Origin of the sequence: Bacillus cereus group sp. BfR-BA-01380, from assembly GCF_022663535.1 — a bacterium.
Lineage (GTDB): Bacteria > Bacillota > Bacilli > Bacillales > Bacillaceae_G > Bacillus_A > Bacillus_A cereus_BB.
In genome coordinates this window covers 1-340,938 of the sequence record NZ_JAKUFS010000001.1, presented here as the reverse complement: position 1 = coordinate 340,938, position 340,938 = coordinate 1, and the positions used below count along the sequence as shown (strand labels likewise).

Genomic DNA, 340,938 nt, shown 5'->3' with positions numbered 1-340,938 from the left:
AAGTTCAATCAAAGTCGATTTACTACAAAACGGTAAAGTGGTAGATACGAAAGAAGTAAGTGAAGCAACAAACTGGAAGTACACGTTCGAAAATCTCCAAGCGTACGATGCGAACGGAGTAGCATACAAGTATGAAGTAAAAGAACAACCAGTAGCTGGATATCAAACAGAAGTAAAAGGTTATGACATTACAAATACAAAAGTAGGCCAAACAAAAGTAGAAGGAACGAAGACGTGGAAAGACGATAATGCGAAAGATCGTCCAAGTTCAATCAAAGTCGATTTACTACAAAACGGTAAAGTGGTAGATACGAAAGAAGTAAGTGAAGCAACAAACTGGAAGTACACGTTCGAAAATCTCCAAGCGTACGATGCGAACGGAGTAGCATACAAGTATGAAGTAAAAGAACAACCAGTAGATGGATATCAAACAGAAGTAAAAGGTTATGATATTACGAATACAAAGATTAAGGAACCGACACCTGAAGTTCCTAACGAAAATACAAATAACGATCCCAAAGTTCCATCTAATAAAGAAAACGATAAGACGACAGTATTACTTCCTAAAACAGGAGGAACACCAGCGGAAATGATTTCAATTGTTGGAGGTATGGTATTGTTCGTTTTAGGTGGAATTCTATTCGCTCGTCAACGAATTAAACAATAAAAACCTTTAGATTATTATTGATATCCCCTTTAGGGAATCATTCAAAAAACCTCATGGAAAGATGGAGGGAAGAATGAATCCAGAAGGGGATTTTTTGTCTTTTCTTTAGGTGTCGCACATCATAATACAATTCGTTTCTCAATAAAAAAGCCACCAGTTCTAGATGGTGGCTTTGAGGATAATTAAGCAGCTTTTTGTTCTTTTTGTACAGCAGGTTTTTGAAGAACATTATAGACACCAGTACCAATGACTTCTAACGCCATTTTCATACGTTCCGGTGAAATGTTTTCTAACACATTATCTTGTGGTGTGTGGTATACCTTTTCAATGTGATAGATAAGTGGATCCCAGCTATCTACCCCCATCCAAATGAATAATGCTGAAGGGATGCCAGCGTAAGCAAATGGCACATGGTCACTGGAACCAAATTTCCCTTGAAGAGCAAGCTCATTATTTAACTGTTTACTAGCATTTAATGCTGCATCTGTTACAAGATTCGTAGAACCGTCAGGAGTCATTGCGTATAAATTTTTTGCTTTATCATAATTTGTAGCAACCATATCAGCATTGAAAACACCTAAAATACGATCACGTTCTTGTTTTGATAAGCTATCAACGTAGTGCTTAGAGCCAAGAAGCCCCATTTCTTCTGGACCGAAAGCAATAAAGCGGATTTCTTTGTCAGTTTCTACATTTTGGAATGTGCGAGCTAATTCTAATAATAATCCAGTTCCAGAAGCATTATCATTGGCCTCTGGTGCCCCAGCAACGCTGTCATAATGAGAACTTACGATGACAGCTTTTTCATTTCCAGCACTATTTTTCGGTTTCTTTTTTGCGATGACATTTAGAGATTGTAAGTTTGATTCATGTCGTGCCTTTAAAGAGAGAACGGTACTTCCCTTTTTTGCTAATTCTTCTTTGAGGGCATTTCCTTGTGCATAAGCAAGGCCAAATACAGGAATTGATTGTTTTTTTGTATTTTCAATCAATTAGTATTGAGAAATAAAGACAATAATGATTATATAGATAAAAAGGAATGCATCATTTCTGAGTGCATTCCTTTTATTTGATATTTATAGTTCTGTTAAAATAATTGGCTCACCGCGAGTTACAACGATTGTATGCTCACATTGAGCAACAAGGCTTTTATCTGGTGTGACAAATGTCCAACCATCATCACCGCGTTCGATAATATGATCTGCGCCCATCGATACGAAGGGTTCTACCGCTAAGACAAGTCCGTCTTTTAAGAGAGCGTTATCCATTGGATCGAAATAGTTTAAAATATGATTTGGTGCTTCGTGTAAACTAAGGCCAATGCCGTGCCCTGTTAAGTTTTGAATGACTTTATAACCATTTTTACGAGCATCATTAGTAACCGCACGACCAATTTGGTTTTGTTTTGCACCAGCTTTTATTTTTTTCATGGCTGCCCAAAATGCACTTTCAGCAGCAGCGCAAAGTTTTTCTTTTGCTTCGTCTTTCCCAAGAACAAATGAAATACCTGTATCTGCATAGTAACCATCAAGTGCCGCAGATACGTCGACGTTTACTAAGTCGCCCTCTTTTAGGACACGGTCTCCTGGGATGCCGTGTGCAACTTCTTCATTGACGCTAATGCAAGTTGTCCCTGGAAAATTATATTCTTTTTCAGGTGCAGAAATGGCACCGTGCTCATCTAATACTTTCTTACCGATTAAATCAAGCTCTTTCGTTGTCATACCTGGTTTCGCTTGTTTTTTCATTTCCTCGCGAGCAAGCGCAACGATGCGGCCGATTTTTCGTAAGCCTTCTAAATCTTGTTCATTGCGAATAATCATGAAAACCACTGTCCTTCCTCGAATGTACATCTCACATGATTGTATCATGTTTATTTTTGTCCTGCTACCGACGTGGAAAGTCACCCATTTCAAGATTTCCTGACATTTGTCATATTCATGTCATGACGTCTCATACTGTTTTCCACCTCTTCCAATTTATACAATATAAATATAAGAACGACGGAGGTGGAGAAATGGAACAGATAATTGAAGTAAATGGTGTTTCAAAAACATTTAAACATAAAAAGGCAGTAAATAACGTTTCATTTACAGTAGCGAAAGGAGAAATTGTTGCATTACTTGGACCGAACGGAGCGGGGAAAACGACAACAATTTCGATGATGCTTGGATTAAGGGATCCCTCAGAGGGAAAAGTTTCTATCTTCGGTAAAAGTCCAAAACACCGAGATGTTCGCAATCGCCTTGGGGCAATGCTGCAAGAAGTGAGCGTCATTGATAGTGTGTCAGTAGAAGAAGCAATTGATTTGTTTCGTAGTTATTATACGAATCCAGTTGCAAAAGAAACATTACTTAAGTTATCCAATTTAGAATCAGAAAGAAAGCAAAGGTGTGAAAAGCTATCTGGCGGGCAAAAAAGACGTTTAAATTTTGCACTCGCACTTGCAGGGAATCCCGATTTACTTTTTTTGGATGAACCAACAGTAGGGATGGACATCACGTCTAGAAAAAGCTTTTGGGATACAATTCGAACATTAGCAAGTGAAGGGAAAACAATTATTTTAACAACACATTACTTAGAAGAAGCAGATGCATTAGCAGATCGAATTTTATTATTTGGTAACGGTAAACTCATTGCCGATGGAACGCCAGATGAAATGAAAGCAACGATTTCTCAAAAAACAATTTCGTTTTATGTAAAAGAGGAAGTGCCGACGAGTATGCTTCACAGCCTACCTCATGTTACAAATGTTCGGTGCAATGAAAAGCATGTGGTACTGACAACAGATGATACAGATGCTACGCTTCAAGCAATTTTTCATAAAAACTTGCCTGTTATGGATATTGCTGTTGATCGCGGCAGCTTGGATGAGGCTTTTGAACAGTTTGTCGCTAATCAGAAGGAGGAAATCGCATGAGAGCGTTTTGGATGCAATGTAAAATAGAAATATTACGTACGTTTCGCAATAAACTATTTATCTTTTTCTCTTTATTAATGCCGGTTATATTTTATTATATTTTTACAAATGTGGTGTCAGTGCCGCAAAACGGAGATGCATGGAAAGCACATTATTTAATTTCAATGGCTACGTTTAGTATTGTAGGAACAGCACTCTTTAGTTTTGGTGTTCGTCTTTCACAAGAAAAAGGGCAAGGATGGACACAGCTTTTACAAATTACACCGCTGCCAGAAGGGGTATATTTAGCAGCTAAAATTATTGCTCAAACGGTTGTAAATGCTTTTTCAATCATTGTTATTTTCATCGCGGGTATAGTCATTAATGATGTACAGTTAACAATTGGACAGTGGATTGGCGCTGGATTATGGTTATTGGTTGGTGTTACACCATTTTTAGCACTTGGAACGATTATCGGTGCGATTAAGAAAGCGGATGCGGCTACCGGACTAGCGAATATATTAAATATGTGTTTAGCGATTCTAGGCGGCTTGTGGATGCCGATTGAAATATTTCCAAAGACGTTAAGAAGCATTGGGGAATGGACACCAACATATCACTTTGGAAGCGGAGCTTGGGACATTGTTGCTGGCAAGACAATTGGTTGGGAAAATGCGGCAATTTTAGGAGGTTATTTTATCGCTTTTGTTGTACTATCAATATATATAAGAAAAAGACAGGAAGCGGTATAACATGACTGAAAAGAAGCAGTTTGAACTCTTTCCGAAACATATGGGGTTTTTCCCTTATATATGGCTCGTATACTTGTTTTATCCTCTTTACAACTTGATGGGGCAATCAGGGTGGAAATTGATATTAGGAGGCGGTATGTTTGTAATCTTTGTTATTGCATACCGCCAGCTTTATTTTGTGCCAAAGAACTTTGTGATGTGGGTTTGTATTCAACTTGTAATTACTTTCTTATTCAGTACGTTTTATGACCCATATATGATTTTCTTTGGATTTTTTACAGCAAATGCAATGGGATTTACACCGACAAAAAAACAATTTCGGTTGTTGTTTTTCTTTTTTATCGTAATGATTGGTTCTTTTATGTTGGTGAACATCCGCGAGTTTACAAACACGTCTGCTATAACTGTGATTCCGATGTTTATTTTAATGATTGTTACTCCATTTGGTATGCGGAATTTTAATCAGAAAAAAGTATTAAGGACACAATTAAGTGAGGCAAATGAACAAATTCATGATTTAGTAAAACGCGAAGAACGGCAGCGCATTGCGAGAGATTTACATGATACGTTAGGACATACGTTATCGCTTATTACGTTAAAAAGCCAGCTTGTTGAGAAGCTTATTGTGAAAAATCCGGAACGTGCTTGTCTAGAGGCAAAGGAGATCACGCAAACATCAAGAAACGCGTTAAAACAATTACGGGAATTAATTTCTGATATGCGAATGATTACAGTGGAAGAAGAGTTAGAGCAAGTGAAGGTGATTCTTCAAGCTGCTAGTATATCATTAGAGGTGCAGCAGAAGACAAGTGCGAATGTATTATCGCCGCTAGAACAAAACATTGTTGGAATGTGTTTGCGTGAAGCGGTGACAAATGTTGTGAAGCATAGTAAGGCGACAGAGTGCATGATTACGTTACTTGAAGCACAAGGGAGATTAATTGTGCAAGTAAAGGATAATGGCATTGGATTACAAAAAAATCACGATGGGAATGGCATTCTTGGCATGAGGGAGCGATTAGCTCTTATTGATGGAGTACTTAAATTAGATGATATTCATAATGGAACGATGTTAACGATACATGTTCCAATTGTCATAAGAACAGGGAAAGAGGGTGCGCGTGCATGATCCGAATCATCATTGCAGAAGATCAGCGTATGCTTCGCGGAGCGTTAGGAGCTTTGCTTGACTTAGAGGATGATATTGAAGTTGTTGGGCAAGCGGAAAACGGAGAAGAGGCTTTGAAGCTAATTGAAACATTACAGCCGGATATTAGTATTATGGACATTGAAATGCCAATTCAAAGCGGACTGGATGTTGCTGAAACATTACGGAAACAACAATCACCGTGCAGAGTTATGATTTTAACAACATTTGCTCGTCCTGGTTATTTCGAGCGCGCAATGAAAGCAAATGTACATGGATATTTATTAAAAGATAGTCCGAGTGAAGATCTTGCAGCGGCAATTCGTAATGTTATGAATGGGAAACGAGAAATTTCTCCTGAGCTTATGTTTGGACTTTGGCAAGAACAAAATCCGTTAACAGATCGGGAAAAAGAAGTTCTTCTATTAGCGAAAGAAGGAAAGACGACAAATGAAATCGCCAAAACACTATATCTTTCATCTGGAACTGTTCGAAATTATATTTCGGATGTTTTAACGAAGTTGGATGCAAAAAATCGGATTGAGGCGATTACGATTGCGGAAGAAAAAGGCTGGATATGAGAAAAGATGTTTACCAATGTGAATCGGTAAACATCTTTTTTATTATTTTCTTTTTTGTACGTCAATCACTTCATTTTCTTGTGGTAATGCTTTGTAACCGTGTGCTAGGAATGCTTTGTCTACTTCTGTTGCCACAGCGTTACCATATAAGTCTTTTGCGGCTTGTACAATGTGAGAGTGAAGAGACTCGAAATCCTCCGCTGATGTTGCATAATTTTGCAATGCACGCATAACGATCTTACTTACTTTATCGTTACCTTGTTTTGCAACTGTTACACCATTATATGTTTTTCCTTCTGCCAATTGATAAAGAACGTGACTAATAATACCTGAATTTTGATGAGACTCTTGGTTGTTTCCATCATTATAGAAATCTTGTAAGTTTGTATATAGTTTTTTACCATGGTCACCAATTTCGTTTGGAATATCACGAATTGTTGGGCCGTCTAATGTATCACCCATAATCCAGTTTCCTTTGTCTTTCTTTACGTAAAACTCTATTTGTGTTCCCCAGAAGTCCGCAAGTCCTTCGTTTAATGCATTTGTTTCATCGTTTGGATATTTTACAACTTTATTTTTAGTTGTTCCGCTAAATACAGCGTGTCCAAATTCATGTGCAGTTACATCGATAGCAGATGTTAATTTTCCGTTTAAACCATCGCCAAACACCATTTGGTTCCAACCTGGATGCCAAAAGGCGTTTTCATAGTTTGTTTTTACACCATCACTTACTTCAGTAGAATCAAATCCATGTACGCTTGCAACAATTTTTGCATCTTTATTATCGTAGCTTTTTAGATTGTGCTTCGTTTTATAATAATCATAAATAGCACTCATGTTTTTCATAACACCAACAGCTTCTTTATCTGCAAATGTAGTTGTCGTACTAGAAACGAGTGTACCAGGATAACCAGCTTGATCATATCCACCTTGTGAATCTGCATAGTTTGCATCATAAATATAGATACCATTACCACGAGTTAGATCCGCTAAATAAAATTTCCCATCAGTTCCTTTTGCGATATTAAATAATGCCTTTTCTAGTAGTGCGTTTACACCAGCTCCGTGTTTTTTTACTGAAGATAACTGCGGAATCCCAGCTTGTGGGACAGGTTGCTTTTCTTTATTTTTCACCATTTTTTCTTGGAATAATTTTTCACCATGGATTAAGTCAATAATTGCGTGACCGCTAATGATTTGATCGTTATTTTCATATGTAAATGTAATGACATCTGCATATGTGTAGCTGTCGTCTTGTTTTTTATAAATGACAGTTTCACTAGTGAATTCTTTTTCTAACGAATCGTTTGGAATTTGCAGAGCACTTTGTAAGGAAGATTTTACTTCATTTTTCGACAAAAAATTTGTTATAGTAAGATTAGGTTGTTTTGATAAATTTTGGACAACCTTACCGCTGACAGTTGTAATTACTCCATTTTTATCTACTTTTACAATTAAGTCTTGGCCGTATACTTTGTAACTTTTATAAGTTTGGGTAAGACGTACTTCTGTTTGATTTTCTTTTGTCTCTTTATTTGTCAGTTGGAAATCAACACTTTTTTCAGTGGTAACTTGTTCTTGTTGTGCTTTTGCCCCTTGCACTTCACCTTTTAAGTATTTTTTCGCGATGTTTTCTTTCGTGTCATTTTGAGGTTCTGTTAATTTTCCGATTGTTAGACCGGGCTGAGCAACTTCAACTTTTACTTGGTTATTATTCATTTCTTGCGCATGAATTGCTTCAGTTGATAAAGGACAGAGTAGGCCGAAAGCAAGAAGGGCACTAGTCATTTTTTTGTAATTCATCTCTAACACTCCTAATCTTGTATTTGTATGAGATGAATTGTAAGAGGAAATTGCTAAATTTTATATAAATTATGCAATATTTCATATTGAAAATTGTCGAAAGGGCATTATTGTAGTGGTATAACCGCTTTTAAAAAATAAACTGTTATAAACGGGATGGTGAGCTAACATGCATGCACAAAAGCTGGGAGCCGAAATTAAACAAATTCGAGTAGTGAGAGGTTTGACACAAAAGCAGCTATCTGATAACATATGTCATCAATCAGAAGTAAGTAGAATTGAATCAGGAGTAGTATATCCAAGTATGGACATACTTCAGGGAATTGCGGCGAAGCTACAAGTACCTATCATTCATTTTTATGAAGTACTCGCTTATTCTGATATTGAACGAAAAAAACAATTTAAGGATCATATTCAATCGCTAAGCAAACAAAAGAAATATGAAGAAATTTATAAAAAGGTATGGGATGAATTAAAGAAAGAAGAAGATCATCCAGAGTTTCAACAGTTTCTTCTTTGGCACTATCATTTATCAGCATATGTGTTGAAAAAAGTGAATTGTGAATACTGCATTTTGGAATTAAAAAAATTAATAAATCAACAATTAATAGGTATAGATGTATTTCAAAATTTATATATCGAAAATTCAATTGCAAATATTTATGCGGAAAATGGATATATTCAAAAAAGCACCGAACTTTATCAAGGTATTTTAAAACAGTTGGAGTCATTACATAGTAGTGAGGAATTTGCTATAAAGGTTGGCTATAATTATGCAAAGGCATTATATTTAGATGAACAGTATGAGAAAGCGCTTAAGCAAGTTGAAAAAGCAATTGAAACATCATGCCGCATTAATAACATGACACTCATTGGACAGTTGTTTTATCAAAAAGGAGAATGTCTTGAAAAGCTAGGGCATTCAGAAGATAATATTAGAATTGCTTATGAAAAAGCTCTTTTCTTTTTTGAGCTATTAGATTTATGTTCTTACAAAAAGACGTTGTTAAAAAAAATGAATGCTTGAGCAGGAAAAAAATGGATATGCATAATTGCATGTTTTGAGGATAAAATTTCATGTTATATTAAAAAAAAGATATGGAGGAATGGAATATGAAGAAACTTCTTGTTGGTACTTTATTGACGTTAGCAATGTTAGCAGGTATTTCATTTGGAAATGCGGTAGTAGATCAAAATCAAGCAGTAACAAATCATAATGAGGTAGTACAATTAGCTTCAGATTTACCATTTGAACATTAAAATAGAAAGAAACAACCGTCTAATTAAGACGGTTGTTTCTTTTTAAGGTCTTTTTTTCTAAATTTGTATTTCCTTTTGTAATAATTCCGATACTGACGGGCTTACCATTCAATGGTGTTGCACAATGTAAGTGCATGTGAGACATAACCAAATCATATTTGTATATGTACCTTGCCTTTTCTGTATTTATAGAAAAAAAGAAAATAACGTTCCAATCCATTCTTTTCCTTTGTCAAAGAGGGATAGAGAAGAAACGTCTTCCATAGAAAGTAAAGTGGAAGATTCTAGATCTTGATCGATTTCTTTCTTCACTTGTTCTAAAAACGGTGAGTCATATAATATACAATTGATTTCATGGTTAATATATAGGCTTCGCTTGTCAAAATTTGCAGTTCCAATATCACAAATAGAGCCATCTACCATTATAATTTTCGCGTGAAAAAATCCATCTAGAAATTCATGAATATGACAACCTGCTTTAATAAGCTTCCGACAATACGGAAGTTTTGCTTCACGAACAAATGGATGATCTGCTTTTTTAGGAACGAGTATAATAATACGGACGCCCCTTTTTCGAGCGCGCAGCAATGCGTTCATTAGTTTTTTCCCAGGAATAAAATAGGGCGTACCAATATACAGCTCTTTTGTTGCCTTTTCAATAAGGTCGAGAAATGTTTGTTGTAAATATGCGCCGTCAGTTGGTACGAATCGATGAGAAGTTTCCCCTTTTTTTAGTATTGGAAAATAACGATTTTCATGCAATAAGTCTTCGTTTGTATCATCGCGCCAATCATGTAGAAACTGCGTTTGTAAATCTTGTACACCTTCTTCAGTAAGGCGTAGGTGATAGTCGCGCCAAGGTCCTAGTTCTTGGTTGTGCCCTAAATATTCCTCCCCGATATTGAAGCCTCCAATGTACCCAATTTTCCCATCAATAATTGTAATTTTTCTATGGTTTCTTTGGTTAACAGAGAAAAAGAGAAATGGAAGGCGAATTTTATGACAAAATGAAAAGTGCACACCGTGTTGCTTTAGTTTATGAATCATTTGTTTTGACAAATGATGGCTGCCGATTCGATCAAGAAGAAGGCGTACTTCAATACCTTGCTCTGCTTTTTCCATTAAAAGCTGTAAAAATGTATGACTAATCTCATCATTTTTTACGATAAAAAACAAAATATGTACATGGTGCTTAGCTTGTTGTATATCAGTAAATAGTTCCTTATATAATAATTGACCATATGTATAAAGTTTAAAATTACTATGGCGTACAGGAAAGGAACGCGGCTTAAGATTGTTTAAATGAATGTTTCTTCCATAGATGAAGTCAAAAGTGGCCCATAGTAAGAGAAAGATAAGGACGAGAAATAAAAAGTTCATGTAACCATTCCCCCCTCTATATTCATTTGTATCCCGCTATTCGCGGACAGTAATCCCCATCTCTGAATATTCAGATCCTGCTGGCATGTACCGGATTGGGCGGGCTAATCATCAATGGGGAATGAAAAAACCCTACTGATGGAAGTTTCGCTTTATAGTTTCACCGAAATAAAAAGCTTTATGAAAAAATATATTGTTGTATAACAAAAAACTGTTGACTGAATGCTCACTCATCATATAATGGGAGTAGGGGTAATGAATTCAGAAAATTATTTATTTTTGAAGATTCGAAAATAAAAAAACATACTACATGGAGAGGGGTTGGCAGAAATATGAATAGCCTATTAATTGTAAATTGGTTGGCGACAATCGCCATCATAGCGTATGCAGCATATTTATTTGTGTATCTCATACGAACACGGATTACCTACATACGATTAGGAAAGAAAGTAGAATTTGATCGCCGCTTCAAAGAAAGATGGGATCTTATTAAAGGGAATGTCTTTGGACAAAAGAAGCTGCTTAAAGATAAAAAAAGCGGCATCATGCACGTTATGTTTTTTTACGGATTTATTCTTGTCCAGTTTGGAGCCATTGACTTCATATGGAAAGGCTTAGCACCAGGATCACATCTTCCACTTGGACCACTATATTCTGCATTTACATTCTTCCAAGAAATCGTCACACTCGTTATTTTAATCGCAGTCTTTTGGGCTTTTTATAGAAGGTATATTGAGAAGCTCGTTCGCTTAAAGAGGAATTTTAAAGCAGGACTTGTTTTAATTTTTATCGGCGGCTTAATGTTATCTGTTCTCCTTGGGAATGGAATGGGTATTATTTGGCACGGTGAGGAATTATCATGGAGTGAACCGATCGCTTCTGCAATCGCTTACTTATTTTCCGGAGTTGGTGAAACAGCTGCAATTGTTGTGTTCTATTTTGCGTGGTGGCTGCATCTACTTATTTTGTTAACGTTTTTAGTTTACGTTCCACAATCGAAACATGCACATTTAATTGCAGGACCAGCAAATGTATACTTTAGCCGTTTAACAAATCCAGGGAAATTAGAAAAAATTGATTTTGAAGATGAAACACAAGAAACGTTTGGGGTTGGGAAAATTGAAGACTTCAAACAAACGCAGCTTATTGATTTATATGCATGCGTAGAGTGCGGCCGCTGCACGAATATGTGCCCGGCAACAGGAACTGGTAAGATGTTGTCGCCAATGGATTTAATTTTAAAATTGCGTGACCACTTAACGGATAAAGGTGCAGCAGTAACGTCGCGCGCACCGTGGGTACCAACCGTTGCGTTTAACAATACAAAAGGCAACCAATTAGCGATGATGGCAGCTGGAGATGGACAACATGAATCGGCAGCAACGCTCGCATACAATCCAAGTTTAATTGGCGATGTCATTACTGAAACAGAAATTTGGGCTTGTACAACGTGTCGTAACTGTGAAGATCAATGTCCAGTTATGAACGAACATGTTGATAAAATTATTGATTTGCGCCGCTACCTCGTTTTAACAGAAGGAAAAATGGATCCAGAAGCGCAGCGTGCCCTGACAAATATTGAGCGCCAAGGAAACCCTTGGGGACTGAATCGTAAAGAGCGTGAAACGTGGCGTACGATGGAAGAAGAAGTTTCCATTCCAACTGTGAAAGAAAAAGCAAAAGCAGGCGAAGGGTTTGAATACTTATTCTGGGTAGGTTCTATGGGATCTTATGATAACCGCAGTCAGAAAATTGCGTTATCGTTTGCGAAGTTAATGAATGAATCTGGTATTTCCTTTGCTATCCTCGGAAATAAAGAGAAAAACTCAGGAGATACACCGCGCCGCCTTGGAAATGAATTTGTTTTCCAAGATATGGCGAGTAAGAATATTGAAGAGTTTGAGAAAGCAGGCGTGAAGAAGATTGTTACAATCGATCCGCATGCGTATAACACGTTTAAAAATGAGTATCCAGACTTTGGCTTACAAGCAGAAGTCTATCATCATACAGAATTGTTAGCCCAGTGGGTGAAAGAAGGGCGCTTAAAGCCAGTTCACCGCGTAGAAGAAACGATTACGTATCACGATTCCTGTTATTTAGGACGTTACAACGAAGTGTATGAAGCACCGCGCAATATTTTAAAAGCGATTCCAGGTGTGAAGCTTATTGAAATGGAACGTAATCGCGAAACAGGAATGTGCTGCGGAGCGGGCGGCGGTCTTATGTGGATGGAAGAGACGGCTGGTTCGCGTATTAACGTCGCGCGTACCGAACAAGCACTTTCTACATCGCCGACGATTATCGGTACGGGCTGTCCGTATTGCTTAACGATGATCAGCGATGGTACGAAGGCGAAAGAAGTAGAAGAGCGCGTGCAAACGCTTGATATAACAGAGATTTTAGAGCGCTCTGTCATCGGACCAAAGAAAGAAGCAATGTAAGAATCCGTACAACTTTAGATAAAGAGAGGTGCAAACCTTGCACCTCTTTCTCACGACAGCTGCACTGAACGAGCGTTCAATCAACGCCGTAATAAGAAGGAATGGGGGAATATGTTTTGACAAGAACAGTAATTTTAAGTGCTGCAAGAACACCTGTTGGAAAGTTTGGGGGAGCTTTAAAGGATGTAAAGGCAACAGAGCTTGGAGGAATTGCAATTGGAGCGGCATTAGAACGCGCGAATGTTGCAGCAAGTGATATTGAAGAAGTTGTATTTGGGACGGTTATTCAAGGAGGACAAGGGCAAATTCCATCGCGCCAGGCAGCAAGAGAAGCAGGGATTCCGTGGGAGACTCGTACAGAAACAGTGAATAAAGTATGTGCGTCTGGACTTCGTGCCGTAACGTTAGCAGATCAAATTATTCGTGCCGGCGATCATTCGTTACTTGTAGCAGGCGGCATGGAATCGATGAGCAATAGTCCATATATTTTACGCGGCGCACGCTGGGGATATCGCATGGGGCATAACGAAGTTGTCGACCTAAATGTGGCAGATGGTTTAACGTGCTCATTTACTGGCGTGCATATGGGTGTGTACGGCGGTGATGTTGCGAAAGAAGACGGCATTTCCCGTGAAATGCAAGATGAATGGGCATACAGAAGTCATATGCGTGCCACTGCAGCGCAAAAGGAAGGCCGCTTTGAAGAAGAAATTGTGCCTGTATCTGTGCCGCAGCGAAAAGGGGATCCGGTAGTCGTGGCTAACGACGAGGCGCCGCGCGAAGATACAACGGTTGAAAAACTAGCAAAGTTAAGACCTGTATTTGATAAGGATGCAGCGGTCACGGCTGGTAATGCACCAGGCTTAAACGATGGGGCGGCAGCGCTCGTATTAATGAGTGAAGAGCGTGCGAAGGAAGAAGGAAGAAAGCCGCTTGCAACTATTTTAGGGCATACAGCGATTGCGGTAGAAGCAAAGGATTTTCCGAGAACACCAGGCTATGCCGTTAACGAGCTATTAAAGAAAACAGGTAAGAAAATAGAAGATATTGATTTGTTTGAGATTAATGAGGCATTTGCTGCTGTAGCAATTGCAAGTGCAACTATTGCAGGCATCGATCCAGAGAAGATTAACGTAAACGGCGGAGCAGTTGCGATGGGGCATCCAATTGGAGCAAGCGGGGCGCGCATTATCGTTACTCTTATTCATGCATTGAAGCAGCGCGGCGGCGGAATCGGGATTGCCTCTATTTGCAGCGGCGGTGGTCAAGGCGACGCAATCATGATTGAGGTTCAGTAAAAAAGGGGGCTATAAACATGACAGTACAAAACATTGTTGTAATTGGTTCAGGACAAATGGGATCTGGAATTGCACAGGTGTGTGCAATGGCAGGTTATGACGTATATATGCAAGATTTAAAACAAGAGCAGTTAGACCGCGGAATCGCGATTATTACTAAAAATTTATCTAGGCAAGTTGAGAAGGGCCGCATGAGCGAAGAAGATAAGCAGGCAACGTTAAATCGGCTGACAGCAACGCTTACACTTGATTGCGTAAAAGAAGCAGATCTTGTTATTGAAGCAGCTGTAGAGAGAATGGACATTAAAAAGCAAATTTTTGCGAACTTAGATGAGTTAGCGCCGGAGCATACAATTTTGGCAACCAATACATCTTCGCTGCCAATTACTGAACTTGCAGCTGTTACAAAGCGCCCTGAAAAAATTATTGGTATGCATTTTATGAACCCAGTTCCAGTTATGAAGCTTGTTGAAATTATTCGTGGCTTAGCAACAGAGGATGTTGTATATGAAACGATTGAAGATATTACAAAAAAAATTGGCAAAGTCCCAGTTGAAGTAAACGACTTCCCGGGATTTGTTTCTAACCGCATTTTGTTGCCGATGATTAACGAAGCAATTTATACACTATATGAAGGCGTAGCGACGAAAGAAGCAATTGATGAAGTGATGAAGCTCGGTATGAATCATCCGATGGGACCGTTAACACTTGCTGATTTTATCGGTTTAGATACGTGTTTATACATTATGGAAGTATTACATGAAGGATTAGGAGATAGCAAATATCGCCCATGTCCGCTCCTGCGTAAATACGTGAACGCAGGCTGGTTAGGACGCAAAACAGGACGCGGTTTTTACGTTTATGAATAATAAACACCTCTTTAGGTGTACTAGTGGTCTTACTAAATCGTTCAATCACGATAGAAAATAACTTGAGGTGGAACAGATGAACTTTCAATTTACAGAAGAGCAGCAAATGATGCGGAAAATGGTCCGGGACTTCGCCGGGAAGGAAATTGCTCCCTTTGTTCCTATTATGGAACAAGGGGTGTTTCCTAGAGAAGTTCTAAAGAAAATGGGTGAGCTTGGACTGATGGGAATACCGATTCCAGCGAAATATGGCGGAGCAGAAATGGATTTTATTTCATATATTTTAGCCATTCATGAACTTTCAAAAGTAAGCGCTACCGTAGGGGTAATTTTAGCGGTACATACCTCTGTTGGAACGAATCCTATTTTATATTTTGGAACAGAAGAGCAAAAGCAAAAATATATTCCGAAGTTAGCAACTGGTGAATATTTAGGAGCATTTGCATTAACAGAGCCAAGTGCGGGATCAGATGCTGGGAGCTTGAAATCAAGGGCAGTTAGGCAAGGTGATGAGTACGTTATTAACGGTTCGAAAGTATTTATCACAAACGGCGGCGAGGCAGATACATATATTGTCTTTGCTTCTACGAATCCAGATGCCGGTACGCGCGGTATATCGGCATTTATTGTAGAGAAAGATACATCGGGTTTAATTGTTGGAAAAGATGAGCACAAAATGGGGCTATTAGGCTCTCGTACAGTGCAATTAACGTTTGAAGATATGAAAGTTCCTGCTGAGAATTTACTTGGCGAAGAAGGCCAAGGGTTTAAAGTGGCAATGGCAAATTTAGATGTTGGCCGCATTGGTATTGGGGCGCAGTCACTTGGCATCGCTGAAGCAGCGCTGGAGTGTGCGACTGATTATGCGAAAGAGCGTCATCAATTTGGCAAACCAATTGCCGCGCAGCAAGGATTAGGATTTAAGCTAGCGGATATGGCAACAGCTGTCGAAGCAGCGCGCCTGCTCGTATACCGTGCAGCGTCGCTAAGAGCACAAGGTTTACCGTGCGGGAAGGAAGCATCAATTGCAAAATTATTTGCTTCCAAAACAGCAGTAGAAGTGGCAATTGAAGCTGTGCAGGTGTTAGGTGGTTACGGTTATACAAAAGAGTATTCTGCAGAGCGATTCTTCCGTGATGCAAAAATATGTGAGATTTATGAAGGAACAAGTGAGATTCAGCGCTTAGTTATTAGCAGAGCGCTTTAAGGGGGAGATAGAGATGCATTTTAAACTATCAGAAGAGCATGAAATGATTCGGAAAATGGTTCGCGATTTTGCGAGAAATGAAGTGGCGCCAACTGCTGCCGAGCGCGACGAGGAAGAACGTTTTGATCGCGCTTTATTTGATCAAATGGCGGATCTGGGCTTAACTGGTATCCCATGGCCTGAAGAGTACGGTGGAATTGGAAGCGATTACTTAGCTTATGTAATTGCAGTAGAAGAGTTGTCACGTGTTTGTGCATCTACAGGTGTAACATTATCGGCGCATACATCGCTTGCAGGATGGCCAATTTTTACATTCGGTACAGAAGAGCAAAAGCAGAAGTATTTACGTCCGATGGCAGAAGGAAAGAAAATCGGTGCTTACGCCTTAACGGAGCCGGGTTCTGGTTCAGATGCTGGCGGAATGAAAACAACGGCAAAGCGTGACGGCGATCACTATATTTTAAACGGTTCGAAAATTTTTATTACAAATGGCGGGATTGCGGATATCTATGTTGTGTTTGCGCTGACAGATTCAGAATCAACACAGCGCGGCACGAGTGCCTTTATTGTGGAAAGCGATGCACCTGGATTTTCTGTTGGAAAGAAAGAGAGTAAGCTTGGCATTCGTTCTTCACCAACGACAGAGATTATATTTGAAGACTGCCGCATTCCTGCGGAGAACTTACTTGGTGAGGAAGGTCAAGGTTTTAAAATTGCGATGCAAACGCTAGATGGTGGTCGTAATGGTATTGCAGCACAAGCGGTTGGTATCGCGCAAGGTGCACTTGATGCCGCCGCCCAGTATGCGAAGGAGCGCCATCAATTTGGGAAGCCAATTGCCGCGCAGCAAGGAATTGGTTTTAAATTGGCTGATATGGCGACTGGAGTAGAGGCGGCGCGCTTGTTAACATATCAAGCAGCTTGGCTTGAATCAGAAGGTTTGCCGTATGGAAAAGAATCAGCAATGTCGAAATTATTTGCAGGGGATACAGCAATGAAAGTGACAACAGAGGCTGTGCAAGTATTTGGAGGATACGGTTATACAAAAGATTATCCAGTGGAACGCTTTATGCGTGATGCAAAGATTACGCAAATTTACGAAGGAACGCAAGAAATTCAGCGCCTTGTTATTTCACGTATGTTAACGAAGTAGAAATTATCCCGCTATTCGTGGGCAGTAAGACCCCCACCTCAAGATTGAGAGAGAAGCGTTGTCCAGTTCCAGTGGCTAGAATGTGAGGGCGAGCCACTTCTACATTTCTTTGTTGTCCAGCTCTAGCGGCTAGAATCTCTGGTCGTTTCGCCCCCTCGGACGAGGCGAAAAGTGCCTCTTTGTCAGGGGCGTGGGCGTCCTGCGATTTTGAGCAAGCTGCTTCCGCTTTTCTAAAGAAGCTAGGTGGGGGATAACTGATGGAAGTTTCACTTTATGAGAAGCGTAGGGAATCTCCTACGCTTCTTCCTGCAAATTGAGAAAAAGGAGTGAAGGAGATGGTTAAGCACAATGTACAAGCATCTGTGAAAGATGAAAGACTAATTGCACTTCGGCGTGAGCAAATGATTAAAGGTGCTGTGCAGCTCTTTAAACAAAAAGGATTTCCGCGCACAACAACAAGAGAAATCGCAAAGGCAGCAGGCTTTAGCATTGGAACGCTCTATGAATATATTCGAACGAAAGATGATGTGCTTTATTTAGTGTGCGATAGTATTTATGAACATGTAAAAGAGCGCTTAGAGCAAGTGTTATGCAGGGAAAAAGGAAGCGTTGATAGTTTAAAAACAGCGATTACAAACTATTTTAAAGTGATGGATGAATTGCAAGAAGAGGTTCTTATTATGTATCAAGAAGTTCGTTTTCTACCAAAAGAATCGCTACCTTACGTATTAGAGAAAGAATTTCAAATGGTAGAGATGTTCGAAGATATTTTGCAGCAATGTGTTCAAAATAAAGTATTTACTTTAACAAAAAAAGAGATTCAACTGCTTGCTCATAATATTTTTATTCAAGGACAAATGTGGGGATTTCGTCGCTGGGCGTTGCAGAAACTTTATACATTAGAAGAATATACAGAGATGCAAATTCGCTATGTATTAAATGGTGCTCATATGATTCAAAATGAAAAAGGAAAATAACCTTCAATATGTAGAGGGAATCACTTGATGATTCTCTATTTTTTTTGTGGCATATTTGGTGAAGTTTTGTTTATAATGAATAGTATGGATTTTTTTTGAACAGGCCTTTATATAATATAGGATATATTTTAAGAAAGGAAGTGCCGAACAAGTGAATTTAAAGCAATTTTCACCAGAAGAGCTAAAAGAATTGTCCATGATCGAAGTTGTACATAGCTTGTTAGAGGAAAAAAGACAAGCAACACTATTTCACGATCTAGTTCAAGAAGTTGCTCAATTACTGGAACTGTCTGAAGAACAAGTTGCTGCGAAAATCGCGCAATTTTATACAGATTTAAATATCGATGGGCGCTTTATCAATCTTGGAGAAAATCGTTGGGGACTACGTGGATGGTACCCATACGAGCAAATTGATGAAGAAATTTTACCTCAACCGAAGCCTAAGAAGAAACGTAAAGTGGAAGAGGCGGAGTTAGATGCCTACATCGAAGAAGAGGAAGACTTCGAAGAAGAGGAAGACTTCGGAGAAGATGATGACGAAGATGTAGAAGATCTTGATGAGCTTCTTGATGAAGATGAAGATCTTGATGATTTAGATGAAGATGAAGATGAAGATGAAGATTTCGTTGATGAAGATGAATTAGAATACGACGAATCAGAAGAAGAAGAAGAGGAAGAGCTGTAGTTCTTGACTTTTCATTATCGTCCATGTAGAATCATTTTTGGGCTCTTTAAAAAAGACGATAATAACTTTTACGTGTAAATATAAAAGAAAATTGCTCCCTATTTATTACTTTTTGTGATAACGGGAGCAATTTTCTTTTTTGTTTTTTGTTTAGAAAAATGAAAGAGTCTAACAATAAGATAAGGTAAGTGTTATCTACATCCGTTGTGATTTGCAACGGTAATTATATAACAGCAAAGTGGAAGGGAGTACATTCATGACTAAGTATATTTTTGTAACAGGCGGTGTAGTATCGTCTCTAGGAAAGGGGATCACAGCAGCATCCCTTGGAAGACTATTAAAAAATCGTGGTTTAAATGTAACGATTCAAAAGTTTGACCCATATATTAACGTAGATCCAGGGACAATGAGCCCATACCAACACGGTGAGGTATTCGTAACAGATGATGGCGCAGAAACAGATTTAGACCTTGGTCACTATGAACGTTTCATTGACATCAACTTAAATAAATACAGCAACGTCACAACAGGTAAAATTTACTCTTCTGTTCTTCAAAAAGAGCGTCGCGGTGAATATTTAGGGGGAACAGTTCAAGTTATCCCTCACATTACAAATGAAATTAAAGAGCGTGTATATCGTTCAGGCCGTGAAACAAATGCGGACGTTGTAATTACAGAAATCGGCGGAACTGTTGGTGATATCGAGTCTTTACCGTTCCTAGAAGCAATTCGTCAAATTAAGAGCGATATTGGCCGTGACAATGTAATGTACATTCATTGTACGTTAATTCCGTACTTAAAAGCAGCGGGTGAAATGAAAACAAAACCAACGCAGCACAGCGTTAAAGAGCTTCGCAGCTTAGGTATTCAGCCAAACATTATCGTTGTTCGTACAGAACTTCCTGTTTCTCAAGATATGAAAGATAAGCTAGCATTATTCTGCGATATCGATACAAAAGCAGTAATTGAAGCACGCGATGCAGATACATTATATGCCGTTCCATTATCTCTTCAAGAGCAAAATATGGACCAAATCGTTTGCGATCATTTAAAATTAGACAATCCAGCTGCAGATATGACAGAGTGGAATGCATTAGTAGAAAAAGTACGTAACCTATCTAAGAAAACAAAAATCGCTCTTGTTGGTAAATATGTAGAGCTTCAAGACGCATATATTTCTGTTGTAGAAGCACTTCGTCATGCAGGTTACAAATTTGATACTGATGTAGAAGTGAAATGGGTAAATGCTGAGCATGTGACAGCAGAAAACGTAAAAGAATTAGTTGGCGATACAGATGGTATCCTTGTACCAGGTGGTTTCGGGGATCGCGGTGTTGAAGGTAAAATCGCTGCAATTCAATATGCGCGTGAAAATAAAGTTCCATTCTTAGGAATTTGCTTAGGAATGCAACTTGCATCAATCGAATTTGCACGTAACGTATTAGGATTAGAAGGTGCGAACTCTTCTGAAATTAATCCTGACACGCCTTACGCAATTATCGATTTATTACCAGAACAAAAAGATGTCGAGGATTTAGGCGGTACACTTCGTCTTGGTTTATACCCATGTAAGCTTACACCAGAAACAAATGCTTACAAAGCGTATAGCGAACCGGTTGTATACGAGCGTCATCGTCATCGTTATGAGTTCAACAACCAATTCCGTCAAGACATGGAAAATGCAGGATTCATTTTCTCTGGTACAAGCCCAGATGGCCGTTTAGTAGAAATTATTGAGTTGAAAGAACATCCTTGGTTTGTGGCAGCACAGTTCCACCCAGAACTTGTATCTCGTCCAAACCGTCCACAACCGTTGTTCCGTGATTTCGTACAAGCTTCTATTATTAATAAAGAAAGTAAGTAATAAGAAAAAGGCGTCCTACTATAGGGCGCCTTTTTCTTATTACTCATATTCATTCATAATGTCATCAATTGTAAATTTTAATCCATGATATGCAAATAAAGCTGTTATTAAACTTGGAAAGCCATAACGAGAGCCATCATCATCTGGAATTAATGGTTTTACAAGTTTTGTATCGATATGTGCATCGGTGAATTGTTCTAATGATAATTCACCTTCTTGTTTAGCTGAAATACCAACAATAAAATGACCGTTTTCCTGCAATTGTTTTGCTAGTGAAATGATTTCTTCATCTGTAGAAAAACGGCTAACCAGTAGTACACGATCGGCAGCGGTTACGTCTGCTTGTTTACCGTCTTCAAATAGACGTTTTGCATTTTGCATAGGCTCGGCTCCGTATAGGGCTTCGCAAATTACACCTTCCATCTCTTTCGTACCATGCAAATAAACGTGTCCATCTCCGACTAATGCTTGTGCAAGTAAACGAGCGCTATCTTCTATATTCATTTCTTCTTTTTGAGCAATTTTTGTGAAATAGCCACCTAGCTGTGTGGAAAAAATTTTAAACATGGTGATGCTCCTTTCTAGCATGCTTGCCGGCTTTCATTATAGCTTATTTATTCATAACGGTGCTAGCACTAGGAAATAGAAAGCGGTAAAATAAGAGAGAATAGGAAGGAATTTGATAAAAAGTAGCGAAAATAATCGAAAGAGATGCGAAAAATATAAATTATGCATTTATGTATAGAAAGGTTGGAGAGCATGGAAGGGAAAATTTTAATCGTTGATGATCAATACGGCATTCGTGTTTTATTACATGAGGTGTTTCAAAAGGAAGGTTACGAAACATTCCAAGCAGCAAACGGTTTTCAAGCCCTTGATATTGTGAAAAAAGATTGTCCGGATTTAGTTATTTTAGATATGAAAATCCCGGGTATGGACGGAATTGAAATCTTAAAACATGTGAAAGAAATTAATCAAGACATTAAAGTGATTTTAATGACGGCTTATGGTGAATTAGATATGATTCAAGAAGCGAAAGAACTCGGTGCGTTAATGCACTTTGCAAAGCCGTTTGATATTGATGAAATTCGGAGTGCTGTGCGAAAAGAAATCGCTGTACAAGCATAATCGTGAATTTTTTATTAAAAAAGATGGAAAAAAGCGTTTTCATAGACTAATGAGCAGGTGAATGCAGTTGAGTTTTTGAGTACAAGTTGGTATCCTATTGAGTGTAGAAAAAAGTCCGGTATGTTATTATACATATTTTTCCTTGTTGTGGTCATACTACCACCGATAAGAACTTATCGGATACAAAAAAACGTTTTTAGGAGGATTTACCATGCCTTTAGTTTCCATGAAAGAAATGCTAAACAAAGCGCTAGAAGGAAAATACGCAGTTGGTCAATTCAACATGAACAACTTAGAGTGGACACAAGCTATCTTAGCTGCTGCGGAAGAAGAAAAATCTCCTGTAATTTTAGGTGTATCTGAAGGTGCAGCTCGTCATATGACTGGTTTTAAAACAGTTGTAGCTATGGTTAAAGCTTTAATCGAAGAAATGAACATCACTGTTCCTGTTGCGATTCACCTTGACCATGGTTCAAGCTTCGAAAAATGTAAAGAAGCAATTGATGCAGGTTTCACATCTGTAATGATCGATGCTTCTCACCACCCATTTGAAGAAAATATCGAAACTACTAAAAAAGTAGTAGAATATGCACATGCTCGTAACGTATCTGTAGAAGCTGAGCTTGGTACAGTTGGCGGACAAGAAGATGACGTAGTAGCTGAAGGTGTTATCTACGCTAATCCAGAGGAATGTAAAGAACTAGTAGCTGCAACAGGTATCGACTGCCTAGCTCCAGCATTAGGTTCTGTACATGGCCCTTACAAAGGTGAGCCTAACTTAGGATTCAAAGAAATGGAAGAAGTTCGTGACGTAACTGGTGTACCTTTAGTACTTCACGGTGGTACTGGTATCCCAACAGCTGACATTAAAAAATCTATCTCTTTAGGTACTTCTAAAATCAACGTAAACACTGAAAACCAAATTGAGTTTACAAAAGCGGTTCGTGAAGTATTAAATAAAGACCAAGAAGTTTACGATCCTCGTAAATTTATCGGACCTGGTCGTGAAGCAATTAAAGCGACTGTAATCGGTAAAATTCGTGAGTTTGGTTCTAACGGTCAAGCATAATTCTAAAAATGACTTTAGAAACCGTCTAGCCTTTTAGACGGTTTCGTTTCGTTGTATAATGAAAGCGTGAACATTTTATGGAATAGACAAATTTCTACTTGTTAGGGCATTGAAGGAGAAATATTTTTATAATTGTGTAAAAATAAAGGAAACAAATAGCATGGACATACTCGCAAGTGTAAAAACGTATCGGAAGTAGTGAAACTACCCGTTAAAATAGGGGTTAGATTGGGGAATGAATTCACAAGAAGGGGGTTTGAGATGGATAAGTTGCTAATTGAAGGTGGTGTGCCCTTACGTGGTTCGATTCGTGTGAGCGGTGCAAAAAATAGTGCTGTCGCACTTATTCCTGCGACCATTTTAGCAGACACACCAGTTACAATCGGTGGTGTACCTAATATTTCTGATGTGAAAATACTCGGTGATTTATTAGAGGAAATTGGTGGATCTGTCACATATCATCAAGACGAAGAAATGACAATTGATCCTTCGAAAATGGTAGCAATGCCTCTTCCGAATGGAAAGGTAAAAAAATTACGTGCTTCTTATTATTTAATGGGAGCAATGCTTGGTCGTTTTAAACAAGCGGTAATTGGCCTTCCTGGTGGATGTCATTTAGGGCCAAGGCCAATTGATCAGCATATTAAGGGTTTTGAAGCGCTTGGAGCACATGTAACGAATGAGCAAGGTGCAATATATTTACGTGCAGATGAACTGCGGGGAGCACGTATTTATTTAGATGTCGTTAGTGTAGGCGCGACAATTAATATTATGCTTGCTGCAGTGCGTGCAAAAGGTAGAACAGTCATTGAAAATGCAGCGAAAGAGCCAGAAATTATTGATGTAGCAACACTTCTTACAAGCATGGGAGCTCGTATTAAAGGGGCAGGAACAGACGTGATTCGTATTGATGGTGTTGAATCGCTTCATGGTTGTTATCATTCTATTATTCCTGATCGCATTGAAGCTGGAACGTATATGATTTTGAGTGCGGCTTCTGGCGGTGAAGTTGTAATTGATAATGTGATTCCGCAGCACTTAGAATCTATAACGGCTAAGCTTCGAGAAATAGGTGTAAAAGTAGAAACACACGATGATCAAATTGTGGTAGGTGGAGATCGTCAGCTAAAAATGGTGGATGTAAAAACGCTCGTATATCCAGGATTTCCAACTGACTTACAGCAACCGTTTACGACGTTATTAACGAAGGCAAGTGGAACGGCAGTTGTAACGGATACCATTTACGGAGCGCGTTTTAAACATATAGATGAATTACGAAGAATGAATGCGCAAATTAAAGTGGAAGGTCGTTCTGCTATCGTGACAGGGCCTGTTTTACTGCAAGGGGCTAAAGTGAAAGCGAGTGACTTACGTGCCGGAGCTGCTCTTGTCATTGCAGGTTTAATGGCAGAAGGGATTACAGAAGTTACAGGATTAGAACATATTGATCGCGGCTATGAAAATTTAGAGGACAAGCTTCGAGGTCTTGGAGCAAAAATTTGGCGTGAAAAAATGACAAGACAAGAGATTGAACAGATGAAAAATGCCTAAAGAGCTTGGCATAAGATAAAGGTATTAAATGTTAATTGTGGGAGAAATATTAAGGTTTAAAGGAGAGGGATTATAGTGGAAAGAAGTTTATCCATGGAATTAGTACGTGTAACGGAGGCTGCAGCGTTATCATCAGCACGCTGGATGGGACTTGGTAAGAAGGATGAAGCGGATGGAGCAGCAACTTCAGCAATGCGCGATGTGTTTGACACAGTACCAATGAAAGGAACTGTAGTAATTGGTGAAGGGGAAATGGACGAAGCACCAATGCTGTATATCGGTGAAAAATTAGGGACTGGATATGGTCCGCGCGTTGACGTAGCAGTTGATCCATTAGAAGGAACAAATATCGTTGCAGCAGGAGGATGGAATGCGTTAGCAGTCATTGCCGTAGCAGACCATGGAAACTTACTACATGCACCTGACATGTATATGGAGAAAATTGCGGTTGGCCCAGAAGCGGTTGGTGCAGTTGATATTCATGCACCTGTTATTGATAACTTACGTGCTGTTGCGAGAGCAAAAAATAAAGATATTGAAGATGTTGTAGCAACTATTTTAAATAGACCGCGCCATCAAGCGATTATTGAGGAAATCCGTAAAGCGGGAGCGCGCATTAAATTGATTAACGATGGTGATGTAGCTGGTGCTATTAATACAGCGTTTGATCGCACAGGTGTTGATATTTTATTCGGATCTGGCGGTGCACCTGAGGGAGTTTTAGCTGCCGTGGCATTAAAATGTTTAGGCGGAGAAATTCAAGGGAAGCTTCTTCCACAAGACGAAGCAGAATTAGAGCGCTGCAAAAAGATGGGGATCGGTGATGTCAACCGCGTTCTTCGTATGGAAGATTTAGTAAGAGGTGACGATGCAATCTTTGCAGCAACAGGTGTAACGGACGGTGAATTACTGCGCGGTGTTCAATTTAAAGGAAGTACTGGTACAACACACTCCCTTGTTATGCGTGCGAAATCAGGAACAGTTCGCTTTGTTGACGGGCGTCACAGTTTAAATAAAAAACCAAATTTAGTTATGAAATAAAGTGAAACTTCCATTAGTGGGGATTTTTCTTCATCCCTGCTACCGGAAATGATAACTAATCGTGCTCTTATGGGCAGTTATCTCCATCTATCTTCTTTGACTTTGCAGAATTTTGAGCATCAGCAGAAGATGTTTATGTAATGGGAATTTGGCTGTCTGCATAGATAAAATAAGAAGTGTGAAAGTGATGGATAGAGCGAAGACAAATTTTTGTTGTCTTCGCTTCTTGTATTTGTCTCGTAACATATTGATTAAAATGAGGTAAAAGGGTTACAATAGTGAATATTACTCTACTTGTACTTATTGCCTTTCATTTATATGTATTCGCCTTCCGCAATTACCCTTACCCAGTGAAAAAGAGAATAATATTAAAGTGTGGTGTCCAAATGAATTTAACAATTTCAGCATTAGAGAACATGAAGTTAAAAGAGTTATATGAACTTGCAAAAGAATTTAAGATTTCTTATTACAGCAAATTAACGAAGAAAGAGTTAATTTTTGCAATTTTAAAAGCACGAGCAGAAAAAGAAGGTTTCTTTTTCATGGAAGGTGTACTTGAAATTATTCAATCAGAAGGATTTGGATTCTTACGTCCAATCAACTATTCTCCGAGTTCTGAAGATATTTATATTTCAGCTTCGCAAATTCGTCGTTTTGATTTGCGTAATGGAGATAAGGTTTCTGGTAAAGTGCGACCTCCGAAAGAAAATGAGCGTTATTTTGGATTGCTGCAAGTTGAAGCGGTTAATGGAGATGATCCAGAATCGGCAAAAGAACGTGTGCATTTCCCAGCGTTAACACCGTTATATCCAAATCGTCAAATGAAATTGGAAACGGAAACGAAGAAATTATCAACACGCATCATGGATTTAATTGCACCAGTTGGGTTTGGGCAACGTGGTCTAATTGTTGCACCTCCAAAGGCTGGTAAAACGATGCTGTTAAAAGAAATTGCGCACAGCGTTACAACAAATCATCCAGAAGCAGAACTAATTGTACTTTTAATTGACGAACGTCCAGAGGAAGTAACAGATATCGAACGTTCTGTAAAAGGTGATGTTGTAAGTTCTACTTTTGATGAAGTCCCAGAAAACCATATTAAAGTAGCGGAGCTTGTACTAGAGCGTGCGATGCGTCTTGTTGAACATAAAAAAGACGTTATCATTTTAATGGATAGTATTACCCGTTTAGCGCGTGCTTACAACCTTGTGATTCCGCCAAGCGGACGTACTTTATCTGGTGGTATTGATCCAGCGGCATTCCATAGACCGAAACGCTTTTTCGGAGCGGCTCGTAATATTGAAGAGGGCGGTAGCTTAACAATTTTAGCAACAGCTCTTGTTGATACAGGGTCTCGTATGGATGACGTCATTTATGAAGAGTTCAAGGGAACAGGAAATATGGAGCTTCACTTAGATCGTGCTTTAGCGGAACGTCGTATTTTCCCAGCTATTGATATTCGCCGTTCTGGTACACGTAAAGAAGATTTATTAATTCCAAAAGAACATTTAGACAAATTATGGGGTATTCGCAAGACAATGAGAGATACGCCAGACTTCATAGAAAGCTTCTTGCGTAAGTTGCGTCAAACAAAGACAAATGAAGAATTTCTACAAAATATCCCTGCAGATTCAAAGAGATATGTGACGATGAAGTAATGCTAAAAACAGGTAGTTGCAAAATATAGATAGCCTTGTTATAATTTCATCATGTGCGTTTCATCAATATAGTTGTGATTGCAGCTAACGATGAAAAAACTCTGTTTCGAAAATGATTCAGGGCGGAAGGAGATGAAAAGAATGAAAGCAGGAATCCATCCAGATTACAAGAAAGTTGTATTTATGGATACAAACACAGGCTTTAAATTCTTAAGCGGATCTACAAAAGGTTCTAACGAAACTATCGAGTGGGAAGATGGTAATACTTATCCATTACTAAAAATTGAGATCAGTTCTGATTCTCACCCATTCTACACAGGACGTCAGAAGTTTGCTACTGCAGACGGACGTGTTGACCGCTTCAACAAGAAATACGGCCTTAAGTAATAACAAACATAAAGCAGGCAAGTGTATATATCCGCTTGTCTGTTTTTTTTGCGAAAATATAAATCTTTACCTACTTAAAGTGAGAATAAGCATATAAATCCAAATGAAAAAACGACATAAAACCATCTTTTTTAGGTGGCGAGGACATCTGGCCAATTTATATGTCGGAAAATCAAAATGGATTCATATAGGTGAACGGAGGAGCTTTTATGTACGTAATAAATCAACACGGTTGGCTTGAAGTGATTTGTGGAAGCATGTTCTCCGGGAAATCAGAAGAACTTATCCGTCGTGTGCGCCGTACGCAATTTGCAAAGCAAAATGCGATAGTCTTTAAACCGTGTATTGATAATCGTTATAGTGAAGAAGACGTTGTGTCGCATAATGGATTGAAAGTAAGAGCAGTTCCTGTTGCGGCTTCAAAAGAGATATTTGAACACGTAACGGAAGATATTGATGTTATAGCGATTGATGAAGTACAATTTTTTGATGGGGACATTGTGGAAGTGGTGCAAGAATTGGCAAACCGCGGCTATCGTGTAATTGTTGCCGGTTTAGACCAAGATTTCCGTGGTCTACCATTTGGACAAGTTCCTCAGCTTATGGCAATTGCGGAGCATGTAACAAAACTGCAAGCAGTATGTGCTGAATGCGGATCTCCTGCAAGTCGTACGCAACGTTTAATCAATGGGGAACCAGCTTCTTTTGATGATCCAATTATTTTAGTTGGCGCATCAGAATCATATGAACCACGTTGTCGTCATTGTCATGCTGTACCAATTGAACAGAGATAAAAACTCGCTACATAAGGCGGGTTTTTTTAGAAAATGCGTAGGAGCTGAATGAGCCGTCGCCATTTTTAAATATAATTTGCGTTTTTTTTGTTATGTACCATATACTATTTGTATTAGATTAGAGACTAGGATGTTGAGGTGAATGTTGTGTTAGATCGTTTGCAAGCTGTAGAGGACCGTTATGAAAAGTTAAACGAGCTTTTAAGTGATCCAGAGATTATAAGTGATCCGAACAAACTTCGTGAGTATTCAAAAGAACAATCTGATATACAAGAGACGGTAGAGGTGTACCGTGAGTATAAAGATGCTCGTGAACAATTAAGAGATGCAAAAGCGATGTTAGAAGAGAAGTTAGATGCTGACATGCGTGAAATGGTAAAAGAAGAAGTGTCTGAGCTAGAGGGACAAGAGAAGGAATTATCAGAGCGTCTGAAAATTTTACTTGTTCCAAAGGACCCGAATGATGATAAGAACGTTATCGTAGAGGTTCGTGGTGCTGCTGGTGGTGATGAAGCGGCATTATTTGCTGGTGATTTATACCGTATGTATAGCCGTTATGCTGAGGTGCAAGGTTGGAAAACTGAAATTATCGAAGCGAGCTATACAGAACTAGGTGGATATAAAGAGATTATCTTTATGATCAACGGTAAAGGCGCTTTTGCAAAGTTGAAATTTGAAAATGGTGCGCACCGTGTGCAACGTGTTCCGGAAACAGAATCTGGAGGACGTATCCATACTTCTACAGCAACTGTAGCTGTATTACCGGAAGCAGAAGAAGTAGAAATCGATATTCATGAAAAAGATGTTCGTGTGGATACGTTTGCTTCTAGTGGTCCTGGTGGACAAAGTGTTAATACAACGATGTCAGCGGTACGTTTAACGCATTTACCGACTGGTGTAGTTGTTTCTTGTCAGGATGAAAAGTCACAAATTAAGAATAAAGAAAAAGCAATGAAAGTATTACGTGCGCGTGTTTATGATAAGTTTAGACAAGAAGCGCAAGCTGAGTACGATCAAAACCGTAAACAAGCTGTTGGTACGGGAGACCGTTCTGAGCGTATTCGTACGTACAACTTCCCGCAAAATCGTGTTACAGACCATCGAATCGGTTTAACGATTCAGAAGCTGGATCAAATCTTACAAGGTAAGTTAGATGATTTCATCAATGCCTTAGTGATGGAAGATCAGGCGCAAAAGATGGAGGCAGCTGAGTAATGCGTGTCTATGAAGCCCTGAAATGGGCTTCTTCTTTTTTACAAGAAAATGGGCGAGATGAAAATGCGGGAGAAATTGTCCTTTGTCATGTATTAAAGACGAATCGAACAGGTTTAATGATGAACATGCGTGAAGAAGTAACGGCAGAACAAGAGCGCATTTTTGCAGGCTTTATCCACAAGCATGTAGCGGGCATGCCTGTTCAGTACTTAATTGGATATGAAATGTTTTATGGGCGTTCATTTTTTGTCAATGAAGAAGTGCTTATTCCAAGACCGGAAACAGAGGAGCTTGTGCTAGGAATATTAACACGTATTCGTCGTAAATTTGGAGATAAGGGTGTACATGTGGCTGATATTGGCACTGGTAGCGGGGCAATTTCGATTACACTTTCTTTAGAAAATCCCCGTTTACATGTATATACAGTCGATATTGCTCCGGAATCGATTGAAGTGGCGCAGAAAAATGCAGCAGAATTACAGGCGAATGTAACGTTCTATCACGGTGATTTATTGTCGCCGTTTCAGGAAACGAAGCAAAAGCTAGATGTTGTTGTGTCTAATCCACCTTATATTCCAGAAGAGGATTGGAGAGGGCTTTCTTCTGTAGTGAAAGAGCATGAGCCAAAGCGTGCACTCGTTGGCGGTGAAGATGGACTTGATTTCTATAGACGCTTTATGGAGGAATTGCCAAAGGTGCTGCAAGAAGAGGCGATTGTTGCTTTTGAAGTGGGTGTAGGACAAGGTGAAGATGTGTGCGCTTTATTGAAAGAAACATTCCCACATGCACATGTGGAAGTGGTCTTTGATATTAATGGGAAAGATCGCATGGTCTTCGCAGAAATGTAATTTTAAAAGGGGGCTGACCTGATTGTCAGCCCCCTTTAGTACGTCTAGTATGTCGAAACGTCAATATATTGTGAAAATCGTCGATATATCGAAAAGAACGAGCGGACATGTAATCACCCATCTAAAAAACGAATAGATTCTAAATTTACTAGTTTAGAAACAAAAAAACTTGTCTACACTGTTTTACTGAAGGGACGGTGGAGATAAGATGAAAAAACAAGCGATTGCTTACTTACTTTTATTATTAATTGGTGCGCAAATGATTGCGCATTTTGGATATATGAAAGTTGATGCAAAGGAACCTGTCGTGATTCCGAAAGAAGCGATTCGATTACGTATTTTGGCTAATAGTGATTCGAAGGAAGATCAAGAGTTAAAACGTAAAGTGCGCGATGAAGTGAAAGTACAAATCGATGGTTGGGTGGCAGATTTAAAATCGTTTGAAGACGCGCGTCGTATCATCCAAAGCCGTATCCCAGAACTTGAAAAAACAGTTGCAAACACGTTAAAACGAGAAGGTAGTAAGGAAACTTTTACAGTTCAGTTTAATAAACATATAAAATTTCCGACGAAAGTATATGGGAATTTTATTTATCCGGCTGGAGAGTACGAAGCAGTACTTGTGACAATTGGGAAAGGTGAAGGAGCGAATTGGTGGTGTGTGCTATTTCCTCCGATGTGTTTCATGGATTTCTCTAGTGGTACAGCCGTGAAGCGAGAAGAACATGTAGTAAAGGCAGAAACAATTGACGAGGACGATATAGAAGAAAATTATGTGCAAAAGGAAATTGTAAAAGAAGAAGTAAAAAAATCTCTTAAAGCTAAGAAAGAGACGCACATCGCACCTAAACAAAAAGTGAAAGCAAAGGCTGTGCAAGAAAGCCGTGTCGAAAAAGAATTACAAGAACAAGAGGAGAGTAAGCAAGAAGAACCACGTGTTAGTAAACGAGAAGAGCAAGTGAAGGTAGTAGAAGAAACGGAAGAAAAGCCAGAGGTTAAATTGTTTATCGTTGAAGCATTTACATCTTTATTTTCGAAATAGGTTCTAAAAGATAATTCTTCCTCATATATAAAAGTATGGGGAGGGATTATGTTATGAAGCAAATACGTTTTGCTACAAAAACAGATGTAGAAAGGCTGCAAAACTTTTTTGGACAAGCTCACGTGAAGGAAGAACGTTTAGATCAATTATATAGGAATTTTATGATGTTAGAAGAAGAAGAACAAATTCAAGCGGCTGTTGGATATGAGCGAGCTGGAAGCGATGCGCTTCTTCGTTCATGTTTATTCACACCTTCTGTGGATAAAGCTACGTTCTTACATTTTTTCGAAACGTTTTTGCAGTATATGAAAGAGAAAAATGTTGAACAATTATATTTACTCACGAATAGTCCACAGTCCATTACAATATTCCGGTTTTTTCAATTTGAAACGGTGGAAAAGGATGTTGTATCAAAAGAAATACAGACATTAGAACATTTTTGTAAAAATGTAAATCAACCGAATGTAATTATACTAAATTGTCAGCTATTCACAAAGTTATCCACTGATTAAATGAGTTTATCCACATTTTGTGGATAAACCTTATTTGTCTTTTGGATAAATCTCATAGTAAACTATACATAACAAGTATTTCATGGCAGAAAAGGACGTGGAAAAAAATGAATACAAAAATGTGGACTGTGGATAATGTTGTGGAAATAAAAACAGATTATCCACAATTACAAGAAGCAGCGCATTTATTACGAGAAAATGAAGCAGTAGCATTTCCGACTGAAACAGTGTATGGACTTGGTGCGAATGCATTAAGTGATGAGGCTGTTGCAAAAATTTTTGAAGCAAAAGGAAGACCAAGCGATAATCCGCTTATTGTACATATTGGTACGGAAGAACAATTACATGGTATTGTAGCTCATATTCCACCAGTTGCGAATGTATTAATGAAGCATTTCTGGCCAGGGCCTTTAACACTTGTTTTCCCGAAAAAAGAAGGGATTTCTGAAAAAGTAACGGCTGGATTACAGACGGTGGCAGTTCGTATGCCAGATCACCCGGTAGCATTAGCGCTTATTGAAGCAGCGAGTGTACCGGTTGCAGCCCCAAGTGCGAATCGTTCTGGGCGCCCTAGCCCGACTCTCGCTTCTCATGTATATGAAGATTTAGACGGAAAAATTGCTGGTATTGTTGATGGCGGGGCAACCGGTGTCGGCGTTGAGTCTACTGTAGTAGATTGTACGAGTGAAATACCGACAATTTTGCGCCCAGGCGGTATTACAAAAGAACAATTAGAAGAAGTGATTGGCCCTGTTTTATTAGATCCGGCATTAAAAGATGAAACGGAAAAACCAAAATCGCCAGGAATGAAGTATACGCATTATGCGCCGAAAGCCCCGCTTAGTATTGTTGAGGGGTCGCGTACATTTATTCAACAACTTGTGGATAATAAAAAGCAAGAAGGTTATAAAGTAGGTGTATTAACAACAGAGGAATATGAGCATGTATATAAAGCAGACGTTGTTCTCTCTTGTGGAAAACGTAGTGATTTAGCAACCGTTGCAACAAAGCTTTATGATGTATTGCGTACATTTGACGCAAGCGGTGTAGATATTATTTTTAGCGAGTCATTCCCAAGTGAGGGGATTGGTAGTGCAATCATGAATCGTTTAACAAAAGCTGCAGGTCACCAAATCATCTTTGAAAAATAAATTCTAACTCTCCCCGGACGTGCATATTGTGAAGTAGCAAGTCCGAGGGGGGACATTATGACAATTGAACATATTATAAGCGAATTGTTGCCGCTCTTTATTATGGCATTTGCGCTAGGGCTTGATGCGTTTTCTGTTAGTCTCGGTATGGGGATGATTACGCTTAAGTTGCGTCAAATCTTTTATATCGGCATTACAATTGGTATATTTCATATAATTATGCCTTTTATCGGTATGATACTTGGCCGTTTTTTATCAGAGCAATTTGGCTCCATTGCTACTATTATAGGTAGTGTTTTATTAATGGGATTAGGATTTCACATTGTGTATACGTCAATATTCCACGACGATGAGCATAGAAATGTTCCGGCCGGGGCAAGTTTACTATTGTTTGCTTTTAGTGTAAGTGTGGATAGTTTTTCTGTTGGCTTAAGTCTCGGTATTTACGGAGCGCGTATGCTTGTCACAATTCTCATATTTGGTGTTGTGAGTATGATGCTTACTTGGTTCGGATTGTTAATTGGCCGCAGGGCACATAGTATTTTGGGAACATATGGAGAAGTACTTGGCGGTATTATACTTGTTGGATTTGGAATAAAATTATTGTTTTCGGTATGAACGCAGCCAACTTCTTAGAGGGGATCACGGTTATGGTTAAATTAGCGAAACCGACGAAAGAAGAAATAGAATCATTTCGTGAAAAGTTATGGCATAAAAGCCCAGCTACTATAAGTAGCTGGGCTTTTATAGTGTATACATAATATATCGGCGCTTCTACAATAGACGATAAGAATATACTTCTTGGTTGGAGGTCTCCAGTTAATATCTAGCTCCGGCGGCTAGAACAGTCGGTGGCTTCGCGTCTTCCGCCGAGGCAAAAAGCGCCTCTATGTCAGAAGCTCCATCCTCCTCTTGTTCTGGGCGAGCCGCCTGCGCTTTTAACTATGGCCTTACAAGTTCAAACTGTTCCCCAAGCTTTGCGTAGTTATGACCAGCTAATCGGCTTATTGGTTTTAGTTGTTCAGCATGAATGCGTCCATTTTCATATAAGTGCTCAGCGATATGGAATCGTACAATGCGACCGATTAATAGATCACATGCTGGGGAATCTTCTGTTCCTCCTAGTTGAATAGCGTGCTCTAATACACATTCCATACGAATACTTGCTTCTTTTACCCCTGGTACAGAAATTACATCGCTATCAATTGGTGTTAGTTTGGCAAGTTTAATTTCACTTTCATTCGGAGGAAGATTAGCTGCTGTTTCGTTAATGGCTTCTGCATAAGATTCATCAGAAATATGAACGACGAATTCTTCTTTTTCCATCGCATTTCGTGCTGTATCTTTTGGTTCTCCGTCTTTTCGTTGTACAGAAACTGAGATAAGAGGCGGATTCGCAGCAACAATATTAAAGTAGCTAAATGGGGCGCCGTTTAGTACCCCATCATTTGTAACCGTTGTGACGAAGGCAACTGGGCGCGGAATAATGCTTCCTGTTAGTAATTTGTAATTGTCTTTTTCAGTTTGTTCATTTGGATTAATAGACAGCATATATGTAATCTCCCTTCTTATATCTGTAACGCTTCTTTGTTTGTTTACAAGATAAAGGAGGAAAACTCCTGCTGAAAAAATATATTTTTGTAAAGGGTATGATAAAAACCCTCACAATTGTGAGGGTTTTTATCTCGAATTCAAGATATTTAATTAAATTAAAGTGTAAGCACCAGGTCCAATAAGTGCAACGCCAACTGCAACTGTGATTAAAACAAGGTTATATTCAAAGCCATTTTGTGTAACCCAGTAGCCATTTTTACCGTGAACTGTGATGATGGATACTAACATCGTACCGACAATAAATAGAGCACCTACCCAAGTAAAAATACCGGCAGCAAATAAGAAACCGCCTAGTAATTCAGTTGCCCCGGCCATAAATGCCATAAATACGCCTGGGCGTAAGCCGATTGATTCCATCCAGCCGCCAGTTCCTTTTAAACCGTGACCACCAAACCAACCAAATAATTTTTGAGCGCCATGCCCCATGAAAGTAAACCCGATAATAAGACGAATGATAAGAAGACCAATGTTCATCATTTTACAAAACCTCCAAAAAGTTATTTACTTATCTTATGTAAGTAATAATAAAATAGTTACTTACTTTAGTCAAGTTGATTCTGTAAAAAACGAAAATAAATTTTACAAATAGTAAATGGAAAAATAATGATGTTGTTAAGGGTTTTAGCCAATTTGTGAGAAAAAGTGAAAGAAATTCGCTTCTTTTTCAATCGAATTCAGACAATCTGAATTGACTGGAATTTTTTGAGACGATACAATAAGAGTCTGGTTGACAATTTCATTTTTATCCCGCATTAACGGGCAGTAAGCCCCCACCTCAAGATTCAGAGAAGCGAAGAAGGTAGGTGGAAGATAACTGCCCGTAAAAGTCCGATTGGGCGGGCTAATCATCAGTGAGAAAAGCATCACTGATGGAAGTTTCACTTTATGGAAACGTTTTTATATCGCTAAAGCGGTGAATTATAAGGAGGATTATCCTATGTTTAAAAAATTATTTGGTTTTGGTTCTAAAACAAATGCAGAAACAATTGTATCTCCATTAACTGGAGAAGTGAAAAATATTGAAGAAGTACCAGATCCAGTATTCGCTGGTCGTATGATGGGAGAAGGTGTTGCAATCGAACCAACTGAAGGTGTAGTAGTATCTCCGGTAGATGGCGAGATTGTACAATTATTTCATACAAAACATGCTGTAGGTATTAAAGCGAAAAATGGTGCAGAGATCTTAATCCATATTGGGTTAGAAACTGTAAAAATGGAAGGCGAAGGCTTCGAAACGCACGTATCTGAAGGACAAGCGGTTAAAGCTGGCGATAAATTAATCTCTTTTGATTTAGAATTAATTCGTGAAAAAGCTAAAAGTACAATCACACCAATCGTTATTACAAACACAGATGCAACAGAATCTATTGAAACAACTGTAGGTGTAACAGCTACAAAAGGCTCAACTGGAGTAATGAAAGTAACAATGAAATAATCGTTTGCTGAATCGGGAATCCATTTCATAATTGAAATGGGTTTCTTTTTTATGTCAGTTTTTTAACTTATATATACATTTCTTTTTTTCGCTACCATTGTGAGTTATGATGAAAATAGATATTCATCATAAGGAGTGGTGTTTGGTGAAGCGAGTATTATTCGTTTGTACAGGAAATACGTGTCGCAGCCCAATGGCAGAAGCGCTATTACGTCATCATGGTAAGGGGCAGTTTGATGTGCAATCTGCCGGTGTTTTTGCGACAGTTGGTAGTGATGCATCTTCTCATGCTAAAAATGCGCTAGAAGAAAAAGGAATCCGGGTTGCACATTCTTCAAAACAAGTGACGGAAGAGTTGCTAGAGTGGTCCGATGTTGTATTGACGATGACAATAGGACATCGTCAACTTTTATTAGCGCACCATCCAGAAGTAAGCGAAAAAGTGCATACATTATATGAATTTGTAGAAGGTACAAATAAGGATATTTCTGATCCTTTTGGCGGTTCGCTTGCTGTCTATCAAGCAACACTGGAAGAAATGGAACAACTTGTGCACACTTTGGTGAAAAAACACTCAGAAAGTTAATGTTTCGTGTATAATACGATATTGGAGATTATGCTGATTTAATGGAAAGAAGAGATTTCTACTGATAGAAGTTTCATTTTATATTTGGAGGGGCTTAGAATGAAAGTAGTAGTAGCATCAGATCATGGTGGATTGAATATTCGTAAGGAAATCGTAAGTCTATTAGAAGAATTGAACATTGAATATATTGATTTAGGTTGTGAGTGCGGGGCAGGTTCTGTAGATTATCCTGATTTTGCATTCCCAGCAGCAGAAATGGTTGCAAATGGAGAAGTAGATCGCGGTATTTTAATTTGTGGAACAGGCATTGGTATGTCAATTGCGGCAAATAAAGTACACGGCATTCGCTGCGCATTAGTGCATGATACATTTAGTGCAAAGGCAACGAGAGAACATAATGATACGAACATGTTAGCAATGGGTGAGCGTGTAATTGGAGCTGGATTAGCACGCGACATCGCAAAAATTTGGTTAACAACGGACTATGAAGGCGGCCGTCACGAAAATCGTGTAGGAAAAATTAAAGCGTACGAAGCGAAGTAATTGTAGTCTAACTTCTAGTAAGAAGTAATATAATTTGTTGAACCTACCTGCGAAAGGAAGAGCGTAATGAGTGAAATATCACAATTAAAAGAGCAGTTGCAAACAGCGCTTTTTGAATTTCAAGAGCAAGCCACGCTGCGGAATGGGAACCTTTTTGTTGTGGGATGTAGTACGAGTGAAGTGCTTGGTGAAAGAATTGGAACATCAGGAACGATGGAAGTTGCAGAAGCGATTTTTTCTGAGTTAACACATTTTCAAGAGCAGTATGGCATTACCCTAGCATTTCAGTGCTGTGAACATTTAAACCGCGCTTTAGTGGTAGAAAGGGAAGTCGCAGAAAAGCATCAGTTCGAGATTGTAACTGTTACGCCTGTCAGATCAGCGGGTGGGGCTCTTGCAACATATGCATATCATAATATGAAAGACCCCGTTATCGTAGAGTTTGTAAAAGCGGATGCAGGTATTGATATTGGAGATACATTTATCGGTATGCATTTAAAACATGTAGCTGTTCCGGTTCGTACGCGAGTGAAAGAGATTGGGCATGCTCATGTAACGATGGCAAAAGCGCGTCCGAAGTTAATTGGCGGAGCGCGTGCAGTATATGCAATAAAAGAGGAAACGTTTACTTGTAGTTAAGTAATAAAAAAAGGCCAAATTTGGTCTTTTTTTCTTTTATCATGTGTGGAGTCGTGTTAGAATGTAGTTGAAAATGTGAAGATTTAAAAGGATTACAACTAGAACTTTCGTTTTTTCTTAGAAAATGAAGGGAAAATATCGGAAATAGGTGTAGTTCGTTCAGAAAAGGGGGATTTTGGTGGAGCATTTAAAGCGTCAAGATGAAAAGGTGTTTGCTGCAATTGAATTAGAATTAGGAAGACAGCGTTCAAAAATCGAGCTTATTGCATCTGAAAACTTCGTAAGCGAAGCAGTAATGGAAGCACAAGGTTCTGTATTAACGAACAAGTATGCAGAAGGATATCCTGGGAAACGTTATTACGGTGGTTGTGAGCATGTAGATATCGTCGAAGATATCGCTCGTGATCGCGCACAAGAAATTTTTGGCGCAGAGCACGTAAACGTTCAACCGCACTCTGGTGCACAGGCAAATATGGCTGTATACTTCACAATTCTAGAGCAAGGTGACACAGTGCTTGGTATGAACTTATCCCACGGTGGTCACTTAACACACGGAAGCCCTGTTAACTTTAGTGGTGTACAATATAACTTCATTGAATACGGTGTAGATCCTGATACACATCGCATTAATTATGAAGATGTATTAGAAAAAGCGAAAGAGCATAAACCAAAATTAATCGTTGCCGGTGCTAGTGCATATCCTCGTGTGATCGATTTCAAGAAATTCCGTGAAATCGCTGATGAAGTTGGCGCATATTTAATGGTAGATATGGCACATATCGCAGGACTTGTAGCAGCAGGCTTACACCCAAACCCAGTACCATACGCTGATTTCGTAACAACAACAACTCATAAAACATTACGCGGACCACGCGGCGGTATGATTTTATGTAAAGAACAATTTGCAAAGCAAATTGATAAATCCATCTTCCCTGGTATTCAAGGCGGACCGCTTATGCATGTAATCGCTGCAAAGGCAGTTTCATTTGGAGAAGTATTACAAGACGACTTTAAAGCATATGCACAAAACATTATTAACAACGCAAATCGTTTAGCTGAAGGTCTGCAAAAAGAAGGGGTTACTCTTGTTTCTGGTGGAACGGACAACCACTTAATTTTAATCGATGTTCGCAATTTGGATATTACTGGAAAAGTTGCGGAACATGTATTAGATGAAGTTGGTATCACAGTAAACAAAAACACAATTCCATTTGATCCAGCTAGCCCATTTGTAACAAGCGGCGTTCGTATTGGAACTGCAGCTGTAACATCAAGAGGTTTCGGATTTGCTGAAATGGATGAAATCGCATCAATTATTGCTCACACATTAAAAAATCATGATAATGAAGCAGCATTAGAAGAAGCACGCGTGCGTGTAAATGCCTTAACTGATAAATTCCCAATGTATAAAGAGCTATAAGATAGAGAAACGAGATGGTGAACGTAGAGGACACCGAAAAACATACGTTTTTCATTTCACAAAAAGTATGTAAAGCTAAAAGGCGACTTTCCGTTCACCCTTGAACGGAAAGTCGCCTTTCTCTATGTTCTTTCTCAATTCGTTTTTAATTCATACAAATAATCTGTATATCAAAACAATATTTGTTCGATATACAGATTATTTGTACAATACTTATAAAATAATATAATGGCAATAAATACTACTTACATTACTGCTTTTAAAAGATCTGATACTAATGGAATGATTGCACCTAGGAATTTTAAAACTGCCATTGCGATTTGCATAAATAATCCCCTTTTTCTGAATATTCACTTATTTATTTATGCTTTTATTATACTTTAGGGTAATAAACTTTACAACTTATTTTGATATGCAATATTGCATGAAATGTAATTCGCCTAAAGGGTTATAATAATAGGTGTTGAAAGGTTCTAACAAAGCTATATACCGAAGGGTAAATAGTTAGAACAAAAGCCCAAGTAGATAAAAAGGGTTGTCTCATAAGTCTGTATAACTGATTTATGGGACAACCTCTTTTTATGAGTAACAATCCATCTACTTTCATTTTTATAACATGGGTCAGCTCATTCTACCGATGGACTATAGCGAAAAAGATTATGTAGTAAGAAATGATCCATGGCACGGTGGAATAATTATCCTAAAAAAACTATTCTTGTCTTGATATTGTTAAATTATTACGAGAGCATTTACCGATGTCCAAATGTTTCTATATTAAGCTCATGTATTTCCTTTGGAGAAGAGAAAAAGTATGTTTTTTGTCTAAATAAGAAAAATAAACAGAAATGACAGCGGTTTCACATCTATATTCCAAATTCACCCTTGAATATTAGAAGCGTTTTCTTTACAATCGTACATAGTGTAAAAAACGCGTGCCCTCACGCATCAATATCATCTGAAGGAGCGATTCACATGGGAAAACTGTATGTTTTTGATCACCCTTTAATTCAACATAAGATTACATATATTCGGGATAAGAATACAGGTACGAAAGAATTTCGTGAACTAGTAGATGAAGTAGCAAGCTTGATGGCGTTTGAAATTACACGCGATCTTCCGCTTGAAGAAATTGAAATTGAAACACCTGTAAGTAAAGCGAAAACAAAAGTGATTGCAGGTAAGAAGCTGGGTTTAATTCCTATTTTACGCGCAGGATTAGGAATGGTAGACGGGATTTTAAAATTAATTCCAGCAGCAAAAGTAGGTCATATCGGTTTATACCGTGATCCAGAAACATTACAACCTGTAGAATACTATGTGAAACTTCCAACTGATGTAGAAGAACGTGATTTTATCGTACTTGATCCAATGTTAGCGACAGGCGGCTCTGCATCAGAAGCGATTACTTCCTTAAAGAAGCGCGGTGCGAAACATATTAAATTAATGTGTATCGTCGGTGCTCCAGAAGGGGTAAAAGTTATCCAAGAAGACCATCCTGATGTGGATATTTATGTGGCTGCATTAGATGAAAAATTAAATGATCATGGATATGTTGTACCAGGTCTTGGAGATGCTGGCGACCGTTTATTTGGAACGAAGTAAGAAAACAGACGAGAAGATGTCCTTCTCGTCTATTTTTTATGCAACATAATATTTGGTGAAATTGCATATAATATAGAAACTTCTTATTTGAGAAAAATATATAAATAGAAGGGAAATGATATATTCGGAAAATGAAATAGTGGCAAACTTGTGAACTTTTTCTTCTATTATAAGGAGAAAAGGCCTAGAAGTTAGACATCTATAAAGAAAAAAGGTCTAGAAGTTAGACATCTTTTAACATTTTTTTGAAGGAGAACGTTTTCAAATATGGGAATAAGTACCTAATACTCAAATTTTTTGATTTTTTTCGATTTGACGTTGACACTGTTTAACACCCTATTGTATGCTAACAACGGGGATAGATGGTAGGGTTTTCATTGACAAATTTTCGTCTATTCTTTGACAGAAAAAATAATTTTCTCATTTAAATAAGATTTATGCAAAAAAATGAGTTATTATTAACACATTCTTTAACACATAGTGAATGAGGCTTTACATATGGAGGGATGAATCCTTGGAGGAGAACAAGCGTAGTCCATTTAAGGCGTATGCTTTAATGACTGGAATTCTTTCTCAGCTCGTTGGCGCTATTTTAGTTGGAATTTTTGGCGGGCAATGGATTGATAATAAGCTTGGAACGTTTCCATTATTTTTAGTAATTGGTTTATTACTAGGACTTGGAACAGGGGTTTATGCTATGATTCGGCTCATTCGACACTTTTATTCAGGAGAGCAATGATGATAGAAGTACATGAACTTGTCCAGAGGCAAAAGAAATATATGTACAACCTTCTCGCACTCTTTGTATTAGGATGGGGCTTTACCTCATACAAAGATGTCTTTCTAGGACTGATTATCGGAACGATTTTCGGTTTTCTTAGTTTGCGCATCGTTGCACATAAGACGGACAAGCTGTTAGATCGCGTTACACAAGGAGAGAGTGTAAAGTATAAAGCGACCGCAGTGAGTACATATTCGAGATTAGCCGCGATAGGGCTATTAATTTTATTTGCAGCAAAATATCAACATTTAATGGCGATGTGGAGCTTAGGAGTAGGATTGCTGACAGAATATCTTGTCATGATCATAGATTTTCTTTATCTACAGTATAAGAGCAGGGAAGAGAGGTGAATTACTAGTGGAACACGGTAAATTAGTTGAATTTCTAGGTTTAACATTCGACTTGTCGTCTGTTATGATGACGACTGTTGCGGCAGTAATCGTATTTATTATTGCTATTATGTGTACCCGTCGCTTAGCCTTGCGCCCAACAGGAATGCAAAATTTCTTTGAATGGGTTGTGGACTTTGTAAAAGGTATGATTGATAGTACGATGGATTGGAAAACAGGCGGACGCTTTTTAACGCTTGGAGTTACACTCATTATGTATATCTTTGTAGCGAACATGCTCGGTTTGCCGTTTATGATTGCTACAGCCGAAGGCGGAGAGCATATTGCATGGTGGAGATCTCCAACGTCTGACCCAGCAGTTACTCTAACATTAGCCGTGATGGTAGTTGCCCTCACCCATTATTATGGAGTTAAAATGAAGGGTACGAAAGAATATTTAAAAGGCTATATTCAACCAATGAAATTCTTATTCCCTTTAAAGGTAATTGAGGAATTTGCGAATACATTGACGTTAGGTCTGCGTTTATTTGGTAACATTTATGCTGGTGAGATTTTATTAACGTTACTTGCTCAGTTAGGAGCAAACGGTACGTTTGGCGGCGCATTAGGCGCTGTTCTACCGATGTTAGCATGGATGGGATTCAGTATTTTCGTAGGTGCTATCCAAGCATTTATCTTTACAATGTTAACGATGGTATACATGGCTCATAAAGTAAGCCACGACCATTAATATATTTAAAGTAAGTACAAAATTTATTTTTTATTGATAAAAAGGAGGACTTTTAAAATGAGTTTAGGTGTAATCGCAGCTGCAATTGCTATTGGTTTATCTGCATTAGGTGCTGGTATTGGTAACGGTCTTATCGTATCTCGCACAGTTGAGGGTGTTGCTCGTCAACCAGAATTACGTGGTGTACTTCAAACAATCATGTTCATCGGGGTAGCGTTAGTTGAGGCGCTTCCAATCATCGGTGTAGTAATCGCGTTTATCGTATTAGGCAAATAAGGGATAGCTCCCCTTACAATAAGTGGCGAAGATCGTTTTGGGACCTTCTTCGCCATTGCTTTATGAATGAAACATTACTTGTCTTTTCATTTGTTTAATTTAGATTTTTGAAGGGAGTGAATCCTTGTGCCAACTCTATTATTAGGAGCTGCTGCTGTCCCATACGGAACAGTACTTTATACAATTGTCGTTTTCCTAATTCTATTAGCATTACTTCGTAAATATGCATTTGGACCTTTAATGGGAATTATGAAGGAACGTGAAGATCATATTTCTAGCGAAATCGACGCTGCGGAAAAGAACAATGCAGAGACGAGAAAGTTAGTAGAAGAACAACGTGAAATGTTAAAACAATCACGTATTGAAGCGCAAGAATTAATCGAGAGAGCGAAAAAGCAAGCAGAGGATCAAAAAGAAAGTATCGTTGCTGCTGCAAAAGAAGAAGCAGTATCTATTAAAGAATCTGCTGTACAAGAAATTCAACGCGAAAAAGAGCAAGCAATTGCGGCTCTTCAAGAACAGGTTGCTTCTTTATCTGTCCAAATTGCTTCTAAAGTTATGCAAAAAGAACTGAAAGAAGAAGACCAAGTTCAATTAATTCGCGATTATATTAAAGAGGTAGGAGAAGCGCGATGAGCAATGAGATTGTAGCTAAACGTTATGCTGTCGCTCTTTTTCAAATCGCAAAAGAAAAACACGTACTAGAAATGTTTGAGGAAGAACTGCGCCTTGTGCAAAGTGTTTTTGTAAGTAGTAAAGAACTACATACTTTTTTAGGACAACCAAACATTTCGGCAGAAAAGAAAAAACAATTTCTTTCTAACGTGTTTTCTACTGTTTCTCAGCCGATTTTAAGCACGTTATATCTTTTAATCGATAATCATCGCGAAACATTAGTACCTGAAATTGTAGATGTGTATGTTGCGCTTGCAAATGAAGAGCGTAACGTAGCTGATGCAACGGTTTACTCTACTCGTTCTTTATCAGAAGATGAGAAGCTTAGCATTGCAGAAGCATTTGCAAAGAAAACAGGAAAAGATGCAATTCGCGTTCAAAATGTTGTAGATGAAGATTTACTAGGCGGTATTAAAGTACGCATTGGAAACCGCATTTACGACGGCAGTTTACAAGGAAAGTTAGCACGTATTCAGCGTGAACTTATGAAGAATAGATAGGGGTGAAGCGCATGAGCATCAGAGCTGAAGAAATTAGCGCACTGATTAAGCAACAAATTGAAAACTATCAGTCTGAGATCGAAGTTAGCGATGTTGGTACAGTTATTCAAGTTGGTGACGGTATTGCACGTGCTCATGGTCTTGATAACGTTATGGCTGGTGAGCTTGTTGAGTTCGCTAACGGCGTTATGGGACTAGCACAAAACTTAGAGGAAAATAACGTAGGTATCATTATTTTAGGACCTTATACTGAAATTCGTGAAGGTGACGAAGTACGTCGTACAGGTCGCATCATGCAAGTGCCAGTAGGGGAAGAATTAATCGGTCGTGTTGTAAACCCACTAGGACAACCAGTAGACGGTTTAGGTCCAATTAACACAACAAAAACTCGTCCAATCGAAAGCCCAGCACCAGGTGTAATGGATCGTAAATCTGTTCATGAGCCACTTCAAACTGGTATTAAAGCGATTGACGCTCTTGTACCAATTGGCCGCGGACAACGTGAGTTAATCATCGGTGACCGCCAAACTGGTAAAACAGCTGTTGCTCTTGATACAATCTTGAACCAAAAAGATCAAGATATGGTTTGTATCTATGTAGCGATCGGACAAAAAGAATCTACAGTTCGTAACGTAGTTGAAACATTACGTAAGCACGGTGCATTAGAGTACACAATCGTTGTAACTGCATCTGCTTCTCAACCTGCTCCATTATTATACTTAGCTGCATATGCTGGTGTAACTATGGGTGAGGAATTTATGTACAACGGCAAACACGTATTAGTTGTATATGATGACTTATCAAAACAAGCAGCTGCATACCGTGAATTGTCATTACTATTACGTCGTCCTCCAGGTCGTGAAGCGTATCCAGGGGATGTATTCTACTTACACTCCCGCTTACTAGAGCGTGCGGCGAAATTAAGTGATGCAAAAGGCGCTGGTTCTTTAACAGCACTACCTTTCATCGAAACACAAGCAGGGGACGTATCAGCTTATATCCCAACAAACGTAATCTCTATTACAGATGGACAGATCTTCTTACAATCTGATCTATTCTTCTCTGGTGTACGTCCAGCGATCGACGCAGGTACTTCTGTATCTCGTGTTGGTGGCGCGGCTCAGATCAAAGCGATGAGCAAAGTATCTGGTACACTTCGTCTTGACCTTGCATCTTATCGTGAATTAGAAGCGTTCGCTGCGTTCGGTTCTGACCTTGATAAAGCAACACAAGCGAAATTAAACCGTGGTGCACGTACAGTAGAAGTATTAAAACAAGGCTTACATAAGCCATTAAAAGTAGAGAAGCAAGTTATGATTCTTTACGCATTAACACGCGGATTCTTAGATGATATCCCAGTAGTAGATATCACTCGTTTCGAAGACGAGTTACATGCTTGGTTAGATACAAATGCTGCTGAATTATTAACTGAAATTCGTACAACAACAAAACTTGCTGAAGACGAAAAAATGGCAGCAGCTATTAACGGCTTCAAAAAAGTTTTCGTGGCTTCTGAGTAATAATAAAAAGCGGAAGCGGCTCGTTAGGCCGCTCCACTTCTATATAAACAGGGCTCTTACATAGAGTGCTAACGGATATGAAGAGGAAAAGAGTAGGTGCACCTATTCTTTTCCTTCAATCATGAACAAGTATAACGATTAGGAAGATCAACAAAATGGAGCTCTTTCTGATCATGCCAACTTCCGGAAAAAAGGTGGTGAAAACCTGTGGCATCTTTACGCGATATAAAAGCGAAAATTAACTCGACAAAGAAAACGAGTCAAATTACGAAAGCGATGGAGATGGTATCTGCATCGAAATTAAACCGTGCAGAACAAAATGCTAAATCTTTCGTTCCGTATATGGATAAGATTCAAGAAGTAGTATCGAGCATAGCGCAAGGTAGCGGGGTAAATCACCCAATGTTAACAGCGCGTCCTGTAAAGCGAACAGGATACATCGTTATTACATCGGATCGCGGACTAGCAGGTGGATATAACAGTAACGTTTTACGTGCAGTAAGTAACGTAGTGAAAGAGCGTCACAACATGGATGCAAATCAGTACGCAATTATTGTGCTTGGACGTCTAGGTCGTGATTACTTAAAACGTCGTGGTTTTAATATCATTGATGAAGTAATTGGATTATCGGATCAACCAGTATTCGCTGATATTAAAGACATTGCTTCAAGAGCAATTTCTATGTTTACAGATGGTGCTTATGATGAATTGTATATCTACTACAATCATTATGTAAGTAAGATCTCACAAGAAGTAACGGAGAAGAAAATTTTACCGCTTACGGATGTGGCATCTAACAAAGCAACAACTTCGTATGAATTTGAACCATCTGAAGAAGATATTTTAAAAGTATTATTGCCACAATACGCAGAAAGCTTAGTTTACGGTGCATTGCTAGATGGTAAAGCAAGTGAACACGCAGCGCGTATGACAGCAATGAAAAGTGCTACAGACAACGCAATGGAAGTTATTGATACACTTACACTTTCCTTCAACCGCGCTCGTCAAGCAGCGATTACGCAAGAAATTACGGAAATCGTCGGCGGTGCAGCAGCGTTAGAATAGTAATAAAAAGCGGAAGCGGCTCGCTCAGAATGGGAGGGGGATGGAGCTTCAGACGTAGAGGCGTTCTTTGCCTCGTAGGAAGAAGCGAAGCTACCGAGTATTCTAGCCGCTGGAGCTGGATTAAATAAAAAGCAGTAGCGATAATCTCAAAAGCGAAATGAAATATAAAAAACGAAAACCGACTGTTCGCAGAAAAGCCGGTTAATTTAAAGAAAGCTAGGAGGGAACCCGATGAATAAAGGGCGCGTTACGCAAATCATGGGTCCGGTTGTAGACGTTAAGTTTGACGGCGGAAAGCTACCTGAAATCTACAATGCCCTTAGAATCAAAGAAGACGCAATGGACTTAACTTTAGAAGTTGCGCTTCATCTTGGTGATAATACAGTTCGTACAGTAGCAATGTCTTCTACAGACGGACTTGTTCGTGGTACAGAAGTAGAAGACACTGGTAAACCAATTTCTGTTCCAGTTGGTGATGCAACACTTGGTCGTGTATTTAACGTATTAGGTGATGCAATTGACTTAGGTGAAGAAGTAGCAGCGGATGTACGCCGTGATCCAATTCACCGTCAAGCACCTGCATTCGAAGAGTTATCTACAAAAGTAGAAATTCTTGAAACTGGTATTAAAGTAGTAGACTTATTAGCTCCTTATATTAAAGGTGGTAAAATTGGTCTATTCGGTGGTGCCGGCGTAGGTAAAACGGTATTAATCCAAGAATTAATTAACAACATCGCACAAGAGCACGGTGGTATCTCTGTATTCGCTGGTGTAGGTGAGCGTACTCGTGAAGGTAACGACTTATACCACGAAATGAGTGATTCCGGCGTAATCAAGAAAACAGCGATGGTATTCGGACAAATGAACGAGCCACCTGGAGCACGTCAACGTGTTGCGTTAACAGGTTTAACAATGGCTGAACATTTCCGTGATGAGCAAGGACAAGACGTACTTCTGTTCATCGATAACATCTTCCGTTTCACGCAAGCTGGTTCTGAAGTATCTGCCCTACTTGGTCGTATGCCATCTGCGGTAGGTTACCAACCAACACTTGCAACAGAAATGGGTCAATTACAAGAGCGTATTACATCAACAAATAAAGGTTCTATCACGTCTATCCAAGCGGTATATGTACCAGCCGATGACTACACTGACCCAGCACCAGCAACAACTTTCGCTCACTTAGATGCAACAACAAACTTAGAGCGTCGTTTAACACAAATGGGTATTTACCCAGCGGTAGATCCATTAGCATCTACATCTCGTGCACTATCTCCAGAAATCGTAGGAGAAGAGCATTATGCAATTGCTCGTCAAATTCAGCAAACGTTACAACGCTACAAAGAGCTTCAAGATATCATCGCAATCTTAGGTATGGATGAGTTATCTGAAGAAGATAAATTAGTTGTACATCGCGCTCGTCGCGTTCAATTCTTCTTATCACAGAACTTCCACGTAGCAGAACAGTTTACAGGTCAAAAAGGATCTTACGTACCTGTAAAAGAAACAGTTCGTGGATTCAAAGAAATTCTAGAAGGAAAACATGATGACCTTCCAGAAGATGCATTCCGTCTTGTTGGTGGTATTGAAGAAGTTGTTGAAAACGCGAAGAAAATGATGGCATAAGGCCTTAGGAGGGACGAATTATGAAGACATTTCCAGTCAGTATTGTAACTCCTGATGGACCGGTTTACGAAAACGAAGTTGAAATGGTAAGCGTAAAAGCAGAGAGCGGGGAAATGGGGATCTTAGCAGGCCACATCCCAACTGTTGCACCGCTTAAAATTAGTGCAATTCGCTTAAAAAATGGTGGACATACAGATTACGTAGCAGTTAGCGGTGGCTTTATTGAAGTCCGCCCTGAGAAAGTAACAGTATTAGCACCATCTGCTGAAACAGCAAATCATATCGACATTCATCGCGCAAACGAAGCGAAGCGCCGCGCTGAGCAACGTATGCAAGATAAACAAGCACATGTTGACTTCAAACGTGCAGAAATGGCACTTAAACGTGCGATTAACCGTTTGGACGTTTCAAATATGAAGTAAATAAGAAGCCGTAAAGGGATGAACCTTTGCGGCTTTTTATAATGTTTATTTTTGACTTTTCTTAAGTAAATCTAAAAGCTGCTTTTTTTCCTCATGATTCAAATTAGAAAATTGTGATGCCTGAAAGTGTTCTTGATTCGGAACCACGTCATGAAATAACTGTGTTCCTTCCTCAGTCAATGAAAGGTATTTTGTTTTCCATTCCTGCTCTCGTTTAATCAATCCCAATTCTTCCATTTTGCTTAACAGTTGCGTAATATTTCCCTTTGTAACAAAAAGCTTATTTGCTAATTCTTGTTGAGATAATTTTTCGTGTGAACCGACTTGAACTAAGACGTCAAACTGGGCTACCGATAGATTCCATTTTTTTAGGTGTTGATTTGATTCGCGAATACTCTGGTTATATACGCGTGATAGACGGAACCATAACATTAAACCGAGACGTTCCTCTTGTTTAGCTAATGAAGAATTTTCTTTCATCATGTCACCTAATTCTTTCCTTTTTACATTGAATTTATGGCTAAACTGATGGAATGTCAATATTATGTTTGGTTTCCTTTTGTTTTAATTTTTGCATGTGGCAGGAAAACTCCCTGACTGTTTCTATGCGCGGCTAGATGCTCTCGTCCCCCTAAAAAGAAAGGGGGTTTTTAATTTGTATTTATATATTTGATACTATCCGTATTTTGTCCCGCATTAACGGGCAGTAATACTCCCACCTCAAAATTCGGCGAAAGCAAAGAAGTTAGGTGGGAGATAAACTGCTCGTAAAAGCCCGATTGGTTCAACTAATAATTAGTGGGGGATGAAGAAAACCCCCACTGATTAAAGTTTCACTTTATCAGAGGCAACTTATGTAAGTTTTTTGTCCTTTTTTCCAATATATCGACATAAGAATTTGAAATTTGCTATAATATCTATAATTGCATTATTTAGAAAAATTAAAAAATAATAAATGGTGCAAATGAATCATAACGTGTACTGAGTGAACTTGTTTTTGTGAGGAGGGAGAGGGTTTCACGATGGTAAATGTATATGAAAATAGTTATATGATTGTCGGCATTTTTTTGCTATTAGGTATATTATTACCGGTTGTAGCACTCACCTTGGGGAAATTGCTACGTCCACATAAACCAAGTGCAGCGAAGAAAACAACATATGAAAGTGGAATTGAGCCGTTTCATGATGCAAACGTCCGCTTCCATGCCCGCTATTATATTTTTGCATTACTTTTTGTCATTTTTGATGTGGAAACTGTGTTTTTATATCCGTGGGCGGTAGCGTATGACAAACTAGGGTTATTTGCATTAGTGGAAATGCTCATTTTTGTTATTATGCTACTTATTGGTCTTGCATATGCTTGGAAAAAGAAGGTGTTACAATGGCTATAAATTTTGAAGATATTCATCCGCAGGAACGTGCTGAGTTAGAAAGAAATATATTTTTTACGACGCTTGAGCAAGTAAAAGGTTGGGCCCGCAGTAATTCATTATGGCCGATGACATTTGGATTGGCATGCTGTGCAATTGAGATGATGGGAGTCGGTTCTTCGCATTATGACTTAGATCGATTTGGCTCGTTTTTCCGTACGTCCCCGCGTCAATCGGATGTCATGATTGTATCTGGGACGGTAACGAAGAAAATGGCCCCAATTGTTCGTCGTTTATATGATCAAATGCCAGAACCGAAGTGGGTCATTGCAATGGGTTCTTGTGCAACCGCGGGCGGACCGTATGTAAATTCGTATGCTGTTGTAAAAGGGGTAGATCAAATTGTACCGGTGGATGTGTATATTCCTGGTTGTCCACCAAATCCAGCAGCTTTAATTTACGGTATTAATAAATTAAAAGAAAAAATTCGTTACGAAGCAAAGACAGGAAAGCAGGTGACGAATAAATGAGCGATCAAGATAAAAGTATAGATGATCTGAAAAAAGAAGCGGCAAGACGTGCAAAGGAAGAAGCAAAAAAGCGGCTCGCGGCACGTCAGGAAAATGAGGTTCATCATGTAGAAGAGAAAGAGAAAGCGCTATCAAGTGAGAATGAAATAGATATAGCAGAAGCAAAGTGCCGCGCAGCGGAGGAAGCAAAAGCGGCAGCGCTAGCAAAGCAGAAAGAAAAGGAGCAAGCAGCTGAGTCAGAAGATGAAGAGAAAGAAAAAGCGATCGCAGCAGCGAAGGCAAAGGCAGCCGCAGCGGCAAAAGCAAAAGCGGCAGCGTTAGCGAAGCAGAAGGAAAAGGAGCAAGCAGCTGAGCCAGAAGATGAGGAGAAAGAAAAAGCGATCGCAGCAGCGAAGGCAAAGGCAGCCGCGGCAGCAAAAGCAAAAGCGGCAGCGCTAGCGAAGCAGAAAGAAAAGGAGCAAGCAGCTGAGCCAGAAGATGAGGAGAAAGAAAAAGCGATCGCAGCAGCGAAGGCGAAGGCTGCAGCGTTAGCGAAGCAGAAAGTATCTGAAGGTGGAAACGTAGATACGGAGAAAGAAAAAGCAATTGCGGTCGCAAAAGCGAAAGCAGCAGCTGCAGCAAAGGCTCGCGCTGCTGGAGGAAAGAAAGAGGCAGAAGCGAAAGTAGAAAAGCCTTCACAAAATCAGCCGTATTTGGATACGTACGTTCAGGCAATTACAGCGAAATTGGGCGAAGGTGTGCTTGAAGATTTCTATATTAATACGTTGTCTAAAGATGTTCCAACACTCGTTGTGAAGCTAGAGCATTATTATGAAGTGATGGAGCTGCTAAAGAAAGATCCTGAATGTGCATTCAATTATATGTCAGAATTGCATGCGACAGATTTTGGGGCGCATATGGAAGTGTATGTGCATTTATTTTCATACGGTAAGAAGCAATCTGTAGCGGTGAAAGTAAAACTTGACCGGGACGAGCCGAGAGTGTCTTCAATTGTACCGCTTTGGAGCGGGGCAGATTGGCCGGAGCGCGAGGCGTATGATTTGCTTGGCGTTGTGTTTGAAGGGCATCCAAATTTAAAGCGTATTTTGATGCCAGACGATTGGATTGGTCATCCGCTGCGAAAAGATTATGAGCCGTTTGATGCGGGGGTGTAAAACTTGATTCGTACAGAAGAAATGCTTTTAAATGTAGGGCCGCAGCATCCGAGTACGCACGGTGTATTTCGGCTCGTTATTAAAATTGATGGGGAAATCATTAAAGAAGCTACGCCTGTAATTGGCTATTTGCACCGCGGCACAGAGAAAATTGCGGAGAGTTTGCAGTATACGCAAATTATTCCGTACACAGATCGAATGGACTATTTAGCAGCGATGACAAATAACTATGTGATCTGTCACGCAGTTGAGACGATGATGGGGCTTGAAATACCGGAGCGTGCTGAATATTTGCGCATACTTGCAATGGAGCTTGGACGCGTGGCGAGTCACCTCGTTTGGTGGGGGACCAACTTGCTTGATATTGGAGCGGTCAGTCCATTTTTATATGCATTTCGCGAACGCGAGATGATTATTAACCTACTGAACGAATTATGCGGAGCGCGTTTAACATTCAATTATATGCGTGTTGGCGGGGTGAAGTGGGATGCGCCGGACGGCTGGATTGAAAAAGTGCGTGAGTTTGTTCCGTATATGAGAGAGCAGTTAAAGGGATATCACGACCTTGTGAGCGGCAATGAAATTTTCTTAAACCGTGTAAAGGGAGTCGGTATTTACTCAGCAGAGGATGCTCTGCAATATTCGTTAAGCGGAGCAAACTTGCGCTGCACAGGTGTGAAATGGGATCTTCGTAAAGATGAGCCGTACTCTATTTATGACCGATTTGAGTTTGATGTTCCTGTTGGCGAGGTGGGGGATGCTTGGGATCGTTACGTTTGCCGAATGGAGGAAATTGAAGAGTCGCTGAAAATTATTGAACAAGCGGTAGAGCAGTTTCCGAAAGAAGGAGCAATCTTAGCGAAGGTACCAAAGATTATTAAACCACCAAAAGGTGAAGCATTCGTGCGAATTGAGTCACCGCGCGGCGAGATTGGCTGTTATATTGCAAGTGATGGAAAGAAAGAGCCGTATCGCTTAAAGTTTCGCCGTCCCTCTTTCTATAATCTGCAAATTTTACCGAAGCTCTTAAAAGGCGAGAATATCGCAAACTTAATTACAATTTTAGGCGGAATTGATATTGTACTTGGGGAGGTTGATGGGTGATGATACAAAACCTCTTAGAGTCACCCGCAAGCTGGACGAATTTTCTTATCTTTTTCGGATTAGCAACATTATTGTTGTTTGTCGTTCTTGGCTTTGTTACATATGGGATTTTAGCAGAACGAAAAGTAATGGGATTTATGCAAGGACGTATAGGGCCGAACCAAGTGGGCGGTCGTTTTGGACTCCTACAAACAGTGGCGGACGTGTTAAAACTTCTATTAAAAGAAGATACGATTCCGAAAGCGGCTGATAAACCGCTCTTCATATTAGCACCTATCATTGCGTTTGCACCGGCCTTTATGGTATTAGCGGTCATTCCGTTTACAGATAAGTTGCAGTTTGCCGATATTGGTGTCGGTTTACTGTATTACATTGCAATCTCAGGCATTACAACAATTGGCGTTGTGACTGGGGGATGGGCGTCTAACAATAAATATTCGTTACTCGGCGGAATGCGCGCCGCAGCACAAATGATCTCCTATGAAATTCCACTTGTGATGAGTGTAATTGGGGCCATCCTTCTAACAGGCAGCTTAAATTTAAATGATATTGTCGAAGCTCAAAAAGGGATTTGGTACATTTTCGTGCAGCCGATTGGCTTCATCGTCTTTTTAATCGCATCTGTTGCTGAATTGAACCGGACGCCGTTTGATTTACCGGAAGCCGAATCGGAGCTCGTTTCTGGATATCATACGGAGTATTCAGGATTTCGCTGGGCGTTCTTTATGCTTTCTGAGTACGTGTATTTCTTCGGAATGGCATCGCTTATGACAGTACTATTTTTAGGAGGTTGGCAGCCAATTCCGTTTCTAGCGTTTATTCCAAGAGCTGTTTGGTTTGCGCTCAAATTTAGTGCCGTAGTCTTTCTATTAATTTGGTTCCGCGTGACGTTCCCGCGTATACGGGGCGATCAATTAATGGAGTTTGGCTGGAAAGTATTACTGCCGATAGCACTTGCAAATATTTTCTTAGCGGCATTGATAAAAGAATTGTTCTTCTAATCTAAAAAGGGGGGCAGGAGTACAATGAAGGGATTATTTAAAGGTTTAAAGTATACACTTAGCAATTTAAGTAAGAAGAAAGTAACGTACGACTATCCAAATCAACCACTACCACTCCCAGATCGCTTTCGCGGTATTCAAAAGTTTTATCCAGAAAAATGTATCGTTTGCAATCAATGTGCAAATATTTGTCCGACAGACTGCATTCAACTAACAGGGAAAAAGCATCCAGATCCAGAGAAGAAAGGGAAAATCATTGATACGTATGATATTAACTTTGAAATTTGTATTCTTTGCGATCTTTGTACGGAAGTGTGCCCGACAGAGGCGATTGTAATGACAAATAACTTTGAGCTAGCTGAATATTCGCGTGATGATTTATTTAAAAACTTACAGTGGCTTGATGAAAATGATCAACATGTGAGAAAGGAGAATAAAGCATGAGCGGCGAGTTAGTAGCATTTTTCGCATTAGCCTTGCTTGCGATCATGGGCGGTATACTTATGTTGAACTTAACGAAAGTGATGCATATGATGCTCGCTCTAGTGTTTACATTCCTTAGTATTGCCGGGCTTTATTTTATGTTATCAGCAGAATTTGTCGGGGTTGCCCAAATTTTGATTTATTCCGGTGCGATTACGATCATTATGATTTTTGGCATTATGTTAACGAAGCATAATGATGAAGAAGAAGCACGTTTTGGCCTTCGTAAATTGATTGTTTTTCTTGCTGTTGTAATCTTTGGTGCAGTGATGTATTTTGCGGTGAATAATGTGGACTTTGAGAGTGGGAATGTTCAAGACGGTACCCTACTTCATGAACAAAATACACGTCAGATCGGCGAATTGTTGTATTCGAAATATATAATACCATTTGAGTTAACGTCTGTTGTATTACTTGTTGCTCTTGTCGGCGCAATTGTACTTGCGAAGAAGGACGAGGAAAAGGAGGATTCGCATGAATAGTATTCCAGCTTCTGCGTACTTGACACTTGCGATTATACTGTTTTGCATCGGTTTATTTGGAGCGTTAACGAAGCGCAATACAGTAATTGTATTGATTTGTATTGAACTTATGTTAAATGCGGCGAACTTAAATTTAGTTGCCTTTAGTAAATTAGGGATGTTTCCAAATTTAAAGGGACAAATTTTTTCATTGTTCACAATGTCCATCGCTGCGGCAGAAGCAGCGGTTGGTTTGGCGATTTTAATTGCTCTGTATAGAAACAACGCTACGGTCAATACAGATGAAATGGATTCGTTAAAGCATTAAGGTGATGACCGAAAAGGGGAGGAGGAATTGATGATGGGTGGTTATGCATGGCTAATACCGCTTTTCCCGCTTGTGTCTTTCGTTTTACTCGTGATGTTTGGCAAGAAATTAAAAGAAGGAAGCAGCTGGATCGGCATTTTGCTCACCTTTCTTTCATTTGCGGGTGCGGTACTTGTATTAATAGAACGGCTATCATCAGAAACTGTAAAGCAGCAATGGGCTTGGCTCCAAATTGGGGATGTGAATATTTCCTTTGGCTTCGAAGTAAATGCATTAAACGCATTAATGCTCTTTATTGTCACACTTGTGAGTTTGCTCGTTCATATGTATTCGAAAGGGTATATGCATGGCGATGAAAGACTCCATATTTTTTATGCATACTTAGGATTATTTACATTTGCGATGCTTGGCCTTGTCATCTCTACTAACTTATTACAGCTTTATATATTCTGGGAGTTAGTAGGACTCGGTTCCTTTTTATTAATTGGGTTTTATTTCTTTAAAGAAGAGGCAAAGGCAGCTGCAAAAAAGGCGTTTATTATGACGCGTATTGGGGATGTCGGTTTGTTTATCGGGATGATTCTATTATTCTGGCAAGTTGGCAGCTTTGATTACGATGTAATCTTTCAGGCCGTACAAACTGGAGAGATTTCGGAGACGATGATTACATTAACGGCGATTTTAATCTTTGTCGGTGCAATGGGGAAGTCAGGTCAGTTTCCACTGCATACGTGGCTTCCAGATGCGATGGAAGGTCCGACGCCAGTATCGGCGCTGATCCACGCAGCGACGATGGTTGCTGCTGGGGTATATTTAGTTGCTACCATGTTCCCGCTTTTCGCAGCGAGCGAAGCAGCGATGCAGACTGTTGCAATTGTTGGCGGTATTACAGCCATCTTTGCAGCATCCATCGGTATTGTACAAACAGACATTAAGCGTGTATTAGCGTATTCCACGGTGAGTCAGCTTGGCTACATGATGCTAGCGCTCGGTTCTGCAGGGTACGTAGCAGGGGTTTTTCATTTAACGACGCACGCTTTCTTCAAGGCATTATTGTTCTTAGCGGCTGGAAGCGTTATTCATGCGGTACATACGCAAAACATCGAAGAAATGGGCGGTTTGTTTAAGAAGATGAAAGTGACCAGCTCATTGTTTTTAATTGGAACGTTTGCGATTAGCGGTGTTCCGTTATTTTCTGGATTTTTTAGTAAGGATGAAATTTTAGCGGCGACGTGGGAACGTGGCAATTACGGTTTATTCGTCCTTGCGGTAATCGCGGCTTTCTTCACTGCCTTTTATATGTTCCGCTTGTTCTTCCTTGTCTTTACGGGAGAGGCGCGCGGGGAGCAGAAACATGTGCATGAGTCTCCAAGTGTAATGACAGTACCGATGATGGTTCTTGGCGTTCTAGCAATTGTGGCTGGTTATGTGAATACACCTTGGTTCGGGACTTTTCTTGGGGATTGGCTTACAAAAGACGCGGCGTTTCAAGTGAGCCAGGCCCATGGCCCGGCCTGGATTATGATTGTGGCAACGCTCGTTTCATTGGCTGGGATTGGTTTAGCATATTTGATATATGGAAAACGTACCATTTCTCGTGATTGGCTTGGCGGGAAGAATACGGCCATGTATAGCTTGCTCAAGGAAAAATATTATATTGATGAACTGTATAGCAAAGCGGTGCTTCCGCTCGTTAACGGAATTGCATATGTTTTATATTTTTTTGAAATGTATATTGTGGAAGGGGCCATGCAGCTTATTAGCGGCATTGTAAAAGGTGTGAGTACGATTGGCTCGAAACTACAAAACGGACAAGTGCAAATGTACGGAACAGTCACAGCAGTTTGCTTAGCCGTACTCGTAGTGATTCTGCTATTGACAGGGGGGTATGGACAATGAATTCCTTTCTATTATCTTTCCTCATTTTCTCCCCACTGTTAGGTATCATACTATTGGCATTTGTACCGGAGAAAGAGGAGAGAGCGGCGAGGATTGTCGGTCTAATGGGAACATTACTTCCGCTTGGATCCACGCTCTTTATCGTGAGTACATATGCATCAGGAAAAAGTTTAGCGATGTTTGCAGAAAAGGTAAAATGGATTCAATTTGGAAACTTTCCAGGTGTAAAGAAAGAATTGTTTACAATTTATTACGAACTCGGCATTGATGGCTTCTCACTTGTTATGATGTTTCTTACGGCATTATTGGCGACATTGGCAGCTATTGCGGCCTTTTCTGTTACAAAGAACGTAAAAGGTTTCTATATGTTGCTGTTTATGCTTGAAGTCGGCATGCTTGGCGTCTTCGCTGCGGAAAACTTGCTACTGTTCTTCGCTTTCTTTGAAATTACACTGCCAGCTATGTTTTTACTTGTTGGGAAATGGGGAAAATTTAGCAGTGAAAAAGCGGCGTACAGCTATTTAATTTATAACGGCATCGGTTCAGCGATTTTACTGATTGCTTTTTCCATTTTATTTGCAAGAGCAGGTACAACAAATATTGCAGAGCTGCAAGCTGTTTTAGCAGGAAAAGAAATGACAACAGTTGGTGAACTGTCTGACTCCTTGCAACTTGGTTTATTTATCGCGATTATGATTGCATTGATGATTAAACTTCCGGTCTTTCCGCTGCACCGCTGGATGGTGAATGTCCACGTTGAGGCGCACCCAGCGGTAGTAATGCTGCATGCGGGTGTTCTCTTAAAGATTGGAGCGTACGGGATTGTTCGCTTTGGAATGGGACTTTTCCCAGAGCAGTTTGAAAGGTTCGCAGTTGTCTTAGGGGTTTTAGGAGTTATTAACTTGCTGTACGGAGCACTCTTAGCGCTTGTTCAAACGGATTTCCGAAAAGTGCTCGCCTATTCCAGTATTTCGCATATGGGAATTGTATTAATCGGTTTAGCCGCGCTGAACACGGCTGGAATGAAGGGGGCATTGTTTCAAGTCGTTTCTCATGGTTTAATTGCGGCGCTGTTATTTTTCTTGCTTGGCATGATCGAGCAGCGCTTTGGTACTTCTGATATTACAAAGCTTGGCGGCTTAGCGAAGCAAGTGCCGGTGCTTAGCGGATTCTTGTTAGCGGGAAGTATGGCTTCGCTCGGACTTCCTGGAATGTCTGGCTTTGTTAGTGAATTTCTCGCATTCCTCGGCTTGTTTCAGGAGCACCGGGTATTAGCGGCGATCTCAGCAATCGGTATTATTTTAACAGCAGTGTACGTACTTCGGGCAGCTATGCAAGTTATATTTGGAAAAAGCGAATGCGAAGTGAAGGACGATATACGCGGATTGGAGTATATCCCAGTGGTGATTTTGCTGGCGTGTATTCTTGTTATCGGTATCCTGCCAGATGTACTGGGTGAACCGCTTCGTGACACATTACAATCGTTAGGAGGTAGATAGAAGGTGGATATGAAAACATTACTAGGCTTATCATGGCATTTAATGACGCCAGAATTCATCCTGCTTGGCGGGGCTATTCTTCTATCGCTTCTGGATTTGTTTGCAAAACAAACGTTTCAGCGCCGGAATTTATCGTACGGAGCAATTGGTGTGGTCATACTCGCACTTGTGGCACTCGTTACATTGTACGGTGCACCAGCTGGAGCGATTTTAGATGGATCATTCCTATTAGATGGATTTTCAAAAGCCTTTAAAACGCTCTTATTGCTCGGCGGCATTCTTGTATTACTTCTTGCGGTGGAAGGCGATGATAAGCAGCCGATTGAAGACTTAGGAGAATATTATTACTTATTTTTAACGGCACTTCTTGGCGCGATGTTTATGGCATCTAGCAGTGATCTTATTACACTGTTCATCGGTCTTGAACTATTGTCATTGTCTTCGTACATTTTAGTCGGTATTCGTAAGAAGAATAAAGCTTCGAATGAAGCAGCAATGAAGTATGTAATAAACGGTGGTATTTCTACAGCAATTACGTTGTTTGGAATGAGCTATTTGTACGGATTGACAGGTTCAACAAATATTTTAGAGATGCAGCGTGTATTCATGCAAGGTGTGAGCGGCGGTATACAACTTTTGTTGTCACTTGCGTTTATCCTGCTTTTTGTCGGTTTGTCTTTTAAGATTGCGACTGTCCCATTTCATATGTGGGCACCTGATGTGTATGAAGGAGCAGCAACGCCTGTTACGGCATTGTTAGGGACCGTATCGAAAATTGCTGGATTTGTAATGATTGTTCGTATTTTCTTAGTCACTTTCGCAGCTATTCCTGTTCAGAACGGAGCAGCATCACTATTTAGCAATATGAGCATCTATATTGCTGTTCTTGCTGGTGTAACGATGATTGTTGGGAATAGCGTAGCCCTAAAGCAGCGCAGTATAAAGCGGATGCTTGCGTATTCAGGAGTGGCACATGCTGGCTATTTACTCGTACCGCTTGTTGCGATGTCGCCATTTCTTATGGATAGTATGTGGTTTTATATGTTTGCTTATGTACTGATGAATATCGGAGCATTTGCAATTATCCATGGAATCATTTTACGAACGGGGCAAGGAAATATATCTGCTTTTGCTGGTTTATATAAACGATCACCATTTGCTGCGATCATGATGACAATTTTTATTTTGTCACTTGCTGGTATTCCTGGGACCGCTGGATTTATCGGGAAAATTAACATCTTTTTAGGGGCCTTCATCGTTCAGCCAGCTCATTACGTGCTAGCGTCGATTATGATGGGAACAACTGTTATCTCATTCGTCTACTATTTTCGCATCTTGCAGCAAATGTTTTTTCGCCGGGCAGAAAGTGAGGAGCGTATCGTTCTTCCGGTTAATTTGAAAATCGTTGTAAGCCTTTGTGCGATTGCAACAGTTGTGCTCGGTATATTACCAGCGAGCGGTTACAATTTCTTTTATAATTATTTTCCGCTTATGAAAGATTTCTTCTTTCTTGGGAATATGGTACAATAGTACAAATTGAAAGTGTAGAGCATAAACTCTGCACTTTTTATTTTGGTAAATTTTCGTTTACTACAGTCTGGTTCATACGGGTAGTTGCCCGTTAGAGCAGGAGGGTCGGTCTGTTATGGCACAAATTTTAGGGCAACAAGCACTCATCGCAATTGTGTCGCATTTACTGTTTATTACCATTACGTGGTGGGCGCTGCAAGGTCTTCACCTAGAACGCTTAATGAAGTCGGGGAAAGTACTGCAAACGAGAGTACTTCTTATTCTTGTAACGATTGCCATCGGCACATCTGTAAGTAATTTTTTTCTTGATTATTTAGGCTATTCAAAGAGTTTAACGTACCTTGTAAAGTAAAAAAGTACAACGTATAGAACCATCCTTCTCCGTCAACAATGGGGACTAGGAGGGGATGAACGTGAAAAAAATGCAAGCCATGATGTTGATTGTCGTGAGTGTGGTTATATTTTTAGCTGGATATAGAGAAATGAAACCTGTGAGCGACCAGGAAAAAATGGAGAGTATGATAGCTGTTTTAGAGAAGAACGGTGCTGATGTTCAGCGTTGGTCTTGGCTAGCAAGGGAAACGAAGACCATTTCGAATATACATACGTTTGAAGAGTTACTAAAGCAACTGAAGGAACGTGCAAATGTAGAAGAATGGGAAATTGAGCAGTCTAAAGATGGCTACAAGGCAACTGCACAAAAAAATTTTTCTTCTTATGAAGAAAGACTAGTAGTTACGTGGACAATGGAAAATACTAAAGAAAACACTTTTATTATATATGAAGTGAGCGGAGCAAAATGGAATCCTAAATATATTGATAAAATGAATCAAATTTTTGATACAAAACCAAAAATTTATACTTGTATTCAAGGTGCGCTCAGTGATAAGATTGAAGGTGTTTTGCAAGATAAAGTAAATGAAGTTTTGAAGGGTTTTTCAGCAAAAGTAATTGAAAAAGTAGAAGAAAGAGCATTTGTGTCAGTCTCCGCATATAATAAAAAATGGAATGACGCTCTTTCAACAAATAAAGAGAAAATCAATGTGCAAATAGCAATACGTTCTACAAACAACAAGAATACAATTGTGGTAGGCACACCGATCATAACTTCTGAGTATTGAATAGATGTGAAAAAAGGACACGGAGGGGAATAAATTGGAAAAGATCATCGTCCGTGGCGGAAAGCGGTTGAACGGCACAGTGCGCGTAGAGGGCGCAAAAAATGCTGTATTACCTATAATCGCTGCAGCCCTATTAGCGAGTGATGGAAAGAATGTACTATCTGAAGTACCAGAATTATCAGATGTATACACAATTAATGAGGTATTACGTCATTTAAATGCTGAAGTCGTATTTGAGAATAACCAAGTAACAATTGATGCTTCAAAGAAATTAAACATTGAAGCACCATTTGAATATGTAAGAAAAATGCGTGCGTCCGTTCAAGTAATGGGGCCACTTTTAGCACGTAATGGTCGCGCTCGTATTGCACTTCCTGGCGGATGTGCAATCGGTTCACGTCCAATTGACCAACATATAAAAGGCTTCGAAGCAATGGGAGCAAAAGTAAAAGTTGGTAACGGATTTGTTGAAGCACATGTAGACGGTAAATTAACAGGTGCGAAAATTTACTTAGATTTCCCAAGCGTAGGGGCAACAGAAAACATTATGTCTGCTGCTGCATTAGCAGAAGGGACAACAGTTCTTGAAAACGCAGCAAAAGAACCAGAAATCGTAGACTTAGCGAACTTCTTAAATGCAATGGGAGCAAAAGTACGCGGTGCTGGAACTGGCACAATTCGTATTGAAGGTGTCGATAAATTATATGGTGCAAACCATTCTATTATTCCTGATCGTGTTGAAGCGGGAACGTTTATGGTTGCAGCAGCAATTACAGGCGGAAACGTCTTAATTGAAAATGCTGTACCAGAACATTTACGTTCTATTACAGCGAAAATGGAAGAAATGGGTGTTACAATTATTGAGGAAAACGAAGGTGTACGTGTTATCGGCCCTGAGAAGTTAAAAGCGGTTGATATTAAAACAATGCCACACCCAGGATTCCCAACAGATATGCAATCTCAAATGATGGCACTATTATTGAAAGCAAACGGCACGGGCATGATTACAGAAACAGTATTCGAAAACCGTTTCATGCATGTGGAAGAGTTCCGTCGTATGAATGCAGATATTAAAATCGAAGGTCGTTCTGTAATTATGAACGGACCAGGTAACCTGCAAGGTGCTGAAGTAGCAGCAACAGATTTACGTGCTGCAGCAGCGTTAATCTTAGCTGGTTTAGTATCTGAAGGTCATACGCGCGTAACAGAATTAAAACATCTTGACCGCGGATATGTAAACTTCCACGGCAAGTTAGCTGCATTAGGTGCAGATATTGAACGTGTAACTGAACAAGTGGAAGAAGTAGTAGAACAACAAGTATCTGATCTTCACGCTTAATAAGGATAGCTTCTATGCAAAGGCATGGAAGCTATTTTTCATGTACTCTTATTGTTATAGTCAAGAAACATAATATTTATGCCTGTTTCATTGAAAATTCTAAAAATTTAAACATGAAATAGATGAAAAAGAACGTGTTCTAAATGCTTGTCTTACTCCATAAGAATGAAATGAGTCTAATTTCATAGTGGAGGAAGATAATGAAAACGACAAAGCCCGTTATCGTCATCATAACGCTGTTAGTAGCGTTAGTGATTATCGTACCAAGCATGCTTGTTTTTCCGTTTGGAAAAGTTAAAGAAGGCAAGAATCATTTACCTTCTGCTCCTAAGTCCGCACAAGACGTACCAGCTCCTTCAAATGCAAAAACTGATGTGCAAGTATCTGTGTATCGCAGTCAGCAAAAAAAGACCGAAACGGTTTCAATTGAAGACTATGTTGCCGGCGTTGTCGCGGCAGAAATGCCAGCAAACTTTGAAATGGAAGCATTAAAAGCACAGGCATTAACCGCGCGTACATTCGTTGTGAAGCGTATGTTAAGCGGACAAAAACTCCAAAATAAAGCGGATGTAACAGATACGGTAGAAAATCAAGTGTACAAAAGTAAAGGGGAGTTAAAAGAACAATGGGGAAAAGAGTATGAAGGTAAAATGAAGCGGATTGAAGAAGCGGTATCAAAAACAGCCGGACAAGTTTTAACGTATGAAGGCAGCCCGATTACAGCGTCATTTTTCTCGACAAGTAATGGCTATACAGAAAATGCCGCAGATTATTGGGGCAGTGACTATCCGTACTTAAAAAGTGTAAATAGTCCTTGGGATCAGCAAGCACCGAAATTTACGAGTGAACAAACTTTTACTGTTGCTGACTTTCAAAAGCGTCTTGGCGTGAAAGTGTTAGCGAACGGGAATGTAGGTAACATTAAAGAACGCACGGAGGGAAAGCGCGTTAGGGAAGTTGAATTTCAAGGAAAGGCATTAACAGGAAGAGATGTAAGGGACAAATTAGGCTTACGTTCCTCTGATTTCACGTGGAAGCAGCAAGGTGATCAAGTTGTTATCACAACGAAAGGCTATGGTCACGGTGTTGGAATGAGCCAATACGGTGCGAACGGAATGGCGAAGGAAGGAAAGGCATATACAGATATTGTTGCGCATTATTATAAAGGCGTGGCAATTTCACCCCTGAATCAGTATGAGGGGAAATTGACGGCGAAGAAATGAAAGCATAGTGCGGTGGCGCTATGCTTTTTTATATATGGATGTTTCGTTTTATCGAACGATCTTTACAGTGTGTCGAACGGTAGCTCTGATACGAATACATTGCCTTAAATAAAGTGAAACTTTAATCAGTGGGGGGTTTTCTTCATCCACCACTGATTATCAGCCCTCACTAATCGGGCGCATGCCAGCAGTTTATCTCCCGCCTAACTTCTTAAGAAAAGCGGAAGCGGCTCGCTCAGAATCGCAGGACGCCCATGCACAGGGCGGAGAGGCGCTTTTTGCCTCGTCCGAGGGGGATGGAGCTTCTGATGTAGAGGTGTTTTTTACCTCGCAGGAAGAAGCGAAGCCACCGAACATTTTAGCCACTGGAACTGGACAATGCTTTCGCTGAATTTTGAGGCGGGAGTATTACTGCCCACGAATAGCGGGATAAATAGAATTGTTGTAATTCTGTGTCAGACTTTGTAGAAAAGATAAGAAAGATTGTTGGTTTTTGCACATGTTTGTCGTGTTATAATACAGTTGTATCTTTAAATATACAATGATAACAGGGGGCATGTAAGATGATGATGGATGTACCACTTCTCATTCCGGCAATGATGGAACGGGCAGAGAAGTACTTTTCCAAAAAGGAAGTTGTCTCGCGTACGGCATCACGAGTTCAAACATTAACATACGGAGAAATTGCAAAGAGGACAAGAAAGCTTGCAAGTGTATTAAGGAAAATGGGAATTGAGACAGGAGATAAAGTAGGAACAATTGCCTGGAATCATCACCGCCATTTAGAAGCATATTTTGCAATTCCAGGAATCGGAGCGGTATTACATACGATTAATTTACGCCTTTCCGCGGAACACATTTCTTACATTATTAACCACGCCGAAGATAAAATTATTTTGGTAGATGAAGATATGGTTCCTGTATTAGAAAGTATTCAACACGAAATTCCTCATGTGAAAGCATTTATCATTATGACAGATGACGATACATTACCCCATACAACGCTATCACCAGCATATCATTATGATCAACTCCTTAAAGAAGGCGATGAAACATTTCAATTTATAACAGATTTAGATGAGAAAGCACCTGCCGGTATGTGCTATACTTCCGCAACGACAGGAAAACCGAAAGGCGTCGTGTACACGCACCGTAGTATTGCACTTCATAGCTATACGCTTGGACTTGTAGACGGAGGGGGCATATCAGAAGCAGATACGTGTATGCCTGTTGTTCCGATGTTCCATGTAAATGCGTGGGGACTTCCATTTGCAAGCACATGGTTCGGCACAAAGCTTGTCTTACCAGGACCGCACTTTACCCCGGAAATTTTAGCTGGGTTAATTGAACGTGAGAAAGTAACGATTACTGCCGGTGTTCCAACCATTTGGATTGGCTTACTGCAAGAGCTTGAAAAGTATCCGTATGATATTAGCAGTGTCCGTACGATATGGTCAGGCGGATCAGCAGCACCAAAAGGTATGGTTCGCACATATGAAGAAAAATATGAAATTGCGTTCAGACAAATCTACGGAATGACGGAAACAAGTCCGGCCGTTGTCATTAATTGTCCGAAATCGTATCAACGTGATTTACCGAAAGAAGAGTATTATGAGTTACGCTCCCGCCAAGGTTATTTACTCCCAGGTCTTGAAATGAAAGTCATCGGTCAAGAAGGTGAAATAAAATGGGACGGTGAAGAAATGGGAGAGCTTTGCCTTCGCGGGCCATGGATTGCTGGCAGCTACTATAATGATGAACGCACTGAAGAATCGATGAAAGATGGCTGGCTGCACACAGGCGATATCGTAACAGTGGACCCGGAAGGTTTTATTAAAATTGCTGATCGCACAAAAGATTTGATTAAAAGCGGCGGCGAATGGATTTCCTCCGTTGATTTAGAAAATGCTTTAATGACACATGAAAAGGTATTAGAAGCATCTGTCGTTGCTGTTCCGCACGAAAAATGGCAAGAGCGCCCTGTCGCATGTGTCGTTTTAAAAGAAGGAGAAATGGTCAATCAAGAAGAGCTCTACGACTTATTAGAAAGCCAATTTCCAAAATGGTGGATGCCAGATGATATTTTATTTGTAGAAGAAATTCCGAAAACATCTGTCGGGAAGTTTTTGAAGCGAGCACTTCGCGATCAGTTGAAGAGTTATATGATGAAGTAAAAAGGTAAAAGCAGGCTACCTCGATGTGAGGTAGCCTATTTCCGTGAAAGGAATAGATGATGTGGTTTTGCAAATCTGTTCCCCTCGCATTACGTATGAATTCGAATCTTCTAATATTAGGAATTTTATCACGGATTTCCATAAAACGTCTGATATAATGGAACAAAAAAACAACATAGGGGTGAGAGGATGGCGTTATTAGAACTGAACCAATTGGCAAAGACGAATGTTTTGCCATCTATTCAGTTAGAAATCGAGAATGGACAGTGTGTTGTGCTGCAATGCAATAATCATATTGGTAAAACGTTGCACCGCATTATTATGGGAGAAGAAGAAGCATCAACGGGGACTGTGTTATTTGATGGACAGCCGCTTGGGAAACATTCTTTTTCTCGAATCGGCTTTTGTTTTTTAGATGATGAGGCGTACGAACGCTTAACGGTAAAAGATTACTTTATTTTTTTGCGAGGATTGTATGGTAATGGATTATCGGTAGATGAAGTTGTCCAGCTTGTGGGTCTTTTAGATAAAAAAGAGGTAAAGATAAAGGAGTTAACCTTTTCTGAAAAACGCCGCCTTCATATTGGAAGGAGTATGATACATAATCCGGATCTTGTTATTTTGGAAGAACCGGAACAAAACGTAGATATTGAGAGTACAATCATTATTCGAAATGTCATTACGAAGTTAAAAGAACAAGGAAAAGCGATTTTTATTACTTCTGCCTTTCTTTCGGATGCTTTATCTTTAACGGAGGACGTGTATGTATTACATCAAGATGGCGTGAAAAAAGTGGAAATTGAGAAAGAAGAACAGGGAGAAGCGGAAGACGAAAAGGTAATCGAAATGATTCCGCAGCTGAAATTAGAACGTATCCCAGCGAAAGTAAACGATAAAATTATTTTATTAGATCCAATGGAAATTCAATTTATTGAAACGCAAAATGGTACTACACATATTCATGTGCGTGACGGTGATTTTACTTGCGCACTTACGTTAAGTGAATTAGAGGAACGACTACAAGGCTTCGGATTTTTCAGGTGTCACCGCTCTTATCTCGTGAATTTACAACGTGTGCGAGAAGTAATTACGTGGACGCGAAATAGTTATAGTTTAATTCTTGATGATGAACGAAAAACATCGATTCCACTGTCAAAAGGAAGAATGGATGAACTGAAAGATGTAATTGGACTGTAAATGTATGCTGCGTTAACCCCAATAATTACTTCACTCGCCTCTTATGGTGTTTCAATGAGCTAAAACTACGCTCCATTCACCGGTAAAAATACTCCTTTTACCGGTATTTTACTGCAAGGCCCCTTTGTTTTTCATATGATTGACTCAAGAAAAACGAAACGAACAAACGAAATTCGCTGAAGTGAGTTTCATCTATAAATGAAAAGCAAAGGGGATGACGTAATGACGTTGGCAATTGAAATGAAAGACGTGATGAAAACATTCGACAGCAAAACAGCGCTTCGCAATGTAAATATTGAAGTGAAACAAGGAGAAATCTTCGGGTTCCTCGGTCCGAGTGGATCTGGAAAAACAACAACTGTAAAAATCTTAACGGCTCAGTTACTTCATAGTGTAGGAACGGTAAAAGTGCTAGGACATGATATTACAGGACCAGGAAGCATTGATTATAAACGAATTGGTATTTTAACAGATAACAGCGGCCTATATGAAAGACTTAGCATTTATGATAACTTACTATTATTTTGTGACTTATACGACTGTCCAAAAGAACGAATTGATGAAGTGTTAGCACAAGTGAACTTATTAGACGATAAAAAAACACAAGTGAAAAAGCTGTCAAAAGGAATGAAGCAGCGTGTAACGCTAGCAAGGGCGATTCTTCACAAGCCGGATATTCTCTTTTTAGATGAACCAACATCAGCGCTTGATCCAGTGAATGTACAAAACATTCATAATATCTTAAGAGATTTAAATAAAGAAGGAACGACAATCTTCTTAACAACGCACAATATGGATGAGGCAGAAACACTTTGTGACCGCATTGCGTTCTTATGCGGCGGGGGAATTGTTGCACTTGATACGCCAGAAAATCTCCGTTTACAATATGCAAAAGACAAAATTGAAGTTGTGTTAAAAGATAAGAAAAAAGAAACAGTGCAAAAAGATGAATTAGGGGCAAAACGTATTTCAGAATGGATGAAAAAAGGTGAATTACTATCGATTCATTCTTATGAGCCGACGCTCGGGGATATTTTTATTGAAGTAACTGGGAGGGGATTATGATGACATTTTCTATGAAGAGGTTTTCGGCGATTGTAAGGAAAGAAATATATGATGCGGGGAAGAATTCACAAGTTTTACTTATGGCGCTGCTGCCAATTATACTCGCTCTTTTCTATAGTAATATAGGTTCGGATAAAGAATTTTTAGCTGGTTTTACGATTGCAATGACGCTTACAATGGTAGGATGTTATGTGCAAGCTATTATTATTGCTGAAGAAAAAGAAAAGCATACATTACGTGTATTGATGTTATCACCGGCAAATCCATTGGAAGTTATTTTAGGGAAAAGTATATTAACGATATTATTCGTCATAGCTGCAAGCTTTGTTAGTTTATTAATTTTAGGAACCTTAAAAGGAAACATTGGAATGTTAGTTGTAATTCTTCTGTTAGGTACATTGTTATGTATTATATTAGGTACAATTGTTGGATTATTATCACAAAATATTGCGCAGACATCCATTATAGGTCTACCGGTCTTCTTATTGTTTATGATGGGACCGATGTTACAAGGGTTTGTGAAAAATGAAATTGTAATAAAAACGGTTAGGTTTCTTCCGACAAACCATATTACAGAGGCTCTCAATAAAGCGTTACACGGAAAGGGCTTCTCTGCCATTCAAGAGCATTTAATTAATAACGCCATTTGGATGGCGGCACTGATGATAATTTGTTTCTTCGTCTACAAAAAGAAACAACTAGACTAAAAACTGAGCCAAAACGCTCAGTTTTTTCTTTTTTTTTATCATTTCCTCGGAAATTTTGTAATTCTAATACATATTTTTACAAATTTTGTCGAAAAGTAATTCGTTATAGATTGTATAGGATGCGTGAATCTTGTTCAAAATGATTGCTGAGGTGATGATAGAATGAGAGAGAGGGAAAACAAGAAGTCTTCTCGAAAAGTAGTGCATTTGTTTCAAAAACGTTGGGTATTCCCGACACTATACATTGTGTGTGCAGCGGTCATTTTAACAGTTGCATTATGGTATCAGGCAACGAATACGAAAAAGATGCCTGAGAAAAATGAAGCAACGCAGCAAAGTCAAAGTGAAAATCCAACAATGCCAGTAATCAAATCTTCAGAAGTCGTGAAGATGCCAACTGCAAATGGCACAGAAGTTGTTGTAAAGAAGAAGTTTTACGAAGATAAGGCAGCAGCTGAGGAGCAAGAACAAGCACTCGTTTTTTATAACAACACATACTCTGCGAATACAGGAATTGATATTGCAGCGAAAAATGGTAAAGAGTTTGATGTAACAGCAGCATTAAGCGGAACAGTTACAAAAGCGGAAAAAGATCCACTTCTTGGCTATGTTGTAACAGTTGACAGTGGCAATGGTATTACAACGTTTTACCAAAGCTTAGGAAATGCGAAAGTGGAAAAAGGCGCAAAAATTAATCAAGGTGAAGTGTTAGGGAAAGCAGGGCTAAGCGAAGTGAATAAAGAAGCAGGCTATCATGTTCATTTCGAAGTTCGTAAAGATAATGTTGCTGTAAACCCAGAGCGTTACTTTGACAAATCTGTTGCGGATATTAAAGTTGAAAAGCAAGAAAAGAAAAAAGAAGAGAAATCAACAAGCGGCGCAGCTGATGATAAGAAAAAAGAAGAGAAATCAACAAGTGGTTCAGCTGATGATAAGAAAAAAGAAGAGAAATCAACAAGCGGTTCAGCTGATGATAAGAAAAAAGAAGAGAAATCAACAAGTGGTTCAGCTGATGACAAGAAAAAAGAAGAGAAATCAACAAGTGGTTCAGCTGATGACAAGAAAAAAGAAGAGAAATCAACAAGCGGTTCAGCTGACGATAAGAAAAAAGAAGAGAAATCAACAAATAGCTCAGCAGAGAACGAAGATACATCTTCTTCTGAGCAAACAGAGTAATATACAAAACCATCAACTCTTTATACGAGAATTGATGGTTTTATTTTTATATAAAAATAAAATGTATTTCTAAAAACCTTGCAATAGCAAGGAAATTGGACAGAATTCTCGAATATATATAACTAAAGGGAGGGGATTGTTTTGTCGTTATTGTTCGTTGTGTCGATTGCATTTATTTTATTATTTGTTTTATTTTCCTTATATTATTTAATTACAAGCAAGAAAGAAGTCCCCCGTCAAAGCCTTTTGGAAGAAGAATTTGATCGAGAAGAATGACGCTTTTTAGAAGGCGTCATTTTTTGTTGTCTGTGTACAAAAAGGAAAATATTCATTTTTCACCGATTTCTCAAAAAAAAATGTAATTTTTGTCACTGTAGTCCGCAAAAATGGAGAACTTGTAGCATATAAATACAATGCGGGCAATACAATGGTATAAACCAAAGCAAAGAGAGTGTTTGAGGTGAGAAATCGTGAATCATTTCATTATAAATCCTAAAAAGTGTAACGCTTACAAACAGCACTCGAACTTACAGCTTAGTCATATGCAGCGAGTCTCATTTCACCCTTCTCACATCCAATTTAGGGAGGCGAGTGGTGTGCACGATTACATCAAAGAGAGAACAATCAAGATTGGCAAGTATATCGTGGAGACAAGAAAAACAGTTCGTGTTATTGCGAAGGAGTTTGGTGTGTCAAAAAGTACTGTGCATAAAGACTTAACAGAACGCTTACCAGAAATTAATCCAGAGCTCGCAAATGAAGTGAAAGAAATTCTTGATTACCATAAGTCAATTCGTCACCTTCGGGGCGGCGAAGCAACGAAGCAAAAGTATCAAAAAGAGGATACAGAAAAAATCGTGCGTCAATAATCTGACACTTAGCAAACATTCTTAAAAAAGAAAACTTTTTTTACTATAATTCATTTCTTCAATATTACGTTTCAGAAAAGAATATGATAAAATTAGGAATTAGGTGAGAAAGAATTCGGGTTTAACCTGATTTAGATATTGAGGAGGAAAATACAGGAATGTTTGCGAGAGATATCGGAATTGACCTTGGCACGGCCAACGTATTAATTCATGTAAAAGGTAAAGGAATTGTATTAAATGAACCATCTGTTGTGGCAATTGACCGCAATACAGGAAAAGTATTAGCGGTAGGTGAAGAAGCAAGACGTATGGTAGGGCGTACACCTGGAAACATTGTAGCGATTCGTCCACTTAAAGATGGTGTAATTGCTGACTTCGAAATTACAGAAGCAATGTTAAAACATTTCATCAACAAGCTTGACGTAAAAGGCTTTTTATCAAAACCTCGCATTTTAATTTGCTGTCCAACAAACATCACATCTGTAGAACAAAAAGCAATTCGTGAAGCTGCTGAGAGATCTGGTGGTAAGAAAGTATACTTAGAAGAAGAACCAAAAGTAGCTGCTGTTGGTGCTGGTATGGAAATCTTCCAACCAAGTGGAAATATGGTTGTAGATATTGGTGGAGGTACAACGGATATCGCAGTACTTTCTATGGGCGATATCGTTACCTCCTCTTCCATTAAAATGGCGGGCGATAAGTTTGATATGGAGATCTTAAACTATATTAAACGTAAGTATAAGCTATTAATTGGGGAGCGTACAGCAGAAGATATTAAAATTAAAGTGGGTACAGTGTTCCCAGGTGCACGTAGTGAAGAGCTTGAAATTCGCGGTCGTGACATGGTAACAGGTTTGCCTCGCACAATTACAGTATGCTCTGAAGAAATTACAGAGGCATTGAAAGAAAATGCAGCTGTTATTGTACAAGCTGCAAAAGGTGTATTAGAACGTACACCACCTGAATTATCTGCTGATATTATTGACCGTGGCGTTATTTTAACAGGCGGCGGTGCATTATTACACGGTATTGACATGCTTCTTGCAGAAGAGCTAAAAGTACCTGTATTAATTGCGGAAAATCCAATGCACTGCGTAGCGGTTGGAACAGGAATTATGTTAGAGAATATTGATAAATTACCACGTCGCGCGTTGCGATAAGGGAAAAAGCATAAAATGCAAAAAGCCGAAAGAAAACATTTTTCTTTCGGCTTTTTGCGTAGTTATAGAAGATAAATAGATGGAAACGGTGAAGAAAATTGGTCTGTTGATGAGTAGGATACATGAATGCACCATTTGACAGTGCTAAAAAATAAAAAGGTATTTCTGATATATCGTTAAAAAAATATATATACATATCCCCATCTATTTTAAAAATATTAAAATTTTAAGAAAAAACAGAGAAAAGTAAAGAAAAAAAGAGAAAAGTCGTCTTGAATTGAAAAAAATGCAGAATTTTGTCGTTTTTATATCATAAATAATTATATTATAATGAACTCGAATACGACAAATGAGGGGAGACTTCCCCTAACTTGGGCATACGCTTTTTCTATCTCCGTGTGAACCGTAATTATGTTTGTTATACCCAAACTTGTAGAGAAGAAAGAGTGTATGCATTTTTTGAAATAACCCGAAGCAGAAAAGTCTGCTTCGTTTTTTTGTAATGACAAATAATAAACAAAGTGGGATAATATATATAACCTAGTACTAAGACTAATGTCTAAAAAAGGAGCGAGATGTGATGTTAAACATAGAGCAAATTAAAGAAATTATCCCGCATCGCTATCCATTTCTACTTGTTGATCAAGTTCTTGAAGTAGAAGAAGGAAAACGAGCGGTCGGTATTAAAAACGTATCTGCAAATGAAGAATACTTTAATGGTCATTTCCCTGACTACGCAGTAATGCCTGGTGTACTCATTGTAGAAGCATTAGCACAAGTTGGCGCAATTGCTGTTTTAAAGAAAGAAGAAAACCGCGGCCGTCTTGCTTTCTTTGCTGGCATTGACAACTGCCGTTTTAAAAGACAAGTACGCCCAGGTGATCAGCTTCGTTTAGAAGTAGAAATGACACGTGTACGCGGGCCGATTGGCAAAGGAAAAGCAGTTGCAACTGTAAATGGTGAAGTAGCATGTGAAGCGGAAATTACATTTGCGCTTGGAGATAAGAAAGAGTAAAACCGTCATGACGATGACGGTTTTTTTATTTATCCCGCTATTCGTGGGCAGTAAGACCCCCACCTCAAGATTGAGAGAGAATCGTTGTCCAGCTCCAGTGGCTAGAATGTTCGGTGGCTTCGCTTCTTCCTACGAGGTAAAAAACACCTCTACGTCAGAAGCTCCATCCCCCTCACATTCTGAACGGACCACTTCCGCTTTTCTAAAGAAGATAGGTGGGGGATAACTGCCCGTAAAAGCCCGATTGGGCGGGCTAACCATCAGTGGGGGATGAAAAAATCCCCCACTGATGGCAATTTCACTTTATTGTAATTTTCTCATGAAACGTTTAACTTTTTTGAATTTAAAGTATATTCAAAAATATCATTGTTAATATAAGTAAATTATTGTATGATTTGGTATGTGGTATTTTCTTGGGAAGAAATTGTTGAGTAGCTTGCGATTTCTTATGCTAGGAAAATGTATATCTCGCTATTGTCACCTTAAGGATAGAAAGAACTTCTAGTATGTACTGATGATTAGTGGGGAATGAATCCCTGTTGATGAAGGTTTCACTTTTTATCCCGCATTAACGGGCAGTAATACTCCCACCTCAAAATTCGGCGAAAGCAAAGAAGTTAGGTGGGAGATAAACTGCCCGTAAAAGCCCGATTGGTTCAACTAATAATCAGTGGGGGATGAAGAAAACCCCCACTGATTAAAGTTTCACTTTATGAGGAGGATGTCGTATATGTTTTTTCGTAAACGTCTGCAATCAAAGCGGAAACTTATTGCATATGAAAAGCCGCAATCTGTTCTTGCCGAACAATATCGTAATATCCGAACAAATATACAATTTGCTTCTATTGATCAAAAGATTCGTTCTCTTGTCGTTACATCGGCAAATCCCGGAGAAGGAAAAACAACGACGACTGCCAATCTTGCTGTCGCTTTTGCACAGCAAGGAGATAAAATATTGCTTATAGACGCGGACTTACGAAAACCAGTTCTTCATCAGCTATTTCATGTTGACGCTGTTTTTGGATTAACAGATGTATTATCAAAACAACGAACGTTACAGGGGTGCATTGCAAAAACAGATGTAGAAAACGTACATCTGTTACCATGCGGACCTATCCCGCCAAATCCAGCAGAATTATTAGGATCAACAATGATGGGTGAATTACTGCAAGAAGCAAAGGAATATTATGACCTCATTCTGTTCGATACACCACCTGTTCTTGCCGTTACAGATGCTCAAGTTATTGCCAATCAATGCGAAGGTACGGTACTTGTACTATGCAGCGGAAAAACTGAAAAAGAGCAAGCGTTAAAAGCGAAAAATGTATTACATCACACAAATACAACATTGCTCGGTGTTGTGCTTAATGCGAAACCGCGATCCGAACATACATATGGATATTATTAATGACAAAAATAAGAAACCTAGGTAAAATTTATTGACTCCTAGGTTTTTTGTATATATAAATATTTTAGGGGTATAAAAAATATATGATCTTATATATATAAATATATGATCTTTTATTATGCGTTTATTGACAAATTCATGAGAGCATGTTGTCAGATTTAGTCTGATTTTGTAATATTAAGGTAGGGTTTTTTAAAAATCGGAAAATGGATAAAAATATCATGAGTAGACAATAGCATAAAGGTTTTTATAAAAATCTTATGTTTTTATAAAAACCCTATGTTTTTTTTATGTTATACTCTTTGTTATGTAAAATTATGAGAGCCGGGGGAGCTTATGGAAGAAACGATTAGTTTAAAAGAGTTATTTCAAGTTTTACGAAAGCGCTTCGCAATGATTCTTTCTATTACATTTGGAGCAGCAATCATTAGTGCGATTGTGAGCTTTTTCTTTATGACACCAATCTATCAATCTTCAACGCAAATTCTTGTTAACCAAAAGAAACAAGAAGGAGCAGCGATTCAATTTAATGAAGTTCAGACGAATGTTCAATTGACCAATACATATAAGGTTATTATTAAAAGTCCTGTTATTTTAGATCAAGTGAAAGAAAAGCTAGGTTTAAATATAACAACGCAAGACTTAAATAAAAAGATTGAAGTTGCTAATGAGAAAGATTCGCAAGTGGTAACGGTAACAGCGCAAGATAAAAATCCAAAAGTAGCACGTGATATTGCAAACACAACAGCGGAAATATTTAAAGTTGAAGTTGCCAAAATTATGAGGGTAGATAACGTAACTATTTTATCGAAAGCAGAAGTGGCAGAAAATCAATCTCCGATTAAGCCGCGTCCGATGATCAATATTGCGATTGCGTTTGTTGTAGGGTTAATGGCATCTGTTGGACTATCATTCTTACTAGAATATTTAGACAACACTGTAAAGAAAGAAGAAGATGTAGAGAAATTACTAGGATTACCAGTTCTCGGTATCGTTGCACGTATGGATGGAGAAGAAGTAGGAAAGAAATCACGTGCAGCATCAACGAAGAAAGTGAGGGGGCAAACAATTGGTTCTTAAAAGCTTATTTAAGAAAAAGAAACATCATCGTCAACGCCGTCAATTAATTGCATACAATCAGCCGAAATCACCAATCTCTGAGCAATATCGCAACATTCGTACGAATATTGAATTTGCCTCAGTAGATATGAGAATTCGTTCCTTAATGGTGACGTCTGCGAATCCAAGTGAAGGGAAAACGACGACAACATCAAATATTGCTGTTGTATTTGCCCAGCAAGGAAAGCGTGTACTACTTGTCGATGCAGACTTACGAAAACCAGCAACGCACCAAATGTTTCACATTGAGAACATTTTCGGTTTAACAAATGTATTAACAGCTGGTGAACGATTAGAAAAATGTATTCAAAAAACAGCAGTAGATAAATTAGATTTTCTCCCATCTGGCCCAATTCCGCCAAATCCTGCCGAACTACTTGGATCAAATGCGATGAAAGAACTGCTTAGTCAAACTTACAGCTTATATGATCTAGTAATCTTCGACTTGCCGCCAATCTTGCCAGTTACGGACGCACAAATTATGGCGAGCCAATGTGATGCATCTGTACTTGTTGTACGTAGTGAACAAACAGAAAAAGAAGCAGCAGTAAAGGCAAAAACATTATTAGAATCTGCAAAAGGCAAGTTGCTAGGTGTTATTCTGAACGATCGTGAACGTGAACAGAGCTTATATTACTACTACGGTGCAAACTAAAGAGATGTGCGCGCGGCGCACTTCTCTTTTATCTTGAAAATTCATAAGAAGAAAGGGTGAGGACAATGATCGATTTGCATTGTCATATTTTACCTGGTATTGATGATGGGGCCGGGACGTTAACGGATAGTCTAGCAATGGCACAAAAAGCAGCGGCAGAAGGTATTCATACGATCGTTGCAACTCCGCATCATCAAAACGGCAAATATATGAATGAGCGTGCAGAGATTCTTCATCAAGTAAAACAATTAAATGAATCGCTCCAAGAACATGATATTCCTCTCACTGTGTTACCAGGTCAAGAAGTTCGTTTATACGGGGATTTATTAGCAGATTATGAAGCTGGCAAAATTCTCACATTGAATGAAACGAATAAATATATATTAATTGAATTTCCATCCAATCACGTACCACGTTATGCTGAACAAATGTTATACGAATTACGAGTAAAGGGCATGATTCCTATTATTGTTCACCCCGAACGTAATGCCGAATTAATCGAGCAGCCAGATAAGTTATATAACCTCGTAAATAAAGGAGCGTTAACACAAGTAACAGCAGGGAGTTTACTTGGAAACTTCGGTAAGAAAATTAAAAAATTCTCACTGCAGCTCGTTGAACATAACTTAACCCATATGATTGCATCGGATGCGCATAACACAACGACAAGAGCATTTCATTTACAAGCCGGCTATGATGTGATTGAAAATGAATTTGGCGCAAATACGCTCATGGATTTCAAGGAAAATCCATACTTGTTTATAAGTGGTAAGATGATCTATAAAGAAGATCCACAACAAATTCGTCGTAAAAAATTATTTGGTATTTTTTAACGTAAGCAATGGTGATGTCTCCTAACCATTATCAACGGAGGCACTCGGTTGTGCTGTGGGTAGAAATTTTATTTCAACCTACCTTAGACGCTTGTCGTCGGGAGCATGGCGTGAGGATGGGTTAGATGCCCAATATAATTTATAAAAACTCTAGCTATGGAGTTGTGCATAAGGACACTGTAGCTAGGGTTTTTATTTTTAATATTATTATAGATGGATATAGAGAAAAAAGTGTGATTAGGGGGAATTATTTTGAAACAAGTAAAAAAAGCAATTATTCCAGCGGCTGGACTGGGAACAAGATTCTTACCAGCAACGAAAGCAATGCCAAAAGAAATGTTACCAATTGTCGACAAACCGACAATTCAATACATCGTAGAAGAAGCAATTGAATCTGGCATTGAAGACATCATTATCGTAACAGGAAAAGGAAAACGTGCAATTGAAGATCATTTCGATCATTCCTTTGAACTGGAAGAAAATCTATTAGCAAAAGGTAAATATGAAATTTTAGAAAAAGTACAAAAATCTTCAAAAATTAATATTCATTACATACGTCAAAAAGAACCAAAAGGGCTAGGACACGCAGTATGGTGTGCGCGAAAGTTTATCGGGAACGAACCATTTGCAGTATTACTTGGCGACGACATTGTCCAAGCGGAAACACCATGCTTACGTCAGTTAATAAATGAATACGAAGCAACAAGCGCTTCTGTCATCGGTGTCCAAACAGTGCCAGACAATGAAACACATCGCTACGGTATTATCGATCCAACTATGCAAAATGGCCGTCGCTATCAAGTGTGTCAATTTGTAGAAAAACCAGCACAAGGAACAGCGCCATCTAACTTAGCGATTATGGGTCGTTACATTTTAACACCAGAAATCTTTATGTTCTTAGAAAACCAGCAAACAGGTGCGGGCGGAGAAATTCAATTAACAGATGCCATTCAACGTTTAAATGAAATGCAACGAGTGTTTGCTTATGACTTTGAAGGAACACGCTATGACGTTGGAGAGAAGTTTGGCTTTATTAAAACAACAATTGAAATGGCACTTCAGCATGATGAATTAAAAGAAGAATTGATGAAGTATATGAATGAATTGGTGCGGAAAGAGAATGTGCATGTATAAAAAGTGAGGTGGGAGAACTTTGAGCTTGATAAAAGTATCAAGTGGAGATGCAGAGAAGGGGAATAATGGAGAGCTTATTTTGAAAGATGTGAACGGTCGTAAAGGTTATTTAGCAGCAAAGCGATGCATGGACTTTATTGGTGCGCTATGTGGCCTCATTTTATTATCTCCTATCTTCCTCATTGTGGCGATACTTATTAAATACGAGGATTCAAAGGGACCTGTATTTTTCAAACAAATTCGTGTTGGCAAAGACGGAAAAGAATTTCATATGTATAAGTTTCGTTCGATGGTTACGGATGCGGAAGAGCAATTAGACGATTTACTAGAATATAACGAAGTATCAGGTGCAATGTTTAAGATGAAAGACGATCCTCGTGTAACGAAGATTGGGAAATTAATTCGGAGAACGAGTATTGATGAGTTGCCTCAGTTACTTAATGTATTGAAAGGTGAGATGAGCCTGGTTGGTCCGAGGCCGCCACTATCGAGAGAAGTGAAAGAATATACTTCTTACGATAAACAGAGATTACTTGTTACACCTGGGTGTACGGGGCTTTGGCAAGTGACGGAAAGAAATAATGTTGGTTTTAAAGAAATGGTAGAGCTAGATTTAGAGTATATAAGTAAACGTGGATTCATATATGACTTGAAAATTATTTTTAGAACGATTCAAATAATGGTTAGATCTAATGGGGCATCTTAATACGATTAAAATAAGGGAGTTCAAAAGGATGAAAATAGTAGTAGTCGGTACGGGATATGTAGGACTTGTAACTGGTGTATCACTTGCTGAGATTGGCCATAGTGTTACTTGTCTTGATATAAATGAAGAGAAAATTAATATGTTACGTCAGGGAGTTTCTCCTATTTATGAACCAGGAATTGAAGAGTTAATAGAAAAGAACTTAATTGGCGGGACATTGTCTTTTGAAATTGCGGATAGAAATGTATATAAAGAGGCTGATGCTATATATATTGCTGTTGGTACACCGGAGTTGGAAGACGGTTCAGCTAATTTAACATATATTTATAAAGTCTGTGAAGATGTTGCTCATTCTATTACAAGAGATGTTACAGTTGTTGTTAAAAGTACAGTGCCAGTGGGAACAAACCATAAAATTAAATCGTATATTGAAGAGCGTTTGGTTGAAAAGAAAGTTAATGTAGAAGTTGTATCTAACCCTGAGTTTTTACGTGAAGGCTCAGCTGTTTATGATGTGTTTCATGGGGATCGAATTGTAATTGGTGCGGATAATGAAGAAGCAGGAAACTTAATTGAAGAGATTAACAAGCCATTTGGAATAGCAATTTATCGTACGAATACTTGTAGTGCTGAGATGATTAAATACGCATCAAATGCATTTCTTGCTACAAAAATTTCATTTATAAACGAAATAGCTAATATTTGTGAAAAAGTAAACGCGGATATAGAAGAAGTAGCAATGGGAATGGGACTAGATAGTCGTGTTGGTAATCAGTTTTTAAAAGCAGGTATCGGTTATGGTGGTTCTTGTTTCCCTAAAGATACAAAGGCACTTAAGAAAATCGCAGAAAATGTAGAGTATGATTTTAGCTTGCTAAGCGCAGTTATTGAGCTTAATAATAAACAGCAACGTAAGCTAATTGATCAAGCAATAAGTGATTTTGGAACATTAGAAGGAAAAAAAGTAGGGGTACTAGGTTTAACCTTCAAACCAAATACGGATGATATCCGTGAAGCAGCTTCGTTAGTCATTGTTCCAGATCTTATTAAAATGGGTGCTCGCGTTAAAGCATACGATCCGATTGCATTGGATAACGCGAAGAAAGAATTACCTGATGAAGTAGAGTATGTAAGTGATGTTATTGAAGCGATTAAAGATACTGATATTGTATTTATCTTAACGGAATGGGAAGAAATTAAATCTATATCATTAGAGACATTTGAGAAGAATATGAAAGAAGCTAATGTATATGATGGTAGAAACTGTTTTTCATTAAGTGATGTTCAAAATAGGAATATAAATTACTATTCAGTGGGAAGAAAGTCGGTTATTAAAAATCTTGTACGTGTATAATTTGAACAATACAAAGGCTATTTTACTACCTTTTTAGGGTAGGTCATTGAAAGAGGGAGAACATTGAAAATATGCTTTGCTGCTTCATCTGGAGGACATTTAGAACAATTAATGATGCTTTATCCTATGATGGAAAAAAATGAAAGTTTTATCTTAACAGAGAAAACAAATTATCAATTCAATCCTAAAGGTATTAAACATTATGATGTAATTCAAATTAATAGAAGAGAAATTACCTTCTTTTTTAAATTTATAATTTTACTTGTACAAACTTTAATTATTTTATTAAAGGAAAAACCAGATGTCGTTATTTCAACTGGTGCACTAGCAACGGTGCCAATGTGCATATTAGCAAAGTTGTTTAAGAAAAAATTAATATTTATTGAGTCTTTTTCTAAGATAACTTCGCCAACCATTACTGGTAAGCTAATGTATAAGCATGCAGATTTGTTCTTAGTTCAATGGGAAGAAATGAAAAAGTTTTACCCAAACGCAACTTATGGGGGCGGAATATATTGATTTTTGTTACAGTGGGGTCACAGAAGTTTCAATTTAATAGGTTGTTAAAAGCAATTGACCATTTGGTTGAAGTGGAGAAAATAAAACCTGATGAAGTATTTGCTCAAATTGGTTATTCAACATATGAACCACGCTATTATCCATATAAGAAATTTTTAAATAAGGAAGAGTTTTTAGACTTAATGGAGAAGAGCGAAATAATTGTTACTCATGGAGGAACTGGGTCTATTATTAATGGTGTAAAAAAGGAAAAAAAAGTGATTGGTGTTCCTAGAACTGTAGAATATGGCGAACACGTAGATAATCATCAATTTGAAATAATAGAGCAGTTTACGAATTCTAATTTGATATATGGGATTTCAGATGTTGATGAATTAGGAAATGCATTAGAGGCTGTAAAATGTATGGAATTTAGAAAATATGAATCTAATACTAATAATATTATTGGAATATTAGAGACGTTTTTAGCGAAGAACATATAATGTTACATCTGAAAACTTAAATTTAATTTAGTATAAATAACTCTACATATGAAAAAGATTAGAAAAAGGTGAATCAATGAATGTTATCATGATCGGATCTCATTTACGTGTAACAGGTGGGATTACTAGAGTGGTAAAAAACTATATGCAAGCTGGTCTTGGGAAAAAGGTTAATTTGGAATATTTACCCACCTATTATGGGTTTAATCATTTTGTAAACATAATGTATTTTATAATCCAGTATATAAAGCTATTCATTAAAATTAATGTATTAAACCAAAAATATGATGTTGCACATATTCATATGTCTTACAGAGGTAGTTTCATTCGAAAAAGATATATCATACAACTTTTGAATAATAAGTGTATACCTATTGTGTTACATATGCACGGGTCGCAATTTAAAGATTTTTATAATGAAAGTGATGATAATCGTAAGAAACAAATTATAGATACATTAAATAAAGTAACTGTAATTTTAGCATTAGGGGAACAATGGAAAGAGTATTACGAGTCTATCTGTACAACTAAAGTTGTATCATTAGATAATGCGGTTTTTCCGAAAGAAATCAATGGTAGTTTGGATGATAAAATATATATCACGACAATGGGGGTGCTTTCTCAGAGAAAAGGTACTTATGACCTAATTGAAGTTGGAGCAAAATTAAAGGGGAAAATAGATAGTAAGTATAAATTTGTTTTAGCTGGTGATGGTGAGATTGAAAAAGTAAAAAAAAGGATTAATGATTTAGGTTTAAATGATTTATTTATTGTGCCTGGTTGGATTTCAGATGACAAGAAAATAGAGGAAATTTATCGGAAAAGTATTATTTATGTATTGCCTTCTTATAATGAAGGTATGCCAATGTCTATTTTAGAGGCAATGAGTTATGGTTTGCCGATTATATCCACTTCTGTTGGTTCTATTCCTTCAGTAGTTGAGAAGGAAAATGGATTTATTATTAAGCCTGGAGATATAAATGAGCTAAAAAATAAAATTATCGACCTATTGAGTGATAATTCAACTACTAATTCGATAAAAAAATACAATATTGAAAAAATAAATATGAAATATAATGTTTATAATTCGTTAGATCAAGTGTTTTCGTTATATGAAAAGATTATAAAAAGTTCACAATAAAAGTTATAACTAAAAATTTTAGTTAAAGTGAGTTGAGTGTGATGCCTGGCTTTTTTGGCTTTATTTCAAATAAAAAAGAGGTATTAGATAGGGATGTTAATGTTTATGAGATTATTGATAAAAATAGCTATTTAATTGAAGAGGAAGCGGTAGTTACTACTTCAATGTTATATGGAAAGTTTTTTAGAAATGCAGTTAAGAAATTTGAAAGAGATAAAACATTTTATGAAGATCAAAATAATTTTCATATTTTAGATGGCGTAATTTTAAACAAGAGTGATTTGTATAGAGAATATAATATTGATGAAGATAGAATAGCAATGTTGTTAAATGAGATGTCCAATGCAAATTCAAAAGCATTTTTCCAAAAGCTTAGAGGTAGTTTTGCGGGTGTTTTTTTTAACAAAGAAGAAAATATATTTACTCTGTATACAAATCATGTTGGGGACAAAGAGGTTTTTTATCACATTCATGAGAAAGAGAGCACACTTTACTTCGCTACTGAATTTGAAGTACTTATAAGGTTAATTCATAAAAAAACTGGTAAAAGATTTCGAATTAATCATAATGCGGCTTATAGCTTAATGACACATTCTCACGTCTTGTGTAATGAAACTTTATTTGAAGAGGTATATAGGTTAACACCAGGACACTATATCCGTTATTCTACAAGTCAAATTGAAAAAAAATGCTATTATGTTTTAAGTAATAAGTCTATTGATATTTCAGAGGCAGAAGCATTAGTAAAATTAGATAGTTATTTTAAAAATGCAATTAAAAGATCATTTGAGAAGGATCTAGAGTATGGATATAAACACCTGGTGGCGTTAAGTGGTGGATTAGACTCTAGGATGACTGCCTGGGTTGCTCATACTATGGGATATACTAATATGCTCAATTATACTTTCTCTCAAACAGATTATTTGGATGAAAAAGTACCTAAACAAATTTCTGATAAATTAAAAACAGAGTGGATGTTTAAAGCATTAGATAATGGAACCTATATTTATAAGTACTTTGATGAGTCAGTCCAAATATCGGGAGCTAGGAGTCAAGCTTGTACTATTGCACATACATTAAGTATGGTTAGTAATATTAACTTAGATAAATACGGTATAATTCATACAGGGCAAATTGGTGACGTAATAATTGGAACTTTTTACGATAATGGAGAACGACAAAGTTTTAAACCAGGCGCCGGGGCATATTCTACTAAACTTATTGATAAGGTAGAATACAATATAGATAAGGCCTTTCATTTGGAGGATCAAGAGATCTTTAAATTTTATAACAGGGGCTTTACAGGCGTCAACATTGGATTAAAACCTATGTTTCAATATACTGAGACTATTTCTCCATTTTTAGATATTGATTTTATGGATTTTTGCTTATCTTTACCGCTAGATTATAGAAAAGGGCACAGTATTTACATTAAATGGATAAATAGGTATTATCCCGAAGCTGCAGATTTTGTTTATGAAAAAGTAAAAGGTAAAATAAACAAAAAAGTAATAACTGTTAAAGGGGTTCCAGTTCCGTGGACGAGTATTCCAGCTGCAGGTATTAAATTAATTAAAAACAAATTAGGATTAAAATTGAATTCAAGAAACCATATGCATCCGATGGATTATTGGTATAGAACAAATGAATATTTGAGTGACTTTTATGAAGAACAGTTTTATAAAAATATTGATTTATTACAAGATACTTCTCTAAAAAATGATTGTGAAGTTTTATTTAGACAGGGGAGTACCCTTGAAAAAGATCAAGTAGTTACATTATTAGTATTTTTAAATCAAATGAATAATTATATTAGATAATTTATATGTTTTAAAATACGAGAGATTAAACTCAAAATATAATGGGAGAATTTATAATGAGAATAATGCATTTAAATTCTGAATTGTTTCTTGGTGGTGGGCTAGAAAGAATTATTGTAGATTTAATGATAAAAAATAATAAAACTCCTAGTTATCTATGTGTGATAAATGATAGATGGAGCAAAGAGTATATAGAAATGCTTAACAAAGATTCCCTTCTATTATGCAATAGAAGGGAAGGAACGAGAAATCCAATTATAAATTTGCGTACTATTTATAAAACCTGTAGGTTTATGACAAAAAATAATGTAGATATTATTCATTGTCATGACACATTCAGTTTAAAGTTTGCTTATTTACTTAAGAAAATGATGAAAGTTAAAGTTGTGTTTACTGTACATGATACAAAGATATATAATGAAAATTTAAATAAGTATCCTGTTGATAAATATATAGCTATTTCGAAGGCTGTCTATAAAACTGTAAGTAAATACGTTCCTGAAGAAAAAATCAAGTTAATTTACAATGGGGTAAATCTTGAAAAGTTTGGCAGTAGTATTGAGTTATCCAATAAAAATAAAGATGTTCTTAATATTGCATGTGTTGCACGTATCGTACCAGAAAAAAAAGGTCAGGATATTTTAATAAAGTCACTTAATATTTTGAGGAATCAGTATGGGTATACAGATTTTAATTGTTTTTTTGCCGGTGCTGCTACAGATCAAAAACAAATTGATCAGTTAAATGATTTAATTTTACAGTATCATTTAGAAAAGAACGTTAAATTCTTAGGGAATATTGAGAATATAGAGAGAGTATATGCAGATACAGATATTTTTGTTTTACCATCTAGATACGAAGGCTTTGGATTAGTAGTAGTAGAAGCCTTAGCAGCTGGATGTACTGTAATTGTTAGTAAACTTGAGGGTCCCCTTGAAATAGTGAAGGAAAATGAAGAGTATGGTTTATGTTTTAAAAAGGAAGATTATAAAGAACTAGCTGAAAAACTATACCGTTTAGTAAGCGACGAAGATTATCGTAAGCAATACGAGAAGAATAATAAAACTACTGAATATTTAGAACGTGAATATTCTCTAGAAAATATGATTAAGAGATATAATGAAGCTTATAGAGAGTTGTATATAAATATTTAAATAAAATGATTTATGCCGAATTATAATCTTTGTATATTAAATATGAAAAAATTAAGATAAAGGTATCCATGTATGAAAAGTTTAAAAGTTAACTTAAACAAGTATTTCAATCATAGCCTGTTAAAAAACCTTAGTATTGTATTCTTGGAAAGTGTTATAACAAAGGCATTGAGTTTTATAAGTATTCTAATTTTATCTAGGCAACTAGGTCCAGAAGATTATGGGAAGTATTCATTCATTTTTGTAACGGTGGCTTTCTGTAGTGCATTTTTTGATTTTGGAATGGAGAATACAGCAGTCCGATTTTCAGCAAGAGGTAAAGAAAAAATCCAAAGTATATTTGGATTATATTTTTTTACAAAGATAATTATTACTGCAGTGGTTATTGTGGCACTAATTTTATTTGGGGCTCAGATTTTTTCTATTCAGGGTAAAGATGAGATAACTCTATATATTCCGTATTTAATTGTAGGTTATTTAGGAGAATCTCTACTGTTTGTAAATGATACGTATTTGCAAGCAATTCAGAAGTTTAAACTTAGAGCATGGATTAATATATTTAGGTATCTTGCTTTGATTCTTGTGATTTTAAGCTTAGTAGTAAAAGACATGTTGCTTTTGAAGTATGTATTTATTTTATACTTCTTACCAATCATAATCTCTTTGCCATTTCTATTTAAGTATTTTAAGTTTGTTAAAATTTACTTTTCTTTACGTTTACCTAAGGAGTTACTAAAAGAGATTATTAACTACGAAAAGTGGATGTTAATGATTTCTATCCCTAATAACACCTTAGGTAGAATTGATTTCTTTATGATTTCTTTATGGATTACTTACGAACAAATTGGAATTTATAATGCGGCATTTCAATTATCTGCTATTGTTTCATTTATTCCATTTGCTTTTGGGAAAGTAATGTTACCTGCAATGTCGGAATTAGATGCACAAGAAGTAGTGAGGAGAACCAAAAAAATTATAAAGCCTACGTTAATTGTTTCTGCTGTTATGTTATGTATGATTCCTTTAGTACATGTGATAGTCCCAATCCTTTTAGGAGAAAAGTATTTAGGTTCAATTAATATTCTTCAAGTAATGTTGATATCGGCAATATTGGCATTTGTCATTGTTCCTATTGAACAGGCTATTTATTCATTAGGAAAACCGATGTTTATTACAATAGGAAAGTATATTCAAATTGGGGTAATTATACTTTTGATTTTTGTGACTGTACCCTATTTTGGGGTAATTTGGGCTGCAATTAGTGTGGCACAGGCTCGATTATTATATGCAGTGATATTAATGAGAATGTATTTAAATTATAAAAATAAATACGTTCTTAATGAAAACAGAGAAATTATCAAAGAAGATACTGTGTTATAGCGTTAAGATATCGAAATAGAGAAAAAAGCAAAGGATATTTATAAGTCTATAAGTATCCTTCATTTAGTATCATCGCTTTAGGTTTGAAGAGCGAAATATCTTCTTTTTAATTTTGTTATAGGGAGTTTTAATTTAAATTAAGGTAAAAGATGTATAGTTTATTATTTGAAAGAGATAAGGTTATAAAATTCTTTGATGTATAACATATGTAAGCGTGATATGTATAACTGCCTTATAGTTTCGACATATGAATTTTCAGTTGAATATGTTGTATCAACAGTAGTTGTGTAATGTAATTCATTTTACTCTCATGATATATACATCGGAAAATCTAATCAGTTAAATATATTAAGAGGATATTGAGGAATAATATGAAAATATCATTAAAGCTAGTTACTATTAATTTAGTTCTCCCCTTAATTTGTATTATTGCATTTTCTTTTTTGTTGGGGACAAATTACTATGTCTATTTTATATATGTATTACTTGGGTTTCTTTTTTATTTATTAACAAAGTTTTTAGGGTGGGAGGTATCATTTCTATTCATAATTCCAGTTCTTATCATTGCACTGGTCTTAACAGGAAATTTTTTCTTTCTTGATTTTTATAATAATAATGGATTAAATCCACTAAAGATTCATCCTTTTGTCTTGTCTTGGTTAACTGTTTTCTTTCTATACTTTATGGAAAATTTAATAAAGGGAAGAATCATTTTTGATAAGATTTCAATTTTGTGTGTATTAGTTCTTTCTATATTTTTTGGAGTAACCTTTTACATCAAGGGAACTAGTGGAATGTCGTTAGCAATTCATAATTATCTTGGTCCTATTTCGTTCTTTTTGTTCTTCTATTGCAATAGGAAAATTAACTTAAAAAAAGTTAATAAGGCAGTTGAGATTATGATTTGCTTTTCAGTATTAATTGGACTGCTAGGAATTTGTGAATATCTTACTGGAGTCAATATTTTTCAAAATCTTTATAACGAAAATCATCCAGCATGGTTATACTCAACAATCCGTGATGGATATAGAATTAAAACAATAATTGGGCATCCGTTAGATAATGCGATTTTCTTCCTTTTTTCAATGATTATTGTGCAAATGAAGATCGAGAATACAAAGTTAAAGTATGCATTTCTGCTATTATTTATAATTGATATTTTATTAACAGGCTCAAGAAGTATTTTTGTTATAGCATTCATGGTACTTTTATATAATAAACAGGTCTTTAAGGGGGGCTGGAAGAATGCCAAACAATATCTCATCACTATAAGCGTGATAGGGATTGCGGTTTTCTTGACATTTAACACATCTTTAGGATCTACTTTTATAAATCGAGTTGGTGGTGCAAGTGACTCTACACAAGTACGGTTTATGCTAATAGATTATTTTATAAAACATTTGTCTTCATTTCAAATAATGGGTTTAGGAGGAGCTTCAGAGAACATAAAAATAATTGGTCAATTTAATACTCCTATAATTCTTGAAAACCCTTGGATTATTTTATTTTTTGATGTAGGATACTTCATTTTACTGTACATTCTTTTACTAATTTTTATTTTGTGCAGAATAGAGTACAAAATATTGGTAATCATTTTCATTTTTGCGCTCTCCGGATATAATTCATTTGGAGTGAAAAATAATGCTAATTATTTTTTATTTTATTTGTTAACCTATGGATATATTTTAGCAAGGGAGAAAAAATCTTCATCTTTATTAAAAACAAATGAGCAGGATTTTTGAATGAATTAGCATACATATAAATAATAATGAAGATTCAATTGAAGATATGATTCGAACTGCTTGAAATTAGAATATTTTTCATTCAAGTGGTTACAAGACAGAGGTTGTAAGTTAAGGATAATCACTGGAAAAACAACCTTAGATTTTAAGGTTACTATTACAGTGATAAAGAATAAGGAAAGCAGGAATCCGGTGGAAGCCAGCTTTTTTGCGTGTGTTATTTAATCAAATGTTTGTTTAACCTCTATTTTGTATGTTTTTATTTATATGAATTGCATACTATGTGATTATTAATGAGATGGCTGAGTAGTAACAACAAGAATATGTAAAAAATCACTAGTGTATTTACAACATCTTGATACAGAATAAATAAAGAAGATATGTGAAGTGGGACGGAGGTAAATCACCTCAGTCCCACTTCATTGTTTTCTATTATCTAGTTCGTAAAGTACTGAGAAACAACTTGCTTCAATTGTTCCTTATTCATTATCAACTCATCGTTATTATTCTTTAAAACATCATCATACATAGTCTTCCACTCTCCACCAATTTGATGATATTGTAATTGTTTTTTAGGATCAAAGTCTTTTGCAGCCATTCCTAAGCTCAACATATCTGTTGTCGTCATATTGGATGCGATTAAGAAGTTTGGAATTTGTTTTACGAACCCTGGTAGTTTTGTTATATTCTCAGGCTGTAGTGCTTTCTTAGCAATCCCTACTAATGCTTCCTCTTGTAATTTTTGACGATCATACTCCCCATTTTTAAGAGAATAGCGTTCATGTACAATTTCTGTCACCATTTTTCCATCTACTGAATGTGTGCCAGCATTTATCACTTTATTTTTATTTTCTTGGTACCAAGGATGTGTAAGTTTTACATCGAACGGCACATTCATTTCAATGCCACCAATTGCATCTACCATGCCCTGCAAGCCTTGATAGTTTGTTTCTACATAATAGTTAATATTTACACCTGTTAATTCAGTAATGGCTTGTATTGCGGCATCTACACCTTTTTGCTGACCTTCTGTTGCTTGTTTAATGTATTGTACGCTTGTCAATTTTGTATAGCCGTAGCCATCAAGGTGTACGCGTGTATCACGAGGAATGCTCATCGCGTGATATTCTTTTTTATTCAAGTCTACATGAACAATCATCATGGAATCGGAGTGACCGACGTTTTGTCCTTTTCGTTCATCTGAACCGATTAATAAAATGTTAAAGGCACCGTTTTGTGCTTTTGTGTCCTGACTTGAATCTACCTTTTTATTCGAGTTGGCATTTACTACAGGAACATTTTTAAAATGGTTCTTGGGCTGCAATTGCGTGTAGGCATAAGCGCCTCCCCCTACAGCAATGATGAGTATAGCCAACAAGCTGAAACCGATAATTTTCCATATTTTCTTTCCTTTTTTCATAAGAGCCTCCACTGTATTCTAATTATCTAGATATATATAAATAAACTTATTGAATGTATATGAAATAATTTTACTATATAATGAATGCGTTTTTCTACCTCGTTTTCCTGTATTTTGAATTTGTAATACATATCGAAGATTCAGCAGGAAAGGAAACTCTCGTAGAGTAATAAAATTTCCTAGATGTAAAATCAAGGAATAGTATTGAAAAATTTGAGGGATTCTATTGTGTGTAATTCAAAAACTAAAATAAAATGTAAATATTTGTTAAATGATAAGAGTATTGGTTCATCACCGTAACATGGGGTTGATTTTTTGAAAATGAATCATTTTTCATACACGGAACGGAGAGTGGCGACTCCTGCGGGAATAGCGAGGGAAGTGAGACCCCGCAGGCTTGCCGAGGAGGCTCGCTCTCGCCCGCGGAAAGCGTCCACTCGGAGTGGAGTGTACATCTATCTATATGTCACCCTCGTCTTTTGACGATTAACCAGAATATTGTTAATGTTCTATTGATTTAAAGGAAAGAAGGAATAAAAGATGAAAAAGAAAATTTTATTCTGGATTCTGGGTATTATAGGTCTTCTCGTAGTTGCTGGAGGAGCTTATACATATCATATTTATTCTAATGTATCAAATACATTAGATGCGGTTCATAAACCATTAGAGCGTGATAAGTCAGATAAGCGAGAACAAAAAGTAGAAGTCGTAGATCAAAAGCCTATTTCGATTTTACTAATGGGGAGTGACCGACAAAAAGATGAAGTTGGCCGTGCTGATTCTTTAATGTTATTTACTTTAAATCCAAAGACAAAGTCGATGAAAATTGTAAGTATTCCACGTGATTCATATACGGAAATTATCGGTAAAGGTAAGAAAGATAAGATTAACCATGCGTATGCATTTGGCGGAATTGATATGACTGTGAAAACAGTGGAAAACTTCCTTGATGTTCCTGTTGACCATTATATTGAAGCGAATATGGCTGGATTTAAGGATATTGTAGATGCGGTTGGCGGTGTAGATGTTCATAATGATTTAGAGTTTACACATGAAGGCGTACATTTTGCAAAAGGTGATATTCACATTAATGGTGATAAGGCTCTTTTATATACTCGTATGCGCTCTGAAGATCCTCGCGGTGATTTCGGACGTCAAATGCGTCAACGTCAAGTGATTCAAGCTGTAATTAAAAAAGGAGCAAATGTTTCTTCACTTGCAAACTACGGTGATGTATTACAAGCGATTCAAAAGAATGTGAAGACAAGCTTAACGCAAGATCAAATGTTTAATATTCAACAGAATTATAAGGATTGTATGAAAAACAGTGAAGAGATTCAAATTCCTGGTGATGGTCACAAAGCTGAGGATGGCATTTGGTACTACTTTGTAACAGATCAAACTCGCAAAGATTTATCTAATAAATTAAGAGAGCATCTTGAGTTGCCTAAGAAATAATTTTCCATAAACCAACTACGTTTACAGTAGTTGGTTTATTTTTGTATGCTTTTATACTAATATATATGTAGTATGAAACAGATGAGGTGAACGAATGAATAAAAAAGCATTTCTTGTGCTTTTTGTTTTTGTGTTGTTTGTTGCTTCTATTGTGAGCGGTAAGTTGTATTGGAATAAGAAAGTTGCCAATGCAACGCAGCAAGAGGCAGTAAGTACACAAAAGCAAAGTGCACAGGCAGAAGAGAAAAAAGCGGATACAAAAGGGTCTTTTAATGAAGCATATGCAAAGAATTTACCTAATGCGGTAAAGGAAAAGTTGAAGAAAGCAGCAGCTGATAAGAAAGCGGTGAATCTTGTTATTGTTGGGGATCAAGCTTCGGCGGCTGATGCTTGGCCAGCTAAGGTGACTGTTAATTTAAAAGAGGCGTATGGTGAAGGTCTTTGGAATGTTACTGTGAAAGAGTTTAAGGATGAGGGTACAGAAGATTTAATTGCACATAAGCGTGATAAAGAAATTGCAGATGCAAAGCCAGATGTGATTTTATTTGAACCGCCGTTTGTTACAGATAATAGTAAGATGGGTAACGGTAATTCTGTAGCGAATACGCAAAAGTTTGTACAAGCACTTCACAGTAGTGCGAAGGATGCTACGATTATGATCCAACCGCCAAATCCAATGTATAGTGCAAAGAATTATCCGAAAGCTATTGCTGCTTTGAAGCAGTTTGCAGAGCAAAACGGTTATACATATATTAATCATTGGGAAGTATGGCCGGATTCAACGACGAAGAATATCTTGCCATATTTGCAAGATGAGTTTGGCTTCCCAAGTGCAAAAGGTCATGAGCTTTGGGCGCAGTATGTGACGAATTATTTTATTGCAAAATAATTATAGTTTAGTAGAGTTATTAGTGAATGTAATAGAGGGAATTGTCGTCAATATATAGTCGATAATTCCCTCTATTTTCATTTTTGATCTTTGTTATACTATATAAATCACAAATAAGTTGCTACTATAATACAACATGACCGCTACTAGCTTGCTCTCTTTGTTTAAAACATGGCATGTGGCAGGAAAAGGCCCTGACCACTGCTATGCAAGGCCAGATGCTCTCGCCCTCCTTAAAAAGAAAAGGAGGTTTTTATGTCGTTTTTTATATAGCTTCGAAAGGAGGAACTCCATGAAAATACTTGTAGTCGATGATGAGTCGAGCATTTGTAATTTAATTCGGATGCAGTTAGAGATGGAAGGATATGAAGTACTTACAGCTGCGAATGGAAATGAGGCGTTGCGAAGATGGGAAGAGAAGCCTGATGTATTGATTCTAGATGTGATGCTTCCTGATATAGATGGTTATGAACTTCTTCGACTGTTTCGGGAGAAGGATCGCGATATTCCTGTGTTAATGTTAACGGCGAAGAGCCAGATGAATGATAAGTTGCTTGGTTTGCAGCTCGGTGCTGATGATTATGTGACAAAGCCTTTTCATTATGCAGAGCTGCTTTTGCGTGTGAAGAATATGACGCGACGTGTACAGAAGAAGGAAACGATTCATCATGAAGTCATTCAGGCCGGTGAGTTTGTGATTTGTCCAAAGGAACGAAAGCTACATGTGAATGGACAAGAAATTCATTTAACGTACCGAGAGTTTAACTTGTGTCAGTTGTTTGCGATGAATCCTCAGCGTGTATTTATGAGAGATGAGCTGTTAGAGAAAGTATGGGGTTTTGAATATATTGGCAATACGAGAGCGGTTGATATTATGGTGCAGCGTCTGCGGAAGAAGCTTGGAAGTAGCGGAGAAAGTATTAAAACGATTTATGGCGTTGGCTATAAGTTAGATTGTTAAAGGTGATTTGATGTCATTAAAACGAAATATGGTATTTGGTATAGTGGGGTTATTAATTCCTATTCTGTTTCTTCTTTACATGGTAATTTATATTGTACTTGAAAAGAATATGTATTGGAATGCTGCAGGTTCGTTAGAGAAATTAAGTGTAGAAGCACAAATATATACAATGAATTATTTAGAGAAGGAATCGGACGTGGAGACACTAGGGCCAAATTCATTGTTAATTGCTTCTTATTTAGCGAAGCGGATGGACGTTCGTGTCCAGATGATTGGGAAGAATGGAGAAGTTGTGGCGGATACGCAAAAAGGGGCACTGCTTTATCGGAATGTCGATATTGAGCATTCACTGCAGGGAAAGAAGGCTTATGTTGTTGAAAATAGTGATCCAGCTCCGTTGTTATTGTTTTCAAGTCCAGTTTATCATGGGAACGAAGTGATTGGGGCAATCCGGTTTGTAGATGAACTGCGTGATGAGAAGGAAGTATTAACGAATGTGAGTTGGACATTTGTAGTGACATCTATTTGTTTAGTGGCAGGGGGAATTTTCTTTGCGATTCGTTTGGCGAAGTCACTTCATAAGCCGATCGATCAATTGAGGCAAATGGCAAAACGTCTTGCAAATGGTAATTATAAAAATAAAATTGAGCTAACAGAGTATGTGGAGATTGCTCAGTTATCAGCTTCTTTTAATGCGATGGCCGATGCAATTGAGCTACATATGTCGCAATTACGGGAAGAGAAGGAGAAGCAAAAGGATTTCCTGGACCGTATTACGCATGAGTTAAAAACACCGCTTACTGCCATTATTGGTTATGTCGATTTAATTCCGAAGTTACAGCAGGAACAAGAGATAAAGGAAAGTTTGCATTATGTTTCGGTAGAGAGTCAGCGTTTATTGTCTTTAGTGGAGGAGTTATTACAATCTTCTAAGTATGGAACGAGTACGTTTGAAGTATCGCCGACGATTGTGGATATAAAGGAGCTTGCGGAAGAGGATTTCGGTTCCTGTCACAAGTCAGCATGCCAATAACATTTCAAAAGCCGTAAAGGATCAGGATGGCTATTGGTATGGTTATGAAGTAGAGCAGCTGGCGATCGCTATTAATAAGGAGCGATGGAAACGGGAAATTGAACCGCTTGGACTTTCGTATCCCACGGAATGGAAAGATTTATTACATCCTGCTTACGCCGGGAAGATCGTTATACCTGATCCGAATGTATCAGGAACAGCGTATACGCTGTTTCAATCACTAATAGATACGTTTGGAGAAGAAGAGGCAGACAATTATGTGAAGGGGCTTGCCAAACAAGTTGCAAAAGTAACGGTTAATGGTTATATGCCTGCAGAATATGCTGCGAGCGGCGAATCGATCATCGGTATTAATTTCATCGGAGACCAACATATGCTGCAAAAGCAAGGCTTTCCGATTGTAAGTAAGGTACCGAAGCAAACAGGGTTATCTGTCAATGCGATTTCTAAAATACAACATGCACCGAGTGGCATTATAGCGGATTTATTTATTGATTATTGTTTATCAGAAGAAGCGGGGCATATTTTAGAAAAGGTTTCGTTTGGCATACCAACGATGCTTACAAAGCGGCAGAAAGAGATACAAAGTCAGCCGGTTGGAAGAACGAATCAATCAGTATCAGATAGTGGAATCATCGAGTTATGGAATAGACAACGTCTCTCTCAAAAGTGAAAAAAGGAGAAGAGATAATATGTTTAAATGGCTTAAGCCTGCACCAGCAATCGAGCGTTTGCCAGCGAATATGATTGACAAATTATACACACTACTACGTATTCGCGTGTTACTAGGAATTTCGGTTGGGTATGCAGCGTATTATTTAGTTCGTAGTAACTTTACGTTATCTAGTACGTACTTAATGAAAGAATATGGTTTTACTACAACGGATATTGGGTTACTAGGTTCTGTTGTGGCGATTGTGTATGGACTAAGTAAGTTTTTTATGGGGAATTTATCAGATAAAGCGTATGCGCAGCGCTTTATAGCGGTTGGTTTATTTATATCATCAATTATAAATATTTGTTTTGGCTTTGCATCTTCATTTGGCATGATTTTAACATTATTAGTGTTAAATAATATTTTCCAAGGAATGGGAGCCCCTCCTTGTAGTACTGTAATGGCAAAGTGGTTCTCGAAGAAAGAGCGCGGTACGAAAACAGGACTTTGGAATATTTCGCATAATATCGGTGCTATGCTTGTACCACCGATTGTTGGAATTGGTTTTGGTATTTTCGGTGAAAGTCATTGGCAGGCTAGCGTGTTTATCTTCCCGGCGATCATTGCAATGGTGATTTCAGTTCTTATGTGGATCAATGCGAAGGATACACCAGAATCTGTTGGTCTTCCACCAATTGATGAATATCGTAATGACTATGAAGATCTTGAGAAGGCAGACAATGCGGGCAAAATGTCACCAAAAGAAATTTTAATGAAATATGTAGTGAAAAATAAATTTGTTTGGTATTTATGTATTGCGAACGCATTTGTATATTTAATTCGTTTCGGTGTAATTAACTGGGTACCAATTTATTTAACAACAGTTAAAGGATTTACAAAAACAGAAGCACATGCAGCGTTCTCAATCTTTGAAGGTATGGCAATTCCAAGTTCATTAATCGTTGGTTTGTTAAGTGATAAGTTATTCAAAGGGAAACGTATGCCACTATGTGTGTTTAGTATGGTTGGTGTTGTTATTGGAACGATCGTATATTGGCAAGCAACTAGTGTACTTGTTGTGAGTGCTGCAGTTTCGATTATTGGTTGTTTAATTTATGTACCACAATTTTTAATTGGTTTAAGTGCGATGGAATTAGTACCAAAATTTGCAATCGGTACAACAGTTGGTATGTGCGGCTTGTTCGGTTATTTAGGTGGAAGCCTAGTTGCAAACGCAGCGATTGGTATTATCGTTGATCGCTCTGGTTGGGACGGCTGTTTCATTCTATTAATAGCAGGTGGTATTTTATCTACTGTATTCTTATTCATCGTTCAATTTGGTCATGAGAGAAAAGCGTCTAAGAAGCAAACTGCTTAATCATTTCGAAGAGGAGAATCTATCAATTGGTAGGTTCTCTTTTTTTAATGAAACGTTTGTTTAAATGTGAGTCATTCTTGTTCTGTAAAATATAAAAAAATTACAATTCATTCACAATACCTTAACTTTATATTGTTAAAATTAGGTAATTAACAATATGGAAGGTGAGATGTTGACATGCAAATGTTTACTACTGAAGTGGAAAGAGTTTATCGTTGTACAGCAACTGTTGTAGCTGGTGAGAACATGTATGAATTTAGACTGCGCAGTACAGAAATGGGGGTTGCAGTTCACTTGTTGGATGAAGAGAAAGAAGAATGGTCACCGTTCTGTATCGAAACATTTATAGATGTTTCAGGATCTGCTTTCCCTGATGAAGAATCGAAGGACCGATTTCGAGTAGAATGTAATAGTGAAACGGGTTGGATTTTACAAATGTACGGTGAGGATTTTGGACGTGAGTATCAACGACCAATGACGCTAGGCGAACTCAAAGCGTTCGAGTTTGTGAATGAAAATATACCAGATGAGATGGTGATTGCACCGAAACAAGCGATTATGTTGCAGTAACAACATAAAAGCCCTTTTTTTATATGTGTAGTTGAATGGTTTGTGTAACAATACCACTTCAACTACACAAACCAGCCCCCACTTAATAACATGTTTGAAGTGCGCCTCATAAAGTTAGACAAGTTATTTCGTTAGGCGGCGGTTAAGGTCTGAGCTCGGTATTATACTGGGCTCAGACCTTTTAATTTTCCCTTAATTCGTTTGTGATTGTAGTAACTACACTTTGTATATTAGAGGTTTAGTTCATTAAGCAACGTGCATCTACCCAACCCAATACTTTGTTTCCTACTTTGATTTTTTTCCAATTAACTGATCCTTTTGTAGCGCTTCGAACAACTTGTACATTCTGATAACTATATTTATTGGTAGGGTCAACCCAACTTGCTCCATTTTCACCATAAGGAACACTCCAGATTCCGTCCCCTTTCGAAGAAGAGCCCATTGTAACAGAATAATTTTCATCTTTTATATCCTTTAAACCAGCTGAAGCCCTCTCTCCATCGATCCAACCTAACAACTTACCATCTTTCTTCACTTGATACCAGTTTGTATTCCCTTGCGTTACAGTGTTAACTACCTGAAGTGTTTGATAAGCGTAATCCTTCGTACTGCCTAAATACTGAGCACCTGTAATTCCATAAGGTGAAGTCCATATACCATTGTCATAGGTTCCGCCGATTGTAATCGTAAAATTGACAGGTTTTGCTTCCCCGGCATTATCTAATGCTTTTTTATCGATCCAGCCAATCACCTTACCGTCTATGCTAAATTTGTACCACTGCACATCACCATATGTAGCACTTTCTACTAACTGAAGGTCACGATAAGCATATAAATCCGTTGATCCTAAATAATTCGCGCCTGGTACACCATATGGTATCGACCATATACTATTAGTTGTTGTTGCACCCATCACGGAAGTCTGATTAATCGATTGAATATTTTGTAAACCACTTAATGCTTGGCTATCTAGCCAACCAATAATTTTACCACCTATGCTAAATTTGTACCATGTAACTGTATTCAAAGTCATTTTTTCAACTAGATGAATTTCTTTACCGACAAAATCATTTGTAGATCCTACATAATTAGCATCCGGTAGCCCATAAGGAGATGTCCAAACAGAATTTCCCTCTGTCCATTTCACGATTTGATTCTCATTCACACTAGTTGTAGGGTTATGATCTGCTTCATAATAAGCTTTCGTCCCTTGTAGAAAATCGTCCCACAAACCACGATCCATTATGTTTCTTGGACAGAGTTTCCCGCTCCAGTACTGATGTTTTTTTACATTATCCAAGGATATATTAAGTTCCTTCATTAAATGAGCTGTTAATTTACGTGCATTTTCCACAGCTTTATCATAATTTCCATCTTGATTCACTGCAATTTCAATCGCAATAGATTGTCTATTACCTGTACCGTTTGTTCCATCACCTGCATGCCATGCATTTTCATCGAGAGGTAGATGCTGATAAATCTCCTTATCATCTACTGTGAAATGCCAGGATGCACCTCGATCTGTATTACCTGTCGCTTGGTTATACAAATATTGCGCGTGATTTTTTGCACCTGCACCAACACTCGTATTATCAGTCTCATGAATGGTAATATAATTTGGCTTCATCCAGTAGCCAGGACGAATATTTGAATTTCCTTTTGGAATAATCCATTCCGTAAACGGAACATCATTAACCATACCTTTCTTCAATGTTGAAGCAGACCTACTTTGAAGCAAAGAAGATTTTCCAACTGCAGATTTCCCTGGATCTTCAACAATTGCCGCTTCATTATCACCTCGTCCATCCTCATTTTTCATATGCTCCTCAATACTTTTCAAAGCTTGTTCATCTACTGACTGTAACTCTGTTTGTTCCTTTTGTTTCACCTGCTCCGCAAAAGAGGACGTCGGAACTGCAAATACTTCTAATGCAATTGACATTGCTAAAAATTTATAGATTGATTTTTTCATATTATCGGTCTAACACGTATCATATATGTATAATATTTCGTGCTAAATTTCCCTCCCTTTCTAGTAAAATAACATTTGCTCCTTCAGAAATTGCCTTCATCAATTATTCTGAAATCAAAAAATCAATTCTCACACAAGATGTATACCATTATATAGATTAACATACTAAGTAATGTTCATCACTGGACTTTCATATCTCAACATGAAAACTTAAGCATAAAAACATCCATGATTTAAGATTTCCTGGTTGAACCTTATTAGACATTCAACATATACCTAATTGTATTATCAAACGTTTGTTTAAGAAAAATATGCATATTAGAAAATATTGAATTTTAAAACAAGCCATTGTTTGATACAATTTATAATATGTAAACTATGTAATATAAATGTAATAAATGTCGAATGTTTGTTGAGATATTTTGGAAAAGTTTGTATAATCTAATTATATTAACAATTTAAGTAAAAGGAGAGAGACAATGTTACCAGATACGGTTCGTACTCCGAATAAAAAGAAAAAGTGGATTATCATTGGGGTTATTGTGCTTATTATTATCGTTGCTGCTGTAAACATTTTTATGATGCAGAGTAAGAAAAAGGGTGGCACAGCAGATGTGAAGTATACAGAAGTAACAGAACGTCAACTCAATAATACAAAACTTATTTCCGGTCAAGTGAAACCAGGAAATATTGAGAGTTTCTATGCAGATGCGACTAAAGGAAAAGTAAAAGATATTGCTGTAAAAGAAGGACAAGAAGTGAACAAAGGGGACAAGTTGTTCTCTTATGATAATGAAGAAATTAATTTGCAAATGAAGCAAGCAGAAATAGAACAAAAAGTGACTTCAATGCGCTATGATCAAGGGAAGAAAAAAATAGATTCATTGAAACAAGATATTAAAAAAGCGAAGGATAGCGGAGCGACGAAAGAGGCGATTGAGCCGTTAGAATCCCAGCTAAATGAAATGGAAATGCAACAAAAAACAGCTGACCTTGAAAAAGAAAAAGGGAATCTTCATATAGAAGAATTAAAGAAAAAACAAGGTGAACTTACGGTTTACAGTAATTTTGCCGGTGTTGTGCAAAAGCTTGATAAAGATGCTTCCCAAGGTTCTACGCCAGTAATGGGCGGACAAGGCAAAGCATTTTTACAAATTGCCTCTAAGGATGCATTCCAAATTCAAGGTACATTAACTGAACTACAAAAATCACAAATCCAAAAAGATCAACCGATTACAGTGACGGCGAAGGCAGCGTCGAAGAAGAAGTGGACTGGAAAAATTACAGAGGTAAGTGAATATCCGACAAGTGCGGAGGGAAATGTACAAGCTTCAGCAGGCGGAGAAGCAGGACAAAATATGTCTTATTATGCATATAAAGCATCACTAGATTCCCAAGATGGATTATCACCAGGGTATCATGTGTCTATTCAAGTAAACGTAGAGAATAAAAAAATGGTTGCTGTTCCTCATAAAAGTATTGTAGAGGAAAAAGGTGAATCATTTGTGTATGTAGAGGATAAAGGAAAGCTTCGCAAGCAAATTGTGAAGAAAGGTTCAAGCGATGGAGATTGGGTTGAAATGCTTGAAGGCGTAACAGTAGGACAAAAGGTGGTTGAAAATCCTTCCGATAAAGTGTTTGACGGAATGGAAGTGAAGAAAAAATGATTACCTTAAGCAATATTCATAAAACGTATTATCAAGGGAGTTTAGCTGTACCAATTTTACATGGTATTAGTTTAAAGATTGATAACGGTGAATTTGTTTCGATTATGGGACCGTCTGGATCGGGGAAATCAACGCTTATGAATATTATTGGTTGTCTCGATCGTCCAACAGAAGGTGAATATATGCTGAACGATGTGAATATTTTAACAGCAGATGAGTCAAAATTGGCGCTCATTCGAAATGAATACATCGGTTTTGTTTTCCAGCATTTTAATTTACTGCCTCGTCTTTCGGCGGTGGAGAATGTAGAGCTTCCGCTTGTTTACGGCGGTATAAAGAAAGCGGAGCGCCGCGAGCGGGCATTAGAGGCATTAGGGAAGGTTGGACTAGCAGATCGCGTACATCACTTGCCAAATGAATTATCGGGTGGACAAAAGCAGCGCGTCGCAATTGCACGTGCGATTGCGAATGATCCAACATTCATTATGGCCGATGAACCAACAGGTGCGCTTGATACGAAATCAGGTGAACAAGTTATGAATATTTTCACTCAGCTGAACAAAGAAGGTACAACGATTGTAATGGTTACGCATGAAGAGGAAGTAGCAGCGTATTCATCTCGCCGCATTGTGCTCAGAGATGGGAAAATTACAGAAGATAGAAGGTGTGCTGTATGAGTTTACTAGATAGTATTAAAATTGCGCTTTCTTCTATTCTAGCTCATAAGCTGCGCTCCGCACTGACGATGCTTGGGATTATTATCGGTGTTGGCTCGATTATTACTGTCGTTGCGATTGGGCAAGGCGGGGAAGCGATGTTGAAGTCTCAATTTGCAGGTGTAGGTAATAATGTGATTCCACTTCAGTTTCAAACGGATATCGATGATCCATATTCGATGGGGATCGGAGAACGCCCTGAATTAAGAGAAGAAGATATTCTCGCGCTAAAACAATTGCCAGAGATTAGTCATGTCATTACGACGAATTCGAATGTGGAACCACTCGATATTAATGATAAAAAGGGCATGACTAAGATTATTGGACTTGATAGTGAATATTTTGCAGGGAATAAAATCAAATTGGTTGAAGGCCGTTCTTTAAATGAATCAGATATTGAGCATGGTAATAACGTTGCGATGATTAGTACGAAAACAAAGGATACTTTTTATCCGAAAGAAAATCCTGTTGGGAAAATTATCGAGGTAAAAGGCCAGCCATTGCAAATTATCGGGGTGTATAAATCAGATAATAACTTTATGGGTATGGGGGTGTCGGAAATATTAATTCCGCTTTCGCTTTGGCCAACACTATATGGAAAAAGTGAAATTCAAAATATTGCAGTACAAGTGAAAAGTGTTGATCAAATGGAAGGGGCAGGGAAAAGAGCTGCTGACGTTTTAAATGACCGAAAATCAAATGATATTCCAGGGAAGTATGAAGTTGTCGATATTGAGAAAATGAAAGAAAGTATTTCACAAGTAACGAGTATTATGACGATGATTATCGGCGGTATTGCGGGTATTTCCCTTGTCGTTGGCGGCATCGGCGTTATGAATATTATGCTCGTATCTGTTACGGAGCGTACGCGTGAAATTGGTGTTCGTAAAGCACTCGGTGCAACGCGCGGGAAAATCTTGCTTCAATTCTTAATCGAGGCCGTGATGTTAACACTTCTTGGCGGTTTAATTGGAATTGGTATTGGATACGGAGGCGCTTATATCGCTTCTACGTTTGCAAAATGGCCACCGCTCGTTTCATGGGAAGTTGTGCTTGGCGGCGTCCTATTCTCAATGACGCTCGGCATTATTTTCGGACTGATTCCAGCAAACAAAGCAGCAAAATTAGATCCAATCGAAGCATTGCGCTATGAATAAAGTGAAACTTCCCTCAGTGTGGGCCTTTATCCCCCGCTGAGGGAAGCACGCACAATCGGGCTTTTACGGGCAGTTTTATTTCCTGCCCACGAATAGCGGGATAACACTCAGTTCTTGTGGGTGGTGAATCTCTGTTTGAAAAAGTGGAGATTCACCACCCACAAGAACGGGTATAAAAATAAAGGAGGTTTTACATATGGAAGCGAACGTAAACACGCAGAAGGTAAGCGGAGAGAAACCCTCATTATTTGGAATGATTACCTCGCCTAGTTTGCAATTTGAGAGAATGAAGAGTAGTAATGCAGTTTGGGGCGCTTTTTGGATAATGGCTTTACTGACTGGTATTGTCGGTGCAATTGGGGGGTATGTTAATTCTCAAACACCGGAAGCTATTAAAGCGAATCAACAATTAGGATTAGAAGTATCCCCAGGGGTAAGTGCAGGCTATGGATTTGCACTCGTTTTCTTTGGATCTATAATTGGATTTTTTATTATCGCGGCTGTGTATAAAGTATTGATGATGCTTATGGGCAATGATACAACTTATAAAAAATTATTAACAATTATTGTATATACAGGTATTATTTCAGTTATTGGTGGATTAATTAACGCACTTCTGGCTTTAGTTTTTGATGGAAATGGTAAGGAAATGTACACAAGTTTAGGACCGCTATTTGCTTCTTCTGGTGGCGTTGTACATGGGATTGCAAAGTCAATTGAAATTTTTGGGATTTGGGGATTGGTTGTAACAGGATTAGGGTTACAGATTACAGCTGGTTTAAGTAAGAAACAAGCAACAATCATTGTTGTAGTTTTCTTTATCATATCATTGGCATTTGGCGCAATTGGTGGCTTAGTTAGTGGCTTAGTCCCAAAAGTATAATATAAGATCATGTTTATCGAAACGGCTCGTGTAGAGCCGTTTTATTCGTAGAAGTTTCCTTTTGTTTTACTGATAGTATGGGAAAGCCATTTTATTCTTATGGGCGGTTCGTGTGCAAAAAGAACGGCTCATAAGAATGGAATGTACAATAAAAAGGGGAGATTTGTATATGGAGCCGAATGTAGACGTACAAAAAGTAGGGGGAGAAAAACCATCTTTATTTGGAATGATTACATCCCCGCGTTTGCAGTTTGAAAGAATGAAAACAAGTAGCTCGGTGTGGGGTGCGCTTATTATCTTAGCTGTGCTTGGCGGAATTGTATCGATTATTAACAATTATATAAATTTTAATTCGCCTCAATTACAAGCGGTGATGGAGAACGAGCAAGCTGCAATGTTTAAAAATATCACAATTGGGACTTCATTTTTTACTGGTATGCTTGGAGTGGCAATGGGATTCATGTTTGCAGCTGCAGTTTATAAAGTTATTATGATGTTTATAGGCAATGATACACCTTATCAGAAATTGTTATCTATCACAGTGTATACAGGTATAATTACATGTATTGGCTTGTTAATAAATGGTGTATTAGCAATCGTATTCGGCGGGGACGGTACTGTGAAATATACAAGCTTAGGACCTTTATTTGAAAAGGGTACAGTGGCCTTTGGAATCGGAAGTACAATTGACATTTTTGTAATTTGGGCCCTCGTTGTAACAGGATTAGGACTGCACATTACAGCGGGCTTAAGCAAGAAGCAAGCAACAATTTTTGTTGTAGTTTTCTTTATCATATCATTGGCATTTGGCGCAGTTGTTGGCTTAGTTAGTGGCTTATTCCCAAAAGCATAATATAAGATCATGTTTATCGAAACGGCTCATGTGGAGCCGTTTTTTTGTTGTACATTGGCGAGGAATCCTTATATGGCGCCGAAGGTAAAATTGCTATGGAATTTCACATAAGACTAGCAGAATTTTAAATGCTGCATAGGTAAATTTGAAATTTTGCTAGTCTATCATGAAATGCAGTGCGGTGAAAGGAGGGCTGTTTTCTTATAAGGTAAAGGTACCGCGGAATAACAAAGAGGTATACCTTTTAGAAATGGGTCAAACGTGAAGCCAGTTACCTTTACGGAAACAGTAGCGCTGTATGAAAAGATGATTAAAAATCAAATGAAGAAGCTTTGTATTTACCGAGATTATGAAGAGTATTTTCAATGCGGACTCATTGCACTTTGGCGGGCGTATGAGAAATATGATGAGGAGAAGGGAAGTTTTCCGGCATATGCGCTTGCGACGGTGCGCGGTTATTTGTTAGGGCAGTTAAAGAAGGAGAGGTGTTTTCAAGACCGTGAGACTTGTACGGAGCTGTATATTTTAGAGAATATAGGTGGTGAGGAGAAGCGGACGGAGGTGTTTGAGTATATGAGTATGCTAGAGGAGAATGAACAGTTTGTCTTATTTGAGCATTTCTACGGTGGAAAGAAAATGCACGAGATTGCAGCTGAGTTAGGTATGACCTATCATCAAGCGCGCTGGATCTATAGGCAAGCGCTGAAAAAAATGCGGGCAGATGCAGTGGACAAATGATAGAAAAGGGAGGCAGGTAGGTAGTCTCCCTTTTCTATATGTATGCAGAATTTACTTAAAGAGGAGGGAAGAAACAATCTACTGGTAGTTTCATTTTATCTAGAAGATTGAGTTTTGCTAAAATATGACCAGCTCTTATCCACTGCTTCTCCATTTGATTGGGACTAATAGGGAAAATTTGATTTTTGCCGTTACGAAAATGTATGTTTGTGTGGCGTGAATCATGACGCTCAAGTCTTTCTATGTGAGCATAAAATATCCAGGAGCATGGCCAAGATGAAGGTGACTTTGTAGGAATGGCGCAAATGTAGTGTTGGTGATCAATAGGGATTGGGATGTTTTGTTTAAAATGACAACATTCTTGAATGGCTAATCGTTTTCCTTCATACGTAGAGTAGTTTCGCATAATGCAACTTTCACGAATGAGTTGCAACGGTGTTTTCACTGAAAAGATGATTCTTTGCGTTTCCCAAATTTTTGTTTGATAAACAGGATGAGCGTACGCTTCAAGTGCCATCGTTTGCGCTGAAATTTCATACCAATCAACTAAGTCAGTCAATGAAAAAGCCTCCTCATATTATAATGGATGATTACATTTTCTATTATAAAAATAAAGTATAAAAGTAATTTAAAGAATTTGTAAATTAATGTTAAAAAAAGAATATATTTACTGTTTTCTCCCGATATTTGTGGAAGGGATGCCCTGCTAGAAATTTGTAGCTATTTAGGTTGTCTAATTTGCAATGCGATTCCATATATATGAAAATAGAAAGGATAGGCGGTGAGGGAATATGAAATGGAAATATGTGCTTCTCGCTTTGGCTCTAGTGTTTTTCGTATATTTAGCAAATAGTAACCCGAGTAAAGGGGAATATACAGACTGGGCAGCAAAGCAATTTATGACACGGAATGATATGAATAAGAAATTGACGGAAGTTGAGCAAGAAGATAAAGAAGGGCTTCTTGGTGAGCTAGCTACAATTGGAAAGAAATTAGCGAAGAACTATGTAGAGCCGCAAGTTGGTTTATTAATTGATCACTATACGAAGCGTAATGACTATATTTTTTTCTCAACATATACAACAGAGTTTAAGATAGGGAAAGAAAATTATAAATATGTTTCAGTGGGTATTTCACATATCTTTATACCAATTGAAATGCCAAAAAAGAAAGAGGGGTAGCCGCATTGGTTACTCCTCTTTCTTTTTTGCTTATATGTTAATTTTTACTTCAGAAATTCTCTTCTCGACAATGCGTGCACCTTTTTTGCGAGCATGCTGCCCAAGTGTTAGAAAAATACCGGCGGATATCATTGTGTCCATTACACTATTTACTGTTTGTTCATTTACAGGTGTAACAGGATTTTCGATTGAGAAAGTTGTTGTTTTACCGTCGTCTTTTAAGAAAACGAGTTCTAGTACTTCCATTTGTTATCCCCTCCTTTTGTTATAGATTAGATACGTCAGTTGTGCTAACAAGCTGAACTGAATCAAGCTTGTGCTGTTGCAGTGAAGCAATTGCAGCTGCGACTTCGTGTACTTTTCCTAAGTCTGCATTTGGTTTAACATTTTTAAATTGTTTGTTTTTCATGATAGCTTTGCCATTTTTGTCTGTACCCCCGTTTAGGACAAGACGTAAGCTCATATCGGACACAATTGTTTGAATCGCCATGTTTTTCACCCCCTCTTCGTCATATATATAGGTGATAAAGTCATATTTTTGGCGTGAAATTTTTTCCTTTTTTTGATACGCTTAAAGGAAATAAAGTAAGGAGCTTCAAACATGAATCGTAAGTGGTTATTTTGGATTCCCGTTTTAGTGTGGATGGGGATCATTTTTTATTCATCTTCTCAAACATATCAAGAGCAAGATATACGTCCAGATATCACAAAATATGTGAATGTGGAATTTGTGAAAGAGCATTTTTCATGGGTATCCATTGATTATGGCGGGGGTACTCCTGTTAGCATTGTGAACAAAGGGGTCGATGGTTTTCTCGAATTTTTTATTCGTAAAGGTGCTCATTTTATTGTGTTCGGTATTCTTGGCACATTGTCATATTTCGCGTTATTGAAGTGCGGCTTTAAGCGAAAGAAAGTTTTCTGGTTGGCGCTGCTTCTCGTCGCTATGTATGCGAGCATAGATGAGATTCATCAAGCCTTCACAGGTGACCGTACACCGATGTGGCAAGATTCTGTATTAGATACGTGCGGTGGTTTCACAGGCATTTTAATAAGCAATTTCATTTGGAAAAGAAAAAGGAGCTGAAATAGCTCCTTTTTTTATATCGACGCTTTGGGAATATATCGACCGCAATTTAAAATATATCGACGCTTCGACAATATAAGACAAAATTGCTTATACTCCTAAAAGTTCTTTCAGCTCGTTTGTTGATAGTTCTGTAATCCAGTTTTCGCTTGTAATAATCGCATTATTGAGCGATTGTTTTCGCTCGAGCATTTCATCAATTTTTTCCTCAAGTGTTCCCGTTGTAATGAGTTTATGCACATGGACAAAGCGCTTTTGACCGATGCGATAAGCGCGGTCTGTCGCTTGGCTTTCAACGGCAGGATTCCACCAGCGGTCATAATGAATAACATGGTTGGCCGCGGTTAAGTTAAGTCCTGTTCCACCCGCTTTTAAAGAGAGCAGGAAAATGCCATGTTGTCCGCTTTGGAACTGTTCAATCATTTTATCGCGTTCTTTCTTCGGTACACTGCCGTTTAAGAAGATGACGCGCTCTCCGAAATGTTCTTCTAGCAATGTTTGCAACATATTTCCCATTCGAATATACTGCGTGAAAATGAGGCAGCTTTCATGCTGATCACGTATGTTTGCAACGAGTTCTAATAATGTTTCTATTTTCATAGAACGCTTGGTTAAGTTTGCGGGTAGCTCTTCTTTTAAATAGAGAGCAGGGTGGTTGCAAATTTGTTTTAGTTTATTTAACATGAGCAAAATAAAGCCGCGGCGCTCAATACCTGTTAATCCTTCCACATTCTTTAACGTATCTTGAACGAGTTGTTCATAGAGCGATGCTTGTTCTGCCGTTAACGGGCAGTATGCTTTTTGCTCTTGTTTATCTGGTAAGTTCAAGGCAACCGACTTATCTTGTTTCGTGCGGCGCAGTAAGAATGGTGCGATTAAGCGCTGCACTTGCTGAATCTTTGTTTCATCGCGATCTTTTTCAATTGGTGTCACGAAGCGGCGCTGGAACTGGGGTAAACTGCCAAGGTAACCGTGATTCAGAAAATCAAAGATAGACCATAATTCTGATAAACGGTTTTCCATCGGTGTTCCTGTTAAAGTGATTTTATGATTTGCTTGTAATTTCCGAACAGCACGCGATTGTTTTGTGTGCGGATTCTTTATATTTTGTGCTTCGTCGAGAATAATTGCATCCCAGCGCTGTGAGCTAAGCTCTTCTTCATCAAGCTGCGTGAGTGCATAGGATGTCAAAATTACATCGGCGTCTTGCACAAAATGGGACAAATCTTCTCCTTTTGCCCGGCTGCTGCCGTAATGGAGTTTCACTCGTAAGCTCGGTGCAAAGCGCTCGAACTCTTTTTGCCAGTTACCGAGAACAGATGTAGGCGCCACAATAAGTGCTGGGCCTGTTTTTAGGTCGTGTTCTTTTATATATAGTAAGTAAGTGATTGTCTGGATACTTTATGACGATAGGTAAGTATTTGATACGATCTCCAACTTTTCCCCCGTCCCACACCGTGCATGCACCTTTCAATGCACACGGCGTTCCATCGATAGTGTTCTACTCACAGGTAGTTTTCTCTACCGACTAGTGCCCTTCGCTAAGATGTTTTTCTGCTCCGTGACACTTCCACAGCATTTCGTCTGCTTTATAGTCACATCAACGCCCATCTATTATCGCTACTATGGCATCGCTGACTTTCAACTCGCATCATCGTACCTTTATACTCCACGAATTGAATCTCAAACGTTCCGTATCGTTTATCCCTTCTTTTGTATTCCTTAGGTGCCCTCTATACACCGGAGTTACTTCGCTCAAGTTAGGTTGACCTTAACTTCTTGAGCCAACTTCGTCATTTAGGCAAAGTAACGAAGTAGCATCTGTATCTTAGGAAAATATACAAATATTTCACTCAGACCATCCTTTAACCTACGTAAGATGGCTATGGGTAACGGTGCGTGCATGACGAGGGTTCGTCTTCGCTCACCATAGAATACTTTTAAGGACTACCGCCTCAGATTGGGGAGTGTAGGCTCCCGTCAGTAGACGACTTCACCTGGCTCTCATACAGCAAGTTATAAAGGTAATTTGCCGCATGCAGGAGTATTATAGATAGAACAGAAAGGCCATTTGTTCTAATTAGGAGTTTCACCTAATGTTTCAACGATACAGTTAGAATAAGGTGAAACCTTATTCTCGTAATTTCGTGTTTAGGAAACACTTATATACGAACGTTTCGCACTTCCAAGTCCCATATCATCCGCTAGTAACGCGCCGAATCCTAGCTCTCGTAAATAGAGGAGCCACTCGACTCCTTGCTGTTGGTATGGCCTTAATGTTGCTTGTAAGGAAGTTGGCACTTGTATAGATGGAATCTCTCCAATGTGCAGCAATCTTTCAAACAGCTTGTCATAATAATCGTCGAGTTCGATTTCCATATCTGCAAATGGGCTTTCTTCTTCGACTACTTCTGTTTCTGCACCTCGAAGTAAGCGCTGCTGTACGACATCTTTCATTTCAAGTCCGTATTTGTCTGCTTTCTTCATCAGCTTTTTCACTTCTTCGATAAATGCAGGATCAAGTCTCATCCATTGTCCGTTTATATGGATAAGGCGTCTGTTTTGTTCAATGAGTGCGAGAAATTCGACCTCTGATAAATTGATGCCGTTTGTAGAAATACGCCAGTCAAAATCTACGAGCGTATTCATTCCAAAGAATGCCTGTCCTGCTTTTGCATTATGTTTCACTTGGACGCGCAGTTTTGGTTTATTTGCTTTCAAGTTTTGCCACCATGATGGCAGTAAAATATCAATACCAGCTGCTAGCAATTCATTGCTGGCTTCTGTTAAAAAGCGCCATGCTTCCGCTTCGTATAATTCATTTCGAAATATATCATCTTCTATTAACCAAGGTACGAGTTTGCCGAAACCTTCTTGCGTTTCAGTAATACGAGCTTCGTGGTTCAACCATCTTTTTGGCAGAGATTTGGCATCTGTATATACGTATATTCGATGAGTGCCGCGCTTTGGTGTTAATATTGTTTCGAGTTGCCACGTTTCAAAATCATTCTCTGGTTCTTGGAGGCGGAGTCCAACTGCAAATGGTAGATCATCTTCGATATAGCCGATTTTACGCAGCCAATCGTTTTCATGAATGGCTGTTTCGAGCTGTCTTTTCGTAAAGTCATAATGCTCATATAAGCGCTTTGCATCTTCCCATGCCTCGCCAGAACGAGTATGATGGCGAAGTGTTTCATTAATTGCTTCTGAAAACAGTGTTTGCACCGTTTCATCTATTATTTCTTCATGAGCGATTTTCCAGGAAGGATGTTGATGCCATTGTTTTATATCTGGAAGGAAGTCTCCTGCCCTGTAAGCCTCCCACATTTTTTCTGCTATTGGCGCGAGTTCGCTAATAGCTGCACTTATTTGTAGGTTTGTAAATGAATTTACCGGTTTTTTGGCGATATATTCAAATGCTTGAGTCGCGTTTAAAATGATACCGCTCCGTTGTTCATATGTTCCTTCTTGCAGAAGTGTTCCATAGAAAGAAGAGGAGTGCCATGTGAACGCATGTTGTTTCCAACTGCTAAAAGGCAAACTGTTCCCTGTTTCATCCTCTGCCCAAAGAAACCAGTTTTGTTTCATTCGTTCGAGCCGAATGGTAATGTCAATTTGTGTTGTCATGGATCAACTTCCCTTTCCGCAGTTCTTCTTGTAATGCTCGCAGTCGTGAGTGAGAGGAGGCAATGATCATAATGAAGGACTCCCATTCATCTATCCGTTTGAGCTTTTTATAAAGTGTTCTTAGTTTTTTTAAGTAGCGAACAGCTCTGCGGTACGATTTGCGATTCTTTTCTTCAATAGCTTGCATTGCAGCATAATGATAGAGCGGAAGAGCAGCTTCCGGTGCTTCTTTTTCAACTTCTTTTAATGGTTCTTTTAACAATTCAATGGCTTCAAATCCATACAGTAAATGGAGCTCTGTCCATGTATGATATTGCTTTTTGGCGAGTACATATTGCTCATAGTTGGTGAAGCTATATGGTAATAATTCTTGAAGAATCATCTCATAGCCAGCTTGTTCATTCATATGCGTTGCATATGTTTCATACATCACCATAAATAAGCGGACAACATCTTTCACAAAGTATGAATCGTGCTCGGTCGTTATCGTTTCTTTCACTCGCTTGTAAGTGAAGGAAAGCCACTCTTTTGCTCGCTCCCACTGCATGGAACTTAATAAATCTTCAAGCCAATCAAAGTAAAGGCCAACAACTTGTGGTGACTGCGCTCTTAGTACATCCATTGCCTCTTCATCTTTTTGCTGTAGAAAGAGAAGGTGAGCGGATGCAAGTGCTTTTGACAAGGGATGCATTTTTGTTTCAATCCGCTGCTGCTCTTCCTGTATCCAAGCCGGTTCTACGAACAGCTCTCTCCATAGGTGGCGATAAATAAAAAATCGCTCCTGTGTATAAGAAGGGGCAGAGAAGAAGATTGTATGCAGCATTTCAGCGATGTTCTGTAGAAATGGCTGCAGTATATCTTGAAATGGTTCAGCTTTCAAATCTTGTACAATGTTTTCTATTTTATTCACAAAGAGTCTTACAATATTGATTGGTTGATGATAAGAATAGAGTTTATCTGCTTCAAATGTTCGAATCTCCTCAAGCAACTTCTGAAAAGAAAAGAGTGCTGCACTCAGTTTAAATAATTCGTGAACCGTAACAATGCGCGGTGCTTTTCGTTCTATTTTCATATAGAATTCTGTGAAAATATTCATCAGAAAATACATTTGTTTGTATGAAAGACGTGCGTGTTCTTTAGCAAATGCATCGTACTCAGATTCAAAGTACGGAAGCCAGCTTTCATAATCTGTATCGTTAAAATCGGTCATTTGCAGCATTTGCCGTGCTGTGCGGATGGGTGGGAGCGCCGGTTTCGTTTTCTTCTTAAATAAAGTTAGAATGTCTCCTACTTGCCCAAAACTTGAGGCTGCATATAGTAATACGGCGAGCATATGCTCACATTGCGTCGGTGAAAAACAATCACAATAACTTTCGGACACGTTTCGAATTGGAATATTTACACTATAAATATCCCCGCCATGTTCGATTGTCCCTGACAATGTATATCCATCGAAATCCACGTTATACACGAGGCCACTACGGTAGAGTTGAAGCGCATTTGATACTTGTTCTTTGTCAGTTGCTTGCTGTGGATCAAGTCCTTTCAAAAATTCATTGGCAATTTCCATAATTTCATCTTTCGTAATTGAATGTTGCAGCATAATGTTCCTCCGCGCAAAAGATTTCCTTCTTTTCTATTATAAAGTGAAACTTCCCTCAGTGGGGGTTTTGTTCTCTCCCACTGAGGGTTAGTTGAACCAATCGGGCTTTTATGGGCAGTTGTCCCCCGCCTATCTTCTTCGTCTTTCCCTGAATCTTGAGGTGGGAGTTACTGCGCGTTAATGCGGGATAAAGTGAAACTTCCCTCAGTGGAGGAGTAGTTGAATGAATCAGGCTCTTATGGGCAGTTATCTCCTGATTCTTTCCTTTTCATTCCTTTAACATCTAATTAAACAGAGAAGTAATGTAAAAAGACTATCTCTTTCACGAAGAGGTAGTCTTTTGTTGTAATATGCTTTGCACATAAGAATCTTGTAAAATCATTTCGATTAAAGGAATCGTTTTATTTTTGAAATGGAGTCCAGTATCGATTGGAAATGGTTTTTGGCTCCCAGGTTTGACGCCGTATTGTATGATTTTGTATTCTACGTCCCCGCCGTGTTGTAAGATGATGAGTCTATAACGGTTATCATCATGCTCTAATGAAAAATCAATTGCAGTTGCATCGTATGTAACGGCATCTTTATATATATACGGAGTTGGTGTACCAATCCAGTCAACGTTTGCATTTATATCCATATGAATGCCTCCTTTCTTCTATTATAAGAAAAATAAGAGCCAGCTCTCAACTGATGAGAACTGGCTCGCTTTTTTTAGCAACAATAGTAATTAGTCTATAATTTTCACTTTTACAGTTTTACGTCCCCATTTGTTTGCAGCGCTGTCAGAGCCTACTAGGACGTCGATACGATTTCCTTTAATTGCACCGCCAGTATCACCAGCAACTGCTTCACCGTATCCTTCTACCCAGATTTTTGATCCAAGTGGAATTACTTTCGGGTCAACAGCAACCATTTTCATACTTGGATTTGCTGTTAGGTCATGACCCATTGCAGTTAATACATGACCGCCGTGTGTGCCGCCATTTTCGCTTGGATTAGCTGTGTAAGCAGTTGCTACAACTGTTAATTCACGGCCATCAGCTTTCGCAGCTTTTGTTTCTGTAGCAGTCTGCGTTTCTTGAGCTTGAGCTTGCCCGGCTTTTGCTGGAGCAGGTGCTTGTTCTTGTGCTGTTACAACAGGTGCATCACCTGTTAAGAAAGGAACATTTACATAAGCTGTTTTTCCGTTATATTCAAATTGTAACCAGTCGTTTTGCACTTGATGTGTTGTTTCGATTACATCATTTTTCTTTAATGTCCCCAGAATTTCTGAGTTTGTGTTTGCATCAGCACGTATATTTAATACGTTTGCTGTTACATAATAGATGTTTTTCGTAAATTCTGCGCTTACGAATCCTTCTTTACCATTTAGGTTCACTTTTAGCCAACCGTTTTCTGTATTTTTAACATCTAATTTATTACCATCTAATACTTTGCCTACAACTTTTGATTCAATATTTGGGTTTTCTCGTACGTTTAGTACATCTGTTTTAACAACTGTTTCTGCTTGTGCAGAAGAAGTGAAAATCCCAAGACCAAAAACTGCTACTGTTGCTATACCAATTAATTTTTTCATGAATAGCCTCCAATGCTTTTGTTTTCGTGTCCTCATTATAGCAACAGATTTTTTGAGAAAATGGGAAATCACACAATTACAAACCATTCGTAACAGTTCATTAATAATTTGTAATATAAAAAGGAGCATAAAGAAAACGCTTTTTTCTTATGTTTTAAGGGATTGTATTACATATTTAAGGATTGGAAAAGGGAAATGAGATATTGCGAAGTAGTTAATCGTATTTCACTCATATTACAAAGTTATTATGGAAGTGTTGCATAAATAGATGGTTTTATTAATTTACAAGTAATATAGTTATAAAAATATAATTAATTTGTGTTGATTTTCACAATTTATAGCCTAATTTCAAGAAAAATCCTCATATAATTGTTACAAAAAAAGAAGGTGTCATAGAACAAATTTGGCTTGTTTCATTTCTGTAATAGTATATGAGAAGGGCTTGGTTAGTAATATTTCTCTATATATGTGAGTTGAATGTCTTTGCAAAATACCATTTATAATTGTAAGCGGGAAGGCAGAAAGAACGATTGGGAAGCATCATTAGGCATGAGATATTTAATTTTGTATGATATTTACAAAAAAGTGTCGAAAATGTGTTGTCACTTCTTTCTATATGTGTTATATTATTTCCTGTAAGCGATTTCAATTAAAGTTTCATGGCAATCCAGGGGAGGACATCAAGAATAATGAAGCGTTACGAACGAAAGTGGAAACATATTTGTTTAAAGCGTGCTACGCAACGAGCGGTACATGAAAACGCAGAGCAGAAAATAGAGAAAACTACAGAGGAGCGAGAAAAGCAACTTGTCTCGCAAAGGTAGTATCCACTTTTTTTCGTATATATTATAAGAAAGTATTACGTTCATTGGGGGATGGGCGTGAAGTAACTTTCAACTAAGGGGTATTAGTTCGATATATAAGTTTTACGGCTAAAAAATAAGCGCAGAGCATACGGCAGCTCTGCGCTTATTTTTTAGTTTATTAGATCTCTCTATATATAAGTTAAAATTAGGGAGGACGAGAGCACCCGGCCGTGCATGACAGTGACTTGAATGTCGAAAAATTAAAATGAATTTATATAGATAAGAACCAAGTGTAAATAAAAATCCATCTTCAGTGAAAGATAAACTGAAGATGGATTTGTTTATTTATTAAAACATCATGCCTGCTACAGCAGCGTTTAAGAAGTTTGCTAATGTACCTGCAATTACTGCTTTAATTCCCAGTTGTGCAATTTGTTGACGGCGTGAAGGTGCAAGTGTACCTGTCACACCTAGTTGAATAGCAATAGATGAGAAGTTTGCGAAGCCGCAAATTGCAAATGCTAAAATAATGTTTGTTTTGTCAGAAAACTCCGCCATATGCTTAGCTAAGTTTCCGTATGCAACGAATTCATTTACTGCAAGCTTTTGTCCGATATAACTAGCTGCATGAATCGCTTCATGAGGCGGAACCCCGATTAGTATAGCAAATGGAGAAAGGATGTAACCAAAAATTAAATCAAGGCTTAGTTTGAGATGGAACAAAGAACCGACCCATCCTAGTAGACCGTTTAATACAGCGATTAATGCGATAAATGCCATAAGCATTGCTGCAACGTTAATAACAAGCTGCATCCCTTCAGATGCACCGCGTGCTGCTGCATCAATAACGTTTGCATCTGTACGCTCTGTAGAAAGTTGTACATCGTTATTTACTTTTTCTGTTTCAGGCATCATTAATTTTGCAATTAATAAGCTTGAAGGTGCAGCCATAATAGCAGCTGCAAGTAAGTGTTCGAGTGGAATTCCCATTGCTGCATAGCCAACAAGAACAGAGCCGGCAACAGATGTCATACCGCTAACCATAATAGCGAAGAATTCACTATTTGTTACGCGATCTAAGTAAGGTTTAATTAAAATCGGTGCTTCCGATTGTCCTAAGAAAACAGTTGTAACAGCATTTAAGCTTTCTGTTTTTGAAGTTCCAAGAAGTTTGCTTAACCCGCCGCCAATAATCGTAATAAACCATTGCATAATACCAAAATAATATAATACAGCTACGAGTGCGCTAATAAATACAATTGGAAGTAATGCTTGAATAACAAAGACGAAGCCCCAAGGCCCTTTCGTGCTTACTAAATCGCCAACAACAAATCTAATTCCTTCATACGAGAAATTAATAAGAGTTTGTACGCCGTCAGCTGCATGCTTTAAAGCACTTTTTCCTGCGCCCCATCTTAAGACGATGAAGGAGAAAGTAATTTGAAGTGCAAGCGCAATTGAAATTGTGCGCCAATTAATAGCTTTGCGATTGGAAGACAGTAAAACTGCAATTACCAAAATTCCAAGCACGCCGCCAATTCCCCATAAAACATTCATGCTTGTAAATCTCCTCTCTGAATTATCTAAACATTGCAAATAGTAGAATTGCTCCGTTTCTCTGAAAACATTATCTTATGTAACTTATCACACCAGACATCAGAGGTCAAACGTCTGTCGAAAAGTCAGAATAGGAAAACAATAGTTGGAGTAAACGCATATAAGATGAACGATCGAGAAATTATATAAGGCCATTTTGACTTTTCGACATATAAGTCACTGCTATGGAGAGAAAAAGAACCCTGGACTCTCTTTCTCCCTTTGTTTTAACCCATGCCTGTGGCAGAAAAAGCTACTATACATGTCCGGATGCTGTTGTCCATCTAAAAAGAAAGAGGTTTTATGTTAGTTTTTCCATTTGTGCTTATATATATATACTGATTTTGATTTTTTAACATATAAGTCGCTGGTATGGAGAAAAAAGAGCCCTGGATTCTCTTTCTCCCTTTGTTTTAACTCGTGCCCGTGGCAGAAAAAGGCCCTGATCGCCGCGCTACTATACATAGCCAGATGCTTTCACCCATCTAAAAAGAAAAGGGTTTTTATGTCGTTTTTCCATTTGTATTTATATAACAAAAGAGCCTTCTAGTAATCTAGAAGGCTCTGAAACTATTAATTAATAAGGCTTAGAATATCCTAAGAAATGGCTGCTCCAATATGAGTTATTTAATGATGCTTCTTTAACTCCATTGTCTCCAGCTTGAATAAATCTGCCGCCGCCAAGGTAAATACCCATATGAGATGGACCGGATTTATATGTATTTTTGAAGTAAATCAAGTCGCCTGGTTGTGGGTTAGATGTATGCTGGAAGCTGCTCCAATATCCAGCTACGCTTTGACGACTGATTGAATAGCCAAATTTGTTATATACGTGATAGATATAACCACTGCAGTCCACACCGTTTGCAGAAGTGCCGCCCCATACATATGGAACACCTCCCATTGATTGTGCGTATGCAAGTAGTGATGAAGTATCACGAGAGTTATTGCTTGTATTGCTATTATTGTTGCTGTTGTTGTCAGCTGGTGTTTTAGATAAGAAGCGAGTTCCTACATAGCCAGTGCGGCCGTTATAGTTAATTTTACTCCAGCCATATGATTCTGAAACTACTTGTACTTTTTGTCTTTGCGGTAACGCACCAATTACACTGTAGTCCATCCCAGCGCCGCTACGTACATTTAGTGCGCTTGCATTGACGTAATATTCTCCGCTTCCTTGAGATGAAGTTTCGTTGTTGTTGTTGTTGTTTGCTGGCGGATTAGATGTAGAAGTACCGCCTTTTACGAATTTCACAAATTCGCTGCTAACATAACCTGTAGTGCCGTTATGCTTTACTTTGAACCAACCATTTTCAGCGCCAATAACGTTTAATGTTTGTCCGTTTAATACGCCACCAATGATACTGTGGTATGTAGCTGGGCCTGTACGAACACGTAAAGATGTAGCATTTACAACATAAGTACCGCCTGTTTGAACTGTAACATTGTTGTTATTTTGTGCAACGTTTGTATCAGAACCGCCTTTTGTTACATAGTCCTTGCTAACATAAGCGTTTTGTCCACCGTAGTTAATTTTGAACCAATCTTGTACTTCACCAATGACTTGTACAACTTGTCCTTTCTGTACAGAGCCTAATTGTGTGTGTGACGTGCTAGGGCCTGTACGAACGCGAAGGGAAGATACATTTACTGTATAGTTTCCACTTGCTTCTTTAACAGTTGAGTTGCCTTGTGCTTGAGAGCCCGTATTTACAAATTCACCACTAACGTAGCCAACTTTTCCATTATGGCTAATTTTGAACCAGCCGTTTTCCTGGCCAATTACGTTTAGTGTTTGTCCCTCATATACATGGGACGTAATATCATAAGAGGTGCTAGGACCTGTACGAACGCGTAATACGTCTGCATTTACTGTGTATTTTGAGTTGCTTTTTGTAGCTGCTTTAGCTGTTTGCGTTGTAGGTTGTTGTACATTTTGGTCAAGAGGTGCTGCTTGAACTGTTCCCATTGCCGGGGCTGCTGCACCTGCTACAGACACTGCTGCAAGACCAGCAAGATATTTTTTCATAGTTTGTCGATTCCTTTCTGTCTGTATTTTAGGTGATGAAAAAATTACCAACTATGAAAAATTCTAAAATGGTTGTCGACTGATGTCAATGTTTATAACTAAATCCATATATGGTAAAGAAGAATAAAAAAAAAGAAAGGTGCCAATTTGCACCTTATTTTAGGAATTAAATCTATATATTTACAAGAAACAGATATATCATCATTCGTTTTTAAGGTAAAAAGGCGTTGGGAGTCGAAAAGCTTTGCATAAATGTCTTTTGCAGTGATTTTGTGACAGGGCCTACTTGTCCGTTTTGAATAGGAGTTCCATCTAGATGGGTAAGCGGCATTACTTCAAAGGTTGTGCCTGTAAAGAAGCATTCATCTGCTTTATATACATCATGAATGCTAAATAATTCTTCTCGCAAGGAAATATGTAATGTATGGGCAAGTGATATAACATATTGTCTAACAATGCCATTTAAAATGAGATGGTTTGCAGGGTGGGTGTATAGTATGCCATTTTTCACAAGAAAGAAGTTAGAATGACTACCTTCTGTGACAATGCCATTCCGAACGAGAAGAGCCTCTTTGCAGCCTTTTCGCTCTGCTTTCGTATTAGCTAGTATATTTGGTAACAAATTTAATGATTTAATATCGCAGCGAAGCCAGCGAATATCAGGTTCTGTTATCGCACGAATTCCATATTCAATCCATAAAGCAGGTCGCTCTTTTTTTCGAATGTAAGCATAAATAGTTGGAGTTGTATCAAAAGAGAAGGCATGACCACGAGGCTTGACACCGCGTGAAATTTGTGAATAAATGATGCCGTCTTCTTGAAATTGATTCTTTTCAAGTAGCTCGTATAAGGATGAGATAAGCTCAGCTTTTGAAAGAGTAAGGGACAGCTCAATTTCTTCCATAGAGCGGTATAACCTTGTTATATGTGGATCTAATAAGTGCAAAGTACCTTTATAGATACGAATAACTTCATATATGCCATCACCGAACTGTAGACCGCGTTCCTCTAAATCAATATGAGGTTGTTCTTTTTCTGTATCAATCATTTTTCCATTCCATAATACAAAGCGTTCATACTTCATGTTTTCCCCTTCCTTCTCCGAGTAGTGTTTGCACATACAAATTCGAAGGTTGAAAGGAAGAATCCTGCTTCATGATACAAAAAAAACAACGTTCTATAGTAGAACGTTGTATCAGGAGGGTAGCCTGTTTATTAGGGACAAAGCTTATATGTTTTATTATAGATATGTTTCGTGAATTTTATGTAAAATCTTGGTGAAGATTATGTAATGATTACGCAGCATTTTTCTTGAATTGATGTTGCCGTATAAAAAAAGACGCTGATTACTCAGCGCCTTTATCTTTAATTATTGTTTTGATTGTACCTGTTTTTATTTTGTTGCCTTCATAGAAGCGAAGTAAATCGCCTTCTATAATTTTATCAGACATGTGCAATTCATTTTGGGCACGGTCAATCATTGCTTGTGCTTCAGCTTTTGGTACTTGTGCAACCTCACCTGTTTGGCGGTTATAGAATGTGCTATTTGTGTAAAGGTACTGATCTGTAACGAAGCTTCCATCACGTAATACGACAAATGGTTTGCGTTCTGGTGCGAACAAGTCATGTCCGAAGTGAATATCATTTGTTGTATCAACACCTAGTAAATGAAGAATTGTTGGTTTTACATCAATTTCTCCAGCAGGTGCTGAAATTGTTTTACCTTCTTTTTGACCAGGAACATGAATGAAGAATGGTGTACGTTGTAAGTTCATTTGGTCAAATGTTGTAATTTCGTTTTTCCCTAAGAACTGTGCCATTGCACGGTTATGGTTTTCAGAAATACCATAGTGATCACCGTAGAATACAATAACAGAGTTATCGTAAAGACCTTCTGCTTTTAAGCGTTCAATAAAGTGTTTTAATGCTTCATCTAAATAACGAGCTGTTACCATGTAACGGTCAAATACACCGTCACCAGAGTTATAAGGTTCGATTAATTTTGTTCCCTCATCGTAATCAAATGGATAATGGTTTGTTAATGTAAGGAAACGTGTATAGAACGGTTTCTTAATATTTTTTAACATATCCACTGATTGATCAAAATACTCAATATCTTTTAAACCCCAACCTAGTTTTGTGTCAGGCGTAATTTTATAATCTAATTCGTTAAAGTAACGATCGTAACCAAGTGCTGGGTATACGATGTTACGGTTCCAGAACGTTGCGTTGTTTGCATGGAACACAGATGTGTAATAACCTTGCTCGTGCAAGATTTCTGGTGTTGCAACAAACTCATTGTTACCGTGTGTAAAGAATACAGCGCCGCGATCTAATGGATATAATGAGTTGTCTACAAGAAACTCTGCATCAGATGTTTTCCCTTGGCCTGTTTGATGATAGAAGTTTTCAAAGTAATAGCTTTCTTTTGCAAACTGATTTAAAAATGGTGTTACTTCTTGGCCATTTACTTTTGCACCAATTAAGAATTGTTGCATGGACTCAAGAGACACAACAATTACGTTTTTCCCTTTTGCTACGCCGAACATATTTGGGTCTGGCTTTTCTTGTACTGTCTTCACATAGTTTTCTGCTTCTTGCAACTTACTTCCATCTGCAAATGCTTTTTGTGAACTTGATTTTGCTTGTAAACCAAGATCATATACTTGGTGTGTGTATAAACCTAAGTTTTTCACAAGCATGACGCGGTCAAATGAACGCGTTAATAATTCAGGACGCTCTGTTTCTGCCAGTCCTAAGTTTGCGAAGAAAATAGCAATTGTTGATACAAAATATAATGAGCGCATTGGACGTGAAACACGCTCTGTTTTTACATAATCTTTCTTTTTCTTTAAAAGAATAAAGAAGAAGATAAGATCAATAAAAGCAACAACAATTTTGTAGTTAAATAGCTCTTTCGCACTAGAGCCAAGACTACCAAAGTTTGACGTTTGTCCAAGTACAGGTAATGTTACGAAGTCATTATAGAAACCATAGAACATTACGTTACCGACAAGAACAATGGTAAGAACAAAGTCGATTCCAAGTGCAATATAATTTCGTTTCTTTCCTTTTGCAAATAATGCAAGACCCACTAGAAATAATGATGTTGCTAATGGGCTAATAAATAAAATAAATTCTTGCGTAAAAGATTCTAATTTTAAGTCGAAGCTAGTACGTGTGATAATGTACGTTTTTAACCACACTGTAAGGGCAACAAATAACGTAAATCGCACGTTTTGAAATTGTAATTTCAAAGATTCCTTCATCCAATTTCACCCTTTCTCTATCAGGCTCGGTCAATTTTTGAGAGGAAAATGCTCAAATAAAAAATACATAGTTTTCTTTGCCATGGATAGAGTTTTTTTTCTTTCATACATCCATATATGACTTGAACTATGCATACCGTTTTGTTTTCCTGCCTCTATGTTGCTTTGTAAGCACAATGTCATTTTTGTATTATACAACAAAATTTGGTTATTAGGAACACACTGAAATCTTACATTTTTTTGTATTTTTTCTGTTGTAGCTGACAGTGAAAACTTTAACATTGGTTTATATGCCCGTCAACTAACAAATATAACAAAATTGGGGAAGAATATATAGTAGGAGTGAGTATTTTATATTGAAAAAAGTTTAAAAATATATGACGAACACTTGTTCCTTTCGTGTTTGTTTGCTATAATGAAAGCATATGATAAGTAACGTTGCCAAGCTAGAACCTACACTATATTGTATGTGTGTAAAGTTTGCTTATGTTGTAAATAAACTCGGTATATATAGAAATAATGTGAAATTTCCATTAGCAGGAGAGATCTTCTGCCAATGAAGCGCTCTTACCAAATTTCTTTATTTTGTCACAAATTGACCGCGAATAGCGGAATAAAAGAATAACGAGGGGAGATTTCATAGTGAAGGAGAATTTTTCAGTTGAGGCGTTTTGGAATAAAGTAAAATATGCGGCAATTAAGGCGGGGCATTCAGTTATTTATACTAGTTTGCTACTGTTTTATGTATTGCAAAAACGAGATGTTCCAAAACGAGTAAAGCTTGTAATTATTGGTTCTCTTGCGTACTTTATTGCACCGCTTGATGCGATTCCTGATTTTGTAGCTGGGCTTGGTTATACAGATGACTTAGGCGCATTAACAGCTGCACTCGTACAAGCTGCTATGTATGTTGACGAAGAAGTGAAAGAACAAGCACGTACAAAACTGGGAGAATGGTTTGGTTCTGATGTGGATACGTCACTTATCGATCAAAAGTTAGATTAATGCAGTGAAACGTCTAACGGAAGGAATGGGATATGCCGTCAGGAAAAACACACACGAAGATAAACTTAGTTTCTCTTCCTATCGTATTATTTATGCTCATTTCTTACGGGGTAACAAATTTTGATTTTTTACTTATGTTTGCGATTGGGTTTATTGTTGGGACTTACTTTTTAACGCCGGATTTGGATATCCATAGTGCTGCTTATCGAAAATGGGGGTTACTTCGTATCTTTTGGTATCCATATCAAACTGTAATGCCGCATCGATCACCGCTTAGCCATACCATTATTATCGGTGACTTAATTCGTCTTCTCTACATGCTGCTTGTTTTCTCGCCGTTTTTATACGTGTTAAATAAAACGGTGTTAGAGGGAAATCTAGCCGAGATTGCAAAGGCACATGAGGTGGAAATTGTCACGTTTGTACTGGGCGTTATAGCTGCTAGCGCATTACATATTATAGCGGACGGTGTGAATACAAGACGGAAAAAGATGATGCACCGCAAACGGAGAAAAAGAAGATAGTAAAAGCACTTGCACACTGCAAGTGCTTTTATTGTTATATATAGCGGATTATATTGAAAGGAAAATAGGGAGCTGACTAAAAAAGTTCATTTTCGGTATGATCCAGTTTAGCGGCTCGACTACTCATATGTCGAATATCGCCGAAAAGTCGATATATTGTGTCGAAGCGTCGATATATTCTAAATAATGGCCGATATATCGGTGGACACAGAAAAAAGAACTGACTCCAAAAGACACTTATGTGCCTTTTGGGTCAGCTCCTTGTTCCTTATACGCAAATATACTATCTAGCTGTGACATCTTTCACTGCTTCAGAAATACGATCAACTGCTGCTTTTCCAGCATCTTCAACAGTATCAATTGCATTTTGCATTACATCGCTTGCTGCTTCAATGCCGCGTTTTGTTTTATTACGTCCTTCGTCAATAGCGGCTTGATTTCGATTTTGTTCATCCATTCGCTATCCCTCCTAAAATCAGTTTTCAACTTTAGTATAAGAAAATGTTATTTTACTATTCATGAATTAACTGTAAATAACAATGCTATCTGAATGAGTGCATTCGTTACAGCTTTGATTTCTTTGTAGGAAGTACAAATTAGGTGTGTGGGTGCAGATCGTTTTTTTACAAAACATATAATTATACCATGATTGTGAAATGTTGAACAAAGAAATTGTGAATAAAATTCGAAAATATGATTGTAAATAAAGGAAAATATGATAAAGTATAAATATCACATTAATGAAAACGTTTTCCTAAAACGTTTTATTTTTAGGTATAAAGGTATGATGACCTGGTGGTCTACTTATATGGTCGTTAGAAAACAGGGGATACGAGAAAGGAAGAGGGACTATGAGCACATGGACACAAACTTATGATCCGCTAGGTAACATTTGGCTTTCGGCAGCAGTTGCAATGATTCCAATTATATTTTTCTTTTTAGCGTTAGCAGTTTTTCGCATGAAAGGCTATGTTGCAGGATTTATTACAGTTGTATTAACAGTTATAATTGCACTTTTCGTTTATAACATGCCATTTACGATGGCAATGGCAGCAACCGGTTATGGCTTTGCTTATGGATTATGGCCGATTGCATGGATTATCGTTATGTCAGTGTTTTTATACAAAATTTCGGTAAAAACAGGACAGTTTGATATTATTCGTGCATCTGTTCTTTCTATTACAAGTGATCATCGTCTACTTGTTATTTTAATTGGTTTTTCATTCGGTGCATTTTTAGAGGGGGCAGCCGGATTTGGGGCACCGGTAGCAATTACGGCAGCACTTCTTGCGGGACTTGGTTTAAACCCATTATATGCAGCGGTGCATTGTTTAATCGCAAATACAGCACCGGTAGCGTTCGGAGCTATGGGTATTCCGATTTTAGTAGCTGGTCAAGTAACAGGTATTGATCCTCATAAAGTAGGACAAATGGCTGGGCATCAATTGCCGCTTCTATCATTATTTGTTCCATTTTTCATCGTATTCTTAATGGATGGATTAAAAGGTGTGAAACAAACGTGGCCTGCATTATTTGTAGCAGGTGGATCGTTCGGGATTACGCAGTTTATTACAGCAACATATCTTGGACCTGAGCTTCCAGATATTACATCAGCGTTAGTAAGCTTAGTGAGTTTAGCATTATTCTTAAAAGTATGGCAGCCAAAAGAGATTTATCGTTCTGGAAAAGGACAAGCTGAGGCTGCGGCAACGGTAGATGCTGATTTCACAATGAATTTAACGACGGGAAAAGTTTTAAAAGCATGGTCACCGTTTATTATCTTAACGGTAATGGTTGTCATTTGGAGCCAAAAATTCTTTAAAGATCTATTTGTTCCAGGCGGCGCACTTGAAAGCTTAGTGTTTAAATTTAAAGTTCCGGGTCTGCATAATTTAGTAATGAAGGCAGAGCCGATCGTTAATAAACCAACGCCATATGATGCTGTATTGAAGATTGATATTTTATCGGCAACAGGAACAGCAATTTTGATTGCATGTATCATTACAATGCTTGTTTTAAAAATGAGTCCAAAACAAGCAGTAGCTACATTTAAAGAAACGTTGCAAGAATTAAAAATGCCAATTCTATCAATTGGATTAGTACTTGGTTTTGCATTTATCGCAAATTACTCTGGACTTTCGTCAACGTTAGCATTAGCGTTAGCAGGAACTGGAAGTTTATTCCCGTTCTTCTCACCATTCCTTGGATGGATTGGGGTATTCTTAACAGGATCAGATACATCTGCAAACGCATTGTTCTCAAACCTGCAAGCTATTACAGCGCAGCAAGTAGGGGTAAAGGAAGTATTACTTGTTGCTGCAAATACAACAGGTGGTGTAACGGGTAAAATGATTTCACCGCAATCTATTGCAATTGCATGTGCGGCAGTTGGACTTACTGGGAAAGAATCGGATTTATTCCGCTTCACAGTGAAACATAGTTTATTCTTTGTGACAATCATCGGTATTATCACATATATTCAAGCTTATTATTTAACGTGGATGATTCCATAAACAAAAACAAAGGGGGCTTCTCTTATCATGAGGTCCCCTTTTTGATTATTTCAGATTTTGATATGGAAAATGAACGGTTTTAATATGGTGTAAATTGAAATGAACATGCTGGTTACGTGCTGTAATGAGCTCAATTTGACTGTCAGTCACTGCCGTTAATTTTCCAACTTTGTAATTTAGTATGCCTAAATCAAGTAATACAATATGTTGTTTTAGTTTTTTCATTTGTTCAGAAAATGTCCGGGCAAGTGTGAGTTTTGATGCTGCGGGTGATAGTTTCTCTTTTTCTAAGCCGTAAGGTGTTTCTGTGTCTTTATACGGAATAAGGTATTTCACGTGATGAAATGGGACGTATAACGTTTGATAGACAGGTGAGAGGAAGACAAAATAATCATTCATAATATGAGTGACATACCCATGTAAAAAATGTTCGTATGATAGTGCAAGTTCAATAAATTGTCCTTTTGCGACTTGTAGTGTTTTTCGAAGTGAAATCGTGGATTCGGTTGATATTATATCTTGTGGTAGTAAACATTCTGGAATTGTGAGATTTTCAAAGTGTAAGGATTCTATGGATGGAGTTAAATATTGAATGTGTAAACTAGAGATATACATGTATTTTTCTCCATCGTACAATACAATAATATCTGATCCTTTATCAATCATAATCCCTTCAAATGGAAGGTCTCCAGACAGCATTACTTGCACGGGTTGATTGATATATTTTTGTAAATGAAGCATAGTAATCTCCTTTCTTGTAATTACATACGTTTCTTCTTCTAACTTTTAAGCTGCAAAGATAAATGTAACCCAATAATATAAGCAAAGTAGCGTGAAAATGACAGTTGGCGGAATGACGACGAATGTAGCTTTCATATACGTGCCCCAGCTGATATTTACTTTTCCTTTCCTTGTAATAAACATCCACATTAAAGTTGCTAATGTACCGATTGGGAGTAGTAGTGAACCCATGTCACTACCGATAATGTTCGCAAGATAAATCGTTTTCAATGTGATCGGATCTAGTCCCATTTCGGTAAGAGCGATCGTACCAATCATTAAGGTAGGATGGTTATTAAAAATGTTAGAGAGGACAGAGATTAAGCCTCCCATAATAAAGCTGGCATGAAATAAACTACTGGTGACGAGTGGATGAAGTTTCGTAACGAGCAGTTCAGTTAAACCGATGTTATGAAGTCCATATACAATTACGTACATAGAAAATGCGAACACCAGCACATGCCAAGGTGTTTTTTTAATCATATCAATCGGAGGGATGCGCAGTTTATACCATCTCCAACCAAGTAAAATAACAGAGCCAATGACTGCTGTGACGGCGATAGAAAATTGAAAGTACGATGCGATAAACAAACTGATACGAACGCATAAAACAAATAATAGAATTCTAAACATAAATCGTGTTCGCGTGCGATTTTTAGCTATTTCGGGTCGTGGTTGCAGCGGATGAAAGGACTTTTTTACGAAATTTTCATCTAAATGTATCGGTAAGACCGAGAGTGTTTTCGGTAATTGTTTCTGATAGATGAGGAATAATAAGGACGCCATAAAGAGGAGACCTAAAGTGGCAGGCACAAACATCATTGCTGTATGCATATATAAATCCATATGGACAATTTTTAAGGCGATTAAATTTACAATATTGCTTACGCCAATCGGTGCACTTGAGGCAGTGGCAATGAGTGCACCGCTTATTAAGTAAGGTATTTTTTGATCATGTGTAAGTCGTAAATGGTGTAACAAAAGCAGTAAAATGGGAGTTGTAATTAAGATGCTACCATCGTTATTGAAGAATAATGTCATGAGAAAACATAGAAGATTTGTATACCAAAACAGGCGAATACCAGAGTTTTTTGCTTTTTTCGCAAGTTGAACGGCACACCAGTGAAAAAAACCAAAACTCTCTAGTACAATAGCCATAACAATGGTAGCCATAATTGTTATGGCAGCGCCAATAATTTTTGAGCTAATATCACCTAAGTCGGTAAAAGAAACGGCGCCGCTTAAAATGACAATTATTGCCCCAACTGTTGCTGGAATTGCTTCGTTCATTCCTTTTGGTCGCCAAAAGATGATGAGTGTAGTTCCGAGAAAGGCGAGTATGGTTATGGTGGATTGTAGGCTAATCAACTCTTTCACCCCTGTTCTTAAAGCGAAATTTCTGTACAAGACGTATGTCATACACCGGCTTATATTATATATGTATGAAGTGCAGATTCGGCTTGGACTAAGTGAAATAACTATTTTTTTAGTGAAAAAAATGTAAATACTTTGCAATTGTTAGACAATGATGTATGATAGGAGCGTAGTAAAAATTTAATCAGTGATAAACTGGGGGTGCCTGGTAGTGCCGGGCTGAGAGAGAAGCGTGTTGAAGCTTCTTAACCCTTTGGACCTGATCTGGTTTGTACCAGCGGAGGGAAGTTGTCGGCTCTACATAACAATGTCTTATGTTGCCAGGTCCTATTCTTTATGATGGACCTGGCTTTTTTATTTGGCATTGCTAGCCGCTAGTTCTCGTCCTTGTCGTAAGAAAGGTGGAGCCGACTGTTTAGACCCGTCGGCTAAGGTTCTTTCGCACAGAAAGCGCTTTTTGTTTTCTCGTGCGGAAGGTTCTTAGACGGAAGGGTCTAGGAGGCGAAACTGGATCTAAAGAAAAGTGAAGACACAGGGGAGGAAAAAATGATGAAACAATCTGTTTCAGCTGAGCAAATTGAACTAAAGTCAAGTTTACCAGGAAGCAAGAAGGTATATGTAGAAGGTACGCGCAAAGATATAAAAGTACCAATGCGTGAGATTGCACAAAGTGATACAAATGGTGTACCAAACCCGGCTATTCGTGTGTATGATACGAGTGGTCCTTATACGGACCCTAATTATAAAGTGGAGTTAGAAAAGGGAGTTCCAACGCCGCGCCGCTGTTGGATCATGGAACGGGGAGATGTAGAAGAGTATGAAGGCCGTGAAGTGAAACCGGAAGATGATGGGGTGAAAGCAGCGTCTGAACATACGCCTGTATTTCCGCAAATGGGACGGAAGCCGCTTCGTGCAAAAGACGGGTTAAACGTCACGCAAATGCATTATGCGCGTAAAGGCATCATCACGCCAGAGATGGAATATGTAGCAATTCGCGAAGGTGTGGAGCCAGAATTTGTGCGAAAGGAAATCGCTGAAGGTCGTGCTATTTTACCCGCAAATATTAATCACCCGGAAGCAGAACCGATGATTATTGGCCGCAACTTTCATGTGAAAGTAAATGCGAATATTGGGAATTCAGCTGTTTCATCCTCTATTGCTGAAGAAGTTGAGAAGATGACGTGGGCAACGCGCTGGGGTGCTGATACAATTATGGACCTTTCTACTGGGAAAAACATTCATACGACGCGTGAGTGGATTATTCGTAATGCGCCTGTACCAGTTGGAACAGTGCCGATTTATCAAGCGCTTGAAAAGGTAAACGGAATTGCGGAAGATTTAACGTGGGAAGTATACCGTGATACGCTAATTGAACAAGCGGAGCAAGGGGTAGATTACTTTACCATTCATGCTGGCGTGCTGCTTCGTTACATTCCGCTTACAGCAAAGCGTGTAACAGGAATTGTCTCACGCGGTGGTTCAATTATGGCACAGTGGTGTTTATACCATCATCAAGAAAACTTCTTATATACACACTTTGAGGAAATTTGTGAAATTATGAAGAAGTACGACGTTTCCTTCTCTCTTGGAGATGGATTACGCCCTGGTTCGATTGCGGATGCAAACGACGAAGCACAATTTTCTGAGCTTGAAACATTAGGAGAGCTTACGAAAATTGCTTGGAAGCATGATATCCAAGTGATGATTGAGGGGCCAGGACATGTACCGATGCATTTAATTAAAGAAAATATGGATAAAGAACTTGAGATTTGTCACGGTGCACCGTTTTATACGCTTGGACCGTTAACGACAGATATTGCACCTGGTTATGATCATATTACTTCGGCAATTGGGGCAGCGATGATCGGCTGGTTCGGTACAGCAATGCTTTGCTATGTAACACCGAAAGAACATCTTGGCTTACCAAACAAAGATGACGTTCGTGAAGGTGTTATTACATATAAAATTGCCGCGCATGCTGCTGACCTTGCAAAAGGTCATAAAACAGCACATCAGCGCGATGACGCTCTTTCCAAAGCGCGCTTTGAATTCCGCTGGCGTGATCAATTTCATTTATCATTAGACCCTGAACGCGCAATGGAATATCACGATGAAACGTTGCCAGCAGAAGGAGCAAAGACGGCGCATTTCTGCTCTATGTGTGGTCCGAAATTTTGCAGTATGAGAATTTCTCATGATATTCGCGAGTATGTGAAGGAGAATGATTTAGAAACAACAGAAGCAATTGAGCGAGGTATGAAAGAAAAAGCAGAAGAGTTTAAGGAAACGGGTAGTCAGTTGTATAGATAAGTAGAAAAACTGAAATAAAAAACCTTTCTTTTTGGGGTTGGCGAGAGCGTCTGGCCATGGATAGACGCGGTCAGTGCCTTTTCCTGCCACGTGCGAAGTTTAAAACAAAGAGAGAGAAAGAGTGGATGTCCGGTTTTGATTTGTGCGCCGGTGGCTTATAAATAGATTTATATAGAAAGCACCTTTCTGAACACCTTTTCATCTATGATCATGTGTGCCTAACCTAATATAGATAATTATCCCCCTGCTGAGCGAGAGCAGGGGGATTTGTTGTTCTATTGAGAATGCTTTATATAGAAAGACGATTTGGAGGGGGAAAATCACATTATATAGTCCTAATATTGTGAAAAATGTAAAATTAGTTAAAATGCTATATAATGAATATGCGGAATAACCAATATTTGGTTTGTTTGTTATATGTTATGAAAAGGGGATGGGGTATTGGAATTAGATAGATTAAGAGAGAATATAGAGGTAAGAGGTAAGAGGTAAGAGGTAAGAGGTAAGAGGTAAACGAGGATTACATTTTATTCTGGCTTCAATCATTATCTGGAGTGCTATCTTAGTAGTATGGCTACTTCCGATAAAAGAGGTATCGACAAAAAACTTATTAACATTTTGTATTACTGCAACGCTTTTACCAATTGCTTTTATGATGTCTAAATTAATTAAAGCAGAATTTTCAACGAAAGATAATTCGTTAAACAATTTAGGGATATTATTTTCTTGTAATCAATTCTTATATATTTTAATTGCAATGTGGATTTATCAAGCGGCTCCTGAAAAAATGGTTATGATATTAGCAGTAATATTTGGAGCGCATTTATTACCTTTTGGATGGTTATATAAATCTAAGGCGTACTTTGTAATGGCTATCGTTGTTTCTTTCGCAGCTTTTATAGTAGGAATTATTTTTAGCCCAGTAATAGTGGCAATAGTTATGATATCTTTAGAAATTATATTTTCTACATGGTTAAGTTTTGAGATTAAGACTTTATGAAGCAGCGGTTTCTATGTTGAAATCTCAAAATAGAAAGTACCTTTCTATGCAGCTTTTACTACCTAACCCAATACAGATAATTATCCCCCTGCTGAGCGAGAGCAGGGGGATTTTGTTTCGTTTGATAAGTTAACGAGCGAAGACGAGTTGTACCCAGTAGAATAAGAGGAAGAGGGTTACGATTGTGGTGAGTGGAATGACAATTAAGGAGACGCTCAAGTAATCTTTCCATTTTACTTTAATTTTATTTTGCTTTAAGATATACATCCAAATAAGAGAAGCGAGTGTACCGATTGGTAATAACAATGATCCCATGTCGCTACCAATGATGTTTGCAAGGTAGATGGTTTTGAGGGTAATCGGATCTAATCCCATTTCTGTTAAGGTAATCGTTCCGATCATTAAGGCAGGATGGTTGTTAAAGATGTTTGATAGAAGTGAAACGAGTCCCCCCATGGTAAAGCTGGCATATAATAAACTCTGATTGACAACTGGTTCGCATACTTGTACAAGCCAAGCTGTTAATCCAGCGTTATGAAGCCCGTAAATAATAACGTACATGGAAAAAGCGAAAATGAGAATATGCCATGGTGTCTTTTTTAATATATCGACTGGGTTTGTTCGTAAATAGTACCATCTCCAGATGAGGAGAACGAGAGAGCCAATTACAGCGACAATCTCAATCGGAATGGAAAGGAATGAGGCAACGAAAAGGAGACAACGCATAAGGAAGACAAACAGTAACACTTTTAACATAAATTTTGTGCGTTTACTTTTTGTATCAATAGAACCTTTCCCTTTTAATGGATGAAAGTGTTTTGTGAAAAAGACTTCTTCAATGTCGTAAGCGGAGTTTGGTAGTTGTTTCGGTAATTTCTTTCTCACAACCATATACATGAGCCATGACATAAAAATAAGTCCTAACGTTGCAGGTACAAACATCATTGCTGTATGCATATAGAGCGTCATATGAACGATATTTAGTGCGATTAAATTTACAATATTACTAACGCCAATTGGAGCACTAGAAGCTGTTGCAATCAATGCGCCGCTTAATAAATATGGAATTTGTTGATGTGGTTTTAATTGGAGGTTTTTTAGAAGTAAAATTAAAATTGGTGTTGTAATTAAAATACTACCATCGTTATTAAACAATAACGTCATAAGAAAACAGAGTAATTGAATGTACCAATATAAGCGATGCCCGGAGCCTTTTGCTAAGTTGGCGAGTCTGGCTGCTGCCCAGTGGAAGAAACCAAAACTTTCTAATATAACAGCCATAACAATTGTGGCGATAATGGTAATAGAGGCGCCGCCGATTTTACTAATAATATCAGCAATGTCACTGCGTGAAACGAGTCCAGTAATAATGATAATTCCCGCCCCGATTGCAGCTGGCCATGCTTCATTTAATCCGCCTGGTCGCCAAAAGACGATGGTCATGGTAAGAAGAAAAACAATAACCGTAATCCAAATTTCAATACCCATAGCTAGCCTACCCTTCTTGAGTGCTTAGTTTGAACAAGAGCATTTCAACTTGTCCGATACTTTATACTTAATCATATTCAAAGTGTTAAAAGAAGGTTTGGGGTATTACACTAACTATTATAAATATGTACGTTTAATACTTTAGGGAAAAGACATAGCATATCGGGAATTTTGAATGAAAATAGGCACATATTCAGTATGTGCCTATTAGGTATTTATAAGAGAAAAGTTGCTGCGTGCATTTACCTAATTTTCTTTTAGTAGGTAAATGTGGAGAGAAATATGCTGCTTATTTCGTGGTAGATGATGTTTGACTAAGAATTTTTATAATATAACCGACAGAAAACTCTTTTTAGGTGGACGGGAGCGAGTAAAGGTCCTATTTTGTTTTGCGTGCCAGTGGCTTGCTTATTTGTTGCCTAAAGGGCGTCCGCAGCCTCTGCAGTGAACCATTCGTTTCACTTTAAAAATGACCGATCTTTCAAGAATAAGTTCCAGAAGAAGATGAAGCCTGGTAATAAAATTGCGATACCGATTGCATAGAGGACGAGCAGTGCATAAAATGTTTCTGTCGTTGTAAAGCTTGTGAAAACCGTCACGTCTGGATAAATAATATATGGAAGATGCGAGGCGCCGTAAGCGTAGCTTGCAAATCCATATTGGGCGACGACAGAAAGAACAGCGATGCGCGGCCAGCCTAGTATTCCTTGTTTTTTGTTCGTCCACCAAAGTGAGGAATAGCCGATGATAAAAAAGAAAATTGAGATTGTAAACCATAGGAACTGTTTAATTAAACCTTCCATGAGCCAATGTGTTTCCGGTTCCATGACGACAAGTGCGATGATAGCGGTGACAAGCGTTGCAGGGCCGAGTAAGATGGCATTTCTTCGATAGAGACGATATGTATCTTTAGAGCCTTGTTCACTAGCAAAGTCGGCGAGAAAGAGTGCTGATAAAAAGAGTTCGGATGTTAAGCCAAAGAGCATGTACCAATATACGACCGGGCTTGATAATAACTTTCCATATAGTAACGTTTCTTTCCCATTAGCAGTCGTAATGAAAGCTCCTTCTGTTACAGGGAGAACTGTAATTAAGAGAGCTGGAATTAAAAGACCTGTAATGCCTGAAATTGTGCGCAATATACGTTCGTATTTTGGCACAGAGTAAGCGAAGACCATAAAGGTACTGCGAATGGCAACGAGAATGAGAATTAAGGTAACAGGTACAAACATTGCTGTTGCAAGTGTAAATGCAGCCTTTGGAAAGAAGCCGAGAAACGCTACAACGACAAAGACTAGAAATGTATTCGTAACTTCCCACGTTGGAGACAAATAGCGATTCGCAAGTTTTCCAGCAAGTGTTGGATGCTTTGCATACACCATCCCCCAAAAGCCGGCTCCGAAATCAATGGAGCCTAAAATGCTGTATACAAAAATGACGGCCCAGAGAATGATAATAGCGATACTTGCTTCATGCATGTGAATCCCCCCTGTTCGGTTGTAAGTCGTTCTTTAATGGATGGCGCTTAAAGAATGTTCGTAATACGAAGATAGTTAATGCACCAAGTGCGATGTAAAGGACGACAAATACGATAAATAATGGTCCGACAAAATCAGCGCGCGTGGCAGCATCTGTCGTCCGCTGAAATCCATAAATTGTCCAAGGCTGCCGGCCGCTGCAGCTGAAAATCCAACCAAATTCAATGCCAAGAAGCATAATCGGACCGCACGCCGCAGTGGCCCACAGCATCCATTTCGGCAATTGTCCTCCTTTTTTTCGGTAAATGAAGTACCAATATCCAAGAGCAATTGCAGCGACGGCAAATGTATATGTAGCTGTTCCGACCATTAAGTCAAAGAATAAATGAGTGTAAAAAGGTGGCCATGTTTCTTGTGGAAATTCATTTAATCCTTTTACAACTGTACTTGGAGAAAAACCAACTAACATGCTCAGCAGATTTGGAAATTCAATGGCGTATTTTAATTTGTTTGTTTCTGGATCAAGTACGCCGCCAACAGCTAGCGGTGCATGTGATTGTGTCTGATATAATGCTTCTGCTGCTGCTAATTTCTCTGGTGAATGCTCATGCAGGGCAATCGCAGATTCATGTCCAGAAAGCCACATAATTGCACCTGCAATAAATGTGACGGTTAAACCTAAATATAGTCCTTTTTTATGATAGGTAATCTCCTGTGCACTTTTATTTCGTTTTAATAATTTAAAACCGGCGATCGAAGCGATGACAGCAGCTCCTGTTGCATAAGCTGTAATGACGACATGAATAGAGCTTGTGAAGAAGCTTGGATTAAAAAAGGCTTTCCAAGGATCGACATTATAGACCGAGCCGTCTGCGGCCATTGAAAATCCGGCTGGTGTATTCATCCATGTGTTTGCCGATGTAATAAGTACCGCAGATGCAGTTGCTCCGAACATCACAAAAAAGAGCGATACTAATCGCATGAATGGTGGCAATTTATCTGCAGCATACACATAAATAGACATGAACAATGCTTCTAGGAAGAAGGCGAAAATTTCAATTTGAAACGGGACGGAAATGACTTGTCCGACAATCTTCGCAAAGCCAGGCCAAAGTAAGGAAATTTGGACGCCCACAATTGTTCCTGTTGGAATGGCAACACCAAGAAGAATCGCAAATGCTTTCGTCCATCTTTTTGCCATCACAGAGTAATCGGGGTCCTTTTTCCAGTGATATAATACTTCACTTATAAAAATCATTAAGGAAAGCCCGATTCCTAGCGTTGCAAAAATAATATGGAAGGCTAACGATGATCCAAAGAAAGCGCGCGATAATGTAACAGTATCCATATGTCTACTCCTCTTCTTTTTTGCCATTATTTTCTTACCGTTATGGGAAATTTATTCAAAAAAGTGACAAAAAATATGTATGTACTTTAGAGAAGATTATGATATTATAATGTTGGAATCTTTAGAGAATAAATAAAGAGAAGAATATATATTTTAGAATTGTACTTTGAAGAAAAATATTTTATAATTCTTATGCGAACATAAGTTCTTTTTGATTGGTTTTTACAAACTATACAAGTCAGAAACGCTAATGTTTACTGGGTTTAGTCTTATTCATGAAACGGAGGGGAAAGTTTTCATGTATCCAGAAATCATTAAAAAAATGGCATTTTCGAAAGAGCATAAAGATTTATTGTTAAAGCTATATAATAAAGAAATTACAAGGCGTGAATATGATCGTCTCGTACAAGCATTATATCGGCCGGCAAAAGAAAGTGTGTAAAATCCATTCATAGTGATTGGATAACTTCATTCTATCTATAACAATAAAGAAAAAGAGGTAATCTGAAAAAGGTTACCTCTTTTATATGGTTATGGACACTTTTTCATACGATTTACGGAATAGTAAGCCGAATTGTATTTACACCGTAAGAACTCATAATTAATGAAGAGAAATAAAGCGAATTTAGCATAGAGAATTTTTGTTTATATGCTCGTCATATGAGAATTCCCCTAGACATATATATAGGTTAGCTTAACCTTATGGGTAGCTGGAAATAGCTAATGAGAAAGGGGGCATCATATGAACATTTTGCTTTGCTGCGCTGCTGGTATGTCAACGAGTTTGCTTGTAACAAAGATGGAGAGAGCAGCAGAGGCGCAAGGGATAGAAGCTAGAATTTGGGCTGTGTCCGGGTCGGAAGTGCGTAATCATATTGATGAAGCGGATGTATTATTACTCGGCCCGCAAGTGCGCTATTTATTACCGAAAATGCAAGAGCTCTGTAAAGAAAAAGGAGTACCTGTTAATGTCATTCAACCTATGCACTACGGACTTTGTAATGGGGAAGCGGTGTTACAAGCAGCATTGTCAATGAAGGCATAAGGAGAGTGGAGAGAATGACGGGGTTTTTAGAAAGATACGTTATGCCTGTAGCGGGAAGAGTTGCAGAGCAGCGTCACTTACAAGCTGTTCGAGACGGAATTATTTTAACGATGCCTTTCTTAATTATCGGATCATTTTTCTTAATCATTAGTGCGTTGCCGATACCTGGGTATAATGAGTTTATGGCCAATTTATTTGGACCTGGCTGGCAAAAATCATTAGGGTATCCGGTAAGTGCTACGTTTAATATTATGTCTTTAATAGCCTCTTTTGGAATCGCTTACAGACTGGCGGAACAATATAAAGTAGATGCATTAGCGTCAGGGGCGTTGTCGCTTGTGTCCTTCTTATTAGCAACACCATTTCAAGTTACTCATATTGTAGAAGCGACGAAGGAAAGTATTTTGGTAGAAGGTGTGATTCCGGCTGTACTTACTGGCAGCCAAGGTTTATTTGTGGCGATGATTTTAGCACTTATATCTACAGAAATATACCGTGTTATTATACAGAGAAATATTGTAATTAAAATGCCAGAAACAGTACCGCCAGCCGTGTCGCGTTCATTTATTGCACTGATTCCTGGTTTTGTTGTAATTACTGTTGTATGGATTATACGGCTAATTCTAGAACATACTTCATTTGGAAGTATTCATAATATTGTGGGACAATTGCTACAAGCGCCGCTTAGTGCACTTGGTGCTAGCTTATTTGGAGCTGTGGTTGCGATTATTCTTATTCAAGTATTGTGGGCATGCGGGATTCACGGAGCGGCAATTGTCGGCGGAGTGATGGGGCCAATTTGGCTCTCATTAATGGATCAAAACCGCGTCGCCTTTCAAGCTGGGCAAGATGTACCAAATACAATTACGCAGCAATTTTTTGATTTATGGATTTATATGGGCGGTTCTGGAGCAACGCTCGCACTTGTCGTAGCGATGTTACTATTCGCACGAAGTCAGCAATTAAAAAGTTTAGGCCGGTTATCTATTGGACCAGGTATTTTTAATATTAATGAGATGGTGACATTTGGAATGCCAATTGTATTAAATCCCCTTCTTCTTATTCCATTTATTCTTGTTCCTCTTGTTTTAACGATTGTGACATATTTTGCGATGGAATGGGGCCTTGTGGCGCGGCCAAGCGGCGCAGCTGTACCGTGGACAACACCGATTCTATTTAGCGGCTATTTAGCAACGGGTGGTAAGGTTTCAGGTGTTGTGATGCAGCTAGTAAACTTCTTCTTAGCTTTTTTCATCTATTTCCCATTCTTAAAAATGTGGGATAAGCAAAAGCAGGAAGAAGAAAGGGGGGAGCAATAGAGGGAAATGGATACGATAGAGACAACGGCTTTTCATCTAATTTTACACGGGGGAAATGCGAGAAGCTCAGCGATGGAGGCAATTCAATTTGCGAAACAAGGAAAGCTTTCCGAAGCGGACGGAAAATTGCAAGAAGCAGACAGCGAGTTAAAGGAAGCGCATCGCTTACAAACAACATTGATTCAACAAGAGGCAGGCGGCGAAAAGGTCGAACTTACATTACTGTTCGTTCACGCACAGGATCACCTTATGAATGCTATAACAATGAAGGAATTGGCGAGTGAGTTTGTTGATTTATATAGGAAGATGTTAGAGGGGAAATAGGCCTTGCGTATGCAAGGTCTTTTTTATTCCGCTATTCGCGGGCAGTAAAGGCTGGAGAAGAGCCGGGAAGAAAACTGCCCGTAAAAGCCCGATTGGTGAGAGCTTTCCATCGGTGGGGGGAGCTCCCCGCTGATGGAAGTTTCACTTTATGCGCCGAAAACGCCAAGTTAAACAAATAACGGGACCACTTATGTACATATCCATTTATTTTTTCCACATTTATGTAAAAATGAAGTAGTAAGGGGGGCTGATATGAAGATTCATATTGATTTAGACCCAGCACATGAAGAACTAGAAATCGTGATAAGGACGAAGGAAATGACAGAAGATATTCAGCACATTTTAAAAATATTAGAAGGGGGGACAATCAAGCAAATTGTTGGGATAGAAGATCAACAGTTTTATTTATTGGAGTGTAAGGAAATATATTGGTTCTATTCGGAAGGCAGAAAGGTATTTGCCCAAACGACAAAAGGAAACCTTGAAGTAAAACACAGATTGTATGAATTAGAGAGTACCTTACAGCGAGAAGGATTTGTTAGGTTCTCAAAATCGACAATTGCAAATATAAAGCATGTGAAAAGTTTTGAAATGTCGTTTAGTGGCAGCATGTGTGCTCATTTTTCAAATGGGATGAAAGAGTACGTCTCGCGAAAATATGTTCCGCTTATTAAAGAAGTTTTGAATATAGGAGGTTAGTATGATGATGGATAGAATAGGTGCAAAGTTGGCAGCTGGTATGGGGATGGCGATGTTTTATAGCTTATTATTTTTGGGGATCGGTTATGCAAATGGGATGGAGACAATAGAGATAAGGACATTGTTAATTCAACTTGTTGCAGCAAATATAATTGGGATAATCTTCTCTGTTGCTTCTTTTGTTTTTGAGAGGGAAGAATGGAGCTTGTTAAAGCAAACAACCATTCATTTCATTATATTACTAGGAACATTTCTTCCGGCGGCAATATGGATGGGGTGGGTTCCTAATCACGCAAGTGCCATTCTCATTTGTGTAGGAAGCTTCATTATCATTTACTTCATGATATGGTTTGCAATGACAATGTATTGGAAGAAAAAGATTGATGGGTTAAATAATCACCTTAAATAGGAAAGAGTAGAAAAGTACGCCGAGTGTGAAATGAACTTGGCGTATTTTTTTATTACTTTAACTAAATAAGTCTGGGGAACGATGAATGAAGCGCATCATTTCCAACATGAGCTCATACAATCAGAAGCAAGAGGAGAAAAAGCAGAAATGGTAGTAAGACACTGAATAAGAAATTAATGCGAAAGGAGAACATGTCGCATGCGTGGGATAAAAATTGCAACAATTGGCGGTGGCTCTAGCTATACGCCGGAGTTGATTGAAGGTTTTATTAAGCGCTATCATGAACTTCCTGTTCGGGAAATTTGGTTAATTGATGTGGAAGAAGGAAAAGAAAAGTTAGAGATTGTTGGTAACTTAGCAAGGCGTATGGTGAAAAAGGCAGGAGTACCAATTGATATTCATCTGACGCTAGATCGCCGCGAAGCGTTAAAAGATGCGGACTTTGTGACAACGCAGTTTCGTGTTGGTTTATTAGCAGCGCGCGGAAAAGACGAAGCCATTCCGTTAAAGTATGATGTAATCGGTCAGGAGACAAATGGTCCTGGCGGTTTATTTAAAGCTTTACGAACGATTCCGGTTATTTTAGCTATTTGTAAAGACATAGAGGAGCTTTGTCCAAACGCATGGTTAATCAATTTCACAAATCCAGCGGGCATGGTAACAGAAGCGATTCTTCGCTATACAAACATTCAAAAAGTCGTTGGGCTATGCAACGTTCCGATTGGGATTCGTATGGAATTAGCAAAGATTCTCGATGTAGATCCAAGCCGTGTACACGTTGATTTTGCAGGCTTAAATCATATGGTGTACGGACTAGATGTGTATGTAGATGGTGTGAGCGTCATGGACCGTGTGCTCGAATTCGTGACCGATCCAGAGAAACAAATTACGATGCGAAATATTGCAGCGCTTGATTGGGAACCTGATTTCATTCGCGCGCTTCGGGCAATTCCATGCCCATACCACCGTTATTACTACAAAACACGCGAAATGTTAGAAGAAGAAAAGCAAGCGTCACTAAAAAATGGTACACGTGCAGAAGTGGTGAAAAAGTTAGAGAATGATTTGTTTGAACTGTATAAAGATCCGAATTTAGATAGTAAACCACCGCAATTAGAAAAACGTGGCGGCGCATATTATAGCGATGCTGCCTGTAGTTTAATTACGTCTATTTATAACAATAAAGGTGATATTCAGCCTGTAAATACAAGAAATAACGGTGCAATCGCAAGTTTGCCAGCTGACTCTGCAGTTGAAGTAAACTGTGTAATTACAAAGGATGGCCCAAAACCAATTGCGGTTGGTGACTTACCAGTACCAGTTCGCGGTTTAGTACAGCAAATTAAATCGTTTGAACGTGTAACAATTGAGGCTGCAGTAACAGGTGATTATCATAAAGCGCTGCTTGCGATGACAATTAATCCGCTTGTACCATCTGATAAAGTGGCCAAACAAATTTTAGATGAAATGCTGGAAGCCCATAAAAAATATTTGCCGCAGTTTTTTAAAAAGGTATAAAAGCCCCTTTCTTTTTAGGGGGGCGAGAGGAACTGGCCATGTATAGGAGCGGTCAGGGCCTGTTTTAGCCCCGTGCGATGTGAAAACAAAGAGTAGATAGCGAGTGCAGGGCAATTTTTACTTTGTGTACCAGGCAAGCGTCTGTTGAAGAAGATGTACCTAGGAGGGGACGTAATGATTCAATTAATTGTAAACGCAGATGATTTCGGGTTAACAAGAGGTGTGAATTACGGCATTATTGATGCGCACGTGAATGGGCTTGTTAATTCTACAACGATGATGATGAATATGCCGGGTTTAGAACATGCCGTGCAATTAGCGAAGCAATATGAGACGCTCGGAGTTGGAGTACATCTTGTATTAACAGCAGGAAAACCGCTTCTTTCTGACGTACCTTCTCTTGTAAAAGAAGATGGTTCGTTTCATTCGCAAAGTACGGTGTGGGAAGGAAGGATAGATCCATATGACGCCGAGCGAGAGTGGATTGCACAAATTGAAAAGTTTCTATCATATGGTTTAACGCCGACGCATTTGGATAGCCATCATCATGTACATGCACTGCCGATTTTGCATGATGTATTAGAGCGATTAGCAGAGAAATATCATCTTCCAGTGCGCCGCTGTGAACAAGAACGTGCGGTACGTCCATTTTCTGATGTGCTTTTTTACGATTTTTACGGAGATGGTGTAAAGGACGACTACTTTATGACTTTGCAAGAGCGTGTGGCGGACGGAGCGACAGTTGAAATCATGGTACATCCAGCTTATGTAGATGCAGAGTTGATGAAATGTTCGTCTTATGTGATGAAGCGTGTTGAAGAGTTGCGTATTTTAACAGAGAGCAAGCTTCCGAGCGGGATGGAGCTTGTGAAATTCTAGTGAATGGGCGATTCGCGCGTCGAACATTGTCGGAGGGTCTTTAAATCGTGTCGAAGCGCCGATAAATGTATCATTTCCGCCGATATATTGCAAATACCGCCGATATATCTGGTGAACACGTGAAAAGGAGCGTACTCGAAAGGTGCTTATGTGCCTGCTGAGTGCGCTCCTATTATTATTTTGCCCAAAGTTTGACTGATTCTAAATCACTAGCTGAGTATTCTTTTTCTCCGTAACGGACTTTTTCATAGACTGGTATAATATTTGCTGGCTTATTCAGTCTTAATAGCCACTGCTGCAAGGTTTCATATGGTTTTCTTCTGTTATGTTTAGGTAGTTGCTTTTCCCATTTCATTAGTTCTAGCCGGATTTCATTCTGAATTGAATTGATGTCATTGTTATGTTCATCTGCTATCGTAGTAGTTTCTGTGTGAGTTTGTTGGGTAGGACGTAAAGTAGAGGCGGATTCGGCTGATTTTTTCTTTTTGAAATATAGAAAAGCAAGAATGATAGTTGCGGTGATAATTATTAGGATAGTTATCCATGATTTTTTGTTATTTTGAATGGATTCATTGATAGTACCTAAAATCTTAACTTTCCATGACATTTGAATCGGTTGACCTTCTAGTTTCTCATTGTCGTCTTTAATTTCATATCCTTCATCACTTGGAATACCTGGTGGCTTCCCATTCCAATCCGCTTCATAGTTATAGTAATGCCCCCAACCTATAAATTTTCTAAATTCCTGTTGTGTAAATAAAGAAAATGTAGATAGTCCCCATGAAATGACTACAAACATTACAACAATCATCATTCGAGAGAACCAGAGCCGACTTTTAGGCATGCGCAATGCACCTCCTATTTCTAAATTTGTTTATTCTATAAATCGTAACATAATTTGCAATAGTAATAAATTGAATGTTGTGAAAATTGACGATGAAGTCCTCCAAAGTGTAAGGAGGATGTAAAACCAACTTTTATAGTACCGACAAAACCATCCCGCTGATCGCACCAATTATCACAATGACCCACGGCGGCATTTTCCAGAAGGTAAGCATCGTAAATAAGAGTAATGCGACAACGAAATCAGCGGGCTGCATAACCGAGCTTGTCCAAATTGGATGATAGAAAGCGGCAAGTAAAATACCGACAACAGCTGCATTTATACCAAACATAGCCCCTTGTACGTATGGTTTGCGGCGCAGTGCATCCCAAAAAGGCAATACGCCGACAACGAGTAAGAAGGCGGGGAGGAAAATGGCAATTGTCGCAATTGTTGCCCCGACGGCTCCGTTCATGATTGCTCCGATATAAGCGGCAAATGTGAATAATGGTCCGGGAACGGCTTGCGTCATTCCATAGCCAGCGAGAAATTGTTCTTTCGTTATATAACCGTTTGACACAAATTCATTTTCTAGGAGCGGAAGAACGACATGACCGCCGCCAAAGACGAGAGAGCCTGAGCGATAGAAACTATCAAACATAGCAATCCAGTGCGAGAAAGGGCGGAATATCGGCAATATTATTAATAAGAGAAAAAATAAAGATAGGCATAGCGCTGCGACTTTGCGAGAGATTGGAATAGATATTTCTGTTTCAGCTGTGATTGTGTGCTCTCTGTATAAGAGCCATCCAACGATGCCCGCGAATAGAATAACGATGATTTGTATCCAAGCTGATTGGAATAATAGAACAGTAGCCGCAGCGATGACTGCAATCGTTGCGCGGTTTCGGTCTGGTGTTAGTTTTTGCGCCATTCCCCATAATGCATGAGCGACAATTGCTACGGCTACTAGCTTTAAGCCGTGAATCCATCCCGCGTGTGCGATATCGATCTGCTGCAATAGCGAAGCGAACAGGACAAGCGCAAGAACGGAAGGGAGTGTAAATCCAAGCCAGGAAACAATGGCCCCAAGTATACCGCCCCGTGATAACCCAATTCCGATTCCGACTTGACTACTAGCAGGTCCAGGAAGGAATTGGCAAAGCGCTACGAGGTCGGCATAACTTCTTTCATCCATCCATTTTCGCTTCTGAACGTATTCGTTATGAAAATAGCCAAGATGTGCAACAGGTCCTCCGAAGGAAGTGAGCCCGAGTTTTGTGGAAACGAGAAAGATTTCTATTAATATTTGCAAGTGTTTTGATATACTTTGTTTAGATTTCATAGTAATAGGAGTCACCTTTTTCTTTCATACAGTTTTTTCAACATATAAGCCGCTGGAATGCAATGCAAAACAGGATCTCCACTTGCTCTCTATCTTTGTTTTAAACTTGGCATGTGGCAGGAAAAGGCCCTGACCGTTTCTATGCACGTCCAGACGCTCTCGCTCATTAAAAAAAGGGGCAGTTTTTCAATTTGTATTTATCCCGCTATTCGTGGGCAGTAAGACCCCGACCTCAAGATTGAGAGAGAAACGTTGTCCAGCTCTAGCGGCTAGAATCTTCGGTCGTTTCACCCCCTCGGACGAGGTAAAAGGCACCTCTCTGTCGGGTGCTCCAACGTCCTGTGATTCTGAGCAAGCCGCTTCCGCTTTTCTAAGGAAGATAGGTGGGGGATGAAGAAAACCCCCACTGATGGAAGTTTCACTTTATATATCATACCGAATCTATGTAAATAAGAACACGTCGAGAATGTAATGAATATGTAAAATTGCATATTGGGGAAGTAACTTTTTATGCTACAGTAGACATGTAAGAAGATAGCCTCCTAACTATCTTTGATTCAACGGATAATAGTTCTACAAAATGACTTGTCATTGAGAAGGAATGAAAGGAACCTCGTCATTGAGGTTCCTTTTTTTCTTTCTAAACGAATTGATTTTTAATAAAGAAATTCATTATAAAAACCACTTCAACCAATTTCAAGTGCTTTTCAATTGGTTGAAGTGGTTTTTATTTTTACATGTTTTAAGGTGTTTTTTTGGTTATATCAAAATATATAAATCTATTTTAATGTTTCGACATATAAGTTGCTGCTATGCAGAATACATCATGACCTGCACTTGCAAAACATTGCATGTGGCAGGAAAAGGCCCTGACCGCTCCTATGCACGGCCAGATGCTCTTGTCCTCCTATAAAAAGAAAGGGATTTTATGTCGGTTTTTTAATTTATCCCGCTATTCGTGGGCAGTAATACTCCCACCTCAAAATTCGGCGAAAGCATCGTCCAGTTCCAGTGGCTAGAATGTTCGGTGGCTTCGCTTCTTCCTACGAGGTAAAAAACACCTCTACGTCAGAAGCTCCATCCCCCTCAAATTCTGGGCGAGCCACTTCCACATTTCTTTGTTGTCCAGCTCTAGCGGCTAGAATCTCCGGTCGTTTCGCCCCCTCGGATGAGGCAAAAAGCGCCTCTCCGCCCTGTGCGTGGGCGTCCTGCGATTCTGAGCGAGCCGCTTCCGCCTTTCTTAAGAAGTTAGGTGGGAGATAAACTGCTGGCATGCGCCCGATTGGTGAGGGCTGATAATCAGTGGGGGATGAAGAAAACCCCCACTGATTAAAGTTTCACTTTATATACATATAAAAGTTGAACAGCTTTAGTAGAGACTAAAGCTGTTACAATCTTGCGTCCTTCCAAAAGTTCACTTCTAAATGAGAGGAAGGATTGTAAGGAAGGAGTGTATATCCTTGTGAATGAAGATAGTCAATGACTTTTGGTAAGATTTGTACAGTGACATTTGAATCATGCATTAGAATGACTTCTACTGGATCATCACTTTGATTTATTACTCGTTCTAATACGGCAGACGGATTATGAGCGCTTTTCCAATCGTATGTATCGATTGTCCAATCCCACATTTTATAGTGAGATGCAACGAGAGCGTCGCGATAATTTTTCTTTAAATAGGGCATGCTGCCATAAGGAACGCGAACGAGGTGTGTGTCAATTCCAGTGATGGACCGAACAATTTCCCGAGCTTGTTCCATTTCAGAAACTAAAATAGAGGGGTCACCATTATAGAGGTACTTCGCATTATGAGACATGCTATGTAATCCTAGATAATGACCTTCTTCAATGACTCGTTTTGTTGTTCGAGGGTAACGAGAGACGCGTCCACCGATAACAAAGAAAGTTGCTTTTCCATTTTTTTGCTTTAAGATGTTTAAAATTTGTGCTGTATATTTGTTTGGTCCATCATCGAATGTCAAATAAGCTACTTTTGTTTGTGGAGTAGCTGTATATTGATGAGGCAGTTGTGTTTCAAAATGAGAGATAGGGCGATTCTCATATGAAGATACAACAGCAGCCTGCATAGGTGATAGAAAACATAAGATGATAGTAGAAAACAAACAAATAAGGAAAAATGTTTGCTTAATCATGATGCTCACCCTAATTTGAAGATTGTACTGTTATCTTGCTCCAAGGGGGACATTCTCAAACAAACTATATTTTGGAAAACAAAAAAACAGGAAAATTTCTTTAAAGAGATTTTCCTGTTTGTATATTTTTATGTTGTATTGGTTATACTATTTTTATTCTTCACGTCTTTTTACTTTTTTATAGACTGAGATAATTGGTTTATAGCGATCATGTACAAGACCGATAATCTCTGCCACAATTTCAGTAATTAAAGTAAGAAGGAATAGAAGAACAATGGAGAGCCATAATGTTGCTTTTGAAAAAATAATGGCATTCACACTAAAGAAAATACCAAATGCATAAATAATTAGCACCGTTGTTCGATGAGAGAACCCTATTGCAAGTAAGCGGTGATGCAAATGTGATTTATCTGGTGCTGAAATTGGTTTCTTATTTACAAGGCGTCGAATAATCGCAAATGTTGTATCAAAGATTGGTACTCCTAAAATAATAATTGGAACGATAAAAGTAAACAATGTTACACTTTTGTATAGTCCAAGTAGTGATAGTACCGCAATACAGTATCCTAAAAATAGTGCTCCTGTATCTCCCATAAAGATTTTCGCTGGATGGAAGTTATAGAATAAAAATCCAATTGTACTTGCTAATACGATGAGTGCAAGCGGTAAAATGATTGCACTACCGGCACCAGTAACACTGGTAGCGGCCATGTAAGCTAACGTTGCAAGAACAATGGAAGAAATTCCAGCTGATAATCCGTCAAGTCCGTCAATTAAATTAATCGCATTTGTAATACCGACAATCCAAAATACTGTAATTGGATAAGATAGCCATCCAAGTTCAGTTTCTCCTAAAATTGGAATGTAAAGCACTGGTATTTGTAAATTTTTCACGATTAGCAATGCGACTGCAAGTTGTCCGCCGAATTTTACTTTTGCAGATAGTTCATACATATCATCTAATATACCAATGATAATGATGATGACAGCACCTATACTAATTGATACGATACGCTGTTCATACAAACCACTGACAAAGCACCCTATAACAACTCCGATAAAGATAGCCAGTCCGCCAAGACGAGGCATAATGTTTTGGTGTACTTTACGAGCATTTGGCTTGTCTGTTGCCCCAATCTTATAGGCTAACTTAATTACGAAAGGGGTAGCAATCAGTACGGTAATGAAAGATGCCAAAACTGCATAAATAATTCGTGAGTCCATTAATACCCCACCTTTTATATTTTAACGTATTGAAGTCTCTCTTTTACTTAAAAAGTTCAATATAAGTTTTTGGCTCATAACATATGGTATCATAAAAAGAGTGGAATTCAATCTTTTTTTCGTATGACTTTAATTTGTAATGACTGAAATATATGACATTTTTAAAGCGAATTATAGATGAAAATTAGTCTTAATATGGATGTTTTACAGAAAAATATGTATGTGTCCTATTTAAGGACGATGGTAAATGTTATATGAAGGTCATGGTAGAATCGTATCATATATGTTGAGAAAAATGTATAATAAAGGAAACTTCCATTCGTGAATGCTTTTCTTGTTGATGGAAAGTTCGCACAATCTAGCCATTAGAGGAAGTTTGATTGTACAGGGATGGGAATGCCTTGTGATATGGAGCTATAGCGATAATACATTTTTCGTAGGGGGAGAAACCATGATTTTAGTTGTTGGCGGAGCAGGATATATTGGAAGTCATACAGTGAAACAATTGTTAGATCAAAAATTTGAAGTAGTCGTATTAGATAATTTATCAACGGGTCATCGTGAAAGTGTTGATGAAAGAGCGATCTTAGAAGTAGGAGATTTAAGTAATGCGGCAGATTTAGATCGTGTATTTAGTAACTATTCTATTGATGCTGTTATGCATTTTGCGGCAAATAGTCTTGTTCCGGAATCTGTTTCCAATCCATTGAAATATTATAAAAACAACGTGACGGCAACGATTACGTTGCTTGAGAAAATGATGGAGCATGGCGTAACATCATTTATCTTCTCTTCAACAGCGGCAACGTACGGAATTCCGGATACAGATATGATTACAGAAAAGACTGCAACGAACCCAATCAATACATACGGGCGTTCTAAATTAATGGTTGAGCATATTTTACAAGACTTTCATGCAGCTTATGGTATGAAATATGTTGTACTTCGCTACTTTAATGCAGCGGGAGCTCATGTATCAGGAACAATTGGAGAAGATCATACGCCAGAGACACATTTAATTCCGCTTGTGCTTCAGCACTTATTAGGAAAACGTGAATCGATTGCTGTCTTTGGTACAGATTATGATACATATGATGGTACGTGTATTCGCGATTATATTCATGTGACAGACTTAGCGGAAGCGCACATTTTAGCGCTGCAAAGTTTACAAAACGAACAAAAAACAAATGAAGTATATAATTTAGGAAATGGAAAAGGATTTTCTGTAAAAGAAGTGATTGAAGCGTGTGAACGTGTAACTGAGAAGAAGGCAAATGTGATTCACGCAGAGCGCCGCGCTGGGGATCCAGCAAGGCTTATCGCTTCGTCAGCGAAGATTTATAAAGAATTAGGTTGGAAGGCGAAATATTCGCTTGAAGAAATGATTCAAACAGCTTGGGAATGGCATACATCCCATCCAGACGGATATAGTAAGTGAAAACAAGTCAGCTACTGGTAAAGTAGCTGACTTGTTTCATATGTTTATTTAGAAAATATTCCCTTTTGTCATTTTGGATTCTCATATATAATAACAATTGTTATCGTACATGATGAATTGAGAAACTGAAAGAAGAGAGGAATTGAATATGACAGAACGCATGAAAGTAATGACGATTTTTGGAACGCGTCCGGAAGCTATCAAGATGGCCCCTCTCGTGTTAGAGTTGCAAAAACATTCACAGCAAATTGAGTCTATTGTCACAGTAACAGCACAACATCGTCAAATGCTTGATCAAGTGTTGGACATTTTTAATATTAAGCCGAATTATGATTTAAATATTATGAAAGACCGTCAAACGTTAATTGATATTACAACTCGTGGTTTAGAAGGTTTAGATAAGATTATGAAAGAAGCGAAGCCAGACATCGTTCTTGTACATGGTGATACAACGACGACATTTATTGCAAGTCTTGCTGCTTTTTATAATCAAATTCCAATCGGTCATGTGGAAGCTGGCCTTCGTACATGGGATAAATATTCTCCATATCCAGAAGAAATGAACCGTCAATTAACAGGTGTAATGGCAGATTTTCATTTTGCACCAACAGCGAAGGCTGCAACAAACTTACAACAAGAGAACAAAAAAGAGGCAAACATTTTTATTACAGGAAATACAGCGATTGATGCGTTAAAAACGACAGTGAAAGAATCGTATACACATCCGGTATTAGAGAAGGTTGGAGATAATCGCCTTGTTCTCATGACAGCGCATCGCCGTGAAAATTTAGGGGAACCGATGCGTAATATGTTCCGTGCCATTAAACGTCTTGTTGAAACACATGAAGACGTGCAAGTTGTATACCCTGTACATATGAATCCTGTTGTTCGTGAAATTGCAGGAGAAATTTTAGGGGAGCATAATCGTATTCATTTAATTGAACCGCTTGATGTAATTGATTTCCATAACTTTGCAGCACGTTCATACTTAATATTAACAGATTCTGGCGGTGTGCAAGAAGAAGCACCATCACTTGGCGTGCCAGTTCTTGTTCTGCGTGATACTACAGAGCGACCAGAAGGTATTGAAGCAGGTACATTAAAGCTTGCTGGTACAGATGAAGAAATAATTTTTAGCTTAGCAAACGAGCTATTATCAGATAAAGAAGCACACGATGCAATGGCAAAAGCATCGAATCCATACGGTGATGGTCATGCGTCAGAGCGTATTGTGAAAGCAATTGTAGAACATTTTACTAAATAATAAATTTTATTTTTGGAAAGTGAAAAAACAGCTGCTCCTGGAAAGGAGACAGCTGTTTTTAGTGTTTAGACATTTGCCATTCTTCATCTGATTGACGGTTGGATGAAGGTGTCTTTTGTGTATTTGAATGATGATTTGGTTTCGTTGTTTCTTGCTTCCCAGCCTGTGTATTTGAATGATGATTCGGTTTAGCTGGTTCTTGTTTTTCTTGCTCTGTATTTTGACCGTTAGTTGGTTTAGCTGGTTCTTGTTTTTCTTGCTCTGTATTTTGATCGTTAGTTGGTTTAGCCGGTTCTTGTTTTTCCTGCTCTGTATTCGAGCCGTTAGTTGGTTTAGCCGGTTCTTTTGTTTCAGATTGTTCTTGCGTATCTGATGCAGTGTCTGGTATTTCTAAGTTTTGTATAAAGGTCTGGCGCACTTCTTGAACACTTACTTCGTTTGGAACGAAATAATAAATGCCATCTACTTTCGTATCTTCGCCTTCCAACTTTATAGTTTGAATGCTAGATGCATCAAAGCCAGAGAATTTCTTATAGAGTACAAGACCATCAGATACAGGTATATCCGTTTTAATATACTTTCCAATTGCTTTGGCAAGATCATTTATTTTAAATACAGTAGAAGGTGAGTTTAACTCCTGTACGACCGCCCCAAGTACTTGACGCTGGCGCGCTGCACGTCCAAAGTCTCCGTTTGGATCTTGTTTTCTCATCCGAACATAGGCTAATGCTTCTTCACCGTTTAAATGCTGCTTTCCTTTTTTAAACTCGATTTTTTTGTAATAGTTCACATCAGATCGTTCCCAAAAATCAAACGGAACATCGATTGTAACGCCGCCAACGGCATCGACGATACCTTTAAATCCTTTAAAATCCAATTTTACATAATGATCAACAGGTACTTTTAAGAAGTTCTGCACAGTTTCGATCGCCATTTTTTCTCCGCCGTAGGCATGAGCAGCGTTTATTTTATCTTTTTTGTCACGTCCAACGATTGTCACGCGGGAATCACGTGGGATGCTCATTAAAGACACTTTTTTGGAATTTGGATTAATTGTTGCAAACATTAAGGAATCAGTTCTTCCGTTTTGACCGCCTGTTGCATAATCTTCAATTCCCATAATTAAAAGACTAAATGGTTTTTTCGTAATTTCTACATCTTCTGTACGGAGTTTCGATTTATCGTGCTGCATGCCGCTATAAATTCCCATTAAAGAAGAATAGGAATTATAAGCATAAACTCCTGCGCCTCCGATAAGGAGAGCGAAAATGAGGAATATGAACCCTTTGCGTCTTCTTTTCTTTTTTGTTCTTCTATTCTGGAGATGATGATAACGATCTTCCATAAATAATCTCCTTTAAGTATAAATTAGTGTTGCACTATATCTTGTTCTAAATATAGCATCTCATCTTCGTTAATTGTACATTTCCCATTTGTGATTTCAATCATCCATTCTGTAAATGATTGTTTTTGATCTTCCTCCACATATGTATCGAACATGACATGCTCTAAGTAGTGTATGTCTTTAATAGCATATATAGAGTTGCGTAGTGCATTTTCAACTTTTCCGAGCAAAGTATAATCAATTTTCGTTTTCATGACGCGCATCAATTTTCGTTCAACGATGCCGACATGATTGAGACCTTCACTTGTACATTTCCCATATGCGCGAATTAAACCGCCTGCTCCTAATTTAATGCCGCCGAAATAACGTGTGACAACGACCACAGTATCTTTTAAGTGACGCTTCTTTAATACTTCTAGAATGGGTACACCAGCCGTGCCGCTAGGTTCCCCATCGTCGTTTGCTTTTTGGATTTGGTCATGTTCACCAATTAAGTAAGCGGAGCAGTTATGGGTTGCATTCCAATGTTGTTTTTTAATTTTTTGGATAAATTCTTGTGCTTCTTCTTCTGTTGTTGCGCGGCTTACATAGCAAATAAAGCGAGATTTTTGAATAGCTATTTCATGTTCGCCATATCCTTTTACTGTAAAGTATTGTAATAGCAATGATATACGCTCCTATCTTTGTAAATTGCAACTTTGACTTAAGCTAATCGTTAACCCTATGAAATCGGACTTTCATTCTATCTTAATCTTTTTTCGCTTCTCAGAAGGTGAAGGAATTACAAGATAAATAATCAGCACTTTTTATTCTAAAAGGGCTAGTTTTGAGTTTCAAATCTTTTTTTGTAGAAGTTTAACTCTTTCTATTATAATTTGAATTTTTTTGTTGTAAATTGGTGAGATAGTATTTATAATCTTAACCTTTCGCTTTTTCGTCAGTTAATGCACCTTTTTCCATTTTCATGTACAATAAATAACAAAACTGTGTATAAGGTAGGTACGAAAATGAAAATAGCTATTGTAACTGATAGTACGGCATATATACCAAAACATGTACGTGAAGAATTAAATATATATATGATTCCTTTAAATGTTATTTTAGGAAATGAATCTTATCAAGAAGAAGTGGAAATTACAGCGGAAGCTTTTTATGAGAAAGTCAGGGACCAAGAAGAACTGCCAAAGACATCACAACCAGCTATTGGGAAGTTTGTTGAGTTATTTGAAGAGCTAGGGAAAGAGTATGATGCGGTGATTAGCATACATCTTTCTAGTGGCATTAGTGGTACATATCAGACGGCAACGACAGCTGGTCAAATGGTAGAAGGAGTAGACGTATATACATACGACTCAGAAATTAGCTGTGAAGTACAAGGGTTTTATGTACGTGAAGGCGCAAAAATGGCAAGTGAAGGAAAAGGTCCTGAAGAGATTATTGCTCGTTTTGATGAAATGAAGAAAACAATAGACGCGTACTTCGTTGTTGACGATTTACATCATTTGCAGCGGGGTGGACGTTTAAATGGTGCACAAGCATTTCTTGGAAGTTTATTACAAGTGAAGCCGGTATTATATTTCCGTGATAAAATCATTATTCCATTTGAAAAAATCCGTACACGTAAAAAAGCATTAAAACGTATTGTAGAAATCTTTGATGAACAAGCAAGTAAAGGTATCCCAATGGAAGCTGTTATTATTCATGCGAATCGAGAAGAAGAAGTAAAAGAATGGGAGCGGGAATTGAAAGAAATATACCCGCATGTTGAATTTCGAATCAGTCATTTCGGACCAGTAATTGGAACACATTTAGGCGAAGGTTCACTTGGATTAGGTTGGTATACAAAATAAAGTGAAACTTTAATCAGTGGGGGGGTTTCTTCATCCCCCACTGATTATCAGCCCTCACCAATCGGGCTTTTACGGGCAGTTTATCTCCCACCTAACTTCTTAAGAAAAGCGGAAGCGGCTCGTTCAGAATCGCAGGACGTTGGAGCACCCGACAGAGAGGCGCTTTTTGCCTCGTCTGAGGGGGCGAAACGACCGGAGATTCTAGCCGCTAGAGCTGGACAATGCTTTCGCTGAATTTTGAGGTGGGAGTATTACTGCCCACAAATAGCGGGATAAAAATGAAGCTCTCTTTCAAGCAGAGAGCTTTTTTGGGTAAAAATATAAAAAATAAGTTTTCTTACTTACTTTTTATAAGAAACTATTTTATAATAGAGGTGAGGTGAAACATATGGAACATAATCCGTGTTTATGTCCGAAGTTCGAGTCTGCATTTACACTTCTTAGTAAAAAGTGGACAGGTTTAATTATTAAATCATTATTAGAAGAACCGAAACGATTTCGCGAAATTGCTGATATTATTCCAAATATGAGCGATCGTATGTTATCAGAGCGTTTAAAGGAATTAGAGAGTGAAGGAATTGTTGTGCGTGCCGTTTATCCGGAAGTGCCAGTACGTATTGAATATGGTTTAACAGATAAAGGGAAAGCGTTAGAGAGTGTCATGCAGGAAGTACAAAAATGGGCAGAGAAATGGGTTCATTAATAAAGTGAAACTGTAATGAGTGGGAGCTTCATACTATTCGTTGAACCACTCGAGATTTTATTGCTAAAAAGTGCAAGGAGGTGCTCTTGCACTTTTTATTTTTTTATATAAATACAAATTGAAAAAATTTTTTTAGAATAACGAAATTATCTGGAAATCATAGAATAAAATGGGATGTTGGAAAATAAAAATGTTATATAAAAATAAAAGAAAAACGGTGGACTGGTAAATTATTCTATGTAATAATAAAAGAGTTTGAGGATGTTACATAATTGTAAAAGAACTGAAATTATAAGACAAAAGAAAAAGAAGTATCGTTTCATTTCTTTATTTCTCTACAAGAAAATACAATATTAGAATGGAAGTGTCAAAAAACTACAAGCATAATATTACATTTCTTTTACAAAACCGTAACATTACAAAAAAACATTGGTAATTATGGTATAAATTTATTAGATAAATTCGGGAAAATAAGAAAAAAGAAAGCGGTGTAAAACACAATGAAAAAAATAAAAATCGCATCTTGTGCATTAGCTGCAGGATTTATGATGTTTTCAGTAGTAACACCAAACGCATTTGCTGAAGATGTAAATACACAAATTCAACAACAAAAAGACACTTTACATAAACAACAACAAGAACGTGATGGCATCCAAAAACAAATGGATGAATTAAAGAAGACAATTCAAGGATTAGATAAGTCTGTTCAAGAGAACGAAGCGAAACTTGCTGAGACGCTAAAGCAAGTAGAAGATGCACAAAAATTAATTGAACAAAAAGATAAAGAAATTGCAGAGTTACAAACGAAAATTGCACAGCGTGAAGAACTGTTAAGAAAGCGCTTAGTTGCTCTTCAAGAGAAACCAAACACGAACGTTGTAACAGAAGTAGTTGTAAACTCTAAAAGTCTTGCTGATTTAGTTGATCGTTTAACTTCTGTTTCACAAATTCTTACGTCTGACCAAGACATTATGAAAACGCAGCAAGACGATCAAGCTAAAGTGAAAAAAGATGTAGCACTTATAAAAGAAAAACAAAAAGAATTAAAAGATGCACAGGCGAAAATTGAAACTGCGAAAAAAGAACTTGATGCTGAGAAAGCGAAAAAACAAACAGCAATCGATGAGTTAAGCGCAAAAATGCAAACGGTTGTAAACGGAATGTCTAGCACAGAGGGTCAATTAAAAGACCTAGAAAAACAAGCTCTATATTTACAAAGCTTAGCTGAGAAAGCAGCGCAACAACAGGCAGCACAACCAGCAGCACAACCGGCACAACAACCGGCACAACAACCAGCAAATAATGGCGGCGGACAAGCTAAGCCGCAACCAACACCACCACCAGCTCCAGGGCCAGTTCCAGATGTAGGTATACTTGGAAAAGCGAAACAATACCTTGGTATGCCATATGTTTGGGGTAGTGCAAGCCCATCTAACGGTGGATTTGACTGCAGTGGTTTCATTTCTTACGTTTATGGTGTAGGTCGTCAAGATGTAGCGGGATACTGGAATTCTACGACGCATATTAGCGATCCACAACCTGGTGATTTAGTATTCTTCCAAGGTACGTATAAAGCGGGTCCATCTCATATCGGTATTTATGCTGGTAATGGACAAATGATTCACGCTGGCGATAGCGGTATTGGATATTCTAGCTTGAGCAGTTCTTACAATCAACAACATTTCTTAGGATACGGTAGATTCTAAGATTTCTAATGAAATAAATTACGTGTATAAAGTCGATAGCTTACTATTTTAAGAGTAGGTTATCGGCTTTTTTGCTTTTTTACAAACTCTTTCCATGTTTTTATAGTAAAACAGAAAGGGGGAGTAGGATGCTAGAAGGTCGTCAATTATTGTTAGAGGAAGTATCTGTATCAAAAGAAGAACTGTATCAGTTGGAGCGAGAAGGTTATATTCGTTATGAGAAAGGTGTTGTAAAGAAAAACTCTCGTTATATGTGTCAGCGCTGCGGAAATAAGGAGCGGCGACTATTTTTTTCATTTTTATGCTACCGCTGCGATAAGGTTTGTGTGTATTGCCGCAAATGTATCATGATGGGAAGGGTGAGTGAGTGTGCAGAGCTCGTTCGCTGGACTAGTCCTATACAAAACGAAGTGATCGCGAATTGTTTGAAGTGGAACGGTCAGCTATCAGAAGGACAGCAAAAGGCTGCGGACGGAATTGTCTGGGCTGTAAAGCGAAAAGAATCGTTTTTCGTCTGGGCTGTATGCGGAGCGGGGAAAACAGAGATGTTATTTCATGGTATACAAGAAGCGCTGCATAAAGGAGAACGCATTTGTATTGCGACGCCGCGGACAGATGTTGTACTCGAACTTTATCCACGTTTACAAGAGGTGTTCCCATCGGTTTCAATTTGCGCATTATACGGGGGAAGTGACGATTTATCTAAAAATGCACAGCTTGTTATTTCGACAACGCATCAACTGCTTCGTTATTACAGGGCGTTTGATGTAATGATTGTCGATGAAATTGATGCCTTCCCTTATTCAATGGATGAAACACTGCAATACGCAGTTCACTTTGCTAGTAAAGAAAATGCTTCGTTTATTTATTTGACAGCGACGCCGCCAAGGGAGTGGCAGAAAAAGCTTCGTAATGGAAAACAAAACGGCGTAATTATTCCGGCTCGCTACCATCGTTATCCCCTCCCTGTACCTATCTTTCGCTGGTGTGGGAATTGGCGGAAATCCATCGGGAAGAAAACTTTACCTTCCAACGTTTTGCGGTGGCTTCGTGTATATTTAGAAAAACAATATCCTATATTCTTGTTTGTTCCTCATGTTCGTTATGTAGAAGAAATCGTTTCTATTTTAAAATGTATCGATCATCGTATAGAGGGGGTACATGCGGAAGATGCAAAGCGGAAAGAGAAAGTGGCTTCGTTTCGAAAAGGAGAGATTCTGTTATTAGTGACGACAACGATTTTAGAGCGGGGCGTTACTGTTTCGAATTTACAAGTGGCAGTGTTAGGAGCAGAAGAGCAAGTGTTTTCAGAAAGTGCGCTCGTTCAAATTGCAGGACGAGCAGGGCGCAGTCGTCATGCTCCTTCTGGAGATGTCATCTATTTTCATTACGGCAAGACAGAGGCGATGGTTGCAGCGAAAAAACAAATTCAAATGATGAATAAACGAGCGAAGCAAGAAGGGTTAGTTGACTAATGCATTGTCTTCTTTGCGACGATGTTGTCTCTGCTTTGCCAAGCTGGTTTTCTTTTTTTATTGAACAAGACAAGAGGGCGGTATGCACGTACTGCGAACAAAAATTTTCTTATATTATCGGAGATATTTGTGCAGATTGCGGAAGATCGTTTCAATGTCTAGCAGATGAATATAAGAAAGGAGAGTATTGTCAGGATTGTTTGCGCTGGAGGCAAGATCCGTATTTTCAGCATGTATATGTAAAAAATCGATCTGTCTATGTATATAATGATTGGATGAAAGAAGTGTTAGCTCGGTTTAAGTTTCGCGGTGATGCAGCTCTTGTGCAAATATTTGCTTCTGCTTTTGCGAATACTTTTCGGCAGTATTTTCCGCATTGTAATTGTATTGTTCCGATTCCGCTTAGCTTACCACGTCAATATGAACGAGGATTTAATCAAGCAGAATTATTAGCGGCATGTTTATCGATTCCGGTAATGAAAACATCTCTTATGAGAAGCGATGCAGAGAAGCAAAGTAAGAAAACAAGAGCGGAGCGATTGCGACGTTCTCGATCTTTTTATTTTGCGGCGGAAGAGTCTTTTCATGGGAAGAATATCGTTTTAATAGATGACGTGTATACAACTGGTATTACGGTGCGTCAAGCAGCGCAATGCTTCTATGAAAGAGGTGCAAAGAACGTTTCGTCTTTGACGTTATGCCGCTAGTGTGCTTTCAAAGTGTCTCTATTTTAACTAGAAAAGCAAAAAGAACTTGTAGTAATCACTACAAGTTCTTTTTGAGATAATAATAAGGGTAACACAAACTATTTTAATAAGCAAAACAGGGGAAACTACCTAGGTGATTATTTGACAAGTTTATTATATAACAAATATTAACATTTAGAGAATATAATTTTGAAAATTATGTGAATTAGGAAAACCAAACGATTTACTATGTTTTTATTCATTCAAAAAACTTTTTTTCATCTTATATAAAAGTCTTTTAATCCACATCGTAATATCACTTATTACATGCTTCGTTTTTCAATATGTATACGAAAACATTTTTTGCTATATTTAGACTCACACAAATGATCTGCACATCAATTCACCTTTGATAGACAGATCGTTTGTACGATGATTTATTATATCTGGCGAGAAGACCCCTACCTCAAGCGTGCAACGGTAGGTGGGGGTAGTTCAATATAAGTGCGAGAAGCTTACATGAATGCTTTTAAAAGAGTTGTGATTAACGGAATTAATCCACCTAAAAATGATAACACTGCAATTGCGATCGCCATAATAATTCCTCCTCTATTATTTTCTGAATATTAAGAATTATATGAGTTTAGTATATTATAGATTTAAGAATATGACAATATGTTTTTTGAAATTTTATATCATCATAGTATTTATCTACTCGAATTACGTACTGACACGATTGGATTTTTGCTTGGTGAAATGAAATGTTAATAAGACTGAAAATTCTATCTTTTTTATTATTTGTCTATTATTTAATTAACTACAAATGATTGGATAAACCTCAGCATAACATAATTGTATGGAGGGTGTAATTTAAAATTCAATAAGGGGGTCTGTTATGTTACATAAGTTCAAACGTTTTTTTGCATTATTAACTGTTTTTATTTTTGTTTCTTGCTCTTTTCCTATTTCATCTACTTTCGCTAGTTCTGTGCAAATATCTGGGGGGATTTTTCCGCCATCAGAATCGTTTACTCCAGGAGATTGGTTTTTAGGGGCAGCTCCTGAGAATAGTTCAAATAAACCACCTATCGTATTCGTTCAAGGTAAGAATGGAAATGCTAAGAACTGGTATGGCGAAACAGTCTATCACGGTATGAACGATATGTATAGCTATGCTTACAATGCAGGGTATCAAACTGTTTTTGTTCAGTTGTATGATGCGGCTGGAAAAGGTTCAGCAAGTGAGTGGGATAATGGGCGTTTGCTCGCTTCTATGCTAGAGCAAATCTATAATCATTTTGGGAAGAAGGTTAATATTGTCGCGCACAGTAAAGGTGGGCCAGACACACAAGCAGCACTTGTTCATTACGGTGCCAGCCGTTTTGTTGATAATGTAGTGACGCTTGCTTCCCCGCATTATGGATCTAACTTAGCAGACTTAGCCTATAGCTGGTGGGCAGGTTGGCTTGCTTCTTTGTTAGGGCAACAGGATGCTGGTACGTACTCTTTGCAGACTGGGGAAATGGCGCAGTTCCGTAATATAACGGATAGTAATCCAAACGCTAAATTGAATCGTTATTATACAGTGGCGGGCACAAGCTGGGGACCAGCCTTCTCTGCATTGTCTGTGGGTGGATTTTACCTCTCCTGGTATGGTGCTAATGATGGATTAGTTAACGAATGGAGTACGAAGCTTCCTTATGGAAAACATCTATTCACAGATTCTAGTCTCGATCATGATAGCATTCGAAAGGGATCAGCTGTATTTTCGCGGATTGAGCCTTATTTACGTAGCACTTCACCATCTCCCTCTATGGTACCCGAAAATATATTGGAAGAATCACAGGGGAATCTGGCCGTTAATGCTAATCAAACGGTATTTGGAGGGGAGCTCCCATCAAATAGCTGGGTGGAACGAACCTTTGCGGTGGATACTGTAACAGATGGAAGTATTTCTGTATTGACTGCAAATCCAAATGTGCAAATACAACTTATTGCTCCATCTGGTAAGATGTACACAAATCAAAATAGCAAAGCAACAAGTGGAGAAGAATATGCTTATTTTCACGGAGCGACCATCCGAACATTCCAAATAGATCAAATGGAAGAAGGGGAGTGGCACTTGAAAATGATGTCAAAGGAAAAAAGTGATGCGTACTTGATGCTCGCTAATTATAAACAAACTGCACCTTTTACGTTAGAAATGCCAGGTAAAGTCAAACAAAACAAAGCAGAATTTAAGTTAACGAAATCTCAAAAGCGTTCCGTAAAGCAAGAAAACGTATCCTTTGATGTACACGTTGTAGATCGGAATGGGAAGTTAGTTTCGAAGTCTAATACACTGCAAAAAGAAGATGCAGCCACATTCACTGGGAAGTTGCCAAATGTTGAAAAATCAGGTGTGTATAACGTAACGATCGATATTAAAGGGAAGAATAAAGAAGGAAAAGCATATACTCGGACGATTGTGCGTTCGGTGTATATTGAGAAATAAAGTGAAACTTTAATCAGTGGGGGTTTTCTTCATCCCCCACTGATTATTAGCCCTCACCAATCGGGTTTTTACGGGCAGTTTATCTCCCGCCTAACTTCTTAAGAAAAGCGGAAGTGGCTCGTTCAGAATGTGAGGGGGGATGGAGCTTCTGACGTAGAGGTGTTTTTTACCTCTTAGGAAGAAGCGAAGCCACCGAATATTCTAGCCACTGAAGCTGGACAATGCTTCCGCTGAATTTTGAGGCGGGAGTATTACTGCCCGTTAATACGGGATAAAATATGTCGAAAGGTACAATAAAAAGACGATAAGTCTTCTTTGACTTTCCGCTTTCTTATTCGTTATAGTCAAAGTACAGGGTAGATGCCCTTATTTTAAGATTGAAGGGAATGGAACGATCATGCAAGGAAAAGTAAAATGGTTTAATGCAGAAAAAGGTTTTGGGTTTATCGAGCGCGATGGAGGAGATGATGTTTTTGTTCATTTTTCTGCGATTCAGCACGATGGATATAAATCGCTAGAAGAAGGACAAAAAGTAGAATTTGAAATTGTAGAAGGCGCGCGTGGTCCACAAGCGGCAAATGTTGTAAAGTTATAATCATTTTATCTGAGAAACATGGTACGCTCTAAAGACCAGCGTTTCACATAAGAGAACCTCCGTTGCATAGCTAGCGGAGGTTTTATCATAAAGAAAACGTTGTCAAAAAGTTGTAGCATTTTTGTAACCGATTCTTCACACATACATACAGTAAATATAATGTGAATAGGATAAAATAAGGGTAGGAAAGATAATACATTTTCTTTTCTACAAAAATCGATAAAAAATATCGATTTTATCAAAAATTTTTAAAATGTAGGAAGGATTTTTGATACCTTTGTCGAAAATCTTATACATAGGCTTGAAAGGAGGAGTTCATCTATGAAATTCAACATTCGCGGTGAAAATATTGAAGTAACTCCAGCATTAAAGGAATATGTAGAGAAAAAGTTAAGTAAATTAGAACGCTATTTTGATACTTTTCCAGAAATTAAGGTAAACTTAAAAGTATACTCTGACAAGCAAAGGGTGGAAGTAACAATCCCGTTTCCAGATTTATTACTTCGCGCTGAAGAAACAAATGGCGATATGTACGCTGCTATTGATTTAGTAGTAGATAAACTGGAAAGACAAATTCGTAAACATAAAACAAAAGTAAACCGTAAGTTACGTGAAAAAGGCTCTGTAAAAGCAATGTTGATTCTTCCAGATCAATCAGCTGTGCAAGAAGAGGTTGCTGAAGATGAATTAGAGCTTGTCCGTACAAAACGATTTGACTTAAAACCAATGGATGTAGAAGAAGCGATTTTACAAATGGATATGTTAGGTCATAACTTCTTCGTCTTTACAAATTCAGAAACAAATGAAACAAATGTTGTATATGGCCGTAAAGATGGAAAATATGGTTTGATCGAAACTAAATAATAATATAAAGGAAAACGCAGCTGTCATGGCTGCGTTTTTTTAGGTTGTATATGAATGTGAGCAGAACGCTGTTTTATTTTCCTATAGATGCATATATGCATTTGGCCGATTGTTGTCATACACATAAAACAAGTGTTACAATTGTCAGTAGGTTTACACTTTTTTAGTAGGCGAAAGAATTCTGTTTTTCATACAAAAATGAAATTGAGTGTTATTAGCGACCAATCAGTGAAAAGGAAACAGACACTGATGGGAGTTTTATTTTAATAAAAGAGGAGCGTATTCTCATGATCGGTATTTTAAAAAAGGTGTTTGATACAAATGAACGTCAAGTAAAACGTATGCAAAAAACCGTGGATAAAATAGAAGCATTGGCAGATCAAATGTCACCACTGACAGATGAACAGTTAAAAGGAAAAACAGTAGAGTTTAAAGAGCGAATAACAAAAGGTGAAACAGTAGATGATTTGTTGCCAGAAGCTTTTGCTGTTGTGCGTGAAGCGGCAACACGTGTACTTGGTCTGCGTCCATATCCTGTTCAGTTAATGGGTGGTATTGCCCTGCATGAAGGAAATATCTCTGAGATGAAGACAGGGGAAGGTAAAACGTTAACTTCTACTTTACCAGTATATTTAAATGCTCTTACAGGAAAAGGTGTTCACGTTGTTACAGTCAATGAATATTTAGCGCAGCGTGACGCAGGTGAAATGGGACAATTACATGAGTTCCTTGGTTTAACAGTTGGTATCAATTTAAATCATATGTCACGAGAGGAGAAACAAGTTGCGTATGCTGCTGATATTACGTACAGCACGAATAATGAACTTGGATTCGACTACTTACGTGATAACATGGTGCTTTATAAAGAACAGCGTGTACAGCGTCCACTGCACTTTGCCATCATCGATGAGGTAGACTCCATTTTAGTTGATGAAGCACGTACACCGCTTATCATTTCTGGACAAGCGCAAAAATCAGCAGAACTATATATATTTGCGAATGCATTTGTGCGTACGTTAACAAATGAAAAAGAATATGCATTTGATGTGAAAACGAAAAACGTTATGTTGACAGAAGAAGGAATCAACAAAGCAGAAAAAGCGTTCCACATTGAAAACTTATTTGATTTAAAACATGTCGCGCTTCTTCACCATATTAATCAAGCGCTTCGTGCTCATGTCGTAATGCATCGTGATACAGATTATGTTGTACAAGAAGGCGAAATCGTAATTGTTGACCAATTTACAGGTCGTCTTATGAAAGGTCGCCGCTACAGTGAAGGATTGCATCAAGCAATTGAGGCAAAAGAAGGCGTAGAAATTCAAAATGAAAGTATGACGCTTGCAACGATTACATTCCAAAACTACTTCCGTATGTATGAGAAGCTTTCTGGAATGACAGGTACAGCGAAAACAGAAGAGGAAGAATTCCGTAACATCTATAATATGCAGGTTCTTGTTATTCCGACGAATAAGCCGGTTATTCGTGATGACCGTGCCGATTTAATTTTTAAAACGATGGAAGGGAAATTTAATGCCGTTGTAAACGATATTGTTGAACGTCATAAAAAAGGACAACCTGTTCTTGTTGGTACAGTAGCAATTGAAACATCTGAGTTGATTTCGAAGATGTTAACGAGAAAAGGCGTACGCCATAATGTCTTAAACGCGAAAAACCATGCGCGCGAGGCAGAAATTGTTGCTGAAGCAGGTTATCAAGGTTCGGTGACAATCGCGACAAACATGGCGGGACGTGGTACGGATATTAAACTTGCAGAAGGCGTACGTGAAATCGGCGGTTTAGCCGTTATCGGTACAGAGCGTCATGAAAGCCGACGCATCGATAATCAGTTGCGCGGTCGTTCTGGACGTCAAGGGGATCCAGGTGTGACGCAGTTCTATCTATCAATGGAGGATGAACTGATGCGTCGTTTTGGTGCTGATAATATGAAAGCGATGATGGATCGTTTAGGTATGGATGATTCACAGCCAATCGAAAGTAAAATGGTATCTCGCGCTGTTGAATCTGCACAAAAACGAGTAGAAGGTAATAACTACGATGCACGTAAGCAGCTTCTTCAATACGACGATGTACTTCGTCAGCAGCGTGAAGTTATTTACAAGCAGCGTCAAGATGTAATGGAATCAGAGAATCTACGCGGTATTATTGAAGGAATGATGCATTCTACAGTAGAGCGCGCGGTAGCTCTTCATACGCAAGAGGAATTAGAAGAAGAGTGGAACATTGCTGGTCTTGTTGAGTACTTAAATACAGCTCTTTTACAAGACAGTGATGTGAAAGAAGAAGAACTACGCCGCTTAGCGCCAGAAGAAATGATCGATAGCATCTTTGCGAAAGTGAAAGAACGCTACGACGAGAAGGAAGCGCAAATGCCAGAAGCACAAATACGTGAATTTGAAAAAGTAGTTGTATTCCGCGTTGTAGATACGAAATGGATGGATCACATCGATGCAATGGATCACTTACGTGAGGGTATTCATTTACGTGCGTATGGTCAAATTGATCCACTTCGCGAATATCAAATGGAAGGCTTTGCGATGTTTGAAGCGATGATTGCTTCTATTGAAGAAGAAATTTCTCGTTACATCATGAAGGCGGAAATTGAACAAAACTTAGAACGTCAAGAAGTAGCGCAAGGAGAAGCAGTTCATCCACAAGATGACGATGACTCTGCAAAAAAGAAACCAGTCGTAAAAGGTGACCAAACAGGCCGCAACGACTTATGCACATGCGGCAGCGGGAAAAAATACAAAAACTGCTGTGGAATCGGGAAATAATATAGAAAAGCGGAGGCGGCTCGTTTAGAATGGGAGGGGGATGGAGCTCCTGACAGAGAGGCGTATTATGCCTCGGAGGAAGGCGCGAAGCCACCGACCATTCTAGCCGCAGGAGCTGGACAATAAAGAAAAGCGGAAGCGGCTCGTTCAGAATTTTTTTCTCATGAATGGAAAATTTTAATAAACATTCATATAATAACAAGAGATGAACTCTCTCTCGCAAAAGCAGAGAGAGTTTGCCTTGTTGCTAGGATAAAGTAGTGAAGAGCTTACCGCTCTTTCATATGGGATAAATGAAGTAATTACATAGAGGTGACAAAAATGGAATTGGTAGAAATTAGACAAGAACTAGAGAAAATGGCTAAGAGATTAGCGGCGTTTAGGGGGTCTCTTTGACCTCGCTGGAAAAGAAAAGCGAATCGCAGAACTAGAAGAAATTATGATGGGGGTAAGCTTTTGGGATGACCAAAAGAGTGCGCAAACAGTCATTAATGAAGCGAATGCTTTAAAAGATATGGTTGGTAAGTTTAACACACTTAACGAAACGTTTGAAAATCTAGAAGTAACACATGAACTTGTAAAAGAAGAATACGATGAAGAATTGCATGCAGAGCTTGAAGCTGAAGTGAAAACTTTATCTGCAGATATGAACGAATACGAACTTCAATTATTACTAAATGAAGAACATGACAAGAATAATGCTATTTTAGAGTTGCATCCAGGTGCAGGTGGAACAGAATCACAGGATTGGGGTTCTATGCTGCTTCGTATGTATACACGCTGGGCGGAAAAACGCGGTTTTAAAGTAGAAACGTTAGATTATCTTCCTGGTGATGAAGCTGGGATTAAAAGTGTTACGTTATTAATTAAAGGGCATAATGCTTACGGTTATTTAAAAGCAGAAAAAGGCGTACACCGTCTTGTGCGTATTTCACCATTCGATTCATCTGGCCGTCGTCATACATCTTTCGTATCTTGTGAAGTGGTACCAGAGTTTAACGATGATATTGAAATTGAAATACGTACAGAGGATTTAAAAATAGATACGTACCGTGCAAGTGGTGCGGGTGGACAGCATATTAATACGACTGACTCAGCTGTTCGTATTACACATATTCCAACAAATGTTGTGGTAACATGTCAATCTGAGCGTTCCCAAATTAAAAACCGTGAGCATGCAATGAAAATGTTGAAAGCGAAACTGTACCAACAAAAATTAGAAGAACAACAAGCAGAGCTTGATGAAATTCGCGGTGAGCAAAAAGAAATTGGCTGGGGAAGTCAAATTCGTTCATATGTATTCCATCCATACTCTCTTGTAAAAGATCATCGTACAAATACAGAGGTTGGTAATGTTCAAGCAGTTATGGACGGAGAAATTGATGCATTTATTGATGCATATTTACGTTCCCGTATTTCGTAACAGGATTATTTTCCATTAATAAAAAATGCCAACAGGGCGTTGGCGCATACGTGAGAAAATACGAAGTATACCTTCTATATAGAGGGGCAGAAAGAGGAGAGAAGTTGTATGGCGACTTCTCTTTTTGGTGGGTGTAGTTGTAGCATACAAGCTGTATATTACTTTGTAAAAAGTAGAAAATAATAAAATGCTGAATGTGATAGAACAAAAAATAGAGTGCATTTTGGATTCTTTATACTATATAAATACAAATTGAAAAAACGACATAAAAACCTTTCTTTTCTAAATGGGCGAGAGCATCTGGCCATGCATAGCAGCGGTCAGGGCCTTTTCCTGCCACGTGCAAGGGTTTAAAACAAAGAGAGGAAACGAGTGCAGATCATGTTTTGTTCTGCATAGCAATGATTTACATGTTGGAAAATCAAAATGGATTTATAGCGGGAACATTTATTTTTTTTTTGCACCCTATCACTTGTTCACGAAATTGAAACAATTACTGAAAAGCCTTAAGCTTGCAAGAGACCATCATAATTTAGGATAATATTGGGTATGAAGGTAAGTTTTGAAATTGCAGGGAAATCATTATAATGCTATTGAGGGATCAATTAACAGTGGGGAGTGATATAGATGAAAAAGAAATTATTGATGATTGTATTAGGCACATCGTTAGCCCTTACAGTAGGAGCATGTGGAAAAAAAGAAGAAAGTAAACCTTCTAGCCCTGGCCAAGCAGCAAGTGCTGATGGTGCTGAGAAAATATTCCAAAAAAGCTGTGCAGGTTGCCACGGTAATGACTTACAAGGATTAACTGGACCAGCGTTACAAAAAGTGGGCGGAAAGTATGAGAAAGAAGATATTGAAAAAATCATCACTAAAGGCCGCGGCGCTATGCCAGCTGGTTTAATCCAAGGCGAAGATGCAAAAAAAGTAGCAGAATGGTTAGCTGAGAAGAAGTAAGAAAGAAAAGCGGAAGCGGCTTGCTCAGAATCGCAGGACGTTGGAGCCCCCCGAAAGAGAGGTGCTTTTCACCTCGTCCGAGGGTGCGAAACGACCGGAGATTCTAGCCGCAGGGGCTGGACAAGAAAAGCGGAACCGACTCGTTCAGAATCGTTTTATGGAATACAAATAAATAAGACCTTTTTGTGTGTCGGCAGAAGGTCTTATTTGTTTGTTACATGTATATTTTGCGCTGTGTAACATAAATGTAACAAACTTGTATCCGAATTTAAAACGGAATGATGGTACAATGTAGGTCGTAGTGCCTTCTTGTAGAATTTTGGAGAAAAATTTTTACATATTTAGATAATGTAATAGTGAAAAAAAGTAGAAACGACCGAAGATTTTAGCAGCTAGAGCTAAACACCAAGAGTAGAAAGTGTCGAAAAAATCATTAGTATTGGGTGATAAATAATGATAACAATGACGAATGTTTATAAGGAGTATCCAAATGGCATGAAAGCCGTTAATGGACTCACAGTAAAAATTAAGCAAGGTGAATTCGTATATGTAGTAGGACCGAGTGGAGCCGGGAAATCTACATTTATTAAAATGATGTATCGTGAAGAAAAACCGACTACAGGATCTATTAATGTAAATGGTTTAGTAATTGAAACTTTAGCAGAGCGTGACGTACCATATTTTCGTCGTCAGCTAGGCGTAATTTTCCAAGATTTTAAGTTACTTCCGAAGTCAACTGTATATGAGAATGTTGCGTTTGCTTTAGAAGTAATCGAAGAAGAACGCGAAGTGATTCGTGAGCGTGTTATGGAAGTATTAAATCTTGTAGGTCTTGAAGAACGTGCTGATTCAGTGCCAAGTGAGCTTTCTGGTGGGGAACAACAACGTATTGCAATTGCAAGAGCGATTGTGAATCGTCCGAAAGTTGTAATTGCCGATGAACCAACAGGTAACCTTGATATAGATACAGCGATGGATATTATGAGTATCTTTAAGCGCATTAATGAGCGCGGTACAACAATTATTATGGCAACGCATAATGCAGATATTGTAAATACAATTCGTCATCGTGTAATTGCGATTGAAGATGGAAAAATTGTTCGAGACGAGATTGAGGGAGGATACGGATATGAAGACTAAAACCCTTAGTCGCCATTTACGAGAAGGTATCAAAAATTTATCCCGTAACGGATGGATGACATTTGCTTCTGTAAGTGCAGTAACAGTTACATTATTGCTTGTAGGTGTCTTTTTAACAGCGATTATGAACATGAACCATTTTGCAACGAAGGTAGAACAAGACGTAGAAATTCGTGTACATATTGATCCAGCAGCTAAGAAAGAGGATCAAAAGAAATTAAAAGAAGATATTTCAAAGATTTCGAAAGTCGAGTCTGTCAAATATTCTTCTAAAGACACAGAACTAAAAAAATTGATTAAAAGTTTAGGTGATAGCGGAAAATCATTTGAGCTATTTGAACAAGATAATCCGTTAAAAGATGTATATGTTGTAAAAGCGAAAGAACCAACTGATACAGCTGGTATTGCAAAGAAAATTGGAAAAATGCAATTTGTAAATAAAGTACAATACGGACAAGGCGAAGTAGAAAAATTATTTGATACAGTAAAAGCTGGCCGTAATATAGGGATTATATTAATTGCTGGTCTGTTATTCACAGCGATGTTCTTAATCTCTAATACAATTAAAATTACAATCTATGCACGAAGCACTGAAATTGAAATTATGAAACTTGTTGGAGCAACAAACTGGTTTATTCGTTGGCCATTCTTATTAGAAGGGTTATTCCTAGGTGCACTAGGTTCAATCATTCCAATTATTATGATTTTGACTTCGTATAATTCGCTTCAATCTATGTTTAATGAGCAATTTGCAGGAACAATTTTCGAATTGCTTCCATACAGCCCGTTCGTTTTCGAGCTATCTGCATTGTTAATGCTAATCGGTGCATTAATCGGTATGTGGGGAAGCGTTATGTCAATCCGTCGTTTCTTAAAAGTATAAAGTGTAAAAAGTTGCAAACATATTTCGTACAAGCTTATCATATAGTAGAAATAGTTAAAGGCATCGCACAGTGTGTGATGCCTTTTCATACACCATTGTGTGTTCGGAAAGGGGAATTCCGCATTGAAACGTAGAGTTGCGATTATAGGAATGGTTGTAGCGTTCTTCATTGGCGCTGGCGGAATGTTTGCGGGGATGTATTGGTTTGGAAATAGCTCTTACACCGCGCAATCTATTACAGGAAGAGATGCTAATGTAAAACAAGCGGATTTGGATAAAATTCGCGAAGCGTATGCATTAATTGATTCACGTTATGTTGAGGAAGTGAAGGATGACAAGCTAGTTGAAGGAGCTATTCAAGGGATGCTTGCAACACTGAAAGATCCATACTCTACATACATGGATAAGAAAACAGCGACGCAATTTGAGCAATCGCTTGACCCGGAGCTAGAAGGAATCGGTGCTGAAGTCAATAAAACGGATGAGAAATTAATTATTGTGTCACCAATTAAAGATTCGCCGGCAGAAAAGGCAGGTCTGAAACCGAACGATCAAATTTTAACAGTTGATGGAAATGGTGTGAAAGACTTATCCCGCGAGGAAGCAGTTATGAAAATTCGCGGAAAAAAAGGGACAACAGTTACGCTTGAAGTGAAGCGTTCAGGAGTTACGGATCCGTTAACATTTAAAATTAAGCGTGATAAAATTCCGATTTTCACTGTATTTAGTTCTGTGAAGAAAGAGAATGGAAAGGATATTGGATATATACAAATTACATCATTCTCTGAAAAAACAGCGAAAGAATTTAAAGATCAGTTGAAAGAGCTTGAAAAGAAAAATATACAAGGGCTTGTCATTGATGTGCGCGGAAATCCAGGCGGTTATTTAACAAGTGTTGAAGATATTTTAAAAGTGCTTATGACAGACAAAAAGCCAATGCTTCAAGTAGAGCAGCGTAATGGTGAGAAGCAAAAGTTCTACACATCGTTAAAAGAGAGAAAACCGTATCCAATCTCTGTATTAGTTGATAAAGGCAGCGCCTCTGCTTCTGAAATTTTAGCAGGAGCGTTAAAAGAAGGAGAAGGCTATTCTCTTGTTGGTGAGAAAACATTTGGGAAAGGTACTGTTCAGCAAGCTGTACCGTTTACAGATGGCAGCAATATTAAATTGACAATGTTTAAATGGTTAACACCAGAAGGCAACTGGATTCATAAAAAAGGAATTGAGCCGACGGTTGAAGTGAAGCAGCCTGATTACTATCATGCAACGCCAATGCAAATTGAAAAAGCGTTGTCTTACAATGATAATGATGAGCAAGTGAAGCATGCACAAGAGATGTTAAAGAGTCTTGGATATGAACCAGGTCGTGAAGATGGCTACTTTAGTAAAGAAACAGAAGCAGCTGTGAAAGCATTCCAAAATGCAAACAGTATGGATGCAACGGGTAAGCTTGATAAAAAGACAGCAGAGACAATCCAGAATAAAATTGTTGAAAAAATTCGTTCTGGTGAAAACGATCTGCAGCTTCAAGCAGCACTGAAATTAATGGCGAAATAAGAAAAACTGCCGGGAAGAACCCGGCAGTTTTTCTATATCTTGATGTGATAAGTATAATGTTCTGTATATTTTTTAGGTATTAAACAAACGTTTGATTAATTATGATAAGATAAAATGAAATATCTTATAAATGGTGGTGAATCGTTTCGTGGAAAGTTGGTTATTAGAAATTATGAAGGCAATCTTGCGTCTTTTGGTGCATCCTGCTTTGTATGTTTTCTTTATAAGTAGTTTTTTTGTTGGATATTTACGAGTATTACGGGAACGGAAAGATTTTTCCTTTAAGGTGTATGATGTTTGGTATGAAATGCGTACATCTATATTTGCAGGAATTGGTTTTGGACTCATTTTATCATTGATTGTAGTCGGAGCAGGACTTGTTGTATCACAAGCAAGTTTGTTTATAATGGCGATTTGGACGGTACCGTTTGCTATCATTGCTCAGTATAGATTCTTATCACCTGCATATACGTTAGGGATTGCTATTGTAGCAGCGGTATTATCTTCAAAACTTCCATTCCCTTTCTTACAGCTTCAAGAAGGGGAAGAGAGTAGCATTGTATCATTAGCGATTTTACTTGGGCTTATGTTAGTTGTCGAAGGTTTACTTATTTCGAAGAATGCTGTGAATTATTCGACGCCGAAATTGCGAAAAGGAAAACGCGGTTTAAATATTGGATTGCATGAATCGAACAGATTATGGTTGGTACCGTTATTTGTTCTTATACCAGGTGATGCTTTAACGCAGTTTGTATCTTGGTGGCCAGTTGTCTCTGTTGGATCACAAAAGTTTTCTTTATTCTTAATCCCGTTCTTAGTTGGATTTACAAGAACGGTGAAAAGCTTTGAGCCAAAAGAAGCGTTGTTATTCACAGGACGCCGCGTATTTGGACTAGCTGCAGTTGTTCTTTTATTAGGGATAGCGAGTTATTGGTGGCACACATTAGCAATTGTAGCTATGGGAGTAGCAATGCTTGGACGATTGACAATTGCTGTGCAAGAGCGTTTGGAAGATGAACGGCGCCCTGCATACTTTTCTTCCCGCGATAATGGTCTAGTTGTACTAGGCACAATTCCAGATACAGCCGGAGAGGAACTGGATTTGAAACCAGGGGAAATCATTGTGAAAGTGAACGGAATCGTTCCAACAACTGCAGACGAGTTCTACAATGCACTGCAATCAAGAACAACAGGTGCTTTTTGTAAAATGGAAGTTGTTGATACGAACGGTGAGCTTCGCCTTGTACAATATGCTATTTATGAAGGGGAGCATCACGAACTTGGAATTGTTTTTGTAGAACAAGAACATCAGTGGGATACGGAAGTTAGCTGATGTTGTTAAACGAATGGCATATAAAAACGCATCTAAAGCTAGATGCGTTTTTGTGTGCTATTTTTTATTATTTTCTAGTAATATGCAAAATTGTGTATTCGCACCTTTTTTTATTACGATATAATATTTAAATATGAATTTATGAAAAAGGAAATATGGGGGGAACAGTATGAATGAAGCAGTATTAAATATGAGTAATAAAGAAAGGAGCAAACTTAATTTAACATATAAAGACTTATTGATAATAATTGTAAGTATTTTTGGCACTTCATTTATGGTGGGAATGCTTCTTGCTTTAGCTACTGGGGTTTACGGAGAAAAAGCAGTGCATAATATTTTTCAGGGTTATTATTTGCTATTAGTAGATGCAGTTGTTGTTATGCTTGTTTTATTTTTATATAAACCAGCACGCTATTTTATTGCAGATATCTGGAATGTATCAGCTTTAAAAACAGGAAAAACATACATATATATAGTACTTGGGTTTATAGTTATGGGGTTAACACAATATGTAATGTTGGGATTATTAGGTGTAGAAAGTGCGGAGCAGCAACGGAGTCAATTAGGAGTAGAAGCACTTAAAAATGTAGTACAAAGTGTTATATATATTTTAAGTGTGGCTGTTATTACACCAGTTAAAGAAGAAATTATGTACAGGGGTATTTTATATAGATTTCTAGAGAAAAAATATCATTTTCTAGTCGGCCTGATTGTTTCATCAGTTGTATTTGGCCTTTTACATGGCGGTTTTCCAATTACAGCAATGATTATGGGAATGGTACTTGCTATTTTATATAAAAAGACGCAATCTATTTTACCAAGTATGATTTTGCATATTGTATGGAATTTAACTGTAAGTATCCTTACGATATTATCGCTATAAGAATCAAAAGTTTAGAAAGTAAAGTGAAACTTTCAGCAGTGAGGAAATAGCGAGAGAGATTATATGGTTTATCTTTAGTAAGCATGAAATAAAACTTTTTCATGCTTATTTTTTGTAGGTCTTATTATGTCATATATAATTGACATTTTCTGCATTTCACTATAAAATGTCACATATAAATGACAAAAATATAAAGGAGGTATGTATTTGAATAATGTTCGAAAATATCGAAAGCAGGAAGGGCTTTCTCAGTTGGAACTAGCTAAAAAAGTCAACGTTGCTAGACAAACAATAAATTTAATTGAGAACAATAAATATAATCCCTCTTTAGCCTTATGTATTGAATTAGCGAAAGCATTAAACACGGATTTAAATACTTTATTTTGGGAGGAGAGTTAAGTGATGAAAAACAAGTGGAAAGAAAAATTATATTTAAATTTCATAGGAGCGATGAGCGAGAGAGACGAATACCAAAAACAAGAAATAAATAAAGAATTAGCTGTGGCAGGAGTACTGCTATGGTATTTGAATATGTTAGTGATGGTTATCATGTTGGTAGTTGATACGATTCACAACACCCTATCTATAGGAACTATAATTGTTTTCGTAGTGAATATGATTTACGCAACTTATTTAATGCGGAATATAAAAAAGAAAAATTTAAATGATACGGAATGTGCAACAAAAGAGGAATATTTAGAAAAAAAGAAAAAACTAAAAATAGACAGTTTAAAAGCAGGTATGTTTTGGGGAGGGACGATGTTTATCCTCATGTCTTATATTTTTCCTTATTTAAGGTCAGGAGAGATATCTGTTTCTTCATTTAATATTATTATATGGAGTTGTGGAGGAGCATTTTTCGGATTCTCTATGTATGGAATAGCATTGCTTAATTTAAAGAAGTTGTATTAACGAATGAAAATTTCGTAAAAATATAACATATTCTGCTTCTTGAAAATGTCATTGAAATGTCTTTATACATTCTGGTGCAGCAAAATAAATTATGCTATGATGTGGACAAACATAGAATAAAGCCATCTAACGGAGGGATTCACATGCCGCATGTTGTGTTTCGTGGAATTACTACTGAACAATTAAAGGATATAAGTAAACCATTAGTAGAAGAGCTCGCAGAGATTTGTGAGTGTGGTACGGATAATTTTACGTTGGAGCTACCAAGTTCTACATTTGTATACAATGGAGAAGAAATAGAGGCATTTCCTCTTATTGAAGTGAAATGGTTCGAGCGTGGACAGGAAATTCGTGATCGATTTGCCAAGGCTATTACTACATATCTAATGGACTTTGGACTTCCTGAAGTAGAGGTTGTGTTTACGGTTTTCACAGAGTCAGCGTATTATATTAACGGAAAGCATTGTGCAAGTTAAAGTTCGATAAGAGAATGATTTTGTGAACCCTTTCTCAACTAGGAGAAGGGGTTCTTTTCATATGGACTTTAAGTTGTCTTTTTAGCGAAATCGTTTAGACTAATAGAGAGGTGAGAACGAATGAAAGAGAAGGTTTCAAGTACGAAATGGTTCGGACTTGCTGTGCAATCTTTATTGGTACTAGCGGATTATGATGGTATTTGTCCTAGTGCAATTATGGCTGAAAAGTTAGGAACAAAGCCACTTTTTTTAAGAAAAATCCTTACTCATTTAGTTAAAGCAGAACTAATTGTAGCGAAAGAAGGACGAGATGGCGGTTATTATTTAGCTAGAGCAGCAAATGAAATTACATTAGTAGAAGTTTATGATGCGATAAGAGCAGATCCGTATTCAAAAGGATTTCTTGATGTAGATGGAAAAGAGTGTTTTTCTCCTTCGACATGTTCAGCGTTATATGAATTACGAGATGAAATGGAAAGATGGCTTGTAGAGGGGCTGGCAAAGAAAAAGCTAGCTGATTTACTTCCTAAAGAATAAATAAAGTGAAACTTTCATCAGTGAGGACAGCGTCACTGATGGAAGTTTCACTTTATATTTAACTGTTCTTGACAAAGGAACAGTTAGAGGAATATACTGTTCTTAAATTCAGAACAGTTAAAGGGGAGAAAAACCATGTCAGCAAAAAAATCTGCAGCAGAAGAGTATTTAAATAAAATACATGAACTTAATATTCATACGGAAGAGCCGAAAGAGATTACAGATACAGATTTTTTCACAATTGCTAAGGAGCGCCAATCTATACGTCATTACGATCCTCACTTTAAAATGGATGAAAAAGACATTCGTGAAATTTTAGAGCTCGCAACTTTAGCTCCGTCATCGTCAAACTTACAATCATGGAGATTTCTTGTTGTGCAAGATGAAGCAGCGAAAGAAGAATTATTACCAATTGCAAACAATCAAAAACAAATTGTCGATGCTTCTATTGTCATTGCTGTTTTAGGAGATAAACAGGCCTATAAAAATGCTGAGAAAATTTACGGAGAAGTAGTGAAAAAAGGAAGAATGACAGAAGAAACGAAGAATTTCTATGTCAATTCAATTGTTGAAAACTATGGGAAATTCTCTAATGAACAAGCTACTCGTGTGGCAATGATTGATGGTGGTTTAGTAGCGATGCAACTTATGTTAGCGGCAAAAGCAAAAGGTTTTGATACTGTACCAATTGGCGGTTTTCATCCGCAGAAATTTGTAGAAGCTTTTCATGTTCCAGAAAATCTTGAACCTGTCATGTTAATTTGTGTAGGGAAAGCAGTGCAAGCTGGGTTTGACAAAGTTCGCCTTCCACTTGATGATGTGTTAACGTGGAATAAATTTTAATCGAAAAAAACGGGGCTGATCTGGGTCAGCCCTCTTTAGTGTGTTCAGCAAGTCTAATGTTGTCGAAGGATCTTTCTTAGTGTCGAAGCGCCGATATATTGCAAAGAACAGTCGATATATCAGAGGGCAGATCTTTTGCATTCTTGAATTTGACGCAGCAATTGCTCGTATTCATTTTCAAGGAGAACAACATCATCGTGACGCCCTGGCATCGAAATGCGTCCAATTACTTCTGTTAGTTTTGTTTGGAGACGCAATAGTTCCTGCTCTGTTGGATTGATAGAAGATTGTTCAGTTCGTTTCGTATACTGCTCGTAATTGCCTTGAAAGATTCGCGGTTCGTTTTCATCTAGGTGTAAAATGTGGTCAGCAATTTTATGAACAAATGTACGGTCGTGACTAATGAACAACACAGTACCAGGATAATCTTTCAGCATGTGCTCTAGTTCTTCTTGCGTAGCAAGGTCTAAATAGTTTGTCGGTTCATCAAGAAGAAGCAAATTGTAGTCTCCTAAGAAGATTTTTGCTAGTGCGACCTTTACACGTTCGCCGCCGCTTAATACGTTTACTCGTTTATAAACATCGTCTCTTCGAAATAGAAGGCGCGCGAGAATTGTTCGGACGAAAGCTTCGTTATAACGCGTTTCTTCCATTACGTTTTGTAGAATGGTTTTGTCGTTTTGCAATATGGCTAATGTTTGTTCGAAGTAACCAATTTTACAGCTTTTTGAAAGCTGAATTCCACGTTCCTTTGTTTGAATCATATGAAATAGCGTTGTTTTTCCGCTTCCATTTTTTCCGAGAATCGCAAGCTTTGCACCTGGAGTTATACTTCCGTTTATATTGTGAAAGAGCGTGCGGCTACTAATTTTTTTCGTAACTTTATTCAATTGCAGGGCCGTTTTACTATGAATGGGTGCATGATATTGTACATCAAACTTTGTATGCACAATTTCTTTTGGTTTTTCTTTCTTTTCTAATTGCTCTAATCTTGTTTCGAGTGCTTTTGCGGCTTTTTCAACATTGCCTTGGCTATAAGCTGCTCCCATTTTATATAGTCTAGATTCAGAAGAACTAAAGCTTGATCGGATTTTTGTCATACCAGAAGCCCGCTGTTGTCTGCTGGCGATTGCCGTTTCTAAGCGCTGTTTTTCTTTCGTATATTTTTCATATTCCGCTTGCTGGTGCTGCCTTTGTTGCTTCTTTTGCTCCCGGTAGTTTGTGTAATTTCCTTTATATTCTCGAACGGTACCATCTTCAATTTCGATCATCTTTGTACAAATGGCGTCCAATAAGGCGCGGTCATGAGAAATTAAAATAATCGCTCCTTTATAAGATTGTAATGACTGTTCTAGTTGTTCTGTGCCATGCATATCAAGATGACTGGTTGGTTCATCAGCAAATAAGATAGTTGCTTCTTGTTCAAGAGCATGAGCAATTTTTAAACGCCCGCGTTCGCCGCCGCTCATATTTGTTGTAATGTGAGAAATGCCCCATTGTCCTTTTGCAAGAGAAGAGGCTGTTTCCAATGTCTCCTCATGGAACTGCGGAATGGTGGCGATTGAACCGTAATGAGTAATCGTTCCTTCGTCAGGTTCTATTTCCTTACTTAATATTTGTAATAGCGTTGATTTCCCGGCGCCGTTTACACCGACGATTCCAATGCGGTCGTGTACATGGATATCAAGTGCTTGTAACGTAAATAAAGTGCGGTCACCAAAGCTTTTTTCAATGTTTCGTGCTGTTAAAATAGTCATAAAAAAACCTCCCTAGTTTCACTAGAGAGGACAGATTTCACCCGTAGTATGTAAAAAGAGATGCACAAAAAAATGTACACGTATTTTTACATGTTCCTGTCAAAAGAAAGTTATCGACAAAAGGGCATACTAATCCTCTTCTAGTTTTCATCGTTTTGTTTCACTATTTGTGATGGATGAATAAGACGAGAATTAGAACTTCATTGGCCGATGTACCTTCCTTTCATAATTTCACCTTTATTGTATGCATTTGGATGTTTGTTTGTCAAATCATTCTGTTAATTTTTCTTAAAAATTTGATTATATAGTTTTGCCTTTTCGGTTGCTTCTTTGTCATTCACAATCTCTCCTGGTGCATTGGCAGATCCAATTATATAACCTTCAAAAGAAGCATCGACAAAGTCAAAAATGTACTGAAACTGTGCAATGAGCGGAAGTGCTTTTAACTTTGGATTGTCGCCGCCGACAATGACAACATATATTTTCTTATCTTTCATACGTTCTTTGAAATGAAGGGATGCATCTCGTAAGCTTTGCGACCAGCGATCTACAAAGTTTTTCATATATCCGCTCATACCGTACCAATAAAGCGGCGTTGCAAAGACAATGGTATCATGCTCAAGCATTCTTTTAATGATGCTTTCGTAATCATCATCAATTGGTTGAAAGCCCTCCGCATCGTGGCGCTGATCTGTAATGGGTTTGATGGTATGATTGCGTAAATATACTTCTTCAGTTTGGACGCCTTCTAACAGCATATGTGTTAATTGTTCTGTATTCCCATTTGGACGTGAACTGCCGTGTAAAACGAACATCGTATATCAATTCCTTTCCTTTAACAATGTAATGTGTTTTTGTAAATTCGTTTCGATATGAGAAAGTAACGAAATCTGCTTTTTTACTTCCGCAAGCTTATCTTCGTAAAGTGTGATGATACTGCTGCACGGGTTATCGTATAAGTGCGGCTCTATTTCTAAACAGCGCAGCATTCTAGCGGTTTCTTCTAAATTTAGTCCAAGCTGTAAATACATTTGAATAAGCTTTACTTGTTCAATCGCCGTTTCATCAAAATCACGATAGCTATTTGCAAGTCGTTTTGAAGTCAGTAAGCCTTTTTCCTCGTAATGCCGTAGTGACCGTTCGCTTACGCCTGTGCGTTTCGATAATTCTCCAATGCGCAAATCTATCACTCCTTCATTCCTCATTTTAAACCTTCACATTAGTGTAAAGGTCAACGTTGTTGATTCGCAAAGCTTTGCACATGATCTAAAAATACTTGAATCGCGTTAGAAGGAATAAAATATTTTCCCCGTACAATGGAGAACGGGCGCATGAGCTTTTCGTTTGGCACAGGTATGTGACATACTTCACCAGCTTGAAGTTCCTTACGCACTGTCCAGTCTGATAAAATGGCAATGCCGAGTCCGGCAGCAACGGCTTCTTTTACACTTTGAATGCTGCTAAATGTGAAGTAACGCTTCATTTTTAAATGATGGTCGTGAATAAAGCGGTCGCTGTAAGCTCTCGTTCCTGAACCGGTTTCGCGGAGCACCCATACTTGATCTTGCAGCATGTTTGTTTGAATGGGACTTGTTATTGTCAGAGGATGATTTGGCGGAACGACAAGCTTCATTTCATCCTCCATAAATGGTTCTACGTCTACATCTGTGTAGATGACTTGCCCTTCTACTAAGCCAATATCTAGTTGATTCGAGCGAACCCCCTGTAATACCTCTTCTGTATTCGAGATAAAGGTATGAACTTCAACGCGTGGATGTTCCTTTGCATAGTTTGCTAATATTTTAGGAAGAAGATATTCTCCAATTGTAAAACTAGCGCCAATGCGCAGTGTCCCCGTAACGATATTATGAAGTTCATTAATTTCTTGTTTTGCTTCTTCATACAGTGTAAGCATTTGTTTTGCATGTATGTATAAAATGTTTCCCGCTTCTGTGACTTGGACATGTTTTGGTGAGCGCTGAATGAGCGTTGTGCCAAATTCGTTTTCTAAATTGCGAATGTGCATGCTTACACCTGGCTGGGAAAGGTTCAACATTTCAGCAGCTCTAGAAAAATGTTTTTGCTCTACGACTGTTACAAAAATTTTTAAAATGTCGGTGTTTATGAGACTCATTCCTTTCGTTCTTTAAAATTCTATCGTAACTACTCAGCCATACATTTTATTTAGCAATTTGGTAAGGGGTATGATTCCAGTGAAAATACGCCCCTTATTCCCTATAGAAAGTTATGTTCATCTTTCAGCATATAGATTGTTGCTATGAAGATAAAGTGAAACTTCCATCAGTGACGCTTTTCTCACTGATGGCTAGTTGAACCAATCGGGCTTTTACGGGCAGTTGTCCCCCACCTATCTTCTTAGCTTCTCTGAGGTGGGGGTCTTACTGCTCGTTAATGCGGGGTAAAAATGGACCTATACCTTGCTGCCTTTCTTTGTTCTAAAACTTTGCGCGTGGCAGGAAAAGGTTCTGACCGCTCCTATACATAGCCAATCCCTCTCGACCATTCAAAATAATGCTTTTCTGCCTTTTTTTCATAGAGTGACTGAGTAGTTACATTTTATCATAAGTATTTTTGATGATTGAGATAGTATATTGGTATTAAACTTATGATTGAAATGCTCTTATAATGAAAGTAGAACGAACATGCATGTTACAAGATAGTTATTGGAGTGGTACAAAGTGAATCAAATGATAGCGTTACAAAAGGAGAAGCGTTTCGGATTCGCGCAGGGTATTGGGATTACGTTACTTATTGCTATTGTTGCAAAATACTTGGCGCAGCTTCCGTTTTTAAGTATTATGGGCCAATTGGTAATCGCCATTCTCATCGGAATGATATGGAGAGCGGCAATTGGTGTACCGAATCAAGCAATTGCAGGAACGAATTTTGCAAGTAAAAAACTACTGCGTCTAGGAATTATATTACTCGGTATGCGATTAAATTTAGTTGATATTGCGAAGGCTGGCCCAAAGGTATTGGTCATGGCTGCGATTGTCATTACATTTGCGCTTACTGTTGTGTATGCATTAACACGTTTTTGTAAAGTAGAGAAGAAGCTTGGCATTTTAACAGCATGCGGAACAGCGATTTGCGGGGCGGCAGCTGTTATTGCGATTGGACCGCAAGTAAAAGCAAAGGACGAAGAAGTTGCAGTTAGCGCAGCAATCGTTGCGATTTTAGGAACTATTTTTACATTAGCATATACACTGCTGTATCCTGTGCTTCATTTGTCACCGTATGGATATGGGGTTTTTTCAGGGGCGACATTGCATGAAATTGCTCATGTAATTGCAGCGGCAGCACCTGGTGGAAGTCAGTCGGTTGATATTGCGGTAATTATGAAGTTAACGCGCGTTGCCTTTCTTGTACCTGTGGCACTTTTAATTGGCATATGGTTTCAGCGCGGAGAAGAAGCGGGGCAAAAAAAATCTTGGCGTGACATTCCGATTCCATGGTTTATTTTTGGTTTCTTAGCAGTGAGTGCGTTTCATTCGTTAGGAATTGTGCCTGAAAAAATTGCGAGCGATATTGTGGTTGTTGCCTACATGCTTATGGCTATGGCGATGGCTGGGCTTGGCTTAAATGTAGAATTTAAGACTTTTCGTAAACTAGGAACGAAGGCATTTGTTGCAGGACTAATTGGATCGGTATTGCTTTCTGTTCTTGGGTATACGCTTGTGTATGTGTTGCATTTTGTGTAGAGGGCTTGCTGAGCAAGTCCTTTTTTATTGGAAATTTTGTAAAGATATCTTTACTTGTGTTGGAAAATATTTATAATAAAAGTAAAGATATCTTTACTTTTTGAAGGTGGATTCTATGGGTGTACAAAACAGAATTAAAGAATTAAGAAAACAAAATCATATTACGCAAGTTGAGATGGCAAAAGCAATGCAAGTGACGCGTCAAACAATTGTTGCGATTGAAAATCATCATTACAATCCGAGTTTGGAGTTGTCGCTCAAGATTGCCAAATATTTTAAGATGAGTGTGGAGGAGATTTTTACGTTGGAATAGGGGGGGAATGGTGATGGGAAGTTATAAATCGTTATACATAGGGGCTTTTTTAGGATTAATTATAGGAGATATTCTAATATTTATGATGGATTCTTCTATACCGAAGATACCGGTATTATTGAGTAATGTTTTAGCAATGGTATTTCTGATTTTATACACTTATTCCAAAAAGAAAAAGTTTGAACGTGAAGAAATTCCTGAGATCGATGAACGGGTACAGGATAATATAAAGAGATACTTAAATATTTCTTTTATGATGTCATTTATTATTCTCATTTTCTACATTTGTATAAGTAACGCGGTCGGCAGAGAAACGTTACCAATACAAGAAATGTTTCTGATCTGCTGCGCCTTGATGGTTGGGAGTTTTATTGTTGCAACGGCATTTGGAAAACGAGCGTAAAGTAGAGATCGAGTGTAGCGACTTATATGTTGAAAAAGTAATGTATGCAATTAATTTAATAGCTTCTAAGAGGATGAATAATGACTTTGAGGGAGAAATGAATCATGAAAAGACGGGTCGATGAATACGAATGGCACATAACAGGGAAAGCCTCTAGATACACCTTTATGTTTTACGCTACATGCCTTTTAATTTGGACATTTTACGACATGATAACAAAAGGGAAAACAGGCTGGGAGTTCCCAATTATGGTGACTGGTAGTGCGATCTTTTTCTCGATTTGTGCATGGGAGAAACGAAAGCTTAAAAACCTGGAAGACGATGAATAAGAATGATTTCGATAAGAGCTGTTTACATGAACTTAGATGTAAACGGCTCTTTATTTTTATAAAACCTCTTGAAACTAACGTTACGTCATCTTTTATAATGAAAGTGAGAGGGTGATGGAAATGATTTCTATTCAGAAATTAACGAAGGAAACAAGTGTTACAGTAAGGACACTTCGGTATTATGATCAGATCGGTTTGTTAGAGCCGAGCGGAAAGACGGAAGGCGGACACCGGTTATATAGTGAACGTGATGTACTGAAATTACAGCAGATTTTGTTTTTAAAAGAAATGGGATTCGCCTTAAAAGAAATTACGAATATGTTAGAAACAGAGCGTGTAAATTTCAAAGATGTTTTGCAAAAGCAATTGTTGTTCGTAAGAGAAGAGCAGAAGGCATTTTCGCGTATGGAGAAAATGCTGAAAGCTGTTTTGTATTCTACCGAGCTGGAAGGCGAGCTTAATTGGGATATTATGTTTGAGCTTATGCAGCTTTCGCAGCAGTCGCCGCGTATGCGTCAGCTATTTCAGCAACAAGTATTTTCAAAGGAAGAAGAACACCTGCTTAAAAATTTACCAAACATGAGTGAGCAAAATGAAGAAGTACAAGAGTGGATTATTTTGCTGAAGCGAATGCGTCAGCTCATGCAAAAGAAAAAAGCACCAAGTGATGCTGAAGTACAAGGAATTACTGGAATCATTTTAGAGAAATGCAGGGAGATGGCAAACGGTGATGAATCATTTTTAGATAAATTGTGGGAAGTACGTAAGTCGAAAGAGCAGTCGAACAGGATGAATATGTATCCGATTGAAGAAGAACTTCTACAATATATGGATGCGGCTTTTGAACTGTATATAGAGGGAGAGGAGAAAGAATGAATATATTAACCGAGTATCGCTGGGCATTTTTAATTGGCGCTGAAATTGTGTTTTGGAGTGCAGCGATTAGTTTCTTTCTGTTAAGGTATGCTTTTCAATTGCGTAAAGCAAGTTTCATTGCAGGGATTGTATTATTGCTGAATGAATTATTTATTTTAACGTTAGGTGTCATTGATTATTATGAAACAGGGAAGTTTTCTCAATTTCAAATTATTATCGTCATCATCTTATTGTATGCTGTTTTTTACGGAAAGAAAGATTTAAGGAAGCTAGATTTACGTATGCAACGAATGATTGCAAAGTGGCGGGGAGAAGCACTGCCAATGATAGAGGAAGCGGTAGAATTAACGGGCTGGGCACATACGAAGCAAGAGTTGTTGCATTGGGGGATTCACTTTATTATATTTGCGGGTGTACACATTGTATTTTTCTTTTTGTATGGATTGGTACCTATTGAACACATATCTAGTTGGGATGCAGAATTGTTTTTAAATGAAACTGCGAATCGTGTGAGTAAAGTGTGGAGAATTGTTTTCGGTGTAGATACGCTTATTACTCTCTCTTACGTTATTTTTCCGAAAAAGAAAAAGAACGAGATGTTGTCGCGCTAGGGTAACATCTCGCTTTTTTCTTCATTCCTCACGGCAGATACAGAACGTTTTTTGGATAAATACATTCAATCCACCTTGAACAGAGTTAGAATTTGAGACACTCAAGCTTTTAAAGTTTTCTAGATGAAATATTCTTGTACTTTCTGTAATTATAGCAGTAATAGGGTTATGGGGACTTTTTGTTATAATGGTTACTGCTAAAGGTAAAGGCTCTTCACCTTGTAATGAGGCAGAAGTTAACTGAAGTAATGTTTTATTGTGATTACTAGTAAAATCTTGCGAAACAGGTTGATGACTAGTGTCTCCTGGTACGAGAACTAGTACTGGTGAATCTGTTGATCCAATTGTATGATTTTCAACAAAATAGTTATCAGTATTTGAGTTATCTTTAAGGCATTTCTCATCAGATTCTTCATGGTGATCAGGCATAGTGGGGTTAAACCTCTTTTCTTTATTTTTGATACATTGTATTCCATAAGTAGAAAACACGTGTGGACAATACGTGATGAGCTAGCTGTTCGTTCAAGTTGAAAGTTTCTCGTTTGAGCCATATGGATTTTGTGTATGTCAATATACAAAAAAAGCTGCTGCCATTAATGGACAACAGCTTTTTTATTCCCCCGCTCTAACAAGCAGTAAGCAAAAATGGGAGTACAAGAAGAGGAACTGCTTGTAAGAGCCCGATTGGTTCAACTAACCTTATGCAACGTCTTCTTTTTCTTCGTTTTGCAGCGTACTGTTTTTATAACCGTAGCTGAAATATACAATTAATCCGATCACTAACCAAACGAAAAAGCCAATCCATGTTGTTGCGGGAAGTTGTAATGTTAAGTATCCGCAGAATAGAACCGCTAATATCGGAACCAATGGTACGAATGGTACTTTAAAGGCACGCGGTAGGTCTGGTTGTTTTTTGCGTAAGATGATAACGCCGATTGATACAACGATGAATGCGAATAATGTACCGATGTTTGTTAATTCTGCTAGCTTGTCTAAAGGAACGAAGCCAGAAAAGAAAGCAACCATAGCTGCTGTAATCCAGCTGTTCATAACTGGTGTTTGCGTTTTTTTGTTTACACGAGAAAGTGCTTTTGGCAGTAAGCCGTCACGGCTCATTGCATAAAATAAGCGAGTTTGTCCATATAGCATAACGAGTAATACTGTTGTAATCCCAGCAATTGCTCCTAAAGAGATAAGTCCGGCAACCCAATCTTGATGAATATATTGCAAAGCATATGCAACAGGGTTCTTTACATCTAATTGGTTGTAGGGAACGATTCCTGTTAATACTAATGAAACAACGATATATAAGATTGTACAGATTGCTAAGGAAGCAATAATACCAATTGGCATATTACGCTGTGGATTTTTTACTTCTTCAGCAGCTGTTGATACAGCATCAAATCCAATATAAGCAAAGAATACAGTTGCTGCCCCAGTTGTTACGCCAGAGAAGCCAAACGGCATAAATGGTGTCCAGTTCTCAGGTTTTACATAGAAAGCACCAACGCCGATGAATAGAAGAACAACAAATATTTTGATAGCTACCATAATAGCATTGAAGCGAGCTGATTTTTTTGCGCCCCTTGTTAATAAAAATGTCATGATGAAAATAATACAAATTGCTGGTACGTCTACGTATGTGCCTGCTGCAGGATTATAAGCGCTTGTTAAGGCGTGAGGCAATTTAATGCCAAATCCAGATAATAATCCTTGGAAATATCCTGACCAACCAGATGCAACGGCTGAGGATGACAAGCCGTATTCTAGGATTAAGTCCCAACCTAAAATCCAAGCAATGATTTCTCCAAATGTTGCATAGCTGTAAGTGTACGCGCTACCTGATACCGGTACGGTTGAAGCGAATTCGGAATAACATAATGCCGCAAATACGCAGGCTAAACCGGATAAAATAAACGATAAAATAAGTGCTGGTCCTGCATGTTTTGCTGCGGCAACACCGGTAAGAACGAAAATACCTGTTCCAATAATGGCGCCGACTCCTAACATTGTTAAATCAAATGCGCCTAGCTCCTTTTTTAAAGAGGCGCCTTTCTGCTGCGATTGCGCTAGCAGTGCGGAAATGGATTTTTTTCGAAATAGATTCATATAAGCTCCCTCACCCTCTAGTTGTTAAAATATTCTGAACTTTAAGTTCGATTTGTCGTATAATGTCGAATCTTTAAACGTATTGTAATATGAAAAATGAGGGTTGTAAATACAAATTTTTTAGAAAATTCTACCTATACAAAAAATGATAAATTTTTTGTCGATATTTGTATAGGTATTTTTGTTGCTACACTAAGTTATTTCATTTTGAATGGTAGTATAAAGCGAAACTTCCATTAGTGGGAGTCTTACTGTCCGCGAATAGCGGGATAAAGTGAAACTTTAATCAGTGGGGGTTTTCTTCATCCCCCACTGATTATTAGCCCTCACCAATCGGGCTTTTACGGGCAGTTTATCTCCCACCTAACTTCTTAAGAAAAGCGGAAGTGGCTCGTTCAGAATCGCAGGACGCTTTCGCCGAATTTTGAGGTGGGAGTCTTACTGCCCGTTAATGCGGGATAAAGTCAAAATGGGCTGGAGAGGATCAAGATGAGAAAAGGAATTGTCTTATTATGTTTTCTATTCTACATAGGCGGTTTGGCGGGTTGTTTATCCTCTATAAAAACGGGAAATCAGAAAAATGATGAAGCAAAAGTTGATAAAAAGAATGATATCATCGTAAAAATAGGTGGAGAATCTAATTTAGATAAGTTTCAGCAGTTTCTAAATCATGTGAAAAATGGTAAAGCTGATAAAGTTCGTATTGTGAATTATACAGATGAAGGAGATCCAATTTTTCAAACATTAGATTATGATGGAATCAATATAAACTATCTTTTCGATGATTCCAACGACAAATTTGGAGGAAGTCAAAAAGGGAAAAAAAGTGATGTGTGTAAAGGAATTATGAAAGAAAAAAGCGATGAAGCTGTAATTTATCAATTAAGTGAATGTAAAAAGAATCATAAAAATATGAGTTATTTTTTGCTGGAGGTACCTCATGAATGACTATGGGAAGATGCTGAGTAAATAAGCATCTTTTTTGTTGTCATATATTGAATTTACAGAAAGGGTGTCGAATTATTTATCGAATACTTGTTCGTTTTTTTGGTTTTTTTATGGGCGTTCGTGGTAAAATAAAAATACAGATTTTTTACAAGGAGGTCGGATGCGTTTGGAACACCAATTTGAAATTGTCTCAGAATATTCCCCGCAAGGTGATCAGCCAAGAGCGATAGAACAGCTGATAGCAGGGATTAAAAATGGTAAGAAACATCAAGTGTTGCTTGGAGCGACAGGAACGGGTAAGACATTTACGATTTCAAATGTCATTAAAGAAGTGAAGAAGCCAACACTTGTAATGGCTCATAATAAAACGTTAGCAGGACAGCTATACAGTGAGTTGAAAGATTTCTTTCCGAACAATGCGGTTGAATATTTTGTTAGTTACTACGACTATTATCAGCCGGAAGCGTATGTACCACAAACCGATACATTTATTGAAAAAGATGCAAAAATTAATGATGAGATTGATAAATTGCGTCACTCAGCGACATCGGCTTTATTTGAAAGAGATGATGTCATTATTGTAGCGAGTGTGTCTTGTATTTACGGTTTAGGTTCTCCAGAAGAATATAGTGAGCTTGTTGTCTCTTTACGCGTTGGTATGGAAAAGGAACGCAATCAATTGCTTCGTGAACTTGTTGATGTGCAGTACGGCCGTAATGATATTGACTTCCAGCGTGGAACGTTTCGCGTGCGCGGGGATGTCGTTGAAATTTTTCCAGCATCCCTTGATGAACATTGTATTCGGATTGAGTTTTTTGGCGATGAGATTGATCGTATCAGGGAAGTGAATGCATTAACAGGTGAAGTATTAGCAGAACGTGAACATGTGGCAATCTTTCCGGCATCTCACTTCGTTACACGCGAAGAAAAAATGAAAGTTGCTATTGAAAATATTGAAAAAGAATTAGAAGAACGTCTAAAAGAATTAAATGATAACGGTAAATTGTTAGAAGCGCAGCGGATAGAGCAGCGGACACGGTACGATTTAGAAATGATGCGTGAGATGGGCTTTTGTTCAGGGATTGAGAACTACTCCCGTCATTTGACGCTCCGTCCAGCTGGTTCAACACCATATACATTATTAGATTATTTTCCTGAAGATTTTCTCATCGTGATGGATGAGTCGCATGTATCAGTGCCACAAGTAAGAGCGATGTATAACGGAGATCAGGCGCGTAAGCAAGTGCTTGTTGATCATGGATTTCGTCTGCCATCAGCGCTAGATAACAGACCGCTTATGTTTGAAGAGTTTGAAGAGAAAACAAATCAAGTTGTGTATGTATCAGCAACGCCGGGTCCATATGAACTTGAACATTCACCGGAAGTGGTGGAACAAATTATTCGTCCAACAGGGCTATTAGATCCGAAAATTGATGTAAGGCCAATTGAAGGACAAATTGATGATTTACTAGGAGAGATACAAGACCGGATCGCGAAAAATGAGCGTGTATTAATTACGACATTAACGAAGAAAATGTCAGAGGATTTAACAGATTATTTAAAAGATGTTGGGATTAAAGTAAACTATCTTCATTCTGAAATTAAAACGTTAGAACGGATTGAAATTATTCGCGATCTTCGTCTTGGCAAGTTCGATGTGCTTGTCGGTATTAACTTGTTGCGAGAAGGGCTTGATATTCCAGAAGTATCACTCGTAGCTATTTTAGATGCAGATAAAGAAGGATTTCTTCGTTCAGAGCGCTCGCTTATTCAGACGATTGGTCGTGCAGCTCGTAATGCAAACGGTCATGTTGTGATGTATGCAGACCGAATTACAAGATCGATGGAAATCGCCATTGAAGAAACGAATCGTCGTCGCCGAATGCAAGAAGCGTACAATGAAAAGCATGGTATTACACCGAAAACAATTCAAAAAGAGGTGCGCGATGTCATCCGTGCAACGATGGCTGCGGAAGATACCGAAACGTATGAGACAGCACCAGTAACTTCTAAGAAAATGACGAAAAAAGAACGAGAAAATGTAATTGCAAAAATGGAAGCGGAAATGAAAGAAGCTGCAAAAGCGCTCGATTTTGAGCGGGCAGCTGAGCTTCGTGATCTATTATTAGAATTAAAAGCAGAAGGGTGAAGGCAATGGGTAAAGATTTTATCGTTGTAAAAGGTGCGAGAGCCCACAACTTAAAAAATATAGATGTCACCATTCCGAGAAATCAGCTTGTTGTTGTAACGGGGCTATCCGGTTCAGGGAAATCGTCGTTAGCGTTTGATACGATTTATGCAGAAGGACAGCGCCGGTACGTAGAATCGCTATCGGCGTATGCGCGGCAATTTTTAGGGCAAATGGATAAACCGGATGTCGATGCAATCGAAGGGCTATCACCGGCAATTTCAATTGACCAAAAAACGACGAGCCGTAACCCGCGTTCAACCGTTGGAACGGTGACGGAGATTTCCGATTATTTACGTTTATTATTTGCGCGTGTCGGAACACCGATTTGTCCAAATCACGGCATTGAAATTACATCGCAAACAATTGAGCAAATGGTAGATCGTATTTTAGAATATCCGGAGCGTACGAAGCTGCAAGTGCTCGCACCGATTGTATCAGGACGTAAAGGTGCGCATGTGAAGCTATTAGAAGATATTAAAAAGCAAGGGTATGTCCGCGTTCGCGTTGACGGAGAAATGCTTGATGTCTCAGAAGAAATTACGTTAGATAAAAATAAAAAACATTCGATTGAAGTTGTAATTGACCGTATTGTGGTGAAAGAAGGAATTGCAGGTCGTCTTGCTGATTCATTAGAAACGGCTTTGAAGCTTGGTGAAGGCCGCGTTTTAATTGATGTGATTGGAGAAGAGGAGCTGCTGTTTAGCGAGCATCATGCTTGTCCGTATTGCGGATTTTCTATTGGTGAACTTGAGCCGCGTATGTTTTCTTTTAACAGTCCGTTCGGTGCGTGTCCGTCTTGCGATGGCCTTGGTTCAAAGTTAGAAGTAGATCTTGATTTGGTTATTCCAAGCTGGGATTTATCATTAAACGATCATGCAATCGCACCTTGGGAGCCAACAAGCTCACAATATTATCCGCAATTGTTGCAGTCTGTTTGTAACCATTATGGCATTGATATGGATGTGCCGGTAAAAGATATTCCGAAGCATTTGTTTGAAAAAGTGTTGCATGGAAGCGGAGAAGAAAAAGTGTATTTCCGCTATGTGAACGACTTTGGTCAAGTAAAGGAAAGCGAGATTATTTTTGAAGGTGTAATTCCGAACATTGAGCGCCGTTATCGAGAAACGGGCTCCGATTATATTCGTGAGCAAATGGAAAAATATATGGCGGAGCAAGCTTGTCCAAAATGTAAAGGCGCTCGTTTGAAGCCGGAAACCTTGGCTGTTTTTGTAGGTGGAAAAACGATTGCGGAAGTGGCGCAGTTTTCTGTGCAGGATGCGCACGAGTTCTTTACAAATATCGAATTGACAGAAAAGCAACAAAGTATTGCGAAGCTGATTTTGCGCGAAATTAAAGAGCGTCTTAGCTTCTTAATTAACGTGGGACTTGATTATTTAACGCTTAGCCGTGCAGCTGGAACGTTATCGGGCGGAGAAGCACAGCGCATTCGCTTAGCGACACAAATCGGTTCGAGCTTAACGGGGGTATTATATATTCTTGACGAACCTTCAATCGGTTTACATCAGCGTGATAACGATCGCTTAATTCAAACACTGAAAAATATGCGTGATTTAGGAAATACGCTTATCGTTGTGGAGCATGATGAAGATACGATGATGGCCGCGGATTATTTATTAGATATTGGTCCTGGTGCGGGGATTCACGGCGGGCAGGTTGTTTCAGCGGGGACGCCGCAAGAAGTGATGCAAGATGATAAGTCTTTAACAGGACAATACTTATCAGGTAAAAAGTTTATTCCAGTCCCGTTAGAGCGCCGTAAAGGTGATGGCCGTAAAATTGAGGTCATTGGAGCGAAAGAAAATAACTTAAAAAATGCAAAGATGTCATTCCCGCTCGGCACATTTGTTGCGGTAACGGGTGTATCTGGTTCGGGGAAAAGTACATTAATTAATGAAGTGCTATATAAAGCAGTGGCTCAAAAATTATATAAGTCGAAAAGTAAGCCTGGTATGCATAAGGAAATTAAGGGCCTTGATCATTTAGATAAGGTAATTGATATTGATCAATCACCAATTGGACGTACACCGCGCTCTAACCCAGCGACATATACAGGTGTATTTGATGATATTCGTGATGTATTTGCGCAAACGAATGAAGCAAAGGTGCGCGGTTATCAAAAAGGTCGCTTTAGTTTTAACGTGAAAGGCGGCCGCTGCGAAGCGTGCCGCGGTGATGGGATTATTAAAATTGAAATGCACTTCTTACCAGATGTGTACGTTCCATGTGAAGTTTGTCATGGGAAACGTTATAATCGTGAAACATTGGAAGTAAAATATAAAGATAAAAATATTTCTGAAGTGTTAAAGATGACAATTGAAGATGGAGTAGAGTTCTTTGCTAATATCCCGAAAATTAAACGTAAGCTCCAAACGCTTGTGGATGTAGGGCTTGGCTATATGAAGCTCGGTCAACCGGCAACGACGTTATCGGGCGGAGAAGCGCAGCGCGTGAAGTTAGCATCTGAGCTGCACCGCCGTTCAACAGGCCGCACGTTGTACATCTTAGATGAACCGACAACGGGACTTCATGCACATGATATTGCTCGTCTGTTAAAAGTGCTTCAGCGTCTTGTTGATAATGGTGAAACGGTACTTGTTATTGAACATAACTTAGATGTTATTAAAACGGCAGATTATCTGATTGACCTTGGTCCTGAAGGTGGAGATAAGGGCGGACAAATTGTTGCAACAGGTACGCCGGAGCAAGTTGTGAAAGAAGAACGTTCTTACACAGGTAAGTATTTGAAAGGTGTTTTAGAACGTGATACAGCACGTATGAAAGAAAAAATGAAAGAAGTAGAATTAACACAGTGAAGGAACATGTAACAGAGGAGCGGTGCTTCTCTGTTACATGTTTTCTGTTATCCCGTATGAACGGGCAGTAATCCCCCACCTCTGAATTCAAGGGGAGACGAGGAAGATAGGTGAGGGGTAACTGCCCCACTGATGGAAGTTTCACTTTATATACAACATCCAAAGGGGATGAGGATGTGGATTCTACCGAAAAAGTTTTAGCCTCTTGTTGTTATTTTAGTATTTTTGTGGCTCCGTTATTATTTCCAATCATTGTGTATTTTGTTGTTCCTCATGAAGAAGTGAAATCTCATGCAAAGAAAGCTTTCATTTCGCATTTACTACCGTTCTTTTGTTTATTTCTCGTTTTTCTACTTGGATTTGTTATGAACACACCAGAACAAATCGGTGTAATTGTGCTTATTGCGATGTTGTTATTTGGATTGGTGAACCTTGTTATTTTCATCTGGAATATTGTGAAAGGTGTACAGTTGCTTGTGAATGAGTAAATGATTTTGGTAAAGAATTGCTCGTGAGAGGAATCTTATATGCGGTTTCATTTCATTTGTTCTTGGTATTTTTGGCGGATTTCAAGTATTATTGTTGGTATATGTAGTTTGGGTATTCATTGTCCCTAGTGAAAAGGAAGTGTAAAGAACATGAGATGGATTATATCACTTATTGTAAACAGTATTGTGCTAATTGTTGTATCAGGTCTTCTCAAAATATTTGCACCAGGTGCGTTTGAAATAGCCAATATACAAACCGCAGTGATTGCAAGCATTATTTTGTCTCTTTTAAATGTATTTGTTAAACCGTTATTAATTTTAATTACGCTGCCAATTACTGTGTTAACATTTGGCTTCTTCTTAATCGTTATTAATGGGATTACGCTAGAAATTACAGATTGGGTACTTGGTGATGCATTTAATTTATCTGGATTTGGCGCAGCAATTGTTGCGGCAATTTTTATTTCAATCTTAAATATGTTAATTGAAAAAGCGATTATTGAACCGTTATACGAGAAAGAATAATCGGACGGCAGAGAGTATCCGACAAAACATAAAACATTTTGCGCAAAGCGTGAAATGTTTTTTTCTTTTTTAAAAGAAAGCGTGTTTCGTGTTTTCAGAAAAAAATGGTACAATAGCGGGTAGAGTGGTAGTACGCTGCCTAGATACATTCCGCAACGTGGAGGTTTATATATGCCAAAAGTTCGAACGAAAGATTTAATTGAACATTTTCAGTTAGAGTTAGTAAGTGGCGAGGAAGGAATTCACCGTCCAATTGATACAAGTGATTTATCACGCCCTGGAATTGAAATGGCAGGATTCTTTACATATTATCCAGCTGATCGTGTTCAGCTTCTTGGGAAAACAGAGCTAACTTTTTTTGATACGTTAACAGAAGAACAAAAGAAAAAACGCATGCAAGCGCTTTGTACAGAAGAAACACCGTGTATTATCGTAACGCGCGGCCAAGATGTACCCGAGGAGTTAATGCAAGCATCTCGTCAGACTGGCGTGCCGTTATTATGTTCGCCGCTAAAAACAACACGTTTATCGAGTCGTTTGACGAACTATTTAGAAAGTAAATTAGCGCCAACAACAGCTATTCATGGGGTATTAGTTGATATTTACGGTGTTGGTGTAATGATTACAGGACAAAGTGGTGTCGGGAAAAGCGAAACAGCACTTGAGCTTGTGAAACGCGGACATCGCCTTGTGGCTGATGATAGTGTAGAAATTCGTCAAGAAGATGACGATACACTAGTTGGTAGTTCACCAGAGTTAATTGAGCATTTACTTGAAATTCGTGGCCTTGGCATTATTAACGTTATGACGTTATTTGGTGCAGGTGCTGTGCGTAATCATAAACGTATTTCACTTGTAATTAATCTTGAGATTTGGGATCAAAAGAAAAATTATGACCGCCTTGGTTTAGATGAAGAAAAAATGAAAATCATTGATACAGAGATTACAAAGATCACACTTCCAGTACGACCAGGTCGAAATTTAGCTGTTATTATTGAGGTAGCAGCGATGAATTTCCGTTTAAAACGTATGGGCGTAAATGCAGCGCAGCAATTTTCAGAGCGTCTTATGAGTGCGATTGAACTAGGGGATCAAAATTAAATATAAGTGAAACTTCCGTTAGTGGAATAGAAAGGGAGTAGAGAATATGCTGTTAGGGTCTGTACCGCAGCTTAATCGCGTGGCAATTCAGCTAGGACCGTTTCCGATTTATTGGTATGGTGTCATTATTGGTACTGCTGTTTTGCTTGGATTATGGATCGCAACCCGAGAAAGCGAGCGTCTTGGTGTTCCGAAAGATACATTTATTGATTTAGTCCTAATTGCGGTGCCGCTTGCAATCATTTGTGCACGTGCATACTATGTTATTTTCGAATGGAGTTACTATTCGCAAAATCCGATTCAAATTTTTAACATTCGACAAGGTGGTTTAGCTATTCATGGCGGATTAATCGGAGCAGTTCTTACAGGGATTGTATTTGCGAAAAAACGCGGTCTATCTTTTTGGAAGTTAGCAGATATTGCAGCGCCAAGTATTTTACTTGGACAAGCGATGGGACGCTGGGGCAACTTTATGAACCAAGAAGCTCATGGCGGTGAGGTAACGCGTCAATTTCTTGAAAGTTTGCATTTACCACAGTTTATTATAAATCAAATGTATATTGATGGCGTGTATTACCATCCAACATTTTTATATGAATCACTGTGGAATTTTGCTGGGTTTATTTTACTTATGTTTCTTCGGAGAGCGAATTTACGCCGCGGGGAGCTGTTCTTTACGTATTTAACTTGGTACTCTATCGGTCGTTTCTTTGTAGAAGGATTACGTACAGATAGCTTAATGCTTGGTCCGCTTCGCATTGCGCAAGTTGTATCAATTACCTTAATTCTCGTCTCTATCATTTTTGTGTTTGTGAGACGAAAAATGGGGTATGCGGATAAACGATATTCAGAACAATAAGGATAGAACTTCAGAGATGAATGAGAAAAAGTAGCGTCAGACATGCGGCGCTGCTTCTTTTCATATCCCGCTCTAACAAGCAGTAAGCGAAGAAGAGAATGCGAGAAGAGGAACTGCTTGTAAGAGCCCGATTGGACGGGCTAACCATTCGGAGGAAAAAGCATCTCCGAATGGAAGTTTCACTTTATCATACAACAACTAAGGGTGGCGAAAAGATGAGCATAAATACAGTGTTATTTGATTTGGACGGAACGTTGATTAATACGAATGAACTTATTATTTCTTCATTTTTATATACTTTAGAAAAGTACTATCCAAATCAGTATAAGCGTGAAGACGTACTGCCGTTTATTGGTCCATCATTGCACGATACATTTAGTAAAATTGACGAAAATCGAGTAGAAGAACTAATTCAATGTTACCGCGACTTTAATCATGAACATCACGATGAGTTAGTAGAAGAGTATGAAACGGTGTATGAAACTGTACAGGAACTTCGAAAGAAAGGTTATAAAATTGGGATTGTAACAACGAAGGTGCGCCAAACTGTCGAAATGGGATTAAAGCTATCGAAATTAAAACAGTTTTTTGATGTTGTGGTGACAATTGATGATGTAGAGCATGTGAAGCCGCATCCAGAACCAATTCAAAGAGCGCTGCAATTATTAGAGGCAAAGCCGGAAGAAGCTTTAATGGTAGGGGATAATCATCACGATATTGTTGGCGGACAAAATGCTGGCGTGAAGACAGCAGCTGTTGCATGGACAATTAAAGGACGCGAATACTTAGCGTCTTATAAACCGGATTATGTGTTAGAAAAAATGAGTGACTTGTTAACAATTTTGCCTCATGAACTAGGCTGACAAGGGGAGAGAATGGTGCGACGGACAACACGCTATCCTGTGTCAGAAGCAAATTCATTATGGAACGTATATAAGACAGTTCCATTTTGGAAAGTGATGAAAAACTTCATTGTCATTCAAATTGCGCGTTATACTCCGTTTTTACGGATGAAAAATTGGTTATATCGCACATTTTTGCGAATGCAAATTGGAGAGCGAACTTCTTTTGCACTTATGGTTATGCCAGATATTATGTTTCCGGAGAAAATTACAGTTGGGCATAATTCGATCATTGGTTATAATACAACATTATTAGCTCATGAATATTTAATTACAGAATATCGCCTTGGTGAAATTATAATTGGAAACGAAGTAATGATTGGAGCGAATTCGACTATTCTACCAGGTGTTGTCATTGGAGATGGAGCGATTGTTTCAGCCGGTACACTTGTTCATCGTGATGTACCGAGCGGTGCTTTCGTTGGTGGAAATCCGATGCGTATTATTTATACGAAAGAGGAAATGGCAGCGAGAAAAGGGAAATGTTAGAAATGTAACATTTTCCTTTTCTTTTCGGGAATAAAAAGGAAATATTTGCGTATAATATACTGTTTTGTTTTTAGGAGAATCGTTTATACTTATAGATAGAAGAATGAAATAATGGAGGATCTATGGGGAAAAATCAAGAAATTCATAAAGATAACGGACAAGTTATTTCTTTTAATCAATTAGCCGATTTCTTTTATGATAAGGGGATGAAGGCTTATCGCAATCATCATTTAGAAGATGCAATTAAATATTTTAAAAGAGCGGCACAAAGTCAGAAAGAGCCGTTTATTTTATGTCAATTAGCAACGGCATTATCAGAAGTGGGAGAGTATCACGAATCTAATCAAATTTTATTACAAATTGTTCGTACGGGTGAACAAATAGAAGAATGCTATTATTTTATGGCAAATAATTATGCGTATCTTGGTTTATTCCAACAAGCAAAAAAGTATGCAGAGCGGTATTTAGAAATTGCGACGGATAAAGAATTTATTGCGGAGACGATGGAACTTTTAGAGATTATTGAAGAAGAAGAAATGGATGGACCGGAGTTTGAAGATGAAGATGGATTAATTGTAATGCAAGAGCAAGCAAATCATTATATTCGGAACGGTCAATTAGAAGAGGCGATTGCGACGCTTGAAGGGGTTATAACGGAATATCCGGAATTTTGGTCGGCACATAATAATTTAGCAATTGCTCATTTTCAGCTTGGGAATGTTGATCAAGCATTGAAAATGACAGAGTTAATTTTAGGGAAGAATCCAGGGAATATTCATGCCTTATGTAATACGCTTATTTTTCTATATTCCATTGGGGAACATAAGCAAGTAGAAAAGTTAGCAGAGCAATTGGAGACAGTGTATCCGATGTCGTTTGAACATCGTGTGAAACTAGGGACAACATTTGCGACAATTGGTCGTTTTGAAAGTGCATATAAATGGTTAAAAGTTTTAAAGCGTCAAGGTTACGAAGGTGATGTTAGTTTTTATTATTGGTTTGCATATTCTGCTTATATGGTAAATGATGAACAAACAGCAGAGAAAATGTGGACGCATGTCGTGGAGTTACATCCTGATAAAAAAGGAAAAGAGCCTTGGAATGCTATTCATTTAGCAGATGAAGGCCAAAATATTTTATTTCAAGAGCTGCAACGATCTTTTCAGCAAAGTGAAACGTTGGAAGAACAAATGCTGGCTTTATATTTAATGAATGAGCTGACAACACCAGAGAAAATCGGCTTTTTCTTTGATGTAATGCAATCTCCTAAGCGTGTTCCGATCGTATCACAGCTCGCACACTATTTCTTTTTAATTAATAGTCATAAAAGTATTCCGCAAGGGCTTCAGCCGTTTGAACAATGTGTTCGCATTGCAGATGCTTTATACAATTATACAAAAAAAGATGATGGACTGATTGAAGAATGTTTACATCTTTGGTTTTGTACGTTTATACGCCTATACACGAGCGGAACGGCATTTACAAATGTATATGGCTGGTCAGCGGCAGTTGAATATATTGTAAGAGGCGAATGTCAAGATAAATTGACGCAAGCAGAACTTGGGAATATATATAATGTATCGGTAGCAACTGTACGAAAGTATGTGCAAGCAGTAAGATGCGTGCATTCATAAGAGCGAGCAAATCATTGGGAAAAAAACATTGCCGACAGTATAATGAGGGTATCAAAAGAACGATAAGAACAGGAGATGACGAATATGGCAGAAGAAAAAATTTATGATGTAATTATTATCGGAGCCGGTCCGGCAGGGATGACAGCAGCTGTGTATACATCTCGAGCAAATTTAAGCACGTTGATGTTAGAGCGTGGTATCCCGGGCGGACAAATGGCAAATACAGAAGAAGTAGAAAATTATCCAGGTTATGACCATATTTTAGGGCCGGACTTATCAAATAAAATGTTTGAACATGCGAAGAAATTCGGTGCAGAATATGCATATGGTGATGTGAAACAAGTTATTGATGGAAAAGAATATAAAACAGTAATTGCGGGAAAGAAAGAATATAAAGCGCGTGCAATTATTGTAGCAAGCGGTGCAGAATATAAGAAAATTGGCGTACCAGGCGAGAAAGAACTTGGCGGACGCGGCGTATCATACTGTGCAGTATGTGACGGTGCATTCTTTAAAGGAAAAGAGCTTGTTGTTATTGGCGGCGGCGACTCAGCTGTTGAAGAAGGTGTGTATTTAACACGTTTTGCAACGAAAGTAACGATTGTTCACCGCCGTGATCAATTGCGTGCACAAAAGATTTTACAGGATCGTGCTTTCCAAAATGAAAAAGTTGATTTCATTTGGAATCACACTGTAAAAGAAATTAATGAAGCAAACGGAAAAGTAGGAAGCGTAACACTTGTAGATGTAAATAGTGGTGAAGAACAAGAGTTTAAAACAGAAGGCGTATTTATTTATGTCGGGATGTTACCACTTTCTAAACCATTTGCAGAGTTAGGTATTGCAAATGAAAATGGTTATATTGAAACAAATGAACGTATGGAAACAAAAGTTCCTGGTATTTTCGCAGCTGGTGACATTCGTGAAAAAATGCTTCGCCAAATTGTCACAGCAACAGGTGATGGAAGTATTGCAGCACAAAGTGCACAGCATTATGTGGAAGAGCTGTTAGAAGAATTAAAAGTAGAAAAATAATGAACAAAGAAGAGAAGCTGTCTTTATTGAGATGGCTTCTTTTTTCTATATAAATACAAAGGGAAAAACCTTTTTGGCGGTGCATAGAAGCAGAAGTTCGGCGAACAAAAAAGCTAATCTTGCTGAAATGTTACACTCTTTTATGAAAGAATGGAATATAAAATCTGTTATTTATTCAAATGATGAGCGATTTGATAAATATAATCTTAGTAATTTTTTTACAAATGAAGGGGCGATACGTTTTCATAAATGGGATTTAGCCCATAAGGAAGAAAGTATTGAATTTACAAAAACAGCTGATATCGGAATTACGTTTTGTGATATCACTCTCGCAGAATCAGGAACCATCGTTTTGTATAATGATGGTATGAAAGGAAGGCACGTTAGCCCTCTTCCTGAATCGTATATTGCTATTGTTCCAAAAAGTACGATTGTCCCTAGGTCAACACAAGCTACAAAAATGATTCATCATCAAAATGTTGAGGGTGAAGCGCCTCCATCTTGTTTGAACTTCATCTCTGGTCCGTCAAACAGTGCTGATATTGAAATGAATTTTGTCGTAGGTGTACATGGACCAATAAGAACAGCGTATATTATTGTGGATGATCAATAATTATGATTACTATAAGATGATGGGAATAGTCTCCCATCATCTTTTTTCATTTGCTTTAGATATGGGGTTCCTTCGTTGTGACAAACTGTATTTGATAGTATAATGAAGGAAGTATATAATGGGGATTTCTCCATTAATAGCTGAGGTGAAGAAGCTTGCAAAGAGTGACAAACTGTGTGTTAATCAAGGATAATGAAGTTCTTCTATTACAAAAGCCTCGTCGAAATTGGTGGGTTGCTCCAGGCGGTAAGATGGAGCGCGGGGAAACAGTAAGAGAATCGGTTGTTCGCGAATATCGCGAAGAAACGGGTATTTATTTGAAAAATCCAGCATTAAAAGGTGTCTTCACTTTCGTAATCCAAGAAGGAGACAAGGTCATTTCCGAATGGATGATGTTTTCTTTCTTAGCGACAGATTTTGCAGGAGAAAATAAACTGCAAAGCGAAGAAGGGATAATAGGTTGGCATACATTTGATAAGATTGATGAGTTGCCAATGGCACCAGGAGATTATCATATTATTGAGTATTTAATTAAGGGAAATGGTATTATTTACGGTACATTTGTATATACACCAGACTTTGAATTACTTTCGTATCGGTTAGATCCGAGTTAAAAGATGAGGGGGGATATTATGGACGCGCATAATGATATTAAAATGGTTATTATTACAGGAATGTCTGGAGCCGGAAAAACAGTTGCCCTGCAAAGTTTTGAAGACTTAGGATATTTTTGTGTGGATAATTTACCGCCCATGTTGTTGCCGAAGTTTGTTGAATTAATGGCAGACTCGAAAGGCAAAATGAATAAAGTAGCGCTCGGTATTGACTTACGCGGGCGAGAGTTCTTTGATCACTTATGGGGAGCGCTTGATGATTTATCAGAACGCACATGGATTATTCCACATATTTTATTTTTAGATGCAAAAGATAGTACACTTGTAACGCGTTATAAAGAAACAAGGCGTTCACATCCACTTGCTCCAACAGGTCTTCCATTAAAGGGAATAGAAGCAGAGCGTACGCTATTAACAGATATGAAGGCGCGTGCGAATATTGTACTTGATACGTCAGAATTAAAGCCGAAAGAACTAAGAGAAAAGATTATTCAATTATTCTCAACAGGGGATGAACAAGCATTTCGCGTAAACGTAATGTCATTTGGATTCAAATATGGTATTCCAATTGATGCTGATTTAGTATTTGATGTTCGTTTTTTACCAAATCCATACTATATTCCACACATGAAGCCATTAACAGGTCTTGACGAGGAAGTATCATCATATGTGCTCAAATTTAATGAAACGCACAAATTTTTAGAGAAGTTAACAGACCTTATTTCCTTTATGCTTCCACATTATAAGCGCGAAGGAAAAAGTCAGCTTGTTATTGCTATTGGATGTACAGGAGGACAACATCGATCCGTTACACTTGCAGAATATTTGACGAAACATTTGAAGCAAGAATATACAACCCATGTGTCTCATCGTGATGTGGAGAAGAGAAAGGGACATTAAGAAATGGGAAAAGAGAGAAAACCGAGAATCGTTATTATGGGAGGCGGAACGGGTCTATCCGTTTTGTTACGCGGTTTAAAAAAGTATCCTGTCGACATTACCGCGATTGTAACGGTTGCTGATGATGGGGGAAGTTCTGGGAGACTTCGTGATGAGTTAGAAATTCCGCCTCCTGGAGATATTCGTAACGTACTTGTTGCGTTGTCTGATGTAGAGCCACTTGTGGAAGCGTTATTTCAACATCGTTTTACATCAGGAGAAGGATTAACAGGACATGCGCTTGGGAATTTATTGTTAGCTGGAATGACGGCTATTACAGGTGATTTTTTTCATGCTATTACGGAAACAAGTAAAGTATTAAATGTAAGAGGGCGTGTACTTCCGGCTGCGAATCAAAGTGTTGTTTTGCACGCGGAATTGGAAAATGGCCAAATTGTAAGCGGGGAATCGAAAATTCCATATTACGGTAGAAAAATTAACCGTGTCTTTTTAACACCGGGAGAAGTAGAACCGCTTCATGAAACATTAACGGAAATTCAAAAAGCTGATTTACTTGTATTTGGACCGGGGAGTTTGTATACGAGCATTTTGCCGAATTTAATGGTGAAAAAAATCGGGGATGCAGTTCTTCGGGCAAAAGCGAAGAAGGTATACGTTTGTAATGTCATGACCCAAGCTGGTGAAACAATGGGATATACGGCGTTTGACCATGTGGAAGCATTGCATGATCATCTTGGAGAAGCATTTATAAATACAGCAATAGTGAACAATGAACCAATTCCATTTGAGCTATTAGGACGTTATGCAGAAGAAATGTCGGAGCCAGTTGCGATTGATGAAGATCGCTTTGTCGCGCATAATATTAAGTTGATTAAAGATTGTTTAGCAAAGTATGATGATCAAGTTGTGCGTCATGATACGATAAAGCTAGCTTCGATTTTATATTCATTAATATAACTTGTCAGCTTGAAAAAGCTTACATGGTAGAAGGCGTTACTTCTTTGAGGTAACGCTACAAGTTCATTTAGGGCATAAAAGTAAGTTGACTGTTAGGAGGTGAAACGGTTGTCCTTTGCATCAGAAACAAAGAAGGAGCTGACAAAGCTCGAAATGAAGGAATGCTGTGAGAAGGCAGAGTTGTCAGCATTACTTCGTATGAATGGTTCACTCTCCTTTTCAAACCGCCGTGTAATCATTGACATTCAAACGGAAAATGCAGCGATTGCTCGGAGAATTTATACGTTATTGAAAAAAGGATATAACGTGACAGTTGAACTACTTGTGCGTAAGAAAATGCGTTTAAAGAAAAATAATGTGTACATCGTTCGTTTAGTTGAAAAAGCACGTGAAATTTTATCAGATTTGCACATTGTACGAGAGGACTTTTCGTTTATTCGTCATATTTCACAAGAATTAATTGAGAAAAAATGTTGTAAACGTTCGTACTTACGCGGGGCGTTTTTAGCTGGTGGTTCCGTTAATAATCCGGAAACATCATCGTATCATTTAGAAGTTTTCTCATTATACCAAGAACATAATGACGCGATATGTGAGCTTATGAATGAATTTGCATTAAATAGTAAAACGTTAGAAAGGCGAAAAGGGTATATTACGTATTTAAAGGAAGCGGAAAAGATTACCGAGTTCTTAAATATTATTGGTGCTCATACCGCTCTTTTGAAGTTTGAAGATATTCGTATTGTGCGCGATATGCGTAATTCTGTAAATCGTCTTGTAAATTGTGAAACAGCAAACTTAAATAAAACGATTGGTGCAGCTTTAAGACAAATTGAAAACATTCGTTATATTGAAGAGACTGTTGGACTTGATTTTTTACCAGATAAATTACGTGAAATCGCAGAGCTGCGTATCAATTATCAAGATGTTACATTGAAAGAATTAGGAGAAATGGTTTCTGGGGGAAATATTAGTAAATCGGGTATTAATCATCGTTTGCGTAAAATTGATGATATTGCTGAGAAATTACGCGCCGGTGAAGCGGTTATAAAAAAATAATAGGTAAAGGGGAATGGAACAGTGGTTCAAAAACGGGTAGAGGTGCTGTTGAAGACTGGATTACAAGCACGTCCGGCAGCGTTGTTTGTACAGGAGGCAAATCGTTTTCAAGCTGATATTTTTATGGAGAAAGACGGTAAAACGGTTAATGCTAAGAGCATTATGGGGATTATGAGCTTAGCTGTTGGATCTGGATGTGAAGTTACAATTACGACAGAAGGATCAGATGAGACAGAAGCATTAGAAGCACTTGTTGCTTATGTGCAAAAAGATCAATAAAAAAAGCTATCGCAAATTTGCGATAGCTTTTTTTGTAGATAAGGTGTTTGGTGTGTCGAACGTGGTCGAAGGGTCTTTATCACGTGTCGAATCGCCGATATATCGAAAAAAGCGCTGATAAATGAAAAAGAGCTATCGTAAATGATAGCTCTTTTCTTCTGATCTAGCTCCAGTGGCTAGAATGGTCGGTGGCTTCGCTTCTTCCGCCGAGGTAAAAAGCACCTCTATGTCAGAAACTCCATCCCCCTCCCATTCTGAGCGAGCCGCTTCCGCTTTTCTTTGTCCAGCTCCGCCTCCTAGCCCCTTGCGTCTAAGAACCTTCCGCACGAGAAGATAAAAAGCATCTTCTGTGCGAAAGAACCTTAGTCACCGGGGCTGAACAGTCGGCTCCGCTTTTCTTAGCGATTTGTAAAGATCTTATCGATTAAGCCGTATTCTAACGCTTTTTCTGCTGTCATGAAGTTGTCGCGTTCTGTGTCGCGCTCGATTACTTCTAATTCTTGACCTGTACGTTCAGAAAGAATTTTGTTTAGTTTATCGCGTAAGAATAGGATACGTTTTGCAGCGATTTCGATTTCTGTCGCTTGTCCTTGTGCACCTCCAAGTGGTTGGTGAATCATAACTTCACTGTTTGGAAGAGCGAAACGTTTTCCTTTTTCACCAGCTGCAAGTAAGAAAGCACCCATAGATGCAGCCATACCGATGCAAATTGTAGATACGTTTGGTTTAATGAATTGCATTGTATCGTAAATTGCCATACCTGCTGTAATAGAGCCACCAGGACTGTTGATATATATATGAATATCTTTTTCTGGGTCTTGTGATTCTAAAAATAAAAGCTGTGAAACGATTGAGTTTGCTACGTTGTCATCAATTGCGCTGCCAAGCATGATGATGCGGTCTTTTAATAAACGAGAGTAAATATCATAAGCACGTTCCCCGCGATTTGTTTGTTCAATAACTGTAGGAATTAAATTCATGTGTAACTTCCTCCTTTAACACATAGGTTAATTTTATAATACAATTATGGTCAATAAAGGTCAAACGAAACCACTTCAGTTTTAAAAAATATGTAGGTGTATCATGTTAATTCGCTATGAATAAGGAATTCCCTTCTTCTGTACTTTCCTCATCATAACCGAATTGGGTGAATTTAAACATAATTATAGAAGACGCTCAGCAAAGCAAGGAATAAAAAAAGAACGCCGTTACATATATAAGCGTTCTTTTTCGTACTATTCTTTAAGTAAATAAGTTACTTTATTTAAAATTTCCTCTAGCCTCTTGGCATTGTGTGCATACATGTTCGCGGCGGCACTTGATTTCGTTTCTAAAGAAAAGAGTTCAAGGTCAGCATGACACTTCTTTAAGGAAGCGAGTAATAATGGTTTGTCTTGAGGAGAAGGCATTTGAATTTTATCGTTGTATATGTCGACAGTGAGTTGACCGTAGGAGTCGACTTGTCCAATGAATACGTTGTCGATTGCAACCCCTATTTTTTCGAGTTCAGTGCGAACCCAAGCTCGGTTATGACCGCTTGCTGCAAGAGGTTCATCTAGTATATTTCCATCCATAATGATTGTGTGTGTTTCTTTTTCATTTGGTAGTTTTAATCCGATATCTTTTGCGGTTAATGGTTGTTTGTCTTTCTTTAATAATACGTTTAATTCACCGCTCGGTTCTAATATAGCGAATTCAACATCGGTTATGTTGAATACATCTTTTTTCCGAAGAAGCTCTAGTAGTTCGTCGCTCGTATATTTTTCCTTTTTTAAATTATCTTCGAGTACTTTGCCATCTTTTATAAAAATAGTGGACTTACCCTCTACAAAATCTCGTATCGTTTTATTTTTTAAGGCAAGTAGTCCTGCGAAAAAAGGTATGATAGCAAAAACCAGCATACTAGAAATACCATGGAAGAAGTTTTGTTCCAATCCTGTCGATACTTCTGCAGCGATATCACCAATCGTCATACCTGCTATGTATTCAAAAAAGGAGAGTTGAGAGATTTGTCTTTTGCCAAGCCATTTCGTAATGGCGAATAAAACAATTAAGACACATAAAGAACGTATAATGACGAGCGGCCATTCTGGTATGTGAATGTTAGGCATATATATTCCCTCCAGTCTTCCTAAAATCCTTTATATTGTGGCTCTTCTCGTTCTAATGCTGAAACTCGCCCTTGTACATCAGCAATTACACTATCGATCTCTAGCATACATTCATGAAAAACGCGCTTTGCTTCTTGATCAGCAGAGTTTTGTGAAAGGGCGCTTAAACTTGCTTGTGCACCTTTCAAACTAGCAAGGCATGTTTTTACGCTTGCAACAACGGTCATGAGAACACCCCTTATCCTTTTGGTTTAAATAATAAAGCTCCGATAAATCCGAAGATAATTGCGGCGGATACACCAGCACTTGTTACTTTAAACATTCCTGTTATAACGCCAATGATGCCATGTTCAGCCGCTTCTGCCATTGCACCGTGAACGAGAGCGTTCCCGAAGCTTGTAATAGGAACCGTTGCACCTGCTCCGGCAAAATCAATTAACGGTTCATACAAATTAAATCCATCTAATATGGCGCCAATGACAACGAGTGTTGCCATTGTATGAGCAGGGGTGAGTTTGAAGACGTCGAACATAATTTGCCCAATAACACAAATGAGGCCGCCAATTACAAAAGCCCAAAAAAAGATCATGTATTATACACCTCCAACTTCAATGGATACTGCATGGGCGATACAAGGAATCGTTTCTTGTTGCTGGAAAGTTAATGGAGAAAGTAAAGCTCCGGTAGCAACTACAAGTATTTTGCTAAACTCTCCTTTTTTCATTCGGTTTAATAAATGCCCATATACAACAGTTGCTGAGCAGCCTGGACCACTTGCTCCTGCTAAAACAGGTTGGTCTTCTCTGTAAATGAGCAATCCGCAATCTTGAAATTGTTCGCTTCGTATAGATGTTCCTTGCTTACGTAGTAAGTCAAAGGCAATTTCGCGTCCTACATGACCGAGATCGCCCGTTACAATTAAGTCATAGTAGGATACGTCGATTTGTCGTTCTCTTAAATGTGCTTCTATCGTGTCGACAGCAGCAGGAGCCATAGCTCCTCCCATATTAAACGGATCCGTTAACCCCATATCAATCACTCTTCCAATTGTTGCTGATGTTACGCAAGGTCCATTTCCTTGATCACTTAATAAGGCAACGCCGGCTCCTGTTACTGTCCACTGCGCAGTAGGAGGTTTTTGTCCTCCGTATTCAGTTGGATACCTGAATTGTTTTTCTACAGCAGTATTATGGCTTGAAGCTCCTGTTAATAAGTATTTCGCTCCTTTTCCATTTACAATGCTTGCACCTAAAGCAAGTCCTTCCATCGAGGTAGAACAAGCCCCGAATAATCCGAGATAGGGAGTACCGAGTGTCCGGCAAGCAAAACTTGAAGGAGTAATTTGGTTAATTAAATCTCCCGCTAGGATAAATTGAACATCTTCTTTTCGTAGTTTTGCTTTTTCAGTTGCTCTGCTGCAAGCTTCTTCAAATAAAACTCGATGTGCCTTTTCATAGGAGTCTTGTCCTAACCATAAATTATCGTGCAATGTATCAAAATCCTCAGGGATGTTGCCGTTCGCTTCAAATGGTCCGCCAATGACACCAGTTGATATAATCACGGGTTTGTTTTCAAATACCCATGTTCGGTGGCCTTGTAACATTTAAAACCCTCCCCATTGGACTAGAATTGTTCGAATCAGTGCGATTACAAAAGCGGAAAATACGCCAAATAGAATAACAGATCCGGCTAATTTAAACATATTCCCGCCCACTCCAAGAACAAAACCTTCCGTACGGTGCTCAATACAAGCTGATATGACGGAATTTCCAAATCCGGTAACAGGAACGGCTGTACCTGCCCCGCCAAACTGAGCTAATCGATCGTATACACCAAAACCCGTTAGGAGCATAGAAATAAAGATCAGTGTAGCTACAGTTGGGTTACCTGCAGACCGTTCAGTAAAATCGAAATAAGTAATATAAAATGTGGAGATAAATTGACCGATCAAACAAATGAATCCACCAACAAAAAAAGCTTTTATACAATTTTTTAGAACAGGACGTTTTGGTTCACGCTGCTGTTCAAACTTTTTATATTCTTGTTGCATTGGTGTTAAGTCTTTATTTTGGCTTGACATATGAATCCATCCTTTTCTATGTTGAAAAGTATTATCCCGCTATTCGTGGGCGGTAAAAGCTGGAGAAGAGCAGCGAAGAAAACTGCCCGTAAAAGCCCGATTGGGCGGGCTTTCCATCAGTGGGGGATGAAGAACCCTCTACTGATGGAAGTTTCACTTTATTACGTATCGGAATGCATTTCTTCTTTGACTACTTTTAGTTGTTTCTTTATTTCTTTTTTATCTGCTTCTTTGTTTTTAATCTTCGTTTCCAATTTATCTAGTAACATGAAAATTTTTTTATCTGTACTGACATAAATTTTTAAATTAGGATACATCTTTTCTAATGTCTGTTTCATTTCCTTTTTTAATTTCTTTAGTTGAAAGCGTTCGTGGTGCTCTGGTTTCGCGGCTACATACAGTTCGTTATCTAAATTAACCGCTTTTACGTCAATCATTTCTTCCATATTAAAAATCTTATCTTTCGCTTTATTTGCTATGGATTGATCAACAGACTCCATACTGACCTGTTTTAATTTTGTCTCTTTTTTATTTGTTTTGTGCTCTTCTTTCTCATTTGCTTCTTTTTTTACTTTTTTATCTAGTGGACTGTTACAGCCGCTTAGGAAACTGAAGAAGAGAAGGAATAACAAAGTAATGATCCTAAATTTTCGCATGGTATCATTCCATTTCTATAGCTCTATGTAATTTGAGTTGAAAAAAGGATGATATTGTATCACCCTTTTTTCGATTCGGCATAAAGTGGGTATTATTCTGTTTGTTTTAAACGCCCTTTACTGCTGTGTATATTGAGGTTCTTCTTGTTGAACCTCTTGAACGCGCGGACTTAAAGAATCAATAATTGATTGCGTTTGCTGCGCTGCACCTTGGAATAATTGCTTCGCTTGTTGGTTATCAGTATCAAGAGCGAATCCCTCTAAGCTTGCTTGTGCACTTTTTAATCCTGAAACAGTTTGTTTAAGTTTTGTAATTACAGTCATAACGTAATTCCTCCTCTAATTGAATTGAACTTCAATCATTAGAATTTGTGAATGTGTGTTGAAATATAATTACCAATTTTAGGGTCTTTTCAAAATCTATAAATGCTCATCCGTATGTAATATGAAAATATGAGGAATTAGCAGGTTTTCTATATATACAAGTTAAAAAACGACATCAAACCCCTTTCTTTTGAGGTGGACGAGAGCATCTGGCCACGCATAGAAATGGTCAGGGTCTTTTTCTACCATATTCAGGGTTTAGAACAAAAGGAGAAAGAAAGTAGCGGGCATGTTGTATTCTGCATAGCAGCGACTTATATGTCGGAAATTTAAAATGAATATATACATCTTCATGATGATAAATTATAGTATCATTAGTTGTGTTTATTTAAGAATAACGATTAGATATGAATTTGTAGGCTTTTAATTGAGGGTATTTTTAAGAAGTACATATTTTATATTTCGTTGTTCAAAATATCATGTATCAATTAAAATAAAGAGAATAAAAAATAGTAAATAGCCATTAAAAGGAGAAAAAGTCATGGATCATCATACTTTAGTTAGATGGTTGGAAGCGGTACTAATTATATTGGCACTAATTGCAATTTGGTTTTCTGCAAGTAATTTCAGTAGTGTGAAGCGCTTTTTAATAGGTCGTCCGATGCGAACGTCAGAGCTTCATGCACAACATAACAAATTATTTTGGTTAATTGCGCTGCCGATTCTTTCAGCGGATTTGTATTCATCTGTTGCATATGGACCTGAATCAGGAATGACAGAGCTTGCGGGACTTGGCCCTGATGCGAAATGGTTTATTTTGCCGATTACCATTTCTACTATCGTTCTTTTGGCAATTTTGATTGTATCGTATATTATGGGGATTTTGGCATATCCAAATGGCGGGGGAGCGTATGCCATTGCGAAAGATAACTTCAAGCCGCGATGGGTTTCTCTTGTTGCCTCTAGTTCTTTGCTCGTTGATTATGTGTTGACCGTAGCTGTATCTGTATCTGCAGCTATAGAAGCGGTTTCTTCTGCGTATCCAGTAGTCACTCCATATGAAACGATTTTGGCAATCTTATGCGTCGTTATCCTAGTGCTTGTGAACTTACGCGGAGTAGCAGAATCGGCTCGCGTTTTTGCTTGGCCGACATTCGGATTTATGATTTGTATGTTAATTTTAATTTTTACTGGCTTTTTTGACGAACTTCGTCACGGGTTTATTCAACCAAGTACACCGAGCTTTGGAACAGTTCCAGAGGGCTTAACAACTTTGTTAATTTTGAAAGCTTTCAGCTCAGCTTGTTCAGCGCTTACAGGAATTGAGACGATTTCAAACGCAGTTCCTATTTTTAGAGAACCACAGCAAAAAAACGCAATTAGAACGTATATTGCTTTAGGTTCAATCACAGCTGTGACACTGTTAGGGTTTTCGTATCATTTGTATGTGAAAGGTATTACGCCAGACCCACACAACACGATGTTGTCACAGTTAGCTGGCATGTATTTTGGACATGGAATTTTATATCAAGTCATTATATGGTTTACGTTCATTGTGTTAATTTTAGCGGCAAACTCTACATTTACAGGATTTTCTCAGCTTGCTGCGATTGTAGCGGCAGACGGATTTTTGCCTCGAAGTTTAACAAATCGTGGAGACCGTTTAGGATATTCGAATGGAATTATTGCGCTAGCATCACTAGCATGTATTTTGATTATATCGTTTCATGCGCATACGAATGCGTTAATTCCGCTTTATGCGATCGGTGTTTTCCTTTCGTTTACAGTAGCGCAAATTGGTTTGATGCGCCGCTGGAAACGAGTAAAAGGATCAAACTGGAAAATCAAGTTTACAATTAATACAGTTGGTGCTGTTATTACATCAATCGTTGCCGTTATTTTTGCTGTTACAAAGTTTACGGGCGGCGCTTGGGTTGTATTAGTTGTATTGCCTATTTTGATTTTTATCTCATTGACAATTCACAGACATTATGAAGACGTTGCAAAAGAATTGCGCATCGATATGCAAACTACACGTCCGGAAGCAAGCGATGTAGTCACGCTCGTTTTAGTGTCAGGCGTTCATCGTGTTGTGCACAACACGCTATCTTTTGCAAAAAGTTTAGATGTTGATCCGATTGCTGTATACGTTGGTTTCGATAAACAATCTATAGATAAAATGGAGAAGAAGTGGAAAGAATGGGGAACTCCTTGTAGACTGGTAGTTCTTCGCAGTAAATATCGTTCTCTTCTTGAACCGCTGAATCGTCTTATTAAAGCAATAGAGGCGAAACAAAAAACTGGAGGGCATATCCATATTATTATTCCACAGTTTATTGCGCACAAATGGTGGCATAATGCGTTGCATAACCAAAGTGCACTTCTTTTACGAATGTGGTTTATGCGCAATAAAGATATCGTAATTACAACGGTTCCGTATCATTTGCATAAATAATATCGTTTAATTATTGGCGGCCTACATCATTACATGATGTGGGCCGCATATTGCATGGAAAGTTATTCAGGAATTACGACATAAGAAGTAATTGCTTCCGAAACGAAGATATCGTATAATAAACAGTGCGCGATAGGATCAAAAGGTGTCCTTTTGCTATAGAATGTATGATCATGCGCCCATAGCTCAGTCGGATAGAGCGGTGGTTTCCGGTACCACGTCTGCCGGGGGTTCGAATCCCTCTGGGCGCGTCGAACAAACCTAACTTATATTGAAGTTAGGTTTTTTTATTAATATAAAAGAGAAAAAGAGTAGTTTAAGTATAATGAGGTTTCACTATATTTAAACTACTCTTTTTAATTGTTATTTTTTAAGATAGGAGTTACTATTAGTATGTGGTATAAAAAATATGGATATTTTTAAATTTTGGCATTCATTCCGCCTGATATTATTCATTTTTTAGTTGTAATATATAAACTTGAATAATACATATAGAGTAATAATGTGTGGATATGGGTGTTTTGTAAGGATTCTCCTTTTTATAAACTTATTGTACAATAGAAGTGAGGGGGAGATTAGGGTGAAGGCAAGTCTTTTACAAGAACAAAGTTTACGTTTGGCAATGACGCAAGAGTTAAGGCAAGCGATTACAATGCTCCAGTACAATGTGCAGGAATTAACGGAGTTTTTGTATGAGCAATCGCTGGAAAATCCCCTTATTGAGCTAGGTGGCTTTGATAGGGAAAAGAAAAAGAGTAAAACAACAAGTAAACAAACTGAGAATCAAATGGAAATTTATAGTGTGGATTCAACAACGATTCAACAGCATTTAGTAAACCAATTACAGTATTATAAAATAGATGGAGAGCAAAGAAGAATTGCCTCTTTCATTATTTTAAATGTGGATGAGAACGGGTATTTACAAGAAACGAATGAGGAATTAGCGTCGTTATTATCGGTATGTATAGAAGAAGTAAATAGCTGCATGGAGCTTGTTCAATCTTTAGAGCCAGCAGGGGTAGGAGCGAGAAATATTCAAGAATGTCTATCCATTCAATTAAAGCGCTTACAAAAAAGGAGCGCTTTAGCGGAAATGATTGTAGATGAACATTTTGCATATTTTGTAAAGAAAGATTGGCGCAAGTTAGCAAATGTATTGAAATGTAGTACGGAAGAATTACAAGAAGCTGTTCATGTGATTACATCATTGCAGCCAAAACCGGGTTTGGCGTTTTCTTCGGAGAAACCGATGTACATTGTCCCAGATATGGCAGTGAAAAAAGAAGGTAATCGCTTGCTGATTCAGATGAATGAGCGTAATATGCCGAGAATTGAAATTCATTCGGAATATAGTGAGCTTCTTCATAATAGTGAAAGTGACGTCGCTTCTTACGTTTCGGAAAAATATCAGCATGTACAATGGATTATGCGTAGTTTAAAGCAAAGAAAACAAACGCTTTTAAATGTAATGGAAGTAATTATTGAAAAGCAGCGCGACTTTTTTATGAATGGTCCGCAATATTTAAAGCCACTTGCGTTAAAAGAGGTGGCTGAAATATTAGGTGTCCATGAGTCAACCATTAGTCGGGCAACGCGCAATAAATATGTGCAAACGCCATACGGTTTATTTGAAATGAAGTCGTTCTTTAGCAATGCGGTAGCAACAACAGAAGACGCGGCAATTTCAACGAAGAGAGTAAAGCAGCTCATCGGGGAGTTTGTAGGGAAAGAAAATAAGAAAAAACCACTTTCAGATCAAAAGATTTCAAAAATGTTAGAAGAAGAACATGAAATTGTTGTTTCACGCAGAACAGTAGCGAAATATCGAGAACAGTTAAATATTCCAGCTTCTTCTCTGCGAAAAACGATTGTATAGGTGATGAATATGGAGGTTATTCTATATACAAAAGAAGAATGTGGTCTTTGTCAGAAGGCGAAAAAACTTCTGCAAGAGTTGCAAGATGAATACGTATTTGATTTGAAGGAAATAAATATTTATGAGGATGAACAGCTGTTAGAGAAGTATCATCTTATGATTCCCGTCGTTGAAATCGAAGGGGAAGAGGTAGAATATGGGAGTATTCACAAAGATGTCATAATAAACAGCCTAATTCGTGCGATAAGAGTTGAATAACTTTGCATCTCCTGTTACAATAATAAACGTAGCAGGGATTATTTTTTTACTCTATGCGGGACACAATATGTCACTGCGGGACATATAATGACCATATGGAGAATGAACCAATGTAGTGAGGAGATACAATATGATGCGCTCATGGATTCAGCATACAAAAAAATTATTACCTGATCTGCTACCTGTTATGCAAAAGAGAATGCAAATTCTTCAGTACATCCGGTTAACACAACCTATTGGCAGAAGGAATTTATCTGCAAGTCTTGGTATGACAGAACGAGTATTACGAAGTGAAGTCCAGGTTTTGAAAGATGAGAACTTGGTTCACGTCGCTTCTTCTGGAATGACATTAACAGAAGAAGGAACAGCTGTTGTTCTTGCTTTGGAAGACTTTATGAAAGAAATTTCTGGTTTGAAGGTTTTGGAAAAGCAGCTTAAGGAAATATTAGACTTGGATGAAGTTTTCGTTGTCCCTGGTGATAGTGATGAATCACCTTGGGTCAAGCTGGAGATGGGCCGCGCTTGTGCTACTTGTATAAAAGATCGTCTGACAGCGAATAATATCGTTGCTGTGACTGGAGGAACCACGATAGCTGCCGTAGCTGATATGATGCAAATTGATTGCAGGGATTTACATATGCTATTTGTCCCAGCACGCGGTGGAATAGGAGAGAGTGTTGAGTTAGAAGCAAACACGATTTGTGCGAAAATGGCACAAAATACGATGAGTAATTATCGCTTATTGTATGTTCCTGACCACGTAAGCAGCGAGGCGTACGCATCCATTGTGACAGAGCCTTCTGTGAGAGAAATTCTTGAGTTGATTCGATCTTCCAACATTGTCATTCACGGAATCGGTGAAGCCTTAACGATGGCGCGTAGAAGAAGTACTTTAGAAGCAGATTGGATGAAAATTAAAGAGAGCAAAGCAGTCGGTGAAGCCTTTGGATACTACTTTGACGAACAAGGTGAAGTCGTTCATAAAGTACAAACAGTTGGCATGCAACTTGAAGATCTACAATATGTATCTCATGTCGTGTCAGTTGCTGGAGGTTCATCAAAAGCAAAAGCAATTCAAGCAGTAATTAAACAAGGGCACACTTCATTACTTATTACAGATGAAGGTGCAGCAAAAGAGTTAGTAAAGGGTAAATAACCCTTAATATACATCCCCCAAGGAGGAATTTCAAATGACTAAAATTGGTATTAATGGATTTGGCCGTATCGGACGTGTGGTATTCCGCGCAGCTCTTAACAACCCTAACGTGGAAGTAGTAGCAATTAACGACTTAACAGATGCAAAAACATTAGCACATCTTTTAAAATATGACTCTGTTCACGGAACAGTAAATGCAGAAGTATCTGCAAACGGCGACAGCATTATCGTTAACGGTAAAGAAATCAAAGTTATCGCTGAGCGCGACCCAGCTCAATTACCATGGAGCGACTACGGCGTAGAAGTAGTAGTAGAATCTACTGGCCGTTTCACTAAAAAAGCAGACGCTGAGAAACACTTAGGTGGATCAGTTAAAAAAGTTATCATCTCTGCACCAGCTTCTGACGAAGATATCACAATCGTTATGGGCGTTAACCATGAGCAATATGATGCAGCTAACCATAACGTAATCTCTAACGCTTCTTGTACTACAAACTGTTTAGCACCATTCGCTAAAGTTCTTAACGAGAAGTTCGGTATCAAACGTGGAATGATGACAACAATTCACTCTTACACTAACGACCAACAAATCTTAGACTTACCACATAAAGACTTACGTCGTGCACGTGCAGCAGCAATGAGCATGATCCCAACTACAACTGGTGCAGCGAAAGCGGTAGCATTAGTATTACCAGAACTTAAAGGTAAATTAAACGGTGGTGCAGTTCGTGTTCCAACTGCTAACGTATCTCTTGTTGACTTAGTTGTTGAGCTTGAGAAAGAAGTAACAGTTGAAGAAGTAAATGCAGCATTCAAAGCAGCAGCTGAAGGCGAATTAAAAGGTATCCTTGGATACAGCGAAGAGCCATTAGTATCTATCGACTATAACGGATGCACAAGCTCTTCTACAATCGATGCATTATCTACAATGGCTATGGAAGGCAACATGCTTAAAGTTCTTTCTTGGTACGACAACGAAACTGGTTACTCTAACCGCGTAGTTGACTTAGTAGACTACATCGCTTCTAAAGGTCTTTAATTCTTAAGTTTATCAGTTATCAATGACAAAACGAGGGAGAGGGTTTGTTCCCTCTCTCTTCTTTCGTTTTATAAGCAAATGTGATAAGCTTTTGAATGGGTTTTGTCAATCCTAACTAGTCGGAGGGAAATCCAATGAATAAAAAATCAATTCGTGACGTAGATTTAAAGGGTAAACGAGTATTTTGCCGCGTTGACTTCAACGTACCAATGAAAGAAGGCAAAATTACAGACGAGACTCGTATTCGTGCAGCTCTTCCTACAATTCAATATTTAGTAGAGCAAGGCGCGAAAGTGATTTTAGCAAGCCATTTAGGTCGTCCAAAAGGACAAGTGGTAGAAGAAATGCGTCTAACTCCAGTAGCAGCACGTTTAGGTGAGCTTCTTGGTAAAGACGTGAAAAAAGCGGACGAAGCATTCGGCGATGCTGTACAAGAAATGGTTGCAGCAATGAACGAAGGTGATGTATTAGTTCTTGAAAACGTGCGTTTCTATGCGGGCGAAGAAAAGAACGATGCAGAACTTGCGAAAGAATTTGCAGCTCTTGCTGATATTTTCGTAAACGATGCATTCGGTGCAGCTCACCGTGCTCATGCTTCTACTGCAGGTATTGCAGATTACTTACCAGCAGTATCAGGTTTCTTAATGGAAAAAGAATTAGAAGTACTAGGTAAAGCACTTTCTAATCCGGAACGTCCATTTACAGCAATCATCGGTGGTGCGAAAGTAAAAGATAAAATCGGTGTAATACGTCATCTACTTGATAAAGTTGATAACTTAATCATTGGCGGCGGACTTGCTTATACATTTGTAAAAGCACAAGGTCATGAAATCGGACAATCTCTATGTGAAGACGACAAAATTGAACTAGCAAAAGAGTTTATGCAACTTGCAAAAGAAAAAGGTGTAAACTTCTACATGCCAGTTGATTGCGTAATTGCAGATGACTTCTCTGAAACTGCAAACCGACAAGTTGTAGATATCGATTCTATTCCTGCTGATTGGCAAAGTTTAGATATCGGACCAAAAACAAGTGCAATTTATGCAGATGTAATTAAAAACTCTAAGCTTGTTGTATGGAATGGACCAATGGGCGTATTCGAAATGGCTCCATATGCAGAAGGTACAAAAGCAGTAGGACAAGCATTAGCAGATGCAGAAGGTACATACTCTGTTATCGGCGGTGGTGACTCTGCAGCAGCTGTTGAAAAATTCGGTATGGCTGATAAAATGAGCCACATTTCTACTGGCGGCGGTGCGTCATTAGAATTTATGGAAGGCAAAGAACTTCCTGGTGTAGTTTGTCTTAACGACAAATAATTAGCAGCCAAGAAAAAGGACGGTGCAAAGCATGCGTAAACCAATTATCGCAGGTAACTGGAAAATGAATAAAACTCTATCTGAAGCAGTTAGCTTCGTAGAGGAAGTAAAAGGTCAAATCCCAGCAGCGGCGGCTGTTGATGCAGTTGTTTGCTCACCAGCTCTTTTCTTAGAGCGTCTTGTAGTAGCAACGGAGGGAACTGACTTACAAGTAGGTGCACAAAACATGCACTTCGAAAAAAATGGTGCATTCACTGGCGAAATTAGCCCAGTGGCACTTAGCGACTTAAAAGTGAGCTACGTAGTACTTGGCCACTCTGAGCGCCGTGAAATGTTTGCTGAAACAGACGAAACAGTAAATAAAAAGACGTTAGCAGCATTTGAACATGGTTTAACACCAATCGTTTGCTGTGGTGAAACGTTAGAAGAGCGCGAAAGCGGAAAAACATTTGATCTTGTAGCAGGTCAAGTGACTAAAGCACTTGCAGGCTTAACAGAAGAGCAAGTAAAAGTAACTGTTATCGCATATGAGCCAATTTGGGCAATCGGTACAGGTAAATCTTCTTCTGCACAAGATGCAAACGAAGTATGTGCGCACATTCGTAAAGTTGTTGCTGAAGCTGTTTCTCCGGCAGCTGCAGAAGCAGTTCGTATTCAATACGGCGGCAGCGTAAAACCTGAAAACATTAAAGAATACATGGCGCAATCTGATATCGATGGTGCTTTAGTTGGCGGCGCAAGCTTAGAGCCTGCTTCCTTCTTAGGTCTTTTGGAGGCGGTAAAATGAGAAAGCCAACAGCTTTAATCATTCTTGACGGTTTCGGTTTACGTGAAGAAACATACGGGAATGCTGTAGCACAAGCTAAGAAACCTAATTTCGACGGTTACTGGAGCAAATTCCCTCACACAACACTAACAGCGTGCGGTGAGGCAGTAGGTCTTCCAGAAGGTCAAATGGGTAACTCTGAGGTAGGTCACTTAAATATTGGTGCCGGCCGCGTTGTATATCAAAGCTTAACACGTGTTAACGTTGCAATTCGTGAAGGTGAGTTCGATCAGAACGAAACGTTCCAAAGTGCAATGAAACACGTAAAGGAAAAGGGTACAGCTCTTCATTTATTCGGTTTACTTTCTGATGGCGGTGTGCATAGTCACATTGACCATATGTTTGCTCTTCTTCGCTTAGCTGCAAAAGAAGGCGTGGAGAAAGTATATCTCCATGCGTTCTTAGATGGCCGCGATGTTGGTCCGCAAACAGCAAAAGGTTATATCGATGCAACAAATGAAGTAATCAAAGAAACAGGAGTAGGACAGTTCGCGACAATCTCCGGTCGTTACTACTCCATGGACCGTGACAAGCGTTGGGATCGCGTTGAAAAATGTTACCGTGCCATGGTGAACGGCGAAGGCCCTACTTACAAAACAGCATATGAGTGTGTGGATGACTCTTATGCAAATGGTATCTATGATGAATTCGTATTGCCGTCTGTAATGGTAAATGAAGATGAAACGCCAATTGCAACTATCAATGATGATGATGCAATCATCTTCTACAATTTCCGTCCAGACCGTGCAATTCAAATTGCTCGTGTATTTACAAACGAAGACTTCCGTGAGTTCGATCGTGGTGAAAAAGTACCTCACATTCCAGAATTCGTTTGTATGACACACTTTAGTGAAACTGTAAAAGGTTATGTAGCATTCAAGCCAATGAACTTGGATAATACGTTAGGTGAAGTTGTTTCACAAGCGGGATTAAAACAACTTCGCATTGCGGAAACTGAAAAGTATCCGCACGTTACATTCTTCTTTAGCGGTGGTCGTGAGGCTGAATTCCCAGGAGAAGAGCGTATCTTAATTAACTCACCAAAAGTCGCAACATACGACTTAAAACCAGAAATGAGCATTTATGAAGTAACAGATGCTCTTGTAAATGAAATTGAGAATGACAAACATGATGTAATCATTCTTAACTTTGCGAACTGTGATATGGTTGGCCATTCTGGGATGATGGAACCAACAATTAAAGCAGTAGAAGCAACTGACGAATGTTTAGGAAAAGTTATAGAAGCAATTCTTGCAAAAGATGGTGTAGCACTTATTACTGCTGACCATGGTAATGCTGATCAGGAGTTAACTCCTGAAGGTCAGCCAATGACTGCTCATACAACGAACCCGGTTCCTTTCATCGTTACAAAAGAAGGTATTGAGCTTCGCGGCGACGGTATTTTGGGAGATATCGCTCCAACAATGCTTACACTTCTTGGCGTTGAACAGCCAAAAGAAATGACAGGTAAAACAATTATTAAATAATTACTTATATAAAAGGAGAGAAATAATATGCCAGCAATTTTAGATGTTTATGCTCGTGAAGTTTTAGACTCTCGCGGTAACCCAACTGTAGAAGTAGAAGTATACACAGAAAGCGGCTCATTCGGACGCGCATTAGTACCAAGTGGTGCATCTACTGGTGAATACGAAGCAGTAGAATTACGTGACGGTGACAAATCTCGTTACCTTGGTAAAGGTGTTCTTAATGCAGTAAATAACGTAAACGAAATTATCGCTCCAGAAATCGTTGGTTTCGACGTAACTGACCAAGCTGGAATCGACCGTGCTATGATCGAATTAGACGGCACTCCAAACAAAGGTAAATTAGGCGCTAACGCTATCCTTGGTGTATCTATGGCAGTAGCTCATGCAGCAGCTGACTATGTAGGTCTTCCATTATACCGTTACCTTGGTGGATTCAATGCAAAACAATTACCAACTCCAATGATGAACATCATCAACGGTGGTTCTCACGCTGACAACAACGTAGACTTCCAAGAGTTCATGATCTTACCAGTTGGTGCTCCAACATTCAAAGAAGCAATCCGTATGGGTGCTGAAGTATTCCATGCATTAAAAGCTGTATTACATGACAAAGGTCTTAACACAGCAGTAGGTGACGAAGGTGGATTCGCTCCAAACCTTGGTTCTAACCGTGAAGCATTAGAAGTAATCATCGAAGCAATCGAAAAAGCTGGTTACAAAGCTGGCGAAAACGTATTCTTAGGAATGGACGTTGCTTCTTCTGAGTTCTACAACAAAGAAACTGGTAAATATGATCTTACAGGTGAAGGACGCAGCATGACTTCTGCAGAAATGGTTGATTTCTACGAAGATCTTTGCAATAACTTCCCAATCATCTCTATTGAAGATGGTTTAGACGAAAACGACTGGGATGGCCACAAGTTATTAACTGACCGTCTTGGTAAAAAAGTTCAATTAGTTGGTGACGATTTATTCGTAACGAACACGCAAAAACTTGCTGAAGGTATCGAAAAAGGTATCTCTAACTCAATCTTAATTAAAGTTAACCAAATCGGTACTTTAACTGAAACTTTCGAAGCAATCGAAATGGCTAAACGTGCTGGTTACACAGCAGTTGTATCTCACCGTTCTGGTGAAACTGAAGATGCTACAATCGCTGACATCGCAGTTGCAACTAACGCTGGCCAAATCAAAACTGGTTCTATGAGCCGTACTGACCGTATTGCAAAATACAACCAATTATTACGCATCGAAGACGAACTAGGCGAAATCGCTGTTTACGATGGCTTAAAATCTTTCTACAACCTTAAGAAGTAATTTCTGTAAGGTAGTACAATCGTATTGCTTTTAACCTCCTATAACTGTGGGACATCCACAGTTATAGGAGGTTTTTTAGTTTTTTACTATAAAGTGAAACTTCCATCAGTGGGGGTTTTCTTCATCCCCCACTGATGGTTAGTTGAACCAATCGGGCTTTTACGGGCAGTTTATCTCCCACCTAACTTCTTTGCTTTCGCCGAATTTTGAGGTGGGAGTATTACTGCCCGTTAATGCGGGATAAATGTTAAGCAAATGAGGGACCGCTAAACATTTATAGTAAAAAAACAATTGCTAATTCTGTTTACAAATACAGAAAAATTAGAATGTAAGCGTATACCACATTGTGCTAAAATTGTCAACAAAAATAATTGAAGGTCTGCACAATTTGTACTATGATGAATGTAGGAAATGTCAACAATCACATAATAAAGGATGATAGATAGATGAAATTCACAAAAATTATTATCCAAGTAGTAGCACTTTATGTGTTTTATATGATTGGAACGTGGATAGAAAGAGCGCTTCATCTTCCGATTCCGGGAAGTTTAATAGGGATGTTTTTGTTATTTATATTGCTTGGTTTGAAAGTTCTTCCTGTGAAATGGTTTGATTTTGGAGCAGAAACATTGGTTGATCTTATGCCCTTTTTATTAATTCCTTCAATTATTGGTTTAATGAATTATGGTTCTTTTTTTGTGCATAAAGGTATGTCGCTGTTACTTACTGTTGTCGTGAGTACGTTTTTAATTATCGTTGTAGCAGGACATACAGGACAATACTTTGCGAATAGAAAGGAAAAAGAGATACAATGAGCATAGTAATTGGAATTAGTTGGATTATATTAACAGTGTTATTATATCAATTTTCAAAGAAGATTTATGAGTGGTTTCCAACGCCGTTTACCATTCCCATGCTTGTAGCAACAGCTTTGATGATTATATTGTTAGTTGTATGTGATATACCATATCAACAATATATGCAAAGTGGTGGGGGCTGGATTTCGAAATTGCTTGGACCCGGTGTAGTAGCGTTTGCGATCCCTCTTTATAAACAACGCGGTATTTTGAAGAAGTATATTGTACCAATTGCTGGCGGTGTATTGGTTGGAACAATAGTTGCCATTACAAGTGATATGATGATTGCAACCGTTATTGGAACGGATAAAACCTTAATTTTATCTTCACTGCCGAAGTCAGTAACGATGCCAGTAGCTATGAGTGTGTCAGAAGAAGTTGGTGGTGTACCATCGTTAACAGCGGCTTTCGTAATAGTTGCCGGGATATCTGGAACAATTTTTGGTCCTCTTTTATTAAAATGGAGCAGAGTGACAAATTCTGTTGGAAGAGGAATTGGGTTTGGCTGTGCATCGCATATTATGGGCGTTATGCGGGCGATGAAAAATAATGAAAACGAAGGTGTAATCGGATCGGTAACGATGACATTAACAGCAATCTTAACATGTTTACTAGGTCCATTAATTGTAACGTTTTTTATTTAATCTGGTGAAGTATTAGGTGTATGAGACGCTCTCGCTTTTCCAATTCTTTTATGTTACATTTAAAGTAATTGAAACTTTAGGAGGCATGTAAAGTGCATACGTTTTTATCAGTTTTACTTATTATTGTATCGCTGTTATTAATTGTACTTGTATTAATGCAATCTAGTAAGAGTGCTGGTTTATCCGGTGCAATTTCTGGTGGCGCGGAGCAATTATTCGGCAAGCAAAAAGCACGTGGAGTAGAGGCTGTATTAAACCGCATTACAATTGTTCTTGCTGTATTATTCTTCGTGTTAACATTTGCTGTTACGTATTTACAAGTATAACAAAAAAGATTCACCTTCCCGGGTTGAATCTTTTTTTATTTTATCGAGCGAAAGTTTCTGATTAGATTATGGAAAAGAAACTATGTTACACTATAAATAGATCATATATGAAGATTACATTATAGGAAGAGAAGGAGAACGTGAAATGAAGCTAGCATCCCCAAAACCATTTACATTTGAAGCGGGAGAACGTGCAGTTTTACTATTACATGGATTTACAGGGAACTCTGCAGACGTTCGTATGCTCGGACGTTATTTAGAGACAAAAGGTTATACATGTCATGCGCCGATTTATAAAGGTCATGGTGTACCACCGGAGCAGCTTGTACACACAGGTCCGGAAGACTGGTGGAAAGATGTTATGGAGGCGTACCAACATTTAAAAGATAAAGGGTATGAAAAGATTGCAGCGGTTGGTTTATCGCTTGGCGGCGTTTTTTCATTAAAGCTCGCTTATACAATGCCGATTATTGGGGTTGTACCAATGTGTGCTCCGATGTATATTAAAAGCGAAGAAACGATGTACCAAGGTATATTAGCGTACGCACGCGAATATAAAAAGCGTGAGCGTAAATCACCAGAGAAGATTGAAGAAGAGATGTTTGCGTTTAAGCAAACACCAATGAACACATTAAGAGCACTGCAAGAGCTAATTCGCGATGTGCGCAATAATATTGATATGATTTATGCACCAACATTTGTTGTGCAAGCGCGCCATGATGAAATGATTAATACAGATAGCGCAAATATTATTTATAATGGAGTAGAATCAAATGTAAAAGAAATGAAGTGGTACGAAGATTCTACACATGTAATTACGCTTGATAAGCAGCGTGATGAGCTGCATGAAGATGTATATAACTTCTTGGAGCAACTAGATTGGTAAGATCTAGTTGCCTCTTTTTTACATATATAAAAATTAAAAAGCATTTTTCTTTTTAGGGTGAGCTAGAGGAACTGGCCATGCATAGAAGCGGTTAGTGCCTGTTTGTGCCACGTGCGAGGTTTAAAACAAAGGGAGAAGGCAAGAGTAGGTCCTGTTTTGTTTTTCATAGAAGCGATCTATGTGTTGAAGCAGCAAAATGGATTTATATATGGTTATCTTTTCGGATACAATATAAAATACGAGGATTTAGAAGGAGGTTTTTGTACTTGGAGGAAATTATTCAAGCAAATATCGATAGATTGTTATCGTTTATGAAAGAAGAAGCATATAAGCCGCTTACTGTGCAAGAGTTAGAAGAAGCGTTCGGTATTGAAGATGCAGCGGATTTTAAAGAGTTTGTGAAAGCACTTGTCATTATGGAGGAAAAAGGACTTGTTGTGCGGACAAGAAGTAATCGCTACGGTCTTCCAGAGAAAATGAACTTAGTGCGCGGCAAATTGATTGGACATGCTCGCGGCTTTGCGTTTGTCGTACCGGAAGAAAAAGGAACAGATGATATTTTCATACCGCCAACAGAATTAAAAGGCGCACTGCACGGTGACACAGTATTAGCGCGTATTAGTTCAGAGTCAAGCGGTTCACGCAAGGAAGGGACAATTGTTCGTATCATAGAGCGCGGAACAAAAGAATTAGTTGGTACATATACAGAATCGAAAAACTTTGGATTTGTGATTCCTGATAATAAACGCTGGACGAGCGATATTTTTGTTCCAAAAAATGCTTCTATGGGTGCGGTAGAAGGGCATAAAGTTGTTGTTAAAATTACAAGCTATCCGCAAGATCGTTTAAGTGCAGAAGGAGAAGTTATTCAAATTCTAGGTCATAAAAACGACCCAGGCGTTGATATTTTATCCGTTATTCATAAGCATAACTTACCGCTTGCGTTTCCGGCAGATGTAATGGAGCATGCGAATAGTGTACCAGAAACAATTGATGAGAACGATTTACAAGGGCGCCGTGATTTACGAGATCAAACAATTGTTACAATTGATGGTGCGGATGCGAAAGACTTAGATGATGCAGTTACAGTAACGAAGCTTGAGAATGGCAATTACAAGCTTGGTGTACATATTGCGGATGTAAGTCATTACGTGACAGAAGGCTCAGCAATTGATCGCGAAGCAGTTGAGCGCGGAACGAGTATTTATCTTGTAGACCGTGTTATTCCGATGATTCCGCATCGTTTATCTAACGGAATTTGTTCATTAAATCCAAAGGTAGACCGCTTAACTTTATCTTGTGAAATGGAAATTAATGAGCAAGGGGAAGTAGTGAAGCATGAAATTTTCCAAAGTGTGATTAAAACAGCGGAGCGTATGACGTATTCTGATGTGAAGCGCATTTTGGACGATGAAGATGAAGAATTAATGGTGCGTTATGAGCCGTTAGTCCCAATGTTCCAAGAGATGGGGAAACTAGCTGCAATTTTACGTGAAAAGCGTATGCGCCGCGGGGCAATTGACTTTGATTTCAAAGAAGCGAAAGTATTAGTGGACGGAGAGGGCAAGCCGACAGAAGTTGTGTTACGTGAGCGTTCTGTTGCTGAAAAGCTCATTGAAGAATTTATGCTAGTCGCAAACGAAACGGTTGCAGAGCATTTCCACTGGATGAACGTACCATTTATGTACCGCGTTCACGAAGATCCGAAAGAAGATAAACTAGAGCGTTTCTTTGAGTTTATTACAAGCTTTGGGTATGCGGTAAAAGGACGCGGAAATGAAGTACATCCGCGTGCGCTGCAACAAATTCTTGAAATGGTACATGGTCAACCAGAAGAGGTTGTGATTTCAACAGTTATGCTTCGTTCTATGAAGCAAGCACGTTACGATGCGGATAGTTTAGGCCACTTCGGTTTATCGACAGAGTTCTATACACATTTCACATCACCAATCCGCCGTTATCCTGATTTAATTGTGCACAGATTAATTCGTACATATTTAATTAACGGAAAAGTGGACAATGAAACACAAGCAAAATGGCGTGAAAATTTACCGGATATTGCTGAGCATTCTTCTAATATGGAGCGTCGCGCTGTTGAAGCAGAGCGTGAAACAGATGAACTGAAAAAAGCTGAGTACATGCTTGATAAAATTGGTGAAGAATACGACGGAATCATTAGTTCTGTAACAAACTTCGGCTTATTCGTAGAACTTCCAAACACAATTGAAGGTCTTGTTCATGTTAGCTATTTAACGGATGACTACTATCGTTATGACGAACATCATTTTGCGATGATTGGCGAACGTACAGGAAACGTCTTCCGTATTGGTGATGAAATTACAATTCGCGTTATTAACGTAAACAAAGATGAGCGTGCGATTGATTTTGAAATTGTCGGCATGAAAGGCAGTGTGAAGCGACAACGAAAAGATCGTCCTGTTGTAATTGAACAGCCAAAAGGAAGTAGAAGAAAACGCAGCGATCGTGATAACAATCGCGGCGGACAAGGAAAAGAATCAGACCGAAATGGAAATGGAAAACGAAATGGCAACAAAAAGAAAAAGCCATTCTTTGAAAATGCACCGAGCTTTAAGAAGAAAAAGAAAAAACGTAAGTAAGAAAGAAGCCATATATGGCTTCTTTCTTCATATTTTGTTACAATGATACAAATGAAGGGAGGCAGAAAAGAGATGCCAAAAGGTCAAGGAAAAGTCATCGCACAAAATAAAAAAGCATTCCATGATTATTTTATTGAAGAAACATATGAAGCCGGTCTTGTCCTTCAAGGAACAGAAATTAAGGCAATTCGTGCAGGTCGTGTAAACTTAAAAGATGCCTTTGCACGTGTGCAAAATGGTGAAGTATGGGTACATAATATGCACATTAGTCCGTATGAACAAGGGAATCGTTTTAATCATGAGCCGCTTCGCGCAAGAAAATTACTTCTTCATAAAAAAGAAATTTTAAAGCTAATCGGATATACGAAAGAAACAGGCTATACGCTTGTGCCGCTTAAAATTTACTTGAAAAATGGATTTGCGAAAATGGCACTTGGTTTAGGTAAAGGTAAAAAGCAATACGATAAGCGCCATGATTTAAAAGAAAAAGAAGCAAAACGTGAAATTGCACGTGTATTCCGCGATCGTCAAAAAATGTAATACAGAAATTTACAATTGCAAAATGACGATCGTGTGCTATAATAACAAATGTAAGGTCAGTTGAACATTGAAAAACAGCTCAATAGCAGCTATCACGAATATACTTCGTATGCTCCATTTCTTATATGGGGACGTTACGGATTCGACAGGGGTAGTTCGAGCTTAGGTTGCGAGTCGAGGGGATCGGCCTCGTTAAAACGTCACAGCCAATAACTGGCAAACAACAAAACAACTTCGCTTTAGCTGCTTAATAACAGCTTTTAGCGGTTCGCCCCTCCATCGCCCATGTGGTAGGGTAGCGGACTCACTCTAAGTGGGCTACGCCGGAGTTCGCCGTCTGAGGACAAAGGAAGAGAACAACCAGACTAGCAATTCGGAAGCCTGTCGATAGGCCGAAGAGTTTGCGAAATGCCAATATATCGACTACACTCGTAGAAGCTTAAGTGCCGATACTTTTGGACGTGGGTTCGACTCCCACCGTCTCCACCAATACATATTTGGTGGTTTTTTTATTTTGTGTGTAACAAGAAGCATAAGATGGCCGTTCCGGTCAATTTATGCTTCTTTTAGTTTACGGCAAACTTATGCTTCCAGGATTTGAAGAATATTTTTAATGTCGCCCTTAAATAAAGTCGCGACTTTTAGGGATAGCATTACATTGCCATCAATTTAAGAAATTCATTGTTCCTCAAAATGAAAAACGAGCTGAATTCCCATAAATAAATGTAGAAAGAACAAACTTCGTTGTGGATACATTTCAAAGTCTCAAGTAGATAGGCATATGGCGGCTCATTTTTAGAATTGTTTTTATGTGTCAATGATAGAAATATATTTTTTATTATGGCTACTTTTCAACTAGTACGATATCATCAAGATAGGCATCACCGATTACACTTCCATTAATTTGTAAGAAGAATGTATATGGATCATTAGTATTTAGAGTAGTAAATTCAACCGATTTTTGTTCATACTGTGAGGAAGTAAAAACCATATGAGGTGTGTCTTTCCCCCCCAGGAGACAGTGCTCCTACGAATAAGCTTTTATCATCAGGAGTCGTTACTTTTCCAGATGCGGACAGTATGTATGTAGTATTAGGCTTCAAAGTTACGTCCCCTATAAATGCACCGTATCCTCCACTTATATGAAGTCCTTTAGAATTATTTACTCCTGCATGCTCTTCAATATTGTAATTTATATCGCCATATGGTTTAAAAATCTCTAAACTTGAATTGCGGTCAAAATCAATATTTAAAATATAAGATTTCTCCTTTTCCTTTAATTGTACATTATCAAACTTAGCCCTCCCATTTGCTGTAGAAGCAAGTTTGACAGCAAAGTTTGACACATCCTCCTCTGTTTTAAACTTTATCTCATGATGTTCCGGCTTAAATCCTGTATACTGCTTCTTTGTTAATGGAACGATTTCTTGATTGGCATTCAGATTACCTACTGTTACTTCTGATGGGGAAACTATACTTCCCGCTATATCAAATGTTAATGTATATTCTGTATTCGGCTTTACAGTAACAAGCTGATAGGCTGTGTCTGCATGTATTAATTTCAGATAATGATTGCCTGGTTCAGAAGTGCCGATATTCTCGGTAGAAGAATTAGGATTAGATAAAATCCAGTTATTTAGCCCATCCTCAAAATCTCCATTCCTAACTTGTTCATTTGCAGATGGACTATCTGCTGATACAATACCTGAAAAACCTATACTGGCACTTAATACAATTGCTGTAGAAAATACTCCTATACCGACTTTTTTAAACAATTTCTTCATCTCCTTTGGTCAGATTAAAATTTATTTTTTCATACTTTCTATATATATTTGAATAAACCTGCCAAAGAACGACTTTATTAATAAATGATTTATAGGTTATTTTCAATTGAAAGATCTTCAACATATACAAGGACACCTCGCTCAAAGTGAACGGGTAAAGAAAGCATATCAAGAGAGCAAAGTGACCTATTAACGAACTGAAGCGTCAGTTCCACTTGCTCATTTATTAAGGTTATTCGTATCAATTTGACCAAACATTATTCCAAAGCTACATTAATAAAACACACGGCAAGCTTATGGGTTAATAATTAACTCACGGCCAATTTATGCTTCCAACTGCGGCCAACTTATAGGTAAAGTGACATGTGGGGATTTTGGTGTCAAGTTTTGTCGATAAGTCGATATTCTTTGTCGAAACGTCGATATATTTTAATTTGCGTCGATATATTTAGAGTTATGTTCAATATATTTGAAAAAACGTCGATATATTTCTAGAGGAGTGATAAAGATGATTGTAAAAGAACGAAAAGTACCGATTTATTTACGTCAACTAGAAGCGCTGCTCAGAAGATTGCCTGCTCATCATTCAAAGTGGAATGTAGTTTCTGAAAATGTAGCGAAGCATAGGGCAGGTTATAAAGGTGAACAAGCTATTGATTACCCACTAAGCTTCCTTCCAGAGAAAGAGTATAGCATTTTACATGATATACGATTGTTTGATCAAGATCACTATTTTCAAATTGATACCATTATCATTTCTTCACGGTTTCTTCTTTTTCTAGAAATAAAAAATATAGTAGGTACATTACTTTTTGATTCAAAGTTTAATCAGCTTATTCGAATATCTGAAGAAAAATCAGAAGGCTTCCCCGATCCGATTTTACAAATTAAAAGGCAAGAGATACAGCTTAGAAAGTGGTTAAACTTACATGGATTTTCTAATCTCCCAATCGAATCCCTCGTTGTTATTAGTACCCCTCGTACAATTATTAAAACTTTAGATGATACCCTTCTTCATACAATTATTCACAGTGCCAATTTACCGCATAAAATAAAGCGGCTTGAAATTAAATATAAGAAAAAAGCTATAGCTAATGTCCACGAGCTTATTCATCAAATGATAACAGATAACGCCCCCTTACAACAAAATATCCTTGAGCAATATAAAATAACAAAAGAGGAATTAGTAAGAGGCGTGCAATGTGAGGCGTGTTCAATGGCACCGATGGTTAAAATAAGACAAGGTTGGCATTGTCCAAATTGTAAAGATATTTCTAAATGGGCGCATAAGTTTGCCTTGCGAGATTACGCACTTCTTATCAGTACGACATGTACGAATCATGAATTGAAGGACTTTCTTTGTATACAATCCGGTGCAACTGTAAAAAGATTACTTCATGCGATAGAAATTCCGTATACTGGTAAAAATAAAGGGAGGACGTATGATTTAACACCCTTTAGATTATAATTTTGCATGCCCAGCTTAGCTGGGCATGCAAAATAGTAAGCGTCGTGGTAAATGATGAAATCCACGCAACTCCACAATAATTATTAGGATATTATTTGGTTTTACGAGACCATAAAATTACAGGTACTAAGATCAGTGAGAACAGACCACCAACTAATGATAATGTCGTATAGCTTGAATTTGCAACGACCATCCCAGACATAGCTCCTCCAGATGCACCTGCCAAGGCAATAAAAACATCCACTGTACCTTGAATTTTTGCTCGATTAGAAGAGAGTGTGTGGTCAATAATTAGAGTTGTGCCACTTATTAAGCCAAGGTTCCATCCTAAACCAAGTAAAGCAAGTGCAATAACTAAAGAAACCATACTCTCGCCTGATCCAAATGCTCCAACTAAACCTGCAAGTAGCAAAGTCACTGTAGATGCAATTGCCATTGATATTCTTCCAACTTTATCAATCAAATAACCTGTAAATAGTGATGGAAGATACATAGCTCCTACATGGATACCAATCACAAGTCCTATTGCGCCCATATTATGTCCATGATGTCCCATATGAACAGGGGTCATCGTCATAATGGCAACCATGATTAATTGTGTAAGAATCATAATTGTTGCGCCCAGGATAATTCCTTTATTATTACTTGAATGACTCACAATAAAAGTCTTGTCTTCTTTTTTATTTTCTTTGTTATAAGATTCGATAGCTTGTGCAATAACAAATGGATCTGGTTTAAGCAAAATGAAGAGGACGAACCCTGCTAATATAAAAGCCACACCAGCTAAAATAAATGGTCCTGCTAGAGCAGGTACACCAATTGAAAGAGCAAAGTCCCCCATCACTTCGACTAAATTAGGGCCAGCTACAGCACCAAATGTTGTAGATACCATTGCTATACTTACAGCTGCCCCGCGCTGTTTATTAGTCGCTAAGTCTGTTCCAGCATATCGAGCTTGTAAGTTTGTTGCTGTCCCCGCACCATAAATAAACAGCGAAATAAATAAAAGAAAAACGCTATTCATTATTGCGGCGATAACTACGCCAAGAGCTCCTATTCCTCCTACTAAGAAGCCTGTAAATAAACCAACACGCCGACCAAATCTCTGTGAGAGTCTCCCAACTAATAAGGCAGCTCCTGCTGAACCTAAGGTGAAAAGAGCAGCTGGTAATCCAGCAAAAGCTTCCGTCTCAAGCATTTGTTGAGCAAGGAGAGCACCTACCGTTATCCCAGCAGCTAAACCTGCTCCTCCAAAAATTTGAGACATACTAACAATGAGTAAGGTTCTTTTGTATAATTTCCTTTGTTCTTCAGGGGAATGAATATAGCTTTTCATCTGTAAGTCGGCATGGCTAGACATTTTAACACCTTCTTATTCTAGATTGTAAATCTTGAAAATTAACATAGTCATTCATTATAGAAATTGAGCATGAAGTTGCAACATCCTACTAATGAAATTTCAGGAAAACTAAATAAAGATTGGATTTTTATCAATGATGAAACAAGGTTGTTTCATAAAGTGAAACTTTAATCAGTGGGGGTTTTCTTCATCCCCCACTGATTATTAGTTGAACCAATCGGGCTTTTACGGGCAGTTTATCTCCCACCTAACTTCTTTGCTTTCGTCGAATTTTGAGGTGGGAGTATTACTGCCCGTTAATGCGGGATAAAAAAGTATGAAAAGAATAGGGGGATGAAATAGTGCTTCTCAGTTAACTGTATAAAAATAGTGTACTCATGGCAAGGCTTTGCTTCAAAGTGAGGCAGATGTATGGTTCAAATCACATTTTATTGTTGTGTAGGGAGATGTATTCAAAATAAACTTGCTGGCAGCGATATAGATTCATATAACGGATGGAGATTTTCACTCTCTTAAGAAAAACTTAAGAAAGCTCCCCCATATTTATTAAGAAATGCTATCTATACTGAAAGCTATCTTACAAATATCGAATGAATGGGGAGATACTTTATGCAACTTATTACATTCTTGACGGAATTTATTAAGCATCCGAAACATACTGGGGCAATTGCACCTAGTTCAAATATATTATCAAAAAAAATGGTAGATGCGATCGATTTTGAAAAAGCACAATATATTGTGGAATTAGGTCCTGGAACAGGAGCTTTTACCCGAGAGATTATGAGGAGAAAAAAGGCAGAAACAATATGTATCCTTATTGAAATTAATGAGGTTTTTTTCAAAAAGTTGCAGAAACAATTTGAGAGTAATCCAAGTGTTATTGTCATACATGGATCAGCTGAAAATATTCAAAAGTATATGGAAGAGTTAAAGATAGAAAAAGTTGACTATGTATTATCTGGATTACCATTTACCTCATTACCACAAGAAATATCAGTACGAATTTTAAAGAATGTGATGGAATCATTACAAGAGAGCGGAGAGTTTATTACATTCCAATATTCACTTGTAAAAAAAGAGTTTATACAAGCTTTTTTTTCAGAGATTTCGTTAAAAAAAGTTTGGTTCAATTTTCCGCCAGCCTATGTCTTTAGTTGCAGAAAAGAGACGAGGAGGTCTTATGCATAATGGAGTTACATGAGTTATTATCGTATATTGAGCAGTATGGCTATGCCGCTTTATTCTTTTGTTTATGGTTAGGGATTATAGGCATGCCAATTCCAGATGAAATGATCGTAATGAGCGGCGGGTTTGTATCGTCAATGGGTGTATTAAGTGTAATTCCAGCCTTTTTATTAATGTATTTAGGTGTTGTGTCAGGTCTCTCTTTAGGATATATACTTGGAAAGATATTCGGCGCTAAAGTACTTGATAAATTAATGAAAAAGAAGAAAACAAAGTATTTGTTAAAATCACAAGAAATGATAAATCGATACGGACATTATGCGTTAGTAACAAGCTACTTTATACCTGTCGTTAGACATATCGTTCCTTATTTAGTTGGTATGAACCGTATGTCTTTTAAAACGTACGCTTTGTATTCGTACACAACAGGGTTTGCCTGGACTTTTCTTTATTTTATACTCGGTTCTATGTTCGGGAAACATATCGAGCAGATTGTCGAAGTGGCGACGAAGTATGGCATCTATTTCGGTAGTATAATTGTTGTTATAGCAAGTATTTCTTATTTATATATGCAGAAGAGAAATCAGGTAGATACCTTGTAGTATGTATGGTTACTAGGGAAATGGAGGATTTATTTCATTGCCTATTGCGTCTTCTATTACTTGCTGTGAAGTGTAATGATACAAGCTAAATATGTCGCTTACACGACGAGATAAAAAGAACTCTTATTAAAAGGGTTTTTTAATTCCGCATTAACGGGTAGTAAGACTCCCATCTCAAGATTGAAAGGGAAGCGATGAAGATAGGATGAATGTTTACTTTCCTATTGACCTTCAAGTTACTTGAAGGATTAGAATATGAGTAAAGAGTCATAAAGGAGATTGAAAAAATGAGTCAAGAACTTAAACTGCGCCCTTTAGAACGAGAAGATCTGAAATTTGTTCATGAATTGAATAACAATGCACATATTATGTCTTATTGGTTTGAAGAACCTTATGAAGCTTTTGTGGAGTTGCAGGATTTATATGATAAGCACATTCATGATCAAAGTGAACGCCGTTTTATCGTGGAAAAAGATAATAATATGATTGGATTAGTTGAATTAGTGGAGATTGATTATATTCATCGAAGAACAGAATTTCAAATTATCATTGATCCAAAGTATCAAGGTTATGGTTATGCAGAGTATGCAACTCGTTTAGCGATGGATTACGCTTTTTCAGTATTAAATATGCACAAACTTTATTTAGTAGTAGATAAAGAAAACGAAAAGGCTACACATATTTACAAAAAAGTGGGCTTTACAGTTGAAGGTGAGTTGCAAGATGAATTTTTCGTTGATGGTAACTATCATAATGCAATCAGAATGTGTATTTTCCAGCATCAATATTTAGAAATGAAATAATAAATTTTTTGAGGTGATTTGTATTTTGGAAGCATGAAATAGAGATTCTATTAGCTAAAGTAATACAAGAACCTACGCTTCAAATTATGATGAATCATTCCCTTCCTTTTACACCGAAATATTCTTAAGCAATATCAAACTACGAAACATGAATTATTAAAAGGAGTACACTCTGGATTTATCAAGACCTAATTTTTAAAAACACTTTAAAACCAAGACCTCAGCATATTAGACATATATAATATGTTGAGGTCTTTCTTGTCTCATTAAAAAAGGTGTTTTCTGTATATGGAAACACCTTTTGTTAACATAAAATCAATGTATCCCCAAATCTTTAAAAAAGTCCCTTCAGAAGAAGATCTAAAGAGACTTTTAATTCCTGTTATATTCCATAAATTAAAAATACCCTAAGAAATATTTTTCTTTACCTTTTTCGCAATAGAACGTGAAGATAGTCTACCATGCAGTAAATAGTAAACCCCAATTCCGATTATTATAAGGAATGAACAATAAAAATATAATGAGCTATGATCAATTTTAGCTGCTGCAATACCAAAGATAAATGATCCAATGCCAAACCCAAAATCGAATATAGAAAGGAATGTAGCCGTAGCTAATGCCCTCTTTTTAGGAGGTGCTACTTGAATGGCAATGGTTTGAAGACTGGGAAATGTGGTTCCCCAACCCAATCCAATAAGGGCTGCTGATGAAAGAAATAACAAGGATGTATTCGATATACTCAATAAGAACGTACCGATTGCAAAGCATAAAATAGCGGGATAAATTATAATATTTGCCCCGAATAAATCAAACCATTTTCCAGTAAAAGGTCGAGAAATTAAAAGGACCACTGCGTACACAACAAAGAAATAACCAGCAGCTTCCACTAAACTATGCTCTTTAGCATATATGGATACGAAGGAAACAATTCCCGAATAAATAAGTGCAAAGAAAGCTGAAACCATTGATACAGGAATGGTAGGTATTTCCAAATAATCTCCAATTTTCATACCGGTTTTTCGTTCCATTGTCCGTTCTGACATAACAGTTTTCCTAGGTAATTTAACGAATAGTCCTGCAACGAGTGCAAAGAGAGCGCATAATGCATTGATGATAAACATGAAAGTTGTCCCTGCTTGTTGCATAACAGTCAAACCCAAAAAGGGACCAATGGCCATACCAAGATTTAGCGTTAGTCCATAGTACCCCATTCCTTCTCCTTTGCGGGAGTCCGGGATGAGATCTGCAACAATTGCTCCAGTGGCTGTTGTGGCCATTCCAAAGCCAATTCCATGAAAAAAGCGAAGAATTAGTAAGCCAATAACAGATTGTGGAATGAAATAGAAAATTGAAGCTGCGAAAAGAACAAGGAGTGAACTTATAAAAACGATATACTTTCCTGACTTTTCGATCCATTTACCTGCAAGTGGGCGTGTTAGGATGGAGGCAATCAAAAAAACTGTAGTAATAAGTCCTGCTTCAGATTCGGCACCGTGCAATTCTTGTAAAGCATATATCGGCAGTGTAACCAACAAATAATAAAATGTTGTAAACACAAGAAAATTAGTAATGGCAATACTGATAAAATCCTTTGTCCATAATTGGGGTTTATCCAATACTTCCACCTCCCATATAATATTAAGTTCCTACGTGTTTGTCTTTCTCATCGGACAAACATTAAAACCCATGCTTGCGTTATTTTAACGCTACTTTATTTGCTCACTTATATTATCATCCGTATAATTATATGAAAAATATCTATAATGTTATTTATATATATCAAAATCATATATATTGGAGGTAAACGATGGACATAAGACAATTACGCTATTTTCTTATTATTGCTGAAGAAGGGCAAATTTCTCGTGCTGCTAAAAAACTTCACATGGCACAACCTCCATTAAGCCAGCAACTTCGACTTATGGAAGAAGAGATTGGTGCCGTATTATTAGAACGAAAAAGAAATGGGAAGACCATGGAACTCACTGAGGCGGGCAAAATTCTATATAAAAAAGCCCAGAATATTTTAAACTTATTTGAGGAGTCGATATTAGAAGTAAAAGAAGCTGGTGAAGGAATTAGAGGTTCTCTATCCATTGGTACAGTTGTATCATGTGTCTCTTATCTGCCTAAAAGAATGCAATATTTCCATGAAAACTATCCAATGGTTTCATTTAAACTGTGGGGAGGAGATCCAGGTGAATTGAGGAAGCAGTTGGAAAATCGTAATATCGAACTTGCTATTGTTCGTCTTCCTTTAGAAGTTGAAGGTCTTTCTATGATACCTTTGGAAGCGGAATCATTTGTTTTTGTGGTACCGAAAGATTGGGAAACTTTCCATTCAAAAGAAGCTATTCAAATGAAAGAGATTGAAGATGTACCTTTATTGCTGGTCCACAGAACGAAGGGAGAAGGGCTGTATGAAAGAATTATAGAAGAATGTGAACGATTCGAATTCCAGCCAAATATTTTGTGCGAATGCCCAGATGTTAATATACTTCTTTCTTTAGTTGAAGCTGGCATTGGAGCAAGTATACTTCCTAAATCTTCAGTATCTACATTTCATAATATCGAAATTAGGGTATTGGACATCATAGATTCCTCTCTTCAATCAGAGACAGCATTGGTTTGGCTTAAACAACGATATCTTTCCAAAGCAGCACGTAGATTTATCGAACTATTTTAGCTAACCACTCAAGCAAGTTATAAATTTTCACTAAATGACAATGTATTCATAATCATTTATTTCTCTGTCAAATCGCTGATATTTTAGAATGCCCCTATTATTAGTATCCCGCATACATCGATAATGATAGAATAGAAGAAAAATTACAGGAATTTTAGGGGGAGCAAGGTTTGCGAAATAAGAAATTGTATTCCAAGTTATATAGTAATTTTGTGCTGACAGGAGGAGCTTTACTGCTTTTTGCACTTCCTGTTCAAGCGGCGGATAATCCTCCTGCGACTAGCGTACAAGAGAATCAAATTGTGGCATGGACGACAGGGAATTCTATTTGGACGCTTCCTTATGGATTAGCGGGTGCTAGTTATGTAGAATCTACGAATGATTATGCAGGTAAAGATATTCAGCTAGTTCAGAAGATGACATTGAATAATGTGGTGTGGTATCAATTTCGTATAGATGGTCAAGTAATCGGTTGGCTTGATAGTAGAGCGTTGAGTGATTTGAAAAATATCCAAACGATCAATCAGACCGCTGTGATGGGGGCAACGACAGTCAATAGTGTATGGTCGATGCCATACGGTGTAGCGGGCGCGAATTATTTAGGCTCAACGGATCTTTACGCTTACCGAGATATTCAGTTAGTAGAAAGTGCTACATATGGTGGTGTGCAGTGGTACAAATTTAGCATAGATGGCAAAGTAATCGGCTGGATAGATCAAAAGGCGTTAGATCATGCTGGGGAAGCGCAGGCTGCCAATTTTACGGTTACAATCGGAAGAAGTTATAACAATGGTATATGGACAACACCTTATGGGATTACAGGTGCTCAGTATGTTGGAAGTACGAATGATTATGCTTATCAAACGGTTCAAGTGGTGAAGACTGTAAAAAGAGGGAATGTAACTTGGTACCAAGTGATGAAAGATGGTAAGCTGTTAGGCTGGGTCGATGGAGAGAAGGTAGTGTCAGGCTTAACCAATGTAAAAGATGAAAATTACACTGCTGTAATTGGTTTTTCCATGAAAGGAGACGGAATATGGAGTGATCCTTACGGCGAATATGGCGCAAGTTGGGTTAATTCTACTAATAGCTATAGTTATCAAAACGTCCAGGTTGTACAAAGCGCCACGAAAGGAACCGTTACGTGGAATAAAATTATGGCAGGCAACAAAGTATTGGGCTGGGTGGATGCGCGTGTCTTTACGAAAACGGTATCGAATATAAAAGACGAAAATCGAATCGCACTTGTTGGAGATACAGATGGTCATGGGGTATGGAGTACGCCTTATGGTGAAAATGGCGCATCTTATGTTGGGTCTGCAAGTAATTATGATAGTCGTCCGCTTCAGATTATCCGCAGTCTAGATAAAGATGGGGTACATTGGTATTATTTTAAAGTAGATGGTCATGAAGAAGGCTGGCTGGATGCAAATGCAATTTCTAGTGCAACGAATATTCAATCTTTAAACAAGGCCGGGCATGTGACCAATGCAGCGGGTAATGCAGTTTGGACGAAGCCTTACGGAATGCAGCATGCTAATTATGTTGGTTCTGCAGCGGATTTTGCTAATCAAAACTTGAATTTGTTACAATCAGCAACTTATAACGGAGTGATGTGGTATCAATTTGAGCAAAACGGACGCACTGGTTGGATCGATAGCCGAGCGGTTAGTTTAGGAGAGATCACACTTGCAGATAGGTTCCATACAATTGGTGATAACAATCAATTAATTGTTGTTACAACAACTGGTTACGGGACAAACTTAGCACGTATTCGTACGTTTGAACGTGTAAATGGTGCTTGGAAGCAGCTGTTAGATATGAATGGGCATATTGGCCGTGATGGATTTGCACCCCAAATGAGTGAGAATGTCGTGCAGTCGCCGCGAGGGAAATATTCGATTGGTACCGCATTTGGTCGTTATGGCAACCCAGGTACAAAATTACCATTCCGTCAGATTACGTCGGATGATGTTTGGGTTGATGACTCGAACAGCGCTCTTTATAACACATGGCAGTCTCGCAATGCGACGAGGGGACAATGGAGAAGTGCTGAAAACATGGATATATCTGCTTATAATTATGGATTTGTTATCAACTATAATACAGATAGAACTCCGGGTGCCGGAAGTGCAATCTTCTTCCATGTTTCTGATATGTATACAAATGGCTGTACTGGTACGGATCAGCAAGACGTTATTTCTATTTTGAAGTGGCTAGATCCAGCTAAAAATCCGGTGATTATTCAAAGCCCGGAATCAGAGCTTGGGAATTATTAAAGAGAAAGAAAAGGATAGATACAAGCAGTTACATACTGCCTGTTCTATCCTTTTTTTTATAGTAAAAAAATATCCCGTTTTAGGGAATGCTAATACAAGCTGCACTAGCAATTATCTGGTTTTATAAATTAGCAAAATAAAGCATCTAGGAGGAAAACAATATGCATGAAATTTTTATGTCAACTTTAGCGGGATTAATCGTAGGAGTAATATTTACGTTATTAAAGCTCCCAATTCCAGCACCTCCAGTTTTTTCAGCGATTATGGGAATCGTTGGGGTATGGGCGGGAATGAAGATAGTTCAATTCTTTTGGAGTTAATAAAAAGGAAGCGGGTTTAAGCTTCCTTTTTTTGTTATGCCCGGGGAGGGTTGTCAATAAAAGAAGACTATGGCAGTATATAGAAGTATAAATAGCGAGTGGAGGAAATACAATTATGTCTAATTTACCAAATTGCCCAAAGTGTAATTCAGAATACACTTACGAAGATGGAGTTTTATTTGTATGCCCAGAATGTGCGCATGAGTGGACGTTAGAAGCGGCAAATAGTGAAGATGAGAAAGTAATTAAAGATGCGAACGGAAATGTGTTACAAGACGGGGATTCTGTAACAGTAATTAAAGACTTAAAAGTAAAAGGAACTTCATTAGTCGTAAAAATTGGTACGAAAGTAAAAAATATTCGTTTAGTTGATGGCGATCATGATATTGATTGTAAAATCGATGGTTTCGGCCCGATGAAATTAAAATCTGAATTTGTGAAAAAGGCATAAAGGATTTATAGAAATGAAAAAGGATTACCTTGTATATGTATAAGAGGTAATCCTTTTTAATCTGTTTTCTTTTTCCTAAGCATCGCAGTCTAACTCCTTTAAGCGATTTCTATCATTACATGAAAAATTGATGAACGACTTTAATCAAACCAGCAACACTAGATAGTACTACAAAGCCGCCTAAGCAAGAACCAGTAACAATTTGAGTGAATAATAAATCTTGACCTTCGTTCATGAAAATCCGCTCCTTTGTCATATTTTCTAACTTTAGTTTACATGGAATGAAGAAGCGGAAACATTGAATTGCCTAACAAAATTCTTACATTATTGTAAGAATTCTTTTGTTTAAGAAATGCAACGTTACTGATTCATCATATAGTGTAATGGCAGGTGGTCAAGACTATGAAATCAAAGACCGTTTTATGAATTAGATTCGTTGTTTTTATCTTTATAGTTAACTTGTTAGTTAGGTATATCCATACAGGAGTAATCACAAATAATCATATTTTAGAATCATTAGGGTATACGATCGTTTTTAGCCTTGCTTATTTCATCATTTCCAAATTAAAGAAAAGGTAAACACTATAATTCCTTCAAAAACAAAATGAACTTCTCCAAACTTTGTGACCTTTGTTTTCCTCGTTTCATAATAAAATCAATCTTTATTTTGTCTCGTAGTTTTTTATGGTGTATGGCTTGTATTTCTTTTATAACATCTGCTGGTAAGATGCTTACCCCAAGTCCGGCATGAACCGCTTGTAGAATGGATTCAAGGGAATCGAATTCGATTATGGCTGGTGGATTCCAATTCTGTTTCTCTGCGAAATTTAATAGTTTATTTCTATATATACAACCTGGATCGCTATTTACAAGTAGCGTCGGTTGCTGCTGTTCACTTGGAGAAATTAGTACGATGTCTTCAAAATAACGGTAAACACTTTCGAACTGCGAATCGTTATATGTACCGCTTATAAAAATTCCATCAACCTCTCCGTAAGCAAGCATTTCTTGTAATTTTCGTTTATTATTCGTTTTTACTTTTACATCAATATTGTTATTGGACTGTAAAAAGGAAGAGAGTAGACGGGGAACTTTTACAGCGGAAATGGTTTGCGGTGCCCCGATAATTAAAGATTCTCGCCACTTTTTAGGGTTTAGTTTTGATTTTGCTTCGTCCATTAACATCATAATTTGATTTGTATAATTCAACAAAACTTTCCCGTCTTCAGTCAATGTTACGCCTCTGTTATTACGTTTTAATAATTTGACGCCTAGTTCTTCTTCTAAGCTTTTTATACGCTGGCTTATATTTGGCTGCACATATCCGAGTCTTTCGGCGGCTCTAGAGATAGATTGTAATTCGGCAACATGTTTAAAAATCCATAAGTCATGACTTTCCAAAATAGATCCCTCCACTGATATCATTTGAAATGATACCAAACTCATTATTCAGTATTATACCTTTCGCAAGAGCAAGGATACAATGAGTGATAAAGTGAAACTTCCATCAGTGGGGGGCTTACTGCCCGTTAATGCGGGATAACAAATATGATCAGAAGAGGAGCAGAGACAGTGGAGATAAAAGATAAAGTAGTCATTATAACGGGCGGCGGTACTGGTATCGGAAAGGCGACAGCTTTGAAACTAGCAGATGCAGGGGCGAAGGTTGTAATCAATTACAGCCGTTCGGAACAAGAAGCAGTAGAAACAAGGGACGACATTGTAAAGCGCGGAGGTACAGCGCTTATTTTGAAAGCTAATGTAGCCATAGAAAAAGAAGTGGAAGACATGGTGCTGCAAACTGTGCAATTTTTTGGAGCGGTAGATGCTTTAATAAACAATGCGAGTATAACAGCACAAATACCAATGGATGATTTGCAGTCTGTAACAGATGAAGTGTGGGATTCTCTTTTTAACGTAAATGTAAAAGGGATGTTTCATTGTATAAAGGCTGTTGTTCCTTATATGAAGAAGAAAGGGTCAGGGGCGATTGTGAATATAGGCAGTGTTGCTGGAATAACAGGGCTAGGTTCGTCTGTTCCATATGCAGTCACAAAAGGGGCCATTCATACGATGACAAAATCGTTAGCCATTTCACTCGCACCTCAGATTAGGGTAAACAGTATCGCTCCTGGTGCAGTTCATACAAGATGGTGGGCGGATCATGAAGAGAAGATGCATCAACTTGCTGGGAACATACCGCTGAAAAGAATTTCAACGCCTGATGAAATTGCGGAGGCGATTCTGTTTCAATTGACGCAGGAATCCATTACGGGACAGATATTTACAATTGATAACGGACAGACGCTTTGAAGTTAAGAGAGTGCGGGCGCTAAGAGATAGTTTTCCTATAGATATTTGTCGTATAATAATTGCTAACAATCCACGTAATTGAGTTATTGTCTAGTTCTCATTTCCATCATCAGATATAATATGGTTTAGAAAGGATGATCTCTATGGAACAGCGCTCACTCGTCCTGCTCGGTTTGCTTATGAGCCAAAGTCAGCATGGATATCAAATTAATGAATTTATTGAAAGAAATTTAAGTACAGTTACAGATATGAAAAAACCTACTGCTTATGCAACGTTAGATAAACTCAATAAAAAGGGATACATTGATGTTCAATTGGAGCAAGAAGGAAACAGACCATCCCGAAAAGTGTACTCTATTAATGAAAAGGGTAAACAATATTTTTACAAATTATTATTGAACAATTTATCTTCAGCTGAGAGAGTTAATTATCAAGGTGATATAGGACTCATGTTTATTGATTTTCTTCCGTTAGAAAAATCTTTGCCAGCTCTAGAGGAACGATTACATAAAAATAAGAAATTAATTCATATTTTTAAACAAACCCCAGTTCATGAGATGAGGATTGGAGTCAATCTGGCAATAGAGCATAAAATAACAATGTTAGAAGCAGAAATTGCGTTTCTTGAAAAAGCGGTTAAAACGCTTCTTTCTAAAATTTGAATCGCCTCTATATCTAAATTTATTTTGCAACATATAAGTCGCTGCTATGCTGGACCAGATGTTCTTGGTCTCCTAAAAAGGAAGGGATTTTTATGTTGTTTTTTATTTGAATTTATATAGTCACGTTTTTATTAGTCAGAGTTGACTAATAAAAACGTGGTGTATATAATGAACTTAATTAGTCACGCGTGACTAATTAAGTTGAAACCTAAAGATACCATTATAGTAAAGCATGATGAACGAAAAACAGCATAGATGTCATGCAGATAGTTCATTCGAGGAAGTTTTCACAAACATTAAGGAGGTTTTTGAGGATGATCGTTGTTACAAACAGAATTAAAACAAAAGTAGGGTTTGCACAAAAAATGGCCCCAGCATTCACTCGTTCAGGTGCATTGCAACAAATGGAAGGTTTTATAAAAGTTGAAGTTTTAATTACACAAAACTTAACTGAGTATGATGAATTAAATGTAAATATGTATTGGGAAAATGAAGAGAGCTTTATGAAATGGAGAAATAGTGATGCGTTTAAAGAAGCGCATAAACGACCAGAGCCAGGCTCTAAAGAAGCACAACAAGAATCACCAATTTTAGGTAGCCAAATTATTGTCGCAGAAGTGGCATCTGTCATGGAGGCACTTCCTGAAAAATAATATATAATTGTTTAAAAATAGGGGCGGGTATATCCGCTCCTATTTTATTCTGTGCCCCCAAAAGATACTATCTTTTGGGGGCATTTTTCATTTGGAAAGAATAAGTCGGTAGCGTAAATCAGTAGATAAGGGAAATTCTTATAGGTATGACATGTGGTATATAACGTAGAGGTTTTTCGTTTTCTTCAGAAAAACTTAAGAAATCTCTCTGCTATTTTTTAAGAAATGCTATTTATACTGAGACCTATACAATACTGATTAAACGAGGGGATGTTTCGTGCAACTCATTACGCTTTTAATTGAGTTTATCAAGCATCCTAAACACATTGGAGCGATTGCACCGAGTTCGAAAATATTAGCGGAAAAAATGGTGGATGCAATTGATTTTGAAGATGCACGATACATTGTAGAAATCACAACGAAGTACGGTTTCGTTTTTGGGAGTTTTCTTGTAGTAATATTCGGTGTGCACTATATAGATAGAGAGAGTAAGGAGTAATGTAACAAAACCTCAAATTTGTTTGTTAAAATATTCCTATAATAGATTGATAATGTTGGGGGAGAGATTGTGAGTCAAGAAACAATACTTGTTGTAGATGATGAAAAAGAAATTCGCGATTTGATTGCGATTTATTTGAAGAATGAAGGATATGAAGTGTTGCAGGCTGGGGACGGTGCAGAGGGATTAGAAATATTACAAAAGCACCAAGTACATTTAGTTGTATTAGATGTTATGATGCCAAAATTAGATGGGATTCATATGTGTATGAAGGTAAGAGAAATAGCCGAGATGCCCATTATTATGTTATCGGCAAAAACGCAAGATATGGACAAAATTTTAGGCTTAACAACTGGAGCAGATGATTATGTCACAAAGCCTTTTAATCCACTAGAATTGATTGCCCGTATTAAATCACAGCTTCGCCGATATATGAAAATGAGTGGAGGCTTTATTCAAAATGAAGATGAAATTGAAGTTGGTGATATGAAAGTAAATGTTGCAACGCATGAAGTAATTGTGGGACACGACGAAGTGAAACTCACACCGAGGGAATTCTCTATTTTAGAGTTACTGGCGAGAAATCGCGGGATGGTATTTAGTGCGGATCAAATTTATGAACGGGTATGGAATGAACCGTCCTTTCAATCTGATAATACGGTAATGGTACATATTCGAAAAATCCGCGAGAAGACGGAAGAGAATCCAAGGAAGCCTCGTTATATAAAAACGGTTTGGGGAGTGGGATATAAGATTGAGAAAGATAATTAAAAACATATTTAGACCGATTGGTTGGATGATTCGAACTTTTAAAAAAATAATATATAAAATCGTAAGAGGGGTACAACAGAGTATACGTGTGCAACTGATAACGACATTTGCTTTTTGTATTTTGCTTGGTGTGATAGGAGGGTGGGCTTCGTCTCCACTTTTTCAAGGAGCCAATAAGCACGCTGTCATTGATTATTCGTCGGGTATGCGAGGAATCGATACAACTGCTGAAAGACTTGTTGGGGTAATTACAAGAGAGAGTACTTTTCATGTACAAGAAATTCTTGAATGGCCAGAGTACCAGAGAACATTGAAAGTTTTAATTGTAGATGAGGGTGGAAAAGTTGTCTATAAGACAAAAGGTGCTCAGGAAGAACAGATTAATCTTCATAGTACCATTCGTAATATCATGAGTTTTAAAATAAATCGCTCTAGTTACGAAGATCAAGATGTAATACATGAAAGCAAGCGTAAAGAATTTACAACGTTTTATCCTGTTACTATTCAAGAAAAAAACATGTATTTAATCGCAAGTGGTATACCACAAGGGGATATTATTGAAGTTCAGAATGATAGCCCGCTCCCATTTTTAATTGGTTTTGTCGTCTTTTTGGTTTCCTTCTTCTATATAACAAAGCGAAAGATGAAGCAAATTGAAGCGATGGCAGAAGGTGTGAAAGAGATTGCAAAAGGAAACTTAGCATATCGGATTGAAGAAAAGGGCAAAGATGAAATGGCCTTATTAACAGAGAATATTAATCATATGGCAGAAGAGCTTATGGTGAATATTGAAAAAGAACGAAAAATTGAAAAGCAAAAAAATGAATTGATTACAAATGTATCGCATGATTTACGAACACCGCTTACTTCGATTATGGGGTACTTGCGCTTATTACGTGATGGTAAATATGAAAATAAAGAACAATCCGATGAGTATGTAAAAATCGCCTTTTCAAAGTCAGAGCAGTTAAAGAATTTAATAGAAGATTTATTTGAATACACAAAGCTAACAAATGAGAAGATTATATTAGAAAAACAAGAAGTATGCATAAACGAACTTCTTGATCAATTAATTGAAGAACTTGTACCACAAGCAGAGGAACATGGTCTTTCCTTTGTGAAAGAATTTCCCGAAGATCGTCTATACGCTTCCTTGGATTCAGAAAAAATGGTTCGTGTGTTTGATAATTTATTAATGAATGCCATTAAGTATAGTAAAGATGAGGGAGAAATTATCGTTTCGCTTCAAAGAGAGCGCCGTAACATTCGCATTTCTATTGCAAATGAGAGTGAGGAGTTTACAAAAGAAGAGTTAGAGAATTTATTTGAACGCTTTTATAAAAAGGATCAATCAAGAAGTAGAGTTTCAGAAGGCTCAGGGCTTGGGCTTGCGATTGCCAAAAGCATTGTGGAATTAGAAGGCGGAGAAATTCGAGCAGAATATGCAGATGGGGTAGTTCGGTTTATTATTGTATTGCCGGTTGTGACGGGGGAATGCTAATGAAAAAAGACAGAAAAGATGATGTGTCTTGGCGGATCTTGAAGTTATGGATATCAATCCCGAGAAGTATCCGTTTCGCATTTTTGTGGTCCATCATTTTAGGGTGTTCTTACTTAGGTTGGGTAAAAATCATACGTAGATTATTTGAATTTGAGTGAAATGTGGCAATTGGGTGATTCAGCCAATCCTGTTTAGAAAAAAGCTTAGAAGCTCTGATCTTTAATTTTTGATAAGTATATATATTAGTAATAGCGCGAGGATTGTTCCAGGAAGAAAGATATGATTCGGAAGAAATTTTAATACCCAAAGAGAAGTTGTAATTGTAGATACTAGAAGAAAGGGCATCCATTCTTCATGGTCAAATTTCCTTTTGTTAAATACAACAATTATATATCCAATTAGAGGGATAACGATACAGATTGTATACAAAAACTTATCTCGTAAATACCAAGGCCTTTGTTTCATATTTTTTCTCCTGTGCAAATTGGATTATATTGTAATTATTATACAAAAGGAAACTTTATCTAGCAATATATGGATTTTACAAGTGGTTTGTAAGATTATGTAATGGTATTATATAGGTAATACTATTTAAAGTAAGGGGAAATGGTAATGGGGATGTTCACAGCGATTTTAGTAACTAGTTCGATTTTGTTTTTAGCTTGGGCTGTAGGGAACCGAGAAAAGGGGCATCAACAATAATATTAGGTCATCATAATTGTAAAAAAAGATAGGAGAATTAGAGATGAGCCAGACTGAAAACATCTTTACAAAAAGTTTAGTTTCAGCTATTTTTAGTTCCTTATGTTTTATAATAGCGGTATTTCTTGTATATTCTGTTGTCAAACATCCACTGCCGAATTTATTGCTATTAAGTGTTGTATCTTTTCCGTGTTTTTATTTGGCGAGGGTAACTCGTTATAAAATTCAACAAAACCGTAGTAAGTAGTCCTTCGTGAAATTGGGGCTACTTTACAACATTCCACTAAAAAGAAAAAGCACCTCAATCTCCAATGAGGTGCTTCTTTTCTATCTATTTACACACGTACAGCTGTACCGCTTACCGCAACCATTAACATTCCATCGCGAACGACTTCGTAGTCTACATCGATACCAACGATTGCATTTGCGCCTTTTTGCGCAGCAAGTTGTTTCATTTCTTCCATCGCAATGTCACGCGCTTCTTTTAATTTACTTTCATATGCACCAGCACGGCCGCCAACAACGTCACGAACAGAAGCGAAGATATCGCGTACGATATTTGCACCCATAATTGCCTCACCGTTTACGATGTCTACGTACTCAATAATTTCTTTTCCCTGAATAGTATTAGTTGTTGTTACGATCATGATCAACACGCTCCTATAATTTCTAAAAATTTATTGTTATTTCGTATGTTCTTATTATTACATGGAAATAGTAAAGCAACTATCTCATAACCTTACATAAAGATGACAGTTTCGTAAGGTTCGATAAGTTATTTAATGATAAAGGATAAAATCCCTATAATTATACAGACAATCCCGCTTAAAAATTGTCCTAGGCCAGAAGTTTGTCCTAAAATTAAGAGGTTAAAAATGCTTTTTCTTGTTTGCGTTTTTCCGACAAATGCTGGATCTTTTTTCATTCTATATATACCCCAGAATACTAAGCCGATTCCGAAAAGGATAAATAATAGTTTTAAAATCATTGTAAAGTTGCCTCATTTCTTTTTTTGTATATTTGCTTTTTCTTATATTTTTATTATTACATTTAAATATGAAATGAACTATCTAAAAACCTTACGTAAAGATGACAGTTTTGTAATATTTCCTAAGTACTGAAATATAGCATAGTTTAAAAAATCTTTTTTAGGCCGCTTGACTTCCGTTCTTGTTGTAACTATAATAATTACAACAAGGTGGTGATAAATATGAAAATTAGTAGTTGTTTTACAATTGCTGTGCATATTTTATCTCCCCTGAAACATAATCCACCTTCTATTTGTACTTCAGAGTATATGGGGGAAAGTATAAATACAAACCCAGTGATTATTCGGAAAGTCTTATCTTATTTAAAAAAAAGCAGGTTTTGTTGAAGTGCGCCGCGGCGTAGGAGGGGCTTATCTTGCGAAAGAGTTGTGTGAGATTACCTTGTTAGATGTGTACCGAGCCGTAGATGTGGTGGAAGAGGAAAAGTTATTTCATTTTCATGAAAATCCAAATCCTGATTGTCCGGTGGGAGCAAATATACAAGCCGTTTTAGAAGTGATTTTAGTTCAAGCACAAGAAGCGCTTGAGCTCGTATTGGAAAGCATAACAGTGGAGAAACTAGTTACATCATTAGTAAATCAAATACACTCTGTAAAGTAATTTTTTTTAATTTAGTTGTAACTAAATTAGTTACAACTAAAAAGAGAAGTGAGGGAACATAAACATGACTGTAAAAATTAAAGCGTATTCTGATTTTATATGTCCATTTTGTTTTTTAGGAAAAGGTCCTTTGGATGAGATTGTAAAGGAAAAAGATGTAGAAGTAGAGTGGATGCCATTTGAATTACGTCCGAGTCCATATCCGAAAATCGATCCGTGGAAAGAGCCTGACAAGTTAGGTTCATGGGATTCATTTATTGTTCCTACCGCCAAAAAATTAGGGGTGGAAATGCGATTACCTCGTGTTTCTCCGCATCCATATACAAACCTTGCCTTTGAGGGTTATCACTTTGCGAAGGAACACGGAAAAGGAAATGCGTTTCACGATAGAGTGTTTGCTGCCTTTTTCCAAGAAGAACAAAACATCGAAGATATCGAAGTATTAACAAAATTGGCAGGGGAAGTTGGACTCCCTAAAGAAGCATTTAAAGAAGCATTAGTATCAAGAAAGTATAAAGACGCACAAGAAGAAGCGTTGCGACATGCTTACGAAGAGGCGCAAATTATGGCTGTTCCAACATTCATCATTGGTGATGAAGTGATTCAAGGGTTAGCGAGCAAAGAAAGATTAGCAAAAGCAATCGATCAAGAGCTAGCAAAAAGTAAGGAAAATGAGTTAGATGGAATGCAATGTAATGTAGATGGATATTGTTAAATTGTGTGCATGATCGACAAATAAAATATTGGAGGAATGAAACATGTCAGTTACTACAACAAATTTAAAAGATGTAATTATGAACCGCCGTTCTATTCGTAAAGTGAAAAAGAATGAAAACATTACGAAAGAAAGAATTAGTGAGATTTTAAAAACTGCTTTATATGCACCATCAGCTTTTAATATGCAAAGTGGCCGCCTCGTTGTATTAATGGATGCAGAACATGAAAAGTTTTGGGATATCGTAAAAGAAACACTTCGCGCCCTTGTTCCAGCAGAAAATTTTGAGGCAACTGTAGCAAGACTGCAAGGATTTCGTGATGGAGTGGGAACAGTATTATTCTTTGAAAATCAAGAAACAGTGAAGACGATGCAAGAAAACGCACCATTATACAAAGACCAATTCCCGTTCTGGTCTCATCAAGGAAGCGCCATGCTGCAATATGCAACATGGATGGCTTTATCTGCAGAAGGAATTGGGGTGTCTCTACAACACTACAATCCAATTGTTGATGAAGAAGTAAAACAAACTTGGAACATTCCAGCAGAGTGGAGCCTAGTAGCACAAATGCCATTTGGTGAACCAGATGAGCAGCCAGGTGAAAGAACGTTTTTACCTTATGAAGATGTGGTGAAATTTTATTAAGAAAAGCGAATGATTTCCCTAATGAGGAACACACAGTTATTATGGGGAATGGATTCAACTTAAGAACTGGAGTATGACTATACTTAACGAAAAAACGTCTCAAAAATTAGAGGCGTTTTTTTATATTTATATAAGGTTTAAAAAAGTTAATCACATTATTGTTTGTTCAATATTATATGGGAGTTTGGATAGTTAATGTGATAAAATAATCTTGTTTCCTTATGGATTAAGGTATATTTATTTATCACAAAATAATACAGAATATTGTTAATTATTTTTCATTTATTGTAGGGAGGGTAATTTACAGTATATTTTTTGATAAACATTTATTTTAATATAAAAAGGAGTTATTTATTTGAAGAAAATATTTAAAGTATTTTTATTACTAGTAGCATTAGTGATTGGTAGTGTAGCGATATTTTTAGCTTATATTATGATTACGGATGAGAAACCTGTTAGTGTTCTGAAATTAAATGTAGAAAATAAGAATGACAAGGTTTTAAAACAAGGAGACACATTTACAGCGACGACTTTTAACATAGGCTATGCTGGTTTGGATAAAGACCAAGACTTTTTTATGGATGGGGGACAAAGTTCTCGTTCTAGTAGTAAAGAACAAACAGAAAAGAATCTTACCAACATGCTATCCTTTTTACAAAAAGAAGATTCTGATTTCATCTTATTGCAAGAGGTGGATACAAAATCATCAAGATCATTTGATGTGAATGAATATGACGTATTTAAGAATGGTTTGAAAAACTATGAATCTACTTTCGGATATAATTATCACGCACAGTGGGTACCCGTTCCGATTACAAATCCGATGGGATATGCGAATTCAGGAATGAGTTCGTTTTCTAAGTATAAGGTTGATACAGCAACAAGATTTCAACTGCCGGGGAAAGAGCCTTGGCCAAAACAATTATTTGATTTAGACCGAGCAATCGTTGAGCATAAAGTTCCTGTGAGTAATGGGAAATATTTAAGACTCGTCAATCTTCATTTATCTGCTTATGATAAAGGCGGAAAAATAAGAAGACAACAAGTTGATTATTTGAAAAAGTATATGAACGAACACTATAAAAACGGTGACTATGTGATACTCGGCGGTGATTGGAATCAACTAGTCTCCGATGTACAGCTAAAAGATCCGAAGTTTCAAAAGGTATGGCCTGAATGGTTAGTACAATTGCCAAAAGATTTCACGGACGGTGGGTTCCAGTGGGCAGTAGATCCTACTGTTTGGACCGTTCGTGATGATGTGAAGAAATATGTAGAAGGTGAGAATTTCGTTACGATTATTGATGGGTTTTTAGTTTCACCAAATGTAGAAGTCGTAAATGTACATGGAAATGATTTGAAGTTTGAAAATAGCGATCATAATCCGGTAAGTGGAGTGTTTAAATTAAAATAATCTTCATTTTATGAATAGGTTTTTGTAGCGACACAAGTGAAACAGTTAGAAGTAATTTTAGAGAAATAGACGAACTGATTTGTCTTAAAAAACGTCTCAAGCTTTGTTGGGACGTTTTTTTTATGCAAGAAATATAAATTTTTGAAACCAAAACATTCCATATCCTATCTAATAAGTGGAAGGAGGGATAAGATGGATGAAATAAAATTAGTGAAAAAAGCGAAAAAGGGTGATGATGCCGCATTTGAACAGCTCATTAGCCTTCATCAGGACCAATTATATCGCACAGCTTATATGTATGTGCAAAATAAAGAAGATGCCTTAGATATCGTACAAGAAACGGTTTATAAAGCGTACTTATCTTTAGAGCAATTACAGAAACCAAACTTTTTTCTAACGTGGTTGACGCGTATTTTAATACATAATGCTTATCAGTTGTTAAATGAGAAGAAGAAGTTTCAAAAGTTAGAAGATAGCAGGGAATATAGGGACGTACGAAACACGGCAAACCGAATTGAGCAAAATATAGACTTACAAGTAGCAATTGGGAAACTGGATGAAAACTATCAAACTGTTATTATTTTACATTATTATTATGATCTTCCGATAAATCAAATTGCGTGGCATATGCATGTGCCTGAAGGGACAGTCAAAACGTATTTGCATCGAGCGAGAAAGTCGTTAAAGAAATTATTAGGAGGGAGTGATGAGAATTGGATAAACAGTGGTTTAATGATGAAATAAACAAAATCGAAGTTCCTCAGGAAGACTTACAGATCGCGATAAAAAAAGGTGTGAATAGAGCAAAGCAAGAAAAACCAGTAAAAAGAAAATATAAACGAAGAAAGATTGCATGGTTAGCTGCTGCGTCAGTATGTATAGGTGTGCTAGGTTCAGGTTTTGTTTTCCCGCAAATGAATCGTGTGCTAGCAGAAGTTCCGTTTATAGGAAAAGTGTATGATTATTTTCATGATACGATAGGTCAAGATCTTACAGAGAGTAGACTTGTAACAGAGTTAAATCAACAAGCAGTAAGTAATGGGATTAGTCTAACGATGAAAAGTGTCTATTACGATGGGGGCAGGATTGGGATAACATTTACGGTTGATAATCCGGATAAAGTAGGAGAAAGTGCTGTATCTCATAATCATTTTTATTATACATATAAGCTTGTTGATGGAAGTCCAAAGTGGATGAAGGCCGCTTCAGGTGGAGGAAGAGTAACAAAGGATGGTTGGTTTGGTAATATCGAAATTGACTATCCAGAAAAAGAATTACCTCCGAATACAACACTGCCAATTACCATTACATCTATCGGTGAAACGAAAGGATTCTGGAAGTTTGATGTTCCAGTAAAGCAACTAGAGAATAAAAAAATTAACCCGCAGCAGTCAGTTAGCAGCGAGGATCAGCAGCATACATTTAAATTTGAAAATATTACAATCGGTAAAGGAGCAACAACGATTGACTACAAAGCAATTTATCCGCTTGTAGGAGAGAATGACTTAGCAAGAATCCATAAAATAACAGATGATAAAGGAAAAGAAATTGATATGTTCACTTCAGGAATTGAATTTGGTAGAGAAAAAGTGGGTAATCATGTAGAATCTGAAGAACGTTCTATTTTTGGGAAAATTCCTGATAGTGCGGAGTATATTACAATATATCCTGTTGTACGATTGTCTGAAAAACAAGCGATTGTAAAGCTAGATGAAAAAACACCATTTGAAATAAAGAGTACGCGTAGTGACTTCAAAATAATTATGAATAAAATTCAGCATAAGAATCAACGGCTAATTGTGAATTACACACTTCAAAATGTGGATACGAAACATATATCTATGGATGAATTAATCAATTTTGGTGAGATCATGAATATAACTGATTCTTCGTACGTGGGTCAAGATATTGTACCGCGTGGACATAATGTAAAAGGAAGTACTGTGAAAGTATTAGATAAGGAAAAACTGCAATTTGAAGGAACATTCCAACTGGACGGGAAATATGGTGTAGAGAATTTTAGTTTAAAGGATTACGTATTAGAGGTACTGATGTCACCGTATCACCCAAATAAAACATTACCGCCTGTTCAGATTAAGCTAAAATAAAGCGATACTTCATGATTTGATGTGCAATTGGTTATAGTAACAAAAGAACGATAACCAAGGAGGCTATAAGCATGGATAACAGTAGTAATTTTGTAGAGAAACTGCACGATACACAGGAGAAGGCAGAACGAAATAAAAAGCGTCAAGGTAATGGTAATCCTGGCAAAAAGAAACCGAATAAAACACATAAATAAAAAGCAACCCACCTTTTGTTTAGAAGGTGGGTTTTCAAAATTTCAGTGCGTTGCATTTGTCTTTTTTCTGCGAATGTATAGAAAGGCAAAAACGGCAAGAACGACTGACAAAATTAATAAAATTAAACCATAGCGGTGAATGGAGTGGCTAATTAGATGCCAATCTTTTCCGAATACTAATCCTAATTGAATAAAAGTAAAGCTCCATATCAATGCTCCTAAATAAGCGTAAAGGCAAAATGTTCGAATGCGCAGGCGAGAAATACCGGTTAAATAGGCAGTAACGTGCCGCACTCCTGGTATGAAGTAGCCAAAAATCAGTAAAGTGGGACCGATTTTTTGAAATAGAGTTTGTGTCCGAGCGATTTTACTCTCTGTAATATGCATTTTAGGGCCAAATTTTTTTAAGAAGGGAAGCCCAAGTCTTTTTCCTAATATGTAACTAAGCGAAATACCAACCGCAGAGCCAAACCATGCGCTTAATAAGGCTATATAGAAGTTCATTTTCCCTTGAAATATATAATATCCTACAAAAGTTAATAACGTTTCATCTGGTATCGGTAATCCGATAATTCCCCCAACTAACGCCATGATTAGTCCGAAATATCCATAATGCGAAATGACATAATTTAAGTGCTGTTCTATTTGTGATCACCATCCGTTTCATCTACGATAAGAACTGTTATATATGTCTTTTAGTTTCACCTAATTACGCGTAATCATTACTATATTGCTGCTTCATTTTTTGTGAAATGGTATGTATAAATCTACCCTATATATATTTATTTATTATAACAAATCTTGTTTCAGAGCCAAAAATAAACAACGTTTTGCGTTAGTATAAAACGTTGTTATTTTCATTTCTAAAACTTTTTTTAAAAATTTTTTAAACGACGGACATAAAATGATAGATCGCTTCGAATAATATGATGAATAATTATATTCATCATATATATAAGGAGGAATAAAATATGTTTAAAACAGTAGAAAAATATGAAGCTATTGCAGAGATATTAAAAGTATTGGCACATCCTGTGCGTTTAAATTTAGTTGAAACATTAATTGCAAAAGGCCCTACGAATGTAACAACAATGTATGAAAAGTTGGGGATGCCTCAAAGTACAGTTAGTCAGCACTTAGCAAAATTAAAAGCTGCTAAAATCGTTTCGGGCACTCGAAAAGGGTTAGAAATTTATTATGAAGTAGTGGATAGTCGTACGAAGATGATTGTAGCCAATATCATTTAAATGAAAATGACGGAGTTCGTATATTTTTTAACAGTCTAATATTTTATTGTAGACTCTAAAATATAATATTAGACTGTTAAACGATTTATCGAGAGAAGAGATTTAAAATCATATCAAAAAGCACAATTCGGTTAGAGGGAATTGTGCTTTTTTATGTATTATATTTTCATGTTAGAAAATGTAACATGTGTTTATTTTATGTAAGCGTTTGTATTGGTGAGTATTTTAAAGAAAAACAAAGAATTCGAGAGATAATGTAATGTGGAGTTGTTGTTTTGTCGAAAATTGTTGATTTTTGAATGGATTTAAATTACAATTGAATTTGTGTAAGAAAAAAGGGGGGGACAACATGATTAGCATTCTAGAACAATTCGTTGGAGCAACGAATAATATTCTATGGACTTACGTACTTATTGCGATGTTAATTGGCTTAGGTCTTTATTTTTCTTTTAAAATTAAGTTTGTTCAAATGCGTCATCTAGGGGAAATGATACGTTTAATGACAAATGGATTGATAGGAAAAACGCGTAAACAAGGAAGCGTTTCTTCTTTCAAAGCTTTCTTTATGAGTTCGGCAGCCTGTATCGGGATTGGGAACTTAGCAGGGGCAGCACTAGCGATTTCCATGGGAGGTCCAGGTGCGGTATTTTAGATGTGGTTAATTGCAATTATTGGAGCATCTTCAAGTTTTGTGGAGAGCACATTAGCGCAAATTTATAAAATGTTACACTTGCTTTTAAGAATTAAGAATGCATTTGGTCTTGAACGTTATATATAAGTCCAACCGGCATGCGGAACAAGCATGATGGTGCAGCTGTTAGCTGTACGGTTACATGTTATGGATATTCGTATAAACGAGGAAATACCATTTTCATAGAAAGTTTTAACCTGTGTTGCATGTGTATATGAGATGAGTTTATTTATGTCGGAAAAATCAGATTATTTTATATGGATTAGGCTACTAAATTTTGATATGAGGTGATGATATGGAACAATTTTTGACGAATCTATTGGGATTAACAAATGACTTTCTGTGGTCTAAATTGTTAATTGTTATGCTTGTTGTTTGCGGAATTTATTTCACATTTAAATCGAATTTTGTACAGTTTCGGATGTTAAAGGAAATGGTCCGTGTGTTAATGGAAGGGAAATCTGGGTCTAAAGACGAAGTTTCCCCATTTCAAGCGTTCTGTATTGGTATGGCCGCTCGCGTCGGAACGGGAAATATCACAGGAATTGCGATTGCGATTGCATTAGGCGGTCCTGGAGCGGTATTCTGGATGTGGATTATTTCTATTATTAGCTCAGCATCCAGCTTTGTTGAAAGTACATTAGCACAAATATATAAAGTAAAAGATAAAGCAGGTTTCCGCGGTGGTCCATCCTATTATATGGAAAAAGGATTAAATAAACGTTGGATGGGAGTATTATTCTCCATTTTAATTACGATTACTTTCGGTCTTGTATTCAATTCTGTCCAATCAAATACCGTTACAATTGCTTTTGAGAACGCATTCGGTACAGATCGTTTAACTTTAGGAATTATTATGGCTCTTGCTTTCGCTGGGATTATCTTTGGCGGTGTGCAGCGTATTGCAAAAATAGCTGAATACAAGGTAATGTTTCTAGCGGTGTTATACATTGGTATTGCATTATTTGTTATCATTACAAACATAACAAAAATGCCGGAAGTTCTTTCTCTTATTGTTCAAAACGCATTTGGTTTTAAACAAGTAGCAGGCGGTTCAATCGGTGCAGCGCTCATGCATGGGGTTAAACGTGGTTTATTCTCAAATGAAGCTGGTATGGGAAGTGCGCCAAACGTTGCCGCAACGGCAACAACAAGCCATCCGGTGAAACAAGGACTTATTCAAGCACTTGGCGTATTAACAGATACATTGATTGTTTGTACAAGCACAGCATTTATTATTTTACTTTCTGATGCATACAAACAACCAGGGCTAAATGGTATTGCACTTACACAAGCAGCATTAAGTGAACATGTCGGCTCTTGGGCATCAGGGTGTCTTGCTATCTTTATTTTCCTATTTGGATTCGGTGCGTTAATTGGTAACTATTATTACGGAGAAACAAATATTCGATTCTTAAACAACAGTAAAGTATGGTTGATGGTATACCGAATAAGTGTGTTATCCATGATTGTATTCGGTTCGGTTGCAAAGATCCAATTTGTGTGGGATTTAGCGGATTTATTTATGGGCTTTATGGTTATCATAAATTTAATCGCGATTGCGTTTCTTGGTAAATTTGCATTTGCTGCACTTACAGACTATATGAAGCAGAAGAAACAAGGGAAAGATCCTGTATTCCATGCAAGTTCTATCCCAGGACTAAAAAATGCAGAATGCTGGGAAGATCCAGTGATTGAAAAAGAAAAGCAATTAGGATAGTAACGCAAAGGAACATAGAGGCGGGACTCTATGTTCTTTTTTGTTTATTTTTCCCTCTTAAAAATATATTGCTTTTTGTAAAGATAACGCTTACAATCAGTTTATGGATGAAACAAAATGATATCATTCTCATATTCCACAATAACTATTCAGTATAGAATTTCATTTAATGCAAACGCTTACTGATGTAGGCATTGATTTGCAGAGGTATTTATTTTTTTAATCTGAATTGTCAGACGTCTATCGTTAGACGACTGGTGCATCTTGGTAGATAAAACTACAAAATGGAGGATTCAAGTATGAAATTTGTCATGTTTCTTGTCGGATTAATTGCTGTATTTATATTAGCGTTTCTTGTAAGTAGCGATCGGAAAAAGATTAAATATAAGCCAATTGCTATTATGCTTGTTATTCAATTAGGATTATCATATTTCTTACTAAATACACAGGTTGGATATTATTTAATTAAAGGAATTTCTGACGGATTTAGTACAATTTTAAAATTTGCGGATGCTGGAATTAACTTTGTATTTGGTGGAATGGTAAATAAAGGAGAATTCACATTTTTCCTTTCTGTATTACTTCCAATTATTTTCTTAGCGGTGTTAATTGGAATTCTGCAACATCTTAGAATTTTACCAGTCATTATTAAAGCAATTGGATTCTTATTAAGTAAAGTAAATGGTTTAGGAAGATTAGAATCTTATAATGCAGTAGCAGCGGCAATTGTTGGTCAAGGTGAAGTTTTCATTACAGTAAAAGATCAACTAAGTAAGTTACCAAAAAATCGTTTATATACACTCTGTGCATCTTCTATGTCAACAGTTTCCATGTCAATCGTTGGTTCTTACATGAAAATGCTTGACCCTAAGTATGTTGTAACAGCACTTGTTTTAAACTTATTTAGTGGATTTATTATCATTCACATTTTAAATCCTTACGATGTGAATGAAGAGGACGATATTTTAGAGTTGAAAGAGGACAAGCATCAAACGTTCTTCGAAATGCTAGGCGAGTACATTATGTTAGGATTTTCAATTGCGGTTACAGTAGCAGCGATGTTAATCGGATTCATTGCATTGATGGCAGCAATTAACGGTCTATTTGATTCTATTTTCGGTATTACATTCCAAACGATCTTAGGATATGTGTTCTCACCATTAGCGTTCATCATGGGTATTCCAACATCTGAGATGGTAACAGCTGGACAAATTATGGCAACAAAATTAGTAACAAACGAGTTCGTTGCGATGCTTGATTTAGGAAAAGCAGCAGCTCATTTAGCACCTCGTACAATTGGTATTTTATCTGTATTCCTTGTATCATTTGCGAACTTCTCATCTATCGGAATTATCGCAGGTGCAACGAAGAGTATCGATGAAAAACAAGCAAATGTTGTATCTTCTTTCGGATTAAAACTTGTATACGGTGCAACATTAGTAAGTGTCTTATCAGCAATTATCGTTGGGGTTATGCTATAAAATAAGAAAAGCAATGAGCATCGGGCTCATTGCTTTTTTTGTTTACTCCGCAGGCGGAGTGAATGTACGTTTTTCTAATTCAGCATCTAACATAAACAATGCGTTTGAATCGCTTGTAATACGTTTTAATTTTTGAATGATGCTATCGAAAGATGCCTCTTCTTCTACTTGTTCGTCAACGAACCATTTTAAGAAGGTGATGGTAGCATGTTCGCGCTCATCCCAAGCAATATCAGATAAGTTGTAAATACGTTTTGTAACCTCACGTTCATGCTCAAGAGCGATTTCAAAAGCAGATAAAATCGATTCATATTCGTTATTTGGATGATCAAATCCAGTGATGATTGCACGTTCACCGCGATCGTTAATATAATTGTACAACTTCATAGCATGGAAACGCTCTTCTTCTGCTTGTACAAGAAAGAAGTTCGCAAATCCATCATAGCTCTCTGATGTACAGTATGCTGCCATTGCCATATACACATGGGCCGAGTAAAATTCAAAATTCATTTGATCATTTAGTGCTTCGCGTAATTTTGGAGATAACATAAAAAAGACCCCTTTCAGATTATTACAATATAATCATATCATAGATGAAAATAATTCTCATTTATTATTCAAATCGTTTGGAAAGTTTTTTTACATGTGTTTCCATAATATCTTGTAAATCTAGGTTGTATTTTTGCGCCAAAATAATAAGATTTCCTAGTACATCTCCAAGTTCTTCTTTTAATTCTATTGTTAATTCTGCTTCGCTCTTCGTCGTTTCATCTGGGCGATCGCGGCCGATTTCGATAGCGCGCACAACGCGAGAAACTTCGCCAACTTCTTCTGCTAAAAAATTAACGCGAATAAAAGAATTATATTGGGACCAGCCCCGATTATGATAAAATTGTTCCACCCAACTTTGAAATTCATTCGTATTCATCCTTTTCTCATCCTCCCAATATGTAGTATGATTACATTGTAGCATAACAATATATAGTTTTGGGGTGGCAGAATGAAACGGATTTGTGTGTTTGCGGGATCGAATGTTGGGGAGCGTCCAGATTTTCAAACAGAGGCTCGTCAGCTTGGGAAAATACTAGTTCAAAATAATATAGAGCTTGTATACGGCGGCTCTTGCGTTGGATTAATGGGAGAAGTAGCAAATCAAGTATTAGAGCTAGGAGGCCGTGTAACAGGCGTTATGCCGCGTGGATTATTTAGAGGAGAAATTGTTCACCACGGTTTAACAGAACTAATTGAAGTAGAAACAATGCATGAAAGAAAAGCAAAAATGAGTGAACTTGCTGATGCATTTATTGCATTACCAGGCGGATATGGAACATTTGAAGAGCTGTTCGAAGTTGTATGTTGGTCGCAAATCGGGATTCATGAAAAGCCTGTTGGATTACTCAACATTGCAGAATTCTACACACCATTATTACAAATGGTGGACCGTGCAGCAGAAGAAGGATTTATGAATCCATCAAATAAAGAATTGCTTGTTTCCGCACAAACAGCTAATGAATTGTTTGTGCAAATGAAGAATTACAAAAGACCAGTTATGGGGAATAAGTGGAAACAGTTAACATGAAAAAACCGAGTGGGGGGTGTCCCGCTCGGTTTTTTGTATGTGTTTCTTGTCGGATATCGTCGAAGAGTCGATAAATGGTGCATTTGCGTCGATATATTAGAAAAAGAGTCGATATATTGGCGCCGCTTTTCTTCTGAGCGAGCCGCTTCCGCTTTTCTTATTGATTCAAGAATGCGCGTAACATCCATGCGTGTTTTTCAAGTTCTGTGTAGATGCCAAGTAGTAGGTCAGATGTCATTTCATCATCTGCATCTTGTGCAATTTCCATGCCTTTTTTCAGTTCGCCTAGCATCATTCCGTAGTCCTTCATAATTGCTTCGACCATTCCTTCTGCCGTTTCTCCGTAATGTGCCTCTTGAACAGAAGATAATGTTAAATATTCTTTCATTGTTGCTACTGGTTTGCCTCCAATTGCTAAAATACGTTCTGCGATTTCATCGATGTGCGTAGCCGCTTCTGTATAAAGTTGTTCGAATTTCTCATGAAGTGTAAAGAATTGAGGTCCTGTAACATACCAGTGGAAATTGTGTAATTTTGTGAATAAAACGTTCCAGTTTGCTACTTGTTTGTTTAATACTTCAATTACTTGTGTGTTCATATGATCAATCCCCTTTAAATTATTATTTTATACTTTTTACTAATTTATAATTATTATAATTTAATAACGGGTATAAAATCAACCCTTTTTGCATATATAATTTTTAAATATTTTGTGACGCACATGTATGTTTAAAAGAAGAGCTAATGTGACATACAAGTAACAGAGAATAAAGAGAAAGGAGAATGAAAATGCAGCTCCCATTTCAAAAGATATATCAACAAGCTGGGAACTGGTATGTACTTGATGACGATTTTCCATGGGATATAAATCAAGTAAAGAGGGATGTTTTCTCATTAATTGGACGGCGTGAGATACCGGTTATTTTCTGTGATACGTGTGAAACGAATGATGTGTTAATACGATTAGGAGAAGAGGAAGAAGAATTTTTGTTTCCGTTGAGCGGATTTTATCATAAAGAAAAGCGGCTCATTTTTGTTTGTATGTGGGAGAAGTATGAGAGCGTACTAGAAACATTGTTGCATGAGTTTCGGCATGATATGCAGCATGAACATAAGCTATTGTATGTGGGAGATGAAATGTATGAAAAGCGGTGGATTGAAAAAGATGCAAGGGTGTTTGCGAGGAGAAAGCTGAGAGAATATAGGAGAAGGTATGTGAACTAAAACATAGTATATACTATGTTTTAGTTCTTAGCTTACCAAAATAAAGTAATTGACATTTATTTAGTTTAATTCTAAACTGTAATTACAAAGCTTAGCAAGACGAATCAACATTTAAAAAATGAGATTTGTCTGCTGCACAATGTAATGAATGAGTACGAATTAGACAGGGGAGCATACAGAAGTAGTTCCCCCGCAAGAAAGTTTTCAAGCAGCCCAATTTTGTAAGCTCACTCACGAGGAGCAGAAGCAACTGCTGGAATGATTAAGAAAGTTACCGTTATAAAAAATTTTAAATAAATATCTCGAATTCGAGATAATATGGGGTGAAAAATATGTTTAAAAAAGTTGATCATAAACAAATGAGAAGAGCGAATCACGGTTGGTTAAATACACATTTTCATTTTTCATTTGCAGATTACTACAATCCAAATAATATGAGATTCGGTGCACTTCGCGTTATTAATGATGATTTAGTAGCAGCACAAACAGGATTTGAGATGCATCCGCACCGTGACATGGAGATTATTTCTTATGTAGTGGACGGAGCATTAACACATCAAGATAGTATGGGAAACCGCGGAACAATTGAGCGTGGACATGTACAATATATGAGCGCTGGAACAGGTGTCTTCCATAGTGAGCACAACTTAGGCGCTGAAACATTGCGTCTTCTGCAAATTTGGATTTTACCAGACCGTGCTGGTCATACACCAAATTACGGTGAATTTAAATTTGATTGGAATAAACGTGAGAACACGTGGTTTCACATGGTTTCGCCAATTGATGGCGGTGCATCGATTGAAATTCATCAAGATGCAAACTTGTACTCCCTTGCTTTAGAAAAAGGAAAAGAGGTTACATTCTCAGTTAGTGAGGGTCGCCAAGCTTATTTGGTTCAAATTGAAGGAAGCGGCGTTGTGAATGGGGAAACGTTAGTGATGAGAGATGCAGCAGAAGTAATTGAAGAAGATATCCATATTCAAGCAACGGAAACAGCTCATTATTTAGTAATTGAGATGAAGAAACAATAATTGTAGTAAGCGAGTAGCGTCTAAAAAAGGGCGCTACTATTTTTTTTTAGAATATTCTGTCTGAATTTTCTAAAAAAATAAATGAAGGGTATTACTAATTTCTCTAGAATTGTATAAAAGTGTTAAATAATTCAGGGATGGGGAGTGTTGTTTTTGAAAAAGAAGGTTCTATCTTCAACGCTAGTTTTGTCTATGGCTTTAGGGGCATTTGCGACATTAGGTACGTCACGTACATATGCAGCAGAGGAAAATATTCAATACAACCAAGAGTTTCAGACACCATCTTATATTGGGGAAGAGTGGAAAGCACCGGAAGGATTAGATAAAAAAGAAACGGTGTTTGAGTACTTAAAAAGTAAAAAAGACATGTTTAAATTAGCAGGAAATATTGAGAAACATTTTGAAGTCGTTGGTGAAGAAAAAGATGCACAGGCAGAAACGACACATGTGAAGCTTATTGAAAAACATAACGGTGTTCCTGTATATGGATCTGATCAAACAGTATCACTGGATAAAGATAATAATGTAAAAGCATTTTTTGGACAAGTTATTCCGAATTTAGAAGATAAAAATATTCCATCGAATGCGAGCGTTTCAGGAGATGAGGCTGTAAATGTTGCGAAGGCTGATATTGAAAAAGAAATTGGCAAAGTAGATAACTATGATGGTATTAAAAAAGACTTATATGTATATGAAAAAGATGGAAACTACTATCTTTCATATCTTGTAAAAGCATCTATTTCTAAGCCGGCACCAGGATACTGGCATTACTTTATTGATGCAACAAACGGAAATGTAATCGAGAAGTATAATGCCATTGATCATATTACTGGATTTGGTTACGGTGTAGCGGGAAATCGAACAAGTTTTGAAATGGCACAGGATCCAAAAACTGGGGCTTTTCATTTATTCGATGGAACACGTGGAAACGGTGTTCATACATTTGATGCACAAAATATGGATGAAAATTGGTTCGACTTATTCTCACAATGGCTTGGATATACCGGTGAGGAAATAGAAAGTAAAAATAAATTCTTCGAGGATAAAGCGGCTGTCGATGCGCACGCTAATGCTGAGAAAGTATACGATTATTATAAGAAAACATTCAATCGTAATTCCTTTGATAACAAAGGAGCGAAGTTAATTTCTACTGTTCACGTAGGGGATAAATGGGATAATGCAGCGTGGAACGGTATTCAAATGATGTATGGAGACGGTGATGGAAAAGAGTTCGTTCCATTCTCAGCAGGACTTGATGTTATTGCGCATGAGCTTACTCACGCAGTAACAGAGTACACTGCAAATCTAGTGTACAAAAATGAATCTGGTGCATTAAATGAATCGTTATCTGATATTATGGGTGCAATGGTTGACCGTGATGATTGGGAGCTAGGGGAAGATATTTATACACCAGAGATGCGCGGAACTGTACTGCGTTCTTTAAAAGACCCAGCTTCTATTCCAAATCCATTAAAACCAAGTGAAGGCTACCCAGATCATTATAGTAAGCGTTACACAGGAAAGATTGATAATGGCGGTGTTCATATTAACAGCAGCATTAACAACAAAGCGGCATACTTAGTTTCTGAAGGTGGTAAGCATTACGGTGTTACTGTAAATGGTGTAGGACGCGAGGCAACAGAAAAAATTTATTACCGCGCTCTTTCAAAATATTTAACTGCAAACTCAAACTTTAGTATGATGCGAAAAGCTGCAATCCAAGCGGCTACAGATTTATACGGACAAAATTCTAAAGAAGTACAAGCTGTAACGAAAGCATATGATGCAGTAGGAGTAAAATAAAGTGAAACTTCCATCAGTGGGGGATTCTTCATCCCCCACTGATGGAAAGCCCTCACCAATCGGGCTTTTACGGGCAGTTTTCTTCCCGGTTTTTTCCATCCTTTACTGCCCGTTAATGCGGGATAAGAAACGAAAAGACCTGACTTATATCAGGTCTTCTTTTTCGTTTAATCACGAATGCCTAATGCAATTTTAGCAAATCGGGACATGCGATCTTTTGTCCATGGCGGATTCCAAACAACATTTACTTCAATTTCATTTAATTCAGGAACATTTGTTGCTAATACCATTTTGACATCAGATACAATTTGCCCAGCCATTGGACAACCGATAGAAGTCATTGTCATTGTAATGACGGCATTATGTTGTTCGTCAGTTGTAACGTCATATACTAACCCAAGATTTATAATATCGACGCCAAGCTCAGGATCAATAACAGCTTCTAAATTGGCATATACTTTATCTTCTAAAGTTTGAGACATATGAACACCTCTATTAATGATTGATATTTATTCTCATTATAACGGATTTGCAATAAAGGTGCAGTGATCTAGCTCACAGTATTTTTTATATAGAAAAAAGTATTCCGTATAACAGGGAATGCCTTTGCTACATCATCAAAAAATAGATTGTTCTACATATTTTTGGCGATAAGTGTATAAAGTCCAGGGAGACGATCTTCAATTCCGTTCGGAGCATGAGGGGGAAAGACCCACTTTTGCTTTGGACCACATTCTTCTGTGAGCTCTTCGATGCGGAGTCCTGCTTGTGCAATGTTTGTTACAATTTCGCCTAATGTCCATCTGCGAATCATGTTTTTGGGTAAAGAGTTACGCTCTTCTTCTGATAAGAGCATACTGTAGGCTACATCTACTTCGATTACATCTTCATAAAAATAATTGCCGCTTGCAACTGCTTCGTTATTTTCTATTTGCACTAGTTTTGTGTACAGCGGGTGATAGTCGCGTAAAATAAATGTTCCACCTTGTTTTAGCAATTGAGAAATGATTGTAAATAAAGGCTTTAAATCTATGAAATAATGGAGCACGCCAAGCTCGAGTAATACTACGTCAAATGAGCCGATTGTTTCTTGTATATGGAGCACATCAGATACAATGTATTCAATATGTGTTTCAGCGGCAGCGGCAAGTTCTCTCGCATATGTTGCGTTGCTCTCTGAAATATCGACGACCGTTACCTCTGCTCCTAGCAATGATAGAGCAACCGCCTTACTTCCTTTTGATCCCATTAGATTTATAATTCGTTTCCCTCGTACATTAGCTATGTAAGGCAAATAATAGGCGACCTCGGCAGCGGGATTTTCTCGTATTTGTTTTCCGTAAGACTGCGGCGTTCCGTGGCGATTCGTCCAAGCTTCATAAGCCGCTTTGCTCCATCCTACTTTATTCGTTGCACTTAATTGTTGTTGATTCAATCGTATCGCTCCTTTCCGTGAAGGTGTATAGTTTCCTTATGAAGGTGACAAATCCTGCTTATTATTTACAAAAAGTTTGATTTTTCTGTATAATAGCTATACAATGTATATGACATATGAAAAGCGTTGAAGAGGAAAAGTAGAATGACCCCATTCTTTCCAGAGAGCTTCGGGAGCTGAAAAGAAGCAAGAATGATCATTTGAACAATGGCCTCTGAGCTTCGTCCTGAACTTATCAGTTGATAATAGTAGGCGGCGGCGAGTGTTGGCTCTCGTTATCAAAGTCACAGTATACGAGCAATGATTGCTCCGTACTTGCAGAGGTCAATTGTGTGAGCAATTGACGAAATAAGGTGGTACCACGACTGTATATACAGCCTCGCCCTTATCTTTTTAGAAGATAAGGGCGGGGCTTTTTCATTTTTAAAGGAGGAATGTAGGATGAATATTTTTATTGGAGGCGCTTGGCCATATGCAAATGGATCGTTGCATCTTGGTCATATTGCTAGTTTACTGCCAGGAGATATTTTAGCTCGTTATTATCGGCTAAAAGGGGACAATGTGTTATATGTATCGGGAAGTGATTGTAACGGTACACCGATTACAATTCGTGCTAAGCAGGAGAAGGTAAGTGTAAAAACAATTGCGGATCATTATCATGAAGAATTTGAACGATGTTTTCAGGCGCTTGGTTTTTCATATGATTATTATGCTCGTACGGACTCTGCTTCTCATCATCAAGTCGTTCAGAATATTTTCTTGAAGCTTTTAGAAAAGGGGTTTATTTATAAAAAGACGGTAGAGCAAACATACTGCGAAAATTGTGTGCAATTTTTGCCGGATCGTTATGTGGAAGGAATTTGTCCACATTGCGGTGCAGGTGCGCGTGGTGATCAGTGCGATGCGTGTTCTGCTATTTTAGATCCGATAGATCTGCTCGAGAAAACATGTAAACTGTGCGGCACTGCACCAACAATTAAGGAGACAGAGCATTTTTATTTTGCATTAACGTCATTTCAGCAGAAGCTAGAAGAATATGTAGAAGCAGTAAAGAAAAGCGGTACGTGGCGTGAGAACGCTGTGCAATTAACGCTGCGCTATTTACAAGAAGGTTTACAAGACCGTGCTGTTTCAAGAGATTTACCAATTGGCGTGAGCGTTCCCATTTCCGGATACGAGGATAAGAAGGTCTATGTGTGGATTGAGGCTGTGTCTGGTTATTATTCAGCAAGTCAGCAATGGGCGCAAGAAACAAATCGTGATGATGCGCTATTTTGGCAAGAGGATACACGAACGTATTATGTGCACGGCAAAGATAATATTCCGTTTCATACAATGATTTGGCCGGCTATTTTGCAGGGGATACAAGAGGAAGCATTACCTGAATATATTGTTTCGAATGAATATTTAACTGTTGAAAAAAGAAAGTTATCGACGAGTAAAAACTGGGCTGTTTGGGTTCCGGAAATTTTGAAGGAATATCATCCGGATTCGATCCGTTATTTTTTAACTGTAAACGCACCTGAAAATCGAGATACGGATTTTTCATGGCGAGAATTCATTTATAGTCATAATGGTGAATTGTTAGGAGCGTACGGAAATTTTGTAAATAGAACGCTGAAGTTTCTTGAAAAATATTATGAGAACACTGTGCCGACTGGTCAAATAAATAAAGAAATGGAAGAAAAGCTAAAGGAATTGTACGTTGAAGTAGGGAAACTCATTGAAACAGCACATTTTAAACAAGCGCTGGAGACGATTTTTGAGCATATTCGCTACGCGAATAAATATTTCGATGAAAGACAGCCGTGGAAACAAATAAAAGAGGATAAGACAGCGTGCGATGACACGATGAGAAACTGTATTCACCTCATCGTGAATTTTGCACAAGTGTTGGCACCGTTTCTTCCGTTTTCATCTACACAAGTAGAGCAAATGTTAGGAGTTTCAAAGAAGGAATGGAACTATACGACGGAAAGTCCAGTTCGTATTTTGAATGTGTCACCGTTATTTGAACGTATTGATGTGAAGAAAATTGAGGAAGAAGTGAAAAAGCTAAACGAATCTTTCAACGGTATATGAGAAACGTGGATTATGCCGGTTCAATCATTGTGGCAATAAACAAATGGAAGTGAGTATTGGTTGGTGATATATGTAAGTCTATTTCAATTTTTCGACATATAAGTTGCTGCTCTGCAGAATACAACATGACCGCTACTTGCTTGATCCTTTTGTTTAAACATTACATGTGGCAGGAAAAGGCCCTGACCGCCTCTATGCACGGCCAGATGCTCTCGCCTGCCTAAAAAGAAAGAGGGTTTTTATGTCGACTTTTTAATTTGTATTTATATAGAAAGTGATCTCCTTACAAAAATGTAAGCTTGTTGTAAGTAATTAAGATAGTACTTCTCGTGTAATTTTTATACAATTAAAATACGAAATAAGTACGTTATAGAAGATTGAGTATCAGCAAGAAAAGGAGATGTCGACATGGAATGGGTTCATGAATTATTTCAACAGTACGGATACTACGTTGTACTTGTTGGGTTACTGTTAGAATATATTGCACTTCCGTTTCCGGGGGAGCCAACATTAGCTTATGCAGGATATTTAGCGCATACAGGTGAGTTACACTTACCGCTATTAATCTTTTTCTCTTTTTTAGGAACAAGTGTTGGGATGACAATTCAATATTTTGTAGGGAACAAGCTCGGGATGCCGTTTATTCAAAGGTACGGAAAATATGTTTTTTTAACGCAGCGTAAAATTGATTTAACGCGGAAGTGGTTCGACAAGTATGGATATTTCCTAATATTTATTGCATTTTTTATTCCTGGTGTACGTCATTTTACAGGGTACTTTGCGGGGATTATTAATTTACCGTTTCGCCGCTTTGCGATAACAATTTATTGCGGGGCATTATTTTGGGCAACGTTCTTCTTAGTAGGTGGTTATTGGTTAGGTGGTAACATAGATGCTATTTTTGGATTGCTTGAAGATCATATCGGAAAGATTATTATCGGTGTTGTTGTGATTGTGGCGGTAAGTGTAGCTGTACGATTCCGCAAAGAAATTAAACGTGTGTTTGTACACACAGTAAATTAAAATGATCCATTTCATGTTGAGAAAGGCAGTGCTTAGGGAAGCACTGCCTTTTTATATGGGTAAGCTAGTTTTTGGTTCATTATTTATTTTTGAAAATCTCCAAAAAACTAAAATTAGAATAAGAAGAACAACATCGATAAGGACGTAAATGTATGTAGTATTTTATAACCTAAACTCAGAGATGAGAGAACCAAAACCCAGAGATGACAGAGAACCAAAGAGCAGTATTACATATTTGTATAAAGCTCAATATGAGTGCTACCTTTTTCTTTTTTAATATACTTATAACAAAAAGTAAGACGTAAAAGATGATAAGAGCAGTCCAAAATGGATTGTCAGAAATTGTAATAGGTAGTAATTCTTCAGGTATTTGAAGAATGAAGAACAGAATAGGCATGAAAATCATGAGAAAGGGAATACAGGCTAGTAGGGTAAATAATACACTTCTATAACGAATACCTTGAATTACTAGTAGAAGTGCAAACAATATAATCGACAAAAGTAATGACATCGCAATACATGCTCCTTTACAACAATAGTGTAATTTTACACTTTTCATTGTAAGGCGTAGTCTGGAATTTGTAAATATTTTTAACAACTTATAATAAAAAATAATACAAGAGCATTTTTTATCCCGCATTAACGGGCAGTAATACTCCCACCTCAAAATTCGGCGAAAGCGTTGTCCAGCTCTAGCGGCTAGAATCTCCGGTCGTTTCGCCCCCTCGGACGAGGCAAAAAGCGCCTCTCTGTCGGGTGTTCCAACGTCCTGCGATTCTGAGCGAGCCGCTTCCGCTTTTCTTAAGAAGTTAGGTGGGAGATAAACTGCCCGTAAAAGCCCGATTGGTTCAACTAATAATCAGTGGGGGATGAAGAAAACCCCCACTGATTAAAGTTTCACTTTATCATGAGCTGTTCGTCATCTAAAAAGAAAGGGATTTTCAAATCGTTTTTTCAATTTGTATGTATATAATGCTTACTTTTATGTTATATACATAATTTAAAAAAACTGTACTCATAGCGATTAAGTTAAGAAAATAATAGAAAAAGACCATCCTTCTTCAAAGTTAACTGAACAAGGATGGTCTTTCATTTGTTTTTACCTCTATTATTTCTATAATTAGTGGTTACTTATTATGAATTGCTTTCCACCTGAACATGACTGTCATCTTGTAGCAAATGAAAGATATCTGCCATGAAAAATGCGATAAACCAAGTCCAAAGACCATGGAAGAAAGCTGTGCTAAGTTGCAGTGGTAAGTCATAATTCGTTGTTGAAAATGAGATACAAGCACCGACGATGCCGATCATTGTTAAAAGCGTCGTTTTTCTAGTGTTTTCTGCCCGATTGAAAAAGAAGAAAATAAACGAGCCTAAAACGGAAGCGCTTACAATGGAATCAATACCATTAATATATAGATCTTTACCAATATGAGTATTTGTCCAAAAGCACAAGAGACCGCCTGCTATGGCAAATAATGTTGCGATAATAAGTCTAAATTTCTTGTTCATATGCTCTGCTCCTTTATCATCATAACTTGAATAGGAGAACCAATATATAAATCCATTTTGATTTTTCGACGTCTTTGTCGAGCTCCAGCGGCTAGAACAGTCGGTGGCTTCGCGTCTTGTTCTGAGCGAGCCGCCTCCGCTTTTCTGGATAAGTCGCTGCTATGCAGAATACAACGTGACCGCTACTAGCTTAAACCTTGTATGGAGTAAGAAAAGGTCCTGACCGGATGCTCTCGTACACCTAAAAAAGGTTTTTTTATGTCGTGTATATATGTATTGCTTACTTTTATATGATATACATAGTATAACATGTTTTAGATTCGAATAAAAATAATTATCAGATAGTTTGATTTTTTGTGTGCGTTATTCAGCAAAGCGCTTTACACTATCATGAAGTGAAAATAAAAACGCAAGGACATCATCCTTGCGTTTGGTTATATTATATACGTTTAAATCGTCCGACTACTTCTACTGTTTCTGTAATATTAATAAAAGCATGGCTATCAACGTACCTTATCAGACGTTTAATTTCTCCTAGTTCATAGCGCGTAACAACTGTGTAAATCATTTTTTTCTTATGATTTGTATATCCACCGACAGCATCAACCATTGTTACACCACGAATCCCGTTTTGGAGTAATGCACCTTTAACCATATCTCCTTTTTCTGTAACGGTCATCACTGTTAACTTAATGTGCTTCGTATGAATGGAATCGATTACTTTACTTGCTACAAATCGGCTGATGAGTGTGTAAAGTGTAATATCCCAACCGAAAATAAAACCAGCGATTACAAGTAAAATGAGGTTAAAGACAAATATAATAGATCCAATCGAAATATCTCTATGTTTTGCAACAATTAACCCAATAATATCGAATCCGCCTGTCGAAGAAGCAAATCGGAAAATGATTCCTGTTGCAGCCCCGCACAGCACACCGCCAAAGACAGAAGATAATAAAATATCATCTGAGATTTGATGAACGGGAACGATGTTCATAGCAAGCGTCGATATAGTAACAAAGTATGCTGTTAAAAAAGTCGTTTTCTTTCCTAAGTAAAAATAGCTAAGAAAGAGAAGTGGAATGTTTAATAAAAAGATGAGTGCACCAATGTTGTAGTGCATTAAATAACCGATAATCATCCCAACGCCAGTAAAGCCGCCACTAATCATGTGATGTGGAATAAAAAACATATTCATTGAAACCGCATAGAAAATTGAAGCAACTAAAATAACAATAAGTTGAATTACAAATTCTAAATGCCATGTTTTTGCAGCTGGGAATGATAAAAAGGCGGTATCGGGAACGTAATCGGCGTCTCCTAGTTGGCCCATGTCTATTTTCATCTCCAAATTCGTTTTTGATTACAAGAAGAGAATAATGCTTTTTTCAACAACTGACAATAGTTTTATTATTATGCAAAAAGTTTATAAAATTTTAACAACTTAAATCTATGTATAAAAAACATAAATATGTAAAATATAAGGAATTTACATATTGAAGCAGTATGATATAATCCTGTCATAAGGATGTGAAGAGATGGAATTTCTATTGCAAGATGCAATGTTATATATATCTGTTGTAACAACGGCACTTTGTTTATTAGAAGTTTTGTTTCTCACTAATGTTTCGCGTTTTGTGCGCCAGCAAACATATAGAGGGAGACAGAAAGCTTTCGCATTTGTTGAAACGTGCGAGAAGCATATAGGGAATATCTCGTTTTTCTCTATCTTTTATAAACATGGAATGGCACGCTCAGTCCGCAGGCAAGAAGCAAGTGGAGAGAGTGATGATGTAGGTCCGTATATACCAATGTTTCGCTAACGAATTATGAAACATTGGAGGAATATATATGTTTAAATCATACCGAGCTTGGCTCGTAAGTTTATCATTATTACTTGTTGTTGTTTTATCAGGGTGTGGTAATGCAAATGCGAATGCAAATGCAGCACCAATTGATGCGAGTAGTCCTGGATTTTGGAATCACTATATTGTATATCCAATTTCTGTTATGCTGCAGTTTGTGGCACACCATTTGCCGAATCATAGCTTTGGTATTGCCATTATTATTATTACGATTGTAGTTCGTACGATATTATTGCCACTGACGATTACGCAATATCGCAGTCAATTAAAAACAAAGAAAATGCAGCCAGAGCTTCAGAAGTTGAAGGAAAAGTATGGCGATACGACGAAAAATCCGGAGAAACAAAAGCAATATCAGCAAGAAATGATGATTTTAATGAGAACGAACGGTGTGAACCCGGTGATGGGTTGTTTACCATTGTTACTTCAAATGCCAGTCTTCTCAGCATTGTACTATGCTATTAGTCATACGGAAGAGATTCGTTCAGCTTCTTTCTTATGGGTGAATTTAGGACATGCAGATCCATATCACATTTTACCTGCCCTTGCTGCTATGGCAACATTTCTACAGATGAAAATATTGCAGTCCAACATGACAGGAGATCAAAATCAAGCATTGAAAGTTCAGCAGTTTATGATGCCGGCAATGATTTTATTTATGGGATTTGCGGCACCGTCAGGACTTGTCTTGTACTGGATTACAAGTAACCTATTTACTGTTCTTCAAACTGTGCTATTAAAGAAAGTAATGGATCGTGAAGATGGACAACTGCAAGAGGCATAAGAGAAGCTTGTTATAATATAAAGAAGGAGTTAACTCAAAATACTGCTCTAGCGGGAATTTTGATTAACTCTTTTTCTTTATAAATACAAAGTGAAAAACGATAAAGTGAAACTTCCATCAGTGGGGGGGGTTCTTCATCCCCCACTGATGGTTAGCCCGCCCAATCGGGCTTTTACGGGCAGTTTATCTCCCACCTAACTTCTTAAGAAAAGCGGAAGCGGCTCGCTCAGAATCGCAGGACGCTGGAGCCCAGGGCAGAGAGGCGCTTTTTGCCTCGTCCAAGGGGCGAAACGAACGGAAATTCTAGCCGCTAGAGCTGGGCAACAAAGAAATGTGGAAGTGGCTCGTCCAGAATGTGAGGGGGATGGAGTTTCTGACGTAGAGGTGTTTTTTACCTCGCAGGAAGAAGCGAAGCCACCGAACATTCTAGCCACTGGAACTGGACAACGCTTTCGCCGAATTTTGAGGTGGTAGTATTACTGCCTGTTAATGCAGGATAAAAACCCCCTTTTTTTAGATGGGCGAGAGCACCTGGCCGTGCATAGAAGCGGTCAGGGCCTTTTAAAACAAAGGGAGGGAGCGAGCAAGTGCGAGAAGAAGAAAGGCCCGCTGATGTTACTTTTATTTCATACAACTGTTATACTATACTGGAATAACTTTGTTCTGTACTATAAAACACACTTGCTTTTTTTAAAAAATTCAATATAATGAATATTAATAACAAAATTCGACATTATAAAAGTATTGATAAGGACATGATCTATTTTTTACGATTTTCAGAGAGGGGAGCCTTAGGCTGTGAGTTTCCTAATACGAATGAATAGTTTACCACCTTTGAACTGCAGCAGTGAACGAATATCTAGTAATTGTTTGCCGGCAATCTCCGTTATCTGAAACTTGAGCAATTGGTGATTTGTGTCTTCATGCCAATTGGAACAAGGGTGGAACCACGAATATAACACTCGTCCCTTTTATTAGGGATGAGTGTTTTTTATTTAAATCAAACTAGGGTTAGAGGGAGGACACACAGTTATGCATCACGATGACAAAAACAAAATTGGCCTAACGGTCGCGTTATCAATCGTTGTTGGAACAATTATCGGGTCTGGCGTATTTATGAAGCCAGGTAAGGTATTGGATTACGCCGGAAGTTCTAACATGGCAATCTTTGCTTGGGTAGTAGGGGGTATTTTAACATTAGCAAGTGGCTTAACGGTTGCAGAAATCGGAGCGCAAATTCCGAAAAATGGTGGTTTGTACACATATCTAGAGGAGATTTATGGTAAGTTTTGGGGTTATTTATCTGGCTGGATGCAAACACTTGTATATGGACCAGCAATTATTGGGACATTGGGATTGTATTTTAGCTCATTAATGTTAAACTTTTTTCATATTGATAAAGTGTGGAACTTACCAATTGCAATTGGAACAGTTGTATTCCTTGGTGTTATAAATAGTGTAGGAACAAAATATGGGGGCATTGTTCAAACGATAACAACAATCGGGAAAATGATTCCAATTGTGCTTATTATTGTGGTGGGATTTTGGAAAGGGAATAGCGATGTATTTAACGTTGTTGTACCAGAGTCTGCAAATCAAAGTATAGGGATGGCCATTTTAGCAACATTATTTGCATATGATGGCTGGATTCTACTCGCATCTATCGGCGGTGAAATGAAAAATCCAACAAAGCTATTACCAAAAGCATTAACAGTTGGGATTCTTGTTGTAACAGCGGCATATGTGTTAATTAATATGGCATTATTGAAAGTTTTACCAGCACCGCAAATTGTTACACTCAGTGAGAATGCGACAGCGACAGCAGCTGATATGTTATTAGGTCAATATGGCGGGAAATTGATTAGTATAGGTGTTATTGTTTCAATATTTGGATGCTTAAATGGAAAAATTTTAACATTCCCGCGTATCCCAGTATCAATGGCAGAGCGTGGTCAGCTTCCGTTTTCAAAATTTATTTCAAAAATTAACGATAAGTTTCAAACGCCAGCAAACGCAATCTTTGTTGAAATTCTACTAGGTATTATTTTAATGCTGATTAGTGATCCGAATGAACTGTCTGAGCTTTCCGTATTTATTATTTATATTTTCTATGTTATGACATTTATCGGGGTGTTCATTTTAAGAAAGCGTAATGCCGGGAAAAAACGTGAATATAGTGTTCCTTTATATCCAATCGTACCAGTATTAGCAATTTTAGGATCACTATTTGTAATTGGAAGTGCAATTATTAATGAGCCAATTAGATGTTTCTTATCAATTGGTATCGTGTTAACAGGATTACCAGTGTACTGGTATTTAAATAAGAAGCAAGTGAATAAATAGAGGTTTGGAAAATAGGCATCTTTTGAAGGTGTCTATTTTTTGTGCAAGGATATGGGAAGAGATTGAGGAATGTGTATATATAAGTAAAAAAACGATATAAAACCCCCTTTTTTTAGGTGGGAGACGAGAGCATCTGGCCGTGTATGGAAGCGGTCAGTGCCCTATTTCTGCCACGGTCGATGTTTGAAACAAAGGGAGTAAGCAAGTAGCGGGCATGTGGTATTCTTCATAGCAGTGACAAAATAAATCTATATAAAAAGAGGAGGTGGTAGTTAGGATGGTAGGATCTATGATTGGTGCTCTATTTACTATGCTTCCTATATTTGTGCTTGTCTTTGTACTTCGCTGGATTCGATTTATATATTTAAACTCAGAGGAACAAATCAAACAAAATGAGCAAATCATCTCGTTATTATCGGATATTAAGAAGCAAAACGAAGAACGGACATGAGTAGGCATACATGTCCGTTTTTTAATAGCGTAGTTTCATTAAGAGGCTTCGAATTTCCTCATCATTCATAAATAAATCATGATGTTTCTCGGTAATTTTCGCAAGGGCAACATCATGATAGAAAAATTCTGTGAAAAATTTAACGAATGGCTGGGACATTGTTTTCATCGCTTGCCATGAGTTTTGCTCAACACCCGCAAATAAAATTTCACGATCATCAATAATGATGAGTAAAAAGCGCTCAAGCGCATGGTGTTCTTCTGTTGGGATGAGGAGATGGATTTTTTCTAATGTTGTATCAAGGCTTCCGACAACAAGAGCTTCTATCGCTACGCCTTGTTTTTTCTTCTCTTCTAGAATCGGCATATACTCATGGAATGTATCATTCCATGCAGACATCCGAATGGATTTCTTCGCGTCTTGCACAAGTTGTTTACTTTGCGCATGGATAGAAGATTGTACTTTTAAGCTCCATACACGGTCATCTGTAAATATTTTTTTCGATACGTTGTTTTGTAACTCTTCAATATTTGCTTGAAATTCTGTAGTTAATTTTTCGATAGCAAGTTGCAGCGGTAGAGCTGTATATAGTTTTTTCTTTTCTGAAACAGAACCCATCACCATGCCTTTATCAACAAGGCGTACTAATATTTCGTATATTTTTGCTTTTGGAACACCAGAATGCTTTACGATGCTCGTTGCATCAAGCGGCTCTTCGCTTGAAACGAGAACTTCATAGGCTTGACTTTCATATTGTGAAAAACCGAATCTCTGTAACATAATTCCTGGTTTAAAAAACTTATAAAAATCTATCAAAACGTTGGCGAACCAAGACAAAAGCCAACTACCGAAAAGGAATCTCACCTTTTTCCTGTCCGCAAGGCTATCACCTTCTCATTCACCTACTGTGAAAGAATAACGGCAGGTTCCTGTTAGGAACGGTCTTGTTTTGCGCATAATCATTCATCCGAGTCAACTATACGCAAAGCGATATAAGTTTTAAACCAGGTTCCCTCCCTTCTTGATTTGAAATAAAATTTGTTGATTACTCATATACACTGTTTTATGAAGGATACTCCATAATTTCCAGTTGTGATGGTCTTTCCATGTTGCGATGGTTTGTAACCATTTCTTATATAGCTTTTTGGTATTCTTATTGCTTTCGTCCAATGAAGCAATAAGAATCCGAAGTTTCGTTGCGATTTGGTTTTGTAACAAAGAAATCATTTCTTTTGGTAGCTTTTCTTGTAGTCCGAGTCCACGACGTGCAATCGTAAACGCAGCCGTTTCATGAACGCTAATCCCATACTTTTTACTATATTTTAGTTTTCCAATCACGCTTGTATAAGCAGGGTTCACCGTTTTGACGGAAAATCCATGGCGAAGCCCCATTCTAATTAAACTACTTACCATCTTCTTGTAGGTAAACTGATGAAATTTGCGATTGCTGTATGTGTCTGTATCATGAGATTGTTGAAAATGTAAATCTTCTAGGACAATGCCGCCAACATGTTGAGAAAATAACCAATCTTTGATTTGTTGTGTCATTTGCCCGATTACTGTAGCACGTTTATCCGTAGAAAACGTATCTAGATTGTGTAAATAAAAGATTTTTGATTCTTTGAAATTCCCTTGCTTCGTGCATAAACTAACGGCTATACGATCAGGATTGACATCGATCCCTGCAATCACATCAGATATTGGGATTTCTTTGAAGTCTAACCTACGACCTACTTCCGTTTCCTCAAATGTAATGTTTACATAGAATTCATCATTTTTACGAAGTAATTCTACACTATATGTTTGATGGTCAATCATTGGTTTTCCTTTTGAATTCACACCTGTTTGTGTACCCATGACAACATCTGTGATTTCCTTGTAATAACGATACGGAATTGTAATCGGGACTATAATACGAGGACTTGTTCTTTTTCCTAAAGTCAAGCCTAACGGATTGGCGATTTCTAACCACCCTTGGCCGTTATCATCAATTGTGATCCGCATATTTAAATTTCCTTTTTTACTTTTATCACCTCTTGAATACAATTGCCGTGTCCGTAAATCTTTCCATTCTTGATTGGAAATGTTTTGTTTCATGCGTTCATAAAAGGCTTTTCGACCACCGAAAATAACAGGCGGTAATGTACCGTTTGCCATATGCGTTTCATACATCGCAATTTTTTGTTCTACTTTTTGTTTTCGCTTTCGTAAACCGTTTAAACAAACGTCTAATGGTACTTTTTTTGGTCTTTTTCTACCACTTTCATATTCCTCTATTTTTTGTAGGGTTTGTTCTAACTTTTTTTGATTGTTTTCTAGATAAACAGGAAGGAGTTCTTTTTGGGAGGAAATGATGGTTTGTGCTTGTAAAACAGCATCTTCACAATAACGTTTATTTAAGGAATACACGTGTTGTAATTTCTTGATCAATTCTTTATCGTGATGTCCTTCTGTTAAACGATTAAAACTATAACGTTTGGCACTTTCAAATGTACGAATCAAATCAAGAAGGCGTTCCCTTTGTTCTATTGTGATGGTTGTGATTTTACAAGAACGTGTTGTTTTCATCTAGTACTCTCCTTTCGTTAATCAATTTTCAATCTCTTTACTTGCTTTTTTGCCTCTGCGTTTTCCGCCGCTTCTTTCATTATTATCATTCTTCCCATAAAAAACAACTCCATTTTTGTTATTTGTCGAAGGATCTTTATCCCGCATTAACGGGCAGTAAAGACTGGGGAAGCACGTAGAAGAAAACTGCCCGTAAAAGCCCGATTGGTTCAACTAACCATCAGTGAGAAAAGCATCACTGATGGAAATTTCACTTTATATTGTGTCGAAGCGCCGATATATCGTAAAAAGCGCTGATATATTTTTAAAGAGGAAAAAAATCTTGTACAATGGTAAGGAATCTATCGAAGAGGTGAACAAACATGGCAATTGTTGATGTTACCATTATTCCAGTTGGAACAGGTAATACAAGTGTAAGTGAATATGTAGCAGAAATACAAAAAGTACTTGAGAAAAATGCAGATCGCGTGAAGTATCAATTAACACCAATGAATACAATTATTGAAGGAGAACTTCTAGTATTATTTGAAGTGATTCAGCAAATGCATGAAGTTCCGTTTTCTAAAGGTGCAGGCCGCGTAGCAACAAATATTCGCGTTGATGATCGCCGTGATAAAGTTAGCTCAATGGAGAAAAAGTTACAATCTGTACAATCGAAGTTATAAAGTGAAACTTTAATCAGTGGGGGGCTTTATCCCCCCACTGATTATCAGCCCTCACCTAACTCCTTAAGAAAAACGGAAGCGGCTCGCTCAGAATCGCAGGGCGCCCACGCACAGGGCGGAGAGGCGCTTTTGGCCTTGTCCGAGGGGGCGAAACGACCGGAGATTCTAGCCGCTAGAGCTGGACAACAAAGAAATGTGGAAGTGGCTCGTCCAGAATGTGAGGGGGATGGAGCTTCTGACGTAGAGGTGTTTTTTACCTCGCAGGAAGAAGCGAAGCCACCGAACATTCTAGCCACTGGAACTGGACAATGTTTTCTCAGAGTTTTGAGGTGGAAGATTACTGCCCGCGAATAGCGGGATAAAGTGCAAGGGAAGCAGCTAAATTAGGCTGCTTCTTTTTTGACGAATGATAAAACATTTGTTTATTATCAACTTTATAGAAATACGAAGGAGGAATGAGAGGAATGAGCGACAAATTTCAAGAACAGTTTGATGGATTGTTAGAGAAGTATACAGAGCTCTTATTAGGAGAGAGCGATGAAGAATATAAGCAAAAGGTTGAGAAGTGGGCGTTATATTCGTATATCGCTAAAACGATGCCAGCTCTTGTAAAGCATTGGAATGAAACGTATCCAGATGCGAAAGAAGAGATGATACAGTTAATTACAGAAATTAAAAGGTTGAATGACGAACATAGACAAAAGAAGTAAAAAAGAAAACTATGTATACATGTTGAAACAGCGACCAAAAACCTTTCTTTTTAGATGGACGGGAGCATCTGGCCGTGCGTAGAAGCGGTCAGGGCCTTTTCCTGTCACATGCAGGGAGAGAAAGCGAAATTGCCCATGAATTATTTTTGTATAATGTTTATCTATATATCAATTTTATATGAAAGCGAAGGGATACTTGCGTTTTAAATTATAGAGAGGATAGGATACTCAAAACATTTGTCGAATTTGCTGCCGAGAGATGTACCTGGCTATTCATCCCTTAACATTTCTGTATGTCGAAAAATTTTTTTGTGATTTTTCTTTTTAAAATTCAGATATGCAAACATTATCGTGTTATTGTGTCAATTATCTAAATAATTATTTGTATCAAATAATTTCAAACAATGATATAATTTAGAAGAGGGGAAAAAACAGACAAAGTACAGTCATAGGGGTGAAAGACATGGAACAATTAATGCGTAATTCTTTCCTGTTTTTATCAAAAAATAAAGCGCTAACAAAACTGGCGAAAAAGTACGGCTTACGCTTTGGAGCAGGGCGCTTTGTTGCGGGAGAAACAATTGACTTAGCGGTAGCTGCTATTAAAGATTTAAACAGACAAAACCTTTGCGTTACGATCGACTATTTGGGGGAATTTGTTGATAACGAAGCAGAGGCAAATGAGATGGCGGATGAATCAATTGAAGCAATTCGTGCAATCGGTCGTGAAAAGCTAGATTCTCAGCTTTCATTAAAAATGACTTCTATGGGTCTAGACATTTCAGAAAATTTAGTTATGAACAATATGCGCCGTATTTTAGATGCAGCGAAAGAAAACGGTGTGTTTGTAACAATTGATATGGAAGACTATTCACGTTGCGGAAAAACAATTGACATCTTCAAGAAGTTAAAAGAAGAATATGACAATGTTGGTACAGTAATTCAAGCATATTTATATCGAACAGAGAAAGATATAGATGATTTAAATGCGTATACACCAAATTTACGTCTTGTAAAAGGGGCGTATAAAGAGCCCGAGGAAGTTGCATTCCCAGAAAAGAAAGATGTAGACGAAAATTATAAAAAGATTATTAAAACGCACTTATTAAATGGTAATTATACAGCAGTCGCTTCACATGATGATGCAATTATTGAATATACAAAAAAACTTGCTGAAGAATACAACATTTCGCGTGATCGGTTTGAATTCCAAATGTTGTACGGCATTCGTACAGAGCGTCAACTTGAGCTTGTGAAAGAAGGATATAAAATGCGCGTGTACGTACCATATGGAAACGACTGGTATGGCTATTTCATGCGTCGCTTAGCAGAACGTCCAGCTAACGTAGCATTTGTATTAAAAGGAATGGTTAAAAAATAACCAAGGAAGTTTAAACTTCCTTGGTTATTTTAATTGTTTAAAAGCATATTCTGCCATCTTTTTGGCATCGGGATATAGTGTTTCTCGGCCAGAAGAAAGGACAACTGTAATAACCCTTTTACCGTCTTTTTCATCTATTGTGACGACTGTATATTCTGCTAGCGCAGAAAGGCCGCTCTTACTTCCAATGGCATATGGATCAGCGTACAATTCTTCACGTCCATAGTTTGCGATTTTTTTCGTTTGCATGGATGTTTTCAATGTTGTATGAATGGTATTCATATCTTGTAAGACTATTGGAAACTTTAATACTTCTTTTGTAATAAGTGCTAAATCATAAGGTGAAATTTTATTTCCAAGCGCATCAGCTCCGCTTGCGTTTTTAAATGTTGTATGTTTTGCTCCGAGTTGTTTTGCTCGTTCATTCATCATTTTTACAAACTTTTCTTTGGAACCGGCGATATTCTCTGCAATGGATTCGGCAATTGGGTCGGCACTAATGACAAGCATGAGCTTTAATGCCTCATTACGCTTTAACTTTTCTCCAGCATGTAGTGTAATTTTTTTACTTTGGCTTTCTGTTTTTATCGCATGCTCTGTCACGGTAATCTCTTCATCTTCTTTTACGTTCTCCAGTAAAAGGAGAGCCGTCATCATTTTTGCTACACTTGCTGGATGGGATCGTTCATGTTCATTTTTTCCGGATAAAATATCTCCTGTTTTTGCATCAATCGTCACGCCATATTTCCCGGATATATCAGGCTGATTAGCCTTAACTTTTTGCCTATGTGCATATAAAGAAAAAATCATTGCAATAAATAATGTAGCTGTAATAACAAGTAGTGTAATGGTTCGTTTCATTCTGTACCCTCTTTTATGTATGGAATAGGCAGCGATATAGCCCATTTTTTATTATGCCATGTTCGCTGCCTATATTTGTACTCTTATTTTTCACCCATGTTTTGTTTTTTATATTGTTGATTATTTCCTTGGCGGCCTTTTTCGATGCCGCGGTCAACTGGACTAGCACTTCCTGTTACGCTTGTCGAACTAATACCTGCTTTTGATGGATTTTTCTTAATTTTAGCCATAAGTTATGCCTCCGCTTAACCAATTATTTTAAGAAGGGAAGTTCACTACATATCATGCCCGAAATATAAAAAAAGAAATAAGTTCAGAAAATTTTATTTTTAAATATATTGCGAAAATTTAAATGATATCATATATTTATTAGTAGAGGCTCATTCATAGATTGCGACGCTTGTCGAAAAATTGAATGAGCATTCATTCAAGAATAAGGGGGAGAATTGGATGTTCCAAATTAAAAAGGCTGCAGTTCTTGGTTCTGGGGTAATGGGTTCTGGAATTGCTGCACATTTAGCTAACATCGGTATACCGACATTATTGCTTGATATTGTACCACCAACGCTGACGAAGGAAGAAGAGGCGAAGGGACTTACATTAGAACATAAAAGTGTACGAAATCGTTTCAGTAGCGGAGCGCTGCAAAAATTATTAAAGCAAAAACCAGCTCCTCTTACAGTAAAAGGAAACTTAGCGTTAATTGAAGCGGGCAATATGGAAGATGATATGGAGCGCCTTGCTGATGTTGATTGGATTATTGAAGTGGTTGTTGAAAATTTAGATATTAAAAAGAAAGTATTTGAAAAGGTAGAAGCTGTTCGTAAACCAGGTTCTATTGTGAGCTCAAATACATCGGGTATTTCCGTTGAAAAGATGATCGAAGGGCGTTCAGATGACTTCAAAAAACATTTCCTAGGAACGCACTTTTTTAATCCACCACGATATTTAAAACTTCTTGAGATTATACCAACAAAAGATACAGATCCACATGTGTTAGACTTCATGAAATTATTTGGCGAAGATGTACTTGGCAAAGGTGTTGTTGTTGCAAAAGACACACCAAACTTTATTGGAAACCGCATCGGTACGTATGGACTGCTTGTAACGCTGCAAGAAATGGTAAAACGTGGTTATAGCATTGGAGAAGTAGATTCTGTAACAGGTCCGTTAATTGGCCGTCCAAAAAGCGCAACGTTCCGCACATTAGATGTTGTCGGATTAGATACATTCGTTCACGTTGCAAATAACGTATATGAAAATGTACAAGAAGAAGAGCGTGAAGTCTTCAAGGTACCAGCTTTCATGCATGACATGTTAGAAAGAAAATGGCTTGGAAGTAAAACAGGTCAAGGTTTCTTCTTAAAACAAGGAAAAGAGATTTTAGAGTTAAATCCTGAAACGATGGAATACGAAGCACGTAAAAAATTAAAAGCAGCTTCTATCGAGCTAAGTAAACAAGAAAAAGGATTAGCGAATAAATTGAAAGCGCTTGTATATGCAAAGGACCGTGCTGGTGAATTGTTATGGAACATTATGACACCAACTCTTCTATATGCAGCGAAGCTTACGAAAGAAATTGCTGATGATATTGTCGCAATTGATAATGCGATGAAGTGGGGCTTCGGTTGGGAGCAAGGTCCATTTGAAATTTGGGATGCAATTGGTGTTGAAAAATCCATTCAGAAGATGGAAGAGAACGGTCAAGTTGTTCCAGATTGGGTAAAAGAAATGATTGAGAAAGGTGTTACATCGTTCTATAAACATGATAATGGCGAGAGCTATTACTATGATAACGGTGAATACAAACAAATTGTTCGTAATAAAAAGGCAATTTCTCTAAAACAATTGAAAGAGAAAAATGGCGTATTAAAGAAAAATAGCGGTGCGAGCCTAATTGATTTAGGAGATGGCATTCTTTGCTTAGAGTTCCATTCTAAGAGCAACGCAATTGGCATGGATATTACGCAAATGATTAATTACGCTGTTGATGAAGTAGAGAAGAATTATAAAGGACTTGTTATTGGGAACCAATCGAAAAACTTCTGCGTAGGTGCAAACCTTGCAATGATTTTAATGGAAGCGCAAGATGACAACTACTTTGAAATTGAGTGGGTTGTGAAAAACTTCCAAGATGCAATGATGAAAATGAAGTACTGCTCAAAACCAGTTGTGGCAGCGCCTTACGGTATGACACTTGGCGGCGGTACAGAAGTTTGCTTACCGGCAGCTAGTATTCAAGCTTCTAGTGAAACGTATATGGGATTAGTAGAAGTTGGTGTTGGTTTAATCCCTGGCGGAGGCGGTAATAAAGAGCTATACATCAAACATTTGAACAAAATGGCAAATGGTGTTGAGTTTGATCTGCAAAAAGTCGCAAACAAAGTGTTTGAAACAGTAGCGATGGCGAAAGTTTCCACATCTGCGCAAGAAGCAGTTTCTCATAACTTCTTAGGCGATAAAGATGGCATTAGCGTCAATGGTGATCACTTACTATACGATGCAAAACAAAAAGCACTTGCTTTATATGAAGCTGGCTATAAAGCACCGATTCGTAAAAAGATTCCAGTTGTTGGGGAAACAGGATATGCAACGCTTGCGCTTGGAGTAGAAGCAATGCATTTATCCGGCTACATTTCCGAGTATGATCTGCACATTGCGAAAAAACTCGCATATGTCATTGCTGGAGGAAAAGTCCCATACGGAACAGAAGTGGATGAGCAATATTTATTAGATGTTGAACGCGAGGCGTTTATTAGTTTAGTGAGCGAAATGAAATCACAAGCAAGAATGCAGCACATGCTTGTAAAAGGAAAACCATTACGTAACTAAGGAGGAAGATTGTTCATGAGAGAAGCTGTTATTGTTGCAGGGGCAAGAACGCCTGTCGGGAAAGCGAAGAGAGGATCATTAAATACAGTGCGTCCTGATGACTTAGGAGCATTAGTTGTAAAAGAAACGTTAAAACGCGCAAATAACTATGACGGTCCAATTGACGATTTAATTTTTGGCTGTGCGATGCCAGAAGCAGAGCAAGGCTTAAATATGGCACGTAATATCGGCGGGCTAGCAGGACTTTCTTATGACGTTCCGGCTATTACCATTAACCGTTACTGTTCTTCAGGCCTGCAAAGTATCGCTTACGGTGCAGAGCGTATTATGCTTGGTCATTCAGAGGCTGTACTATCCGGCGGCGCTGAATCAATGAGTTTAGTGCCAATGATGGGGCATGTTGTTCGTCCGAATAGCCGCCTTGTTGAAGCGGCTCCGGAATATTATATGGGCATGGGACATACAGCAGAACAAGTCGCTGTAAAATATGGCATTTCCCGTGAAGAGCAAGACGCATTTGCGGTAAGAAGTCATCAGCGTGCAGCAAAAGCATTAGCAGAAGGAAAGTTTGCAGATGAAACTGTGTCTGTTGATGTAATGCTTCGCACTGTTGGAGCAAATAACAAGCTGCAAGAAGAGACAATGGTGTTCTCACAAGATGAAGGAGTAAGAGCAGATACAACGTTAGATGTACTTGGGAAACTGCGCCCAGCATTTAATGTGCGCGGCACTGTAACTGCTGGTAACTCATCACAAATGAGTGACGGCGCAGCGGCAGTATTACTGATGGATCGTGAAAAAGCAGTAAGCGACGGGCTAAAGCCGCTGGCGAAATTCCGCTCCTTCGCAGTAGCTGGTGTACCGCCAGAAGTAATGGGAATTGGTCCGATTGCAGCGATTCCGAAAGCATTAAAATTAGCAGGCTTAGAGTTATCTGATATCGGCTTATTTGAACTAAATGAAGCATTTGCATCGCAATCCATCCAAGTTATTCGCGAACTTGGACTAGATGAAGAAAAAGTAAACGTAAACGGCGGAGCGATTGCCCTTGGACATCCGCTTGGCTGTACAGGATCAAAATTAACATTATCTCTTATTCATGAGATGAAACGCCGCGATCAACAATTCGGCATTGTAACAATGTGCATCGGCGGCGGAATGGGTGCTGCTGGAGTATTTGAGCTGTTATAAAAAGTGGAAGTAAAACAAAGGGAGGGCTAGCTTCTCTGAAAACAAGAGAAGCAGCCTATGAAAATATGAAGGAGGAATTTTTCATGGAAAAAACAGTAGGAAGCGCAGTAAAAGGCGGTAGCTTTTTAATTGATGATATTACAATCGAGCAAGTGTTTACGCCGGAAGATTATAGCGATGAGCATAAATTAATTGCAAAAACGACAGAAGATTTTATCGTAAATGAAGTATTACCAGAACTAGAATATTTAGAACAACATGAGTTTGATCGCTCTGTTCGTTTATTAAAAGAAGCTGGCGAGCTTGGCTTATTAGGTGCCGATGTACCAGAAGAGTACGGCGGTATTGGTCTTGATAAAATTAGTTCTGCATTAATCTCAGAGAAATTTTCTCTTGCAGGCGGCTTTGCAATTACGCATGGTGCGCACGTTGGGATTGGATCGTTACCAATCGTATTATTTGGTAACGAAGAGCAAAAGAAAAAATATTTACCAGCTCTAGCAACAGGCGAAAAGTTAGCTGCATACGCATTAACAGAGCCAGGTTCTGGATCTGATGCATTAGGTGCAAAAACAACGGCTCGCTTAAATGCGGAGGGTACACACTACGTATTAAACGGTGAAAAACAATGGATTACAAACTCTGCTTTCGCTGATGTATTCGTTGTATATGCGAAAGTAGATGGCGAACATTTCACAGCGTTCATCGTAGAGAGAGAATACCCAGGCGTATCTACAGGCCCAGAAGAAAAGAAAATGGGTATTAAATGTTCGTCTACTCGTACATTAATTTTAGAAGATGCATTAGTACCAAAAGAAAATGTACTTGGTGAAATTGGTAAAGGTCATGTCATTGCCTTTAACATTTTAAATATCGGCCGCTATAAATTAGGTGTTGGTACAGTTGGTTCTTCAAAACGTGCGTTAGAAATTTCAGCGCAATATGCAAATCAACGTCAACAATTTAAACAACCAATTGCTCGCTTCCCATTAATTCAAGAGAAACTTGCAAATATGGCAGCGAAAATTTATGCAGCGGAAAGTTCTGTATATCGTACAGTTGGTTTATTTGAAAGCCGTATGAGCACATTATCCGAAGAAGAAGTAAAAGACGGAAAAGCTGTTGCAGCTTCTATTGCTGAATATGCAATTGAGTGTTCTTTAAACAAAGTATTCGGTTCTGAAGTGCTAGACTACGTAGTAGATGAAGGTGTCCAAATCCATGGTGGTTACGGGTTTATGGCAGAGTACGAGATTGAAAGAATGTACCGCGACTCTCGTATTAACCGTATTTTCGAAGGTACGAACGAAATTAACCGCTTGATCGTACCAGGCACGTTCCTACGTAAAGCAATGAAAGGTGAATTACCACTTTTACAACAAGCACAAAAATTACAAGAAGAGTTAATGATGATGATGCCAGAAGAAGTAGGCGATGAGCCATTAGCACTTCAAAAACATTTAGTGAAAAATGCGAAGAAAATCGGCTTAATGGTTGCTGGTTTAGCTGCTCAAAAATACGGTAAAGGCTTAGATAAAGAACAAGAAGTTCTTGTGAACATTGCGGATATCGTAAATAACTTATACGCAATGGAATCAGCTGTTCTTCGTACAGAAAAAGCAATCAAAGTAACTGGCCTTGAGAAGAACAAACAAAAAGTTCTTTACACAGAAGTATTCTGCCAAGAAGCGTTCAACCAAATCGAAGCAGATGCAAAAGAAACAATTATCGCTGTTGAAAATGGCGATATGCTGCGCATGATGATATCTGCACTTCGTAAACTAACACGTCACACACCAATTAACGTCATTCCAAAGAAACGTGAAATTGCAGCGAAAGTGTTAGAGGATGAGCGTTATACAGTTTAATAAAGTAAAACTTCCATCAGTGACGCTTTTTCACTGATGGAAAAAAAGGAGCTGCCTTGGAGGGCAGCTCCTTTTTTCGCGTTTGACAATATATCGGCGCAAATAGCGGATTTATCGGCGTTATTTGTGATATATCGACGCAAATTTACCATTTATCGACGTTTCGACACAGTATATCGACTCTTCGATAATGTTCGACATGGGAGATCGTCGAGTTGTTGATATAAAGCGACTCTGCTTTCTTTTTTTGCACAAAAATGGAATTTTCAGTGACAAAAACTAATGCCATTAGTATAATAAAACTAACGACATTAGTTTTTAAGAAGGGGAGCTGGAAATATGAGAATGATGCACGAAAAAACAGTATATCAATTGTCATTTTTACCAAGAGTGTTTCCTGTGAATTGTTACTTTGTGGAGGAAGAAGATGGTTTAACTTTAATTGATGCGGCACTGCCATATAGCGCAAAAGGTATCTTACAAGCGGCTCAGAAAATAGGAAAACCGATTACTAATATTGTATTAACACATGCACATGATGATCACATCGGTGCGCTAGACGCATTAAAGGAAGTACTTCCTGATGTTCCTGTTTATATTTCTAAGCGGGATGCACGGTTGTTAGAAGGAGATACGACATTACAAAGAGATGAACCAAATACGCCAATAAAAGGCGGTGTACCTAAAAAAGTGAAGACGAGACCAGATGTTTTATTAGAGGATGGAGATCGAATCGGATCACTGCTTGCGATAGCGGCGCCGGGGCATACACCAGGCTCCATGTCGTTTCTTGATACGCGAAATAACGCTCTTATTGCCGGGGATGCATTTCAAACTAGAGGGGGCATGGCTGTTTCGGGACAAATGAAATTTTGGTTTCCGTTTCCTGCAATGGCAACGTGGAGTAAAGAAATAGCATTACAGAGTGCAGAAAGGCTAAGAGAATATGAGCCTTCCTTACTTGCGGCAGGGCATGGGAAAATGATAAAGGATCCAGGCGCTGCAATAGACCGTGCCATTGAGGAAGCAAAGCGAAATGTAGAAAGTATGAAAGAGGGTTAATTTATGTCACCGAGAATCGGACTTACATTACAGAAAATTGTAGATACAGCGGCAGAAATTGCAGATGCAAATGGGATACAAGAAGTAACATTAGCGTCATTATCGCAAAGGCTGGGAATACGTTCTCCCTCTCTATATAATCATGTGAAAGGGTTACAAGATGTACGGAAAAATCTTGGTATTTACGGAATAGAACAGTTGCATGGGGCGCTGAAAGAGGCGGTAGAGGATAAATGTATGGATGAAGCAATTCATGCATTAGGAGGAGCGTACGTGTCGTTTGTCCGAAAGCATCCTGGATTGTATGAAGCAACTTTTTTACGAGATGAAGAAGTGCAACAAGCAGGTGATGGAATTGTAGAGCTTTGTCTTCGTGTTTTACAACAATACGGTTTAGAAGGTGAGCGGGCGCTTCATGCTACACGCGGACTAAGAAGTATTTGTCACGGATTTGCATCGATTGAACAGCAAGGTGGATTTGGGTTGCCGCTGAATTTAGATACAAGTTTACATTTATTACTAGAAACGTTTATTAAAGGGCTGCATGTTATAAAAGAGTGAATTAGGAGAGAGAAACCATGAATTTTTTGCTGTTTATGCTTCTTTTTACAGTAGGTTGCGGTTTGTTAGAGGCGAAAGTGCTAAAGGATGTGAAGTGAAATGTTTGCAGGACATTTTGGCTTAGCTGCAGCAGTGAAAGCGAAGGCACCGAAAATACCGCTTTGGGCTCTCATGTTAAGCACACAACTATTGGACGTCATCTTTGTGCCGCTTTATGTTTTAGGAGTAGAAACAATAGAGCCTATTGGTGGTAATGGCTATGGTGAAGCGGTGATTCATGCGGATTATTCACACTCTTTAATAGGAGCACTGTGTATTGCCTTTTTTGCAGGAATAGTGGGTAGGAAGTTTTTGGGAAAAAGAAGTGACTTTGTTATTGGAGCGATAGTTTTTAGTCATTGGATTCTTGATCTACTTGTGCATCGCGCTGATTTGCCGTTACTTCCAAGCAATTTTGGAGACTTTCCTTTGCTGGGTTTTGAGTTATGGAGATTTCCGTATATTGGTATTGTGTTGGAATGTATTCTTATTGCGTTAGGTGGTATATTATATTTCCGATTTGTTGTTTCGAGTGTAGAGCAACAAAAGAAATTTATAGCAAGAGTAGCCGGCGGTGTAGTAGTTGTGTTATTAATTCTTTCGTTAATTACAGATGTATTTGGCTTTGCGGCTTGAGTATAAATAAGAGTAAACCTTAGAAGCGATTCTAAGGTTTTTTCGTGCATACAATCCAAAAATAAATAAATACTAAATGTTGAATGAACAAAGAAAGGAAGGCTGTTACGATGCAAAATTTAAATGAGCTTGAAGTGGAAAATTTACGTCATCTTATTGGCGGGCATGCAACAGTTATTAACAAATTACAAGATTATGCACAGGCATGTACGGATCCGCAGCTGAAGCAGATGCTACAAAAAGATGTGCAAGATGCACAAAATACGAAGCAACAATTAATGTCTTTTCTAGGATAGGGGTGTAAAGAACATGAATGAAAAAGATATGGTGAATGATTATTTAGCTGAATTAAATGCAAGTTTAACAGGCTATGCGAATTATATTGCTCAAACGAATAACGAGCAATTATATCAAACGTTAATTCAAATTCGTAATCAAGACGAAGCACGTCAACGTAATCTGTATGAATACGCGAAGCAAAAGAATTATTACCAACCAGCAGCTCCAGCAAATCCAACGATTGTTCAGCAATTGAAGAGTCAATTAAGTATGCAATAAAGTGAAACTTCCATCAGTGGCGCTTTTCTCACTGATGGAAAGCCCGCCCAATTGGGCAGTTATCCCCCACCTATCTTCTTTAGAAAAGCGGAAGCGGCTTGCTCAGAATCGCAGGACGCCCACGCCCCTGACAAAGAGGCGCTTTTTGCCTCGTCCGAGGGGGCGAAACGACCAGAGATTCTAGCCGCTAGAGCTGGACAACGAAGAAAAGTGGAAGTGGCTCGTCCAGAATGTGAGGGGGATGGAGCTTCTGACGTAGAGGTGTTTTTTACCTCGTAGGAAGAAGCGAAGCCGCCGAACATTCTAGCCACTGGAACTGGACAATACTCTCTCTCAAGCTTGAGGTGGGGGTCTTACTGCCCGCGAATAGCGGGATAAGAACAGAGTTAGAAACGGGTGACGTGATTGAGACGTTACTCGTTTTTTTGAAAGTAAAACATTCGGAACTTTGTCGAAATTATGTGCAAAGGGACATAAAATGTCTATATTATTTGTGATACTTTTCACAAGTTGTACATGGTTTCTATAGTGAAAGCTTCTATAATAAAACGTGTGAGGTATATAAAACAAAGAAGACTACATTAAGAAGCAGGGGAGATCATCATGAATAGAAGTACTAGAAAAGTTGCAATTATAGGTACTGGGTTAGTTGGATCTAGCTGTGCGTATTCTATTGTGAATCAAGGAATCTGTGAAGAGTTAGTGTTAATTGATATTAATCATGAACGAGCAGTTGGCGAAGCGATGGATTTGTCACACTGCATGAATTTTACAAATACAAGAACAAAAGTATATGCAGGAACTTATGAAGACTGTAAGGATATGGATATTGTTATTATTACAGCAGGACCTACTCCAAAACCAGGACAAAGTCGTCTTGATGTTTTAAGAGCAGGTGCAAAAATTATGGAAAGTGTCGTATCAGGAGTTATGGAAAGCGGATTTCAAGGTATTTTCTTAATTGCCTCTAATCCAGTTGATGTTATGACTTATCAAGTTTGGAAGTTATCCGGTTTTCCGAGAAACCGCGTGATTGGTACTGGAACATCTTTAGATTCTTCTCGCTTAAGAACAATTTTGTCTGAAATATTTGAGGTAGATCCGCGTAGCATTCAGGGTTACTCATTAGGACAACATGGCGATTCACAAATGGTTGCTTGGTCTCATGTAACAGTTGGCGGAAAACCAATTCTCCAAATTTTAGAAGAGCAAAAAGAACGATTTGCAGATATTGATTTAGATTTGATTGTTGAACAAACTGCAAAAGCGGGTTTAGAAATTTCTAAACGAAAAGGAACAACTTATTACGGCACCGGGAACTCCTTAGCTTATATTGCACGTTCTATTTTTAATGATGATTATCGTGTTATGGCTGTAGCAACAATTCTAGATGGTGAATATGGTGAATATGAAATTTGTACAGGTGTCCCAGCTATCATAACAAGAGATGGTGTAAAAGAGATTGTTGAGCTGAACTTAACAGAAGCTGAAGAAAGCCAATTTGCACAATCAAATGACATTTTACGGGACTATATGAAAATAATTGGTTGCTAGATTAGAAGAAGGTAAACAGATGAAGGAATATATCATGCCTCGTATATTTAAAGGGTCTGCAGGAATTGCACAAGGTATTTTCGTATCTCTTGGAATTGGTCTACTGATTGAGAATATCGGAAGAATTGTCGATATTCCAATGTTAATTACAATCGGAATTGTTGCGAAATCACTTATGGCGCCGGCAATTGGAGCAGGGATTGCTTTTATGCTCGGAGCAAATGGACTTGTCATTTTCTCAGCGATGGTTGCAGGATCGATTGGAGCAGGATCGATTTCGATTACTGCAGCCGGTTTGATGATTAAAACTGGTGAACCAATCGGCGCGTTATTAACAGCGACGTTAGCAGTTTATATCGGTAAACGGTTAAGCGGAAAAACAGCTTTAGATATGATGCTCGTTCCGTTTGCGGCAATATTAGGTTCAGGTTTAGTCGGTATTTGGCTATCTCATAATATTAGCCCGGTCTTACATGCAGTTGGTGCATTTATTAAAGATAGCTCAGCTGGTAACCCATTTATCGCATCTGTTGTACTTGCAGTTGTTTGGGGATTGTTATTAATGTCTCCAGCGTCATCGGCAGCTCTAGCAATTGCACTTAGCCTAGATGGTGTGGCGGGTGGTGCTGCACTTGCAGGATGTGTCGCTCAATTTATCGGATTCGCTGTTATTTCTGCGAAAGAAAATAATTTAGGCGGTATTTTAGCACAAGCTCTTTGTACACCGAAAATACAACTTCCGAACATTACGAAAAACCCAATGATCCTTGTGCCAACTGTTGTTGCGAGTGCGATTGTAGGCCCTGTATCAGCACTTGTATTCCAAATAACAGCAGGGAAAGAGATTGCAGGTCTTGGACTTAGTTCTTTAATCGCACCAATTAATTTGATTTCAAGCAAAGGATTGAGCGTTGTTCCAGCGATGGTGATTACTTATATCGTAATTCCAGTAGCTGTTTCTTATATAATGTATATGATTTTGAAAAAAGCAGGTCGCATTAAACCTGGCGACATGACTGTACCACAATCTTAAAGACTAGTAAGAGTGTTTAAAAATATGCCAATTTGAAAATCTCCTCTTACATAGAGAAAAGCAGACTGAAGAAGCCACAGTCTGCTTTTGTTGTTATAGGTTATACTCCAGCTTGCACAGTAACCTTTTGCTCACGTGATTCAAATACATAGTGCATGGCTGCATAAAGGAAGCTTCCTAGTACGACGCCTGCTACCGCATCTACGAAGGCGTGCTGTTTTGTAAATAAAGTAGATAAAATAATGAGTACGCCAACAAATGTTAGCAGGTTATATACCCATTTGTTTTGTTCCTTTCGCTTATAGGCTGTAATCATAATGACAAATGTTGTGAGTACGTGAATACTAGGAAAACAATTCACAGGTTGATCGATACTATAAATGTAGCGCACTAAATTAGCAAATATATCATTGCCGATCACTTCAGGGCGTATTACTGTTGTTTGCCACATATAATAGATGCTAAAAGAAGTGAGTTTACCTAATAGTACACTACTTAATGTAACGTAATAGAGCTTTCGATCAGCAAAGAAGTAATAAATAAGAGCGCCGTATAAATAAGGAAACCAAAGTAAATATGGAACGATAAATTCTTTAGTAAATGGAATCCATTCGTCTGCTCTTGTTGTTACATTTACAGCACCTACTGTTAAGTGATTTAGTACGTCATAAAGAGGGCTTACAAGTACGAGTAGGAGTATATAAGATAATGGAATTAAGGCTGAAAACTTATTATTTTTCATAGTAGTTCTCCTATTTGTAATATAATAACTTGAAAAATTATAATAAAAAAAGTGTAAATGAGCTATTGATTTTTCTTACATTTTTTACGAATAACCTTACAGTTTTGTCATTATATGAATACAACTTGAAAAAACGATATAAAAACCTTTTCTTTTTAGGTGGGCGAGAGCAGGTCATGTTTGTTCTGCGTAGCAGCGACTTATATATATTGTATTGTAAGTTACTGATATGGTTGCATGTAGGGGAAGATACAATTAATCAAACGTTTGTTTAAGACGTATGTTCGAATTTGTGGTCTTAATCAAACGTTTGTTTAAGGCATATGTTCGACTTCATAGTACGAATCAAAGTGTACAAACAGTTCAAATGCAAGCATCATCAAGTACAGAAATATTAAATCAACCATGCAAATAAAAAAAGAGACGACTAATTAATATAAAGTCGTCTCTCATTTCAAAAAATCTTAGCGTCTTTTTCTTAATTACTTAAACACACAAATGATCTGTATATCAGAAGCGTGTTCGTTTGATATACAGACCATTTGTGTGATGACTATTAAAAATAAGTGCAAAATATGTTTACATAAATGCTTTTAATAACTGTTGTATAAATGGAATGATTCCACCTAAGAATGATAAGATTGCCATTGCGATTGACATATCCAATTCCTCCCTTTTCAGAAAATTTTGTTATTACACTTTTATTGTATTTTAAAATAATGAAATTAGCAATTCCTTTTAATATGCAATATTGCATATTAAAAATGAGAGGAATGGTCCATTCCTCTCATTTGAAAACTAGCAACACCCTTTTTAAAAAATGAATTGTTGTGATAAGTCTAAATATATTGTATTTAAGATAATCATAATTTTAGTATTTTAATATAAAGGTTTAACTAATATTTAAAAATAAGACTGAAAATTAAGAATTGTTTTTGTGGGTGTTATAATAAGTTAATTATTTTACGATTAGTAAAATGCTTTAATAATGTACGAAAAAGCAAAGATTTTGCAGGAAAAAATAAATTTTTAGCGAAATAAGTTAAAGTTTGAAATAAAAAGATATTTTTTATATGATAAGAGTAGTGAAAAGTAGGTGAATGTATGTCAGTAACATTTTATTCATATCCAAAATGTGGAACATGTCAAAAGGCAAAAAAATGGTTAGACGCAAATGATGTAGTATATGAAATGGTTCATATTGTCGAAAATCCACCTTCTAAGGAAGAACTTCGTAGTATATATGAACATAGTGAATTACCATTAAAAAAATTCTTTAACACAAGTGGGATGCGTTACCGTGAGCTTGGGTTAAAGGACAAGCTAAAAGATGCAAGTGAAGAGGAAATGTTAGACATGCTCGCTTCTGATGGCATGTTGATCAAACGACCAATTGTAACAGGCGGTAATGATGTAACGGTTGGCTTTAATGAAGAGCAATTTGAAAGCGTGTGGAAAAAGTACCAATAAGGTGCTTTTACATAATTAATACATTCATTGGAGGTACAGACATGAGCATTCCAAAACAATTACGTTACTCTGAGGAGCACGAATGGGTACAAGTTGAAGGCAACCAAGTTATTATTGGTATTACAGATTTCGCACAACACGAATTAGGAGATATTGTATTCGTGGAACTTCCTGAAGTTGGTGCAACAATTGCAGCTGACGAGCCATTCGGAAGCGTTGAATCTGTTAAAACAGTTTCTGAATTATACGCGCCTGTAGCAGGTAAAGTTGTAGCAGTAAACGAAGAGTTAAATGACAAGCCAGAGCTTGTTAACGAATCTCCATATGAAGGTGCATGGATGATTAAAGTTGAACTTGAAGATGCAGGTCAAGTAGATAACTTATTAACTGCAGAGCAATACGAAGAAATGATTAATCAAGACTAATTTGGAAAGGACAGCTATGAGCTGTCCTTTTTAGTTGTATAAGAAACTGTCTTCCTTGCTTCTTTCTAGGAAAAGATTCCTCTGATTCTGACCAAGCCGCTTCCGCTTTTCTTCACAAAAATAAACAGGAAACAACATTAAAATATCGAATATACTATATACTAAAGGTGATGTTGTATCATAGTATATGGTGATCGGGTGATGCCAAGTGATCTATGTGGAAAAAGTAATTATTGTTGAAGGTAAGTCAGATAAGAGAAAGATCGAAGCGATTATTAGAGAACCGGTGGAAATTGTTTGTACAAATGGTACAATTGGTTTGTCGAAAATGGATGAACTCATTGACGAGCTGTACGATAAAGAAGTGTATGTTCTTGTGGATGCAGATGATGCAGGAGAGAAATTACGCAAACAGTTTCGTCGAGAATTTCCACGTGCTGAACATATTTACATTGATCGTTCGTATCGAGAGGTTGCGACTGCACCATCATCTCATTTAGCGAACGTTTTATGGGGAGCTGACATTGACGTCTATACAGAATTTTTACGGTAAGGAAGGGTACAATGATTGAGTGGACAGGGCATGAAGCAGTAGTTGCAGTTAGAGATCAAGATAAAACGGTGTTATACGTATATACGCTAATGTGCGGTACGTGTCAGCTTGCTAAAAAAATGTTAACGGTTGTTGAAGCAACGTTGCCTGATTTAGAAATTGGGATGCTGAATGTAAATTATGTACCGCATTTTGCGCTGGAGTATAAAATTGAAAGTGTTCCGTGTTTGCTTATATTTGAGAAGAACCAACTTGTAAAGAAAATATACGCATTTCAATCTGTGAAATATTTATATATGGAATTACAATAGGCGGCAAAAATTTTGCCGCCTCGACATATTTCTTGGGAAATAGTAAGAAATAAATCGTTTTTCGTACAGCTTTTGTCGAGAGAATAATACAGGAGAGCGTGTTATAGAAATGGAATGGTAATATGTAAAACGTGATATGAGGAGTGTGATGAAGTTGAAATTGTATTCACTGCTTCAATCATTTGTAACATATGCCAATACGCAATGTCACTTAGAACCACTATTACCACAATTCGAAAGGGTTGTTTGTTTTACTTTCCAAGATGAGTGTTATTCATTAAATATTTCAAGAGAGAAAATTGAACTTATAAACGGTGCGGTGGGGACAGAAGAGCTTGTTTGTTTTCAAGAAACAGATCTGCAGTTGTTGATTACAGGGCAAGTTCGTTTGCAGTTGCTATTGCGCAGAAATGCAATTACATATAGAGGGACATATCGAACGATGTTATTATTAGAATCTGTATTTCATATTTGTAAACCGCTACGAGTTGGCGCTTAAGTTTCAGAAAGTTTATTCTTTGCGAAAATTTCTGTTGACATCTATTTCACGCGTTGATACAATTCAAAACATAAAATAACGAAAACTTCATAACGATAAAATCAGACGAATTTTATATCTGATTTTCTCTTATCAAGAGAGGTGGAGGGACTGTGCCCTGTGAAACCCGGCAACCGTCAACTTATGTTGAAATGGTGCCAATTCCTGCAAAGCGAATGCTTTGAGAGATGAGAGGAAAGGATAATAGTAATTTATGTATATAAACCTTTCTGCTCATTTTAAAGCAGAAAGGTTTTTTTGTTGTTTCAGTGCAGGAAGACGCTTGAAGAACAAAACGTTTTTATGGCTATAGCGGAGAGCCGCTTGCGCTTTTTATAATCTAGCTTCAGCGGCTAGAACAATTGGTCGTTTCACTCTTTCCTATGAGGCAAAAAGCACCTCTGCGTCAGGAGTTCCAACGCTCTTTTGTTCTAAACGAGCCGCTTACGCTTTTTAATTAAAAAGGGGTGACATCGATGATCATATTAGAAAATGTAAAGAAAATATATCGCTCCAAACACGGTGATGTTACTGCTGTGGATGATGCGAATTTGCAAATAGAAAAAGGCGAGATTTTCGGGGTTATCGGATATAGCGGTGCCGGAAAGAGTTCGTTAATACGCTTGTTTAATCAATTGGAGAAACCAACGTCTGGAAAGATTACGATTGGAGAGCGGGTGATTTCGGCAATTACAGGTAAGGAACTTCGAGAAGCACGTCAAGAAATTGGGATGATTTTTCAGCACTTCAACTTACTTTGGTCACGAACTGTTCGTGAAAATATTGCTTTCCCGCTTGAAATTGCTGGGGTGACAAAAGAGAAACGAAATCAGCGTGTAGATGAATTGATTCGTCTTGTTGGTTTGGAAGGACGAGGCGATGCGTATCCATCTCAGCTAAGTGGTGGACAAAAGCAGCGCGTTGGTATTGCGAGAGCATTAGCAAATAATCCGAAAGTGTTATTATGCGATGAAGCAACGTCAGCACTAGACCCAGAAACGACAGATCAAATTTTAGATTTGCTTCTCGATATTAATAAGCGCCTTGGGTTAACGATTGTACTCATTACACATGAAATGCATGTCATTCAAAAAATTTGTAACCGCGTTGCTGTTATGGAGAAAGGAAAGATTGTTGAAAGTGGCAGCGTATTAGATGTATTTCGTAATCCGCAGCAAGACATTACAAAGCGCTTCGTTAAGCAAATAACAGATTCTGAAGATGCAGATGAAGCAATTGAGCATTTAGTAGAGAAGTACCCGGAAGGAAAGGTCGTGAAACTGCAATTTATTGGTGAAGCAGTAGAAAGACCAGTTTTACAGGATTTAATGAAGCGAGATGGAGTGGAAGTGAGCATTCTGCAAGGGAATATTGCACAAACGACAAACGGGGCGTATGGCAGCTTAATTGTCCACTTAAATGGCGACGAAGATGTGATTGCAAAAGCAATTGAAACGATTCAACAAGAGCAAGTCGAGCTGGAGGTGATTGCACATGGATAATCTGTTTCAAAATGTTGATTGGGATACAATGTTAGAAGCTACCGGAGAAACGTTATATATGACGGGAGTTGCCACACTGGCAACGCTTGTATTGGGGCTTATTCTTGGATTATTACTGTTTCTTACGGGAAAAGATAATTTATGGGAGAACAAACCGGTTCATGTTGTAATTGGCGCGTTTGTAAATATTTTTCGTTCTATCCCGTTCATTATTTTAATTATTTTACTCATTCCCTTTACGAAGTTTCTTCTAAATACAATTCTCGGAGCAAGTGCTGCATTGCCAGCATTAATTGTGGGAGCAGCGCCGTTTTATGCGAGAATGGTTGAAATTGCCCTTCGTGAAATTGATAAAGGTGTCATTGAAGCGTCGAAAGCGATGGGAGCAAAGACGAGTACAATTATTTTAAAAGTATTAATACCAGAATCTTTGCCAGCGCTTGTTTCAGGTATTACTGTAACAGCAATTGCACTTGTTGGTTATACGGCGATGGCTGGAGTGGTTGGTGCAGGCGGCCTTGGAACACTTGCTTATTTAGAGGGATTCCAGCGGGGTAATAGCGATGTAACTCTTATGGCAACAATTCTTGTGCTTGTGATCGTATTTATTATTCAAGTGCTTGGTGATTTCTTTACGAAGCGGCTTGATAAAAGATAAAGGGTGGTTTTCGTCTCAGACGAAGACTTTCTATAAAATGACTATTTAGAATATTGGGAAAAAGAAAGGGTGTCAGAATATGAAAAAGGTATTATTTTCAGCACTTATTGCTGTATTTGTATTTGCATTGGCTGCTTGTGGTAGCGGCGCAAAAGATAAGAAAACAATTGTAGTTGGTGCTTCTAACGTACCGCATGCGGTTATTTTAGAAAAAGCGAAACCACTATTAGAGAAAAAGGGTATTACATTAAAAATTAAAAAATTCCAAGACTATGTACTACCAAACGAAACGTTAGCTAGTAAAGATCTTGATGCAAACTATTTCCAACACATTCCGTATTTAGAGAAAGAAATGAAAGATAAAAAATATGATTTTGAAGTAGCAGGGAAAATTCATTTAGAGCCAATCGGTGTATATTCTCAAAAGTATAAAAGCTTAAAAGACCTTCCAGATGGAGCAACAATCATTATGAGTAACTCCGTTGCTGACCATGGACGTGGGTTAGCAATTTTACAAAAAGAGGGTATTTTAAAAATTAAAGACGGTGTAGAACCTGTTAAAGCGACTATAAAAGATATTGCGGAAAATCCGAAACACTTGAAGTTCAAAACAGACATTGAGCCTGGTTTATTACCGCAAGTGTATAGCAATAAAGAAGGCGATGCAGTTTTAATTAACTCAAACTATGCGATTGATGCGAAATTAAATCCAGAGAAAGATGCAATTGCAATTGAAGGTAAGGATTCTCCATATGCAAACGTAGTTGTTGTTCGTAAAGGGGATAAAGATAAGAAAGAAATTAAAGCACTTGTAGAAGTATTACATTCAAAAGAAATTCAAGATTTTATTAAGAAAGAATACAAAGGAGCAGTGCTTCCTGTAAGTGAATAATGGAAAAAAAGGGCTGGAATTTCTTAGCCCTTTTTTCTTTATATAATTAGGAAGAAAGGTGTATCATAATATAATGTGCAGAAAATTCCTGTTCGGATTTGTAGAAAAATTGTTACATTTTTTCTACGTTTGCGATATCATTTTATTTGATATAAAATTAGAATGAGAATAAAATGAGAATGTGAACGTTTTAGGAATTTTTAAAATGTATATATAGAATTATTGGAGGTATTGAGATGGCTGGTTCTACATTAACGATTAAAGATTTACATGTATCAATTGATGGAAAAGAGATTTTAAAAGGGGTAAACCTTGAAGTAAAAGGTGGAGAAATCCATGCAATTATGGGACCTAACGGAACAGGTAAATCAACTTTATCTTCTGCAATCATGGGTCACCCAAAATATGAAGTAACACAAGGCAGCATCATCATCGATGGTGAAGATGTATTAGAAATGGAAGTAGATGAGCGTGCACAAGCTGGTCTATTCTTAGCAATGCAATATCCGAGTGAAATTAGCGGAGTAACAAATGCTGACTTCTTACGTTCTGCAATTAATGCGCGCCGCGAAGAAGGCGATGAAATTTCTCTTATGAAATTTATTCGTACATTAGATAAAAACATGGAATTCCTAGAAATGGATCCATCAATGGCACAACGTTATTTAAATGAAGGTTTCTCTGGCGGTGAGAAAAAACGTAACGAAATTCTTCAATTAATGATGATTCAGCCAAAAATCGCAATCTTAGACGAAATTGACTCTGGTCTTGATATCGATGCATTAAAAGTTGTATCTAAAGGTATTAACGAAATGCGCGGCGAAGATTTTGGTTGCTTAATGATCACGCACTACCAACGTTTATTAAATTACATCACTCCAGATCATGTACACGTTATGATGAATGGTCGTGTTGTGAAATCTGGCGGTCCTGAGCTTGCACAACGTTTAGAGGCTGAAGGTTACGACTGGATTAAAAAAGAACTAGGTATTGAAGACGAAACAGAAGAGCAAGAAGCGTAAGAGAGGAGCATAAACATGACAATTGGTACATTACCTTTCGATCAAGATTCTATCCGTCAATTTGCAAGTGAAGCGAATGAAGCTGCTTGGTTGACTGAGTTCCGCTTACAAGCTCTTGCAAAGGCAACTGAACTTCCAATGCCAACACCAGATAAAACGAAAATTGATAAATGGGATTTTATCGGCAAAGGTAAAACTGCAAAACAAGAGCCTGTACGTTCTTTAGAAGAACTTCCAGAATCAGTGAGAAATTTAATCGATGAAAATAATAACGTACTTGTACAGCGCAGCGGTACAACTGCATTCGTTTCTTTATCAGAAGAAGCAAAAACAAAAGGCGTTATTTTTACAGATATCGTAACAGCTGCAACTGAGCATGCTGAGCTAGTGCAAAAATATGTAATGAAGGACGGCGTGAAAGTTGACGAGCATCGTTTAACAGCACTTCATGCTGCACTAATCAACGGTGGTGCGTTCGTATACGTTCCGAAAAACGTTGTTCTTGAAACACCGATTCAATCTGTATTCTTAGTGGACGGCGAAGAAGCAAATGTGTATAACCACGTACTATTCGTTGCAGATGCAAACAGTTCTGCAACATATGTAGAAAACTACGTGGCAAATGAAACTGTTACAGGTATTGCAAATATCGTGGCAGAAGTAATTGTAGAACAAGGTGCACAAGTGAAATTTGGTGCGGTTGATTTATTAGCAAAAGACGTAACATCTTACGTAAACCGCCGTGGCGTAGTTGGACGAGACGGACGTCTTGAGTGGGCATTAGGTCTTATGAACGATGGAAATACAATTTCTGAGAACGTAACGAACTTAATGGGCGATGGTTCATTTGCTGATACAAAAACAGTAACAATCGGCCGTGGCAATCAAACACAAAACTTTACAACAAAAGTTGTTCACTTCGGTAAACACTCTGAAGGTTTCATCTTAAAACACGGTGTACAAAAAGATAGCGCAACATCTATCTTTAACGGAATTGGTAAAATTGAGCATGGTGCATCTAAATCAAATGCACAACAATCTTCTCGCGTTCTTATGTTAAATGAAAAAGCACGCGGCGATGCAAACCCAATTCTTTTAATTGATGAAGACGATGTAATGGCAGGTCACGCAGCTTCCGTAGGACGCGTAGATCCTACACAACTATACTACTTAATGAGCCGTGGTATTCCGAAGAAAGAAGCAGAACGTTTAGTCATCCATGGATTCTTAGCACCTGTAGTAAATGAGCTTCCGATCGAAGGAGTAAAAGCACAGCTTGTTGAGGTAATCGAAAGGAAAGTTCGCTAATGGATATTCATGAAATACGCAAACAGTTTCCAATTCTTGATCAAAAGGTGAACGGCAAACAACTTGTTTATTTCGATAGTGCGGCAACTTCTCAAAAACCGATTCAAGTCATTGAAACGTTAGAACATTACTATAAAGAGTACAATTCAAATGTGCATCGCGGTGTTCATACGCTCGGTACGAAAGCAACCGATGCGTATGAAGGCGCACGTGAGAAAGTTCGTAAGTTTATTAATGCAAAATCTATGGAAGAAATTATTTTTACGCGCGGTACAACAACGGCGTTAAATACAATTGCGGCAAGTTATGGTATGGAACATGTAAAAGAAGGCGATGAAATTGTTATCTCTTACATGGAGCACCATAGTAATATCATTCCTTGGCAACAAGTTGCTAAGAAAACAGGCGCAACGCTAAAATATCTTCCGCTTCAAGCAGACGGAACAATCTCATTAGAGGATGTTCGTCAAACGATTACGCCAAATACGAAAATCGTTTCTATTATGTACGTATCAAACGTACTTGGAACGATTAACCCTGTAAAAGAAATTGCAGAAATCGCACATCAAAACGGCGCAATTATGGTCGTTGATGGTGCACAAAGTACGCCGCATATGAAAGTGGATGTACAAGATTTAAACTGTGATTTTTACACTTTATCCGCTCATAAAATGTGCGGACCTACAGGTATCGGCGTATTATATGGTAAGAAGGAATTGCTTAACAATATGGAGCCAATTGAATTTGGCGGTGAAATGATCGATTTTGTAGATTTACAAGAATCTACGTGGAAAGAGCTTCCGTGGAAATTTGAAGCAGGTACACCAATTATTGCGAATGCAATCGGACTTGGAGCTGCGATTGATTTCCTAGAAGAAATCGGTCTTGACAATATTGAAAAGCATGAGCATGAATTAGCGCAGTATGCTTTAGAAAGACTATCAGAAGTAGACGGTGTTACAATTTATGGTCCGAAAAAACGTGCAGGTCTTATTACATTTAATATTAATGAAGTACATCCGCACGATGTGGCAACAGTATTAGATGTAGAAGGGATTGCGGTTCGTGCAGGGCATCACTGTGCACAGCCGTTAATGAAGTGGCTAAAAGCTTCTTCTACAGCACGTGCGAGCTTCTATTTATATAACACAAAAGAAGAAATTGATACATTTGTCGAAGCGCTGATGAAAACAAAGGAGTATTTCACAAATGTCATTTAATAATTTAGATACGTTATATCGTCAAGTTATTATGGATCATTACAAAAATCCACGTAACCATGGCGTGTTAGAAGATAGTGTTACGGTGAATTTGAACAATCCAACTTGCGGCGACCGCATTCAACTTACGATGAAAGTAGAAGACGGGATTGTTCAAGAAGCGAAGTTTGAAGGAGAGGGCTGTTCTATCTCTATGTCTTCCGCTTCCATGATGACGCAAGCAGTAAAAGGAAAGAAAATTGAAGAAGCACTTCAGCTTTCGAAAATTTTCTCTGATATGATGCTAGGAAAAGAGTATGATGACAGCATTGATTTAGGAGATATTGAAGCATTACAAGGTGTATGTAAATTTCCAGCGCGTATTAAGTGTGCAACATTAGCTTGGAAAGCGTTAGAAAAAGGCTTGAACGAAGAGAAGTAATGCAGATCGCTTCCTAAAAACGAGGTTATCCAAGGAGGGACATACGAACATGGCGAAACAGCTGCCAGATATCGGCGATTATAAATATGGTTTCAAAGATAAGGACGTTTCAATTTTCCGTGCTGAGCGCGGTTTAACAAAAGAAATCGTAGAAGAGATTTCACGTATGAAAGAAGAACCACAGTGGATGTTAGACTTCCGTTTAAAATCCCTGAATCACTTCTATGAAATGCCAATGCCACAATGGGGCGGAGACTTAAATGATTTAAACTTTGATGAAATTACGTACTACGTAAAACCATCTGAGAAATCTGAGAAGTCTTGGGATGAAGTACCTGATGAAATTAAAGCAACATTTGATAAATTAGGTATTCCAGAAGCAGAACAAAAATATTTAGCGGGTGTATCTGCACAGTATGAATCTGAAGTTGTATACCACAACATGAAAGAAGACCTAGAAGCACTAGGAATCGTATTTAAAGATACAGATAGCGCATTAAAAGAGAATGAAGATATTTTCCGTGAGCATTTCGGAAAAGTAATTCCGCCAACAGATAACAAATTCTCTGCATTAAATTCTGCAGTTTGGTCTGGTGGATCATTCATCTACGTTCCAAAAGGTGTGAAAGTTGATACACCACTTCAAGCGTATTTCCGTATTAACTCTGAAAATATGGGACAATTTGAACGTACGCTTATTATCGTAGACGAAGGCGCACATGTACACTACGTAGAAGGTTGTACAGCACCTGTTTACACAACAAACTCACTTCACAGTGCGGTAGTAGAAATCATCATTAAGAAAGATGCATATTGCCGTTATACAACAATCCAAAACTGGGCAAACAACGTATACAACCTAGTTACAAAACGTGCAGTTTGTGAAGCAAATGCAACGATGGAATGGATTGACGGTAACATCGGATCAAAATTAACGATGAAATACCCAGCTGTTATCTTAAAAGGCGAAGGCGCACGCGGTTTAACATTATCAATCGCAATTGCTGGTAAAGGCCAACACCAAGATGCTGGTGCGAAAATGATTCACTTAGCACCAAATACATCTTCAACAATCGTTTCCAAATCGATTGCAAAACATGGTGGTAAAGTAACATACCGTGGTATCGTACACTTCGGACCAAAAGCGACAAACTCTCGCTCTAACATCGAGTGTGACACATTAATCATGGATAACCAATCTACATCTGATACAATTCCTTACAACGAGATCAAAAACGATCATGTTTCACTTGAGCACGAAGCGAAAGTATCAAAAGTATCAGAAGAACAATTATTCTACTTAATGAGCCGCGGTATTTCTGAACAAGAAGCAACAGAAATGATCGTAATGGGCTTCATCGAGCCGTTCACTCGCGAACTTCCAATGGAATACGCAGTAGAAATGAACCGCCTAATCAAATTTGAGATGGAAGGTTCTATCGGTTAAATAGAAGGCGAAGCTGGACAGTATTAAAAATGGAGGCGGCTCGTTCAGAATGTGAGCGAAGCCACCGAGTATTCTAGCCGCTGGAACTGGATAATAAAAGAAAAGTAAAAGCGCCCTGTTTACAGGGCGCTTTTTTAATTGGATGCAAATATATCAATTGTTTCTCCCGGTATATCGGTGTTATTTTTGAAATAACGGCGCTTCGACACGATATAAAGTGAAACTTCCATCAGGGATGTTCTTTTCACTGATGGAAAGCCCGCTCAATCGGGCTTTTACGGGCAGTTTTCTTCCCTGCTTTTCTCCAGCTTTTATTGCCCACGAATAGCGTGATAAAGGCCTTGCGACGATGTTGGACATGTGAAAATCTGCAACTATCTAGTTTGAGTAAGTAAAAAAATTTTATCAATATAAAAAATTTAGAATTATATGATATAATTTTTTTGAAAAGGAGGTGAGTATTTTGAAAGCTCTCAACCGTGTTGAAGGAATAAAATTTCTAGTATGTTTATTAGTTAGTTTATGTACGATTAATTATTCGTTTATTTCCTTCGCTGAAACATAAACAAGTAATCGAGCTGATGTAACAAACCTATTCTAAAAAAGGAGTTGAGTTTTTTGAAAATTACAAAAAACGTTAAAGGAATCAAATTACTAGCATGTTTATCAATTGGCTTATGCACTTTTAATTATTCCTCTATTTCCTTCGCTGAAACACCTAAAAGTAATTCAGCTGATCAGGCAAAAAAAGCTATGGACATTGATACTGGTATAGGAAATCTAAAGTATAATAATCAAGAGGTTTTAGCAGTAAATGGTGATAAAGTAGAGAGTTTTGTTCCGAAAGAGGGTAAAAATTCAAATGGTAAATTTGTAGTGGTTGAACGTGAGCGTAAATCACTTACAACTTCACCAGTGGATATTTCAATTATTGATTCTGTGGCTAATCGTACTTATCCAGGGGCAGTACAACTTGCAAATAAAGCTTTTGCAGATAATCAACCTGATTTATTAGTGGCTAAGAGAAAACCTTTGAATATTAGTATAGACTTACCTGGTATGAAAAAAGAAAATACAGTAACTGTCCAAAATCCAACATATGGTAATGTGTCTGGAGCAGTAGATGAGTTAGTATCTACTTGGAATGAAAAGTATTCAAAAACACATACGTTACCTGCAAGAATGCAGTATACAGAATCTATGGTGTATAGTAAATCTCAAATAGCAAGTGCTCTTAATGTTAATGCTAAACATCTTGACAATTCACTGAATATTGACTTTAAAGCGATTGCAGATGGAGAGAAAAAAGTGATGGTTGCGGCATATAAGCAAATCTTTTATACCGTAAGTGCAGAACTACCAAACAATCCATCAGACCTTTTTGATAATAGTGTTACGTTTGACGAGTTAAATCGTAAAGGGGTAAGTAATACGGCTCCGCCTGTTATGGTGTCAAATGTAGCTTATGGTAGAACAGTTTATGTGAAATTAGAAACATCATCTAAGAGCAAAGATGTACAAGCTGCTTTTAAAGCCTTAATCAAGGGTCAAGGCGTTGAAGCGAGTGGACAGTACAAAGATATTTTTGAAGACAGTACCTTTACTGCTGTAGTATTAGGCGGAGATGCAAAAGAGCATAACAAGGTTGTTACAAAAGATTTCAATGAAATCCGAAATGTAATTAAAGATAATGCAGAATTAAGTCCTAAAAATCCAGCATACCCAATTTCATATACTAGCTCTTTCTTAAAAGATAATTCAACTGCTGCTGTTCATAACAATACAGATTATATTGAGACTACAACTACAGAATATTCTAGTGCGAAAGTGACGCTTGATCATACTGGTGCATATGTTGCTCAATTTGATGTATCTTGGGATGAATTCTCGTATGATGAAAATGGTAAAGAAGTACTATCCCATAAAACTTGGGAAGGAAACGGCAGAGACAGAACTGCTCATTTCAATACAGTAATCCCACTACCACCGAATGCAAAAAATGTAAAAGTTCTAGCAAAAGAATGTACAGGTCTTGCATGGGAATGGTGGAGAACAATTATTAATGAACAAACTGTTCCATTAACAAATGAAATTAAAGTTTCAATTGGAGGAACAACATTATATCCAACTGCTAATACTAGTCATTAATTAAAGCCTAGTATATGTCCGAAGCGCCCTGTTTACAGGGCGCTTTTTCATGGCCAGAAATTTATCCCGCTATTTGTGGGCAGTAATACTCCCCCTCAAAATTCGGCGAAAGCATTGTCCAGTTCCAGTGGCTAGAATGTTCGGTGGCTTCGCTTCTTCCTGCGAGGTAAAAAACACCTCTACGTCAGAAAATCCATCCCCCTCACATTCTGGACGAGCCACTTCCACATTTCTTTGTTGCCCAGCTCTAGCGGCTAGAATCTCCGGTCGTTTCGCCCCCTCGGATGAGGCAGAAAGCGCCTCTCCGCCCTGTGCGTGGGCGTCCTGCAATTCTGAGCGAGCCGCTTCCGCCTTTCTTAAGAAGTTAGGTGGGAGATAAACTGCCCGTAAAAGCCCGATTGGTTAGGGCTGATAATTAGTGGGGGATGAAGAAAACCCCCACTGATTAAAGTTTCACTTTATCGGCGCCTTTTCCGATATATCAGCGCAAATGCATCATTTATCAGCGACTTTTACAATATATCGGCGATTCGACACGGAATAAAGACTCTTCGACCATGTTCGACACATGGAAAGCCACCTCATCATCAAAATGAGGTGGCTTTATTAGTACGTTTATAACGAATCCATAATTTTTTCATGCCGATGTAAATGCTGTAGCCGATTAATGCGCCGCTAGTATTCAGAATAATATCGTCCACATCAAAAATACCAGTAAAAGTTAGTGATTGCAGTAATTCGATAAAGAATACGATTTTAATAAAAAGCTTACAAGCTAATTTCCAGTTGTTTACTTTCGGGCATACAGAAAAATCCGATGAAATCTCACCGGATTTTTCTCCTTTAACAAGGATAGTGTGTTAAATTTTTGTTTTATAATACGGAAAATTTCGAATTAAAATGCTTTACGTTGATAAATGATTAATGATACTCCCCATGAAATCATATAAGCACATACGATAATAATTGTAGCTGCAGTATACAAAGTAGGTATAGATAAGCTGAAAATAGCATCGGTAACTGTATTAAACTCTGTTGCAAGAAATTGTACAGCAGGTGGACCGAGATAAACTGAAGCTAAAAATGAAACCATTACAATGGAAGACATATGATTTTGTTTAAATTGATAAAATAGTGGGAATGTAATGGATGCAAATAGCAAAAATAATGCATTGCCCATTACAATGTGCTCTACAGTAAATGACTTTTGGAAGATGATAAGCATTGTGCTTGTTACAGCAATCGCCAACAACATGTAAATAATTGCCCCAATATAACGTGAAGCGATAATTTCCTTACGTGTATATGGTAAAGAATTTAATAAAATATTTGTTTCGGTTTTCTCATCATAGCTATGCGTATTAAAAGGAATAAAAATACTTGTAATTGTAAATATTAAAATAGGGTGCATGTTCATCACAATAAAAAAGACGATACAGCCCAAATAAACTAGCAATTGCTTTTTCTGTAAAATCAAATCGCGCTTGATTAAATTAAGCATGGTATTGCGCTCCTTTCGAGTAATACATAATATCTTCTAATGAGGCGCGCTCAATTATAACCTCATTACCAAAAATTTGTTCAACCTCAGCTACATTATTTGTTAATGCCTCAAAGCCAGTCGGTGCACGATGAACATGCATAAAGGCTTTTTCTGTATCACGGTCTAATAAATCTGTACGACCTTTTACTAAGGCATAGTTTTCTTCCACCTCATGAATCGACTGATTAAACATTAATTTTCCCTTCTTTAAAAAGGCAATAAAATCAGCGATGCGATCTAAATCTGTCGTAATATGTGTAGAGAAGAAAATTGTACGATTGCCATCAAGCATTAATTCATGTAGTAAATTGAGTAACTCACGTCTAAATATTGGATCTAAGCCTGCTGTTGGCTCATCCATAATAATCAATTCGGCATGATGTGATAGCGCAAGTGATAATGAAGCCTTCATCTGCATACCTTTTGAGAAAGTTTTAATCGCTTTATTCATCGGCAGTTCAAACTGCTCTACATACTGCTTAAATATTATTTCATCCCAGTTTTTGTAAGCAGGTGCGACCATTCGCTTAATATCCTTTAGATTTAAGCCCTCATAAAATACGTTACTATCAAAAACAAAACCGATGCGCTCTTTAATTTCCTTTTCGTGCGATGCGTAGTCTAAGCCGAAAATTTTAATCTCACCTGTATCTGGCTTTAATAAGTTCATCATCATTTTAATGATTGTCGATTTACCTGCACCATTTGCGCCAATGAAGCCTGTTACAAATCCTTTTTTGATTTGTAAATTTAATTGCTCTATCGAAAAACCTTGAAATGTTTTACTAACATTGTGTAGCTCTACTATATTCTCCATACATTTTACTCCTCATATAAAATAGTTAATAATTCTCGCAGTTCCGTTAAGGGTAGCCCGATTTCCTTACTATTAGTAATGACAGACAATAACTGTTCTTCAATAACTTTTAATTTTTTCTCACGTACTACATCTAAATTTTGTTCAGCAACAAAAGAGCCCCTACCTACAATTGAATAAATAAAGCCTGCTTTTTCTAACTCCTCATACGCGCGCTTTGTTGTGATAATACTGACTTGTAAATCCTTGGCGAGCTGGCGCATTGATGGGAGTGGCGATCCCTCTTTTAAATCACTACTCAAAATTAGTGATTTTATTTGGTTGGTAATTTGTTCGTAAATTGGCTCCTTAGAACTGTTTGAAATAATTATTTGCATGCAAATCCCTCTTAGTCTTTATATTGTATATATACTTTATATACAATATATATATTTTGTATTAAAAATGCAATGTTTTTTCAGAAAATTTTTAAGGAGAATCTTTTGCTTTTCCCCTCAATGAGAGTACAATGTAAAATAGCAAGAAAAGACGAAAAGTATTTACAGGATTCAAGCTTATATATAGCGTAAACAAGAAGTATGGAATTGAGAGGAGGTTTTTTCTCTGCAAGAAGTAACAATTCATCTTTATCATACGAATGATATACATAGTCATTTTGAAAATTGGCCGCAGATTTCTCGTTTTGTGTTAGAAGAGAAAAAGCGTCGTCTTGCTGTTGGTGAAGCGGTCTTTACATTAGATATTGGCGATCATGTTGATCGCTTTCATATGATTTCTGAGGCAACAAGTGGAAAAGGAAATGTGCAGCTTTTAAACAAGGCATTGTACGATTATGTAACCATTGGGAACAATGAAGGGATTACACTTGCTAAAGAGCAGTTGGATCATCTCTATGACGAAGCGAATTTTGAAGTGCTCGTTGCCAATTTATTTGAAAAAGATCAAATGCGTCCGAAGTGGGCAAAACCATATGTACTGCAAACGCTTGATAACGGAATTACCATTGCATTCATTGGTTTAACAGTCGCATATCCTGATTTTTATGGAAAGCTAGATTGGCATATTGAAGATCCATTTCTACATTTAGAAACGATTTTAGAAGAGGTGCGTTCGCAGGCAGATGTCATTGTTGTCTTATCTCATTTAGGGAAAAATGCAGATGAATACATGGCAGAGCATTATGATCTAGATGTTATTTTAGGTGCGCATACTCATCATTTATTTGAGCGCGGCGTATTGGTGAATGGAACACTTCTTTGCTGCGGAGAGAAGTGGGGGCATTATGTCGGACATGTGCAAATAACGGTGGATTTAGAAACAAAGAAAGTGACGAAAAAAGATGGACGAGCAATTCGTACGAAGCGATTAGGCGCATACGGGGACTCTCTTACTTTATTAGAAGAGCTTGAACAAGACAGTAAGCTCATCATGGCAGAGCCTGTTGTAACATTAAAAGAATCGTTAGAAATGGATTGGTTTCAGGAAACGAAATTTGCTCATATGCTTGCTGAGTCCCTCAAAGAATGGTGCAATGCTGAAATCGGTATGGTAAATGCAGGCGTATTACTTGAAGGATTACAAGAAGGTGTCGTTACACGAGGAGATATTCATCGTATTTGTCCACATCCAATTAACCCGTGCCGCTTGCAGATAAAAGGAAAAACATTACGAGATGTGATTTTGAAAGCGCGTCGTCCAAACATGGAACAGCTTGAAGTGAAAGGTTTGGGATTTCGTGGAAAAGTCATGGGGAAAATGATATATGCGGGCGTTGAAGTGATCCCAGATACGATTCCGGGTAATAAAATCTTACTCGAAGATGTCGTGATCAACGGAGAATCATTGGACTTAGAACGAATTTACACAGTAGGAACGATTGATATGTTTACATTTGGCTATTTGTATCCAGAGCTTGCAGTTGTATCAGAAAAAGAATACTATATGCCAGAACTACTCCGTGATGTTTTAACAAATACATTACTGACATATGCATCATCTGTAAAATTATAGCCTGCTGCACTCTAGTAGGCTTTTTGTATTCACATTCGTTTTTCTCTTTTCATACAGATAAAGAGAGAGGAGTGTGAACTATGGTTAATGTAGAACCAATTATAATAAATGAACATACGTTTATAGCGGTGAGTGTACAGCTTCCGAAAACAAATCTGTTAGCTGTTATGAGCGATAAAGGATATATTATGTGCGGGGCGCTGGACGTTGCTTTGTTAAATGAAAAGTTAAGCGATCGCGGCATTCTTGCGGGGCGCGCCGTTGGGGTTAGGACAATTGAACAGTTGTTAGAAGCACCGCTTGAATCGGTTACGATTGAAGCAGAAAGATTAGGAATTACAGCTGGTACAATTGGAAAAGAAGCATTGTTAAAAATGATCTAATATATCGTCCCTCTTTTTTGCATATACATGTGTAAGAAGGAGGGATTTTGTTATGCGTACGTTTCGTCCCCGAACTTCTCGGTTTCGGAAAGGACCATTGCCATTTCGTTACGTATTGCTTATTTCATTTGCTATTTTTCTTTTTCTTACTTTACAAGGCTTGTGGCTTGTGAATAAAAGCATTCGGCCGACGTTAATGAAGTATGCAGAAATGCAAACGAAGCGGACTGCGACAGTTGTGATGACGAAGGCAGTGAAAGATAGGGTTGCACAAGGCATCAACGTTGATTCATTAATAAAAGTGCAAACTGATAAGAACGGAAAAGTTTCTACAATGGATTTAAATACAGAAGCAGTTAATGAAATTTTAACATCGACAACAACGTACATAGAGGAATATTTACATCGAGTCGAAAAAGGAGATACGAAGGCGTTAGGATTATCAGCAGATGACGGAACGGCACTATCTGTTCCTCTCGGAAGAATTACAGATAATGCATTGCTCGGTAATATAGGACCAGATATTCCGATTACATTTACAACAATTGGTCATGTATCCACAAATATTAAACAAGATTTCCAGCAGCAAGGGATTAACAATACGGCGATTAAAATTGTGATGGAAATTGAAGTGGCGCTTCAGGTGATCATTCCGTTTCATACAAAAGAAGTAACTGTGAAGCAAGATATTCCAATAGCCACGCGCATTGTTCAAGGTGAAGTGCCTGGTTATTACGGAAGCGGAGGAGTTGTTGTACCAGAAAAGAACGAGAAAAAAGCGGCTAACTGAACTGAGCCGCTTTTTTCAAACCATTATTTCTTGGAATTCATTCTTTCTTTTCGTTCCCATAAACTTAAATGCATGTACGGATCAAATGCCCACTCTGTGTAGCCGTTATCTTTATACAACCCAAAATGCAAGTGAGGCGGGAATTTACCAGCTGTCCCAGGAGGGCCGTAGCCAGTGCTGCCGACAAACCCAAGGACAGTTCCAGGTTCAACGATTTGTCCGAGTTGTATTTCCTTTGAAAATCCGCCTAAATGCGCGTAGTAATGGTAGTTGTTGTATAAATCACGAATACCGATGCGCCAACCGCCAAGGCGATTCCACCCTTTCGTTTCAATAATGCCATAACAAGTAGAACGAACAGGTACACCGTGCCCGGCGAAAATGTCTGTCCCCTCATGCATACGCCGTCCGCCAAAGCTTCGTTTCGCACCAAATGTACTACGGTAGCTATGGCTGCTGTGAATGGGCAGAGGAAAGGCATTTCCGTCTAAATCAATTCGATTGTAATGTTTATACATACGGGCATATCCTAATATTAACTCTACTGTTTTAGCCCGCTGATAATATTCCCACAGCATAATTTTTAGCTGTTCGCGATTTGCCCCGCGTTTCCCTAATATGGTAGTCATTGTATAGAGAACATCTTTTTCATTATTTTGGTCTGCCAATCCATCGTTATTTCCGTCTAACCCTATACCTCCAAATAAGGAAATTGTGTACGGTCTTGTATCATGGAGGTCTGAATTTGCTGGTCCGGACCATACTTCTGGTTTGAAATAAATCGAGATAGTGGCATCTGGCTTTTTCGGAATATCCCGGCGTACGGAACGAATATTTCGCTCGTATTGATCAATGGCAGCGAAGTAGTACCATGGAATAAGAGAGACAGTTTCCATTTCTTTATATAATGTCATTCGCTTCTTATATATATCTTGCTTGTTTTCTTCCCCGTACACAATATTGGCTTGAAGAAGAAAATAAATAAAAAGCAAAAGGAAAAATTTTCGATGCACGGCAGTAAGCTCCTTTCCGAATCACTACCTTTAGTGTGAGATATACACGATATTTCATTATAAGTAATAATTGGAAAGAATTCTTGCAATCTTCATTTGAGCAAATCGCTTTCATGCGATAGAATAGATATGTTACATTGAAAGAAGCGAACACGGTAAACTATTTCATATTGTGCGGAGTTGATGAACATGACAAAACAAACAGAATACAAGCGCAAGCCCGAATGGTTAAAAATTAAATTAAATACAAATGAAAACTATACAGGCTTAAAGAAAATGATGCGTTCTAAGAACCTTCATACCGTTTGTGAAGAGGCGAAATGTCCGAATATTCACGAATGCTGGGCTGTTCGTAAAACAGCAACATTTATGATTCTAGGTGCAGTTTGTACACGTGCATGTCGCTTTTGTGCTGTTAAAACAGGCTTACCAACAGAGCTTGATTTACAAGAGCCAGAACGCGTAGCGGATTCCGTGTATCAAATGAACTTAAAACATGTTGTTATAACAGCGGTTGCACGTGATGATTTGAAAGACGGCGGAGCTGCAGTTTTTGCGGAAACAGTGCGTGCTGTTCGTCGCAAAAGTCCATTTACGTCTATTGAAGTTTTACCATCTGATATGGGTGGAGTAGAAGAGAATTTAAAAATGTTAATGGATGCACGTCCTGATATTTTAAACCATAACATTGAAACAGTGCGTCGATTATCTGATCGAGTTCGCGCAAGAGCAAAATATGATCGTTCATTAGAATTTTTACGTCGTGCAAAAGAAATGCAGCCTGACATTCCAACAAAATCAAGTATCATGCTTGGACTTGGCGAAACAACAGAAGATATTATCGAAGCAATGGATGACCTGCGTGCAAACAACGTGAACATTTTGACGCTTGGTCAATATTTACAACCGTCTAAAAAACATTTACCGGTTATTAAATATTACACACCAGCAGAATTTACAGAGCTAAAAGAAATTGCGCTTAGCAAAGGCTTTAGTCACTGTGAGGCTGGTCCACTTGTGCGTTCTTCTTACCATGCTGATGAGCAAGTACAATCTGCAAAAGAGAATACAGTACAAGCAAAATAATGAGGAAATCCTTCTTAGTGAACTAAGGGGGATTTTTTTTCGAGATAGATTTACTAGAATAGAAAGGAAGAATTTCATGAAAGGATTTATTTTATTAGGGTTTGCAATTGTGAGTGAAGTCTTTGGAACAACGATGTTGAAGTTGTCAGATGGCTTTACGAAAGTATGGCCAAGTATCGGGGTTGTTTTTGGCTTTGCATCTGCCTTTTATTTTTTATCACAAACATTACAGCATCTTCAAATTAGCACTGCTTATGCGATTTGGTCCGGAGTTGGTACAGCGTTAACGGCAGTAATTGGTGTTCTCATTTGGAAGGATGCTTTCACATGGCAAACACTCGTTGGTTTGGTGCTTATTATTGGCGGAGTGGTTGTATTGAATATGTCGGGTTCGGGTGCACATGGATGAAACAAGAGCTGAAATTTTCAGCTCTTGTTTCATTCATATTCTAATACGAGATTTCCACATGTGGATAAAATTTTTCGTAATTCTTCTGTGGATAAAGAAATCGTAAATTCAGGGACACCAGGTGAAATTAATATTTTTTCGTGTTGATAAATAGAAAAATCCACAATAATTGTTACATCCTGTGTATAACCAAACGGAGCAACGCATCCTGGAATGCATCCAGTCTTCTCTCTTAGTTCATCAGGTGAACAAAGTGATACGCGTGTACCGATGATGTCTTTCATTTGCTTCATATCGAGGCGAGTCCCTTCTAACGTAAAAAAGACATAGTAAGCCCCAGATTTTGTTTTCATAAAGAGGCTTTTACTCGGTTCGCCTTCTAAGCCAAGGCGTTCTCGAATGAACCGATCTGTTTCGTAATCTAAAATAGGTTCATGTTCAAACTTTTCATATAAAACATTCGTTTCATGCAGTAACGAGATGACTTCTTCGTACATCGGAATACAAGCTCCTTTCGGCTCACTTTTGGAATGTTTTCCACAACTTTTCGAATTACATCTAACTTTTTGAAGACAAGTCCTTCCTCAATTCGGTTTTGTAGCCATGCTTTCTTTTGCTGGACTCCGCGTGCCATTCTCTTGTCAGATATAGCACAGCAAATGTGTTCTGATTCTAAATTATCAGCAGTTACGTTAATTCGTTTCACAATGAATCCCCCACAATCTGTGGATAATTGCTGCATCATGTTCGATCGTAATTTCGTATACGTCTGGATTGCTTAAGCTTTTCCATGTGGAAAAACCGATGCTTTCGTCAAAAATCCTTAAAATGAGTGTGAATAAGTTACCGTGTGTAACGAGCAGTGTAACTTTTTGTGTATCATCTTGTAATATGCTGTGGATAAGTGATTGAACTCTCTCTGTCGCTTGGCGCGTAGATTCTCCGCCAGGAAAAGCGATATCTATGTCTGTAAAGGTTTGCTCTAGCATTTGTAGCCAATTACTCATTGGGGCACCGCTCAGTATACGCTCAGTTAACCGCGCATCCTCTTGAATAGGGAGCTGCATATGTGAGGCGTAAGGAGTAATAGATTGAACAGCACGAGTAAAAGGGCTAGAGATAATATTTTCGATCAAAAGCCGTTCTGTGATGAGAAAATTGGCAAGAGCGTTTGATTGTTGCTCACCTATTGCTGTAAGCGGAGCATCATGTTCTTGTCCAGTTGCCATGCAATGGCGCACAATAATTAATTTCTTCATCATTCATCCCTCTCTTTTCTAACAGGCAGTAATAGTTAGCGAAAGCGAAGAAGTGTTAACTGCTGGCATGTGCTCCGTTCGTTTCACTTTATCCCGCTATTTGTGGGCAGTAATACTCCCACCTCAAAATTCGGCGAAAGCGTTGTCCAGCTCTAGCGGCTAGAATCTCCGGTCGTTTCGCCCCCTCGGACGAGGCAAAAAGCGCCTCTCTGTCGGGTGTTCCAACGTCCTGCGATTCTGAGCGAGCCGCTTCCGCTTTTCTTAAGAAGTTAGGTGGGAGATAAACTGCCCGTAAAAGCCCGATTGGTTCAACTAATAATCAGTGGGGGATGAAGAAAACCCCCACTGATTAAAGTTTCACTTTATATAGACGAATTTGTACGTACTTCGACAAATAGAGTGAGAAATCCTCTTTTTTCTAATTATTGGGAAGTGGGATGGATTTTCTTACAAAATAAAAAGCTAAGCCGGTCCGGCTTAGCTTGCATGTTCTAATGCAAATTTTGTTTTTATGTTACGAATAATCATGTAAGCACCGATACCAAACAGAATCATAAGTCCTTCGATTACGAACAAGTGAATTTGTCCGCGTTGGTAGAGTGCTGCGAAAAAGTCAACAAATGCATGAAGGAATACCGCTAATCCTACAAACATGTACTTTTTATATTTTACACCGTATAAGACAAGCATTGTAAGAGCGATTTGTATGATAAAAGCAATGAGTCGTTCTACGCCGCCAAATAAATAGAGGTAAGGCGGATTATGTAATAATGCGTCTTGGACAGCGCTGAGCTGTGGTAACTTTTCAATCATTTGGGAGAAGGTGCCGTTATTAATGGCGAAAGCAAATACAAGAGTTTGGGCCCCAGCAGTTGCTCCGATTAATAATGATTCAATCCCCCCGTGACCAATTCCGTAAGCGAGGCCGTCTTTATATTCCTGATACTTTTTGAGTAGGAAGTAAAAGGCAACAAAACGTCCAAGTTCTTCAAAAATACCAGCTGTTAACCCACCATATAGGGCATAGATAAACGAATTCTTTAACAGTGAAGCTGTCGCTGGATTTCCCAATATAAACATATGTAACGTTTTCTCTAAAATTTGTGAGAATCCAATAAAAAATACAATTCCGACACCGACAATTTTGAAAGAGATGTTATACTTTTTCCGAAAATAAATGAGAGCAATAATCGGAATAAGAACAGAAATAACGATTTGGACGATTATACTTCCAATTGCTGCATTTGAAACCATAAATTTCACCACTTTCTAATATATATACTCTATATTATGCATGAAAAACGGTGAAATGTTTAGGAAATAACCTGAGATTATCTTCCCAGGTTATTTAACTCCCCCCGCTCTAACGGGCCGTACTTTACTTCATCGTATTAGGCATTGTATCCGTTTGTGTATTACTTAAATGTGGTTTTTTGCTCATCTCATGTTTGAGCATATCAAGTGTTTGGGCATATTCTTTATCGTTTAATGTGCCCGATTTTAGTCCTTGAATTTGTGATATTAATTTTTGTTCTGTTGATACATATGCTTTGTAATAGCGGGGAACGATAGACAGTGCTGTTTTTTGTACTTGATCAGCAACTAAAGCTGGATCTGTTGTGTTTGCTCGGTAGACAATAAACACTTCGTCATCTGTTACAAGTGTTGCGGCGTTCATTACATCTGGTAGTTTCACGGTTAAATCTGTAATCATTTCTGCTAATCGTTCCTTGTTAATGGTACCAACTTGGCGATTGGACACTTCATCTTTTTGTTTGTGAGAATAGCCAACCCGTGTTAGCATTCGGTTTGGTACGTCCTTCCCATATAAGTCTTTATGTTCTGACACGAGTACACGGCTTCCTTCTTCACGTTTCATTTCTGCTTTCTTTGTTTGACATCCCGCAAAGATGGAAAGAGTGAGAAGGGATAAGAGCAGTTGTTTTTTCATGATTGTTTTCTCCTTATTTGATGAAAGTTTCACTCTACCCCGCTCTAACGGGCAGTAACAGTTAGAGAAGGCAAAGAAACGTTAACTGCCCATAAGAGCCCGATTGGTGAGGGCTAACCTTTTGGAGAAGAGCGTTCCAAAAGGAAGTTTCACCTTATAGCATTTCCCACTGAGAAGGTTTTTTGTATTTGAAATTGTTGGTTTTAAGGCTTTATGATACGATAAATAGAAGAAAGAATAGGAAAGGGATTGGAAAATGGAGCAGAAACAGGAGATTCGCACTACAGTTCATGTGAATAATATCCACTATGAAGTAATAGAAGAGAACCGAAACGGATTTAATGAAGAAGCATTTAAAGCTCGTTATGCAGAAATTTTAAATAAATATGATTACATCGTGGGCGATTGGGGATATGATCAACTTCGTTTGCGCGGCTTTTTTGATGATAGTAACCAGCGTGCAACGTATGATACAAAAATTAGTACATTATCCGAGTATTTATATGAGTATTGTAATTTTGGGTGTTCATATTTTGTGCTGAGAAAAGTGAAGAAATAAAAAGAAGGAGCTGGCTTTCAAAAGTCAGCTCCTTCTACTTTTCGATATGATTCAAATTACATATATATAGAAATACAGTCACCAGCTGCAAGTTTGGCATTTGGTTTAATCTGTTGCCCGTTTAATTGAATAGCTCCGTCTTTAATTTTTTCTGAAATGACTGTACGACTCCATTCTGAAATATAGGTTGCGAGTGCTTTGTCGATGCGAAACACTCCGTGCACGGCGTGTAATAGAATGGTTAGTTCAGTTGTTCCTGTATTTTCATAGACCTTAATTGAAATATTGTTTATCGATTCTTGTTGTTCTTCTTGAAACGTGTCGACTGTTTCAACGTGCTCGGAATAGGTTTTGTAAATGTGCAATTTTTTGTTCCATGTATGTCCTTTTGCGCATTTGTAAATCGCAAAACGATAAATGTTTTTACCGTTCGCGTTATGCCTGCGAATGTGTGTATCCGTAAAAAGAACTGTGTGACCACAATTTTTACAATGTTTTTCGACAGTTGTTTCTAATTTAGTTTTATATAAGTTCCAAGAAAGTTGTACGTTCTGCATTTTCCTTCACCTCGTATTTAGATAAAGGAACGTGAGACATCTATTTGGATGTCTTGCAGTATGAAATATAGAAAAAAGAGAAAAATAAAAAGAAGGTTCCCCTATGAGGAACCTTCGTAACAATCACACTGCAGATGTGCTACGTTCCTTTGTAATGGGATTTGGGCAGACTACTCCCTTGAAAAAAGCGTTGTGCTTTTTTGAGAGTAATGCTATCCAATTGCTGATCCATTACAAAATAAATGTTGGCATACGTAGTGTAACATCCTTTCTATCCAAATAGATTTGTCGTTAGTATATCACGTTAAACTGAAAATTCAAAATAAATGGCGTAAAAAAATCACCAGCTTTATTACAAGCCGGTGATTTGGATTACATCAGTTCAAATAAAAATGAACGCAATTCTTCTGCGTTTTCTTCAGAAATAGAAAATGCATGTTCTAAGTAGCCAGGTTCTTCTAAATCGTCACGACCGATAATTGCAAATTTATTGCGCTGCATATCAAGGACGATTGTTTTGCCATAATGACGATCGGAGTACAAAAGCGCTAAATCGTGGCGCTCGTTTTCTCCCATAAAGCTTACGAAACGCGTTTTTGTTTCTACTGTGTCATCGTAAAGAAAAAAACGTTCTTCCATGAACATGACTCCTTTTTAAATATCTAAATTTAAGTGTGGTTTATGATCTAAATGGTGGTGCGTTTTAATAAAGCGCACTGTTCTTGTTTTATAGCGCATAACGATCGAATATGTTTCTGCTAAATCGCCGCCAAGGAATTTCACACCGTCTAATAACTCGCCAGCAGATACACCTGTTGCTGAGAAGATTGCATCATCACCGGATACTAAATCATCTAGCATAAGTAGTTGACGCGGGTTTTTTAAGCCCATTGTAAGGCAGCGTGCTTCTTCTTCTTCATTCATTGGAACGAGACGCGCTTGCATCTCTCCGCCAAGACATTTCAGTGCAGCAGCAGAGATAACGCCTTCTGGGGCACCGCCAGTACCGATAAATAAGTCGATTCCTGTGTCTGGAAGAGCTGTTGCGATAGATGCACCAACATCACCATCACCGAATAATTTTACGCGTGCACCTTTTGCGCGAACACGGTCAATAATTTCTTGATGACGTTCACGCTCTTGGATGATAACTGTTAAGTCACGAATTTTTTTATTGTTTGCTTTTGCTACAATTTCAATTGTTTTTTCGATTGGATCATCTAAGCTAATTTTACCAGCTGCATTTGGGCCAACCGCGATTTTTTCCATATACATATCAGGAGCATGTAGAAGGTTTCCTTTATCAGCGACAGCGATAACAGCCATTGCATTTGCAAGACCTTTCGCCACGATATTTGTTCCTTCTAACGGGTCAACGGCAATGTCTACTTCTGGACCGTTTCCTGTTCCGAGCTTTTCCCCAATATAAAGCATCGGTGCTTCATCAAGTTCCCCTTCGCCAATCACAACAGTACCTGCCATGTTAACAGAATCAAACATTGTGCGCATTGCAGTTGTTGCAGCGTCATCTGCCTCATTTTTCTTCCCGCGGCCCATCCATTGTGCTGATGCAAGGGCTGCTGCTTCTGTTACACGGACAATTTCTAATGCGAGTTCACGTTCCATTGTGACATTCCTCCAATTCCGAAAATCATACAAATATAACTATAACAAAGAATGTGAAAAAGGTGAATTCGAAAAATTGTCGATTTTTTTTGAATAAAGGGTTACAATTGGGAATGAAAATGCTTTAATTTCCAGGTAGGTGACATATATGTACTTTGTAGACCGTAAAAAAATTGAACAAATGTTACAGTGTTTAGAGAAAGTTGTTGCAGCATTTCAAGCAAAGCAAGAATACAAGGGGGCGCTTGAGGAATATGCATTAGAGCGTATGGCGCATCTTATGATTGATTGTATTTTAGACGTAGGCAATGCCATGATTGATGGATTTATTATGCGCGATCCGGGTAGCTTTGAAGATATTATTGATATTTTAATGGATGAAAAAGTTGTTACAAATGAAGAAGGGGAACATTTAAAAGAAGTCGTTCGTCTTCGGAAAATGATTGTGCAGGATTATGTAAATATGAACCATACAGAAGTGTATCAAACAGTGCAAAAACATATTGATATGATAAAACAATACCCTATCAATATTCGCCGTTATTTGGAACAAGAGCTTGGTCCTGTATCTGCGTTTGTGGGAGAGTAGATTATGTTTTAGCTCTAATGGACCATGATGTCTGCTGTCCGTTAGAGCTTTTTGGAAGGGAGTAAGAAATGGGGGAAGTGGCACGTTCCACAAGAGAGGAAATTATTCAGCTTTTGAAAGTAAGAGGAGAACAAACGGTTTCGTTATTAGCAGAAGCGTTGCAAATTACAGAGATGGCCGTGCGTCGTCATTTAAGTAAGCTTGAAAAGGATAAGCTCATTGAAATGAAAATGGTGCGGCAACATGTCGGAAGACCGATGTATGTCTACTGCTTAAGTACAAAAGGAGAAGACTTGTTTCCGAAACAATATAAGCAGTTTGCCGTCGAAATGCTAGAAGATTTACAGCGTATTGGTGATGAGGAACTTGTTAAGAAGCTTTTGCGGGCGCGAACAGACCGTATGGAAGAACAATTAGCAAAACGTGTAAATCGAAAGGAAACAACATTAGAGCGTTTAAAAGAAATTGCAATTATGCAGGAAAAAAATGGGTATATGGTGCGCGTAGAACAAGAAAGTGAGCATTCTTTCATACTACAAAAGCAAAATTGTCCGTTAATGGAGGTAGCTGAAAAGTTTCCGCAAATTTGTCACGATGAGAAAAGGATGTATAATAAGCTATTACCAACCGCTGATGTAAAAGTATTATCGAGTATGTGCGGGGGAGACTGTTTCTGTTCGTATCAAATCATCGAAAAAAAATGAACATTATGGGACGCTTTTTGAAAAAGCGTTTTTTTCTTTTGGAAAAGAGGATACGATAAGAAGAGAGTATGTATCAAGAAGGAGTGACATCTGTGTATAAAGGCTATTTAATTGATTTAGACGGAACAATGTATCGAGGCGAAGAACGCATTGAAGAGGCGAGCGATTTTATAAAGGCGCTGCAAGAGCGTAACTTACCTTATTTATTTGTGACGAACAACTCAACGCGTAAACCAGAGCAAGTTGCAGACAAGCTTATGCAGTTTGATATTCCTGCTGCACCAGAGCAAGTATTTACAACAAGTATGGCAACAGCGAATTTTATATATGAAAGAAAACAAAATGCTTCTGTATATATGATTGGAGAAGAAGGTTTACGTGATGCACTTGTGGAAAAAGGATTCACACTTGTGGATAGTGATCCGGATTTTGTCGTTGTTGGGTTAGATCGAGAAGTTACATATGAAAAACTAGCAAAAGCATGCTTAGCCGTTCGAAACGGAGCAACATTCATTTCAACAAACGGTGATATTGCGATTCCGACAGAACGCGGCTTATTACCAGGGAATGGTTCCTTAACATCCGTTGTAGCAGTATCCACAACAGTAAATCCAATTTTCATTGGTAAACCGGAATCCATTATTATGGAGCAAGCATTAAAAGTACTCGGAACAACGAAAGAAGAAACATTAATGGTTGGGGATAACTACGACACGGACATTTTAGCAGGCATGAATGCGGGCATGGATACATTACTTGTCCACACAGGAGTCACATCTGTGGAAAAATTAACTGAATATGACGTGCAGCCAACGCATGTTGTCCACAGTTTGACGGAGTGGATTGAGAAGATGTAAGAAGAAATAGGCAATCGTAAACGGTTGCCTATTTTTTATAACAAAAAAGTTCGTTCTGGTGATATATGTGGTCGAATTGTGGGAGGTTTTCTTTCTTTCTTTCTTGCCAAGCAGATGAATGGTATAATATGGAACAAGTGTGATAAGGAGGCGTATTTATGAAGTGCACAAAAATGATGAGGGTACAAATTCAAGGGGAAAACGCATCATTTACCCTATAAACTGCGTGGTTCCCCTTTAATATGGGGGTATCATCCGAGTGGAAAAAGATTTACAAGAATTAAAAAATAGCAATATATCAACTACAGTAACCGATTTACCGAATTATGTGTTTACTGATATGAAGAAGGCTTTTTTATGGCTTGGCTTTCTTGCTTTCTTCAGTGTATTGAACGAAATGGTTTTTAATGTAGTTTTACCTGATATTGCGAAAGATCTTGGTATATCACCGTCTTTGGCTAACTGGGTAAATACAAGTTTTATGCTTTCATTTGCTATTGGATCAATCACGTACGGAACAATAAGTGATAAATATGGTGTGAAGAAATTACTAGTCTTTGGTTTGCTAGCTTATAGTGGTGGATCACTTTTAGGTGTGTTGGCACATTCTTATTTTTTTGCTGTAATTGCTGCGCGTTTTATTCAAGGTGTTGGTGCATCAGCAGTGCCAGCGCTTATTATGGTAATCGTTGCACGCTACGTGAAATCAGAAAATCGTGGTAAAGCATTTGGTATAATCGGCTCGTTGGTAGCTATGGGGGAAGGGATAGGCCCAGCTCTTGGCGGGACGGTTGCCCATTATGTACAGTGGCCCTTTCTTTTTCTGATTCCGATGCTGACACTTTTCACTATCCCCTTTTTTCTAAAAGAACTTCCTAATGAATCTACAAAGGGGGAGAGGGTAGATACTTTTGGGATAGTATTACTGTCCTGTGGAATTGTCACATTTACTATATATACAACACAATATAATTGGTTGTATTTGGCGATTAGTTTTGCGTTGGTTGCAGGCTTCGCTTTGCATATACACAAGGTTGAACAACCCTTTATAGAACCAAGATTATTTATAAACCGAAAGTTTATATTGGGAGTTTTAACTGGTTGTGTTCTTCTAGGCACTGTGGCAGGTTGTATATCAATGATTCCTTATATGATGAGAGGTGTACACCAACTGTCTGCAAGTATGATTGGGCGGGTTATATTCCCAGGAACGATGAGTGTAATGTTATTTGGTATAGTTGGTGGTAGCCTAGTTGATAAACGAGGAACGACATTTGTTTTATGGCTTGGCTCATCTTTCATGATTGCGAGCTTTTTTATCATTTCATTATTTGCAGATCAAACACCGTGGTTAGTTTCAGGTATGTTAATTCTAATGTTTGGTGGACTCTCCTTCGTTAAAACAGTAATTTCTACGAGTGTTGCGGATGCCCTGGAGCCAAAGGAAGTCGGTGCAGGTATGGGATTTCTCAGCTTCGCTTGCTTCTTAGCAGAGGGACTAGGTATGGCTATTGTTGGTGGGTTGTTAACAAAACATATTCTAGAATATCCGTTACTTTCCACTATACAAAATGCGAAAGCGTACTTGTATAGTAATTTACTACTTGTGTTTATTGTTGCGATATTCATTGGAGTAACCATTTATACGGTGGCTTATAGCCGAGGGAGAAAAGAGTTGTAGTGTATGTTTAGAAGCCGAACAAGATGTTTGGCTTCTTTTTATTAATTAAACTTGTCACCGACTTTCTAAACCGATTCCAAACACAGGTTGGTATTATTAAAATGATCCATTCAAGCGAAGAAGACGAAACATCAAATTCTAATGCGAAAATAGAAAAATAACAAGGATTTTCCGACAAATTCATCGTATATATTACATAAAATATACGGGGGCATATATGAAAAAAATACTTACAAATAAATTTGTCGAAATACCGATTCATCTCGTCTTATCGACAATCGTCATTTTCTTTTTAGGTACATTGCCGCAATTATTTATTGGTATGGAGCTTAACGTTCATAATTACATCAATTCTATTACATCGACATTTTCAAAACTGTTTGGCGATAAGCCGTTAACTTATTCTGGCCCTTATATGGACCCATCAAAAGGGAGACCATTATTCCCGCAAATTTTCATACAGTATAAAGAAACTGCATTTGTTTTCTTGGTGTCCTTACTAATTTCTGTACTCGTTTCTTTCATCATCGTATACATCATTCTACAACTATCAAAACGTAAACAAGAAAAAATAAAGGTCTTTCTCGACATTCTTGAGTCCATTCCAGATATTTTATTCATCCTCGGACTACAGTTACTTGTTGTTTCTATTTACAAAAAAACAGATGTACTTATTATGAATATCGCAAGCGTAGGTGATAAAAAGGTCGTTTTGCTTCCGATACTATGTCTTAGCTTACCTTCCATTATACTATTTGTAAAATTGCTTTTATTTCGCTTTGAAACAGAATTGCAAAAAGATTATATATTGTTAGCCCGTGCAAAAGGGCTCAGTAAACTATATATTTTAAATCATCACGTGTTACGCAATGTGTTACTGAGCACGCTTTATTTTTCGAAAACAAACATATGGTTTATGTTATCGAACTTATACATCATTGAATATTTTTTCAATATCCCAGGCACTTTTTTATTTATAAAAGATTACGGCATTCCTGAAGTGTTTATCATTTCAATGCTACTCATTTATATACCAATTTTTATCATCTTTAAGTTGTTTCATATTTTCATTCCAGACGAATTGAAAGGAGAGGCATAACATGTGGGGTACATTAAAAAAGGATAAATCCTTCATTATTAGTGTTTCCTTTCTCATTCTTTTCGTCCTTGCAAGCATCGGAAACTCTATCTTCATGGACGGAGAAGTTCGCCAAGTGTCAATACGATTTGATGAAAATGGAGAAGTAGAAGCAGCACCGTTTCCACCTTCCCTAGAATTCCCATTAGGTACAGATATGAAAGGTTATGATCTATTGCACCGCGTCATCGAAGGAGCAAAATGGAGTATTGGTGCTGCCTTTCTCATCGCAGCCATCTGCGCCATTTTAGGGGTTGGAATTGGGATTTTTATTGCTTTTTATATAAAGCGAACTTTTCGAACTCTTGAAGCGACATTTGATAGCTTTACCGTTATTCCAATGACACTTATCGCTCTTTTTATGCTAAAGGCTGTACTGCAGTTTGAGAACGGCGAAATACCTCCACCAACGCGTTTTCTTTCAAATGATGGTTCTTATCGTTCTAGCACTACCGACGCTGTCTTTTTATTTTGCAAATGAAACGAAGAAGCTACTGTCTGAAGAATTTATGCACGCTGCTCGTACACTTGGCGGTAACAAGTGGCACCTTATAAAAATACATGTATTCCCAAGTTTACTACCGCTCTTCATGATTGTCTTAATGCAGCAATTTGTACAAGCTTTAATCCTCTTCGCACATCTAGGCGTATTAGAGATTTTCTTTGGTGGAACCATTGTATTCTCTGGCGGTCCACCTGAATCCGTCAGCAGCGAATGGTCTGGGCTTATCGGCTTATATTTCCGCTCTTTATCAGGACATACTTGGATTCCACTAGTACCGATCAGTTGTTTTACCCTTACTATTATTGCGGGGAATACGATTGTACGCCGCATGAAAGTAGCGATGGAGAGGCAATATCAGCCAAAAGAACAAGTAGATGAACACGACAAGGATCTAAGGGTAACTGTAACAGCGAATTCATTTACATTTTACAAAGAAGGTTAAAAGCTGTATCTGGGGTCCTGCCGCACCGCTATCAACCTAATAAAACAAAATACCCCTTAAAATGGAAAAATACGCCATTCTTTCTGTAGAATCATAGGGAAGGATGGCTTTTTTTTATGGACCTCTCGCTTTCTGAAGAATTACATCTATTCTCACAAGAATTACAACGCTTTCTATCTCCAGTAATCCTGCAAGACATCGCCAGCCAAGTTGCCTAGCAGAAAAATCACATTTTCATAGGTTTATTTGGCATGTTTATTTTTCCGAAACTCATTAGTCACAGTACAAAAAACAAGGTGTAGCTAGGGTTTCACACCGTTAGCTTGATGGTCATGTGGCAGGACCTCTAGAGGGATAGAAAAGAAGATGATTTGTACAACAGGAATTCTTTTCGTCTGAGTGAATAAATATAAGGAAAGCGAGGAGAACATACAGATGAACGTTCATAATCTTACATTAGAAGAAGCGAGAGAAATCAATACGTGGCAATATGAGGCTCCGTATGAACTGTATAGTTTTACTGGAGAAGATGATACATTAACAGAATTACTTGATGGTACATATTATGGTATTTGTGATGAGCAGGATAAATTCATTGGTTATTTTTGTTTTGGGGATAATGCACAAGTCCCGGGCGGAAGGGATGCGAAGTTATACACAGGTGAGCGCGTTATAGATATCGGACTTGGAATGAAACCAGCGTTAACCGGAAAAGGGCTGGGGATAACTTTTTTACAGGCGGGATTGCAGTTTGCGAAGGAAGAGTTTAGGCCTGAGAAAATGCGCTTAAGTGTGGCTGCTTTTAATGAGCGGGCTATTCGTTTGTATAAAAAAGCAGGCTTTCAAAAGAAAGTTTCTTTTATGAGCAGAGGCAGGGAATTTCAGCTTATGGAGTATGAGGAGAAATAAATAAGAAAACCAGCTCTTTTTATAGAGAAGCTGGTTTTCTTATTTTTGTATTATTCAGCATGTTCCGCCCTATGTGCCAAACGACTTGATGCAGCAGCAGCAATCGCTCCAACGATATCATCGAGGAATGTATGAACTTTACCTGTAGATTTATCGTTTAAATATTTTAAAATACCTGGTTTCAATTTATCGATATAGCCAAAGTTTGTGAAACCGATTGAGCCGTATACGTTGACGATGGATAAGGCAACAACTTCGTCTACACCGTATAGTCCTTCATCGCGGTGGATGATGTCTTGAAGAGGTGCACTTAGCAAACCTTTTTCGGCAAGAACATCTAATTCAATTCCTGTAATGAGGGCATTTTGTACTTCACGTTTGGATAAGACGCGTTCTACATTATAACGGCATTCTTCCATTGCTAAATTTGGATGATAATTTTTTTGAAGAAAATGAACGAGTTCGGCAATATCGTCAATTGTTACACCTCGTTCTTGTAGTAATTGTAATGCTCTTTCTTGTAGTTCATTTCGTTGTGTCATGTTTATCACCTTTTTTTCTTTTTAATATTGTATACGTATAGGTGTATGATGTGCATAGGCATGAAAGTTAATTACCGGCTCATATATATATAGAAAAAATGTAGGTGGCGAGTACGATGATTCAACATATTTATGAGAACTATCATATACACGTCAAAGAATTTACACCTCTGGGTCCTTATAACAGCTTTTGGGTTCGTAATAAAATTTATGTGCTTCTTCCTACGGGTCATTTGCAAGAAGAAGAGCTTGTTGAAATGAAGAAATTAAGTGATTATATGAATCAGCAAGGTGATATTACCGTTGCGACGTTTGTGCCAAACGTACAAGGTTATTACGTTAGTGAGATAGAAGAAACAAATTATTGTTTGTTAAAAGGAATACGTACGTTAGAACGTAATGTCATTTCATTAGGAAGTGAGCTATCGTTATTTCATAAGCGCGGTGCATTCTTTTCAGAAGAAATTGAACATCTCAGCCGAATTGGTGAATGGAAGTTGCTTTGGGAAAAACGATTAGATCAGCTCGAACATTTTTGGCAATCTAAAATAGTAAGTCACCCTACTGATATGTTTGAACAATTATTTATTGAATCTTTTCCGTACTACTTAGGTCTTGCCGAAAACGCGATTCAATATGTAGTAGATACAGAAATTGATGATAATCCTCAACCTACTGATGCCGCAACAATTTGTCAGGAACGATTTACACCATTACTTTGGCAGCAAACGAAACGATTAAAGCTGCCAGTTGATTGGGTATATGACCATCCAAGTCGTGACTTGGCCGAATGGGTGCGTTATACTTCTTTTGAAAAAAGAGAGAAATGGGAAGAAACGATTGTCCAGTTTTTAAGCGACTACGAACGGAACTATCCGTTATCTTCATTTGGCTGGCGCTTATTATTTGCCCGTCTTCTCTTTCCGCTTCATTATTTTGAAACGATTGAAGGTTATTACTTAACTGGAAATGAAACGCAAAAATATGTATACCAAGATAAGTTAGAAACCATTTTGCGGCGCGTAAATCATTCAGAACAATTTCTTCAGCAGTTTTATGGTCTCATCCGTTTACCCATTGATAAGTTAGGAATTCGTAAGCTTGATTGGCTTACGTAATATGTAATTTAGAAAAAAGAGACCGTGGTGGGTCTCTTCTTCTAGATTATCTAGCTCCAGCGGCTAGAACAGTCGGTGGCTTCGCTTCTTCCGCCGAGGCAAAAAGCGCCTCTATGTCAGAAGCTCCATCCCCCTCTTGTTCTGAGCAAGCCGCCTCCGCTTTTAAATTAAAATACTTGTTCTACTTCAATTACACCAGGTACTTCTTCTAAAAGAGCACGTTCGATACCAGCTTTTAATGTAATTGTAGAACTTGGGCAGCTGCCGCAAGCACCTAGAAGGCGTAATTTAACGATACCGTCTTCGATATCTACTAATTCTACGTCACCGCCATCGCGAAGTAAGAATGGACGTAATTTATCTAATACTTCTACTACTTGTTCGTGTAAGTTTTCGTTTTCCATTTTTATCGACTCCTTTCATCAGTTTTATTATAATCAAGATACAGGGGAAAATCTATTTTTTATATCTTTCTTATGTTGTCAAAATAGTTTATGGAAGTTTCCTTCCTATATGTGACAATAAGGTGCAGGAAAAAATATATGTGCAAATGGGGGAGAGAATATGATAAAAGTTAGCGTTTATGGGACGAAAGTTATATGTGCGAGCTGCGTTGGAATGCCGTCTTCAACGGAAACGTATGAATGGTTGCAAGCGGCGATTGGACGAAAATATGAAGGACAAGAAGAGATATTTCATTTTGAATATGTGGATATTTATGAGGAGCAAGAAGAGGAAGAAAAACGAGCTTTTGCCCAGCGTGTTATTGAAGAGGACTTATTTTATCCTGTTGTTCTCGTGAATAATGAGATTGTTGGGGAAGGCAATCCCCGCTTAAAGGATGTATACGAAGAAATTGAGAAATATTTATAATATAACTTATCACTCACAGAGCTCTTGCAACGTAGATTACGAATCGCAAGGGCTTTTTCTCTGTGCTTAGGAGGATGAACGAGATGAAGAAGGGGTTTGTAATAGGGATTATAGGGCTTTTGGTAGTCAGCGGTATTGCTTATATGGAAGGGGATGCAGCAGCGATTTACCCGTTAGCAGGTTGGCTAGGCATCTTTTTCTTAGCTAGTGCAGCATTTCTTTGTATAGATGGATTCATTTTAGGAGCAAGGGGGACATTTGTTTCGGCAAAGCCAACACGAAAAGAATCCCGCTTTCAATCTGCTAAAACGAGCACATTTGCCGCCATTCCGAATGTGGTAGCGGCGTTAGGAGTATATTTATGGGTATTGTAATGGAACATTCTATACCAAAAGAAGTGGCATTCTTCTTAGATCAATATGTGAATGAACTTCAGGGGATGATTTCGAATGAAAAGCTAGTTGGTGTGTATGTATATGGTTCATTGGCATTAGCTGCGTTTCATCCGGAAACGAGTGATATTGACTTTGTAACGGTTATGAAAGAACAAGTGAGTGAAGCAGAGAAAGTGAAAATACGTGAATTACATAAGAGGCTCCGTGCATATGACCTCGGTAAACGAATGGACGGGATGTATATTCCGCTTGCTCATGTAGGAAAGCAAAATCATGAAATGTCTCCGTATCTATATTGTTCAGAAGGAAAAATAAATGAAGGGCATTGGGACATTAATTCTGTGACGTGGTGGACGATAAAAAATTGCGGTATTACGGTTTTTGGTCAACAGGCAAACGAACTTCCATATGTAGTAACGTGGGATGATGTTGTAAGCACAATGAAATACAATGTGGAACAATATTGGAGTGAGAAAGTAAAGCGCCCATATTTATTTTTCTCTACAGAATGGGTAGAGTCTGCAGTTGTGACAATGGGACGTATTATGTGCACGCTAGAAATGGAACGGATTGTTTCTAAAGATGAAGGGCTGCAATATATGATGAAATGTTGTAAAGAATGGGAGCCGCTTCTTCAAGATGTATACCGGGTGCGTCAAAATGAAGGGATGAAACCGTCTTTATCGAGGTGGAGACGAGCTCAGATGACGAAGCAGTATTTATTGTTTTGGATAGGGGAATGTAAGAAGAAGTGGGAAAGATAAAATGAAACTTCCATTAGTGGGGACTATATTTCCTACTGATGGCTAGTTTTACTTTCATATCAACATTGGTACATCACTAACTAGTAGAAATATGTGCAGAAGAATAACACCTGGTTTTTTTATCTTAAACTAGTCATATTGGTTTAACATGTTAGTTAATTTTTCTTTTGTATATTTAATTAATTCAACAGTTTTTTTAATAATTGCATTTTCTCCATATGTGATAAAGTAATTTTAAAAAAAGATAATATCATGTTTTGAGATCGTGCCTCTCACAAATCCCGAACCATCTTCTCTTTTATTCAACTGAGTATTTGGCCATGTAACGGATTGATATTTTTCTACACCTTTCAAGAAGTTATGTATGTAAATACTGAATCAAGTAATAGTAAAGATTCATAAATGATTTTTATAATGGAGGGAGAAGTTATGTATGTAACAATTTCAGATTTTATTAAAGAATGGAATAGGGAAGCAATGCTAACTCAAAAAGTTTTGGATGGTTTGACAGATGATTCATTAAAACAACAAGTTTATTCAGAAGGTCGTACTTTAGGGAGAATTGCGTGGCATTTTACAACAAGTATTCCAGAATATTTAGCTCATTTCGGGTTGAAGATAGATGGAGTAGAAAATGCAGAAAGTGTACCAGCCTCGGCGGAGGAAATTGCTGAAACCTTTAAGAATATAAGTTTCAATGCATCCAAAGTTATCGAAGAGCAATGGACGGATGAATCCCTAAAGCAAGTACAAGAAGCGTTTGGAAGGCAAGAATCAAATGCTACAATCCTAATGGGACTAATTAAGCACATTGTTCATCATCGTGGACAAGTTACAGTTCTTATGCGTCAAGCAGGAATAAAACCATTTGGTGTATATGGTCCGCCAAAAGAAGATTGGGCTCATTTAGGGATGGAAAATCCACCACTTTAAAGCAACAGAAAAAACAAGAGCCGCCATGCAGCTCTTGTTTTTTGTTTAACCATTATGATGTTTATACATCCAAAGAATACCTGATTTTAAAAGGCGAGGTACGCGGCCCATTAACGGTTGATTTGCGAGTAAACCGAATCCATGTTTCTTCCCGAGAGAACCGAGAACACCTTTTAGTTTAATAACAGGTAGCTCTTCTGGTAATGCTTCATTGTTCCAACGTTTCAATAATATTTGGACAATTTGTTCACCTTGACCTTCTGCAAGCTGTGCAGATGGTGCATGTGGCAGTGCAGCGCAGTCACCTAGCACATATACATTCTCGTAATCTGGAATATTATGATACTTTGTTAATACAACCCGACCGCTATTATCATGCTCGACAGGTAGATTACGAACGATTTCACTTGCTTGAATGCCAGCTGTCCATACAATTGCGTCACATTCAAGTGGTTCATCGTGGTTATACACAATATTTGGTTCTACTTTTGTAATGTTCGAGTTGCGAATAATTGTAACATTATGCTTCAAAAACCATTCTTCTACATATCTACTTAATTTCTCTGGGAACGGGAAAAGAATGCGATCTTTTCGGTCAAATAAATAAATGTTTAAGTCTGGACGGCTTTCGCGAAGCTCACTTGCTACTTCAACGCCGCTTAGTCCAGCTCCTACAACAGCAACTGTTGCATGTGGCTCTAAACCATTTAGTTGTTGATATGTTTGACGAACTTGCTCGATGGATTGAAGGCTATATGTATTTTCCTTCGCTCCGGGAACGTTGTGATAGTTATCTTCACAACCCAGTCCGATAATTAAGTCATCATAATTGACAACTTCACCGTCCTCAAGATGAACGGCTTTGTTTGCTAGATCAACGTTGGTTATAGTACCATATTGAATATTAAGTCGTGGATGCTCTGGAAATGGAATGCGAATATGCGTTTCAGAAATCGTTCCTGCTACTAATGCGTAGTATTCTGTTTTAAAACAGTGATACGGTACCTTGTCGATTAATGTCACTTGAACATCATCTGGAAGTTGGTTGCTCGGAAGAAGACGTTGTAAAACTCTCATTCCACCGTAGCCGCCACCAAGTATTACGAGGTGCTTCATGATGGATTACCCCTTTTCTATTGAAATATCCCCTAATCATAAAAAATTTTATATTACAAAAATATTTTGACTTTACTCATTCAAATTATATCGAATTTAGAAGCAAATAACAATGCGTGAATGCATACTCTGTTGTACAATAATAAGAAAGTGGAAGCGATATTACCGAATATTCTATATAAATAGAAAAACAACAAAGACCATTTTTTGGGGTGGACGAGAGCAACGGGCCGTGCATAGAAGCGGTCAGGGCCATATTCTACCATATGCTATGTTTAAAACAGAGGGAGCGAGCGAGTGGAGGTCATGGTGTATTTTGCATAGCAGCGACTTATGTGTCGAAAAATGAAAACGGATATATATAGCTGCTGGGAAACGCTTTTTATTAAAGGTTAACGAATGAAACGATTGAATATTTTAATCGTTTTCGCTGGATTTGGACAAACATCTGAGGTTTACTGTTATAAAACAGGCCTTGAAATAGATATAGGGGGGATTAAGGTTGATTAAACCGTTAATTGAATTTTGTGTTAGCAACCTTGCGAACGGTGCGCAAAAGGCACGTGAACAATTAGAGAAAGATCCGAATTTAGATGTGATTGAATATGGCTGTCTTGGGTATTGCGGCGTTTGTTTTGAAGGACCGTATGCGCTCGTAAACGGTGAAGTTGTAAAAGGTGAAACACCAGATGAGCTTGTGAAAAATGTATATGATTATTTAGATGAAAATCCGATGTTTTAAGGCGCTGCAACGAGGCAGCGCCTTTTCATTTGAAGGCATAAAATCACTTCGAAAGAACAGGCTATAACAAGTGCAGTAGTTGCTTAGTTTATCCCGTATTACTGCCCGTAAAAGCCCGATTGGTGAGGGCTAATAATCAGTGGTGGATGAAGAAAACCCTACTGATTAAAGTTTCACTTTATAGACAAAAAAAGAAAGCCCTTCAAAAAAGGGCTTTTTGCTTACACAATATGTGTAAGCACGACATTGTTACACCGAAATTGTCGTTGAATATGAGAAACGGGGGACATTCTTATTGTTTTCCAAAAGCGCTCATTTTATACTTATAACAATCAAAAATTTTGGAGTGAAATAATATGGCACAACTTTCTTTCACAAAAATGCACGGACTTGGGAATAACTATATTTATGTAAATATGTTTGAAGAACAAATTGCAGAAGAGCATCTAGCAAAAGTTGCTGAAAAAGTATCGGATGTGAATACTGGAATTGGTTCCGACGGAATGATTTTAATTTGCCCATCTGACGTTGCGCCTGTGAAAATGCGTATTTTTAATAAAGACGGTTCAGAAGGAAAAAGCTGCGGGAATGGACTGCGCTGCGTTGCAAAATACGCATATGAGCATAAATTAGTAGAAGAGACTGTTTTTACAATTGAAACGTTAGCAGGAATCGTTACAGCAGAAGTAAAGGTTGAAGATGGAATTGTAAACTCGGCTACAATAGATATGAGGGCACCTAGATTAAAACGTGTTGATTTACCGATGTTAGGTGAAGGAGAAACACCATTTATTCGTGAAGATTTCCTTTATAATAACCACCGTTATACGTTTACAGCTGCTTCAATGGGAAATCCGCATGCTGTTATTTTTGTAGAGGATATTGAAGAAGCACCGCTGACAACATTAGGACCTGTATTAGAAACACATGAGATGTTTCCAGAAAGCGTAAATGTTGAATTTATTGAGGTACTGAATGATCGTGAAATGTATTTTCGTGTATGGGAACGCGGTTCTGGCATTACACAAGCATGCGGAACCGGGGCATGTGCTGCTGTTGTAGCTGCAATCTTAAATGGAAAGATGAAGCGAGGCCAAGAAATTACGGTTCATTTAGCAGGCGGAGATTTACTAATTACGTGGACAGAAGAAGGAACAGTTCTCATGAATGGTCCAGCAGAAGTAACTTGCAGCGGTGTATATTATTATAAGATTGAAGAGTAAAGATGTATAATAGAACGAGAGAAGAAAGGAAGGTGGATTCTATGATTACTGTAACAGAACAAGCGGCATATCAAATTAAAGATATGTTAAAAGACGCTGAAGAAGGAGAAAAATACGTTCGCCTTGCAGTGCACGGCGGTGGATGTAGCGGTCTTTCTTACGGCTTAGGATTTGAGAGAGAACCAAATGAAGACGACACAGTTCTTGAATTTTTCGGTGTTGAATTTGTTATTGATAAAGAAAGTGCTCCAATTGTAAAAGGAGTAAAAATCGATTATAAGCAATCGATGCTTGGCGGTGGATTTACAATCGACAATCCAAATGCGATTGCATCATGCGGCTGCGGATCATCATTCCGTACTGCGACGAATGCTGGTAAGCCTGAGGAATGTTAGCGCCAGATAACATTTGCATAGTGTGCATTTATAATGATTAATCATACAAACCTTCTTGACGGTGAATGACAATATTCATTCGTTAAGAGGGTTTTTATTTTGCTTAGAACGAAAAGGGGAAAAATGGCGAAAAAAGTAGAAATTCGATCTTTTTTGTTGTTATTTGCTTATTTTCATGTTATGATGAATAATCATATAGAAGAGAAGATGGTTTTTCTTTTTTTGAATTAACAGAATTTTCTGTAATTATTTTTGTGTGGCTTTTTCCCGTTTCCTCTTCCTTGTATGTCTCTACAACGAATGAATATAAACAATAAAAAGCACTTATACCTATCTATTATTTTTAACATCAGAAAACATAACGAACTAGAAAATTTGAATAACATAATATAGAATTAAAGGAGTTTTCAGGGAAGAGTACATGATCCCCCTTACAAAAAATTAGGAAGGTACAGAGTATGGGAATTTCTACACTATTATTAAATGCATTTATTATTATTATTTGTATCCTTAGTTATCAAGTATTTTGGTTAGATAAGGCAGAAAGAAAACCACGTAATCATATATTAATTTCTTTTTTTTCATCGATTGCAATTGTTCTTTGTATGACATTCCCTATTCATTTACATGATGGGTATATTTATGATTTGCGTTTTATTCCGTTTCTTTTAGTGATTCTATACGGAAATAAAAGGAGCATTGTTTTTACAGGTATTGTATATATTGCTTATCGATTTTACTTAGGTGGAAACGGTTTTTTTTCATCAGTTATTATATATACTATCATTACAACGATTACGATAATATTACGTTATTTTCTTCCCGTTTACTTTAGACGAAAAAAAATATTGTTCAACACACTATTGCTTTTAAGTTGTACTAGTTCTTTTTCTGCTTTTGCTATAATGAACGAAATTAAAATATATGGTAAAATCGAACCTGTTTTTATTTGGTTTTTGATTAATTATGTAGTGGTTAACGCCTTCACAGGATTATTATCTATTTATTTAGTAGAGGGAATGATTGAGAAATTTAAAATGAAAGAAAAAATTCAAAGAGCAGAAAAATTTTATACAGTTAGTGAATTAGCTGCATCGATTGCACATGAAATTCATAACCCACTAACTACCGTATATGGATTTACTCAGTTGTTTCATGAAAATGAAATTTCGAAAACATCTCAAGATCAATACTTACAAATTATGTTGATGGAGTTAGAAAAAGTACAAGTGATTATTAATAATTATGTATCCTTAACAAAATCACAAAGTACGATAAAAAAACCACTGAATATAAGTAGTATTGTTCATGAAGTAACAGAAATGATTGCACCGCTAGCACTTTCACACAATGTTGAAATTAAGAGAAATATTACAGGCGATCTATATATAAATGCTAATCCTGAAAAACTAAAACAATGCCTAATAAATATTGTACAAAATGGAATTGAAGCCATGGAAAATGGAGGAATATTACAAGTTCATGCACAAAAAATAAAAAGTAATATTGTAATTCATATTATCGATTCAGGAATTGGAATGTCCTCCCAAGAAATTAAGCGAATTGCCATGCCGTTTTATTCAACAAAAGAAAAAGGGACCGGATTAGGTACTATGATCGCTTATAGCATTATTAAAGAATTAAACGGAGATATAGAAATAAAGAGTACAAAAGGAAAGGGAACACGCTTTTCCATCATTATACCTTGCTAATCAAAAACGAAATCAAGCGGTTTTTTATTGGAGATTTTTAATAAAATCATGACAAAAATTCAATAATAAAAAAGAGGTGATTTTGATGGGAAAATGGAATGAACAGGCAGCACCGAATAATAATTTGCCATCTAGCACAATTCGGTCATCTGAACTCCTGTTAGGAAAGAAAGCGGACCATGAATTTTCAGAGGAACTTTCCGATGGTGGAGAAAGAGATAAAAACATTCAAATACTCAAAAACAGTTCTAAATAGAAAAAATGGTGGCGATGAAAAAATCGCCACTATTTTTTTACTTTGTACCAAAAAAATTTCTATTCTAAGCAAAAATCAAAAGCTGAAAATTAAAAATATCACCATACCTATAAAATTATTAATTGCATAAAAAGGATCTTTTTACTAATTTAGGATGTGTTGAAAAATATTCACCCCCACATTCTTTCAACATACGCTTCAAAAATATATGCCAAGATCAAAAAGATTATTGTATAGTTTAAATATTATGACAACTAAGAGGCTATGCAGCAGTTAGTGATGTTACGTAATCACTTTCGAGAAAAGATATTAAATTACTAAAGGGGGAGTAGACATGGCACAACAAAGCTTGAAACGCGAATTGCAACCGCGCCATATTAGGCTTATGGCAATAGGTGGGATGATTGGGACAGGGATTTTCAAAGGAAGTGCAGATACAATTTCAGCTGCAGGACCCGGCATCGTTTTTTCTTATTTATTTGCAGGATTTCTTCTTCTCATTGTTATGAGTGCAATAGCGGAAATGGCTATTGCTTATCCTGGTCTAAACATTCAAGGGATGATTCAAAAAGCTTTCGGTTCGCGTTTTGCCTTTGTCATTGGTTGGCTCTACTGGGTCGACTGGATTTTAGTTATTATTGTTGAGGTTTTAGCAGGGGGGAGCTTTTTACAATACTGGATTCCATCCGCTCCTTTATGGTTGCTTAGTTTAGCATGTACTGCGCTTCTTCTTTTAATCAATTTGTTTAGCGTCAAACTTTACGGTGAAATAGAGTTTTGGCTTGCGAGTTTCAAAATTATTACTCTTGTTTTATTTATTTTGCTTGGTTTTGCTTTATTATTTGGCTTCATTCCAAATCATGAAGCAGCATATTTTACAAACTATACAAGTCACGGCGGATTCTTTCCAAAAGGATGGGGAAGTATTTTCACAGCACTCCTAATAGTCGTCTTTTCTTTCGGAGGCTCAGAATTAGTCGGGTTAACTGTAACAGAAACGAAAAACGTGGAACAGACGCTTCCTAAAGTAATAAAAGGGGTAATGTTCCGTGTGGTTTTATTTTACACATTACCTATTCTCATCATCACTGGACTTATCCCTTGGGACGAAGTAGGAAAGCAAGGCAGTCCTTTTGTACAGGTCTTCTCTGTAACTGGATTACAAGGTGTAGCACATATTATGAACTTCATTTTATTGACCGCTGTGTTGTCGGCTGCCAATTCAGGAATGTATGCTACTTCTCGCATTTTGTACTCTCTGGCACAAAATAACGAAGCTCCTGCTCTATTCTCTCGTCTTACTAAGCGCGGTGTTCCTATCTGGGGAGTTCTTGTCAGTTGCACTGGTTTATTAATTGGAGCTTTTGTCGCGTTCCTTACACCAGAGCACGTCTTTGCCTATCTGATGTCTATCCCAGGGTTTACTGTTTTGCTTATTTGGACTAGCATCTGCCTTGCGCAATTCAAGTTGCGTAAACAGTATTCTAAAATACCGTATTTTCGCGTGTGGTTATTCCCGTACAGTACCTTATTTGCGGCAACAGCCTTGGCAATTATTTTTATTTTCTTCTTGTTCAACGCAGGCAATATCATTAACTCTATTGTATGCGTAAGTATTCTTATCCTTTTATCTGGCCTATCTATTTTTGTTAGAAGAAAGGAATCGAAATAATGATTCCCAGCTTAAAAGGAGTATTCATTTTATCCCGCTATTTGTGGGCAGTAATACTCCCACCTCAAAATTCAGCGAAAGCATTGTCCAGCTCCAGTGGCTAGAATGTTCGGTGGCTTCGCTTCTTCCTAAGAGGTAAAAAAACACCTCTACGTCAGAAGCTCCATCCCCCTCACATTCTGAACGAGCCACTTCCGCTTTTCTTAAGAAGTTAGGTGAGAGATAAACTGCCCGTAAAAGCCCGATTGGGTGGGCTAACCATCAGTGGGGGATGAAGAAAACCCCCACTGATGGAAGTTTCACTTTATAGGAGTAAAAAGGCCGTGTGAAGCGGCTTTTTTTTGTCTTAGCACTCCCGTTTTATCATATTTGGCGAGAAGATCCCCACTCAAAGAATGAAATGGTAGGTGGGGATAGTTCAATGAGGGAGGATTCTGCAAGACTTTAACAGAGTGCATATTCCATACATGGTTAGTTCATATAACATGTTTGCGAAAAATTTCAGATGATTAATAGTAATAATGGAAAAATAATTATTCACATAACGTTCAAATAGAAACATTTGAAAAATCAAAAATTATAGTATTATTTAATTAAGGTAAATTTTCCGACAAATAAAGACAAATTTTTTACAAAGAGCGAAAAATTTTGTGGTTGTATTTTTCATTCTACATCTTTAATTCCAAAGAAAATAAGGAGGAATGATTATGACAAGAAAGTCCCATAAATTACTCAGTAGATCATTTAAAGAATTAGTGCAAGAAAATAAACAAAAGATACTTAATGATAAACAAGAATTGGAAAGAATTGAACAACGAATTGAACAACGTTATATAATTAAAAAACCAGCCTCATAATGGCCATAGCCATCAAGTTTAAAAAAATGAGTCCGATGCCAAAAGGCATCGGACTCATTTTTTTACGATAGGGAGTAGAAGAACATCATTTTGGGCATACTCAAATAAGACTCCC

General features: G+C 37.9%; 338 protein-coding genes, 1 tRNA gene, 1 other RNA gene, 14 pseudogenes, 2 riboswitches and 2 other annotated features. Of the genes and pseudogenes, 268 read left to right on the top strand and 86 right to left on the bottom strand.

Annotation, left to right across the window (positions count from 1 at the left end):
• Positions 1 to 667 (top strand): Cna B-type domain-containing protein (locus MR076_RS01755; RefSeq protein ID WP_242216995.1); only part of this gene is annotated, 667 nt, incomplete at its 5' end.
• 182 nt (positions 668 to 849) lie between these two features.
• Here the strand turns inward: MR076_RS01755 and MR076_RS01750 are convergent.
• Together MR076_RS01750 and map are read right to left on the bottom strand one after the other, a co-directional pair.
• Positions 850 to 1,647 (bottom strand): annotated as a pseudogene (locus MR076_RS01750) (M28 family peptidase); the annotation flags it as partial.
• Between the two features lie 96 nt (positions 1,648 to 1,743).
• Positions 1,744 to 2,538, bottom strand: coding sequence for a type I methionyl aminopeptidase (gene map / locus MR076_RS01745; RefSeq protein WP_242216994.1), 795 nt, complete (start codon positions 2,536 to 2,538; stop codon positions 1,744 to 1,746).
• A gap of 146 nt (positions 2,539 to 2,684) precedes the next feature.
• On the opposite strand from map, the gene MR076_RS01740 reads away from it, so the two are divergent.
• From MR076_RS01740 to MR076_RS01725, 4 genes are read left to right on the top strand one after another with little or no spacing between them, the layout of a single operon-like run.
• Positions 2,685 to 3,587, top strand: a complete 903-nt coding sequence (locus MR076_RS01740) for an ABC transporter ATP-binding protein (protein WP_242216993.1) — start codon at positions 2,685 to 2,687, stop codon at positions 3,585 to 3,587.
• Positions 3,584 to 4,318 (top strand): ABC transporter permease, encoded by a 735-nt coding sequence (locus MR076_RS01735; protein ID WP_242216992.1) that lies wholly within the window; start codon positions 3,584 to 3,586, stop codon positions 4,316 to 4,318. The genes MR076_RS01740 and MR076_RS01735 overlap by 4 nt, the downstream gene beginning before the upstream one ends.
• A 1-nt stretch (position 4,319) precedes the next feature.
• Positions 4,320 to 5,447, top strand: coding sequence for a sensor histidine kinase (locus MR076_RS01730; protein WP_242216991.1), 1,128 nt, complete (start codon positions 4,320 to 4,322; stop codon positions 5,445 to 5,447).
• Complete coding sequence (locus MR076_RS01725) at positions 5,444 to 6,046, top strand: response regulator transcription factor (RefSeq protein WP_242216989.1); 603 nt, start codon at positions 5,444 to 5,446, stop codon at positions 6,044 to 6,046. Before MR076_RS01730 ends, MR076_RS01725 begins: the two co-directional genes overlap by 4 nt.
• Positions 6,047 to 6,088: 42 nt before the next feature.
• Here MR076_RS01725 and MR076_RS01720 read toward each other — a convergent pair whose 3' ends face one another.
• The gene (locus MR076_RS01720) at positions 6,089 to 7,849 is read right to left on the bottom strand and encodes a M4 family metallopeptidase (RefSeq protein WP_242216988.1); all 1,761 of its coding nucleotides are present in this window, start codon (positions 7,847 to 7,849) and stop codon (positions 6,089 to 6,091) included.
• Between the two features lie 169 nt (positions 7,850 to 8,018).
• On the opposite strand from MR076_RS01720, the gene MR076_RS01715 reads away from it, so the two are divergent.
• Positions 8,019 to 8,876 (top strand): helix-turn-helix domain-containing protein, encoded by an 858-nt coding sequence (locus MR076_RS01715; protein ID WP_242216987.1) that lies wholly within the window; start codon positions 8,019 to 8,021, stop codon positions 8,874 to 8,876.
• Positions 8,877 to 8,962: 86 nt separating this feature from the next.
• Positions 8,963 to 9,109: a quorum-sensing peptide PapR gene (locus MR076_RS01710; RefSeq protein ID WP_242216986.1), complete on the top strand. Its 147-nt coding sequence runs from the start codon at positions 8,963 to 8,965 to the stop codon at positions 9,107 to 9,109.
• Between the two features lie 186 nt (positions 9,110 to 9,295).
• Here the strand turns inward: MR076_RS01710 and cls are convergent, their stop codons facing one another.
• Positions 9,296 to 10,489 carry a cardiolipin synthase gene (cls, locus tag MR076_RS01705; RefSeq protein ID WP_242216985.1) on the bottom strand — a complete coding sequence of 398 codons (1,194 nt, stop codon included), beginning with the start codon at positions 10,487 to 10,489 and terminating at the stop codon, positions 9,296 to 9,298.
• Between the two features lie 332 nt (positions 10,490 to 10,821).
• Between cls and MR076_RS01700 the strand changes: the two genes are divergently transcribed.
• From MR076_RS01700 to pyrG, 8 genes are all read left to right on the top strand, one after another.
• Positions 10,822 to 12,930: a (Fe-S)-binding protein gene (locus MR076_RS01700; protein WP_242216984.1), complete on the top strand. Its 2,109-nt coding sequence runs from the start codon at positions 10,822 to 10,824 to the stop codon at positions 12,928 to 12,930.
• Between the two features lie 101 nt (positions 12,931 to 13,031).
• Positions 13,032 to 14,228 carry an acetyl-CoA C-acetyltransferase gene (locus tag MR076_RS01695; RefSeq protein ID WP_396021632.1) on the top strand — a complete coding sequence of 399 codons (1,197 nt, stop codon included), beginning with the start codon at positions 13,032 to 13,034 and terminating at the stop codon, positions 14,226 to 14,228.
• Positions 14,229 to 14,245: 17 nt separating this feature from the next.
• Positions 14,246 to 15,097: a 3-hydroxybutyryl-CoA dehydrogenase gene (locus MR076_RS01690; protein WP_242216982.1), complete on the top strand. Its 852-nt coding sequence runs from the start codon at positions 14,246 to 14,248 to the stop codon at positions 15,095 to 15,097.
• A gap of 76 nt (positions 15,098 to 15,173) precedes the next feature.
• A complete protein-coding gene (locus MR076_RS01685) occupies positions 15,174 to 16,304 on the top strand; it encodes an acyl-CoA dehydrogenase (RefSeq protein ID WP_242216981.1) in 1,131 nt (376 codons plus the stop codon).
• A 13-nt stretch (positions 16,305 to 16,317) separates the two neighbouring features.
• Entirely contained in the window at positions 16,318 to 17,457 is a 1,140-nt protein-coding gene (locus MR076_RS01680) for an acyl-CoA dehydrogenase (protein ID WP_242216980.1), read from the top strand.
• 335 nt (positions 17,458 to 17,792) lie between these two features.
• Positions 17,793 to 18,434, top strand: coding sequence for a TetR/AcrR family transcriptional regulator (locus tag MR076_RS01675; RefSeq protein WP_242216978.1), 642 nt, complete (start codon positions 17,793 to 17,795; stop codon positions 18,432 to 18,434).
• Positions 18,435 to 18,585: 151 nt separating this feature from the next.
• Positions 18,586 to 19,119 carry a DNA-directed RNA polymerase subunit delta gene (gene rpoE, locus MR076_RS01670; protein ID WP_242216976.1) on the top strand — a complete coding sequence of 178 codons (534 nt, stop codon included), beginning with the start codon at positions 18,586 to 18,588 and terminating at the stop codon, positions 19,117 to 19,119.
• A gap of 256 nt (positions 19,120 to 19,375) precedes the next feature.
• Positions 19,376 to 20,983: a CTP synthase gene (gene pyrG, locus MR076_RS01665; RefSeq protein WP_242216974.1), complete on the top strand. Its 1,608-nt coding sequence runs from the start codon at positions 19,376 to 19,378 to the stop codon at positions 20,981 to 20,983.
• Between the two features lie 39 nt (positions 20,984 to 21,022).
• Here pyrG and MR076_RS01660 read toward each other — a convergent pair whose 3' ends face one another.
• On the bottom strand, positions 21,023 to 21,550 hold the full coding sequence (locus MR076_RS01660) for a DUF2529 domain-containing protein (protein ID WP_242216972.1): 528 nt from the start codon (positions 21,548 to 21,550) through the stop codon (positions 21,023 to 21,025).
• A gap of 192 nt (positions 21,551 to 21,742) precedes the next feature.
• On the opposite strand from MR076_RS01660, the gene MR076_RS01655 reads away from it, so the two are divergent.
• The 13 genes from MR076_RS01655 (at position 21,743) to MR076_RS01595 (ending at position 33,997) form a co-directional block, all read left to right on the top strand.
• Entirely contained in the window at positions 21,743 to 22,111 is a 369-nt protein-coding gene (locus MR076_RS01655) for a response regulator (RefSeq protein ID WP_242216970.1), read from the top strand.
• 211 nt (positions 22,112 to 22,322) lie between these two features.
• Positions 22,323 to 23,180, top strand: coding sequence for a class II fructose-bisphosphate aldolase (locus MR076_RS01650; protein ID WP_242216968.1), 858 nt, complete (start codon positions 22,323 to 22,325; stop codon positions 23,178 to 23,180).
• Positions 23,181 to 23,441: 261 nt separating this feature from the next.
• Positions 23,442 to 24,731, top strand: coding sequence for a UDP-N-acetylglucosamine 1-carboxyvinyltransferase (locus MR076_RS01645; RefSeq protein WP_242216966.1), 1,290 nt, complete (start codon positions 23,442 to 23,444; stop codon positions 24,729 to 24,731).
• 75 nt (positions 24,732 to 24,806) lie between these two features.
• Positions 24,807 to 25,772 carry a class II fructose-bisphosphatase gene (gene glpX, locus MR076_RS01640; protein ID WP_242216964.1) on the top strand — a complete coding sequence of 322 codons (966 nt, stop codon included), beginning with the start codon at positions 24,807 to 24,809 and terminating at the stop codon, positions 25,770 to 25,772.
• Positions 25,773 to 26,158: 386 nt separating this feature from the next.
• Entirely contained in the window at positions 26,159 to 27,430 is a 1,272-nt protein-coding gene (rho, locus tag MR076_RS01635) for a transcription termination factor Rho (RefSeq protein WP_242216962.1), read from the top strand.
• Between the two features lie 141 nt (positions 27,431 to 27,571).
• On the top strand, positions 27,572 to 27,817 hold the full coding sequence (locus MR076_RS01630) for a type B 50S ribosomal protein L31 (protein ID WP_242216960.1): 246 nt from the start codon (positions 27,572 to 27,574) through the stop codon (positions 27,815 to 27,817).
• Positions 27,818 to 28,026: 209 nt separating this feature from the next.
• A complete protein-coding gene (locus tag MR076_RS01625; RefSeq protein WP_242216958.1) occupies positions 28,027 to 28,611 on the top strand; it encodes a thymidine kinase in 585 nt (194 codons plus the stop codon).
• Positions 28,612 to 28,758: 147 nt separating this feature from the next.
• A complete protein-coding gene (gene prfA, locus MR076_RS01620; protein ID WP_154713440.1) occupies positions 28,759 to 29,826 on the top strand; it encodes a peptide chain release factor 1 in 1,068 nt (355 codons plus the stop codon).
• Positions 29,826 to 30,674 (top strand): peptide chain release factor N(5)-glutamine methyltransferase, encoded by an 849-nt coding sequence (gene prmC, locus MR076_RS01615; RefSeq protein WP_242216956.1) that lies wholly within the window; start codon positions 29,826 to 29,828, stop codon positions 30,672 to 30,674. Before prfA ends, prmC begins: the two co-directional genes overlap by 1 nt.
• Positions 30,675 to 30,882: 208 nt before the next feature.
• Positions 30,883 to 31,716 (top strand): stage II sporulation protein R, encoded by an 834-nt coding sequence (gene spoIIR / locus MR076_RS01610; RefSeq protein WP_242216955.1) that lies wholly within the window; start codon positions 30,883 to 30,885, stop codon positions 31,714 to 31,716.
• Positions 31,717 to 31,769: 53 nt separating this feature from the next.
• On the top strand, positions 31,770 to 32,228 hold the full coding sequence (locus MR076_RS01605; protein ID WP_242216953.1) for a GNAT family N-acetyltransferase: 459 nt from the start codon (positions 31,770 to 31,772) through the stop codon (positions 32,226 to 32,228).
• Positions 32,229 to 32,335: 107 nt separating this feature from the next.
• Positions 32,336 to 33,379, top strand: coding sequence for an L-threonylcarbamoyladenylate synthase (locus tag MR076_RS01600; protein WP_242216951.1), 1,044 nt, complete (start codon positions 32,336 to 32,338; stop codon positions 33,377 to 33,379).
• Positions 33,380 to 33,436: 57 nt separating this feature from the next.
• Positions 33,437 to 33,997 carry a manganese efflux pump MntP gene (locus MR076_RS01595; protein WP_242216949.1) on the top strand — a complete coding sequence of 187 codons (561 nt, stop codon included), beginning with the start codon at positions 33,437 to 33,439 and terminating at the stop codon, positions 33,995 to 33,997.
• Between the two features lie 324 nt (positions 33,998 to 34,321).
• Here MR076_RS01595 and MR076_RS01590 read toward each other — a convergent pair whose 3' ends face one another.
• Positions 34,322 to 34,930: a flavin reductase family protein gene (locus tag MR076_RS01590; RefSeq protein ID WP_242216947.1), complete on the bottom strand. Its 609-nt coding sequence runs from the start codon at positions 34,928 to 34,930 to the stop codon at positions 34,322 to 34,324.
• Between the two features lie 153 nt (positions 34,931 to 35,083).
• Positions 35,084 to 35,470 carry a DoxX family protein gene (locus tag MR076_RS01585; protein ID WP_242216944.1) on the bottom strand — a complete coding sequence of 129 codons (387 nt, stop codon included), beginning with the start codon at positions 35,468 to 35,470 and terminating at the stop codon, positions 35,084 to 35,086.
• A gap of 460 nt (positions 35,471 to 35,930) precedes the next feature.
• Here MR076_RS01585 and MR076_RS01580 point away from each other — a divergent pair, with 460 nt between their 5' ends.
• From MR076_RS01580 to MR076_RS01505, 17 genes are all read left to right on the top strand, one after another.
• Positions 35,931 to 36,428, top strand: coding sequence for a PTS sugar transporter subunit IIA (locus tag MR076_RS01580; protein ID WP_242216942.1), 498 nt, complete (start codon positions 35,931 to 35,933; stop codon positions 36,426 to 36,428).
• A gap of 145 nt (positions 36,429 to 36,573) precedes the next feature.
• Positions 36,574 to 37,014, top strand: coding sequence for a low molecular weight protein arginine phosphatase (locus MR076_RS01575; protein ID WP_242216940.1), 441 nt, complete (start codon positions 36,574 to 36,576; stop codon positions 37,012 to 37,014).
• Positions 37,015 to 37,113: 99 nt separating this feature from the next.
• Positions 37,114 to 37,557, top strand: coding sequence for a ribose 5-phosphate isomerase B (gene rpiB, locus MR076_RS01570; RefSeq protein ID WP_242216938.1), 444 nt, complete (start codon positions 37,114 to 37,116; stop codon positions 37,555 to 37,557).
• A gap of 66 nt (positions 37,558 to 37,623) precedes the next feature.
• Positions 37,624 to 38,196 carry a TIGR01440 family protein gene (locus tag MR076_RS01565; protein WP_242216936.1) on the top strand — a complete coding sequence of 191 codons (573 nt, stop codon included), beginning with the start codon at positions 37,624 to 37,626 and terminating at the stop codon, positions 38,194 to 38,196.
• A 178-nt stretch (positions 38,197 to 38,374) separates the two neighbouring features.
• Positions 38,375 to 39,616 (top strand): serine hydroxymethyltransferase, encoded by a 1,242-nt coding sequence (gene glyA, locus MR076_RS01560; protein ID WP_242216933.1) that lies wholly within the window; start codon positions 38,375 to 38,377, stop codon positions 39,614 to 39,616.
• Between the two features lie 972 nt (positions 39,617 to 40,588).
• Entirely contained in the window at positions 40,589 to 41,218 is a 630-nt protein-coding gene (upp, locus tag MR076_RS01555; protein WP_020061432.1) for a uracil phosphoribosyltransferase, read from the top strand.
• A gap of 428 nt (positions 41,219 to 41,646) precedes the next feature.
• Positions 41,647 to 41,706, top strand: coding sequence for a hypothetical protein (locus MR076_RS26705; RefSeq protein WP_396021635.1), 60 nt, complete (start codon positions 41,647 to 41,649; stop codon positions 41,704 to 41,706).
• Between the two features lie 26 nt (positions 41,707 to 41,732).
• Complete coding sequence (locus tag MR076_RS01550; RefSeq protein WP_242216932.1) at positions 41,733 to 41,957, top strand: AtpZ/AtpI family protein; 225 nt, start codon at positions 41,733 to 41,735, stop codon at positions 41,955 to 41,957.
• Positions 41,957 to 42,349, top strand: coding sequence for an ATP synthase subunit I (locus MR076_RS01545; protein WP_242216930.1), 393 nt, complete (start codon positions 41,957 to 41,959; stop codon positions 42,347 to 42,349). The genes MR076_RS01550 and MR076_RS01545 overlap by 1 nt, the downstream gene beginning before the upstream one ends.
• Before the next feature lie 7 nt (positions 42,350 to 42,356).
• Entirely contained in the window at positions 42,357 to 43,079 is a 723-nt protein-coding gene (gene atpB / locus MR076_RS01540; protein ID WP_242216928.1) for a F0F1 ATP synthase subunit A, read from the top strand.
• A gap of 57 nt (positions 43,080 to 43,136) precedes the next feature.
• A complete protein-coding gene (atpE, locus tag MR076_RS01535; RefSeq protein WP_242216926.1) occupies positions 43,137 to 43,355 on the top strand; it encodes a F0F1 ATP synthase subunit C in 219 nt (72 codons plus the stop codon).
• Between the two features lie 126 nt (positions 43,356 to 43,481).
• The gene (atpF, locus tag MR076_RS01530; RefSeq protein ID WP_242216924.1) at positions 43,482 to 43,991 is read left to right on the top strand and encodes a F0F1 ATP synthase subunit B; all 510 of its coding nucleotides are present in this window, start codon (positions 43,482 to 43,484) and stop codon (positions 43,989 to 43,991) included.
• Positions 43,988 to 44,530, top strand: coding sequence for a F0F1 ATP synthase subunit delta (locus MR076_RS01525; protein WP_242216922.1), 543 nt, complete (start codon positions 43,988 to 43,990; stop codon positions 44,528 to 44,530). Before atpF ends, MR076_RS01525 begins: the two co-directional genes overlap by 4 nt.
• An 11-nt stretch (positions 44,531 to 44,541) precedes the next feature.
• Positions 44,542 to 46,050 carry a F0F1 ATP synthase subunit alpha gene (atpA, locus tag MR076_RS01520; protein ID WP_242216920.1) on the top strand — a complete coding sequence of 503 codons (1,509 nt, stop codon included), beginning with the start codon at positions 44,542 to 44,544 and terminating at the stop codon, positions 46,048 to 46,050.
• Positions 46,051 to 46,257: 207 nt separating this feature from the next.
• Complete coding sequence (gene atpG / locus MR076_RS01515; protein ID WP_242216918.1) at positions 46,258 to 47,115, top strand: ATP synthase F1 subunit gamma; 858 nt, start codon at positions 46,258 to 46,260, stop codon at positions 47,113 to 47,115.
• 231 nt (positions 47,116 to 47,346) lie between these two features.
• On the top strand, positions 47,347 to 48,741 hold the full coding sequence (gene atpD, locus MR076_RS01510) for a F0F1 ATP synthase subunit beta (protein WP_242216916.1): 1,395 nt from the start codon (positions 47,347 to 47,349) through the stop codon (positions 48,739 to 48,741).
• 20 nt (positions 48,742 to 48,761) lie between these two features.
• On the top strand, positions 48,762 to 49,163 hold the full coding sequence (locus tag MR076_RS01505; RefSeq protein WP_098917334.1) for a F0F1 ATP synthase subunit epsilon: 402 nt from the start codon (positions 48,762 to 48,764) through the stop codon (positions 49,161 to 49,163).
• Positions 49,164 to 49,208: 45 nt separating this feature from the next.
• On the opposite strand, the gene MR076_RS01500 is transcribed toward MR076_RS01505, so the two are convergent.
• Positions 49,209 to 49,643 carry a MarR family winged helix-turn-helix transcriptional regulator gene (locus tag MR076_RS01500; protein WP_242216914.1) on the bottom strand — a complete coding sequence of 145 codons (435 nt, stop codon included), beginning with the start codon at positions 49,641 to 49,643 and terminating at the stop codon, positions 49,209 to 49,211.
• 542 nt (positions 49,644 to 50,185) lie between these two features.
• Between MR076_RS01500 and MR076_RS01495 the strand changes: the two genes are divergently transcribed.
• The 38 genes from MR076_RS01495 (at position 50,186) to MR076_RS01310 (ending at position 89,015) form a co-directional block, all read left to right on the top strand.
• On the top strand, positions 50,186 to 50,554 hold the full coding sequence (locus MR076_RS01495; protein ID WP_020061446.1) for an NADH-quinone oxidoreductase subunit A: 369 nt from the start codon (positions 50,186 to 50,188) through the stop codon (positions 50,552 to 50,554).
• Positions 50,545 to 51,063 (top strand): NADH-quinone oxidoreductase subunit NuoB, encoded by a 519-nt coding sequence (nuoB, locus tag MR076_RS01490; RefSeq protein ID WP_020061447.1) that lies wholly within the window; start codon positions 50,545 to 50,547, stop codon positions 51,061 to 51,063. The genes MR076_RS01495 and nuoB overlap by 10 nt, the downstream gene beginning before the upstream one ends.
• Complete coding sequence (locus tag MR076_RS26305; RefSeq protein ID WP_277928293.1) at positions 51,060 to 52,217, top strand: NADH-quinone oxidoreductase subunit C; 1,158 nt, start codon at positions 51,060 to 51,062, stop codon at positions 52,215 to 52,217. Before nuoB ends, MR076_RS26305 begins: the two co-directional genes overlap by 4 nt.
• A 3-nt stretch (positions 52,218 to 52,220) precedes the next feature.
• Positions 52,221 to 53,321, top strand: a complete 1,101-nt coding sequence (gene nuoD, locus MR076_RS01480) for an NADH-quinone oxidoreductase subunit NuoD (RefSeq protein ID WP_242216912.1) — start codon at positions 52,221 to 52,223, stop codon at positions 53,319 to 53,321.
• Positions 53,321 to 54,322, top strand: a complete 1,002-nt coding sequence (gene nuoH, locus MR076_RS01475) for an NADH-quinone oxidoreductase subunit NuoH (RefSeq protein WP_242216910.1) — start codon at positions 53,321 to 53,323, stop codon at positions 54,320 to 54,322. The genes nuoD and nuoH overlap by 1 nt, the downstream gene beginning before the upstream one ends.
• A 24-nt stretch (positions 54,323 to 54,346) precedes the next feature.
• Positions 54,347 to 54,766: an NADH-quinone oxidoreductase subunit NuoI gene (gene nuoI / locus MR076_RS01470; protein WP_242216907.1), complete on the top strand. Its 420-nt coding sequence runs from the start codon at positions 54,347 to 54,349 to the stop codon at positions 54,764 to 54,766.
• Positions 54,763 to 55,287 (top strand): NADH-quinone oxidoreductase subunit J, encoded by a 525-nt coding sequence (locus MR076_RS01465; protein WP_242216905.1) that lies wholly within the window; start codon positions 54,763 to 54,765, stop codon positions 55,285 to 55,287. The genes nuoI and MR076_RS01465 overlap by 4 nt, the downstream gene beginning before the upstream one ends.
• Positions 55,280 to 55,594, top strand: coding sequence for an NADH-quinone oxidoreductase subunit NuoK (gene nuoK / locus MR076_RS01460; protein WP_242216902.1), 315 nt, complete (start codon positions 55,280 to 55,282; stop codon positions 55,592 to 55,594). Before MR076_RS01465 ends, nuoK begins: the two co-directional genes overlap by 8 nt.
• A gap of 33 nt (positions 55,595 to 55,627) precedes the next feature.
• Positions 55,628 to 57,493 (top strand): NADH-quinone oxidoreductase subunit L, encoded by a 1,866-nt coding sequence (gene nuoL / locus MR076_RS01455; RefSeq protein WP_242217017.1) that lies wholly within the window; start codon positions 55,628 to 55,630, stop codon positions 57,491 to 57,493.
• The gene (locus MR076_RS01450) at positions 57,490 to 58,992 is read left to right on the top strand and encodes an NADH-quinone oxidoreductase subunit M (RefSeq protein ID WP_242216900.1); all 1,503 of its coding nucleotides are present in this window, start codon (positions 57,490 to 57,492) and stop codon (positions 58,990 to 58,992) included. Before nuoL ends, MR076_RS01450 begins: the two co-directional genes overlap by 4 nt.
• Positions 58,993 to 59,001: 9 nt before the next feature.
• A complete protein-coding gene (gene nuoN / locus MR076_RS01445; RefSeq protein ID WP_242217015.1) occupies positions 59,002 to 60,522 on the top strand; it encodes an NADH-quinone oxidoreductase subunit NuoN in 1,521 nt (506 codons plus the stop codon).
• Between the two features lie 115 nt (positions 60,523 to 60,637).
• Complete coding sequence (locus MR076_RS01440; protein ID WP_242216899.1) at positions 60,638 to 60,874, top strand: DUF1146 family protein; 237 nt, start codon at positions 60,638 to 60,640, stop codon at positions 60,872 to 60,874.
• 70 nt (positions 60,875 to 60,944) lie between these two features.
• Positions 60,945 to 61,643 (top strand): YwmB family TATA-box binding protein, encoded by a 699-nt coding sequence (locus MR076_RS01435; RefSeq protein WP_242217014.1) that lies wholly within the window; start codon positions 60,945 to 60,947, stop codon positions 61,641 to 61,643.
• A gap of 34 nt (positions 61,644 to 61,677) precedes the next feature.
• Positions 61,678 to 62,982, top strand: coding sequence for a UDP-N-acetylglucosamine 1-carboxyvinyltransferase (murA, locus tag MR076_RS01430; RefSeq protein WP_242216898.1), 1,305 nt, complete (start codon positions 61,678 to 61,680; stop codon positions 62,980 to 62,982).
• A gap of 200 nt (positions 62,983 to 63,182) precedes the next feature.
• On the top strand, positions 63,183 to 64,205 hold the full coding sequence (gene spoIID, locus MR076_RS01425) for a stage II sporulation protein D (RefSeq protein ID WP_242216897.1): 1,023 nt from the start codon (positions 63,183 to 63,185) through the stop codon (positions 64,203 to 64,205).
• 563 nt (positions 64,206 to 64,768) lie between these two features.
• Positions 64,769 to 66,379, top strand: a complete 1,611-nt coding sequence (locus tag MR076_RS01420; RefSeq protein ID WP_242216896.1) for a long-chain fatty acid--CoA ligase — start codon at positions 64,769 to 64,771, stop codon at positions 66,377 to 66,379.
• A gap of 189 nt (positions 66,380 to 66,568) precedes the next feature.
• Positions 66,569 to 67,576, top strand: coding sequence for a LytTR family transcriptional regulator DNA-binding domain-containing protein (locus MR076_RS01415; protein WP_242216895.1), 1,008 nt, complete (start codon positions 66,569 to 66,571; stop codon positions 67,574 to 67,576).
• A gap of 222 nt (positions 67,577 to 67,798) precedes the next feature.
• On the top strand, positions 67,799 to 68,641 hold the full coding sequence (locus tag MR076_RS01410) for an ABC transporter ATP-binding protein (protein WP_242216894.1): 843 nt from the start codon (positions 67,799 to 67,801) through the stop codon (positions 68,639 to 68,641).
• Positions 68,641 to 69,348 carry an ABC transporter permease gene (locus MR076_RS01405; protein WP_242216893.1) on the top strand — a complete coding sequence of 236 codons (708 nt, stop codon included), beginning with the start codon at positions 68,641 to 68,643 and terminating at the stop codon, positions 69,346 to 69,348. Before MR076_RS01410 ends, MR076_RS01405 begins: the two co-directional genes overlap by 1 nt.
• Before the next feature lie 162 nt (positions 69,349 to 69,510).
• Positions 69,511 to 70,524 carry a stage II sporulation protein SpoIIQ gene (locus MR076_RS01400; protein ID WP_242216891.1) on the top strand — a complete coding sequence of 338 codons (1,014 nt, stop codon included), beginning with the start codon at positions 69,511 to 69,513 and terminating at the stop codon, positions 70,522 to 70,524.
• A 141-nt stretch (positions 70,525 to 70,665) separates the two neighbouring features.
• Entirely contained in the window at positions 70,666 to 70,800 is a 135-nt protein-coding gene (locus tag MR076_RS01395; RefSeq protein ID WP_242216889.1) for an ABC transporter ATP-binding protein, read from the top strand.
• Between the two features lie 320 nt (positions 70,801 to 71,120).
• Complete coding sequence (spoIIID, locus tag MR076_RS01390; RefSeq protein WP_020061467.1) at positions 71,121 to 71,393, top strand: sporulation transcriptional regulator SpoIIID; 273 nt, start codon at positions 71,121 to 71,123, stop codon at positions 71,391 to 71,393.
• 158 nt (positions 71,394 to 71,551) lie between these two features.
• Positions 71,552 to 72,553 (top strand): rod shape-determining protein, encoded by a 1,002-nt coding sequence (gene mreB, locus MR076_RS01385; RefSeq protein ID WP_242216887.1) that lies wholly within the window; start codon positions 71,552 to 71,554, stop codon positions 72,551 to 72,553.
• A 580-nt stretch (positions 72,554 to 73,133) separates the two neighbouring features.
• Positions 73,134 to 73,568, top strand: a complete 435-nt coding sequence (gene fabZ, locus MR076_RS01380; RefSeq protein ID WP_035430592.1) for a 3-hydroxyacyl-ACP dehydratase FabZ — start codon at positions 73,134 to 73,136, stop codon at positions 73,566 to 73,568.
• A 730-nt stretch (positions 73,569 to 74,298) separates the two neighbouring features.
• A complete protein-coding gene (locus tag MR076_RS01375) occupies positions 74,299 to 74,976 on the top strand; it encodes a CpsD/CapB family tyrosine-protein kinase (RefSeq protein ID WP_242216885.1) in 678 nt (225 codons plus the stop codon).
• Positions 74,977 to 75,312: 336 nt separating this feature from the next.
• On the top strand, positions 75,313 to 76,056 hold the full coding sequence (locus MR076_RS01370) for a YveK family protein (protein ID WP_242216884.1): 744 nt from the start codon (positions 75,313 to 75,315) through the stop codon (positions 76,054 to 76,056).
• On the top strand, positions 76,046 to 76,750 hold the full coding sequence (locus tag MR076_RS01365) for a CpsD/CapB family tyrosine-protein kinase (RefSeq protein ID WP_242216882.1): 705 nt from the start codon (positions 76,046 to 76,048) through the stop codon (positions 76,748 to 76,750). The genes MR076_RS01370 and MR076_RS01365 overlap by 11 nt, the downstream gene beginning before the upstream one ends.
• Positions 76,751 to 76,815: 65 nt before the next feature.
• Positions 76,816 to 77,583: a tyrosine-protein phosphatase gene (locus MR076_RS01360; RefSeq protein WP_242216880.1), complete on the top strand. Its 768-nt coding sequence runs from the start codon at positions 76,816 to 76,818 to the stop codon at positions 77,581 to 77,583.
• 252 nt (positions 77,584 to 77,835) lie between these two features.
• Entirely contained in the window at positions 77,836 to 78,717 is an 882-nt protein-coding gene (gene galU / locus MR076_RS01355; RefSeq protein WP_242216878.1) for a UTP--glucose-1-phosphate uridylyltransferase GalU, read from the top strand.
• Between the two features lie 19 nt (positions 78,718 to 78,736).
• Positions 78,737 to 79,423, top strand: coding sequence for a sugar transferase (locus tag MR076_RS01350; protein WP_277928288.1), 687 nt, complete (start codon positions 78,737 to 78,739; stop codon positions 79,421 to 79,423).
• Between the two features lie 28 nt (positions 79,424 to 79,451).
• Positions 79,452 to 80,777: a UDP-glucose dehydrogenase family protein gene (locus tag MR076_RS01345; RefSeq protein ID WP_242216874.1), complete on the top strand. Its 1,326-nt coding sequence runs from the start codon at positions 79,452 to 79,454 to the stop codon at positions 80,775 to 80,777.
• Between the two features lie 63 nt (positions 80,778 to 80,840).
• A complete protein-coding gene (gene pssD / locus MR076_RS01340) occupies positions 80,841 to 81,296 on the top strand; it encodes a PssD/Cps14F family polysaccharide biosynthesis glycosyltransferase (RefSeq protein WP_242216872.1) in 456 nt (151 codons plus the stop codon).
• The gene (pssE, locus tag MR076_RS01335; RefSeq protein WP_242216870.1) at positions 81,293 to 81,778 is read left to right on the top strand and encodes a PssE/Cps14G family polysaccharide biosynthesis glycosyltransferase; all 486 of its coding nucleotides are present in this window, start codon (positions 81,293 to 81,295) and stop codon (positions 81,776 to 81,778) included. The genes pssD and pssE overlap by 4 nt, the downstream gene beginning before the upstream one ends.
• Before the next feature lie 76 nt (positions 81,779 to 81,854).
• Entirely contained in the window at positions 81,855 to 82,919 is a 1,065-nt protein-coding gene (locus tag MR076_RS01330) for a glycosyltransferase family 4 protein (protein ID WP_242216868.1), read from the top strand.
• 41 nt (positions 82,920 to 82,960) lie between these two features.
• The gene (locus tag MR076_RS01325; protein ID WP_242217012.1) at positions 82,961 to 84,739 is read left to right on the top strand and encodes an asparagine synthetase B family protein; all 1,779 of its coding nucleotides are present in this window, start codon (positions 82,961 to 82,963) and stop codon (positions 84,737 to 84,739) included.
• A gap of 56 nt (positions 84,740 to 84,795) precedes the next feature.
• On the top strand, positions 84,796 to 85,893 hold the full coding sequence (locus MR076_RS01320; RefSeq protein WP_242216866.1) for a glycosyltransferase family 4 protein: 1,098 nt from the start codon (positions 84,796 to 84,798) through the stop codon (positions 85,891 to 85,893).
• Positions 85,894 to 85,965: 72 nt separating this feature from the next.
• Entirely contained in the window at positions 85,966 to 87,273 is a 1,308-nt protein-coding gene (locus tag MR076_RS01315) for a flippase (protein WP_242216863.1), read from the top strand.
• 371 nt (positions 87,274 to 87,644) lie between these two features.
• On the top strand, positions 87,645 to 89,015 hold the full coding sequence (locus MR076_RS01310) for a hypothetical protein (RefSeq protein WP_242216861.1): 1,371 nt from the start codon (positions 87,645 to 87,647) through the stop codon (positions 89,013 to 89,015).
• Positions 89,016 to 89,451: 436 nt separating this feature from the next.
• On the opposite strand, the gene MR076_RS01305 is transcribed toward MR076_RS01310, so the two are convergent.
• Positions 89,452 to 90,435, bottom strand: a complete 984-nt coding sequence (locus MR076_RS01305; RefSeq protein WP_242216859.1) for an LCP family protein — start codon at positions 90,433 to 90,435, stop codon at positions 89,452 to 89,454.
• A gap of 540 nt (positions 90,436 to 90,975) precedes the next feature.
• On the opposite strand from MR076_RS01305, the gene tagU reads away from it, so the two are divergent.
• The 7 genes and pseudogenes from tagU to MR076_RS01270 all read left to right on the top strand — a co-directional run bounded on the left by tagU (position 90,976) and on the right by MR076_RS01270 (position 97,379).
• The gene (gene tagU, locus MR076_RS01300; RefSeq protein WP_242216857.1) at positions 90,976 to 91,893 is read left to right on the top strand and encodes a polyisoprenyl-teichoic acid--peptidoglycan teichoic acid transferase TagU; all 918 of its coding nucleotides are present in this window, start codon (positions 90,976 to 90,978) and stop codon (positions 91,891 to 91,893) included.
• Positions 91,894 to 91,987: 94 nt separating this feature from the next.
• Positions 91,988 to 92,782 (top strand): SGNH/GDSL hydrolase family protein, encoded by a 795-nt coding sequence (locus MR076_RS01295; RefSeq protein ID WP_242216855.1) that lies wholly within the window; start codon positions 91,988 to 91,990, stop codon positions 92,780 to 92,782.
• Between the two features lie 292 nt (positions 92,783 to 93,074).
• Positions 93,075 to 93,743: a response regulator transcription factor gene (locus MR076_RS01290; RefSeq protein ID WP_242216852.1), complete on the top strand. Its 669-nt coding sequence runs from the start codon at positions 93,075 to 93,077 to the stop codon at positions 93,741 to 93,743.
• A gap of 10 nt (positions 93,744 to 93,753) precedes the next feature.
• Positions 93,754 to 94,740, top strand: a pseudogene (locus MR076_RS01285) (histidine kinase dimerization/phospho-acceptor domain-containing protein); the annotation flags it as partial.
• Positions 94,733 to 95,449, top strand: a pseudogene (locus MR076_RS01280) (extracellular solute-binding protein); the annotation flags it as partial. The pseudogenes MR076_RS01285 and MR076_RS01280, both read left to right, overlap by 8 nt.
• A 19-nt stretch (positions 95,450 to 95,468) precedes the next feature.
• A complete protein-coding gene (gene pgtP, locus MR076_RS01275; protein ID WP_242216847.1) occupies positions 95,469 to 96,809 on the top strand; it encodes an MFS transporter in 1,341 nt (446 codons plus the stop codon).
• Positions 96,810 to 96,986: 177 nt separating this feature from the next.
• On the top strand, positions 96,987 to 97,379 hold the full coding sequence (locus MR076_RS01270) for a hypothetical protein (RefSeq protein WP_242216845.1): 393 nt from the start codon (positions 96,987 to 96,989) through the stop codon (positions 97,377 to 97,379).
• Between the two features lie 238 nt (positions 97,380 to 97,617).
• Here MR076_RS01270 and MR076_RS01265 read toward each other — a convergent pair whose 3' ends face one another.
• Positions 97,618 to 99,351, bottom strand: coding sequence for a GW domain-containing glycosaminoglycan-binding protein (locus MR076_RS01265; RefSeq protein WP_242216844.1), 1,734 nt, complete (start codon positions 99,349 to 99,351; stop codon positions 97,618 to 97,620).
• Between the two features lie 479 nt (positions 99,352 to 99,830).
• Here MR076_RS01265 and MR076_RS01260 point away from each other — a divergent pair, with 479 nt between their 5' ends.
• From MR076_RS01260 to MR076_RS01235, 6 genes are all read left to right on the top strand, one after another.
• Positions 99,831 to 101,018: an efflux RND transporter periplasmic adaptor subunit gene (locus MR076_RS01260; protein WP_242216841.1), complete on the top strand. Its 1,188-nt coding sequence runs from the start codon at positions 99,831 to 99,833 to the stop codon at positions 101,016 to 101,018.
• Positions 101,015 to 101,695: an ABC transporter ATP-binding protein gene (locus tag MR076_RS01255; protein ID WP_242216839.1), complete on the top strand. Its 681-nt coding sequence runs from the start codon at positions 101,015 to 101,017 to the stop codon at positions 101,693 to 101,695. Before MR076_RS01260 ends, MR076_RS01255 begins: the two co-directional genes overlap by 4 nt.
• Positions 101,692 to 102,891 (top strand): ABC transporter permease, encoded by a 1,200-nt coding sequence (locus MR076_RS01250; RefSeq protein WP_242216837.1) that lies wholly within the window; start codon positions 101,692 to 101,694, stop codon positions 102,889 to 102,891. The genes MR076_RS01255 and MR076_RS01250 overlap by 4 nt, the downstream gene beginning before the upstream one ends.
• Positions 102,892 to 103,087: 196 nt before the next feature.
• A complete protein-coding gene (yknW, locus tag MR076_RS01245) occupies positions 103,088 to 103,774 on the top strand; it encodes a YknW family membrane protein (protein WP_242216834.1) in 687 nt (228 codons plus the stop codon).
• Positions 103,775 to 103,943: 169 nt separating this feature from the next.
• Complete coding sequence (yknW, locus tag MR076_RS01240; RefSeq protein WP_242216832.1) at positions 103,944 to 104,627, top strand: YknW family membrane protein; 684 nt, start codon at positions 103,944 to 103,946, stop codon at positions 104,625 to 104,627.
• A gap of 261 nt (positions 104,628 to 104,888) precedes the next feature.
• Positions 104,889 to 105,365, top strand: a complete 477-nt coding sequence (locus MR076_RS01235; protein WP_242216830.1) for a sigma-70 family RNA polymerase sigma factor — start codon at positions 104,889 to 104,891, stop codon at positions 105,363 to 105,365.
• 55 nt (positions 105,366 to 105,420) lie between these two features.
• Here the strand turns inward: MR076_RS01235 and MR076_RS01230 are convergent, their stop codons facing one another.
• A complete protein-coding gene (locus MR076_RS01230) occupies positions 105,421 to 105,924 on the bottom strand; it encodes a competence protein ComK (protein WP_242216828.1) in 504 nt (167 codons plus the stop codon).
• Between the two features lie 232 nt (positions 105,925 to 106,156).
• Between MR076_RS01230 and MR076_RS01225 the strand changes: the two genes are divergently transcribed.
• Positions 106,157 to 106,546, top strand: a complete 390-nt coding sequence (locus MR076_RS01225) for a DUF4359 domain-containing protein (RefSeq protein ID WP_242216827.1) — start codon at positions 106,157 to 106,159, stop codon at positions 106,544 to 106,546.
• A 30-nt stretch (positions 106,547 to 106,576) separates the two neighbouring features.
• On the opposite strand, the gene MR076_RS01220 is transcribed toward MR076_RS01225, so the two are convergent.
• Complete coding sequence (locus tag MR076_RS01220) at positions 106,577 to 106,792, bottom strand: DUF2922 domain-containing protein (RefSeq protein ID WP_242216826.1); 216 nt, start codon at positions 106,790 to 106,792, stop codon at positions 106,577 to 106,579.
• A gap of 19 nt (positions 106,793 to 106,811) precedes the next feature.
• Positions 106,812 to 107,036, bottom strand: a complete 225-nt coding sequence (locus MR076_RS01215; RefSeq protein WP_242216825.1) for a DUF1659 domain-containing protein — start codon at positions 107,034 to 107,036, stop codon at positions 106,812 to 106,814.
• A gap of 111 nt (positions 107,037 to 107,147) precedes the next feature.
• Between MR076_RS01215 and MR076_RS01210 the strand changes: the two genes are divergently transcribed.
• Positions 107,148 to 107,633, top strand: a complete 486-nt coding sequence (locus MR076_RS01210) for a VanZ family protein (RefSeq protein WP_242216824.1) — start codon at positions 107,148 to 107,150, stop codon at positions 107,631 to 107,633.
• A gap of 90 nt (positions 107,634 to 107,723) precedes the next feature.
• Here MR076_RS01210 and MR076_RS01205 read toward each other — a convergent pair.
• From MR076_RS01205 to MR076_RS01185, 5 genes and pseudogenes are all read right to left on the bottom strand, one after another.
• Positions 107,724 to 109,034 (bottom strand): annotated as a pseudogene (locus MR076_RS01205) (DEAD/DEAH box helicase); the annotation flags it as partial.
• Between the two features lie 777 nt (positions 109,035 to 109,811).
• Positions 109,812 to 111,260 (bottom strand): annotated as a pseudogene (locus MR076_RS01200) (SNF2 helicase-associated domain-containing protein); the annotation flags it as partial.
• Complete coding sequence (locus MR076_RS01195; protein WP_242216823.1) at positions 111,244 to 112,863, bottom strand: SWIM zinc finger family protein; 1,620 nt, start codon at positions 112,861 to 112,863, stop codon at positions 111,244 to 111,246. The gene MR076_RS01195 and the pseudogene MR076_RS01200, both read right to left, overlap by 17 nt.
• Positions 112,864 to 113,185: 322 nt before the next feature.
• Positions 113,186 to 113,500 carry a DUF3910 family protein gene (locus MR076_RS01190; protein WP_242216821.1) on the bottom strand — a complete coding sequence of 105 codons (315 nt, stop codon included), beginning with the start codon at positions 113,498 to 113,500 and terminating at the stop codon, positions 113,186 to 113,188.
• 90 nt (positions 113,501 to 113,590) lie between these two features.
• On the bottom strand, positions 113,591 to 114,439 hold the full coding sequence (locus tag MR076_RS01185; protein WP_242216818.1) for a 3D domain-containing protein: 849 nt from the start codon (positions 114,437 to 114,439) through the stop codon (positions 113,591 to 113,593).
• 689 nt (positions 114,440 to 115,128) lie between these two features.
• Here MR076_RS01185 and MR076_RS26300 point away from each other — a divergent pair.
• Positions 115,129 to 115,263 (top strand): hypothetical protein, encoded by a 135-nt coding sequence (locus tag MR076_RS26300; RefSeq protein WP_277928284.1) that lies wholly within the window; start codon positions 115,129 to 115,131, stop codon positions 115,261 to 115,263.
• Positions 115,264 to 115,593: 330 nt separating this feature from the next.
• On the opposite strand, the gene MR076_RS01180 is transcribed toward MR076_RS26300, so the two are convergent.
• The 4 genes from MR076_RS01180 to MR076_RS01165 all read right to left on the bottom strand — a co-directional run bounded on the left by MR076_RS01180 (position 115,594) and on the right by MR076_RS01165 (position 122,139).
• The gene (locus MR076_RS01180; RefSeq protein WP_242216817.1) at positions 115,594 to 116,802 is read right to left on the bottom strand and encodes a NupC/NupG family nucleoside CNT transporter; all 1,209 of its coding nucleotides are present in this window, start codon (positions 116,800 to 116,802) and stop codon (positions 115,594 to 115,596) included.
• A gap of 616 nt (positions 116,803 to 117,418) precedes the next feature.
• Positions 117,419 to 118,870 carry a C40 family peptidase gene (locus MR076_RS01175; RefSeq protein WP_242216814.1) on the bottom strand — a complete coding sequence of 484 codons (1,452 nt, stop codon included), beginning with the start codon at positions 118,868 to 118,870 and terminating at the stop codon, positions 117,419 to 117,421.
• A 211-nt stretch (positions 118,871 to 119,081) separates the two neighbouring features.
• Entirely contained in the window at positions 119,082 to 119,954 is an 873-nt protein-coding gene (locus tag MR076_RS01170; RefSeq protein WP_242216812.1) for a D-amino-acid transaminase, read from the bottom strand.
• A gap of 262 nt (positions 119,955 to 120,216) precedes the next feature.
• Positions 120,217 to 122,139: an LTA synthase family protein gene (locus tag MR076_RS01165; RefSeq protein ID WP_242216810.1), complete on the bottom strand. Its 1,923-nt coding sequence runs from the start codon at positions 122,137 to 122,139 to the stop codon at positions 120,217 to 120,219.
• A gap of 642 nt (positions 122,140 to 122,781) precedes the next feature.
• On the opposite strand from MR076_RS01165, the gene MR076_RS01160 reads away from it, so the two are divergent.
• Both MR076_RS01160 and MR076_RS01155 read left to right on the top strand, forming a co-directional pair.
• On the top strand, positions 122,782 to 123,144 hold the full coding sequence (locus MR076_RS01160; RefSeq protein ID WP_242216808.1) for a YkvA family protein: 363 nt from the start codon (positions 122,782 to 122,784) through the stop codon (positions 123,142 to 123,144).
• Positions 123,145 to 123,176: 32 nt separating this feature from the next.
• Positions 123,177 to 123,668, top strand: coding sequence for a metal-binding protein (locus tag MR076_RS01155; protein ID WP_242216806.1), 492 nt, complete (start codon positions 123,177 to 123,179; stop codon positions 123,666 to 123,668).
• Positions 123,669 to 123,951: 283 nt separating this feature from the next.
• Here the strand turns inward: MR076_RS01155 and MR076_RS01150 are convergent, their stop codons facing one another.
• Positions 123,952 to 124,125, bottom strand: a complete 174-nt coding sequence (locus MR076_RS01150) for a hypothetical protein (RefSeq protein ID WP_242216804.1) — start codon at positions 124,123 to 124,125, stop codon at positions 123,952 to 123,954.
• Positions 124,126 to 124,519: 394 nt separating this feature from the next.
• Between MR076_RS01150 and MR076_RS01145 the strand changes: the two genes are divergently transcribed.
• Positions 124,520 to 126,181 carry a lactate permease LctP family transporter gene (locus MR076_RS01145; RefSeq protein ID WP_242216802.1) on the top strand — a complete coding sequence of 554 codons (1,662 nt, stop codon included), beginning with the start codon at positions 124,520 to 124,522 and terminating at the stop codon, positions 126,179 to 126,181.
• 45 nt (positions 126,182 to 126,226) lie between these two features.
• On the opposite strand, the gene MR076_RS01140 is transcribed toward MR076_RS01145, so the two are convergent.
• Entirely contained in the window at positions 126,227 to 126,922 is a 696-nt protein-coding gene (locus tag MR076_RS01140) for a DUF2642 domain-containing protein (protein ID WP_242216800.1), read from the bottom strand.
• Between the two features lie 45 nt (positions 126,923 to 126,967).
• Positions 126,968 to 128,326 (bottom strand): arsenic transporter, encoded by a 1,359-nt coding sequence (locus MR076_RS01135; RefSeq protein ID WP_242217011.1) that lies wholly within the window; start codon positions 128,324 to 128,326, stop codon positions 126,968 to 126,970.
• 196 nt (positions 128,327 to 128,522) lie between these two features.
• A riboswitch (TPP riboswitch) is annotated at positions 128,523 to 128,638 on the top strand.
• A 246-nt stretch (positions 128,639 to 128,884) separates the two neighbouring features.
• Here MR076_RS01135 and thiC point away from each other — a divergent pair.
• Positions 128,885 to 130,645 (top strand): phosphomethylpyrimidine synthase ThiC, encoded by a 1,761-nt coding sequence (thiC, locus tag MR076_RS01130; RefSeq protein WP_242216798.1) that lies wholly within the window; start codon positions 128,885 to 128,887, stop codon positions 130,643 to 130,645.
• Positions 130,646 to 131,174: 529 nt separating this feature from the next.
• Positions 131,175 to 131,645, top strand: coding sequence for a DUF7010 family protein (locus MR076_RS01125; RefSeq protein WP_396021634.1), 471 nt, complete (start codon positions 131,175 to 131,177; stop codon positions 131,643 to 131,645).
• Positions 131,646 to 131,774: 129 nt separating this feature from the next.
• Here MR076_RS01125 and MR076_RS01120 read toward each other — a convergent pair whose 3' ends face one another.
• The 3 genes from MR076_RS01120 to MR076_RS01110 all read right to left on the bottom strand — a co-directional run bounded on the left by MR076_RS01120 (position 131,775) and on the right by MR076_RS01110 (position 135,959).
• Positions 131,775 to 133,133: an arsenic transporter gene (locus MR076_RS01120; protein ID WP_242216793.1), complete on the bottom strand. Its 1,359-nt coding sequence runs from the start codon at positions 133,131 to 133,133 to the stop codon at positions 131,775 to 131,777.
• A gap of 458 nt (positions 133,134 to 133,591) precedes the next feature.
• On the bottom strand, positions 133,592 to 134,611 hold the full coding sequence (locus MR076_RS01115) for a cytochrome d ubiquinol oxidase subunit II (RefSeq protein ID WP_242216791.1): 1,020 nt from the start codon (positions 134,609 to 134,611) through the stop codon (positions 133,592 to 133,594).
• Entirely contained in the window at positions 134,604 to 135,959 is a 1,356-nt protein-coding gene (locus MR076_RS01110; RefSeq protein WP_242216790.1) for a cytochrome ubiquinol oxidase subunit I, read from the bottom strand. The genes MR076_RS01115 and MR076_RS01110 overlap by 8 nt, the downstream gene beginning before the upstream one ends.
• A 298-nt stretch (positions 135,960 to 136,257) precedes the next feature.
• Here MR076_RS01110 and MR076_RS01105 point away from each other — a divergent pair, with 298 nt between their 5' ends.
• The 9 genes and pseudogenes from MR076_RS01105 to chbG all read left to right on the top strand — a co-directional run bounded on the left by MR076_RS01105 (position 136,258) and on the right by chbG (position 142,152).
• Positions 136,258 to 136,401 (top strand): hypothetical protein, encoded by a 144-nt coding sequence (locus MR076_RS01105; RefSeq protein ID WP_242216789.1) that lies wholly within the window; start codon positions 136,258 to 136,260, stop codon positions 136,399 to 136,401.
• A 300-nt stretch (positions 136,402 to 136,701) separates the two neighbouring features.
• Entirely contained in the window at positions 136,702 to 137,004 is a 303-nt protein-coding gene (locus MR076_RS01100) for a PTS sugar transporter subunit IIB (protein WP_242216788.1), read from the top strand.
• A gap of 14 nt (positions 137,005 to 137,018) precedes the next feature.
• Complete coding sequence (celB, locus tag MR076_RS01095; protein ID WP_242216787.1) at positions 137,019 to 138,323, top strand: PTS cellobiose transporter subunit IIC; 1,305 nt, start codon at positions 137,019 to 137,021, stop codon at positions 138,321 to 138,323.
• Positions 138,324 to 138,329: 6 nt separating this feature from the next.
• A complete protein-coding gene (locus MR076_RS01090) occupies positions 138,330 to 138,647 on the top strand; it encodes a PTS lactose/cellobiose transporter subunit IIA (RefSeq protein WP_242216786.1) in 318 nt (105 codons plus the stop codon).
• A 252-nt stretch (positions 138,648 to 138,899) separates the two neighbouring features.
• On the top strand, positions 138,900 to 139,346 hold the full coding sequence (locus tag MR076_RS01085; protein ID WP_242216783.1) for a LytTR family DNA-binding domain-containing protein: 447 nt from the start codon (positions 138,900 to 138,902) through the stop codon (positions 139,344 to 139,346).
• Between the two features lie 4 nt (positions 139,347 to 139,350).
• Positions 139,351 to 139,755 (top strand): DUF3021 domain-containing protein, encoded by a 405-nt coding sequence (locus tag MR076_RS01080; RefSeq protein WP_242216781.1) that lies wholly within the window; start codon positions 139,351 to 139,353, stop codon positions 139,753 to 139,755.
• Between the two features lie 81 nt (positions 139,756 to 139,836).
• Positions 139,837 to 139,911 (top strand): annotated as a pseudogene (locus MR076_RS01075) (PTS lactose/cellobiose transporter subunit IIA); the annotation flags it as partial.
• 42 nt (positions 139,912 to 139,953) lie between these two features.
• Positions 139,954 to 141,273 carry a 6-phospho-beta-glucosidase gene (locus MR076_RS01070; protein ID WP_242216779.1) on the top strand — a complete coding sequence of 440 codons (1,320 nt, stop codon included), beginning with the start codon at positions 139,954 to 139,956 and terminating at the stop codon, positions 141,271 to 141,273.
• A gap of 174 nt (positions 141,274 to 141,447) precedes the next feature.
• Positions 141,448 to 142,152: a chitin disaccharide deacetylase gene (chbG, locus tag MR076_RS01065; protein ID WP_242216777.1), complete on the top strand. Its 705-nt coding sequence runs from the start codon at positions 141,448 to 141,450 to the stop codon at positions 142,150 to 142,152.
• Between the two features lie 175 nt (positions 142,153 to 142,327).
• On the opposite strand, the gene MR076_RS01060 is transcribed toward chbG, so the two are convergent.
• From MR076_RS01060 to MR076_RS01045, 4 genes are all read right to left on the bottom strand, one after another.
• On the bottom strand, positions 142,328 to 142,996 hold the full coding sequence (locus tag MR076_RS01060; RefSeq protein ID WP_242216774.1) for a hypothetical protein: 669 nt from the start codon (positions 142,994 to 142,996) through the stop codon (positions 142,328 to 142,330).
• Positions 142,997 to 143,129: 133 nt separating this feature from the next.
• Positions 143,130 to 144,320: a chromate transporter gene (locus MR076_RS01055; RefSeq protein WP_242216772.1), complete on the bottom strand. Its 1,191-nt coding sequence runs from the start codon at positions 144,318 to 144,320 to the stop codon at positions 143,130 to 143,132.
• 1,388 nt (positions 144,321 to 145,708) lie between these two features.
• Entirely contained in the window at positions 145,709 to 146,473 is a 765-nt protein-coding gene (locus tag MR076_RS01050; RefSeq protein WP_242216771.1) for a polysaccharide deacetylase family protein, read from the bottom strand.
• Between the two features lie 153 nt (positions 146,474 to 146,626).
• The gene (locus tag MR076_RS01045; protein WP_242216769.1) at positions 146,627 to 147,697 is read right to left on the bottom strand and encodes a glycosyltransferase family 4 protein; all 1,071 of its coding nucleotides are present in this window, start codon (positions 147,695 to 147,697) and stop codon (positions 146,627 to 146,629) included.
• Positions 147,698 to 148,148: 451 nt separating this feature from the next.
• Between MR076_RS01045 and galE the strand changes: the two genes are divergently transcribed.
• Both galE and wecB read left to right on the top strand, forming a co-directional pair.
• Complete coding sequence (gene galE / locus MR076_RS01040; RefSeq protein ID WP_242216767.1) at positions 148,149 to 149,135, top strand: UDP-glucose 4-epimerase GalE; 987 nt, start codon at positions 148,149 to 148,151, stop codon at positions 149,133 to 149,135.
• Positions 149,136 to 149,283: 148 nt separating this feature from the next.
• Positions 149,284 to 150,399: a non-hydrolyzing UDP-N-acetylglucosamine 2-epimerase gene (gene wecB, locus MR076_RS01035; RefSeq protein WP_242216764.1), complete on the top strand. Its 1,116-nt coding sequence runs from the start codon at positions 149,284 to 149,286 to the stop codon at positions 150,397 to 150,399.
• Positions 150,400 to 150,457: 58 nt separating this feature from the next.
• Here the strand turns inward: wecB and MR076_RS01030 are convergent, their stop codons facing one another.
• On the bottom strand, positions 150,458 to 151,744 hold the full coding sequence (locus tag MR076_RS01030) for an LCP family protein (RefSeq protein ID WP_396021631.1): 1,287 nt from the start codon (positions 151,742 to 151,744) through the stop codon (positions 150,458 to 150,460).
• Positions 151,745 to 151,767: 23 nt separating this feature from the next.
• Complete coding sequence (locus MR076_RS01025) at positions 151,768 to 152,409, bottom strand: YigZ family protein (RefSeq protein WP_242216762.1); 642 nt, start codon at positions 152,407 to 152,409, stop codon at positions 151,768 to 151,770.
• 342 nt (positions 152,410 to 152,751) lie between these two features.
• Between MR076_RS01025 and MR076_RS01020 the strand changes: the two genes are divergently transcribed.
• From MR076_RS01020 to MR076_RS00920, 21 genes are all read left to right on the top strand, one after another.
• Positions 152,752 to 153,594 (top strand): DegV family protein, encoded by an 843-nt coding sequence (locus tag MR076_RS01020; RefSeq protein ID WP_242216760.1) that lies wholly within the window; start codon positions 152,752 to 152,754, stop codon positions 153,592 to 153,594.
• A gap of 388 nt (positions 153,595 to 153,982) precedes the next feature.
• Entirely contained in the window at positions 153,983 to 154,297 is a 315-nt protein-coding gene (locus MR076_RS01015; RefSeq protein WP_020062835.1) for a winged helix-turn-helix transcriptional regulator, read from the top strand.
• 500 nt (positions 154,298 to 154,797) lie between these two features.
• The gene (locus MR076_RS01010; protein ID WP_242216758.1) at positions 154,798 to 156,003 is read left to right on the top strand and encodes a C40 family peptidase; all 1,206 of its coding nucleotides are present in this window, start codon (positions 154,798 to 154,800) and stop codon (positions 156,001 to 156,003) included.
• A 128-nt stretch (positions 156,004 to 156,131) separates the two neighbouring features.
• Positions 156,132 to 157,478 carry an ATP-dependent helicase ComFA gene (locus tag MR076_RS01005; RefSeq protein WP_242216755.1) on the top strand — a complete coding sequence of 449 codons (1,347 nt, stop codon included), beginning with the start codon at positions 156,132 to 156,134 and terminating at the stop codon, positions 157,476 to 157,478.
• Positions 157,478 to 158,185 carry a ComF family protein gene (locus tag MR076_RS01000; RefSeq protein WP_242216753.1) on the top strand — a complete coding sequence of 236 codons (708 nt, stop codon included), beginning with the start codon at positions 157,478 to 157,480 and terminating at the stop codon, positions 158,183 to 158,185. Before MR076_RS01005 ends, MR076_RS01000 begins: the two co-directional genes overlap by 1 nt.
• A gap of 874 nt (positions 158,186 to 159,059) precedes the next feature.
• Positions 159,060 to 160,658, top strand: coding sequence for a lipase family alpha/beta hydrolase (locus MR076_RS00995; RefSeq protein WP_242216751.1), 1,599 nt, complete (start codon positions 159,060 to 159,062; stop codon positions 160,656 to 160,658).
• A 394-nt stretch (positions 160,659 to 161,052) separates the two neighbouring features.
• Positions 161,053 to 161,253, top strand: a complete 201-nt coding sequence (cspD, locus tag MR076_RS00990; protein WP_242217010.1) for a cold-shock protein CspD — start codon at positions 161,053 to 161,055, stop codon at positions 161,251 to 161,253.
• Between the two features lie 321 nt (positions 161,254 to 161,574).
• On the top strand, positions 161,575 to 162,117 hold the full coding sequence (gene hpf, locus MR076_RS00985) for a ribosome hibernation-promoting factor, HPF/YfiA family (protein ID WP_020062841.1): 543 nt from the start codon (positions 161,575 to 161,577) through the stop codon (positions 162,115 to 162,117).
• Between the two features lie 287 nt (positions 162,118 to 162,404).
• Positions 162,405 to 164,915, top strand: coding sequence for a preprotein translocase subunit SecA (secA, locus tag MR076_RS00980; RefSeq protein ID WP_242216750.1), 2,511 nt, complete (start codon positions 162,405 to 162,407; stop codon positions 164,913 to 164,915).
• A 321-nt stretch (positions 164,916 to 165,236) separates the two neighbouring features.
• A protein-coding gene (prfB, locus tag MR076_RS00975) for a peptide chain release factor 2 (protein WP_242216748.1) occupies positions 165,237 to 166,338 on the top strand; the annotation gives its coding sequence in 2 pieces (ribosomal slippage) (positions 165,237 to 165,308 and positions 165,310 to 166,338; 1,101 coding nt in all).
• 627 nt (positions 166,339 to 166,965) lie between these two features.
• Complete coding sequence (cccB, locus tag MR076_RS00970) at positions 166,966 to 167,295, top strand: cytochrome c551 (RefSeq protein WP_242216747.1); 330 nt, start codon at positions 166,966 to 166,968, stop codon at positions 167,293 to 167,295.
• 453 nt (positions 167,296 to 167,748) lie between these two features.
• Entirely contained in the window at positions 167,749 to 168,435 is a 687-nt protein-coding gene (gene ftsE, locus MR076_RS00965; RefSeq protein WP_277928275.1) for a cell division ATP-binding protein FtsE, read from the top strand.
• Positions 168,425 to 169,318, top strand: a complete 894-nt coding sequence (gene ftsX / locus MR076_RS00960; protein WP_242216746.1) for a permease-like cell division protein FtsX — start codon at positions 168,425 to 168,427, stop codon at positions 169,316 to 169,318. The genes ftsE and ftsX overlap by 11 nt, the downstream gene beginning before the upstream one ends.
• Positions 169,319 to 169,441: 123 nt before the next feature.
• Positions 169,442 to 170,875 (top strand): S41 family peptidase, encoded by a 1,434-nt coding sequence (locus tag MR076_RS00955; protein ID WP_242216745.1) that lies wholly within the window; start codon positions 169,442 to 169,444, stop codon positions 170,873 to 170,875.
• A gap of 130 nt (positions 170,876 to 171,005) precedes the next feature.
• Positions 171,006 to 172,208, top strand: a complete 1,203-nt coding sequence (locus tag MR076_RS00950; RefSeq protein WP_242216744.1) for a PDZ domain-containing protein — start codon at positions 171,006 to 171,008, stop codon at positions 172,206 to 172,208.
• Between the two features lie 169 nt (positions 172,209 to 172,377).
• A complete protein-coding gene (locus MR076_RS00945) occupies positions 172,378 to 173,091 on the top strand; it encodes a CPBP family intramembrane glutamic endopeptidase (protein ID WP_242216743.1) in 714 nt (237 codons plus the stop codon).
• 207 nt (positions 173,092 to 173,298) lie between these two features.
• Positions 173,299 to 173,490, top strand: a complete 192-nt coding sequence (locus MR076_RS00940) for a helix-turn-helix transcriptional regulator (protein WP_090915898.1) — start codon at positions 173,299 to 173,301, stop codon at positions 173,488 to 173,490.
• Positions 173,491 to 174,003: a DUF3278 domain-containing protein gene (locus MR076_RS00935; protein WP_242216742.1), complete on the top strand. Its 513-nt coding sequence runs from the start codon at positions 173,491 to 173,493 to the stop codon at positions 174,001 to 174,003.
• 143 nt (positions 174,004 to 174,146) lie between these two features.
• Positions 174,147 to 174,479, top strand: coding sequence for a DUF1904 family protein (locus tag MR076_RS00930; protein ID WP_242216741.1), 333 nt, complete (start codon positions 174,147 to 174,149; stop codon positions 174,477 to 174,479).
• A gap of 120 nt (positions 174,480 to 174,599) precedes the next feature.
• Positions 174,600 to 175,016 (top strand): RrF2 family transcriptional regulator, encoded by a 417-nt coding sequence (locus tag MR076_RS00925; protein ID WP_242216739.1) that lies wholly within the window; start codon positions 174,600 to 174,602, stop codon positions 175,014 to 175,016.
• A gap of 135 nt (positions 175,017 to 175,151) precedes the next feature.
• Complete coding sequence (locus MR076_RS00920; RefSeq protein WP_242216737.1) at positions 175,152 to 175,859, top strand: nitroreductase family protein; 708 nt, start codon at positions 175,152 to 175,154, stop codon at positions 175,857 to 175,859.
• 119 nt (positions 175,860 to 175,978) lie between these two features.
• Here MR076_RS00920 and abc-f read toward each other — a convergent pair whose 3' ends face one another.
• The 4 genes from abc-f to MR076_RS00900 form a co-directional block, all read right to left on the bottom strand.
• Positions 175,979 to 177,616 carry a ribosomal protection-like ABC-F family protein gene (gene abc-f, locus MR076_RS00915; protein WP_242216734.1) on the bottom strand — a complete coding sequence of 546 codons (1,638 nt, stop codon included), beginning with the start codon at positions 177,614 to 177,616 and terminating at the stop codon, positions 175,979 to 175,981.
• A 278-nt stretch (positions 177,617 to 177,894) separates the two neighbouring features.
• Positions 177,895 to 178,431, bottom strand: coding sequence for a flavodoxin family protein (locus MR076_RS00910; RefSeq protein WP_242216732.1), 537 nt, complete (start codon positions 178,429 to 178,431; stop codon positions 177,895 to 177,897).
• A 6-nt stretch (positions 178,432 to 178,437) separates the two neighbouring features.
• Positions 178,438 to 178,797: a MerR family transcriptional regulator gene (locus MR076_RS00905; RefSeq protein WP_242217008.1), complete on the bottom strand. Its 360-nt coding sequence runs from the start codon at positions 178,795 to 178,797 to the stop codon at positions 178,438 to 178,440.
• Between the two features lie 50 nt (positions 178,798 to 178,847).
• Complete coding sequence (locus tag MR076_RS00900; RefSeq protein ID WP_242217007.1) at positions 178,848 to 179,741, bottom strand: LysR family transcriptional regulator; 894 nt, start codon at positions 179,739 to 179,741, stop codon at positions 178,848 to 178,850.
• A 583-nt stretch (positions 179,742 to 180,324) separates the two neighbouring features.
• On the opposite strand from MR076_RS00900, the gene MR076_RS00895 reads away from it, so the two are divergent.
• The 6 genes from MR076_RS00895 (at position 180,325) to MR076_RS00870 (ending at position 183,870) form a co-directional block, all read left to right on the top strand.
• Positions 180,325 to 181,338, top strand: a complete 1,014-nt coding sequence (locus tag MR076_RS00895) for a YeiH family protein (RefSeq protein WP_277928303.1) — start codon at positions 180,325 to 180,327, stop codon at positions 181,336 to 181,338.
• A gap of 115 nt (positions 181,339 to 181,453) precedes the next feature.
• The gene (locus MR076_RS00890) at positions 181,454 to 181,651 is read left to right on the top strand and encodes a helix-turn-helix transcriptional regulator (protein ID WP_098918890.1); all 198 of its coding nucleotides are present in this window, start codon (positions 181,454 to 181,456) and stop codon (positions 181,649 to 181,651) included.
• Between the two features lie 13 nt (positions 181,652 to 181,664).
• Complete coding sequence (locus MR076_RS00885) at positions 181,665 to 182,054, top strand: hypothetical protein (RefSeq protein WP_242216728.1); 390 nt, start codon at positions 181,665 to 181,667, stop codon at positions 182,052 to 182,054.
• 104 nt (positions 182,055 to 182,158) lie between these two features.
• Complete coding sequence (locus tag MR076_RS00880) at positions 182,159 to 182,383, top strand: hypothetical protein (protein ID WP_242216727.1); 225 nt, start codon at positions 182,159 to 182,161, stop codon at positions 182,381 to 182,383.
• A 114-nt stretch (positions 182,384 to 182,497) separates the two neighbouring features.
• On the top strand, positions 182,498 to 183,259 hold the full coding sequence (locus MR076_RS00875) for a MerR family transcriptional regulator (protein ID WP_242216726.1): 762 nt from the start codon (positions 182,498 to 182,500) through the stop codon (positions 183,257 to 183,259).
• A complete protein-coding gene (locus MR076_RS00870) occupies positions 183,256 to 183,870 on the top strand; it encodes a hypothetical protein (RefSeq protein ID WP_242216725.1) in 615 nt (204 codons plus the stop codon). The genes MR076_RS00875 and MR076_RS00870 overlap by 4 nt, the downstream gene beginning before the upstream one ends.
• A 21-nt stretch (positions 183,871 to 183,891) precedes the next feature.
• Here the strand turns inward: MR076_RS00870 and MR076_RS00865 are convergent, their stop codons facing one another.
• Positions 183,892 to 184,299 (bottom strand): hypothetical protein, encoded by a 408-nt coding sequence (locus tag MR076_RS00865; RefSeq protein WP_242216724.1) that lies wholly within the window; start codon positions 184,297 to 184,299, stop codon positions 183,892 to 183,894.
• 270 nt (positions 184,300 to 184,569) lie between these two features.
• Positions 184,570 to 185,979: a branched-chain amino acid transporter BcaP gene (locus MR076_RS00860; protein ID WP_242216723.1), complete on the bottom strand. Its 1,410-nt coding sequence runs from the start codon at positions 185,977 to 185,979 to the stop codon at positions 184,570 to 184,572.
• A 489-nt stretch (positions 185,980 to 186,468) separates the two neighbouring features.
• Here MR076_RS00860 and MR076_RS00855 point away from each other — a divergent pair, with 489 nt between their 5' ends.
• From MR076_RS00855 to MR076_RS00775, 17 genes and pseudogenes are all read left to right on the top strand, one after another.
• The gene (locus tag MR076_RS00855; RefSeq protein ID WP_242216722.1) at positions 186,469 to 186,927 is read left to right on the top strand and encodes a DUF4362 domain-containing protein; all 459 of its coding nucleotides are present in this window, start codon (positions 186,469 to 186,471) and stop codon (positions 186,925 to 186,927) included.
• Positions 186,928 to 187,093: 166 nt separating this feature from the next.
• Positions 187,094 to 189,076 carry an excinuclease ABC subunit UvrB gene (gene uvrB / locus MR076_RS00850; protein WP_242216721.1) on the top strand — a complete coding sequence of 661 codons (1,983 nt, stop codon included), beginning with the start codon at positions 187,094 to 187,096 and terminating at the stop codon, positions 189,074 to 189,076.
• Between the two features lie 5 nt (positions 189,077 to 189,081).
• The gene (gene uvrA / locus MR076_RS00845; protein ID WP_242216720.1) at positions 189,082 to 191,952 is read left to right on the top strand and encodes an excinuclease ABC subunit UvrA; all 2,871 of its coding nucleotides are present in this window, start codon (positions 189,082 to 189,084) and stop codon (positions 191,950 to 191,952) included.
• A 176-nt stretch (positions 191,953 to 192,128) separates the two neighbouring features.
• The gene (locus MR076_RS00840) at positions 192,129 to 192,440 is read left to right on the top strand and encodes a magnetosome magnetite crystal formation protein family (RefSeq protein ID WP_242216719.1); all 312 of its coding nucleotides are present in this window, start codon (positions 192,129 to 192,131) and stop codon (positions 192,438 to 192,440) included.
• Positions 192,441 to 192,590: 150 nt separating this feature from the next.
• Positions 192,591 to 192,965, top strand: a complete 375-nt coding sequence (locus tag MR076_RS00835; protein ID WP_242216718.1) for a phage holin family protein — start codon at positions 192,591 to 192,593, stop codon at positions 192,963 to 192,965.
• Positions 192,966 to 193,136: 171 nt separating this feature from the next.
• Positions 193,137 to 194,066, top strand: a complete 930-nt coding sequence (gene hprK, locus MR076_RS00830) for an HPr(Ser) kinase/phosphatase (RefSeq protein WP_242216717.1) — start codon at positions 193,137 to 193,139, stop codon at positions 194,064 to 194,066.
• 46 nt (positions 194,067 to 194,112) lie between these two features.
• Entirely contained in the window at positions 194,113 to 194,925 is an 813-nt protein-coding gene (gene lgt, locus MR076_RS00825; protein ID WP_242216716.1) for a prolipoprotein diacylglyceryl transferase, read from the top strand.
• Between the two features lie 215 nt (positions 194,926 to 195,140).
• Positions 195,141 to 195,788 carry a pyrophosphatase PpaX gene (ppaX, locus tag MR076_RS00820; RefSeq protein ID WP_242216715.1) on the top strand — a complete coding sequence of 216 codons (648 nt, stop codon included), beginning with the start codon at positions 195,141 to 195,143 and terminating at the stop codon, positions 195,786 to 195,788.
• A 15-nt stretch (positions 195,789 to 195,803) separates the two neighbouring features.
• Positions 195,804 to 196,316 carry an acyltransferase gene (locus tag MR076_RS00815; RefSeq protein WP_242216714.1) on the top strand — a complete coding sequence of 171 codons (513 nt, stop codon included), beginning with the start codon at positions 195,804 to 195,806 and terminating at the stop codon, positions 196,314 to 196,316.
• A gap of 122 nt (positions 196,317 to 196,438) precedes the next feature.
• Positions 196,439 to 197,950 (top strand): tetratricopeptide repeat protein, encoded by a 1,512-nt coding sequence (locus MR076_RS00810; RefSeq protein ID WP_242216713.1) that lies wholly within the window; start codon positions 196,439 to 196,441, stop codon positions 197,948 to 197,950.
• Between the two features lie 84 nt (positions 197,951 to 198,034).
• Positions 198,035 to 198,985: a thioredoxin-disulfide reductase gene (gene trxB / locus MR076_RS00805; RefSeq protein ID WP_242216712.1), complete on the top strand. Its 951-nt coding sequence runs from the start codon at positions 198,035 to 198,037 to the stop codon at positions 198,983 to 198,985.
• Between the two features lie 83 nt (positions 198,986 to 199,068).
• A pseudogene (locus MR076_RS00800) lies at positions 199,069 to 199,598 on the top strand (LutC/YkgG family protein); the annotation flags it as partial.
• A gap of 155 nt (positions 199,599 to 199,753) precedes the next feature.
• Positions 199,754 to 200,212, top strand: coding sequence for an NUDIX hydrolase (locus MR076_RS00795; protein WP_242216710.1), 459 nt, complete (start codon positions 199,754 to 199,756; stop codon positions 200,210 to 200,212).
• Between the two features lie 18 nt (positions 200,213 to 200,230).
• Entirely contained in the window at positions 200,231 to 201,112 is an 882-nt protein-coding gene (rapZ, locus tag MR076_RS00790; protein ID WP_242216709.1) for an RNase adapter RapZ, read from the top strand.
• 3 nt (positions 201,113 to 201,115) lie between these two features.
• Positions 201,116 to 202,069, top strand: a complete 954-nt coding sequence (locus MR076_RS00785; RefSeq protein WP_242216708.1) for a gluconeogenesis factor YvcK family protein — start codon at positions 201,116 to 201,118, stop codon at positions 202,067 to 202,069.
• Positions 202,070 to 202,177: 108 nt separating this feature from the next.
• Positions 202,178 to 203,128, top strand: coding sequence for a DNA-binding protein WhiA (gene whiA, locus MR076_RS00780; RefSeq protein WP_242216707.1), 951 nt, complete (start codon positions 202,178 to 202,180; stop codon positions 203,126 to 203,128).
• A gap of 21 nt (positions 203,129 to 203,149) precedes the next feature.
• Positions 203,150 to 203,407: an HPr family phosphocarrier protein gene (locus MR076_RS00775; protein WP_242216706.1), complete on the top strand. Its 258-nt coding sequence runs from the start codon at positions 203,150 to 203,152 to the stop codon at positions 203,405 to 203,407.
• A gap of 398 nt (positions 203,408 to 203,805) precedes the next feature.
• On the opposite strand, the gene clpP is transcribed toward MR076_RS00775, so the two are convergent.
• The 8 genes from clpP to MR076_RS00735 form a co-directional block, all read right to left on the bottom strand.
• The gene (clpP, locus tag MR076_RS00770) at positions 203,806 to 204,387 is read right to left on the bottom strand and encodes an ATP-dependent Clp endopeptidase proteolytic subunit ClpP (protein WP_242216704.1); all 582 of its coding nucleotides are present in this window, start codon (positions 204,385 to 204,387) and stop codon (positions 203,806 to 203,808) included.
• 255 nt (positions 204,388 to 204,642) lie between these two features.
• Complete coding sequence (locus MR076_RS00765) at positions 204,643 to 205,518, bottom strand: DUF421 domain-containing protein (protein ID WP_242216702.1); 876 nt, start codon at positions 205,516 to 205,518, stop codon at positions 204,643 to 204,645.
• Positions 205,519 to 205,538: 20 nt separating this feature from the next.
• Positions 205,539 to 205,745 (bottom strand): DUF1657 domain-containing protein, encoded by a 207-nt coding sequence (locus MR076_RS00760; RefSeq protein WP_242216701.1) that lies wholly within the window; start codon positions 205,743 to 205,745, stop codon positions 205,539 to 205,541.
• An 11-nt stretch (positions 205,746 to 205,756) separates the two neighbouring features.
• On the bottom strand, positions 205,757 to 206,107 hold the full coding sequence (gene spoVAE, locus MR076_RS00755; RefSeq protein WP_090915955.1) for a stage V sporulation protein AE: 351 nt from the start codon (positions 206,105 to 206,107) through the stop codon (positions 205,757 to 205,759).
• A gap of 3 nt (positions 206,108 to 206,110) precedes the next feature.
• Complete coding sequence (gene spoVAD, locus MR076_RS00750) at positions 206,111 to 207,121, bottom strand: stage V sporulation protein AD (RefSeq protein ID WP_242216700.1); 1,011 nt, start codon at positions 207,119 to 207,121, stop codon at positions 206,111 to 206,113.
• A complete protein-coding gene (gene spoVAC, locus MR076_RS00745) occupies positions 207,122 to 207,598 on the bottom strand; it encodes a stage V sporulation protein AC (RefSeq protein ID WP_242216698.1) in 477 nt (158 codons plus the stop codon).
• 161 nt (positions 207,599 to 207,759) lie between these two features.
• Complete coding sequence (locus MR076_RS00740) at positions 207,760 to 208,254, bottom strand: YhcN/YlaJ family sporulation lipoprotein (protein WP_242216696.1); 495 nt, start codon at positions 208,252 to 208,254, stop codon at positions 207,760 to 207,762.
• A 117-nt stretch (positions 208,255 to 208,371) separates the two neighbouring features.
• Positions 208,372 to 208,578, bottom strand: coding sequence for a DUF1657 domain-containing protein (locus MR076_RS00735; protein WP_242216693.1), 207 nt, complete (start codon positions 208,576 to 208,578; stop codon positions 208,372 to 208,374).
• Between the two features lie 541 nt (positions 208,579 to 209,119).
• Here MR076_RS00735 and MR076_RS00730 point away from each other — a divergent pair.
• The 17 genes from MR076_RS00730 (at position 209,120) to ssrA (ending at position 226,674) form a co-directional block, all read left to right on the top strand.
• Positions 209,120 to 211,033 (top strand): APC family permease, encoded by a 1,914-nt coding sequence (locus MR076_RS00730; RefSeq protein WP_242216692.1) that lies wholly within the window; start codon positions 209,120 to 209,122, stop codon positions 211,031 to 211,033.
• A 175-nt stretch (positions 211,034 to 211,208) separates the two neighbouring features.
• Positions 211,209 to 211,284 (top strand) — tRNA-Arg (locus MR076_RS00725).
• Between the two features lie 329 nt (positions 211,285 to 211,613).
• Complete coding sequence (gene rpoN / locus MR076_RS00720; RefSeq protein WP_242216691.1) at positions 211,614 to 212,909, top strand: RNA polymerase factor sigma-54; 1,296 nt, start codon at positions 211,614 to 211,616, stop codon at positions 212,907 to 212,909.
• Positions 212,910 to 212,918: 9 nt separating this feature from the next.
• On the top strand, positions 212,919 to 213,167 hold the full coding sequence (locus tag MR076_RS00715; protein WP_242216690.1) for a glutaredoxin family protein: 249 nt from the start codon (positions 212,919 to 212,921) through the stop codon (positions 213,165 to 213,167).
• Positions 213,168 to 213,300: 133 nt separating this feature from the next.
• A complete protein-coding gene (locus MR076_RS00710; RefSeq protein WP_242217005.1) occupies positions 213,301 to 214,323 on the top strand; it encodes a sugar-binding transcriptional regulator in 1,023 nt (340 codons plus the stop codon).
• A 34-nt stretch (positions 214,324 to 214,357) separates the two neighbouring features.
• Positions 214,358 to 215,362 (top strand): ArsJ-associated glyceraldehyde-3-phosphate dehydrogenase, encoded by a 1,005-nt coding sequence (locus tag MR076_RS00705; RefSeq protein ID WP_242216689.1) that lies wholly within the window; start codon positions 214,358 to 214,360, stop codon positions 215,360 to 215,362.
• Positions 215,363 to 215,496: 134 nt separating this feature from the next.
• Positions 215,497 to 216,681 carry a phosphoglycerate kinase gene (locus tag MR076_RS00700; protein ID WP_242216688.1) on the top strand — a complete coding sequence of 395 codons (1,185 nt, stop codon included), beginning with the start codon at positions 215,497 to 215,499 and terminating at the stop codon, positions 216,679 to 216,681.
• Between the two features lie 31 nt (positions 216,682 to 216,712).
• The gene (tpiA, locus tag MR076_RS00695) at positions 216,713 to 217,468 is read left to right on the top strand and encodes a triose-phosphate isomerase (protein WP_242216687.1); all 756 of its coding nucleotides are present in this window, start codon (positions 216,713 to 216,715) and stop codon (positions 217,466 to 217,468) included.
• The gene (gpmI, locus tag MR076_RS00690) at positions 217,465 to 218,994 is read left to right on the top strand and encodes a 2,3-bisphosphoglycerate-independent phosphoglycerate mutase (RefSeq protein WP_242216686.1); all 1,530 of its coding nucleotides are present in this window, start codon (positions 217,465 to 217,467) and stop codon (positions 218,992 to 218,994) included. Before tpiA ends, gpmI begins: the two co-directional genes overlap by 4 nt.
• 27 nt (positions 218,995 to 219,021) lie before the next feature.
• Positions 219,022 to 220,314, top strand: a complete 1,293-nt coding sequence (gene eno / locus MR076_RS00685) for a phosphopyruvate hydratase (protein WP_090998036.1) — start codon at positions 219,022 to 219,024, stop codon at positions 220,312 to 220,314.
• 446 nt (positions 220,315 to 220,760) lie between these two features.
• Positions 220,761 to 221,129 carry a CidA/LrgA family holin-like protein gene (locus MR076_RS00680; protein ID WP_242216685.1) on the top strand — a complete coding sequence of 123 codons (369 nt, stop codon included), beginning with the start codon at positions 220,761 to 220,763 and terminating at the stop codon, positions 221,127 to 221,129.
• Entirely contained in the window at positions 221,126 to 221,815 is a 690-nt protein-coding gene (locus tag MR076_RS00675) for an LrgB family protein (protein ID WP_242216683.1), read from the top strand. Before MR076_RS00680 ends, MR076_RS00675 begins: the two co-directional genes overlap by 4 nt.
• A 92-nt stretch (positions 221,816 to 221,907) precedes the next feature.
• On the top strand, positions 221,908 to 222,141 hold the full coding sequence (gene secG, locus MR076_RS00670) for a preprotein translocase subunit SecG (protein ID WP_090915984.1): 234 nt from the start codon (positions 221,908 to 221,910) through the stop codon (positions 222,139 to 222,141).
• A gap of 145 nt (positions 222,142 to 222,286) precedes the next feature.
• On the top strand, positions 222,287 to 223,027 hold the full coding sequence (locus tag MR076_RS00665) for an alpha/beta hydrolase (protein WP_242216682.1): 741 nt from the start codon (positions 222,287 to 222,289) through the stop codon (positions 223,025 to 223,027).
• Between the two features lie 311 nt (positions 223,028 to 223,338).
• A complete protein-coding gene (gene rnr, locus MR076_RS00660) occupies positions 223,339 to 225,645 on the top strand; it encodes a ribonuclease R (RefSeq protein WP_396021633.1) in 2,307 nt (768 codons plus the stop codon).
• Between the two features lie 72 nt (positions 225,646 to 225,717).
• The gene (smpB, locus tag MR076_RS00655) at positions 225,718 to 226,185 is read left to right on the top strand and encodes an SsrA-binding protein SmpB (RefSeq protein WP_242216678.1); all 468 of its coding nucleotides are present in this window, start codon (positions 225,718 to 225,720) and stop codon (positions 226,183 to 226,185) included.
• A 127-nt stretch (positions 226,186 to 226,312) separates the two neighbouring features.
• Positions 226,313 to 226,674: a transfer-messenger RNA gene (gene ssrA / locus MR076_RS00650) on the top strand.
• 355 nt (positions 226,675 to 227,029) lie between these two features.
• Here ssrA and MR076_RS00645 read toward each other — a convergent pair.
• Positions 227,030 to 227,960, bottom strand: a pseudogene (locus MR076_RS00645) (carbohydrate binding domain-containing protein).
• Between the two features lie 517 nt (positions 227,961 to 228,477).
• On the opposite strand from MR076_RS00645, the gene MR076_RS00640 reads away from it, so the two are divergent.
• Complete coding sequence (locus tag MR076_RS00640) at positions 228,478 to 229,437, top strand: nuclease-related domain-containing protein (protein ID WP_242216676.1); 960 nt, start codon at positions 228,478 to 228,480, stop codon at positions 229,435 to 229,437.
• A gap of 91 nt (positions 229,438 to 229,528) precedes the next feature.
• On the opposite strand, the gene MR076_RS00635 is transcribed toward MR076_RS00640, so the two are convergent.
• Entirely contained in the window at positions 229,529 to 230,797 is a 1,269-nt protein-coding gene (locus MR076_RS00635; protein WP_242216674.1) for an MFS transporter, read from the bottom strand.
• Positions 230,798 to 231,406: 609 nt separating this feature from the next.
• On the opposite strand from MR076_RS00635, the gene MR076_RS00630 reads away from it, so the two are divergent.
• The 3 genes from MR076_RS00630 (at position 231,407) to speG (ending at position 233,387) form a co-directional block, all read left to right on the top strand.
• On the top strand, positions 231,407 to 231,985 hold the full coding sequence (locus MR076_RS00630) for a class I SAM-dependent methyltransferase (protein ID WP_242216673.1): 579 nt from the start codon (positions 231,407 to 231,409) through the stop codon (positions 231,983 to 231,985).
• Complete coding sequence (locus MR076_RS00625; RefSeq protein WP_242216672.1) at positions 231,985 to 232,584, top strand: DedA family protein; 600 nt, start codon at positions 231,985 to 231,987, stop codon at positions 232,582 to 232,584. Before MR076_RS00630 ends, MR076_RS00625 begins: the two co-directional genes overlap by 1 nt.
• 287 nt (positions 232,585 to 232,871) lie before the next feature.
• Positions 232,872 to 233,387 carry a spermidine N1-acetyltransferase gene (gene speG / locus MR076_RS00620; protein WP_242216670.1) on the top strand — a complete coding sequence of 172 codons (516 nt, stop codon included), beginning with the start codon at positions 232,872 to 232,874 and terminating at the stop codon, positions 233,385 to 233,387.
• Positions 233,388 to 233,794: 407 nt separating this feature from the next.
• Here the strand turns inward: speG and MR076_RS00615 are convergent, their stop codons facing one another.
• A complete protein-coding gene (locus MR076_RS00615; protein WP_242216669.1) occupies positions 233,795 to 235,003 on the bottom strand; it encodes an MFS transporter in 1,209 nt (402 codons plus the stop codon).
• Between the two features lie 191 nt (positions 235,004 to 235,194).
• Between MR076_RS00615 and MR076_RS00610 the strand changes: the two genes are divergently transcribed.
• The 5 genes and pseudogenes from MR076_RS00610 (at position 235,195) to MR076_RS00590 (ending at position 239,123) form a co-directional block, all read left to right on the top strand.
• Positions 235,195 to 236,073, top strand: a complete 879-nt coding sequence (locus MR076_RS00610; protein WP_242216668.1) for a LysR family transcriptional regulator — start codon at positions 235,195 to 235,197, stop codon at positions 236,071 to 236,073.
• Positions 236,074 to 236,285: 212 nt separating this feature from the next.
• Positions 236,286 to 237,503: pseudogene (locus MR076_RS26955) on the top strand (GW domain-containing glycosaminoglycan-binding protein); the annotation flags it as partial.
• The gene (locus MR076_RS26950; protein ID WP_277928301.1) at positions 237,495 to 238,352 is read left to right on the top strand and encodes a GW domain-containing glycosaminoglycan-binding protein; all 858 of its coding nucleotides are present in this window, start codon (positions 237,495 to 237,497) and stop codon (positions 238,350 to 238,352) included. The pseudogene MR076_RS26955 and the gene MR076_RS26950, both read left to right, overlap by 9 nt.
• 161 nt (positions 238,353 to 238,513) lie before the next feature.
• Positions 238,514 to 238,672, top strand: coding sequence for a XapX domain-containing protein (locus tag MR076_RS00595; protein WP_098918943.1), 159 nt, complete (start codon positions 238,514 to 238,516; stop codon positions 238,670 to 238,672).
• Between the two features lie 115 nt (positions 238,673 to 238,787).
• Positions 238,788 to 239,123: a zinc ribbon domain-containing protein YjdM gene (locus tag MR076_RS00590; protein WP_242216666.1), complete on the top strand. Its 336-nt coding sequence runs from the start codon at positions 238,788 to 238,790 to the stop codon at positions 239,121 to 239,123.
• 115 nt (positions 239,124 to 239,238) lie between these two features.
• On the opposite strand, the gene MR076_RS00585 is transcribed toward MR076_RS00590, so the two are convergent.
• Positions 239,239 to 239,358, bottom strand: coding sequence for a DUF4027 family protein (locus tag MR076_RS00585; RefSeq protein ID WP_242216665.1), 120 nt, complete (start codon positions 239,356 to 239,358; stop codon positions 239,239 to 239,241).
• Between the two features lie 347 nt (positions 239,359 to 239,705).
• Positions 239,706 to 240,524: a LysR family transcriptional regulator gene (locus tag MR076_RS00580; protein WP_242216664.1), complete on the bottom strand. Its 819-nt coding sequence runs from the start codon at positions 240,522 to 240,524 to the stop codon at positions 239,706 to 239,708.
• 171 nt (positions 240,525 to 240,695) lie between these two features.
• On the opposite strand from MR076_RS00580, the gene MR076_RS00575 reads away from it, so the two are divergent.
• From MR076_RS00575 to MR076_RS00550, 6 genes and pseudogenes are all read left to right on the top strand, one after another.
• On the top strand, positions 240,696 to 241,436 hold the full coding sequence (locus MR076_RS00575) for an SDR family NAD(P)-dependent oxidoreductase (RefSeq protein WP_242216663.1): 741 nt from the start codon (positions 240,696 to 240,698) through the stop codon (positions 241,434 to 241,436).
• Between the two features lie 143 nt (positions 241,437 to 241,579).
• A complete protein-coding gene (locus MR076_RS00570; RefSeq protein WP_242216662.1) occupies positions 241,580 to 242,098 on the top strand; it encodes a PadR family transcriptional regulator in 519 nt (172 codons plus the stop codon).
• Between the two features lie 314 nt (positions 242,099 to 242,412).
• On the top strand, positions 242,413 to 242,751 hold the full coding sequence (locus MR076_RS00565) for a heme oxygenase (protein WP_242216661.1): 339 nt from the start codon (positions 242,413 to 242,415) through the stop codon (positions 242,749 to 242,751).
• Between the two features lie 277 nt (positions 242,752 to 243,028).
• Positions 243,029 to 243,166: pseudogene (locus tag MR076_RS00560) on the top strand (SAM-dependent methyltransferase); the annotation flags it as partial.
• Between the two features lie 153 nt (positions 243,167 to 243,319).
• Entirely contained in the window at positions 243,320 to 244,021 is a 702-nt protein-coding gene (locus MR076_RS00555; RefSeq protein ID WP_242216660.1) for a response regulator transcription factor, read from the top strand.
• Positions 244,017 to 245,522, top strand: coding sequence for a sensor histidine kinase (locus MR076_RS00550; protein WP_242217003.1), 1,506 nt, complete (start codon positions 244,017 to 244,019; stop codon positions 245,520 to 245,522). The genes MR076_RS00555 and MR076_RS00550 overlap by 5 nt, the downstream gene beginning before the upstream one ends.
• A 219-nt stretch (positions 245,523 to 245,741) precedes the next feature.
• On the opposite strand, the gene MR076_RS00545 is transcribed toward MR076_RS00550, so the two are convergent.
• A complete protein-coding gene (locus MR076_RS00545) occupies positions 245,742 to 245,987 on the bottom strand; it encodes a hypothetical protein (protein WP_242216659.1) in 246 nt (81 codons plus the stop codon).
• Between the two features lie 280 nt (positions 245,988 to 246,267).
• Between MR076_RS00545 and MR076_RS00540 the strand changes: the two genes are divergently transcribed.
• Positions 246,268 to 246,471, top strand: a complete 204-nt coding sequence (locus MR076_RS00540) for a hypothetical protein (protein WP_242216658.1) — start codon at positions 246,268 to 246,270, stop codon at positions 246,469 to 246,471.
• An 88-nt stretch (positions 246,472 to 246,559) separates the two neighbouring features.
• On the opposite strand, the gene MR076_RS00535 is transcribed toward MR076_RS00540, so the two are convergent.
• On the bottom strand, positions 246,560 to 246,871 hold the full coding sequence (locus tag MR076_RS00535) for a heavy metal-binding domain-containing protein (protein ID WP_242216656.1): 312 nt from the start codon (positions 246,869 to 246,871) through the stop codon (positions 246,560 to 246,562).
• 128 nt (positions 246,872 to 246,999) lie between these two features.
• Entirely contained in the window at positions 247,000 to 247,212 is a 213-nt protein-coding gene (locus MR076_RS00530) for a hypothetical protein (RefSeq protein ID WP_242216654.1), read from the bottom strand.
• A gap of 222 nt (positions 247,213 to 247,434) precedes the next feature.
• On the opposite strand from MR076_RS00530, the pseudogene MR076_RS00525 reads away from it, so the two are divergent.
• The 7 genes and pseudogenes from MR076_RS00525 to MR076_RS00495 all read left to right on the top strand — a co-directional run bounded on the left by MR076_RS00525 (position 247,435) and on the right by MR076_RS00495 (position 252,950).
• Positions 247,435 to 247,873: pseudogene (locus MR076_RS00525) on the top strand (Rrf2 family transcriptional regulator).
• Between the two features lie 64 nt (positions 247,874 to 247,937).
• Positions 247,938 to 248,588 (top strand): DsbA family oxidoreductase, encoded by a 651-nt coding sequence (locus tag MR076_RS00520; RefSeq protein ID WP_242216653.1) that lies wholly within the window; start codon positions 247,938 to 247,940, stop codon positions 248,586 to 248,588.
• Between the two features lie 43 nt (positions 248,589 to 248,631).
• A complete protein-coding gene (locus MR076_RS00515) occupies positions 248,632 to 249,234 on the top strand; it encodes a nitroreductase family protein (protein ID WP_242216652.1) in 603 nt (200 codons plus the stop codon).
• Positions 249,235 to 249,589: 355 nt separating this feature from the next.
• The gene (locus MR076_RS00510; RefSeq protein ID WP_242216651.1) at positions 249,590 to 250,648 is read left to right on the top strand and encodes an endonuclease/exonuclease/phosphatase family protein; all 1,059 of its coding nucleotides are present in this window, start codon (positions 249,590 to 249,592) and stop codon (positions 250,646 to 250,648) included.
• A gap of 192 nt (positions 250,649 to 250,840) precedes the next feature.
• Positions 250,841 to 251,392 (top strand): sigma-70 family RNA polymerase sigma factor, encoded by a 552-nt coding sequence (locus MR076_RS00505; RefSeq protein WP_242216649.1) that lies wholly within the window; start codon positions 250,841 to 250,843, stop codon positions 251,390 to 251,392.
• Positions 251,362 to 252,756: a DUF4179 domain-containing protein gene (locus tag MR076_RS00500; RefSeq protein WP_242216648.1), complete on the top strand. Its 1,395-nt coding sequence runs from the start codon at positions 251,362 to 251,364 to the stop codon at positions 252,754 to 252,756. Before MR076_RS00505 ends, MR076_RS00500 begins: the two co-directional genes overlap by 31 nt.
• A gap of 71 nt (positions 252,757 to 252,827) precedes the next feature.
• The gene (locus tag MR076_RS00495) at positions 252,828 to 252,950 is read left to right on the top strand and encodes a DUF4023 domain-containing protein (protein ID WP_035433200.1); all 123 of its coding nucleotides are present in this window, start codon (positions 252,828 to 252,830) and stop codon (positions 252,948 to 252,950) included.
• Between the two features lie 42 nt (positions 252,951 to 252,992).
• On the opposite strand, the gene MR076_RS00490 is transcribed toward MR076_RS00495, so the two are convergent.
• Positions 252,993 to 253,595, bottom strand: coding sequence for a DedA family protein (locus MR076_RS00490; protein WP_242217000.1), 603 nt, complete (start codon positions 253,593 to 253,595; stop codon positions 252,993 to 252,995).
• A gap of 326 nt (positions 253,596 to 253,921) precedes the next feature.
• Between MR076_RS00490 and MR076_RS00485 the strand changes: the two genes are divergently transcribed.
• The 4 genes and pseudogenes from MR076_RS00485 (at position 253,922) to MR076_RS00470 (ending at position 258,089) form a co-directional block, all read left to right on the top strand.
• The gene (locus MR076_RS00485; RefSeq protein ID WP_242216647.1) at positions 253,922 to 254,197 is read left to right on the top strand and encodes an ArsR/SmtB family transcription factor; all 276 of its coding nucleotides are present in this window, start codon (positions 253,922 to 253,924) and stop codon (positions 254,195 to 254,197) included.
• Between the two features lie 352 nt (positions 254,198 to 254,549).
• Positions 254,550 to 254,921 (top strand): annotated as a pseudogene (locus tag MR076_RS00480) (alanine:cation symporter family protein); the annotation flags it as partial.
• Positions 254,922 to 255,183: 262 nt separating this feature from the next.
• On the top strand, positions 255,184 to 256,608 hold the full coding sequence (locus MR076_RS00475) for an alanine/glycine:cation symporter family protein (RefSeq protein WP_242216646.1): 1,425 nt from the start codon (positions 255,184 to 255,186) through the stop codon (positions 256,606 to 256,608).
• Positions 256,609 to 256,907: 299 nt separating this feature from the next.
• Positions 256,908 to 258,089, top strand: a complete 1,182-nt coding sequence (locus MR076_RS00470) for a NupC/NupG family nucleoside CNT transporter (RefSeq protein ID WP_242216645.1) — start codon at positions 256,908 to 256,910, stop codon at positions 258,087 to 258,089.
• Between the two features lie 42 nt (positions 258,090 to 258,131).
• Here MR076_RS00470 and MR076_RS00465 read toward each other — a convergent pair whose 3' ends face one another.
• Both MR076_RS00465 and MR076_RS00460 read right to left on the bottom strand, forming a co-directional pair.
• Complete coding sequence (locus MR076_RS00465) at positions 258,132 to 258,638, bottom strand: ferritin (RefSeq protein ID WP_020062878.1); 507 nt, start codon at positions 258,636 to 258,638, stop codon at positions 258,132 to 258,134.
• A gap of 64 nt (positions 258,639 to 258,702) precedes the next feature.
• Positions 258,703 to 259,017, bottom strand: a complete 315-nt coding sequence (locus MR076_RS00460) for a MazG-like family protein (protein ID WP_242216644.1) — start codon at positions 259,015 to 259,017, stop codon at positions 258,703 to 258,705.
• A 72-nt stretch (positions 259,018 to 259,089) separates the two neighbouring features.
• On the opposite strand from MR076_RS00460, the gene MR076_RS00455 reads away from it, so the two are divergent.
• The gene (locus tag MR076_RS00455) at positions 259,090 to 259,668 is read left to right on the top strand and encodes an LOG family protein (protein WP_242216643.1); all 579 of its coding nucleotides are present in this window, start codon (positions 259,090 to 259,092) and stop codon (positions 259,666 to 259,668) included.
• A gap of 157 nt (positions 259,669 to 259,825) precedes the next feature.
• Here the strand turns inward: MR076_RS00455 and MR076_RS00450 are convergent, their stop codons facing one another.
• Positions 259,826 to 260,266, bottom strand: coding sequence for a Dps family protein (locus tag MR076_RS00450; protein WP_242216642.1), 441 nt, complete (start codon positions 260,264 to 260,266; stop codon positions 259,826 to 259,828).
• Positions 260,267 to 260,457: 191 nt separating this feature from the next.
• On the opposite strand from MR076_RS00450, the gene MR076_RS00445 reads away from it, so the two are divergent.
• From MR076_RS00445 to MR076_RS00430, 4 genes and pseudogenes are all read left to right on the top strand, one after another.
• Complete coding sequence (locus tag MR076_RS00445; RefSeq protein WP_242216999.1) at positions 260,458 to 260,892, top strand: DUF3920 family protein; 435 nt, start codon at positions 260,458 to 260,460, stop codon at positions 260,890 to 260,892.
• Positions 260,893 to 261,064: 172 nt separating this feature from the next.
• Positions 261,065 to 261,154: pseudogene (locus tag MR076_RS00440) on the top strand (MarR family transcriptional regulator); the annotation flags it as partial.
• A 70-nt stretch (positions 261,155 to 261,224) separates the two neighbouring features.
• Positions 261,225 to 261,923, top strand: a complete 699-nt coding sequence (locus tag MR076_RS00435) for a pirin family protein (protein ID WP_242216641.1) — start codon at positions 261,225 to 261,227, stop codon at positions 261,921 to 261,923.
• Between the two features lie 153 nt (positions 261,924 to 262,076).
• On the top strand, positions 262,077 to 263,726 hold the full coding sequence (locus MR076_RS00430; protein ID WP_242216639.1) for a M4 family metallopeptidase: 1,650 nt from the start codon (positions 262,077 to 262,079) through the stop codon (positions 263,724 to 263,726).
• Between the two features lie 167 nt (positions 263,727 to 263,893).
• Here the strand turns inward: MR076_RS00430 and MR076_RS00425 are convergent, their stop codons facing one another.
• Positions 263,894 to 264,208 (bottom strand): metal-sulfur cluster assembly factor, encoded by a 315-nt coding sequence (locus tag MR076_RS00425; RefSeq protein ID WP_242216638.1) that lies wholly within the window; start codon positions 264,206 to 264,208, stop codon positions 263,894 to 263,896.
• Positions 264,209 to 264,360: 152 nt separating this feature from the next.
• Positions 264,361 to 265,161, bottom strand: a complete 801-nt coding sequence (locus tag MR076_RS00420) for a class I SAM-dependent methyltransferase (protein ID WP_242216636.1) — start codon at positions 265,159 to 265,161, stop codon at positions 264,361 to 264,363.
• Positions 265,162 to 265,278: 117 nt separating this feature from the next.
• Positions 265,279 to 265,551, top strand: a binding site (T-box leader).
• A 51-nt stretch (positions 265,552 to 265,602) separates the two neighbouring features.
• On the opposite strand from MR076_RS00420, the gene metG reads away from it, so the two are divergent.
• Entirely contained in the window at positions 265,603 to 267,243 is a 1,641-nt protein-coding gene (gene metG / locus MR076_RS00415; protein WP_242216635.1) for a methionine--tRNA ligase, read from the top strand.
• A 408-nt stretch (positions 267,244 to 267,651) separates the two neighbouring features.
• A complete protein-coding gene (locus MR076_RS00410) occupies positions 267,652 to 268,266 on the top strand; it encodes a DedA family protein (RefSeq protein WP_242216634.1) in 615 nt (204 codons plus the stop codon).
• A 1,134-nt stretch (positions 268,267 to 269,400) separates the two neighbouring features.
• Here the strand turns inward: MR076_RS00410 and MR076_RS00405 are convergent.
• Both MR076_RS00405 and MR076_RS00400 read right to left on the bottom strand, forming a co-directional pair.
• A complete protein-coding gene (locus tag MR076_RS00405) occupies positions 269,401 to 269,778 on the bottom strand; it encodes a DUF3938 domain-containing protein (protein WP_242216633.1) in 378 nt (125 codons plus the stop codon).
• 439 nt (positions 269,779 to 270,217) lie between these two features.
• On the bottom strand, positions 270,218 to 271,111 hold the full coding sequence (locus MR076_RS00400; RefSeq protein WP_242216632.1) for a YitT family protein: 894 nt from the start codon (positions 271,109 to 271,111) through the stop codon (positions 270,218 to 270,220).
• 205 nt (positions 271,112 to 271,316) lie between these two features.
• Here MR076_RS00400 and MR076_RS00395 point away from each other — a divergent pair, with 205 nt between their 5' ends.
• From MR076_RS00395 to MR076_RS00380, 4 genes are all read left to right on the top strand, one after another.
• Entirely contained in the window at positions 271,317 to 271,601 is a 285-nt protein-coding gene (locus MR076_RS00395) for a hypothetical protein (protein ID WP_090916063.1), read from the top strand.
• A gap of 28 nt (positions 271,602 to 271,629) precedes the next feature.
• Positions 271,630 to 272,427: a membrane protein insertase YidC gene (gene yidC / locus MR076_RS00390; RefSeq protein ID WP_242216631.1), complete on the top strand. Its 798-nt coding sequence runs from the start codon at positions 271,630 to 271,632 to the stop codon at positions 272,425 to 272,427.
• A 735-nt stretch (positions 272,428 to 273,162) separates the two neighbouring features.
• Positions 273,163 to 273,400 (top strand) — a binding site (T-box leader).
• Positions 273,401 to 273,459: 59 nt separating this feature from the next.
• The gene (locus MR076_RS00385) at positions 273,460 to 274,770 is read left to right on the top strand and encodes an APC family permease (RefSeq protein WP_242216630.1); all 1,311 of its coding nucleotides are present in this window, start codon (positions 273,460 to 273,462) and stop codon (positions 274,768 to 274,770) included.
• Between the two features lie 277 nt (positions 274,771 to 275,047).
• On the top strand, positions 275,048 to 275,221 hold the full coding sequence (locus MR076_RS00380; RefSeq protein WP_090998956.1) for a hypothetical protein: 174 nt from the start codon (positions 275,048 to 275,050) through the stop codon (positions 275,219 to 275,221).
• Positions 275,222 to 275,242: 21 nt separating this feature from the next.
• Here MR076_RS00380 and MR076_RS00375 read toward each other — a convergent pair whose 3' ends face one another.
• Together MR076_RS00375 and MR076_RS00370 are read right to left on the bottom strand one after the other, a co-directional pair.
• Complete coding sequence (locus MR076_RS00375; RefSeq protein WP_242216629.1) at positions 275,243 to 276,001, bottom strand: TrmB family transcriptional regulator; 759 nt, start codon at positions 275,999 to 276,001, stop codon at positions 275,243 to 275,245.
• A gap of 219 nt (positions 276,002 to 276,220) precedes the next feature.
• Positions 276,221 to 277,789 (bottom strand): IS200/IS605 family accessory protein TnpB-related protein, encoded by a 1,569-nt coding sequence (locus tag MR076_RS00370; protein ID WP_242216627.1) that lies wholly within the window; start codon positions 277,787 to 277,789, stop codon positions 276,221 to 276,223.
• A gap of 362 nt (positions 277,790 to 278,151) precedes the next feature.
• Between MR076_RS00370 and MR076_RS00365 the strand changes: the two genes are divergently transcribed.
• From MR076_RS00365 to MR076_RS00355, 3 genes are all read left to right on the top strand, one after another.
• Positions 278,152 to 278,454 carry an MTH1187 family thiamine-binding protein gene (locus MR076_RS00365; RefSeq protein ID WP_242216625.1) on the top strand — a complete coding sequence of 101 codons (303 nt, stop codon included), beginning with the start codon at positions 278,152 to 278,154 and terminating at the stop codon, positions 278,452 to 278,454.
• Between the two features lie 464 nt (positions 278,455 to 278,918).
• The gene (locus tag MR076_RS00360) at positions 278,919 to 279,164 is read left to right on the top strand and encodes a YusU family protein (protein ID WP_242216623.1); all 246 of its coding nucleotides are present in this window, start codon (positions 278,919 to 278,921) and stop codon (positions 279,162 to 279,164) included.
• Positions 279,165 to 279,627: 463 nt separating this feature from the next.
• The gene (locus MR076_RS00355; RefSeq protein WP_242216622.1) at positions 279,628 to 280,545 is read left to right on the top strand and encodes a proline dehydrogenase family protein; all 918 of its coding nucleotides are present in this window, start codon (positions 279,628 to 279,630) and stop codon (positions 280,543 to 280,545) included.
• A 24-nt stretch (positions 280,546 to 280,569) separates the two neighbouring features.
• Here MR076_RS00355 and MR076_RS00350 read toward each other — a convergent pair whose 3' ends face one another.
• Together MR076_RS00350 and MR076_RS00345 are read right to left on the bottom strand one after the other, a co-directional pair.
• On the bottom strand, positions 280,570 to 281,406 hold the full coding sequence (locus MR076_RS00350) for a D-alanyl-D-alanine carboxypeptidase family protein (protein WP_242216621.1): 837 nt from the start codon (positions 281,404 to 281,406) through the stop codon (positions 280,570 to 280,572).
• Positions 281,407 to 281,489: 83 nt separating this feature from the next.
• Complete coding sequence (locus tag MR076_RS00345) at positions 281,490 to 281,636, bottom strand: YuzL family protein (protein ID WP_242216620.1); 147 nt, start codon at positions 281,634 to 281,636, stop codon at positions 281,490 to 281,492.
• A gap of 220 nt (positions 281,637 to 281,856) precedes the next feature.
• Here MR076_RS00345 and MR076_RS00340 point away from each other — a divergent pair, with 220 nt between their 5' ends.
• The 10 genes from MR076_RS00340 to MR076_RS00295 all read left to right on the top strand — a co-directional run bounded on the left by MR076_RS00340 (position 281,857) and on the right by MR076_RS00295 (position 292,740).
• Entirely contained in the window at positions 281,857 to 284,238 is a 2,382-nt protein-coding gene (locus MR076_RS00340) for a 3-hydroxyacyl-CoA dehydrogenase/enoyl-CoA hydratase family protein (protein ID WP_242216619.1), read from the top strand.
• Positions 284,239 to 284,253: 15 nt separating this feature from the next.
• Positions 284,254 to 285,429, top strand: a complete 1,176-nt coding sequence (locus tag MR076_RS00335) for an acetyl-CoA C-acetyltransferase (RefSeq protein ID WP_242216618.1) — start codon at positions 284,254 to 284,256, stop codon at positions 285,427 to 285,429.
• An 83-nt stretch (positions 285,430 to 285,512) separates the two neighbouring features.
• The gene (locus MR076_RS00330) at positions 285,513 to 287,297 is read left to right on the top strand and encodes an acyl-CoA dehydrogenase family protein (RefSeq protein ID WP_242216617.1); all 1,785 of its coding nucleotides are present in this window, start codon (positions 285,513 to 285,515) and stop codon (positions 287,295 to 287,297) included.
• Between the two features lie 339 nt (positions 287,298 to 287,636).
• Complete coding sequence (locus MR076_RS00325) at positions 287,637 to 288,359, top strand: MBL fold metallo-hydrolase (protein WP_242216615.1); 723 nt, start codon at positions 287,637 to 287,639, stop codon at positions 288,357 to 288,359.
• Between the two features lie 3 nt (positions 288,360 to 288,362).
• A complete protein-coding gene (locus tag MR076_RS00320) occupies positions 288,363 to 288,920 on the top strand; it encodes a TetR/AcrR family transcriptional regulator (RefSeq protein ID WP_242216614.1) in 558 nt (185 codons plus the stop codon).
• A 99-nt stretch (positions 288,921 to 289,019) separates the two neighbouring features.
• Positions 289,020 to 289,595: a permease gene (locus MR076_RS00315; RefSeq protein ID WP_242216612.1), complete on the top strand. Its 576-nt coding sequence runs from the start codon at positions 289,020 to 289,022 to the stop codon at positions 289,593 to 289,595.
• A 110-nt stretch (positions 289,596 to 289,705) separates the two neighbouring features.
• On the top strand, positions 289,706 to 289,891 hold the full coding sequence (locus MR076_RS00310; protein ID WP_242216610.1) for a hypothetical protein: 186 nt from the start codon (positions 289,706 to 289,708) through the stop codon (positions 289,889 to 289,891).
• A gap of 13 nt (positions 289,892 to 289,904) precedes the next feature.
• On the top strand, positions 289,905 to 290,153 hold the full coding sequence (locus MR076_RS00305; protein ID WP_242216609.1) for a spore coat protein: 249 nt from the start codon (positions 289,905 to 289,907) through the stop codon (positions 290,151 to 290,153).
• Between the two features lie 603 nt (positions 290,154 to 290,756).
• Complete coding sequence (locus tag MR076_RS00300; protein WP_242216608.1) at positions 290,757 to 291,707, top strand: L-lactate dehydrogenase; 951 nt, start codon at positions 290,757 to 290,759, stop codon at positions 291,705 to 291,707.
• Between the two features lie 19 nt (positions 291,708 to 291,726).
• Positions 291,727 to 292,740: a PTS sugar transporter subunit IIC gene (locus MR076_RS00295; protein WP_242216607.1), complete on the top strand. Its 1,014-nt coding sequence runs from the start codon at positions 291,727 to 291,729 to the stop codon at positions 292,738 to 292,740.
• A gap of 100 nt (positions 292,741 to 292,840) precedes the next feature.
• Here the strand turns inward: MR076_RS00295 and MR076_RS00290 are convergent, their stop codons facing one another.
• Entirely contained in the window at positions 292,841 to 293,482 is a 642-nt protein-coding gene (locus MR076_RS00290; protein ID WP_242216606.1) for a phosphatase PAP2 family protein, read from the bottom strand.
• 1,104 nt (positions 293,483 to 294,586) lie between these two features.
• On the opposite strand from MR076_RS00290, the gene MR076_RS00285 reads away from it, so the two are divergent.
• The 13 genes from MR076_RS00285 to sufB all read left to right on the top strand — a co-directional run bounded on the left by MR076_RS00285 (position 294,587) and on the right by sufB (position 305,249).
• Positions 294,587 to 294,952, top strand: coding sequence for an arsenate reductase family protein (locus MR076_RS00285; RefSeq protein WP_242216605.1), 366 nt, complete (start codon positions 294,587 to 294,589; stop codon positions 294,950 to 294,952).
• A gap of 41 nt (positions 294,953 to 294,993) precedes the next feature.
• Positions 294,994 to 295,377 (top strand): glycine cleavage system protein GcvH, encoded by a 384-nt coding sequence (gene gcvH / locus MR076_RS00280; RefSeq protein ID WP_242216604.1) that lies wholly within the window; start codon positions 294,994 to 294,996, stop codon positions 295,375 to 295,377.
• A gap of 208 nt (positions 295,378 to 295,585) precedes the next feature.
• Positions 295,586 to 295,930 carry a toprim domain-containing protein gene (locus MR076_RS00275; RefSeq protein WP_242216603.1) on the top strand — a complete coding sequence of 115 codons (345 nt, stop codon included), beginning with the start codon at positions 295,586 to 295,588 and terminating at the stop codon, positions 295,928 to 295,930.
• Between the two features lie 11 nt (positions 295,931 to 295,941).
• Entirely contained in the window at positions 295,942 to 296,241 is a 300-nt protein-coding gene (locus tag MR076_RS00270; RefSeq protein WP_242216602.1) for a thioredoxin family protein, read from the top strand.
• A 154-nt stretch (positions 296,242 to 296,395) separates the two neighbouring features.
• On the top strand, positions 296,396 to 296,740 hold the full coding sequence (locus tag MR076_RS00265) for a hypothetical protein (RefSeq protein WP_242216998.1): 345 nt from the start codon (positions 296,396 to 296,398) through the stop codon (positions 296,738 to 296,740).
• A 126-nt stretch (positions 296,741 to 296,866) separates the two neighbouring features.
• A riboswitch (SAM riboswitch) is annotated at positions 296,867 to 296,974 on the top strand.
• A gap of 281 nt (positions 296,975 to 297,255) precedes the next feature.
• The gene (locus MR076_RS00260) at positions 297,256 to 298,281 is read left to right on the top strand and encodes a methionine ABC transporter ATP-binding protein (protein ID WP_242216601.1); all 1,026 of its coding nucleotides are present in this window, start codon (positions 297,256 to 297,258) and stop codon (positions 298,279 to 298,281) included.
• Complete coding sequence (locus MR076_RS00255) at positions 298,274 to 298,939, top strand: methionine ABC transporter permease (RefSeq protein ID WP_242216600.1); 666 nt, start codon at positions 298,274 to 298,276, stop codon at positions 298,937 to 298,939. Before MR076_RS00260 ends, MR076_RS00255 begins: the two co-directional genes overlap by 8 nt.
• 79 nt (positions 298,940 to 299,018) lie before the next feature.
• Complete coding sequence (metQ, locus tag MR076_RS00250) at positions 299,019 to 299,831, top strand: methionine ABC transporter substrate-binding lipoprotein MetQ (RefSeq protein ID WP_242216598.1); 813 nt, start codon at positions 299,019 to 299,021, stop codon at positions 299,829 to 299,831.
• A gap of 236 nt (positions 299,832 to 300,067) precedes the next feature.
• On the top strand, positions 300,068 to 300,853 hold the full coding sequence (gene sufC / locus MR076_RS00245) for a Fe-S cluster assembly ATPase SufC (protein WP_035433106.1): 786 nt from the start codon (positions 300,068 to 300,070) through the stop codon (positions 300,851 to 300,853).
• A gap of 15 nt (positions 300,854 to 300,868) precedes the next feature.
• Positions 300,869 to 302,161 carry a Fe-S cluster assembly protein SufD gene (sufD, locus tag MR076_RS00240; RefSeq protein WP_242216597.1) on the top strand — a complete coding sequence of 431 codons (1,293 nt, stop codon included), beginning with the start codon at positions 300,869 to 300,871 and terminating at the stop codon, positions 302,159 to 302,161.
• Entirely contained in the window at positions 302,161 to 303,381 is a 1,221-nt protein-coding gene (gene sufS / locus MR076_RS00235) for a cysteine desulfurase SufS (protein WP_242216596.1), read from the top strand. Before sufD ends, sufS begins: the two co-directional genes overlap by 1 nt.
• Complete coding sequence (sufU, locus tag MR076_RS00230; protein ID WP_035433100.1) at positions 303,371 to 303,802, top strand: Fe-S cluster assembly sulfur transfer protein SufU; 432 nt, start codon at positions 303,371 to 303,373, stop codon at positions 303,800 to 303,802. The genes sufS and sufU overlap by 11 nt, the downstream gene beginning before the upstream one ends.
• A 49-nt stretch (positions 303,803 to 303,851) precedes the next feature.
• Positions 303,852 to 305,249: a Fe-S cluster assembly protein SufB gene (gene sufB / locus MR076_RS00225; RefSeq protein WP_098919111.1), complete on the top strand. Its 1,398-nt coding sequence runs from the start codon at positions 303,852 to 303,854 to the stop codon at positions 305,247 to 305,249.
• Between the two features lie 180 nt (positions 305,250 to 305,429).
• On the opposite strand, the gene MR076_RS00220 is transcribed toward sufB, so the two are convergent.
• Positions 305,430 to 305,609: a hypothetical protein gene (locus tag MR076_RS00220; protein ID WP_242216595.1), complete on the bottom strand. Its 180-nt coding sequence runs from the start codon at positions 305,607 to 305,609 to the stop codon at positions 305,430 to 305,432.
• Between the two features lie 249 nt (positions 305,610 to 305,858).
• On the opposite strand from MR076_RS00220, the gene MR076_RS00215 reads away from it, so the two are divergent.
• On the top strand, positions 305,859 to 307,397 hold the full coding sequence (locus MR076_RS00215; protein WP_242216594.1) for a thiol-activated cytolysin family protein: 1,539 nt from the start codon (positions 305,859 to 305,861) through the stop codon (positions 307,395 to 307,397).
• 587 nt (positions 307,398 to 307,984) lie between these two features.
• On the opposite strand, the gene MR076_RS00210 is transcribed toward MR076_RS00215, so the two are convergent.
• From MR076_RS00210 to MR076_RS00195, 4 genes are all read right to left on the bottom strand, one after another.
• Entirely contained in the window at positions 307,985 to 308,152 is a 168-nt protein-coding gene (locus MR076_RS00210) for a VanZ family protein (RefSeq protein ID WP_472927079.1), read from the bottom strand.
• Between the two features lie 140 nt (positions 308,153 to 308,292).
• Positions 308,293 to 308,898, bottom strand: a complete 606-nt coding sequence (locus MR076_RS00205) for an ABC-2 transporter permease (protein ID WP_242216593.1) — start codon at positions 308,896 to 308,898, stop codon at positions 308,293 to 308,295.
• Positions 308,891 to 309,757, bottom strand: a complete 867-nt coding sequence (locus tag MR076_RS00200) for an ABC transporter ATP-binding protein (RefSeq protein WP_242216592.1) — start codon at positions 309,755 to 309,757, stop codon at positions 308,891 to 308,893. The genes MR076_RS00205 and MR076_RS00200 overlap by 8 nt, the downstream gene beginning before the upstream one ends.
• Positions 309,758 to 309,762: 5 nt before the next feature.
• Positions 309,763 to 310,134: a GntR family transcriptional regulator gene (locus MR076_RS00195; protein ID WP_035433092.1), complete on the bottom strand. Its 372-nt coding sequence runs from the start codon at positions 310,132 to 310,134 to the stop codon at positions 309,763 to 309,765.
• A 226-nt stretch (positions 310,135 to 310,360) separates the two neighbouring features.
• Here MR076_RS00195 and MR076_RS00190 point away from each other — a divergent pair, with 226 nt between their 5' ends.
• The 3 genes from MR076_RS00190 to yunB all read left to right on the top strand — a co-directional run bounded on the left by MR076_RS00190 (position 310,361) and on the right by yunB (position 312,940).
• The gene (locus MR076_RS00190) at positions 310,361 to 311,767 is read left to right on the top strand and encodes a bifunctional metallophosphatase/5'-nucleotidase (RefSeq protein ID WP_277928298.1); all 1,407 of its coding nucleotides are present in this window, start codon (positions 310,361 to 310,363) and stop codon (positions 311,765 to 311,767) included.
• An 80-nt stretch (positions 311,768 to 311,847) separates the two neighbouring features.
• Complete coding sequence (locus MR076_RS00185) at positions 311,848 to 312,150, top strand: YunC family protein (RefSeq protein ID WP_242216590.1); 303 nt, start codon at positions 311,848 to 311,850, stop codon at positions 312,148 to 312,150.
• Between the two features lie 52 nt (positions 312,151 to 312,202).
• A complete protein-coding gene (yunB, locus tag MR076_RS00180; protein WP_242216589.1) occupies positions 312,203 to 312,940 on the top strand; it encodes a sporulation protein YunB in 738 nt (245 codons plus the stop codon).
• Positions 312,941 to 312,963: 23 nt separating this feature from the next.
• Here yunB and MR076_RS00175 read toward each other — a convergent pair whose 3' ends face one another.
• Entirely contained in the window at positions 312,964 to 313,953 is a 990-nt protein-coding gene (locus tag MR076_RS00175) for a M23 family metallopeptidase (RefSeq protein ID WP_242216588.1), read from the bottom strand.
• A 189-nt stretch (positions 313,954 to 314,142) separates the two neighbouring features.
• Between MR076_RS00175 and lipA the strand changes: the two genes are divergently transcribed.
• Both lipA and MR076_RS00165 read left to right on the top strand, forming a co-directional pair.
• Positions 314,143 to 315,039, top strand: coding sequence for a lipoyl synthase (lipA, locus tag MR076_RS00170; RefSeq protein ID WP_242216587.1), 897 nt, complete (start codon positions 314,143 to 314,145; stop codon positions 315,037 to 315,039).
• Between the two features lie 76 nt (positions 315,040 to 315,115).
• Positions 315,116 to 315,448 (top strand): DMT family transporter, encoded by a 333-nt coding sequence (locus MR076_RS00165; RefSeq protein WP_242216586.1) that lies wholly within the window; start codon positions 315,116 to 315,118, stop codon positions 315,446 to 315,448.
• 29 nt (positions 315,449 to 315,477) lie between these two features.
• On the opposite strand, the gene MR076_RS00160 is transcribed toward MR076_RS00165, so the two are convergent.
• From MR076_RS00160 to MR076_RS00140, 5 genes are all read right to left on the bottom strand, one after another.
• Entirely contained in the window at positions 315,478 to 315,945 is a 468-nt protein-coding gene (locus MR076_RS00160; RefSeq protein ID WP_242216585.1) for a YbaK/EbsC family protein, read from the bottom strand.
• Positions 315,870 to 316,154: a hypothetical protein gene (locus tag MR076_RS00155; RefSeq protein WP_242216584.1), complete on the bottom strand. Its 285-nt coding sequence runs from the start codon at positions 316,152 to 316,154 to the stop codon at positions 315,870 to 315,872. Before MR076_RS00155 ends, MR076_RS00160 begins: the two co-directional genes overlap by 76 nt.
• Positions 316,141 to 316,707: a histidine phosphatase family protein gene (locus MR076_RS00150; RefSeq protein WP_242216996.1), complete on the bottom strand. Its 567-nt coding sequence runs from the start codon at positions 316,705 to 316,707 to the stop codon at positions 316,141 to 316,143. The genes MR076_RS00155 and MR076_RS00150 overlap by 14 nt, the downstream gene beginning before the upstream one ends.
• Before the next feature lie 477 nt (positions 316,708 to 317,184).
• Positions 317,185 to 317,961, bottom strand: coding sequence for a YhfC family intramembrane metalloprotease (locus MR076_RS00145; RefSeq protein WP_242216583.1), 777 nt, complete (start codon positions 317,959 to 317,961; stop codon positions 317,185 to 317,187).
• 124 nt (positions 317,962 to 318,085) lie between these two features.
• A complete protein-coding gene (locus MR076_RS00140; protein ID WP_242216582.1) occupies positions 318,086 to 318,658 on the bottom strand; it encodes a YhcN/YlaJ family sporulation lipoprotein in 573 nt (190 codons plus the stop codon).
• 256 nt (positions 318,659 to 318,914) lie between these two features.
• Between MR076_RS00140 and MR076_RS00135 the strand changes: the two genes are divergently transcribed.
• Entirely contained in the window at positions 318,915 to 319,217 is a 303-nt protein-coding gene (locus MR076_RS00135; RefSeq protein ID WP_090918383.1) for a YutD family protein, read from the top strand.
• A 56-nt stretch (positions 319,218 to 319,273) separates the two neighbouring features.
• On the opposite strand, the gene MR076_RS00130 is transcribed toward MR076_RS00135, so the two are convergent.
• The 3 genes from MR076_RS00130 to glpX (MR076_RS00120) all read right to left on the bottom strand — a co-directional run bounded on the left by MR076_RS00130 (position 319,274) and on the right by glpX (MR076_RS00120) (position 321,400).
• Complete coding sequence (locus MR076_RS00130; RefSeq protein ID WP_242216580.1) at positions 319,274 to 319,774, bottom strand: cytoplasmic protein; 501 nt, start codon at positions 319,772 to 319,774, stop codon at positions 319,274 to 319,276.
• A gap of 372 nt (positions 319,775 to 320,146) precedes the next feature.
• A complete protein-coding gene (locus tag MR076_RS00125) occupies positions 320,147 to 320,413 on the bottom strand; it encodes a DUF3055 domain-containing protein (RefSeq protein WP_020063086.1) in 267 nt (88 codons plus the stop codon).
• Positions 320,414 to 320,428: 15 nt separating this feature from the next.
• The gene (glpX, locus tag MR076_RS00120) at positions 320,429 to 321,400 is read right to left on the bottom strand and encodes a class II fructose-bisphosphatase (RefSeq protein WP_242216578.1); all 972 of its coding nucleotides are present in this window, start codon (positions 321,398 to 321,400) and stop codon (positions 320,429 to 320,431) included.
• A gap of 148 nt (positions 321,401 to 321,548) precedes the next feature.
• Between glpX (MR076_RS00120) and MR076_RS00115 the strand changes: the two genes are divergently transcribed.
• The 9 genes from MR076_RS00115 to MR076_RS00080 all read left to right on the top strand — a co-directional run bounded on the left by MR076_RS00115 (position 321,549) and on the right by MR076_RS00080 (position 328,225).
• Positions 321,549 to 321,989 (top strand): DUF86 domain-containing protein, encoded by a 441-nt coding sequence (locus tag MR076_RS00115; protein WP_242216576.1) that lies wholly within the window; start codon positions 321,549 to 321,551, stop codon positions 321,987 to 321,989.
• A gap of 68 nt (positions 321,990 to 322,057) precedes the next feature.
• Entirely contained in the window at positions 322,058 to 322,693 is a 636-nt protein-coding gene (locus MR076_RS00110; RefSeq protein ID WP_242216574.1) for a helix-turn-helix transcriptional regulator, read from the top strand.
• A gap of 92 nt (positions 322,694 to 322,785) precedes the next feature.
• Entirely contained in the window at positions 322,786 to 323,550 is a 765-nt protein-coding gene (locus MR076_RS00105; protein WP_242216573.1) for a TIGR01457 family HAD-type hydrolase, read from the top strand.
• 158 nt (positions 323,551 to 323,708) lie between these two features.
• On the top strand, positions 323,709 to 323,771 hold the full coding sequence (locus tag MR076_RS26945; protein ID WP_472927078.1) for a tetracycline resistance efflux system leader peptide: 63 nt from the start codon (positions 323,709 to 323,711) through the stop codon (positions 323,769 to 323,771).
• 119 nt (positions 323,772 to 323,890) lie between these two features.
• Positions 323,891 to 325,231: an MFS transporter gene (locus MR076_RS00100; protein WP_277928296.1), complete on the top strand. Its 1,341-nt coding sequence runs from the start codon at positions 323,891 to 323,893 to the stop codon at positions 325,229 to 325,231.
• 217 nt (positions 325,232 to 325,448) lie between these two features.
• Positions 325,449 to 326,330: an ABC transporter permease subunit gene (locus tag MR076_RS00095; RefSeq protein WP_242216570.1), complete on the top strand. Its 882-nt coding sequence runs from the start codon at positions 325,449 to 325,451 to the stop codon at positions 326,328 to 326,330.
• 1 nt (position 326,331) lies between these two features.
• Positions 326,332 to 326,850, top strand: coding sequence for a hypothetical protein (locus MR076_RS26690; RefSeq protein ID WP_242216569.1), 519 nt, complete (start codon positions 326,332 to 326,334; stop codon positions 326,848 to 326,850).
• Positions 326,795 to 327,316 carry an ABC transporter permease subunit gene (locus tag MR076_RS26685; protein WP_242216568.1) on the top strand — a complete coding sequence of 174 codons (522 nt, stop codon included), beginning with the start codon at positions 326,795 to 326,797 and terminating at the stop codon, positions 327,314 to 327,316. Before MR076_RS26690 ends, MR076_RS26685 begins: the two co-directional genes overlap by 56 nt.
• 435 nt (positions 327,317 to 327,751) lie before the next feature.
• Positions 327,752 to 328,225: a GNAT family N-acetyltransferase gene (locus MR076_RS00080; RefSeq protein WP_242216566.1), complete on the top strand. Its 474-nt coding sequence runs from the start codon at positions 327,752 to 327,754 to the stop codon at positions 328,223 to 328,225.
• A 50-nt stretch (positions 328,226 to 328,275) separates the two neighbouring features.
• On the opposite strand, the gene MR076_RS00075 is transcribed toward MR076_RS00080, so the two are convergent.
• Positions 328,276 to 328,767 (bottom strand): phosphatidylglycerophosphatase A family protein, encoded by a 492-nt coding sequence (locus tag MR076_RS00075; protein ID WP_242216565.1) that lies wholly within the window; start codon positions 328,765 to 328,767, stop codon positions 328,276 to 328,278.
• 116 nt (positions 328,768 to 328,883) lie between these two features.
• On the opposite strand from MR076_RS00075, the gene yutH reads away from it, so the two are divergent.
• Complete coding sequence (yutH, locus tag MR076_RS00070) at positions 328,884 to 329,885, top strand: spore coat putative kinase YutH (RefSeq protein ID WP_242216564.1); 1,002 nt, start codon at positions 328,884 to 328,886, stop codon at positions 329,883 to 329,885.
• Positions 329,886 to 330,052: 167 nt separating this feature from the next.
• On the opposite strand, the pseudogene MR076_RS00065 reads toward yutH, so the two are convergent.
• Positions 330,053 to 330,271, bottom strand: a pseudogene (locus MR076_RS00065) (NifU family protein); the annotation flags it as partial.
• A 178-nt stretch (positions 330,272 to 330,449) separates the two neighbouring features.
• On the opposite strand from MR076_RS00065, the gene MR076_RS00060 reads away from it, so the two are divergent.
• From MR076_RS00060 to MR076_RS00045, 4 genes are all read left to right on the top strand, one after another.
• Positions 330,450 to 330,758 carry a YuzD family protein gene (locus tag MR076_RS00060; RefSeq protein ID WP_242216562.1) on the top strand — a complete coding sequence of 103 codons (309 nt, stop codon included), beginning with the start codon at positions 330,450 to 330,452 and terminating at the stop codon, positions 330,756 to 330,758.
• 83 nt (positions 330,759 to 330,841) lie between these two features.
• Positions 330,842 to 331,132, top strand: a complete 291-nt coding sequence (locus MR076_RS00055) for a hypothetical protein (protein WP_242216560.1) — start codon at positions 330,842 to 330,844, stop codon at positions 331,130 to 331,132.
• Positions 331,120 to 331,917 carry a nucleotidyltransferase domain-containing protein gene (locus MR076_RS00050; protein ID WP_242216559.1) on the top strand — a complete coding sequence of 266 codons (798 nt, stop codon included), beginning with the start codon at positions 331,120 to 331,122 and terminating at the stop codon, positions 331,915 to 331,917. The genes MR076_RS00055 and MR076_RS00050 overlap by 13 nt, the downstream gene beginning before the upstream one ends.
• Positions 331,918 to 332,346: 429 nt before the next feature.
• On the top strand, positions 332,347 to 332,850 hold the full coding sequence (locus MR076_RS00045; RefSeq protein WP_242216557.1) for a DinB family protein: 504 nt from the start codon (positions 332,347 to 332,349) through the stop codon (positions 332,848 to 332,850).
• 45 nt (positions 332,851 to 332,895) lie between these two features.
• Here the strand turns inward: MR076_RS00045 and MR076_RS00040 are convergent, their stop codons facing one another.
• Positions 332,896 to 333,966 (bottom strand): NAD(P)/FAD-dependent oxidoreductase, encoded by a 1,071-nt coding sequence (locus MR076_RS00040; RefSeq protein WP_242216556.1) that lies wholly within the window; start codon positions 333,964 to 333,966, stop codon positions 332,896 to 332,898.
• Positions 333,967 to 334,468: 502 nt separating this feature from the next.
• Here MR076_RS00040 and MR076_RS00035 point away from each other — a divergent pair.
• The 7 genes from MR076_RS00035 to MR076_RS00005 all read left to right on the top strand — a co-directional run bounded on the left by MR076_RS00035 (position 334,469) and on the right by MR076_RS00005 (position 340,823).
• Complete coding sequence (locus tag MR076_RS00035) at positions 334,469 to 334,708, top strand: YuzB family protein (protein WP_242216555.1); 240 nt, start codon at positions 334,469 to 334,471, stop codon at positions 334,706 to 334,708.
• A 356-nt stretch (positions 334,709 to 335,064) separates the two neighbouring features.
• Positions 335,065 to 335,931 carry a diaminopimelate epimerase gene (dapF, locus tag MR076_RS00030; protein ID WP_242216554.1) on the top strand — a complete coding sequence of 289 codons (867 nt, stop codon included), beginning with the start codon at positions 335,065 to 335,067 and terminating at the stop codon, positions 335,929 to 335,931.
• 41 nt (positions 335,932 to 335,972) lie between these two features.
• Positions 335,973 to 336,326, top strand: coding sequence for a HesB/IscA family protein (locus MR076_RS00025; RefSeq protein ID WP_242216552.1), 354 nt, complete (start codon positions 335,973 to 335,975; stop codon positions 336,324 to 336,326).
• Between the two features lie 458 nt (positions 336,327 to 336,784).
• The gene (locus MR076_RS00020; protein WP_242216551.1) at positions 336,785 to 338,038 is read left to right on the top strand and encodes an ATP-binding protein; all 1,254 of its coding nucleotides are present in this window, start codon (positions 336,785 to 336,787) and stop codon (positions 338,036 to 338,038) included.
• Between the two features lie 85 nt (positions 338,039 to 338,123).
• Positions 338,124 to 338,294: a hypothetical protein gene (locus MR076_RS00015; RefSeq protein ID WP_242216549.1), complete on the top strand. Its 171-nt coding sequence runs from the start codon at positions 338,124 to 338,126 to the stop codon at positions 338,292 to 338,294.
• Between the two features lie 334 nt (positions 338,295 to 338,628).
• A complete protein-coding gene (locus MR076_RS00010; RefSeq protein WP_242216547.1) occupies positions 338,629 to 339,966 on the top strand; it encodes an amino acid permease in 1,338 nt (445 codons plus the stop codon).
• A 707-nt stretch (positions 339,967 to 340,673) separates the two neighbouring features.
• The gene (locus tag MR076_RS00005) at positions 340,674 to 340,823 is read left to right on the top strand and encodes an FbpB family small basic protein (RefSeq protein ID WP_242216546.1); all 150 of its coding nucleotides are present in this window, start codon (positions 340,674 to 340,676) and stop codon (positions 340,821 to 340,823) included.
• Positions 340,824 to 340,938: the final 115 nt, after the last annotated feature.

Excerpts from the sequence above, each read along its gene's own strand:
- MR076_RS00785 (WP_242216708.1), top strand. The coding sequence starts at position 201,116 with ATGGGAAAAGAGAGAAAACCGAGAATCGTTATTATGGGAGGCGGAACG.
- MR076_RS00855 (WP_242216722.1), top strand. The coding sequence starts at position 186,469 with ATGAGAAAAGGAATTGTCTTATTATGTTTTCTATTCTACATAGGCGGT.
- MR076_RS00885 (WP_242216728.1), top strand. The coding sequence starts at position 181,665 with ATGGGAAGTTATAAATCGTTATACATAGGGGCTTTTTTAGGATTAATT.
- MR076_RS00410 (WP_242216634.1), top strand. The coding sequence starts at position 267,652 with ATGGAATGGGTTCATGAATTATTTCAACAGTACGGATACTACGTTGTA.
- MR076_RS00330 (WP_242216617.1), top strand. The coding sequence starts at position 285,513 with ATGGAAAAAACAGTAGGAAGCGCAGTAAAAGGCGGTAGCTTTTTAATT.
- MR076_RS00405 (WP_242216633.1), bottom strand. The coding sequence starts at position 269,778 with ATGAACAAGAAATTTAGACTTATTATCGCAACATTATTTGCCATAGCA.
- MR076_RS01345 (WP_242216874.1), top strand. The coding sequence starts at position 79,452 with ATGAAAATAGTAGTAGTCGGTACGGGATATGTAGGACTTGTAACTGGT.
- metG (WP_242216635.1), top strand. The coding sequence starts at position 265,603 with ATGAATATTTTTATTGGAGGCGCTTGGCCATATGCAAATGGATCGTTG.
- MR076_RS00285 (WP_242216605.1), top strand. The coding sequence starts at position 294,587 with ATGTCAGTAACATTTTATTCATATCCAAAATGTGGAACATGTCAAAAG.
- MR076_RS00060 (WP_242216562.1), top strand. The coding sequence starts at position 330,450 with ATGATAAAAGTTAGCGTTTATGGGACGAAAGTTATATGTGCGAGCTGC.
- MR076_RS26305 (WP_277928293.1), top strand. The coding sequence starts at position 51,060 with ATGAGCGATCAAGATAAAAGTATAGATGATCTGAAAAAAGAAGCGGCA.
- map (WP_242216994.1), bottom strand. The coding sequence starts at position 2,538 with ATGATACAATCATGTGAGATGTACATTCGAGGAAGGACAGTGGTTTTC.
- rho (WP_242216962.1), top strand. The coding sequence starts at position 26,159 with ATGAATTTAACAATTTCAGCATTAGAGAACATGAAGTTAAAAGAGTTA.
- MR076_RS00530 (WP_242216654.1), bottom strand. The coding sequence starts at position 247,212 with ATGATTTTAAAACTATTATTTATCCTTTTCGGAATCGGCTTAGTATTC.
- MR076_RS01195 (WP_242216823.1), bottom strand. The coding sequence starts at position 112,863 with ATGCTGCAACATTCAATTACGAAAGATGAAATTATGGAAATTGCCAAT.
- MR076_RS01320 (WP_242216866.1), top strand. The coding sequence starts at position 84,796 with ATGAGAATAATGCATTTAAATTCTGAATTGTTTCTTGGTGGTGGGCTA.
- MR076_RS01500 (WP_242216914.1), bottom strand. The coding sequence starts at position 49,643 with ATGAAAGAAAATTCTTCATTAGCTAAACAAGAGGAACGTCTCGGTTTA.
- MR076_RS01115 (WP_242216791.1), bottom strand. The coding sequence starts at position 134,611 with ATGCATGAAGCAAGTATCGCTATTATCATTCTCTGGGCCGTCATTTTT.
- MR076_RS00925 (WP_242216739.1), top strand. The coding sequence starts at position 174,600 with ATGAAAGAGAAGGTTTCAAGTACGAAATGGTTCGGACTTGCTGTGCAA.
- MR076_RS00320 (WP_242216614.1), top strand. The coding sequence starts at position 288,363 with ATGTCACCGAGAATCGGACTTACATTACAGAAAATTGTAGATACAGCG.
- MR076_RS00290 (WP_242216606.1), bottom strand. The coding sequence starts at position 293,482 with ATGAAAAATAATAAGTTTTCAGCCTTAATTCCATTATCTTATATACTC.
- MR076_RS00630 (WP_242216673.1), top strand. The coding sequence starts at position 231,407 with ATGCAACTTATTACATTCTTGACGGAATTTATTAAGCATCCGAAACAT.
- MR076_RS00520 (WP_242216653.1), top strand. The coding sequence starts at position 247,938 with ATGACTGTAAAAATTAAAGCGTATTCTGATTTTATATGTCCATTTTGT.
- MR076_RS01370 (WP_242216884.1), top strand. The coding sequence starts at position 75,313 with ATGGAAGAAACGATTAGTTTAAAAGAGTTATTTCAAGTTTTACGAAAG.
- MR076_RS01660 (WP_242216972.1), bottom strand. The coding sequence starts at position 21,550 with ATGTTTAAAATTTTTTCCACACAGCTAGGTGGCTATTTCACAAAAATT.
- MR076_RS01645 (WP_242216966.1), top strand. The coding sequence starts at position 23,442 with ATGGATAAGTTGCTAATTGAAGGTGGTGTGCCCTTACGTGGTTCGATT.
- MR076_RS00040 (WP_242216556.1), bottom strand. The coding sequence starts at position 333,966 with ATGAAGCACCTCGTAATACTTGGTGGCGGCTACGGTGGAATGAGAGTT.
- MR076_RS00345 (WP_242216620.1), bottom strand. The coding sequence starts at position 281,636 with ATGGCTAAAATTAAGAAAAATCCATCAAAAGCAGGTATTAGTTCGACA.
- MR076_RS00375 (WP_242216629.1), bottom strand. The coding sequence starts at position 276,001 with ATGTTACAGAGATTCGGTTTTTCACAATATGAAAGTCAAGCCTATGAA.
- MR076_RS00365 (WP_242216625.1), top strand. The coding sequence starts at position 278,152 with ATGGCAATTGTTGATGTTACCATTATTCCAGTTGGAACAGGTAATACA.
- speG (WP_242216670.1), top strand. The coding sequence starts at position 232,872 with ATGAGTCAAGAACTTAAACTGCGCCCTTTAGAACGAGAAGATCTGAAA.
- smpB (WP_242216678.1), top strand. The coding sequence starts at position 225,718 with ATGCCAAAAGGTCAAGGAAAAGTCATCGCACAAAATAAAAAAGCATTC.
- lgt (WP_242216716.1), top strand. The coding sequence starts at position 194,113 with ATGCTGTTAGGGTCTGTACCGCAGCTTAATCGCGTGGCAATTCAGCTA.
- MR076_RS00185 (WP_242216590.1), top strand. The coding sequence starts at position 311,848 with ATGGTTAATGTAGAACCAATTATAATAAATGAACATACGTTTATAGCG.
- MR076_RS01155 (WP_242216806.1), top strand. The coding sequence starts at position 123,177 with ATGCCGTCAGGAAAAACACACACGAAGATAAACTTAGTTTCTCTTCCT.
- MR076_RS00715 (WP_242216690.1), top strand. The coding sequence starts at position 212,919 with ATGGAGGTTATTCTATATACAAAAGAAGAATGTGGTCTTTGTCAGAAG.
- atpD (WP_242216916.1), top strand. The coding sequence starts at position 47,347 with ATGAATAAAGGGCGCGTTACGCAAATCATGGGTCCGGTTGTAGACGTT.
- MR076_RS00395 (WP_090916063.1), top strand. The coding sequence starts at position 271,317 with ATGGAATTTCTATTGCAAGATGCAATGTTATATATATCTGTTGTAACA.
- MR076_RS01170 (WP_242216812.1), bottom strand. The coding sequence starts at position 119,954 with ATGAAGTATGAACGCTTTGTATTATGGAATGGAAAAATGATTGATACA.
- spoIID (WP_242216897.1), top strand. The coding sequence starts at position 63,183 with ATGAAAACGACAAAGCCCGTTATCGTCATCATAACGCTGTTAGTAGCG.
- MR076_RS00435 (WP_242216641.1), top strand. The coding sequence starts at position 261,225 with ATGTTTAAAAAAGTTGATCATAAACAAATGAGAAGAGCGAATCACGGT.
- MR076_RS00385 (WP_242216630.1), top strand. The coding sequence starts at position 273,460 with ATGCATCACGATGACAAAAACAAAATTGGCCTAACGGTCGCGTTATCA.
- MR076_RS01250 (WP_242216837.1), top strand. The coding sequence starts at position 101,692 with ATGAGTTTACTAGATAGTATTAAAATTGCGCTTTCTTCTATTCTAGCT.
- MR076_RS01735 (WP_242216992.1), top strand. The coding sequence starts at position 3,584 with ATGAGAGCGTTTTGGATGCAATGTAAAATAGAAATATTACGTACGTTT.
- MR076_RS00045 (WP_242216557.1), top strand. The coding sequence starts at position 332,347 with ATGTATGTAACAATTTCAGATTTTATTAAAGAATGGAATAGGGAAGCA.
- MR076_RS01145 (WP_242216802.1), top strand. The coding sequence starts at position 124,520 with ATGAGCACATGGACACAAACTTATGATCCGCTAGGTAACATTTGGCTT.
- MR076_RS00910 (WP_242216732.1), bottom strand. The coding sequence starts at position 178,431 with ATGTTCGTTTTACACGGCAGTTCACGTCCAAATGGGAATACAGAACAA.
- MR076_RS00730 (WP_242216692.1), top strand. The coding sequence starts at position 209,120 with ATGGATCATCATACTTTAGTTAGATGGTTGGAAGCGGTACTAATTATA.
- MR076_RS00950 (WP_242216744.1), top strand. The coding sequence starts at position 171,006 with ATGGTGGTGAATCGTTTCGTGGAAAGTTGGTTATTAGAAATTATGAAG.
- ppaX (WP_242216715.1), top strand. The coding sequence starts at position 195,141 with ATGAGCATAAATACAGTGTTATTTGATTTGGACGGAACGTTGATTAAT.
- MR076_RS00310 (WP_242216610.1), top strand. The coding sequence starts at position 289,706 with ATGCAAAATTTAAATGAGCTTGAAGTGGAAAATTTACGTCATCTTATT.
- sufB (WP_098919111.1), top strand. The coding sequence starts at position 303,852 with ATGGCGAAACAGCTGCCAGATATCGGCGATTATAAATATGGTTTCAAA.
- MR076_RS00425 (WP_242216638.1), bottom strand. The coding sequence starts at position 264,208 with ATGTCTCAAACTTTAGAAGATAAAGTATATGCCAATTTAGAAGCTGTT.
- prmC (WP_242216956.1), top strand. The coding sequence starts at position 29,826 with ATGCGTGTCTATGAAGCCCTGAAATGGGCTTCTTCTTTTTTACAAGAA.
- MR076_RS00370 (WP_242216627.1), bottom strand. The coding sequence starts at position 277,789 with ATGAAAACAACACGTTCTTGTAAAATCACAACCATCACAATAGAACAA.
- MR076_RS01175 (WP_242216814.1), bottom strand. The coding sequence starts at position 118,870 with ATGAAAAAATATCTTGCTGGTCTTGCAGCAGTGTCTGTAGCAGGTGCA.
- MR076_RS01050 (WP_242216771.1), bottom strand. The coding sequence starts at position 146,473 with ATGATTAAGCAAACATTTTTCCTTATTTGTTTGTTTTCTACTATCATC.
- MR076_RS01465 (WP_242216905.1), top strand. The coding sequence starts at position 54,763 with ATGAGCGGCGAGTTAGTAGCATTTTTCGCATTAGCCTTGCTTGCGATC.
- MR076_RS00315 (WP_242216612.1), top strand. The coding sequence starts at position 289,020 with ATGTTTGCAGGACATTTTGGCTTAGCTGCAGCAGTGAAAGCGAAGGCA.
- spoVAE (WP_090915955.1), bottom strand. The coding sequence starts at position 206,107 with ATGATCTTTTTTTGGGCTTTTGTAATTGGCGGCCTCATTTGTGTTATT.
- pyrG (WP_242216974.1), top strand. The coding sequence starts at position 19,376 with ATGACTAAGTATATTTTTGTAACAGGCGGTGTAGTATCGTCTCTAGGA.
- MR076_RS01045 (WP_242216769.1), bottom strand. The coding sequence starts at position 147,697 with ATGGACTCACGAATTATTTATGCAGTTTTGGCATCTTTCATTACCGTA.
- MR076_RS01220 (WP_242216826.1), bottom strand. The coding sequence starts at position 106,792 with ATGGAAGTACTAGAACTCGTTTTCTTAAAAGACGACGGTAAAACAACA.
- MR076_RS00945 (WP_242216743.1), top strand. The coding sequence starts at position 172,378 with ATGAATGAAGCAGTATTAAATATGAGTAATAAAGAAAGGAGCAAACTT.
- MR076_RS01730 (WP_242216991.1), top strand. The coding sequence starts at position 4,320 with ATGACTGAAAAGAAGCAGTTTGAACTCTTTCCGAAACATATGGGGTTT.
- MR076_RS01325 (WP_242217012.1), top strand. The coding sequence starts at position 82,961 with ATGCCTGGCTTTTTTGGCTTTATTTCAAATAAAAAAGAGGTATTAGAT.
- MR076_RS00665 (WP_242216682.1), top strand. The coding sequence starts at position 222,287 with ATGAAGCTAGCATCCCCAAAACCATTTACATTTGAAGCGGGAGAACGT.
- hprK (WP_242216717.1), top strand. The coding sequence starts at position 193,137 with ATGCCAAAAGTTCGAACGAAAGATTTAATTGAACATTTTCAGTTAGAG.
- MR076_RS00195 (WP_035433092.1), bottom strand. The coding sequence starts at position 310,134 with ATGCAAATAATTATTTCAAACAGTTCTAAGGAGCCAATTTACGAACAA.
- nuoK (WP_242216902.1), top strand. The coding sequence starts at position 55,280 with ATGAATAGTATTCCAGCTTCTGCGTACTTGACACTTGCGATTATACTG.
- MR076_RS00335 (WP_242216618.1), top strand. The coding sequence starts at position 284,254 with ATGAGAGAAGCTGTTATTGTTGCAGGGGCAAGAACGCCTGTCGGGAAA.
- trxB (WP_242216712.1), top strand. The coding sequence starts at position 198,035 with ATGGCAGAAGAAAAAATTTATGATGTAATTATTATCGGAGCCGGTCCG.
- tpiA (WP_242216687.1), top strand. The coding sequence starts at position 216,713 with ATGCGTAAACCAATTATCGCAGGTAACTGGAAAATGAATAAAACTCTA.
- MR076_RS01290 (WP_242216852.1), top strand. The coding sequence starts at position 93,075 with ATGAAAATACTTGTAGTCGATGATGAGTCGAGCATTTGTAATTTAATT.
- MR076_RS00075 (WP_242216565.1), bottom strand. The coding sequence starts at position 328,767 with ATGACACAACGAAATGAACTACAAGAAAGAGCATTACAATTACTACAA.
- MR076_RS26690 (WP_242216569.1), top strand. The coding sequence starts at position 326,332 with ATGTGGGGTACATTAAAAAAGGATAAATCCTTCATTATTAGTGTTTCC.
- MR076_RS00895 (WP_277928303.1), top strand. The coding sequence starts at position 180,325 with ATGATAGCGTTACAAAAGGAGAAGCGTTTCGGATTCGCGCAGGGTATT.
- MR076_RS01650 (WP_242216968.1), top strand. The coding sequence starts at position 22,323 with ATGCCTTTAGTTTCCATGAAAGAAATGCTAAACAAAGCGCTAGAAGGA.
- MR076_RS00100 (WP_277928296.1), top strand. The coding sequence starts at position 323,891 with ATGAAGAAGGCTTTTTTATGGCTTGGCTTTCTTGCTTTCTTCAGTGTA.
- MR076_RS00340 (WP_242216619.1), top strand. The coding sequence starts at position 281,857 with ATGTTCCAAATTAAAAAGGCTGCAGTTCTTGGTTCTGGGGTAATGGGT.
- MR076_RS00325 (WP_242216615.1), top strand. The coding sequence starts at position 287,637 with ATGAGAATGATGCACGAAAAAACAGTATATCAATTGTCATTTTTACCA.
- dapF (WP_242216554.1), top strand. The coding sequence starts at position 335,065 with ATGGCACAACTTTCTTTCACAAAAATGCACGGACTTGGGAATAACTAT.
- MR076_RS01595 (WP_242216949.1), top strand. The coding sequence starts at position 33,437 with ATGACAATTGAACATATTATAAGCGAATTGTTGCCGCTCTTTATTATG.
- MR076_RS00585 (WP_242216665.1), bottom strand. The coding sequence starts at position 239,358 with ATGAACGAAGGTCAAGATTTATTATTCACTCAAATTGTTACTGGTTCT.
- MR076_RS01585 (WP_242216944.1), bottom strand. The coding sequence starts at position 35,470 with ATGATGAACATTGGTCTTCTTATCATTCGTCTTATTATCGGGTTTACT.
- MR076_RS01590 (WP_242216947.1), bottom strand. The coding sequence starts at position 34,930 with ATGCTGTCTATTAATCCAAATGAACAAACTGAAAAAGACAATTACAAA.
- MR076_RS00130 (WP_242216580.1), bottom strand. The coding sequence starts at position 319,774 with ATGCAGAACGTACAACTTTCTTGGAACTTATATAAAACTAAATTAGAA.
- pgtP (WP_242216847.1), top strand. The coding sequence starts at position 95,469 with ATGTTTAAATGGCTTAAGCCTGCACCAGCAATCGAGCGTTTGCCAGCG.
- sufC (WP_035433106.1), top strand. The coding sequence starts at position 300,068 with ATGGCTGGTTCTACATTAACGATTAAAGATTTACATGTATCAATTGAT.
- MR076_RS01675 (WP_242216978.1), top strand. The coding sequence starts at position 17,793 with ATGGTTAAGCACAATGTACAAGCATCTGTGAAAGATGAAAGACTAATT.
- MR076_RS00160 (WP_242216585.1), bottom strand. The coding sequence starts at position 315,945 with ATGTACGAAGAAGTCATCTCGTTACTGCATGAAACGAATGTTTTATAT.
- MR076_RS01315 (WP_242216863.1), top strand. The coding sequence starts at position 85,966 with ATGAAAAGTTTAAAAGTTAACTTAAACAAGTATTTCAATCATAGCCTG.
- MR076_RS01005 (WP_242216755.1), top strand. The coding sequence starts at position 156,132 with ATGCTAGAAGGTCGTCAATTATTGTTAGAGGAAGTATCTGTATCAAAA.
- MR076_RS01605 (WP_242216953.1), top strand. The coding sequence starts at position 31,770 with ATGAAGCAAATACGTTTTGCTACAAAAACAGATGTAGAAAGGCTGCAA.
- MR076_RS00305 (WP_242216609.1), top strand. The coding sequence starts at position 289,905 with ATGAATGAAAAAGATATGGTGAATGATTATTTAGCTGAATTAAATGCA.
- MR076_RS00270 (WP_242216602.1), top strand. The coding sequence starts at position 295,942 with ATGATTGAGTGGACAGGGCATGAAGCAGTAGTTGCAGTTAGAGATCAA.
- MR076_RS00095 (WP_242216570.1), top strand. The coding sequence starts at position 325,449 with ATGAAAAAAATACTTACAAATAAATTTGTCGAAATACCGATTCATCTC.
- yknW (WP_242216834.1), top strand. The coding sequence starts at position 103,088 with ATGGAAGCGAACGTAAACACGCAGAAGGTAAGCGGAGAGAAACCCTCA.
- MR076_RS01010 (WP_242216758.1), top strand. The coding sequence starts at position 154,798 with ATGAAAAAAATAAAAATCGCATCTTGTGCATTAGCTGCAGGATTTATG.
- MR076_RS01150 (WP_242216804.1), bottom strand. The coding sequence starts at position 124,125 with ATGGATGAACAAAATCGAAATCAAGCCGCTATTGACGAAGGACGTAAT.
- MR076_RS01450 (WP_242216900.1), top strand. The coding sequence starts at position 57,490 with ATGAATTCCTTTCTATTATCTTTCCTCATTTTCTCCCCACTGTTAGGT.
- MR076_RS00710 (WP_242217005.1), top strand. The coding sequence starts at position 213,301 with ATGCGCTCATGGATTCAGCATACAAAAAAATTATTACCTGATCTGCTA.
- secA (WP_242216750.1), top strand. The coding sequence starts at position 162,405 with ATGATCGGTATTTTAAAAAAGGTGTTTGATACAAATGAACGTCAAGTA.
- spoIIR (WP_242216955.1), top strand. The coding sequence starts at position 30,883 with ATGAAAAAACAAGCGATTGCTTACTTACTTTTATTATTAATTGGTGCG.
- MR076_RS00360 (WP_242216623.1), top strand. The coding sequence starts at position 278,919 with ATGAGCGACAAATTTCAAGAACAGTTTGATGGATTGTTAGAGAAGTAT.
- MR076_RS00705 (WP_242216689.1), top strand. The coding sequence starts at position 214,358 with ATGACTAAAATTGGTATTAATGGATTTGGCCGTATCGGACGTGTGGTA.
- MR076_RS01740 (WP_242216993.1), top strand. The coding sequence starts at position 2,685 with ATGGAACAGATAATTGAAGTAAATGGTGTTTCAAAAACATTTAAACAT.
- MR076_RS00835 (WP_242216718.1), top strand. The coding sequence starts at position 192,591 with ATGAGATGGATTATATCACTTATTGTAAACAGTATTGTGCTAATTGTT.
- MR076_RS00875 (WP_242216726.1), top strand. The coding sequence starts at position 182,498 with ATGGAAATGATTTCTATTCAGAAATTAACGAAGGAAACAAGTGTTACA.
- MR076_RS01720 (WP_242216988.1), bottom strand. The coding sequence starts at position 7,849 with ATGAATTACAAAAAAATGACTAGTGCCCTTCTTGCTTTCGGCCTACTC.
- MR076_RS00890 (WP_098918890.1), top strand. The coding sequence starts at position 181,454 with ATGGGTGTACAAAACAGAATTAAAGAATTAAGAAAACAAAATCATATT.
- ftsX (WP_242216746.1), top strand. The coding sequence starts at position 168,425 with ATGAAGACTAAAACCCTTAGTCGCCATTTACGAGAAGGTATCAAAAAT.
- MR076_RS00300 (WP_242216608.1), top strand. The coding sequence starts at position 290,757 with ATGAATAGAAGTACTAGAAAAGTTGCAATTATAGGTACTGGGTTAGTT.
- MR076_RS00735 (WP_242216693.1), bottom strand. The coding sequence starts at position 208,578 with ATGACTGTAATTACAAAACTTAAACAAACTGTTTCAGGATTAAAAAGT.
- MR076_RS00445 (WP_242216999.1), top strand. The coding sequence starts at position 260,458 with ATGCAGCTCCCATTTCAAAAGATATATCAACAAGCTGGGAACTGGTAT.
- upp (WP_020061432.1), top strand. The coding sequence starts at position 40,589 with ATGGGAAAACTGTATGTTTTTGATCACCCTTTAATTCAACATAAGATT.
- MR076_RS00220 (WP_242216595.1), bottom strand. The coding sequence starts at position 305,609 with ATGTCCAACATCGTCGCAAGGCCTTTATCACGCTATTCGTGGGCAATA.
- MR076_RS01565 (WP_242216936.1), top strand. The coding sequence starts at position 37,624 with ATGAGTGAAATATCACAATTAAAAGAGCAGTTGCAAACAGCGCTTTTT.
- MR076_RS01260 (WP_242216841.1), top strand. The coding sequence starts at position 99,831 with ATGTTACCAGATACGGTTCGTACTCCGAATAAAAAGAAAAAGTGGATT.
- MR076_RS00680 (WP_242216685.1), top strand. The coding sequence starts at position 220,761 with ATGAAATTCACAAAAATTATTATCCAAGTAGTAGCACTTTATGTGTTT.
- MR076_RS01420 (WP_242216896.1), top strand. The coding sequence starts at position 64,769 with ATGATGATGGATGTACCACTTCTCATTCCGGCAATGATGGAACGGGCA.
- MR076_RS00380 (WP_090998956.1), top strand. The coding sequence starts at position 275,048 with ATGGTAGGATCTATGATTGGTGCTCTATTTACTATGCTTCCTATATTT.
- MR076_RS00025 (WP_242216552.1), top strand. The coding sequence starts at position 335,973 with ATGATTACTGTAACAGAACAAGCGGCATATCAAATTAAAGATATGTTA.
- MR076_RS01120 (WP_242216793.1), bottom strand. The coding sequence starts at position 133,133 with ATGGGTATTGAAATTTGGATTACGGTTATTGTTTTTCTTCTTACCATG.
- MR076_RS00635 (WP_242216674.1), bottom strand. The coding sequence starts at position 230,797 with ATGTCTAGCCATGCCGACTTACAGATGAAAAGCTATATTCATTCCCCT.
- MR076_RS01525 (WP_242216922.1), top strand. The coding sequence starts at position 43,988 with ATGAGCAATGAGATTGTAGCTAAACGTTATGCTGTCGCTCTTTTTCAA.
- MR076_RS01215 (WP_242216825.1), bottom strand. The coding sequence starts at position 107,036 with ATGGCGATTCAAACAATTGTGTCCGATATGAGCTTACGTCTTGTCCTA.
- MR076_RS00080 (WP_242216566.1), top strand. The coding sequence starts at position 327,752 with ATGAACGTTCATAATCTTACATTAGAAGAAGCGAGAGAAATCAATACG.
- MR076_RS00260 (WP_242216601.1), top strand. The coding sequence starts at position 297,256 with ATGATCATATTAGAAAATGTAAAGAAAATATATCGCTCCAAACACGGT.
- MR076_RS00255 (WP_242216600.1), top strand. The coding sequence starts at position 298,274 with ATGGATAATCTGTTTCAAAATGTTGATTGGGATACAATGTTAGAAGCT.
- MR076_RS00455 (WP_242216643.1), top strand. The coding sequence starts at position 259,090 with ATGAAACGGATTTGTGTGTTTGCGGGATCGAATGTTGGGGAGCGTCCA.
- nuoH (WP_242216910.1), top strand. The coding sequence starts at position 53,321 with ATGATACAAAACCTCTTAGAGTCACCCGCAAGCTGGACGAATTTTCTT.
- MR076_RS01060 (WP_242216774.1), bottom strand. The coding sequence starts at position 142,996 with ATGCCTAAAAGTCGGCTCTGGTTCTCTCGAATGATGATTGTTGTAATG.
- MR076_RS00515 (WP_242216652.1), top strand. The coding sequence starts at position 248,632 with ATGTCAGTTACTACAACAAATTTAAAAGATGTAATTATGAACCGCCGT.
- MR076_RS00050 (WP_242216559.1), top strand. The coding sequence starts at position 331,120 with ATGGGTATTGTAATGGAACATTCTATACCAAAAGAAGTGGCATTCTTC.
- MR076_RS00355 (WP_242216622.1), top strand. The coding sequence starts at position 279,628 with ATGGAACAATTAATGCGTAATTCTTTCCTGTTTTTATCAAAAAATAAA.
- MR076_RS01495 (WP_020061446.1), top strand. The coding sequence starts at position 50,186 with ATGGTAAATGTATATGAAAATAGTTATATGATTGTCGGCATTTTTTTG.
- lipA (WP_242216587.1), top strand. The coding sequence starts at position 314,143 with ATGACAAAACAAACAGAATACAAGCGCAAGCCCGAATGGTTAAAAATT.
- MR076_RS01700 (WP_242216984.1), top strand. The coding sequence starts at position 10,822 with ATGAATAGCCTATTAATTGTAAATTGGTTGGCGACAATCGCCATCATA.
- spoVAD (WP_242216700.1), bottom strand. The coding sequence starts at position 207,121 with ATGTTACAAGGCCACCGAACATGGGTATTTGAAAACAAACCCGTGATT.
- MR076_RS00700 (WP_242216688.1), top strand. The coding sequence starts at position 215,497 with ATGAATAAAAAATCAATTCGTGACGTAGATTTAAAGGGTAAACGAGTA.
- MR076_RS01110 (WP_242216790.1), bottom strand. The coding sequence starts at position 135,959 with ATGGATACTGTTACATTATCGCGCGCTTTCTTTGGATCATCGTTAGCC.
- abc-f (WP_242216734.1), bottom strand. The coding sequence starts at position 177,616 with ATGACTATTTTAACAGCACGAAACATTGAAAAAAGCTTTGGTGACCGC.
- gpmI (WP_242216686.1), top strand. The coding sequence starts at position 217,465 with ATGAGAAAGCCAACAGCTTTAATCATTCTTGACGGTTTCGGTTTACGT.
- sufU (WP_035433100.1), top strand. The coding sequence starts at position 303,371 with ATGTCATTTAATAATTTAGATACGTTATATCGTCAAGTTATTATGGAT.
- MR076_RS00165 (WP_242216586.1), top strand. The coding sequence starts at position 315,116 with ATGAAAGGATTTATTTTATTAGGGTTTGCAATTGTGAGTGAAGTCTTT.
- MR076_RS00860 (WP_242216723.1), bottom strand. The coding sequence starts at position 185,979 with ATGAATCTATTTCGAAAAAAATCCATTTCCGCACTGCTAGCGCAATCG.
- MR076_RS00055 (WP_242216560.1), top strand. The coding sequence starts at position 330,842 with ATGAAGAAGGGGTTTGTAATAGGGATTATAGGGCTTTTGGTAGTCAGC.
- MR076_RS00460 (WP_242216644.1), bottom strand. The coding sequence starts at position 259,017 with ATGAATACGAATGAATTTCAAAGTTGGGTGGAACAATTTTATCATAAT.
- MR076_RS01655 (WP_242216970.1), top strand. The coding sequence starts at position 21,743 with ATGGAAGGGAAAATTTTAATCGTTGATGATCAATACGGCATTCGTGTT.
- MR076_RS01295 (WP_242216855.1), top strand. The coding sequence starts at position 91,988 with ATGAATAAAAAAGCATTTCTTGTGCTTTTTGTTTTTGTGTTGTTTGTT.
- glpX (WP_242216578.1), bottom strand. The coding sequence starts at position 321,400 with ATGGAACGTGAACTCGCATTAGAAATTGTCCGTGTAACAGAAGCAGCA.
- MR076_RS01600 (WP_242216951.1), top strand. The coding sequence starts at position 32,336 with ATGAATACAAAAATGTGGACTGTGGATAATGTTGTGGAAATAAAAACA.
- nuoI (WP_242216907.1), top strand. The coding sequence starts at position 54,347 with ATGAAGGGATTATTTAAAGGTTTAAAGTATACACTTAGCAATTTAAGT.
- MR076_RS00740 (WP_242216696.1), bottom strand. The coding sequence starts at position 208,254 with ATGCGAAAATTTAGGATCATTACTTTGTTATTCCTTCTCTTCTTCAGT.
- MR076_RS00145 (WP_242216583.1), bottom strand. The coding sequence starts at position 317,961 with ATGGTTTCAAATGCAGCAATTGGAAGTATAATCGTCCAAATCGTTATT.
- thiC (WP_242216798.1), top strand. The coding sequence starts at position 128,885 with ATGAAACAATCTGTTTCAGCTGAGCAAATTGAACTAAAGTCAAGTTTA.
- MR076_RS01165 (WP_242216810.1), bottom strand. The coding sequence starts at position 122,139 with ATGAAGGAATCTTTGAAATTACAATTTCAAAACGTGCGATTTACGTTA.
- MR076_RS00930 (WP_242216741.1), top strand. The coding sequence starts at position 174,147 with ATGCCGCATGTTGTGTTTCGTGGAATTACTACTGAACAATTAAAGGAT.
- MR076_RS01690 (WP_242216982.1), top strand. The coding sequence starts at position 14,246 with ATGACAGTACAAAACATTGTTGTAATTGGTTCAGGACAAATGGGATCT.
- MR076_RS00350 (WP_242216621.1), bottom strand. The coding sequence starts at position 281,406 with ATGAAACGAACCATTACACTACTTGTTATTACAGCTACATTATTTATT.
- MR076_RS01085 (WP_242216783.1), top strand. The coding sequence starts at position 138,900 with ATGAAGATTCATATTGATTTAGACCCAGCACATGAAGAACTAGAAATC.
- MR076_RS01030 (WP_396021631.1), bottom strand. The coding sequence starts at position 151,744 with ATGGAAGATCGTTATCATCATCTCCAGAATAGAAGAACAAAAAAGAAA.
- MR076_RS00880 (WP_242216727.1), top strand. The coding sequence starts at position 182,159 with ATGAAAAGACGGGTCGATGAATACGAATGGCACATAACAGGGAAAGCC.
- MR076_RS01580 (WP_242216942.1), top strand. The coding sequence starts at position 35,931 with ATGTTTAAAAAATTATTTGGTTTTGGTTCTAAAACAAATGCAGAAACA.
- MR076_RS01210 (WP_242216824.1), top strand. The coding sequence starts at position 107,148 with ATGAATCGTAAGTGGTTATTTTGGATTCCCGTTTTAGTGTGGATGGGG.
- MR076_RS01105 (WP_242216789.1), top strand. The coding sequence starts at position 136,258 with ATGTATCCAGAAATCATTAAAAAAATGGCATTTTCGAAAGAGCATAAA.
- spoVAC (WP_242216698.1), bottom strand. The coding sequence starts at position 207,598 with ATGTCAAGCCAAAATAAAGACTTAACACCAATGCAACAAGAATATAAA.
- MR076_RS00765 (WP_242216702.1), bottom strand. The coding sequence starts at position 205,518 with ATGCCTAACATTCACATACCAGAATGGCCGCTCGTCATTATACGTTCT.
- MR076_RS01055 (WP_242216772.1), bottom strand. The coding sequence starts at position 144,320 with ATGAAATCTAAACAAAGTATATCAAAACACTTGCAAATATTAATAGAA.
- MR076_RS00020 (WP_242216551.1), top strand. The coding sequence starts at position 336,785 with ATGGGAATTTCTACACTATTATTAAATGCATTTATTATTATTATTTGT.
- MR076_RS00485 (WP_242216647.1), top strand. The coding sequence starts at position 253,922 with ATGTTTAAAACAGTAGAAAAATATGAAGCTATTGCAGAGATATTAAAA.
- MR076_RS01070 (WP_242216779.1), top strand. The coding sequence starts at position 139,954 with ATGCGTGGGATAAAAATTGCAACAATTGGCGGTGGCTCTAGCTATACG.
- MR076_RS01625 (WP_242216958.1), top strand. The coding sequence starts at position 28,027 with ATGTACGTAATAAATCAACACGGTTGGCTTGAAGTGATTTGTGGAAGC.
- MR076_RS01725 (WP_242216989.1), top strand. The coding sequence starts at position 5,444 with ATGATCCGAATCATCATTGCAGAAGATCAGCGTATGCTTCGCGGAGCG.
- MR076_RS01630 (WP_242216960.1), top strand. The coding sequence starts at position 27,572 with ATGAAAGCAGGAATCCATCCAGATTACAAGAAAGTTGTATTTATGGAT.
- MR076_RS01435 (WP_242217014.1), top strand. The coding sequence starts at position 60,945 with ATGCAAGCCATGATGTTGATTGTCGTGAGTGTGGTTATATTTTTAGCT.
- MR076_RS00450 (WP_242216642.1), bottom strand. The coding sequence starts at position 260,266 with ATGAACACACAAGTAATTGAAGTATTAAACAAACAAGTAGCAAACTGG.
- MR076_RS01360 (WP_242216880.1), top strand. The coding sequence starts at position 76,816 with ATGATCGATTTGCATTGTCATATTTTACCTGGTATTGATGATGGGGCC.
- MR076_RS01225 (WP_242216827.1), top strand. The coding sequence starts at position 106,157 with ATGAAATGGAAATATGTGCTTCTCGCTTTGGCTCTAGTGTTTTTCGTA.
- MR076_RS01415 (WP_242216895.1), top strand. The coding sequence starts at position 66,569 with ATGGCGTTATTAGAACTGAACCAATTGGCAAAGACGAATGTTTTGCCA.
- sufD (WP_242216597.1), top strand. The coding sequence starts at position 300,869 with ATGACAATTGGTACATTACCTTTCGATCAAGATTCTATCCGTCAATTT.
- MR076_RS00535 (WP_242216656.1), bottom strand. The coding sequence starts at position 246,871 with ATGATCGTAACAACAACTAATACTATTCAGGGAAAAGAAATTATTGAG.
- eno (WP_090998036.1), top strand. The coding sequence starts at position 219,022 with ATGCCAGCAATTTTAGATGTTTATGCTCGTGAAGTTTTAGACTCTCGC.
- cls (WP_242216985.1), bottom strand. The coding sequence starts at position 10,489 with ATGAACTTTTTATTTCTCGTCCTTATCTTTCTCTTACTATGGGCCACT.
- galE (WP_242216767.1), top strand. The coding sequence starts at position 148,149 with ATGATTTTAGTTGTTGGCGGAGCAGGATATATTGGAAGTCATACAGTG.
- MR076_RS00135 (WP_090918383.1), top strand. The coding sequence starts at position 318,915 with ATGGAGCAGAAACAGGAGATTCGCACTACAGTTCATGTGAATAATATC.
- MR076_RS00590 (WP_242216666.1), top strand. The coding sequence starts at position 238,788 with ATGTCTAATTTACCAAATTGCCCAAAGTGTAATTCAGAATACACTTAC.
- MR076_RS01100 (WP_242216788.1), top strand. The coding sequence starts at position 136,702 with ATGAACATTTTGCTTTGCTGCGCTGCTGGTATGTCAACGAGTTTGCTT.
- mreB (WP_242216887.1), top strand. The coding sequence starts at position 71,552 with ATGTTTGCGAGAGATATCGGAATTGACCTTGGCACGGCCAACGTATTA.
- clpP (WP_242216704.1), bottom strand. The coding sequence starts at position 204,387 with ATGAATTTAATTCCTACAGTTATTGAACAAACAAATCGCGGGGAACGT.
- MR076_RS00400 (WP_242216632.1), bottom strand. The coding sequence starts at position 271,111 with ATGGGCCAACTAGGAGACGCCGATTACGTTCCCGATACCGCCTTTTTA.
- rnr (WP_396021633.1), top strand. The coding sequence starts at position 223,339 with ATGAAAGAAGAAGCATATAAGCCGCTTACTGTGCAAGAGTTAGAAGAA.
- MR076_RS01020 (WP_242216760.1), top strand. The coding sequence starts at position 152,752 with ATGAAAATAGCTATTGTAACTGATAGTACGGCATATATACCAAAACAT.
- nuoL (WP_242217017.1), top strand. The coding sequence starts at position 55,628 with ATGGGTGGTTATGCATGGCTAATACCGCTTTTCCCGCTTGTGTCTTTC.
- MR076_RS01695 (WP_396021632.1), top strand. The coding sequence starts at position 13,032 with ATGGGGGAATATGTTTTGACAAGAACAGTAATTTTAAGTGCTGCAAGA.
- wecB (WP_242216764.1), top strand. The coding sequence starts at position 149,284 with ATGACAGAACGCATGAAAGTAATGACGATTTTTGGAACGCGTCCGGAA.
- MR076_RS01330 (WP_242216868.1), top strand. The coding sequence starts at position 81,855 with ATGAATGTTATCATGATCGGATCTCATTTACGTGTAACAGGTGGGATT.
- MR076_RS26300 (WP_277928284.1), top strand. The coding sequence starts at position 115,129 with ATGAAGCGTTACGAACGAAAGTGGAAACATATTTGTTTAAAGCGTGCT.
- MR076_RS00140 (WP_242216582.1), bottom strand. The coding sequence starts at position 318,658 with ATGAAAAAACAACTGCTCTTATCCCTTCTCACTCTTTCCATCTTTGCG.
- MR076_RS26685 (WP_242216568.1), top strand. The coding sequence starts at position 326,795 with ATGATGGTTCTTATCGTTCTAGCACTACCGACGCTGTCTTTTTATTTT.
- tagU (WP_242216857.1), top strand. The coding sequence starts at position 90,976 with ATGAAAAAGAAAATTTTATTCTGGATTCTGGGTATTATAGGTCTTCTC.
- MR076_RS00920 (WP_242216737.1), top strand. The coding sequence starts at position 175,152 with ATGTCAGCAAAAAAATCTGCAGCAGAAGAGTATTTAAATAAAATACAT.
- rapZ (WP_242216709.1), top strand. The coding sequence starts at position 200,231 with ATGGACGCGCATAATGATATTAAAATGGTTATTATTACAGGAATGTCT.
- MR076_RS00200 (WP_242216592.1), bottom strand. The coding sequence starts at position 309,757 with ATGGAGAATATAGTAGAGCTACACAATGTTAGTAAAACATTTCAAGGT.
- MR076_RS01680 (WP_242216980.1), top strand. The coding sequence starts at position 16,318 with ATGCATTTTAAACTATCAGAAGAGCATGAAATGATTCGGAAAATGGTT.
- ftsE (WP_277928275.1), top strand. The coding sequence starts at position 167,749 with ATGATAACAATGACGAATGTTTATAAGGAGTATCCAAATGGCATGAAA.
- MR076_RS01405 (WP_242216893.1), top strand. The coding sequence starts at position 68,641 with ATGACATTTTCTATGAAGAGGTTTTCGGCGATTGTAAGGAAAGAAATA.
- hpf (WP_020062841.1), top strand. The coding sequence starts at position 161,575 with ATGAAATTCAACATTCGCGGTGAAAATATTGAAGTAACTCCAGCATTA.
- MR076_RS01715 (WP_242216987.1), top strand. The coding sequence starts at position 8,019 with ATGCATGCACAAAAGCTGGGAGCCGAAATTAAACAAATTCGAGTAGTG.
- MR076_RS00015 (WP_242216549.1), top strand. The coding sequence starts at position 338,124 with ATGGGAAAATGGAATGAACAGGCAGCACCGAATAATAATTTGCCATCT.
- celB (WP_242216787.1), top strand. The coding sequence starts at position 137,019 with ATGACGGGGTTTTTAGAAAGATACGTTATGCCTGTAGCGGGAAGAGTT.
- yknW (WP_242216832.1), top strand. The coding sequence starts at position 103,944 with ATGGAGCCGAATGTAGACGTACAAAAAGTAGGGGGAGAAAAACCATCT.
- fabZ (WP_035430592.1), top strand. The coding sequence starts at position 73,134 with ATGTTAAACATAGAGCAAATTAAAGAAATTATCCCGCATCGCTATCCA.
- MR076_RS01185 (WP_242216818.1), bottom strand. The coding sequence starts at position 114,439 with ATGAAAAAATTAATTGGTATAGCAACAGTAGCAGTTTTTGGTCTTGGG.
- MR076_RS00865 (WP_242216724.1), bottom strand. The coding sequence starts at position 184,299 with ATGCCTGATCACCATGAAGAATCTGATGAGAAATGCCTTAAAGATAAC.
- MR076_RS00565 (WP_242216661.1), top strand. The coding sequence starts at position 242,413 with ATGATCGTTGTTACAAACAGAATTAAAACAAAAGTAGGGTTTGCACAA.
- sufS (WP_242216596.1), top strand. The coding sequence starts at position 302,161 with ATGGATATTCATGAAATACGCAAACAGTTTCCAATTCTTGATCAAAAG.
- MR076_RS00870 (WP_242216725.1), top strand. The coding sequence starts at position 183,256 with ATGAATATATTAACCGAGTATCGCTGGGCATTTTTAATTGGCGCTGAA.
- yutH (WP_242216564.1), top strand. The coding sequence starts at position 328,884 with ATGATTCAACATATTTATGAGAACTATCATATACACGTCAAAGAATTT.
- MR076_RS00760 (WP_242216701.1), bottom strand. The coding sequence starts at position 205,745 with ATGACCGTTGTTGCAAGCGTAAAAACATGCCTTGCTAGTTTGAAAGGT.
- MR076_RS01000 (WP_242216753.1), top strand. The coding sequence starts at position 157,478 with ATGCATTGTCTTCTTTGCGACGATGTTGTCTCTGCTTTGCCAAGCTGG.
- MR076_RS00110 (WP_242216574.1), top strand. The coding sequence starts at position 322,058 with ATGGGGGAAGTGGCACGTTCCACAAGAGAGGAAATTATTCAGCTTTTG.
- MR076_RS00675 (WP_242216683.1), top strand. The coding sequence starts at position 221,126 with ATGAGCATAGTAATTGGAATTAGTTGGATTATATTAACAGTGTTATTA.
- cccB (WP_242216747.1), top strand. The coding sequence starts at position 166,966 with ATGAAAAAGAAATTATTGATGATTGTATTAGGCACATCGTTAGCCCTT.
- MR076_RS01685 (WP_242216981.1), top strand. The coding sequence starts at position 15,174 with ATGAACTTTCAATTTACAGAAGAGCAGCAAATGATGCGGAAAATGGTC.
- uvrA (WP_242216720.1), top strand. The coding sequence starts at position 189,082 with ATGGGTAAAGATTTTATCGTTGTAAAAGGTGCGAGAGCCCACAACTTA.
- MR076_RS01255 (WP_242216839.1), top strand. The coding sequence starts at position 101,015 with ATGATTACCTTAAGCAATATTCATAAAACGTATTATCAAGGGAGTTTA.
- MR076_RS01305 (WP_242216859.1), bottom strand. The coding sequence starts at position 90,435 with ATGAAAAAAGGAAAGAAAATATGGAAAATTATCGGTTTCAGCTTGTTG.
- MR076_RS01505 (WP_098917334.1), top strand. The coding sequence starts at position 48,762 with ATGAAGACATTTCCAGTCAGTATTGTAACTCCTGATGGACCGGTTTAC.
- MR076_RS01140 (WP_242216800.1), bottom strand. The coding sequence starts at position 126,922 with ATGCTTCATTTACAAAAATATATCAATCAACCCGTGCAAGTAATGCTG.
- MR076_RS00465 (WP_020062878.1), bottom strand. The coding sequence starts at position 258,638 with ATGTTATCTCCAAAATTACGCGAAGCACTAAATGATCAAATGAATTTT.
- yunB (WP_242216589.1), top strand. The coding sequence starts at position 312,203 with ATGCGTACGTTTCGTCCCCGAACTTCTCGGTTTCGGAAAGGACCATTG.
- MR076_RS01265 (WP_242216844.1), bottom strand. The coding sequence starts at position 99,351 with ATGAAAAAATCAATCTATAAATTTTTAGCAATGTCAATTGCATTAGAA.
- MR076_RS01080 (WP_242216781.1), top strand. The coding sequence starts at position 139,351 with ATGATGGATAGAATAGGTGCAAAGTTGGCAGCTGGTATGGGGATGGCG.
- MR076_RS01545 (WP_242216930.1), top strand. The coding sequence starts at position 41,957 with ATGATAGAAGTACATGAACTTGTCCAGAGGCAAAAGAAATATATGTAC.
- MR076_RS00205 (WP_242216593.1), bottom strand. The coding sequence starts at position 308,898 with ATGCTTAATTTAATCAAGCGCGATTTGATTTTACAGAAAAAGCAATTG.
- rpiB (WP_242216938.1), top strand. The coding sequence starts at position 37,114 with ATGAAAGTAGTAGTAGCATCAGATCATGGTGGATTGAATATTCGTAAG.
- MR076_RS01090 (WP_242216786.1), top strand. The coding sequence starts at position 138,330 with ATGGATACGATAGAGACAACGGCTTTTCATCTAATTTTACACGGGGGA.
- atpA (WP_242216920.1), top strand. The coding sequence starts at position 44,542 with ATGAGCATCAGAGCTGAAGAAATTAGCGCACTGATTAAGCAACAAATT.
- yidC (WP_242216631.1), top strand. The coding sequence starts at position 271,630 with ATGTTTAAATCATACCGAGCTTGGCTCGTAAGTTTATCATTATTACTT.
- MR076_RS01180 (WP_242216817.1), bottom strand. The coding sequence starts at position 116,802 with ATGAATGTTTTATGGGGAATTGGCGGCGTGCTTGGAATTTTGGTAATT.
- gcvH (WP_242216604.1), top strand. The coding sequence starts at position 294,994 with ATGAGCATTCCAAAACAATTACGTTACTCTGAGGAGCACGAATGGGTA.
- MR076_RS00570 (WP_242216662.1), top strand. The coding sequence starts at position 241,580 with ATGGAACAGCGCTCACTCGTCCTGCTCGGTTTGCTTATGAGCCAAAGT.
- MR076_RS00810 (WP_242216713.1), top strand. The coding sequence starts at position 196,439 with ATGGGGAAAAATCAAGAAATTCATAAAGATAACGGACAAGTTATTTCT.
- atpE (WP_242216926.1), top strand. The coding sequence starts at position 43,137 with ATGAGTTTAGGTGTAATCGCAGCTGCAATTGCTATTGGTTTATCTGCA.
- MR076_RS01310 (WP_242216861.1), top strand. The coding sequence starts at position 87,645 with ATGAAAATATCATTAAAGCTAGTTACTATTAATTTAGTTCTCCCCTTA.
- MR076_RS01015 (WP_020062835.1), top strand. The coding sequence starts at position 153,983 with ATGGAACATAATCCGTGTTTATGTCCGAAGTTCGAGTCTGCATTTACA.
- MR076_RS01710 (WP_242216986.1), top strand. The coding sequence starts at position 8,963 with ATGAAGAAACTTCTTGTTGGTACTTTATTGACGTTAGCAATGTTAGCA.
- MR076_RS01190 (WP_242216821.1), bottom strand. The coding sequence starts at position 113,500 with ATGGATATAAATGCAAACGTTGACTGGATTGGTACACCAACTCCGTAT.
- MR076_RS00495 (WP_035433200.1), top strand. The coding sequence starts at position 252,828 with ATGGATAACAGTAGTAATTTTGTAGAGAAACTGCACGATACACAGGAG.
- chbG (WP_242216777.1), top strand. The coding sequence starts at position 141,448 with ATGATTCAATTAATTGTAAACGCAGATGATTTCGGGTTAACAAGAGGT.
- MR076_RS00595 (WP_098918943.1), top strand. The coding sequence starts at position 238,514 with ATGCATGAAATTTTTATGTCAACTTTAGCGGGATTAATCGTAGGAGTA.
- MR076_RS00470 (WP_242216645.1), top strand. The coding sequence starts at position 256,908 with ATGAAATTTGTCATGTTTCTTGTCGGATTAATTGCTGTATTTATATTA.
- MR076_RS01400 (WP_242216891.1), top strand. The coding sequence starts at position 69,511 with ATGAGAGAGAGGGAAAACAAGAAGTCTTCTCGAAAAGTAGTGCATTTG.
- MR076_RS00540 (WP_242216658.1), top strand. The coding sequence starts at position 246,268 with ATGAGCCAGACTGAAAACATCTTTACAAAAAGTTTAGTTTCAGCTATT.
- MR076_RS01410 (WP_242216894.1), top strand. The coding sequence starts at position 67,799 with ATGACGTTGGCAATTGAAATGAAAGACGTGATGAAAACATTCGACAGC.
- nuoB (WP_020061447.1), top strand. The coding sequence starts at position 50,545 with ATGGCTATAAATTTTGAAGATATTCATCCGCAGGAACGTGCTGAGTTA.
- nuoN (WP_242217015.1), top strand. The coding sequence starts at position 59,002 with ATGAAAACATTACTAGGCTTATCATGGCATTTAATGACGCCAGAATTC.
- MR076_RS00150 (WP_242216996.1), bottom strand. The coding sequence starts at position 316,707 with ATGAAGAAATTAATTATTGTGCGCCATTGCATGGCAACTGGACAAGAA.
- MR076_RS01440 (WP_242216899.1), top strand. The coding sequence starts at position 60,638 with ATGGCACAAATTTTAGGGCAACAAGCACTCATCGCAATTGTGTCGCAT.
- MR076_RS01270 (WP_242216845.1), top strand. The coding sequence starts at position 96,987 with ATGCAAATGTTTACTACTGAAGTGGAAAGAGTTTATCGTTGTACAGCA.
- MR076_RS00295 (WP_242216607.1), top strand. The coding sequence starts at position 291,727 with ATGAAGGAATATATCATGCCTCGTATATTTAAAGGGTCTGCAGGAATT.
- MR076_RS00505 (WP_242216649.1), top strand. The coding sequence starts at position 250,841 with ATGGATGAAATAAAATTAGTGAAAAAAGCGAAAAAGGGTGATGATGCC.
- MR076_RS00610 (WP_242216668.1), top strand. The coding sequence starts at position 235,195 with ATGGACATAAGACAATTACGCTATTTTCTTATTATTGCTGAAGAAGGG.
- MR076_RS00010 (WP_242216547.1), top strand. The coding sequence starts at position 338,629 with ATGGCACAACAAAGCTTGAAACGCGAATTGCAACCGCGCCATATTAGG.
- MR076_RS01375 (WP_242216885.1), top strand. The coding sequence starts at position 74,299 with ATGTTTTTTCGTAAACGTCTGCAATCAAAGCGGAAACTTATTGCATAT.
- MR076_RS00475 (WP_242216646.1), top strand. The coding sequence starts at position 255,184 with ATGGAACAATTTTTGACGAATCTATTGGGATTAACAAATGACTTTCTG.
- metQ (WP_242216598.1), top strand. The coding sequence starts at position 299,019 with ATGAAAAAGGTATTATTTTCAGCACTTATTGCTGTATTTGTATTTGCA.
- MR076_RS00125 (WP_020063086.1), bottom strand. The coding sequence starts at position 320,413 with ATGGAAGAACGTTTTTTTCTTTACGATGACACAGTAGAAACAAAAACG.
- MR076_RS00640 (WP_242216676.1), top strand. The coding sequence starts at position 228,478 with ATGATTGTAAAAGAACGAAAAGTACCGATTTATTTACGTCAACTAGAA.
- MR076_RS00005 (WP_242216546.1), top strand. The coding sequence starts at position 340,674 with ATGACAAGAAAGTCCCATAAATTACTCAGTAGATCATTTAAAGAATTA.
- MR076_RS00995 (WP_242216751.1), top strand. The coding sequence starts at position 159,060 with ATGTTACATAAGTTCAAACGTTTTTTTGCATTATTAACTGTTTTTATT.
- MR076_RS00545 (WP_242216659.1), bottom strand. The coding sequence starts at position 245,987 with ATGAAACAAAGGCCTTGGTATTTACGAGATAAGTTTTTGTATACAATC.
- MR076_RS00115 (WP_242216576.1), top strand. The coding sequence starts at position 321,549 with ATGTACTTTGTAGACCGTAAAAAAATTGAACAAATGTTACAGTGTTTA.
- MR076_RS00625 (WP_242216672.1), top strand. The coding sequence starts at position 231,985 with ATGGAGTTACATGAGTTATTATCGTATATTGAGCAGTATGGCTATGCC.